Here is a 450,889-nt window from a genome sequence, read left to right as displayed (position 1 = left end):
CGGGCCGCGCGGCCAACCGGCGCGTGGAACTCATCATGGACATTGCGCCCGCGCAAAAGGCGGCGCAGGGCGCGGCGCCTGGCGCCGCGGCGGCCGCTCCCGCCTCCGCCACAAAATCCTGATCCAGGTCCAGGCCGCGCAGCCGCGCGGCCTGTCTCTCCGTCCGCCTCAGAGCGGCACAGGCCGGTTCCTCAGCACGTTCTTCATCACCAGCGTCGACCTCAACCGCAGCACGCTGGGCAACGCCGACAGCACCCGGTCATAGAGCGCCTGGAACGCCGGCAAGTCCTGGGTGACGACGTGCAGCATGTAGTCCGGGTCGCCGAACAGCCGCTGCGCCTGCACCACCTCGGGAATATCGGCCAGGGCGGCCTCGAACGCCGACACCCGGTCGCTGCTGCCTTCGCGCATGGTGACGAAGACGATGGCCGAAAAATTCAGCCCGACCGCGGCCAGATTGATGTTCGCGCCATAGCCGCTGACGACGCCCGCCTCTTCCAGCGCCCGCAGCCGCCGATGACACGGAGACAGGCTCAAGCCGACCCGTTCCGCCAGGTCCGTGATGGAAATGCGGCCGTCTTCCTGTAGCTGCGCAAGAATTTTTCTATCTAGATCATCCATGAGGAAGATTCTACCCAGAACTGCAATTCTTGCGGTAGATGGAAGAAGCACTTCCCCCTGCTTCGCCGATAACATTCCCCGCCTGAGATTCATTTGGGGTATGCAGTTGGAAACCGGCAATCTGGTGGCGTTTTGGCTTGTTTCGCTTTCTTTGGTTGTCGTCCCGGGCGCGGATTGGGCCTATGCCATATCCGCCGGCTTGCGGGACAAGGCCGTCCTTCCCGCCGTGGCGGGGATGTTGACCGGCTATCTGATGATCACCATGGTGGTCGCGGCGGGCATAGGCGCCCTGGTGGCGAGCGAACCCGCGATCCTCACCGTCCTGACCCTGGTCGGCGCGGCGTATTTGCTTTGGCTGGGGGCCAACGTGCTGGCGCATCCTGCCGAGCCCAAGGCGGGCGATGCGCAGGCCGCGGGGCATTGGCTGGGCTGGGCCGCAAGAGGTTTCGCCGTCAGCGGCGTGAATCCCAAGGCCATCCTGCTGTTCCTGGCCCTGCTGCCGCAATTCACCAGCCGCGACGGCGCCTGGCCGATATCCACGCAGATCACGGCGTTGGGGATCCTGCAGATCCTCAATTGCGCCGTCATCTATACCCTGGTGGGCCTGGGGTCGAAGGCGGTACTGCAATCGCGCCCGGTCGCCGCGCGCAGGGTCAGCCAGTTTTCGGGCCTGGCCATGATCGTCATTGCGCTGATCCTGTTCGGCGAACAGGCCGCGGTATTGATGGCCTGACCCAAGCGAGCCGGGCCTTAATCTCCGGGATGCCTGCCGCCCGCGCTTTCCAGGTAGCTGTCCACCGCGCTCCCCACCGTGGGATGGAAACGGTCGTCGCCGAACACCTCCGTCAGTTCGAAGCGCTTGAGCTTGTCGCGCACGGGATCCTTCATTTCCGCAAAATGCAGCGCCGCGCCCTGCTGGGCCAGGCTGCGGCTTAGTTCACGCAACATGTCCGCCGACGTGACGTCTACGCTGGTGACCGGCTCTGCAGCCACCACCACCCAGCGCACCGGCGTGGGCGAGGCCTCCACGGCTTCCATCAGGCGCTGCTGGAAGAGTTCGGCATTGGCGAAGAATAGCGGCGCATCCCAGCGGAACAGCACCAGGCCGTCGATCAGCGCGGCATTGGGATAGCGCTTCATGTCATGGTAGCCGCGCAGGTTGGGCACGCGGCCGAGCACCGCGAAATGCGGCCGCCAGCCGTCCCACAGGAATTCGATCACGGCGATGACCACGGCCAGGCAGATGCCCGGAATGGCGCCGAACACGGCCACGCCCGCAAAGCACGCCATCGACAGCCAGAATTCCCATTGCTGGATGCGGTAAATGCGGCGCAGGTCCTTGAATTCAAAGAGGCCGATGGCCGCCGCGATCACCACGGCCGCCAGCGCGCTGTTCGGCAGATAGCGCAGCAGATTGGGCGCCGCGACCAGCAGTACCGCGACTGCTATCGCCCCCACCACGCCTGTAAGCTGCGTGCGCGAACCCGCCGCCTCGGCCACCGGCGTGCGCGAAGCGCTGCTGCTGATCGGAAAGCCCTGGAAGAAGCCCGCCGCCAGGTTGGCCACGCCCAGGCCCACCATTTCCTGGTTCGGATCGACCCGGGTGTTGGTGCGCGCGGCATAGGTGCGCGACAGCACGCTGGTGTCCGCGAAGGCGATCAGCGCCACCGCGCAACCGCCCAGCGCGATCTTGACCAGGTCCGCATGGCTGAGCCAGGGCAAGACGAACTTGGGCAGACCTTGCGGGATTTCGCCCAGCACCTTCACGCCTTGCGAGTCCAGGTGGAACAGGCTGACGGCCAGCGTCGCCAGGATCACGGCGATCAGGATGCCCGGCACGCGATCGTAGCGCTTGAGCAGCAGGATCAGCGCCAGGGTCGCCGCTCCCACGGCGAAGGTAAACCAGTTGGCCTCGCCCATGAATACCGCCCGCCCCAGCCGCCACAATTCGGTCAAGGGGCCGGCATCGTCTATCGATACCGCGAACAGCTTGGGCAACTGGCTGACCAGCACCGTCAGCGCGATGCCGTTCATGTAGCCGTAGCGGATCGGCTTGGATAGCAGTTCGGTGATGAAGCCCAGCCGCAGCAGGCCCATCACGATGCAGAACACCCCGGCGACCAGGGCCATCAGGCTGGCCGCGGCCACCGCACGCATGGGGTCGCCTTCGGAAACGCTGAGCACCACCGCCAGGATGGGCGCGGCCAGGGCGGAGTCCGGACCCAGCACCAGGATACGGCTGGGGCCGAACAGTGCATAGGCCAATAGTGGAATGATGGTGGCATAAAGGCCGTAGACGCCTGGGACGCCGGACGCTTCGGCATAGGCGATGCCGACCGGCACCAGCATGGCCGTCAGCACCAGGCCGGCGGCCAGGTCCTTGGGCAGCCAGGCGGCCTGGTATGACCTGAGCACCGCCAGCCCGGGCAGCCAGCGCAGCCAGCCGGCGGCGGACACATCCTTGGAGGCGGGAGTATGGGATGCCATGGGACCTTCGCAATGTGAGCAGGCGCCGGCAGCGCGTATCAGGCTGCAAATCCGGTGGCGCCGATTCCATAGTCTGACGCATTATTCATGCTTGCGGCTATGCATGACGGCGCGAGGCACGGCGTCCTCTCTTTATACAGACACTGGCGACAACCCACATGACACAGATGCGGAATCCCGAGGACATTCCAGGCGCGTTCCAGGCGGCCTGGAACGACCACGACATGCAGGCGCTGGGCGCGCTGTTCCATGAGGACGCGACATTTGTGAACCGGTTCGGCCACTATGTGCGCGGCGTCGAGGAAATCGTCAAGATGCATGCCCCCATCCACTCCACCATCTATAGCGATTCCACGCTGGCGAACGAACTCGTCGACGTGACGCCGGTAGGCGGCGATGCGGCGATCGTGCACTTCTGGAGCCGCCTCTCGGCCGGCGCTGCCCATCCGGCGGGCGTGCATGCCGTCGACACGATGATTCTTGCCGTGCTGACGCGGCAGGCCGGCGCCTGGCGCATCCAGGCGCTGGAGAACGTCACGCTGGTGAATCCCCGCACGGGAGCGGCAGTGCTGCGGGACGATGGATAAGCCCCGTCTACCTCTGCTTACAAAGAACGCTGGGGCGTGTATTGCAAGATGGCACCGGCGCAACAAATAGCGGTAATCTGGCGAACCTTATCGGCAGTCCGTACTGGAAGATCCCATGTCCTATCTGCTTTTCATCGTCGAACCGGTGGGCCAGCGCGCCCAGCGCACGCCCGAAGAGGGCCGCGAAGCCTATGCGCAAATGCTGCGCTATGCGGAAGACCTGAGTTCGCGCGGCCTGTTGGCGCGCGCGGAATCCTTGAAGTCCGAGTCGGAAGCCGTGCGCCTGCGCATCCGCGACGGCGAACGTTCCCTGGTGGATGGCCCCTATGCCGAGGCCAAGGAAATGATAGGCGGCTTCTTCCTGCTGAACTGCGATAGCCGGGAAGAAGCGCTGGCGCTGGCGGCCGAGTGCCCGGCCGCGCAATGGGCCACGGTGGAGGTCCGCGAACTGGGCCCGTGCTTCATGTAGGCACAGGGCCCATGCTGGACCGGCGGCTGGCGCGCGCCAGCCGCACGATTCAACAGTTCCCTTTCTTGGCCTGGCCCGGCGGACAGAAACCGCCACGGCCGCCGCCGTCGTGGGGATCGACGATGACCGCGCCGCTCGGGGTATAGACGGCACAGCCCGTCAGCAAGGAAGCCAGCAAGGCAAGACTGCACAGGATCTTCATATCGGTGTTCAAAGTTGTGGACGCTGCGAGTGTATGGAGGCGCGCTGCAACCAGGGCTGTACCTTTGTAACCGTGTGCGGACCCATTTTCCTGGTACTTACCCTAGGTTCATCATTTTTCTGTCGATTTCGCGTCTTGCCGTTCGTCGTGCCAGTACAAGCCCCCCTTCGGGCCTTGTTTACCGAATCCAGGAGTCACAGGAATGCGATACATGATCATCGTCCGCGCCACGGCGGACAGTGAAGCCGGCGTGATGCCGCAGGAAAGCCTGCTGGGCGCCATGGCGTCCTATCACGAGGCGCTGGCCAAGGCTGGCGTGCTGTTGGACGCCAATGGCTTGCACCCCTCCTCCAAGGGCTGGCGAGTGCAGTACGACAAGGATCAGCGCACGGTGGTCGACGGCCCGTTCGCCGAGACCAAGGAGCTGATCGCCGGCTACACCATGATCCAGGTGCGCTCGCGCGAGGAAGCCATGCAATGGGCGCTGCGCTTTCCCCAGCCTTTCCCCGGCCAGTCCTGCGCCGTCGAAGTGCGCCAGGTCTTCGAGCTGGACGACTTCGGCCCCAGCGAGGGCGTCGAACGCTTCCGGCAGATACCCGGCAACGGCCAATGAGCACGCTCGCCGCCTTCACCATCAACGGACCTGATTCATGCTGAAAACCTTGTTGCTCATCGTCCTGGCCGCCATCGCGCTGGTGCTGGCCTACGCGGCCACGCGCCCGGACACCTTCCGCGTCGAACGCAGCGCGCGCATCCAGGCGCCGCCGGCGCGCGTGTTCCCGCTGATCAATGACCTGCACGCGTTCAACACCTGGAACCCCTACGAAAAGAAAGATCCGGCGATCAAGGGCACCTATGGCGCCGTGACGGCGGGCCCGGGCGCAACCTACGCCTGGGAAAGCAAGGAAGTGGGCGTGGGTGAAATGCAGATCGAAACGGCCGTGCCGGATTCGTCCGTGGCCTTGCGGCTGACCTTCGTGAAGCCCTTCTCCGCCGTCAACCAGGTCAACTTCACCCTGACGCCGGCCGGCGACGGCACACAAGTCACCTGGGCCATGGAAGGCCGGCTGAACTACGTCGCCAAACTGATGCATCTCTTTTTCAACATGGACAGCATGGTCGGGAAGGACTTCGAAGACGGGCTGGCCAACCTCAAGACCCTGGCAGAAAGGCGCCAGGACTCACACTAAAAAGGAAGCGGGAACATCATGCACAACCAGATCTTCGTCAATCTCCCCATCAACGACATGCAGAAATCGCAGGCTTTCTTCAAGAGCCTGGGCTTCAGCTTCAATCCGCAGTTCACCAACGACCAGGGCGCCTGCATGGTCGTGAGCGACAGCATCTACGTCATGCTGCTGGTGAAGGACTTTTTCCAGACCTTCACCGGCAAGCCGGTGGCCGACGCCACCAAGACCACCGAGGTGCTGATCGCGCTGTCCTGCGACAGCCGCGCCGAAGTTGACGAACAGGTGAAGCGCGCGCTCGCCGCCGGCGGCACCGCTCCGCGCCAGCCGCAGGATCACGGCTTCATGTACGCCCATGGTTTCGAGGACCTGGACGGCCATGTGTGGGAGCTGATTTACATGGTCCCCGGCGAAGTGCCCAACGCATGACGCGGGAGGCCGTGCATCGCGCCATCGAGGCGGTCTGGCGGATCGAGTCCGCCAGCGTCATCGCCGGCGTCGCGCGCCTGGTGCGCGACGTCGGACTGGCTGAAGAGCTGGCGCAGGATGCCTTGGTCGCCGCCCTGGAACGCTGGCCCGAAACCGGCGTGCCGGACAACCCGGGAGCGTGGCTGATGACTACCGCCAAGAATCGCGCGCGCGACCGCCTGCGGCTGGACGCGCTGCATACGCGCAAGCACGAGCAGATCGGGCACGAGCTGGAGGCCCTGCAGGCCGACGTCGAACCTGATTTCGTCGACGCGCTGGACGCCGCGCGCCAGGACGACATCGGCGACGACCTGCTGCGGCTGGTGTTCACGGCCTGCCATCCGCTGCTGTCCACCGAGGCGCGCGTGGCGCTCACCCTGCGCCTCTTGGGCGGGCTGACCACGGCCGAGATCGCGCGCGCCTTCCTGGCATCCGAATCCACCATCGCGCAGCGCATCGTGCGCGCCAAACGCAGCCTGTCCGCGGCCAACGTGCCGTTTGAAGTCCCGCGGGCCGAGGAGCGCGCGCCGCGCCTGGCGTCGGTGCTGGAAGTCATCTACCTGATATTCAACGAGGGCTATTCGGCCACTTCGGGCGATGACTGGATGCGCCCGGCGCTGTGCGACGAAGCGCTGCGCCTGGGCCGCATCCTGACCCAGCTGGCGCCGGGCGAAAGCGAAGTCCATGGACTGGCGGCGCTGATGGAATTGCAGGCCTCTCGCCTGCATGCCCGCACCGACGCGCAAGGCCGCCCCGTCCTGCTGATGGAGCAGGACCGCGGCCGCTGGGATCCCTTGCTGATCCGCCGCGGGCTGGCGGCGTTGGCGCTGTCGGACAGCCTGGGCGCGCCGCGCGGCCCTTACGCCTTGCAGGCCGAGCTGGCCGCCTGCCATGCCCGCGCGCGTACGCCCGAGGACACCGACTGGCCGCGCATCGTGGCCTTGTACGACGCGCTGGCGCAAGCCATGCCCTCGCCGGTGGTGGAGCTGAACCGCGCCGTGGCCGTGGGCATGGCCTTCGGCCCCCAGGCCGGGCTGGACCTGGCCGACCATTTGGCCGAGGAGCCCGCCCTGGCCAATTACCATTGGCTGCCCAGCGTGCGCGCGGACCTGCTGGCCAAGCTGGGGCGTCGCGCCGAAGCGCGCGCCGAGTTCGAACGCGCGGCCGGCATGACGCGCAATGCGCGCGAGCGGGAACTGCTGCTGGCGCGGGCGCGCGACATGTCCGACTCCTAGGCGCGCCGGTCCGGGCGCCGCGGACCCGGCCGGCATGCTTAAATCCCTCCATGCGCCCCGCCGATCATGTCCCGTCCGACCTGGCCGCGCCCGTCATGCCGGGCGTGCCGCAGGCGTTCGAGCATCCCGGCGACCGCGCCGAGTTCCGGCAGGCGGCGCACCTGCCCGGCGTGGAGCTGTACCGCGCGCACATCATCCGCTACGCCTTCGAACCTCACACCCATGAAGCCTACGGGCTGGGCGCGATCGAGTCCGGCGTCGAGCGCTTCCGTTACCGCGGCGCGGAGCATCTGGCGCCCTCGGGCTCGGTGGTGCTGATGAACCCCGATGAATTGCACACCGGCCGCGCCGAAACCGAGGGTGGCTGGCGCTACCACATGGTCTACCTGGACCCCGACGTGGTGGCCCGCGTCACCGGCGAAAGCGGCTGGTGGTTCGATACGGCCGTCGGCCATGACGCGGCCGGCGCGCAGCGCGTCACCGCGCTGCTGGACACCTTGTGGCAGGCGCGCGAACCGCTGGCTTTCGATAGCGCCTTGTACGCGCTGCTGGCTGAATTCCGCCGCCACGCGCGCGTGCCGCGGGCGGCCCGTGACGAAGGCGCGCCGCGCTTCGCGCCCGTCATCGACTACCTGCGCGCCAATCTGGCCCACCGCCTGACGCTGGATGAACTCGCGGCCGTGGCCGGGCTCAGCTCTTTTCATTTTCTGCGCAGCTTCCAGGCGCAGTACCACGCCACGCCGCAGCAGATGCTGATGGCGCTGCGGCTGTTCGAGGCCAAGCGCCGGCTGGCCGCCGGCGAATCGCCGGCCCAGGTGGCGCTGGCCTCGGGGCTGACCGATCAGGCCCACCTGACTCGCGCCTTCTCGCGCCGCTACGGCGTCACACCCGCCCGTTATCAGAAGCAAGTCCGCGCCTGAACTCCGCACCGCAATCTGGTACAAGACGCGCCGCCCGCCCGCTGGCTAGACTGCCGCCATTCGTGACCTGGAGCGACGTCGTATGTGGGCTGGAACCCTTTATGCCCTGGCCGCCGGCCTGATGTGGGGGCTGGTGTTCGTTGGCCCCCTGTTGCTGCCGGAATACCCTGCCGCGCTGCAATCCGTGGCGCGCTACCTGGCGTTCGGCCTGATCGCCCTGCCGCTGGCCTGGCTGGACCGCCGCGGCCTGCGCCAGTTGCAGCGCGCCGACTGGATCGAGGCGCTGAAGCTCGCCGCCATCGGCAACCTGCTCTACTACCTGTGCCTGGCCAGCGCCATCCAGCGCGCGGGCGGCCCGTTGCCCACCATGATCATCGGTACGCTGCCGGTGGTCATCGCCATCAGCGCCAACCTGCGCAACGCGCGCCGTGACGGCCGGCTGCCCTGGAAGCGGCTGGCGCCCGCGCTGGCCTTGATCGCGCTGGGCATTGCCTGCGTCAATCAGGTCGAATTGCAGGCCTTGCGCCAGGATGCCGACGCCGACATGTCGCGCTACGCCATCGGCGCGCTGCTGGCGCTGGGCGCGGTGGCCTGCTGGACCTGGTATCCGCTGCGCAACGCGGACTGGCTGCGCGCTCATCCCGACCGCAGCCCGCGCACCTGGGCCACCGCCCAGGGCGTGGCGACGTTGCCGCTGGCGCTGGCGGGCTATGCGGTCCTATGGGCAGGCATGGCGGTGTCCGGCAGCGCCTTTCCCATGCCAGCCGGCCCCAGGCCCGAGGTCTTCCTGGCCTTGATGGCCATCATCGGCCTGTTCGCGTCCTGGCTGGGCACCTTGTGCTGGAACGAAGCCAGCCAGCGCCTGCCCACCGCGCTGGCGGGGCAATTGATCGTGTTCGAAACGTTGGCGGCGCTGGCCTATGCCTACATCCTGCGCGGACAGATGCCCCAGCCGCTGACGCTGATCGGCATCGCCTGCCTGATGGTGGGCGTGCTGCGCGCCGTGCGGGTCAAGCCGGAGCCCGTGCCTGCGGCGGCATAGGCGCGCGCTCCCTAGTCCAACAGCAATTCCGGCAAGCGCCGCAGATCGTCGATGACGTCCGATGCGCCTTCGTCCAGCAAGCGCTGGCGCTGGTCCGGCCCGTTATGCGTAGCGCCCACGTAGCCGATGGCGCGCATGCGCGCGGCGCGGGCGGCGCGCACGCCGGGGACGCTGTCCTCCACCACCACGCAATCCAGGATTGCCGTGCGCATCTGCCGGGCGGCAAAGAGAAACACGTCCGGCGCCGGCTTGCCGTGCGCGACCTGCGCGGTGCTGAATATATTGGGCGTGAACTCGTCCCAAAGACCCACCAGCTTCAGGGCCGCCTCCAGTTTGGGCGGCGTGCTGCTGGAGGCCACGCAGACCTGCAGGCTGCGCTCGCGCAGCATGCGAACCGTCTGCAGCGCGCCGGGCAGCGCGCGCAATTCCTGGCGGAAGATGGCTTCCAGCCCGTCCGCGTATTCGCGCGCAAAGCCTTCGGGCAAGCTGCGGGCGTTTTCCTGTTGCAGGGTCCGCCACATGTCCGCGTCGGGAATGCCGGCGAAGCGGCGCGCGGCGTCCTCGGGCGTGATGGCGATGCCATGCTCGGCCAGCGCCCGCGATTGGGCGCGCGCCGCGATGATCTCGCTATCGATCAGGACGCCGTCGCAGTCGAAGATGACCAGGCTGGGGGCAGGCGTAGGCATGGTGGCTCCATTTCAGGACAAGTTCCCATGATATGCCTGGCTCGTGACACCACCGCGCGATCCGCGCCGCCTACATCCCCGGACCTTTGAGGCGCCGCAAGCGCCACGCCAGAAACACCCCACCCAATCCGGCGGCCGCGACGATAAGCGACGCCACCGACCAGCCGTAGCGGTCGATCGCGCCGCCCACCGCCACCGGGCCGATCACCTGCCCCAGGCCGCTGCCCTGCATCACCAGCCCCACCGAAGCCGGCGTCAGCGCCGGCCGCGGCGCCAGCAACGGCGCCGTGCCCAGCAGCGTGGCCGGTATCAGTCCGCCCACGGCCGAGAACAGCACGCACAGCAGGAAGGTGGGCATGGCCGGCAGCACCGAGCGGAAGATCAGCAGCGCCACCGCGCCCATGACCAGGCTGGCGCAGGCGATCAGGGTGGAACGCCGCCAACCGCGCGCCAGCAGCACGCCCGCGCCCAGGTTGCCGACCACGTTGGCGGCGCTGGCGATGGCGCTGTACAGGCCGGCGGTCGCCAGCGGCAGGCCCAGCTGTTCGGTCAGCAGCACGGGCAAGAACGTGAACAGCGCGAAGAACATCAGGCTGTAAAGCGTGAACGACAGCGCCAGCAGGCGCGGACCGGGCGCGCCCATGGTATCGGCCGTGTCCTGCCGCAATCCCCGCCACGACAGGCTGGCGCCGCCCGGCGTGGCCGGCGCCAGCGCCGCCACGCACACCATGGCCACCAGCACCGCCGCGCCCGCGCACCACCAATAGGCCTGCCAGCCGCTGAAGGCCTGCGAGGCCAGCATCGCAATCGCCATCCCGGCCGGCATGTAACAGCTCCACAGCGCGAAGGCGAAGTCGCGGGTGGCGGCCGACACCATGCGTTGCAGGGCCGCGGGTCCGGCCACGGTAATCATCAGAAAGCCCAGCCCCTCCACCACCCGCGAGACCAGCAGGACGCTGTAGGCGGTCGCCATGGCGCCCATCACGGAGCCTACCGCCGTCGCCGCCAGGCCCGCCAGCAGCATGCGCCGCGCGCCGTAGCGGTTGATGACCCCGCCCGCGGCAATGCCGCCGACCAGGCCCAGGATCGAGAACACCGCGGCCAGCGCCCCGATGGAGGCCAGGTCCAGCCCCATGTCCTTGCGCAGCAAGGGCGCGGCGATGATGACCTTGCCCACTTGCAGCGCCGCAACCACCCCAGCCCCCACGATGGCCAGCACCGCCGACCAGCGCGTTCCTTCCTTGCCCATCCTTGTCTCCCTTGTTCTACGACCCAGCCAGGATGCCAGCGCAAACCGATCCTGGTAAGTGATAATCTTTTGATGGAATTGATCGATTGGATAGATCAGCCGGCAGAATGATAGACGCCCTGACCCTGGACCAGTTGCGCGTATTCGCCGCCGTGGCCGACGCCGGCAGTTTCCGCGCGGCCGCGCGCCGCCTGGCGCGCGTGCAATCGGCCGTCAGCCACGCCATCGCCAACATGGAAGCGCAGCTGGGCGTGACCCTGTTCGACCGTAGCGGCCACCGGCCCGTGATGACGCCGCAAGGCGCAGCCCTGCTGGTCAACGCCCGCGACATCCTGCTGCGCGTGGACGCCATGCGCGCCCGCGCCCAGGGCCTGGGCGAAGGCGTGGAGCTGGAGCTGTCGCTGGCGGTGGACACGCTGTTTCCGATCGCTGACGTAGGCGCCGCCCTGAACGCCCTGCGCGCGGCCTACCCGTCCGTCGCCGTCCGCGTTTCCGTGCTGCCCCTGGGCGGCCCGGTGGAAGCCCTGCTGACGCGCAGCCATACGCTGGCCATCGTCGCGGGCGACCATTTCCGCCATCCGCGCGTCGTGATGCAGGCGCTGTCGTCCGTGCAGATGGTGGCGGTGGTCGGCGCCGGGCATGCGCTGGCGCAGCGCGTCGCCGCCGACATGCCGCTGGGCCCGGCCGAACTCGCCGACCATGTGCAGATCGTGCAGATGGACCCTTCCTCCCTGACCCAGGGCCGGGACTTCGCGGTGCTGTCGCCGCAGACTTGCCGCGTCAGCGGCCAGGACACCAAGCATGCGCTGATCCTGGCGGGCGTGGGCTGGGGCCGGCTGCCCCACTGGCAGGTGGAGCGCGACCTGGCCGAAGGCCGGTTGCTGCGCCTGCCGACCGACAGCCTGGGGCGCGGCAGCCAGGTGGTCAGCGAAACCTATCTGGCGCACCGCATCGACCAGCCGCTGGGACCGGCCGCCCGCGTGCTGGCGGGCGCCTTGCGCGCCGCCGTCCATCAGGGCTTGGAGAACGCGGGCACGCGCGCGTAGCTGACGCCCATGCCGGCGCGCACGTCGTTCTGGATGCCGTAGGGCGGAATCGGGTAGCGCAGGCCATTCGCCGACAACGCCTTCATGCCCTCGATGGCGATGGGCAGGTAGCGCGGCGGCAAGGCCATCAGCATTTCCTCGTCGGGCACGCCGCCGTAGCGACGCTCGGCGTAACAGGGCAAGGACAGGCTGGGCTCGCCGGTGGCGAGCGCGCGGCCCCAGGAGTCGGCACAGGCCGTTTCGCCCACCACGCTCCAGTCGAAGCGCCGGTAGTTCTTCCATTGCAGGCCATTGATGAGGATGATCATCTGGCCCGGCGTGGCGTAGATCAGGCAGATGTCCGGCGGGTCCAGCCGACCCGCCGCCAGCGGCGACGCCACCAGCCCGCGGTACTTGCCCGCCGGCACACAGGACAGCGCCTCCTGGCGCGCCTGGGCGTCTTCCTGCGTGGCGTGCCAGACGCCCACGTAATCTTCGCCGCGCTTCCAGGCCTCGTCCTGCGGCCCCAGGCCGACCACGGCGCGGCATTGCGCGCCGACCAGGTCGTCGCCCGTGATCCCCACCGTCCAGCCCAGCCTGGCGGCCATGCCCACGATCTGGTCGGTGGTGTGCGTGGCTTGCGGGCGCCGCAGGCCCTTGACCGCGGCCATCTCGTCTTCACGCTCGTAGAGCTTCATGCCGATGACCGTGGTCTTCAGGCGCAGCAATTTGTTCAGGTCATCGACCAGCGATGCCCAGTTCAGTGTCGTCTCTTCCATGCCCGTCCCTTGGACTGTTGTGCGCGGACTTTGCCGCATTGCCGCAGATTGATCGCGGTCAGCGATGACTATAACGAATCGCCCGCCGGGCCCCTGATTGATCTATCGTGGATGGCGGCAAACCCGCCCGCCGCAAACGCGCAGGACACACCCCGGCTTCCAAGGAGCCCGACATGAACCGTTTCGAACAGAAGACCGTCCTGATCACCGGCGGCACCAGCGGCATCGGCCTGGCCGCCGCCCAGGCCTTCGCCGCCGAAGGCGCCCGTGTTGTCGTCACCGGCCGCGACGCCGCGGTGCTCAAGCAGGTGCGCGCCAGCCTGGGCTCGCACGCGCTGGCGCTGCGCAACGACGCCGGCGCCCCCGGCGCGCCCGCTGCGCTGGCGGCTGAACTGCGCCAGGCCGGCATCCGCCTGGACGCCGTCTTCATCAACGCCGGCGTGGCCCGCTTCGCGCCGCTGGCCGAAGCCACCGAAGCGCTCTGGGACCAGACCTTCTCGACCAACGTCAAGGGCGCCTTCTTCCAGTTGCAGGCGCTGGATCCGCTGCTCAACCCGGGCGCGTCCATCGTGCTCAACGGCTCGATCAACGCCCGCATCGGCATGCCCGCCTCGTCGATCTATGCCGCCAGCAAGGCCGCGCTGATTTCGCTGGCCAAGACCTTGTCGGCCGAGCTGCTGCCGCGCGGCATACGCGTTAACGTCATCAGCCCCGGGCCGGTCGCCACGCCGATCTACGACAAGCTGGGTCTGGATGCGGCGGCGCTGGAGAAGACCGCCGCCAGCATCCGCGCCCAGGTGCCGCTGGGACGCTTCGGCACGCCGCAGGAAATCGCCTCCACGGTGCTGCACCTGGCCTCGCCCGAGTCCGCCTTCATCGTGGGCACGGAGATCATCGCGGACGGGGGCATGAGCCAGCTGTAGTCGCTGGCCGGCCGGGCTTGGCGCAAGCGCACCTGCCGATACCCGCGGCTAGGCGCCGATGGAACGCAGCGCGCGCTTGCAAATCCGCTGCGTCGCCTCGGCCGGCCTGCCCTTGGACCAGCGCGCGCAGACCTCCCGCACCCAGTCCGGCTGGTCCTTGCTGGCGTCGTTCAGCCAGTTCGCCACCGAGTCCTGCACATAGACGGCCGGATCGGCCCGCAGCGGCTCCAGCAGCGGCAACGCGCGGCCGGGATCGGCCTTCAAGGCCGCGATATGCGCGCACCAGACCCCACGCGGCCGCAGCGATTCACTGGCGAACCGGCGCACGCGTTCGGACGCATCCGCGGTCCAGGGCCGCAGCAGTTCCACTGCAGCGGCCAGTTCCGCCGCCAGTTGCGGACGCAGCGCCAACCAGGCCCATTCCCTTACGCCGAAATGCGCGTCATCGGCCAGCGGCCGGATCAGCGCCAGCCGCTGCTCCAGGCTCAGGTCCGGCATTGCGCCGACCATGAAGCAGGCCCATCCCCGGATGGTATCCGAGCGGTGATCGCGCAGTTGCTCGAAAGCGTCCGCACCCAGGCCGTCCAGCAGCGTCCGCGCCGCCACGGCCATGCGCTTGGAGATTCCCGTCGCAGCCTGCGCGCGCAGAACGGCGATGGCTTCGGCGCCGACCTGCGGCGCGGCTGCCTGCATCAATTCGGCAAAGTCCACCGCCAGGCATTCGGTCAGGTTGCGCGCCGGCTCGCCCGCGTTCAACTGCGCCAGGCGTTCGGCGCTGATGTCCTTCACGCCCCGGCCCGTCGGCGCAGCAGCTGCTTTCTTGGTCATTGCGTGGTCTCCTTTCGCGCGGCCCGGCCCGCGTCGGTTCCCTGCCAGATCTTGCCCAGCAGCGCGCGCAAGCTGGCCCGGTCCGCCGGGCCCAAGCCCGCGAACAAGGCGCCTATCCAGTCCGTATGCGTCTTGAACAGCTGCGCGGCCTCGGCCCGCCCCTTGGCGCTCAGCTTCACCACGATCTTGCGCCGGTCGTCCTTGCCCGCGCGGCGCGAGACGAAACCATCGCGCTCCAGGCCGTCCAGCAGGCCGGTGACCGTGGCCCGCGTGACACCCGCGCCATCGGCCAGCTCGTGCGGCGACATGCCGTCGGCCTGCTCGTGCAGCAGGAACAGCAGCACGAACTTCCCTTCCGACAACTGGCGCGGCGCCAGCCGGGCAGCGCAATCGCGGTCGATGGCGTTGGCCAGCGACAGCAGCTGAAAGCAAAGGGCTATGCCGTCGGCCGACGCCAGGCCGCGCCTGGCGGCGACGTCAAGCAGCGCGCGGTGCTTGGGTTCAAGCATGTGTTGCGGGTCTTGCATGAGTAATCCAGCCCTGGTGATTCTCGATGCCATTATAGTAAGGCACCTAACTATATCTATGCAAGACGGATCGATGGCTTCGAACCGCTATCATCCTGGCTATCTCAGCGATCAGTGACTGAATCCATGCCCTTGCCTTCCCGCGTGACCCTGCGCCGCATGCAGGAAGATGACATCCCCATGCTGCTAGCCATGGAGTCCGATCCCGAGGTCATGCGCTACAGCACCGGCGTCAAACCTGCAGACGAAGCGCGGCGGCAGGAGCTGCTGGCATGGCTGCGCGAACCGCTGACCAGGCTTGGCCACTGGGCAATCACAGTAGACGGCGCCGCCGTGGGCTGGGTGAGTCTGGTCCCTTTGGCTGGCACGGACAGCATCCAGCTTGCCTATCGGCTGCAACGCGCGGCTTGGGGAAAGGGATATGCGAGCCAGGCAGCGAAGCAGTTGTGCGAGTACGCCTGGCGCGAGACGGAAGTTTCCGAACTGGTCGCGGTTGTCTGGCCCGACAACCAAGCCTCCGTACGTGTCCTGGAAAAGCTCGGGTTTGCGTTCCGGTCGCGCGAATGCCACTACGACCGCGAAACCATCGTCTATACACTGCCGCGTCCTGCCGCTGGATCCGACCGATTCCCGCGGCCTTGATCCCCGCCCTCCTGCGCGCCATTCCTGCAGATATACGCCATGACCTATCCCGTCCTTCCCGCCTCCGAATTCTTCGCCGCCCGCGTCGTGCCCGAACTGCTGGTGTCGGACATCCACAAAAGCCTGCATTTCTGGTGCGGGCTTTGCGGGTTCTCGATAGCCTACGACCGCCCGGAAGACCGTTTCGCCTACCTGGACAAGAACGGCTCCCAGGTCATGCTTGAGGAATATGGCCACGGCAGGAACTGGATCACCGGCCCGCTGGAATCGCCCCTGGGACGCGGAATCAATCTGCAGATCGAGGTGCCCGCGATCATGCCGATCGTCGATGCCTTGCGCGTCACCGGCTGGCCGCTGTACATGCAGCCCGAGGAAAAGTGGTATCGCGCCGGAACCACGGAGGTAGGCGTGCACCAGTTCCTGGTGCAGGATCCGGACGGTTATCTCATCCGCTATTCGGCGGGCCTGGGCCGGCGCGACATTCAGGCAGAGGGCTGAAGCAAGGCGGCTCGGGAGGCGGCGCGCCGGCCGCCCCCGCCTTTTACCGGTACAGCACCGTCGGCAGCCACAGGCCGATGCCCGGGAACACGTACAGCAGGAAGATCGCCACCACCTGGATCCCCATGAACGGCATCATGCCCAGGAAGATCTGGTTCAGCGTCACGTGCGGCGGCGACACGCCCTTCAGGTAGAACGCCGACATGGCGACCGGGGGCGACAGGAAGGCCGTCTGCAGGTTCAGCGCGACCAACAGGCCGAAGAACAGCGGGTCGATGCCGAAGGTGTTGAGCAGCGGCACGAAGATGGGCATGAAGATCACGATGATCTCGGTCCACTCCAGCGGCCAGCCCAGCAGGAAGATGATGACCTGCGCCAGCAGCAGGAACTGCAGTTGCGACAATCCCAGCGACAGCACCCATTCCTCGATGATGCGCTGTCCGCCCAGCAGCGCGAACGCCGCCGAGAAGATCGATGAGCCGACGAACAGCCAGCACACCATGGCGCTGGTCTTGGCCGTCAGGTACACCGATTCGCGCAGCACCGGCAGGTTCAGCCGCCGGTACGCCAGCGCCAGCAGCGCACCGCCCATGGCGCCCATGGCCGCGGCCTCGCTGGGCGTGGCCAGGCCGAAGGCGATGGAGCCCAGCACCGCCGCGATCATCACGGCCAGCGGAAAGAACGACGCCATCAGCATCTTGAAGATTTCCATGCGCGCCCAGGTCAGCATCGCATAGAACGCCACCAGGATGGCCGCGCATATGGCCGCGAAGATCCAGAAGCCCTGGGGCGCGGCGATACTCTCGTCGGCGGATGCCGGCGCCTGCGCGGCGGCCGTCCCGGGTGCGGCCGCTGGCGCCGCGGCGGGCGTGCCCGGCGGCTCGGCCAGGCCGCCGGCCGCGGGCGGCTCGTTCGAAGGCGGCTCCGCCAGTCCGTCCGACGGCGGCTCGCTCAGGCCCGAATCGAATCCCCCCGATCCCAGCTGCAATTCGGCGGGGATCTCGTATACCACCGCCGGCCGCGTCGTCGCCTGGTAGACCACGGCCACCAGCAGCACCGTAACCGCCAGCGGCGCAATCGCCAGCGCCATGTTGCGCATCAGAAAGCCCAGCGGCACGTCCTTGTTGCGGCGACCCTTGAACAAGGCCGCCAGCATGCCGGACACGGCGCGCGTGTAGCCTCCGGAGGCCAGCGCCGCGGATTCCGGGGACAACGGCACGCCGCGCTCTTCCTTGGGCAGGGGCGGCGCCATGTCGGGGCGCAGCTTGGCCACGATGATCACGTAGATCATGTACAGCACCGCCAGCATGATGCCCGGGAACAGCGCACCGGCATACAGCTGCACCACCGACACGCCGGTGGTCGCGCCGTACACGATCAGCATCACGGAAGGCGGCAGCAGGATGCCCAGGCAGCCGCCCGCCGTGATCGACCCGGCTGTCAGGCGCACGCTGTAGCCGGCCTTCAGCATGGCCGGCATCGCCAGCAAGCCCATCAACGTGACCACGGCGCCCACGATGCCCGTGGCGGTGGCGAAGATGGCGCAGGTCGCCAGCGTGGCCACCGCCAGCGCGCCCGGCAGGCGCGCCAGCGCCAGGTGCATGGAGCGGAACAGCTTTTCGATCAGGTTGGCGCGTTCGACCAGATAACCCATGAACACGAACAGCGGGATCGAAATCAGCGAGTCGTTGGTCATCGTGGCGTAGGTCCGCTGCACCATCAGGTCCAGCGTCTGCCCGACCGAACGCGCCGCGTCCGAACTCTGCATGTAGTACGCCAGGAAGGTGAACAACACCCCCATGCCCATCAACGTGAACGCCGTCGGAAAGCCCAGCATGATGGCGACCACGATAAGCGCCAGCATCAAGAGGCCGATATGCCCCGTGGTCAGATGGTCCCAGGGCGTCAGGAACACGATCATCAGCAGCACCAGGCCGATGCACGACAGGCCGAACCACAGCGCCTTGTGGATCTTCATGAGCGCGGCTCCCCGGTGGTGACGTAGCGGTCCAGCTTGGCGATGTCTTCGTCCTTCACATGCACCATTTTCTTGAGCTTGTCGACGTCCACTTCCTCGACGTCCTCCTCGCGCGAGGGCCAGGCGCCGCGCTTCAGGCACAGTACGCAGCGCAACACTTCCGCCACGCCCTGCACCAGCAGCACCGCGCCGGCTATCGGGATGAAGGCCTTGAAGGGATAGATGGGCGGCCCGTTGGCCATCAGCGACGAATGCTCGCGGATGGCGATGGAGTAGCCGGCGTAGTACCAGCCCGCCCACACCAGCGCGATCACGCCGGGGAAGAAGAACACGATGTACAGGATCAGGTCCAGCGCCGCCTGCACGCGCGGCGGCAGGAAGCCGTACAGGATGTCTCCGCGCACGTGTCCGTTCTTGGCCAGGGTATAGGCCCCCGCCATCATGAACAGGATGCCGTAATACATCATCTGCATGTCGAACGCCCAGGCGCTGGGCTGGTTCCACAGGTAGCGCGCGGCCACCTCCCAACACACATGCAAGGTCAGGACTACGATCAACCAGGCAAAGGCCTGCCCGACAAACGTGGAGATGCGGTCTATGAAACGTATGATTCGGATCATCTCGCTTCCAGGTCAAGACGCATGGCGTCCCGCCGCGCGCCGGGGTGCGGCGCGCGGCGCGGAATACAGGTAGCGGCCCTTCAAGCCTGTTTGGTGGAGCGCGAGAAGTAGTGGTTGTAGGCCATGCGGAAGTTGACCGAGGTGTCCCCGTGCCAGCGCCCGACGCGCTCGGCGAAGGCCCGCTGCGATTCCAGCACCTTCTTGAACAAGGGGTTTTCGGCCGAGCGCTTGGCGATCATCTCGTCCCAGATCTTCAGCTGCTGCTGCAGGATGGCGTCCGGCGTCTTGTAGAACTTGACGTTGTGGTCCTTCTGCAGCTTGACGTAGTCCTGCGAATAGCGGTTTGCCGCCTTCCAGGACATGTCCGCGCTGGAGGCCTGCGCGGCATAGCTGAGGATGTGCTTCAGGTGCTCCGGCAGCGCGTCGTACTTGGCCTTGTTGAACAGGATTTCGAACTGCTCCGCGCTTTGGTGGAAGCTCTGCAGCATGCAGATCTTGGAGACGTCCTGGAAGCCCAGGGCCAGATCCGACGAAGCGTTGTTGAACTCCGCCCCGTCCAGCAGGCCGCGGTCCAGCGCGGGCACGATTTCCCCGCCGGGCAACGCGTTCACGGCGGCACCCATGGCCGTGTACATGTCGATGGCCAGGCCCACGGTGCGGAACTTGAGGCCCTTGACCTCCTCCATCTTTGTGATAGGACGTTTGAACCATCCGAAAGGCTGAGTCGGCATCGGCCCGTACATCAGCGACACCACGTTCACGCCCATGGCTTTCTGGATCTCGACCAGCAGCTCCTTGCCGCCGCCGTACTCGTGCCAGGCCAGCAGCATGTTGGCATCCATGCCGAAGGACGGCCCCGATCCCCACAGCGCCACCGCCGTGTTCTTGCCGTACCAGTAGGCGACCACCCCATGCCCGCCGTCCAGCGTGCCGGCGGACACCGCATCCAGCAGGTCGAAGGCCTTGACCACGGCGCCAGCCGGCAGGATCTCGATCTTCAACTGGCCGCCGGCCATGTCGTTGACCTTCTGCGCATAGTCGCGGGCGAACTCGTGGAAGATGTCGTTGGCGGGCCAGGTGCTCTGGAAGCGCAGGGAAACCGGGGCGTTCTGCGCGCGGGCCACTGCCGGAAATCCTAGTGCGGCGGCCCCGGCGACAGCGGCGCCGGAGATGAACTTGCGGCGGGGCTTGGTAACGTGTTGCATGGCGTCTTGTCTCCTGAATTAGGACTACATGGACCAGCTTGTAGTTACTACTCCTGCGTGGGCGCGGGATGGTGAAGCCTGCTGCGGGATCCCGCCGGCGCGATTGCGGGCGATGCGCAAAGCGTGAGCCTGATTAAACCTTTCTGACTAATCGCTGACAATCAGCTTCTTGTCAGGAATTACCCTAGAAATGCGGATTAGGTCTTTTGGATGATGGACAGTGCACGCGTTACCATCGCGGCACTGTCATCAGCAGGGGTAGGAATGAACCAGAAGCAGCGCGCCGTCAACCGCCGCCGGATGCCACGCAAGGCCTGGGCCTTGGGCCTGATCATCGCTGGCGCCGCGGGTTTTTATGCATGGTGGCAATCGCCGCTGGGCCCGGGCCTGAGCGAAGGCAAGATGCGCAAGATCCTGGTCGAGGCCACGGCGCAACCGGAATATGCGCCGGTCGGCGCCTGCGTCAACGTCGTGGGCGTGCGGCCCTTGCCCACCGATGTCTACACCGCGTTCCTGGAAAGCCAGGACAGGATCGTGCAGGGGTTGATCAAGCATCAGCTGGTCACGGTCAAGCGCGTCAGCGCCAGCGGCGACGGCGGGCCGCCGCGAGCGGACGAGGATCCGGAGGATGCGAGCAGCCGCATGGAGCTGACGGATAAAGGCCGGCCCTACTACACCGATGGCGAGGCCCGCCTCAGCTCCAAGCTGGTCTATACCGCGAAGTTCTGCGCCCCCGGCCTGCAGATCGGCAAGATCCTCACCCATACCAAGCCGCTCAAGAATCCATTCGACGACAACCCCAACCTGGTCTCGGCGGTGAAGTTCGAGTGGCGGCTGGACCGCAGCACTGCGGATTGGGCGGCGGATCCCGCCTTCCGTCCGTATCTATCCGGCTTTGCGCCGGAGGACCAGCCGGACGAATGGCAGACCGAGTACATCATGCTGGAACGGAAAAACGGCGTGTGGGAACTGGGAGACAGGCCCTACATCATCCGTTGGTGACCGCCGTATCGACGGCCTTGGCTGGCGGACGGCGCACCGCCCTCAGCTTGCCGCTGTCGCCGCCGCCGCAGAAAAAGCAGCCGGCGCCATCCGATTCCAGCCCCGACACGCCGATGCCGGCCGGCATCTCCACGCTTTGCAGCACTTCGCCGGTCTTTTCGTCCAGCTGCCGCAGATCGCTGGCGCCGTCCTCCCAGGTGCCGTGCCACAGCTGGCCGTCCACCCAGGTCACGCCGGTGACGTAGCGGTTGGATTCGATGGTGCGCAGCACGCGGCCGGTTTCGGGATCCACCTGGTGGATCTTGCGCTGGCGGTACTCGGCCACCCACAGGCTGCCCTCGGCCCAGGCCATGCCCGAGGCGCCGCCGCCGCCGGGCGCTGGGATGCGGCTCAGCACCCGGCCGCTCCGCGGTTCCAGCTTGACGATGGTGCCGTCGGAAATCTGATAGAGATGCTTGCCGTCAAAGGCCGTGCCCGCGTCGGCGACGATGTCGATCGTGGCTTGGGTGCTGCCGCTATCCGGGTCCATGGCAATCAGCTTTTCGCCGGCGGCGAACCACACCTGCCGGCCGTCATAGGTCACGCCATGCACGGCCTGCACGCCGGGAAATGGGCCGTACTCGCGGATGATCTGGGCTTGCGTTCGTTTCATGTCGATGTCCTTGAACTGGAGTTCGAGCATTCATGCTAGTCGGCGGCCAGCGCGGCCGGGAGTAACAAGGTTGTCGTGAATCCCGGCACCGGCGGCGTCATCCAGCGGCGGGCCCGGCCCTGTCCGCAAGCCTGCACCTTGCCCGCCACGGCCAATGCGTCCAACGTACGCTGCACGGTGCGCTGGCTTGCCCCCAACGCCAGGGCCAGGGCGGAACTGGACCAGGCTTCGCCGTCCGCCAGGCAGGCCAGCACCGCTCCCTGATCCCTGTCGCCTTCGCCGCCAGGCTGGGCCAATAGCGCGACCGGCCGGCCTGCCTGCGGTTTGAGGACGAAACCGCCGCGCGCGGCGCTGATACCGGCCACACCGTCCAAGGCCGCGCGCAGGCGCCCTATCTCGACGCGCAGGCGCGCGCGGTGCGTTTCATCGAAATAGGCGGTGCGGAAGGCCTGCTCGATGAGCGTTTCCCTGGGCGCGGGCTGCGGCCAGGCTTCGGCCAGGACACGTGCCAGCGCGAACAGCACCGGCCGGCTCGCCAGCGCAATCTCGCGGCCCGCGCTGCGCACCGCATGGCGACAGCCGTCCACGACCAGCGTGTCGGATGCCAGCAGCGCCTCCACTTCATCCAGCAGAATGGGCCGCTGCACGCCCTGCCCGATCAGGCGCGCGGCTGGCGTATTCAGGACCAGGGTGGCCTGTTCCACCTCGGCCATCAGCGCGGGGATGCCGGCGACGCGGGCCGCCAGTTCCGCCTGGGTCAGCGCGGCGCGCGCGCGCTCGGTGCGCAGGCGCCGCAAGGCGATACCGGCAGCTATCAATTCATGGATGGCGCGGGAAGCCGGGGCCAGCAAGGCCGGGTCCAGCGTGGTCAGGGCGTCCTCGGCCCGGTCGAGCTGGCCAAGCAGCAGTTCGCGCCGGGCCTGCAGATGACGCGCATGCGCGGCATTGGCCGGGTCGCCGTGGGCTTGCAGCGCAGCGCGCGCGGTCTCCAGGGCCTTTTCCGGCCAGGCCAGATCGCGCGATACCAGGGCGATCTCGGCCTCGGCCACGACGCATCGGGAGCGGGCCAGCACATTCTTGTGATCGAAGTTCCGGGCCGCGCTGCGCAGCAAGGTCCGGGCGCGGCGGAAATCGCCTAGCTGGGCCATGGCGATGCCGCGCAGGGCCAGCGCGGGCGCGTCGTCGCGCAGGGCCACAAGGTTCAGGGCGCCCAGCGGATTGCCGGCGGCCAGCGCGCGCGCGGCCGAGGTGATCAGAACATCCATGGAACTCCCGCCACTGACGCTGCTCCCGCAGTCCGCTTACCGGGAACTAATCTACCATCCGGCGGCGATTCGCAGCGTAGTCGGGGCAGCCGGCTTCACGGCCGGCGGGATTCAGGCGCGCGGCGCCCCTGCCGCGGCAGTTCCCCCGACCGCAGGCGGGAAACTCACTGTCAGCGCCACGCCCGCGCCGCGCAGGCCCTCGCCCAGCGTGACCTCGGCGCCGTGCTGCTGCGCGATCTGCGCCACCAGCGACAGGCCGATGCCGCTGCCGCCCGCGGCGCTGCCCGGGGCGCGATAGAAACGGTCGAACACGCGCGCGCGTTCCTCCGGCGCGATGCCCGGCCCATCGTCCGCCACGCGCAGGCAGGCTCCGCCGTCCGCCGACGGTCCGCAGGACACGGCGATCTGGCCGCCGCTCTGCGTATAGCGCACGGCATTGTCCAGCAGGTTGCGCACCAGCACGCCCAGCGCGTCCAGCCGCCCCCGGACGACGCAGGCCTGCACGTCCAGCTGGATGCGCAGCTGCTTGCGGGTGGCGTCGGTTTCCCAGTCGCGCACCAGCATGGCGACCAGCGCGTCCAGTTCGACCAGCTCCGGTTCATCGGCGCTGGCGCTGAGCGCATCCATGCGGGCCTGGTCCAGCAATTGTTCCGACAGGCGCGAGGTGCGCTGGGCGACCAGGCGCAGTTTCTCGATGGCGGCCGGGGCGTCTCCCGAACCCGCGCTGCGGGCCACCAGCTCCGCGTGCGCGCTCAGCGCGGCCAGCGGGGTGCGCAGCTCGTGCGCGGCATCTTCCAGAAATCGTCGTTCACGGTCCATGCCGCCCTTGACCCGCAGCAGCAGCTGGTTGATCGAGCGTATGAAGGGACGCAGTTCGCCCGGCATGCCGGCCATGGGCAGCGGCGCCAGGTCAAACGGACCGCGCCGCGCAATGGCCACGCCGGCACGGTCCACCTTGCGGAAGGCGCGGCCGACCACCATCCAGCTCACCACGGCCAACAGCACGAACAGAATAGACACGATGAGCAGTCCGCGCTTCAAGCTGTACAGCGACTGCGCGCGCAATTCGCTCTGCGGTCGCGCCACCTGCACCTGCACCCGCCCCTGCGCGTCGGAGATCGCGTACACGCGCCAGTCCATGCCGTCGGCGCGCACGTCGAAATAACCGTCCTGAAAGCCGCCGCTCAAGGGCTGCGCGGGTGACTCGGGCGAGCGCAGCAGCAGCCGGCGGTCGACCAGCGACCACAGGTGGAAACGCACCTTGTCGCCGTCGACACGGCTGGATGCGGGCGGGGTGAAACGCTCGGACGGGGCCTCGTTGCCCAGCAGGCTGACCGGCAGCGACGCCAGCATCTGGCTGGCCGCGTCGTGCAGCCATTGATCGCGCGCGCCGGTCTGCGAGCGCGCGGCTTCGTACTGCTGGAAGGCGAACACCGCGATCCAGGACAGCGCCATCGTCAACAGCAGCGTCAGCGTGAGCTGCTTGCGCAGCGTCTTCATTCGCCGGCCTCGATGCGGTAGCCCAGGCCGTGGACGGTGGCGATGAGCTTGTCGCCCAGCTTGCGGCGCAACTGGTGGATATAGACGGCCACCGTGTTGCTTTCGATGGCGCCGCTGTCGCCGTAGACGGCCGCCTCCAGCTGTTCGCGGCTGACGGTGTGGCCGACGCGCTCCATCAGCGCCAGCAGCGTGCGGTATTCATGCGCGCTGAGGCTGACCTCGACGCCCGCGCGGGTCACCGCCCGCCTGGCCGGCTCCAGCACCACGTCGCGGCAGCGCAGCGCCGAGACCACGGCGTTGCTGCTGCGCCGGACCACGGCGCGCAGCCGCGCCAGCAGTTCGTCCAGTTGGAATGGCTTGACGATGTAGTCGTCGGCGCCGGCATCCAGGCCCTGTATCCGCTCGCTCAGCCGGTCGCGGGCGGTCAGGATCAGCACCGGCGTGGCATCGTAGCGCGTACGCAGATGCTTCAGGACCGCCAGTCCGCTGCCGTCCGGCAGCCCCAGGTCCAGCAGCACGGCTTGAAAGCCGTGATCCACCAGGGCCAGCCGCGCCTGCGCAACGTCGCGCACCCATTGCACGTCGGCGCCGGACTGCGCCAGGCTGGTGTGCACGGCGTCGCCCAGCATGGCGTCGTCTTCAACTAGCAGGACACGCAAGAAAACTCCAGAACCGTCAACGATGCCGCAGCATGCAGGCATCGCTTTAAAAAATTATTAAAACCCCATGCCGACAATGCGCTCCTATGACGGGGAACTGGACCCCGGCCCGCCGAAAAAACGCATGGGAAGCAACGGAATGAAGCAACACATTTTAGCAAGCGGCCCCCTGACGGCCGGCGCGCTGGCCGCCGTGAGCGGCGCGCTGGCCAGCCAGGGCCGTCCGGACTTCATCAGCGCGCCAGCACGCCTGGCCGCAGGGGAGGCGCGCCCATGAAACGCCTGCAAGGCATGGAACTGTTCGCCGAAGTGGCGAAGGCGCATAGCTTCAGCCGGGCCGCCGCGACGCTCGGCATGCCCACCTCCACGGTGTCGCGCCAGGTGGCCGAACTGGAGCGCTCGGTCGGCCTGCGGCTGCTCAGCCGCAACACGCGCCGCGTGGAGCTGACCGACGCCGGGCGGCTGTATTTCGAACGCTGCCGCCGCATCGTGGCCGAGGCCGAGATCGCCCACGAGGAACTGCGCGAACAGCTGGAAATCCCCAGCGGGCCGCTGCGCATCCAGCTGCCCGCGGCCTATGCGCTGGACGCATTGATGCCCGCCATGGTGGCGTTCGGCAGCCGCTACCCGGCTATCCAGCTCCAGATGAGCGTGGCCGGATCCGAGTTCGCCGAGCACCCGCCCGAGATCGGCGACGTCGCCATCCGCCTGGGCGAACTGCCCGACTCGTCGCTGGTGGCGCGCCGCCTGGGCGCGGTGCATGCCGGCCTGTATGCCTCGCCCGCCTACCTGGCCGCGCGCGGCACGCCTGTCAGCCCCGCCGACCTGGCGCGCCACGACTGTATCGGGCTGCGCGCCGGCGGCGGGCAGCCCGCGCCCTGGCCGCTGCAGCGCGGGCGTGAACAGTTGCTGGTTCCGGTGGAGCACCGCTACGGCGCCAACGACGCCTGCATGGCCAGGCAGCTTGCCGTGTTGGGCGCCGGCATCGCGGCGCTGGGCGGCGACGAAAGCGGCCGGCTGCGCTCGGGCGAGCTTGCGCGCGTGCTGCCGGCCTGGAGCCTGGGACCGATCGAGGTCCATGCCCTGACTGAAACCCGCTTGCTGCCAGCCCGGACCCGGTACCTCATCGATTTTCTGGCCGAATACCTGGACGCCCGGCAGGATAACCCGGCGCATGGCTTGGCGCCAGAACTCCGGATCCGCCGGGTGGCATAACCCCGTCACAATATTGCATCCGCAGATGATGCGACCCTCTTTTTGCGGGCGGCACGCCCTTGCCGTCCGCCCCCTGCCCCTGACGCCGCCCTCCACCGTGTAAACTCCCCCCTTTTTGACTCTGGTGGTATGTTGCAGGCCCCACAGCGCACAGGTTTAAGCGGCCCGACGCTCATTCGCTTGCTGACTCGCCTGACGGATGTCGACGTTCCGCAATCCAGGCAATCGCTCTCGGACCATCTGAGCCAGTGGCTCGGCTGGACGGACGCGATCGCGCTCTCCGCGGCGCTGAATACCAGCCCGCCGGTGATCGCCCCCGGCGCGCGCATGTTCAGCAGCGCCGAAGAGCGCGAGTGCGAACGCGTGCGGACCACGTTGGCCGACGCCATCGCCAGCGACACCGCGGCCACGGCCGCCAAGCGGCGCACGCCGGGACAAGCGCCGGCCCCCGCCAAACAACTGGCGGCGCTGGCCGAGGCCGACGCCGATTACGCGAATTTTCGCCAGCGCTATCTGTCGTTGCAGCACACGATGGAAACCGCGGTGGGCAATCTGCGCAGCCGGCTGCGCGGCATGGTCGCGGCCAAAAACGGCGAAATGACGCGCCTGGCGGTGGTCGACGCCATCATGGACCGCGCCCTGCTACCCAAGGAACGCGCGCTGTTCGGCGCGATTCCGAAGTTGCTGCAGGGCCATTTCGAGCGCCTGCGCGATGCGGAGGCCGCTGCCTTGGCCGAGGCTGCCGCATTGGCTGAAGTTCCAGCCGAGGCCGGCGCCGAGACCGAGGCGCAAGGCGATGCCGCGGCCGAGACGGGCGCGGCGCCCGCTGCGGCGCCGGCATCGATAACGCCGGGCGCCTGGCTGGACACGTTCCGCAAAGACATGCGCAGCGTGCTGCTGGCCGAATTGGATGTTCGTTTACAACCGGTCGAAGGGCTGCTTGCCACCCTTCGCGCCAGCTAACCGGGACACTATGTCCAAATATCTGACTAATCTCGTGGTTTTCTTGGCGGGTCTGGCCGTCGTGGGCTGGATCGGCGTGGGCTATGCGGGCACCAACCCGCTGGCGCTGGCCGTGACCTTGCTGATAGGCGTCTGTTACCTGGGCGGCGCGCTGGAACTGCTGCGCTACCAGCAGGCGACCTCCTCGTTGATGCGCGCGCTCTCGGGCCTGTCCGAAGCGCCCGGCAATCTGGGATCCTGGCTGGACCAGTTGCCGCCGGGCCTGCGCAACGCCGCGCGCCTGCGCATCGAAGGCGAGCGCGCGGGCCTGCCTGGCCCGGCGCTGACGCCATACCTGGTCGGCCTGCTGGTGCTGCTGGGCATGCTGGGGACCTTCCTGGGCATGGTCGTGACCCTGCGCGGCACCGGCCTGGCGCTGGAAAGCGCCACCGACCTGGCCGCCATCCGCGCCTCGCTCGCCGCGCCGGTCAAGGGCCTGGGCTTTGCCTTCGGCACCTCGATCGCCGGCGTGGCCAGCTCCGCCATGCTGGGTCTGCTGGCAGCCCTGTGCCGCCGCGACCGCGTGCGCGCGGCGCAACTGCTGGACAGCAAGGCGGCAACCACCCTGCGCGTGTACTCGCAGGGCTATCAACGCGAAGAATCCTTCAAGCTGCTGCAACGCCAGGCTGAAGTGATGCAGCGCCAGGCGGAGGCCATGCCCACCCTGGTCGACAAGCTGCAAGCCATGATGGGCGACATGGCCCGCCAGAACCAGGCCCTGAGCGACCGCCACATGGCCAGCCAGGACGCGTTCCAGGGCAAGGCCGAGGCCGCCTATTCGCGCCTGGCCGCCGTCATGGAACAGTCCATGAAGGAAAGCGTGTCGCAAAGCGCGCGCTCGGCCGGCGCCGCCCTGCAACCCGTGGTGGAAGCGACGATGGCCAGCCTGTCGCGGGAAACCGCGTCCCTGCAGGACACCGTGACGCAAGCCGTGCAGCGCCAGCTGGAAGGCCTGACCTCGGGCTTCCAGGCCACCACCAGCAACGTCGCCGGCATCTGGAACCAGGCCCTGGCCGGCCAGCAGCGCGCCAGCGAGGCCCTGTCGCAGGACCTGCGCGCCTCGCTCGACCACTTCGCCCAGACTTTCGAACAGCGCTCGGCCGCCCTGCTGGACAGCGTGTCCTCGCGCCTGGAGGAATCGTCGGGCAGCATGTCGCAAGCCTGGACCCAGGCGTTGTCGCGCCAGGAGCAGGCCAGCGAAAAGCTGGCTGGCGACAATCTGCAGGCCCTGACCGCGGCCGCGGCCAGCTTCGAGCAGCATTCGGCCTCGCTCTTGCGCACGCTGAACCAATCGCACACCCTGCTGCAGTCCGAGCTGGCCTCGCGCGACCAGCAGCGCCTGGCCGCCTGGACCGACACCCTGGGCGCCATGGGCGCCACGCTGCGCCAGGAATGGGAGCAGTCCGGCGCGCAGGCCGCCGAACGCCAGGAAGCCATCAGCGCCACGCTGGCGCAGACCGTGCGCGACATCACCGCGCAGGCGGAAGTCCAGGCGCGGCTGCTGGAAGGCGTGTCCGCCCGCATGGAGGCGGCCGCCAACGGCGTCTCGCAGCAATGGGCCAGCGCCCTGGCGCGCCAGGAACAGGCCGGCGAAAAGCTGGCTGGCGACAACCGCGAGGCCCTGGCCGCCGCGGCCGCCACCTTCGAACAGCATTCCGCGGCCCTGCTGCAGACGCTGGACCAGTCGCACACGCAACTGCAGGCCGCGCTGGCCTCGCGCGACCAGGAACGCCTGGCCGCCTGGACCGGCACGCTCACCGCCATGGCCGCCACGCTGAGCCAGGAATGGCAGCAGGCCGGCGCCGACACCGTGGCCCGCCAACAGGCCGCCAGCGACACGCTGGCCCAGACCGCGCGCGACATCGCCGCGCAAACGCAGGCCCAGGCCGGCCTGCTGGAAAGCGTCTCGGCCCGCCTGGAAACGGCGGCCGGCAGCGTCACCCAGGCCTGGACCGAGGCGCAAGCCCGCCAGGAACAGGTCAACGCCAAGCTGGCCGGCGACAACCAGCAAGCGCTGGAAACCGCCGCCGCCACCTTCGAACAACATTCCGCCGCACTGCTGCAAACGCTGGACCAGTCGCACGCCGAATTGCAAACCGCGCTGGCCTCGCGCGACCAGGAACGCCTGGCCGCCTGGACCGGCACGCTTACCGCCATGGCCGCCAAGCTCGGCCAGGAATGGGAACAGGCCGGCACCCAGGCCGCCCTGCGCCAGCTGGAAGTCAACGACACCCTGGCCCAGACCGCGCGCGACGTTTCGGCGCAAACCCAGGCCCAGGCGGGATTGCTGGAAAGCGTATCGGCCCGCCTGGAAACGGCCGCCACCGGCGTCACCCAGGCCTGGACCGAGGCGCAGGCGCGCCAGGAGCAGGCCAACGCCAAACTGGCCGGCGATACCCAGCAAGCGCTGGAAACCGCCGCCGCCTCCTTCGAGCAACATTCCGCCGCGCTGCTGCAAACGCTGGACCAATCGCACGCCGAGTTGCAGGCCGCGCTGGCCTCGCGCGACCAGGAACGCCTGGCCGCCTGGACCGGCACGCTCACCGCCATGGCCGCCAAGCTCGGCCAGGAATGGGAACAGGCCGGCACCCAGGCCGCGCTGCGCCAGCTGGAAGTCAACGACACCCTGGCCCAGACCGCGCGCGACATCACGGCCCAGACCCAGGCCCAGGCCGGCCTGCTGGAAAGCGTATCGGCCCGCCTGGAAACGGCCGCCACCGGCGTCACCCAGGCCTGGACCGAGGCGCAGGCGCGCCAGGAGCAGGCCAACGCCAAGCTGGCCGGCGACAACCAGCAGGCGCTGGAAACCGCCGCCGCGGCATTCGAACAACACTCCGCCGCCCTGCTGCAAACGCTGGAGCAATCGCAGACGGACCTGCAGAACGCGCTCGCCGCCGAGGACCAAGCGCGCCTGGAAGCCTGGACCGGCAAGCTCGGCACGATCGCCGACTCGCTGCGCGCCGAATGGGAACAGACCAGTTCCTACACGGCCAACCAGCAGCAGCAGATCTGCGACACGCTGGCCATCACGGCGCAGGACATCAGCGCGCAGACCCAGGCGTCCGCCAACGACACCATCGCCGAGATCGGCCGCCTGGTGCAGGCCGCGTCCGAAGCGCCGCGCGCGGCCGCCGAAGTCATCGGCGAACTGCGCCAGAAGCTCTCCGACAGCATGGAGCGCGACAACGACATGCTGGAGGAACGCAACCGCCTGCTGGAAACCTTGGGCACCCTGCTGGACGCCGTCAACCACACCGCCGCCGAACAGCGCACGGCCGTGGACGCGCTGGTGTCCTCGTCGGCAGAGCTGCTGGACCGCGTCGGCACGCAGTTCACCGAACAGGCGCAGGCCGAAACCGGCAAGCTGGCCGAGGTGGCCGCGCAGGTCGCCAGCGGCGCGGCCGAAGTGGCCAGCCTGGGCGAGTCCTTCGGCACTGCCGTGCAGCTCTTCGGCGAGTCCAACGACAAGCTGGTGGCGCACCTGCAGCGCATCGAAGCGGCGCTGGACAAGTCCATCGCGCGCGGCGACGAGCAGCTCGCCTACTACGTGGCGCAGGCCCGTGAAGTGGTGGACCTGAGCATGGTGTCGCAGAAGCAGATCGTCGAGAACCTGCAGCAGCTGGCCATCCAGCGCGCGACGGCCGGAGCGGAAGCGGCATGAGCGAGGACATCGACGGCGGCGTGGAGCCCACAGTCCCGGCCTGGGCCGTCTTCGGCGACCTGATGTCGGTGCTGCTGGGCGCCTTCGTCCTGATCCTGGTGAGCGTCGTCGCGGTGCAGCTGCAGCTGTCCACCCAGCTGGAAGAAGAGGTCAAGCAACGCCAGGTCGAAACCCAGCGCCGCGAAACGCTGGAGCAGGCGCTGGCGGGTCCGCTGGCCGCCGGCCGCGTGACCCTGATCGACGGCCGCATCGGCATCAGCGGCAGCGTCCTGTTCGCCCTGAACTCCGACCAGTTGCAGCCCGAGGGCCGTGAAGTCCTGAAAAGCCTGATCGAACCCTTGTCGGCCTATCTGAAGTCGCACAACGAGATCCTGATGGTCAGCGGCTACACCGACGACCAGCAGGTGCGCGAAGGCAACCGGCGCTTTGCCGACAACTGGGACCTGTCCGCGCAGCGCGCCTTGACCGTGACGCGCGCGCTGATCGACGAGGGCGTGCCTTCGTCGGCCGTGTTCGCCGCCGCCTTCGGTTCGGAACAGCCGGTGGCCTCGAACGCGGATGAGGACGGCCGGTCCAAGAACCGCCGGGTCGAAATCGCGCCCATTCCCAAGCCCTCCAGCGACGCCGGGACCTCGCATGGCCAGTGACGGCACCCGCGGCGAGATCATCAACGCCCGCGCCATGCTGGACGCCTGGCGCGAGGCCGGCGCCGACCGCGTGGCTCCCGTCCGCTTCCAGTTCATGGACGCGCTGCAACGGCGCGCAGCCGCCCAAGGCGGCGAAGCCCGCAGGCTGCTGGACGGCAAGCTGGCTGCGCTGATCCAGGCCTACGAGGCCGAGCTGGACGGCGCGCCCGCGGATGCGGCCGAAAACGTCTCCGCGCCTGCTGCCGGCATCCCGGAACCCGGACCGCTGGCGGCGCTGACCGCGTACATCGCCGATCCCGGCCCCGACGCGCGCGGCGCCGCCGACCTGCGCGCTTCCTACCCCGAACTGCAAACGCTGGAATACTTCCGCGGCGTCTGGTCGCGGGTCAGCGCCGACCGCCAGGTGCGGCAGTCCCAGGAGCAGGTGCACAAGAACGCCGGCCCGCTCAACTCCAACCAGCTGGTGCACCGCGCGCTGTCGCTGATGCGCGAAGTGTCGCCAGGCTATCTGCAGCAGTTCCTGTCGTACACCGACGCGCTGATGTGGATGGAACAGGTGCACGCCGCCATCGCGCCCCCGCCCAAGGAAGCCGCGCCCCGCGCCGGCGCCAAGAAGACGGCGCGCAGCAAAGGCCGCTAGTCCTCGCCCGATTTGCGCCCTGCAGCCTATCGGCGGTAAGATACGATCCATATACAAACCATATATAGATCATTCACTCCATGGGCATCGTCAAGATCTCCGAGCAAATGCATGAGAACCTCCGCGTCGCCAGCGGCGCGCTCAGCCGCTCCATCAATTCCCAGGCCGAACACTGGATGCGCATCGGCATGCTGTCCGAGCTCTACCCCGAGCTGCGCCACGCCGACATCTGTCAATTGCTGATCCGCATCGAACAGGCCGAGGGCTTCACCATCGCCTCCTTGTCCCAAGGCTTGCCACAGCCAGCCCAGCAGGAGGCCGCGTAAATGGCGAAGAAGGTTTCCATCAAGTCCGCCGCCGACATCGAAATGGCCCGCAAGGCCGGCGCCATGGCGGCGGAAGTGCTGCACATGATTGCCGAACACGTCCGCCCCGGCGTCACCACCGATGAGCTGGACCGCATCTGCCACGACTACATCGTCAACGTGCAGAAGGCGATACCCGCCAACGTCGGCTACCACGGCTTTCCCAAGACCATCTGCGCCTCGGCCAACCACGTGATCTGCCACGGCATCCCGTCCGCCAAGGTGCTGAAGAACGGCGACATCCTCAACATCGACGTCGCCGTGATCAAGGACGGCTGGTTCGGCGACACCAGCCGCATGTACTACGTGGGCCAGCCCAGCCCGCTGGCGCGGCGCCTGGTCAACACCACCTATGAAGCCATGCGCGCCGGCATCATGGCCGTCAAGCCCGGTGCCACGCTGGGCGACATCGGCCACGCCATCCAGACCGTGGCGCACCGCGAGCACTTCAGCATCGTGCGCGAGTACTGCGGCCACGGCATCGGCCAGATCTACCACGACGATCCGCAGGTGCTGCACTACGGCCGCCCCGGCGAAGGCATGGTGCTGCAGCCTGGCATGATGTTCACCATCGAACCCATGATCAACGCCGGCAAGCCCCAGACCAAGCAGCTGCCCGACGGCTGGACCGTGGTCACCAAGGACCGCTCGCTGTCGGCGCAATGGGAGCACATGGTGGTCGTGACCGAGACCGGCTACGAAGTGCTGACGCCCTGGCCGGACGGCTTCGGCGACTATCCGCCCATCCCTTGATGCGGTGAGCTGAGGCGCCGCCTTGCCCATGGCAAGGAACGGAGTGCCCGCGGACAAGGGCACGATCATGATCGTGCCCTTGTCGTTTCCGCCGTCCGCCCCCCATGTCCGCCCTGCCCTCAGCGTTCCGCCGCCTGGCCGCCTCCAACCTGGCCGCCCAATTCTCCGAACAGATGGCGCTGGCGGCCGCCCCGCTGGTCGCGGTGCTGGCGCTGGGCGCCAGCGCGGCCGAAACCGGCTATCTGCAAACCGCCCAGACCCTGCCCTTCCTGCTGTTGTCCCTGCCCGCCGGCGTGCTGGCCGACCGGATGTCCCGGCGCGCGCTGATGACCGCGGCGGAGTGCGTGCGCGCCGCCAGCCTGCTGGGCCTCTTGGCGCTGCTGGCCACGGGCGGGCTTGACCTGGGCTGGCTGGCCGCGCTGGGATTCCTGGGCGCGGTCGGCACGGTCGCGTATAACGTCGCCGCGCCGGCGCTGGTGCCGCGGCTGGTCGCGCCCGCCGGACTGGCCAGCGCCAACCGCTGGCTGGAACTGGCCCGCAGCACCGCCTTTTCCGCAGGGCCAGCCGCCGGCGGCGCGCTGGTCGGCTGGATGGGCGCGCCCTCGGCCTATGTGCTGGCCACCGTGCTGTCGCTGCTGGCGGCCCTGCTGCTGGCCGGCCTGCCCCACGACACGCCCGGCCTCGCGCCGCGCCGCCGCCTGCTGGAGGAACTGCGCGAAGGCGCGGCGTTCGTCCTCACGCATCCGCTGCTGCGCCCGGTGCTGGTGACCGCCGTGTTCTTCAATACCGCGTGGTTCGTGCTGCAGGCCATCTATGTGGCCTACGCCATCGAACGGCTGGGCCTGTCGGCCGCGGCCGTCGGCCTGACGCTGGGCGTGTACGGCGGCGGCATGGTCGCCGGCGCCTTGCTGGCCCCCTGGCTGGCGCAGCGGCTGAGCTTCGGCGGCATGATCGCCGTGGGCCCGCTGGCCGCGCTGATCGCAAGCGCCATCCTGCTTTCCACGCTGGCATTCCCGTCCGGCGCATGGGCCGCGGCGGGCTTCTTCCTGTTCGGCGCGGGCCCCATACTCTGGACCATCACCACCACCACGCTGCGCCAGGCGATCACGCCCAACGCCCTGCTGGGCCGCGTGTCCGCCGTGATCCTGACCGCCACCTTCGGCGCCCGGCCGGTCGGCGCGCTGATCGGCGCCGCGCTTGCCGCGCGCGTCGGCGTCGAAGCCTGCCTGTGGGTATCGACCGCCGGCTTCGCAGTGCAGTTCGTGGTGCTGTACACCTCGCCCGTGCTGCGCCTGCGCACCCAGCCCGAGGCCGGCGCCTATTGAGCGCTGTTGCGCACGCAAAACCGGCAATCTGTATCTGTGCGCGCCCGCCGGCGCCCGCTAGACTGCCGCCGTCAATCAACACGGCGGCGGCAAGATGCTGAAAATCCTGGGTAAAGCCTCATCCATCAACGTGCGCAAGGTGCTCTGGACCTGCGCCGAACTGGACCTGCCTTTCGAACGCGAAGACTGGGGCTCCGGGTTCCAGCCCACCGGCGATCCCGCCTTCCTGGCGCTCAACCCGAACGCGATGGTGCCCGTCATCCAGGACGGCGACTTCGTGCTGTGGGAGTCCAACAGCATCATCCGCTACCTGGCCGCGCAATACGGCGGCCAGCGCCTGTATCCCGTCGAACCCAGACTGCGCGCCCGCGTCGACCAATGGATGGACTGGCAGGCCACCGACCTGAACCGCGCCTGGAGCTACGCCTTCATGGCCCTGGTGCGCGAATCCCCCGCCCACCGCGACCGCGCCGCGATCGAGGCGTCCTGCCGCGAATGGGCGCGCTACATGGCGATACTGGACCAGCGCCTGGAACAGGCCGGCGGCTACGTCGCCGGCCCCGCGTTCTCGCTGGCCGACATACCGGTCGGCCTGTCGGTGAACCGCTGGTTCGGCACCCCATTTGAAAAACCACGGTTGCCGGCCGTCGCCGCCTATTACGACCGGCTCGCCGAACGGGCCGGCTACCAGCTGTACGGCCGCAACGGCACGGCCTGACCGCCCAAGCGGCTACTTCACCACGCCGCAAACCAGCCGGCCGCCCCCGCCGCCCAGCGGCGCCGGGGTATCGCTGTAGTTGTCGCCGCCCACGTGCACCATTACCGCACGGCCCTTCACATCAGCCAGCTTCAGATGCGGCGCCACCACCGCCTTCGTCGCCGTGCCATCGGCAGCGACCACGATGAACGGCAGATCGCCCTGATGCCCGTCGGTCGCCATCGGCCCCTTGTGCGCCTTGGTGCCCTTGGGATCGAAATGCCCGCCCGCAGCGCCGCCAGCCGCCATCTGGTTGTTCACCATGCCAGGCTCGCAAGAACCCTTCTCATGCACATGAAAACCGTGTTCGCCGGGCGGCAAACCCTTCAAATGCGGCGTAAGCTGCAGCCCGCCCTTGGTGTCCTTGAGCGTGATCGTGCCAGCGCTCTTGCCCACGCCGTCCACGCTCAGGAACGACATCGACACGTCTTCCGCCAGCGCCGCGCCAGACGCGCCTGCGAACGCAAGCGCCGCGACCAGCATCGAGATTTTCTTCATGGGGTGCCTCCAGGATACGCGCCCGCAGGCCGCGGACGCCCGTTGCTACATGGCCGGCCCGTTGCCGTCCATTCCGAAAAAAACAATAGCACCGGCTTCCGCGCACCTGCCAGCAATCTTCGTTCCTGATACAAACAAGGGCGATACGGCCAGAAAAAATCTGAATGCTCTGCCTGCCCGCCAAAAATCCCGCGCCCGCCCCGTCCGCGCGTACCCAGCGCCCCCCACCACGTACGCAACCGCGTAAGCCGCCAATGGCCGCCCGCGCGGCCATTGGCGGCGGGCCCCGCAAACCTCGCAACCAAACACCGCTGCAGCAGCGCCTCATACCAAGACATGGATAGCCCGTCGGCGCGGGCGCCTGGGTGGCGAGCAACCTCGATGCGCCCGAGGGAATCGGAAGGAGCCGCCGCAGGCGGTGACGACGATGACGACGGGGCAGTCCGGAGCGAACGCTCCGGACCGCAATCGTGGGCGCTCGCCACCCAGGCGCCCGCGACGACGGGCGGCCTACGAAGCACAGGAAACAGCAGTCAAATCCCGGCCTACAAAGCCCCGGGAGGACTAGCAAAGCCTCGAATGAAACAGTCAAAAAGCACCCGCATCACCCTCGAACCAGCAACACCACAGCATGCAGCACCACCCCTATCAACCCGCCCACCAAGGTGCCATTGAACCGGATGTACTGCAGATCCTTCCCCACGCTAAGTTCAAGCTCATCCACCAGATGCCGCTCATCCCAATTCTTCACCGTGCGCGAAATATGCTCCGTGACCCCGCTACGCAAGCGCCCCGTCAGCCTCCGCGCCCCGCCCAGCACGTGATTGTTGATCGCCTCCCGCAACCCCGGATCTTCCCCCAGCTTGCGCCCCAAGGCCAGCAAGGCGCTCTCCAGATGCCGCGCCAGCGCCGAATCCTCCGATGACAGATCGCGCCGCAACGCCGCGTGGATATCGTCCCACAGCCCCTGCACATACTCCTGCACCTTCGGATGATCGATCGCCCGCTGCTTCAAGGCCTCCACCTGCGCCGACAACGCCGGATCATCCCTCAGCCGTCGGATGTAATCCTGCACCCAGGCCTCATAGTCCCGCCGCACCGGATGCCCAGGCTCGGACAGCACGTCCCGCAGTTCCTCCACCAGCGCCCGTGCCAGCCGGTCCGCCAGATTGTCGGCAATCCCGTCCACCGACTTGACCACGTCCACCGCCGCAATGATGCGTGGCCATTCCTTCTTCGCGAACTTCACCAGCAGGCTCGAGGCCCGCGCCTTCACGTCCTCGTCGCCCAGATAGCCGCCCAGCCGCTCCAGCGCCGCGTCCAGCAGCTCCTGGTGCCGCCCGTCGCGCGTCAGCAGCCCCAGCACCTCGCCCGCCGTGTCCGCCGCGTCCCAGCGCCGCAGATTCTTCACCACGAACTCCTGGATCACCCCGCGCACCGCCCGCTCGTCCAGCAGGTCCAGCGTCTGCAAGGCCACATTGCGCGCCCCCTCGCTCAAGGCCCGCGCCTGCCGCGGACGCCCCAGCCAGCGCGCAAGCCGCGCCGCGGGATCGAACACCCGCAGCTTCTCCATCAGCGTGTCCGGGTCCAGGAAATGGTCGCGCACGAACACCGCCAGGTTGTCGCCGATGCGGTCCTTGTTGCTGGGAATGATGGCCGTGTGCGGGATCGGCAAGCCCATCGGCCGGCGGAACAGCGCCACCACCGCGAACCAATCGGCCAGCGCGCCCACCGTGGCCGCTTCGCAGAACGCCCGCACCCAGGCCCAGGCGCCCTGCCCGCCCATGACGTGGCTGGTGATGAAGCCGCAGACCATCGCCACCAGCAGCGCCAGCGCGGCGATCTTCATGCGCCGCAACTGCGTGCGGCGCGCTTCGGAAGCCAGCGCGGAATGCGTGGCGGCGGAACGGGGCATCTCTGTCATGGGGTCTCCGGAAACGACAGACCCAGCATAACAATTGCGGCCCGCAGGCGTGTCAGCCCAGCGGCGGCAGCATGTTGAACAGCAGCACCATGACCAGCCCCACCACCGACACGATGGACTGCACCACCGAGATGGTCTTGGTCGCTTCGCCCATGGTCATGCCGAAGGACTCCTTCACCATCCAGAAGCCCGCGTGATTGGCGTAGTTGAAGAACAGCGAACCGCAGCCGATGGCCAGCGCCAAGAGCGGCAGGTTCAGGCTGGGATCGGCGCCCGCCAGCGGCGCCAGCAGGCCCGCCGCGCCCACGATGCCGACCGTGGCCGACCCCGTGGACACCGACAGCAGCATGGCGATCAGCCAGCCCAGCGCCAGCGGCGGCAGCGAAAACTGATGCGTCAGCTGCACGATGGCATCGCCCACCTTGGCGCTGGTCAACACCTGCTGGAACGCGCCGCCGCCCGCGATGATCAACATGATGCCGGCGATGGGCTTGAGGCTCTTGCCCATGGCATCGCGCAGTTTTTCCGCGTCGCCGCCGCGCATCAGCACCAGGGTGAATGCGGCGAACAGCACGCCCAGCAGCATCGCGACCATCGGGTCGCCCAGGAACGCCGCCACGTGCATGGCGCGGGAATCCTTGGGCAGCAGCATCTCCGCGCCCGCGTGCACCAGCATCAGCAAGGCGGGCAGCAAGGCCGCCAGCACCCCCAGGCCCACGCTCGGCGCATTGGGGCCGGCGGCATCCTGGCGGGTCGTGGTGAACTGTTCCAGCAGCGCCTCGTCCGGACGCGTCGTCATGCGCCGCGAAATGAAAGCGCCATACAAGGGACCGCCGAAGACCATGGCCGGCAGCGCCGCGATGAAGCCGTAAATCATCGTCGGCCCCACCGTGGTCTTGAGCGTGGCGATCGCCGTCAGCGGCCCCGGATGCGGCGGCACCATGCCGTGCATCGCCGCCAGCGCCGATATCACCGGCACGCCCACGTACACGTAGGCCGAGCCCTTGAAGCGCTCCTGGCTTTCCAGCTTGCGCGCCACGCTGAAGATCAGCGGCAGCATCACCACCAGGCCGACTTCGAAGAACATCGGTATGCCGATGACGAAAGCCACCAGGGTCATGGCCCAGGGAATCATGCGAGGCGAAGTATGGTTCAGGATGGCATTGGCCAGGCGTTCGGTCGTGCCCGAATCCGCCAGGATCTTGCCCAGCATCGCGCCCAGCGCGATCACCACGCCCACCGCTCCCAGCGTCTTGCCCGCGCCATTGCTCAGGTTCTTGACGATGGCCACCGGCTCCATGCCGGTGGCGAAACCCACGCCGATGGAAACGATCAATAGCGCCAGCAGCGGATGCATGCGGATGCGCGAAACGATCAGCGCAACCAGCACCAGCACGCTTGCCAGCGCGGTAAGAAGCAATTGGACGTCGGAGGAAGACATGGACGGGCCTGGGAAAAAATGGGCGCGGCCCCGCGGCCGTTTGCCGTAAAGAACAGGAATTTTATGCCTGCCAAGCTGAACGCCCAGTCAGGAACGCCGCGCCTCCCGGCCCTGTACAGCCCTCCACGGACCGGCGCCGCTAGCCCGCCGCCTCCAGCAATCCCGGCTTGCCTTCGTGCGCGGCCTGGGCGCGTTCCAGGATGAATTCGATGATCATCGAGATCGCCCGCGGGTGGTGGCGGTTGGGCATGTACAGCATATACATGCCGCGCCCGAAGATGCTCAGCCGCCACTGAGGCAGCGCGGCCACCAGGTCGCCGCGCGCGATGTCGTCGTGCACCACGTAATCCGGCACCACGCCCACGCCCAGCCCCGCCAGGGTCGCGTCGCGCAGGAAGGCGTAGTTGCGCGAAATCACGGTCGGCTCCAGCACCACGTGCTGCCGCGGCTGGCCGCCGTAGTAGGCGGAAAGCCGCAAGGGGCGGCCGATGACCGCGGCGCTGATGGTGGGTGTGCGCGCCAGCTCTTCCGGATGCTGCGGCAGGCCCCGGGCGGCGACATAGTCCCGCGAGGCGCAGGCCACGTAGCGGACCTGGCCCAGCTCGCGCGCCACCAGGTTCTGCGGCGGCTCGGACATGATGCGCACCGCGATGTCGACCTCGTCGCGCAGCAGGTCATCGACACTGTTCTCGAACAGCACGTCCAGCACGATGTCCGGATAGGTCCGCTTGAACTCCAGCAGCCAGGGCGTCATCACGAACTGCCCGTAGCCGCTGGGCACGCTCAGCCTGACCTTGCCCTGCGGCGTCTTGCCCAGGGTCTCGACGGATTCACGCGCCGCCGCGAGTTCGTCCTGGATGCTGCGGCCGTGGCGATACAGCTTCAGTCCGATTTCAGTCGGTTCCACATGCCTGGTGGTGCGGCGCACCAGCTGCATGCCGACCGAGCGTTCCAGCTGATTCAGGTGGTAGCTGACATTGGCGCGCGTCATCTTCAGACGGCGCGCGGCCTCGCTGAGATTGCCCGCGTCCAGGATTTCCACCAGCAAGGTCAGGGATTTGGTGTCCATTCGGGCCTCCACGCCACCACAATTCACCCCGGCATTGTCAAATTTTTTTGACATCAATGTCAATTATTGATGCCATTGTCAAGACTTCTTTACTGCGAAAGAATGAGCCCATAAAAGACGGGCCGTTCCTGGTCCGCCCGGCCGGGCCCTGGCGGCCGCCCCAAGCGGCGTCGCAGCGGCAGGCCTCATCGGAGACACTGTCCATGACAGACAGCGCAAGCACCGGCGCGGCCAGCGCGCGCCGCTACGACGACATCCTTGTCGTCACCATCGACCATCCCCCCGTCAATGCCCTGAGCGCCGCCGTGCGCCGCAATCTGGCCGCGGCCGTGCGCGACGCCCAGGCCGATCCGCAAGTACGCGCCATCCTGCTGATGGGCGCGGGCAAGAACTTCATCGCCGGCGCCGACATCCGCGAATTCGGCAAGCCGCCGCAGCCGCCCATCCTGCCCGACGTCTGCAACCTGATCGAAGCCAGCGCCAAGCCGGTCGTGGCCGTGCTGCACGGCGCGGCGCTGGGCGGCGGGCTGGAAGTGGCGCTGGCCGCGCACTACCGCGTCGCGCTGGGCGGGGCCAAGCTGGGCCTGCCTGAAGTGAACCTGGGCCTGCTGCCCGGCGCCGGCGGCACCCAGCGCGCGCCGCGCCTCATGGGCGCGCAGGCCGCGCTGGACTTGATGCTGACCGGCAAGCACCTCTCCGCCGGCGCCGCCCTCGAAGCCGGATTGGTGGACGCGCTGTCCAGCGAAACCGATCCCCTGGACGCGGGCCTGGCCTATACCCGGCAATTGCTGGCGATCGGCGCCGGTCCGCGCCGCACCCGCGACGCCGGCGCGCTTGCCGACCGGGCCGCCGCGCTGGCCCAGGTCGAGGCAGCGGCCGAACGCGTGGCCCGGACCACCCGCGGACTGTACTCGCCCGGCAAGATCGTCGAGGCCGTGCGCGCCGCCATCGAGCAGCCTTTCGAGGACGGCCTGCGCACCGAACGCGCGCTGTTCCTGCAATGCCTGGACAGCCCGCAGCGGGCGGGCCTGGTGCATGCCTTCTTCGCCGAACGCGATACGGCCAAGATGCCGGGACAGCAGCCCGCCCGGGCGCGCCGGCTGGAGCGCATCGGCATCGTCGGCGGCGGCACCATGGGCGCTGGCATCGCCGTTTCGGCGCTGGACGCCGGCTTTCCCGTGACCATGGTCGAACAGGACGAGGCCGCGCTGGAACGGGGCCGCGCCCGCGTGGCGCAGGTCTACGAGCTGCTGATCCAGAAAGGCCGGATCAGCGCCGACGAGCGCGGCGCCCGCATGGCGCGCTACACCGGTTCGACCCGCTACGAGGCGCTGGACGACGCCGATCTCATCATCGAAGCCGTGTTCGAGGACATGACGGTCAAGCAGGCCGTGTTCGCGCAGCTGGACCGCGTGGCCAAGCCCGGCGCGGTGCTGGCCACCAATACCTCGTACCTGGACGTCAACCTCATCGCCGCCGCCACGCGCGGCCCCGCCGACGTGCTGGGCCTGCACTTCTTTTCGCCGGCCAACATCATGAAGCTGCTGGAAGTCGTGGTGGGCGAGCACACCGCGCCCGACACCGTGGCCACCGGCTTCGAACTGGCCCGGCGCCTGCGCAAGATCCCGGTGCGCGCGGGCGTGTGCGACGGCTTCATCGGCAACCGCATCCTGGCCGTGCACCGCCAGGCGGCCGACATGATGATGGAGGACGGCGCCTCGCCCTACCAGATCGACGCCGCCGTGCGCGCCTTCGGCTACCCCATGGGCCCCTATCAGATGGCGGACCTGGCCGGCGGCGACATCGGCTGGGCCACGCGCAAGCGCCGCGCGCCCACGCGCGATCCGGCGCTGCGCTACGTGCAGATCCCCGACCGGCTGTGCGAACGCGGCTGGTTCGGCCAGAAGACGGGCCGCGGCTTCTACCTCTACCCCGATGGCGCGCGCCAAGGCGAACAAGACCCCGAAGTCCTCGCCATCATCGACGCCGAACGTACGCGCGCCGGCGTCGCGCCGCGCGCCTACACCCAAGAGGACATCCAGCGCCGCTACCTGGCCGCGATGATCAACGAAGCGGCCAACGTGCTGCACCAGGGCATCGCCCAGCGCCCGTCCGACATCGACGTGGTGTTCCTGTCCGGCTACGGCTTTCCGCGCCATCGCGGCGGCCCCATGCACTACGCCGACAGCGTGGGACTGGAGCGCGTGCTGGCGGATATCCGCGGCTACGCGCAGGAAGACCCCGCCTTCTGGAAGCCCTCGCCCCTGCTGGTGCAGTTGGCTGAATCCGGCCGCAATTTCGCCAGCCTGAACCAGGCCGCCTGACCCGCACTCCACACAGGAACACGCCATGCGCGAAGCCGTCATCGTCTCCACCGCCCGCACCCCCATCACCAAGGCGGGGCGCGGCGAATTCAACCTTATCGCCGGCCCCACTCTGGCCGCGCACGCGGTGCGCGCCGCCGTCGACCGGGCCGGCATAGACCCCGCCCTGATCGAAGATGCCTTCATCGGCTGCGGCTATCCGGAAGGCGCCACCGGCCGCAATATCGGCCGCCAGGCCGTGGTCCGCGCCGGCCTGCCGGTCAGCGTGGGCGGCGCCACCGTCAACCGCTATTGCGCCTCCGGCCTGCAGGCCATCGCCTCGGCCGCCAGCCGCATCGTCATGGACGGCGCGCCCGCCATGATCGCGGGCGGCGTGGAACTGGTCTCGCAGATCCGCACCCGCGACGACGGCGTGAGCGGCATGGATCCGTGGATCGTCGCCAACAAGCCCGAGCTCTACCTGCCCATGATCGAAACCGCCGATATCGTGGCGGCCCGCTACGGCATCAGCCGCGAAGCCCAGGACCATTTCGCCGCGCAAAGCCAGGCGCGCACCGAAGCCGCCCAGGCCGCGGGACGGTATCTGGAAGAGATCATCCCCGTCACCACGACCATGTCCGTCACCGATCGCGCCACCGGCGCCGTCAGCGAACGCGAAATCACCGTGGACCGCGACACCTGCAACCGCCCCGGCACCACCTACGAAGCCCTGGCCTCGCTGGCGCCGGTGCGCGGCGCGGGCCAGTTCGTCACGGCGGGCAATGCCTCGCAGTTGTCCGACGGCGCCGCCGCCTGCGTGCTGATGGAAGCCTCCGAGGCCCAGCGCGCCGGCATCCAGCCGCTGGGCGCGTTCCGCGGACTGGCGATCGCCGGCTGCGAACCCGACGAGATGGGCATAGGCCCGGTCTACGCCGTGCCCAAGCTGCTGGCGCGCCACGGCCTCAAGGTGCAGGACATCGACCTCTGGGAACTGAACGAGGCCTTTGCCTCGCAAGCCCTGTATTGCCAGCAGAAGCTGGGCATCCCGATGGACCGCCTGAACGTGGACGGCGGCGCCATCGCCCTGGGCCACCCCTTCGGCGTCACCGGCGCCCGCCTGGCTGGCCACGTGCTCATCGAAGGCCGCCGCCGCGGCGCCCGCTATGCCGTCGTCACCATGTGCGTGGGCGGCGGCATGGGCGCGGCCGGCCTGTTTGAAATCTACTGAGGATCCCCCATGGACCTGGAATTCACCCCCGAAGAAAACGCCTTCCGCGACGAAGTGCGGGCCTTTCTCGCCAGCAAGCTGCCCGAGCGCCTGTCCGCCAAGGTCGCGCAGGGCAAGCTGCTGACGCGCGCCGACATGGTCGAGTGGCACGCCATCCTCAACTGCCAGGGCTGGCTCGCCAGCCACTGGCCAATGGAATACGGCGGTACCGGCTGGAGCGCCGTGCAGAAGTACATCTTCGAAAACGAATGCGCGCTGGCCGGCGCGCCGCGCATCGTACCCTTCGGCCTGAGCATGCTGGGCCCGGTGCTGATCAAGTACGGCAGCGAGGCACAGCGGCGCCACTGGCTGCCGCGCATCCTGGACGGTTCCGACTGGTGGTGCCAGGGCTACTCCGAACCCGGCGCGGGCTCGGACCTGGCCTCAGTCAAGACCACCGCCGTGCGCGACGGCGACAGCTACGTCGTCAACGGCCAGAAAACCTGGACCACGCTGGGCCAGTACGCCAACATGATCTTCTGCCTGGTGCGCACCTCGCAGGAAGGCCGGCGCCAGGAAGGCATCAGCTTCCTGCTGATCGACATGACGAGCCCCGGCGTGGAAGTCCGCCCCATCATCACGCTGGACGGCGAACACGAAGTCAACGAAGTGTTCTTCTCCGACGTGCGGGTGCCTGCGGCCAACCTGGTGGGCGAGGAAAACCGCGGCTGGACCTGCGCCAAGTACCTGCTGACCTACGAACGCACCAACATCGCCGGCGTCGGGCAATCCACGGCAGCGCTGGAACGCCTGAAGACGGTGGCCGCAAGACTACGCAAGAACGGACGTCCGCTATCGGAAGACCCGGACTTCGCTGCCCGGCTGGCGCGCGTCGAGATCGAGCTGGCCAATATGCGCACCACCAACCTGCGCGTGGTCGCGGCGGTTGCCGGCGGCGGCGCGCCCGGCGCCGAAAGCTCGATGCTGAAGATCCGCGGCACCCAGATCCGCCAGGAAATCAGCGCGCTGAACCGCCGCGCCATGGGGCCTTACGCCCGTCCCTTCGTACCCGAGGCGCTGCACGACGGCTACGACGCGCCGCCCATCGGCCCCGAGGGCGCCGAGAGCGCGGCCGCGCAGTACTTCAACAACCGCAAGCTGTCGATCTTCGGCGGCTCCAATGAAATCCAGAAGAACATCATCTCCAAGATGATCCTCGGACTGTAAGGGCCGGCCATGAATTTTGAACACACCGAAGACCGGCGCATGCTCTCCGACATGCTGCGCCGCTTTGTCGCCGAACAGAGCGACTTCGCCACGCGCGACCGCAACGCCCGCTCGGAGCGGGGCTACAGCCTGGAACTGTGGCAGCGCTACGCCGAACTGGGCGCCATCGGCGCGCTGTTTGCCGAAGCAGATGGCGGGCTGGGCGGAAGCGGCTTCGACATTTCCGTCGTGTTCGAGGCGCTGGGCCGCGGCCTGGCCGTCGAACCGCTGCTGGACGCCCTCATGGTCGGCAGCGCCATCGCCGCCGCCGGCACGCCAGCCCAGCGCGAAGCCCTCGAAGGCCTGATCGCGGGCGCCATCACCGCCGCGCTGGCCCACGCCGAGCCCGGCTCCGGCTATGAGCTGGCGCACGTCGAAACCCGCGCCGAACGCAGCGCGGACGGCTGGGTGCTCAACGGCGCCAAGGCCGTGGTCGCGGCGGGCGAACACGCCGACCTGTTCCTGATCCCGGCCCGCAGCGCGGGCGGTCCGGACGACGAAGCCGGCATCAGCCTGTTCCTGGTCAGCGCCGGCACGCCCGGCCTGAAGGTGCGCGGCTATGGCCTGATCGACGGCGGCCGCGCGGCCGAACTGGTGCTCGACGGCGTACAGCTTGCGCCAGATGCCCTGCTGGGCGAGGCCGGCGCAGGCTACCCGCTGCTGGAGCGCGCCGCCGGCCGCGGCATCCTGGCGCTGTGCGCCGAAGCCGTGGGCGCCATGGACTGCGCCCGCGACGCCACCCTGGAATACCTGCGCACGCGCCGCCAGTTCGGCGCGCCCATCGGCAGCTTCCAGGCGCTGCAACACCGCATGGCCGATGTGCTGCTGGAAATCGAACAGGCGCGCTCCGCCGTGATCAACGCCGCGGCCGCGCTGGACCACCCGGACCGCGCCACCCGCGAACGCGCGCTGTCCGCCGCCAAATTCACCATCGGCCGCATCGGCACGCTGGTGGCCGAGGAAAGCATCCAGCTGCACGGCGGCATCGGCATGACCTGGGAGCTGCCGCTGGCGCACTACGCCAAGCGCCTGGTCATGATCGACCACCAGTTGGGCGACGAAGACCATCACCTGCGGCGCTACATCGCGCTGGGGCAGGCCTGAGCGGAGGACCACGCCATGACCCAGGTCCATGCCGCCCCGCCCCTCTCGCCGCCTTTCGCCGCCCCGTTCCCCGTGCGCAGCGCCGCGGACGTACAGCGGCTGCAGGCCCGCCCGCTGACCGAGACGCTCACGGTGCGCAGCACCTACGAGATCTTCCGCAACTCGGCCGCGGCCTTCGGCGACAAGACCGCGCTGACCTTTCTGCGCAGCGCCGACCCCGGCGACGCGCCGGTGCGCTGGAGCTACCGCGAACTGCTGGCCGGCATCCACCAGACCGCCAACCTGCTGCATGAACTGGGCGTGGGCCCGGGCGACGCCGTCGGCATCCTGCTGCCCGGCTGCCTGGAGTACCACCTGGCGCTCTGGGGCGGCGAGGCCGCCGGCATCGTCCAGCCTTTGAACCCCTTGCTGGCCGAGGACAAGCTCGCCTCCCTGATGACCACGGCGCGCGCCAAGGTGCTGATCGCCTATGGCTCCGACGTGGAATGCGGCTCCTGGTCCAAGGCGCTGCGCCTGCGCGAACGCGTGCCCACGTTGCACACGCTGCTGCGCGTGGCGCCCTTGGACGAGCCGCCCTCGGCGCGCCCGGCGCTGCCCGAGCATGCGCTGGATTTCAACGCTGCGCGCACCGCGCAGCCGGCCGACCGCCTGGTCAGCAACCGCGACATCCATGCCGGCGACGTGGCCGCCTATTTCCATACCGGCGGCACCACCGGCGCGCCCAAGCTCGCCATCCACACGCACGCCAACCAGGTCTTCAGCGCCTGGGCCGCGGTGCAGTTGCAGAACGCCGGACCGGACGACGTGGTCATCAACGGCTACCCGCTGTTCCATGTGGCGGGCGTGCTGCCGGCATCCCTGGCCGCCTTGTCGGCGGGGGTCGAGACCGTCATCCCCACCACCCTGCTGCTGCGCAACCGTGACGTGCTGCGCAACTACTGGCGCCTGGTCGAACACCACCGCGCCACCTCGCTGCAAGGCGTGCCGACCATACTCGCGGCGCTGGCCGAGGTGCCGCTGGCCGGTGCCGACATCTCGTCGCTGCGCTATTGCCGCACCGGCGCCGCGCCCTTGCCCGCCGAGCTGGCCGCGCGCTTCAAGCGCCTGTTCGGGCTGCACGTCAACGAAAGCCTGGGCATGACGGAGATGGCGGGCATCTCCACCATTTCGCCGCCAGGCTGCGAGTTTCCGGTGGGTTGCGTCGGCTTTCCGCTGCCCTACGTGCAGGTACGCATCGTCGGGCTGGACGTGCCGGCTGGCGCGCCCGCGCGCGACCTGCCCGCCGGCACGCCCGGCATGGTGCTGTTCAAGGCGCCCAACGTGATCCCGGGCTTTCTGGACGCCGAAGACACAGCGCGTGCTTTCACCGACGACGGCTGGCTGATCAGCGGCGATGTGGGCTATCTGGACGAAGCCGGCCGCCTGCATCTGCAGGGCCGCGCCAAGGACCTGATCATCCGCAGCGGCCACAACATCGATCCCAAGACCATCGAGGATGCGCTCGCCTCGCACCCGTCGGTGCAGCTCTGCGCCGCGGTCGGCGCCCCCGACGCCTATGCCGGCGAGCTCCCCATCGCCTTCGTCACGCTGGCCGAGGGCGCGCGAGTCGAGGAAGCCGAACTGCTGGCCTACGCCGCCGAACACGTGGACGAAAGCCCGGCGCGGCCCAAGCGCGTCATCGTGCTGGACAACATGCCCATGACCAACGTGGGCAAGATCTACAAGCCCGATCTGCGCCGCCTGGCCACCGCCGTGTCGGCGCAGGCCGTGGTGGCGCGCACCCTGCAGGACGCTGGCCTGATCGACGACGGCGCGCTGTTCCGGGTCGAGCCCGACGCGCAGCCCGATATCGCAGTCCTGGCCGACGCCCGCGCGCCCGCGGCGCTGAAAGCCAGCCTGCGCGACGCGCTGGCCCGCCTGCCGGTCAAAGTCGTCCTGCGCGACTGAGCAGTCCCCCTCCCACACACAACAACACCCCAGGAGACAAACCCATGACCCACCAGCCCCTGCGGCGCGCCTGCCTCGGCGCCGCACTGCTCTCGATCGCCGGCGCCGCCCTGCCATTCGCCGCCGCGGCGCAAGGCGCCTATCCGTCCAAGCCCATCACGCTGATCGTGCCCTTCCCGGCCGGCGGCTCCACCGATCGCCACATGCGCATCGTGGCGCAGGACGCCTCCAAGTACCTGGGCCAGCCCGTCATCGTCGAAAACCGGCCCGGCGCCGGCGGCACCCTGGGTCCGGCCACCATGGCCAAGACCGCCAAGCCCGACGGCTACACCATTACCCTGTACACCCTGGCCATGCTGCGCATGCCGTACATGCAGAAGAGCAGCTGGGACCCCATCAACGATTTCACTTTCATCCTGGGTCTGTCCGGCTACACCTTCGGCTTCACCGTCCGCTCCGACTCGCCGTACAAGACCTTCAACGAATACATCGAGGCGGCGCGCAAGGCGCCCGGCACCATCGACTACGGCTCCACCGGCATCGGCTCATCGCCGCACCTGCTGATCGAGGAAGTCGCCATCAATGCCAAGGTGAAGCTGAACCACGTGCCGTTCAAGGGCAACGCCGACATGCAGCAGGCGCTGCTCGGCGGCCACGTCATGGCGCAGAGCGACGCCACCGGCTGGGACCAGTTCGTGGATTCCGGCAAGATGCGCCTGCTGGTCACCTTCGGCGAAAAGCGCACCACGCGCTGGCCCGACGTGCCTACCGCCCAGGAACTGGGCTACAAGGTCGTGTCCACCTCGCCCTATGGCCTGGCCGGCCCCAAAGGCATGGACCCGGCAGTCGTGAAGACCCTGCACGACGCCTTCAAGAAGGCGCTGTTCGACCCCGCCAGCCTGGACGTCATGAAGCAGCTGAACCAGGAACCCGCCTACCGTGACAGCCAGGACTACAAGGAATGGGCGCAGGCCACCTACGTCAAGGAAAAAGGCCTGATCGAATACCTGGGCTTGATGGCGAAGTAGTAATAAGGGCGGCGCCGCCTTCAGCGCAGCGCCGCAACCTCGACTGATCTGGCGCCGCTGGCTTCCACCAGCTCGGGGTCGTGGCTGGCGAACAGCACCACCCTATCCTGCGCCCAGATCTTGAACTGTTCGGCCAGCACGCCGCGCGCCTGCGCGTCCAGGCCGTTGCTGGCCCCATCCGCAATGATGACGGCCGGGTCGCCCAGGGCCGCGGCCGTCAGGTAGACCTTGCGCCGCGTGCCCGTGGACATCTGCTCGAAGCGCTTGTCCAGATGCGGCTCCAGCCCCAACCGGAACGCCAGGTCCAGCACGCTGTCGGCCAGCGGCACATTTTTCTCCGCCGCAACCTGCTCCAGCAATCCGCGCCCCGTCTGCGCGGGCAGCGCCATGCAATTGTCGGGCACATAGGCCAAGCGGGACCGGGCTTGCGCCGGTGCCTGGGTCAGCGCGTGTCCGTCGATCCAGACCTCTCCCGCATCCGGCGCGATCACGCCCGCAATGATGCCCAGCAGCGTGGACTTGCCGGTGCTGTCTTCTTCGCATAACGCCACGCATCCGGGCGTGAACGTATGGGTCAGCCCCTGGAAGACGAGATGGTCGCCGTAGCGCTTGCCGAGATTGTCGATTCGTAGCATGGCCGGGAGTGTACGCAGGAATGCGGCGCTCGGCCATCGCCGCCTCGGCGTGGCGTCAACGCAGCAAATGTGAACTGAACTCAAATTTTTCCGCATTGACGGTGTGGAAATCTGCATTTTTGCCGTACATTACGCGGCGTAAATAAATGTTAATTTTCAGCAAAACATTTCGAATTCTGTAACGGTTGCCTCGTCCGTTCGTGCTATCGGCCCAGTTGAGCGACCTACCACCAAGACGCATTTAGTTTCATTTACATCAATACAACGTCCAATTTTGCCGGGCTGGCATCGGCTCCGGCATAGAAGAGATCAATGAATCACGTCTATCGAGTAGTCTTCAACGCCGCCGCCGGCGTGTGGCAGGCCGTCAGTGAAATCGCCCGCGGGCCGGCAAAAAGCAGCAGTCCTGCCCGGCGCCTGCGTCGCGGCGGTGCACAACTGGCGGGCGCGCTGGGCATGGCGATGGTCGCCGCCAACGCCTACGCAGTTCCCCCCAGTCTGTACTGGGACGGCAGCCAATCCGTGGCGAACGGTTCGGCGGATGGCGGCTCTGGCATCTGGGATTACTCCGATACCAACTGGACTTCCGATATCGGGACGCCGAATCAATCCTGGAACGGCGGCAACGCGGTATTCTCCGGCCCCCCCGGCACCGCCGGCACCGTGGCGGTCGGCGGCCAACACAGCATCACGGGCCTGGAGTTCCAGAACGACGGCTACAAGCTGGTGGGCGGAGCCAATGGCCAGCTGAATACCAGCGGCACTGCCAATATTCGGGTCAATCCCAACGTGACCGCAACCCTGGGCGTCGCCATAGGCGGCAGCGGCACCCTGCACAAGCAAGACAGCGGCACGCTGATACTCAACGGCAACAGCACCTATACCGGCGGCACGATAATCGAGGCCGGCCGCTTGGAAGTCGGCAGCAATACCGCGCTGGGCAGCGGCGCCCTGACGGCGCTCAACAACACGGTGCTCGACGCCAATAACAAGGTAGCCCTCGACAACAATGTGAATCTGATCGGCAGCCTGGGGATAGGCGGAAGCGCCGACCTGACGCTGAACGGCGTCGTTTACGGCCCAGGCTCGCTGATCAAGAACGGCGCCGCCAACCTGACCTTGAACGGGGCCAACACCTATCTGTCGGGTACCACGCTGAACGCCGGCACGCTGACGGTGGGCAACGATCAGGCTTTGGGTCTCGGCAACTTGACCGTGGGCGGCGCTTCCACCCTGACGGCAAGCAACGCGGTAACGCTAGGCAACGCCATCGCCCTCAATGCGAGCCTGACGGTTGCCGGGGACAATGACCTGACGTTGAACTCGCTGATTTCGGGCCCCGGCCAATTGGTCAAGACTGGCACTGGCACGCTCACCCTCGGCAACGCCAACCCCGACCACACCGGCGGCATCGCCCTCAGTGGCGGCACATTGGCGTTCGACAACGCGACTTCCCTGGGGAGCGGCGCGCTGGTCGCCAACGGCACGGCCACACTGCAGAACAACCGGCCCGTGCTCCTGCAAAACGCCATCAGCGTCAATGGCGAACTGACCATGCAGACCTCGCGTTCGCTGGAATTGGCCGGCTCATTGAGCGGCAGCGGCAAGCTGATCAAGACTGGCGCGGACGAATTGTTCCTGTATATCAGCAACACGTACTCCGGCGCTATCGAAATCGAACAAGGGCACGTCACGACATTCGCCAACAATGCGCTGGGTACCCCCGGCAGCGTGAAGCTGGCCGCAGGCACCGTCCTGAACCTTACTGCCAACGCGCAGATCGGGGCTCTTAGCGGCAGCGGCACCACCAGCACCGGCGTGGCCAGCTTGCTCCAACTGGGCGGCACCAACGCAGACAGCACCTATGCCGGCGCGCTGGTCGGCGGCGGTTCGGTTGAAAAAGTGGGCATTGGCACACTGGAACTCTCGGGCAACAGCTCCCTGAGCGGCCCTGTCACCGTCAAAGCCGGCACCCTGAAAGTCAGCGGCGCCTTGAACAACACCGGTGTCACCGTCCAGAGCGGTGGCACCGTGAGCGGCGGCGGCGCCATCAACGGCCCGCTGACCGTTGCCAACGGCGGCACCCTGACCGGCAGCAGCGGCCAGAAACTGACCGCGGGCGCGATAGACCTCTCGCAGACCTCCAATATCAATGTCGCGCTGGGTGCTCCTAGCACGGGCAATCCCGCGCTCTTCCAGGCCAACAACGGCTTGACCTTGGATGGCGTGTTGAACATCACCGATGCCGGCGGGCTCGGCAATGGCGTCTACCGCCTGTTCGACTACTCCGGCAGCTTCGTGAACAACATCCTCGACTACGGCACCTTGCCTGGCACGATGCCCACGACGGAACTGACGGTGCAAACCGCGGTCACGGGTCAGGTCAACCTGCTCGTCAACTCGCCGAACCGGACCATGCAATTCTGGGATGGCGCCCACTCGGTGCCCGACGGCCTTATCGCCGGCGGCACCGGCTCGTGGAACTCCGTAAACACCAATTGGACCAACTCCGACGGCGTTATCAATCAGTCCTGGATCGGCCAGTTCGCCGTATTCCAAGGCCAGGCCGGCACCGTGACGGTGACAGACGAGCAGACCGTCAACGGCATGCAGTTCATGACCGATGGCTACCAACTGGCGGCAGGCATCGACGGCAAGCTCATAGCGGTCAACCGCGATGGCGGCAATTTCGCCGTGCGGGTCGATCCGGGCGTCACCGCGACGATCGGTGTGGACATCAATGGCACCGGCACCCTGCAGAAGCTGGACCAGGGCAAGCTGGTGCTCAATGGCAACAACGGCTACCAGGGCGGTACCCTGCTGGCGGGCGGCACGCTCGTGGTCGGCAATAACAACGCGCTGGGCACGGCGACCCTGACCGCTACAGGCGGCACCACGCTGGACAACAACCAGGCCCTCACGCTGACCAACCAGATCGTTGCCCAAGGCCAGCTGAACCTGGGCGGCAGCAATAACCTGATCCTGAACGGCGACATCGCCGGCAACAGCGGCGGCCTGAACAAGAACGGCAGCGGCACCCTGACCCTGGGCGGCAACAACTCCTTCGGCGGCACGATGGCGCTGAACGACGGCACGCTGGTGCTGGCCTCCAGCAATCCGCTGGGCAACAGCACCCTGACTGCCGCCTCCGGCATGCAGCTGGACAACAGCGTGGCATTGAGCCTCGCCAACACGGTCAACCTGGCCGGCGACCTGAGCCTCGTCGGCAACCAGGACCTCACTTTGGACGGCCTGGTCAACGGCACAGGCGGCCTGGCCAAGCGCGGCACGGGCAAGCTGACCTTGAACGGCGCCAACACCTTCCAGGGCGGCGTCAACCTGACGGGCGGCAACCTGGCCGTGGGCCACGACGCCGCGCTCGGCGAGGGCACGCTGACCGTGCGCAACGCGGCCACCCTGGAAGCCAGCCGCGCGGTGACCCTGGCCAACAACGTGCAACTGAGCGCTTCCCTGACGCTGGACGGCAGCAATGATTTCACCCTGAACGGCGTGATCAACGGCTCCACCGAGCTGGTCAAGAACGGCGCCGGCCGACTCACCCTCAATGGCGAAAACCGCCATAGCGGCGGCACCACGGTCAATGCCGGCGACTTGAGCCTGGGCAATGCCGCGGCGCTGGGCACCGGCATGCTGACCGTCACGGGCAACACGCAGCTGGACACCGCCGGTCCGATGCGCCTGAACAACGACGTCAATGTAGGCGGCACGCTCAAGGTGGCGGGCAACAACAGCCTGATCCTGGATGGACAGCTCAACGGCAACGGCACGCTACGCAAGACGGGCGCGAACGACCTCTCGCTCACCAGCAGCGCCAACACCTTCAGCGGCATGATCGATCTGCAAGGCGGCAGCTTGACCACCGCGGGCAACAACGCGCTGGGCCAGAATGCCACCGCGAACGTGGCAGCCGGCGCCAATCTGTTCATCACCAATCTGGCTCGTCTGGCCAGCCTGAACGGCAACGGCACCGTAACGGTCTCGAACGGGAACAACCTGACCATCGGCGCCAACGGGGCCAACAGCAACTTCGGCGGCCAGCTCGACGGCATGGGTTGGTTGACCAAGAGCGGCACGGGATCGATGGTTCTTTCCGGCAACAACACGCTTACCGGCCAGACCTCAGTCAGCGCCGGCAGCCTGTGGGTAGACGGCTCGCTCGCCAGCACCAATGTGATGGTGTACAGCGGCGCTGCCCTGGGTGGAACCGGCAGCATCGCCGGCGACGTGACGCTCCAGAGCAACGCCACCCTGAACTTGACGGACGGCCACACCCTGTCGGTCGGCAGCATGGGGCTCGGCACCCAGTCGATCGTGAATGCCAGCCTGGGCGCCCCCGCCCTGGGCGGCGGCACTGCCTTGGTGAACGTGACCGGCAACCTGCAGCTGGGCGGCACGCTCAATATCAGCGACGCCGGCGGCTTCGGCACCGGCGTGTACCGCCTCATGAACTATGGCGGCAGCCTGACCAACAGCGGCATGCGCTTCGGCAACCTGCCCAGCAATGTGCAGGCGCCCGACCTGACGCTGCAGACCTCCGTCGCCAACCAAGTCAACCTGCTGGTCGCCGCGCCCAACGTCACCGTGCAGTTCTGGGACGGCTCGCAAACCGTCGGCAACGGCGCGATCGAAGGCGGCAGCGGCACCTGGGACGGCGCCAACGCCAACTGGACCGGCGTCGACGGCAACGGGAACCGCTCCTGGGCCGGCAACTTCGCGGTGTTCCAGGGCGCCGCAGGGACGGTCACCGTCGCAGGCGCGCAAAGCACGACGGGCATGCAGTTCTTGACCGACGGCTATGTCCTGGAGCCCGGCTCGCTGGGATCGCTCAACCTGGTCAACGGCGGCTCGGGCTACGCCTTCGTGCGCGTCGATCCCGGCGTGACCGCGACCATCAACGCCCCGCTCGTTGGCAGCGGCACGCTGGCCAAGGTCGACCCCGGCACCCTGGTGCTCAACGCGTCCAACGGCTATACCGGCGGCACGGCGCTCAACGGCGGCACGCTGGTGCTGGGCAACGACAAGGCCTTGGGCAACGGCCTGCTGACCGCTGCCAACGGCACCACGCTGGACAGCAACACGGCAGTCACCGTGCGCAACAAGGTCGCGCTGAACGGCGCGCTGACGATCGCCGGTTCCAACACCATGGAGCTGAACGGCACCGTCGGCGGCGCGGGCGGCCTGATCAAGAACGGCGCGGCCAACCTGACCCTCAGCGGCGTCAACAGCTACGTCGGCGGCACCCTTCTGAACGCGGGCGGCCTGATCGTCGGCAACGGCGCCGCGCTCGGTTCCGGCACGCTGACGGTAGGCGGCGCGGCCACGCTGGACAACACCCAGGCGCTGGCGCTGGCGAACAACATCGCCCTGAACGCCGGCCTCACGGTGCAAGGCAGCCAGGAACTGACGCTCAACGGCAACATCTCGGGCGCGGGCAGCCTGACCAAGAACGGCGCCAGCACGCTGACGCTCAACGGCGCCAACAGCTACACCGGCGGCACCTACGTCAACAGCGGCACGGTCGCGTTGGGCGCGGGCAGCAGCCTCGCCGCCACCGGCGTCGTGACCGTCGCCAACGGCGCGACCTTCGACCTGTCGGCAGGCCAAGGCGCCCAGGTGTTCGGCACCCTCGCGGGCGCCGGCAACATCAAGATGGGAACCAACACCCTGCTGGCGGGCGGTTCGGCCGACGGCATCTTCGCCGGTTCGGTCATCGGCACCGGCACCCTGGTCAAGCAGGGCTCGGGCACGCAGACCCTGACCGGCGTAAACAGCTATACCGGCGGCACGCTGGTCGCGGGCGGCACCTTGCGCGCAGGCTCCGCGACGGCATTGGTCCAAGGCACCGGCTATCAGGTATTGACGGGCGCCGTGCTGGACCTCAACGGCAACTCGCTGCTGGCCAGCAGCCTGAGCGGCGGCGGCACCGTGGCGCTGGGCGGCGGGCGCTTGACCGCCGACATCGCGGCGGGCAGCGCGTCCACCTACATGGGCATCTTCGTGGGCGGCGGCGACCTGGTCAAAACCGGCGCTGGCGCACTCGCGCTGACCGGCGGCAGCACCTTCACGGGCGGCGTGCAGCTCAAGCAAGGCAGCATCGCCCTGGGCCATGCGCAAGGCCTGGGTACGGGCACGCTGGCCATGGACGACGGCACCGTCATTAGCCTGATCGCCAACGGCATGACCATCGCCAACGACCTGGCCATGACGGGCACCAACGACCCGGTCATCGACACCGGCGCCAACACGGCCACCTGGGCCGGCGCCATCACCGGCGGCGGCTTCCTCACCAAGCAGGGAACCGGCGTCCTGACGCTGACCAGCGCAGGCAACAGCTACACCGGCGCGACCGATGTCGCGCAAGGCACGCTCAAGGCCGGCGCGGCAAACACCTTCAGCAGCGCCTCTGCCCACACCGTGGCCAGCGGCGCGGTGCTGGACCTGGCAGGCTACAGCCAGACCGTGGCCAGCCTGAACAACAGCGGCGCGGTCAATCTCAGCGGCGCCACGCCGGGGGCCGTGCTCAAGGTCACCGGCCCCTATGTCGGCAACAACGGCAAGTTGGGCGTTTCCACCGCGCTGGGCGCGGACGGCAGCGCCACCGACAAGCTGCTGTTGAGCGGCCCCAGCGCCATCGCCAGCGGCAGCACCACGGTGCAGATCACCAATGCCGGCGGCCTGGGCGCACAGACAGGCAGCCAGGGCATCCAGGTCATCGCCACCGAAAACGGCGCCAGTCTGCAACCCGGCAGCTTCACCCTCGCGGGCAACCATGTCGACGCCGGCGCCTATGAGTACCGCCTGACCCAGACGACGCAGGGAGCCGCGCTGCACTCGACCAACACGCAGAACCCCGGCCCCGGCGTCACGCCGGCGCCCGCCTACCGCGAAGAAGTGCCGCTGCTGTCCTCCCTGCCCGCGCAACTGCGCCAGGCGGACATGGCGATGCTCGGCGACATGCGCAAGCGCATGGGCGACGACGCCGCTCAAGGCGCCATCGATCAGGACCCAAACCACCGCGCCTGGGCCCGGGTGCTGCGCACGGCGCCGACCATCACGCAGCAAGGCACGGTCAATCCCGAGAGCAGCGGCCACCTGACCGGCTTCCAGGCAGGCGTGGACGTGTACGCCGACCGCAACCTCAAGGCCGGCCTGTACGTGGGCCAGCTGGACGGCGACATGGGCGTGCGCGGCTTCTCCAGCGGCATGGAGCGCAAGTACGCGGGCTACAACAACCTGCGCGGCCGCTACGTCGGCCTGTACGGCACCTGGCAGCATGACTCCGGCCTGTACGCCGACGCCGTGATCCAGGGCGCCGACTACCGCAGCAGCCTGCGCACGGCCGACACCGGCGCTGGCGCCACCACCAAGGGCCACGGCTGGCTGGCCTCTCTGGAAGTGGGCAAGCCCTTCGACCTGGGCGGCAGCTGGCAATTGGAACCGCAAGCGCAAATCATCTACCGCAAGCTCAACCTGGACGACACCACGCTGAGCCTGGCCAAGGTGAAGAACGATGCGGACGATGACTGGACCCTGCGTCTGGGCGCCCGCGTCAAGGGCAGCTACAGCATTGGCGGCACCGTGCTGCAGCCCTTTGCCCGCGTCAATCTGTACAAGGCCAGCAACACCACCGACGTGGCCAGCTTCAGCGCTCCAGCCGGCACCACCGACATCCGCGCCAAGGGCGGCTACACGTCGACCGAGTTCGCGGTGGGCGCCATGCTGCAGCTGACCAAGAACACCAGCCTCTACGGCGACGTGGGCAAGCTCTGGGCCAACAGCGGCGACAGCCGCGTCAAGACCGGCGCGCAGGGCTCTGTCGGGTTGAAGGTGCTCTGGTAAGCCTCATGACCTGGGCCGGGTAGCCGGTCCCTGGCATGACCAAGCCCGCAGCGGTCCATCCGCTGCGGGCTTTCTTTTGGCGGGGTCCCTGGGTAGCGGCATGCCGCTACCGCGCCAGGAACTCCCAGGAAATCACCACACCCGGAACACTCGCCCCGTCTGCGCACCCTCCACGCTGCGGCTGTAGGCCAGCGCGACGCGGCTGGCCGGCGCGGATTCGAAGCCCTGGAAGTACGGCCCGTAGGCATCCAGCGATTCCGTCAGGACCGTGGGGCTGACCGAATTGATGCGCACGCCCCGCAGTTCCACGGCGGCGCCGCGCACGAAACCGTCGATGGCGGCATTCACCGCGGACGCATTGGCGCCGTAGCGGATCGGTTCATCGGTCAGGATGCCGCTGGTGAGCGTGATGGAACCGCCTTCGTTGACGTAATGCTGGCCGATCAGCGCCAGATCCACCTGCCCCAGCAGCTTGTCGTGCAGGCCGATCTTGAACTGCTCCGCCGTCATTTCGGCCAGCGGTCCGAAGTGCAGGCTGCCGGTGGTGGAGACGATGGCGTCCACCTTCCCCACGCGCTCGAACAGGGCGCGGATGCTGTCGCTCCGGGTCACGTCGACCTGATGCTCGCCGCGCGTCTTGCCGACGGCAATGATGTCGTGGCGCTGGCCCAGCTCTTGGGCGACCGCGCGGCCGATGGTGCCGGTGGCGCCGATCAGGATGATTTTCATGGGAACTCCGATTCGTATGTTGTGGGGTGCGCCCGCGATATCGCCAGCGCTTGTACGCATTCTGGCCAAGGACGCATCCTGGAAAAATCCTAGAATGGTGGGTTCACTTCACACTCAGGGTGCGTAATCCATGGACCGCTTGCTCAGCATGGAAGTCTTTGTGGCGGTCGTTGAGCTGGGCAGCCTGACCGCGGCGGCGGCCCGCCACGAGATGTCGCCCGCCATGGCGGCCAAGCACATCAAGGGCCTGGAAGCGCGGCTGGGCCTGAGGCTGATGAACCGCACCACGCGCCGCCAGAGCCTGACGGAAGCGGGCCAGGCCTACTTCGCCCGCTGCAAGGTGATCCTGTCGGACATCCGCGATGCCGAACAAGGCGCCGAAGCCATGCGCGCGGCGCCGCGCGGCCATCTGCGCATCACCTCCACCGTGACCTTCGGGTCGTTCGCGCTGGCCCCCGCCATCGCCGACTACCTGTCCGAGTACCCCGACGTCAGCGTGGACCTGGCCTTGAGCGACGCCGTCGAAGACGTGGTGGCCTCGCGCTACGACCTGGCGGTGCGCATCGGCGAACCCGCCGATTCCAGCCTGGTCGCGCGCAAGATCGGGCGCTACCAGATGATCATCTGCGCGGCGCCAGCCTATCTGGAACGCCACGGCACGCCCGAAACGGCAAGCGACCTGGCGCGCCATCAATGCCTGGACTTCTCCTACTGGAACCGCCGCACTGGCTGGCGCCTGAACGCGGAGAATGGCGGCGCGGCCTACCCTGCGGGCCGCTTCGTGTCGAACAACGGCCAGGCGCTCAGGCAGGCGGCGCTGGCCGGATTCGGCATCGTGCTGCAGCCGGAGCTGCTGCTGGCCGAAGACGTGCGCGCGGGCCGACTGGTCCCGATCCTTGAATCGGCCTGGCCCGTGGCCCGGCCGATCACGCTGCTCTATCCCAAGGACCGCAAGGCCCTGCCCAAGCTCACGACCTTCGTGGAATTCATGGTGAAGAGATTCACCCGCGCCGCGAAGTAAGCGCGGCGGGTGTCACGCAAGGTCGGCCGGACTCCGAACCCGGCTACCGACAGGCAGCGGCCTCGTCGAACAGCCAGTCGCGGAAGGCGGCCAATCGGGGCAGCTCCCGCTCCTGCGGCCGATAAACAACGTAGTAGGCCAACGCGGAGGGAACCGCCAACTGCGGAAACAGGCGCACCAGGCGGCCGGCGGCGAGATCATCATGCGCCATCACGCTGCGGGCCAGCGCCACGCCATGGCCATCGATAGCCGCCTGCAGCACCGCGGCGGAATTGTTGATCTTCATGCCTCGGGCCGTGGATACGCCTTGCACGCCGACTTTCTCCAGCCACATGGCCCAGGTCGGAAATCCCGTCTGCGCGTCCATCGACAGATCATGGATCAAGGTCTCGCCCGCCAGCTCGGCCGGACGCTTCACCGCCTTGCGCCGACGCAGCAGTTCCGGGGAGCAGACCGGGTAGACCTCTTCGTCCATCAGCTTTTCCGCCGCCAGGCCGGGCCAGACGCCAGCGCCATAGCGCACACCGATATCGATCTGCTGGGCCGCGAAATCCACCGGCTTGAGGTTGGTGTCCAGGCGCACGTCGGTATCGGGCCAGGCGTGCTGGAAGCGCTCGATCCGGGGCAGCAGCCACTTGGCGGCGAACGCCGGACTCACGGCCACGGTGAGCATGCCGCTCAAGGAACCTTCCTTCAAGCGCTCCAGGCCGAGTGCCAGCTTGCCGAGCCCCGCCTGTATCTCCGGCAACGCGCGTTCAGCCGCCGCCGTCGGGACCAGCCGCGCCTTGCCGCTGGCGCCGCGATGGAACAGCGGCGCGCCCAGCCATTGCTCCAGCGCGCGCACGAGCTGGCCCACCGCGGCAGGCGTCACGTGCAGCTCGGCCGCGGCTGCCGAAAAGCTTTGATGGCGCGCGCTGGCCTCGAAGGCGCGCAGCGCGTTGAGGTGCGCAAGAGACTTCATGGCGATAAAGTTTTTCTTTCTATTAGAGGTAGTTTATCTGGTTTGTCTGCTGCTGCCGATTGGCCAAGAATACGCTCTATCTCTAGCCTTTTCAGCACATGGCAGCCAAGGGCCAGACGTCATCCTGAAATAGCTTTTCTACCAATATCATGCTTATCAACGCCGATTTCTCACGCAACGTCATCGTTACGCCGGAGCAGTACCAATGGATGCCGTCGCCGCAGCACGGCGTGGAACGCATGATGCTGGACCGCGTGGGCGGCGAACAGGCGCGCGCCACCAGCATCGTGCGCTACGCGCCGGACAGCCGTTTTCCACCGCACCCCCATCCCGGCGGCGAAGAAATACTGGTGTTGTCCGGCACTTTCTCCGACGCCAGCGGCGACTATCCGGCAGGCTGGTATCTGCGCAATCCGCCCGGTTCCGCCCATGCCCCTTCCAGCAGGAACGGCGCCACCATCTTCGTCAAATTGCGGCAGATGCCCGCGGATGAACAATCCATCATGCGCATCGACACGCGCGATCCCGCTGCCTGGACGCGCGAGCGCGGCGGCGAAACCTGCCCGCTTTACTCCGCGTCCTATGAGCAGACTTGCCTGCGGCGCCTGCCCGCCCACGCACCGCTGCCACGGACCGCGGCCGCGGATGCGGAAATACTGGTGCTGGCCGGATCAATTGCCGATGGACAAGCCTCTTACCCGCAAGGCAGCTGGCTGCGCCTTGCCCGTGGCGCGCACGCCGCGCTCGCCGCTGGCGCCCAGGGCGCTACCGTCTATCTGAAGACCGGCCATCTGCCGGACCCGAACGGCGGGAGCCAGCCATGACGACACAAGTGGACACCGTCATCGTCGGAGGGGGACTCTCCGGCCTGTACGCGTCCCTGCTGCTGCAACGGCATGGCGCCGGCAGCCATATGCTGCTGGAAGCGCGCGACAGGCCCGGCGGCCGCATCCTGGGCGCAGGTTCCTACGATCTGGGCCCCACGTGGTTCTGGCCTGCGATCCAGCCCGGGCTTGGCGCCATCGTCCGCGATTTCGGCTTGTCTATCATCCCGCAACACGAAGCGGGTTCCATGATGGTCGAGCGTTCAGGAACGCCGGTGCGCATGCATGGCTACCCCAGCCATCCGGCGTCCATGCGGCTGGCGGCCGGCATGAGCGGCCTGATCGATGCCCTGCGCGCACGCCTGGATCCGGCGCGCATCAAGCTGGGCCAGACCGTGACCCGGCTGCGTGAGACCGGCCCCGCCATCGAAGTGCACGCGCGGGACAGCGAGGGACGGCCCAGCGTCTTTCAGGCCTCGCGAGTGCTGCTGGCCGTGCCTCCGCGCCTGGCGCAATCCCGTATCGATTTCGACCCTCCGCTGCCGAGCGCGCTGGCAACGCAATGGCGCGGCACGCCGACCTGGATGGCTCCCCATGCGAAGTACCTCGCCGTCTACGGCTCGGCATTCTGGCGCGAGCAAGGCATGTCTGGCGCGGCCCGCAGCAGCCGGGGGCCTCTGGCCGAGGTCCACGACGCCAGCACCCCGCAAGGTCCTGCCCTGTTCGGATTCGTAGACGTGCCCGCGGCGGCGCGCCGTTCCGTCGGCCAGGACGTGCTGATGGCCCACAGCCGCGCGCAGCTCGCCCGGCTGTTCGGCCCCCAGGCGCTCAAGCCCGAGCGGGAGTTCTACAAGGACTGGTCGCAAGACCCCGACACCTTCACGGCGGCGGACTGCATGGATGGCGGCGCGCACCCGGCCGCACCCGCGGTTGCGGCCGAGACTGGCGTATGGGCGGGCCGCCTGGCCGGGATAGCCAGCGAATGGTCCGCCGCATTCCCCGGCTATCTGGCTGGCGCCATCGATGCCGCGGACGCCGGCGTGAAGCGGCTGCTGGACCGCGCTGCACCCGCCCCCAACGCGGTCCCGCCCGGAGTCCCCGCCCGATGACGCGCGTCCCTTCCACCTATCGCGCCATTCGGACCACCGCGCCCGGCCGGCTCGAATTCGTTGAATTGCCCACGCCCGAACCCGGCCCCGGAGAAGTACTGCTGCGTATCGAAGCTTGCGGCGTCTGTGGCGCCGACGCGGCCGATATCGACAATCCGGCGCTGCAACGGCCGCGCATCCCCGGCCACGAAGCCGTCGGGCGCGTCGCCGCGCTCGGCGCGGGCGTCGACGCCCACTGGAACATCGGCCAACGCGTCGGCGTGGGACGCCTGGGCGGTCATTGCAGTACCTGCGCGCAATGCCGCCAAGGCCTCTTCAATCTGTGCACGAATCAACCGGTAGTCGGCGTCACCCAGGACGGCGGCTATGCCGAACTGATGCTGGCCCGGACGACCGGACTGGTTGCCATACCCGACGAGCTCGACGCCATACAAGCCGCCCCGATACTCTGCGCCGGCATCGCCACCTTCAACGCGCTCAGGAAATGCGGGGCGCAGGCCGGCGATCTCGTCGCCGTGCTGGGCATAGGCGGCCTGGGCCACATGGCGCTGCAATACGCCCGCCGCATGGGCATGAAGGTTGTAGCCATCGGCCGGGGCTGCGACATAGCCGCTGACGCCTTGCGCCTGGGCGCCCATGTCTACATCGACAGCAACGGGGAAGACGCCGCGCAACGGCTCCTCGGCATGGGCGGCGCACAAGCGCTGATCGCCACCATCACCGACACGCAGGCCGTGTCCGAGGCCATGCGCGGACTGGCTCCGCAAGGCCGCACGATGTTGCTGGGCGTGGGCCGCGTCCCGCTGGCGGTGCCTCCGGGCTTTCTGGTGGGCGGCGAGCGGACCGTTGCCGGGTCCATGACCGGCACGCCCTGGGAAACTGAAAAAGCGCTGAACTTCAGCGTACTTGCAGAGGCGCTGCCCATGGTCGAGACTCTACCCCTGGAACGCGCAGCCGACGCCTTGCTGCGCCTGAAGTCCGGCGAAGCGAAGTTCCGCGTGGTCCTGACCATGGACGCCGCGCGGGAACGACGCCGCACATGGCAAACCGCTACCCATAGCAACTAAAACCGCAATCCTCGAGGAGACCCACTTGTCCGCATCAACCCCGGCGCCATCGGCCGCGCCCAGCGCTGAACTCTCGCCCCAGGCGCAGCGCGGCAACATCGCCCGGCTGACGATCGCCCAGGCGCTGGCAGGCGCCAACGCCGTCGTGGTCTACGCCACCGGCGCCATCGTCGGCGACATGCTGGCGCCGGACAAGGCGCTGGCGACCCTGCCCATTTCCCTCTTCGTGGTCGGCATGGCCGCCTGCATCCTGCCCATGGGCGCCATCGCCCGGCGTTACGGCCGCCGTGCCGCCTTTCTCGCCGGCACGGCCTGCGGCGTGCTCGTGGGTCTGCTGGCCGCCGCCGCCATCGTGCTGAGCTCGTTCTGGCTGTTCTGCCTGGGTACCTTCTTCGGCGGCGCGTACGCCGCCGTCGTGCTGTCGTTCCGCTTCGCGGCGGCCGACGGCGTGTCTCCCGCCCGGCGCGCCCGCGCCCTGTCCTTCGTGATGGGCGGCGGCGTGCTGGCCGGCGTGGTCGGCCCGCAACTGGTCACATATACGATGTACCTGTGGCCGGTCCACATGTTCGCGGCAACCTATCTTGTGCAGGCCGCGGTCGCGGCGATCTCGGCCCTGGTCCTGCTGGGCGTGCACCTGCCCATGCCCAGCGCGGCCGAAGTCGCGGGCGGACGGCCGCTGGGCTTGATCGCGCGCCAACCGCGCTTCATCACGGCCGTGGTCTGCGGCGCCGTCTCCTACTTGCTGATGAATTTCCTGATGACCGCCGCGCCGCTGGCCATGCATCTTTGCGGCCATTCGCAGGAAAGCGCCAACCTGGGCCTGCAATGGCACGTCATCGCCATGTACGGCCCCAGCTTCTTCACCGGACGCCTCATCACGCGTTTCGGCGCCGGACGCATCGTCACGGCGGGCCTGGCGCTCACCGGCCTGTCCGCGGCCATCGGCCTCACGGGGATCGACGTGGCGCATTTCTGGGTCACGTTGATCCTGCTGGGCCTGGGCTGGAACTTCGGCTTCGTGGGCGCGTCGGCGCTGGTGCTGGAATGCCATCGGCCCGAGGAAAGGACCCGGGTGCAGTCGCTCAATGACTTCATCATCTTCGGCACCATGGCGGTCGGCTCCTTCGCATCGGGCGGCCTGCTGGCCGCGTACGACTGGGCCACGGTGCTGTGGGTGTCATTCATTCCCCTGGCGATTGCGGCGGTCGCGCTGCTGGCCGGGTCCGCCAGGAGCCGCCAACAGGCTTGACCCTCACGCAACGTCATGTCCCAGAGTTCGTTCCGCGCCATCAACAGGAGGAATGCCGTGCAACTGAAAGTAGGAGAACTGGCCAAGCGCAGCGGACTGACCGTCCGCACGCTGCACCACTATCACGCGATCGGGCTGCTCACGCCTTCGGCGCGCGCCGACAACGGCTATCGGCTGTATGGCCGCGACGACATTGCCCGGCTGCATCAGATCCAGGCGCTGCGCCGCTTCGGATTGCCGCTGGCTGAAATCGGCGCTTATCTGGACCAGCCCGACACTCCCATGGACGAAATCATCGCCAGGCAGATCGCGATGCTCGACCGCCAGATCCAGCAAGCCTCCCGGCTGCGCGAGCGTCTCGCCCAGCTGCAGGGCCAGTTGGCGCAAGGCAAGGAGCCGGAGCTGGCCGATTGGCTCACCACTCTGGAACTCATGACCATGTACGACAAGTATTTTTCCCCCGATGAACTGGCCCGCCTGCCCATGTACCGCAGCAGCCAGGATGGCGACGCGGACTGGCTCGCGCTGATCAAGGAGGTGCAGGCGCAGATCGATGCCGGCGCCGCACCCGAAGAGGCGCGACCGCGCGAATTGGCGTTGCGCTGGATGACCTTGCTGCTGCGCGACACCAATCGCGACCCGCGCCTGCTGGTCAAGCTGAACCGGATGCACGAACGGGAGCCCGCGATGCAGGCGCACATGGGCGTCTCGCCGGCCTTGCGCGACTACGTGCTGCAGGCCTTCTCGGAAAGCAAGCTGCGGATCTACGAGAAGTACCTCACCGCGGACGAGGCGCGCTACATGCGTGAGCATTACGGCGATCGCATCGGCGAATGGCCCGAGCTGATGGCCGACGTGCGCGACGCGCTCGACGCGGGCGCGGCGCCGGACTCGGCCACGGCGCTGGCGCTGGCCCGGCGCTGGCTGGACCTGTTCCGCAGCTATGCCGGCAACGACCCCGCCACCCAGGCGAAATTCCGCCAGGCGCTGATGAACGAACCCGAACTCACCGCCGGCACCTGGACCGATGACGCCACCCTGTCGTTCATGCGGCAGGCGATGGGCGCGCTGGCGGCGGCGCGCTAGGCCCGGTCCGGCAGGCCCCGTCACCGCCGGGCCTGCCCATTTGCTAGACTGACCGGCCCTGTCCCTCTCCTGCCCCAACATGTCCCAGGAAGTCCGCCCCGACCCCAGCGCCGACGATATCGCCAAGGAAATCTCGGCGGCCATCGTCGCGCACAAGCTGCCGCCGGGCACACGGCTGCGCGAAGAGGCGCTGGCGGGGGTGTATCAGGTCAGCCGGACCAAGATCCGCGCCGCGCTGCTGATGCTGTCCAAGGACAAGCTGATCAACATCGTGCCGGACAAGGGCGCCTTCGTGAGCAAGCCGGACGCGAACGAGGCGCGCGAGGTCTATGCCGTACGGCGCATCCTGGAAGCGGCGCTCGCGCGCGAGTTCGTGGCGCGGGCAACGGCGGCGGACTACCGCCGCATCGACGCGCACCTGGCCGCGGAGCGCCGCGCGCTGGAAGGCGGCGACGTGCAGGAACGCAACCGGTTGCTTGGGCATTTCCACATCCTGCTGGCCGAGGCCGTAGGAAATTCCGTGCTCACGGGGATGCTGCGCGAACTCTCGGCACGCAGCGCCGTCATCACCGTGCTGTACCAAAGCTCGCACGATGCCAGTTGCTCGTCGCAGGAACATCACGCCTTCATCGAGGCCGCCCGCGCGGGCGATGCCGACCGCGCCTGCGCGCTGATGGATGCGCATCTGGAACACGTGCAGACGGCGCTGGATTTCAAGAACGGCGGCCGCAGCGGCGGCGATCTGGTCAGCGCGCTGCTCAGTTGAAGCCGGGCCGGCCGTGCTACGGCTGCGCCTGCGTCCCCGCCAATAGCTGGCCCATGCGCTGCTGCAGCCAGAGTTCCGTCTCGCTCAGGCTGCCGCCCCTCAGCCACAGCGTGCGCACGGACAGCATGGGCAGGAACAGGTCCGCGCAACGCACGCTGACCAGCGCGTTGCTGAAGCCCTCGTATTCGCCGATATTCAGCGGCAGGATGGCCCAGCCCACGCCATTGGCCGCCATGGCCGCGATGTTGTAGCTGCTGTCGGCCCGCCAGACCGAGGGGCTCAGCACCACCTGGTCTACGCCGTCCATCTGCATGAGCAACTGCCTGTGCCGCGCCAGATCGTTGCGCCCGACCTCGGGCAACGCGGCCAGCGGATGGCCCTGGGCCACGAAGATGCCTTGCGCCACGTTGCCCAGATGGCGGTGGGCGAAGGCGCTGCCGGGATCGCCGCGATCGAACTGGAAGGCCAGGCTGGCGCGGCCCTGCTCCACGTATTCGGCGACCTCCGTCGCGGTGCCGTTGAGCTGGGTCAGCTCCAGCGCCGGATAGCGTTCGGCCAGTTCCTTCAGCAACTGGTCGGCCACCAGATAAGGCAGGCCTTCGTCCAGCGCAAGGCCCAGGCGCGCTTCGCGCCCGGCGGCAAACGACAAGGCGCGCTGCTCCAAGGCGCCCGCTTGCCGCAGCAGCTCCTGGGCCTCCTGCAGCATGACTTCCCCGGTAGCCGTCAGCGTGGCGTTGCGCCGCGACCGGTCGAACAGCTCCACGCCCAGATCCGTTTCCAGCAGGCCCACCGAGGTGCTGACCGCAGATTGCGCCTTGCCCAGGCGCCGCGCGGCCGCCGAGAACGATCCCGATTCCGCCGCGGCGACGAAATGCCGCAGCTGGTCCAGTGTCCATTGCATATCCCAGCCCTCCTTTATCCATCCATTTTATAGATGGTTTCCAACTTTTTTATGGCAAATGGAAGATGGATAATGGCGCGCTCTGGAACCCGGCCATCCCGGCCCCGCCCGTATCCTCGGCGCGGCAGGCGTTTCAGTTTCAGGAGTAGAACCATGCAGCGGACTGAACCGAACGCTGTCGCCACGGCCGCGCCCGGCCGCTGGCTGGTGCTGGCCATCGTGTCCAGCGCCTTGCTGTTGATCGTGGTCGACATGACCGTCCTCTATACCGCCCTGCCCCGGCTCACGCATGAGCTGAACGTCAATGCGTCGGAAAAGCTGTGGATCGTGAACATCTACGCGCTGGTCGTGTCCGGCCTGCTGCTGGGCATGGGTACGCTGGGCGACCGCCTCGGTCACAAGCGCCTGTTCATGGCGGGGCTGATCGTGTTCGGCGCGGCGTCCCTGTGCGCGGCCTACTCGCCCGGCGCGGCCACCCTGATCGCGGCGCGCGCGCTGCTGGCCGTGGGCGCCGCCATGATGATGCCGGCCACGCTGTCCATCCTGCGCCTGACCTTCGCCGACGAGCGCGAACGCGCCATCGCCATCGGCGTCTGGGCCTCGGTGGCCTCGGGCGGCGCCGCGGTCGGTCCGGTGGTGGGCGGCGTGCTGCTTGAGCATTTCTGGTGGGGGTCCGTGTTCCTCATCAACGTGCCCATCGTGCTGCTGGCGCTGCCGCTGGCCTGGCGCCTGATCCCGGCCAGCCGTCCGGACGCCTCGCGCCCCTGGGATCTGCTGGGCTCGCTGCAGGTCATGGCCGGCCTGATCCTGTGCGCCTACGCGCTGAAGGAACTGGGCAAGACCGCCCCTTCCTGGCGCGATGCCGGCGTGGCCTGCGCGGCGGGCGCGGCCATGCTCGCCGTATTCGTGCGGCGCCAGCGCGCGCGGCCCTATCCGCTGATCGACTTCGCCATCTTCCGCAACCTCAGCTTCAGTTCGGCGGTGGCGGCCGCGCTGTTCGCCGCCGCCGCGCTGCTGGGCATGGAGCTGGTGTTCAGCCAGCGGCTGCAGCTGGTCATGGGCATGTCGCCGCTCGAAACCGCGCTCTTCATCCTGCCTCTGTCGCTGGCCGCTTTCATTGCGGGTCCGCTGGCGGGCTGGCTGCTGGGCCGCGTCAACAGCGCCACCATGCTGTTCCTGTCGCTGCTGGTCTCCGGCCTGGGCATGACCGGCTATCTGCTGAGCTATGACGCGGCGCTGCTGCCGCAGATGGTCAGCCTGTGCGTGCTGGGCGCGGGCATAGGCGCCACCATGACGGCGGCGTCCAGCACCATCATGCAGAGCGCCACCCCGGAGCGCGCCGGCATGGCGGCCTCGATCGAAGAGGTCTCGTACGAACTGGGCGGCGCGCTGGGCGTCACCCTGATGGGATCGATCCTGTCCGGGGTCTATGCGCACACGCTGGCCGTGCCGGCGGGCCTGCCCCAGTCCGACCTGGCGCGCGACAGCCTGGACCAGGCCCTGATCGTGGCGGACGGACTGTCGTCGGACCTGGGCATGGCCTTGACGCGCCTGGCCAAGACCGCCTTCGACACCGGCTATGCCGCGGTCATCGCCACCGCGGCGCTGATGCTGCTGGTCACGGCGGGATTCGTGCTGTTCAACCGGCGGCGCATGGCGGCCTGAAACCGGCCGGCCATGCCGGCCCCGGCTCAGCAGTTGCGGAAGGCGTGGTCCATGTCCGCGATCAGGTCTTCCTCGTGCTCCAGTCCGATCGACACACGCACCAGCCCCTCGGACACGCCGGCCGCCTCGCGCTCGGCCGCCGGGACGCCTGAATGCGTGGTGGACGCCGGATGGCAGATCAGCGATTCGGTGCCGCCCAGGCTGACGGCCGACTTGAAGAGGTGCAGCGCATTGATGAAGCGAAAGGCCTTGGCGCGCCCGCCCTCCAGCACGAAGGCGAAGGTCGAGCCGGGCCCGGTGCACTGGCGCTTGTAGACGTCCTGGTAGGCCCGGTCGGCAATCATTTCCGGATGGAAGATCTGCACTTTTTCATGTGGATTGCCGGACAGCCATTGGGCCACCTTGGTCGCCGTGCGCGCGGCCTGCTTCATGCGCAGCACCACGGTTTCCATCGAGCGCGTGATCATCCAGCAGGAATGCGGGTCCAGCTGCGAACCGAAGGCGCTGCGGATGGCGCGCACCTTCTTGATCAGCGCCTTGCTGCCGGTGACGGCCCCCGCAACCAGGTCGCTGTGGCCGCCCACGTACTTGGTCAGCGAATACACGCACAGATCCACGCCATGCTCGGCCGGCTTCTGGAAGATCGGGCCCAGCAGCGTGTTGTCGCACACCGACACGGGACGATAGCCGTGCCGGGTTTCGAAGGCGTCCAGCTCATTCTTCATGGCTTCGAAATCGATCAGCGCATTGGTCGGATTGGCGGGCGTTTCGACAAAAAACAGGCGCACCGGCCCCTGGGCCGCCGCAGCCTCCAGCGCGGTGCGCATGCTCTTGGCCGACAGGCCGTCTTCGACCGCATGCGAGCCTATGCCCCACTCCGGGAAGATCTTGGAGATCAAGGTCTCGGTGCCGCCATACAGCGGCACGGACTGCACCAATTGATCGCCCGGCCGCAGAAAGGCCAGGAACACCGCGCTGATCGCCGACATGCCGCTGGAAGTCACCGCGGCATCTTCCGAGCCATCCAGCAGCGCCAGGCGGTCTTCGACGATTTCCAGATTGGGATGGTTGAAGCGGCTGTACACCAGCCCCGCCGACTCGCCCTGCGGCAAGGGCTTGCGGCCTGAAACCAGGTCGAAGAACGCCGCGCCGTCCTCGGCCGAGCGGAACGCGAAGGTGGACGTCAGGAACACCGGCGGCTTGACCGCGCCCTCCGACAGGAAGGGGTCGAAGCCGTAGGACATCATCTGGGTTTCGGCATGCAGCGGGCGGCCGAAAATGTCCTTCTTGTGGTAGCTGGAGTAACTCATGCTGTGCCTCTCTGTCTGGTTTCCGGATGCCCGGCCGGGCCGCCGGGCAGACGCGTCACGCATGCGGAAACGATAGCGCTGCCGGCCCCGGACTGCATGGAAGAATGACGGTGGCCGGCCGCAGAGGCCCTTCCACCTGCATCGTCCGGCAGGGACAGTGAGAAACAATATTTCTCTTCACCAGGATTTCATGAAAGACGCTGCCGGGTTACATCGACTTGGCGCAATCGCTTGGAAAATCATGAGATCCCGCGGAAGATGGCTGGCGCAGCCTGCCCGCGGCCGCGCCCCTACATCACGCCGGGAACGACGCGGTTGCGGCCCTGCCGCTTGGCTTGATAGAGGCCGCGGTCGGCCACCTGGATCAGGTCGGTGCAAGGCTGGTCGCCCTGAGGCACCGCCGTGGCCGTGCCTATGCTGACCGTCAGCCAGGGGCCATCACCCGTGTCCTTCTGCGGAATCTGCATGGCCTCCACGGCGCGGCGCAGCTTCTCGGCGGCCAGCCGCGCGCTGCCGGCCGGCGTGCCCGGCAGCACCAGCGCGAACTCTTCGCCGCCGAATCGCGCCGCCAGGTCGGTGGACCGGTCGCAACTGGCGAAGATGGTGTTGGCCACCCGCTTGAGCGCCTCGTCGCCAGCGATGTGGCCATAGGTGTCGTTGTAGGCCTTGAAGTGGTCCACGTCGATCATGAGCATGCTGATTTCGCGGCCGTCGCGGCGCGCGCGCTGCCATTCCGCATTCAGGTACTCGTCGAAATAACGGCGGTTGCCCAGGCCCGTCAGGCCGTCGGAATTGGTCAGCCGGCGCAGCTCCATATTGCTTTCCAGCAGTTGCTGCTGGCTCTGGCGCAAGGCCTGGTAGGCCTCGTCGCGCTGCACCAGCGCCAGATACGAGCGCGAGTGATAGCGGATGCGCGCCACCAGTTCAATGGAGTCGGGCAGCTTGACCAGGTAGTCGTTGGCGCCGGCGGCAAAGGCCGCGCTCTTGATCGCCGGATCTTCCTTGGTGGACAACACGATGATGGGGATGTCGCGCGTCACCGGATGGCCACGGTACTCCTGTACCAGGCTCAGTCCGTCCACGCCCGGCAGCACCAGGTCCTGCAGGATGACGGTGGGCCGGGTCTGGATCGCCACGGTCAGCGCTTTTTCCGGGTCCGAGCAATAGTGGAAGTCGATGTTGCCCTCCGTGGCCAGGGCCCGTCTGATGGCCTCGCCGACCATCACCTGGTCGTCGACGAGCAACACCATGGCCGCATGCGAATTCAGGTTCGCCGAAGCCGAGCTGTCAATGGGAGGTTGCATAGTGAGTCCTTGAATGCTGTCGTGGTCCGCGGGCTCAGGCAAAGGCCTGGATCACGCGGGGAGCGATTTGGTCCAATGGGCGGATTTCCACGGCCGCCTGCATGGCGGCCGCGGCCTTGGGCATGCCGTAGACGGCGCTGCTGGCCTGGTCCTGCGCAATCGTCAGGTAGCCGCGCTCGCGCAGCGCCTTCAGCCCGCGCGCGCCGTCCTGGCCCATGCCCGTCAGCAGCACGCCGACGGCCAGGCCGCGCCAGTGCTGCGCCACGCTATGGAAAAAAACGTCGATGGAAGGCCTGTACAGGCTTTCCTTGGGGGTTTCGGTGTAACGCAGCGTACCGTCGGCCAGCATGTGCAGGTGATCGCCCGTGCCAGCCAGCAGTATCTGGCCGGGCTCGGGCCATTCGCCCTCGCGCACCAGCCTGACGGGCAGCGGCGCCTGTTCATTGAGCCAGTCCGCCATGCCCGCGGCAAACGAGGCGTCCACGTGCTGTACCAGCACGATGCCGGCGGGGAACTCCGGCGGGATTCCCTTCAGCAGTTGCGCCAGCGCCGGCGGGCCGCCAGCCGACGCGCCAATGACCAGGAGCCGCTTGGCGTCCGCCAGCTGCATGGGCCGTGCGACCGGCGTCAGCGCGGGCCGCTTGCCGTAGCGGCCGATCAGCCAACCCACGTTGCGGATCTTGCGCAGCAGCGGCGCCGCCGCCATGCGCATGTCGCCGCTGCCGATCACTGGCGTGTCCGCCGCGTCCAGCGCCCCGTGACCCATGGCGTCGAACACGCGCGAGGTATGGCGCGCCACGTCGGCGGTCACCACCACGATCGCGCAGGGCGTTTCGGCCATGATGCGGCGCGTGGCTTCGACGCCGTCCATGATGGGCATGATGAGGTCCATCAGCACCACGTCCGGCCGGTCGCGGGCGCACAGGTCCACGGCCTCCTGGCCGTTGGTCGCGACCCAGGCGAGGTCCAGCCCCGGCTCCAGCGCGATCGCGCGCCGCAGCACTTCCACTGCCATCGGCATGTCGTTGACGATTCCGACTCTCACGTGCGCGCCTTTCCGATCAGGTCTTCCACCGCGTCGAGCAGCGCGTCGTCATGGAAGCTGCCCTTGGCCAGATAATAGTCGGCGCCGGCGTCCAGCCCGCGCCTCCTGTCTTCTTCCCTGTCCTTGTACGACACCACCATCACCGGCAGGCCCTGCAGCTTGGGATCGGCCTTGATGCGCGACACCAGTTCGATGCCGTCCATGCGCGGCATGTCCACGTCGGTCACCACCAGGTCGAATGCCTCGCTGCGCAACATGTTCCAGCCGTCCATGCCGTCCACGGCCACGGCCACGTCGAAGCCGCGGTTCAGCAGCAGCTTGCGTTCCAGCTCCCGCACCGTGAGCGAGTCGTCCACCACCAGCACGCGCTTGCGCCGCCGCGCCTGTTCGGCCGCGCCCGCGCCGTCCACCCGGCTCAGCTGTCCGCCTTCCACCAGCTTCTGCACCGACACCAGCATGTCTTCCACGTCCAGGATCAATAGCGGCGTACCGTCGTCCATCAGGGCGCCCGCCATCACGTCCTGCACCTTGCCCAGGCGCGGGTCCAGGGGCTGCACCACCAGCGTGCGTTCGCCCACGTAGCGGTCCACGGCCACGCCGTAAAGCCGGTCGTGGTCGCCCACCAGCACCACGCACACCGTTTCGGCGGCCGGCGCGGCGCCGCCCGTGCGCAGGATCTGGCGCGCGGAAACCAGCCCGATCTGGCGGTCCATGAAACGGAAATGCTGATGCCCTTCGAGCTGTTCGATGTCTTCGGCGCGCACTTGCAGCGCGTGGTTGACGTAGGCCAGCGGGAAAGCGTAGATCTCTTCCTGCACCTCGACCAGCAGGCTGCGCACCACCGACAGCGACAAGGGCATCTCCAGCATGAAACGGGTGCCCTGCCCCGTCACTTGCTGGATGCGCACCGCGCCGCGCAACTGGCGCACCATGGTCTGCACCACGTCCAGCCCCACGCCGCGCCCCGAGATCTCCGTGACTTCGCCGCGCGTGCTGAAACCCGACAGGAACAGGAACTCCAGCAGCTCGGCCTCGGTCAGCCTGGCCGCGGTTTCCGCGCTGGCCAGCTTGCGCTGCACCACTTCCACGCGCAGCCGGTCCAAGGAAATGCCGGCGCCGTCGTCGCTCAGTTCGATCAGCAGCATGCCGGCCGCATGGCGCGCCGACAGCCTGATCCGGCCTTCGGCCGGCTTGCCCGCGGCCAGCCGGTCCTGCGGCATCTCGATGCCGTGGTCCACTGCGTTGCGCAGCAGGTGCATCAGCGGCGCATCCAGCTTTTCCAGGATGTCGCGATCCACCTGGGTGGATTCGCCTTCGATCTCCAGCCGCACCTGCTTGCCCAGCGCGCGGCCTACATCGCGGACCATGCGCGCCATGCCGCCCACCCCGTCGCCGAACGGCCGCATGCGGCAGGCCAACGCGGTGTCGTACAGACGCTGGGCCAGGTGGCCCATGCGCCAGCCGAATTCGTCGACCTCGCTGGTCCGCTGCGACAGCTCCTGCTGGCATTGCTGGACGATGCGCAAGGCATCGTCCAGCGCGGCTTGCGCCTGCGCGTCCAGCGCCTGGCCAGCCAGGGCCGCGCGCACGCCGTCCAGCGCCTGGACCGCGCCCGCCTGCATGCGCTTCAGACGCAGCATGGACGCGCCGAAGGGCGCGATCCAGTGCGACTCCACCAGGGTTTCGCTGGACAGGCCCAGCAATTTGTTGAGGGTGTCGGCCGTCACGCGCAGCACGCGTTCGCCTTCGCCCAATCCCGCGTCCGAGCTGCGCCGTTGCAGCGCGGTGGCGGGCGGCTCATCCAGGACCGGAATCGGCGGCAGGAAATCCGCGGGCTTGGGGAGCGGCGCGGCAGCCGGCGCTGCCGGCAGCGCATGCGGCGCATTGCTCAGCCGCGCCACCAGTTCGTCGATCTCGCTGCCCAGCTCCGCGCCCGGGGTGGCCACGCGCTGCAACAGGTCCGCGCCCATCAACAGGGCGTCGATGTCCGCGGCCTGCAGCCGCAGCCGGCCTTCGCGCGCCTCGACCAGGCAATCCTCCATGGCGTGCGCGATGCGCACCGCCGGATGCAGATCGACGATGCGGGCCGCGCCCTTGAGCGAATGCGCCGCGCGCATGCAGGCTTCCAGCTGCGGCGCGGACGTGGGATCGTGTTCCAGCGCCAGCAGGCCCTTGTTCAGCACCTGCACCTGGGTGCGGGTCTCCAGCTGGAACAATTCCAGAAGCGAGGCGTCGCGCATCTGTTCCGGATTCACGCCAGGCTCCGTTCCAAAGCTTGCATCAGCAAGGTCTCGTCCAACACGCCCACCGCGCGTCCGCCGCAGCGGGCCATGCCGCGCGAGTACTTGAGGCTTGCGCCCTCCACGGTCGCGGGCAGGGGCTCCAGCCCGTCCAGGTCCACGGCATGCATGCCTTCGACCTCATCCACCGGCACGACCACCGCGCGGCCCGCGCCGCCCAGGATCAGCATGCGCGCCGTGGCGGGCCGCTCGCGCGCGTCCTCGACCGCGGCCTCCAGGCCCAGCAGGCGCGCCAGCGATACGCACACGGTAAGGGAGCCGCGCACGTTGGTCACCCCCAGCATCGCCGGGTCACGGCGGTGCGGCAGGCTCAGGATGCCGCGGCTGCCGGCGACTTCGTCCAGCGCGCGGGTCGGCAGTCCCAGCCATTCGCGGTGCACGCGGAACACCAGCAGCGAAGACAGCCTGCCCCGCTCCTGCGGGGCCGCTTCGGCGCCCTGCTCTTCCATTTGCGGCGGCAGACGGTCAAGTATGCGCTTGGCCGCCGCCGCATAGACCGGACAGTTGCGGCAGTGCACGTGCTCGGCCAATTGCGCGCAACTCTTGTCGCCGCGGATGCCGATGCGGTTCCAGCAGTCGTCCACGTCGGACAGCGCGTGCATCATTTCATCCACGTCGCGCCTCCCCGCGCGCCGCGCGCGCCTGCAGGCGGCTGGCCGCTTCGTGATCGCCGTCCGACGCCACCAGCGCGGCCAGGTGCAGCAGGGCTTCGCGATGGGTCGGATCCAGGTAGAGCGCCTTGCGGTAGGCCGCTTGCGCCTGGCGCGCATCGCCTGCCGCGTCCTGCAGCAGGCCTTGCAGATACAGGGCCTCGGCGCTCGCGCCGTGGGCGCCTATGTGCGCCAGGCACTGCGTCATCGCGTCCTGCACCCGGCCCTGGTCGGCCAGGGTCGCTATATGGCGCAAGGAGGCCTGCGCGTCGGGCAACGCGGCCGAGGCGGCCACGGGCGCCGCGGGTATCGCCGGCATGGGCGCATGCGCCAAGGGCAGGCCTGGCTCCGGCGCCTGGGCCAACGGCCTCCTGGGCGGCGTCCAGCTGTGCACGATGGGCCGCGCAGCCACCGGCGCGGCAGGCTCCGCGAGCGGCGGCAGCGGCTTGGCCAGAAAGGCGAACGAACGCGCCATCGGCACCGCGGGCAGCCTGCGGCCCGTCAGCAAGGTGGTTTCGGCCGGGCCGACGAAAAGCACGCCATCCTCGCGCGTGAAGCTGCGCAGCACCTGCACCGCGCGGGCCTGCGTCGCCGCGTCGAAGTAGATGAGCAGGTTGCGGCAGAACACGAAGTCATAAGGCGCCACCCCGGCCAGCAGATCGGGATCGAACAGGTTGCCCGCCTGAAACCGCACCTGCGCCGCCACCTGCGCGGCCAGTTGGTGGCCGTCGGCGGTCTCGGAAAAATAACGGTCGCGATAGCCCAGGTCATCGCCGCGGAACGAATTGCGGCCGTACAGGCCGCGCCGCGCGAACTCGACCATGCGCACGCTGATGTCGAAGGCGTCGATCTGGAAGCGTTCGGCGGGCACGCCGGCGTCCAGCAGCGCCATGGCAATGGAGTAAGGCTCCTCGCCGCTGGAACAGGGCACGCTCAGCACGCGCAGCACACGGCCTTCGGCGCCCGCGGCGTACAGGCGCGCCCGCGCCAGCGCGGCCATGGCCGTCTGCGATTCGGGATAACGAAAAAACCAGGTCTCCGGCACGATGACCGCTTCGATCAGCTGCTGCATCTCGGCGGGCGCAGCCTGCACCTGCCACAGATAGTCCTGTTCGTCGGCAATGCCGGCCATGCCCATTCTGCGCCGCACCGCGCGCTCCACGGCGGCCTTGCCGATGGAGCCGCTATCCAGGCCCATGCGCCGCTTGAGCAAGGCGCTGAACTCGTCGATCAGCATCATGGCCGCGCCTCGCGCGCCGCGCCAGCGGCATCGGCATGGGCGGGAAACAGCAGCGCCCGCACCGGGGCGGGCAGCAGGTCGTCCACGTTGACGGCCTGCACCATGCCGCCGGCATCGCCGAGCACCGCGCCCAGATAGCGCGCCTGCGGATTGTCCAGGCCGCCGGACTGGAACGCGGCGGGATCGTAGTGCACGGTTTCGGTCGCCTGCTCCAGGATCAGTCCCAGCAGATGCTCCGGCCCGCCTGCCTGCGCCTGATAGCGCACCAGGGCCAGCCGGGTGCTGGTCACGGCGGCGGCCGCTCCGCCCCCCGCCAGCGCGCTCATGTCGATGACGGGCACTGCCACGCCGCGGCGGTCCATCACGCCGGCCACCCACGCGGGCGCGCCCGGCACCTGCTTGAACTGGCGCAGGCCCAGCACCTCGGCAATGTCTCTTGCGTCCAGCGCATAGCGGTCGCCGCCGATGCGGAACAGCAGGTACAGCCGGCGTCCGGCCGCGGCAGAGGGAGCGTGCTGCGCCATGGCAACCATCACACCTTGAAGCGCGAAACGCCGCTGCGCAGGTCGTTGGCGACCAGCGTCAGTTCCTCGATCGCCAGCGTGGACTGGCGCAGCGATTCCACGGTCTGCTGGGCGGCGTCGCTCAGCTGCTGCAAGGCCTGGTTGATCTGTTCGGCGCCGGTGGCCTGCGCCTGCATGCCTTCGTTGACCATCTGCACGCGCGGCGCCAGCGTCTGCACCTGCTGGATGATCTGCGACAGCTGGTCGCCCACCTGTTGCATGTCGGCCATGCCGCGCCGCACTTCCTCGGAGAACTTGTCCATGCCCATGACGCCGGCCGACACCGAGGACTGGATCTCGCGCACCATCTGCTCGATGTCGTAGGTAGCGACGGCGGTCTGGTCCGCCAGCCGGCGGATCTCGGTCGCCACCACCACGAAGCCGCGGCCGTATTCGCCCGCCTTCTCGGCCTCGATCGCCGCGTTTAGCGACAGCAGGTTGGTCTGGTCCGCCACTTTCGTGATGGTAGTAACCACTTGTGTGATATTGCCGGCTTTCTCGTTCAGGATCGCCAGCTTGGCGTTGACCGAACCGGCCGCGCCGACCACGTTGCGCATGGTGTCTTCCATGCGCGCCAGGCCCACCTGGCCGCTGCCCGCCAGCGCCGCGGTCTGCTCGGCGGCGCCGGAGACTTCGGCCATGGTGCGGACCAGCTCGCGCGAGGTCGCGGAAATTTCGCGCGAGGTCACGCCGATCTCGGTGGTGGTGGCGGCGACTTCGGAAGCCGTCGCCTGCTGCTGCTTGGAGGTGGCCGCGATCTCGGTAACGGAAGTGGCCACCTGCACCGCGGAGCGCTGCGTCTTGCCGACCAGCCCGGTCAGCTCGTCCACCATGCCGTTGAAGCCGGTTTCGATGGCGTTGAATTCGTCCTTGCGCGCCAGCGTCAGGCGCCGCGTCAAATCGCCGCCGCCGGTGGCCTCCAGCGTCTTGACGATGGCGCGCATGGGATTGGCGATGGCGCGCATCAGCAGGATGCCGCAGATGATGGCGGCCACGATCGCCAGGCCCAGCGACAGCAGCATGCGAGTTTCGGCGCTGCTCACCGATTGCTTGATGGCGACGGCCGCTTCATCGGCCTGTTTCTTGTTTTCCAGCACCATCCTGGCGAGGATGTCGCGGCCCTTGTAGAACGCCGGCCGCAGTTCGGCCTTGATCAGCCCCTGCGCCCGCGCCGGGTCCGCCAGCGTGGCGGGTGCAAGAATGTTGGCGCGAATGCGCCTGTACTCCTGCAGTTCTTTCTCGAACTCCTCGAACATCTGCCGGTCATCGTCGCGCGCGATGGTGCGGCGGTACTGTTCAGTGTGTTCCGCCAGCAGCTTGTCGGTTTCGGGCAGACCCGCCAGGATGCTGCTGCGTTCCTGCTCCGTCTCCATGTTGAAGGCATCCTGGACCAGCACGAAACCGGCGAACCAGGAGGCGCGGATCGAGGTGCTGTAGTAGATGCCGGGCACGGCATCGTTATTGATCAGCTCGACTTCGGACTCGATGACCAGCAGGCGCCGGTAATCCATCACCACCATCAACGCCATGATGGCCAGAATCGCCAGGAAGCTGGCCAGGATGCGCTGGCGTAGTGTCAGATTCTTCATGCCGGGAGACCTCTATGCAAAATCAACTCGTCGATTGGACCGAAATATTCTGGAACAAAACCAGGGACACAAGGCTGTCCATTTATTACGGGATGTTGTGAGTTGGTCGACAATTATTGCAAAGGCAAACGCCGACAGCCACGTAAAACGCGGAAATTGCCGGAAATATGGCGCTTTGCGTCGGAAAAAAGCAAAGCCCTCTTACAAGGGCTTGTCTTTTCCCGCAACAATGCGTACCGGACCCGTTTTCAGGCGGCGCCGCTCCAGAGCGTCGCGGGCGGGCGGGATTGCACCCAGTCGCGCGCCTGCCCGTAGGCGTGCGCAAGCTGCAGCACGGCCAGGTCGGCCTGCGGCGGCCCGATAAGCTGCATGCCCATGGGCAGCCCGGCGGCGTTGAATCCCACCGGCACGCTGATCACCGGGCAGCCCGCCAGCGTCCAGGGCGTAACGGTCTCCATCCAGCGGTGATAAGTGTCCATGGGACGCCCGGCGATCTCCTTGGGCCAGTCCAGCGCCGCGTCGAAGGGGAACACCTGGGCCGACGGCACCGCCAGATAATCCACGTCCTCGAACATGCGCAGCACGGTCTGATACCAGGCGCTACGCTCTTCCGTGGCCTGGTAAACCTGCCGCGCCGTCATGCCTTCCAGCCCTTCGACCTCCCAGACCACGGCGGGCTTCACCAGCTTGCGGGTTTCGGGATTCTGGACCAGGGGGTGCAGTTGTCCGCCCACCATCAGGTGGCGGTGGGCCAGCCAGATGCGCCAGAGGCGCTCGCCGGCGAATGGCACCCGGTAGTCGACCGCTACGCAGCCGGTCTGCGCCAGGTCGGCCAGCGCCTGCTCGCACAGTTCCAGAATGCCCGCCTCCATCGGCAGATAGCCATTCCAGTCGCCCAGCCAGCCCACGCGCTTGCCGCGCAGGTCGGCGTCCAGCGGCTGGGCGAACTGCGCCGGGTCGCCGGTCAGGGACAACGGCACGCGGCGATCGGGGCCGGCCATCACGGACAGCAGCATGGCCACGTCGCGCGGCGTGCGGCCCATCGGCCCCTCAAACGCGAGCTGCTTGAGGAACACCTCGGTCGATGGCCCGTAAGGCACCCGGCCGGCGGACGGACGCATGCCGTAGACGTTGCAGAACGCCGCGGGATTGCGCAACGAGCCGCCGAAATCGCTGCCGTCCGCCACCGGCAACATGCGCGCCGCCAGCGCAGCCGCCGCCCCGCCGCTGCTGCCGCCCGCTGTCCGGGAAGGATCGTAGGGGTTGCCGGTGGCGCCATACACCTGGTTATAGGTGTGCGAGCCCAAGCCGAACTCCGGCACGTTGCTGCGGCCGATGAAGATGGCGCCGGACGCGCGCATGCGTTCGATGATGATGGAGTCATGCGCCGTGACCTGATCCTTGTAGACCAGCGAGCCCATGGACGTGACCATGCCGCGCACCGCGGTCAGGTCCTTGGGCGCCTGCGGCATGCCATGCAGCCAGCCCAGCCACTGTCCCGCGGCCAGTTGGGCGTCGCGCTCATCGGCTTCGCGCAGCAGTTCGTCGCTGTCGCGCCGCGCAACGATGGCGTTGAGCTTGGGATTGACCCGGTCGATGTGCGCCAGATAGGCCGCCATGACCTCGCGGCAAGACACCTGACGCTTGCGGATCGCCTCGGACAGCGCGTGCGCGGGCAGCGCCACGATGTCGTTCAATGGGGCGGCTGCGGCCGGGGCGGCAATGGTCATGCGGGTCTCCTTGCGGCGCGCCTTCGACTCGGGGCGCCTGTTCATATGGGGTCGCGCTTGCCGGACGCCGGCCGCGCAGGCAGACAATACTACGCAAACCACAGGCGCCGCGCTTGCCGCGCCGGATCGCGCGGCAGGCCGGAAAACTTGCGCCAGATCAAACCGCTGGCGGGCGCACCCGCCCTAAGATCGCCATCCGCCCCCCAAGGAGACGAGCTTGAACTCGACCGCCGACATCTGCACCGAAGCCGAAATCCGCGACCTGGTGCACGCCTTCTACGGCAAGGCGCGCGCCGACGCGCAGCTGGGCCCGGTCTTCAACAGTCAAGTGCACGACTGGGACGAGCATCTGGCGACCCTGTCGGATTTCTGGTCCGCCGTGCTGCTGGGCACACGCCGCTTCACCGGCATGCCCATGCCCAAGCATGCCGCCATGCCGCATCTCAGCGCGGAACTGTTCGAGCGCTGGCTGGCGCTGTGGCAGGAGACCACCGACGCCCTGCCCAACCGCGCCCTGGCCGACGCGGCACAGGAAATGGCCAGGCGCATGGCGCGCAGCCTGTGGTACGGCTACCAGCTCAGCCGCGATCCCAACCAGCCGCTGACCGAGTTGCGCCCGGCCTGATCACTCCACTCGCCACCAGCCGGGCAACAAGCCGCGCACCTTGGCGCGGCGGTAGCGGTCGTCGATCAGGTGCACCGTGCCCACGTCGTGTTCCGTGCGGATGACGCGGCCCGCCGCCTGCACCACCTTTTGCATGCCGGGGTACAGGTAGGTGTAGTCGTAGCCGTTCTCCACGCCATAGCGCAAGTCCATGGCGCGCTTCATGTTCTCGTTCACGGGATTCACCTGCGGCAACCCCAGCGTGGCGATGAACGCGCCGATCAGCCGCTTGCCGGGCAGGTCCACGCCTTCTGAAAAGGCGCCGCCCAGCACCGCGAAACCCACGCCCTGCCCCGTTTCGGTAAAGCGCCCCAGGAACGCGGCGCGGCCCGCCTCGTCCATGCCCGGCGTCTGCAGCCAGATCGGCACCGAGGGATGGCGCTCGCGCATCAGGTCCGACACCTGGCGCAGATAGTCGAAGCTGCTGAGAAAGCCCAGGTAGTTCCCCGGCCGCTCGGCGTATTGCCGCGCAATCAGTTCGACGATGGGCGACAGCGAGCGCTCGCGGTCGCGATAGCGCGTGGACACATTGCCCACCACCCTCACCGCCAGCTGCTCGGCCTGGAATGGCGCGGCCACGTCGAGCCAGGGGGTGGCCGCGGGCAGGCCCAGCGTGTCGCGGTAGAACTGCTGCGGGCTCAGCGTGCCCGAGAACAGCACCGTGGCGTGCGCGGCCGCGTAACGTGCCGCGAGGTACGGCGCCGGGATCACGTTGCGCACGCACAGCACGGAGGGCGGCGTCTTGGCGCCGGCCGCGCTGGCGTCCGACAAGGTCACGTCGAACAGCGCATGCGAGCCGAATTGCTCGGCCAGGCGCATGAACTGCAAGGCCTCGAAATAGAACCCCAGCACGGGATCATCCTGCGGCAACGGATTTTCGGCCATGTGCTCCATGATCGCGCCGACCGCCTTCTGCACCGCGGCCAGCACCCCGGCCGCGACTTCGTCATAGGCCTGGTAGCGCTCCGCCTGCTTCTTGTTGAGCGCGTTCCATGAGCGCTGCAAGCCATCCAGGGACTTCTTCAACCCCTTGGGCGCGGCGTAGCGCGCCGCCGCCAGCGAGGCCTGGTCGAGCTCGCCCGTGTACATGCGGCGCGCCCGGTCGACCAGGTTGTGGGCCTCGTCCACCAGCACGGACACCTTCCACTGGTAGGCCTGCGTCATGGTGTACAGCATTGCCGTGGCGTCGTAGTAGTAGTTGTAGTCGCCCACCACCACGTCGCTCCAGCGGATCAGCTCCTGCGACAGGTAGTACGGACAGACCTGGTGTTCGCGCGCGGCCGCGGCCACCGTCGCGGCATCCAGCCGCGCGTGCGCCAGCGCGGTCTCGCGCGCCTGCGGCAAGCGGTCGTAGAAGCCCTGGGCCAGCGGACAGGATTCGCCATGGCAGGCCAGGTCCGGATGCACGCAGGTCTTGTCGCGCGCCTGCAGATCCAGCACCCGCAAGCCGGGCGCGGCGGGCTGCGCGTTGACCGTGTCCAGCGCCTCCAGCGCCAGGCCGCGGCCCGGGCTCTTGGCGGCCAGGAAGAAGATCTTGTCCAGGCCCGCGCCCGGGCTGGCCTTGAGCAGCGGAAAAATCGTCCCCAGCGTCTTGCCTATGCCGGTGGGCGCCTGCGCCATCAGACAGCCGCCGTCGCGGGCCGTGCGGTACGCGGCCACGGCGAGCTCGCGCTGACCCGCGCGGAATTCGCCGTGCGGAAACTTCAGCGCCTCCAACGCCGCGTCGCGCGACTGGCGGTGCGCAAGTTCCGTCGCCGCCCAGGCCAGGAATCGTCCGCATTGCTCGCGGAAGAACGCCTCCAGCGCGGCGGCCTCGTGCGTTTCCACCAGCACCGTCTCTTCCTCGGTGACCACGTTGTAGTACACCAGCGCCACGCGCAGGCTTGCTAGTCCGCGCGCCTGGCAGAGCAGATGCCCATACACCTTGGCCTGCGCCCAATGCACGGCGCGGTGGTTGTCGCGCACGCTATCGAGTTGGCCGCGGTAGGTCTTGATTTCTTCGAGTTGCTTGGCCACGGGGTCGTAGCCGTCGGCGCGGCCGCGCACCAGCAGGTTTTCATGCTGGCCGGACAGCGCCACCTCGGTCTCGTAATCCGGCCCCCGGCGGCCCGTCACGGCCGCATGCCCCGCCATGCCCTCCAGGCCGGTGGGCGCGGGCGTGAAGCGCAGGTCCAGATCCCCTGCCCGCGCCGTGAATTCGCACAGGGCGCGCACCGCCACGGCATAGCTCATGCGCCGTCCTCGCGCCAGCTGACGTGGCACACCCGCACCGGCATGCCATGCGACACGCAATACCGCAGCCAGCGGATCTGGTTGTCCTGCAGCTTGTCGCCCGGCCCCTTGACCTCGATCAGTTCATAGCGGCGCTCGGCCGGCCAGAAGCGGATCAGGTCCGGCAGGCCGGAGCGGTTGGTCTTGACGTCGCGCAGCAGGCGTTCGAAGTAGAGCTTCAAGTGGGCGGCAGGCAGGCAGTCCAGCGCCTGCGTCAGCAGGTCCTCCGACAGCGCGCCCCAGAAAACGAAGGGCGATTGCAGGCCGGATTTTTCGGCATAGCGTTGCAGGATCAGGTCGCGGTAGCCCGGCGTGTCCAGCTGCGCCAAGCACTGGGCGAACAGCGCCGCGCGGCGCTCATGGAAATCCGGCGCGTCCAGGTCGGCCGGGCCGCGTTGGAACGGGTGGAAGAAAGCGCCCGGCAAGGGCGCGAACACCGCGGGCCAGCACAGCAGTCCGAACAACGAATTGATCAGCGCATTTTCCACGTAGTGCACGGGCGCATCGTCGCGGTGCAGGTGGTCGCGCGTGACGAACTCCACCGAGGCGGGCTCTGCCGGCCGCGCCAGCGTCAGATCGGTGCGCAGCAAGGCGGGAGCCGGTTCGCGCGCCGGCGCGCCTTGCCCTGCGCCACGGTACAGCCGCGGCAGCATGCGCGCCAGGCGCTGGCTTTCCTCTTCGCTTTCAGGCTGAGCCTGGGCCTGCAGCGCCAGGGCCAATGCGTCGCCGTGCCGCGCCATGCGCTCATAAACGCGGATGCGGCGGTGGCGCGCGCCGGGATACGCGCAGGCCTCGTACACGCGTTGCGCGGTGCCCCAGTCCTGCAACCGCTCGCAAGCCTGCCCGATGCGCAGCAGAACCTTGGCCCGGCGCTTTTCCAGCCAGGGGTTGCCGCTGGCGCAGGCCTGGACGGCCAGCATCAGCGCATCGGCATCGGCCCCCTCTTCCAGCGCGACGCGGCAGGCGTGCAGCGCCAGATAGCAGTCCACGTCTTCACGCGTCTGGAACGCGCGCGACGAAGCGTCGAACGGCACGGTCTCGTACTGGAACACGCCCAGGTCGGCCAGCACGAACTCCGACCAGTCCTGGTGCAGATTGCCGAAAAACATCAGGCGGAATCGCTCGCAGATGTCCGATACGGTGACGCGCCAAACCGGCTCGTCCGCCGCGGGATTCCAGTCCGCATAGGGCCGCGCATCCGCGCCCGCCGCGCGCGCGGCCTCCAGCAGATCGCCCTTGCGCGAGGCGGACTTGGCCGGCAGCTGCGCAAACATGCGGTTCAGCTCCGGCTTGGTATGCAGGCCGAAGAGTTCATCCAGCGTCATCGGCGCCTGCGCGTCCAGCCAGCCCAATTGCAGCAGCGGGCCCGCGGCGGCCTCCGTCGCGCCGATCTCTTCGTAGGTCAGCCGGCTGGCGCGGAACCAGGGGCCGCGCCGCATCAGCATGCGCACCATCAGGGCCTGGGATGCCTGCGGCAGGGCGGGAAATTCCGCCATGAAGCGGCGCTCGGCGTCGTCCAGCAGGTCGGCGTAGCGCTCGCCCACCCAGGTCAGCGCGCGCTGGAAGTTGTGCAGATAGTAGTAACGGTAGGCGGGAAACATCGGCCGGGCCGGAGGACTGGATATTTATCCAGCAATCATAGCAGGCGCGCCCGGCCCGCGTCCCGCGCTTCAGGGCTGCCCGTGGCGCACCAGAACGAAACCCTCGTCTTCTTCCGGCTCGACGAAGTACGCCGTGATCGCGTCGTATTGTTCGTCCGTGGTGGTGTATGGGTGCGTGCCCGAGGCATTGCGCGCGCGCAGCCTGGCCTTGCAGACCTCGTCGGGCAGATCCAGGAAATGCAGCTGATGGGCGCAGCCGGCCTCTTGCGCCACCTGGCGCAGCCATGCGCGGCTGCGCCGCGTGTTGGCCGGGAAGTCCAGCACCACCGACAAACCCGCCCTGACCAGCGCCGCCACATGGCTGCCCATGGCGTTGCGCAGGCGGCTGGCGCAGCGGGCGTAGTCGGTCAGGTCCACGATCTCTCCGGGGTACAGCGTCGCCAGCCAGCTGTCCTCGCTGAGCAGGATGGTGCCGGGCCGCGCCGCCAGCGCCTGCGCCAGCGTGGATTTGCCGGCGCCGATCTTGCCGCACAGGAAGTGCAGCATGGGCGTGGCCGTGGTGGAAGGTTCTGTGGACATCATGAAGTGCTCTCCTGGAAAAAACTGCGGCAGGAGGCGGGACAACAAAAAACCCGCCTCTGGCGGGTTTATGTAGCGATGTACCGACGCGCGCTAACCCACCATGGACCTGATGGTGGTAATAATCAGCGCGAAGGCGGTTGCGGGGCTATGCATGTGCCGTAGCTTGCGCCCGGCATCGGGGCTTGTCAAATCGCCCATGAAAAACGCGGCGCCGGCAGCCGCAAGGGCTTGCCGGCGCCGCGCGCGCGGTCAGGCGTCAACGCGCCGGCTGCGGCGCCGCCCCCACATCCTTGCGCACCTTGGCCACGTCGGCGGCGGTGACGGCCGCCCCCTGGTTGCCCCAGCTGGACCGCACGAACGTCACCACGTCGGCGACCTCCTTGTCGGTCATGCGCCAGTCAAAGCCCGGCATCGCGTAAGCAGTCGGCGCGGCGGCGGTGGCCGGCATCTGCGCGCCCTTGAGCACGATGTGGATCAGGGACGCGGGGTCCGCCGAGTTCACCGTGGAGCTGAGCGCCAGCTGCGGGAAGGTTTCCGCATAGCCCTTGCCCGTGCTGCGGTGGCAGGCCGCGCAGTTGTTGAGGAAAGCCATGGCGCCGTCGCCCTTGTCGTGTCCTGTGCGCAACGCCTGCGCCACGGACTCGTTGTAGGCCAGCGGCTTGGTGGCGTCCTTGTTCACCGGCGGCAGGCTCTTCAGATAGGCCGCGATGGCGTTCAGGTCGGCATCGGACAGATGCTGCGTGCTGTCGCCCACCACCTGAGCCATGCCGCCGAATGCCGCGGAATGGCCGTTGCGGCCGGACTTCAGGAAGGCCACGATGTCCGCCTGGCTCCAGCTGCCCAGGCCGTCGGTGGTGTCGCCGCGCAGGTTCTTGGCCAGCCAGCCTTCGACCACGCCGCCGGACAGGAAGGCCGAGCCGTCCGCCTCGGTCAACGCCTTTTCCTGCAAGGCGACGCCGCGCGGCGTGTGGCAGGTGCTGCAATGGCCCAGGCCTTCGACCAGGTACTGGCCGCGCAAGAGCGCGGCGCGGTCGGCGCCCTGGGTGTCAGCCGTCACCGGCGCCGTGGCCACGTCAGGCGCAAACATCCAGCGCCACACGCCCAGCGGCCAGCGCATCGACAAAGGCCAGATGATGTCCGTGTCCTTGTTCTCCTGCTTCACCGGCTCGACGCCGTGCATGAAATAGGCGTACAGGGCCTTCACATCCTCGGGCGTGACCTTGGCGTAGGCGGTGTACGGCATCGCCGGATACAGCGAGTGTCCGTCCTTGGCCACGCCGTGGCGCACGGCACGGTCGAAGTCCTCGTAGGAGTAGCCGCCGATGCCGGTGTCCTTGTCGGGCGTGATGTTGGTGGAATAGATCATGCCCAGCGGCGAATCGATGCCCAGGCCGCCCGCGAACGGCTTGCCGTCCTTGGCCGTGTGGCAGGCGATGCAGTCGCCGGCGCGCGACAGGTACTCGCCCTGCTTGATCATCTGGGCGTCGGCGGCGGCCGGCGTGCCGTCCGCGGCGAACGCGGCGCTGGCCGCCAGGGCGGAGATGGCCGCAACAATGGTCTGCTTAATCATTGTGCCGTCTCCTTAAGCCTGGACCAGCGGGCCGGGGTTCTTCAGGTACAGGTCGCGGATCGCCTGCGCCGACCAATAGGCCAGCGCCCCGACCAGGCCGGTGGGGTTGTAGCCCATGTTCTGCGGGAACACGCAGGCGCCCATCACGAACAGGTTGGGCACGTCCCAGCTCTGCAGGTACTTGTTGACCACGCTTTCCTTGGGATTGGAGCCCATGATGGCGCCGCCCGTGTTGTGCGTGCTCTGGTAGACCCGTGTGTCGTAGCGCGCGCCCTTCTTGCGCACCCCCACGGCATACTTTTCGGGCTTCATGGCCTTGGCCACTTCTTCCATGCGCTTGCCCATGTAGCCCAGCATGTCGAATTCGTTGTCATGCCAGTCGAAGGTCATGCGCAGCAGAGGCTGGCCGAAGCTGTCCTTGTAGGTGGGGTCCAGCGACAGGTAGGCGTCGCGGTACGACATCACCGAACCGGAAATGCCTATGGTCATGTGGCGCTGGTAGGCGTCCTGCACCCCGGCCTTCCAGCCCGTGCCCCAAGTGGGCGTACCCGGCATGGTGGGCGTCTGCTTGATCGGACGGCCGCCGTAGCGCACGTGGCGGATGCTGGCGCCGCCCAGGAAACCCAGGGGACCGTGGTCGAACTGGTCGCCGTTCAGGTCGTCCATGCCCACGCCGCCCGCGCCCGTGCCCACGAAGGGGTTGAGCTGGGTGCCCTTGGGCAGCAGCACGCTGACGCCGCCGTTCATCTGGTAGGCGTAGTTCTTGCCCACCACGCCTTCATTGGTCTTGGGATCGTAGGGCTTGCCGATGCCGGACAGCAGCAGCAGGCGCACGTTGTGCATCTGGTAGGCCGACAGGATCACCAGGTCCGCCGGCTGCTCCACTTCGCGGCCTTGCGCGTCGATGTAGGTCACGCCCACGGCCTTCTTGCCGCTGGAATCCAGATTGACCTTGATCACGTGCGAATGCGTGCGCAGTTCGAAGTTGGGCTTCTTCAGCAGCACCGGCAGAATGGTGGTCTGCGGCGAGGCCTTCGAATACATGTAGCAGCCGTAGTTCTCGCAGAAACCGCAGAAATTACAGGGCCCCAGGCGCACGCCATATGGGTTGGTGTACGGACCCGAGGCATTGGCCGCGGGCGCCGGATACGGATGGAAGCCGACTTCGCGCGCCGCCTTGTCGAACAGCTGGGCGCCGTAGGTGGTGGTCAGGGGCGGCAGCGGGAATTCCTTGCTGCGCTTGCCTTCCAGCGGGTTGCCGCCTTCGACGATCTGGCCGTTCAGGTTGCCGGCCTTGCCGGAGGTGCCGCAGACGTATTCGAACTTGCTGAAGTACGGCTCCAGCTCGTCATAGGTCACGCCGAAATCCTGGATGGTCATGCCTTCAGGAATGAAGCTCTTGCCGTAGCGCGTTTCGTAACGGGTGCGCAGCTCCAGCTCTTCGGGCAACACGCGGTAGTGCATGCCGTTCCAGTGGAAGCCCGCCCCGCCCACGCCCGTGCCCAGCAGGAACGAACCGTTCTGCCGGTACGGCACGGCCACATCGTCCACGCCATGGCGGATGGTCACGGTTTCCTTGGACAGGTCCTGGAACAGCTTGCCGCGCACGGAATACGCCAGCTCGTCCGCAACCTTGGGGTACTCGGCGTCCTTGGGCGTGTCCTGCATCGCGCCGCGCTCCAGCGCCAGCACGTGCAACCCGGCCTCGGTCAGCTCCTGGCCGAGGATCGCGCCGGTCCAGCCGAACCCGACCAGCACCGCATCGACTTTGTCTTTTTTGATCGCCATGGCTTAACCCTTCTCCCCAGAGATCGACACGGGGCCGTAGGGATACTTCGCGTTGGGCTGGTCGGCCCAGTCCATGAAGTCCGCGCGCGCGCCCGGGAAACCCACCATCTTCCAGCCCACCATGTTCTTGTTGCCGCCGTACATCGGATCGGCGAAGAAACCTTCCTTCGTGTTGGAGAGCAGGAAACTGAAGAACGTCCTGGCGGGCACGCTCTCGAATTCGATCTTGCCGCCTTGCAGGTCCTTGAGGATCTGCTCTTGCAGCGCCTTGTCCAGTTCGGCATAGACCTTGCCGTGCGTCTTCACGCACCAGGCGTCACAGGCCTCGATGCCGTGGCGGTAGACCTCGCGGGGATTCTGGTTCAGCTGGTAGCCCAGTTCCGGCACCTGGTCGGTGTGGAACGGACCTTGCATGTACCAGAGCTTGCCGTGGCCGAACGGGGTTTCCATCTGGCGGTCGATGAACTCCGGCACGCCGGCCTCGATGGCGCCGGGACCGTACTGGTCTGCGGGAATCAGATGATCCACCGCGGCCACGATGAAGGCCCATTCGGCCTTGGTGAAGTAGGTGGGTTCGTAGGGCTTGGCCGCGCGCGCAGCGGCGCTATCCGGCTCGTTGGTACAGCCGGTGGTCATTGCGCCCACCGCCAGCGTCGACGCCGGCACGATGGCCAACGCCTGCAGGAACCGCCTGCGCGGCTTTGCGTCTTCTGTCATAGACATCTCCGTGAATACTCCAAGTTGTCCTAGCTACCGAACATGAACCTGGGAACACGAACCGCCGAGCTAGTGACAACACGCTCTTCGCTTACAGAAAATCGACCCGATCCCCATGACATGCAGCTTGGGAAAGGGTGCGCACATTATGCGCTTTTTAAGCCATCTGATACGCTCAACCAACCATATCAGATCGATTTTCTTGACATGAAAATAAGTTTTTCATTAAGGACAAAGTAAGAAACCCGCTTGCGCGGGTTTCATGTCACTGCGGTGCGCGGCTAGCGCGCGATTGCGGCCTTGCCGCCGGCGAGCCGCTATCGTCAGGACTCGTCGAACAGCCGGCCGTATCCGGGCCTTGCCTTGGCCCCTCCCCCCGCAAGCCGCACGGCATCCCAGAACCCCGCCGGCGAACTCGACACCACTGGCACGCCCAGGCGGCGCTCGACTTCGGGTATGGCGTCCAGCGTCAGCAAGCCGCCGCAAGACAACAGGATGCCGTCGCTATCGGGCGCCGTTTCGAAGGCACGCACGCACAGGTCGACCAGCGTGGCCGTATCCACGCGCGCCATGGCCTCCACGCCCGTGATGCCAAGGCTGCGGCAGCCGGTGGGAACCAGGCTCTCTTCGGCCAGGAATGCCGCAAGGCGCTCGTTCACATCGTCGATATAGGCCGTCGCCAACGCGACGCGGCGCACGCCCAGGGCGCGCAATCCGTTCAGGACCGCCGTGCTCATGGTCGTGCATGGCAGTCCCGTGGCTTCGCGCATCGCTACGGTCAACGCTGCATTGAAGGCCGCGCCCCGGTAGAAGCTGAGCGAGGTGCCCATCAGCGAAACCACCGCCGCGCCCTGCTCTTGCAGGCGGCGCGCATGGTCCACCACCGATTCGATCACCGCGTCATAGCCTTCCGGGGTGACCGAGCCCAGCCCCAGCCCGCTGGCAATGAAGGGCAGATCGGGATAGAGCCGCGCCCCATCCGCCGGCACCAGACCCGCGGCGGGCGGCACGATCATGCCGATGGTGGGAGTGCTTGCTTGCTGCATGAAAAGTTCTCCTACTGTGGATACCGAAAATCTCAAGGGGCGAAGGTCAGCTTGGCGCGCGAGATCAGGTCGACCCAGCGCTGCTCCTGCGCGGGCAGCCACGCGGCGAGCGCGTCGGCGGGCTGGTAGCGCACCAGCGAACCCTGCGCGATGAAAGCTTCCCGCAGCTTGGCGTCGGCCAATACCTGCGGCAGCGCCTGCGTGATCCTTGCCAGCGCGGCAGGCGGCGTCTTGGCTGGCGCCAGCAGGAAGATCGCCGGGGTCGCGTCAAAGCCCGGCAGCGTCTCTGCCACGGTCGGCACATCCGGCAAGCCCGGGAACCGCTCTGCGCCCAGCACCGCCAGAATGCGTATGCGCCCCGCGCTTGCCTGCGGAATCACCGCCGGCAGGCTGGAAATGGCGGACGACACCTGATCCGATGCGACCGCCTGGGTGGCCGGGCTGCCGCCCTTGTATGGCACATGCACCAGATCCACGTCGGCCATGGACTTGATCAGTTCGCCACCCAGATGATGCATGGAGCCCACCCCCACCGAGGCGTAGGTGTAGCGGCCCGGCTCCTTGCGCGCCATGGCCAGCAGGTCCGGCAGCGTGCGCGCCGGGCTGGCTGCGGGCACCGCCAAGGCCAGCCCGGCGTCGCCCACCATGGCGACCGGCGTGAAGCTCGTGTTCATCCGGTAATTGACCTTCGGATAGATGTGCGGCGCAAGCAGCAGCGAGGTATCCGCCAACAGCAAGGTCGCGCCGTCGGGCTCGGCGCGCGCCACCACGTCGGCGGCGATGGTGCCTCCTGCCCCCGCGCGATTTTCCACCACCACCGGCCGGTCGATCGCCTGCGCCAGCCCCTGGGCCAACAGGCGCGCCAAGGTATCGACGCCGCCGCCCGGCGAGAACCCGACCACGATCTTGACCGGCGTGGCCTGCGCCTGCGCGGCCGGACTGGCGGCGGCGATGAACAAGGCGGCCGCAAGGCCTGCAACTCGATGGAACACGGCTAGTCTCCTGCTTCTGTTTTTGATCGATGGCGCAAAAACGCCGGACAGCATCGCGCCCCGGTCGGCGCCGGTAAACGCGGTGGACAAGGTTCAATTGACCGGCTTGGTATGCCTGCCCGCGGTGCGCGGGCCATACAGCCAGGCAAGCGTGGCCGCGGCCGGCGCGGCCTGCTCCGCGGCGCGCATGCTGCCTACCGCGGCGTACAGCCCCTGCGGAAAGCGCTCGGCGAACTCGCGGAACTGCTGCCCGCCCTCGACGATGTGGCGGGTGGCGGCCTGCGAGGCCGCACGCTCGTCGCCGTCCAGCACCGCCTCCAGCACGCCGGCGTGTTCCCGCCAGGAACAGGCAAGGCGGCCCGGCTGGTCGAAATGCCGCAGCCGGTACGGATGGGTGCGCTTGCGTATCGCCATGATCTGCTGGATCAGGTAGCTGTTGCCGCTGGCGCGATAGAGGATGTCGTGGAACGCGAGATTCGCCGCGGCGTAGCCGCCGGGACGGCTTGCGGCCCGGGCCGGCTCGGCGTCGCGGTGCGCAGCCAGCAGTTCGGCGCGCCCGGCCTGGGTGATGCGCTGGCTGGCCAGCCCCGCGCACAGCCCTTCCAGATAGGCCAGGGTTTCGAACATATTGGCCAGTTCGCCGGGTTCCAGCGCCGCCACGAAGATGCCGACACGCGGCTTGATGTGCACGAAGCCCTGGGCCGAAAGCTGCAGCAAGGCGTCCCGCACGGGCGTGCGCGAAACGCCGCAACGTTGCGCCAACAACGCCTCGTCCAGCGCCAGGCCCGGAGGCAACTCGGCATTGACGATCTGATCCTCCAGCGTCTGCCGTATCCGATCAGCCGCCGTGGCGGGGTAAGGCTTCTGCATCACGATTCCTAGCGGGCAACAGTGGAAGAATTATCGTCAGGGAGATCTGATATATCAACGCACGCCCGCGCTCCGGCAAGCCGCGCGCCGTTCTGATTTTCTTGACAGGAAAACGCCTTCTGCATTAATGACAAGGCATGCCGCGCTGGACGCGATCCGCACACCTATGGATATCCAATGAACGACAAGACCAAGACTTGGCGCAGCACCACGACGACGCGCAGCTGGAGCGCCGCGCAGGACCTGACGCCCGAACAGCGCGCCAACATCGAAGCACTGCTGGACGGCGGGATGGACGGCGCCACGGTCAACGAGACCTGGAGCTATGCAGGCACCGAAAACGGCGAGTCCTTCAAGGTCGAGATCAAGAACGGCGCGGTCACGGTCAATGGCCGCAAGTACGACAGCCTGGACGGCGTGCCGCGCGCCGAACGCGAACGCATCGAGGCATTGCGCGCCGGCCAGGGCGACGGCGGCCTGTGGGACATGCTGCGCAATGCCGGCGTGGACGTGGAGAACCTCGCGCCGGGATTGAAGCCGCAGGACGCCAAGCCTGAATTCGTGATCGAGACCGATGACCCGGCGCCGACCCGCGCCCCGGCCGCATCCGCTCAGTCCGCCCCGAACACGGGCCTGCCGCCGGGCGCCGTGCCGCCCAAGGGCGGCGGCCTGCGCAGGACGCTGCTGATAGGCGTCGCGATCGGCCTGGGCTGGTGGGTGGCGCGGGCGCTGAACCTGTTCTGAGGCATGCTCCCGGCGAATTGTTTCAAAACTTGGCCGCCGCACGTGGCAACGCCATGCGCGACATGCATGGAAACATAAGGACAGAACCCGCCAGGAGCAGCGCGCCTACGATCTGGGATTCCCGATGCGCGCCATCTGCGCGCCTGGAGTCCGGATGCGCGTACTGCACTCGCTCAGAGCCCGTATCGCCGCCAGCCTGGCAGGCATAGGCTCTCTGCTCGCCGCGGCCAGCGTCGCGATTTACGGCGCCTACGGCAAGCTCAACCGCGCGTCCGAACCGGTATATGGCCCAGATGTCTCGATCCAGACCGGCCAGTGGCAGGTGGTGCCGCGCCGCGCCTGGACCGCGTCCACCCCCAAGGTCTACGGCGTGCCGATCAAGCCAGGTGCCACCGCGCTGGTGGTCGAGGCCGACCTCACCAACCGCACGGCCGAATCGAGCGCCGACTATCTCGGACTGCTGCGCTGGAATGCGCCGCTGGGAGCGGCTGCCGGCAAGCCCATGGTGGTCGGCCTGCGCGACTCGCAGCAAATGCCTTATCTGCAGCCCGGCCTGCCCGAGCGCATGGCCTTCGTCTGGATGCTGCCGGCCGCGGCCGCGGCGCCCGTGCGCACCGCGCTTGCCCTGCAGAGCAAGATCTACAAGCCCGTCGACAATCTGTATGGCGCGCCGGGCTGGTTCAATCCCGCGAACGTGGGCCGGATCGAGTTGCCGATAGCCCCGGACGGCGCACCGGAGTCAGCGCCATGAGCGCGCGGCTGGGCACGCTGCTGCTGGTGCTGGCCGCCGCGCTGGCCCTGTACGCCATGCAGCGCAGCACGCCCCGCTACATGGCGCTGACCGGACCCATCACGGCAAGCGGCGCAATGGGACAGACGGTGAGCGCCAGGCAGTTCGACGTCACCGTGGAGCGCGTGCAGTTCGCGCAGCAATTGCACTACCGCAGCCTGAGCGCTACGCAGACGCGCACGACGGGCGGCGTATGGGCCATCGTCTGGCTGCGCCTGGCGGCCCGGGACACGTCGGCCACTGTCGGCGAAGCCGCCTGGCTCGGACCCGACGGCCTGGCCTACCGCCACACGGACCGTCTCGTGCTCGCGCGCAACCAGCCGCCCCACGCCGTGGAACCGGGCCTGCCGCGCACCGTGCGGCTGGTGTTCGAGATCCGGCCCGATCAGGCGCGCGACGCCACGCTGCTGCTGTCCGCGCGCTATGACCCGCGCCTGGATTCGCAGGTGCGCATTGCGCTGGACGACATCCCGCTGGACGCCTCCGGCCAGCCCGTCAGCGCCGCCAGCTACGATCTCGAACAGGAGGCCGCCCCATGAACGATGCGGCCGCGAGCGAACGCCGCTGGCGCCGCCGCAGCCTCTGGCTGCTGCCCATCCTGCTGGCCCTGACGCTGTACTGGAGCGCCCGCGACAGCGTGGCACGCTGGCTCGGGGGCCGCGAACTGCAGCCGCGCGAGATAGCGGCTGGCGCGCAGGCGCCGCTAGGCGGCGCGCAATGGCAGCTGCGGCAATTCGCGGTGCTGGAACCGCCGGCCGGCAGGGGCTGGCAGCCCGGCTCGCGCGCCGCGCTGGCCGCCTTCTCCGTGCAGGTGCAATCCGCCGATCTGCCCACGCGCTGGCGCGGCTGCCGCATTGCGCTGCATGATGCGCAGGGGCGCACCTGGCTGCCCGCCATCGCCCCGGCCTTGCGCCTGCCGCGCGGCACCGCGCGCGGCTGCGTGGCCGCGGCCCACAGCGGCGCCGCCCCCGGCGCCAGCGTCGAAATCATGGAAGCCTTCATGGTGCCCGCCGACGCAGCCGCGCCCTGGTCGATCACCGTGTCCATCGATGCCGAGCGGCCCGCCTACCTGCGCTTCGCGCCGCCGGATCCTGCCGGCTGACTCATGCCGCGGGCGCGGGCGCCGCGCTGCGCATCTTCCAGGGCGCGTAAGCGCATTCCAGCACGGCGGCAAGAAAGCAGATGCGCAGGGGCTCGATCAGCAGGCCCGTGGAAGAATCGCGGAACGGACTGCCGAACAGCAGCGAAACGCCATGCGCCAGCACCTGCCAGGTATCCAGGTCGTTCGGACCGATCAGGCGCGCCGCGCCGTACCACAGCCACGCGGCGCCCCAGTCGATCAGGCGGTAGCCCACGATGAGCGTGACCAGCAGCAGCGCGCTGCTGTGAAAGGCCAACCGCACGCCGCTGGCCAGCGGCAGATAACGCTTGCGGTAGCCGGCCACGAAATGCTCGATGAAATCGCGCAGAAAACGCGGCACCGCGCGGTAGCGGTCGCCCAGCCGTTGCAGCCGTTCATAGCGCCTGAGATCGGCATCGTCGCGCACGTCATAGCCATAGACCAACGCGGCCATCACCAGCCATATCACCGGCAACAAGGCATAGAAGAACAGGCTGATCAGCGCCGTGCCCAGGCCGGGCCCTTGCGCCTCCACGGGCGTCATGCCCGCCGCCCAGGCATTCGTGACGGGCGTCAGCATGTTCATCAGGGACTGCAGCAACGCCTCCAGGCCGCGCCGGTCGGCCAGCCACTGCCACGCCTGGTCCTTCCAGCGGCTGATGACGTACAAGCCGATCAGCACCCAGTTGGTTTCGCATAGCACCACCAGCCATTGCCAGCGGCCCTTGCCCGTGCGGTCGCGCGCCGTCACCGCCGCCTTGCGCACCAGCCACGAAATCGCCACCGAGACCAGCAGCCAGCGGGAATCCAGCGCGTCCAGCACGTTGCCGTGCTCGCCCAGCGGATCCAGCCCGTAGGCCAGGCGCGAGTATTGCCGCACGATGTCGCCCAGAAAGCCCCAGGCCGCGTAGTAGGCGAAGAACGGCAGCAAGGCCACCGTCAACGCCTGCCCCAGCCGCCCTCTGCTCCCGCCCGTCTCCGCCTGCCCGGCGCGCGCCGCTTCCTGCGCGCCGCGCAAGGCCGGCAGCCCCGGCAGCAGCACCAGAAACATCGCGACGGTGGTCACCAACTGAGCCAGCGCCACCAGCGTAAGCACGGCCAGGCCGGCGAGGTGGTTGGCAAAGCCGGTCTGCGCCGCCACCCACAGCAGCACATCGCGGGCCAGCGTGCCTGCCAGCACCAGCGCCATCAATTGCGGCCAGAACCGCAGCCACAGCCGGCCGGTGAGCGCCCATGGCGCGAGTATGGACTCGAGCATGCCTACACCCTGCAGTGCGCGGATTGAAGCGGACGATGTTAATGCCGCCGGGACGCGCGGAGTGTTACCGCTCGCCACGATTGCGCACAGGGTGTCAATATGCGGACATGAGCACATTGACATTCCGCCCCGCCACCGCCGATGACGTCCCTGCCTGCGTGACGATCCGAGGCCAGACCAGAGAGAACGCTTTTTCCGTGGAGCAACTGCGCGCGCTAGGCATCACCGAGGACAACTGGGCCGCCGGCGTACGCGCGGGCGATCTGCGCGGCTTCGTCGCCTGTGCGGACGGCCGTGTGACGGGCTACTGCTTCGGCGACCGCGAGACCGGTGAAATCGTGGTGCTGGCCCTGCTGCCCGAAAGCGAAAACCAGGGCGCAGGCAAGGCGCTGCTGCGGTTGATGGTCCAGCATCTGGCAAGCCTGGGACACGAACGCCTGTTCCTCGCCTGCGCCAGCGATCCCGCCGTGCGCTCCCATGGCTTCTACCGCCACCTGGGTTGGACGCCCACCGGAGAACGCGATGACGCCGGCGACGACATCCTGGAACTGTCGATCAGATAGTTTCCAGGCGCCAGCCGCCGCTGCCCGCGGCCAGCCGGTGCGTCAGGTCCAGGCTGTCCATGAACGCGTCGTCATGGGACACCACGACCAGGGCGCCCCGGTAGGCGCGCAGCATCGCCTCCAATGCCTGCATCGACGGCAGATCCAGGTGATTGCTGGGTTCATCCAGCAACAGCAGCTGCGCGGGCGGGTCCGCGTACAGCGCGCAGGCCAGCGCGGCCTTCAGGCGCTCTCCTCCACTGAGTTCGCCGCTGGGCGCCGCGATCTTGCGCGCGTCCAGCCCCAGCTGGGCCAGGCGCGTGCGCAAGTCGGCTTGCGTCGCGCCGCGATTGGCCGCTTGCAGCTGCGCCAGCACGGACTGCTGCGGTGCCAGCATGGCTAATCGTTGATCCAGATACACGGCCTTTGCCGCGACTCGGCAGGTTCCGCCCGATGCCTGCAGCTGCCCCGCCAGCACCTTGAGCAAGGTCGACTTGCCGCAACCGTTCGGACCGACCACGCCCACGCGCTGCCGCCCGCTCAGCGCAAGGTCGATGCGGCGCGTGGCGGCCGGGACGAACGGCAGCTCCACCGCGTCCAGCTCGGCGACGCGCCGCTGCGCTGGCATTGCGGCTGGCGGCGCATGCAACACGATGGCGTCCTGCTCGTCGATCTGCCCAGCCGCCTCGCGCACGCGCAAGGCAAGCTGCTCGCTGGCGGCCTCATGCTGGCGACGCAGCTTGCCGGCGGAGGTTTCGCTGCGCGCCTTCTGCCGGCCCAGCAGGATCTTGGCCTGATTGGCGTCGCGCGCCTGCCGGTTGCCGCGCGCCTGGCGGCGCTCCTGGCGTTCGCGCTGTTCGCGCAGGGCCTGTTCTTCGCGTTGGCGCTCATGCTTGCGCTGCTCCAGCAGCGACAGCGCGCGGCCCCGTTCCTCTTCCTTGCGCTGCGCATAAAAGCTGTAGCCGCCGCCATACCCGCGCAACCCAAGCGGCGACAATTCCACGATGCGTTGCATCGCCTCCAGCAATTGCCGGTCGTGGCTGATCACCAGCAAACCGCGCGGCCAGCGTCGCAGCTGTTCGGCCAGGGCCAGCCGGTTCGGCCTGTCCAGGTGGTTGGTGGGTTCGTCCAGGATCAGGAAGTCGGCGTCCGACAGCAAGGCGCCGATCAGGGCGACACGCATGGTCTCGCCGCCGCTGAGCGCGGCGGCCGGCGTCGCGGCATCCAGGTGGCCCAGGCCGCAGCGTTCCAGTTCCTGCTGCAACGCAAGGCGCGCATCCCAGCGCTCGCCCACGATGTCGAAGTCCTCGGCGGCGGCGCTGCCCGCTTCGATGCGTCCCAGCGTAGCCAGCGTGGCCTGCATGCCCGCCAGGCCGGCCACGGTTTCCGCCGCGCCAGGCGCCGCCTGCTGGGCCAGGTAATGCACGCTGCCCGAACGCAGGCAGCGGCCGTGGGCCGGCGGCAGTTGTCCGGCAAGAATGCGGGCCAGCACGCTCTTGCCCACGCCATTGCGGCCCACCAGCCCGGCAGGCCGCAGGTCGAACTGTTCGTCGAGACCGGAGAATAATGTTCTGCCGTCCGGCAGAACATAAGACACGCCTTCCAGCGCGATATAGGGATTCGTCATGTGCAATTCCAAGGATGCCAAGAACTCCCCCTGCTCTTTGGGGGTGGGTGGAGACTGGCCGTCGCGAAGACGGCGGCATCAGTGGCGCATGGCGAATGACTCCTGGTGAGGTGATGAATGCGGCATTGTAAGAGCGACGGCGGCGCGGGCGCAAAGGTAAGGCTATGCCTGCTCCCGCCGCGCGCCACAAGCGCCAGTCCGTCCCGACAGGATCATGGTGCGCTCGTAGTCTTCCGCCAGCAAACGCATCACATCGGCCACACCCTGCGCGCCGCCGCAAGCCAGGCCATACAGCGCGGGCCGCCCGATGAATACGGCGCGCGCGCCCAGAGACTGGGCACGCACGATGTCCGCGCCGCTGCGCACGCCGCTGTCCAGGAATACCGGGATGCGGTCGGCGACCGCGTCGACGATCCCGGGCAGCACGCTGATCGACGAAGGCGCGGCATCCAGTTGGCGGCCGCCGTGGTTGGACACGATGAGGCCGTCCACGCCATGCCGCGCCGCCAGGACGGCATCCTCGCGATGCAGCACGCCTTTCAACAGCAAGGGGCCATCCCACAGGCTGCGCAGCCAGCGCAGGCTGTCCCAGGTCAATGAACGGTCCATGCTGCGCGCAAGCAGGGATGCCTGCACTTCCATGGACAGGGATTCGTCGGCGTGTGCAGCCAGGTTCACGAAGCGCGGCGGGCCACCGCGCAGCATGCGCAGCGCCCACCCGGGCCGCCGCGCCACGTCCCAGGCGATCCGAGGCGTGATCCGGAACGGCATGGAAAAGCCGTTGCGCACATCGCGCCAGCGCCTGCCGCCCACCGGCACGTCAGCCGTCAGGACCAGCGCACGGTAGTCCGCCGCGCGCGCCCGCCGCACGAGCTGTTCGGCCAGCCGGCGGTCCTGCATTACATATAGCTGCAGCCATTGTTCGCCGCCGCCAGCGATGGCGCGCACGTCCTCGGCCCGCTGGTTCGAGGCGGTGGACTGGACAAACGGCACGCCCATTTCCGCCGCCGCCCGCGCCAGCATGCCGTCGCCGCCGGGGCGGATCACGCCATTCAGGCCGGTGGGCGCCAGCGCAAACGGTTGCCGCCAGACCGATCCGTACACCTCAACCGAAGCGTCGACTTCTCGGGTATCCCTGAGCACCCGCGGCGTCAGCCGGATCCGCTCGAAGTCTTCCCGGTTGGCCCGCAGGCAGGTTTCGTGCTCCGCGCCCCCGTCCACGAACTCGAACACGAAACGGGGCAGCACCTTGCTGGCCCGGTTTCGGTAATCCTCCATCGTCAACAGCACGCCGCACCTACTGCAGGGTGATGCCGCGTTCGCGGATGATCTTGCCCCAGCGGCTGTTCTCGCCCGCCACGAAGCTTGCCATCTGGTCCGGCGAACTGAACCAGGGTTCGACCGCGATGTTGGCGTAGAAATCGATGACCGCCTGCGTCTTCAGCGCCGCCGCCAGCCCCTGGTTCAACGCGTCCACGGTGGCGCGGGGGGTGCCGGCGGGAACCAGCATGCCCTGCCACGCGAACGCCTCAAAATCCTTCAAGCCCTGTTCATGCAGCGTGGGGATGTCCGGGAAATTCTTCATCCGCTGCGGGCTGGCCACGCCCAGCACCTTGAGCCTGCCCGTCTTCATCTGAGGCACCACCGTGGAAGCGTCCATCAAGGCGAAGGACACCGCGCCTGCCATCAAGTCCGTTACCGCCGGCGCGCCGCCGCGGTAGGCGACGTGCGTCATTTTCAAGCCGGTGCGCTCGCGGAACAGTTCGGCGGCCAGGTGCTGGGGAGAGCCCACGCCGGAACTGGCGAAATTGGCGCTGTCCGGATTGGCGCGCGCCCATTGCAGGAACTCGTCCAGGTTGCTGGCCGGCACCTTGCTGGAGACCACCAGCAGTATCGGATAGCGGGCATACAGGCCGACCGAGACGAAGTCCCGGGCGCTGTCGTAAGGCAGGCTGGCGAACAGATGCGGATTGGCCGCCAGGGTGGCGAAGTCGCCCGTGAAGACGATGTTGCCATTGGCGCGGGTATTGGCCACATAGGCCGCGGCGATGTTGGTGGCCCCGCCCGGCTTGTTGCTGACGAAGAAACTGCGCCCCATCTGCGCGCCCACGCTTTCGGCCAGCTTGCGCGCAATGGCGTCGGAGCCCCCGCCCACGGGATAGGGATGGACCCATTCAATGGGCTTGTCGCTGGCCTGGGCCCAACAGGCCGCCGCGCCCGAGCCGGCCGCCAGTACAAACAGCGCTTTCAGGAACAAACGTTTCTGCATGTCGCTACTCTCCATGTGTGTATGCCGCGCATGTCCCTGCTCAGTTGCCGACCGCGGGACAGGCCGTATTGGATGGAGAGAGTGTGAGGCCGCTCCTCATTCCTGAAAATTGTTATTTAGCGCATAAGTCATTACATTTCGGTATGGCATACAACCTCAATGAATTGCGCGCGTTCCTTGCGGTGCTGGACGAAGGCTCACTCGGCAAGGCAGCGGACAAAATGAACCTGACGCAGCCCGCTCTCAGCCGCATCGTCAAGCGTCTTGAAGCGGCTGTCGGCGAACCGCTGTTCGAGCGGCATTCCGGCGGCATGCGCCTGACGGCATACGGCAAGGCCCTGGCGCCGCACGCGCAACTGCTATGCCGCGAAGAAAAGATCGCCCGCGATGAAATGAACCGCATGCGCGGCCTGGCGACAGGCGCGCTGCGCCTGGGCGTCACCGCGGGCGCGTCCGCCCTCTTCATCCCCAAGGCGCTGGAAGCGTTCCTGGCTAAGTGGCCTGGCATCGCCATCGATGTGGTCGAGGGAATCTGGGACGAATTGGCTACGGCGCTGGACAGCTATCAGGTCGACCTGGTGATTGCCCCGGAAGCGCCCGAGACCGCCAGCATCGTGTCTGCGCGCAACTGCGCATGGCAAGAAAGCATGAACGTCGTCGTCGGCGCCGGCCACCCGCGACAGGGCGACGCGGCGGTGAGCATGGAGGCCTTGCTGGAAGAGCGCTGGTGCTTCGTGCCGCAACGCACAGAGCCGCACAACCGGCTCATGTCGCTGTTCAAGGCCCGGGGCCTGCCCGCGCCGGCCATCGCGGTTTCCAGCACGTCGATTCCGCTGATCAAGAGCCTGGTCGCGTACTCCGGCTTCGTCAGTTGGTTGACACGACCCATGTACGGCGCCGAACTCAAGGCCGGCCTGATCCATGAACTGCGGGTGGACGGACTGGACCATGAGCGCAGATTTTCAGCCTACCATCGGCGTGTAGGCATACTGCCGGGGCCGGCCCTGCGCTTCCTGGACGAAATCAGGAGGCTGGCGCGGGCAGGCGCGCCAACGTAGGCGCAATGCTCGTCACACCAGCGTTTCCAGTTCCTTGGAGGCAGCACGCGAAACGCGCTGCCCTTCCTTTGCGGCGTTGACCTGCAAGGCCACGCGGGCCACGTCCATGACCTGCTCGACCTGCGGATAGCCGCCCTTGGCCTGCAACCACGCCAGCACGTCCGCCAGGTGCCAGATCGAGGTGCTGCCCTCGTGGACCGGCAGCGGAAAGCTGTCCGGATACGCCAGCATCAGCTTGCGCATGTTCTGGCGGGAAACCCCGACGATCTCGGCCACATCGGTCAAGCCCACCAGATCGGGCGCGGCCTCGATCAGCTTCGCGGTTGGAACCGCGCGCCTGACGTCTCCAAGGGCCGAGCGCACCGCGGCTTCCGCGCTTTCAGATTCGCGGGTGAACGCCAGCGCAATGCGCCCCGGCAGCCCGGTGCCAACCAGGGCATCGTCGCAACCGGCCGCACCCAGGCGTTCGACCAGCGCATCGATGTCGTGATCGACGTCCGCAAGCTGGTACTTCAAGGTAAAGGTGTATTCCATCGCACTACTCCCATGCGCCGCCGTCTGCTTCGGGCAACCGGCTGTGCGCACTACAGTTGTTTACGACGCGCCGCAAGGCGCGCGCATGATTACCGGGGTTCTTCGGGGTGCTCCAGATGCTGGTGATGCAGAATTCGCCACAACGGCAGTCCGCCAGATTGCTGGGGCAATAGATCCGCCCCCAGGCATGGCTGCCGCCAACTTCCACGCGCCAGCCGCATTCTTCGGCAAGGCGCAGCGCTGCCTCTACCTCTTTCTTGGGATGGGACGGACGAGCCATCATTGGTATCCAGTATGAAGACATTCAAACAGGTTGTCAATGGACAACCTGACCACAGCTTCAGGGATGCCAACAGCGCCGGATGTCGTGGATGGACAGCGTCCTCCGTGGCCGCCGGCCCTGAAAACCGACGTTGCAGCTTATCGAGGGCACTCGCGGGAACCAAGGCTGAGTCCGTCTGAGAAACGGACGAAAGGACTGGAATGGCTTGCGGGTTCTACCATTGCGGCCCATCTTCGGGCCGCGCGCTCACCAGAGGATGATCTGCGAACAACGGAACAGCGACAGCTTGCGGCCGCTTGCGTCGACCACGGTCGCCGACCAGATCTGGGTGGTGCGGCCCATGTGTTCCGCCACCGCCTCGACGGTCAGCACGCCTTCCCGCGCGGTGCCCAGGAAGTTCGATTTCAGCTCCAGCGTGGTGAAGCCCTTGGCCCCTGCGGGCAGATGCGCCAGGGTGGCGTAGCCGGCGCAGGTATCGGCCAGCATCACCTGCGAGGCTGCGTGCAGATAACCATTGGGCGCCATCATCCACGGCGCCACCGTCATTTCCATGGACATGCGTCCTTCCTCGATGGACAGCGGCCGCACGCCGAAGGTGTCCGGCAGCGTGCCGCGCTGGCGTTCGAAGAGACTTTCTATGGTTTCGGGGGAGCGCAGCATTGAATGTGTCCTCTGTACAGGTTGTCGAGAATCAGGAAGGTACTACCGCCGGCGCTTGCCCGCCATCAGCGCGGCGCATCCGAGCGCCATGCACGCGAAGAACAAGCCCAACTGCCACGCGCTCGGGCCAAGGCCCCCGTTAAGGCAAAGGCCGCATCGCGGCCAAGGGAAATGAAGGCATGCGTGCGCATGGTTCGATGAGGTCCGACTGTCGATCGGGTTCAGGGCCGTTCCAGCACCGTGGCGATGCCCTGGCCGCCGCCTATGCATTGCGTGGCCAGCGCATAGCGCCCTTGGCTGCGCGCCAGCAACGCCGCAGCCTTGCCGGTGATGCGCGCGCCCGTGGCGCCCAAAGGATGGCCGATGGCCAGGCCGCCTCCGTCGATGTTGACCCGGGCCATGTCCAGGCCCAGCTCACGGACGCAAGCCAGGGCCTGCGACGAGAACGCCTCATTTATCTCCACCACGTCCAGGTCGGCCGCCGCAAGCCCCGCGCGCGCCAGCGCCTTGCGCGTGGCAGGTATCGGACCTATGCCCATGACGGCCGGGTCCACGCCCACGGTCGCGAAACTGCGGATGCGCGCCAGCGCCTCCAGGCCGTGGCGCGCCGCGAAGGCATCGCTGGCAACCAGCACCGCCGCCGCGCCGTCGGTCAGCGGCGACGAGGTGCCCGCCGTGACCACGCCATCGGCGCGGAACGCGGGCTTGAGTCCCGCCAATGCGTCCAGCGTGGTACCCGGACGGATGCAGCCGTCGGCATCGACCACCTCGCCGTCCGGCAAGCGGATGGGCACGATCTCGGCCGCCAGCAAGCCCTGCTCGCGCGCCGCGGCGGCCTTGCGGTGGGATTGCAGCGCCAGCAGTTCCTGGTCGGCTCGGCTGACGTTCCAACGCTGCGCCACGTTCTCCGCCGTCTCGCCCATGGAGAGGTAGGCGTCGCTGGTCGCCTGCAGCTCGGGGTTGGGCGAAAAGTTGAAGCCGCCCTGCGGCACCATCGTCATCGACTCCACCCCCACGCAAAGAAAGGCCTCGCCCATGCCGGCCTCGATCTGCGCCGCCGCGATGTGCACCGCCTGCATCGACGAACCGCAGAAGCGGTTCACGGTCATGCCGCCCACCTCCAGGGGCAGGCCGGCCAACAGGCCGACGATGCGCGCCAGATTGTTGCCTTGCGCGGCTTCCGGATAGGCGCAGCCCAGTATCACGTCCTCCAGCAACGCCGGATCCAGGTCCGTGCGCCGCAGCAGGCCCTGTACCACCTGCGCGGCCAAGGTATCGGGCCGCAAGCCGGCCAACCGGCCCTTGCGGGCAAAGTGGAAAGGCGAGCGCGCATAAGCGGCTATGACTGCTTTCATGGTTTCAGCTTCCCAGGAGCAGGCTCAGACCGCGGCCGCGTAGCGCTGCGCAACGGTACTGCTGGACAGGTGCCCCGCCATGGCCAGGCGCGCGGCTTCATAGGCGTCCCATTCCTCGCCAGCGTGCAGCGAGGGGATGGAGACCTTCTCGCCGCGCGCGAAGCCCAGCAAGGCGGCATCGACCAGGTCTTCGGCGCGCATCACGATGCGCTGGTCCAATGTTTCCACCGGCCGCCCGCCGATGGCCCAGAAGTCCGTGGCCGTGGCGCCGGGCAGCACCGCCTGCACCTGCACGCCGGTCCCGGCCAGCTCGTGTTGCAGCGACTGGCTGAACGCCAGCACGAACGCCTTGCTGCCGCCATAGACGCCGTTCAGGACTTCGGGCGCAAGCGCCACGACGGAAGCGATATTGATGATGGCGCCCCGGCCTCGCGCGACGAAGCCCGGCACCGCCGCATAGGTCAGCCGCATCGGCGCGGTGACGTTCAGATCGACCATGCGCGTCATCTGCTCCACGTCGCTTTGCAGCAGCGGCGTATGCGTGCCGATGCCGGCGTTGTTCACCAGCAAGGCAATGCTGGCGTCCTGGCGCAGCTGGTCTTCGACGCGGGCCAGCGACGCGCGGTCGCCCAGGTCCGCCGCCAATACCTCCACCGCGCGGCCGCTGCGGGTGCTGATGTCGCTGGCCAGCGTGTTCAGACGCTCGCGGTTGCGGGCGACCAGGATCAGGTCGTAGCCCTGCTGCGCCAATTTTTCCGCGTACAGCGCGCCGATGCCGCTGGATGCGCCCGTGACGAGGGCGGTGCCGGGTTGGGTTTGTGCCATGTTGGGACTCACAAAGAGGGGTTGCGATGGGAGCCATGTTGCGGCTTGCAGCGCATGGCGTAAATGACGTATATAGTCGTAAATAAGGACATCAACGCTGGACATATGCGGGGCCAGAACCCGCCAGGACGCCCCCATGCACCGCATCGGTTACATACTTCCCGAAGGCTTCCAAATCATCGGCCTGGGCACGCAGGCCGTATTCGAACTCGCCAACGCGGTGGCGCGCGAGCCCTTCTACGCCGTGGAAAGCTACGCCCTGGACGGCGCGGTGCGCGCCTCGGCGGGCCTGACGGTGCAGGCCCGTCCGCTCACCGCCCGCAGCCAGGCCGACACCTGGTTGGTGGCCGGCGTGCTTTCGCCCCTGTCCAGGCGCGTCTCGCCCGAACTCCCCCGGCTGCTGGAGAAACTCGCGCCACGCTCGCGCCGCGTCGCCGGCCTGTGCACCGGCGCGTTCCTGCTGGCCGAAGCGGGCTTGCTGGACGAGCGGCGCGCCACCACGCACTGGTACTGGGCCGACGCCTTGCAGCAGCGCCACCCCCGCGCGCAGGTCGAGGCCGACCGCATCTACATCGCCGACGGGGCGGTCTGGACCTCCGCCGGCATGACGGCGGAAATGGACCTGGCCTTGGCGCTGGTGGAGAAGGACCTGGGCGCGGAACTCGCGCGCGCGGTGGCGCACCGGCTGGTGATGCATCAGCGCCGCTCGGGCGGACAGTCGCAGCATTCGGAAATGCTCAGGCTCGCGCCCAAGTCCGACCGCATCCAGCAAGCGCTGGAACATGCCCGGCGCAACCTCGCCCGTCCCTTGAGCGTGGAGGATCTGGCCCAGGCCGCCAGCCTGAGCCCGCGCCAGTTCAGCCGTGTATTCACGGCCGAAACCGGCCAGTCGCCCGCCAAGGCCATCGAGGGGCTGCGACTGGAAGCCGCCCGGCTGATGATAGAAAGCAGCCGGCATCCGCTGGAAGTGGTGGCCAGGGAAACCGGTTTTCGCGACCGCCGCCACTTGCGCGAGGCTTTTCTGCGCGGCTTCGGCATGCCGCCGCAGGCGGTGCGGCGGGATGCGCGCACCAGCCCTCCCGGCCCCTGATCGGCGCGGGATACGCCGCGGCCCCGGCCTGCGGTCCAGTACAATTCGCGTTTGGCGACGTTGTGCTCGCCCATTTATCTGGACCAAAGATGTTGCGACTGTCTGAAATCAAGCTGCCGTTGAATCACACGCCCGAAGAATTGCCTGCCGCGATTCTCAAGAAACTGGGTGTAGCGGCCAGCGATCTGCGCGGCTACACCGTTGCCTCCCGCAGCTATGACGCGCGCAAGAAGCACAACATCCTGCTGATCTACACGCTGGACGTCGACGTCGAAAACGAAGCGGCGCTGCTCAAGCGCTATCACGACGACCGCAACGTCAAGCCCACTCCCGACACCGAATACAAGTTCGTCGCCCAGGCGCCCGCCAACCTGAGCAAGCGCCCCATAGTCATCGGCACCGGCCCCTGTGGGCTGTTCGCCGGGCTGGTCCTGGCGCAGATGGGCTTCAAGCCCATCATCCTGGAACGCGGCAAGGCCGTGCGCGAACGGACCAAGGACACCTGGGGCCTGTGGCGCAAGCGCATCCTGAACCCCGATTCGAACGTGCAATTCGGCGAAGGCGGCGCCGGCACCTTCTCCGACGGCAAGCTGTACAGCCAGATCAAGGACCCCAAGCACTACGGCGAAAAAGTGCTCAAGGAATTCGTCCTGGCCGGCGCGCCCGAAGAAATCCTGTACGTGAGCAAGCCGCACATCGGCACGTTCCGCCTGGTCGGCATGGTGGAAGTCATGCGCGACACCATCACCAAGCTGGGCGGCGAAGTCCGCTTCTCCAGCAGGGTCGAAACGCTGCATCGGGAAAACGGCCGCGTCACCGGCGTGACCCTGGCCGGCGGCGAGCACATCGAGGCCGACCACGTCGTGCTGGCCATCGGCCACAGCGCGCGCGACACCTTCCAGATGCTGCACGACCAGGGCGTGTTCATGGAAGCCAAGCCCTTCTCGATCGGCTTCCGGATCGAACATCCGCAGTCGCTGATCGACCGCGCCCGCTTCGGCCCCAACGCCGGCCACCCCATCCTGGGCGCGGCGGATTACAAGCTGGTGCATCATGCCAGCAACGGACGCTCGGTCTACAGCTTCTGCATGTGCCCTGGTGGCACCGTGGTGGCTGCCACGTCCGAACCCGACCGTGTCGTCACCAACGGCATGAGCCAGTACTCGCGCAACGAGCGCAACGCCAACGCGGGCATCGTGGTCGGAATTTCGCCCGAGGTCGATTACCCCGAACATGTGCTGGCGGGCGTGGATTTCCAGCGCAAATGGGAATCCCAGGCGTTCGAGCTGGGCGGCCGCAATTACAGCGCACCAGGCCAACTGGTCGGCGATTTCATCGCCGGCCGGGCCTCGACCGAATTCGGCTCCGTGCAGCCCTCATATACGCCGGGCGTGCACCTGACCGACCTGGCCGCCGCGCTGCCCGAATTCGCGATCAGCGCCATCCGCGAAGCGCTCCCCGTCTTCGACAAGACCATCAAGGGTTTCGGCATGCACGACGCCGTGCTCACCGGCGTCGAAACCCGCACCTCGTCGCCCATCCGCATCAAGCGCGACAACGAGACTCTGCAAAGCCTCAATACCCAAGGCCTGTTCCCGGCTGGCGAAGGCGCGGGCTATGCCGGCGGAATCCTCTCGGCGGGCGTGGACGGCATCAAGATCGCCGAGGCGGTGGCCTTGAGCATCATGAGCCGATAGGGGTAAGCGTGCCGGGCCCGGCACGGGCCCGCGAAATGCGCCTGCTGAACCCCGCCGCTTGACCTTCCCATCGTGTCAAGCTTGAAACTGACGCCATCGTATTGCCCCGACTGCCTCATGCAGCGCAGCGGGCCAGGCGCATTTTCGAAAAGGGTTCCGCCATGCAGCAAGCAACGCTCACGCCTCGCCAGGCACGCCTGTCGTATTTCTGCGCCTTCGCGTTCATCGCTGCAATGGTCGCGGCCGCCGCCGTCTGGAACGATCGCGAGATCGTGCTGCCCGAGATCGCCGCCATGGCAATCGCCTTGTGGGTCTACCGCGAGCCCGGTTGGATGCGCCATCCCGAGAAGATCTTTCTTTGGCCCACGGCAACGGCCTTGATGGGCTTCGGCATCAACCTGCTGGCCATACCCTATACCGCCAAACTGGCGCTCGTCCTGGCAGCGATGCTGCTGTTCTTCCTGCTGCTGCGCTACAGTCTGGCGCCTGCGCTGGCCACGGGCTTTTTGCCGGTGGTGACCAACGCCACCGAGCCGTCATTCATTGCCGCCATTGTGATCAGCACCCTGCTACTGATGCTGGGCGTGATGCTGGGACGGCTGCGCGCCAGCACGGATCGCACCGCTTCCATCCAGCCCAGGCTGATGGCTGCCTATGCCGCCATCAGCCTGGCCGGAATCGGCATCGCCGCGCTCGCCGGCAATACGCACCTGGCCGTACTGCCGCCAGTGGCCGTGGTGGTGTACGAGTCCCTGCACATGAAGATGTACTCGTGGCGCATGCTGTTCAAGCAGACTGCGATGCTGACCCTGTCGGCCGCTGTCGGCGTGGCGCTCTATCTGGCGGTCGAGGACTGGATGACGGTGGTCCTGCTGGACCTGGCGCTGATGTGGCTGCTGCTGCGCCTGTTCGAGATGCGCATGCCCGCCGTATACGCGTTTCCGCTGTTGGCCTATGTCTTCCCGCGGGACGCGCTGCCGCAACTGCCCGCGGCGGCGCTGCTGGTTTCCTTGTTTTCCCTGACCTTGGTTATGGCCTATCGCAAGCTGCAAAAGCCGGCCATGGCGCTGGAGCGTCAGCCCCAATAGCGCCAAAGCCCTTGCGGCTCACAGGCCTGGGGCATGGCCCAGGCCTGGCACGGCGGGTAGTTGACCCTAGCCGCCACTTTGCGGCTTGGCGCCCGGCGTCGGCACCCTGCCCGCCCGCATCTCGGTCGTCGTCACCCCGCCGAAACCCCAGTTGTCCGTGTCGATTTCCTCGATCACGACGTGCGTCCACTCCGGCGGCTTGTGCAGCACGCGTTCGAGCGTCTCGGTGACTTCGCGGATGACCTGCGCTTTCTGCTCGGCGGTAACGCCATCGCGGGTAATGCGGATACTGACGAACGGCATGACTTTCTCCTGGTTGAAGTGCCTGTGCCCGTCGCCACGCCGGAGGTCGTTCTCAATCCAGCTTGGGATCAGGAAACGGCAGCTTATCCTGGGAAACGCTGGGCTGCGCTTTCCACTTGCCGTCCTGCTTGTAGAAATCCATCTGGTTCTCGCTGACCGCAGCCCCCAGGGTCACCGCGACCGTGCAGGCGACCTGGCCCGGATAGGTGGCGTCCACCGCAGGGATGCAGGTTCCAAGCTTGACCTTGGACGGCCGCGGCATGCCCGTGTCCGCCAGCATGTCGACGATCGCATCCGTGGCTTCGGGAATGGAAGGCAGGACCAGATCCTGGGCCCGGGCCATGCCGCCCATTCCCAACAATGCAACCATCGATGCCACGGAAATCAAGGGCTTGAACATGCGCCAGCTCCATCAGAATTGAGACTCGCGGAGCTTAAAGGAAGCGCCCCTTTGTCACCGTAACAGAGCGCTACGCGACTATTCCTAAGGCAGCATCTGAGGGTTGTAGACCACTTCCCACAAATGCCCGTCCGGATCCATGAAGTAGCCCGCGTAACCGCCATAGAAGGTATCGCCTGCCGCTTTGACCACGGTGGCGCCCGCGCCATTAGCCTGCTGCATCACCGCGTCCACCTCACTTTTGGAACGCACGTTGTGTCCCAAGGTGAATTCAAGAGAGCCGCCCGGCCGCAACGCAATGCCCGTGTCGGCAGCCATGCTCGCGCGCGGCCACACGGCAAGTTTCACGCCATTCTGCAAGTCGAAGAACGCGACCGCGCCGTGTTCGAACTCCTTGCCGATGATGCCCTCGGTCGACAGCCCCAGCCCATCGCGATAGAAAGCCACCGATTTTTCCAGATCATCGACGCCCAGCGTGATGACCGTGATTCTTGGTTCCATGAGCTGCTCCGAAAGTGAGTCCGACTGCCAGAATAGCGCGCGCGGGAATGCGCGGGCCGCAACGCCGGGCGCGAAGCAACGCCTCTCAGTAATCCCTCGCCTCGTCGAACCAGCGCTGCGCCTGCTCTTCGCTTACGCCCAACCGTTCGACCAGGGCAAGCTGGCTGAACTGCCACACCGCCTCGCCGATGTCTTCGCGCTCCATGGTCTCGATGCCCTTCATGCCATTGAAGTGGCTGGCGAAGGCAGAGATTGCGACTTGGACCTCAGCGGGATTGCTGGCGCTTTCCAGCGCCGCCTGCGCCTTGTCATAAGCGGTGTTCGCCGACTTCGCCATGCGGCTGCTCCAGCCCGAGAATGGTCGGCCGTATTCGCTCTGCCACCACTCCTGCTTGCGCAGCTTGGAGACGGAGCTGTAGCCGCCCCAAGCGCGGACCTTCGCCCTCGCCGTCATCTGTGCCTTCAATCGCTTGCCCGCCGCTTCGTCGACGTTGAAGGCGATGAACCTGTCCAGCAGAGGCCAACTGGCCAGTTCCGGCAACCCGACCAGATCGGGCGTGTAGCGGATCTCCAGACTCGTCAGGCGCGACAACCGGGCCAGCGCCCCCCAGTCGCTGAAGCTGCCCCAAAGCGACAGGCTCTCCAACTGCGGAAAGCGCTCGATCCCTTGCAGTGATATGGCTTGTCCCAGCGGCGCGCCGTGCAACGTCAGCGCAGTCACGTTATGGAGCGGACCGAGGTCGGGCAAGGCATATGGAGCTCCGACGGCCCGGCGTCCCAGCGCAGGCTGCAGCGACAGCATGTCGGGCAGCGGCCCCGCCACGGTAATGCGCGTCGGGTCGCCAAACAGCCCCAGGTTGCGGACCTGGGGCAGTCTGGCGGCTAGATGCCCTGACACCGCGTCCAGCCGGATATGCAGCGTCTGGATTCTTGCCGCGCCGGCGTCGATGGCGCGCCTGTCCGAAAATGCCGGCGCCCAGCTGAACTGCTCGATCTCGCGGCCTTGCGACCAGCCGAAGAAGCCGCTGTCGTTGCCGTAATAATCGATGTGGCGCGGCCATGCCGAGCCGGCAGGCGTGGAGAATGGATCGAACACCGCCCAGTTGATGGCGTCTTCGCCAGCCACGTGCAGATCGGCCTTCTTGCCCATGCTGGCCGGACCGATGATCAGGTTGCCGCGGCCTGCTTCCCTTGCGAAGACATGGCTGCCCGGCGCGATCAGACTCACCTGATACTGCCCTGCTTCGCTCACCGAGCCCGCCGGCTCGCCGGACACGTCTGTGGGTACGGACACGCTACTCTCCTTTTGCTCGGCGGGATCCGCTTGTCGCCATCCCGTCCATTCATTGACGTCTACGCAGGCTCGCCATCCACCCGGAAGAACAGCGCAGTCTGCCCGTTCAGGCCCGCATCCAGGAACTCGAACTCGACGCGCCTGCCGGGTTCGACCACGTCGCCCAGGTATTCGACCCGATACATCACGCCGCCGATGCGGTAATTGTGGACCAGCGAGACAATCGAGGAGTTGGGGCTGCGCAGCCGGTAGACCACGGCCTCTTCGACCACGCCCCGCACGCCGTGCTTGTAGAGCCCCCGCTGCAGCTTGCGGCTGCGCATGCCGAACAGCATCCCCAGGATCGCAAAGATCGCCGCGACGAACAGCAGCGGCGGCAAAAACAGCCCTCCCACCAGCGGCACAAGGGCAAAGATCAGCATGAACTTGCGCGCGTCCAACTCTTCCCTGCGCACGGCCGCACGGTCGGCATCGCTGATTTCCTCGACAGCGACCAGGGACTCCGCGCTCATGGGGTACTCCGCCCGCAACAGCACGGGAGGCGAGTCTGGCTGCAGGGTCAGCAGGTGCAGGCGCACGGGCAGATCCGTCAGGCCCACGGCCGTCGCGGGCCCGTGTCCGCTGCGAGTGTCGCTGGCGATCTCGTTCCAGAACGGCAAGGCGGCCTCCACGCGCTGCTCGCCGAATCCGTAGCACACGCCCGGCGTCGAGAAACCCGGACCAAACGACGTCAGCCGGCCTGAAACGATCTGCTTGGCCAGCCGTCCCTTCAGCGCCCGGTCGAGGCTGCGCCAGCTTCGCGGAATGCGCAGCAGCTTGCGCCCGAAAAACACCGCCAGCGCTCCCATCACCGCAATGCCCGCCAGCAGTACCGCGCCTCCGCCGACATCCAGCGCGCGCCACTCGGACAGACCGAGCACGACAAAGGTCAACACGGAAAGCGCCAGCAGCAGCACCACGAAGACGCCGAACACGGCCATCAACCGTCTGCCGCGGGAGCATCTGCGCAGCAGCAGAATGTCGTCCTCGGTGAGCGGAGCATCTTCTATTTGCAGGGTCTGCTTCATGCGTTGATCGCCGCCTCCCGGACTCAATAGGTTCCGATGGGAACCTCGATCTTCAGCGGCGCGCCGCCCTTGGCCGGACGCAGGCTATACGTGTACACGCCGCCATCGCCATCAGCGAGCGCCGAATCCTTGCGCTCCACGGCATAGCGCTGCCCGTCGATCTCCAGCGTGCGGGCGGCGACGGCGCCGGCATGGTCAGGCACCAGCAGCCCGCCCACACCGTCTCCCGCATCGGCGAACTCGTAGTCGCGCAACTCCCCATCAACCCGCAGCAACTGCACCCGCGGCCGGTAAGGCGCCGCGTCCAGGTTCCAGCCATTGGTCAGGTCGGTGATCCAGGGGCCCGGAATGTCATAGACGCTGCCCAGTTGCTCTTCCGACACCTCGGGCCCTTCCACGACCAGGCAGCACACCACCTTCCCTGCGCGGGAGTCGTACACCGCCCAGTTGCTGCCGATGGCCGCCACGCCGGGCAACATCGAAAAATGAAATTGCCGGTTGAACTGGCTGTCCGACACCTGGCGCCAGCCTCCAATATTGGGCGCTGGCGCAGGCGATTGCGCCTGGCTGGCCATTGCCATGAGGACGCCTGCGGCCAGGGCGCCGGCTCGGAGCAATAAACGTATCATCTCGGTGCCTGTCGTGGGCTTGTGGGGATCATCGGACTGGAGCCTTGCGCCGGCATAGTACCAGTGCCGGCGTTGCCGCCATGGCATGCGCGCCGCCGGCCTGCCGGCCGCGCGCGAACTTCGCTACTATCGACGCATGGCTCATCTCGTTCCTCCCTCAATCGCCCCCCAGGTCGCAGCGGCCAGCAGCCTCATCGAACGACATCTGGGCGCGGGCCTCGTCGCCATCCACCTGTTCGGTTCCGCCGTGGACGGCGGGCTGCAACCCCATAGCGATATCGACCTGCTCGTCACCGTGACCCAGCCGCCGGACGAAACCGTGCTGCGCGCGCTGGCCACGGCGCTATTGGCGATCTCCGCCCCGCCCGGTTCATCGCCCGACTTGCGCGCGCTCGAAGTCACCGTGCTGGCGCTGGAACACGTCGTGCCTTGGCGCCACCCAGCCAGGCGCGAACTCCAGTTCGGCGAATGGCTGCGAACCGATCTGATGACGGGCGTCGTGGAACCGCCCATGATGGACCACGATCTGGCCATCCTGCTCACCAAGGTCCGTGGCCACAGCACCCCTATCGTCGGCCCTGAGGCCGCCCAGTTGCTCCAGGCCGTCCCCCGCGCAGACCTGAGGCGGGCACTGCTGGACACCGTCGCGCAGTGGAACACGCCCGAGGACTGGGCGGGCGACGAAAAGCACATCATCCTCGCGCTGGCGCGCATCTGGTACACGGCCGTCTCCGGGGGCATCGCCTCCAAGGACCAGGCGGCGGCGTGGCTGCTGGAGAGGTTGGAAGCGCCCTACCGCCCCGTCCTGAGCAAGGCGCGCGCGATCTATCTGGGACTAGAGGAAGACGATCTGGCGCAACGGCACGCTGCCGAAACCGCGGCATTCATTGCCCACGCCCGCGCCGCTATTGAAGGACTGGCCGGCAGCCGATAGCCCTGGAACACATGAACGGCCTGCTTGCCAGCGCGGATGCAGCGGGCAGCCTTTCAGGCATCACGGCTTCAGGTCGATTTCCATGCGCACGAAATCGCCGCGATACGTCACTTCGCCCAGGTAGATGACGCGGCGGTCCGGTCCGGTGAACACGCGCCGGACTTCCGCCACCGGCGCATTCACATTGATGCCCAAATGCCGCGCCACCTCGACATCGGCGGTCGAAATGGTCAGCACCTGGCGGGCAGAGACGATATCCACCGAGGACATCCCCATCAGAATGGGGATGACGGTTTCCTTGCGAAAGCGCGCAGGGTGCTTGGCAAAGATGGCGGCGTCCAGGTAGATGTTGATGACGCAGTACGGCTGCCCATTGCGGGCGTGAATGCGCCGCATGAAGACATACTTGTCCGCCGCGACGCCGTCCGAATCGTTCAGCAATGGCGTGCGCGTGGACTCATCGATATTGAGGATGGTCGGGTGCGTATCCCGATAGACGCTGGACAGGTTCTCGAGCGTGGTCTCGACACGGAACCAGCGGTTGTCCTGGGGTGCGCCCGTCACGAAGGTGCCGCGCCCCCGCTGCGGTGAAAGCAGTCCGTCGCGGGTGAGCCTTTCGATCGCCTGGCGCACCGTGACCTTGGCCACGTGGAACTCCTCGGCCAGCGCGTCCAGCGAGGGCAATTTCTCGCCGTTCTTCCACACACCCTTCAGGATCCGCTGCCGGAACAGATCCGAAAGTTGAACGTAGAGAGGGGCTTGGGCGGTGTCGAGAATCATGGCGTCAAAGTGTCCGCGACTATATCACGCGCCTGCGGCCGGGCCACGCCGCGCGCGTCTTCCAGGATCAGCGCGGCGCCCTTCTCGCCGATCAGGATCGCGGCGGCGTTTGTGTTTGTCGACACCATGCGGGGCATGACCGAAGCATCGACGACGCGCAAGCGCTCGATCCCGCGCACGCGCAAGCGCGCATCGACCACAGCTCCGTCATCCCCGCCCATGCGGCAGGTGCCGGCGGGATGGAACACCGTGCCTCCCTTGTTGCGCGCGAATTGCTCCAATGCGGCGGCGGTCGTGACATCGTTGCCCGGCAGGTACTCCACGCCGGTCACCAGATCGCGGAACGACGGCTGGGCATAGATGTCGCGCAACATGCGCAAGCCCGCGACCAGGACCTTCGCATCGCGCGGCTCGGTCAGATAGTTCGAGACGATGCGCGGCGATGCCAATGGATCCGTGCCCACGATCTCCACGGTGCCGCGCGAATCGGGCCGGCATTGCGTCGCCGACGCGGAGAAACCGGAAAACCGGTGCAACGGGTCGCCGGGCTTGTCGACCGACAGCGGCATGACATTGAAGAGGATGTCCGCCCGGCCGCCGACCGCGTGCTCGGTCGCCGCCAGTCCCCCCACCTGGCCCGCGCCCACCGTGAGCGGTCCCCTGCCCTTGAAGAGCCACTGCGCTCCCATGCCCGCAAGGCTGAGCGGATTGCGCACCGCGTCGTTGAGCGACATGCGCCGCTTCAGCTTGACGATCACGCGCGCCTGGTAATGGTCCTGCAGGTTGCGGCCGACTTCCGGCGCGTGCGCCGCAACCGCGATGCCGTGCCTGGCAAGCAGCGCCGCATCGCCCACGCCCGAAAGCTGCAGCACCTGGGGCGATTGCAGCGCGCCCGCCGCAAGCACCACCTCGGCATCCGCCATCGCACGCTTCAATTGGCCCTCTTGCACCCACTCCACGCCCAGCGCCCGGCCGCCTTCGATCAGGATGCGCGTGACATGGGCGCCGGTTTCGATCACCAGGTTCGGACGCGACCGGACCGGATACAGGAAGGCGGTCGCGGCGTCGCAGCGCCAACGGCTGCCGAGGGTCAACTGGTAAGGTCCCACCCCTTCCGATTCGGCGCCATTGAAATCGTCATTTCGCCGGCAGCCGGCCTCGACTGCCGCTTCCACCCACGCAGCCGTGTAGGGATGTTCATTGCGCAGATTGGAGACGCGGAGTTCGCCGGAACCCCCGTGGTACTCGGACTCGCCCCCGTCGTAGCGCTCGGATTTCTTGAAATACGGCAGCACGTCCCGATAGGCCCAGCCGGTCGCGCCGAGATCGGCCCAGTCGTCGTAGTCCTCATGTTGCCCGCGGATATACAACAAGCCGTTGATCACGCTAGACCCGCCCAGCGCCTTGCCGCGCGGCCACAGGATGGTGCGATCGCCGGTCTCGGCCTGGGCTTCGACCGGGAACAGCCGGGAGAACCGCGGATCGTAGATGGTCTTGAAGTAGCCCACCGGCAGCTTGAGCCAGAAATTGTGCGCGGCCGCGCCCGCCTCCAGCAGCAGCACGCGCACCGCAGGATCGCGGCTGAGCCGATTGGCCAGCACGCATCCGGCGGAGCCGCCGCCAATGACGATGTAGTCAAAGCCCGTCCCAGCCGGAATGCTCATGCCTTGATCGCCTCCAGATAGGCAGAAGGATCGAAGTAGCGCGATGCCGGAACCGGATTCGGAATGTTCCCGGCCTGCGCGAAGAAGTCGGTCACCTGCTGCAGCCAGCGGGTCACTGAACCGTCTTCGTACTTGGTGCGCCATTCGGCCGTGGAGAAATACTTGGCCTGCTTGAACTGCGCCTTGAACTCGGCCAGCGGCACGTCCTTGTACTGTGTCTTCTGCAGCGTCTCCACCGCGGCATCCGGGGTTTTCACGATGGCGTCGTTGGCCTCGCCCCAGGCGGCGATGAGGCTGCGGATGGCCGGCTTCTGGGCTTCGTAGAAATCGTTCCTGGCCGCCCATCCGCCCATGATCGCCGCCTCCGGATAGAACGCGGAAGCGTCGATCAGCATTCGCGCATTGGACACCTTGGACCGGACGATCGTGTCGAACGGCACCCACAGCGCGACCGCGCTGACCGCGCCGGAGACGAACGAGGTCACGGCGTCGGCCATGCGCTGGTTGACGATCTGCACGTCCTTGCCCGGGTCCAGCTTGGCCGCGCGCAAGGCCCGGTCCAGGAACACATGGGCGGTCGTGCCCGTGGTCGTGGAGATCTGCTTGCCCTTCAGGTCGGCCACGGTCTTGATCGACTCGTCGCGGACCCAGAGTTGGGCAGTGCCGTACTCGATGTCGTTCACGAGAAAGACCTTGCCCTGGCCTCGGGCTGGAAAGTTCGACACAACCGCGCCGGTGGCCAGCACATCCAGGCTGCCGCCTATCATGGCCTGGAAGATTTCCAACCCCGTGGTGAAGACGATGGGCTCCAGTTCCAAACCATGCTTGGCATAGCTGCCCATCTGCAAGCCCAGCCACAAATGGCCGTCGACGGCGGGCGTATGCAGGTAGCCTACGCGCAGTTTCTTGCGCGCCTGGCCTATGGCGGGCGCCGCGATCGCTGCGATGGAAGCGGCCATGCCGGCCTTGAGTAGGGTTCTGCGGTCGAGCTTCATGGTGTCTCCTTGTGGTGGGGCTGCTGACGCAGGCTCAATCGGTCGGCCGGACGGATTGGCGGGCCTGGGCTTCGTACTCGAACATGACCAGCTCCCGGATCTCGCGGCTCAGCTCGACGAAGCGCGGGTCCTCGTGGACCCGCTCCGATCGGGGGTAGCCGAAAGGCACCTCTATCACCTTGCGTACCTTGGAAGGCCTCGCTGTGACCACGACGATCTTCGACGACAGGTAGATGGCCTCTTCCACCGAGTGGGTGATCAGCATCACCGTCTTGCCCTCGGTCTGCAGCACTTCGAGCAGCAGGTCCTGCATGGCGGTCCGGGTCTGCGCGTCCAGCGCGCCAAAGGGCTCGTCCATCAACAGGAACTGGGGCTTGACGGCGTAGGCTCGCGCGATTGCCAGCCGCTGCCGCATACCGCCGGACAGGTGCTTCGGAAAGTGATCGGCGAAATCGCTCAGGCCCATCAGCTTCATGTAGCGCTGGCAGATCTCGGCGCGCTCCCGCGGGCTCGTCTTGTTGGCCGCGAGCTTCATGCCGAACTCGATGTTGCCGCGCACCGTCAGCCACGGGAAGACGCCATATTCCTGGAAGATCACGCCGCGGTCGGGTCCGGGCGCCGTGACAGGCTGCCCATCCAGCGTCACGGAGCCGGAGGTGGGCTGCACGAAGCCGCCGACGATGTTCATCAAGGTCGTCTTGCCGCAACCCGAGGGGCCGATGATGGAAACGAACTCGCCATCCCGGATGTCCAGCGTCACGCCATCCACCACCCTCATGGGGCCTGTGGCCGTGGGAAAGTCCACCGTAACGTTGTCGAACCTGATCCTGACTTCCGGTTCCTGGGAAGGCTTCGGCGTAGCGGTATCCACGCTGCGCAGTTGAGTGCTCATGGTCATGGTCTTGAATGTCCGGGATGGTCTCAGGCGATACGGTCTTGCCACGCGACCAGGCGCCGGCTTGCGGCCCTCAGCGCCAGGTCCATCAGCATGGCGATGAGGCCGATGCAGATGATCCCGACGTAGATCACGTCCAGCTGGAAGAACGAGGAGGCATTCTGGATCAGCGCCCCCAGCCCCTGCTGGGCCGCTATGAGTTCGGACGCCACCAGCGTGGCCCAGGCCACGCCCAGCGCCACCCGGATGGCGGTCAGGATGTGCGGTACGGTCAACGGGACGATGACCTTGATGAAGATCTCCACATCATTGGCGCCCAGCGTCCGTGCGACGCGCACGAAGATCGGGCTGATCTGGGCGATGCCCTCGTACATCACGATGACGCCGGCAAAGAACGAGGCATAGAACAGGATGACGGTCTTGGCCGATTCGCCGATGCCGAAGTAGACGATCACCAGCGGAATCAGCGCGATCGGCGGGAGCGCGCGGAAGAAATTGATGACGGGATCGATGAAGACCCGCAGCCCGCGATACCAGCCCAGGCAAAAACCCACGGGCACTGCCACCAGGATGCCTAGCGCGACTCCGGTGAAAACGCGGCGGGCCGACATCCAGATGTCCAGCCACAGCCGGTCCTTGGAGAGCTCTATGAACTTTTCGACGACCGCGGCGGGCGAAGGCACGAGCGCGGGGCTGACCAGCCCGCTGGCGCGCACCGCCAGCCACAGCAAGAGGATGCATAGCCATGGCGCCGCGATGAGCAGCGGGCGCGAGATAAAGGACGGAAGGCGCATGGTGTGTATAGAGGGTTAGACCTGAGTTGCAATCCGTAAGTGCTAAACATACTATAGACCAGCACTTAATATCTTAATGCCATGACAAACCCTAATACGAATCAAGCCTGGGCCATCGAACCATTCACGCTTGCGCGTATCCAGGCCTACGTCCTGCGATGGCCGGTCAAGCGTCCGGTACAAACCTCGTTCGGCACCATGCATGACCGCCCCGCCCTGCTCGTGCGGGTAGAAGATGCGGACGGCGCGGTCGGCTGGGGAGAGGTCTGGTGCAACTTTCCCGGCTGCGGCGCCGAACACCGCGCCCGCCTGCTTGAAACCGTGGTCGCGCCGCTGGTCGTCGGCCAGTCCTACGCCTCGGCCCAAGCCGCGTTTGCCCACATGAGCGCGCGCACCGCGGTCCTCGCCATCCAGTCGGGCGAACCTGGCCCCATCGCGCAGGTAATCGCCGGCATCGACCTGGCCTTATGGGACATGCTGTCGCGCCGGGCTGGCGCGCCGCTATGGCAATTCCTGGGCGGCGCCTCGGACCTGATCCGCGTCTATGCAAGCGGCATCAACCCTGACCGCCCCGAAGATACGGTGCTCGCAAAACACGCGGAGGGCTATCGCGCCTTCAAGCTCAAGGTGGGCTTTGGCGAGGAGCGGGACCTCGCCAATGTCAGAACGGTGCGCGCCCGGCTGCCCTCGGGCAGCGAGCTCATGCTGGACGCCAATCAGGCCTGGGATCTGCCGGGCGCTCTACACATGAGCAGCCGCTTCAGCGAGTTCGCGCCGCGCTGGCTGGAAGAGCCGCTGCGCGCCGATCGCCCGCTATCGGACTGGGCGCAGTTGGCAGAAAAAACGGATATCCCCCTCGCAGCCGGAGAGAACCTCATCGGTCCAGACGCCTTCGAGGCCATGATCAACAGCAGGACGCTCAAGGTCGTGCAGCCGGACCTGGCCAAATGGGGCGGTATATCCGGCTGCCTGCCCGTGATCGACAGGATTCACGAGGCCGGACTGCGCTATTGCCCGCATTTCCTTGGCGCGGGTGTCGGCCAGCTTGCGTCGGCGCACATTCTGGCGGCGCGGGGACGAGCCGGCGGCATGCTTGAAATCGATGCCAACGAGAACCCGCTGCGCGCGGCTCTCAGTCCGGCATTGGGTGCGATCGTTGAAGGAGAGGCCCAGCTCGGAAACGCGGCGGGGCTGGGCGTACAGCCGGATATCGCGCAATTGCGCGATATCTGCGGTGTGCGTTCATAACATCCCGGAAAGAAGGCCTGCAATTGTCCGGGCTGCGGGGTTCAACAGGGCCTGACGTCAGCCGGCCGTGCTCCTCGCAAGACGCATCTGGAGAAAGTCGAGAAATACCTGGACCTTTTTGGAATGCCTGCGATTCGGTAGATACGCCGCATGGACGCACACACTCTGTTCTTGAGGATTGACCTCGTAGTCCTCGAAGAACCGGCGCAGCCGCCCGGCCCGCACGTCCTCCCGGATCAGCCATTCCGCCAGCAACGCGATGCCCTGCCCATCCAGCACAGCTTCGCGCAGCATGTCCGAGTTGTTGGCGGCCAAACGCCCCTGCACCTCCACGTGCCGCACCTCGTCATCGCCGCGAAGGAACGACCAGCGTTGCGGCCCGGCCTGGTGAGCGAATCGCAGACAGTCGTGCTGTGTCAACTCCTCAGGCGCAGTGGGCGTGCCGTGCCGCTCCAGGTATTCATGGCTGGCCACCACATAGCGCCGGTGCTCGGCCAATTTGCGCACGATCAATTGAGGCTGCAAGTCCGGTGTGCCGATGCGGACAGCGACATCGATCCGCTCCGCCACCAGGTCCACATACGCATCGGATAGCACCAGATCCAGTGACACGCGCGGATTCTCGCGCAGGAAACCCGAGATATAGGGTCCCAGGCACAAGCGCGCGAAGGTCACTGGCAAGGAAACCCGCAAGGGTCCGACCGCGACCGCGCCAACATCCGACACGCTGCCGTCGGCCTCCTCCAGATCCGACACAACCCTGGACACCTGCTCCAGGTAAGTCGCTCCTGCGTCGGTCAACGTTACCCGGCGCGTCGACCGGGTCAGCAGCGCGGTACCGAGAGACGCCTCCAGGGTATCGATCAGCCGCGTGACGGAAGACGTGGCGACCCCCAGGCGCCGCGCGGTTTTGGAGAATCCTCCTGACTCGGCCACATCCAGGAAGACGCGCAAGGCTTGCAGTTTATCCATGGTTATCTTTGCGAAATACGCAATCCTACGTTGCAATATAGACCGATTCATTGATTTTTACGCAAAGACTAATCTGGCGTTCCTCTCAACGCAAGGAGCCACGCCGTGAAATCCCTGTGCATCGGCGATTCTCTCGTCAGCGGTGCGCAACCGCCCGCGGCGTTCCTGCAAGCCCTTCAACAGGCCGCCGTGGCGGCCGCCAACTGAGCCCCTGGAACACACCAACATGCCTTCCACGCAAATTACCGCCGCCGCCAAGGATCAGGATTCAGCCGCCTCCTCGGGGCTGCCACTACGCTTGACCTTCATGCTGGCCGGCAGCGCCGGCCTGTCGGTCGCATCCCTGTACTACAGCCAGCCCATGCTGGGAGTGCTGGCCCCGGACATCGGCGCCTCTCCCCAGTCGGTCGGACTGCTGCCAACACTGACCCAGTTGGGCTATGCCCTGGGCATCCTCTTCCTGGCGCCGTTGGGTGACCGGCATGACCGGCGCAGGATCATCCTCACCAAGGCCGCCATCCTGTTCGCCGCGCTGCTGCTCGCGGCCCTGTCGCCCTCTTTGCCGACGCTGCTGGCCGCCAGCCTGGCCGTCGGCGTGTCCGCAACGATGGCGCAGGACATCGTTCCGGCAGCCGCAACATTGGCGCCAGCCGCGCATCGCGGCAAAATCGTCGGCACGGTGATGACAGGCCTGCTGCTGGGCATCCTGCTGTCCCGGGTAGTCAGCGGCTTCGTTGCCGAGAACTGGGGTTGGCGCGCCATGTTCGCGGCCGCCGCCGCCAGCATCGCGCTCGTAGGCCTGGCCGCAAAGCGCCAGCTCCCGCGCTTCGAAGCCAGCACGCAACTGCCTTACTTCGCGCTGCTGCGATCGCTGGCCGCGCTATGGCGGCAACATTCCGCACTGCGCCGCGCCACTTGGGCCCAAGGCCTGCTGTCTATCGGCTTCAGCGCCTTCTGGTCCACCCTGGCCATCATGCTGCATGACGAGCCCTTCCACCTGGGCGCGGCCGCCGCCGGCGCCTTCGGACTGGCCGGCGCGGCAGGAGCCATGGCCGCTCCCATCGCCGGACGCATCGCCGACCGCCACGGCGCCCCGCTGGTCACCCGTCTGGGTGCAGGCCTGGTCGTCGCGTCCTTCGCCGCCATGGGAGTGGCCCCGCTCATGGCGCCCGGCGCGCAGCTAGGGCTGCTGGTCGCCAGCGCCATCGGATTCGACCTGGGCATACAGGCCGCACTGATCGCGCACCAAACCATCATCTACGGCATCGACGCCAATGCCCGCAGCCGGCTCAACGCGGTACTGTTCACCGGCATGTTCATCGGCATGGCCGTCGGGTCGGCGTTGGCAGCCTTGCTGTATGCACAGTTCGGATGGATGGCGGTGACGGTGCTGGCGACGGTCACGGCGCTGGGAGCATTCTTGGTGCGATTGAGGGGCTGACGGCAGCGCTCTCATCTCCCGACTCAAAGAGAAAGAGGCGCCGAAGCGCCTCTTTCATTCACCGCAAGACAACAGCGGGATCACTCCCACTCGATCGTCGCAGGCGGCTTGCTCGACACGTCATACACAACCCGATTGATGCCGCGCACTTCATTGATGATGCGCGACGACACCCGAGCCAGCAACGGATGCGGCAGCGGCGCCCAATCGGCGGTCATGAAGTCAAACGTCTGCACCGCACGCAGCGCCACGACGTATTCGTAGGTACGCCCATCGCCCATCACGCCCACCGATTTCACCGGCAGGAACACGGCAAACGCTTGCGAGGTCAGCTCGTACCAGGTCAGGCCGCTGGCCTCGTCCTTGGTGTTGCGCAGTTCCTCGATGAAGATCGCGTCGGCGCGGCGCAGCAGTTCGGCGTACTCGTGCTTGACTTCGCCCAGGATGCGCACGCCCAGGCCGGGGCCGGGGAACGGGTGGCGGTAGACCATCTGCGGCGGCAGGCCCAGGGCCACGCCGAGTTCGCGGACTTCGTCCTTGAACAGTTCGCGCAGCGGCTCCAGCAGTTGCAGGTTCAGCGTGTCCGGCAGGCCGCCCACGTTGTGGTGCGACTTGATGGAGGTGGCCTTGCCGGTCTTGGCGCCAGCGGATTCGATGACGTCGGGGTAGATCGTGCCCTGGGCCAGCCACTTGGCGCTCTGCTGCTTGCCGGCTTGTTCCTGGAACACTTCGACGAATTCGCGGCCGATGATCTTGCGCTTGGCTTCGGGGTCGGCCACGCCGGCCAGCTTGCCCATGAACTGGGCGGTGGCGTCGACGTGGATGATCTTCACGCCCATGTTTTCGGCGAAGGTCTGCATGACCTGCTTGCCTTCGTCCAGGCGCAAGAGGCCGTGGTCGACGAATACGCAGGTGAGCTGGTCGCCGATGGCCTTGTGGATCAGCGCCGCGGCCACCGAGGAATCCACGCCGCCGGACAGGCCCAGGATGACTTCGTCCGTGCCGACCTGCTCGCGGATGCGGGCAACGGCTTCGGCCACGTAGTCGGGCATGTTCCAGTCGCCTTCGCAGCCGCAGATCTCGTTCACGAAGCGGGCCAGCATGGCCTTGCCCTGGACGGTGTGCGTGACTTCGGGGTGGAACTGGACGGCGTAGAACTTGCGGTCTTCGTCGGCCATGCCGGCGATGGGGCAGGACGGCGTGGAAGCCATCAGCTTGAAGCCCGGGGGCAGCTCGGTGACCTTGTCGCCGTGGCTCATCCAGACCTTCAGCATGCCGTGGCCTTCGGCGGTGGAAAAGTCTTCCAGGCCTTCCAGCAGCTTGGTGTGGCCGTGGGCGCGGACTTCGGCGTAGCCGAATTCGCGGTGGTCGGAGAAGCTGACCACGCCGCCCAATTGCTGCGCCATGGACTGCATGCCGTAGCAGATGCCCAGGACGGGCACGCCCAGTTCGAACACCGCATGCGGCACGCGCATGGAGCCTTCTTCGTAGGCGGAAGCGTGGCTGCCGGACAGGATGATGCCCTTCAGGCCTTGCGCCATCTGGTCGCGCACGAAGGCGTCGTCGACGTCGCCGGGGTGCACTTCGGAGTAGACGCCGGCTTCGCGGACGCGGCGGGCGATCAGCTGGGTGACTTGCGAACCGTAGTCGAGAATGAGGATGCGCTGGTGCATGGAGACTCTACCGGTAAAGAATAAAACCGCAGTAAATAAAACCGCACCGGCAGAACCGCTGATTCATGTTGCGGTTCTGCCGGTGCGCGATGCATGACATTGTAGTTGACTGTACGGATCAGTCGGCGCGGTAGTTGGGCGCTTCCTTGGTGATCTGTACGTCGTGCACGTGGGACTCGCGCACGCCCGCGGAGGTGATCTCCACGAATTCGGTCTTGGTGCGCATGTCGTCGATGGTGGCGCAGCCGCAGTAGCCCATCGAGGCGCGGATGCCACCGACCAGTTGGTAAATGATGGCCAGCACGCTGCCCTTGTAGGGGACGCGGCCTTCGATGCCTTCGGGAACCAGCTTGTCGGCGTTGTTGGACGGATCCTGGAAGTAACGGTCGGCGGAGCCGTCCGTCATGGCGCCCAGGCTGCCCATGCCGCGGTAGGACTTGTACGAACGGCCCTGGAACAGCACGACTTCGCCGGGGGCTTCTTCCGTGCCGGCGAACATGCCGCCCATCATGCAGGCGAAAGCGCCGGCCGCCAGGGCCTTGGCGACGTCGCCCGAGTAACGGATGCCGCCGTCGGCGATCAGGGGCACGCCCGTGCCTTCCAGCGCCTTGGCGACTTCGGAGATCGCATGGATCTGCGGCACGCCCACGCCCGCGACGATACGGGTGGTGCAGATGGAGCCGGGGCCGATGCCGACCTTGACGCCGTCGGCGCCGTACTCGACCAGCGCGCGCGCGGCGGCCGCGGTGGCAATGTTGCCGCCAATGACTTCAACCTTGGGGTAGTTCTGCTTGACCCAGCGCACGCCTTCCAGCACGCCCTTGGAATGGCCGTGGGCGGTGTCGACGATGAGGACGTCGACGCCGGCCGCAACCAGCTTTTCCACGCGTTCTTCAGTGCCGGCGCCCACGCCGACCGCCGCGCCCACGCGCAACTGGCCCTGGGCATCCTTGCTGGCCATCGGGTGTTCGGTGTTCTTGACGATGTCCTTGACGGTGGCCAGGCCACGCAGTTCAAAGCCGTCGTTGACGATCAGCACGCGCTCCAGGCGGTGCTTGTGCATCAGGGACTGCGCCTCTTCCAGCGTGGCGCCTTCCTTCATGGTGACCAGGCGTTCCTGCGGCGTCATGATGTTGCGCAGGGGCTGGTCCAGGTTCTCTTCGAAACGCAGGTCGCGGTTGGTGACGATGCCGACCAGCTTGCGCCCTTCGACCACCGGCAGGCCCGAGATGCCATGCTGGCGCTGCAACGCGATGGCGTCGCGCACCTTCATCTGGGGGGTGACGGTGACCGGATCGATCACGATGCCGAATTCGTGGCGCTTGACGCGGGCGACTTCACGCGCCTGGGCGTCAGCGGACAGATTCTTGTGGATGATCCCGATGCCGCCCTCTTGCGCCATGGCGATGGCCAGGCGCGATTCGGTCACGGTGTCCATGGCGGCGGACACGAGCGGGATATTCAGGGTGATGTTGCGAGTGAGGCGCGTAGCCAGGGAAGTGTCGCGAGGCAGGACCTCGGAATACGCAGGCACCAGCAACACATCGTCGAAGGTGAGCGCTTTTTGTACGAGACGCATGGGTAACTCCGGGCGCAAAGCAAGATTATACGCCGCTTGGGTGTTTTGCCTAGGTGTTGACCCTAGGTTCTCGGGGATATTTCTGTACCTCAGGGTGGTGCTTTTTCCGCATCACTATTTTTACCCGGGTGTATTGACATCTATTTTTACCCGGATCATAATTCATTCACGAATTTCACCCGGATAAAAAATGAGCAACTCAATCACCCCCCTCCCCGCCGATCCGCACACCGCCTTCGCCGGTCATCGCATTCTTGCCGCCGGCGCCCTCTCCGACGTGGCGCTCGCGGTCAGGCTGGCGATGGACGAAGGCCGCGACGCCACCATCCTCGTGTTCGACGACCTATCCGGCAAACAGGTCGATCTGGACCTCAGCGGAAGCCATGCCGCCATCGCGGAGCGCCACCGCGTCCGCATTGACCCGGCCGTCCCAGCGCCCGAAGCGCCCGCCGGTGCGGCCGATGACGCGCAACCGCGCGGCCGGGGCCGCCCCAAGCTCGGCGTGGTGGCGCGCGAAGTGACTCTGCTGCCGCGCCATTGGGACTGGCTGGGCGCGCAGCCCGGCGGCGCTTCGGTAGTCCTGCGCAAGTTGGTGGAACAGGCGCGCCGCGACAACGAGGCGCAGGACCGCCTGCGCGAGCGCCAGGAGGCGGCGTACCGGTTCATGTCCAGCATGGCCGGTAACCTGCCCGGTTTCGAGGAAGCCACGCGGGCGCTGTATGCCAGCGACCGCGAGCGTTTTACACAGCAGATCGCCGCATGGCCCGAGGATGTGCGCGGCTACGCCATGGGTCTGGCATGGGGCGCGCCCGGTGAAGCCGCCGCGGACTGAGCCGTGTCGGGGCGCGGCCTGCACAGGCCGCCCCCCCCAAAGCGGCCACGGGATTCCTCGCCGCACTTTCTCCAATGCTGCCGCTGGCTTGCCTCACCGCAGCATCGGCCACAACGTCAGCGCCAGCAGCGATCCCATGCAGATGTTGAACCACTTCAGACGCCCCGGCTGCGCCAGGAATCCGCGCAGCGCCACGCCGAAGCCCGCCCACAGCGAAACGCTGGGCACGTTCACCACCGCGAACACCAGGCACATCCACGCCAGCGTCGCCCAGGGCGCCGCGGCATCCACATAAACCGCAACCGCGGCCAGCGCGACGATCCAGGCCTTGGGATTGATCCATTGGAACAAGGCCGACTCCATGAACGTGAGCGGCCTGGCAGACGCCTGCCCCGCACCGATGGAACGCGATAGGGCTATGCGCCATGCCAGGTAAAGCAGATAGGCCGCGCCCCCTACCTTCAGGCCTGCCGACAGGGCCGGCCAGGCGTGGAACAGCGCGCCCAGGCCCAGACCTACCCCAAGCAGCAGCGTAGTGAAGCCAACGGTGATGCCCAGCACCTGGGGCAACGTCCGGCCGAAGCCGAAGTTGGCGCCCGAGGTCATCAACATGACGTTGCTGGGTCCCGGCGAAACCGAGGTCACGAAGGCGAATACCGCCAGGGCAAACAGATTTTCAAAAGACAAGATACGGCTCCGGCAAGGCGCGGCGCACGTTTGCGCTCGCGATCAGACAGCCGCATTGTGAGTCCGGGCCAGCCTGATTAATATTGGCGGTTTTGACATCTTTGATAGCGTTCTTGCCATGAAAATCCAGATCCTGGCCCTGGAGGGCGTGTTCGATACCGGCCTGTCGGCCATCCTGGACGTGTTCACCACGGCCAACGAGCTGGCGCCGCTGCTGCCCGAACCGGTCCAGCCGTTCGACACGCGCATCGTCGGCATGCGCCGCAAGGTGCGCAGCGCGCAGGGATTCGGCGTGCCCGTCTCGGGCAGCCCGGACCCGTCGGACCCCGACTGGCTCGTGATCCCGGCCATCGCCTGCAAGATGCCCGAAACCCTGCTGCCCGCGCTGGACCGCGCCGACGTGCGCGACGCCGGCCGCATGCTGCGACAGCGCGCGCCTGGCGCGAACACCGCCGCAGCCTGCATCGGCACCTTCGTGCTGGCGGAATCGGGCCTGCTGGACGGCCACAAGGCGACTACCACCTGGTGGCTGGCGCCGCTGTTCAGGCAGCGCTATCCGGCGGTGGATCTGGAGGACCAACGCATGCTGGTGCGCTCGTCGTCGCTGCTGACCGCGGGCGCGGCGCTCAGCCACATGGACATGGCGCTGTGGCTCGTGCGACAGGCCAGTCCGGAACTGGCCGCGTTGGTGGCGCGCTATCTGATCGTGGACCAGCGGCCCTCGCAGTCGGCCTATGTCATCACCGACCACCTGACGCATGCCGAGCCGCTGGTGCAGGCCTTCGAGCGCTGGGCCCGCGCGCATCTTGCGCAGGGATTCTCGTTGGACGCCGCGGCGCAGGCGCTGGGCGCCAGCAAGCGCACGCTGGCGCGCCGCATGCAGGAGGTCCTGGGCAAGAGCCCGCTGTCGTTTTTCCAGGATCTGCGCGTGGAGCGCGCAGCGCATTTACTGAAGACCAGCAACCAGTCGCTGGAGCAGATCGCGGCGCAAGTCGGCTATGCCGATGGCGTCACGCTGCGCAACCTGCTGCGCCGGCGCCTGGGGTACGGCGTGCGCCAGATGCGTTGATATCCGCGCCTACGACGCGGGCGGTGGGCGCTTGCCGCGATATGCGTTTTAATCGGAAGCAAGAGGCAGGCGCGCCTTTCGCGCCCGCGCATTTCCACACGGTGCATCATGGCCATCGCAAAGAACTTCCTGCTCTACGACGGAGATTGCCCTTTCTGCTCGAACTACGTGCGGATGCTGCAACTGCAGAAGGCCGTCGGCCCCATCGATCTGCTGAACATGCGCGACCACCCTGATCTGGCGGTGGCCTACAAGGCGCAAGGCTACGATCTGAACCAGGGCATGCTGCTGCACCTGGACGGCCAGGACTACTGGGGCGCCGACTGCATCAACCGGCTGGCGCTGCTCAGCACGGGCAACGACCTGTTCAACAGCGTCAACGCGGCAGTGTTCCGCAATCCCTGCCTGTCGACGGCGCTCTATCCCTTCATGCGCACCGGCCGCAGCCTGGCGCTGACGCTATTGGGCAAGAAGAAGATGCAGATGTAGCCGCGCCGGCCGCTGAGCCGATGCGGGAACGGGATCTGATTAAAGACGGCGCGCCGCGCTACGCGGCGCCGACGGCTCTCGCCAAAGGCGCTGCGGCCGTTTCCGTGTGCACGCCCGCATCGGAACGGCGCCACCCCGAAGCCGGATCGCGCTTGTCGTGGAGATAATCCCAATCCGTGCCGCACACCGCACAGGTGTACGCTTCGTGCTGCACGCCGCGTTGCTGCTGCCCCGTCGACCGCACCACGCCCAGGCTGATCAGGTTGTCATGACCGGGCGCATCGCGCCGGTCCGTGACGATAGCCTCGCATTTTTCACACGCCCCCATGCCTCTTCCCCTTTCAGTATCCTTTCATCGGATATTACGAAGGGAAAAACGCTTAAAGCTCAGCAATTCTCACCATTGCGGGGCCGGCCGGCGCTGGAGTTCAGCCGCCCCCTGCGCTGGCGTCAAACCAATGTCACCTTGCCCGTGGCCAGGCTGTACACGCCGCCGACCACTCCCAACTTTTTCTGCTGCACCATCTCCTGCAAGAGAGGCTGCGCCGTTTTCAGGCGTTCGACCGTCAGTCGCACATTGGCCTGGACCGCTGCGGCCACCAGGTTTTTCGCGCCCGACTTGTCCGCAAGCTCGACCGCGGGCTTGAGCGCATTCACCAGCGCGGGTAGATGGCCCGGCAGTTCGGTCTTGTCCCTCCATGCCTTCACCGTCGCGTCCACCGCGCCGCAGTTGTCGTGGCCCAGCACCAGAATCAGCGGCGCGCGCAGGACCAGGGCGCCGTACTCCAGGCTGGCCAGGCCGTCTTCGTTCACGAAGTTGCCGGCCACGCGCACGATGAAGAGGTCGCCCGGCCCTTGGTCAAAAGCCAGTTCCGGCGCCACCCGCGAATCCGAACAGCCCAGGATGGCGGCGATGGGCTTTTGCTTCACGGCGCGGGCGGCGCGTCCCGCGGAATAGTCCCGCATGTTCGGCTTGTTGGCGGCGTAGCGGGCATTGCCCGCCATCAGGCGCTTCAAGGCCTCGTCGGGGCCGATATCGTTTGACGGCACGGCGGCTTGGGCATCGCCCAGCCAGCCTGAAGCGCCGGCTGCGGCGATCGCTGCGGCGCCGAACAGCAGGCGGCGGCGGTTGAATTGCGGGGAATTGGCGAAAGAAGAACAGTCGCACATGAAGCTCTCCTGAAAGAAGAACATCCGGGAAACCAGCGCAGGACCATTGTGCTGCCGCGGCCTCTTCAAATGCTCAAACATCGCGCCGCCAGGATCAAAAAAAGCGCCGTAACCGCAGCTTGAGAAACACGGATGAGGGGCGTAATGTGGAAAAGCGGCATATGCCGCGTCACCTGCTTAATAGGTACGCACCATGACGCCCAACACTCCCCACCCCAATCCCTCCCACGCCGCGCCAGACGCGCAGGCCGACAAGGAACGCGCCCGCGCGGATCACCAGCATGAGGAAGCCCGGCGCAAGGCCCTGGTCGGCTCGCAGCACAAGGAAAACGTCCGCAGCGTCGCCGCGCCGCGCTACCACGGGCACCGCGGCGGATGAGGCTCGCGTCGGCTAGATTCCGTAACGTCTTGGAAAAACATCGAACTGAAATAAGCGCCTGAAAGTTGGACCATCTTGCGTTGGACTTTGGACGGGACCAAAAGGATGAGCCCCGCTCCTGATGCCCTGCCCTGAATGGTTTTCAACGACAAAGGATGCTTATCGTGATTCCGATCAGAAAGACAGCCGCCGCCTGTGTCCTGGGTTTGGGCATGCTGGCGGCGGTAGCCGGCCAGACCGTTCTTGCCCAAGCCCAGGCCGATGCTCCCGCGCCGCTGGCCACCGGCCTGACCGACTCCGGCAGCGCCGAGGGCCAGGTCATCGAAGCGGTGCGCAGCGGCGACATCCTGTCCATCAAGGCACGGTTCAAGCCCGTCGTCATGGGCAAGACGGAGATGCTCTATCCGCAGATCAGCAAGAGCGACTATGAAAACAGCTTCTACGTGGTCGCCGGCAACAAGAAGCATCTGCTGCTGAGAGACAGCAACGACAAGCCGCTGACCAATCCCAAACTGATGATCCGGACCGAGAAGGACGCCCCGATCGCCGGCTCCTGGCAGGGGAAGTTCCCCGCCCCGCCCAAAGAGATCAAAGAGGTCTCGCTGACGATACCTGGCGTCGAGACCTTCGACGCCATCAAGATCACCGACCGCTAGCCATGGCCGGCTACCCGGGCACGTCCACTCTGCTGGCCGCGGCGTTGCTCGCCGCCGCCAGCGGCTCCATCGCGCAGGAGCCACCCTACAAGGCCGAGATCCTGGATCTGCAGGCCACCATCCTGGACCTGAAGGGGCTGCCTTCCGATGCCAGCGGCGGCATATCGGACCTGAACGCGCAGATAGACGGACTGGCCGCGCGCCACGACGGCCTGTCGGTGCGGCAGGACAAGAACGCCGTGACCGTCGCCATGCTGGGCGACGTGCTGTTCGATTTCGACAAGACCGCCATCCGACCGGCCGCCGAACCTACGCTGCGGGACATCGCCAGCCTGATCCAATCCAGTTCGGCCGGCACCGTCGGCATCGAAGGCCACACCGACTCCAAGGGCTCGGCCTCGTACAACAAGGATCTTTCATTGCGCCGCGCGCAGGCGGTGGCGCAATGGCTGGCGAATCATGGCGTGGACAAGTCGCGGCTGACCGTCAAGGGATACGGCGATACCCAGCCGATCCAATCGAACAAGCTGGCCAATGGCGCGGACAATCCGCAAGGACGGGCGCAGAACCGGAGGGTGGAGTTCGTGCTGCCCAAGCACTGAGCGCAAGGCGCGAGGATGCCGCATAGGTGGCCGCATCATTGCGCCGCAGACCTCACACGGCCTGCGGTACTATGCGCGCGTCATTGTCCCCATGTCGCCGACGCGTGCCGGCGTTGCAGGAAGTACTCCCATGCGCCTCATCCACCGAGCCGTCCTTGCTTGCGCCCTGCTGGCTGCTCCATTTGCCGCCGTGGCCGGCGATCTGAACAAGGCCAACTGCACCTACAAAGGTGTCCCGCTATATGGCAAGGTGAAGATCGTCACCGCGTTCCCCGACATCAAGGTCAAGGTGGTCAGCGCGTTAGCCGACCTGTCGGTGAAGAAGGTCGACGCTTTCGCCGACAGTTGCGGCGAATGGAAAATCGTCGACAGCTTCCCGGACTTCAAGATCCAGTTAGTGGACGCCTTTCCCGACGTGACGATCACTTGGGTGAATGCGTTTCCGGGCGTCCGGTGAACATGATTGCGCGTATCGGCTAGGGCAGCCGGCTTACTCCTCTTCGCCGTAGCCAAAAGGCCAACGGCGCTTGTTCGGCTCGGGCGCGGGTTGCTGACTGTGCATGACGGGCTCCTGAGGTTCGATGGACGAATACTACCGGCATCCGCCAAATCGAACTGCAAAGGTTCGCAAAGATCGCGGCAATCATGCCGCAAGAGCCCCATCCACGTTTCTAACACAAGGCAGGCGCGGCCCGCATCGGGGCTAGAACGTATGCCATTTCCCGGACCGGCGCGTAGGATTGAAGCCGTACGGGAGAGCGCCATGCCAGATTCCAGCTGGATTTGCGGCAGCGAGCCGCCGAGTCGCCAGGGATTCTTCGAGACGGAATTCAATACTGGCCAGACCGAAGTCACGATGTACTCCGTATTGGGCTGGATGCCGCCAGCGCATCGCGGCTACGTGGTCCGGTGGCGCTCGCTGGAACCCGCGGTGGAACAAGCGGAAATCGAACGCTATCTGTACTACCGGCGCGAGGGGCGCGGGCATTCTTGAACTTCTGGTCGTTGGCAGCCGCAAGGGCCTGGTGCTAGCCTTGAAATGGCCTGCCGCCGTCATTGGAGACCTCTCATGCCCGAGTTCATTGAAGCGAACCTTGACACTCTGTTCACGCTTGCCCAGAGCCGTACCGAAAGCTATCTGCGGGCAGCCGAAACCCAGATCGATGCGGTTTTCGGTGGGGGCTACGCCCGAGAGCATCCAGAATTGATCGCGGCGTTCATGAAGACCGCGTCCGACGAATTCACGCGCACGGCCACGGCCAAAGTCCTGCAGAACCTGGGGTACTCCCTGGACTCGGTTGCAGACGCACTGCGCACCCGGGCCTGATCAGGATCTCCGCGCCCGCGGGCTCTCCGCGCGCACCCGCATGCCGCCAGCCCGATACCGGGCTGCTGAGCCGCTTGCGCTCTAAATCCTTGAAATAACTAGCAGTTATGAAATTCCCTGATGAAAACCCCATCAGGGAATTTACTTATGCGCTTTAATTATTTGCAAAGCGCATACTTGCCGGGCAAGAATTCGTCCTTGGCATAAATCAATTCAGATGGAACTTCGTCAACTCGAGGCCTTCGCGGCCGTCATGTCCACGGGCAGCGTCACTGCTGCCGGCCGGCTGTTGGGACGCTCCCAGCCGGCGATCAGCCGGTTGTTGCAGGAACTGGAAGCCGAGATCGGCTATCCCTTGTTTGCGCGCAGCGGCCCGCGCGTGACGCCCACCGAGCAGGGCTTCCTGCTGTATGACGACGTCGAGCGCGCGTTGGCGGGCATGCAGCAGATCCGCAGCCGCGCCGATGAAATCGCCCGCGGCCAGGCCCAGCCGCTGCTGATGGCCGCCACCTCCGCCCTGGCGGCAGGCCTGGTGCCCGACGCGCTCAAGCGCATCGAGGACCGGATCGGCGCCGCGCGCATCCAGTTGCGCAGCGCCTCGCCCGAGCGCGTGGTGCACGCCGTGCTGTCGGGCGCCGCGCAACTGGGCGCGACCAGCCTGCCGCTGGAGCATCGCGGCCTGACGGTGCACTGGATCGGGCAAGCGCCCTGTGTGGTCGCGCTGCCGGAAAACGATCCGCTGGCGCAACAAGCCGTGGTGCCAGTCGCCGCGCTGGCTGGACGCCGCATGATCACGATGGCCAATCCCTACCGCCTGCGCCGCCGCCTGGACGCCGCGCTGGCGCAGAACGCCCAGACGCTGGGCACGATGGAAACCAATTCGTCCGTCAACGCCCTGGCCGCCGTGCGCGCCGGACTGGGCGTGTCGGTGCTGGAACCGATCACCGCCTACGGCGCCCCCATGCCGGGCGTGGCGATCCGGCCCATCGACCTGGACATTCCCTTTTTCTTCGGGGTCATCACCCCGCAGTCGCAAACGCCGACGCCAGCCTGCCAGGCCATGGTCGACGCGCTGGCCCAAGCCGCCGCAGCCCTGCTGCCCGGCTTCGCCCTGCACGACGCCGCCGAGCATTCGGCGCTGCTGCAGTCGATCTATGGCGACGACGCCCCTCTTACGGAATCCCCTGCTATATGAATCAGCCTGTAGCCACCCCGCCGCAAGGCCTAGCCGCGCTGGAAGCGCGCCTGCGGCAAGACCTGTCCTGGCTGGAAATCCCCGCCAAGAACTGGGTCACGCCGCGCCTCGTCGACGGCCAGCCCGTGCTGGACGTGGCCGTCGTCGGCGGCGGCATGGCCGGCCTGGCCGCGGCCGCCTCGCTCAAGCACCTGGGCATCAATGCCCCGATCTTCGACCAGGCGCCCGAAGGCTATGAAGGTCCCTGGGCCACCACCGCCCGCATGGAAACCCTGCGTTCGCCCAAGCAGCTGACCGGCCCCGCGCTGGGCCTGCCGGCGCTGACCTTCCGCGCCTGGTTCGAAGCCCAGTTCGGTTCCGAGGCCTGGGATGCGTTGGACAAGATCCCGCGCCTGCAATGGATGGATTACCTGCGCTGGTACCGCCGCGCGCTGGAACTGGATGTGCGCAACGAACACCGCATCCTGGCCGTGCTGCCGCGCGCCGACCAGCTGGTGCAGCTGGACATCGAATCCCCCGCCGGACGCAGCACGGTGCTGGCGCGCCGGGTGGTGCTGGCCACCGGCCGCGACGGCCTGGGCGGCGCCTATGTGCCTGATTTTTCGAAGAAGCTGCCGCGCAACCGCTGGGCGCATTCGTCCGACGTGATGGACTACAACACCCTGGCCGGCAAGCGCGTGGGCGTGGTGGGCGCGGGTGCGTCGGCCATGGACAGCGCGGGCACCGCGCTGGAAGCCGGCGCCGCCAGCGTAGACCTGCTGATCCGCCGCAACGACATTCCGCGCATCAACAAGGGCAAGGGCGCGGGTAACCCCGGCCTGACCCACGGCCACCTGACCCTGCCCGATGAATGGAAGTGGAAGATCCGCCACTACATCAACGCCGCCCAGGTGCCGCCGCCGCGCGGCAGCACGCTGCGCGTCTCGCGCCACCCCAACGCCCGCTTTAATCTGGGCTGCGGCGTGCAGGACCTGGCGCTGGTCGGCGACGAGATCCACGTCACCACGCCGAAGGGCGTGTTCGTGCTGGACTTCCTGATCTTCTCCACGGGTTTCCGCATCGACTGGACCGTGCGTCCGGAGTTCGCCGCGCTGGCGCCGCACGTGCGCGCCTGGGGCGACCGCTACGTGCCGCCGGCCGGCGAAGAAGACCAGGAACTGCATGACTCGCCCGACCTGGGCGCGGTGTTCGAATTGCAGGAAAAAACCCCGGGCGCCTGTCCCGGCCTGGACCGCGTGCATTGCTTCTCCTACCCGGCAGCGCTGACGCAGGGCACGATCTCGGGCGACATCCCGGCCATCAGCGAAGGCGCCAAGCGCCTGGCGCAAGGCATCGCCGGCCTGTTCTACCGCGAGGACGTGGAGACGCACTACGCCAATATGGAAGCGTTCTCCGAACCCGAAGTGTTCGGTGACGAATGGACGCCGGCCCCGGCCCCGCAAGCGGAGACCGCGCAATGACGGGCTGGTTGCTGCGCCGCATCGCGCAAGCCGCGGTGGTGGTCTTCCTGATGACGCTGATCGTCTTCGTGGGCCTGCATGCCATCGGCAATCCGGTGGACATCCTGATCGGCCAGGACGTGGACCAGGTGGACCGCGCCCGCATCATCGCCGAACTCGGCCTGGACAAGCCGCTGTGGGAACAGTATCTGGCGTTCCTGAACGGCGCCCTGCACGGCAATCTGGGCAACAGCTTCGTCTACAACATCCCTGCGGTCGAACTGGTGATCCAGCGCCTGCCGGCGACGTTCGAGCTGGCCATCGCCGCAATGATGTTGGCCGTGGTGGTGGGTCTGCCTCTGGGCCTGTACGCAGGTCTGTATCCGGATAGCCGTTTCGCCAAGATGATCATGGCGGGCAGCATCGTCGGCTTCTCGCTGCCGACGTTCTGGATCGCGCTGATGCTGATCATGACCTTCAGCGTGTCGCTGGGCTGGCTGCCGGCCAGCGGCCGCGGCGAAACCGTGGAGTTCCTGGGCTTCCAGTGGTCGTGGCTGACGGCCGACGGCTGGCGCCACCTGATCCTGCCGGCGTTCAACCTGTCGCTGTTCAAGATTTCGCTGGTGATCCGCCTGACCCGCGCCGGCGTGCGCGACGTGCTGCCGCTGGACTTCGTGAAGTTCGCGCGCGCCAAGGGCCTGTCGCCCATGCGCGTGGTCTGTGTGCACGTGCTGCGCAACACCATGATTCCGCTGGTGACGGTGCTGGGCCTGGAGCTGGGCTCCACCATCGCCTTCGCCGTGGTCACGGAAAGCATCTTCGCCTGGCCCGGCGCCGGCAAGCTGATCCTGGACAGCCTGAACGCGCTGGACCGCCCCGTCATCGTGGCCTACCTGATCGTGGTGGTGTGCCTGTTCGTGACCCTGAACCTGATCGTGGACATTCTTTATAAAGTGCTGGACCCGCGGGTGCGGCTGGAGGCCTCGGCATGAGCGCCGTATCTACCCCGAACCCTACCCCCGCGCTGCGCCGCGAATCGCCGTGGCGGCGCAACCTGGCCGAGTTCATGTCGTCGAAGACGGCGGTGCTGGGCCTGGCTGTCGCCACGCTGCTGATCCTGGCCGCCATCCTGGCGCCCTGGATCGCGCCGCAGAATCCGTATGACCTGCTGCAGATCGACGTGCTGGACGCACGCCTGCCGCCGGGCAGCATGAACGGCCTGGACACCTTCCACTACTGGCTGGGCACCGACGGCCAGGGCCGCGACCTGCTCTCGGGCATTCTGTACGGCCTGCGCATCAGCCTGGTGGTGGGCGTGGGCTCGGCCCTCATCGCCGGCATCGTCGGCACGCTGCTGGGCCTCTTGGCCGCCTACGCCGGCGGCAAGGTCGACGCCCTGATCATGCGCCTGGTGGACCTGATCCTGTCGTTCCCGTCCATCCTGGTCGCCATGATGATCCTGGCCTACCTGGGCAAGGGCGTGGGCAACGTGGTGTTGACGCTGGTGATCCTGGAATGGGCCTACTACGCCCGTACCGCGCGCGGCCAGGCCCTGGTCGAGCGCCGCCGCGAATACGTGGAAGCCGCCCGCTGCCTGGACATCCCCAACTGGCGCATCATGTTGAAGCACATCCTGCCCAACTGCCTGCCGCCGCTGATCGTCATCGGCACTTTGCAGATCGCGCGCGCCATCACGCTGGAAGCTACCTTGAGCTTCCTGGGCCTGGGCGTGCCCGTGACCGAACCGTCGCTGGGGCTGCTGATCTCCAACGGCTTCCAGACCATGCTGTCCGGCGAATACTGGATCAGCTTCTACCCCGGCATCGCGCTCCTGATCACCATCGTGGCGATCAACCTGGTGGGCGACCGCCTGCGCGACGTGCTGAACCCGAGGACCCACAAATGAGCGCCGACCGCCATATTGCCGGCGCACCGACGCTGGAGGTGCGCAACCTGCGCACCCACTTCCATACCCGCGCGGGCGTGCTGCCCGCCGTGGACGACGTGTCCTTCACGCTGGAACGCGGCAAGATCCTGGGCCTGGTCGGCGAGTCCGGCTCGGGCAAGTCCGTCACGGGCTTCTCCATCATGGGCCTGGTCGACGCGCCGGGCCGCATCGTCGGCGGCGAAGTGCTGTTCCAGGGCCGCGACCTGACCAAGCTGGCGCCGCGCGAGCTGCGCAAGCTGCAGGGCAACCGCATCGCCATGATCTTCCAGGATCCGATGATGACGCTGAACCCCGTGCTGCGGGTGGACGCGCAAATGATCGAGACCGTGCGCGCCCACAACAAGATGAGCGTGGCGCAAGCCCGCGCCCTGTCGCGCGACACGCTGGGCATGATGGGCATCCCCAGCCCCGAAGAGCGGCTGCTGGCCTACCCGCATCAGCTGTCCGGCGGCATGCGCCAGCGCGTGGCCATTGCGATTGCCATGCTGCACCGGCCCGACCTGATCATCGCCGACGAGCCCACCACCGCGCTGGACGTCACCATCCAGGCGCAGATCCTGTCCGAAGTGCAGAAGCTCGCGCAACAGCACGGCACCAGCCTGATCTGGATCACCCACGACCTGTCGGTGGTGGCCGGCCTGGCCGACGACGTGGCGGTGATGTACGCCGGCCGCATCGTCGAGCACGGCACCGTCGACGACGTGCTGGACCGTCCGCAGCACCCCTACACCGTGGGCCTGATCGACAGCCTGCCCAGCAACAACCGGCGCGGCCAACGCCTGCGCCAGATTCCCGGCATGACGCCCAACCTGCTCAACCTGCCCACGGGCTGTGCCTTCGCGGCGCGCTGCTCGCGCGCCACCGCCGCCTGCGGCCAGCAGCCCGGCATCACCCAGGCCCTACCCGAACACAAAGTGCGTTGCTTCCACCCCACGATCCAGACCAGCGAGGTAATGGCATGAGCGCGACCGCCCCTACCCCGCTGATTGATCTCAGCCAAGTCAGCAAGCGTTTCGGCGAACGCCCCACCGGCCCCGCGACGCGCGCCATGCAGCGCCTGGGCCTGTCCAAGCCGCCCGCCGTGACCCGCGCCGTCGACAACGTGGACCTGATCGTCAACCCCGGCGAAGTGGTCGGCCTGGTCGGCGAGTCCGGCTGCGGCAAGTCCACGCTGGGCCGCATCGCGGCCGGCCTCTTGACGCCCTCCGGCGGCGAGATCCGCATCAACGGCGTGCGCCCGGCCGACATGAACTCGGCCCAGGCCCATGCCGCGCGCCTGCAAGTGCAGATGATCTTCCAGGACCCCTACGCCAGCCTCAACCCGCGCCTGCGCGTGGACGAGATCGTGGGCGAAGCGGCCCGCATCCACGGCCTGGTCGGCAACGGCGACTTCGACGACTACGTCAGCGCCCAGCTGGAACGCGCCGGCCTGGACCCGGCCCTGCGCCAGCGCTATCCGCACCAGTTCAGCGGCGGCCAGCGCCAGCGCATCGGCATCGCCCGCGCCCTGGCCGTGCAGCCCACCATGCTGGTGTGCGACGAGGCCGTGGCCGCGCTGGACGTGTCGATCCAGGCGCAGATCCTGAACCTTTTCATGGACCTGCGCGAAGACCTGGGGCTGACCTATCTCTTCATCAGCCATGACCTGGGCGTGGTCGAGCACCTGTCCGACCGCGTCGTGATCATGTACCTGGGCCGCGTGGTGGAAACGGCCACGGTGGAAGAAGTCTTCCGCCACCCCAACCACCCGTACACGCAGGCCCTGCTGGCCGAGATCCCCAGCCTGAAGTCGCGCCACAAGACCTTTACCGCGATCAAGGGCGAGATCCCCAGCCCGCTGAATCCGCCGGGAGGCTGCCATTTCCATCCGCGCTGCCCGCATGCGATGCCGCGCTGCAAGACCGAGGTTCCCACCTTGAAGGGAATCGCCATCAACCACCTGAGCGCCTGTCACCTGAACGACATGGCGTGAACCCAGCCGCCGCGCCGCGGCGCCCGAATTAACCGCTAGTTCCCCCTATACCAAGGACTCCGAACATGAAACGCCTGATTCTCACCACCCTGACCGCCGCCATCCTCGGCGCTTCCGCCGCCGCCAGCGCGGACGACCTGTCCATCGGCTTCGCCGACCCGCTGTCGTCCCTGGACCCGCAGCTGAACAACCACGCCGGCGACCGCTCGGTGGCCCTGCACTTCTGGGACCTGCTGATCGAGAACAAGTGGAACAAGCTGCAGCCCGGCCTGGCCGTCAGCTGGAAGCCGCTGGACGACAAGACCTGGGAATTCAAGCTGCGCGAAGGCGTCAAGTGGCAGGACGGCACGCCATTCACCGCCGACGACCTGATCTACTCCTACACCCGCGCGCGCGCCGTGCCGGGCAGCGTGGCCACCTATGCCGGCTACCTGCGCACCATCGACACGATGACCGCCAAGGACCCGCTGACGCTCATCGTCAAGACCAAGGCCCCCAACCCCGACCTGCCGCTGAACCTGGCCTCGGTGCACGTGGTCAGCAAGCACGTCGGTGAAAAGTCCACCACCGAAGACTACAACTCGGGCAAGGCCATGGTCGGCACCGGCCCCTACAAGTTCGTGTCCTACACCCCCGGCGACCGCGTCATCATGGAACGCAACGACGGCTACTGGGGCGACAAGCAGATCTGGGACAAGGTCAACTACCGCTACATCAACAACGCCGCCGCCCGCACCGCCGCGCTCTTGGCCGGCGACGTGGACGTGATCGACAAGGTCTCGGTGTCGGACCTGGCCAAGCTGCAAAAGGCCGCCAACGTGTCGGTCTACCCCTACGACGGCCTGCGCGTCATGCTGCTGCAGCCCAGCTTCAACCCCGCGCCCAACCAGTACATCACCGACAACAACGGCAAGCCGCTGGACAAGAACCCGCTTCTGGACGTGCGCGTGCGCCAGGCCCTGAACCTGGCCATCAACCGCAAGGCCATCGCCGACCGCATCCTGCAAGGCGCCGCCACCGAAGCCAACCAGTGGATGCCCAAGGGCACCATCGGCTACAACCCCGACGTCAAGGACATCCCCAACGACGTCGCCCAGGCCAAGAAGCTGCTGGCCGAAGCCGGCTACCCGGACGGCTTCAAGCTGACCATGCACGTGCCCAACGACCGCTACCCGCAAGGCCCGGAAACCGCCCAGGCCGTGGCGCAGTTCTGGACCCGCGCCGGCGTCAAGACCCAGGTGGAAGTGGTGCCATGGGCCGTGTACTCGGGCCGCGCCAACAAGAACGAATTCGCGGTCAGCATGCTGGCCTGGGGCAACGGCACCGGCGAAGGCAGCTACGCGCTGGTCAACATCCTGGCCACCGCCGACGCCAAGAAGGGCCTGGGCGCGTCCAACTGGGGCCGCTACAGCAACCCCAAGGTCGACGCCGCGCTGGAGCAATCCACCTCGGAATTCGACGTAGCCAAGCGTGAAGCCATCCTGCGCGACTCCGTCAAGATCGTGTACGACGACGTCGGCATCATCCCGCTGTTCCACTACAAGAACATCTGGGCCACCAAGAAGGGCCTGAAGGTCACCCCCATGACCAGCGACCGCACGGCCGCCATGATGGTGACGAAAGAGTCGGGCAAGTAAGCCATGACGCCCACCCTAACCATCACCCCGGCCATCGACCTGATCGACGTGCCGCGCCAGATCCGGGTCGAACACGTCGCCCCCGGCCAGACGGTGGAGATCACCGCCCTGACCCGCCGCAACGGCGTGCTCTGGCAAAGCCAGGCCGCCTTCGTGGCGGGCGCGGACGGCACGGTCGACCTGGGCCGCGACGCGCCCGTGTCCGGCGACTACGAAGGCGTGGCGCCCATGGGCCTGGTCTGGTCGCAGTCCCCCGTGGACTCGTCCAGCCGCGAACACTTCAACCACCCGGTGACCGAGGCCCTGGTCACCGACGTGGTGGCGCGCGCCGCCGGCGCGCAGGCCCAGGCCAGCTTCACCCAGCGCCTGGCGGCTGACGGCGTGACGCGCCAGGACGTGCGCGAGGAAGGCCTGGTCGGCACGCTGTACCTGCCGCCCGGCCCCGGCCCGTTCCCGGCCGTCATGATCCTGAACGGCTCCGGCGGCGGCATCAACGAACCGCGCGCGGCGCTGTATGCGTCGCGCGGCTACGCCGCCTTCGCGCTGGCCTACTTCAAGGCGCCGGGCCTGTCGGACTACATCTCCAACACCCCGCTTGAGTACTTCCAGACCGGCCTGCGCTGGCTGCGCAAGAAGGTCCAGCCTAAGCACGACTTCGTCGCCATCAGCGGCCAGTCGCGCGGCGGCGAACTGGTGCTGCTGTTGGGCGCCACCTTCCCCGAGGAAGTCTCGGCCGTGGTCGCCTACGTGCCCGGCGCCGTGGTCCACAGCGGCCAGAACGCCTGCGATCCCAAGATCGGCCGCGAAGGCCCCACCTGGCTGCTGGGCGGCAAGCCCATCCCCCACGTCTGGGAAAACAACCGCACCGCCACCTGGGCGCCCTTCGACGAAGGCCCCTCGCCGCACCGCCACGAGAAAGCCATCCTCACCGCCCTGCAAGACCCTGATGCCGTGGCCCGCGCCCGCATCAAGGTCGAAGACATCCAGGGCCCCGTCATGCTGCTGTCCGGCACCGACGACGGCTCCTGGCCGTCCAGCATCTATTCCAAGATGGTGCAGGACAAGCTGGCCCAGGTGAACCACCCCTATCCGGTCGAGTGGCTGGACTACGAGAACGGCGGGCACTCCATCCTGTTCCCCTACGTGCCCACCACCCAGCTCGTCTACGCCCACCCCGTGTCCGGCAAGATCAGCACCAGCGGCGGCAACCCCAAGGACAACGCCCGCGCCGACCAGGAATCCTGGGAAGGCGTGAAACAGTTCCTCGATGCGGCAGTCCAGGCCCGCGCCACCAAGTAAAGAATCAAGGAGATCCGCATGGCTGAACCCATCGTCTACAACGTCACGGACGACCTCGTCGACCGCCTGATCGGCCTGGCCCCGGGCGCCAAGACCTACGAAGTGCGCCACTTCCGCGAGAAGGTCGCCGCCGCCACCCAAGGCAGCTACGATGCCCTCTTCGACCCCGCGCTGCCCGGCCTGTCCCTGGCCGAGCGCCTGCTGGTCGCGCTGTACGCCACCCGCATCACCCCGTCGCCGCTGCTGGCCGCGCACTACCGCGCGCGCCTGGCCGACGCCGGCGCCACCCCGGCCGACATCGCCGTCGCCGAATCCGGCAAGCCTGCTGAGGCCGCCACCCCGCGCCTGGCCGCCATCCTGGAATTCACGCGCAAGCTGATCGAGAAGCCCGTCGAAGGCGACGAAGCCGCGCTCAAGACCCTGCCAGCCGCCGGCGTCTCCACGCCCGCCGTGGTCACGCTGTCCCAGCTGGTCGCCTTCCTGTCCTACCAGGTCCGCCTCGTCGCCGGCCTGGAAGCCATGAAGGCCCTGGAAGGCCAGCCCGAACGCGCTGCCGGCACCCCGCCCGCGCCCTTCCCCGCCAACACCGCCGCCACCGCGCCCGGAGCCGTCATCAAGGCCCACGGCTTCACCAACGAATCGCTGGAATGGAAGGCCTGGCTCGACGTCGTCAACGTCGAAACCGCCACGCCCGAACAAGTCGCCGTCCTGGAAGAAAGCCACCCCAAGGCCAAGGTTTCGGACTACTACCTGTTCCTGGTGCATCAGCCGGAAATCCTGCGCCAGCGCTCCACGGCGTTCAACGCCATCATGTATGCGCCGGGTGGACTGTCGCGTGCCGAGCGTGAACTGGGTTCGACCTACGTGTCGCGCATCAACGGCTGCGTGTACTGCGCGTCGGTGCATGCCCAGCGCTTCGAGCAATTGGCCAAGCGCAATGAGGTCATTGCGCAGGTGTTCGAGGATCCCGCCACCGCCGGCACCACGGCGCGGGAACTGGCTATCGGCAAGTTCTCGATCCAGATCACCGAGGCGCCTGCCTCGGTGAATGCGGACAGCATCCAGGCTTTGAAGGATGCGGGCTTGAATGAAGGTGAGATCCTGGATCTGCTGCATTCGGATGCGATCTTCGCTTGGGCGAATCGCTTGATGCTGAATCTGGGCGAGCCGGTGTACGCGGCCGCCTGATCCGGCAAGGGCTGGCGCCTGAGCGCCAGCCTAGAAGCGCCACCCAGCGTTCAGCGTACCGGTATGTTGCCGGTTGCCTCCACCGAATTCACCTGCGTAGCGCAAGCCCAGCGTCATCGCCCGAATCGACACCAGGTCCGCGCCCAGTTCCACACGCGCCGCATCGCGCGCGATGGGCGCGCCGGCCACGCTGAAGGCCGGGCCTTGGTCAAAGGCCAGCGTCGCCGTGGGCTGGACGTCGCCATAGGCGTGGCGCCAGCCCACCATGCCGCGCAAGGCAATGGCCGTGCCGCCCGGCTGCCATTGCGTGCGCAAGCCGGTCAGGCTGCTGGCCACATGCTGCTTCTGCGCTCTTCCCGACAACGCCGCCGCCCCGCCGCTCTCGTTGAAACCGCGCATACGCGTATCACTCCAGGCCAGGCCGACATATGGCTCTACCGTCACCGTACCGCTCAATGCCATGGCGTAGCCCGTCTCGGCAAACAGCTGTGTGGTGCTGGCGTGATAGCCAGCGTCCAGGTTCTGGTCCAGGCTGCCGTAGCGGACCTGCCGGCGCGTCTCGATGTCGTGCCAGGTGTAGGCCGCACCGGCCATGACGTTGAGCTGGCCGTCGCCCAGCGCATAGCCCTTGCCGCCGTATACCGTCGCGGTATAGCTGTCGATATTTGAACTCGCGCTTCGGTCCTGTCCGCTCAAGCGCGAGTCGGTGTATCCAAATGCGCCGCCCAGGCGCCATCCCCCCCCCACGCCCACGTCGCCGCCGAATGCCAGGCTGGTGCTGCGCTGGCGTATGGCCGGCGCATTGCCGTCGCCCGCGTACTGGCGCCAGTCGCCGCCAAGCTGCGCCCACACCGGCGTGACGCCGGCACGCGGCAGCGCCGTCGCCAGGACCGGCGCGTCGCTGACGCCCGCGGCAGCCGTCGGCGCGCCCGGTATCTGCCGCGCGCCCAGATTGCCGCGCAAGGCGTCCAGCCCGCTCTGCGCCGCAGCCGTCAGGTTGGGCCATGACAGCACTGTAGCGACGCTTGCATAGGCGTCGCCGGAAAGCTGTTCAAAACCCTGGCGCACCTCATCCAGGTCGCTGCTCAGCGCGAACGCGCGCCAGACTTCCTGGTCCTGCGACAGCGCATCGATGGCCGCAGCCACCGCCGCCTGGTTGCGAGTCGCGGCCAGGCCAGCCAGGCTGCGTGCATTGCGGCGCAGCGTGAGCGTGACATCGTTGCCGTCGCCGCCCTGGGTGCTGACCAAGGCGTCCAGAAACAGCAAGGGATTGCGCACCTCGGCAAACGTGCCCTGCACCGCGCCCGGACTCAGCTTGCGGATCAGCGTGTAAGGCCCTGACTGCGGCTGCCAGGCCTGCGCGTCGTTGGGGGACAGGCGCAGGTCCAGCGTGCTGCCGGCAATATCCACCCCGCCTGCAACGTCCACGCGGCTGCTCGCTTGCGGCGTCGCCTCGATGCGCAGCGTGCCGCGGTTGAGGTAGTCACCGGCGATGGTCTGTGCGCCGCCGGCAACGCCCGCGTTCCCCGGCGCATGCGTGGCGCCGGCATCGATAGCGGTTGAACCCAGCCGGCCGCCTCCGCTCAACGTCGTACCCGCAAGCGCCCGCACACTGCCGCCCAGGCTGGCGCTGTCGGCCAGCCACAAGCCGCCGCCCGCCAACGTCGTACTGCCCGAGTATGCGCCGCTGTCCGCGCCAAGCTTCAAGGTCCCGGCGCCTGTTTTGGTCAACACGCCGCTGCCCTGCAGCGCGCTGTCCAACCTGAAGTGATAGGGCAAGTCCAGCGTGCCGCCTTGGGCGCCGATGCTGACCGCGCGCGCTGTGGATGCGTATGCGGCATCACCAATACGCAAGACGCCGCCGTTCAGTCGCACGCCGCCAGCGGCCGCGCCCAGGCTGTCGTCGCTCGTCGCCTCCAGCGTGCCGGCGAGCACGTCCGTACCGCCGGTGTAACGGTTCTGGCCGGACAACACCAGCGTCCCCGCGCCAGCCTTGCTCAGCGTCCTGCCATCCCAGCCGGTCGCGGCGTTGGGCGCCTGGTCGGCCAGCGGCGCGGCCACGGTGAACACATTGCCTGCATCGGCCAGCGTGTAGGTGCCATGGGCCAGGTTGTTGCCCGCCGTCCAGCTCAGATCGTAGCTCGCCACATAGTCCGTGCCCGACTTGCGGGCATGGACAGTCAAGTAGTCCACCGCCCCTTGAAAGCCACCCACCTTGACCGAGCTAAAGTCGGCGCTGATGCCGCTCGTAGTTCGGATCAACGTCTGGTTGGCGCCGTTCGGATCGGCAATGCCCGAGATGTTGAGCGACACGTTGCGCCCCACGGCCAGCTCGCTCGTCTCCAGCGCCGGTCCGGCCGAGCCTGCCGCCAGCGACAGTCGCGTGCCGTCGGCCAGCGCGACACCCCCATTCACGCGCAACGTCGACAGCGTCGTCGCCTCGAATTCGCCCGCATTGACCATGACGCGGCCAACCAACGTGGCCCCTCCTCCGTTCATGCGCAACACGCCGCCATCGACGATCGTATTGCCAATGTGGGCGACGGTTCCCGTCATGACCAGCGTGCCCGCGCCGGTCTTGGTAAGCGTACCCGCCCCATTCCACGCGCCCGCCATCACCAGCGTCTTGTCCGAGGCGACCTTCAATGCGGAAGCCGCGCCAAGGGTTACGTTCTGGCCGACGCGCATCGATTGCGTCGCGGCCAGCGTGCCGCCGGCCAGCGTCAACCTCCCAGACAAATCACCCAGCGCGCCCGCGTCGGCAATGGACAGCGTGCCTCGCCTGATGGTCCAGGGCGTGACCGCCGTCGTCGCACCCGTCAGGCTCCAGACGCCCTGGCCGGTTTTCTCAAAATTGGAGAAGTACCGGAACTGACTGGCATCGCCGATCCGCCCCGTATCAAACACCGTGGCGCCCGGGCCCGATCCGAGGTCGGAGGCATCGCCGCCCAGCGTCAAGGTATTGTCGGCCGCCGCCCCGGTAGCGCCGACGACATTGCCCAACAATGACCAGCCTTGACGCAGTTCCAGCTGATTGGAGCCAGCGGTGAACCTGATGGCGTCTGCATAGGCGCCGCCATCCCCGCCCCGACCGCCGGCAATCGGGCCGGAAGTCGTAATGGTCAACCGCGCGCCCTGAATACCCACACCGCCACTACCTGCCCGTCCCTCGCTGCCACCAGCAAAATTTCTGCCACGATTGCCACCAACGCCACCCTGAATCGTGCCCAGGTTGTTGATCACCAGATCATCGCCAAGAATTCCGCTGCCCGCGCCTGCCCCATAGCCGCCAGAAGTGCCAGGCCCAACGCCAGTGCTTCCATTGCCGCCATTTCCGCCCTGGATGACGCTACCGTTCGTGATGATGAAACCCGAGCCCGCGATGCCCGCTCCGCCGCTGCCTCCGTCAACTCCGGTCGCGCCAGTCCCGCCGCTGCCACCCTTTCCGCCAACCACGGAAAACTGGAGCGTACCCAGGTTCTGGCCATTGCCGTACAGTATCGCGCCGGGTGCTCCCGCACCGCCCCCGCCTCCACCTCCGTAGGAAACATAGGTCACGCCATTGATGACCCGAGTCTCGGCGCCACCAGCTCCGCCGTCACCCCCATTGCCGCCCTTCACGGCCACTATCGGCAGGCTGCCCGCCCTATGGCCCGCCGCACCGCCGCCGCCGCCGCCGCCGGCGGCGAAGAGCTCGCCTGACCGCCCATCCTCGCCGCGTGCGCCATCCGCTCCAGCCGTGTTGCCGCCTGCGCCGCCAGCAGATTTCGATCCCGAGTTATAGCTGTGGCCATCTCCCCCTTTGCCGCCAACAATACCGGCGCCACCACCGCCGCCCCCTAGCATGTTGCAGCCTCCACCAGCTGTCTTGCCATCACCGCCAGCAGTCGTCAGAGAATCCGCACCGCCAGCGCCCCCGCATGCAGCGCCAATAGTCCTGCTCCCACCGTTTCCGCCGTCGGCCGCTGCCGCCATCGGCGCCGATATCAAGACCGCCCATAGCGTCACAGCCGGCTTGACTCTCCTTCCTGGGGTATCAATACCTGCTTGTTTGAATATGCGAGCCATGCTGTTCCTCTGTCATGCCCTATGCCATTGCCGGCCCGTCACGGTCCGCCGCAGCAAGCACGGTCCCGAATCCAAACGCGCACACACAAGGCCGCACGTCCCGTCGCGGCGGCCTGCTTGCGTGCAGTACAAGAGAATCCAGTGGGTCCGGCCAGCGCGAGGGCCATACGCGCCATTGCGCTCCGCTCGCGTTGCGCGGCGGAATCTTGGGCGCAGCGTAACGGCAGCCTGTCGCCGGCACATCGGACTTTAGTCGTAGAGACTGGCGGTTTTCCGTGCGGCGTCGGGGTCCAGAGGCAGCCCCTGGCAGGCGCGTTCGTCACACGGGCACGGCCCGCCTACTGATGCGCCTCGCCCATCGCGGGGCGCATTGCCTTACCCCGTATCCAGATCAACGAAGCGCCACCTGCCGTGAATGCCGACAGCATCCAGGGATTGAAAGATACAGGCTTGAAGGAAGGCGAGATCCTGGATCTGCTGCGTTTGGATGCGATCTACGCACGCGCGTAGCGCTTGATGTTGAACCTGGGCGAGCCGGCTTCGCCGAAGTGGCGTCCGGCCGCTTGCGTGCCGGACGCTTGGCCCAGGGGTTGCCGTCGCCGGCACGGGTCGGCCATGACAAGCCGCCCCATCAACGCTGCCAGGTCAGCAGCTTGACGCCCGCAACGCCAAACACCACGGCCACCGTCCCTTCGATCCAGCGCCGCAGCCTGGCGTACAGCGCAATCATTGGCGCGGTCGAGAAGGCGATCGCATAGCCGCCGAACACCATCACGCCGAGCAACGCGCAACCGCCGATGATCGCGGGCAAGGTGCCGTTCGACGCGCTCTCCCCCAGCCCCAGCGACATGATCGCCATCCAGGCCAGCACCGCCTTGGGGTTGCCGATGTGCATGAGCACGCCCTGGCGGTAGAGCACCCGATAGCGCGGCGTCGCACGGCCCGTTTTCACATTCACAAAGGCCGCGCCCGGCCTCAGCGCCGACCTGCCGGTGCGGAACGCCAGATAGAGCAGGTAGACGCCGCCCACCATCTTCATGATGTAAAGCGCCTGCGCGGACGCCGCCAGCACAGCGGAAATGCCCGTCGCCGCCAGCGTCGCCCAGAATAGAGAGCCCGTAATCACGCCCGCCGCCAACGCAAGCGCCGGCACACGGCCGTCACGCATCGCCGTTGCCATGATCGCCATATTGCTGGGTCCGGGACTGGCGGTGGCAATCAGATAAGTGCCGTACACAAGAGCGAGCTGACTCACGAGCATCTGCGTTTCTCCAGGGATGCCAGGACGTATCCAGCGTTACAGAGGGAGGTCCCCGCGATGGACGATATGGACCTTGTTCCCATCGGGATCGCGCAGATACGCGCCGAAGTAGCCGTCACCGTAATGAGGACGCGCGCCCGGCGCGCCTTCGTCCGTCCCGCCCTGCGCCAGACCGCCCGCATGGGCCGTGCTCACGGCTTCCTGCGAAGGAGCCAGAAAAGCGACCATGCTGCCATTGCCCACCGTCGCCGGCTCGCCGTCGTAGGGCATGTAGACGTAGAAGCGCGGCAGCAGCGCCTGACCGGTCACCCAGCAAAGCGCCAAGGGCCCGCCATCCGGCGTGACAACGCGACGCTTCAATCCAAGCGGAAGCAGCACCGCGTCATAAAAACGGCCCGCGCGTTCAAGATCACGCGTCCCGACAGTGATGTGGCTGAACATTTGATGACTCTCCCTGCGCCCGCCCTGGCGGTGGGCGCTTTCAGAAATGCATGACCTGCTCCAATCGCATCGGGCATGTTACTCGCATGCCAAATCATGCGAATCACTAGAAGAGGCACAGTCCACGCCCGTTCCGCCAGGGCCGGCCGCGTTTTCGTTAAACTGACGCTTTCCGCCTTCTTATGCGCCCCGCCCATCGCGGGGCGCATTGCCTTACCCCATGTCCGACAAAACCCACGACATCCGCCCCGGCCAGTCGATCGAACTGCTCAAGGCCCTGCACATCCTGACCCGCGACGGCAAGATGAACCAGGACAGCCGCCGCAAGCTGAAACAGGTCTACCACCTGTTCCAGTTCATCGAACCGCTGCTCAAAGACGTCCAACAACAACGCGGCGCCGTCACCCTCGCCGACCACGGCGCGGGCAAGTCGTATTTGGGCTTCATCCTCTATGACCTGTTCTTCAAGGAACAGCCCGAGGCGCTGAAGAACGGCTCCCACATCTACGGCATCGAAACCCGCGAAGAACTGGTGAAGTCGTCGGAAGAACTGGCCAAGCGGCTGGGTTTTGGCGGCATGTCGTTCCTGAACCTGTCGGTGGCCGATTCCATCACGTCGGACAAACTGCCCGCCACAATCGACGTCGTCACCGCCCTGCACGCCTGCAACACCGCCACCGACGACGCGATCCACTTCGCCTTGGAGAAGAAGGCCAAGTACATCGTCGTCGTGCCTTGCTGCCAGGCGGAAGTGGCGTCGGTGCTGCGCAAGAACAAGGCGAAGGCGCTGGCTGATCCGCTGGCTGAGATTTGGCGGCATCCGCTACATACGCGGGAGTTTGGGAGCCAGATCACCAATGTGCTGCGCTGCTTGCAACTGGAAGCGCATGGGTATCAGGTCAGCGTGACTGAGCTGGTGGGATGGGAGCATTCGATGAAGAATGAGCTCATCATCGCGCAGTACAAGGATTTGCCGCGCAGGAAGGCGGCTGAGCGGCTGACGGAGATGCTGGAGAGGATTGGGTTGCAAGAATTGAAGGATCGGTTCTTTGTGCAGAAACCTGCAGAGGCGGCGGCATAAGCGCCTGTCGTGCTTCATGCAGCAGCGTCAGCATCCGTGGTGCGTGCCGTCGTCTGCTGCCGGATGCACCGCATGACGCGGTGAACGCCATTCGAGCAGCATTCCCCACATGTCCTCTCGCCCGCGCAAGGCATCCCCGGAGCAGACGGCGCTGCTAACAGCGGCCTTCCCCGCGCGACTGCGAACCGAAGTGGCACATATCGCCGAGGAGATCTGCCCCTCGGTCATGAGCGGCCGCGGATTGTCCGTCATCGTGCAGGACGAGTCATTGACCCTGCCCTATCGCGTTCAGCATGGGGGCGGCGACTCCTTGTCTTCCAAGCTGGACGAACCCCAGGCACTGATCTACGCGTGCATACAGTCACGCCATCATGATGGCCACGTGCGCCAGCGCCAGATTGAGCGGCTCGCTGCGGCTTCCGAGCCTTGGGTTGTGCCATTCGTGGTCCAGCTCTGCAGCGAATACGTCGTGGAAATCCTGCAGGACATCGAGGCGCGCTTGCCCTTGCTGGACAAGCGCGCCTATGGAACGGTTCTTCGAGGCAATCCGGCCTTTCTGGATCTGGCGCAGCAACGCATGACCAGCTACTGGGATTGCTACTACCGGCTGCGCTGGGTCAGGAGCGAAACCTATGTCGGGTTTCGCTTGTTCAAGCAGTTTCGCGACTGGCAGGTCTCAAGCTAGGACCTCACGGGCTTGAAGAGCCCAATCCGCGGATCAATTGCCAGAACTGCGGCGCAACCGATCAGATGAGTTCTTGTTCAAGCGCTTCGCTTCGTCTTCCGCGTAGTCTTCCTCGCCCTCTTCGTACTTGCCCTCATACATGCAGCTGCTGCGGTTCCATCCGCACTCGCCGCCTAATGAGCATCCGGAGCTCAAGGCGGCAAGGAACAAGAGGATGCTGCAACGGCCCAATCTTTGAATCGACATATCGCTCCCTGGTGATCGGAGTAAGTGTAAGGGATGGAGATGACGACTGAGCCGGCGTGACCTGAGCCTGAACTGGAAATGGCCGCAATGCATGGCGTGGATTTGGGCTCAAGTGTGCTCAATTTGGCACGGGTCACGCTTGATTGCGATGCCCGCCGGACTCGATACTGGCATCGCAATCCCACAAAGATCGCCCAGATTGACAGCTGGAAAAGACGGACGACATGGTCGCTGCAATAGCGACTGCCTTCTCTTTATTACGTCAATACTGGAGCGGCTGATGAACGATCACCCTTTGACTCATGACCGATGGGCTACGCCGGACGATCCGGAGTTCTGCACTGTGCGGTTTGCGGACTTTCGGAAAATGGAACGGGCGTGCGCTGCGATTTGGGCTATTGCTCGAATTGTGGGGAACGGCGCGAATGAGCCTGAGGCTAGTGGCGGGCGACCGCTAGATGCTTGGATTATGTCCAATTTGATCGGAGGAATTGAAAGCCTATGCGATCACATGGCGGACCTTGTGGGGTCGAATCTTGACGAATCCAATCTTGGGGAAAGCGCACCGGGTGACGATTGACTGCATGCGGTAGATGAAATTGTAGTCTGACACATTATCCGCTACTACCCTAGAATATATCTCACTGAGGGCGAAGCATCGCTACGTGTACATCTCGGCGACGAAGTCAGACAATGACCTGCGGCTGACCACTCGCGTCGTCGATTAGCACAAGAGGTCCTGTTGACTTGACCAGTCCACCGAGAACTCTCTTTATCAGAGATTCCGAGCCCTTCTCAAACCAAAGTCGTTGTTCCTCTTGGTCGCCCGAATACTCACTGATGTTAAGCAGTGTCCATTCGGCACTCTCCCCACCGAGAGCCGACGTAATCCATGCTTGCCACGAACCGTCGATCCCATTGGCGCGGCTTTCTACGTTAAAACCCTGAAGCTTAGATAAGACTGCTTTGATCTCGCATCCAGTCGGAAAGCGCGAGCAGGCATCCGAATGTGCAATGCCTTGTTCATCAAGCCAAGCCTTCATCTGCGTGTCTATTGGCCAAACCGTCCAAAGCACTCCCATTGCTGCCCTCTCCGTATTTTTCGAAAATGCAAAAAAGGTTTCAGACTACAATTTGGATGGTCAAATTTTAGTCTGACCACCTTATTTTTCTATGCATTATTTATTTCAACAAACCTAACTTCGGGAAGGGCGTCGTGCTTAGCATCCTCCAAGATTCGAAGTAACTCGCCATTCTGATTCTGACTATTTCTAACGATATTTCCTACCAGCCTGACACACGCCGCACGCACAAACGAAACACTAACCGACTCCCGACCGGAGGGAGATATTTTTCTGTAGTCTGAATTATCAAATATAACTGGAAGTATTTCTACCAATGATTCGACATTTTCGTCAGAAAGATAATTTTTGCAATACATTTGATCAACAGTCCAAAGCAGCGCGGACAAACCTTTTATTCTATTTTCCCCTATAAGATAAATCAGCCTTAAGATCAATCTATCCAGAGCAGGCGACTCGTTCTGATTTCTCCAGATCAAAAGGGCATATGAAGCATATGCCAGCCTACTTTCACTGCCCGATTGAAACCCTTGTCTGATCAACCTTTCCACGCGCTCAGAAAATTTCTCGTTCGCTACAACAAAGTACGAGAATGCGACTAAGACTGCTGGCGCTTCGTTGTCGGAATAAAACGCACATAGGCTTTGAAAGCGGTCTTCAGTCAATCTCTCCTTAGGAAGTGAAGGAACAACTGATCGAGCCAAAACCTTGCCGATTAGTTCAGCAGTTCGGTTTTCTTCATGCTGGGAAAAGCCGAACATGTCACCTTTTTTCTTCGGCCGCCAAACAATTAGCTGCTCGAAGTAATCGACAGCCTGATCTGCAGACGGCAGTTCATTGATATTTTTCGCTTGCGCGGCATTGGCAATATCTGTCAGAAGCTCCCTACTAAGCAAGTTTGCACCTTTTGCCTCAAACAGATAGCGCCTGACAAGAACTTTCACAGCAAAAGATTCTGGCGCGGGGAGTTCAAGTAGTACATACCTGAGCAAACCTGTTTCAGGAAGAGCATGAATATCGGGATCACTCCCCCACACTTTCTCTGCGATTTTCTTGAGCTCTAGATCTGTCAGAAAGCACTTCTCAATCAACGGCAAAAGGCGCATGAGGGCTGGCGCGCTTTGAGATGAGCACGGCGCGATGAGGTCTATTATTTCATCTATACGACGATCAAGAGCAGAGTCTTGCTTCCTTTTCCCAGGATATTTTACGACTGGATTAGGCCACTCTTTACGGTCATTAACCCCTATTTCATTTGAAAGCGGAAACGACAAAGCATCCAGCAGAACATCATACTGCTGGGACTCTGGAATACTCTCGAGAGAGAAATTTGCCAGATGATTAACTGGATCGAAAAGCCAAAAATGATGAAACTCAGATCTTTTACCTAGAGACATGGTAAAACGAAAAATCTCTTTTGCCTTTTCCGGTGTGGCTCGCACTGAAACACGTGCCATAACCTCAACAAAGACTCGCAGACGCTCAATAGCGATATGCGCAACAGATGTAGATTTCTCTCTCCATTTTTCTGCCCAATAGTTAATCGCCCGAGTGCATTGATTCAGTAAAAAAACCACATCATCGTCCGAATAACAAGCAACCCGAATTCTTGAGAATATATTTTTTAAGACATCTGAGGTATCACTATTCGCTGAACGGATAGCCAATGCAAAGCGATGAACATTATCAATTCCTTCCAGCTCGGCGAGCCTAGCCGCTTGTTCACCAAGAAAACTAACACCGTTCCATCGCAGTGGAATGCCTACGGCACCAGAAACACCCTCGAGCAGAAACAATGGATGCAGTTCATTGCTAAAACTCAGTGTATTGGCGTTATCTCTGTAACATCCCGGTTCGAATAAAGGTTCGATTGCCCGTTCTTTCTCCTGTTTATCCAGCCCTTTGGCTATCCGTTCTCTAATATACTCAACGTGATTCCATGGATCACACTTGGAATCCCGATAGCTGGATGGGAACGCTTTGAAGTCTTCGCTAAATGACGACATATCGACACCACGCATTAACCAATGCGCCCAAGCTAAGCGCGAAAGGACATGAATCGAGTTGCGATCATTTCGATACTGGACTAAGAGCTCCTTATATGCCTCTGCTATCAGCGTCTCGCCATCACCAAAACTCCCAAGTTCGGCAAGCAGAGCAGCTTTTCTCAATTTCCAAACAGGATCGCTACTAGTAATTTTCTCGACGCATTGCTCCAACGCAGCATAATCGAACCTATCGCGCACTGCGAGGGCATTATGATATGTGAGTTCATCGCTGCTTTCCGGCCAGTATCTCTTTCCTTTCCTCAATATGGCGTTTGTTACCTGAAAAATATGCTCGGCTTCTGGACTATCCATCCAACGCGTGTTTTTCAATAGAAGAAGAGCAATTTCCAACTGCTGTTTTTTTGTCAAAATGCATGGCTTATCTGGATCACATACGAGAAGCAACTCATTCGCCAACCAAGATGGTATAGCCTCATAGGTTACTTGGTAATTCCATGTGATCTCGTACAATAGCTTGGCTTTATAATTTTCGTCCATTGCAGACAAGTTCTTGGGGGTTGGCCAAGGATCGGCTATCTGCCCTTGCAACTCGAATCGCTCCGGATATGGGCAGACCAACCAACCAGGGTAAGAGGATCTATCTTTCTCCAAAGACGGAAGCCTCTCCTCCAGCAACTTGGCCGCACGGCTGGCATCTTGATTAGCTCTGGAAGCCTCGGTTCCAGTCGCTGTTGTACTATGCAGTTGCGCTGGAGCCCATTCCCAAGCTTGTTTAGGCTTAAGATCTTTTAGCGCTTGGATGAATATCCTTGTCGCTTCTAGATGTCTGATATCGCGTTCATCGTAGGCTGCAACCAAGTCACCCAAGTCGATTGGCGCAACATTTATTGATTCCAAATATTTCCGCTTTGCGGAGTTCAATCCCAGGGCTCCAACGAGATATATTCGTCTGGCGTGCATTGCCAGATGATCTCTGACCCACCCGGCCCATTGGATGAAATTTGGATCATCGCCAGAAAAGCCTAACAAACACAGTTCGTTTTCGATAAATACCTGACGCGCAAAATTGACAAATGCTGCATGATGTTGCGGGTATTTTCGATAGTCTTCCTGAGTGAAGACTAAGTCCTGGGTTTTATCGATCGTCCCATGCAATTTGACGATTCTTGGTGATCTTGCGCTGGACAGATCCTCTTGTTTGGATACCACGCTGTAAACGGGTTGATGCACCTCGGTTGATGCACGCTCTAGCAGAGTATCCCAGTTTGTTGTCAAAACCTCTGACCATGGCAATTCCAGTAGAGATTTATGTAGATCGCCAGGCGTCCAAGCTGGATCGTTTAGTTCTTTCTTGATCAGATCATGCAGCGCTTGCCTGCCGAAATAGGCGCAATATTCTTCCGCCAAGCGCAGAGGATCCATGCTGTCTGAATCCAACTCAGCGGAAAGCGTTTTTGAAAAATCGTTCCAGAGAGGTAGTTTCTTAGTGACATCACCCGTCGAGGCAGCGCTTCTGCTAAAGCCTGCCCCCACCATGACTGCCGCCCCGTGATAGGCGCTATCCTGCTGCCAAAGTGTCAATGCGAGTTTCTTTAGTGCAGCGTAATCGGGAAGAGCAGAGATATCTTTCATCATCGCAATATTAATTTAACGTTATGAAAAGTAGGAATCAGACTACGACTATCGAAATCGAAGGCTAACACTTTTTTGTATTCTGTAAATTTATACCTCAAGCCCGCTCAAATTCCATTCACATGAAGGAGACGACCGATACCAAAGCGAAAAATGGTGTCAGACTCTGAGGTTTCCCCACGAATTTCCAGGGAAATCCATTTCACTTCAGAGGCTTGAGATGCGAGGCGAAGTCTGAAGACTCGCTCGTCGGTGATCAGGGCGTGCATGGCGCCAGTCTTATACCCTTCATCAGGCGACCGAACCGTTTGAAAGAAGATAGGCCATGCCCGCAGTCGGAGTATTGCAGAAACTGCTCCAGGATTCGATCCCCAGCCTACATCTGAACCGGCTCAAGGCCCTGATAAGCACAGTGCGAAGTGCGATGACAACACGGCGCCTGACGCTCAGCGGGTTGGCGCGTGGTCTGCCTACAGGACAGGCTATAAGGCATCGCATCAAACGCGTGGACAGACTTTTTGCATCGGATTAAGGTGTCAGACTACAATTTAACTCGCTAAATTGTAATCTGACACCATTTTTCTTACCGATCAAGAATTAGCTGTTCTTGTGGCGAGTGAACTAGAGACCACAGCGATTCAAATGCCTGGTCGGCATTTTGGGGAATTAAGGATTCCCCAACCAATCTCTCAAGGTCTTCGCAGGTAGCAATACATATCCCCTTGCTTGATGCGATTTCTTCGTCCGTCAGAGCCTCTCGCCTCATGGTTGTAACGACGATTGGCAGAACTTTCAAATGCGGATTTCCTGTTTGCTCTAGCTTCTCCAACAATGCAGCCGATCGAGCAAGGAGTTTGGACAACTTTCCATTGCTATTAATTGCCCCAGTCGTGCACTCAATGACCGCAATGTTACCGTTCGGACTAACGGCCAGTAGATCGGCCGCATCAGTTGTAAAGTGACTCGAAAGAGGATTTACGGCGAAGCCGTACATGAACAAGAGGTTGCCCACTCCTGCCTCAAGTATTCGAGCATCTTGTTTATGTGATTTCACATCAAATAGAGATTTCTTGGTTCCTTCGAGATTTTGATCGAATACCTCATGCATTGAACGACGGACGTTGGCTGAATTGTCAGGATCAGTAATCCAACCCTGATGAATCCATCGGCCTCCATACGATGCAAACGCCTGCACAACTGATCCTTTTGGCACATCGATGTCAACGGAGCCTACAACAGCATAGTCTCCGTCTTCAGACCACGTTAGCTGACTTGAATCAAACGCCCCTCGTTTAGTTGCCCTCCTATCAGGGGCCTGCACGCGATATCCAAGCCTTGCCTGCTTACGATCGGTCCCTTTTGCAACACGAATCATCAAACTGGCGACACCATTCTGTATACGTGCGCGACCACTCAAGTCTATGGCGACGATTCCTTCCGCCGTGACGTCAAGAGAACAGATGTCCCATCTTAACGGGTACAGATTTAATTCGCCTGCCAATTCGGCCACTGAGTCGTAAGGCACAATTCCCGAGCGAAGATCGCTCTGGAATTCAGCCATACGACTCTGGAAAACGTGGGAACCTGTCGAAATTGACATCCGCAGCGGATGAATGATTGGTGTATAGAAATTCGATGGCAACTTCTCAAGATAGACAGTGAAATTATTGTGAGTGGATTCTTCCCTTCCAAATCGCACCCAGCCAACGGGGGGTTTCTATTCCATCACCTTGCAAAGCCGAAATCAGGCCCGCATAGTCAACGCCAAGCCTTGATAAGGGTACTGAGCATCCGCAAATAGTCGATGTTCTGACGGTCAATTCCGGGAACGATGGCCCCCCTATTGGATGGCTAATATGACCTTGAGCAAGTTCCAAGCCGTTAGGCCCATCAACCGCAATAAAGCTGAAATTCGGATATTTATAGGCATCGGCATAGGCCGCATATAGCGACGAGAATTCGTCCACCTTCTGTTGGTCATGTGGAAGCAATGATTGCATTTCTGGCTTCTCCATCTTGGATGCACGGGCGATGTTGCTAGCGCTTACCTAGAAACCGTCAGTCGACAACTCCTCACAAATATTGTCAACGATTTCGGAACGGAGGCCGAGAGACTGTTCCTGGCCGCGAGCCGTCGTTAGTGATGGGCTGCTGGCGACCGTGCGAAAAATGGAGAAATGGTGTCAGACTACAATTCTCTCGGCGGATTGCAGCCAGACACCATTTCTCCCACGCGCAAAGGGGACAAACCATGCCCAAATTCGTGACCATCGGATATGGCGATCAAGAGGGCTACGATCGTACGCCCGCGACCATCCGAAACGCAGCGCATGCGCACGACGCAAAATTGCAGAAAGACGGTGTACTGATGGGCATTGCAGGCATGCCAGTGCAAGTGCGCAACCGCGAGGCCGCTCGGGTCGAAACAACAAACGGCCCATTCATGAAATCATCCTTGCCAGTAGCCGGCTTCGCCATCATCGAAGCCGCCGACATGGCCGAAGCTATAGCGATGGTGTCGCAAACGCCCTGCGCCGTCGCGCACGGGGTCGTTGAGGTGTGGCCGCTAGAACAGCCGTAGCGACACCTCTCATCCGCACCGCAGGTTTATGTCTCGCAAGAACCAGGGAATAACAGCCCAGCACCTATCCCCTACCCCGCATTCACAAATGCCGATGGCTGCAAACCATAACCTGCCCAGTCAGCCCCTCGATCAGCCTGGCCAGCCCCCTCGCGCTGCCATCATCCAGCCATTCCGTCCGAACCATCCGAAACCCCATCGCCAGGCTGTACTGCCAATCCAACTCCAATATTCGGTAATCGCGCCCATTCTCCGCACAATGCCATTGCGCCGCCGGATCCTCGTAAGCCGCTCCAATGAAATCAACATGCGAGTCAAACGGCGGCATGGCTTCCAACAATTCATCTGACCCCGGCAAGCTAGGCTCCGAGAGATTCTCCCCCACCGCCACATGCGGCTCAGGGCCGTCATATGCCAGCAGCATCAACGGAAAATTCTTGGGATCTGCATCATAAGAAGCCCGCGTATCGTCAGTCAGAAAAGCACGAGCCACCGGCCCCAGGCAGTACTGCGGACTATTCCAGTCGCTGCTCTCGTTATCGGCATACCGATCCCCCGGCGTAATGCCGTGCTCAGCCAGCAACGCCATGGCCTCTTCCATCGTGTCGTTGTGGCGTATCGGTATCTCCGCCGGCAGATACCCCGCCCCCACGTACATGGCGATCACATCTCCCGTGGTGCGCAGGCCTTCCTGATATTGGTACGAGCCTTCGTTCAAGCTGGCCAGGTCGAAGCTCAGGTTCAACAGCGCGCGATACGGAACACCGTCGCCGCGCGGTTCCATCACATATCCGCCTTCCAGCAGTTTGGTTTCCAGCGCCCGCCAATCAGGCGGCGGCAAATGCATGTCGCGGGGGCACAGGAACTGGTGGTGTTCGGACATGGGCGAGACTCTCTCTGCTGAGGTGGCTGGGGCCGGCGAATTGTAAGCTGGCGCCCCGCGCATTTCCCCAGGCAGGGGAATCAGGCAATGCAAACACTTAATCCACCTTCGCCCCCGACCGCTGCACCAGCGGCACCCATTTGGCGATATCCGCCTGGATAAATGCCGCCAAACCGCTGGGCGGCCCGTCGTGGAAGATCTCATACCCCAAGCCCTGCAACCGCTGGCGCTGTTCGGCGCTGTCCATGACTTTGCGCGCCGCTGCGTTGAGTTTTGCCACGACGTCCGGCGGCGTGCCGGCGGGGGCCATCAGACCTAGATCGACGGTGATCACGTAGCCCGGCACGCCCTCTTCCATCATGGTCGGCACGTCTGGCAGCAAGGGGGATCGGGCCTCGCCGGTGACCGCCAGGGCGCGCAGCTTGCCTTCCTTGACGAGGCCGGACACGCTTGGCGTGTTGTAGAACGCGAAGGCGACCTCATGCGCCATGACGGCGGCCACGCCTTGTGGCGCGCCGCGGTAGGGAATGTGCGCGGCCTGGGTGCCGGTGATCGACAGCAGCAGTTCGGCCGAGAGGTGGTGCGTGGTGCCGTTGCCGCCGGACGAGTACATCAGTTTGCCGGGTTGGGCTTTCAAGGCCGAGACCAGTTCGCGCACGGAGCGGTACGGGCTGTCGGACGGCACGACCAGCACATTGGAGCCGCCGGCCAGATAGGCGACCGGCACGAAGTCCTTGGTCGGGTCGTAGGACAGCTTCGAGAACAGTCCCAGGTTGATGGCCCAGGTATTGTTGGAGCCCAGCACCAGCGTATAGCCGTCGGGCGAGGCCTTGGCTACGTAGCTCATGGCGATCTGGCCTCCGCCCCCGGGTTTGTTCTCGACGACGACCGTCTGCCCCAGTTGCTGGCTAAGGCCGGGCTGGATCGAGCGCGCCAGGATATCGGCCGTGCTGCCCGCCGCCAGCGGCACGACCAGCGTGATAGGACGATCCGGAAACGGCGCCGCCTCGGCTGGCGTCACGACAAGCGACGCACAGGCCAGTACGGCCCCCAGTAGAACCCCTTGTAGTGTTTTCATGATGCCTCCGCGCTGGCGCGAGCAATGGAAACCATGCGGGCTTGCATGATGCCAAGCAGCGTATCGGAGCAGGCAACCCCGAAAAATAGGCGGGGTGCTATAGCGTCATGCCATCACGGCATGGCGGCGTCGCGGCGCAGGCGCTGGGAGACCGAGCGGACCACGGCGACGAAGGCCTGGGCCGCGGGAGACAAAGGGTAGTTGGCCAGGCGCGCGATGGAGATCGGCCATTCCAGCGCCGGGTTGCGCAAGGCGATGCCCTTGATGCCGGCGGGCATCTGCCCGCGCGCGATCTGCGGCAGCATGGCCACGCCCATGCCGGCCTGTATCAGGCCGATGGCCGTGGACAGCAGGACGACGCGCTGTTCGACGCGCGGATAGATATTCGCGGCGATCAAGCGGCGGCTGATGTTGAGCCAGGCGGGCGCTTCGGGGTTCAGCTGGATGCAGGGCAATTCGGCCAGCACCTTGGCATCGACCTGGTCGAGCCTGGCCAGGGGATGATCCATGCGCGCGAAGAGCGCGACGCCGCTGTCCGAAAGCTGTTCCACCATGATGCGGGAGTCGTCGTCCTGCATGACCGCGCCCAGGCCGACATCGGCCTCGTGCGAGAGCAGGCGCGTGCGGATCTGCTGCACCATGCAATCGACCACGATCAGGTCCAGTTGTGGGTGGCGCTGGCGAAACTCCATCAGGATGTGCGGCAACAAGGTGGCCGCGCTGACGTGGCCCACGGCGACCATGACTTTGCCGCGCTTCAGGTCGGAGTGTTCGCGGCATTCCTGGATGGAACTGTCGATGGCCAGGATAGCGCGCCGCGCCGCGTCGACCATGGCCTGGCCGTCGCGCGTCAATGAGACCTCGCGGCCGCGCACCACCAGCGGCTGGCCGACTTCGGCCTCCAATCGGCGGATCAAGTGGCTGACCGAGGGTTGCGACAGGCCCAGGCGTTCGCCGGCGGCCGTGAAGCTGGCCGTTTCACCGATAGCGACCAGCGCGCGCAACTGGCGCAGGGAGACGGACTCGATCGGCTCGGTCATGTAGTGACGTCATGATGGAATAGTTTGCATACTATAGCTATATGGATGTGCGGTCCCTAAGATGGGATTTCCCTAACCCGCCAGGAACCGCAATGCCCCACTCTTCCTACGCCGCCGACCGCATGGGATCGGCCATCGTCGAACCTACCGGCCGCTTCGAAGCGGGCAGCTTCGCGTCGTTCACGCTGACGTACACCGCGGGCTATTTCGGCATCGACGACACCGGGTCGATCAAGATCGTGCACCGCTTCGCCAGCGACATGGGCAAGCCGCAGTTCGATCAGCCGGACGGCTGGAACTACACCACGGTCGAGGCTTCCAACGGCGCGGTGCTGCAGGTCGAGTACGACGGCAAGCGCAACATCCGGCCCTGGGACAAGACGCTATTCATCCGGGTGGTGCGCGGCTACCTGGAGGAAGGCGATCGCATCGTGGTGCGCTTCGGCGATACGCGGCAGGGCTCGCCCGGCATGCGGGTGCAGACGTTCAGCGAGCCTACGTTCGAATTCAAGGTGCTGGTGGACGCCTTCGCGACCTACAACTACACCGAGCTCCAGCACTCGCCCACCATTGCCGTGGTGGCCGGGCCGCCGGTCGCCTACAAGGCCATCCTGCCCAGCCAGACGGTCGCGGGCGAGCCCTTCAGCCTGGGTTTCAAGGGCGAAGACAAATGGGGCAACCCCAGCGATCAGGTCGCGGGCGAGTTCACCCTGCGCAGCAGCCTGCCGCTGCGCGGCCTGCCCGCCACGTTCTCGATGCGCGAGGGCCAGTTTGCCGCGCGGCTTGAGGGATTGGTGGCCGAAGCGCCCGGCGAGCTGCGCATCGAGGTGCTGCGCGACGGCCTGCCCGTGGCGCAAAGCACGCCCTGCCGCATCGTCGCGGCTGGCGGCGGCACACGCGGGCACTACTGGGCCGACCTGCACGGGCAGTCCGAGGAAACCATAGGCACCAATTCCGCCGAGGACCTGATCCTGTTCGCGCGCGACCGCGCCTTTCTGGACGTCATGAGCCATCAGGGCAATGACTTCCAGATCACCACGCCGTTCTGGGAACAGTTGAATAAGCTGACCGCGCAATACAACCAGGATGGATCGTTCATCATCTTCCCCGGCTATGAATGGTCGGGCAACACCGGCCTGGGCGGCGACCGCAACGTGCTGTACCTGAAGGAAGGCCGCCCCATTCATCGTTCCTCGCACGCGCTGATCGACGACCTGTCGGACCTGGCGCTGGACGCCAACGATGCCGATGCGCTGTTTGACGCGCTGAAGGACGAGGATGTGGTGGTGTTCGCGCACATCGGCGGCCGCTACGCCGACATTACGCGGTCCCATGACGCGCGGCTGGAGCGCTCCATCGAGATCCACTCCGACTGGGGCACCTTCGAATGGCTGCTGGAGGATGCCTTCCGGCTGGGCTACCGCGTGGGCATCCTGGCCAATAGCGACGGGCACAAGGGCCGGCATGGCGCCAGCCATCCGGGCGCATCGTTGTTTGGCGCATATGGCGGCCTGAGCTGTCTGATTGCCGACCAGCTGACACGCCAGTCGATCGCCGAATGCCTGCGCCAACGCCGCCACTACGCCACCACCGGATGCCGCGCCTACCTGGACGTGCAAGCGCATTTCGACAGGCCGGCGCAGCGCTATTCCGATGATCCCAAGCTGGGCGCCCCGGTCACGCGCGAGCCCGTCACGCAGGCCGATATGGGCGCCATCCTGTCGTACGACGGCGACTCGCTGGAGCTGTCCTTCGAGGTACTGACCCATGGCGCCATCGAGCGCGTGGAAGTCCGCAACCGCATGGACGTGGTGCAGACGCTGTACCCCTACGACGAGGCTGCGCTGGGCAACCGGATCCGCATCGTCTGGGAAGGATCCGAGTACCGCGGCCGCGGCCGCCAGACGGTCTGGGACGGTAGCGCGACCCTCGAAGGCAACACCTTCGTCGATCCGCTACCGATCAATTTCTGGAACCTGGACAAGACCCTGGCGCAACCTCGCCCCGACATGCTGAGCTGGCGCTCGCTGACCACCGGCGGCTACAGCGGCATCGATGTGCGGCTGAGCAATCCGCGCGCCGGCGTGCTGAAAATCGACACGCCGGTGGTGCGTACCGAGATCCCCGTCGACCAGATCGGACTGGAGCCGGTAGTCGCCGAAAACGGCGGCATCCGGCGCCGGCTTCAAGTCTATCGCCTACCTGACGAGAATCCGGTGCGGCGGATGCAGGCGCGGGTGCGCGTGCCGCTGCACACAGACTCCGACAATGCGGTGTACCTGCGCATCACGACCGAGGACGGCTTCTTCATCTATTCCAGCCCGATCTACGTGGAGCGGACCGGGTCCGGGCCCAAATAAGGTGGTCGGCCGCTAGGCGCCGGGGTGCCTGGATGGGCTCCTCGGACCTCTGGCATCGTGCTTTTGGATGGCTAGCCGCATCGGATCCTCGTTGCTACGCTGGCTACCAGCATTCGCCAGAAACGCTCGGTCCAATTATTTCCACCCAAGAATATGCTCAAGCGCCTGAAGGGTAATACCCCTTTTGCTCGGCTATTGCGGCTGTCGGCGCAAGGGACGGCGAGCCGCCATTGGTTGCCATTATTCTTGGTCTCGGTCCTATTGGCCGGCTGTGCCGCCCGTCCTCCTGGCGCCTATCCGATGTACACGCCCGCGCCACTCAAGCCTTTCGCCACCGTCCCCGAAGGCAATGACCGCCTTGTCGCCGAACGGACGGCGTATCAAGACCGCGCGGACCGGGCGCAGCTCGCCTTGTATGAACAGAGCGACTGGACGTTGGCAGGCGTGGTCGTCGGCGTCACGGGCGGCTTGATTGGAAACGTGGCGACCACGGCTACCGGCGCCGGCATTGCGGCAGGTGCCAGTCAATTGGGTGCGCGGTATCACCTGGAGGCTCAGCGCGGCCTTTTCGATGCGGCGGCGAAGAAGGCGGGCTGTGTGGTCACGGTGACGTACGCCTTGCAGAACAGCGCCCCATCGGAGTTGAGCGACGAGCTCAACAAGCTACCCATGCTGGTGCGATCCATGAATTTCGCGTCGATGGAGATTCAATCGCAGCTGCGCCAGAATCTCAACGCGCTGACACCTGCTCCCATCGATGCCGCTGCCGTACTGGCTGCGTACAACGGCTATTACAAGATGCAGGGTACGCCGCTAAAAGGTTCAGCCGTGACAGTCCTGGGCAAAACCATTCCAGATTACGCGGTAGCTGAACGGCTCGCCAAGGAGGTAAAGCTGGCCCTCCTGGATATCGACTCATGCGTAAAGACGGGGTCTCCGGTAGTCCCTGCTTCAGTGGCAGCCGCCCTGGCTACCGCCGATACCGCAGCGCCGCTGGCGCCAACCGATCCGATCATCGATTCGCTGCTGAATCCCCCGAAACGCGAGGGTTCCCAGCCCAGCCGGTAAGCAAGGCACCGTGAACACCAGAGATGAAGCAGGCCGACGCCATGTGCCCGAACGCGCGCTCACAGGCAAGATGCCGATGGACTCGCACCAGGCCGGCTGACCTACCCGGCCCCTTATCCTCTCAAGCCAACGGCAGCTCCAGCACCTGCTTCGTCGTCATGATGTCGCCGAAGGTGTCATCGATGCTCGCCAGCGCCGCACGATGCAGCATCGCGTGCGGCAACGCAGCCTGCTCCCCCGCACCCGTATCCAGGTCGCGCGTGGCGCAGGCATCAGCCGCCACGATCACCTGATACCCCAGCGGCACCGCGTCTCGGGCAGCGCCTGCAACGCAGGCGTGGGTCATCAGGCCGGTGATCAGCAGCGTGCGCACGCCCGCCGCCTTCAGGCGCTGGTCGATGTCAGTGCTGGGGAACACGCTGACCGTCGACTTGCGCAGCACCGTATGGTTAGCCGCGGGCTGCAGGTCGGGATGAAATTCGATGCCGGCGCTGCCGTCGGCGAAGACCGGGCTGCCGGCCGGCGTGGCGTGTTGGATATGGAAGACCGGAATGCCATGCCGATCGGCATGGGCGACGAGCTTAGCCGCGTTGCGCAGGGCCGCCGGACCTTCGGGAATGGGCAGCCTGCCGCTGAAGTATTCATTCTGGAAGTCGATCACCAGCAAGGCGGTGCTGGCCGGGTCGATGGACTGCGGGGCGGTGGCGCCGGCGATGGCGCGGATGGTCGGGTGGTTCATCGTAGGTCCTTGATCTGTAGGCGTTTAGTGTGCTGTTCACGCACGAGGGCGAACGGCATCAAGGATGCGCCATCGGGTTTGAACCCGAAAGTGGCCCAAATACCAATAAATGATAGGATCGGGCCACATCCGCATTTCAGCCCATTGCGCCATGCATACCATCGCCGTCGTCGCCTTCGCGGGCATCAGCTCCTTCCACCTGTCCGTGCCCTGCATGGTGTTCGGCGACGACCTGGCCCGGCTGGGCGTACCGCGCTATCGCCTGCTGGTCTGCGGCGAAGCGGTCGGGCCGGTCGCGACCATGTCGGGTTTCGATATCCATGTGCCGCACGACTATTCGGCCCTGGCCGAGGCGGACACGGTGATCGTGCCCGCCTGGCGCGATCCGGACGAGCGCCCGCCTGAAACCATGTTGCAGGCCCTGCGCGATGCGCATGCGCGCGGCGCGCGCGTCATCGGCCTGTGCCTGGGCGCCTTTGTGCTGGCCGAGGCGGGTTTGCTCGACGGCCGTCCGGCCTCGACGCACTGGGTCTGGAGCGATGACTTCGCCCGCAAGTACCCGCAGATCCGGCTCGACCGCAAGGCCTTGTACGTGGACGACGGCGACATCCTGACCTCGGCCGGCACCGCTGCCGCCATCGATTGCTGCCTGCATCTGCTGCGTTGCGACCATGGCGCGGAACTGGCGAACCGGGTGGCCCGCCGCATGGTGATGGCGCCGCATCGCGATGGCGGGCAGGCGCAGTACATCGAGCGGCCGCTCACACGCGAGGACGGCGGCGATCCGATAAGCGTGGCCATGGAATGGGCCATCGAGCATTTACAGGAGCCGCTGGGGCTGGACCGCCTGGCCAACGAGGCCGGGCTGAGCCGCCGCAATTTCACGCGGCGCTTCAAGCTGAAGACGGGCACGACCGTGACGCAGTGGGTGCTGAACCACAGGCTGGCCGCCGCGCAGCGGCTGCTGGAGACGGGCGGGCTGTCGGTGGACCGGGTGGCCGAGGCTACGGGTTTCGGGTCGACGGTGTCGCTGCGGCAGCATTTCACGGCGGCGTTCTCGGTGTCGCCTGCGGGGTATCGGAAGCAGTTCCGGCAGCGGTAATGGCGGCCCTTCCCGTGCCGCGCGCCGGATAGCGCCGGCCTATCGGAATGATCGCCATCGAACAGAAAAAAATCTTCCAATACTTGCCTAAAGCAAATAATAATATGCCTTAAGCAAGTAATTGGAACTTCCCATGACAGAGCAGTCGCTCTACGACCGCGCCGAAGCGGTCCGGTACTTCAACCGCTTCTACACCCGCCAGATCGGGGTGCTGCACGAGCATCTGCTGGCCAGCGAGTTCTCGCTGACCGAAGTCCGCATTCTCTACGAGCTGGCTCACCGGCCGGCGCTCAGCACCTCGGACCTGTGCCGGGAGCTGAACCTGGACGCCGGGTATGTCAGCCGCGTGATCTCGGGCTTCGAAAAGAAAGGTTTGATCGCCAAGACGCGCTCGGCGGCCGATGCACGCGTGGGTTTGCTGGAACTGACGGACGCGGGCCGGGCGGCGTTTGCGCCGCTCAATGAAGCGTCGCGCAACGAGATCATTGCCATCCTCAAACAGCTATCGGAGCCGGCGCAAGCGCAGCTGGTCAATGCCATGAACGAAATCCAGAACCTGCTCGGCGACAAAGCCCCCCTTCCCTACGTGCTGCGCGATCCGCGGCCGGGCGACATGGGGCTGGTAGTGGCGAACCAGGCGAGGGTCTATGCCCAGGAATTCGGCTGGAACTCGGAGTACGAGGCGCTGGTGGCCGAGATCGTGGCGAAGTTCATCCGGGAATTCGACCGCGAGCGAGAGCGCTGCTGGATCGCCGAGAAGGACGGCAAGATGGTGGGCTCGGTGTTCGTGGTGCGACAGGACGAAACCACGGCGAAGCTGCGCCTGTTGTACGTGGACGGCGCCGCGCGCGGGCTGGGCATAGGGCATCGACTGGTGGACGAGTGTCTGCGTTTTGCGCGGCAGGCAGGCTACCGGCGCATGGTGTTGTGGACCAACAGCGTGCTGACGGATGCGCGCCGGATCTATGAAAAGGCCGGTTTCGAGCTGGTCGAGGAAGAACAGCATCACAGCTTCGGCAAGGATCTGGTGGGCCAGTATTGGGCGCGGGATCTGTAGGAAGCGCAATGCATCCCAGCAACCAGATGAAATCCGTGCTTGCGGACAGGCGCGGCTCCGATGAGTGAACGCGCCCAGGCCATTTGCGCCGCCGCGATCACGGGCACGCTGGTGGGGGCCGCAATGGTCTCGACACGCGCAGTGTCGAACGACGTGTCACCGGAGACCTTGGCTTTCCTGCGTTATGCCATCGGGGCGCTCATGCTTGCCGCGCCCATGCTGCGGCGATGGTCGGTACGGTTTACGGCCAAGGATTTCTGCGCGGTGGCGGGCCTGGGCATACTGCAATTCGCGATGCTGATATTGCTGTTGAACTACGCGCTGGCCCGCCTGCCGGCCGCCACGTGCGCGCTGGTGTTTTCCACGCTGCCGCTGGTGACGCTGTGCCTGGCGATTGCCACCGGACGCGAACGGTTCAGCTGGCCGCGGCTGATCGGCGCGGGCGTGGCGGTCTCGGGGATTGCACTATTGCTGCAGCCCTCTGCCGCCGCGGTGGGCAGCGCCGCGGATGGCTGGGCTTGGGCCGCCTTGTTGGGCGCGACGTTTATCGGCGGGGCTTGCAGTCTTTTATATCGTCCGTACCTGCGTCGCTATCCATCCATGTATGTCAGCGTGGTGGCGATGCTTGTCTCGGTCTTGTTCCTGGCAGGCGTCTGCCTGGCGCGAAGCGCGCCATTGCTGCCCAGCCTGTCAGGCTTTCAGTGGGCGAATGTGGTGTTCATCGGACTGTCCAGCGCGGTGGGCTATTTCTGCCTGCTGTGGGCGCTGAGCCGCCTGGAGGCAAGCCGGGTCATGTCGTTTCAGGCGCTGGCGCCGATCACGGCCGTGTTGATCGAGCTATTGAGTGGCTCGTATCCGTTGACCTGGCGCCTGACAGGGGCTTTTGTTCTGGTCCTGTCCGGCGTCTGGTTCGGCACGCATGAACGGCGCGCAAGCGCACCCGCAAGCGCCGCTTGAGCGGCCTCCGGACCGCCAAACCGTTCAGCTCTCTGGCTTGATCCGGGCGCGTGTTTTCTCGTCCAGGACGCTGCGCACCAGCGCAAACAAGGGATCCGCGTCGGTATGCTTCTGGCCGTAGGTCAGATTGAACCCATAATCAAAATCCGGCGGATTCAAACCCTGCGAGTGCTGCAAGATGGTCTCCAGCTTGTCCAGGGCCTTGACGGCCTTGGCTTCCGGCGTGGTGGCATCCTCATATTCCTGCCAAAGCGCCATGATTCCTGCGCGCTGCTTCTCGTCCAGGGACCGCGTCAGGTGCAGCAGGTCGGCTTTCTCCTGCTCGCTCTTGTCCGGGTGCTGGTGCTTCTCGATGGCCGGCACGTCGCCGTGTATGGCCTCGCCCAGATCGTGTAGCACGCACAGCTTCAGGACCTTGAGCATGTCCAGGCCGGCCAACTCGTCCTCAAAGGCCATGGCCATCAGGCACAAGCGCCAGCTGTGTTCAGCCGTGCTTTCCGGGCGGCCGGTGGACGTGAATCCGCTACGCAGCACGCTCTTGAGTTTTTCGGCTTCCTGCAGAAAGGCCAGCCGGCCTTTGATTTTGTCGATGTCCATGCTCAATCTCAACCCATTGCGGCGCGGCCTAGCGGCAAGGTTCCTTCGGCAGATCGAACCCGACCTTGACGCTGGTCGCGGCCACATTCCTGAAGGCGGCCTCGGCCACATCGTTGTAGCGGGCGTCGCAATTGAATTTGTTCTTGAGCAGGTAATCCTGGCCTTCGGCCTTTTCCATCTGCGAGGCCCATCTTTCGGCTGCATCCAGCGCCTCGTCTCCGGCTTGCACAAAGCCCAGCATGACCTCCATGCCGCCGGCTGCGCGCGGCGCGGTCCAGCTTGCGTAGACCCAGGGATCGGCGGCATTGCCGCAGTCCGTCAGGCAATCGGCCGTATAGGTCAGGTCCGGACCAAAGGCGGCGGGGGTGAGTTTCTGCCCTGGCTTGGGCGCATATTCGCCAATGAAACTGGCGAGGTCGGGCTGGCAGGCTTCGGATGCATCCATGCTCAGCGCCGATACCTTGCCCGACTTGATCGTCGCGGTGATCAGGCAGCCCTGCACCTCGAACACGCGATCGTCGCCGTAGGATTCCTGCGGCGCGCCGGTTATCGATTCCAAATGCGCCTGGCTCTTGCCCAGCATTTTTCCGTTGAAGACGTCCTGCACCGTGGCGGCCTGCGCAATGTTGCCGCCGGCCATCAGCAGCCCTATGGCCAAAACTCTGAAATGCATACTGGATCAGGCTCCGTCGAATATGGGTCTTGCGGCTGGCAAACCACGCGCGCAAACGGCGCGTATTCAAACACAAATGGCACGGCACGAATGGGCAAAAAATCGGCAATCCATGGGCATATGCCTGCGGATAATCCGAATTCACTGGAAGCTGTGGATTCAAGCAGTCACAACTGCGCCGACGGGCAACAAATTATCACGTTTACGACACGGCCCCGGCAGATCGCGGTATGACCGGCCTCCGACTAGCTCTTGGGCGCGAATATCACCTTGACCGGCGCGCCCTGCTTGATCGTGCTGGCCCAAGCGCCATTCTTCGGCTCGAACGCGGGATGCCAGGCCCTGAGTTCCGTATCGGAAATCCATTCAAGCTGCAGTTGCTCATCAGGCGCATACGACCGGAACTGCGTCAGCGCCACGATGAACGCATTGCACTTTTCCGATACGCCTGCCTCGACCACGGATACCTGGGTCTGCTCGTCCCAGGTCAGGGACCCGCGCTGCGGACACTTGCGGACCTCAACGTGATATTTCCCGTCAGGCGAAGGCAGATCGGCGATGATTTTGTCGGGACCGCAAGCCGTCAGCAGTATGGACGACAGCAATACCAGTGGCATGCTTTTTTTCATTGAAGAGCCTTCTGACTGTCAAGGAGGTCGAGCCGTGAAAACCAGCGCATGATACCTTGCGACACACCGTTGAAGCCTGAAGAGCTCCAGCACGGAGGACCTACGAACATGCATTTGCAATATTGCAGTCAGAAATTTGCCCTTATGCCCTGGAGGCTCGCATGCCGATAGCCCTGGCCGATCTGGAGCAAGGCGTCATGGAGCGGTTGCGCGCGCAGCCCGCATTCGCGGGCTGGAAGAAAAAGGGCAAGCGTTGCCTGTGGCGAGCCTGCGGCGAATTGCAGCAAGGCGTAGAACTGATTCGCTACAAGGGTTCGTTCGACAACGCGCAGCACGTGTCCTTGGGCGTCTACGTGTCCTTTCCATATGAAAAGGAATGGCCGGTCTACGTGCCGGCCGAGGTATGGAACAAGGGGCGCATGTACCGCCGCGCTTATTTGAAACCGGGAGAGGGGCTGGTCCAGGAACCCACCCTGGGCAGCGGCGCTGTGCTCAAGATCAGCGATGCGCAAGACATGGAAGACTGGCTGTCGACCTTGGCAACGGATGTTGAAAACCATCTTGCGCCCTGGTTTCAGCGGTATCAGACGCTGGAGGAAGCGTGGTACGAGTACCGCATTCCATCCTGGCGTCTGCAGGCGGCAGGCCTCAAACCGGAAAAAACACCGGAGGACTAGACAAGCGGGGAGAAAAGTCCGCCGCGCCACTCCCGGAGTTCCCCACGCTGCGCAGGGACGCAGCGATTGGCTCGCTCGCGGGTCATGTCGTTTTCGTCGATCTGCACATTCTGGCGACGCCACGGCCCCTTGCATAAGAGGACGATATCGCCAAATGAGTATCGCACCCACGCTCGCACGGTGACATGTTTGCCCGCGACCTCGCCGATCGGGAAATCAAGTGATTTCAACGCATCCGATAGCACTGGCGAAGAAACGATGAAGACCTCTTCACTCGCGCTTCGTGCGTGCACCAACTCGAGAACCCGGTTCGAGAACGTTGATCTCGGGGTCACCCAAAAAGCCGTCAGGAACAAGAGCAGCATGAGAATCATGGCGCGCACAACCGATTTCCTGTAGTTCAAGCCGCGCCCCCGATCAGCCCAGAACAGAATGACAGGCATGATGAGCAACAGAATATAGATCAGCAGCAACGCCCACACCCAATAGCGTGGAGACTCAACAGGAGACTCATCCCTGATCAACCCGATGAATACCGTCGCTGGGATGGCCAACGCCAACGCAGAGAACACCATGGCCGCCACTACAGCAAAGGGCCAACCATGACGCCAACGTCCAAGAACAGCGCCCTCTGACTTTGGCAATGCGCCCTCCCAGGCGCTTCGCAGCCTATCCCGCCAAGTTCGATTACTCAGCTTTGGCGCCGCGAACCAACTCAAGAGGCAATAGAATCCCATGGCAATCCCGTACGTGCCCAGCATCAGAAGTAATAGATATAGCCCGTTATCAAGGTAGTACGAATCGAAAAACACTAAACCCGCCATCTCGACCAGCACGAACAACTGGACGTACATGAGCCATTTCGGTATCTCTCTATCATCTCCCGCAAAAAAAATCAGAATAATTGACGGATAAATGACGGCTGCCGCGATCGCGAGGCCGAACAATCCGCCTCCGACCGCCAACGTGAGCAACCCCGACGAGGATGCGACAGATGGCAAGAACAACGAGATCCAATCTATCTCTTTCAGGTATACCCAAAGAAATATCGCTGCGGCTGCGGAAAACCACAGCACCCCGTCTTTCGCTGCTCCCAGGGACACAGAAGCGACTTCAATGCCCTTCCCCCATCCCCCTTCCACACGCGCCTCACGGCGCTCAACACGCGCTTCCATTTCCGTCATTTCTTTCCTTTTTTAAGCAAGATCCAGGCATCACCTGCTTCCAAACTCGGCCGCCGGAATCAGACGCGCATCCTCGTATCCACCCGGCTGCCAGGTGAATTCAAATCCTATCGTCGTATAACGCAGCCTGCCGGCATCCACCGACGACGGCCCCTGGGTCAGGGAAAAGTCCTTGGTCCTGTAGAACTTCCTGCTCATCAAGTCCTGGAACGCCAGGTAGTAATCGCCCGGCGCAACATTGACGATCGAGAATTGTTGGTTGGGTCCTACATAGACATGCCTGCTGCTGAACTGGACACCCCGCGCGCTGCTGACCAGCTTCACAAAGAATGCGTTGCCTGTTTTTTGATTAACCAGGTTGACGACCGAACCACCGAAATCCCGCGACTCATATCCGTTGACGTATCCTGCTCCGGTCGGCCACGTTGCCCCGTTCGGCGCTTTGGGTACGCTGAGCGCCTGCTCCTGCCGCTGAGGGGTACCCATTGCAGCAGGTGCTGGCGACGTTTGCGCAATCGCGGCGTTGACTGCGGGATTGGCCGGCGCCGACGCCTTCGATGTATCCGGTTTGTTGCCGCTCGAAAGAAACAGGAAACCGGCTAGCACTGCGACTCCCAATATGCCCGGCCCCACGATTTTCACATCCCGATTGCCGCAGTTCGGACACTTCAGCGAACGGCTGTTGCCCCTTGGATACCAGGTGTGGCCGCATTCGCGGCACGCATTCTGAGGTCGCTTGGTCTTTCTTGCCGCCATACGTACTCCTTGGACAGAAACTTGCCGCGCAGGCTCCTGTCTGCTGCCAGCAACGCAATACCGGACCGATCAATGGGAGCCGATCGGGTTGAAGGATTAGGGGTTGTGCCAGGCGCCGTCGCTATCTGAATGGAAGAACCGCACGTCCTTGACGCCTATATCCGTAAGCGCTTTGTGCGCGTGGTCGCAATACGTCTGCATGCCTTCGTGGACAGACACGGCGACGCGATCGGGCGCTGCCGCGGCGATCTGATTGAGGATGTGTCCTTCCTGCTTGGCGATGCCCCAGCCATAGATGACGAGGGACTTTCCGACCTCGCTCAAGGGGCCGTTGTAAACGCTGCGCAAGTAATGCGACTTCTGGATGGCGTCCAACTTCTGGTCGGACGTGCCGTCGCACACGAACAGCGGCACGCGGCCGCCCGAGCGCCACTCTTCGAAGATCAGGTCAAGCAAGCCCTGCGGTCCGGCTACGAGCTTGTGTTCTTCGAAGGACGGCGTCACTCCCAGCACGATGTTGCCGTGCGGGTAGCAATAGATCGTTGGATTATCGACAGATCCGTAGGATTGCCGATACATCGCCCAGTTATCCGCGAAGGCGTTCTTGTTGAAGCCGTCCTTGAAGTGATAGCGGCTGCCCAGCGCCTCATTTCCCAATTGCGCTGCCCAGTAGACGATGAGGTCGTAGTTCAATGAAACGACGGTGCGGAACCGCCGCATGAACTTGTAGATCGGTTCCAGGTGGGGTCTGGCCTCCTCGTAGGAAACATGTACTTTCCGGACCGTTTGAATGAGCGCCTTGCGTACCGCGGCATAGGCTTCGTCCACCTCTTTCACGGCGATACCCAGGGCGGCATTCACTTGCTTTGCTTGCCAGAGCCGCCGGAGCACGAATTCAAAATCATCGGTCTCAAAGCGCTCGAATACATCCTGCGCCTTGGCGTCGATAAAGCTGTGCACCTGCGCGGCTTCGAACAAGCCCGTGTATCCGAACTCGCCGCTGACGGCGACGCTCGCTCCATTGCCGACGAGCAAGGTGTCGGAGAAGTCATTTTCGAGGTCCTGCCAATTGAAGATCTTGTGAGCCATGTTGCAGCCTTATCCCTGGTGATTGGGGCGACGCGGGGTATTGGCTGAAGACCACACCGTCCGGCGCCGCCTTGCGCGCCAAACTTGGTCTTGGCTACAAGGCGCTGCGGGCGATGACACGACGCCTGTTCAGCCTCGGCGAAAATACATTTTGAAACCTATATTCGTATACTGTCATTTTTGGCGGGGCGTTCAACTCCGAAACTAAGGCAGCTTTTGCCCCTTCTTTCCCAGGCCCCAGCAGGGCCCGAACGTGAACTCATCGCCAGTTTTCTATTTGTCATATTTTTTGACATTTTATCGCATTGGTTTCGCAACCTTGCGCCGAACTCAGGCATCATCTGCCCGCCCCGCCCGCGGGTAAATCACGTCCCTTTCATCAGGTGCCTCCTTGCAATCCCTCTCCTCCATCCGCCGCGACGTCCGCGCCCTGGTTCAATCCCGCGCCTACGCGCAGCTCGACGCCTATTACGCCGACCTGGAACAGCAAGACTGGGCGGACACGGAAAACCCCGGCGCGCCCTATTTCGAGGCGGCCAATTCCGGCACGCTGTTCGACTATTCGACCGTGTCGTACCAGGACGCTTCGGACTTTCTGCAAGCCTGGATCGCCGCCTGCCCGGACTCGTATCACGCGCAGTTGGTGATGGGTAATTTCTGCTATGGCCGCGCGGCCGATATACGCGGTTATGGCTGGGCGGACAGCGTGACCCAGGACCGTTGGCTGGGCGCGGCGCTGGCTTGCGAAAGCTCTGCGGCAGCGCTGCTGCAGGCGATGGCGCTTTCTCCGCGCCCGATTGCAGCCTGCGTGACGATGATGCAGCTGGCCGCGCATTTCAAGGAACCCTACTGGCTGCGCGCGCTGTTCACGGGTAATCCGCCCGCGACCTTGACGCATGATGACATCGAGGAAGAAGGCCTGATGGATGCGGCGCTGGCGCATCTGGCGTCAGTGGGCGTGCCGCGACTCGCGCAGGCGCCGCAAGCCTTGCCGGCCTGGCTGGCGCCGCGCGCCGAGCACGAAATGGAGCAGGCCAAGGATTACTGGCTGCTGCGTGCGCTGGAACTGCGGCCCGGGCATCTGGGTGCGTTGACGGCCTACGCGCAGTACCTGCAACCGCGTTGGGGCGGCAGCTACGAGGACATCGACGGCATGGCCAGCGGCCCGCTATGCGCGGCGCTGACGGAGCCGCAGCGCAATGCGATCCGCTGGATCGGGATTTATGACTCGCTGGACAGCTATCCGGAACCGGACGACACCGAGGCGGTCGACGAGTACGGCCGCATTTTCGAGTCGTTCCTGGCGCGCGAGCTTCGGCCCACCGAGCGTGGCATGGCCTTGGGTTACTACGCGCAGTTCGCCAGCTATTCGCTGCAGGACCAGGCGCGCGCCCGCGCACTGCATGGCCAAAGCGTGGCGGCATTCGGGCCGAACGAGTATTTCGCGCAGGTGGACGGGCCGTTCCGCAGCTTCGCGCACGTGAGCATCATCCATCACCAGCCCGACGACGACGGCGCGTTCAAGCGCGTGCTGGAACGCATGTGCGGCTGGGATCAAGTGGCCACGGCGCATGCGCTGGCGGCCGTGGCGCATCAGTTCGGCCGCTGGGGTTTTGCTCAGGATCCGGCGCGAGCTCAGCAGCTGCTGGACCGCGCAGCGGTACTGGCGGCGGACCAGATGGATGACGATTTCAACGTGCTGGCGGCCGCCGCGATGCTATGGGATGGCGGCGACCATGAGCAGGGCTATTTCCTGTCGCGGCAGCTGGCGGATCGGCGCGTGCCGGACGCCGCCTGCAGCATGTACGACATCCACCGTGGGTTCCGCGACAACACGCCCGACAGCTACCTGGACAACGAAGTGCGCGACCAGTGGCTGGCGCGCGCGGTGGAGGATGGTTCGCCGCTGGCGAAGTACAACATGGCCCATCGCAATATCTTCGACGGCGAGATGGACTTTTCGCGCCGCGAGAACCTGGACCGGGTGTTGTGGCTGCTGCAAGGCGCACGCGAGGAGCCGCGCGCGGAGGCGCTGGCCCGCCTGCGCATCGGCGTGCTGCTGCGCGACCACGGCACCGAGCAGGAGCAGCAGGAAGGCGTGCGCGCCTACCTGCGCCCGCTGGTCGAGGAAGACGACGACTGGCGCGCCGGGCGCGCCAGCGCCGAGATCGCGCTGGCCTACACGCATGGCCGCGGCGCCAAGAAGAACCGCTTTGCCGCGATCGAATGGGCGCAGCATGCCTGCCGCCTGCAGCCGGACGACGAGGACATCGAAGACATCCAGGCTCAGGTGATGAACTCGCACAGCCTGGTCAAGACCATAGGCACGGTGTTCGGCGCCTATCTGGGCCGCGGCGGCGTGTCGGCCGAAGACCTGCCGCCCAAGCCGGCCGCGCAGTAAGCATGGCGCGCGGCAGCCTGTCGGGATTGAAGCTGTCTGCCCGGCTATGGCTGGGCGATGCCGCCTTGGCGGGCGCCGGCGTGGCGCTATGCACGGCGCCCGCATGGCTGTACGCAGCCTTGCCGGGAGTGCTGGGCATGGCTGCGGCGGCGTTGACGCTGCCCCTGCCGTTCGCGGGCTGGGCGATGCTGCGGCTGCCTTTTGCCGCGCGCCCGCCAGGCGCGGAGGACGGCATACGCCTGCAACCCGAAGACGCTCCCGCGCTGTTCCGCGAGATCGAGCAAGTGCGCGCCCGCCTGGGTGCGCCGGCGCTGGATGCCGTCTACCTGAACGGCGAGTTCAACGCCAGCATCCGGCAGCACCGGCGCCTGCTGGGCCGCACGCGCAACGTGCTGTGGCTGGGACAGCCGCTGCTGGAGATGCTCTCGGCCGAGTCCTGCCGCGCCATCCTGGCGCATGAATGCGCGCATATCGCGGGCAGCCACGGGCGCTACGCCAGCCGGGTGTACTTTGCGCGCCTGCAATGGCAAGAAGCCGCAAGGCAGCTGGAACGGCGCAAGGGGCTGTCGACGGGACCGCTGCGCCTCTTCATGAATTGGCACGTGCCGCGCTTTTTGGCGGCGAGCCTGGATTTTGCGCGGGAGTGCGAGTACGAGGCCGATGCGCAGTCTGCGCTAGCCTGTGGCGCCGATACCGCAGCGAGCGCGCTGCTGGCCGTGTCCTTGCTGGGCCGGGCCTTGCGCGAGTATTGGCCGGACGTCTACGCACAAGCCTCTGACGCACAGCCACCCTCGCCACATGCGCGGCTGGCCGGCGCGGCCGAGCTGCCCTGCCCTCGCGACGAGGCCGAAGCGCAGGCCTGGCTGCATCAGGCGCTGTGCATCCCAACCGCCGATGACGACACGCATCCTTCCCTGTCGGACCGTCTGGCCGCGCTGCATGCAACCAGCGCCAGTCCCCTGCCCTGGCGCCGCGCCGCGCCCAATGCCGCTGAAGCATGGCTGGCCGACCAGCGCCTGCCCCTGGCCCGTGCGCTGGATGAATCGCAGCGCGACGCCATTGAGCAGGCCACCCGCGAGGCGCAAAACGAACGCGACGAAGCCATTGCCGGCCATCACGAGCTGCTGCGCAAGCAGCGCCTGCGCACGCTGTCGGCCGACGAACGGGCGCGCATGGCCTGGTACGCCGACACGCTGACCGGCGACGCGGACGGCGCCGCCGCCATGCTCGAACAGAATTTGCAGGATCATCCCGGCCACCTGCCCACGCTTTGCCAACTGGCCGCGCTACAGCTACGACGGGCTGCCCACCAGACCAACGCCGAGACTTCGCGCCTGGAAGCAGGCGCCGAGGCGCTATGGCAGCAAGCCATCGAGCAACCCGGCCTCCATCGCCAGCCCTGCCTGCGCCAGTTGACGGCAGCGGCGCTACGGCGCGGTGATGCCAGCCAAGCGCAAGCTTGGCGGGTGGAGGCGGACAGGCTGCAGCGGCAGCTCCAGACCGAGGACGGCCACGCGCGCTACCAACCGCATGGTCTCAGTGAATCCGAACTGCGCAAATTCGCCGACACGCTGGATCCGCTACTGCGCGCCGCCACCGGCGTCTGGCTGTTGCGCGAAGCCGGCAACGGCCATCTCGCGCTGCTGGTGCTGGCGCAGGATTCGGCATGGGCGCGCGCCATCGGCAAACTGACGGGCGAACAAAGCTATTTGCGGCGCGATTGCGAGATGCTGCTGGCGCGGCTGCTGCCGCGCCTGCGCCTCCCTGTCGAACCTGTGCTTATGGAGGCCGGCGACCCCTTGCTGAGCCAGTGCACACCGGCCGGCCTGCTGCGCCGGACCGGCGCCTGAGCGGCTCGAACACCGAACGCCGCGCCACGCACTATCGCTGCAATCCGCAACAGTATTGCTATCGGTTGTGGGAACCCGACAGTGCTCTGCGCATAAACAGCTGATTAAGCGCGCGTCGCGCGAGGCCATTGATTTGCATCAATCGCGCCTGGATTTTCCAGCACTAATCTGAACCTGACCTCCTTTGCAAAATCCTCGTTCGTGCATTTCCAGACCATGTGCTGAATCCGGAGGTCCAAGCAGCTCTGCCATGGAACAGAACTACTGAGGCTAGGCATTTTTTTTGTCGGTTCGATCTGCCATGCGCGTTGCCTGTACGTCCCCTCTCCCCCTCGGCCTCGTCTGCCGTCGCACCGCCTTGCGCGCGCGCCCGGGTTCAGCCTCCGTCCATTTCCCGCCTCTGATCGGAATCGCTTCGGTTCCCTGATCGCCCGGCACTTTCACCGCACCTCCATGGCTGCCGTCTGAGTAGACGGGAAGCCACACATTCCTGCGCGTCGTTATATGACCCTATTTATTGTTGTAACAACAACGATAAACAGGCTTATTCTTGTTGCCTGCCCTCGTCGGTTGTTCACCCACCGGCAAATTCAATTGGCAGGCATTACGCGCAGACGATCACTTCACTGAATTTCTTTTGATTAAGTGAGTAGAGAAGATGCAGCCCTTGTCACCAATTGACGTCCGCTTGTCATTCAAGCTTTCCAGCGCATTCCTGATCGCGTTGGGCGCTTTCCCCGCCTACTCCCAGACCATCGACGGCGGATCGATAGTCACCGTTCCCGGGTCGCAGAGTTCGCCCTGGAACCTGGGAGCCAGTTCCCTCACGGTAGGCAACACCAGTACCGGCACGCTGCAGATTGGCGCGACCGGCGTGGTGTCCAACGGATCCGGCTTCATCGGCCGGCAGGTCGGCAGCACCGGCCATGTGACGGTGAGCGGCACGGGAGCGCAATGGACGAACAGCGCTGGCCTGTCCGTAGGGTTCTCGGGCACGGGCACGCTGGGTGTTTCGAACGGCGGTGTCGTCAGAAGCACGACCAACACTTATGTGGGCGTGGCGGCGGGCGGCACCGGCACCGTTACGGTAAGCGGCCTGGGATCGCAGCTGAACACCACCGGCTTCATGCGCGTGGGCCAGACCGGCAACGGCACGCTGCAGATCAGCGACAGCGCGGTCGTGAGCAATGCGGCCGCCGTTGTCGGCTACGACCCGGGCAGCGTGGGCGTGGTGACGGTCAGCGGCGCTGGCACGCAGTGGAACAGCAGCGCTCAACTCAGCGTGGGCGCTTCGGGCAACGGCGCCGTGACCATTTCGAACGATGCCGTGGTCAGTGCGACCAGCGCCGTGGTTGGCGGAGCGGCCAGTTCACAAGGCGTCATCAATATCGGCGCTGCCGCGCTGGCCGCTGCGGCGGCCCCTGGCACGCTGTCGTTGACGGGCCCCAGTCCCAGCCTGACCCTGGGCGCAACAGGCGGACTGGTGTTCAACCACACCAACACCGCCGGCTATGTGTTTACTCCCGGCATCACCGGCGCGGGCAAGCTCAGCACCTACAACGGCACCACAATACTGACCGCCAACAACAATTACACGGGCGGTACCACGATCGCCGGCGGCACGCTGCAATTGGGCAATGGCGGCACCAGCGGCGCCATCGTGGGCAACGTCGCAAACAACGGCATCCTGAACTTCAACCGCACTGACAGCGTGACGTTCGCAGGCCTGATCTCGGGCAGCGGCGTGGTCAACCAGAATGGCACGGGCGCCACGATACTGACGGCCAACAACACCTATACCGGCGGCACCGCCATCGCGGCTGGAACCTTGCAGTTGGGCAATGGCGGCACCACGGGCGCGATCGTCGGCAACGTAGCGAACAATGGGGCGCTGGTGTTCGATCGCTCCAACACCCTGACGTTCGCAGGCCAGATTTCCGGCAGCGGTTCGGTCAGCCAGATCGGCGCCGGCACCGCGGTGCTGACAGGCAACAATACCTATGCGGGAGGCACCACGATCTCTGCGGGCACGCTGCAACTGGGCGATGGCGGCAGTTCGGGCGCCATCCTGGGCAACGTGACCAACAATGGGGCGCTGGCCTTCAATCGCTCCGATACCGTGGCATTCCCTGGCCTGATCTCCGGTAGCGGCGTGGTCAACCAGATCGGCGCGGGCACGACCATCCTGACGGCGGACAATACCTACACCGGCGGCACCACGATCTCGGCCGGCACGCTGCAGCTGGGCAACGGCGGCACCTCGGGCGCCATCCTGGGCAACGTCGCGAACAATGGCGCGCTGACGTTCAACCGCTCCGACGTCCAGACCTTCTCCGGGCTGATCTCCGGCAGCGGCAGAGTCAACCAGATCGGCTCTGGCACCACGATCCTGACCGCCGACAATACCTACACCGGCAGTACCACGATCTCGGCGGGCACGCTGCAGCTGGGCAATGGTGGTACCTCGGGCGCCATCCTCGGCAATGTGGTCGACAACGGAGCGCTGACCTTCAACCGCTCGGACACCATGACGCTCGCAGGCCAGATTTCGGGCAGTGGCGTGGTCAACCAGATCGGCACCGGGACCACCGTATTGACAGGCAACAACAGCTACACCGGCGGCACCACGATTGCCGCAGGCACCCTGCAATTGGGCGACGGCGGCGCGTCGGGCGCCATCGTGGGCAATGTGGCAAACAATGGAGTCCTGGCTTTCAACCGTTCCGACGTAGTGACCTTCGCCGGCCAGATATCCGGCAGCGGCGTGGTCAACCAGATCGGCTCTGGCACCACGATTCTGACCGCCGACAATACCTACACCGGCGGCACCACGATCTCGGCAGGTACGCTGCAGCTGGGCAACGGCGGCACCATTGGCGCCATCCTGGGCGACGTCGCAAACAACGGCACGCTGAGCTTCAACCGCGCCGACGTCCAGACCTTCCCCGGCCTGATCTCTGGCAGCGGCACGGTCAACCAGATCGGCACCGGCACCACCATCCTGACAGCGGACAATGCCTATACGGGTGGCACCACCATTTCCGCAGGCACGCTCCAGCTGGGCAATGGCGGCACGTCCGGCGCCATCCTGGGCGACGTGTCCAACAACGGCGCATTGACCTTCAACCGCGCTGATATCCAGACCTTCCCCGGCCTGATATCCGGCAGCGGCACGGTCAACCAGATCGGCACCGGCACCACCATCCTGACGGTAAACAATACCTACACGGGCGGCACCACCATTTCCGCAGGGACGCTCCAACTGGGCAATGGCGGCACGACCGGCGCCATCCTGGGCAACGTGGACAACAACGGCGCGCTGACCTTCAACCGCTCTGATGTCCAGACCTTCGCCGGCCTGATCTCCGGCAGCGGTGTGGTCAACCAGATCGGCACCGGCACCACCATCCTGACCGCAGATAACACCTATACCGGCGGCACCACCATTTCCGCAGGCACGCTCCAATTGGGCAATGGCGGCACATCCGGCGCCATCCTGGGCGACGTGGCCAACAGCGGCGCGCTAAGCTTCAATCGCTCCGACGCGGTCACGTTCGCCGGCCTGATCTCCGGCAGCGGCACCGTCAATCAGAACGGCACCGGCACGACGATCCTGACTGCGCAGAACACCCATGGCGGTCCGACCAACGTCAATAACGGCGTGCTGCGCGCGGGCGCGGCCTCCACGCTGAGTCCCAACTCAGCCGTGAACGTGGCGGCAGCGGGTACGCTCGATCTGAGCGGCTACAACCAGACTGTGGCCGGCGTGACCAATGCCGGCCTCATCAACATGGGCACCGGCACCGCGCCCGGCACCACGCTGACGACGCCGAACTACGCAGGCCAGGGCGGCAGGATCGCGATGAACACCTTGCTCGGCGACGATAGTTCGCCGTCAGACCGCCTGGTGATCAATGGCGGCACGGCCTCAGGCTCGTCTTCACTGATCGTCACCAACGCCGGCGGCGCGGGCGCCGTGACTACCGGCAACGGCATTCTGCTGGTCGATGCCGTCAATGGCGGCACCACGGCCACCAGCGCGTTCACGCTAGGTAATGCCGGCGGCTACGTCGCCGCGGGCCCGTATGCCTATACGTTGCAACGCTCCAGCGTGGACGCCAGCGGGCTGCAGAACTGGTACCTGCGATCGACGGTGGATTGCGCCGCCGCGCCCAGCAATCCCGCGTGCAAGAACCCCGAGCCCCCGGTTCCACCGAACCCGCCCGAGCCGCCGGTGCCGCCCAACCCGCCCACGCCCGTGCCGCCCGCACCGCCCAACTACCGGCCCGAAGTCTCCACGGCCGTGGCGACGCCGGAGCTGGCCTTGCGCTACGGTTCGACCTTCCTCGACTCGCTACATGAACGCATCGGCGAGGCGCGCTACGCCCTGCCCTCCACGCCGACCGGCAGCAATTCCCTGGCATGGGGCCGCGTCATCGGCGTGACAGGCGAGCGCAACGGCAGCAACTCGGGCATCCTGGGATCCCGAGGCCCGGACTACGACTACAAGATCTATGGCCTGCAATCCGGCGTGGACCTTTATCGCCGCGCCAACGCCAACGGCAGCATGGACCACGCCGGCGCTTATGTCGCCTTCGGCCGCGCCACAGCCGACGTCGACCACCTGGATGGCCGCTCGGCCGGCCAGGCGGCCATGAACGGCGTGACGCTGGGCGGCTACTGGACGCATATCGGCAAGGAAGGCTGGTATGTCGACGCGGTGATCCAAGGCACGCGCTACGACGTGGACAACGGCCGCTCGCCCGCGGGCTACAACCTGGACACGCGCGGCTTCGGCTTCGCGACCTCGCTGGAAGGCGGCTATCCGTTCCGCCTGAACGACGAATGGGTGATCGAGCCGCAGGCGCAACTGGTGTTCCAGAATGTCAACCTCAACGATGCCAACGACGGCGCCGCCAAGATCCGCTTCAACGACGTAGACAGCCTTAGGGGCCGCCTGGGAGTGCGCCTGGCGCGCACGGTGGAACTGGATCCCGGGCCAGACGGCAAGCGGGTCGCGACGACCTGGCTGCGCGCCAGCCTCGTCAACGAGTTCCTGACCAATCCGACCACCGAGTTCTCATCACAGAACGGCTATGTACCGTTCCGGGCCGACATGAAGGGCGCATCGGTGCAACTGAACCTGGGCGCGGACGTGGGCGTCAAACGCAATGTCTCCATGTACGGCAGCGTGGGCTCGGAGATCAGCCTGAGAGGCGATGGCCAGAACTTCAACGGCAAGCTCGGCGTGAAGATCGCGTTCTGAAGCGCAAGCCCGCGGATCGCGGCCTATCCTGCCCGATCCGCGAACCGCGATGCCCGATCAGCGGAACCGCAGGTGCCGCCGCTGCAGTTCGGCGACGGTCCTGCACCCCATCAGCTTCATGGCCCGCTCGATCTCGACCCGCATCAGTTCCAGCGCGCGCTCCACGCCCGGCCGGCCCGCGGCCGCCAGCGGGAATAAATAGTAGCGGCCCAGGCCCACTGCCTTGGCGCCCAGCGCCAGGGCCTTGAGCACGTGAGTGCCGCGCTGCACGCCGCCGTCCATCATCACGTCGATACGGTCGCCGACCGCGTCGACGATTTCCGCGAGCTGGTCAAAGGCGCTGCGCGATCCGTCCAACTGGCGGCCGCCGTGGTTGGACAGCACGATGCCGGTGCAGCCGATGTCGGCTGCGCGCCTGGCGTCTTCCACCGACATCACGCCCTTCAGGCAGAATTGCCCGCCCCATTCCTGCACCATCGCGGCGACATCGTCCCAGGTCATGGCCGGGTCCAGCATGTCGGTGAAGTAGCGGCTGATGGACATGGCGCCGCCGCCCATGTCGACGTGGGTGTCCAGCTGCGGCAGCCGGAAGCGTTCGTGGGTGAGGTAGTTGAGCGCCCAGGCGGGCTTGATGGCGAACTGCGCGATGCCGGCCAGGTTGAGCCTGAACGGAATGGCGAAGCCGGTGCGCTTGTCGCGCTCGCGGTTGCCGCCTGTGATGCTGTCCACGGTCAGCATCATGACCTGCACGCCGGCCTCTTTGGCGCGGGCCATCATCTCGCGGTTCAGGCCGCGATCCTTGTGGAAGTAGAACTGGTAGACCTGGGGGCCGCCGCTGATCTTGCGGGCTTCTTCCAGGCTGACGGTGCCCAGCGAGGACACACCGAACATGGTGCCGAACTTGCCCGCGGCGGCGGCCACGGCGCGTTCGCCGTCATGATGGAACAGGCGCTGCAAGGCGGTGGGCGAGCAATAGACCGGCAGCGCCAGCTTCTGGCCCATGACCGTCACCGACATGTCCACCTCCGCCACGCCGCGCAGCACATCGGGCAGCAGGTCGCAGGATTCGAAGGCCGCGGTGTTGCGGCGGTAGGTGGTTTCATCGTCGGCGGCGCCGTCGATGTAATTGAAGATGGGGCCTGGCAGCCGCTGGCGGGCCATGCGGCGAAAGTCGTGGAAGTTCTGGCACTGGTTCAGACGCATGGGTGGACCTTTATCGACACTACACGTACAGACAGGCTGAGCCCCCGGATGGAGCGGGACGAATTGTAGACCGACGGCCGCATTTCCCGGCGCGTCGAAGCGGGCGCCACCAAAGATCGTGTTAAATGCGGGCTCTTGCTTCTTGAACGGACTTGGCCCGCAATGCCCCATCCCCTGCTAAAACCGGCCGCCTGGATCGCCGCCGCCGTGCTGTCGCTGCCCGCGGCAACCGCCTTGGCGCAACAGAACCTGGAGCGGGCCACCTCCCTGGCCCAGATCCACGCCATCATGGAGTATTGCAAGGTGCTCACCCCTGAACTGCTGGAGATCCTGAAGAAGCGGCAGCAGTCGGCAACGCGCGAGTCCGGCGTGTCGTCGCTGGCATTCGATGCGGAGTATCTGCGCGCCTACACCAAGGCGCGCAAGGACATGGCGGATTTCGGAGAGGAAGAAAAGGAACTGACCTGCCAGCCCATGCGGGCCATGGCCGGCCAGGACTGAGCGGGCATCGCCACGCGCCCGAATGGCTGTGCGGCGCCTTGAAACATGGCGCCGCCAGGCGTAGTCTCACATCGCTGATTCTTCTCCCACTGCCAAAGCCAGGAGCGATTCATGGCGCAGAAAGAACGACACAAGGGCCGCTTGATCGATCACATCGGGCTGGTCGTGCGCGACCTGCCCGCCAGCAAGGCGTTCTACACGGCGGTCTTCGATGCGTTGAAGATTCCCATCGGCGGCTCCGACGGCGCAGACTTCTGGACGGACGAGCTGTTCATTTCGTCGCGCGGCAGCGCCGAGATGCAGGGCGAACTCACCGGCCGCATCCACCTGGCCTTCCAGGCGGAAGACCAGGCCATGGTGGATGCCTTCTACAAGGCGGCGATGGCGCACGGCGGCCGGGATAACGGCCCACCGGGCGAGCGCGCCGCCTACCATCCCGGCTACTACGCCGCGTTTGTGCTGGACCCGGACGGCAACAACATCGAAGCCGTCACCCGCGCGGGCGCACAGCGCAGTGCGGCTTCGGTGCGGATCACTTACTGAACGCGCCGCCAGCGCCCGAGGCCGGCTGTCATGTCGCGCCCCGCGGCGCCTGGATCATCTTCCAGCCATTGCCCGCCGGATCGCGAAAGCCCGCGTCCACGCTGCCGTAGCGTTCGATGGGTTCCTGCGTGAACTCGACGCCCAGGGCCTGCAACCGGGCATAGTCTGCGCGGCAGTCGGCCACATGCAGGACCAGGGGCGGCATGGCCCCCTTCGCCACCATGGCGCGCAAGGTCTGCGCCGTGGCCTCGTCGTGGATGGGCGGGCCGGGCGCGAACAGGCCGAGCTGGAACGAGGGCTGGTCCGGATGCTGGACCGTCAGCCAGCGGTACGGTCCGTTGCGCACGTCCGTGTGGACATGGAATCCAAGCTTGTCCACGTAGAAAGCCAGCGCCGCATCCTGATCATCCACGTATATGCCCGCCACATTGATGCCTGAGTTCATGAGACCTCCTTGGTTAATGGCGGCAATTTACCGTCGGCCTCGCGGCGGCGCTTCTCCAAAACAGCGATGTTGAGATCGGGGCGCTGCGCGGCCTTCGCAACGCAACCGGGCATGCGGTCCAACGGCGGCGTTCCCTCCCGCGCCTGCGCCCGCATGGCGCTGGGGCTGAGACCGGTAATGTCGCGGAAGATGCGGCTATAGGTGCCCAGGCTTTCCCAGCCGGTGGCGTAGGCGATTTCCGTGACGCTCCGCTCCGTGTCCCGCAGCATGGCCACGCTTTGCTCGATACGCCGCGTCAGCAGATAGCGGTGCGGCGGCAGGCCGAAGGCGCGCTTGAAGGAATGCGCAAAATGGGCCTTGGAGATGCCGCTGACCTCGGCCAGGCGCTCCACCGGCCAGGCCTCGTGCGAGGCCGCGTCCATGCGGTCCTTGACGCGCAGCAGGCGGCGCAGCAAGCCCGGATCCTGCTGCTGGCCCGCGCCTGGCGCGGTTTGCGCCAGCAGCGTTCCCAGCTTCAGCAGGGCGTCTTCCTGCACCGTGCTATAGCCCACCACCACGCCCGGCGCCAGATCCACCTTGCGGCAGAAGTCCGCCACCGGCTGCATGCCCACGCCCGCGGCCCGCGCCGCCGCCACGGCCTGCGCCACATCCCAGCCGGGAGGCAGCCACCACAGCAGGTGAAAGCCCGCGTGCTCGCCACCGACGCGTAACGCATCGTTGCCGACGGCCTGGCGCAAGGCGCGCAGCACGGCGTCGCGCCGTCGCGCGTACACGCCGCGCGCCTTGCGCACGTGGCGCGCGAAACTGCCGTCCTGCAGGAACGCCGCCAGCGTCATTTGCTCGATGATGCTGGGCGAGCGCCCCGCGCGGCGGCGCGCCTGCACGAAAGCGGCCGCCAATTCCTTGGGAACCACCGCATAGCCGATGCGCAGCGCGTTGAACAGGGTCTTGTTGAAACTGCCGCAATGGATGACGCGGTCGGCCGTGTCCAGGCTTTTCAGGGCCGCCAGCGGCGCGCCGTCGTAGCTGAATTCGCTGTCGTAGTCGTCCTCGACGATCCAGCAGCCGGCCTGCGCGGCCCAGTCCAGCAGCTCCAGACGGCGGGACACGGACATGGTGGCGCCAGTGGGCGCCTGGTGCGCGGGCGTGACGTGCACCAGCTTCACGCCGCGCTGGCGCCGCGCCTGCGCCACCGGAAAACCTTCGGCGTCGATGGCCAAGGGAACGATGTGCCGCGTGTACTGGCCGAAGATGGGTTCGGCGTTCAGGTAGCCCGGATCCTCGATCAGCACCTTGTCCTGCGGCTGCAGCAGGAGATGGCCGCAGAGGTCCAGGCCGTCGCGGATGCCGCCCAGGACGATGACCTGGTCCGGATCGCAGCTGATGCCGCGGGCCGCGCCCAGGTAGCGGGCGATCTGCTCGCGCAAGGGGCGCCAGCCTTGTGGTTCATCGTTGGCAAGCTGGGCCGGCGTGACGCGCCGCGCGCTGGTCATCAGCCCCTTGCGCCAGCGTTCCATGGGAAAGAGCGCGGCGTCGGCGCTGCGGGAATAGAACTGGGAGTTGGGCTGCGTCGGCGCGAAGATCGCGGCCATGTGCGGGCCGGCCCCGGGTGCGCCGACCGTTGGCCCGCCTGCTTGCGTTGCCGGGCGCGGCCCCGGGGTCTGGGACGTTGCGGCGCCCTGGCCCGGCAACCCCGCCCGGAAAAAGTTGTCCGGAATCACCGCCGCCACATGAGTGCCCGAACCGACCGTGCCCGCGGTATAGCCTTCGCTGCGCAATTGATCGTAGGCAGCCTCGACCGTGGAGCGCGCAATGTGCCAGCGCCCGGCCAGGCTGCGCGTGGACGGCAGGCGCGCACCGGACGGCAGCGCGCCCTTCAGTATGCGTTCTCGGATCTCGCGGTAGACCCAGGCCTGCTTGGATTCCCCGGGCCGCGCGGCGTCCATCGGCAGATCCAGGCTGGCTTCCTGGCGTTTCGCGCCTGGCTGCGCTACGGAAAGTGGCTTGTTCATATTGGCAGAAATGGCTCTATTCCATGTAGCCATTCTATCGGTAGATTGACTGCCTGAGCCCCTAGCGGGGCAAATTTCCTGGAACCCGCCATGACCGTCACTGCGCCCTGCCACACCATCACCCTGGAGACCGGCCCCTTCGTCGCGGACGGCACGACCTCGATCCTGGAGGCAGCGCTGGCCCAGGGGATACCCGTGCCCTTCTCCTGTCAGCGCGGGGCCTGCGGCTCGTGCCGCGCCGTGGTCGTGGCGGGCAGCTATGAGCGTATCGCCCCGCCCGCGGACGGCAGCTACCAGACCGCCAGCGACGAGTTGCTGATGTGCCAGTGCCGCGCCGCCAGCGACCTGACGCTGCGCTTCCCGCATTGGCGCGCCCCCGAAGAACCCAGGCCGCCGCGCAGCGCCCGCGTGGCGTCACGCCTGCCGCTGGCGCCGGACGTCACCCAGCTCATCGTCGAGTTGCAGGACGGGGACGACTACGGCTACCTGCCCGGCCAGCATGCCCGGCTGATCCTGGACGGCGGCGCCCGCCGCAACTTTTCGATAGCGAATGCGCCCGGCGCGGCGGGGCCTGCCCGGCTGGAGTTCCACATCCGCCGCATGCCCGGCGGCGCCTTCACCAATGGCATTCTTCCCGGTCTCCAGCCCGGCGACATGCTGACCCTGGACAGCGCGCAAGGCGGCTGCACCTGGCCCGCAGAGATGCCTGCCGGCATCGATCACCTGGTGCTGCTGGCCACCGGCACGGGCTATGCGGGCGTGGCTCCCATCCTTATGGCAGCGTTGCAAAGCCGCGCGCTGAAGACGGTGACCTTGTACTGGGGCGGACGCACGCCGGACGATTGCTACGCCGGGCAGATGCTGGATGCCTTGCAGGGCAAGGGCGAGGGGTTCCAGTGGCATGCGGTGCTGTCCCAGGCCGATAACGCAGATGGCCGGCCCCGCCGCCACGTGCAGGACGCCGCCATCGCCGCGGGCCATGACTGGTCCCGCAGCCTGGTCTACGCCTGCGGCAATCCCGCAATGGTGCAGGCTGCCCGCGACCGCCTGCTGGCGGCCGGCCTGCCCGCCGACCGCTACCGGTCCGAAGCCTTCCACCCCGCAGCCGGGGACGCGGCCAGCGTCGCGCCGCAGCGCGAGGCGCACCCCTGGGAACGCCTCAGTCCGCGCTATACGCTGGCAGGCATCCTGGACGCGCGCCGGCGATCCATGCAGGCGGTGGCGGAAATCGCCGCGCTGATGCGCCCCGGCATGACCACGCGCGAGGCCATCGCCACGGCGGACGAGCACCTGCGTCAAATGGGAGCATCCAACAACTGGCACCCGACCTATGTGCGCTTCGGCCCGGACACGCAATCGCCGCCCGTCCAGCGCACCGACTACGACCGCAAGCTGCAGGCGCACGACATCTTCGTACTGGACATCGGCCCGGTGTGGGACGGCCACGAGGGCGACTACGGCGACACCTTCGTGCTGGGCGCGGATGCGGACCGCCTGCGCTGCGCCGAGGCCGCGCGCGAGGTCTTCCGGCGCGCACGCCTGGCATGGCTGGAAGGCCTGACGGGAGCCGCGCTATACGACCGTGCCTCGGAATATGCACGCGAGCATGGCTGCGAACTGGTGCGCGAGATTCCCGGACACCGGGTATCGGATTTCCCGCATGCGCTGTACGGCAAGCATTTGCTGGCGCAGGCGGACTTCGTGCCCGCCGACGGCATCTGGGTGCTGGAGATCCAGGTGCGCGATGCGCAGCGGCCGATCGGCGCGTTCTACGAAGATGTGCTGCTGCGTTAGGGCGGCGTCCCGATCCAGTCCGGCTAGGCCATGCCCTGGTCGTAGATCACCGGCATCCGCCCCTTCCACCGGTTCCATGTGGCCGCGTCGGTGGCCAGCTCGGCCATGAAGTGCGCCACATGGATGCGGCTTGTCGCCCCTGCGTTGAAGATGGCGCTGCGGGTGGGCGAAGGATGCACCTCATAGCCGGTGGCTGCGGCGCCATCGCGCAGGCTATCGGGCCGGACCACGGCCCACTCGACCATGCCGTCAGCCTGGCCCACTTGCGTGCGCAGATAATCCGAAGCCTGTTCGTTGTCGGCGTGTGGCGGCACTAGCAGACGCACGAACCCGACCACGCATTTCTGGCCGAACGAAACAGGCTCCGCCAGATCGCGGTTGCTGTTGCCCGCCGTGTTCATGAGCACGAATCTGACCGGCGCGTCCGGCCGGTTCGCCCGGATCGCCGTACACAAGCGTCGGGCCGCATCCGCCACCAACCTGCGAGGCGCGCCGTACATGCCCTTCAGGGTCATGTTGTGGCCCAGGCAGGACAGCACCGCTGTGCAGCCGCTGGCGCACCGGGCCATCTCGGCGTCGCCAAGGTCCAGGACGCTGGCCTGTATGAGCGACAGCCTGGCATCGCCGGCGAGGTCCGCAAGCGCGCCGGGAGACCGCAAGATGGCCCGGACTTGCTGCCCGCGATCGAGCAGCTGCCTCACGAGCAGCCGCCCCGTTGCTCCGCTTGCTCCGACCACCAGCACTGCCATCGCCGCTCCGACGGTCATTTCCGTGCTGCGGATTATAGGGGTGGCGCGCCGCCCTAACCGCGCTGGCTCAATGCCCGGCCGATCCGGTGCTTCGATACCGTGGTCTTCGGCACATGGAACGGGAACCAGCTACGCACGTCCTCGTCCAGCCCGATGCCATGCATGTAGTTGTAGATGGCCTTCTTCAGCGCGCGGCCCAGCGCGTCGTGATCCACGCCGGTAGGGTCATGGAAGCCGACGTCGTTCTTGGCGAAGGTGATCGGCGGCAAGGGCTTGAGGGTAACGCCGTATTCCTCGGGGTTCTGCCCCACGGGCGAATGCACTGTACAGGCGAATCGGTGGAAAAAGCCGCTCTGGATGCAGCCATTGTCGAACAGTTGCCGCACGTACTCCAGCGCATCCACGGTATCTTGCACGGTCTGCGTGGGAAAGCCGTACATCAGGTAGGCATGCACCAGGATGCCGGCGTCGGTGAAGGCGCGCGTGACCCGCGCCACCTGATCCACCGAGACCCCCTTCTTCATCAGGTTCAGCAGGCGGTCCGAGGCGACCTCCAGGCCGCCCGATACTGCGATACAGCCGCTGTCGGCCAGCAGTTCGCAGAGTTCGGGGCTGAAGGTCTTTTCGAAGCGGATGTTGCCCCACCATGAAATATCGGTATTGCGCGCAATCAGCTCGGTCGCCAGCGCCTTGAGCGACTTGGGCGGCGCGGCCTCGTCGACGAAATGGAAGCCGGTCTGCCCGGTTTCGCGCACGATGGCCTCGATGCGGTCGGCCAGCACCGCGGCGGATGCGCCTTCGTAGCGGCCGATGTAATCCAGGCTGACGTCGCAGAAACTGCATTTCTTCCAATAGCAGCCATGCGCCACGGTCAGCTTGTTCCAGCGCCCGTCGCTCCACAGCCGGTTCATGGGATTCAGCATGTCCAGCAGCGACAGGTAGCGGTCCAGCGGCAGCCCGTCCCAGGTGGGCGTACCCACTTCGGCAAAGGCGATATCGGGTTCGACCATGTTCACATAGCGCACCGCGCCGCTGTCCGCGTCGCGCAGGAAGGTGCGCACCAGACGCTGGCGCGAGCGTTTGCCCTGCAGGTGTTCCAGGAGCGACAGCAAGGGGCGCTCGCCCGCGTCCAGGGTCACGTAGTCGAAGTAATCGAAGACCCGCGGGTCCTTCAGTTCGCGCAGTTCGGTGTTGACGAAGCCGCCGCCCAACACGGTGACGATGCCGGGATCGTGCGCCTTGATGGTCTGGGCGATGCGGAAGGCGGCATAGACCGCGCCGGGGAACGGTACGGAAAGCAGCACCACGGTGGGCGTGTGGCGGGCCAGCGCTTCCGCGGTCAGGCTGCGCAGCATGTCGTCCACCAGCGTGGGCGGCGCCGCCAGCGCCTGGGCCAGCGGGTCGAACGTGGGCTGGCTGCCCGCCAGCGACTCGGCATAGCGCACGAACTCGAAGCGCGGATCCACCGCGTCCCGCAGCACGTCGGCCAGGTCGTTCAGATACAGCGTCGCCAGGTGCTTGGCGCGGTCATGCAGGCCCAGGGCGCCGAAGGCCCAGCCCAGCGGATCGCCGCCGTCTTCGTCCAGATACGCGTCCAGCGAGCTGAAGCGCGGCCCCTCGGGCAGGAAATGGCGGCCGACGATGCGGTGCGCCAGCGTCGAATCGCGGCCCTGCAGGAAGGCGATCACCGGCCCGATGGTCGCCAGGTAGCGCGCCTGCTGCGCCACGAAGGACTGGACCGCGGGACTGTGCTTGTTCGCCGGCAAGGCGGCGACGCGTTCCGCCACGGCGCGCAGGCCGTCGGCCGACAGCAGGCGCAGCACCAGGGCCAGCGCCAGGTCTTCCTGGAACGAGGTCACGTCGCGCGACCGCAGAAAGCCGGTCAGGTAGGCGGTGGACGGGTACGGAGTATTGAGCTGCGTCATCGGCGGAATGACCGACAGCACGCGTAGAGGCAAAGAGGACATGAAACACGGCAAGATTGCCGTCGAAGCGGGGATCGGGGCCATTATAGGCAGCGCGGCGGGACCGGCCCCGCCGGCCGGACTAGGCCCGACGGGTTGCGCCGGACACGGACCTCAAAGATCGCCGAGCACGCGGGGATCGAATCGCCAGCGGTGGCTGCCATTCACGCAGCACACCGCCATCGTCTCCTTATGGCGCTTCGGACCGATCTCCCTGAGCTTCAATTCCCCATCGCATACCGGGCACTGGCCGCCAATCTCTGTGTAGAAAACCTCGCCGGCGCGATTGGCCTCCAGGCTGCACATCATTAAAAACCGCGAGTAGCGCATGCGATTCAGGTCACGCCCCGTGTCCAGGCTGATGAGGCTCAGGAAAATCAGGATGAACCACCACGTCGACATCCCCCAGGCGTAGACGCCCAGGGCGGTGATCGCCAAGCCTGCCGCGCCGGCAGCCAACAGCCAGACCGTCTTGACGGGCTTGCCGCGCAGCCGCAGGGGCACAATGTGGTAGCGCTGGAATGCTTCAGCCCAGCTGCCGCGAGAGGCCGCGGCAGCTGGCGGACTGGCGGCGGGCTGCGGATTCACGGCCGGCTGCGGACTCGTCACCGCTGGCGGCGTCTGGTCCGTCGAAAAACTGCCGGTGTCCGATGCGAAGATGTTCTTGCTGGGCATGTTGCCCAGCACTCTTGCGCATTCGTCGCATACGCTGTTCTTGCCCTTGTGGGCGGCTCCGCATCTAGAGCAATGCACGCTATCCCCTCGCAGTCGAAACTTTAATCCGGCACCATTATTACCATTATTCTTGGGTTCCCGCCGCAACCCGTCCCGCCAGCAGTCACCTCATGCGCAACCGATCAGACCCATTCGCCCCGCCCCCGAAACAACGGACCGTCCGCCTCAATTCGCTGCTCTGGATCCTGGAACCGCTGGAGCGCGATGCCGGCTACCTGCGCCGCAAGATGTTCGGCTGCGATGCGGCGTATCTGGACGGCCTGCTGTATCTGGTCGCGGCCGATCGCGAGGATCCCTGGAGCGGCCTGCTGGTCTGCACCTCGCGGGAGCGCCATGAGGCGCTGTTGGCGGAGTTCCCCGCCCTGCGCGTGCATCCGGTGCTGGGGAAATGGCTGTACCTGCCCCAGACCGACGAGGACTTCGAGACGACCGCAGCGCTGATGGCGCGGCTTGCGCTGGCGCGGGATCCGCGGATGGGGGTGGCGCCCAGGCCCAGGTCGCGGCGCCGGACCTGATCCGCGCCGGCTGCGGTCAGCAGTTCACCGCGCTTGCGGCGGCACCCGCCAGTTCCACCCGGTTCCCGCCCAGCGCCTTGGCCTGATACAACGCCCGGTCGGCCGCGGCCAGCGCGTCGGCCAAAGGCGGAACCTTGTCCTCGAACTGCGCCAGCCCGACGCTGACCGTGGCCGGTATGCCCAAGCTGTCGTCCCGCCCGGACACCGTCACGGCGAAGCGTTGCGCCACGGCCGCGCCCAGCACCGTGGCGCGGCGCGCGTCGGGGCCGGACAGCAGCGCGGCGAACTCTTCGCCGCCGATGCGGGCAAGCAACACATCGTCGCCCAACACGCAACGCGCGCTATCCGCGAAGAATTTCAACACCTGATCGCCCGTCTGGTGGCCGTACCTGTCGTTGATGGCCTTGAACTGGTCCAGATCGAAGGCCAGCACCGCAACCGGTCCGCGCCCTGCCCCGCCCTCGATGATGCGTGCGCCCTGTTCGAAGTACCAGCGGCGATTGCCCAGGCGGGTCAGATAGTCCGTCTGCGACTCTCGCAGCAGCTGGCCATGGGTCTCCTCGCGGATCAGTTTGAGCAGCGTCATCGGCAGCACGATCGAATACAGCACGCCTTCGTACATGGTGAGGGTGCTGGCGGTCAGGTGTATGGCCGGCCCGTGCTCCGCCACCCACCACGGCAGGATGAAGGCGCGCGCGGCGTAGACCAGTGCGTGGATGGTTACCGCCGCCGTTGCGATGCGCAGCGGCGTCAACGACCTGAGCGACTGGCAGCGCAGCAGTTCCCAAGCGGTCACGCCGCTGACCAACGCGATCGGGAATGCACTGATGTACTTCCAGACCAGGTCCTCCCGCTGGGTGCCGGCCGCCAGCCAGATCAGCGCCATGACGACCAGCAGGCCAATGGAAGCGCCGCGGTGGCGCCTGCCGCTCAATGAGGCCGCGCCGTTCATGAGGAGGAGATAGCCGCTGAGGACGATGAGATTGGCGACGGCCGAGCCCAGCGGGCTGGGAAGCCTCGCGCGAAACAGCGCGACAGTGCAGCCCACGGCCAGCGTGGCGAAACCCGCCGCCAGGATGCGCAATGATCCGCTGCGGCTGGGATGGGTCCGATGCTCCCAGAACGTCAGGCCTGCACTGGCGAGCAGCGTTCCGATAATGATGAAGTAAAGGGTGAGGAGATCGACGTACATCTTGAACGCGTGGGTATCGCGCCGCAGCAATCGCCGCGGCCAGCAAGAATTCTACGTGGGAAATGCCTCATGGAAACATAGCGTAACTACTGTCACAAGCCGTGTTGCGCATCATGCAACACCGGACCTCGCAGTCATCTCGGGAAACGAAAGAATCCGTGCAAGTGGCAAATTTGCCACTCATCTACAATCCGGGGCGGTGCCGATTGCCAACTGCAATCGGGCAGTAGCTCACAGGTAGTAATGACGCGCGCGAAGACACCCGCTTCCAAGAAGAGAAGTCCCCCAAGCAGATCCAAGGCCCGGGCCGGATCCCGATCCAGCGGCCGTTTCCCCCGATTCCTGAAGGCCCTGCTGTTCTCGTCGCTGGCGAGTTTCGGCGCGGCCACCTATATGCTGAATCCGCAGTGGCGGATTCCGGCGCCGGTGCAGGAAGTCATCACGCGCCTGGGCTGGCCGCAGCAACGCCAGCCCGCGGCGCCCGTGGCGGTGCCGACCGCAGCGCGGACAGGGGCGCCTGTTCAAACGATGTTTGCCGAATGCCGGCAGTTCTTTCCGCATTCGCGCCCGCCGGAAGTCCCGGGCGGCCAGAAGCTGCGGGAGGTGTGCTTCTCGGCCTTCGCCATCCTGCACGACGGGCAGACCAAGACGCCGGTATTCGTGGCGGAACGCCTGAATCGCCAGATGCTGACCCAGGCCCAGGGCATGCGCCGCACCGACAAGTTCTACGCCGAAGCGCGGCTGCCGCGCGCCGAGCGGGCCGAGCTGGACGACTACCGCGGCTCCGGCTATTCGCGCGGCCACATGGCGCCGGCAGGCGATATGTCCACGCCGGAGGCGATGGCGCAGAGCTTCTCGCTGGCCAACATGGTGCCGCAGGACCAGATTCACAACGGCGGCGCCTGGAGCAGCATCGAACAGGACACGCGCAAGTACGTGATGCGCGCCGCGGGCGACGTGTACGTCTTCACCGGCCCCGTCTATGCCGACAAGCCCAAGACCATAGGCGCGGGCGTGGCCGTGCCCACCTACATCTACAAGGTCGTGTACGACGCGACCACGGGACGCTCCTGGGTCCATTGGCAGGCCAACGCCGCCAGCACCAAAGCCGGGCCGCCCATCAGTTACGAGGAATTCGTCAAGCGCACCGGACTGCACGTGCTGCCGGCCGGAGGCTGAAGCGCGCGCCGGCAGCCTCAGCCATTCAACTGGTAGATCTGTATCAGGTTGCCGCAGGTGTCCGAGAAGATCGCGATCGTCACCGGACCCGCGGCGGTCGGATCTACCGTGAAGACCACGCCCTTCTGCTTCAGGCGTTGCGCTTCGGCCTGGATGTCGGCGCTTTCAAAGGCGGTGACGGGGATGCCGTCATTCCTGAGCGCGGTCTGGTAGGCGCTGGCCGCCGGATGGCCGTTGGGCTCCAGCACCAGCTCCAGATCGTCCGGTCCCTCGGGCGAAACCACCGTGATCCAGCGCGCGCCGCCCGCGGGAAAATCCTGCTTCTTGATAAAGCCGAGCACCTCGGTGTAGAAGCGCAGCGCCTTGTCCTGATCGTCGACAAATATGCTGTTCAGCTTGATCCTCATCGTCTCTCCTTATGCCTGGACGCAAAATCCGGCATGACCATGGCCGGGCCGCAAAAGCCCCAGCATGGCTCAAGGCCGGCGCCGCGTCTTCTCGAAAATTGCGATAGCGGCTGGTCCGCCCATCAGCAACAGGCATGCCGGGGGATGCGGCGTCCAGTCGGGGATATGGACGACTTGGCGCAGACTGCGCTGGTATTGCGCGGGCGAGACCCCGATCCTGCGCGCGAACAGCGCGCTGAACGAGCCCAGGCTGCTGTAGCCCAGTTCCAGGCACACGTCGGTCACGGCGTGGCCATGCGCAAGCAGCCGCTGCGCGGCCGCCAGTCTTTCCCGCGTGCGGAACTGGTGCGGCGTTTCGCCGAACGCGGCCTCGAAGCGGCGGATGAAGTGAAATGGGGACATGCTCGCTTCGCGCGCGGCATCCGCGACCGAAACCTGCGCGGACCGCAGCTCCGCGAGCAAGTCCCGCGCGCGGCACAGCCGGGAAAACGCCCTGTGATCCGGACTGGCGGGCAATCGCACTGTCTGCGCTCCGTGGCGTATCGCAATCAGTGCATGTTATCCAGCTAGCGGCACCCGCACAGCGGCGCGGGCTCACTGGCGTTCGTAGTATTCCACCTCGATGCGGTCCGCGCTGAGATAGCCGCAGAGATTGGCCGGGAAGCGCGCCCGGCTGCATGCGGAATAGGCGTTTCCGTACAGCACCGCGGTCTGGAGGAAATTGCGGCTGAGCGCCGTGCTGTCGGTCTGGATGGTACGGACGAGTTCGGCTTGCATCTGCTCGCTCGCCGTGCGCATTGGCCGCAGGATTTCCGCCTCGAACTTGCGCGCCACGCGCAACTCCGCATCGCTCGCCGGGACGCTGGAATGCTCGGGGTCATAGGCGTCCAGCAAGTCATTCGGCGCCCGTCGCGCGCAATAGAACGCCTGGTAGTACGGCCCCGTCGCGGGCCGTTTCAGCCGCGCCTGCGCCAGGTAGTTCAACGACGGCACGTGCGAACTCCAGGAAATCAAAGTGCTGGTCGTGCCAGGCTTCACCGTGCTCACGTACACCGCCATGCAGGCGCCCAGTGGCTCGCGCCTGGATTGCAGATAAGCCAGCTTCGCAGCGGCATAGCGGTCGCTGTAGCGCAGCACGTCCTCGTAGTTGCCGCTGAGATAGCTGCCTATGATGGCGCCTTGCACCGCCCAATTGCAGTAGCCATCGATGGACCGCCCGTCCTGGCAATACGTTGCCAATGCGCGCTGCATGCCAGGCCCCATCGCCTGAAAGCCCTGGTCCAAGGCGCTGGAATAGGCCTTATACAAGGCTTCGCTCCGTTCCGTTCCCAAACCCAGCGGCGCGCCCAAGGTCGAAGACGCCAGCACGGCCGCCATGACCGACGCGAACAATGACATATCGCTTCTCCTGTTGGGTGCGTGAAAGCCGGCTTACTGGCGCTCGTAATAATCGACCTCGATGCGGTCGGTGCTCAGGTAGCCGCAGAGGTTGGCCGGGAAACGCGCCCGGCTGCATGCCGCATACGCGTTTCCGAACAGGACGGAGCGTTTGAGCAGGTGACGGCGGCCCGCCGCGCGGTCTTGATCGGCGGTCTGGAGGAGTTCCGCGTGCAATTGTTCATTCGCGACGCGGAACGGCCGCAGAATCTCCGCCTCGAACTTGCGCGCAACACGCACTTCCGCCTCGCTGGCCGGCACGCTGGAATGTTCAGGGTCATAGTCCTCGAACAGATTGTTGGGCCCACGGCGCGCGCAGTAGAACGCCTGGTAATAGGAGCCGCTCGCGGGCAGCCTGAGCTTGGTCTGAGCGAAGTAGACCAGGGACGGCAAAAGAGCGTCCCAGGAGGCCGTAATCCTGCTCGTGCGTGGATTCACCACTGCTGCGTTCAAGGGCATACAGGCGCCGGCCGGAACGCGGTTGGCGCCCAGGTAGGCAAGCATGGCCGTTGCGTACCGGTCGCTGTAGCGCAGCACAGCCTCGTAATTGCCGCTGAGATGACTGCCTATGATGGCGCCGTGCTCCACCATGCTGCAGTAGCCGTCGATGGACAGCCCGTCCTGGCAGTAGGTTGCCAGCGCGCGCTGCATGCCAGGCCCCATCGCCTGAAAGCCCTGGTCCAAGGCGCTGGAATAAGCCTTGTACAAGGCTTCGCTGTTTCCCATTCCCGAGCCCTGCGGAGCGCCCAGGGTCGAAGACGCCAGCACGGCCGCCATGACCGACGCGAACAATGACATGTCACTTCTCCAGCTGGGTGGCCGAAAGCCGGCTGCGGTCGCGCGCGCTCAGCACGGTATCGGGATAGCGGTAGGCCCAGCGGCCGTCCTTGCATTGGTAGACGCGTCCGCCGTACACGACGGTCGACCCTTCGCTGTAATAGTTCAGATGCGCGGCATCCGAGGGCCGCGTGAAGTACTCGCAGGCCTGGCCGGCGTAATCGAGCCCCGGGTCCTTGGCCCCGGCCTTGGCTGAAGCCGGAGGGTTCGGCGCGTCGGCGGGCGCATTGCGGGGCTTGTCGCGGCTGGCGGAACCGCTACCCCACGGATTCAGCGCGGGATCGGCGCCATAGCGCTCCTTGATCCGGTCGCGATTCCGCTGATAGTCGGCCTCTTGCTGCTTCGCCCGGGCCTGGGCCGCCGCGCGCTGCGCCTCCTCGTACTGCTGACGCAGGCGGTCCTGCGCGTCCTGATCGAGCAGCGCGCCGTCCTGCTGGTCGGAACTGCGCAGATAATCGCTCAGCGCCTTTTGCGCCGCATCGATGGCGGCGCCGGTGTTGTTGCTGCGCGAGGACGATGAGGAGCGCGACGTGCCGGTGGCCTCCATGGCCTGTCCGGGCCCCGCATGAGCCGCGGCGCCGCAGCCCGCAAGCACGACAAACGCCATCAGGCGAACCGCGAGCGTGGCCATGGCAAAAGCTCCCCGAGCAAGATAGCGCAAGCACTTGCCACCCTCGGGACGAACCATGCGGATGGCTGCCCCGGCGCGGCGCTTCCATGATAGATCGCGCGGTTCCCGCCGGAATCAGCCAAAAGGAGGAATCCTCCCCCTACCCCCGCCGCGCGGCCTCGATGGCCGCGATGTCGATCTTGCCCATGGTCATCATCGCGTCGAACGCGCGCTTGGCGATGGCAGGGTCGGGGTCCGAGATCGCTTCGATCAGCACGCGCGGCGTGATCTGCCAGGACAGGCCCCACTTGTCCCGGCACCAGCCGCATTCGCTTTCCTGGCCGCCATTGCCGACGATGGCATTCCACAGGCGGTCGGTCTCGGCCTGGTCCTCGGTGGATATCTGGAAGGAAAAGGCCTCGCTGTGCTTGAAGGCCGGGCCGCCGTTCAGGCCCACGCAGGGGATGCCTGCCACGGTGAACTCCACCGTCAGCACGTCGCCCTGCTTGCCGGAAGGATAATCCCCCGGCGCGCGCAGCACCTTGCTGACGGCGCTGTCGGGAAAGGTCCGGGCATAGAACTGCGCGGCTTCCAGGGCGTCGCGGTCGTACCAGAGGCAAATCGTGTTTTTGCTGGGCATGCTCGTACTCCTCTTCAGTGACAGGCGCGCCGACGTGCCGGCCCGATGCGCTGGCGCTATGAAACGCCAAGCTGGCTAGCCGCATTGAAGAAACGTCGGCGCGTCGCCGACGGCGTTTCTCCGAAAAGCGCTCGATAGCGAGTCAGCGCGTAGTTGGAATAGGGATAGCCTTGACGTTCGAAAATTTCCGCAATGGACCATTCGCCCGCCACAGCGCTGGCCAAGGCGGCGTGAACCGCATGCAACTGCCGCAAGTGCAGATACTGCGTCGGACTCAAGCCAAAGCAATGACGAAAGAACGTCCTCAATGATCGATCGCCCACGCTCAGCCCATCGTAGCCGGCGCTCTTCCGTCCATCGCCGTCCATCGCCCGGAAAAGCGTCAAGGTCGCGTTGCACAATTCGTGCAAGGAAACCCCTGGTCTTCCACCAGGCGCCGGCCGCGGACGGCGGGAAAAGACCATGGTTGCGATCGCATTTTCGATCAGCACGCGGCCGGCTTCGCCAGGCATTCTCGAGTCCGCCGCACAAAGAGCGGCCTGCTGCAAGGCCGCGATGTGCGCAGGACTGGCGGTCAATACACTGGTGGTACGGGACCAGTAGCGCAAGATCCCGCCGACTTCGTCATCGGCCTGCAACAAGGGCGACGACAGAGGAATCGCGATGGTCACCCAGCTATTCGGACCGTCGGCGCGAAAGACGAAGCCTCGGCCAGGCGCAAGGACGGCAAGCTTGTCCGGCCCCAATGCGACGCCGTTCAGCCAGGCCGAAGCCGATCCGGCATCGGATATCAGAAACATGAAATGCGTGGCCGCCACCGCGGCTTCACACAGATTCGGCACGGCTTCAATTCCGCGTTGGACAGTGATCCCGCCAACGTCCGCGTGCCCCAATCGCCAGCCTCCGTCTTGTGGCCCGAGCAGACGCACTTTCAGGTCTACGTCAACCACCGCGGCTTCGTACTCTCCGAACGATCCGAACTGGAACAGCTCCATCGAGACCCTCGCAACTTTCTGACGAGTTATTGCCGAAATTAGCATGGACTTGTAATCGAGTCACTAGTGAAAATGGCGTCTCCCGCAAGCAGTCTGGCAGTCCCCGACAGGAGCGCAGAATGAAGCATGGTGTCGCAATTCTCTCGTTTCTTTGCCTGAATCTTGCGACGGGCGCCCCGCCCGCCGTCGGTGCGCCGCAGGCGCCAGCCGGCAAAGCCGCGCTGGCCCTGCCGGCGCCTGACATCGCCATGCACCCGGAGTACGCGAAGGCGATAGGCCGCTATGCCTACATCTGGGGCTGGCCCATGGTGAACATGCAAAACCGCAGCGATCGGATCACCAAGGCGCCCCGCCCCGGCCTGCTGGGCGGCATTCTTCCTGTGGCACCACGCGGCCAGGCCGGCATGTTGCACGATTACATCGCCCCGCAAGAGACTTTCGTCACCTGCCCCAATCAGGACGTGGTGTACGGCCTGGGCTTCTTCTCGCTGGACGAGGAACCCGTGATCGCCCAGGTTCCCGACTTCGGCGATCGCTTCTGGGTTTACGCGCTCTACGACCAGCGCACCAACCAGTTCGGCGAACTGGGCAAGCCTTACAAGAGCAAGCCGGGCTTCTATCTGCTGGTCGGCCCCAACTGGAAGGGCAAACGGCCCGCAGGCGTACAGGGTGTCATCCGCAGTCCAACCGCGCTGGCCAATGCCATCCCGCGTATTTTCATGGATGACACGGCACAGGATCGCAAAGCCATACAGGACAAGATAAACCAGGTCGTGTTCTATCCGCTGAAGGATTTCGACGGGAAGATGAAGACCATAAACTGGAAGAACACACCCGATATCCCGAACCCTCAGGCCGAGAGCGCCAGCTCAGGAGAAACGCGCTGGGTAATCCCCGAGACATTCTTCGACCAGTTAGGCAAGGTGCTGGACACAGTCCCGCCGCTGCCAGGCGAGGAGGCCATGTATGCCCAGTTCCGTTCCGTGCTGGCCGCGGCGGCGCGCGATCCGGCAATCAAGGAGGCGCTGCTCCAGACCGCCAAGGAAACCGAAGAGCAAGTCATAGCGCCCTTCTTCCAGTGGAAGCACAATGGGCGCCCTGCCGGCAACAACTGGAACCGGTCCGTCAACAATGCCCAGACGGGTCTGGACTATTTCAACCGGACCGGCACCTCCAAGTCGAACATGTTCGACAACCGGCCTAGCGAAACCCAGTATTTCTATACGGACTTCGACGCGGCCGGCGCGCAGCTCGATGGCAGCCAACGCTACGAAATCACTTTCCCCAAGGGCCAGCTGCCGCCCGTCAAGGGCTTCTGGTCCCTGACGCTCTACAACAAGCTGCATCTCTTCAGCCCGAACGAACTCAAGCGCTATTCGCTCGGTACCAAGAACAAGGACCTCGCCCGCAATGCGGATGGTTCCTTGACTCTCTATGTGGGACCGACCTCTCCTGGCAAGGACAAGGAGGCCAACTGGCTGCCCTCGCCCAAAGAGCCCATCTCGCTCTACATACGCGCGTACTGGGGCCAGCAGGCCATACTCGACGGCAGCTGGAAGCCGCCGCAAATCAAGAAGATGGATTGACGGCCCGGACCGGCGCAGCGCCGGTCCGCCCCTCTTCCACCTCGTCATGTCGTGCGCGGGAGCGTTCCCGCACCCTCACCAGGAGTTCATTCATGCGCGCCCAACCCCGATTCAAGCTGTTGGCGGCCGCGTTGCTTGCCGCCTTTTGCGCTGGAACCAGCGCAGCCCAGGAACAAGCAGCCATCTCGCCGCTCGTCAGGCAAATCAACAATGGCAACTGGCTCGACCAAAAGGAGGCCGAAGGCCTGCGCGACGAGCTCTACTACCAACGCGCCATTCACGCCTACATGACGATGCTGCCGGCGCTCAACGTCATCGGCATGCGCGATGGCTCCGAGAAGGCGTTCGGAGCCGGCTACAACGTGCTGCCGATCTGGAAGGAGCGCATGGACGCCAAGACCATGGTGCCCACGCCCAACGCCGACGTCATCTATTCCATGAGCTACCTGGACCTGAAGAAGACCGGCCCGCTGGTGGTCAAGGCGCCCCCCAACGTCATCGGCATGTTCACCGACTTCTTCCAACGCACCATTACCGACGTGGGCGCCATCGGCCCTGACCGCGCACGCGGCGGCCTGTATCTGCTGTTGCCGCCGGACTATGACGGCCACATTCCCAGCAGCTACTTCGCCTTCAAATCGCCGACCTACAACGTGTTCCTGTTCTTCCGCACGGTCATGGCGAAGGGCGACGGCAAACCCGACCCCGCCCCCGCCGTCAAGGCGGCGGAAACCACTCGCGTCTATCCGCTCTGGGCAGAGGAAAAAAACATCAAGCCCATGGAGTTTCCGGATGCCAGCGGCAAGCGCGTGGACATGATGTATCCGGTGGACCGTCAGTTCTGGCAGAAGCTCAAGGACTTCGTCGACTACGAGCCCGTGTCCGCCATCGATCCCGAACTGCGGGGCGTGCTGGCGTCCATCGGCATCGTCAAGGGTCAACCCTTCGAGCCGACCCAACGGCAGCAGGACATGCTGCAGAAAGCCGTGGAGACCGCGCCTAGGATGATATTGGCGCTGCGCCAGTTGGGGCGGGAGGATGGACGCAACCTCTACTATAAGGACCGTCAATGGGAACGGGCCTGGGCGGGCGGCACGGCCGAATGGATGCAGGAAAGCTATCTGGACGTGAACCAGCGCGCCGGCTTCTTCCAGTATGCCTATTCGTCCGCCCCCGCGATGGTCATGCGCACCACGGGCGCGGGTTCGAAATACCCCTACACCGCCCGGGATGCCGCCGGGAATTTCCTGCATGGATCCAACACCTACAAGCTGCGGCTGCCGCCCAACGCGCCGGCGGCCTTGTTCTGGGCGGTCACGGCCTATAACGTGACTGACGGCACCATGCCGGAAACCAGGCAGCTGATGCCCTCCACCAACGGCTATTACGACATCCCCAAGCAGGCGGACGGTTCCGTGGAAATCTGGTTCGGGCCGGACAAGCCCGAAGGCACGGCGGACGCCGCCTTCATTCAGACCATCCCGGGGCGCGACTTCCTGGTCGCGCTGCGGCTGTACGGCGCGGAAGATGCGTTCTACGACCAGACCTGGAAGCCGGACGACATCATCAAGGTGAAATAGGCATAAGGGCGCGCCGGCATCGACGTAACACGAATTCCCAGGCCTGATGGCATCAGGCCGTCCGTGTTGGCGGCAACTCACATTTTTCTCCGGTAAATCAACGGCGGATCGCCATTCCCGGCGTCAGCTCTTGCGGCCCGCCCCCAGCCCATTTATCTTTGCAGACTAAACGCAGTCGATACACCAACACGCATGGAATATTGCACGGAGTCTCGATGAGCCCTCGGTCTAGCCACGCAGGCCTGCGCAAGCGCAAAATCGGCCTGCTTGCAGTGCTGGTCGTCCTGGCCGTGCTGAGCGTCGCCGTCGGTTTTTCCAACGCCATGTACTCCAGCTACCAGGTACAGAAGGCGCAGATCATCAAGAATGCGCTGGCCGCCAACCACGCGCGCGCCGAGAAGCTGGCCGAGGTCATCGACGTCTACATTGCCGCCTTGCATCGCCAGGCCCGCAATGCCGCCGGCCAACTCGCTGCCTCCATGGGAAAACCGCAAGCGCTGCAGAACGAATTGCAGCGCCTGGCCGGCCAGGTCGACTCGCTGCACGCGGTCATGCTGGCCGACGCCGAAGGCCGTATCGTTGCCCGCTCGCCTACGGGCCAGCTTGCGGATGCAAAGATCCTCCGCCTTGCCGATCTGGGCGTGAGCGCCCCAGGCTCGGGCGCCTGGGTGACGGAGATACCCGGGGCGCAGGCCGCGGTGCTTACCGTGGCCGAACCCGTGGAAGACGCGGCCGGCGCGCCCCAGGCCTATCTGGCCATTGCCATCACGCTGGATGCCGGCAGCGGCATGGACCGGATCATCGGCGACCGGGACGAAATCGCCGGCATGTCGGTGTTCCTGGTCGGCAGCAACGGCGACGTGCTGTACCGCCGGCACGCCGCGCCCGACACGCTCGATCTGGCCAGCATCGAATCGGCCCGGAACGTCGGCGCCGCCCTGCATCCGAAGGCGGACGGCGGCGCCGTATTGACCGGCTACGCGCCCTTGCCCAAGGGCAATTGGGCGGTGGTGGCGCAGCGTACGCTGGATCAGGTACTGTCGCCGCTGCGCGAATTGCTGGGGGATGCGCTGCGCTCCGCCATCCCGGCCATCGCGCTCACGCTATTGCTGGTGTGCGGCCTGGCCTATGCCATCGCATCGCCGCTGTCGCGCCTGACGCGCGCCATGACCGCAGGCAAGTCGGGCGACGTGGACCTCGCGCGGCTCAACGCGTGGTACGCCGAGGCCGACACGTTGCGCGAGGCCGTCCGATCGACGCTGGACCAGCATCAGGACGAAGTGGGACGCCTGAACACCCAGGCGCTGACGGATCCGATGACCGGTCTGCTGAACCGCCGGGCCATGACCGAGGTGCTGAACGCCTACGCGGCAGACGGCGCATCCGTGGCGGTCATCGCCATGGATCTGGACCACTTCAAGCGCATCAACGACAGCTTCGGCCACATGACGGGCGACAAAGTGCTGATCGCGCTGACCGAGGTGATCCGCGCCGGCCTGCGCGACCAGGACCGCGCCTTCAGGGTGGGGGGAGAAGAATTCATCGCCCTGTTGCCCACCGGTTCGGCTGAAAAGGCTTGCGAGGTTGCCGAACGCCTGCGCACGGCCGTGGCCCGCCGTCTCATGCCGGACAGCGTGGGCCGCGTGACGATATCCATCGGCGTCGCGCTCTGGCCGCAAGACGGCGAGTCCGCTTCCGAAGTCATACGGCGGGCTGACGAGGCCCTGTACGCGTCCAAGCAGGCGGGGCGCAACCGCGTCACGCTGTGGCGCGACCAGGCCCAGGCTGTGCCGCCGTACCCGACCAACCGCAATTGAACGCGTGGTGACCTGATGAACTATTCCCTTCTGCTGGCGGGTCTGGCGGTCCTGTTCTTCGCGCTGCTGCTGCTTGCGATGCGCATCGGCAAGCGCCTGGGCCATCGCGCCGACGACAAGAGCGGCGCCGGCGCCGCCGCCATCGAGGCGTCCGTGTTCGCGCTGCTGGGCCTGCTGGTGGCTTTCACGTTCTCGGGCGCGGCACAGCGCATGGCCGAGCGCCGCAACCTCCTGGTGCTCGAGGTCAACGCCATCGGCACGGCCTGGCTGCGGATCGACATGCTCAATGCCGCGGACCAGCCCAAGCTGCGCGAGCAGTTCCGGCGCTACGTGGACGGGCGCATCGAATACTACAGCCACGTTTCCGACCTGGGCCAGCGCGAAGCGATCGCAGGCCGGGTAGGCGCGCTGCAGAAAGAAATCTGGACCACGTCGATGAGCGCCGCCCGCAATACCGTGCCGCCCTTCGCGGCGTCGTACATCGGCGCGGTCAATGACATGTTCGACGTGTCCACCGCCCAGACCGTGGCGCAAAAGGTCCATCCCCCCGTCGCCACCTACGCGTTCCTGGTGTTTCTGGCGCTGGTGTGCGCCTGCCTCATCGGATCCAAACTGGCGGTCGCCCAGCGCGACAGCATGCTGCACCAGCTGGTCTATGCGGTGGTCATGACGGCGGCGATCTACATCATCGTGGATTTCGAATTTCCGCGGATAGGAACCATCCGCATCGACCAGAGCGACGCTCTGCTGGCAGCCCAGCGCCAATCCATGGTTGACCCGCCTGCCGCGGCCCCGTAGATTGCCTGACGCCCCAAGGCTGGCTGCCGCCATTGGACACGCATTCGTTCCGGAGATGACATGCCCCTGCCCCTGAGCATGGCGAAACGACATATGGGCTGGCTGCTTGCCCTGCTGGCCTGCGCAGCGGCTGCTCCCGCCCTGGCGCAGCAAGGCTTGCGCCTGAGCAAGGACGATCTGCAAAAGCGCGCCAACGGCGTGCTGGCCATCATGTCGTTCTCCATCGTGCCCGACATCACGACCAGCGCCCTGAACATCGGCGCCGGCACTGGATCGGTCTCCGGGTCCAGCGAATTCTCCATGTCGCAGCTGGGCGGCGGCGACACCATTTCCAAATCCGTGCCCATCTACCTTGAAGGCGTGCTGGCCTGGAGCCGCTACGATCCGACTTTCGTCGCCACGCAAGGGGCGGAGTCTCGCACCGTCCCCACCAAGTGGAACAGCGTATCCGCCACGGGCGGCATCGGCTGGGACTTCAAGCTCACGGACGAACTGAAACTGCGCCCCATCTTCAATTTCGCGCTGGGCAATGTCACCAGCGACCTGCGCGCGGCCAGCTGGTATGTGGGACGCCAGACTGGCAAGGACATCGATTTCCTGGACAAGGGTTCGCTCAACGCCTACGGCCTGGGCGGCTCGCTCATGTTGGATTACGAGCACTACCGACCCGGCTACGAGGTCGACGTGGAGCTGCGCTATTCGGACCTGCGCCTGCAGAGCTTCGACAGCTCCGCGGCCGTGCAAGGCCATGCCACGGCGCAATCGGCCAATCTGTGGGCGCGCTACCGCGCCCCCACGGGATTCGTCATGCTGCAACGGCCGCTGCGCTACGTGCTGGAACTGACGCACTCGGAGTTCCTTGGCGACCAGCGCGGCATCCTGGGCTTCGACCGGCTGACCTCGGTGGGCGCCGGCCTTGAGCTGGACTCCAGCGCCTACAACATGATCATCACCCGCACCCGGCTGGTGGGCCGCTATGTGTTCGGCAACAACGTGTCGGGCTTCTCGGTGGGCCTGGCGGTAAGTTTCTGAGCCGGCCGCCGGCGGAATTGCGCCGGATTTGTTACTCCCCCCTCTCTGCCCGGCGATGCCAGACTGTTTCCAGGCCGCCGAGCAGCCAGTCTGCGCGCAGACCCTTGCGCCAGGGCGCCGGCCCGCGATAAGGAGGTAGGAAATCATGACTGCATCAAGCAATGGCACCCCCATGCGCACGCCCCCGGTCGTCTCGCCCCAGGACTGGGAAACCGTCCGCCAGCAGTTGCTGGTCAAGGAAAAAGCCCACACCCGCGCCCGCGACGCGCTGGCCGCCGAACGCCGGCGCATGCCTTGGACGGAAGTGGCCAAGACCTATGTGTTCGAGGGCCCCTCGGGCACGCTCGCCCTGCCCGACCTGTTCGATGGCCGCCGCCAACTGATCGTCTACCGCGCCTTTTTCGAACCGGGCGTGTACGGCTGGCCGGAACATGCCTGCCGCGGCTGCTCCATGGTGGCGGACCAGGTCGCTCATCTGGCGCACCTGAACGCCCGCGACACCACGCTGGTCTTTGTTTCCCGCGCGCCGCAGGCGGACATCGCGCGCTTGAAAGCGCAGATGGACTGGAAAATGCCCTGGTACACGCTGACCGACGGCTTCGATGCCGACTTCGGCGTGGACGAGTGGCATGGCACCAATGTGTTCTATCGCGACGGCGGCCGCATTTTCCGCACCTACTTCCTCAATAACCGCGGCGACGAGCAGATGGGCGGCACCTGGAACTACCTGGACATCACGCCGCTGGGGCGCCAGGAAGTCTGGGAGGATTCGCCCGAGGGCTATCCGCAGACGCCGACCTACAAGTGGTGGAACTGGCACGACAGCTATGTGCCGGACGCCGCGCCCGACAGGAAATGGGTCGAGATTTCCGATGCGGGCGAAGCCGCCTTCCGGGCGCAGAGCGCAGCCGCCAAACAGTGAGTGGGCGGGGGGCATGGACTGGCGCGGCGTCTGGCGGTATTCATTGGTAATGCAAATAACCAATGGATACACAAGCTCAAACAACAGCAATTATCGGGGTCCGATGACCATGCTAAGTTATGCGCCCGCCGACCCTCGGCCCAGGCGCATCCCTGGCGGCGTCCCCGTCAGGTTGCCCGGACCGGGCGGCCGCGCCCTCCTACCCTTACTTGACGAGAACCATGCACAAGAACCTCGAGCGCGACACCCCCATCGCCCTGGGAAAAAAGCGGATGTCCAGCCTGCTGCTGGCGGCAAGCCTGGCCATGGCCGCGGCTGTGCCGACGATGGCTGCGGCCCAAGTGAGGGCGCATCAAGGCGCTTCTGCCCCGACCGCTGCGGCTCCGGCCGCGGCCGCGCCCTCGGGTTCGGCGCAGAAGACCGACATCCAGAACCAGGCCGCCTACGAGCGCCTGATGAACAACAGCGGCATCACGCTGCAATGGCTCTGGTCCGCCCAGCGCGGCCACCTGACCGCGACGGATGAAAACGACGTGGTCCGCATCGAGGGCACTCAGGCCAACCACGAAGGCACGCTGAAGATCAAGGGCGATATCGTCTCCATCGCCAGCGACCGCTTCATCTTCCGCGGCACGATCCTGATCCTGGACGCGCCGGACAAGGGCCGGCGCTGCGAGCGCAACGGCGAATTCGAGTTCCGCGCGACCGGCAAGCGCAAGTACTGGCGCCTGCAGCAGATGGAAGCCTGCGGCGGGCTGACGGACTACGTGGACGTGTATTACTGAGCCAGCCTGCAAGAAGGCTATGCTTGCGGATGCATGCCGGCGGCCTCCCCACCCACAGCCGCCGGTCCCCACGCGCCGCGCGGCATACACAAGGAGGCTCGCATGATTACAGAAACGGACAAGAAGCACCTGGCGCGCTGTATCGAACTCGCCAGACAGGCGCTGGAAGCTGGCGACGAGCCCTTCGGCTCGGTCTTGGTCTCGCCCGACGGCGAGGTCCTGTTCGAAGACCACAACCACGTCTCCGGCGGCGACCGCACGCGGCATCCGGAATTCGAGATCGCGCGTTGGGCCGCCAGCAATGTGCCGGCGGCCCAACGCGCCGCCTGCACCGTCTATACCTCGGGCGAACACTGCTCCATGTGCGCGTCGGCGCATGGCTGGGTCGGATTGGGCCGCATCGTCTATGCCAGCTCCTCCGCGCAATACCGTGAATGGCTGCGGGAATGGGGTGTCGCCCCCACGTCCAAGGTGCGGCCGCTGGCCATCGCCGAGGTCGTGGACGGCATTCCCGTCGAAGGACCGGTGCCGGAGTTCGCCGAACAGGTCAGGCTGCTGCACCAGGAAAGAATGCGGCGCCGGCCCTAGGCGGCGGCGCCTTGCCTGGATCGCGGTTACCGCCCGTCTCAATCGTCAGCAGCAATCCGCAGTATTCTCGCTGCACCGCATTATGAACAGGACTCCCGCATGCCCTCTGCCCTGACCAAGTGGCTCACCAGCATTGCGTTCGGCCTGCTCGTCGCCTGGGCCAGCGGCGGCGTCGTCAATCCGGTCATGCAGCACGCGTTCGGGCTGGCGGACTTGACTGGGCTTGCCTACATGGCAGCGCTGGACAAAATGCTGATCACGACGGGCATCGTGTCGCTGCTGATAGGCTTGGCGCTCGTCGCGGCGCTGGTCCGCATTCCCAATTTCCGCCGCCTGATCGGCTGGGGCTGCGCCATGCTCGGCCTGGCCGTCCTGCTGAACCTGCTCGGCGCCCTGCTTGCAATGGAACCCGGCATCTTCAATCCGGCCACCGGCGGCAAGCAGGCGGCCAACGACGCCTATACGGCGCTGTTTTTCTGGGCGCTGATTTTCGGCTTGCCTTATTTGGGGGCCGGCCTGGCGCTGACCATAGGCGGCTGGGTCCTGATCCGCAAGAATCCCGGCCCCGGCGCCGCCAAGCCGGCATGACACGGGTGCCACGCCCCCTTACAGTGTGAATTTACCGGGAGCCTTGGCGGCTCCCCTCCCTCTTTCTTTTCGTCCTACTCGCTCCATGTCCAACCTCATCGTCCACGGCGGCACCCCATTGCGCGGCCGCGTCATCCCTTCGGCCAACAAGAACGCGGTCCTGCCGGTGCTGTGCGCCACCCTGCTGACGGACCAGCCGCTGCGGCTGCACGGCGTGCCCGACATCACCGACGTGCGCAAGATCCTGGACATCTTCCGCACCCTGGGCAGCGAGGTGCGGCTGGACGAGTCCACCCGCACCCTGGACCTGCACCACCGCGACACCGCCTTCGACGCCGCGCGCCACCGGCTGCCCGAGGAAATGCGCTCGTCCATCATGCTGGTGCCGCCGCTGCTGGCCCGCTTCGGCGTGGCGCGGCTGGAAGACAACGTCAAGGGCTGCACCCTGGGTGTGCGCGAGATCGACCCGCACGTGGACATCTTCCGCTCCTTCGGCGGCGAAGTGGAGCGCGCCAGCGGCTCGCTGCTGGTCCGCAGCAGCGGCCCCCTGAAGCCGACCCACCACTGGCTGGACTATGCCTCGGTGACGACCACCGAGAACTTCGTGCTGTGCGCCGCCGCCGCGCAGGGCGAATCGACCCTGACCAACGCCGCCTCCGAGCCGCACGTGCAGGAGTTCTGCCGTTTCATGGCGATGATGGGCGCGGACATCGACGGCATCGGCACCTCGCGGCTGACGGTGCGCGGCGGCGCCCGCCTGGGCGGCGGCGAATTCACCTTCGAGGAAGACTTCCACGAGATCACCACCTTTCTCGCGCTGGGCGCGATCACGGGCGGCGACGTGGTGGTGCGCAACAGCACGCCCGCGAACTTCCCGCTGATCGACCGCACCTTCGCCAAGTTCGGCGTGCAGATCGTGCACGAGAACGGCTGGTCGCGCGCGCTGCGCTCGGGCCCGCTGAAGGTGCAGACGCCCTTCACCAGCAATGTGCTGACCAAGGTCGAGGCGGCGCCGTGGCCCTATTTCCCGGTGGACCTGCTGCCCATCTTCATCGCGCTGGGCGTGTGCGCCGAGGGCAACGCCATGTTCTGGAACAAGGTCTACGACGGCGCGCTGGGCTGGGCCGGCGAACTGTCCAAGTTCGGCGCGCACGTGTTTTCGTCCGATCCGCACCGCCTGATCACGTTCGGCGGCCGGCCGCTGACGCCTGCAGTGGTCGAAAGCCCCTACATCATCCGCGTCGCCATCGCCCTCTTCATGATCGCCAGCAGCATCGACGGCCGTTCGGAAATCCGCAACGCCACGCCGATCCGCCGCGCCCATCCGCGCTTCGTCGAGAACCTGCGCAGCCTCGGCGTGCAGGTGGAATGGACCAGCGAGGAGTAAGCTTTCCAGATACGCACGCCACGGCGCGCAAAACGGGAGCGGGCCGACCGGCTCCCGGCGCGGCGCGCCGCCCTTTCCGGGTCATGGCCCTCTACCCAGGAGGCGTCTCCCATGCCGCGCCCGAACCCATAGGCGGCCAGGGCCTGCTACGCAGGCCCCAGTTTCAGAGGTTGTTCACGAAGCAGCACCTTCAAGGAGGTGTGTGATGAGCAAACTTTCCGATAGCGCCCTGGATGATCTGAAAGCCTCGGCCCGAGGCCAGGTCCTCTGCCCGGGCGACCCCGGCTACGACGACGCCCGCAAGATCTGGAACGCGATGGTAGACCGCCGGCCGGCGGTGATCTTCCGATGCGCGGGCGCGGCCGACGTGCGCCGCGCCGTGGATTTCGCGCGCAACAACGGCCTGGTCCTGTCCGTGCGCGGCGCGGGCCACAACATCGCTGGCACCGCGGTCTGCGAGGACGGCATGATGATCGACCTGTCGCCCATGAAGTCGGTGCGCGTCGATCCCTTGCGCGCCCGTGCCTATGTGGAGCCCGGCGCGACGCTGGCCGATTTCGACCACGAAGCCCAGGCCTATGGCCTGGCCACGCCGCTGGGCGTGAATTCCACCACCGGCGTGGCCGGGTTGACGCTGGGCGGCGGCTTCGGCTGGCTGACCCGCAGGTTCGGCATGACCATCGACAACCTGCTCTCGGCCGACGTCATCACCGCGGACGGCAAGCTGCTGCACGCCAGCGAGCAGGACAACCCGGACCTGTTCTGGGCGATCCGGGGCGGCGGCGGCAATTTCGGCGTGGTCACGATGTTCGAATTCCAGCTGCATCCGGTCGGCCCCGAGGTGTATGGCGGCCTGGTGGTGCTGCCGCTGGAACAGGGCAAGCAAGCGCTGTCGAAGTACCGCGATGCGCTGGCGACGTTGCCCCAGGAACTGACGGTCTGGGCCGTGCTGCGCCTGGCGCCGCCGCTGCCCTTCCTGCCTCAAGATGTGCACGGCAAGCCCATGGTCGCCTTCGCCATGTGCTATACGGGCGATCCGGCACTAGGTCCGGCCGCGGTCGAAGTGGTGCGCGGCTTCGGCACGCCTTATGGCGAGCATCTGGGCCCCATGCCCTACAGCGCCTGGCAAAAGGCCTTCGACCCGCTGCTTACGCCCGGCGCCCGCAACTACTGGAAGTCGCACAATCTGGGGGGCCTGGAAGACGGGCTGATCGACGCCATCGTCGCCGCGGTGGAAAACCTGCCGTCGCCGCAATGCGAGATCTTCCTGGGCTACATCGGCGGCGTGGCCGCGCAGGTGCCGGTGTCCGCCATGGCCTATCCGCACCGTGCGGCGCAATTCGCCATGAACGTGCACGGACGCTGGGACTTTCCGGAAGAAGACGAGCGCTGCATCGCCTGGGCCCGGACGCTGTTCCGCACCACCGAGCCTTATGCGCAAGGAGGCGTGTACGTGAACTTCCTGACGCAGGACGAACCGGAGCGGCTGGGCGCGGCCTACGGCCCGAACTTCGACCGACTGGTCCAGGCCAAGACCCGCTACGACCCGCACAACCTGTTCCGGCACAACCAGAACATCAGGCCGGCGGGGGCCTGACATGATCGGCGCGCCCGTTTGCCCTGGCTGCTATCCTGATGCCCCGGCATCCGCCGGGGCACGGGACGCCAGGGTGGAATTCCTGGCGTGCGTGGCAACGACATCCGAGGTTTGCTTCCCTGCATGGCTTCCCGCTTTTCCCTACGCCGCATTTTTGCCGTCGGCTTCTCTCTATGGGCGTCGTGGTGCTCCGCCCAGACCGTGGCCCTGACCTTTGACGACGGACTCGATCCCGATAAGCAGCCCCAGGCCGCGCTATGGAATTCCCAACTGCTGGAGGCCTTGCAGAAGCACGGGATCCAGTCCGCGCTGTTTCCCGCGTTGCGCAGCATAGGTGGCGCCGACGGGCTCGCGCTGGTGGCGCAATGGTCGAGGGCGGGACATTGGGTTGGCAACCATACGGCCAGCCACCGCAGCCTGGCCGACCCCAAGGTGTCGCTGGAAGCGTTCATAGCCGACGTAAAAAGCGCCGATGCCGCCCTGCGGAGCCTGCCTACCTTCGTGCCGATGCTGCGGTTCCCGTACCTGAAAGAAGGCGATACGCAAGCCAAGCGGGACGGCATGCGGGACTGGATGGCGCAGAACCGCTACAGGAACGGGCTGGTATCCATAGATGCCAGCGACTGGTACTACAGCCGCGTCTATGCCGATCACATGAAGGCGGGCGACACCGCCCGGGCCCAACGCGTGAAACAGCGGTACGTCCGCCATTTGCTGGACCGGGCGGCCTATTACGACGGGCTGGCCCGCGAGGTGCTGGGCCGCAGCCCCAAGCATGTCATGCTGCTGCACACCAACCAGCTCAATGCGGCAGCCCTGCCGGACGTGATTGCGGCGCTGAACGCCCAGGGCTGGACGATCGCCCCGGCGAGCGCCGCATTTGAAGATCCGCTGTACGCCCAGGCGCCCGACACGCTGCCCGCCGGCGAAAGCATCGTCTGGGCGCTGGCCAAGGCCGGCAAGCTTGCGGACCTGCGATATCCGGCGGAAGGCTCCGAGTATGAGGAGCCGCTGTTGCGGGAGGCCGGGCTGTTGCCCTGAACCTCAGGCGCGAGCTATTTTTTCGCGCCTGCCGATTTCCCCGCCGCATTCAGGCGCACCGCGGCGCGGATCAGCGCAGCCAGGGCCGTTTCGTCCAGGGTTTCACCCTGGCGGATATCGATGGCGCGCCGCGTGTTGCCGTCCAGGCTGGCGTTGAACAGCCCGGTGGCGTCCTCCAGCGCCGCACCCTTGGCGAAGGTCAGTTTCACGGCGCCTTTATAGGTTTCGCCAGTGCAGATGATGCCGTCGCGCGACCACACCGGCACCCGCCACTTCCATTCCTCTACCACGCCGGGATCGGCCTGCCTGATGATGGCCCTGACGCGCGCTAGCGTCTGGCCGCGCCAATCGTCCAGTTCGCGGATCCTGGCGTCTATCAGGCTGGAGGGTGTCTCTTGCGTTGCCTCTTTTGTTGCGCGGCTGGTCTTGGTGTTCATGCCATGTCCCGGGAACGATCGCAGACGGATGCGTCAGGAAGAATACCTGCATAGCTGCCGGAAAATTTGTTAACTTGGTTAGCAAACCAAATATCTAGCACCGTAACGGGGTCACGGAAGAGGAGGATCAAGCGCAATGGCCAATCTGGTTTTGCTGCTGCTGGGCGTGGACTATCTGCGCAAGCGCGCCCGCGGGCTGTATATCATCGGCGGCCTGCTCTGCATTACAGGCGTCACGCTGTTCATCGACGCGCTCGACAACGCCGTCTATTTCCCGCTGAATTTCTTCGCGGCGCTGCTGGTCATCGAAGGCCTGGCCACGCTGATGATCGCCAAGTCCGGCGTGGGCGGGCAGCGGGTGCTGCGCTATGCCAAGGGCGCCATCGTGCTGACGGCCGGCAGCCTGGTCCTGATCGGCCACCATCACGGGCATTTCGCGCTATCCATGCTGTTCGGCCTCATGTTCCTGGTGGACGGCCTGATCCAGTGCACCGCCGCCTACGTGGTGCGCTACGAGCGCTGGCGCTATGTCTTCGCCTCGGGCGTGGCGGAAATCCTGCTGGCCATTTTCTTTTTCCAGCCCTACCCGACCCATTACGTCGGCACGGTGCCATACTGCCTGGGCCTGTTCCTGGCGTTTACAGGGCTGCGGCTGCTGTCGCTGGCGCGCCGCGTCCGCCACCTGGACTCCAACCCGGCGCTGGACGTCAATCCGCATCCGGACTTCATGCCGACGCGCGCCGACGCGCCCGCACAGACGGTGTTCGACGGTCCCCCGCTGGAATCGGAGCGCGCGCTCACCGTCCACGTCTGGACGCCGTCGGGCTCGGCCAAGACCGAGACGCGCAACTACCCCGTGGTCAATCGCTACATCGCCGCCGTCGATATCAACGGCGTGGTGTCGACCGGCCACGCCGCGCTGGAATCGCCGGAAGGCGTGTACATCAGCCTGTATCCGGCCCGGGAGATCGACCACTCTCCGGAACAGTTTGGCACTCTGCTGCGCGCCACCGCCGAGAACAACGTGCCAGGCGTGTACCAGCCCGACTACGCCACCGAATCCAAGGCCTGGACGCCGTCCACGATGCGAGTGCGCATCCGCAACTACGACGCGGCCAAGCTGCAGGCCTTCTGGAACGAGTACCGCAAGACCGAGATCTACAACCTGACGCACCGCAACTGCTCCAGTTCGGTGTCCAGCGCGCTGGAAGCGGCGCTGGACGGCGTGGTGGGACGCCTGCATGGCCCGAAGGCAGGATGGCGCGTGCTGCTGCGCCTCTTGCTGACGCCTGAACTGTGGGTGGCCGCGCAGATCCGCAAGCGCGCGCTGACCATGGCCTGGACCCCGGGCCTCACCCTGGACTATGCGCGCGCGCTCAGCATGCTGGCCGACCCGCGCCCGTTCGGCTGGTGGAAGATGTCGCAGGACGCGCTGCGCCAGATCGCCCGCATGCGCGCGGGCTGGCGCAAGCAGGACCGCAAGGCGCAGGCCCGCAACGCGGAGCAGGCCGAATCCTCGCAAGGGGCGCAATGACGGCCCCGCAACGCGCATGAAGACGCCATGATTGCGCAGATCGTAGGCGGAGTGGCCATCGTGGCCGGCGCGGCCTGGGGCGCGGCGGCGCTCTGGTTCCAGTCTCCGTTCCCCGGCCGCGCGCGCGCCGTCCTGCCGGCGGCATGGCTCGCGCTCGCGGCCGCCGCGCTGGTCGGACTGTCTATCGGAGAGTCCTGGCCTGCCTGGCTGTTCGGCGTTCTGCTGCTGGCGCTGTTGGCCTGGTGGCGGCTGGGGGTGCGTCCGTCCAACGACCGTCAGTGGATGCCGGAAGTGGAGCGCCAGACGCAAGGCACCATCGAGGGCGACATCGTCACCTTGCGCAACGTGCGCAATTTCGACTGGCGCACGCGCACGGACTACGACGTGCGTTGGGAGACCCGCCGCTACGATCTGTCGCGCCTCGCCTCGGTGGACCTGGCGCTGTCCTATTGGGGCCGGCCCGCCATCGCCCACGCCCTGGTGTCGTTCGGCTTCAGCGACGGCCAATACGTGGTGTTCTCGGTGGAGATCCGCCGCAAGCTGCACGACGAGTTCTCGGAAATCGGCGGCTTCTTCCGCCAGTACGAGCTGTCCGTGCTGGCCTCGACCGAGGAAGACAGCCTGCGCGTGCGCACCAATGTGCGCGGCGAGGAAGGCTATCTGTACCGCGTGCACATGCCAGAGGGCGCGGCCCGCAAGCTGTTCCTGTCCTATGTGGACACCGCCACCCGGTTGGCGGACAAGCCGCGCTTCTACAACACGCTGACGGGCAACTGCACCACCATCGTGTACCGGTTGGCCGACCAGATCGTGCCGGGGCTGCCGCTCGATTACCGCGTGCTGTTCTCCGGTTATCTGCCCGAGTACCTGTACCGCCTGGACGCCCTCGCAGGCGCGGACAGTCCGCAGGCCTACCGGCAGGCGGGCCATTACACGCAGCGCGCCCGCGCCACCGTGGATGCGGCCGAATTCTCGCGCAACATCCGGCGCGGCGTGCCGGGCGTGGCGCAGGCGCCCGCCCCCGATCAGGATGCCGGCGCAGGCGTGCGCAGCCGCGCTACGTAAGCCCCCAGGGTCTCCGCGTGGCGCTCTTCCGAGCGCAGCCCGACATGGCCGTCCGCCCTGACGGCCAGCACCAGGATATGCCGCACGCCCAGCCTGCCGGCCATCGAGAGATCCAGATAACCGTCCACGCCGCCGATATCGCCGTTCGCCGTCAAGGCGACCACGGCCTCGATGATGGCGCCGTCGGATAGCGGTTCGATTGCGGCGCGGACCTGGGCGAGCGCGTCCGCGGACGTCCGCGGACCGCCCAGGATGAAGACCGTATGGCCCTTGCGGTGGGTGCGTTCGTGCAGCATCCCCGCGCCGCCCGCCGCAAGGCGGATCGGGATCTGGTCCGGCAGCCGCTGGCCGGGCGAAACCGGATCGTGCCGGTCTCCCATGACGATGGGCGAATCGCGGTAGTCGATGTCCAGCTCCGCCTCGGCCACCGCCTCGTGATGCTGCGAGGCGCCGTCCTCGAAGGCTTTGCGGATGGCGGCATTGCGCTCGCGCAGCACGTCGGGGTCCGTGGCCAATTGGGCGCTCTCGGCCTCGTCGCCCGATGCCAGCACGCGCTGCGCGGCCGGCCGGCGCTCCGCCTGGTAGCTGTCGAGCAGCCAATCCGAGCACTGCCCGCCGCAGACCAGCGCAAGCTTCCAGGCCAGGTTGACGGCGTCGTGCAGGCCGCTATTCATGCCATGGCCCTGGGCCGGGCTGCAGGTATGCGCGGCGTCCCCGGCCAGCAGGATGCGGCCGGCCCGGAATTGCCGCGCGACTTTGGTGTAGCAACGGAAGCGCGCCGGGTGGGCCACGTCTTCGAAATTGGCCTGGGGCAGATAGCGCCGCAACGTGGACAAGGCATCGGCCACCAGATCGGAATCTTCGGCGCTGGGCCGCAGGTACACGCGCCAGCGCTGGCCTGGCAGCGCCGTCAGGATCACCGGGGTCCGGTCCAGGTAGGCGTAGTTGGCCTCGAAAATCTCGGGCCAGCCGCTGATTGCGGCATCGAACACCGCCCAAGGCTGGCTGATGTCGTGGCCGTCCTGTTCGATGCCGGCCAGTTCGCGCACCGTGCTGTGGTGGCCGTCGCAGCCTATCACCCACTCGGCCAGCACTTCGATATCGCCGTCCGGCCGTTCGATCCTGGCCAGCATGCCGTCCGGCCGTTCCTGCAGGTCCACCAGCTTGCTGGCCCGCTGCACGCTGCCGCCGTGGCTGGCCAGATAATCGGCGAGGATGGACTCGGTGACCTCTTCCGAAATCCCGATGTTGTAGGGGTAGCGGCTGCCGCAAAGGTCCAGGTCGATCTCGCCCAGCACCTTGCCGTCGGCATGGATGCGCGCGCCGCGCTGCTTCACACCCGCGGCCAGCAGCGGCTCGACGATGCCCAGCGAGTCGAAGATCTCCAGCGAGCGGGGATGGACCACGGTTGCGCGGTCCCATTCCAGCGGCCGCTCGTGCGCATCGATCAACAGGCATTGGACGCCGCGCCGTTGCAGCTCGGCGGCGGTGAGCAGGCCCGCCGGACCGGCGCCCACCACCAGGACTGTCGTTGCAATCACCATGATGTCGCCTTGGAGAATGTCGAGGCGGCGTGGATTGCGCCTCGGCAGGAATCCAAAAAAATAAGGCCGCGCATGGCCAACCGTCAAAGATATTGAGGCTTACGCCGCTGGCATGGCGTCTGCGGCGCGCCTCAACCGTTTGGACCGATCCGTTACGGCTCAGGGGTGGGCAGCCAGCTGCGCGGCCTCGCCCAGCAGCGCGTCCAGCAGGCGGCGCGCCGGCACGGTCAGCGGCGCATCGGCGCGGTGCGTCACATAGATGACGGTCTTGGGCAAGGGATCGGCGATGGCCAGCCGGACCAGGCCCAACGTCGGCCCGTAGCGGTCCAGGAACCCCTGGGGCATGATGCCGATCAGGTCCAGCTGCGGCATCAACGCCAGCAGCGTGGAAAAAGACTCGCATTCGAGCTGCAGGTGCAACGCGCGCGCCTGCGTTTCGTCGGCATACAGCGCCCTGGGATCGCCCGGCCCCTGCGCCGGCCCCGTCAGCACCCAGGCCGCCTCGGCCAGCTCGCTCAGATGCCGCGCGCCTGCCAGCGGATGCGATGCCCGCGCGACGATGACCGACTGGCTTTCGAACAGCGGCTGCACGGCCAGGTCGCCGCCGCCGCCCGTCTCGGGCAGCGGCCCCAGCGCCATGTCCAGTTCGCCGGAACGGATGCGCTCCAGCGCCTGCGGATACAGCGTGTCGCGCACGCGCAGCCGCACCTGCGGCCAGCGCGCGCCATAGCGCGCCACCGCGCCCGGCGCCAGCAGGATCGCGGCCGCGGGCGATACGCCCAAGGTCACCTGGGCTTCGGCGCCGCGCAGGTGCCAGGCCAGGTCTTCGCGAGCCTTTTCGATTTCGCGCATGACGACCGCGGCGCGTGCCGCGAGGATCTCGCCTGCCTGCGCCAGCCGCACGCCCTTGGGCGTGCGCACCACGAGCTCGGCGCCGACCTCTTCTTCCAGCTGGCGCAGCGACTTGGTCAACGCCGGCTGCGACACGTTCAGCACCTGCGCGGCGGCGCGCATGCTGCCGGTCCGGGCCAGGGTGAGCAACAGGTTCAGATGCTGGAGTCGCAAACCGCCTCTCCGGCCGATTACCTGGGGTAATCGACATCAAAACAATTCAAGGGATGCGCGCGCAGGCCGTCGATAGAATTCCTGCATGCCCATCGGAGACAGGAGCCTAGCATGACCCGAGGCGTGAAGAACATTCTCTTCATCATGTGCGACCAGCTGCGCTACGACCATCTTTCCTGTTTTGGCCATCCCAGGCTGAAGACCCCGAATCTGGACGCGCTGGCCGCGCGCGGCGTGATCTTCGACCGGGCGTTCGTGCAGTCGCCCGTTTGCGGCCCGTCGCGCATGAGCTACTACACCGGGCGCTACGTGCATGCGCACGGGGCCAGCTGGAACTTCGTGCCGCTGAAGGCCGGCGAGATGACCATAGGCGACCATCTGCGGCCCTTGGGCGTGCGCTCGGTGCTGGTGGGCAAGACCCACATGCGCGCCGACACGGCCGGCATGTCGCGGCTGGGCATAGACCCTGCCTCCGTCATTGGCCGCCGCATTGCCGAATGCGGCTTCGACGCCTACGAGCGCGACGACGGCATCCATCCCTATTCGGGCCACGATCCGGACCCGCGCTACAACGACTATCTGCGCGCACAGGGTTATGGCGGCGACAACCCCTGGGAAAGCTGGGCCAATTCCGCGGTCGACACGGACGGCAGGGTGCGCTCGGGCTGGTTCCTGAAGTATTCCAACCTGCCCGCGCGCGTGCCCGACGAGCATTCGGAAACGCCCTACATCACGCGCCGCGCGATGGACTTCATCACCGAGGCGGGCGAGCAGCCCTGGTGCCTGCACCTGTCCTACATCAAGCCGCACTGGCCGTATCTGGCGCCGGCGCCCTACGCCGGCATGTACAGCGCGCAGGACGCGCTGCCGGTGGTGCGATCGGAGGCCGAACGCGCCGACCCGCATCCGGTGTATGCGGCGATGATGCAGCATCGCGTGTCGGCGACCTTCTCCGAGCCTGGCGTGCGCGAGGCGGTCATGCCCGGCTACATGGGGCTGATCAAGCAGATCGACGACCAGCTCGGCGCGCTGTTCCGCTTCATGGAGGCGCGCGGCCTGTTCGACAACACCATGATCGTGTTCACGTCCGATCACGGCGACTATCTGGGCGACCACTGGATGGGGGAAAAGGACCTGTTCCATGAACCCGTCATCCGCGCGCCGCTGATTGTCTATGACCCGGATCCGCGCGCCGACGCCGCCCGCGGCACGCGCTGTGCCGCCATGGTCGAGGCGATAGACCTGGCGCCCACCTTCCTTGAGGCCTGCGGCGGCGTGCCGGTGCCGCACATCATGGACGGCCGTTCGCTGCGGCCCCTGCTGTTCGGCCAGACGCCGCCGGATTGGCGCGACCACGTCATCTGCGAGTACGACTACGCCTTCCAGGATTCGCGCATCGCGTTGGGCACGCCCGCGCGCCAGGCCTGGCTGCGCATGGTGCGCGATGAACGCTGGAAGTACGTGCTGGCCGAAGGCTACCGGCCAATGCTGTACGACCTGCAGGAAGACCCGAACGAATTCGTCGACCTGGGCGCCTCGCCCGCGCACGAGGCGGTGCGCAAGCGCATGGAGGACCTGCTGTTCCGCTGGGCCCGCCAGCCGCGCCAGCGCGCCACGGTGGCCGACGGCACCATCGAGTCGATTGAAGTCCAGCCGCGCATTTCCGAAGGCGGCATCCTGATCGGCTACTGGGACGAAGCCGACCTGGCCCGCGCCAGGCAGACGTTCAAGCCCCGTTTCGCATCATCCAACCCGCTCGTGAAGCCGACGCTGGATCGGCTGTCGCAATCCTGAGGAGTGCAGCATGATTCTCGAAACCCCCGACATCACCCGCGCCCAGGCCGGCCTGGACGGCGTCTCCTGGAACATCCTGGGCCAGGTGTACGTGCCCAAGCAGGTCAGCCTGGACAGCATTTCCTGGCACGCCACGTTTCCGGAAGAGAGCTTCGTGCCGCCGCACGTGCATCCCAATCAGGACGAGTACATCTTCGTGCTGGACGGCCGCATCGACCTGCTGCTCGATGGCAAGAAGACCTCGGCCGGCCCCGGCGACCTGGTGCGCATGCCCCGTGGCGTGCCGCATGCCTTCTTCAACAATTCCGGCGTCGCCGCCACCGCGCTGTTCTGGGCCGCGCCCGCGGGCAAGCTGCTGGAGCTCTACCGGCGCATCCACAACATGTCGAGTCCGGCGGAGGTCGTTGCGGTGGCGCCGGAGTATGACGTGATCTTCATGCCGCCTGTCTCGTCCGCGGCCTGAACCATGCGCCGCCGCACGCTACTGAAGGGCCTGTCCGGCGCCCTGGCCTGTACCCTGCCCTGGGCCGCCCGCGCCGCGTACCCGGACAAGCCCGTACGCATCATCGTGCCGCTGCCCGCGGCCAGCCCGCCCGACGTGCTGGCGCGCGTGATCGGCGAAAGGCTGCAGCGCCTGTGGGGCCAGCCGGTGGTGGTCGAGAACCGGCCCGGCGCGACCGGCATGATAGGGCTGGACGCGGTCGCGCGCAGCGCGCCCGACGGCTATACCGTGGGCATCATGTTCCTGACGCATACCGTGCTGCCGGCGCTGTTCGGCAAGGTGTCGTACCGCACGGATGGCGACTTCGCGCCGATCGCGAATCTGGTCTGGCTGTACAACGCCCTGCTGGTGGCGCCGGGCAGCGAATACGCCGACGTCCGCGGCCTGGTCGAACAGGCGAAGCGCCAGCCCGGCAAGCTCAGCTACGGTTCCGGCGGCAATGGCTCGCCTGCCCATCTGCTGGGCGCGGCCTTCTGCCAGGCGGCCGGCATAGACATGCTGCACGTGCCGTTCAAGGGGCCGGCGGAAGCGGCGCAGGCGCTGATGGGCGGCTACGTGCAGACCATGTTCGCCACCGCATCCGTCGCGGTGCCGCTGGCGCAGTCCGGCAAGCTGCGCGCCCTCGCCGTCACGCGCGATGGCGGCATGGCCGCCCTGCCCGGCGTGCCCACGCTGGCCGAGGCCGGGGTGCCTGCATTCAATCTGAAGGAATGGGAGGGAATCGTCGCGCCCGCGGGCACGCCGCCTGACCTGATCGCCAAATGGAGCGGCGCCATGCAGACCATCCTGGCCGACGCCGAGGTGCGCGAAAAGCTTGCCGGCCTGGGCATGGAAGCCGCCCAGGCCAACACCCCGGCCGAGTTCGCCGGGCTGATACGCGGCGAGCTGCAGCGCTGGTCGGCGTTCGTGTCGGAACAGAAGCTGCGCAACGGATGACGGCCGGGCGGACTAGCCCGGCCGCCCGCCTGGCCGCCTACTTCGCCACGCCCCCCACCCTGCCCAGGAACTCCAGCACCGCCAGATAGGAGCCTTCGTTGCCCGCCGCGTTGGCGCTGGGCGTGCCGCCCGCGTCCAGCAGCAGGCCGGACATGGCGTGCGGCTTGCTGATCAGGGTCGCGGGCAGGCAGGGATAGTGCACGTGATGGCCCGCGCCCATGCAGACGTGGTGGAACGTGGGCAAGCCATGTTCCTGGCGCCGCCGCATGACGATTTCCGAGTAGGCGGTGCTGGGCCAGAAGCCGTCGTCCGACGCGCTGACCAGCAGCACCGGGCCGGGATAGTTCTCGACCGGAATGCGGGCGCGCTCGAACGCCGCGCTGTCGCGCGTGGCGCTGAGGAAGGCGTGCGTCTGGCGGTACGGCGGCTGGGACGCGTAGGCGGCGTCCCAGTTGGCGCTGGTGTTGTCCTGCCACAGATGCGGCAGCGGTTCGCCGCCCTTGGTCCAGACCTGCGCGTCGCGGCCGGTGCCGGGCGCGCCGGCGCTGACCACGCCATGCATGACCGGCGACGGCACGTAGGCGACCACCGCGCTGACCAAGTCCGGGTAATGCGAAGCCACCAGCAGCGAGGTCTCGCCCCCGCGGCTGATGCCGGACAAGGCCACGAAGCCGTCGCGCGGCGTAAGCTCCGCGCGGGCCCAGCGCAACACATGCTCGAAGTACTCCAGCGGCATGTCGTTCAGGTACTTGGGGCGGCCCTCGTAGTTGAAGATGGCCAGCGCCAGGCACTGGTAGCCACGGGACGCGAACAGCGCCGCGCGCGGCGCGTTGACGCCGCCGGACGAGCCGTTCATGTAGATCACCAGCGGGTGCGGGCCGGGGCCGGCGGGCGTATAGAGTTCACCCGACAGCGTCATGCCGCCAACCTGCTCGCGCACGCTGCGGTGCGTGACGCCTTCGGCCTGGAATTCCTGCACCAGGGTCGCCGCGGCGGACTGGCGGCCGTCGCTGGCTTCGATGCGGATGACGAGCGGCTCGGTCCGGTCCGGCGGGAACACCACGCTGGCCACGTCCTCGCAAGCCATGGACCAGACGATGCCCATGGCCGCGGGCTCGGCATAGCTGCCGGACACGGGGCAATCGCGGGCCAGGTCCAGGCTGCCGTCGTGGCCGGCCACGAATACGGCTTGCGAGCGCCATGGCGCGCCGCACATCGTCATGCTGGCCGTGACGGTGATGAAGGCATAGGCCGGAAAGCCGCTCACGCGGATCTCGCGCGCCACGTCGATCAGGGCGCGTTCCGGGCTGACGGTGATGCTGGGTTGTTCTGCCACGGTGGCTCCTTAGCTCTTCAGGTCGGTCTTGGGCACGCCGTTGGCCTTGATGACCTGGGCCCACATGGCGGACTCGTCGGCGATGACCTTGTCCAGGTCGGCCGACGAAGTGAACTCCACGGTCACGCCCTGGTCCGCGAACTGCTGCACCAGGCTGGGATCGCGCGTGCCTTCGCGCACGGCGTTCTCCAGCGCCGCGACCACCGGCGCCGGCATGGCGGCCGGGCCCGAGATCATCATGCGGGTATAGAGTTCGAAGCCGTCCAGGCCAGCCTCCTTCATGGTCGGGACGTCCGGCAGGCTGGAGAGGCGCTTGTCGGAGGTCACCGCCAGCACCTGCAACTTGCCCGACTTGATGTTGGGCAGCGCCGAGGTCGGGAAGTCGAAAGTGCTCTGCACCGTGCCTGCCATCAGGTCCAGCAGCGCGGGACCGCTGCCCTTGTAGGGCACGTCCTGGAACTGGGTGCCGGTCTTGGACTGGAAGTGCAGCAGCGCCAGGTGGTTGATCACGCCGCGGCCGGCGTGCGCGCAAGTGATGTCGCCCGGCTTCTTCTTGGCCAGCGCGATGAATTCCTGCACGTTCTTCACCCCCAGCTCGGGATGCACGATCAGCAGCATCGGCGACTTGCCCATGGAGCCCAGCTGCTTGAAGTCCGATGGCTGGTAAGGCAGGTTGTTGTAGAGCAAGGGGTTCAGGATCATGCCATTGGTGCCGGCAAAGCCCAGCGTGTAGCCATCGGGCTCGGCGCGCGCCACCGCCACCGTGGCGATGATGGCCTGGCCGCCGGGACGGTTTTCCACCACCACGCTCTGCTTCAAGGTCTTGCCCATGCGCTCGGCCAGGGCGCGCGCCGCGATATCGGTCAGCCCGCCAGGGGCAAAGCCCACCAGCAGGCGCACGGGGCGGGTCGGAAAAGTGTTCTGGGCCCAGGCGGGGCGCGAGATCAGAGGCAGCGCGGCGAGCGCGCCCAGGGCATGGCGGCGGGTAAATCGCATACAACTCTCCAGGCAAGGACAACGCCCCCGCGCCCGGGAGAGGCCGCGGGGCAAAGCAATCGAAGGGAAAGGACGCACGGGCCGCTCACCTTACGGCGAGCTGTCACGGCGTCAGTATGTTGTATGCAATACCGCGGACGGGCTATCTAGGGATATCCCGAGGCTTACCAGGAGACGGTGAACGCTTTATTCCGAGCAGCGGTATTTGGTATGCGATCCGATGGCGTCAGGCCTTGGTCATCAGCTTCTTCCAGCCTTCCAGCCCCAGCCGCTTCATCGTATCGATGTTCTTCTCGTAGATTTCGGCGGCATCCGGGAAGGACTCCACCGCGCGGTCGATGCTGTCTTCGCGCAACAGGTGCAGGATCGGGTACGGCGACCGGTTGGTGTAGTTCTCGATGTCGTCCGGCTGCGTGTCGGCGAACTGGAACTGCGGATGGAAGGTCGCCACCTGCAGCTCGCCCACCAGGCGCATGCGCTTGAGCAGACGGTCGGACAGGTCTTCGAAGTCATTGAAGTCCATGAAGTCGTCCAGCGCGTCGGGGATGATCAGCAGCGTGGTGTCGATCTTTTCCGGATCGGTCTCGGCCAGCAGCGCCAGTTCGTCCTGCAGGTCGGTGAGTACGCCTTCGGCGTCGGTGGCGTCGCTGACGGCAAAGCGGATCTGGTCCTTGACCTGCACCGCCTTGGCGAAGGGACAGAGGTTCAGGCCGATCACGGCCTGGTTCAGCCAGTGCTTGGTCTCAGCGACCACGTTGGCATAGGCGTCGGAAGTGGAAATCATGGGTGTCCGTCCTGGAAAAAAGAAAAGCGCGGGCGTTGCGGCCCGCGCTTTGAAGAGCGTCGCCGCCGCTTACGCGGCCGGCATGGCGGCCATGGTCTGGGCCACGGCTGCGGTCAGTTTCTTGCCGTAGGGCACGTGCAGGAATTCATTGGGGCCGTGGGCGTTGGACTTGGGGCCCAACACGCCGCAGACCATGAACTGGGCCTTGGGGAAGCCCTTCTGCAGGATGCTCATCAGCGGAATGGTGCCGCCCTGGCCGATATAGCCGCAGGACGCGCCGTAGTACTGCTGCGAGGCCGCGTCCAGCGCCTGGGTCAGCCAGGGCGCGGAGGCCGGGGCGTTCCAGCCGGTGGCGGCGCCTTCGTTGGCCTTGAAGATCACCTTGGCGTTATAGGGCGCGTCGGCTTCCAGCAGCGCCTTGATTTCTTGCGAGGCAGCCACGGCGTCGATCAGCGGCGGCAGGCGCAGCGACAGCTTGAAGGCCGTGCGCGGACGCAGCACGTTGCCGGCGCTGGACAGCGGCGGCAGGCCTTCGGCGCCGGTCACCGACAGCGTCGGACGCCAGGTGCGGTTCAGCAGCGCCTGTTCGGGTTCGGTCGTCATGGGCAGCACGAAGCCGCCGTCGGCGCCGCAGCTCCAGGGGAAACGGCGCCAGACTTCGTCGCCCAGGATGCGCGCGGTGGCGTGCACTTGTTCCACGCGTTCGGCGGGGATCTCGCAATGCAGGCTCTGCGGCAGCAGGCGGCCGGTGCCGCTGTCTTCCAGGCGGTCCAGCAGATGGCGCAGGATGCGGAACGAGGACGGCACCACGCCGCTGGAGTCGCCCGAGTGCACGCCTTCGTCCAGCACCTGCACTTCCAGCGTGCCCGACACCATGCCGCGCAGCGAAGTCGTCATCCAGAGCTGGTCGTAGTTGCCGGCGCCCGAGTCCAGGCACACCACCAGGGCCACGTTGCCCAGGCGGTCGCGCAGCGCGTCCACGTAGGGCAGCAGGTCGTAGCTGCCGGATTCCTCACAGGTTTCGACGATGCCCACGCAGCGCGGGCGCGGAATGCCCTGCTTGTCCAGCGCCATGATGGCGGTCAGCGAGGCGTACACGGCATAGCCGTCATCGGCGCCGCCGCGGCCGTAGAGCTTGCCGTCTTCGAGCTTGGGGGTCCAGGGGCCGAGGCCGGCGCGCCAGCCCGAGAATTCGGGCTGCTTGTCCAGGTGGCCGTACAGCAGCACGGTGTCGCCGTTGTCGCTGCGGGTGGCGGGCGCGTCAAAGAAGATGACGGGCGTGCGGCCCGGCAGGCGCACCACTTCCAGCTTCAGGCCCGAGACCTTCTGTGCCTCGACCCACTGCGCGGCGTCGCGCACCACGCGCTCGATGAAAGCGTTCTTTTCCCAGTCCGCGTCGAAAGCCGGACTCTTGGCCGGGATGGCGATGTAGTCGGTCAGCGCCGGGATGATCTCGTTGTCCCATTTTTCGTCGACGAAAGCCTGCAAGGCCTTCGGGTCCAGAGTGGGAGGAAGAGCGTCTTCGGGGATGCGTGCGTTCATGGCGCGGGATCCTGTGTGCGGGAGGGGGTAGGCAATCCGCTATTTTATGCCTGTGCGGCGCGGCTGGCATCTTTTGTCCCTGATTGTCATAGGCGCCGGGAAATGGTGCCGCCACACGGACCGCACATCCGGCCCATGGACAAAGCCCCCAGTCGCACACGCGCTGGGGGCTTTGTTCCCGTTCACGGCCAGCCATCCGGGCCGGCCGCCATGTGCTGGCGCGTTCAGGCGCCGAGCAAAGCCGGTTCGCCGTTGCGGCCTACGGCCGGCGCATCGGCATCGATCACGCGGCCGGTCTGCAGCTTGAACACGGCCACCGCTTCGCGCAGGCGCTGCGACTGGGTTTCCAGGGATGCCGCGGACGCCGCGGCCTGCTCGACCAGCGCCGCGTTCTGCTGCGTCACGCTGTCCATCTGCGACACGGCCTGGTTGACCTGCTGGATGCCTTGCGACTGCTCCTCGGACGCGCTGGAAATTTCGTTGATGATGTCCGTCACGCGGCGCACCGAGGTCACGATTTCCTGCATGGTGGCGCCGGCTGCTTCAACCTGGTCGGAACCGATCGATACCTTCTGCACGGAGTCGTCGATCAGGCCCTTGATTTCCTTGGCGGCGGCGGCGCTGCGCTGCGCCAGGGCGCGCACTTCGCTGGCCACGACCGCGAAGCCCTTGCCCTGCTCGCCGGCGCGCGCCGCTTCCACCGCGGCGTTCAGCGCCAGGATGTTGGTCTGGAAGGCGATGCCGTCGATCACGCCGACGATGTCGGCGATGCGGTTGGAGCTGTCGGCGATGCCGCGCATGGTGCCGACCACGTCGCCCACGGCCTGACCGCCGCGCGTGGCCACTTCGGATGCCGCCACGGCCAGTTCCGAGGCGCTGCGCGAGCTTTCCGCGTTGTTGCGCACGGTGGACGACAGCTCATCCATGCTGGCGGCGGTTTCCTCCAGCGAGGCGGCCTGCTGTTCGGTGCGCGAAGACAGGTCGATGTTGCCCGCGGCGATTTCGCGCGCGCCGGTGTGGATCTCTTCCACGCCCAGGCGCACGGCCGACACGGTGCGCGCCAGGCTGTCCTGCATGCGCTTGACGGCGGCGTAGAGCACGCCGATTTCGTTGTTGCCGCGTTGCTCGATGCGGTTGGTCAGGTCGCCGCCGGCAATGCGGTCGAACAGGCGCCCGGCTTCATGCAGCGGACGGAACACCGCGCGGCCGAACACCGCGTACAGGCCCACCACCAGCGCGGCCACCACGACCAGCAGGCCGACCAGGACGGCGATCGCGCCGTTGATGCGGGTGGAGGCGTCACGCGCCACGCGCTGGCCGACCTCGTCGGCATAGTCCACGTATTTCTGGATGGCGGCGGTAAAGGTCAGGCCCAGCGGCGTGACTTTTTCCAGGTTGAGGCGATTGGAATCCTGGGCGTTGCCGGCGCGGATGGCCGCAATCATGGGCACGATGGCGTCGCGGTGATAGACGTCGTAGGCCGCCAGGGCCGCGTCCAGCAGGGGCTTGCCCTGGGCCGAGGTTTCGGGGGTCTTGCGCACCAGGTCGATCAGCTCGCCGGCCTTTTTGGTATAGCCGTCCAGGCGCTGCATGCTGGCCAGGTTGTCCAGGCTCTTGCCTTCCATCAGCGCGGTCTGCGCGGCCAGCAGCACCAGGCGGGCGCGCAGCAGTTCGGTGCCGGCGCCGTTCACGGCATTGGCGCGGACCAGGTTGGTGTCCAGCAGCACTTCGATGGAATTGCGGTTGGACGTCAGCTGCTGGTGGACGGCGATGCCGGTTAGCAGGAAAAGCGCGAAGAAAACGGCTAAAGCGGTCGTCAAGACCGCGCGAATACTGAGATTCTGGAACATTGGGGTCACTCCGGGTTGCGTATAGCGGCTACCTATGCTTTACGACAGGTTGCAATGAAAAGTTAAACATCTCATTTGATTGCATGACGCATTTCCCTCGGCGTCGCCCTTGTCCAACACAATTAACAACGATTATCATTTGCAATCTTTGGACCTGACGGAAACCCATCGTGACGGCGGCCACCCAGCCCACGGCGCAACATGCCTTGAACCTGCTCTACCGCGACCATCATGGATGGCTGGCGGGCTGGCTGCGGCGGCGGCTGGGTTGCGCCCATGACGCGGCCGACCTGTCGCACGACACGTACGAGCGGCTGCTGAACTCGGGCCGCCTGCCCGAAGCCGGCCAGGCGCGCGCCTTCCTCACCCAGATCGCCAAAGGTCTGGTGGTGGACCTGTACCGCCGCCGCGCCCTGGAAAGCGCCTATCTGGACGCCTTGGCCAGCCTGCCCGAAGCGCACATGCCTTCGGCCGAAGCGCGCGCGCTGGCGCTGGAAACGCTGATGGCGGTGGACGCCGCGCTGGACGCCCTGCCCGCCCGCGCCCGCCAGGTCTTCATCCTGTCCCGCTTCGAGGGCCGGACCTATTCCGACATCGCGCAAAGCCTGGGCGTGTCGGTGGCGCTGGTGCGCAAGCACATGCTGCGCGCCGCCCAAGCCTGCCTGGCCGCGCTGTGAGCGCCCGGCACGGGGACATCCCCGAACCGATACTGGCGCAAGGACTGGAATGGCTGGTCATCCTGTGGTCCGGCGAAGCCAGCGCCGACGAACGCGCGGCCTGGCAACGCTGGCGCGCGGCCCATCCGGACCATGAACGCGCCTGGCAGCAGGTGCAGCGGATCGACACGCGGCTGATGGACGTTTCGCCCGAGGCCTCGGCCCAGGCGCTGGCCCGCTCCGGCCGGCAGGCGGGACGCCGCAAAGCCCTGCGCCTGATGGGCTGGGCGGTGCTGGGCGCCGGCGCCGCGGGCCTGGCGGCCCAACGCCTGCCTTGGCAGCCCTACGCCGCGGACTATCGCAGCGCGGCAGGCGAACGGCGCGAAATCATGCTGGCCGACGGCACCCGGCTCATACTCAACGGCGCTAGCGCCGTGGACATGGAATACACCGCCGAGGCGCGCCGGCTGGTCCTGCGGCGCGGCGAGATCTACGTGCAAACCGGCCACGGCCCGGCTGCCGCGGGCCGCCCCTTCTTCGTCGCCACCGCCTATGGCGATGTGCAGGCGCTGGGCACCCGGTTCACCGTGGAGCAACAGCGCGACCGGATACGGGTCGGCGTCTACGAAGGCGCGGTGGAGATCCAGCCCTCCCGCGGCCACCCCCTGCGCCTGGACGCGGGCCAGTCCGCCGCGTTCACGCCGCTGGCGGCCGAGCCGATGCCGGACGCCCTGCAGCAGGCGCCGGCCTGGCTGCGCGGCCAACTGGTGGCCGAACGGCTGCGCCTGGCGGACTTCCTGGACCAGGTCGGGCGCTACCGGCGCGGCGTGATCCGCTGCGACCCGCGCGTGGCCGACCTGATCGTGTCGGGCGTGTACGCCCTGGACGACACGGACCGGATCCTGGCCTCGCTTGCAAGAGCCCTGCCGCTGCGCGTGTCGCGCTACACGGCTTATTGGGTGGTGGTGGAACCCAGATAGCCCTCTACAAAAAAAATTCGCGAAAACCGTAGCACTTTTTATTTCTCGTTCGGGATACCTGCATATCCGCAGCATTCACGTCCGCAACGAGGAACCCACTCCATGCAAGCCCGCTCCACTCCCAAGCCCGCCCGCAGCACGCTGGCGCTGGCGCTGACCGCCCTGGCGCTGGCCGCGCCCCCCGCCGCCATGGCCGCGGGACCAGGCTCCCCCTCGCCCCAGGAGCGGGCCGCCAGGAGCTACGACATTCCCGCCGGCCCATTGGACCAGGTGCTGAACGCCTACTCCCAGCAGGCGGGCGTGACCATCGCCATCGACGGCGCCCTGACCGCGGGCCGCCGCAGCCCCGGCCTGCGCGGCGCCTATGGCCTGAACGCGGGCTATGCCGCGATCCTCGCCGGCAGCGGCCTGGCCGCGCGGCAGGAAGGCGGCGGCTACGTGCTGCGTCCGCTGCCGCCCGGCGCGGCAGGCATTTCCACGCTGGAGCCTGTCACCGTGCGGGCCTCGAGCGTGGCGCCCGACAGCTACGTGGCCGAGGAAACCCGGGCCGGCACCAAGACCGACACGCCCATCCTGGAAGTCCCGCAGTCGATCTCGGTGGTGACGCGGGCGCAGATGGAAGCGCAGAACGCGCAAAGCGTGACCGAAGTGCTGCGCTACGTGCCCGGCGTGACGGTGGAAACGTATGGCGTGGATCCCAAGGGCTTCGATTGGGTCATGCTGCGCGGCTTCAACGCCCAGGCCACCAGCGACTACAAGGACGGCCTGCGCCAGGCCACGTCCGGCTACACCCTGTTCCGCAGCGAACCCTACGCGCTGGATCGTATCGAAGTGCTGCGCGGCCCTTCTTCCGTGCTGTACGGCCAGGGCGACGCGGGCGGGGTCATCAACCGCGTGAGCAAGCTGCCCTCGGCCACGCCGCACTACGAGGCCGAGCTGGAGTACGGCAGCTTCCAGCGCAAGCAGGCCGCGGTCGATCTGACCGGCCCCGCGACCGAAGACGGCACGCTGATGTACCGCATCATCGGCGTGGCGCGCGACGCCAACACGCAATTCACCTACCCCAACGGCGACCGCATTTCGGACGACCGCCTGTTCCTGGCGCCTTCGCTGACCTGGGCCCCTTCCGCCGCGACCCGCTTCACGCTGTTGACGGAGTACCTGCGCGACCGTTCCGGCGGCACCATCGGCACGGTTACGGTGAACGGCAAGCCCACCAATCTGCGCAACGGCGATCCCAATTTCAATCGCTACGACCAGGACCAGAAGAGCATCGGCTATCTGTTCGAGCATCGTTTCAACGACACGCTGCAGGTGCGGCAGAACCTGCGCTACGGGCGGGTCGATTCGATCCTGGACAACATGTTCCTGGCCGGCCTGACGCCCACCGGCATCGCCCGCACTGCCCGGCGCTACGACGAAAGCATGACCGCGCTGGCGTTGGACAACCAAGCCCAGTTCGACCTGCGCACCGGCCCGCTGGCCCATACGCTGCTGCTGGGCCTGGACTTCAACCGCAGCAGCGCGGACGTGTCGCGCACCATGGGGCCCGCCCCCAGCCTGAACCCCTTTGATCCAGTCTATGGCGTGGACGTGCCCACGCCGACCATACCGCTGGCCAACTACCTGGAGCGCACGCACCAGACCGGCCTGTATCTGCAGGACCAGGTCCGCTTCGACGAGCGCTGGGTGCTGACCCTGGGCGGCCGCTACGACTGGTACAGCCAGAAGACCGAAAACCGGATCCTGAACAACGACTCCAATCAAAGCGGCAGCCGCTTCAGCGGCCGCGCCGGCCTGAACTACGTCATGCCCAACGGCGTCGCGCCCTACGTCAGCTTCGCCCAGTCCTTCCTGCCCAATACCGGAACCTCGGCGCCGGCCAATGGCAGTTCTCCGTTCGCGCCCTCGCGCGGACGTCAATGGGAAGGCGGCATCAAGTTCCAGCCGCCCGGGTCGAATGCGCTCTACACGCTGGCGGTCTTCGACATCAAGAAGAGCAACGTACTGACCAATGACCTGCAAAACCCCGGATTCCAGGTCGCTTCGGGCGAGGTGCAATCGCGCGGCGTGGAACTGGAAGGCAAGTTCAGCCTGGGCGACGGCTGGGACTTCACCGGTTCCTATACCTATGTGCGCGCCCGCATCACCCGCGCCAACAACGGCACCGAAGGCAACCGCCCTGCCCTGGTGCCCGAGCACAGCGCGTCGGGCTGGCTGAACTACACGGTGCGCAACAGCGCGCTGGCCGGACTGAGCCTGGGCGCAGGCCTGCGCTACGTGGGCTCGACCTACGGCGACAACGCCAACACGCTGGAGATCGCCGGGCGCACGCTGGTGGACGCGGGCGTGTCCTATGCGGTGGACAAGCACCTGACGCTGTCGGTCAACGCCACCAATCTGTTCGACAAGGAATACCTGGCGACCTGCTCCGACCTGAGCGATTGCTATCCGGGCAGCCGCCGCAGCGTCATCGGCCGGGTGAAGTACCAGTTCTGAGCGCCACAATGAAAACGCCCCGCCAAGTAGCGGGGCGTTTCGCGCAAGCGCCGGGAAGCAAGCCCCGGCGCCAGCGTTTGGCTTACTTCAGCCAGACGCGCGCGTTGCGGAAGATGCGCATCCAGGGGCTGAACGCGCCGCCGGCATCCGCCTTGCCCCACTTCTCGGGCGCCCAGGACATCATGACGTTGCGCGTCACGCGTTCCGGGTGCGGCATCATGACCGTGAAGCGGCCGTCGGCGGTGGTGACCGAGGTCAGGCCGCCCGGGCTGCCGTTCGGGTTGAACGGATAGGCTTCGGTGGCCTGGCCGCGGTTGTCGATGTAGCGCGCGGCGGCCAGCAGGCGGCTGGCGTCGCCCTGCTGCGAGAAGTCCGCATAGCCTTCGCCGTGCGCCACGGCCACCGGAATGCGCGCGCCTTCCATGCCGGCGAAGAAGATCGACGGCGACTTGGCCACTTCGATCATCGCCAGGCGGGCTTCGTATTTTTCCGACAGGTTGCGCGTGAAGCGCGGCCAGAATTCTGCGCCCGGAATCATCGGCGCCAGCGCGGCCATCATCTGGCAGCCGTTGCACACGCCCAGCGCGAAGGTGTCGGGACGCGCGAAGTAGGCGGCGAACTGATCCGACAGCTTGCTGTTGAAGCGGATGGTGCGCGCCCAGCCTTCGCCAGCGCCCAGCACGTCGCCGTAGCTGAAGCCGCCCACGGCCACCAGGCCTTGCACCTGCGCAAGATCCACGCGGCCGGACAACAGGTCGGTCATGTGCACGTCGATGGCTTCAAAGCCGGCGGTGTCGAAGGCCCAGCCCATTTCCACCTGGCTGTTGCAGCCCTGCTCGCGCAGGATCGCGACGCGCGGACGCTTGCCGGTGTTGACGAAGGGCGCGGCCACGTCTTCCTGGGGGTCGAAGTCCACGTTGGGGCTCATGCCCGGATCCGTGACGTCGTTCCAGACGTCGAGCTCGGCCTGGGCGCAGGCCGGGTTATCGCGGCGCGACATGATGCGGTAGGACACTTCGCTCCAGGCGCGGCCGAGTTCGGCGCGCGGCTGGCCCCAGACCTTCTTGCCGTCGCGGTAGAACTCGACTTCGTCGGCGCCATTCAGGCCGCCGATGACATGCGAATGCGCCGACAGGCCCGCGCCGCGCAGCACCTGCATGACGGCGTCGCGCTGGGCGGCCGGCACCTGGATGACGGCGCCGGCTTCTTCGGAGAACAGCGCCTTGAGCGTCAGTTCCTCGCGCTGCACCGCCACCTGCTCGGGACGGATCTTGTAATCGCCCCAATCCGCCGATTGCGGATCGAAGGTCAGCATGTCCAGGTTGACCGAGATGCCGGTGCGGCCGGCGAAGGCCATTTCGGTCAGGGTCGCGAACAGGCCGCCGTCGGAACGGTCGTGGTAGGCCAGGATGGTGCCGGCTTCGGCCAGGGTGCGGATCGTGACGAAGAACGCGCGCAGGTCTTGCGGCGCGTCGATGTCCGGCACGGTTTCGCCGACCTGGTTGTAGGCCTGCGCCAGGATCGAGCCGCCCATGCGATGGCGGCCGCGGCCCAAGTCGATCAGGATCAGCACGCTGTCGCCGGCGTCGGTGCGCAGCTGCGGGGTCAGGCTGGCGCGCACGTCGGCCACGGGCGCGAAGGCCGTGACGATCAGCGACACCGGCGCCACCACCTGGCGCTGTTCGCCGTCCTGTTCCCAGGACGTCTTCATGGACAGGGAATCCTTGCCCACCGGGATCGACAGGCCGGTGGCCTGGCACAGGTCGCTGACGGCGGACACGGTGTCGTACAGCGCGGCGTCCTGCCCGGCCACGCCGCAGGCGGCCATCCAGTTGGCCGACAGCTTGATGTCTTCCAGGCGCGCCACGTCGGCCGCAGCCAGGTTGGTCAGGGCCTCGGCCACGGCCATGCGGCCGGAGGCCGGCGCGTCCAGCATGGCGATCGGGGTGCGTTCGCCCATGGACATGGCTTCGCCGCGGAAGCCTTCGTAGTCGGCCAGGGTCACGGCGCAGTCAGCCACCGGCACCTGCCACGGACCGACCATCTGGTCGCGGCTGGACAGCCCGCCCACGGTGCGGTCGCCGATGGTGATGAGGAAGGACTTGTTGGCCACCGTGGGGTGGCGCAGCACGCGGTAGGCGGCTTCGGTCAGGTCGATGCCGGCCAGGTCCAGCGGCGCGGACACGCCGGGCAGGCGCGTGACGTCGCGGGTCATGCGCGGCGGCTTGCCCAGGATGACGTCGATCGGCACGTCCACCGGACGCACTTCGGCTTCGCCCTGCGGACGGATGGTGTCCAGGCCCGGCAGGCCCTCGCCGTCCACCACGCGCAGCTGGCGCTCTTCGGTGGCCACGCCCACCACCGCGTAGGGGCAGCGTTCGCGGCGGGCGATGGCGTCAAAGCGTTCCAGGTCCTTGGGCAGGATCGACAGGACGTAGCGTTCCTGGGATTCGTTGCTCCAGATTTCGGCGGGCGACAGGCCCGATTCTTCCAGCGGCACGCGCTTGAGGTCGAAGATGGCGCCGCGGCCGGCGTCGTTCACCAGTTCCGGGAACGCATTGGACAGGCCGCCCGCGCCCACGTCGTGGATCGCGATGATGGGGTTGTTCTCGGCCTGCTGCCAGCAGCGGTCGATGACCTCCTGGGCGCGGCGCTCGATTTCAGGGTTGCCGCGCTGGACGGAATCGAAGTCCAGTTCGGCCGAGTTGCTGCCCATGCTGATGCTGGAGGCGGCGCCGCCGCCCATGCCGATGCGGAAGCCCGGGCCGCCCAGCTGGATCAGCAGCGCGCCCGGAGGAATCACGTCCTTGTGCGTCAGGCCGGCATCGATGCTGCCCAGGCCGCCCGCGATCATGATGGGCTTGTGGTAGCCCCAGCGCGTGCCGCCGGCGGTCTGTTCGAACGAACGGAAATAGCCCAGCAGGTTGGGACGGCCGAATTCGTTATTGAACGCCGCGCCGCCAATGGGGCCGTCGATCATGATAGACAGCGGCGAGGCGATGCGCTCCGGCAGGCCGTGATGGTCGGCTTCCCAGGGCTGCAAGGCATCGTCAAAGCGCAGGTGCGACACGGTGAAGCCGGTCAGGCCGGCCTTGGGCTTGGAGCCGCGGCCGGTCGCGCCTTCGTCGCGGATCTCGCCGCCGTTGCCGGTCGAGGCGCCGGGGAACGGCGCGATCGCGGTCGGGTGGTTGTGGGTTTCCACCTTCATCAGCGTGTGCACGGTGGTGTTGCGGCGGATGTACTTGGCGCCTTCGACGCCCTCGCCCGTCACGCCCGGCACGCCGGCCTGGAAGCGCTGCGCGGGGCCGCCTTCCATGATGGCGGCGTTGTCCGAATAGGCGACCACGGTACCCTCGGGCTGCGCCTTGTGGGTGGCGCGGATCATGCCGAACAGCGTGTTGGGCTGTTCCTGGCCGTCGATCACCCACTGGGCGTTGAAGATCTTGTGGCGGCAGTGTTCGCTGTTGGCCTGGGCGAACATCATCAGTTCCACGTCGGTGGGATCGCGGCCCAGGTCGCTGAAGGACTTGGCCAGGTACTCGATTTCATCGTCCGACAGCGCCAGGCCCAGCGAGACGTTGGCCTCGGCCAGGGCTTCGGCGCCGCGCGCCTGCACATCGACCGTGCGCATGGGCTTGCCGGCCAGCGGCTGGAACAGCGCCTGGCCGTCGAAGCTGGCGTCCACCACGGTTTCGGTCATGCGGTCGTGCAGGCAGTCGGCCGCGCGCGCCAGCATGGCGTCGTCGAAGGACTTGGTACCCAGCAGGCCGCGCTCGGGGGTGATCACGTAGCGCACGCCGCGCTCGATGCGGTGCACGGACGCCAGGCCACAGTTGTGGGCGATGTCGGTGGCCTTGCTGGCCCAGGGCGAAATCGTGCCCAGGCGCGGGATCACCAGCAGGGACAGGCTCTTGGCCGGCGCGTCGCCGGTGGCGGGGGTGCCGTAGTCCAGCAATTGGGTCAGGTGTTGCTGCTGTTCGGCCGTCAGGGCCGCGTCGGTGCTGACGAAGTGCTCGTAGCGGGCGGATATGTCGGCCACCGGCAGGCCGGCTTCCTTCAATTGCGCCAGGAGGCGATCGCGACGGAAGGAGGACAGGACGGAGGAACCAGGCAGATGCTGAACTAGGGACACGATGCGGGCGCCGTATAAAGAGAAGGAGAGCAAAACGTGATTTTACCCGTTTAGGGGGTTTTCCCGGAGAGCTTGTTCCACCGACCTCCGATGGCCCGATTTCGACCACTGTTACAAAAGAATTCCAGGCATCCCGCGGTTTGATGGTGCAGAGCAATATCGACGACAAATTCCCGCCATTGCGAACCTTTCCCAACACGAGCCGCGCCGCAAGCCCGGCGCTTATGCGGCGGCGCAACATGTTGCGCTTATCCCGCACCGCGGGAAAACACGAACTTCCGGCCCCACGGCGCAACGGTAGGATGCAGCGACCCCCATTAATGCATGGCGCCTACCCGCGCGCTGGCCGCTGCCTCACATGTCCCGCCCCGAAGCCCCCGCCGAGCCTGTCGAACCGATCATTCCCACCGAATCAGATCCCGCAGTCAAAGTGCCGCTGGCCATCGAAGACTGGCTGGCCGTGATCCTGCTGGCGACCCTGGCCATCATTACCTTCCTGAATGTGCTGGTGCGCTACTTCACCGACCAGTCCTTTGCCTGGACGGAAGAAATCTCGGTGTTCCTGCTGATCGTGCTGACCATGGCCGGCGGCAGCGTGGCTTTCGTGCGCAACCACCACATCCGCATCGAGATCCTGGCGGACTCGGGTTCGCCGCGCCGCCAGCGCATCATGGCGCTGATCTCCAACAGCTGCGTGCTGGCCTTCTTCCTGCTGCTGACCGTGCTGTCGGTGAAGCTGGTTTCCGACGAGTACATCTACGAAGAGACCTCCCCCGCCATCGGCGTGCCGACCTGGTGGTATTCGATCTGGCTGCCCGTGATGGCCGCGGCGATCTCGCTGCGCACCATCGGCACGCTGCGCCGCATCGCCAAGAGCGGGCGCGCCGCCGGGCAGGATCAGCAATGATCGCCGCCATCCTCTTCACCGTCTTCATCGTCCTGATGCTGATCGGCGTGCCGGTCGGCGTGGCCCTGGGCCTGGGCGGAACCGTGGCCATCGTGCTGTCCAACCTGGACACGCCCTGGTATGGCCTGCTGACCGTGCCGCAGAACTTCTACGCCGGCCTGGCCAAGTATCCGCTGCTGGCCATCCCCATGTTCGTGCTGGTGGGCTCGATCTTCGACCGTTCCGGCGTGGCCAAGCGGCTGGTGGATTTCGCCATCGCCATCGTCGGCCGCGGCCCCGGCATGCTGCCGCTGGTATCGATCGCCGTGGCCATGTTCCTGGGCGGCATCTCCGGCTCCGGCCCGGCCTGCGCCGCCGCGGTGGGCGCGGTGATGATCACCGCCATGTCGCGCGCCGGTTATCCGGGCTCGTTCTCCGCTGCCGTGGTCGCGGCCGGCGCCGCCACGGACATCCTGATCCCGCCCTCGGTGGCCTTCATCATCTACTCGGTGCTGGTGCCTGGCGCATCGGTGCCGGCGCTGTTCGCCGCCGGCATGATCCCCGGCATTCTGGCCGGCTTCGCGCTCATCATTCCGGCGGTCTGGCTGTCGCGCAAGTACAAGATGGGCGCGCTGGAAGCCCACCTGCCCCGCCCGCCTTTCTGGGCCAGCCTGCGCGAAGCCTCATGGGGCCTGGCCGCGCCGGTGCTGATCCTGGGCGGCATGCGCATGGGCTGGTTCACGCCTACCGAAGCGGCCGTGGTCGCGGTGTTCTACGGCCTGTTCGTGGGCATGTTCATCCACCGCACCATCAAGCTGCGCGACCTGTACACCATCCTGCGCGAAGCCGCCGAGCTGTCCGCCGTCATCATGCTGGTGGTCACGCTGGCCGGCATCTTCGCCTGGGCGCTTTCCACCCTGAGCGTGATCGATCCCATCACCCACGCCATCGTCAACTCCGGATTGGGCGAATGGGGGGTGCTGGCGCTGCTGATCCTGCTGCTGATGACGGTAGGCATGTTCCTGGACGGCATCTCCATCTTCCTGATCTTCGTGCCGCTGCTCATGCCCATCGCCAACGCCTATGGCTGGGATCCGGTGTGGTTCGGCGTGATCCTGACCTTGAAGGTCGCCCTGGGCCAGTTCACCCCGCCGCTGGCCGTGAACCTGATGGTGTCGTGCCGCATCGCGCGCGTGCCGATGGAGTCGACGGTGCGCTGGGTGGTGTGGCTGCTGGGCGCGATGTTCCTGGTGCTGGTGGCGGTGCTGGTGTTCCCGCAGCTGGCGCTGTGGCTGCCCAAGAAGCTGGGTTATTGAAAGGGCCAAACAGGACGCCCCCAAGGGGCGACCCCAAGGCCGGCGGTACCGGTATTCACTACAACAACAGACACGCAAAGAGAGGAGACGCAACATGAAATTCCGCAACCTGATCGGAGCGGCCCTGTGCGCGGCGGCCGTCGTCGGCATGGCGCCTGCGCATGCGCAGAACTACAAGCCCGAATACAAGCTCTCCATCGTGGTCGGCACCACCTTCCCGTGGGGCCAGGGCGCTGAAATCTGGTCGAACCTGGTGCGCGAGCGCACGCAGGGCCGCATCAACATCAAGGTCTATCCCGGCACCTCGCTGGTCCAGGGCGACCAGACGCGCGAATTCACCGCCATCCGCCAGGGCGTGATCGACATGGCCGTGGGCTCCACCATCAACTGGTCGCCGCAGGTCAAGCAGCTGAACCTGTTCTCCCTGCCCTTCCTGATGCCCGACTACGCCGCCATCGATGCGCTGGTGCAGGGCGACGTGGGCAAGGAAATGTTCAAGCTCATCGAGAAGGCCGGCGTGGTGCCGCTGGCCTGGGGCGAGAACGGCTACCGCCAGCTGAGCAATTCCAAGCACGAGATCAAGAAGCCCGAGGACATGAAGGGCCTGAAGCTGCGCGTGGTGGGCTCGCCGCTGTACATCGACACCTTCACCGCGCTGGGCGCCAACCCCACGCAGATGAGCTGGGCCGATGCCCAGCCGGCGCTGGCCAGCGGCGCGGTGGACGGCCAGGAAAATCCCCTGTCGATCTACACCGGCTCCAAGCTCTACACCGTGGGCCAGAAATACCTGACGCTGTGGAACTACGTGGCCGATCCGCTGATCTTCGTGGTCAACCGCGAGGTCTGGAATTCCTGGTCCGAAAAGGACCGCGACATCGTGCGCCAGGCCGCGCTGGACGCCGGCAAGCAGCAGATCGTGATCGCGCGCAAGGGCGTGACGCCTGAAGACCCGTCGCTGCTGAAGGAGATCGCGGGCCACGGCGTGACCGTGACCTCGCTGTCGCAGGCGGACCACGAGGCCTTCGTCAAGGTGACCAAGCCCGTCTATGACAAGTGGAAGAAGCAGATCGGCGAAGACCTGGTGAACCTGGCTGAAAAGTCGATCGCCAATCGCAAGAAGTAGGCCGCAAAGAACAAGCAGCAAGCCCCAGGGGAACGGCGGCGCAAGCCGCCAACCGAGGCAGGGACGTCAGATCCCGCCCACCAACGGGCGCCGGCCACAAGCTGGCGCCCGTTTTCTTTTATGCGGGATAGCTGACTTCCAGGATGTCCAGCTCTTCGATCCCGCCGGGCGTGCGCAGCACCACGGTGTCGCCTTCCTTGGCCTTGATCAGCGCGCGCGCCACCGGCGAAATCCAGCTGATCTTGCCCGCCAGCGGCTCGGCCTCGTCGACGCCGACGATGGTCACGTTGTGTTCCTCGCCGGCCTTGTCGGAATACAGCACCGTGGCGCCGAAGAAGACCTGGTCGCGGTTGGGCTGCGCGGCCGGATCGACCACTTCGGCGATATCCAGCCGCTTGGTCAAGAAGCGCATGCGGCGGTCGATTTCGCGCAGGCGCTTCTTGCCGTACAGATAGTCGCCGTTCTCGGAACGGTCGCCGTTGGACGCGGCCCACGACACCACCTGCACCACCGAAGGACGCTCCACGTTCATCAGGTGCGTGAGTTCGCCGCGCAGGCGCTCATAGCCGCCGGGCGTCATGTAGTTCTTGGTGCCGGCAGGCAGGGCCTGGGCTTGCGGCAGATCGTCGTCGTCCTCGTTGTCCGACTCTTTGACAAAGGCTTTGTTCATGGCGGTTGCGCCGTCTCGGCGCGGTCACAGTCGATAGCTTGAAGGGCAAGGCGGCCCGGCCGCCGCCCGCGTCAGAACCAGTCGTGCCAGACCGGTTTAAGGTCGGGCGGCAAGGCCGGCAAGCGGCCCAGGTCCACCCGGCTTTCCTTCGGACTATGGAAGTCCGAACCGCGCGACGCCAGGAATCCATAGCGGCGCGCCACATCCGCATAATAGCGGGCCTCTTCCGGGGTATGGCTGCCGGTGTTGACCTCGATGCCCAGGCCGCCCAGCTGAAGGAATTCGTCGAACAGCGCGGCAAACTGCAGCGGCGCGTACTTGTAGCGGCCGGGATGCGCGATGACGGCGATGCCGCCCGCGCCGCGGATCCAGCCCACGGCTTCCGCCAGCGTGGCCCACTGCATGGGCACGTGGCCCGGGCGGTCATCGCCCAAATGCTTGGTGAACACGGTCTGCACGTCGGGGCAATAACCGGCTTCGACCAGATAGCGCGCAAAGTGCGTGCGGCTGATGAGTTCGGGGTTGCCTGCGAACGGCAGCGCGCCTTCATAGGCGCCGGGCATGCCCATTTCCGCCAGGCGTTCGCCGATGCGCTTGGCGCGTTCGGCGCGGCCGGAGCGGGTCTTGCGCAGGCCTTCGATCAGGGCAGCGTTCTCGGGGTCGAAGCGCAGGCCCACGATATGCACGGTCACGCCCGCCCAGGTCACGGAGATCTCGACGCCGGTGGCGAAGTCCATGTCCAGCTCGCGCGCCGCGCGGGCCGCTTCGGCCACGCCGCCGATTTCGTCGTGGTCGGTCAAGGCCCATACGTCCACGCCGTTGGCATGCGCGCGCTGCGCCACGTCGCGCGGCGCGAGCGAGCCGTCCGAGACGGTGGAATGGCAATGCAGATCGATGTTCAGTGTGCGCGCGTTCATCCAGCTATTGTAGAGAAGGCCCGGCAGCGTGGATAGCGCCGAGCCGTCCCCTGTTTACGGCGCGGTCAGGACAGCAGAAAGGACGCGACCGGATCCACCTGCTCGTCCGAGATCAAGGTGGGCGCATGGCCCACGCCGGCCACTTCATGGGCCTGTGCGCGCGGATTGCGCTTGAGCATTTCCTCGACGGTGGCGCGCGTCAGCAAGTCGGATTCCGCGCCGCGCACGATCAGCACGGGGCACGGCAGGGAATCATACGAACGCCACAGGATCTGTTCGCCGGCCGCCAGTTCCTCGGGGGTCTGCGCGGCCAGGGCCTGCGACAGCGCCAGGTCGTAATGCTTGACCCACTTATCGCCCTGCCGGGGATACAGATAGCGCGCCAAGTCCGCCCACTGCGCGTCGGTATGCGGGCCGAACGTGGTGGAGTTGGCGCGCATGGTGGCCACGGCCTCTTCGAAGCTTGCGAACTCGCCGGGTTCGCCCACGTACTGGCCGATGCGCGCCAGGGCGCCCGTCTCCAGGCGCGGCCCGACGTCATTGAGCACCAGCTTGTCGAGATGGAAGCCTTGCTCGGGCGGCAGCATGCCCGCGTGCGGACGCATGGCCAGCATGGCGCGCGCGAACACGGCCGCGCCCGACAGCGCCAGGCCGATCAGGCCGCCCATCGACGTCCCCACCCAGGCCAGCCGCGCCGGCTTCAGGCGCGCAAGCAGGGTCACCATGTCCGAGACGTACTGCGGCACCGTGTAAAACGCGGGATTGGCCAGCCAGTCGGAGCGGCCACGTCCCACCACGTCCGGGCAGACCACGCGATAACGCCCCGCCAGCCTCCGCGCCAGCGTATCGAAGTCCCGCCCGCTGCGGGTCAGTCCGTGCACGCAGACCAGCACCTGGTCGTTGGCCGGGTCGCCCCATTCCCAGTAGGCCATGCGGTGCAGTCCCGCCGGGCTGGCGCATGTGACGAAATCCAAACGGGGTTCCAGGCTGGCGTCCACCATCGATACACTCCACAAGTCGTTGCGCGCCATGGCGAAGGCGCGCCAGGCCGGTATCTTATAGGACGGCGGGCTGCGCCGCCGCAACACCCCGGCCGTGGGGTTCTGGACTATCGGCCCGGTCGTCGCTACGATCCTGGCATCCGGATCGCCGCCGCCGCGGAATTGCCATTGCCTATCGAGGCGATCCAATCATTAAATTGGAGTTGCGGACCTGTTAGGATCAGAGTCGGAAGTTTCAAGCATTGCCAGATCAGTCATCCCAAAATTGATATGGAGTCCGTATGCAGCAGAGCAGTCCTTCCTCGCCGCTGGCCGCCACCGGCCATCAATCCGCCAGTTCCCCTCCCCCCGAACCTCCCAAAGTGCTCCAGGACATCCTGGCCCGGGCCGACGTCCGCATCAACGGCAACCGCCCCTGGGACATCCAGGTTCATGACAAACATATGTACGACCGCGTCTTCGCCAGTTGGTCGCTGGGCCTGGGCGAATCCTACATGGACGGCGAATGGGACTGCGACCAGCTCGACGAACTGTTCACCCGCCTGCTGCGCGCGGACATGGGGTCGGCGGCGCTGGGCCTGGCGCGCGTCAAGCTGATCGCCGAACACCTGCGCCACAAGCTGTTCAACCTGCAGTCCAAGCACCGCGCGTTCGAGGTCGGCGAACAGCACTACGATGCGGGCAACGACGTGTTCGAGGCCATGCTGGACAGCCGCATGATCTATTCCTGCGCCTACTGGGAAAACGCCCAGACGCTGGAAGAGGCGCAGCTGGCCAAGCTGGAGATGATCTGCCGCAAGCTGCAGCTGCGCGAAGGCGAAACGCTGCTGGATATCGGCTGCGGCTGGGGCGGGCTGGCGCGCTTCGCCGCCGAACGCTACGGCGTCAAGGTCACGGGCGTGACCGTGTCCAAGGAACAGTTGGCGCTGGCGCAGGAACGGGTCAAGGGCCTGCCGGTGCAACTGCTGCTGCAGGACTACCGCGACCTGCAGGGCAGCTTCGACAAGGTGGTGTCGGTAGGCATGTTCGAGCACGTCGGCCCCAAGAACTACGACACCTACTTCAGCAACGTGCAGCGCCTGATGGCGCCGGACGGCGTGTTCCTGCTGCACACCATCGGCATCGCCGCCACCAGCCAGAGCACCGACCCCTGGATCGACCGCTACGTGTTTCCCAACGGCAAGCTGCCATCGGCCCGGGAGATCGCCACCGCCGTGGAAAGCCGCTTCATCATTGAAGACTGGCATAACTTCGGCGCGGATTACGACCGCACCCTGATGGCCTGGTGGGACAACTTCGAGCGCGCCTGGCCCGGCCTGGAATCGCGTTATGGCAACCGCTTCTACCGCATGTGGAAGTACTACCTGATGTGCTGCGCGGGCTTCTTCCGCTCGCGCGAGGGCCAGCTCTGGCAAGTGATGCTGACCCACCCGCAACGCCAGGAGATGTACCGCTCGCTGCGCTGAAGGCAGTGACGCCATCGCCAGAAAGCCGCCCCAAGAGGGCGGCTTTCTTTTCTGCGGCGCCCGGCGTCGTTTCAGCGGGCCGCGGCATCCTCGCGGATCATGTCGGCAGCCCGCTCCGCGATCATGATGGTCGGCGAATTGGTGTTGCCCGACGTGATCAAAGGCATCACCGAGGCATCCGCGACGCGCAGGCCTTCCAGGCCGTGGACGCGCAGCCGCGCGTCCACCACCGCCCCGCCGTCCGCGTCGCGTCCCATGGCGCAGGTCCCCACTGGATGGAAGATGGTGGTGCCGATCTTGCCGGCTGCTTCCCGCAGCTCGGCGTCCGTCTGGAACGCGGGTCCCGGCAGCCATTCCTGCGGCTGGTAGCGCTGCAAGGCCGGCGCCGCCGCGATCCGCCGCACCAGGCGGATCGAGTCCGCCGCCACGCGCAGGTCTTCGTCGGTGCTCAGATACCTGGGCGTGATGGCGGGCGCGCCCTGCGGCCCCTGCGCATGCACGCTGCCGCGCGAGGTCGGCCGCAGATTGCACACGCTGGCGGTGAAGGCGTCAAAACCATGCAGCGGCTCGCCAAAGGCGCCCAGCGACAGCGGCTGCACGTGGAATTCGACGTTGGCGCGCGCCTGGCCCGGATCCGACTTGGCGAACGCGCCCAGCTGCGACGGCGCCATGCTCATCGGGCCGCTGCGTTTGAGCAGATACTCCAGGCCGATGCCGGCCTTGCCCAACCAGGTGGAGGCGATGCGGTTCAGCGTCTTCACGCCCTGCACCTGGATGATGACGCGCAGTTGCAGGTGATCCTGCAGGTTCTCGCCCACGCCCGGCAGGGCATGATGCAAGGCGATGCCGCTTTCGCGCAGGCGCGCGGGCTCGCCCACGCCGGAGAGTTCCAGCAGATGCGGCGTATTGACCGCGCCTGCCGCCAGCACCACTTCGCGGCGCGCGCGCATGGTCGCGCTCTGGCCGTTGCGGCGCAGTTGCACGCCGACGCAGCGCTTGCCCTCGAATACCAGTTGCTCGGCATGGGCGCCGGTCATCACGCGCAGGTTCGGGCGCTTTTGCACCGGCCGCAGGAATGCCTTGGAGGTATTCCAGCGCCAGCCGCCGCGCTGGTTCACTTCGAAATAGCCGCAGCCGAAATTGTCGCCGCGGTTGAAGTCCTGCACGCGCGGAATGCCCTCCTGCTCGGCCGCGCCGGCGAAAGCTTCCAGGATGTCCCAGCGCAGGCGCTGCGATTCCACGCGCCATTCGCCGCCTGCGCCATGGAACTCGTCCGCGCCGCGGTGATAGTCCTCGCTGCGCTTGAACACCGGCAGCACCTGGTCCCAGCCCCAGGCGGGATCTCCGGACAGTTCGGCCCAGTCGTCGTAGTCCTGGCGCTGGCCGCGCATGTAGATCATGCCGTTGATCGATGAACTGCCGCCCAGCACGCGGCCGCGCGGGTAGATCAGGGAACGGCCGCCCAGACCGGCTTCCGCCTCGGTGCGGTACATCCAGTCCGTCCTGGGGTTGCCGATGCAATGCAGGTAGCCGACCGGGATATGGATCCAGTGGTAGTTGTCGTTCCCGCCCGCCTCCAGCAGCAGCACCTGCACGGCGGGGTCGCGGCTCAGGCGGTTGGCCAGCACGCAGCCGGCCGAGCCCGCACCGACGATGATGTAGTCGTATGTCTCCATAAGCTCTTCTTATCTTCTTGCCGGGGCGGTACGCCTGCGGACTGGGTGAGCCGACCCGGCTCTGGTGACCTTGCACGCGCCGGGCATCTACCGTGACTCTCGCGCAGCCGGGCGGAACTGTCCAATGAATTGTTGAAAAACGGTTTATAAGCAACTTAAATAATGCTCAGCCCCTTTTGCTGGCCGCCTACTCCGGGAACCGCCCCATGGACCTGAAGCACATCCGCACTTTTGCCGCCGTGGCCCGCGAGGGCAACCTGACGCGCGCGGCCGAACATCTGCACCTGACCCAGCCCGCGCTCAGCCTGCAGCTGAAGAATTTCCAGGAAGCGCTGGACCTGACCCTGTTCTCGCGCACGGCACAGGGCCTGGCGCCCAATGCCGACGGCCGCGCGCTGCTGCCCTCGGCGCAGCGCATCCTGGATGCCCTCGACGACTTCCAGCGCGCCCTGGGCGCCTTGCGCGACACCGTCCAGGGCGATCTGCGCATCGGCACCATCCTCGATCCCGAATTCCTGCGCCTGGGCGCCACGCTGCAATACCTGGTGGAGCACTACCCCAAGATCCGCCCCACCCTGCGCCACGGCATGTCCGGATCGGTGGCGAAACAGGTGCGGGCGGGCGAGCTGGACGTGGGCTTTTCCCTCGGGCCGCAAGGGCGCGACGCGGCTCCCGCCGGGCTCGAGGCGCTACCGCTCGCCTCCTTCGCCTATTTCGTCGTCGCCCCCAAGGGCTGGGGCGCGCAGGTGGCCGGCCGTGACTGGGCCGCGATCGCCGCCCTGCCCTGGATCTGGACGCCGCCGGATTCGGTGCACCACAGGCTGCTGTCGGATAAGTTCGACGCGCTGGGCGTCGCGCCCAACGCCGTGGCCGAAGTGGACCAGGAAGCCTCGATGCTGGACCTGGTGCGTTCGGGCGTGGGCCTGTCGCTGGCGCGCGACTCGATCGCGCTGCGCGAGTCCCAGGCCAGCGGGCTGGTGCTGGTCAAGGGGCTGGCGATCCAGGCCGAACTCGCCTTCATCACCCAGGCCTCCCGCCGCGACGATCCCCTGGTCGCCGCGGCCTTCGCCGCCGTCCAGGCGGCGTTTGCCTAGGTCCATCCGCTGCGCCAAACGGGTGCAGCGACGCACGGCAATATGCACCGCCTTGACGCACGGCTGCTGCAGCTGCGTGGCGCGCGACGCGCGCGCCAAAAGCCATCCTGGGTCCGCTTCCCCTATGAAGATCCGCGCGCGCCGATGGTCATCGGCATCCCTGGCACAGACTTTGCTTGATGGTTCATGCGCGGGCCGCAAGGCTGGCGAGACAACTTGAGCAGCAACGGCAATGGCGCCCCGACCGCAAGGTCCAGGGCGCCTTTGCGTTTTCTGAAACCCGAATACCCAAGCCCGGGGACATCCCATGAAAGTAGCGGCCGCATCCGATTCTCTGCAGACCCTCGTCGTCATCGGCAACGGCATGGTGGGTCACCATTGCGTCGAGCAACTCATCGCCGGCGGCGCGCTTGCGCGCTACCGCATCCACGTCTACGGCGAGGAAAGCCGCCGCGCCTACGACCGCGTGCACCTGTCCGAATACCTGAACGGGCGCGACGCGGAATCGATGGCGCTGGGCGATGCCGCGCTGTATGAACACGAAGGCGTGACCCTGCACCTGGGCACACCCGTGCTGGAGATAGACCGCCGCCAGCACGAAATCGTGACCGCCAGCGGCCGCAGCGCCTACGACAAGCTGATACTTGCCACGGGCTCCTATCCCTTCGTGCCGCCGATCACGGGTGCGGAAGGCGCATCGCGCCTGGTGTACCGCACGCTCGACGACCTGGACCTGATCCGCGAGGCCGCCCGCGGCGCGCGCCGCGGCGTGGTGGTGGGCGGTGGCCTGCTGGGGCTGGAAGCCGCCCATGCGCTGAAGTCGCTGAACCTGGAGGCCCACGTGGTCGAGTTCGCGCCGCGCCTGATGCCGGTGCAGCTGGACGAGCAAGGCGGCGCGGCGCTCAAGGCGCGCATCGAGGCGCTGGGCGTGGGCGTGCACCTGTCGCGCGCCACCCAGGACATCAAGCCCGGCACGCAGTACCGCTACCGCATGCGCTTTGCCGAAGGCGCCCCGCTGGAAACCGACCTGATCGTGTTTTCGGCCGGCATCCGGCCGCAGGTGGCGCTGGCGCGCAAGGCCGGGCTGACGCTGGCCGAGCGCGGCGGCGTGGCCATCGACGACCAATGCCGCAGCAGCGATGAACACATCTACGCCATCGGCGAATGCGCGGCCTGGAACGGCAGCGTGTTCGGGCTGGTGGCGCCTGGTTATCAGATGGCGCGCACGGTGGCGGCGGCGCTTTGCGGCAACGCCGATCAGGCCTTCAGCGGCGCCGACATGTCCACCAAGCTCAAGCTGCTGGGCGTGGACGTGGGTTCGATCGGCGACGCCCACGGCGCCACGCCCGGCGCGCGCAGCTACCGCTACATCGACGAGGCCGGCGCCGGCTACCGCCGCCTGGTGGTGTCGGCCGACGGCAAGCGCGTGCTGGGCGCGGTGCTGGTGGGCGACAACAGCTACTACGACACGCTGCTGCAATACGTGCAGAACGGCATCGCGCCGCCCGCGGACCCGGCCAGCCTGATCCTGCCGCAGGGCCAGGGTGCGCCGCTCCTGGGCGTGGATGCGCTGCCCGCCGCCGCCACCATCTGTTCCTGCCATAACGTGAGCAAGGGCGCGGTCTGCGCCGCGATCGACGGCGGCTGCGCGGACCTGGCCGCGGTCAAGAGCTGCACCAAGGCCGCGTCCGGCTGCGGCGGCTGCGCCAGCCTGCTCAAGCAGGTGGTCGAGCACGAACTGGCCAGCCGCGGCGTGGCCGTGGACAAGAGCCTTTGCGAACACTTCCCTCACACCCGCCAGGAGCTGTACGCCATCGTGCGCGTCAGCGGCATCGAATCCTTCGACGAGCTCCTGGCCAGCCACGGGCGCGGCCAGCAAGGTTGCGACATCTGCAAACCCGCGGTGGGCTCCATCCTGGCCTCCTGCTGGAACCGCCCGATCCAGGATCCCCACCTGGTGCCGCTGCAGGACACCAACGACACTTTCATGGCCAACATGCAGAAGAACGGCACCTACTCGGTCGTGCCGCGCATCCCCGCGGGCGAGATCACGCCCGACGGCCTGATCGCCATCGGCGCGGTCGCCAAGAAGTACCAGCTGTACACCAAGATCACCGGCGGCCAGCGCATCGACCTGTTCGGCGCGCAGCTGCATGAACTGCCGGACATCTGGGCGGAATTGATCGCCGCCGGGTTCGAGACCGGCCATGCCTACGGCAAATCCACTCGCACCGTGAAGTCCTGCGTCGGCAGCACCTGGTGCCGCTACGGCGTGCAGGACAGCGTCAAGATGGCGCTGGACATCGAGCACCGCTACAAGGGCCTGCGCTCGCCGCACAAGCTGAAGTTCGCCGTGTCCGGCTGCACCCGCGAATGCGCCGAGGCGCAAAGCAAGGACATCGGCGTCATCGCCACCGAAAACGGCTGGAACCTCTACGTCTGCGGCAACGGCGGCATGCGCCCGCGCCACGCCGAACTGTTCGCCACCGACCTGGACGACGCCGCCCTCATCCGCACCATAGACCGCCTCTTGATGTTCTACATCCGCACCGCCGACAAACTGCAGCGCACTTCGGTGTGGCGCGAATCGCTCGAGGGCGGCCTGGACTATCTGAAGCAAGTGGTGCTGGAGGACAGTCTGGGCCTGTGCGCCGAGCTGGAAGCGCAGATGCAGCTGGTGGTCGATCGCTACGAATGCGAATGGGCCAACGCGCTGAACGATCCGGAAAAGCTCAAGCGCTTCCGCACCTTCGTCAACGACGCCAGCGCCGACCCCGGCATCCAGTTCGTGCAGGAACGCGGCCAGCCCCGGCCCGCTCCCGCGCGCGTCATCGCCATCACCGAGGAGATTGCCTGATGAACGCCCTGATCCGCGAACCCCAAGACTGGCGGCCGGTATGCCGGCGCCAGGATCTGGTGCCCAATTCCGGCGTGGTGGCGCTGGTGGATGGCGCGCAGGTCGCCTTGTTCTACGTGCCGCAAGCCGCCGGCGACGGCGTCTATGCCATCGATAACCGCGACCCCAAGTCCGGCGCCAACGTCATCGGCCGCGGCATCGTCGGCCACGTGGGCGGCGAACTCATCGTGGCCTCGCCGCTGTACAAGCAGCACTTCCGGCTTGCCGACGGGGTATGCGTGCAATACCCGGAGCAGCGGCTGCGGACCTGGCTGGCGCGCTTGAACGGCGATGCGGTGGAGATCGCCTGAAACGCGCCGCCCCCCGGCTCAGCCCAATCCGATGCGCCGGGCGCCCGCCCTGAACAGCGCTTCGGCATCGCCGGCCAGGCGGAAGGCCGCCAGGAAGTCGTCCACGCGATATGCGGGATGCGTCTTGCGTATCGCGGCCAGCAGGCCGGAGGTTTCATCGTCCTTGCCGGCTATCGCCAGGCAGCAGGCCGCGATCGCCAGGATATGCACGTGGGCGTTGGGGCGGGCCGCCGCCTTCAGCGCCCAGCCGGCGGCTTCCTCGAACCGGCCCAGGCGCACCAGCGCCAGGGCGCGCACGGCCAGCATGCCGAACAGCAGCGGGTCGTAGGGACTCAGTTCGCGTGAATGGTCGGACCAGCCTATCGCGGCCTCGGCGTCGCCCGACTGGCAGTGGACGAAGCCCAGGGTGTAGTGCGCCAGCGCGAAGTTCGGGCTCAGGTCCACGGCGCGCGTCAATTCGGCCAGCGACTGATCCTGGCTGCCGCGCAGCCATAGCGCCCGGCCCATGGCCCAATGCGCCGCCGGGTCGCGGTCGTCGGCGATCAGGCCCTGGCCGGCGGCTTCGAACGCCAGGTCGATGGCCGGCGCCTGCTCGCCCCAGCGCTGGAAAGCGTCCTGCCAATGGGTGAACGACAGGCCCGCGTAGGCCCGCGAGAACGTCGGGTCCAGCCGCAAGGCCATTTCGAAAAAGTGCCGCGCCTGCTCGTTGTCGGCCCGGTTGAAGCGGTACATGTGCCACAGGCCGCGGTGATGGGCCTGCCAGGCGTCCAGGGAGTTCGGCGGCTTCAGAATGGCGCGGTTGCGCTCGGCGGCCTCGATTTCGATGTCGATGGCGGCCACGATCCGGTTGCCGATTTCGTCCAGGGCCAGCAAGGCGTCGTCCAGCTCGCGGTCGTAGACATCCGCCCACACGATGCGCGCGGTCCGGGCCTCTATGAGTTCAACGGCCACGGCAATGCGGTCTTGCCGGCGCTGCAGCCACCCGCTCACCACATAGTCCACATTGAGCGTGCGGCCGGCCTCGTCCGGCCCCACGTTGCGCTGGTCCAGCGCGAACACCGTGCCTTGCGCTATGACGAACAGGCTGCGCAGCTTGGCCAGCCGGGCGATGATGTCATAGGCCAGGCCATCGGCCAGCCCGCCGCGCACGCCGGCCAGCGCCGAGCGGTCCACGAACGGCATCACCGCGATCGAGGCGCGGCCCCCGCGCTGCGCGGGCGGCTCCTCGGGCGGCCCTCCTGGCGCGGCCTCCGGCTGCGGCGCCTGGCCGGTCCGCCCCCTCAACGCCCGCCACGCGTCGCGCAAGGGCCGCCAGTCCAACCCGTCCGCCTCGAAGGCCCGCACCGCGGCGGTCAGATGCTCCTCGCCTTCGCGCCACTGGCCGCGCTGCGCCAGCAGGCCCAGCAACAGCTCGTGCGCACGCCGGTCGAAGGGCGCGAGCTGCAGCCACTTGTCCAGGCAGGCGAAGGTATCGCCTGACGCTGCCGGGAGCCTGGCCGCCAAATGCTCCAGGACGGCGGCATGGCAGGCTCTCAGCCGCCGGCGCTGCGCGGTCAGCCAGTTGTTGAAGAAGGGATTGCGGTCGATCTCCAGCCCCTCGAGGAAATCACCCGCGAACAGCCCGGCCAGCGCTTGCAACCGCCCGCAGTCCAGCTGGGCGATGCCCTGCTGCATCGCGCTGCCGATTTCGATGGCATCCACATGGCAGTCGGCCAGATCCAGCCGCACCGTATCCTGCGCCGTCTCGACCCTGCGCCGGCCGGGCTCGTCCAGCAGCGCGCGGGCCTTGCTGAGGCACCAGCGCAGTTCGCCGCGCGGATCGTTCGGAACGTCCCACAGCAGTTCGCACAGATGCGCGCGCTGCACGGGCTGCGGGGCAAGCGCCAGATAGGCGACAAGCGCGCGCAGCTTGCGCGACGGCGGCAGCGACAAGGCCGCGCCCGCCCGGCTGATCGCCACGGGGCCGAGCAGGCGCAGCCGGACCTCGCCGCCGGGGACGGAACCGGCCGGCTGCGCGGGGCCGGCCGAACCCGCGGCCGAACCCGCGGCCGATTCCACGTCGGCTACCACGCCCGCCTCCATGGCCCGCTCTTAACTTGGATCTCGGGATGCACGGTGCGCGCAAGCCTGCGCGGCGCCGGTTGCGATTCCCCGGCAGGCCGGTATCGCGCGCTGCCGCATACACAGAGCCTTAACGGAGACAGACCATGTCCATTTCCTCCCTCGCCACCAGCCCCGTGCGCGATTCCGCGCAGCCCGACCTGGCCGCCTTGAAGACACGCCAGCAAGGCACCTGGGCTTCCGGGGACTATGCCGTAGTCGGCACCACGCTGCAGATCGTAGGAGAACAGCTGTGCGAATCGCTGGATGTCCGCGCCGGACAGAAGGTGCTTGATGTCGCCGCTGGCAACGGCAATGCCTCGCTGGCCGCCGCCCGCCGCTGGTGCGATGTCGTTTCGACCGACTACGTGCCGGCGCTGCTGGGCCGCGGCCGCGAACGCGCCGCCGCCGAGCACTTGAAAATGGAGTTCCAGGAAGCCGACGCCGAGGCCCTGCCGTTCCCGGATGGCGGATTCGACGCGGTCGTCTCGACCTTCGGCGTGATGTTCACGCCCGACCAGGACCAGGCGGCGGCCGAACTGGTCCGCGTCTGCCGCTCCGGCGGCAAGATCGGCCTGGCCAACTGGACCCCCGAGGGCTTCATCGGCCAGGTCTTCAAGACCATAGGCAAGCATCTGCCGCCGCCCGCCGGCGTCAAGTCGCCGGCGCTGTGGGGCACCCGCGCGCGCATCGAGGAAATGTTCGGTCCGCACGCCTCGTCGATCCAGACCCAGCCCCGCCACTTCGTGTTCCGTTACCGCTCCCCGGAACACTGGCTGCAGGTCTTCAAGACCTATTACGGCCCCCTGCTCAAGGCGTTTGGCGCATTGGATCCGGCCGCCCAAGCCGCGCTGACCAGCGATCTCATGGTGCAGATAGACCGGTATAACCGCTCCGGTGACAGCGCGATGGTCGTACCCAGCGAATACCTGGAGATCGTGGTGACGCGCCGGTGACCGGACCTTGATGCCTGGCTTGGGCCGGTCCGGGCCATCCACGCGGACAGCGGACGGGAAGCGATCCATGGCGCAACGCCTTCACGGCCGCCCGCGGAATGGCCCGGGCGGCCGATGTAGACCAACCATACGATGAGATAGGCAATGGCGTGCCGGCCATTGCCGGACGGGGTGCGAGCCCTTATGCGGAATCATACGCCCGCCCTGGCTCGCGCGCCGCTACAGCGCGCAAGCCAGCGCGTACTCCATATAGAGCTGCCGCAGCTCGCGGCACACGGGTCCGGGCTGGCCCGTACCAACGCGCTGGCCGTCCAGCTCGATGACCGGCAGCACGAAATGCAGCGCCGACGTCAACACCAGCTCCGTCGCCCGCCGGCATTCGTCCAGCGTGAACTTGCGCTCCTCCACCGCCACCCCGCGCTTGGCGGCCAGCGCCAGCACCGCCGCGCGCGTGCAGCCCGGCAGTATCTCGCGCGACAAGGGCCGCACCACGATCCGTCCTTGCGCGTCGACCAGCAGCGCGCTCGACGAGGCGCCTTCCGTCACCACACCGTCGGCATCGACCATCAACGCCTCGAACGCGCCCGAGGCCTGCGCGGCCTGCTTGGCCAGCACCTGGGCGATCAGCGACACGCTCTTGATGTCGCGCCGCTGCCAGCGCATGTCCGGCACGCTGGCCACCCGCACGCCAGATTCCGCCAGCGGATTGACGCGCAAGGACTTCTCGCTGACGTACATCATCACGGTGGGCTCGACGTCGGCGGGAAAGGCGAAATCGCGCTTGCTGTCCGTGCCGCGCGTCACCTGCACATAGACGGACCCCTCGCGCAGGCCGTTGCGCAGCACCAGTTCGCGGCAACGCGCCAGCAACGTGTCGCGCGGCAGCGGATTGCGGATGCCGACTTCGGCCAGGCTGCGCGCCAGGCGGGCGGCGTGCCGCTCGAACTCCAGCAGCAGGCCGTCGATTACCGCGATCACCTCATAGACGCCGTCGCCGAAAAGAAAGCCCCGGTCCAGCGCCGGGATGACGGCCTGCTCGGCCGGAACAAGATTGCCGTTGATATGGAAAATGGAAGACATGGATGCCTAGGTGGAGTGAAGGAAATCAGTGGCTGATGATGCGGGACAGGAAAGCTCGCGAACGCGCCGACGCGGCGTTGCCGAAGAACGCCTCGGCGCTGGCATCGTCGACGATCTCGCCGGACTCCATGAACACGACGCGGTCGGCGACGCGGCGCGCGAATCCCATTTCATGCGTGACGACCATCATGGTCATGCCGTCGCGCGCCAGCCCCGTCATCGCGTCCAGCACTTCACCGATCATTTCCGGGTCCAGCGCCGAGGTCGGCTCGTCGAACAGCATCACCACCGGGTCCATGGCCAGCGCCCGCGCAATCGCGACCCGCTGCTGCTGCCCGCCCGATAGCTGTCCCGGGTGCTTGCCGCCATGCGCCGCCACGCCGACGCGTTCCAGCAGTGCGGCCGCCTTCTCCAGCGCTTGCGCGCGGCTGCGGCCCAGCACGCTGACCTGCCCCAGGCAGACGTTCTCCAGCACCGTCAGATGGGGGAACAGCTCGAAATGCTGGAACACCATGCCGACGCGGGCGCGCAGCTTGGGCAGATCCGTGCCGGGCGCGCCGACGTCGGTGCCGTCGACCACGATGCGGCCCGCATCGAAAGGTTCCAGACGGTTCACGCACTTGATCAGCGTGGACTTGCCCGACCCGGACGGCCCGCAGACCACCACGACCTCGCCGCGCTGCACGCGCAGCGAGCATTGCTTGAGCACCGGCAGATCGCCGTAGCGCTTGCCGACCTGTTCGATCTCGATCATGTATGTAGACTCCTCCTGGAAACAGCTTCAGGCCCCGATCCGGGCGCGCAGCGCCCGCACGCCGCGCGAGGCGGTGAACGAGATCACGAAAAACACCAGCGCCACCAGCATGTACATTTCCACCAGGCGGTTGTCGCGCTGCGCGATCTTGGTCGCGGCCCCCAGAAAATCCGTGAGCGACAGGACGTAGACCAGCGCCGTTTCCTGGAAGATGACGATCACCTGGGTCAGCAGCACCGGCAGCATGTTGCGAAACGCCTGCGGCAGGATCACCTTGCGCAGCACTTGCGCATGCGTGAGGCCCAGGGCGCTGCCGGCGGCATACTGGCCTGGCCCCACGCTCCCGACCCCGGCCCGGATGATTTCGGAAAAATACGCGGCTTCGAACAGGATGAAAGTGATGAACGCCGACCCCATGGCGCCCAGCACGATGGGCCGCTCAGCCCCCGTGACCGCCTGTAGCGCATACGGCAGGATGAAATAGATCAGGAAGATCACCAGCACCAACGGCAGCGAGCGGAACAGGTTCACGTACACCGTGGCAGGCCACGCCAGCAGGCGGCCGCCATACAGCCGCGCAATCGCCAGCAAGGTGCCCAGCAGCACGCCGCCCACGGTCGACGTGAAGGTCAGCAGCAGGGTAAAGCGCAGGCCCGACAGGATCAGGTACGGCAACGCGTCAACGATGGCTTGCAGGTCGAAATCCGTCATGCCCTGCCCCCTTTCGCCGCGCGCCCGCCGACCGCGCGCCCCGGAATGCGCAACTTGTATTCGAGCGCCCGCATCACCACGATCACAATCAGGTTGAGCGCCAGATAGGCCATGGTCGCGGTCAGGAACGCCTCGAACACCTGGAACGAAAACTCCTGCATCGCATGGGCCTGGGCGGTCAGTTCCGCCAGCCCGATGGTCAGCGCCACCGAGGTGTTCTTGATGGTGTTCAGGCAGTCCGACGTCATGGTGGGCAGGACCGTGCGCAGCGCATTCGGCAACAGCACGTGCCAGTACAACTGGGGCAGGGTCAGCCCCAGCGCCAGGCCCGCGTTGCGCTGCCCCTTCGGCTGCGCTTCAATCCCGGCGCGCAGCTGTTCGCCGATGCGCGCCGACATATACATGCCGATGGCCAGCGCCGCCGTGTAGAAGGACGCGTCGGGCAGTTGCTTGATCCAGTCTCCCGCCGCCGTCGGCAGCAGTTCCGGCAAGACGAAGTACCACAGGAACATCTGCACGATCAGCGGGATGTTCCGGAACACTTCCACGTAGACGGCCGCCGCCGCGCGCACCCCGCGATACGGCAGCGTGCGCGCCACGCCGACCGCCAGGCCCAGCGCCAGCGCGATCAGCCACGCCAGCGCCGCCGTCTTGACCGTCACGCTCAATCCATCCAGCAGGGTTTGCAGATAGGTTTGCCCGCCATCGGGCGACGGGGCCAGCAGCACGCCCCAGTTCCATTGATATGCCATGCTTTTCTCGATGATCAGGCCGCGCGCGGTCCCGGCCCCCGGGGCGGGGCCGCGCATCGGCGTATTGCGGCAGGTTCCGGGCCTAGCGGTAGGCGGCGGGATCGCCCGAGTCGGTGGGAGTGGCGACCACGCGCTTGAGCGCCTCGCTCATCGCCACGTTCAGGTTGATGCCCTTGGGCGGCAGCGGGCTGCGGTACCAACGGTCGTACAGAGCCTGGAACTCGCCGCTGGCATAGAGCGTCTTGATGGTGTCGTCCACCAGCGCCTTGAACTGCGGATCGTCGCGGCGCAGCATGATGGCGTAGGGCTCGATCGACAGGGACTCGTCGGACACCTCGTAACGGTCGGGCTGCTTGGCGTTGGCGATCAGGCCGTACAGCAGGATGTCATCCATCACGAAGGCGGCGGCGCGGCCGGTCTCCACCATCAGAAAGCCTTCCGCGTGCTCCTTCACGGGCACGATGCGCATGCCCAAGCCCCGCGTTTCATTCAGCTCGTTGATCTGACGGATGTTCGCGGTCCCGGAGGTCGACGCCACCACCTTGCCCTTCAGGTCGTCGATGGAACGCAACTTGGACGACTTCTGGCTGAGGAACCGGTTGCCGGTGACGAAGGTCGTGACCGAGAACGCCACCTGCTGCTGGCGGTCCAGCGTGTTGGAGGTCGAGGCGCACTCCAGGTCTATGGTGCCGTTGCCCATCAGCGGAATGCGCGTGGCGGAGGTGACGGGCAGGTATTTGACCTGGATGTCGCTGCGCTTCAGACGGGCCTGCACCGCGCTGACGATGCGATTGCAGATGTCGATGGAGTAGCCGACGGGTTTCTGGTTGCCGTCGTAGTAGGAAAACGGGATCGACGTCTCGCGATGGCCGATGGTGATCGCGCCGGTGTCAGCGACCTTCTTCAGCGTGCCGTCGAGCTGCTGGGCCGCGACGGGGCCCGCCATTGCAACCGTCAATGCCGCGATCAATGCCTTGATGGAAAGTGCCATGCTTTTCTCCTTGGGATTCATGTACTTGTGGGGTGCTGCGCAGGACTCGCCGCCGAGCGCGCCCGTCTCCCGCCCGTGGCGGGAGTGGCGGGCGCGGCCAGTCAACGTTGGGTATACAGGTTGAACACGCGCTGCACCGGCTCCTGGGCCGGCCCCTGGCGGCGCGCATACATGCAGATCTGCATCGGGACGGCGCAGCGCCGGTCCTTGATCGCGACGATCTCTCCCGCGTCCACCGACGCCCGGGCGCTGGACTCGGGCAGCCACGCCAACCCGACGCCGGCGCTGACCAGCGTGCGCGCGCCGTCCACGAAATCGGTTTCGCAGACGCGCTGCAGGACGGGACGTTGCAACAGGTCGCCGCAAGACAGGTCTACCAGCCGCCGGAAATAGGCGCCCTGGGCATGCGACACATAGGGGTAACGCGCCTGGGAATCGGCGTCGTACAGCGCGGTTTCGTCCACCGGCATCGCGGCGGGGCGGAACAGGCGCAGGAAGTCGGGTTCCATGCCGGTCCGCATATAGGCTTGCGGATCCAGCTGTATGTCTTCCGCCGCGTGGCGAAAGCACACCAGCAAGTCCACCACGCCGGCCGCCAGCCACTCGACCGAATCGTGCACATTGCCCACATGCAGGCGCAGCGACTCGACCCCGCTCTCTTCCTTCCAGCGGACGCACCAACCCGGGAAGTGCGAGGTCGCCAGGCAATGCGGCATCGCCACCCTGAGGACCGCGCCGTCATGGCCGGTGACGCTGGCCTCGCCGCGCGCATCCACCACCTTGCGCACGATCTCGGCGGCATTGGAACGGAATTGCTCGCCCGCCACGGTCAGCCGCAAGGGAAAGCAGCCCCGGTCGATCAGCGCCGCGCCTGCCCAGGTTTCCAGGGACTGGATGCGGCGGCTGAACGCCGACTGCGACACATGCCGCAGCTCGGCCGCCGTGGTGAACTGCCCGCATTCCGCCAAGGTCAGGAAATCCTGGAACCAACGTAGATCCATTGCAACCGCCGCGCCGTCAGAGTGAATGCGAGGCAGTATAGGGACCGCGCCCGGCGGGCTTATGCATAGTTTGCATAACGCGCCCACAGTCAGGGTTACTCCCGACTCTTCCGCCTAGGGCAGGTTTTCCCGAAAGATCACCTGGCTGCGCGCCAGTTCCACCCCGTTCATCGGGCTGCGCTTGTCGCGCAGGTTGCAGAAGATGCGCACGCAGCTCATCAGCGCTTCCATCGGGCTTTGCGTGATGACCGCGTCCATGGTGCCGTCGATCAGCAGCGCGCGGGTGTCGGGCGTGAGGCCGTGGCCGATGAAGACCACCCGGTGCTGCTGCCCGGCTTCCTTCAGCGCGCGCGCCACGCCGTCGGACGCGCCGCCGATGTTGTAGATGCCGGCCAGCTGCGGATATTGCTCCAGCAGTTGGCGGGTCTGTTCGTAGTTGCGCTGCGCGTCGTCGTAGCCTTCGCGCAGGTCCACCACCTGCATGGCCTGGAACTGTTCGGCGTACAGCTGCAGGAAGCCGCCTTCGCGCTCTTCGTGGGCGCGGTAGTGGCGCGACCCGGCGATCAGCGCCACGTGCGCCGCGCGCGACCCGATGAAGCGCGCGATCAGGTAGCCCGCGGTGCGCCCGGCGGCGCGGTTGTCCAGGCCCACATAGGCCACGCGGGCGCTGTTGGCCAGGTCGGAGATCAGCGTCACCGCCGGCACGCCCTGCTGCGCCAGCAGGTTGACCGCCTCGCGCACCGCGGGATGCTCCAGCGCCATGAACGCAATGCCGTCGGCGCGCTTGCCATGCTTGGCCAGCGCCTGCGCCAGCGCGTCCGGATTGAAGCTCTCCACGTACTCGACCTGGCACCTGGCGTTGAGCGGCGCGAAGTGCTCTTGCGCATAGCTGACGGTGTCGCCCAGCATGCGCAAGTAGCGGTTGCTGCCTCGCGGCAGCAGGAACACCAGCCGCAAGGGTTCGGGCGCCGCGGCCGCGCGGACCTCCTGCTCCGGCAGGTAATCCAGCTCGATGGCCGCCTTGAAGACTTTCTGGGCGGTGCTGGCGCGCACGCCCGGCCTGCGATTCAGGACCCGGTCGGCGGTCGCGGTCGACACTCCAGCGCGCTCCGCCACATCGGCCAGGCGTGCCAGCTTGCGTTCGGGAGGCGTTCGATTCACATCAAAATCCATCATTAATCAGGTTTGACGATGTTGGCAACGATTCACTATTGTCCAGTCTGCCGCATGGTACTGGCGCTGTTGTGGCACATCAAAAAACATCATAACCAAGATTATGGAGACAAGCATGAAGCTGCTGACACGCCGTAGCGCCCTGCGCCGCCTTTGCGCGGTTCCCGCCGTCGCCCTGACCTCGGGCTTTCCGCTGATCGCCCGCGCCGCCGACTACACGCTCAAGTACGGCAACAACCTGCCGGTCACGCACCCGCTGAACATCCGCGCCCAGGAGGCCGCCGAACGCATCCTCAAGGAAAGCAACGGCCGCGTGGACATCAAGATCTTCCCGAACAACCAATTGGGCGGGGACACCGACATGCTGGCCCAGGTGCGCTCGGGCGGCATCGACTTCTTCACCCCGTCCGCGCTGGTCATCGCGACCCTGGTGCCGGTCGCGGCGATCAACGCCGTAGGCTTCGCCTTCAAGGACTACAACCAGGTCTGGAGCGCCATGGACGGCGCGCTTGGCGCCCACGTGCGCGCCGCCATCGCGCAGCGCCGCCTCTACGCCTTCGAAAAAATGTGGGACAACGGCTTTCGCCAGACCACCAGCAGCAAGGCGCCGGTCAAGTCCGCCGCCGACATGGAAGGGCTGAAGATCCGCGTGCCGGTCAGCTCGCTGCCGATCTCCATGTTCAAGGGCCTGGGCGCCGCCCCTGCCAGCCTGCAGTTCAGCGAGGTCTATTCGTCGTTGCAGACCAAGGTGGTGGATGCGCAGGAGAACCCGCTGCCCATCATCCAGGTAGCCAAGCTGTACGAAGTGCAGAAGTACTGCTCGCTCACCAACCACATCTGGGACGGCTATTGGTTCATCGCCAACGGCCGCATGTGGGAAGGCCTGCCGCAAGACCTGAAGACCGTCGTGGCGCGCGGCATCAACGAGGCCGGCCTGGCCCAGCGCGAAGACATCAAGAAGCTCAACGCCTCGGTACAGTCGGACCTGGAGGGCAAGGGACTGCTGTTCAACCAGCCGTCGGCAGACAGCTTCCGCGAGCAATTGCGCGCGGCAGGCTTCTACAAGGAATGGCAGGGCCGCTTCGGCAACGAGGCCTGGACCCTGCTGGAGCAGGCCGTCGGCAAGCTGGCCTGAGGACGCGCCATGTCCTCCCTGTCCGCTCCCCACGCCGCGCCGCAGGCGCTGCCGGCCCACCCCTTGCGCCGCGCCGCCGGCGCGCTCGACGCGCTGCTGGGCAGCGTGGTCGAACACGTGGCCGCGGCCATCGTGCTGGTCGAGATCGCGGTGCTGTTCGCCGGCGTGGTGGCGCGCTACGCCTTGCACAGCCCGCTGGTCTGGTCCGACGAACTGGCATCCATCCTGTTCCTGTGGCTGTCGATGCTGGGCGCGGTGGTCGCCCTGCGGCGCGGCGAACACATGCGGATGACGGCGCTGGTCAACAACGTCAGCCCGGCGCGCCGCGCCCAGCTGGAAACGCTGGCGCTGGCCGCGTCGCTGGCCTTCCTGGCGCTGATCCTGGCGCCCGCCGTGGAATACGCGCATGAAGAACACTTCATCATCACGCCCGCGCTGGAGCTGAGCAACGCCTGGCGCGCCGCCGCGATTCCGGTGGGCATGGGGCTGATGGCGGTGGTGGCGCTGCTGCGCCTCCTGCGCACCCAGACCGCGCCGCAGATGCTGGCGGCGCTGGCGGGAGCCGCGGCCGTGGTCGCGCTGTTCTGGGTGGCGCAGCCCCTCTTCGCGACGCTGGGCAAGCTGAACCTGCTGATCTTCTTCGTGGGCATCGTCGCCGCCACGGTGTTCTCGGGCGTGCCCATCGCGTTCTCGTTTGCGCTGGCCACGTTCTCCTACCTGGCCCTGACCACCAACACGCCCATGGTGGTGATGGTGGGCCGGCTGGACGAGGGCATGTCGCACCTGATGCTGCTGGCGGTGCCGCTCTTCATCTTCCTGGGTTCGCTGATCGAGATGACCGGCATGGCGCGCGCCATGATCCAGTTCCTGGCCAGCCTGTTGGGCCACGTACGCGGCGGGCTGTCCTACGTGCTGATCGGCGCGATGTACCTGGTGTCCGGCATCTCGGGTTCCAAGATCGCCGACATGGCGGCCATCGCGCCCGTGCTGTTCCCGGAAATGCAGAAGCGCGGCGCCAAGCCCGGCGACCTGGTGGCGCTGCTGTCCGCCACCGGCGCGCAGACCGAGACCATTCCGCCGTCCATCGTGCTCATCACCATCGGCTCGGTGACGGGCGTGTCCATCGCCGCGCTCTTCACCGGCGGGCTGCTGCCGGCCGTGGTGCTGGGCCTGGCCCTGTGCTCGGTGGTGTGGTGGCGTTACCGCAAGGAAGACCTGAGCCTGGCGCAGCGCTTCAGCGCCCGCGAGATCGGACGCTTCTTCGTCATCGCCCTGCCCGCCGTGGCCCTGCCCTTCGTGATCCGCGCCGCGGTGGTCGAAGGCGTGGCCACCGCCACCGAGGTCTCGACCATAGGCATCGTGTACTCGGCCGTGGTCGGCCTGCTGATCTACCGGCGCTTCGACTGGGCCCGCTTGAAGCCCATGCTGATCGAGACCGCCTCGTTGTCGGGCGCCATCATGCTGATCGTGGGCTGCGCCACGGCCATGGCCTGGGCGCTGACGCAGTCCGGCTTCTCCGGCGACCTGGCAAAGCTGATGGCCGGCATGCCCGGCGGCAGCTACGGCTTCCTGGCCGTGTCCATCGTGGCCTTCATCATCCTCGGCAGCGTGCTGGAAGGCATACCCGCCATCGTGCTGTTCGGCCCGCTGCTGTTCCCGATCGCGGCGCAGGCCGGCGTGCATGAGGTGCACTACGCCATGGTCGTGATCTTCGCCATGGGCATAGGCCTGTTCGCGCCGCCCTTCGGCGTGGGCTACTACGGCGCCTGCGCCATCAGCCGCGTCGATCCCAACGAAGGCATCGGCCCGATCTGGGGCTACGTCGCCGCGCTGCTGGTGGGCCTGGTGATCGTCGCCGCCTTCCCCTGGTTCTCCATCGGTTTCCTGTGAGATCCGCGGCCCGCAGCGGGCCGCATCCTCCCGACATCCTCAAACCTCTCCCGCAAAGAATCCATCATGAGTCGTTTCCTGGGCGAAATCCGCCAACTCGGTTATGTGGTGCACGACATCGAAGCCGCCATGGACTACTGGAGCAGCACGCTGGGCGTGGGCCCCTGGTACTACAACCCGCGCGTGCCCATCGTCAACTACCAGTACGACGGCGCGCGCCACGAACCGCACAACTCGGTAGCGCTGGCCAACTCCGGCTTCGTGCAGGTCGAACTGATCCAGACCCGCAACGACGTGCCCTCCATGTACCGCGACTTCCTGCAGGCCGGCCGCACCGGGCTGCAGCACGTGGCCTACTGGACCGAAAGCTACGACGCCGACCTGGAACGCCTGCTGGCGCAAGGCTTCAAGCCCAAGATGAGCGGCGAAGTGGGCGAGAAAGGCCGCTTCATCTACTTCGACACCGAGTATCACCCGGGCACCGTGATCGAACTGTCCGAAGTCGCCGGTCCCAAGGGCCGCCTGTTCGACCTGATCCGCGACAGCGCCCGCGATTGGGACGGCAAGGACCCCGTGCGCCCCTTTCCCGACCTCAACCGGATCTGATTCCCTTACCCGCCACCGCCGCCATGAATTCCCAATCGTTTAGCGCCACCTACCTGATCGAAACCCCGCTGGACCCCGCAAGGGTCGCGGAGATCATGGCCGGCGAGCAATCCTGCGGCACCTTTACCCGGGTGCAGGGCGAAACCGACGAGCTGCGCGCCCGTGCCCGCGCGCGCATCGAGTCCATCGAGCCCCTGGAATCCGTGTCCGCGCCCAGCCTGCCCAACGCCTGGCTGGCGCGCCAGCCGGGCGGCATGCCCGGCCGCTACCAGCGCGCCCGCGTGCGCATCGCCTTTCCCGTCGCCAACGTCGGCGCCAACCTGCCGACGCTGGCTGCCACGGTAGGCGGCAACCTGTACGACCTGGGCGAAGTCACCGGGCTGCGCCTGGAAAGCATGGAGCTGCCGGCCAACTACCGCGCCCAATTCGACATGCCGCGCGCGGGCATCGCCGGCACGCGCCAACTGACCGGCGTGGCCCACGGTCCGCTGATAGGCACCATCATCAAGCCCAACGTCGGCCTGTCGCCCGAACAGACCGCGCACCTGGCGGCCCAGCTGTGCGCCGCGGGCGTGGACTTCATCAAGGACGACGAGGTCTGCGCCAACCCCGCCCACGCGCCGCTGGCCCAGCGCGTCGCCGCCGTCATGGCGGTGGTGCGCGCGCACCGCGAACGCACCGGGCGCCAGGTCATGGTGGCGTTCAACATCAGCGACGAAACCGACGCCATGCGCCGCCACGCAGACCTGATTGAACGCGAAGGCGGCACCTGCGTCATGGCCAGCCTGAACCATTGCGGCTACTCGGCCATCCAGACCCTGCGCCGCGGCACGCCGCTGGCGCTGCATGGACATCGCAACGGCTACGGCGCGCTGTCTCGTGCCCCCTTGCTGGGCGTGGGCTTCCAGGCCTACCAGACGCTATGGCGACTGGCCGGCGTGGACCATATGCACGTGCACGGCCTGCAGGGCAAGTTCGCCCAGGAAGACGCCGAAGTCGTCGAGTCGGCGCGCGACTGCCTGGCCTCGCTGACTCCCGGGATCGACGACCCCGTCATGCCAGCATTCTCGTCCGGACAATGGGCCGGCACCGTGCCCGCCACCTGGGCCGCCGTGCGCTGCGACGATCTGCTGTTCATGTCCGGCGGCGGCATCCTCGCCCACCCAGACGGCCCCGCCGCGGGCGTGCTCAGCATCCGCCAGGCCTGGCAGGCCATGCGCGACGGCGAGCGCCTGGAAGACTACGCGCGCAACGCGCCGGAACTGCGCCGCGCCATCGAGCGCTTCGGCGGCCGCGCATGAATTCAGCGGCGCAAGAAGAAACGCGGCCGCGGCTGGGCTGGTACGGCGACGACTTCACCGGCGCCACCGACACGCTGGCCGAAACCGCCCGCGCCGGCCTGCGCAGCCTGCTGTTCCTGGGCGTGCCCACGCAGGAACAACTGGAGCGCGCCGGGCCGCTGGACGCCATCGGCATCGCGGGCGCGGCGCGCGGCATGACGCCGGCCGACATGCAGGCCGAACTGCGCGCCGTGGGCCGCTACATGGCGGGCGCGGGCGTGCGCGTGCTGCACTACAAGTGCTGCTCCACCTTCGACAGCGCGCCGCATGTGGGCAGCATCGGCGCAGCCGTGCGCGAGCTGCGCCGCCACATGCCCAACCCGCTGGTGCCTATCGTGGGCGGGCAGCCCAGCATCGGCCGCTATTGCAGCTTCGCCCAGCTGTTCGCGCGCGCGGGGTCCGCGCCCGAGATCCACCGCATCGACCGCCATCCGGTCATGAGCGCGCATCCCGTCACCCCCATGCACGAGGCCGACCTGCGCCTGCACCTGGCGGCGCAGGGCTTGGCGGACATCCGCTCCTTGCCGCACACGGCCTACCCGCGCCTGCGGCGGGCGGCGGATGCGCCGCTGCTGGATGACTGGATGAACCAGGTCATCGACAGTACCGACGGGCCGCTGCTGCTGGATCTGGTCGACGAAGAACAGCTGGCCATCATCGGCCGCCTCATCTGGCGCGCGGCGTCCTGCCTGCCGCTGCTGGCGGTCGGCCCCAGCAGCGTGCAGCAGGCGCTGGCCCGCGCCATGCCAACCGGCGGCACAAGCGCCGCGGCCGCGCCGCTGCAAGCGGCCTCGGGTCCGGTGCTGGCGGTCGCCGGCAGCCTGTCTCCGGTCACGGCCAGGCAGATCGCCGCGTGCCGGCAGTACCAGCGCCAGCCGCTGCAGGCGGAACGGCTCTTGCGGGACCCTGCCTATGCCGCGCAACAGGCGCAGCTGGCCGCCGCCACGCTGGCACAGGGCCGCAACGTACTGGCGCACACCGACCGGCCCGCCCAGCCCCTCGCCCCGCATCAGACCGCTGCAACCGCCCGCGCCACCGGCCAACTGGTGGCGGACATCGTGCGCGCCAGCGCGCAAGCCGGCGCGCGCCTGTCGCGCATCGGCATCGCCGGCGGCGATACCTCCAGCCAGGCGACGCTGGCCCTGGGCGTCTGGGGCCTGGCGTTCCGCTGCGTGCTGGCGCCCGGCGTCACCGTCAGCCTGACGCGCAGCGACGACCCCGTGACCGACGGCATAGAGCTGATGCTCAAGGGCGGACAGATGGGCGGCGATCTGCTGTTCGATGAGTTGGCGTCGGGGCAGCGCTGAAGCGTGCGCGTCCGGGTTATGCTGCGCCGGTGCGCCCAGCCGGCGGGCGCCGCATCCCCAGGAGACTTGCCCACATGAACTGGCCGATACGCGCCTGCGCCATGGCCGCGATCGCCTTGTGCGCGTCCACGGCGGTTTCAGCCGCCGCCCCCGCCAATCAGGCCGAGTGGACCACCGGCGCAATGCGCAAGCTGCAGAGCCATCTGGAAATGCCCAAGGAGGCGTACGAACTTGACGGTCCCCTAAGCCTGCGCCTGCGCCTCACCGTCCTGCGGGACGGCAAGATCGACGCGGTGGACCTGGCCAGCTCCTCGGGCTATGTCGCCGTCGACAAGGCCGCGGTCCGCATGGTCCGGCGCGCCAGCCCGCTGCCCGCCTTCACCAGCGACATGTACGCCGACAGGCAAATCCTGATGCTGCCGGTGCGGTTCCAGATGATCGACGAGCCCGCCAGCGACGCCGAGCGCCGCTATGCCGACCGGACGCGCGGATTCGGCGTAGCCGTGCCGGCGGCATATCGGATCGTGAAGCACGGCAAGTCCGACGAATTCGACGTGCTGGTCGAGATCGTCCGCGCCAACGGCGCGCCGCAAGGCCCGGATGCGGCCGGCTATCTGTGCGGCATCGGCTTCAGCACGCCGCGCAAATCGCTGAAGACGCATCCCGGCGCCGAAGCGCCGCTCTCTGCCGCCGAGCGCATGGCCGCGGCCGAGGCGATCCTGGCCGCGCAGGGCGAATCGCCCGAGCAGCGCAGCGGCTTTGAGTTGCAAGGCGCCAAGGGCATCGACTATGTCGCGCCCGCAGGCGCCCGGCCGGATGGCACCCGCCTGCGGGAGTACAACGCGCTGGTGGATACGGCGACGCTGCGCGTGGCCATGCTCTGCACAGTGGCAAACGAAGACATGCCGGCAGCCCTGTCCGCGTTCCGCAAGATCCGGGACGGCATCAGCCTGGGCGGACAAGCGCCCGGACCCGCCGCGCGCTAATCCAGCATTTCGAAGTACGGCGCCATGCGCTCGCGCGACCTGAGGATGTGGTCGCGCATGGCATCCTGCGCGCCTTCAGCGTCACGCTCGTTCAGCGCCCGCACGATGCGCGCGTGCTCGGTCACGGCTTCTTCCGTAACCCGCGAGTGAAAACGCAGCCGGAACAGATGGGTATGCGCATACAACCGGGCCAGCGCTTCGGCAAGCAGCTCATTGCCGCTCTGTTCCGCGATCCAGGAGTGGAACTGCGCGTCCAGCACGGCGAATTTGCCATAGGCCACGCGCGCGTCATCGGCGCTCGGGGCGCTCATCGCCGCAGACAGCGCCGCCAGTTCCTGCAGTGACGCGTCCGTCATGCGTTGCGCCGCCAGCCCTGCCCCGAATGGTTCCAGCTGCAAACGCAATTCGTACATCTGCTCGAAACGCCTGCGCGTAGGCATGGGCGCCGCGCTGTATCCCACGTGATGCGTCTTGACCACCAGCCCTTCGGTTTCAAGCCGGATCAGCGCGGCGCGTATCGGCGTTTGCGAGACGCCTAGCTCACGCACCAGCGCATCGACCGCGATACGCATGCCGGGCGCGATCTTCAGGGAAATGAGCTGCGACAGCAGCGTTTCATAGACCTCATCGCCCAACGACCGCACGCGCTCGCCCAGGCGCTGGCCGGCCGCGGGCAGGGTCGAGAGTACGGCTGCGGAACCGCGAGAGAGTGTCGTCATGGTTGTTTCACCCTGATTTGCCAACTATGTGTTGACGTCCAATTTGTTACGAGGTTAGCATAAATCAGATCGTATTTCAGATCCGATCGGATTTAACAACTTAACGACACTATGACGACAACGATAAAAATGGGGGAGGCACGGCAGGTCTGCATCCGCGCACTGGAACTGGCCGGAACCCCGGCCGACCACGCCGCGACGCAGACCGACCTGCTGCTTGAAGCCGAATTGCGCGGCCGCGCGTCCCACGGCCTGTTGCGCCTGCCGCGCATCATCGAACGCATCCACAACGGCGTGGCCGACCCGAAGACCCGCGGCACGGCCGTCTGGCGCTCCCCAGCCTTCCTGGACATGGATGGCGAGCGCGGCCTGGGTCCGGTGATCGCGCTGGCAGCCCTGGAGCAGATCCGCGAACGCGCCCGCGAGACGGGAATCGCCATCGCCGCGGTCAGCAACAACAACCATATCGGCATGCTGGCGCTCTACGCGGAAAGAGCGGCGCGCGAAGGCCAGATCCTTTTGGCCCTGTCGACCAGCGAGGCCCTGGTCCATCCCTGGGGCGGCCGCCACGCCCTGATCGGCACCAATCCTATCGCCATCGGCGTGCCCACCGCGGACGAACCGTTCGTGCTGGACATGGCCACCAGCCAGGTCGCCATGGGCAAGATCCACGACTACGCCAACCATGGCCGGCCGCTCGATCCGGGCTGGGCGCTCGACGGCGCCGGCAACCCCACCACGGATGCCGAAGCTGCCAAGGCGGGCGCACTGGCCCCCTTCGGTGAAGCCAAGGGTTACGCGCTGGGCCTGGCGTTCGAGGTCCTGGTCGCCAGCCTGACGGCATCCGCGCTGGGCAATGCCGTCAAGGGCACGCTGGATTCCAGCGAAATATGCAACAAGGGCGACGTCTTCATCGCGATCGAGGCTGGGTCGGGCGGGATTGCCAGCCGCGTCACCAGATACCTGGATGACATCCGCGCCTGCCCTGCCCTGCTGCCCGGGCGGCCCGTCGCGGTGCCAGGCGATCGGGCGCGCACCGAACGCCGCCTGCGGCTGGATAGCGGCATGGAACTGGCCGACGAGGTCTGGCGCCGCATCCTCGATCTCGCGCAACGCACCGCCTGAATTTCCCAAGACTCCCCTTCAAGGATCCACAATGAGTGAATTGTTTGGAATCATGCGCGCACCGCGCGCCGTGCTGTTTGGCAACGGCCAGCGTCTTGCGCTGGGCCGCGTCGCGGCCGCCCTGGGCCAGCGCGCGCTGATCTGCACCGACGAGCGCTTCGCCGCCACGGCGGAAATGTCCGAACTGCTGGCCACGCTGGAAAGCGCCGGCGTGCGCGTCCAGGTGTACGACCGCACCCAGCCGGACCTGCCCGTCGAGGGCGTCTACGAATGCGTGGCAGCGCACGGCGCGTTCCAACCACAGGTAATCGTCGGACTGGGTGGCGGCAGTTGCCTGGACATGGCCAAGCTGGTCAGCCTGTTGCTGACGCATGGCGGGAAGGTCTCCGATTACTACGGTGAATACAAGGTGCCTGGCCCGGTGTTACCCGTGATCGCGCTGCCCACCACATCGGGCACGGGCTCCGAGGTCACGCCAGTCGCCGTGCTGGCCGATAGCGCCCGCGATCTGAAGGTGGGCGTCTCCAGTCCGCACCTGATTCCCCACACCGCCATCTGCGATCCTGAACTGACGCTGACCTGCCCCAAGGGACTGACCGCCATCGCCGGCGCCGACGCCTTGACCCATGCCATCGAGGCCCTGACCGCGGTCCGCCGCAGTCCGGATGCCGACATTGCGCAGACCCGCGTATTCGTCGGCAAGAACGCCTTCAGCGACCAGCAGGCGCTGATTGCCATCCGCGCGCTCGCGTCCTATCTGCCCCGCGCCGTCGACGACGGCGCCGACCTCCATGCCAGGGGCCAGGTCATGGCCGCGGCGCTGGCCGCTGGCCTGGCCTTCGGCGTGGCGGGCACCGCGGCGGCGCACGCCATCCAGTACCCGATCGGCGCGCTGACGCACACGGCGCACGGCGCGGGCGTGGCAACCCTGATGCCCTATGTCATGGATTTCAACGCAACGGCCTGCAGCGCCGACTATGCGGCCATCGCTACGGCGATGGGGGACACGGAAACCGATCCCGCGCGCCTCGCCGCCCGCGCGCCGCGCCATGTGTATGACCTGTTCTCGCGCATCGGCATCCCTGCGACGCTGGCCGGACTGGGCGTGCGCGCCGACCAGCTCGAATGGATCGCCGCGCAGTCCATGCTGGCCGCGCGCCTGGTCACGAACAACCCGCGCCCGCTGGATCAGGACGGCATCGCCGCCATCGTGGCCGCCGCCTACGCGGGACACGGCTCGTTTCGCGCATCTTGATAACCCGCCTTCCACCCACATCCGGAGCTGACGCATGACCATCGAGGCCAACAAGCTGTCCACAGACCTTTACATCGACGGCGCCTGGCGCGCCTCCACCTCGGGCCGTCGCATCGACGTGTACGACCCGTCCACCGAACAGGTGATCGCCAGCGTGGCGGACGCGACGCTCGAAGACGCCGCCGCGGCCGTGGACGCAGCGGCGCGCGCCGCCGCCGGCTGGGCAGCCACGCCCGCGCGCCAGCGCGGCGAAATCCTGCGCAAGTGCTATGACCTGATGATCCGCGACGCCGACCATCTGGCACGTCTGATTTCCCAGGAAAACGGCAAGGCGCTGACCGACGCGCGCGGCGAGGTCGCCTACGCCGCCGAGTTCTTCCGCTGGTTTTCCGAGGAGGCGGTGCGCATCAATGGCGATATCAGCGTGTCGCCCAGCGGCGCCAGCCGCATCATCGTGCAATACCAGCCCATAGGCATCGCATTGCTGGTCACGCCGTGGAACTTCCCCGCAGCCATGGCCACCCGCAAGATCGCGCCCGCGCTGGCCGCCGGCTGCACCTGCATCCTCAAACCCGCCACCGAGACCCCCTTGACCGCCTACGCCGTCATGCGCCTGCTGGAAGAAGCCGGCGTGCCTGCGGGCGTGGTCAACGTACTGACGACCTCCTCGGCGGGCAAGTTCGCCAACGCGGTGCTGGACGATCCGCGCGTGCGCAAGCTCTCCTTCACCGGCTCGACGGAAGTGGGCCGCGTGCTGCTGCGCAAGGCGGCGGATTCCGTCATCAGCTGCTCGATGGAACTGGGCGGCAACGCGCCGTTCCTGGTCTTCGACGACGCGGATATCGATGCCGCCGTGGAAGGCGCCATGATCGCCAAGATGCGCAACGGCGGCGAAGCCTGCACGGCGGCCAATCGCTTCTACGTGCAGCGCGGCGCGGTCGAGGAATTCAGCGCCCGCTTCGCCGTACGCATGGCCGCGCTGAAAACCGGCGACGGCGTCGATCCCGGCACGCAATGCGGCCCCTTGGTCAATGCGGGCGCGGTGGACAAGGTGGCATCGCTGGTGGCCGACGCCGTCGCCAAGGGTGCGCGGATCAAGGCCGGCGGCAAGCGGCTGGACCGCGCCGGTCACTTCTACGAGCCCACCGTGCTGGTGGATGTGCCCGCCGATGCCGACCTGCTTGCTGAAGAAATCTTCGGTCCCGTGGCGCCCATCGTGGCGTTCGATACCGAGGACGAAGCCGTGGCCTTGGCCAATGCCACCGAGTATGGGCTGGTGGCATACGTCTATACGCGCGACCTGGCGCGTGGACTGCGCGTATCGGAACGTATCGAAAGCGGCATGATCGCCCTGAACCGCGGCCTGGTATCGGATCCCGCGGCGCCCTTCGGCGGCGTCAAGCAAAGCGGCCTGGGCCGCGAAGGCGCGCACCATGGGCTGCTGGAGTTCATGGAAGCCAAGTACATATCGACCAATTGGTAAGCCCTGACGGCCGCGTCCCGGACGCGGCCGTCCCTCTGATTGCAAAACCCTCACGAGGAGACAGCCACACATGGCTAAGTATGAAATTGCGACCATCGACGGCGATGGCATCGGTCCGGAGGTCTGCCAATCGGCAATCACCGTACTGAAGGAAGCCTGCGGCGCCGACCTGCTCTCATTCAGCAGCTACGACGGCGGCGCCGATCACTACGTCAGGTCGGGCCAGGTTTTGCCCGACGACACCTACGCAGCCTGCAAGGCGGCCGACGCCATCCTGCACGGCGCGGCGGGCATGCCGGGCGTGACCTATCCCGACGGCACCGAAGTCGGAAACGACCTGCATCTGCGCCTGCGCTTCCGGCTGGACCTGTACGCCAACGTGCGCCCGATCCGCCTATACCAGGGCGTCGATTCGCCGCTCAAGCATTTCAAGCCCGGACAGATCGACTACGTCATCGTGCGCGAAAACACCGAAGGCCTGTACGCCAGCCGCGGCGGCGGCATCGTGCTGCGCGACGAAGTGGCGACCGACACCATCGTCGTCACCCGCAAGGGCATCGAACGCGTCGCCCGCTTTTCCTTTGAGCTGGCGCGCCAGCGCAACGGCGCGCCGCGTGACGGCAAGCGCCGCGTCACGGTATGCGACAAAGCCAACATCCTGCGCACCTACGCCTTCTTTCGCGCGGTCTGCGATGACGTGGCCGCCAGCTATCCCGACGTAGAAATCGATTACGCCTATGCCGACGCCATCACGGTGCACATGCTCAAGCGGCCGGATTTCTATGACGTGATCGTGGCGGAAAACATGTTCGGCGACATCATCTCCGACCTGGGCGCCGCCACGATAGGCGGCATGGGCCTGTCGGCCTCCGCAGAACTGGGCGACACCCATGGGCTGTTCCAGGGCGCGCACGGATCCGCGCCCGACATTGCCGGCCAAAACGCCGCCAGCCCACTGGCCACCATCCTGTCGGGCGCGCTCATGCTGCGCTGGCTGGGCGACAAGCATGCCGATGCCGCGCTCTCCGAATCCGCGCAACGCATCGAGCGCGCGGTCGAACAGGTGCTGGCCAAAGGCGACCACGTGCCGCGCGACCTGGGCGGCACGGCAAGCTGCACCGACATGACCGACGCCGTCTGCCGCGCGTTGTCGCGCTGACGGCCAGGCCGATCCCCACCTAGAAAAGAGAATACGAGGAGACACCCCATGCTACGCATCACCCCCTTCCTGTGCGCCGCCCTGACCGCGGCAGCCTTTGCCGCTCCCGCCGCCGCCCAGGACTATCCCAGCCGCGCCATCACGGTCATCGTGCCCTTCGCGCCCGGCGGCACCAGCGACACGCTGGGCCGCCTGGTGGCCACGTCGCTGTCCAAGCAACTGGGCCAGACGGTGGTCGTCGAAAACTCCGGCGGGGCCGGCGGCCTCATCGGCATGCAGAAGCTGCAGAAGAGCGCACCGGACGGCTACACCCTGGCCTTCAACAACATGTCGCTGGCGATCCTGCCGCATCTGCATCCCAAGGCCAACTACGATCCGCAAAAGGAATTGGCGCCCATCGGCATCGTCGCGACCGTGCCCATGGTGCTGTCGGTCAGCAACAAGAGCGGCATCCAGGATCTGCCCGCCATGCTCAAGCGCATCCGCGACGCGAACGCCGTCAAGCTCAACCTGGGCTCAAGCGGGCCGGGCAGCACGGCGCACCTGGCCGAGGCCATGTTTCTACACTTCGCCGACGCACGCGGCGAACTCATTCCCTATCGCGGCACAGGTCCCGCGCTGACCGACTTGATGAGCGGCATGATCGACGGGGTCATCGACCAGACCGTGACTATGCTGCCGCTGCATCAGGACAAGCGCGTCAAAGCCATTGCAGTGACCGGAACTGCGCGCCTGACGCAAAGTCCGGACATCCCCACCTTTGCCGAGGGCGGGCTGCCTGAGTTCGATCTGGCTATCTGGAATGGCCTGGTGGCGCCGGCTGGCACGCCGCAGCCCGTGGTCGAAAAACTGGCCGCCGCCCTGTCGCAAGCGATAGACACCCCCGAGTTCAAGACTCGTCTGGAACAATTGGCGGCGCAAGCGCCTACCACGCAGGAACGCGGCCCCATCGCATTCTCCGATCTGCTCAAGCGCGACTCGCAACGCGTATCGTCGCTGGTCAAGAGCGCGAACCTGCTCGGCGCCAATTGAACGCCGCGGGCGGCCTCAGCGCCCATGCCAGTACCGCCGCCCGCGCTCACGCTCTGCCCATACCTCCAGCCCCCCGGCGCCTGAAGTCGCCATCACCGCGCCGTCGCGGTCGCTGCGCCAGAACGCCGCGCCGGCGCGCGTCCACCGCAACTCCACCGCCCGGGCCGGATGGCGGAAGCGGTTCAGATGCCCTGCCTGCGCGATCGCATGGCCGGCGGCGGACGCGTCCACCAGATCCCGGCCCGAGGACGATGCCGAACCGTGATGCGGCGCCATCACCACGTCGACCTGGGGCAATGCCTGGGCCAGCGCATTTTCCTGAGCCACGCCCACGTCGCCCGTCAGCAGCAGCGCATGCGATGTACCTTGCACCAGCAGCACGCAGCTATCGGCATTGCGGCCCTCTCCCTTCTTGCCACCGCCATCGGCAGGATTCAGGAAGGTGAACGCCACGCCGTCCGCCTCCCAACTCATGCCGCGCTGGCAACGCCCCATGTCGGCGGGCAATGGCGGCGCGGCGCTGCCGGCTTGCGGCCACATCCGGATATCGCGTCGCAGGAACGCAGCCAGATCGAACGATGTGTAGCTGCGCCCAGCCGGAACCGCCGCCAGCACCGCGCGCAATCCGCCCACGTGGTCCAGATCGGCATGCGACAGGACCAGCACGTCCAGCTGCCGGATGCCCCGCGCCAGCAGGAACGGCGCGACGACGCGCTCGCCCGCGTCGCTGCCGCCGTAATGACGCGGCCCCGCGTCGAACAGCAAGGCCTGGCTGGCCGTCTCAACCAGGATGGCGCTGCCCTGCCCCACATCCATCGCGCTCATGCGCCAATATCCCGGCTCGGGCCGGTCGGGCCGCCAAAACAGCAACGGCAGCATGCAGAGCCACCCCAGATGCCTGCCCGGCCACCCGCGCACCTGTAGCGCCCACGCCATGCCCGCCACGGCCAACAGCAGCCATGGCCATGGCGCAGCCGCAACCGGCATGCTGGCCCACGACGCGTTGCCCACCCAGGACACCGGCGCCATGGTCAGGTCAAACGCCTGCAGACCCCATCGCCCGGCCAACTCGGCCAGCCCCTGCGCGCCCGGCAAGACCGACAAGGCCGCGCACAGCAAGGCCAGCGGCGTCACGATGAAGGTCACGACGGGGATCGCCACCGCATTGGCCAGCGGCGATCCCAGCGATACCTGGTGCACCAGGTAAGCCAGCAAGGGGGTCAGGCCCACGGTCACCATCAGCTGCAGGCGCGCCGCCTGCGCCAGCCTGGCCGTGCAGCGCCGGCGCCAGCCGGCTTCGCGGTCAATCGGCGCGTCTGCGATGCGCAGTAGCACCGCCACCGCGCCGAACGACAACCAGAATCCCGCCGACACCGGCGCCCACGGATCCAGCGCCACGACCGCCGCAGCCGCGCACGCCAGCACCCGGCCGCCCGACAGCGGCAAACGCGACACCGCGGCCGCCAGCACCACCGACAGCATGAAGAACGTGCGGCGCGCCGGCACGCCCCAGCCGGCCAGCAGGCAATACAGCAGCGCGACCAGCGCGGCCGCGGCCCCGCCCGCCACCCGCGCAGGCACATGCTCGGCCAGCCCCGCGCCGCGCCACCGTCCTCGCCGCCACAGCGCCGCCACCAGCAACCCGGCGATGCCCGCGATCGACGTCACATGCATGCCGCTGATCGACACCAGATGGGTAATGCCGCTGCGGTTGAACAGCAGCCAGTCCTCGCGCGCCACGCCGGCCTGGTCGCCAATGGCCAAGGCGATCATCACCGGCGCGTAGCGATGCTCTCCCAAGGCCGCGCGCAAGCCCTCCCGCACGCTGTGGCGCGCCCGCTCAATGGCGATGCCGGGCGTCGCCCAGGGCCGGTCCGCCAGCAGCCTGGGCTGCCCGCGGACCGTAGCTACCGCCCGTATCCCTTGCGCGAACAGGCGCCCTTCCACATCCGGTCCGGCTGGATTCAACAAGCCGTGCGGACGCCGCAACACCAGCGCCATGCGCCAGACCTGGCCGGGCTTGATTTCGGGAAGCAGCGCCTGCGGGCCGGGCGGCGCCTGCCAGGCGACCTGGATGCGCGAGGGAATGCCGGGCGGCGCAGGTTCGTCGAGTTCGGCCAGAAAGCGCTGGCTGCGCTCGTCGCCAGCGGGCAGGCTGGCCACGCGCAGTGCCAGGCGCGACACGGCGTCCTGGTGCTCGTCCGACAGCGCGTCGTCCAGCCTGGCTCGGGCTTGCAGACTGGCGTCCAGCGAACCCGCACACACGCCCAGCGTCAAGGCGGCAAGCTGGCGCGCCAGACGAGGCCGCGAGCGCAGGCAGGCAACCAGTGCAAGCAGGCAAGCCCCTGCCAGCCACCATGCGGCACCTGCGCAGGGCGGCCGCGGGGATACCTGGACCAGTCCCGCGCCAGCCACGAACGCGACGCAGAATATTCGGCCAGTGATAGCGATCTCCCAAAACCGGGGAGCGTAGGCGCATGCATTGCCGCACGGGCATGAGAGTGACCGGATTTGCCCACCTCGGCTGGGCGCAGGTGCAACCAGCGTGCCGCCGCACGCGATATTTCCTGTATTGTTCGGTGCTCGGCAAAATGCTTCACTCATTAATGAGATAAGTCCATGGCCCACCCAGAAACGATCCCAGCCGCCCCGTCCTCGTTCCCGGCGACTGAGCTGACGAACGCTTTCGTCGCCTTCCTGTTTTCCGCCTCGGCGCCGGTAGCCATCATCCTGAGCGCCGGCGTGAAAGGGGGTCTCAGCCAGGCCACCCTCGCCTCCTGGATCTTCGCGGCCTTTGTGCTCAACGGCATTCTCACCATCGTGATGTCGGCCATTTACCGGCAACCATTGGCCTTTCTCTGGACCATCCCGGGCGCGGTGCTGGTCGCAAGCGCCCTGCAGCATCTGCCCTTCGCCGAGGTCATCGGCGCCTACCTGCTGACCGCCGCGCTGATGCTGGTGCTGGGGCTGACGGGCTGGGTCGGCGCCATCATGGACCGCATCCCCATGCCCATCGTCATGGGCATGGTCGCGGGCGTCTTTCTCAGCTTCGCGCTGGACTGGATCCGATCGTTCGCCTCCGATCCCTGGCTGGCAGGCGCCATGACCGCGACCTTCTTCGCGGTCTCGTTGTTTCCCGCGGTGCAAAAGCGGCTCTCTCCCATCATCGGCGCGCTCATCGCCGGCGTGTGCACGCTGGCGTTCACCGGCAGGACGCCCGCGCTGGAACATGTGACGTTTGCGACCTCGTTGGCAAGCCCGCAGTTCTACGCGCCGGTGTTCTCGTGGGCCGCCGCGTTCGAGCTGGTGCTGCCGCTTGCCGTGACCGTGATCGCCGTGCAGAACGCGCAAGGCATTGCCGTGCTGCGCAACTCGCTGCACCGCCCGCCGGTCAACGCCATCACCAATGCCTGCGGCGTGTTCTCGGCGCTGACCGCCTGCCTGGGCTGCGTCTCCACCTGTCTGGCCGGGCCGTCGAACGCCATCATTGCCTCTGGCGCCAACGCGTCACGGCATTGGCTGGCCGCGATCTTCCTCGGGGTCATGGTGATCGTGTTCGGCCTGTTCTCTCCCCTGGTCACGCAGGCGCTGCTGGCCACGCCCGCGGCCTTTGTCGCCACGCTGGCGGGCCTGGCGCTTCTACGCATCCTGCAAGGCGCATTCCACACCGCGTTCCGCCAGCACTTCACGCTGGGCGCCCTGGTTGCCTTCCTGGTGACGCTGGGCGGCCTGCCGCTGCTGGGCATCGGCGCGCCGTTCTGGGGCGTGGTGTTCGGCGTGGCGACCAGCTTCGTCCTGGAGCGCGGCGACTTTGCGAAGCAGCCGGCGGCTTGAGATTGCTTGCGCAACACCGCTCCCCTCAATCGATTCGGTTCTTCATCAGGACGATGGCTTCTCCAACCAGCTTTTCCTTGAAGAAACGCTGGTTCTTCGCGATATTGCCGTCCGCCGTCAGCTGATACCCGGTAACGAAGACCGACTGGCTGACGTTGCCGCCTATGGCCAACGCGACTTCGGTGCCTACCGCCACAATGATGTCGGAATGGCTGGGAGCTTCCGGATTCTTTGAGGCTGCGAGATATTGATCGAACGTGTAGGGCTTGTCCCGCCAACTGCCGATGATGTCGCCGACCTGCGGCTTTTCTTCCGCTATACGTACGCCCCAAAACGGCGCGGACTTGTCCTGGCTCGCCCGCTTCTTGATGGCATCCCACATGTACGCCGCGTGACCGATGGAACGCTTGAACGCCTTGAATTCCGGGATGACCTTGGCCGCATTGCTCACCATGAGAGAAATAGCGACGGCGGACCAGGGATAGCCGGTGTCCTTTCCGCTCAGATTCTTGCCCAGCGCCTTCCACATCTCGTGGATGTAGCTGCTATAGGGTTCGACGGTCTCCTTTCCCCGCCCTTTGTCGAATCGTAGCCACTGTTCCACCGCCGCTGCCACGAGCGTCTCGCGAGCCCGGGTATCGGGTGGCCGCAGGGTTGGCTGCCTGGCTGTGGGGGCCCACTTGAATTTCGAATCCGCCAGGCCATCGACCGCATAGCCTTCGACGGTCAAGCCGCCCATTTGCGTCCGAACATGGTGCCAGCCCGCGGGTGCATCCCCTAGATCGTCAACCTCCTGGCCCAACGTCAGGCTACCGACAGGCGTGTTGTTCTCGGTGCTGGGAATGGACCGCAGGTTGACTGCCTCGACATTGACGAAACGCTTCATGAAACGCTCCCGGAGCTCCTCGGACATGGGCAGCCGCGCACGCCAGGCCGAGCAGATGTTGTCTGTCTATCCAAATGCCAAAAGAGACGCAGATTCCAGAATGCCGCGTGGACCGACGGTACGCGAAAACGTCCCGACTAGCCCTCCTCCGGTCGCATGAGAGGCGCAGCCGCGGATACCATCCGCACCAAATATGGGAATGCCGGAATTCCGACAATCTCCCCCAATGCCATAAGCACATCACTTAGTTGGAAATTGCGAATCGGTCGTTTGGCCAGGCGGCCAACTCCCGTAATGTGACCTGTCCGCGCCGGCCTTGCCGAATCCGCAAGGCGCCGCGTCCGTTTCACTCTCGGAGACCCGCATGAACGACCGGCTGCACCGTACCCAGGCTTCCCGATCCGCCGCGATCAAGGCGAAGCTGGACTATCCCGTGATCGATACCGACGTACACGTCAACGACTACGCGCCCGTGCTGGAGGACTACATCCAGCACTATGGCGGTTCCAAGCTGGTGGACGTGCTGCGCAAGACGCAGGGCTCGCGCTTCGCCACCAAGTCCCAGGGCAAGGACTGGTACCAGCAGACCCCGGAGGAACGGCAGCGCAACCGCACGCTGCGCTCGCCCTGGTGGGCGCGCGTCACGCGCAACACCCTGGACCTGGCGACCGTCACGCTGCCGGAGCTGCTGTACGAGCGCCTGGAAGAACAAGGCTCGGACTACTCCATCCTGTTTCCCAACGACGTGCTGGCGCCGCTGGGCGCGGGCGACGAGTATCGCCAGCCGCTGCACCGCGCCATCAACCACTTCCATGCGGACCAGTACCGCAAGTACAGCGACCGCCTGACGCCCGTGGCAGGCATTCCGCTGAACACGCCGCAGGAAGCCATCGAGGAACTCGAATTCGCGGTCAAGACGCTGGGGCTGAAGGTGGCCAACATCCCGGGCGGCGTGCGCCGGCCGATCAAGGCCATCGCCGACAAGTACCCGCCCGCCGAATTCCCGGAGATCGCGCGGCATGCGTCCTATGTGGATTTCTTCGGCCTGGACAGCGAGTACGACTACGACCCGTTCTGGGCCAAGGCGGTGGAGCTGGGCGTGCCGCTGGCCACCCACTACGGCAGCCAGGGCTGGACCGGGCGTCACTCCATCAGCAATTACATGTTCAACCATATCGGCCACTTCGCCGACGGTTCCCAGGCCTTTGCCAAGGCGCTCTTCTTTGGCGGCGTGACGCGGCGCTTTCCGAACCTGCGCGTGGCCTTGCTGGAAGGCGGCGCCGACTGGGGCGCGCATGTGTACGCGCACCTGGTGGACCGCTGGGAAAAGCGCAACCGCAACGCCGTGCAGCAATACAACCCGGCCAACGCGGACGTGGAGCTGCTGGCGGACCTGTTCGAACGCTACGGCGCGGACCTGCTCAATGGGCGCGAGCTCAACAAGGACACCCTGTTGCGAGACAGCCTGGGCCTGTCGGCGCTGCACCACAGCCGCGACCCCCAGGGCGATGAACTCGACGACTTCGCCGCGGCCGGCATCGAAAACGTAGAGGACATCCGCAAGCGCTGGGTCGACAGCTTCTATTTCGGCTCGGAGGCCGACGACCGGACCATAGGGGCGGCCTTCAACGACCGCGCCAATCCGCTGAACACCAAGCTCAACGCGATCTGGTCCTCCGACGTCGGCCATTGGGACGTGCCGGACCTGACCGAGCCGCTGGCCGAAAGCTGGGACCTGGTGGAAGACGGCGTGATCTCCGCGGCGGATTTCAAGGCCCTGGTGTTCGACAACCCATACCGCTTCTACACCCAGGCGCATCCCGACTTTTTCAAGGGCACGCGCATCGAACAGAAGCTGCAGGCGCGCGCCGAAAAGCGCGCGGCCTGACCTTATCGCGTACCCGCAATCCCGCCCGCCGGCACATGCCGGCGGGCGCCTAGTCCTGCCCGCGGCCGGCGCCTGCCAGCCCGGACCTGTCTTTCATCATCGATATACGGAACGACCATGCGCACCCTGCTCTCTCCCCGCAGCCTGATTTCACGCCTGATGCTGGGCGCAGCCTTGTGCGCCGTCAGCCTCGCCTCCCTGGCCGCGCCCGACGTGGTCCGCATCGGCGTGGCGACCGCCGGCGGCGGCGACCCCATCACCTGGGGCGGCTCGCCGGGCGGCGTGGCGCGCGCCAACAACTGGCTGGAGGAAGCCTTCAAGGGCACCGGCACCGAAGTACAGTGGCTGTTCTTCAAGGGCGCAGGCCCCGCGGTCAACGAAGCGCTCTCGAACAAGCAGATCGATTTCGCCTACCAGGGCGACCTGCCGTCGGTGGTGGGCCGCTCCAACGGGTTGAAGACCCGCATCCTGTTGGGCAGCGGCGTGCGCAACAACCTGTACGTCTCCACGCCCAAGGACTCCCCGCTGCAATCGCTGGACGACCTGAAGGACCGCAAGGTGTCGATCTTCCGCGGCACCAACGGCCATCTGGTCGCCATCAACGTGCTGGCCTCGCGCCAGCTGACCGAACGCGACATCAAGGGCGTGAACCTCGACACCGGCAGCGCGCAAGCGGCGCTGGTCTCCAACGGCGTGGATGCGGCCTTCGGCGGCTATGAATACTTCAAGCTGCGCGACCAAGGCCTGGCGCGCATCATCTATTCGACCAAGGGCCAGGATCCCTCGTTCACGCGCCAGGCGTCGCTGCTGGTGCGCGAGGATTTCGAAAAGGAGAATCCCGAAGCCGTGCAGCGCGTGGTCGACGTGTTCGTGCGTGCGGCGCAATGGTCCTCGGACGAGCAGAACCGCGATGCGCTCTTCAATATCTGGGCGCGCAGCGGCACGCCTTACGCGTCCTGGCAGGCAGAGTTCGACGGCGAAGTGCTAGCCGTGCGCAATTCGCCGCTGCTGGACGAGTTCCTCGCCGCGCGCTACCAGGCCGTGGCGGACGACGCGCTGAAATTGAAGCTGATCCGCCGTCCCGTGAGCGTGGACGGCTGGTTCGAGCCGCGCTACCTCGACGCCGCCTTGCAGAAGGCCAATCTTGCCGCCCGCTGGACCGCGTTCAATGCGCAAGGCCAGCCGGCCGCGGGCGAGCGCCAGGCCAGCGCCGCCGCACGATAAGGAGCCGCCATGTCGGGAAACACGCTTAACGCCCCATTTGCGTCCGCGCGGCGCGGCCCGCGCCTGGCGCCTGCCGCCCTGCTGCGCAACGCCGGCGGCCGCCTGCTGCCCTGGCTGCTGCCGCTGGCCCTGCTCGCGCTTTGGCAGCTGGGCGCATCGCAGGGCTGGATCTCGCCGCAGGTGCTGCCCTCGCCCGGCTTCGTCTGGCTGACCTTGCAGGATCTCTACAGCAGCGGCGACCTCTGGCTGAACGTGCAAGCCAGCATGCAGCGCGTGCTGGTGGGCTTCGCGGCCGGCAGCGCGCTGGGCCTGGCGCTGGGCGCCGCGATGGGATTGTGGCGTCCACTGGAAGCCTACATCCTGCCCACCTTCAATGCGCTGGTGCAGATCCCGGTCCTGGCCTGGCTGCCCTTCGTCCTGCTGCTGGTGGGCATAGGCGAACCACTGAAGTACATCCTGATCGCCAAGGCCGCGCTGGTGCCGGTGACGCTGAACACCTTGCAGGGATTCCGGCAGACCCCGACCAGCCTGCTGGGAGTGGCCCGCGTCTATGGCTACACGCGCCGCCAGCAGGTGCTGGAAGTCGTGTTGCCCCACGCCCTGCCGACGCTCTTCACCGGCTTGCGGCTGGGCTTCACCAAGGCCTGGCTGTCGCTGGTGGTGGTGGAGTTGGTCGCGTCCAGCGAAGGACTCGGCTACCTCATCGTCTACGGCCGTCAACTGTTCCAGCTGGATCTGGTGATGGCGGCGGTGATAGTGGTGGGCGCCATCGGCTACGCCATCGACAAGCTGCTGGACCTGGCCGAAACCCGCGCGGGCGGCGGCCAGGCCGCTACGCGCCTGGGCGCGGCGGCCACCGGAGCCCGAACATGACCGCGGCGTTCATCTCCACGCTTCCCGTGGTCCGACGCGGCAGCGCCTGGTTGCGCGCGCGCTGGCGTGGCCTGGTGCTGCCCGCCGCCGCCATCCTGGCCTGGTGGGCGCTGGCGCGGCTGGACTGGGTATCCACTCCGCTGCTGGTGTCGCCGGGCAAGGTGCTGGAGACGGCGGCCAGCCAGATATCCTCGGGACGGCTGTGGCGCGCGCTGAGCGCGAGCCTGGCGCGCGAATTCACCGGATTCGCAATAGGCACCGCGCTCGGCCTGATACTGGGCGCGCTGCTGGGACTGCTGCCGTTGTTCAACCGCATCGTGGGTCCCAGCTTCAACACTTTCAAGCAGATCTCGCTGTTTGCCTGGATCCCCCTGATCTCGGTCTGGTTCGGCCTGGGCGACGTGGCCAAGGTGACGTTCCTGTCGCTGGCCGCCCTGGTGCCCGTGGTCGTCAATACCTGCGATGGCATACGCAGCACCCCCACGGCGTTGCTGGAAGTGGCCCGCGTGTACGGCTATTCCCGCTGGCAGACGCTGCTGCACGTGGTCCTGCCAGCGGCCGCGCCTTCGATCTTCACCGGCGTGTACCTGGCGCTGATCTACTCCTGGCTGGCGACGATAGGCGCGGAGTACCTGCTGGTGGCCGGCCACGGCATCGGCAACACCTTGATCGAAGGCAGCGAACACTTCCAGATGGACCTGGTGATCTTCGGCATGTTCGTGATCGGCCTGGTGGGCTGGTCCATGAATGCCTTTGCCCGCGCGCTGGAGCGCAGGCTGGCGCGGCACCGCTACGGCGCCGCCTGATGGAGTAGGAAAGGAATGACGAGCATCTTCGGCAAGGAATTGAACATCCGCGGCGTGGGCAAGCGCTATGCCGGCCCGGGCGACGGCGCAGAGGCGCTGCAAGTCCTGCAGGACATCAACCTGGACGTGCCCGCCGGGCATTTCGTCAGCATCGTGGGCGCCAGCGGCTGCGGCAAGTCCACGCTGCTGCGCCTGATCCTGGGGCTGGATGGCGACTACGCCGGCCAGATCCTGCTGGACGGCAACCCAGTGCGCGGCGCGGGCCTGGACCGCGGCATCGTATTCCAGGACCACCGGCTGTTTCCGTGGCTGAACGTGGAACGCAACATCGCGGCGGCGCTGCGCAACGCACCGCTGTCGAAGGCAGAAAAGCGCGAGCTGGTGGCCGAACACATTGCACTGGTCGGCCTGCAGGGGTTCGAGAAATCCTACCCGCACCAGATCTCGGGCGGCATGGCGCAGCGCGTGGCGATCGCGCGCGGCCTGGTCAACCGCCCGCGCGTGCTGCTATTGGACGAGCCGCTGGGCGCGCTGGACGCGTTGACGCGGTCGCGGCTGCAGAACGAGTTGCAGCGCATCTGGCAGCAGGAGCAGATCACCATGGTGCTGGTCACGCACGACGTGGAGGAAGCCGTGTTCCTGGGCGACCGCGTGGTGGTGATGCAGCCGCGCCCGGGACGCATCCGCCGCATCGTCGACGTGGATCTGCCGCATCCGCGCAACCGCAGCGATCCGCGCTTCATCCGATTGCGCGACGATGTGCTGAGCGATTTTCTCGATCCAGATGGGCGCGTGGCCCGCCATGAAGAACAGCCGCCTGGCGGCCTGGCGGCCACGGTGGGCGCACTGCCCGCGTTGGGGCGCTTGCGCATGGCTTGGTAGTTTCCTTGCGCACAAAGGCAAGCCGGCGGCAGCCGCCGCCGGCTTGGTTGGTTCAGGCGTCAGCCGCTCAATCGATCGACGCGCCCGCCACCTTCACGACCTTCCCCAGCCGCGCATACTCTTCCGCACCGAACTCCGCCAGCGCCTGGCGCGACGTGGGCGAAGGAATCGCACCACGCGACTCCAGCATCTTGCGCACCTCGGGCTGCTGCAGCGCGCGGTTGACCGCCGCGTTCAGCTTGTCCAGCACGGCCGCCGGCGTGCCCTTGGGCGCGTACAGGCCGTCCCAGGCGAAGAACTCATAGCCCTTGACGCCGGCTTCGCTGATCGTGGGAATGTCCGGATTGGATGCCACGCGGTCCGGCGTCGTCACGCCCAGCGCCCGCAGCTTGCCCGCCGCAATCTGCCCCGACACGTTGGGCATGACGTCGATCATGAACGAAATCCGCCCGCCCAGCAGATCGGTCATGGCCGCGCCGCCGCCCTTGTAGGGAATGTGCATGACCTTGGTGCCGGCCATCTGGTTCAGCAGCTCACAGGCCAGATGCGAGGACGTGCCGTTGCCGGCGGAACCGCAGGTCAGCTCACCCGGATTGGCCCGGGCGTAGGCCAGCAGCTGCGCCAGGGTCTTAAAGCGCTCGTCGGTGGCATTGACCACCAGCGCCGCCGCAATGACCGTGAAACGCGAGATCGGTTCGAAGTCCGACGGCGCATAGCCCGGCGACTTGTACAGCCAGTGATTGGTGGCCTGCGTGCCATTGGTGCCGTAGGACAGCGTATAGCCGTCGGGCTTGGCGCGCGCGGCGATCGAAGTGCCGATATTGCCGCCCGCGCCGGGGCGGTTCTCGACGATGATGGACTGCCCGAGCTCGCGCGACAGCGGCTCCGCAACCAGGCGCGCCAGGGTGTCGCCGCCGCCGCCGGCCGCGAACGGCACCACCAGCGTGATCGGATGGGTCGGCCAGTCGGCCTGTTGCGCCTGGGCGCCGGACACGACGGCCGCACAGGCGGCCGCCAACATGCAATGCAAGATTCTTGAGGGTTTCATGGTTTGTCTCCTGGGGTATTTACGGTACGCGCCCATTGCTTTTTGAATGGTCCGGACGCGTGAGGAACAAGGATTCGGAATGTGCGGGATCTCCGTGATGTCAGGCCGTCATTCCGGCGGAAGATGGCGGCGGCTGCTTTTGTCCGCCAGCCGCCAGCCGCCGTCCGTCTCCACCAGCACGTCCTGGCACTCGCGGATGGCGACCAGGCGCGGCGCGCCGCCCTGCTCGTGCGGCACGCTTTCGTAGGCGGTCAGGAAGTAGCCGACGGTGGCGCGCGCGCCAGCCAGCTCGACCAGTCGCAGATTGGTAATGACGTGGCAGGTGCTGCGCTCGGGCACGCGGGCATTCAGGGCTTGCAGGATTTCCTGGCGGCCGGCAAGCCGGCGTCCCTGCCGTTGCCAGACGCCGTCCTCGGCCATGAGCGCGGCTGCGGCCTCGTGCCGCCGCGTGTCCAGGGCATGGAAGAATTCCAGCACCACGGATTCGCAGGCTGTCTTGGCCAGCATGGGCAAAATCGGGTTTTCCATTGCGATCCTCATCCGATCTGGGCGCTGGCAAGCGGCACGTCGGGCCGCCCGAGCAACGCCGGGTCCAGGGTCGCGCGCTGCGCGATCCATTTGCGCAGCTGGCGGAAATCGCGGGCTGCATCCACCGATACGCCGGCCACGGCGCGGCCGCTGGCGTCCAGCGCCACCGACAGCAAGGCGCGCTCCCCAGCCTGCGGCCGCAGCACTTCGCTGCAGGCCAGGCCCGGGAATCCGACGATCTGCACCATGGCGTCGTATTGTTCCGACCAGACGGCGCCGGTCGGCGCATAAGGTTCACCCAGGCCCAGGGCCGACAGCGCGGCGGCCGTGCCTTGGTCCTGCGCGTTCTGCCACGACTCCATGCGCGCATGGCCGTCCTCGGCCGTCAGCACCGCGACGTCGCCCGCCGCATAGACGTCCGCCGCCGAGGTCCTGCAGTACGCATCGACCAACACGCCACGCTCGCAGGCCAGGCCGGCTTCACGCGCCAGTTCGTCATTGGCCCGCAGGCCCACGCCCAGCACGATGGCGTCCGCGTCCAGACGCGTGCCGTCGGCCAGTTCCGCCACCGGGCGGCCGTCCGTCTGCGCCAGCACCGCGCGCAGGCAAGTGTCCAGGCGCAGGTCCACGCCATGGGCGGCATGCAGCGCGGCCAGGTGCGCCGACACCGCAGGCTGCACGCTGCGGGCGCACAGTCGCGGTCCCTGCTCCAGCACGGTCACGGCGCTGCCGGACTGACGCGCCGTCGCCGCTACCTCCAGCCCGATCCAGCCGCCCCCGACCACCACCAGGCGGCGGCCCGGGCCGAGGCTGGCGCGCAGGCGCAGCGCGTCGCCGCGGGTGCGCAGCACGTGCACGCCGGGGCCATCCACGCCGGGCAGCGCAGGCACGACCGGCCTGCCGCCCATGCACAGGATCAGCTTGTCATAGGCGATGCTGCCGCCGTCCGAGGTATCCACCTGCCTGTCGGCCACGCGCAGCCGCGTCGCCGCCACGCCCGGCCGAAACTCGATGCGCAACGCCGCCAGCCGCTCGGCCGAAAAAAGCTCGGTGCTTTCGGGCACGGCCTGGCCGCCCAGCACCGCCTTGCTCAAGGGCGGGCGTTCATAAGGCGCGTGGGGCTCATCGCCCAGCAGCACGATGCGGCCTTCGTAGCCGCGTTCGCGCAAGGTCGCCGCGGCCCATCCGCCCGCCTGGCCGGCGCCGACAACCACGATGGCGCCCGAGTTCATGCGCCTTCCGCCTTCAGGTAGACGGTGCCCGAGTCCACCCGCACCTCGTAGCGGCGCAGGTCCGTGGTGACCGGCGGGCATTGCGGCTTGCCGGTACGGATGTCGAAGACGCCCTGATGCAGCGGACACTCGATGGTGCCGTCTTCCAGATAGCCGTCGGCCAGGCTGGCGTTGCCATGCGGACAGCGGTCCTGCGTGGCGCAGATGTCGCCTTGCAGGTTGTAGAGGCAGACGCCTTCGCCTTCATGCACCACGCGCAGGGTGCCGGTGTCGGGCGAAATGTCCGACACCATCGCCACAGGTTTCCAGGTATCCATGCTCACAGCCCCATCGCCTTGCGGTAGTAGTCGTAGAAGGAGCGGATCAGCACCTCGGTCACCATGTAGTCGGCGGGCTCGGTGTCGCGGCCGCCCATCTCGATGATGCCGCGCTCTTCCGGATAGCCGGTGACGCCGATCTGCACCTGGTTCAGCATTTCGCTGTCGTCCATCGACACGAAGCCGGCCGGGCCCAGCAGGTTGGCGTGCTTCAGGCGCAGGCGGGTCATTTCCTCGTCGTCGTCCTCGTAGCCGTAATAGGTGAACACCAGTTCGTGCTCGGTCGGGCTGCGCGGAATGACGTGGCGGGTCTTGAGCGAGTTGGCCTGGATGCCGAACTGCGCGGCCGGGAACACCCACGCGCCACCGACGCGGCCGCGGTTGAACTCGGCGCGCGGGGTCACGGTTTCCAGGTCCAGCAGCTCCAGGTCGTCACGGAAACGGCTCATTTCCGTGGTGGCCTCGGTCTTCTTCTTGCCCTCGTTGTGCGACACCATCACGCTGTGCGCGCCGCCGCCCGTGGGGATGCACTCGGACTTGGAGTCCGCGCGCCACAGGCCGAAGGTGATGTAGAAGGTGTGCAGCAGCGTGGCGTGGTACGGATCCTTCAGGTTTTCCAGGTACATCTTCCAGTTGCTGGGGATCAGCTGGCGGCTGTATCCCAGCAGCTTGAGCGGCTTGCCCGGCAGCATGTGGTCGATTTCCGCCAGCACTTCAGGACCGCAGTAGTCCTCGAAGCTGGGCGCGTCCTCGGCGAAGGTGGCCCAGATCGAGCCGCCGCGGTTCACGCTGCGCAGCTTGCGGATGCCGTTCTGCTTGGGATCGAAGTCGCGCGGCATGCCACCCTTGCCCATGGCGCCGCGGCGAAACGGCACGCCCTGCAGATTACCGTTCAGGTCATAGTTCCACTGGTGGTAGGGGCAGGTGAAGTCCTCCACCTTGCCGGTGTTGTGCCAGCAGATCTGCGCGCCGCGGTGCGCGCAGCGGTTCTCCAGAACGTTGATCTCGCCTTCCGCGTTGCGGACCATGACCACGGGGCGGTCGCCGATCCAGTTGCGCTTGTAGCAGCCAACTTCAGGCACTTCGCATTCCAGGCCCACGTAGTTCCAGGTCTTGCCGCCGAAGAACACGTCCATCTCCTTCTTGAAGATGGCGGGATCGGTGTAGACCCAGTTGGGGATGCGCGTATAGCCTTCCTTGGGCCAACGGCGCTCGATGTGGATGGGAGCCGCCGCCGGAGCCTCTGGCGCGGTCGAGTGGGTACAGGTCATGATGGGTATCCTCGGGGCGGATTCAGATGGGAACGATGAGCGAAGTGCGCACACGATAGTTGTCGTACACGCAGTCGCGGCGGCTGAACGCCAGGCCCTCGGGCGTCACGCGCACCACGTCCAGATAGCGGCCCACCATGTTCAGGGTGGGTTCGCGGTCGGACAGCGACTCCAACACCGCAAAGTTGGCCTGCGCCACGATGTGGTCGCCCTGCACTTCCAGCACGCGCACGCCGCTGATGAAGTGGCGCAGCGAACGCGGCTCGAACATGGTGGTTTCGCGCAAGGCCGTGACGCGGTCGCGCACCATGTTCTTGTTCATGCAATAGATCAGGCCCAGGGGCAGGCCGGCGTCATGGTTCTCGCGCGACAGCACCCGGTAATGGCAGTCCTCGGTGAAGAAGGCGGGCCAGTCCTCCAGCCGGTCTTCGTCCAGGCAGTAGGCGTAATCGTCATAGAAGTCCCGCAGGCGCGCGCGCAGCGACGGGGTATCGGAAAGCTCGGTCATGGTCATTGCGGATCCAGGTATCGGTTCTAGGAAATCGCGTCCTATCGGGCCGCGGCCAGTTGCGCGCGGTTGCTCTCGAAGCCGCTCTGGCTGCCCAGCGCCAGGATGGGTTCCTGCATGCGCTCCTGCCAGATCAGCGACTCCATGGCAATCTGCAGCGGATGGTCCTGCACCGTCAGCGCGGAGGTGGTTTCCGTACCCGAGTGATGCGAATGCATGGCCCAGCCTGGCGCCGACAGGATCAGGTCGCCCGCCTTCCAGTCCAGCCGCGTGCCATTGACCTTGCTGTAGCCGTTGCCGCGCAGGTAATAGTTGATGGCCGACGAGCTGTGGCGGTGCGGCACGTGGTGGTTGTCGGGCGGCGACGAGGAAATGGTGGCGAAGAAGCTGTGCGTGGTGCCGATGCGGCGTTCGGTGGCCGGGTTGTACAGCACGAACAGGCGGCGGCCGTTGTAGCCGCGCGCCATGTCCTCGACGCTGGGCAGCTGGCGCGACACCGCCGACCAGGGCCAGTGCAAGGCCTTGGATTCCAGCACGTCGATGTCGATCAGCCACTCGTAGCCCAGCAGCCATGCGCCCTCGGGCGTGATCTGCTCGCGCAGCGCCAGGTCGCGCGAACGGGCCGCGTCGGGCGCGCGCGGCGGCACCGGCTTGGTATTGGCGTCGGCCGGCGGCACGCTGCCCTCGAACTCCTCGACGTAGTGGATCTCCAGCTTTTCCAGGAGCGGCGCGTTGGAGTACGACAGGCGTACCCACGGCGTCTTGCCTTCGTTACGGTAGGAATGCACCTGCATGGCGGGGGTGTTCCAGACGTCCCAGTGCCCCACGCGGATGTCGCGCCCGGCCACCGTGGCCACGCCCTCGCCGCTGATACAGATCTCCAGCATGTTGGAGTTCTTGCGCAGGTTGAAGGTGCTTTCACCCGGATTGACCACGTTGATGGTGACGTCCGTTCCCGGGGCCAGGCCCAGGCCCGGCGCCGTGGCTTCCGGGTGCACGATGAGGGAGGCGCGGCGGCCGTTGTCCGGCCGGGGCGCATCGGTCAGGCGCGCGATCTCAAGATCGATGTCCTCTTTGGGGATGACGATGGACTGCCATTTGTTTTGTTCCCGCGGACTGGCGCCGCTGATATCGACGAACATGTATGTCTCCTCTTGCCGCCGGCGCCCCGCGCCGGCTGTGCGGTTATGCGAATTCGGTTCAGGGCTGCGCCAGCAGCAGGTTCTCGCGGGTCTGGGGCGGCAGCGCCACGCCCAGGCCATGGTCGCGGGCATGCTCGTACACCACGCGCGCCATCGCCAGGTCGGACAGGCCCATGCCCATGCCCTTGAAGATCGTCAACCGTGCGCCTTGCGGACGGCCCTCTCCCGCGGCGAGCAGGTCGCTCAGCACGGTCACGCCCTGCCATGGCGCACCGTCTGCGCCAAAGCGCTCGCGCAGTTCACGCGAACCGCGGCGGGCGTTTTCCAGGTCGTCCACCACCACGCGGTCGGCGCGTTCGAACACGTCCTGCGCGAACTCGGCCTTGGCCGGCAGGATCGCGCCCACGGCGTTCAGGTGCCTGCAGTCGGCCAGCATGGCCGCGTCCACGAAAGGCTCGACGGCGCGCGTGATCAGGGTGACGATCTCGGCGCCGGCCAGCGCCTGTTCCAGGCTGGCCGCTTCCTCGACCTCGAATCGATACTTGCCTTGCACGCTGGCGACAAAGGCGCGGCGCTTTTCCGGCGTGGGGCTGTAGACGCGCACGCGGCGCAAGTCGCGCACGGCGGCCAGCGCGGCCAATTGGGTGACGGCCTGCGGGCCGGTGCCGATCAGCGCGGCGCAGGCGGCGTCAGCCGGCGCCAGCGCGCGCGTGGCGACCCCGCTGATCGCGGCGGTGCGCAGCATGCCCAGCGCGCGCGCCTCGATCACGGCGCGCAGAAATCCCGACTCGGCGTCGAACAGGCTGAACAGCGAGCCTCCGCCGCTCTTGGTATGGACCCAGGTCTTGAAACCCGCATAGCCGCCCGCGCCGGTCTGCACGGAGCCCAAGGCATGCATCGAGCTGCCGTCGCCCCAGGTCGCCAGCGCCTTGGGCAGGTTGCGGGCCTGCTCGCGCCCTTGCGCGACCAGCATGGCATGCAGGGCTTCGATCGCCTTGGGGATATCCAGAACCGAGACCACGTCCCGTTCCGTCAGGTACCGCAGCGCATCAGACATGCGCGTCTCCTTGTTCGTCGGCGGCGGGCTCGTCCGCCACCGTGTTGATCAGTGTTCCGAGGCCGGGAATCTCGACTTCCAGCGTGTCGCCGGCGCTCATGAAACGCGGAGGCTTGCGGCTGGAGCCCACGCCTTCGGGCGTGCCGGTGGCGATCACGTCGCCCGGCGACAGGCGGGTGAAGCTGCTGATGTAGGCGATCAGCTCAGGGATGGGGAAGATCAGGTCGGACACCTGGCCGTGCTGCATGACCTCGCCGTTGAGGCGGGAAATGACTTCCAGGCCAGCCGGGTCGCCGATCTCGTCGGCCGTGACCAGCCAGGGACCCAGCGCGCCGCTGCGCTCGAAGTTCTTGCCCGGCGTCACCTGCGCGTTGTGCTTCTGGAAATCGCGCACGGAGTTCTCGGCCATGCAGGTGTAGCCGGCCACGTGCGCCAGGGCGTCCTTGGCGGCGATATGGCGGCCGCCCCGGCCGATCACCACGGCCAGTTCGGCCTCGTAATCGAAACGGTCGGAGGCTTGCGGCTTCCACACCGCCTCGCCGTGGCCGACGAAGCTGTCCGCAAAGCGCGCGAACAGCGAGGGGTGCGCGGGCAGTTCGCGCCCGGCCTCGGCCACATGGCGGCCGTAGTTCAGGCCCACGCAGAGAATCTTGCGCGGCGCCACTACCGGCGGCAGCAGGCGCAGCCCGGCCAAGGGCATACAGGCCTGGCCAGCCGTCTCCGCGGCGCGCGCGATCTGTTCCACCCCTGCCTCCAGCGCCGCGACCATGTCGGGCCAGACCTGGGTCAGCGCCACGACCTCGGCGCCGCGCACCACGCCCCAGGCGCTGCGGCCTGCCTGAACGAAGCTGACGAGCTTCATGTTGTCTCCTGTGCTTGCGGCGGCTTATGGCATGCATCGACGGATTTCTTTGCATGCATTTATCGCTTTAACTGCACTTGAATCGCTGTTTTTCCGAATTATTGCATGCAATTTTGATAAATCGCAAGGCACGATCGGTTTTTTTATTGACTATTGCATGCAATTTTGACGGTACACTGAAAGCCCTCACAGACCGGAACCAGCCTCCCCCTCCCTATGGCCGCACAAATCGATAAAGTCATTTCCGAACTCCGGGACATGGTGCTTTCTGGCGTTCTGCAGCCGGGGGAACGCGTGGTCGAGTTGCAGTTTTCGGCGCGCCTGGGCGTATCGCGTACCCCGTTGCGCATTGCGCTGACCGAGCTTGAAAAAGAGGGCCTGCTGGAACGGCTGCCTTCACGCGGCTTCCGGGTACGGGCCTTTACGGTGGACGAAATCGGCGACGCGGTGGACGTGCGCGGCGTGCTCGAAGGCATGGCGGCCCGCCTGCTGGCCGAGCGCGGCGCCTCGCAGGACGTGCTGGACCGCTTGTCGCAGGCGGTGGACGAAGGACGCGCCCTGCTGGCCCCGGCCCGCCGCGATCCCAACACCACCGTGGATGCGCGCGCCTGGGGGCAGATCAACCGGCGCTTTCACGAGATCCTGTGCGAAGCCGCGGGCAACCGCGCGCTCTTGTCGGCGCTGGAACACAACAACAAGACGCCGCTGGCCGGCCCGGCCGCGCTGACCCTGCCATCCACGCCCTCGCTGCTGGAAACGCCGTTCGTGCTGCGTGCGCAAGCGGACCACGAAGACCTGCTGCGCGCCATTACGCGGCGCGAGGCCGTGCGCGCCGAGAACCTGATGCGCGAGCACGCCTATCGCAGCCGCGAAAACAAGCGCGTACTGCTGGAATCGCTGCGCGGCGCCTTGCCCGCGCAGCCCGGGCTGTCGGACGTCAGCGCATAAACAGGATCCACGGCATGCAATCCATTCCCGACCTTTCCGCCCAGGCGCTGATCTCGCGCGACCTGGTGGCCGCCCTGCGCCGCGATGCGCCGCTGGTGCAGTGCCTGACCAATTTCGTATCCATGAACACCGCCGCCAACGTGCTGCTGGCCATGGGCGCTTCGCCCGCCATGGTGCATGCGCAGGAAGAAGCGCCCGAGTTCGCGCGCGTCTGCGGCGCGGTCGTGATCAACATCGGCACCCTGTCCTCGCCCTGGCTGGACAGCATGCTGCTGACCGCCGCGTCGGCCAACGAAGCCGGCATACCCTGGGTGCTCGATCCGGTGGCGCACCACGCCACCGCTTTTCGCCGCGACGCGGTGCGCCGCCTGTTGGACCTGCGGCCCGCCATCATCCGCGGCAATGCCTCGGAGATCATCGCGCTGGCCGGCGGCCAAAGCGCGAGCAAGGGCGTGGACGCGCGCGACGCGGTCTCGCAGGCGGAGCATTCCGCGCATGCCATCGCCGCCAGCCGCGCGACAGTGGTGGCGGTGACCGGCGAGACCGACTACGTCACGGACGGCGCGCGCGCCGTCCGCATAACGGGCGGTTCGCCCCTGATGCCGCGCGTCACCGCCACGGGCTGCGCGCTGACGGCGCTGGTTGGCGCCTGCGCCGCGGTGTCGCGCAACGATCCGTTTTCCGCGGCGGTCGCCGCCCTGTCGTGTTTCGCCATCGCGGGCCAGCGCGCCGGCGAGCTGGCGCAAGGCCCCGGATCGTTTGCGTGGCGCTTCCTGGATGCGCTTGCGGCTTTGGAAACGGGCGACCTCATCGAAGAATCTCCGCTGCGCTAGACGCGGCACGACTGCCCCGCCCCGTGGCGCGACCGTGTCACGGCCGGGTCACACGCCATGCGCAGAATTCCTTTCCTTCAAACCCGGAGGAAAGACGGTGAAGCCGAATCTAGGAAAGCTCTTTGCGCTGTCCGCCAGCGCCGCGTTGCTGGCAAGCCTGGCCGCTTGCGGCGGCGACAATGACGACGACACGCCCGACACCCCGCCGCAGGCCGGCGTGCCCGCAGGCTCCACCCTGGACGTGGCCATCCTGGGCACCACCGACCTGCATGCCAACGTGCTGGGCTACGACTACTACAAGCTGGCCGAGGACAAGAGCTACGGCGTGGACCGCACGGCCACGTTGATCGCCAATGCGCGCAAGCAGAATGCCAACACGCTGCTGTTCGACAACGGCGACACCATCCAGGGCACCGCCTTGTCCGACTACCAGGCGCTGGTCAAGCCGGTGCAATGCAGCGACATGCTGGCGATCTACAAGCAGATGAAACTGCTGGCCTATGACGCAGCCACGCTGGGCAACCATGAGTTCAACTACGGCCTGCCGTTCCTGTCGCAGATCACCGACACGAATTTCGGGCTGGCCGGCATCGGCAAGGGCACGGCGCAGACCAACCCCGCCGGGGCCAAGGACTGCGCGGCGCCGGGCTTTCCCTTCGTGTCCGCCAACGTGGTGTCGGCCGCCAGCAAGCAGCCCATCTTCAAGCCCTGGGTCCTGCTGAACAAGACCTTCAAGGCCACCGATCCCAACGGCAAGCAGATCGAGGTCGCGCTGAAGGTCGGCGTGATCGGCTTTGCGCCCCCGCCCATCCTGCAATGGGACAAAGCCAATCTGGAAGGCCACGTGGAAGTCGCGGGCTGGAAGGAATCGGCGCAACGCTATATACCCGAAATGCGCGCGGCGGGCGCCGATCTGGTGGTGGCGCTGGCGCACGGCGGCATCGACATGCTCAGCGCCTACAGCCCGGCCATGGAAAACGGCGCGGGCTACCTGAGCCAGGTGCCTGGCATCGACGCGCTGATCACCGGTCACCAGCACCTGCTGTTCCCCGACACCAATGCCAAGTCGCAATTCGCGGGGCAGCCCGGGATAGATCTGGAGAAAGGCCTGATCAACGGCGTACCGGCGGTGCAGGCCGGCCAGTGGGGCAACAACCTCGGCCAGATCACGCTCAAGCTTGCCTATGACAAAGGCTGGCAGGTGCAGAAGGACGCCACGCGCGTGCAACGCATCTCCACGCGCCTGACCGCGCAGAACGGCGCCACGCCCGCGACCTACGTCGAACCCGACGCCGCCGCGCAGCAGCTGGTGCAGGCTGAACACGCCGCCACCATCGCCTATGTCAAAACGCCCATCGGCCAGAGCCGCTTCGACATGGCGACCTATTACGCGCTGGCGGGCGACGTGTCGGCGCTGCAAATCGTCAACATGGCGCAGATCGACTATCTGACGGACTACATCGCCAAGAACAAACCCTCGTATGCCGCCCTGCCCATCCTGTCGGCGGCCGCGCCCTTCAAGGGCGGACGCAACGGTCCGGGCGACTTCACCTACGTGAAGCAGGGCAACATCGCCATCAACAACGCCGCCGATCTTTACCTGTACCCCAACACCTTGCAAGTGGTGCGGGTCAGCGGCGACATCGTGCGCCAATGGCTGGAGAAGACCGCCGAGCAGTTCAAGCAGATCGACCCGGGCCAGGTCGCGCCGCAGGATCTGGTCGACACGGGTTTTCCGACCTTCAACTTCGACGTGCTCTATGCCGCAGGCAATGCCCTGCGGTACGAAATCGACGTCACCCGGCCCAAGGGTACACGCATCACGCAGCTGACGTACCAGGGCGCGCCACTCGATCCCGCTGCGCAATTCCTGGTGGTCACGAACAACTACCGCGCCAGCGGCGGCGGCGACTTCCCCGGCCTGGCCGGCGGCAAGGGCGACATCGTGCTGCAAGCCCCGGACGCCAGCCGCGACGTGCTGATCAGCTACATCCGCAAGCACCCAGACCTGGATCTGGCCACCTATGGCCTGGACCGCAGCTGGCGCTTCGCGCGAGTGGGCGTCCTGGCCGGCCCGGTGGTGTTTTCGTCGGTGCCGGGCACCCTGGCCATGGCCGCCGCGCATGGCGTGGACAACGTCACGGTGCATGACGCCACGCCTGACCCGGTGACCCAGCTGTCGCGCTACGCGGTGGATCTCAGCCGCTAAGGCTGGCGGTAATAGACGCAGATGCGCCGGCCGCCGATCTCGTGCACCTCGATCGGCAGCTCGTACAGTTCGCTCAGGACCTCCGGCCGGACCAGTTCGGCCGGAGTCCCCTGATGCGCGATGCGCCCTGCCCGCATCGCCACGATGCGGTCCGCGTAGGTGGACGCGAAATTGATGTCGTGCAGCACCAGCACCACCGTCTTGCCCAGCTCGTCCGCCGCGCGCCGCAGCGTGCCCATCATGGCGACGGCATGCTTCATGTCCAGGCTGTTCAGCGGTTCGTCCAGAAGGACGTAGCGCGTGTCCTGGCACAGCACCATCGCCACGAAGGCGCGCTGGCGCTGCCCGCCCGACATCTCGTCCAGGTAGCGGTCGGCCAGCGGCTCCAGGTTCAGGTAGGCGATGGCGCGGTCGATGTGGTCCTTGTCTTCCAGCGTCAGGCGGCCGCCCGTGTGCGGATAACGGCCGAACGCGACCAGATCCCTGGCCGTCAACCGCAGCGGCAGGTGATTGTCCTGCCGCAGGATGGCCAGGCGGCGCGCCAGTTCGCGACTATCGGCCCGGGTCACGTCCAGCCCCTCGACCAGCACCCGGCCCGCGGACATGGGAAGCAGACGGCTGACCATGGACAGCAGCGTGGACTTGCCTGCGCCGTTGGGGCCGATGATCGCCGTGACGCCGCCCGCCGGCAGCGACAGGCTGACGTCGTCGACCACCACGCTGTCGCCGTATTGCTTGCTGACTTGCTGGATCTCTATCATCGGCGCCCCCTGCGCAGGATCAGGGCAAGGAACATCAACCCGCCCAGGAATTCGATCACCACGCTGACGGTGGTATTCAGGCCCAGCACGCGTTCCAGCAGCGTCTGGCCGCCTACCAGGAAGATCACGCTCAGCAGCACGGCCGCCGGGACGGTGTGGCGATGCCGGTCGGACCCCATGGCCTGATAGGCCAGGTTGCTGACCAGCAGGCCGAAGAACGTCACCGGCCCCACCAGCGCGGTGGATACCGACACCAGCACGGCGATGGCGGCCAGCGTCAGCATCAGCGTGCGGCGATAGTCCACGCCCAGGTTCACCGCGATGTCGCGGCCCAGCGCCAGCACGTCGTAGCGCCGCCGCATGCGCCACACCAGCAGCGACGCGGCGCACACCGCGGCCAGCGCGATCGGCAGCAGACCCACGCGCACGGTGTTGAAGCTGGCGAACATGCGGTCCTGCAACACCAGGAATTCATTGGGGTCGATCAGCCGCACCACGAAGTTGGACAGGCTGCGAAACAACAGGCCGAAAATGATGCCCACCAGCATCATCAGGTGCAGGCTGCGCACCGCGTCCGAGAACAGCCAACGGAACAGCAGGCAGGCGAACGCGGTCATGGCGCCCACCTCCAGCAGGAAGGCGGCCACCGGATGGCTGGCGGCCGCGGCCGCCTGGCCGAAGCCGAACACCACCACGGCCTGGATCAGCAGGTACAGGGCGTCAAAGCCCATGATGGCGGGCGTCAGGATGCGATTGTGGGTGATCGTCTGGAACAGCACCGACGACACCGCCACCGCATAGGCCACCAGCAGCATCGCCGCCAGCTTGGCGCCGCGGAACGGGATCACGAAGGACCACTGGCCGTTGGCGCCCAGCGTCATGAAGGCGATGGCGCAGGCCAGCGCAATGGCGCCCAGCAGCCACAGGCGCCAGGCCTGCGGTGCCCGGGCCGGCGCCGGGACGGAGACTGCAAGTTCAGCCAAGCCGGTTCCTCCGCGCGCGCAACAGCCACAGGAACAGGATGCTGCCCAGCACGCCGACCACCGTGCCGATGGGAATCTCGTAGGGATGGATCACCAGCCTGCCGATGACGTCGCAGGCCAACACGAACACGCCGCCCAGCACCGCCACCCAGGGGATGGCGCGGCGCATGTTGTCGCCCAGCACCAGGCTGACGGCATTGGGCACGATCAGGCCCAGAAAGGGAATGCCGCCGGCCGTCACCACCACCACGGCCGAAATCGCCGACACGATCAGCAGTCCGGCCAGCGTCAGCCGCGCATGGTTCAAGCCCAGGTTGGCGGCGAACTCGCGGCCCATGCCGGCCACGGTGTAACGATCGGCCGCCGCGTAAGCCGCGCAGGCCAGGCCGAAGCCGATCCAGAGCAATTCATAGCGCCCCCGCAGCACGCCGGAAAAATCGCCCGTGGTCCAGGCGTGCAGCGACTGCAGCAGGTCGTAGCGATAGGCGACGAAGGTGGTGGCCGCGTGGATCACGCCGCCCAGGATCAGGCCGATCAGCGGCACGATGAAGGGCGTGCGCAGCGGCACGCGCTTGAGCAGCGCCAGAAACAGCAAGGTGCCCGCCAGCGCGAAGCCCGTGGCCGTCAACATCTTGCCGATCACGGGCGTGTCCGGCGCCAGCAGCGTGACCACGAGTATGCCCAGGGTGGCGGACTCCACGGTGCCGGCCGTGGTGGGTTCGACGTAGCGGTTGCGCACCAGCATCTGCATGATGAGTCCGGCCACCGCCAGCGACATGCCGGCCAGCAGCAAGGCCAGCGTGCGGGGGATGCGGCTGACCATCAGCAGGCGCCAGGCACGCTCGGCCTCGTCACCAGTGCCCCACAGCGCGGCCAGGCTGAGCTGGCCCGCCCCCAGGCTGACGCTGGCCGCGCACAGGGCCAGCAGCAAGCCTACCGCCACCGCCAGCCCGCCCCAACCGCCTATCGACTGCCGCCAACTCACCCGCGATTACTCCCGCCGCTCATGCATCAGGCTTTACTTGCCCGCGGCCAGCGCGGCCGCGATCTCGTCCACGTTCTGCTGCATCGCGGTCAGGCCCGCGCTGCCCAGCAGATACCAGTTGTAGCCGTTCAGGTAGACCACGCGCTTGTTCTTCCAGGCCTTGGTCGGGCGCACCAGCTCGTTGTCCAGCATGCGCTGGGCCGACACGCCCTCACGGCCGATGGCGGCATCGCGGTCGATCACGAACAGCCAGTCGGGATCGGTCTGGGCGATGAACTCGAACGAGATCGCCTGGCCGTGGTTCGACACGCTCAGCCCCGTCGTCGCCGGCTTGATGCCGAAGGCGTCGTGGATCACGCCGAAGCGCGAACCCGGACCGTAGGCGCTCATCTTGCCGCCGGTGGTCAGCACGATCAGCGCGGTGCCGGCGTTGGCCGCCTTGCCATTCAGGTCCGCGATCGAGGCGCGCAGGGCGTCGAGCTTGGTCTTGGCGACATCCTGCTTGCCATAGATGGCGGCCAGCGTTTCGGTGTTGCGCGCGACGCTGCCCACCAGGTCCCGGGCATTGACCGTCAGGTCCACGGTGGGCGCCAGCTTGGCGAGCTCGTCGTACTTGGGCGCCGAGCGGCCCGCCACGAAAATGAGTTGCGGCGCGGCGGCGTGGATCACCTCGTAGTTGGGCTCGAACATCGAACCCACCTTCAGGTAGCGCTCATCGGCATACTGGCTTAGCTGCGGCGGCCACTTGGCGACCGTCGGTACGCCCGTCGCGTCCACGCCCAGCGCATGCAGCGTGTCCAGCACGGCCAGGTCCATCACCACCGTCTTCGCCGGATTGGCCGGCACGGCGGTTTCGCCGCGCGCATGCTTCACCGGCAGCGTCGCCTGCGCCGCGCATACCGCCGTGGCGGCGCCCAGGACCAGCGCGGCCCCGGCCTGAACCGCCCAACGCCGGACGCGGCCTGCTTGCGTTTGCTTCTTCATGCGTACCTCTTCATGTTGCGGGCGCCAGGCGCCCTTTCAAACTCAGAACTTGACGCCCACGCCCAGCCAGTAGCGGCGGCCGTCCTCGACGTAGCCGTAGTCGTCGTACGTGACCTGCTTGTCGAACAGGTTGTAGATGCCGGCGTACACCGCCACCGTCTTGTTCACCTGGTACGAACCGCCCAGGTCCACGAAGGTGTAGGAAGGCGCGACCACCGACGAGGACGACGGACCGGTGATGGGCTGGCTTTCCTTGCCGCGGTAGTTCAGCCGCGCCCAGGCCTGCAGCTCATCCGAGGCCTGCCAGTTCACCGTGGTGGTGAACAGGTGCTTGGGCAGCTGATTGAGCGGCTGGCCCTTGTACTGGCCGGACTTCTGCTCCGACTTGGTGAACGTGTAGCTGCTGGTCAGGGACCAGTCGCGCGACAGCGGCAGCTTCAGGTTGGCTTCCACGCCGCGGGAATTGGCCTTGTCCACGTTCATGTAGGTGGTCGGATCCGAGCCGAACTGGTTCGGGCCGTCCGTGCACTGGGTCGCGGGGCAGGCGACGCGGGTGATCTTGTCCTTGAAGTCGTTGTTGAAGACGGTCAGGCCGGCGTTGAAGCCTTCGCCGTCGTCATACAGGATGCCGATTTCCTCGGTTACCGACTTCTCGGGCGTCAGGTCCGGATTGCCGTACATATTGCCGCCGCGGCTGACCTGGCCCCAGCCCGCCACCGTCTGGCGCAGGTCGGGCGCGCGAAAGCCCGTGGACACGCCGCCCTTCAGGGTCCAGCGGTCGGCCATGTGCCAGACGCCGTACAGGCGCGGGCTGAAATGCGTGCCGAAGTTCTCGTCTTCGTCCATGCGCAGGCCGGTGGTGACTGCGAAGGTCTCGGTCAGGCGCCATTCGTCTTCGGCGAACAAGGCCCACTGGTAGCGGTCCACCTTGCTGGGGCCGTTGGCCAGCTGGTTGCCGGTCTGGTCGTTCAGGCGCTGGCTGAGGTAGCTGCCGCCCAGGGTCAGCATGTGCGAACCCAGCGGCAGCGTCCAGCTCGTCTGGATGTCCAGGTTCTTGATCTTCATCTGGCGCGAGCGGTTGTCGAACTCTTCCTGCTGCACGTAGCTGTCCGACACGCCCCAGCCCCAGCGTCCGGTATGCGACAGCGCCCACTTGTTGCTGCGGTAGTCGGTATCGGACGAAGCCGGGCAGCCATTGCGTCCGCAAGCCTGGCCGGGCGGCAGCGGCTCGACCGTCTTGCCCAGCGTTTCGTGCAGCTTCTGGCGCATGGTGGTCGCTTCAAGCACGATGTCGTGGTCGCGGTTGGGCGTCAGCGCCAGCTTGGCCGTGACGCTTTCCGAGTTGCGCTTGCGGAAGCCGTCGACGATGTCGTCTTCGTCGCGCTGCGTGGCCTGGCCGTAGATCTGCAGACCCAGCAGGTCCGTCTTGATCGGGCCGGACAGGTAGAAGTTGCCCTGGTAGATGTCGCCCGACTTGTTGCTTTCCTGGATGGTGCTGTCCAGGCGGATCTCGCCGCCCCACTCCGAGGGCACCTTGCGCGTGATGATGTTGATCACCCCGCCCATGGCGTCCGAGCCGTACAGCGACGACATGGGGCCGCGCACCACCTCGATGCGCTCGATGGCGGAAAGCGGCGGCGTCCAGCCGCCTTCGACGCCCGTGGAGTCCGAGTTGGTGCGGGTTTCGCGCGAATTCTGGCGCTTGCCGTCGATCAGGATCAGCGTGTACTTAGGGCCCATGCCGCGCAGGCTGATGTCCTGGCGGTCGCCGCCGCCCGTCACGATCACGCCCGGCACGTCCACCAGCGCGTCGTTGATGTCGCGGTAGAACTTCTTGTCCAGGTCCTCGCGGGTGATCACGCTGATCGATGCCGGCGCGTCCTGGATCTGCTGTTCATAGCCCGAGGCCGTCACCACCACGGTGTCCAGGGTCTTGGCAGTGTCGGCGCTCTGCGCCCAGGCGGGCTGCGCCACGCCGAAACCCGCTGCGCACAGGGCCGCCGCCAACTGCGTGCGCGAACCCGGACCGCGCCGGCCGGCGACCAATTCTTTGCTGCTCATGATTCCAGTTTCTCCCGTCCCAGGCCCGCGCCCCACCCCGCGTGCGGCGTCCGTCCTGCCTCGTATTTATTAATGAAAACCATTCTCATATTAGAATTGGACCTGCCGGGAGCCAGCAACACGCTTTCCGCAACTTTTATCTTCTTTGCACTTCTTGACACTCCGGCCCGCGGCCATAAGCCAAACTGCCGGATGCAGAACCGACGACACGCATGCCTTTTTCCCACGCACCGGCGACTCGCCGCATCCTGCTGATCGATGACGATGTCGAGCTTGCGCAGATGCTGCGCGAGTACCTGGAACCCGGTCATTGCCGGCTCACCCTGGCGCATAGCGGCACGCAGGGCCTGGCCCTGTTGGCTCAGGACGACTACGACCTGGTGCTGCTGGACCTGATGCTGCCCGACGGCAATGGGCTGGATCTGTTGAAGCAATACCGCCTGCGCTCGCGCCGGCCGGTCATCATGTTCACCGCCCACGGCGGCGAGACGGACCGCGTGCTGGGCTTGGAGTTCGGCGCCGACGACTACCTGGCCAAACCCTTCAGTCCGCGCGAACTCAAGGCCCGCATCACGGCGGTCCTGCGCCGCTTCGAAGAGGTGCCCGACACGGCCCGCCCCGCCCTGGCGCTGGGCGCAGTGTCGCTGGACGCCGCCACCGGCGTGCTGCGAATGGGCGACAGCGAAATTCCATTGACCGGCGCCGAACAGCGCATCCTGGAAATCCTCATGCGCACGCCCGGGCAGGTGGTCGCGCGCGACCAGATCGGTCTGTACGCGCTGGGCCGCAAGCCCGACCGCTACGACCGCAGCATCGACACCCACATCAGCTCGCTGCGCAAGAAGCTGCGCAGCGACAGCGGCGCCGAGACATTGGCGATCCGCAACCTGCGCGGCCTGGGTTACGTACTGGCCGGCGCTGACTGATGGCCTGGCTGCCCACCCGCTCGCTCTTCGGACGCGCTTTCCTGACCTTCTGGGGCGCGATGGCGGTCATCCTGGTCTGCGGCATGGTGCTGACGGCCGCGGTCGCCTGGTACCGCTTCAATTCCCTGGATGGCCTGAATCCCGGCAATCTCACGCGCGATGCTGCGCAGATCGCCCGCAGCGAGGGCGTGGATGGCCTGGAACGCTGGGTCGAAGCCATGGACCGGCGCTACTCGGCGCTGAAGATCTACGTCATGGACGCCCAGGACAAGGACATCCTGGGCCGGCGGCTGCCCGCCCGCATGGAAGACTGGCTGAGCGATTTCCGCGCCGGGCCAGACCGTTCGCCGAAAGCCGACTACCTTCCCGCCGACCCCACCGGCGAGCGCGTTTCCTGGTGGGAACCGCAAAAGCTGGTCTTGCCCGATGGTTCGCAGCTGCTGCTGCTGTTCCTGCCGTTCGATTCATCGCATTGGGAAGTGCTGGCCCTGTCGCCCGTGGCGCTGGCCCTGGTGCTGTTCGCGCTGGCCGTGACCGCGCCGTTCTGCTGGGCCTTGAGCCGCCACGTGACGGCGCCCTTGGCACAGTTGCGCCAGACCACGCATGCCTTGTCCGCCGGGCGGCTGGATGCGCACACGCCCGCCAAGCTGGCGCGCCGCAAGGACGAACTAGGCCTCCTGGCGCGCGATTTCGACGCGATGGCCGACCGCCTGAAGGCGCTGGTCGACACGCGCGAGCAGCTGCTGCACAACATCGCGCACGAACTGCGCTCGCCGCTAGCGCGGCTGCGGCTGGCGGCGGAGCTGGCGCGGCGCCGGGACGAGCGCCAGGACCTGCAACTGGACCGCATCGAACTCGAATGCGAACGCCTGGACGCGCTGGTCGGCAACACCTTGCGGCTGGCGCGCCTGGGCGCCCTGCCCGTGCCTACCGACACCCTGGACCTGGCCGAACTCGTGTCCGACGTCGTCGAAGACGCACGCTTTGAGGCCGGCGGCCGGCAGATCCGCATAGAGTGGAACCAGCATGCGCCCGTGCTCCTGGTCGGCGACCGCTGCAGCCTGGCCAGCGCCATCGAAAATGTACTGCGCAACGCCTTGCGCTTTGCGCCCGCGCACAGCGCGATCCGCGTGCGCCTGCTGTCGACCGCGCACGAAGCCTGCCTGGAGATCGAGGACCGCGGGCCCGGCGTGGCCGCGGAAGAACTGCAATCGCTGTTCGAACCTTTCTATCGGACGGCCTCCGGCGCGCGCAAGCCGGGCAGCGGCGCCGGACTAGGCCTGTCGATTGCCCAGGCCGCCGTGGCCGCGCACAAGGGCAGGATGTCGGCCCGCAACATGTCGCCGCAGGGGCTGAGCGTGCGGCTGGAACTGCCGCGCCTGAACGGCTGAGGCCCGGTCAGTCGGCGTCGGCCAGGATCGCCGCCGGCAGCCGCGGCAATACCCGCATGGCGTTGGCCGTGGTGGCATGCGCCACTTGCGCCGGCGTGATGCCGCGCAGCTCGGCCAGCGTGGCGGCGATGCGGACCAGTTCGGCCGGCGCATTGCGCCGCTGCGGCGGATGCAGCCAGGCCGGCGGAATGTCGGGCGCGTCGGTTTCCAGCACCAGGTGCGCCAGATCCACGTCCACCGCATGGCGGCGGATCTGCAAGGCGCGCTCGTAGGTCATCGCGCCGCCCAGGCCCAGCGCGAAGCCCTGGTCTATGAATGCCTGCGCCTGCTGCGCGCTGCCGTTGAAGGCATGCGCGATGCCGCCGATGCGAGGATGGCGGCGCAGGTATTTCAAGAGGATGTCCTGCGACTTGCGCACGTGCAGCAGCACCGGCAGGCCGAACTCGGCGGCCAGCGCCAGTTGCGCGGCATAGAAGTGTTCCTGGCGCTCGCGCGGTTCGCCGGAGGCGATTTCAGGCACGAAGAAGTCCAGGCCGATCTCGCCGATGGCGACGAAGCGGGGGTCGCCCAGCGATTCCTTGACGGCCGCGCGCAACGCCTCCAGGTCGCCGTCGCCGGCGCGCTGAACATACAGCGGATGGATGCCCAGTGCATAGGCGCCGCCGGCCGTCTTGCCGGCCAGTTCGCGCACCACGGAAAAATTGGCGCGCTCGACGGCGGGAATCACGATGGATTGGACGCCTGCCTCACAGGCACGGTCGGCGACCTGCTCGCGGTCGGCGTCGAACTCGGCGGCATCCAGGTGGCAATGGGTATCGATCAGCATGGGCGCGACCTCCTTGCCCGGATTATCCCCCGGCGCGCCTTAACCCGAAACCAGGCGACCGTTTTCCATGAGCAACTGGCGGTCGGCGCGGGCGGCCAGTTCCGGGTCGTGCGTGACGATGGCGAACGCCGTGCCGGACTCCTGATTCACCCGCGTCAGCAGTTCGAACATATTGTGCGCGGTGTGGCGGTCCAGGTTGCCGGTGGGCTCGTCGGCCAGCACGCAGACCGGGCGCGTGACCAGCGCGCGCGCCAGCGCCACGCGCTGCCGCTCGCCGCCGGACAGCTGGCCCGGGAAGTGACCTTCGCGCGCGGCCAGGCCCACCAGACCCAGAACCTCGTGCGCGGCGGCGCGCGCCTTGTCGCGATTCTCGCGGCGCACGATCAGCGGCATCGCCACGTTGTCCAGCGCGGAGAATTCCGGCAACAGGTGGTGGAACTGGTAGACGAAGCCCAGGCTGCGGTTGCGCACGGCGCTCTTGCGGGCCTCGGACAGCCCGACGGCAAGCTGGCCATCCACCGACACGGAGCCGCTGGTGGGCACGTCCAGCAGGCCCAGGATATGCAGCAGCGTGCTCTTGCCGGAACCGGAGGCGCCGACGATGGCGACCATCTCGCCACGCGCCACCGACAGGCTGACGTTGCTCAGCACTTCAATGCGCGCAGGGCCTTCGTCGTAGACCTTGACGATGTTGTCGGCCTGCAGCGCGGGAGTCAGCATGTCAGTCATGGCGCAGCACCTGTGCGGGTTGCAGGCGCGAGGCGCGCCAGCTGGGATACAGGGTCGCCAGCAGCGACAGCACCAGGGAAGTCACGCCGATGGTGACGATGTCGCCCACTTGCGGATCGGACGGCAAGGCGCTGATGAAATAGATTTCACGCGGCAGGAAATGCACGCCCAGCAAGCCTTCGATGAAGGGCACGATCACGTCCACGTTATAGGCGATGAGGATGCCGCCCGCCACGCCCAGCAGCGTGCCGATCACGCCGATCAGCGCCCCCTGCACCAGGAAGATGCGGGCGATCTCGCGCGGACCCGCGCCCAGCGTGCGCAGGATGGCGATGTCGGACTGCTTGTCCTTCACGGCCATGACCAGGGAGGACAGCAGGTTGAACGCGGCCACGGCCACGATCAACGCCAGGATCAGGAACATCATGCGCTTTTCGGTCTTCACGGCCGCGAACCAGGTGCGGTTGTTGCGCGACCAGTCGCTCGCCATCACGTAGGGCGGCAGCACCTTCTGCAATTCCGCCGCCACTTCCGGGGCGCGCTGCATGTCGGCCACGCGCAGGCGCACGCCGGCAGTGCCGCTGTCACGGAACACGCGGGCGGCATCCTCGTCGTCGACGAAGGCCAGCGAGGAATCGTATTCATAGTGGCCGGACGAGAACACGCCCACCACGGTGAACTGGCGCATGCGCGGGGTGAAACCCGCCGGGCTGATCGAGCCCTGCGGCGCCATCATCAAGAGCGTATCGCCCAGCTTCACGCCCATGCCGTCGGCCAGTTCATTGCCCAGCACCACGCCGAAACTGCCGGGCTTCAGGTCGGTCAGCTTGCCCGATACCATCTGGCGCGGCAGGTCCGACACATTGCCTTCGGTCTGCGGATCGATGCCGCGCACCTGCACGCCGCGCAAGGCCTGCCCGCGCACCAGCATGCCCTGCGCCGCCACGAACGGGGCGCCGGCCTTGACGGAGGAATTTTTCTCGGCGGCGGAAGCGAACTCCTGCCATTTCTCCAGCACTCGCTCGGGGGCAGCCCCCGGGATATAGAGTTCAATATGCGGCAGCACCGACAGCATGCGGTCGCGCACTTCCTTCTGGAAGCCGTTCATCACGGACAGCACCACGATCAGGGCGGCGACGCCCAGCGCGATGCCCGCCATGGAACTGGCGGCGATGAAGGAGATGAAGCGATCGCGGCGGCCGCGTCGCTGGCGGATTCGGGCCAACCCGGCATAGCGGGCGCCTATCCAGAGTTCGTAGGGTATTTTCAGCACGAGCGCATTATGGCATTAACCGCCTGGATTCCGCGCCGCGGATGTGCGCGTCCAAGACCAGGCGTTTCAAGCTATGGCAGTGCCAGGCGCCGCTTAGTTCCCGCAGCCCGTGCGGACTACAATCGCGCCCATGCTGATCGTCATTCCGGGCGCTTTGCCCGCCCTACCCGTCGCCGCCGAACTGGCCAAGCTCCTGCCCGAACGCGCGCCCACGCTGCACGGCTGGCTCCAGGCCGGCGCCGCCCGCCCCCAGGCTCACGACGTGCGCGCCCAAGGCTGTACGCCCTACGAAGCCTGGCAGTTGGCCCGCGCCGGCTACGTCCCCGAAGCGGGCCTGCCGCCCGGCGCCGGACTGGGTCCGCTGCTGGCCGGCGCCCAAACCGACGGCGATGAACCCGTCTGGCTGGCCGAGCTGGTCCATCTGGCGCTGGGCACGGACCAGGCCGCCTTGCTCGATCCCGGCCTGATGGAACTGCGCACCGAGGAAACGGCCGCCCTGCTGGACACCGCCCGCCCGCTGTTCGAAGGCACGGGCTTCGAGGTCGAGACGCTCTCGCCCGAACGCTGGCGCCTGCGCCTGCCGCAAGGTCTGCGGCCGCAGACCGCCAGCCCGCTGGCCGTGGCCGGACAACGCCTGAACGACTGGTGGCGTCAGGATGCGGAAACGCGCCCGTGGCGCCGGCTGCTCAATGAAATACAGATGGCCTGGCACGAACACCCGGTCAATGACGCCCGCGCGGCGCGCGGCCTGCCTCCGGTCAATGCGCTGTGGCTGTATGGCGGCGGCAGGCCCTGGGCGCAGTCCCGGCCTGTCCCCGCGCAGGTCTACAGCAACCTGGACGCCCCCCAGCGGGCCGGCGACTGGGCCGCCTGGCTGGACGCCCTGGCCGCGCTGGACGCGCAGCATCTGCGCCCGCTGGCCGGCAAGCACGGCCTGCCGGCCACTCCCGCCGAACTGCTGCTGCTGGGCGACGACCGCAAGGTCGCCCTAACCCTGAAACCGCGCGGGGGCCTGCTTGGCTTGCTGCCCGCGCCCAAGAAAAACTGGAGCGCCTGGTGGTCTCACCCCGCTTAACCGTCCGCACCCCCGACCCGCAAGCCTGCCGCATTCTTGAAGCCTCGGGCATCCACCCGCTGCTGGCCCGCCTGTGGGCAGCCCGCGGCGTCACCCATCCCGATCAAACCCAACTCGCCTGGAAATCGCTGCTGCCGCCCAACGGCCTGACGCATTCGGACCACGCCGCCGGCGTGCTGGCCGACGCCATCCAGGCGGGCAAGAAGCTGCTGATCGTGGCCGACTACGACTGCGACGGCGCCACCGCCTGCGCGGTCGGTTTGCGCGCCCTGTCCGCCATGGGCGCCGACGTGGACTTCCTGGTGCCCAACCGCTTCGAGACCGGCTACGGCCTGTCGCCCGCCGTGGTCGAACTGGCGGTGCGGCACCGCGCCGGCAAGCCCGACATCATCATCACGGTCGACAACGGCATCGCCAGCGTGGACGGCGTGGCCGCGGCCAATGAGGCCGGCATCGGCGTGGTCATCACCGACCACCACTTGCCGGGCGACACGCTGCCGGCGGCCCTGGCCATCGTCAACCCCAACCAGCCGGGCTGCGGCTTTCCGTCCAAGAATCTGGCAGGCGTGGGCGTCATCTTCTACATGATGCTGGCGCTGCGCGCCGAACTGCGCCGCCGCGGCGTCTATGCGGCCGACGGCGGCCCGCGCCTGGACGCGCTGTCCGACCTGGTGGCCCTGGGCACCGTGGCCGACGTGGTCAAGCTGGACGCGAACAACCGCCTGCTGGTCACGCAAGGCCTGCAGCGCATGCGCGCCGGCCGCCTGCAGCCCGGGCTGCGCGCGCTGTTCGCCGTGGCCGGACGCGAGCCGCGCGCGGCCAACGGCTTTGACCTGGGCTTTGCGCTCGGCCCCCGTATCAATGCCGCCGGCCGCCTGGCCGACATGAGCCTGGGCATCGCCTGCCTGACCACCGACGACGAAGCGCAGGCGCTGGAAATGGCGCGCGAGCTCGACAACATCAACCGCGAACGCCGCACCATCGAAGCCGAAATGCGCGAACAGGCGCTGGCCGCCATGGAAGAGCCGAACGCGGCCGCCGGCGCCACGGTCTGCGTGTTCGACCCGGGCTGGCACCAGGGCGTGGTGGGCCTGGTGGCCTCGCGCCTGAAGGAAAAGTTCTGGCGTCCCACGCTGGCTTTCGCGCCCGCCGGCGACGACGAAATCCGCGGTTCCGGCCGCTCGATTCCCGACGTGCATCTGCGCGACGCGCTGGACCTGGTGTCCAAGCGCCATCCCAACCTGATCCGCAAGTTCGGCGGCCACGCCATGGCTGCGGGCCTGACACTGGGCCGCAACGACTTCGCCGCCTTCGCCCCCGCGTTCGACGCCGCGGTGCGCGAGCTCACGGGCCGCGACACCTTCGAGCCGGTGATCGAAACCGACGGCTCGCTGGAAACCGGCTACGCCAACGCCGACGTGGCTGGCATGCTGCAGCAGCAGGTCTGGGGCGCCGGCTTCGCCGCGCCGCTGTTCCTGGACGAGTTTGTGGTGCGCAACCAGCGCCTGGTCGGGGAAAAGCACCTGAAGCTGTCGCTGGAACGCGGCCACCAGCGCTTTGACGCCATCTGGTTCGGCCACGACCAGTCGCTGCCCGAACATATTCAGGCGGCGTACCGGCTGGAGCAGAACGTTTGGAACGGGATGGTGTCGGTGCAGCTGGTGATCGAACACGCGGGGTAAGGCCCGCCATCGGAGCCAGCCCGCCGTGACCCGCGATGGCTTGCGCGCGGCGCGCGCCTGAGTCTTTGCCTCAGGCTGCGCGCGCTCCACCCATCCTACTTGTTCACCAGCTTCGCCGGCTGCGCCAGGACCACCAGCGCCCCCACCACCAGGCAGCCCGACAGCATGTAGAGGCCGGTGTTGGTAGTGCCGGTCATGTCCTTCAACCAGCCCACCAGGTACGGGCTGACGAAGCCCGCCAGGTTACCCACCGAGTTGATGAGCGCGATGCCCGCCGCGGCCGCCGTGCCGCCGAGCAAGGCGGTGGGCAGGCTCCAGAACAGCGGCAGCACCGTGCAGATGCCGATGTTCGCCACCGTCAGCGCCACGATCGCCAGCACGGTGTTGCCGCTCCAGATCGCCGAGAACAGCAGCCCCAGCGCGCCGAACAGCGCGGGCAGCGCCACGTGCCAGCGGCGTTCGCGGAGACGGTCCGAGTTGCGCGAGATCAGGATCATGCCGATCACGGCGAACAGGTTGGGAACCGCCGTCAGCAGACCGATGGCCAGCGGGCTCTGCACCCCCGTGCCCTTGATCAGGGTCGGCATCCAGAAGCCCACGCCGTAAAGCCCCATCACGAACGAGAAGTAGATCAGCGACATGGCCCAGACGCGCGGCTTGGCCAGCGCGGCGCGGATCGGCGGGTCTTCCTTCTGCTGTTCCTCGGCCGCGATGTTGCGGATCAGCACCGCCTTTTCCGTAGCGGTCAGCCATTTGGCCTTGTTGATGCGGTCATCCAGATAGATCAGCACCAGCACCCCGATCAACACCGAAGGTATGCCTTCCAGCAGGAACAGCCATTGCCAGCCCGACAGGCCATGGTCGCCATGGAACGTGCTCATGATCCAGCCGGAGATCGGCCCGCCGATCAGCCCGGACATGGGCACCGCGGTCATGAAGAAGGTCGTGATGCGGCCGCGCCGTGCCGCCGGATACCAGTAGGTCAGGTACAGGATGATGCCGGGGAAAAATCCGGCTTCCGCCGCGCCCAGCAGGAAGCGCAGGATGTAGAACATGTGCACGCTGGTCACGAACATCATGCACGCGGAGATGATCCCCCAGGTGATCATGATGCGCGCGATCCAGATCCGCGCCCCCACCTTGTGCAGGATGATGTTGCTGGGAATCTCGAAAATGAAGTAGCCGATGAAGAAAATACCCGCGCCCAGCCCGTACACGGTTTCGCTGAACTGAAGCTCCTGCAGCATCTGCAGCTTGGCGAAACCCACGTTCACGCGGTCCAGGTAGGCCACGACGTAGCAAACCACCAGCAGCGGCACCAGCCGCCACCCTACCTTGCGGTAGATCCGGTCTTCCTCAGACGCCGGGATCGCCGGCGAAACCCCGGGGGCCATCGCATTGTCCATCTATGTCTCCATTCCTCTGTCGGGATAGGCCGGCTGGGCCGGCGCCTTTGCGGCCCTGCCCTCCCGATCAGGAACGGCTGGACCGCTTATACGCAGCCTAGAACCCCCGGCTTGACAAAAAACTGAACAACTTGGATCCACGCCAGGAAACCGCCCGCTCGCGATCCGTCCCCCTTCCCGCCAACGCGACCGCGCACTTGGCCCAAGCACGGTAAAATGTTTGGTTTCGCACAAAAGTCATCAGGACAGGATCATCATGGAAGCCGAACGTCAGAACCAGCTCGCAGCCCGCCTCGCCGATTACGCGGAGCGCGAACAGGCTCTACGGAGGTATCTTTGACTACGATGCCAAAGCTGAACGCCTGCAAGTCGTAAACGCCGAGCTCGAAGACCCGGCGGTCTGGAACGACCCCAAGCACGCCCAGGACCTGGGCCGTGAAAAGAAAGCCCTCGAAGACGTGGTGGAAACGCTCACGGCGTTGGGTACGGGCCTGTCCGATTCGAACGAACTGTTCGAAATGGCGGCCTCCGACGACGACGACGCCACCCTCGAAGCCATCGAGCAGGACGCCGACGCCTTCCAGGAAAAGCTGGAAGCGCTGGAATTCCGCCGCATGTTCTCCAATCCGGCCGATCCCCTGAACTGCTTCCTGGACATCCAGGCAGGCGCCGGCGGCACGGAAGCGCAGGACTGGGCCTCCATGCTGCTGCGCCAGTACCTGAAGTACGCCGAGCGCAAGGGCTTCAAGGCCGAAGTGCTGGAAGAATCCGAAGGCGACGTCGCGGGCCTGAAGTCCGCCACCATCAAGATCGAAGGCGAGTACGCTTTCGGCTACCTGCGCACCGAAACCGGCGTGCACCGCCTGGTGCGCAAGAGCCCGTTCGACTCCTCGGGCGGCCGCCACACCTCGTTCGCCAGCGTCTTCGTCTACCCGGAAGTCGACGAGTCCTTCGAAGTCGAAGTGAACCCCGCCGACCTGCGCGTGGACACCTACCGCGCTTCGGGCGCGGGCGGCCAGCACATCAACAAGACCGACTCGGCCGTGCGCCTGACCCACATGCCCACCGGCATCGTGGTGCAGTGCCAGAACGACCGCTCGCAGCACCGCAACCGCGCCGAAGCAATGCAGATGCTGAAGTCCAAGCTCTACGAACTGGAAATGCGCAACCGCATGGCCGAGCAGCAGAAGCTGGAAGACTCCAAGACCGACGTGGGCTGGGGCCATCAGATCCGCTCCTACGTGCTGGACCAGAGCCGCATCAAGGACCTGCGCACCAACGTTGAAATTTCCAACACGCAGAAAGTGCTGGACGGCGACCTGGATCCTTTCATCCAGGCCAGCCTGAAGCAAGGCATCTAAGTTTCGCGATACTCCCCTCAACGCATCCAGAGGTTCACGAATGTCCGACACCATCGCAATTCTTACCGGCGCTTCGCGCGGCATCGGCGCCGCCATGGCGCGCGGCCTGGCCAAACCGGGCACGCGCCTGATCACGCTGGCGCGCCGCGAAGATCCCGAACTGGCCGCCTATGCGCGTGCGCAGGACGTCCAGCTGGAACAGCTGTCCGTGGACCTGTCGGACCTGAACGCCGTTGAATCGGTGGCGCAGCGCATCTGCGCGTCGCTGCCGCGCGATGCCAGCCGCTATCTGCTGATCAACAACGCGGGCACGGTGCACCCCATCGCCGGCACCGACGCGCTGGTCGACGGCGCGGCCATCACCGCCGCCTTCAACCTGAACGTCAGCGCCGTCATGCTGCTCACGGCGCGCTTCCTGGCCGCGGTCGAAGACCTCAAGGCCGACCGCCGCGTGCTCAACATCTCCTCCGGCGCGGGCCGCAACCCGAACGCCGGCTGGGGCGTCTACTGCGCCACCAAGGCTGCGCTCGACATGTACTCGCGCGTGGTCAAGGCCGAGCAAGGCGCCGACGGCGCGCGCATCGTCGCGCTGGCCCCCGGCATCGTCGACACCGACATGCAAGTCGCCATCCGTTCCAGCGATCCGGAAAGCTTCCCGGCGCTGGCCAAGTTCCAGGAGTTCCACGCGACCGGCAAGCTGTCCTCGCCCGCCAACGTGGCCTCCCGCATCCTCGCCTACCTGGATCGCGAAGATTTCGGCACTACCGAGATCGACGACATCCGCAATTACGACTGATTCCCCGACCATGACCGACCACTCGACCACTCCGGCGCCCGCCCAGGATGAAAACCGCTTGATCGCCGAACGGCGCGCCAAGCTGGCCAAACTGCGCGAAACCGGGGTCGCGTACCCCAACGACTTCGTACCCGACGCCCGCGCCGCCGCCTTGCACGACCAGTACGACGGCCAGGAGCAGGAAGCCCTTGCCGCCAACCCTGTCACCGTCAAGGTTGCCGGCCGCATGATGCTCAAGCGCGTCATGGGCAAGGCCAGCTTCGCCACGCTGCAGGACAGCACCGGCCGCATCCAGATCTACCTGGACCGCGGCACCCTGGGCGAAGACAGCTACGCCGCGTTCAAGCAATGGGACATCGGCGACATCATCGCGATCGAAGGGTCGGTCTTCAAGACCAACAAGGGCGAACTGTCGGTGCACGCCGCCAGCGCGCGCCTGCTGTCGAAGTCGCTGCGCCCGCTGCCCGACAAGTTCCACGGCGTGGCCGACCAGGAACTGCGCTACCGCCAGCGCTACGTCGACCTCATCATGACGGACGCCACGCGCCGCACCTTCGAGGCGCGCAGCAAGGCCGTGGGCAGCATCCGCCAGTTCATGCTGAACGCGGGCTTCCTCGAAGTGGAAACCCCCATGCTGCACCCGATCCCGGGCGGCGCGGCGGCCAAGCCTTTCGTCACGCACCACAACGCGCTGGACATGGAAATGTTCCTGCGCATCGCGCCCGAGCTCTACCTCAAGCGCCTGATCGTCGGCGGCTTCGAACGCGTCTTCGAAGTCAACCGCAACTTCCGCAACGAGGGCGTGAGCCCGCGCCACAATCCTGAATTCACCATGATGGAGTTCTATGCGGCCTTTGCGGACTACCGCTGGCTCATGGACTTCACCGAAGAGCTGATCCGCCAGGCCGCCATCTCGGCCACCGGCAGCGCCGTGCTGACCTACCAGGAACGCGAGCTGGACCTGGGCAAGCCCTTCGACCGCCTGACCATCTGCGAAGCCATCCTCAAGTACGCGCCGGGCTACACCCAGGCGCAACTGGACGATCCGGCCTTCGTGCGCGCGGAACTCAAGAAGCTGGGCGCCGATGCCGACGGCCCGGTGCTGTCGCGCGCCGGCCTGGGCGCGCTGCAACTGGCGCTGTTCGAAGAGACCGCCGAAGCCAAGCTCTGGAACCCCACCTACATCATCGACTACCCGGTGGAAGTCTCGCCGCTGGCGCGCGCCTCCGATACCCGCGAGGGCATCACCGAGCGCTTCGAGCTCTTCATGACGGGCCGCGAGATCGCCAACGGCTTCTCCGAGCTGAACGATCCCGAAGACCAGGCCGAACGCTTCCGCTCGCAAGTCGAAGCCAAGGACGCCGGCGACGAGGAAGCCATGTATTACGACGCGGACTACATCCGCGCCCTGGAATACGGCATGCCTCCGACGGGCGGCTGCGGCATCGGCATCGACCGCCTGGTCATGCTGCTGACCGACAGCCCCAGCATCCGCGACGTCATCCTCTTCCCGCACCTGCGCCGTGAAGACTAAAGAGGCGCTGGCATCATGATCTTCAAGATCCTGATGCTGCTGCTGGTCGTGGCGGGGCTGATCTACTGGATCAAACAGCCCCGCGGCGGCCAGCCCTATTCCTCCTATCCGGCGGCGCGGCCGCGCCGGCCGGTGTTCATCGCGCTGTGCATCGCCGCGGCGCTCTCGGTGGCAGCTTCGCTCATGACCTTCCTGCTGTGGGCGGGCGGCGTGGCCGGCGGCGTCACCGGCGGCGGCTATCATGGCCAGGTGGATTTCCTGCTGCCCGTGGCGGGCAGCCTGCTGGCACTGGCCGTCATCTGCGCCGTGGGCGCGTTCCTCAAGCGCCGGGGCTGAACTCCCGGCCCTGCAGCCCGACTATACGGGCCACTTGCCGGCTCCCGCCGGCAGCGACGGCAGCGAAGCCTGCAGCATCGCATCGATGAATTCGGCGGGCCGCAAGCGGCCGTCCGGCTTGTACCACTGCACTGTCAGGTTCATCGCGCCCAGCACGCAGCGCTTGATGACGCGCGCGTCGCCTTGCAGCAGCCCCGTCGCGACCGCTGCCGCCACCGCGTCCTGCCACATTTCTTCGTAGCGGTCGCTCAACGATTTCACGGCCGCGCGGCTGGGCGCGGACAGGCTGCGCCATTCGTAGACCAGCGCGTTCATCGCATCGCCGCCCGCGCCGTGCAGCATGCTCCACATATGTACACGGAACAGCGCCGCCAGCCGGTCCGCCGGCGCCTGGTAGCGCGCCAACGCCCGTTCGCCGTCGTCTATCACTTCCTGAATGCCGTTGTTCATCACCGCCACCAGGATCTCCTCCTTGCTGCGGAAATGATGAAACAGGCTGCCGGATTGCAGGCCCACCGCCCGCGCCAGCTCGCGCACGGTGGTGCGTTCATAGCCGTGCTTGCAGAATAGCTGCCCGGCCGTCAGGATCACCTCGCGCCGGCGTTCGGACTCCGAACCCTCGTCCCGCCCTTGCGCGGCCTCCCGCAGTTTCTCCATATCCGGTCACAGCCTCTGGATGATCGTCGCCATGGCCATGCCGTGGCCGATGCACATCAGCTGCAAGCCCAGCTCGCCTTCGGTGGCTTCCAGCCCGGCCAGCATCTTGGCCATCAGGCCGGCTCCCGTCGCGCCCAGAGGATGCCCATGCGCGATCGCCCCGCCCCAGGGATTGACGCGCGACAGATTGGCGCCCAGTTCACGCTGCCAGGCCAGTACCACGCTGGCGAAGGCTTCGTTGATCTCGATCCAGTCCATGTCTTCCAGGCTCAGGCCGGCGCGCGCCAGCGCCAGCCGCGCCGCCGGGATCACGCCCGTCAGCTGCAGCACCGGGTCCGATCCCACCGCCACGCGGGCCAGGAAACGCGCGCGGGGCCGCAAGCCGTCGGACAGCGCGGTGTCGCGATCCGCAAGCAGCACCGCTGACGCGCCGTCCGCGAGCTGGCTGGCGTTGGCGGCGGTGACGCCACCCTGTCCCGGCGGCCGCAGCGCCGGCGCCATGGCGGCCATGCGGTCGGGGTCGGTTTTCTCGCGTATGCCTTCGTCACGCCCGGCATCGGCCCGCGGCCCCGGCAGCAGCTCGGCATGGCGGCCCGCCTGCGCGGCGCTCCAGGCGCGCGCATGGCTTTCCCTTGCCCATTCATCCATCTCGGCCTGGGACAGTTGCCAGCGCTCCGCGATCCGTTCCGCGCTCTCGATCTGGTGGATCAAGGGATAACGTTCCAGCAGGGCCGGGTTCAAGCCTTCGAAGCCGCGGAACTCGCCCTGGCCCAGCGTCACGTCCAGGAACATCGGCACCCGGCTCATGCTTTCCACGCCGCCCGCGACCACGTAGCGCATGTCGCCCGCGGCGATGGCTTGCGCGCCGAAATGCACCGCCTGCTGGCTGGATCCGCACATGCGGTTCAGCGCCACGCCCGGCACGCTCTCGGGCAAGCCCGCCAGCATGGCGGCCAGCCTGCCGATATTGGCGCCCTGCTCGCCCGCCTGGCTGACGCAGCCCGCGATCAGGTCCTCGACCTGGGCTCCCGGCAGTCCGGCCCGCGCCAACAGGCCCCTCACGGTTTCTGCCAGCAGCGTGTCCGGCCGCGTGTCCGCCCACCATCCGCCGCGCCGCCCGAAGGGGGTGCGCACGGCTTCCACGATCACGGCTTCATTCATGCCGTCGTCTCCTCAACATAGAGCGCTTCGATCTCGTCCGCATAGCTGCGGTAGATGCTGGCGCGCCTGACTTTCATGGTGGCGGTCACTTCGCCGTCATCATGGTCCAGTTCCTTGGTCAGCAGATGGAAGCGCTTGATCTGCGCCACCGGCGCCAGGCCGGCGTTGGCGCGCGCGACTTCCTGCTGCACCAGCTCGCGCACCTGCGCGCATTCGGCCAGCGAGCGGAAATGCGTGAAGGCGATGCGGCGCGACTCGGCCCACTTGCCCACCGTGTCGAACTCCAGCTGGATCAGCGCCGACACGTACTTCCTGCCGTCCGCGATCACGATGCATTCCTTGACGTAGGGGCTGCCCTTGACCGCGTTCTCGATCTCGGAAGGCGTCAGGTTCTTGCCGCCCGCCGTGATCATGATGTCCTTCAGGCGGTCCACGATGCGCACGCGCCCTGCGTCTTCGGCCACCACGTCGCCGGTGTACAGCCAGCCGTCGCGTACGGTGCTGGCGGTGGCTTCCGGGTTCTTGTAATAGCCCTGGAACACCATATCGCCGCGCACCAGCAACTCGCCGGCATCGCCCATGCGCCACTCCACGCCCAGGATCGGTTCGCCCACGGTGCCCACCTTCACGCGGTCAGGATGCTGGCCGAAGATCATGCCGGCGGACTCCGTCAGCCCATAGACCTCGATCAGCGGCACGCCCAGCGTGCGGAAGTAGCGCACCACGTCCTGCGAGATCGGCGCCGCGCCCGTCATGGCCACGCGCACCCGCCGCAGCCCGATGAAATTCTGCAAGGCGCGCAGCACCAGCCAGTACCACAGCCAACGGGTCCAGCGCTCACGCAGGCTGTACTGCGCGGGGGACTTTTCCAGGAACGGCGTGCAGGCGGCCAACGCGCGTCCATAAAGCCATTGCTGCAGGCGCCCGGCTTCCTGCATCTTGATCGAAATGGCGGCGTGCAGTTTTTCCCAGATGCGCGGCACGCCCAGGAAGATCGTCGGCGCCACTTCGCGCAGGTCTTCCTGCACCGTGCGTATCGATTCGCCGAAATTCACCTGCGCGCCCAGGTAGATGGGCACGAAGGTGGACAGCATCTGTTCGGCCACGTGGCACAGCGGCAGGTAGGACAGGTGCACGCTGTTGCCGTCCATGGCCAGCCGATCGGCGATGCCCGGCGCCACGCCGCGCATATTGCCGTAGCTCAGCATCGCGCCCTTGGGCTTGCCGGTGGAACCGGACGTGTAGATCATGAGGCCGGTGTCGTCCAGCCGCTGGCCGTCCAGCGCCGTGTTCAACGCAGCGAGTTCGGCCGCCTCGCGCCGCGCCCCCTCGGCCTCGATCTCGGCGTAGGTCACGATGCGCTCGCGCTCGGCGGGCGCATAGGAGCGCAGGCCCTTGGTCTCCATCATGACGATGCGGCGCAACAGCGGCAGCCGGTCCGCCACCTGCAGCACCTTGTCGGTCTGCTCCTGGTCCTCGCACACCACCAGTTCCACGTCCGCGTGCTCCAGCACGTAGCCCATTTCCTCGGCCGGGCTGGTGGAGTACACGCCCACCGCCACCGCGCCGACCGCGCCCGCGCCCATCTGCGTCAGCAGCCATTCCACGCGGTTTTCGGAGACGATGGCGACCCGCCCGCCCGCGCTCAGTCCCAGGGCGCGCAGGCCCAGTCCCACGCGGCAGGCCCGGCTCCAGTATTCCGCCCAGGTCATGGGCTTCCAGATGCCGAAGTCCTTTTGCCGGATGGCGATGGCCGCAGGCTGGCGCCGGGCCTGTTCACGCAGCATCTGCGGCAGCGTCAGGGCCGGCCACGCCTGCGCCGAAGCTCCAGGAATATCCATCATGTGCTTGTCCATCATGACAGCCAGCGCTTGCGGCGCTTGTAGTGCTTGATGTCGCGAAAGCCGCGGGCCTCGCCCGTACCGCCCACGCCCAGGTAGAACTCGCGCACGTCCGGGTCCGCCGCCAGTTTCTCGGCGCTGCCGTCGATCACCACCTTGCCGGTCTCCATGATGTAGCCATAATGCGCCACCGCCAACGCCACCGAGGCATTCTGCTCCACCAGCAGCATCGACACCCCCTGTTCATGGTTGATGCGGGCGATGATGGAGAAGATGTTCTCCACCAGCATCGGCGACAGTCCCAGCGAGGGCTCGTCCAGCAGCATCAGCCTGGGCTGCGCGATCAACGCGCGGCCGATGGCCAGCATCTGCTGTTCGCCGCCCGACAGGTAGCCTGCCAGGCCGCGGCGCCGCTCGAACAGGCGCGGAAAGTAGCCATAGACCAGATCGAAGTCGACCTTCGCCCCCGGCCTGCCCGTCAGGGCATAGGTCGCGGCCACCAGGTTTTCCTCCACCGTCAGGTCCTCGAATACGCGGCGTCCCTCCATCACGTGCGCCAGCCCCGCGCGCACCAGGTTCTGCGGCCTGGCGCCCGCGGTGTCGCCGCCGTTGAAGACGATCTGCCCGCGCACCAGTGCGCCGTCCTCCAGATCCAGCAGGCCGGACACGGCCTTCAGCGTGGTGGACTTGCCGGCGCCATTGCTGCCCAGGAGGGCCACGATGCTGCCGGCGGGCACCGACAGCGACAAGCCGCGCAGCACCTGCACCGCCTTGTTGTAGACGACTTCGATATTGTTGATATCGAGCACCGCCGCTGCGGGCGGCGCGGCATGCGCGCCATGTCCAGGGTTCACGGCCGCCTCACTTCAGCACGATCCAGTCGGATGCCGGCACCATCTGCTTCTGCTTCACGTCAGCGCGATAGATCCGCCCCACCGGGATCGAATTGCCCTTGATGGAAATCGGCACGCCGATCAGGCCGCCCGTATCGAAGTCCTTGATGCCGTCCAGCGCCGCCTTCATGTTGGCGCTGGTCAGCTCCTTGCCGGCGTCCAGCGTGCGCTTGGCGACTTCGGTGAACAGCATGGCGGCCAGGAAGCCCTGCATGTAGCCGGTGCTCTGGTATTGCGGACGCATCTCGCGGATCTTCTTCAGCATCGGCGCGTCGGCCGCCGTATCGTAGTAGTAGCGGTACGGCATCACGCCCATGAAGCCCTCGGCGTCCTCGCCCATCTGCATCACGGTGGAGTTGTCCATGGTCCAGAACGTGCCCATGTAGCGCGTCTTCAGACCCATGCGCTTGCCCTGCCCCACGAATTCGGGAATCGGCGCCAGCACGTAGCCGTGGAAGATGGTGTAGTCCGGATCGGCGCGGCGCAGCTTGATGACCTCGGTCGACACGTCCACGCTGCCCGGCGGCGTCATGATCTCGGTCGCGACCTTCAGGCCCAGCTTTTCCGCCACCGCGCGCGAGCTGGCGATGGGATCGCGGCCGAACTCCGTGTCCGAATACACGAAAGCCACCTTGGCGCCGGGCTGTTCCTTGGCGATGTAGCGCAGCAGGATGCCGAACATCTCCGTATAGTCGGGTCCCAGCATGAACTGGGCGGGATACTTGGCCGGATCGTTCAGTTCCGTGGCGAAGGACGCGCCGGTCATCAGGATGTCGCCCGTGCGGTTAAGCTCGGCGTTGATGGTCTTGGAGAAGCCCGTGGAGTCGCCGTAGTAGAAGTTCACCTTGTTCTGGCTGGTGATCTTCTTGAAGGCCGCCACCGAGGCATCCACCTTGTAGGCGGTGTCTTCCGGCACGTAGCGCAGCTTGCGGCCCTTCACGCCACCCTGATCATTGACGATCTTCACGTAGTCGGTGATGCCGGCATGGATGCCCTGCCCGGCGAACGCGAACACCCCGCTCAGCGGGATGGACCCGCCCAGCACCAGGTCCTCGGCCGCCTGCGCGGCTGGCGCCGCCGCCAGGGCCGCCGCCAGGCCCAGGGGGGCCAACAACCTCGATAAACCGCTGCCGATCCGGATGCGCTTCATGGTTAGTCTCCTGAGGGTCTTATGGATGGCCGCCGCCATGGCTAGGTACGGAAAGGCCAGAGGTGGAAGTAGCGGCGCACGCGCCGCCAGATTTCCGCGAGCCCGTGCGGCTCGAAGATCAGAAAGCCCACGATCAGCAGGCCGAAAACAATGGTGCGCACCGGCGAAATCAGGCGCAGCGCGTCGCCGCCCACCGGCAGCCAACCCACGATCAGCTTGAGCAGTTCCGGCACCATGGTCATGAAGATGGCGCCCAGGATGGAACCCAGGATCGTGCCCATGCCGCCCACGATGATGGCCGCCAGGAAGAAGATCGACATGATCAGCGGGAAGCTCTCGGGCGTGACCACCCGGAAGAAATAGGCCCACATGCCGCCCGCCACGCCCGCATAGAACGACGACAGACCGAACGACAGCAGCTTGTAGCGCAGCAGGCGTATGCCCAGCACCTCGGCCGAAATGTCGCGGTCGCGAATGGCGATGAAAGCGCGGCCGATGCGCGTGCGGAACAGGTTGGCCGCGCCCAGCACCATCAGCGCCGTCACCGGCACGATCAGCCAGTAGATCTTGAACGAGGTGTCCAGGTCCACGCCCAGCACCCGCGCCGGTGGCACCTGCAGCCCGGTCGTTCCGCCCGTGAACTGCCAGTTGGCGAAGATGAAGTGCGCGATGAACGACGCGGCAATGGTGGCAATGGCCAGGTACAGCCCCTTCACCCGCAAGGACGGAATGCCGACCAGCAGGCCGCCCAGCATCGCCACCAGCCCGCCGGCCACCAGATTGAGCAGCACCGGCGTACCCAGCCGCTGCTCCAGCACCGCGACCGTGTACGCTCCCAGTCCCATGAAGGCGGCCTGCCCCAGGCTGACCAGGCCGGTATAGCCCGTCAGGATGTTCAGCCCCGTGGCGCTGGCGACGTTGATGGCCACCAGGCAGGCCAGATAGAGCCAATAGGCGTCGGCCACGAAGGGAAACATGGCCAGGGACGCGGCCAGCAAGGCCAGCCACGCCTTCTGCGTGCGGGTGTCGAACAGCGCTTCGTCCGCAAGATAAGTCTGCTTGGCAGTCGCGATGCGCATCGGTCAGAGCCTCTCGATTTCACGGGTGCCGAACAGGCCGTAGGGCCTGACCATCAACACCACCACCAGCACGATGAAAGTGGCCAGCAACTTGTATTCGCCGCCCATGTAGGCGCCCGCCCAGGCCTCCAGCAGGCCGATGAATACGCCGCCCACCAACGCGCCCGCCACGCTGTCCAGGCCGCCCACGATCACCACCACCAGCACCGACAGGCCGAACACGCCCATCGACGAGGAAATGCCGCCGATGGCGCCCACGATCACGCCCGACACCGCAGCCAGCGCGCCCGCCGCCACCCAGGCCAGCGAAAACACGCGCGGCACGTTGATGCCCATGGCGTAAGCCGCGCCCTGGTCCGAAGCCGTGGCGCGCAGCGCCACCCCGCCGCGCCAGTAGCGGAACACCACCAGCACCAGCAGCGCCAGCACCACCGCCACCCAGAAGCCGTAGAACACCTTGGGCGCGACGAAGGCCTCCCCTATCATCACCGGCGAACGCGGCATGAACTCCGGCAGGCGGCGCTGGTCCGCCGTCCAGATCAGCTCCACCACGCCCACCAGGATCGACGCCAGCCCCACCGTGATCATGAATACCGAGATCGGCGCTTCGCCCAACATCGGACGGATGGTCAGCCGCTCGACCAGCGCCCCCAGCGCGCCCGACACCACCACCGCGCCCACGATGGCCAGCCAGATCGGCCATTCCATGCCGGTGGCGAAGGCATAGAACACGTAGGCGCCCAGCATCAGGAATTCGCCGATGGCGATGTTCACTACCCGGGTCGCCTTGTAGACGATGACAAAGGCCAACGCCGCCAGCGCATAAAGCCCGCCGCTGCCCAGCCCGGCCAGCGTGACTTCCAGGAAGAACAGCATGTCCATCAGGCCGCCTCCCGCAGGCGACGGCGCAGGTCGCCCACGTCGCCCGCGCCCAGATAAGCCTGGATGACCTGGGGATCGGCCTGCACCTGCGCCGGCGTGCCATCGGCAATCACCTGCCCGAAGTTCAGCACCACCACGTGGTCCGACAGGTCCATCACCATGCCCATGTCATGCTCCACCATCAGCACCGTTACGCCCCATTCGGAGCGCGCGTCCAGGATGAAGCGCGCCATGTCGTCGGTCTCTTCGCGGTTCATGCCCGCCACCGGCTCGTCCAGCATCAGCACCTTGGGATTCATGGCCAGCGCTCGCGCCAGCTCCACCCGCTTTTGCAGGCCATAGGACAGCGCGGCCACCGGCGCATGGCGGATGTGGTCGATCTCCAGGAAGTCAATGATGCGCTCTTCGATGTCGGCGCGCAGCGCCATCTCTTCGCGGCGCGCCCGCCCGAAATACAGCAAGGCGTCCAGCACGTTGGTGCGCAGGTGGGCGTGGCGGCCCAGCTTGATGTTGTCCAGCACCGTCATGCCGCGGAACAGCGCAATGTTCTGGAAGCTGCGCGCCAGGCCCAGCTTGGCGCGTTCGGGCGCGGCCACGCGCGTGATGTCGCGTCCCTGGAACCGGATGTGTCCTGACGCCGGGCGGTAGAAGCCGGAAATGGTGTTGAACAGCGAGGTCTTGCCCGCGCCGTTGGGGCCGATGACCGTGGTGATGGAGCCGGGCTCCACGCGAAAGCCCACCCCGGTAAGCGCCTTGACCCCGCCGAACGCCAGCGTGACCCCATCCACCTCCAGCAAGGGAGGGCTGTCGGACTGATCCACCATTTGTCTCCTCGCCTTTACATGCGAAGTTTTTTATCGACGTCGGTCTGGCGAACCCGCGAGGCAGGAGATGCAACGAACCTGTCTTTACCTACGCCAGTACAGCGCCGGAAAATCGTTCTATGCGTTACGCTAAGCGTGCTTAAAAGAAAACCAAGCAAGCGCTCGGTTCAGACCATAGCATCGCGGTTTTTGGATCGACAGTTGGTACTTACCCGATAACGGAGACTCGCCATGACCCAAGAACACCCCGCCTTCCAGACCCTGTTCCTGGAAACCGACGGCGCGATCGCGACCGTGACGCTGAACCGCCCCGACGCGCTGAACGCCATCGACGTGGCGATGGCGCAGGACCTGCAACGCGCCGCGCAATGGCTGGAAGCGCGCGACGACATCCGCGCCGTGTTGCTGCGCGCCACCGGCAAGACCTTTTGCGCCGGCGGCGACATCAGCATGTTCACGGGCGAGCCCGCCCTGGTGCGCGCCACCCTGCTGGACCTGTTCACGCCATTGAACGATTTCATTGCGCGCATTGCCCGCATGCACAAGATCTGGATTGCGCAGGTCCACGGCATCGCCGCGGGTGCGGGCCTGTCGCTGGTATTGGCTTGCGACCTGGCCATCGCCGACGCCGACGCCCGCTTCATGACGGCCTACCTGAAGCTTGGAGCGACGCCCGACGCCGGCATGACCCATGGCCTCACGCGGGTGCTGGGCGCCCGCCGCGCGCTGGACCTGCTGCTGCGGCACGACGCCTTCTCCGCCGGCGACGCGTTGGCCTGGGGCATCGTCACGCGCACCGCCCCTGCCGGAGAACTCGCGCAAGCCGCGCAAGGCTACGCGCTTGAGGTCGCCCGCCACGCGCCGCACGGCATCGCGGGGGCCAAGGATCTGCTGCGCTCGGCCGAACACGCCGCGCTGGAAACCCAGCTGGCCGAAGAGACCGCGCGCTTCCTGGACAGCGCCTCGCGCGCGGACTTCGCCGAAGGCGTGCGCGCGTTCCGCGAGAAGCGTGCGCCGCAGTTCAAGGGCGAATAGGTTCCAGGGTGCGCCTCGCGGCGGCGCTAGCCGCCTTGCCGCAGCCCGCTCCAGTCGGGCGCGCGCTTTTGCACGAAGGCGCTCAGTCCTTCGCGCGCCTCGGGCGTGGCGGCTGCATTGCAGAACACCTCGACCGCCGTCGCCACCCGGCGCCGGTACTCGTTGTCGTTGCTGTAAACGAAGGCGCGCCGCCCCATCGCCAGGACTTGCGGCGGCTTGCCCGCCAATGACCGCGCCAGCGAGCGGGCCTGCTCCAGCAGCTCCGCTTCGGGCGCGACGCGCGCCACCAATCCCAATCCCTGGGCCTCTTGCGCACTGAAGGTGCGCCCGGTGAACAGCAGGTCGAACGCGCGGTGCTTGCCAACGATGCCCGGCAAGTGCACGTAATGGATCGCCGGCAATACACCCACATCGATTTCGGGATAACCGAACGTGGCGGTCTCCGCCGCCACCACCATGTCGCTGGATATGGCCACCGTCATCCCGCCGCCCCGGACCGCACCCGACACCACCGAAATCGACGGCTTGGTCAGGTTGAACTGCGTGTCGTAGAGCTTGATGTACAGCTTGGACAACAGCGCGTGGATCCGCGCCGGCGTGCTGTCCAGCAGCTTCTTCATATCCAGCCCGGCGCAAAAGCGCCCCGGCAGATCGCTGGCCAGCAGCACGGCGCGCACGCCGGAGTCGGCATTGGCCCGTTCCAGCGCGGCGATCAGAGCGTCCAGCATGTCTTCGTCCAGCGCATTGACGGGCGCATGGCATAGATGGATTTCCGCAATCTGATCGCGGACTTCATAGCGCAGGAATGTCATCGTCGCTCTCGTTTTCAGGAGTGGGCTTGCACGCTGCCCGACGCCAGCAATGCTTGGACGTCGGCTGGGGCGTAGCCCAGTTCGGCCAGGATCTCGCGCGTGTGTTCGCCCAGCACGGGCGCGGGCAGCGCGGCCTGGCGGGGCTGGCGTCCGAAGCGTATCGGCAAGCCGATGTTGCGGACTTCCCCCAGGACCTTGTGCTCACTTTTCACGACGAGTTCGCGCGCAGCGACCTGCGGATGCGCCAAGGCCTGGTCCAGCGTATGAATCGCAGAACAGGCAATGCCCGCTGGCTTGAGCGCTTCCAGCCATTGCGCCACGCTGCGCGTCTCCATGCGCGACTGGACCAGCGCGACCGTCTCGGCAAAATTGCGTACCCGGTCGGCGTTGGTGGCGAACTGCGGCGCATCGACCTGGTCTTGCAGCCCCGCAACGGCGCAGAAGCGCTGCCATTGCGCATCGTTGCCCACGCCCAGCATGATGTCGCCATCAGCCGCGTGGAACGCCTGATACGGACACATGGCGGGATGGCCCGTACCCATGCGGCGCGGAATCTGGCCAGTGCGCCAGTAGTTCTGCGCCATGTACGACATCAGGCCGAGCGACGTATCCAGCAAGGAAACGTCCAGGTACTGCCCCTTGCCGCTCTGGCTGCGCTCCAGCAACGCGGCCAGGATTCCGCTCAGCGCAAAGGAACCCGTGCCCAGGTCCACCGGCGAGAAGCTGGCGCGCGCAAAATTCCCACCCGGTTCGCCCATGGTGCTGATCATGCCGCTGAAGGCCTGCAGCATGACGTCGTAGCCCGGCTCCTCGCCCATCGGACCCTCGCGGCCATAGCCCGAGATTTCGCAGTACACCAATCGCGGGTTGAGGCCGCTGAGCGTCTCGTAATCCACGCCCAGGCGCGCGGCGGTCTTGCCGCCGAAACCTTGCAGCACCACGTCCGCCTGTTCCGCCAGGCGATGCACCACGGCGCGCCCTTCCGCGGTTTTCAGGTCCACGGCCAGACTGCGCTTGTTGTGGTTCACCGCCAGGAAGGTCGCCGACTGGCCCGCCTCCTGCGGCAGCCAGGCACGCGTATCGTCGCCCGAACCCACCGGTTCGACCTTGATCACCCGCGCGCCCAGCTCGCCCAGATACTGGCCGCATAGCGGCCCGGCCAGCACCTTGCTCAAATCCAGGACGGTAATGTTCTTCAGCGGCGTCATGCGCGCATCCATCGACATGATTACTGCTCGCTCTTCAGGCCGATGGTTTGCGCGGCCTGGGTCCACTGCGCGGTTTCACGCTTGAAGAACGCGTCCAACTCGGCGGGAGCGACCTGGAAGGCTTCCGCGCCTCGGTCCTGCATCGCCTTGCGGTAGTCATCGCTCGCGACGACACGCGCTACCGCCTCGCGCAGCTTCTGCACCACTTCCGGCGGCGTGCCCGCGGGCGTTTGCAGGGAGAACCAGAATTTGAGGTCCAGGCTGGGATAGCCCGCTTCCTTCAGCGTGGGCACGTCCGGCAACAGGGGCGACCGGTCGGCGGAGGTAATGGCCAGGGCCTTCAACCTGCCGGCCTGCACCTGGCCAAGACTGGTCGACATGCTGTCGAACAGGAAATCGACCTGCCCGCCGATCACGTCGGTCACGGCGTTCGCGCTGCCTTTGTAGGCGACGCCCACGGCTTGAAAGCCGGCCAGCTTCTGCAGCGACGCACCATAGACGTGCGGCGAACTGCCCGGCCCGAAGGTCGCATAGCTAAGCCCGTTCTTCATGCCGCGCCCGCGCTGGACCAGATCGGCCAAGGTCTGGACCGGCGTGCGTTCGGGATTGACCACCAGCAGATTGGGCATGGCGCCCGTCGTGCCGACGGGCACGTAGTCCTGCAATGGATGCATCTTCGCGCTCGGGTACATCAGCGGGTTGATGGCCTGCATGGCCACCGTGTTGTGCATCAGCGTGTAGCCATCCGCCGGGCCATTCAGCACGCTTTGGTAGCCGACGTTGCCGCTGGCGCCCGGCTTGTTCTGGACGATGACCTGCTGCCCCAGCTCGCGCGCCAGAGGCTCCGCCACCAGACGCGCGATGAAGTCGGTCGGACCGCCGGCCGAGAAAGGCACGACCAGCGTAATGGGCTTTGAAGGCCAGGTATCGGCCAACGCCGGCCCGGACAGCGCCGCAGCAGCCATGCCAGCGGCGAGGATTTTCTGGAACGCCATGATGTCTCCGTTATGTTCTTGGTGGGATGGCGCCCATTATGCGAAGCGTCTTGATATATTAGAAATACCGTTTAAATATGCAGGCCATAATAAACTTATTATGCCCCTGCCCGCCTGAGGTCTGCGCATGTCCATGTCCATCCGCGCGATGCAGTGCTTTGTCGCCGTGGTTTCCACCGGGTCGATCAGCCGCGCCGCGGCCGCGCTGCATGTGGCGCAACCCGCGTTGAGCCTGCTGATACGCAATCTGGAAGAAGATCTGGGCGTGGTGCTGTTGCATCGCAGCGCACGCGGCGTCACGCCGACAGCGGCGGGATCACGCATGCTGGCGCACGCGCGCGAGATCCTGGGGCGCATCGACACGGCGCGTGCCGACGTGCGCGAAGACCTGAACGCTCCCCGGGGCACGGTATCGCTGGCTATGTCCATGTCCATGGCCAAACTGGTGACTGTGCCGTTGCTGCGGTTCTCGTTGGAGCACTGGCCCGGCGTCTACCTGAAGATCATCGAATCCAGTACGGGATACATCCCGGGCTTCGTCAGTTCCGGCCATGCCGACCTGGGACTGACTTTCAGCGACGACGCCTCGGTCGATCTGCGCTTCCAGCACCTGATGGACGAAGAGCTGGTCGTGGTTTCGCCGCCCTCGGCCAAGCCGCGAAAAAAGCCGTCCCCAGCCGCGCTGCATGCGCTGCCGGTCATGGATCTGCACGCGCTCGCCGAACTGCCGCTGGTATTGCCCGGCAGTCAACACAGCCTGCGCCGGTTGCTGGACCAGTATCAGCAGCAGGAACGCGCCGAGTTCCGCGTCATTGCCGAGGCCAACGCCATCCCGCAGCTGATCGAACTGGCGCAGGCGGGCATCGCGCACACCATCCTGTCCTACGCGGCGGTGCACCAGGAAGCCGCGCGCGGCGAGGTCATCCTGCACCGCATCGTCAAGCCGCGCCTGACGCGGCCGGTGTTCCTGTGTCGGTCGGACGTCCTGCCCTTGTCCATGGCCGCGTCCGCCGTGGCCGACCGGGTCGGCCGCATCATCACGGACTCCCGGCCCGGCGCCGCGCCCACCCGGGCAAAGCTCAGATAACGCGCTTTTCCACCGCCTGCGCCCAGCGCCGCGCCACCGTCGGCGAGGTGGCGCAGGTGGCGGACTCGGTCACTACGCGCACCGCGCGTTCCAGTAGCTGGATGTCGGCCTCGTGCTGGCGCGCCACATGCGGATCCTCGAAAAAGATCACGCGCTGGCATTGGTGTTCCAGCACCAGCTCCGCAATCTGGGCATCGCCGCCCAGCGGCCCGCTGAGATAACGGTGCACCCAGGGCGTATCCTTGGGCCAGCCGCGCGACCAGGCCAGCTCGTTCAAGCGGCCGCCGGTGGTACCCGTGGCCACGCGCCGCGCAAATCGCGACAGCACGTCGAAATGCTCGCTGGCGAACGCGACCATTTCGTCCTTGAGCGCATCGTGGGCGATCAGCGCCACCGTCTGGCCGGTGAAGTTGAAATGGCGCGAAGCCGAGACGTCCGGCGGCAAGCCGGCATGGACGCGTTCGACTTCCATCCATTCGATGGCGCCCGCAAGCGTCGAGATGAACGGACGGCCGTGCGTGATGCATTGGCGCTTGAGCGCCAGCGCTTCCGGAAAAATCGATGACGGGTCGACGGGATCGATCAGGTAGATCGCGCCGTCGAACGGCGCCTGCCCGTCACGCCCTTCCGTCACCCGGGCCACCAGCTTCATCAGGCCGCCTTCGCGGCCGTAGGGATAGCGGATCAACCCGCCGTAGCCCTGCAGCATGCCCTCGCGCACGATCGCGTCATGGGTGCGGCCGACGGTGTGCAACTGCACGCCCAGCTCGCGTATCGTGCCGGAACACGCGCGCAGCCAGGTAAACAGCGCGGCATCGGGAGTTTCGTGGTGCAGCCGGTTGGCGGCCAGGCCAAAGCGCAATTGGGCAGCGGGCATCGGTAGACTCAGGCAGGTAAGGACAACGGGAAGACCCTTGATGATACCGTGGCGGGCATGCCCGCGGCGGGATCGGTCCGGATCCGCCAGCGCTCAAAAACAAAAACGCTCCCCGCAGGGAGCGCTTCTGGTTTGGCGATCAGTCCGCCTCGTCGATCCAGGCCATCTGGATGGCCTCCAGGATCTTCTCGCCGCTATGTGCGGGGTCGTCGTTGAAGCCCGGCAAGGCCAGGACCCACTCGCGCAGCTGCACGAAGCGCAGCGTCTTGGGATCCACGTCGGGATGCGCGTCGAGCAGCGCCTCGGCGATCTGGTAGGTATCGGTCCACTTCATCAATGGCCCTCTTTGGCGTGGTTGATGGTGTACTTGGGGATCTCGACCGTCAGGTCGGCGTCCGTCACCAGCGCCTGGCAGGACAGGCGCGAGGTCGGGGTCAGGCCCCAGGCCTTGTCCAGCAGATCCTCTTCGTCATCGGTGGCGTCTTCCAGCGAAGCATAGCCCTGCTTGACCACCACGTGACAGGTCGTGCAGGCGCACGACAGTTCACACGCGTGTTCGATGTCGATATGGTTGTCCAGCAGCACGCGGCAGATCGACACGCCCTTGGGCGCGTCTTCGATCACGGCGCCTTCCGGGCAGTAGTCGGGATGAGGCAATACGGTCAGTTTCGGCATAGCGTGTTATCAGGCAATCTCATCAAGTTTGCGGCCCGCCAGCGCGGCGCGGATGCTGCGGTCCATCCGGCGCGCAGCGAAATCGTCGGTCGCGGCCGACAGGGCCTGGACCGCGTCCTTCACCGTGTCCACGTCCTGCGCGTCCTGAGCGGCGATGGCAGCCTGCAGGCATGCGTCCACACGCTTGCGTTCTTCGGCATCCAGCAGGTCGCCATCGACGGCCAGCGCGGCCTGCACCGACTCGACCAGTTGGCGCGCGTCCACCTGTTGCTCGCGCAGCATGCGGGCGCGGGCGTCGGTGTCGGCTTGCGCCACGCTGTCGGCCAACATCTGCGCGATTTCGTCGTCGGTCAGGCCATAGGACGGCTTGACCGACACCATGGCCTCGACGCCCTTGCTCTGCTCGCGCGCGGTCACGCTCAGCAGGCCGTCGGCGTCCACCTGGAAGGTCACGCGGATGCGGGCTGCGCCCGCCACCATGGGCGGAATGCCGCGCAGCTCGAAGCGGGCCAGCGAGCGCGAATCGGAGACCAGGTCGCGTTCGCCCTGCACCACATGGATGCTCATGGCCGTCTGGCCATCCTTGAAGGTCGTGAATTCCTGGGCGCGCGCCACCGGAATCGTGCTGTTGCGCGGGATGATGCGCTCCACCAGGCCGCCCATGGTTTCCAGCCCCAAGGACAGCGGGATCACGTCCAGCAGCAGCCAGTCTTCGCCGGGAGCGCGGTTGCCCGCCAGCAGATTGGCCTGTAAGGCGGCGCCCAGCGCCACCACTTGATCGGGATCCAGGTCCGTCAGCGGTTGCGTGCCGAACAGCTTGCCCACGGCAGCGCGCACGACCGGCATGCGCGTGGCGCCGCCGACCATCACCACGCCGCGCACGTCGGCCGGCGTCAGCGATGCGTCGCGCAAGGCGCGGCGCGCGCAGTCCAGCGTGCGCACGATCAGGGGCTGGGCCAGTTCTTCGAATGCGGCCCGCGTCAGGCTCGTGTCCACGGTTCTGCCGTCGGACAATTTCAGCTTCAGGCCGGCCGCATCGGCGTCCGACAAGGCCTCGCGCGCGGCGCGCGCCGCCATCAGCAAGCGGCGGCGGTCCGCCGGCGAAAACTCGCCCGCGGCAAGCCCGGCCACCACATGATCGACGATCAAGGCATCGAAGTCGTCACCGCCCAGCGCGGTATCGCCGCCGGTGGCAATGACCTCGAACACGCCCTGGGTCAGGCGCAGGATGGAAATATCGAACGTGCCGCCGCCCAGGTCGTACACGGCGTACACGCCTTCAGCCGCGTTATCCAGGCCGTAGGCAATGGCCGCTGCGGTCGGTTCATTCAGCAGGCGCAGCACGTTCAGGCCGGCCAGACGGGCGGCGTCGCGCGTCGCCTGGCGCTGGGCGTCATCGAAATAGGCGGGCACCGTGATGACCGCGCCGACCAGGTCATCGCCCAGCACGTCTTCGGCGCGTTGGCGCAGAACGGCCAGGATCTGCGCCGACACTTCAACCGGGCTCAGGTCGCCCTGGACGGTGCGGATGCGCACCATGCCGGGCGCGTCCACGAATTCGTACGGCGCACGGCTGGCGCGCGCCTCTTCCAGCGAACGGCCCATGAAACGCTTGACCGACACAACGGTATTCAGCGGATCCTCGGCCTGCTGCGCGAGCGGTTCGCGCCCCGTGGTGACCTTGCCGCCGGCGAAATAGCGCACGGCGGAAGGCAGCAAGGCGTGGCCTTGCTCGTCCCTCAGCACTTCGGCGACGCTGCTGCGCACGGCCGCAACCAGGGAATTGGTGGTGCCCAGGTCGATCCCGACCGCCAGCTTGCGCTGGTGAGGCGCGGGCGATTCGCCAGGCTCTGATATCTGCAATAAGGCCATGATTCTGTTTTTATGGTCAGTAGGCGGCGCTGTGCCGGCGCCCGTGTCGCGGACGCCCCGGCGCGGCCTGGGCTATGCGGCGGGCTGGGCGTGCGCCAGTTCTTCCGCCAACTTCTCCACGAACATCCACTCCCGCACCTTGAGCCCCGCCGCCGCGTAGTCGCGGTCCTGGTCGATCAGACGGGCCAGCGTGGCGCGCATGGCGGCGCGCGCCTGCTGCAATTCCGCCTGCAAGGCCGCCAGGGCGTCGGCGTCGTCGCGTGCGTCGTCCAGCATCTCGCGCCAGGTCATCTGCTGCATCAGGAACTCGGGGTCCATGGCCGTGTTGCTCTCGGTCTGCAGGTCCACGCCGGCCTGCTCGCACAGGTAGCGCGCCCGCAGCAAGGGATCGCGCAACAGGCGGTAAGCCTCGTTGGCGCGAGCCGCCCACTGCATGGCCACGCGGCGTTCCGCGGGGCTGGCAGTGGCGTAGCGGTCGGGATGCACCTGCGCCGCGACGGTACGCCACGCAGTCTCAAGCGCCTGGGCGTCCAGATCGAAACGCGCCGGCAAGCCGAACAGGCCGAAGTGATCGTCACCAGCCAAGACTTACACCGTGAACGACTCGCCGCAGCCGCAGGTCGCCTTTTCGTTGGGGTTGCGGAACTTGAAGCCTTCGTTCAGGCCTTCACGGGCGTAATCGAGTTCGGTGCCGTCCAGGTAGGACAGGCTTTTCGGGTCGATGAAGACCTTCACGCCGAAGCTTTCGAACACCACGTCTTCCGGCGCCACGTCGTCCACGTACTCGAGCTTGTAGGCCATGCCGGAGCAGCCCGTGGTCCTAACGCCGAGCCGCAAGCCGATACCCTTTCCGCGCTTCTGCAAGTAGCGGCCGATATGGGTGGCAGCCTGTTGGGTCAGGGTAACGGACATGTTCAGCCCGCCACAGCAGCTTCAGCCGGGGCCGAATGCTTTTCTTTGTAGTTCTGCACCGCGGCCTTGATCGCGTCTTCGGCCAGGATGGAACAGTGCACCTTCACGGGCGGCAGGGCCAGTTCTTCGGCGATCTGCGTGTTGCGGATGTTCATGGCTTCGTCGAGCGTCTTGCCCTTGACCCATTCGGTCACGAGCGAGCTGGAAGCGATGGCCGAACCGCAGCCGTAGGTCTTGAAGCGCGCGTCTTCGATCACGCCGGCTTCGTTCACCTTGATCTGCAGCTTCATCACGTCGCCACAGGCGGGCGCGCCGACCATGCCGGTGCCGACCGACTCGTCCGACTTGTCGAACGAACCGACGTTGCGCGGGTTTTCGTAGTGATCCAGGACTTTGGTGCTGTAAGACATGTTAATTCTCCACGAATTTCTAGGCGCGGGCGCTTAGTGCGCAGCCCACTGCACGGTGTTCAAGTCGATGCCTTCCTTGGCCATTTCCCACAGCGGCGACATGTCGCGCAGCTTGCCGACGCGGCTCTTGAGCAACTCGATGGCGTAGTCCACTTCCTTTTCGGTCGTGAAACGGCCCAGCGTGAAGCGGATCGAGCTGTGCGCCAGTTCGTCGTTGCGGCCCAGGGCGCGCAACACGTAGGACGGTTCCAGGCTGGCCGAGGTGCAGGCCGAGCCGCTGGAGACGGCCAGTTCCTTGATCGCCATGATCAGGGACTCGCCTTCGACGTAGTTGAAGCTGACATTCAGGTTGTGCGGGACGCGTTGGTCCATGTCGCCGTTGAGGTAGACCTCTTCGATCTGCGACAGGCCAGCCCACAGGCGGTCGCGCAGCATGCGGATGCGCTCGTTCTCGGTGCCCATTTCCTCGCGGGCCAGGCGGAAAGCTTCGCCCATGCCGACGATCTGGTGCGTGGCCAGCGTGCCCGAGCGGAAACCGCGCTCGTGGCCGCCGCCGTGCATCTGCGCTTCGATGCGGATACGCGGCTTGCGGCGCACGTACAGGGCGCCGATGCCCTTGGGGCCGTAGGTCTTGTGAGCCGAGAACGACATCAGGTCGACCTTGAGCTTTTGCAGGTCGATTTCCACCTTGCCGGTCGCCTGGGCGGCGTCCACGTGGAAAATGATGCCCTTTTCGCGGCAGATCTCGCCCAGCGTTGCGACGTCCTGGATCACGCCGATTTCGTTGTTCACCATCATCACGGATACCAGCACGGTATCGGGGCGCAGCGCGGCCTTGAAGGTGTCCAGATCGATCAGGCCGTTGTCCTTGACGTCCAGATAGGTCACTTCGAAGCCCTGGCGCTCGAGTTCGCGACAGGTGTCCAGCACGGCCTTGTGCTCGGTCTTGACGGTGACGATGTGCTTGCCGCGTTCCTGGTAGAAGTTGGCGGCGCCTTTGATCGCCAGGTTGTTGGATTCGGTGGCGCCGGAGGTCCAGACGATTTCGCGCGGATCGGCGTTCACCAGCTTGGCGACTTCTTCACGGGCGCGCTCGACGGCTTCTTCGGATTCCCAGCCAAACGCATGGCTGCGGGATGCCGGGTTGCCGAAATTGTCGTACAGCCAGGGCACCATCTTGTCCACGACGCGGGGGTCGACGGGCGTCGTGGCGGAATAATCCAGATAGATCGGGCGGGTGGTCATTTCTACAACTCCTGATACTGCTTATACGGTGGCATTGGCGGCGACGGTCGCGGCCGGGGCGTTGGCGGCGTTGTTGGCGCCCCCCACCCGGTTCACGCGCACCGCGCAAGCCTGCGCTTGATTGTTGGCTTCCTGCAGTTGGCGCACGCGCTGCTGATCGACGAGATCCTGCAGGGACACCGAATCCAGGTAATCCACCATCTTGCGATTCAACGTAGCCCAGAGTTCGTGCGTCATGCACTTGCCCGGCTTGCCGTCGTTGCCGCTCGTACAGTCCCGCTTGCCGCCGCAGCTGGTGGCGTCCAGGGGTTCATCGACGGCGAAAATGATGTCGGCAACGGTAACGTTGCGGGCGAGGCGCGCGAGCGAGTAGCCGCCCCCAGGGCCGCGCACGCTGTCCACGAGTTCGTGGCGACGCAGTTTCCCGAACAGCTGTTCCAGGTAGGACAGCGAGATGTTCTGACGCTGGCTGATGGCCGCAAGAGTGACCGGACCGCTATGCTGCCGCATAGCCAGATCGATCATGGCAGTCACGGCGAAACGCCCCTTGGTAGTTAGCCGCATGGTAGGTTCCCAGTGATTCGGCAATGGCCGCAGGCGAATCCAGCGGTCAATACCCGAGTAATTGCCTCAAGTATAGCCTATTCCCGACTAATTTGGTATGGCTCCCGGCTAGAAAAAACCGCGCATTCGCGCGGTTTTTCACTGCCAAGCACCTCCGAGAACCGCCCGGCGGGCAGCCCTGCGGAACAAGCGGATCACGCCGCCTGGTACTGGGTCGCGCGCTTGCGCACCAGCTCAAGTACACCCTGACAGGCGTCTTCCAGGTAGTCCAGGACCTTGCCGAAACCATCGGCGCCGCCATAGTACGGATCGGGCACGGTGGCCTCTTCGAACTCATTGGCAAAGCGCATCAGCAGCATCAGCTTGTGCTGGTAGGCCTTGGGGCACTGCTGCTGCATGGCGGACAGATTGTCCCAATCCATGGCGAGGATCAAGTCGAAATCGCGGAAATCTTCCGCGGTGACCTGACGCGCTTCGCAGTGCGTGATCTCGTAGCCGCGCTTGCGCGCTGCGGCCTGCGCCCGGGCATCAGGCGCCTCGCCGATGTGAAACGCGTGCGTGCCCGCGGAGTCGATGCGAACCACATCGCCCAAACCCGCGTCGTTCACCAAATGGCGAAACACGCCCTCTGCGCTCGGCGAGCGACAGATATTGCCCATGCAAACGAAAAGTACCTTGGTCATCATGGGAGTAAGTGTGCGGGAAAACCCGAGATAAGGCAAGCTTTTTTTGCGTCTGCGGGATTCTGGCCCGGCAAATACAGTATCAATATTTTTTCAATAAAATCAATAACTTATGAAGAAATTCTGATCTCTCTCATGAACACTGAATGCAGATATCCGGGCGAATCGTGGCAGCCTGATTGCAACGCAACAGGTTTTGGCAATATTCAGCCGCCAGTCAGCGAAAAGAAACATTTAGACACGTAATCCGCTGCTACACCGCCCCGTCCAGCAGCACGCGCTGCTTCAGCGCGGTCAGCGCGTCGCGCGCCGCAGCCGCCTGTTCGAACTCGAGGTTCCGGGCATGATCCATCATCAGCTTTTCGAGGCGCTTGATCTCGCGGGCCAGGGCCTTTTCGTCCTTCAGGAACTCGGCCGGAACTGCGGCCTCGAGCGCGTCGTGCTGCGTCGGCGCGACCACGCCATCAATCAGTTCGCGCACGGCCTTCTGCACGCCCCGGGCGGTAATGCCGTGGTCGGCGTTGAACTTCAGCTGCTTGGCGCGCCGCCTTTCGGTTTCCTCCATGGCGCGCTGCATCGAATCGGTGATGCGGTCCGCATAAAGGATGGCGTGGCCGTTGAGGTTGCGCGCCGCACGCCCGATGGTCTGGATCAGGCTGCGTTCCGAACGCAGGAAGCCTTCCTTGTCGGCATCCAGGATCGCGACCAGCGACACTTCGGGAATATCCAGCCCTTCGCGCAGCAGGTTGATCCCCACCAGCACGTCAAAGGTGCCCAGGCGCAGGTCGCGGATGATTTCCACGCGCTCGACGGTGTCGATATCCGAATGCAGATAGCGCACTCGGACGCCGTGCTCGCTCAGGAAGTCCGTCAAGTCCTCCGCCATGCGCTTGGTCAGCGTGGTGACCAGCACGCGCTCCGCTTGCGCCACGCGCGCCTTGATCTGCCCGAGGAGGTCATCGACCTGGGTCCGGGCCGGCAGGACCTCGACCAGCGGATCGACCAGCCCGGTAGGCCGCACCACTTGTTCCACGACGTTGTCGGTGTGCTCTTTCTCGTAGGCGGCCGGCGTGGCCGACACGAACACGCACTGGCGCATCCGAGCCTCGAATTCCTCGAGTTTCAGCGGCCGGTTGTCCAGCGCCGACGGCAGGCGAAAGCCGTACTGCACCAGCGTTTCCTTGCGCGCGCGGTCGCCCCGGTACATGCCGCCCAACTGGCCGATGGTGACGTGGCTTTCGTCAATGAACATGAGCGCATCGGACGGCAGGTAGTCGATGAGGGTGGGCGGCGGTTCGCCTGGCGCCGCGCCGGACAGGTGGCGAGAGTAGTTTTCGATGCCTTTGCAGAAGCCCAGCTCCTGCAGCATTTCCAGGTCGAAACGGGTGCGCTGCTCCAGCCGCTGCGCCTCGACCAGATGGCCGTCGTCGACGAAGCGCTTGACCCGTTCGCGCAGCTCTTCCTTGATGGTTTCAATGGCGCGCAGCACGGTGTCGCGCGGCGTGACGTAGTGCGAACCGGGATAGACGGTAAAGCGCGGCAGCTTCTGGCGGATGCGGCCGGTCAGCGGATCGAACAGCTCCAGGCTTTCGATCTCGTCGTCGAACAGCGTCAGGCGCAGCGCCAGTTCCGGGCTTTCCGCCGGGAAGATGTCGATGGTCTCGCCACGCACCCGGAAGACGCCGCGGGTGAACTCGGCGTCGTTGCGGGTGTACTGCATGGCGACCAGGCGGGCCAGGATCTCGCGGCGCGAGATCTGGTCGCCGGCGCGCAGGATCAGCACCATGGCGTGGTAGTCGCCCGGGTTGCCGATACCGTAGATGCACGACACGGTGCCCACGATGATGGTGTCGCGGCGCTCCAGCAGGCTCTTGGTCGCCGACAGCCGCATCTGTTCGATGTGCTCATTGATGGACGAATCCTTTTCAATGAACAGGTCGCGCGTCGGCACGTACGCTTCGGGCTGGTAGTAGTCGTAGTACGAAACGAAGTACTCGACGGCGTTCTTCGGGAAGAACTCCCGCATTTCGGCGTACAGCTGGGCGGCCAGCGTCTTATTGGGGGCCAGAACCAGCGCCGGGCGCCCCATGCGGGCGATGACGTTGGCCATGGTGTAGGTCTTGCCGGAGCCCGTCACGCCCAATAGCGTCTGAAACATCAGGCCGTCTTCGACCCCCTGGGTCAACCCCTCGATGGCGGTGGGCTGATCGCCCGCCGGCGGATAGGGTTGGTACAGGTGAAACGGGCTGCCCGGGAAATCGATGAATCCGGGGCCTGGCGCGGACGGATCCGCCACGGCCAATGCCGCCGCGGGATCGGCCGCCAGGTTCGCTGCGGCCCCCGCCGTAATCGGGTCTATTGCGCTCTTAGGCATGCTAGACTCTTCCAGGGTAAACCCCTCATTATCCACAGCAGCCCGTACTGCGTCCACCCACCTCATCAGACTCCCATGAGCACCCTTTTCGATTCCGTCGAACTCGCCCCGCGCGACCCCATTCTTGGCCTGAACGAACAATTCAACGCTGATACGCGTCCCGGTAAAGTCAATCTGGGCGTGGGCGTGTACTACGACGATCAGGGTCGCATCCCCCTGCTGGGCGCGGTTCGCAAGGCCGAAGCCGCCCGCATCGAAGCCGCCGCCGCCCGCGGCTACCTGCCCATCGAAGGCATCGCCGGTTACAACAACGGCGCGCAAGCCCTGCTGCTGGGCAAGGATTCCGCACTGGCCGCCGCCGGCCGCGTGCTGACCACCCAGGCCCTGGGCGGCACCGGCGCGCTGAAGATCGGCGCCGACTTCCTGCGCCAACTGCTGCCGACCTCCAAGGTCCTGATCAGCGATCCCAGCTGGGAAAACCACCGCGCCCTGTTCGAGCGCGCCGGTTTCGAAGTCGGCACCTATTCGTACTACGACGCCGCTACCCGCGGCCTGAACTTCGACGCCATGCTGGCCGACCTGAAGGCCGCGCCGGCCAAGACCGTCGTCGTGCTGCATGCCTGCTGCCACAACCCCACCGGCGTGGACCCCACCGCCGACCAGTGGAAGCAGATCGCCGCCGTCGTCAAGGAAAACCATCTGGTCCCGTTCCTGGACATCGCCTACCAGGGCTTCGGCGACGGCCTGACCGAGGACGCCTCGGTCGTGCGCATGTTCGCCGACCTGGACCTGACCATGTTCATCAGCTCCTCGTTCTCGAAGTCGTTCTCGCTGTACGGCGAGCGAGTCGGCGCGCTGACGGTCGTCGCCGGCAGCAAGGACGAAGCCACCCGCGTGCTGAGCCAGCTCAAGCGCGTGATCCGCACCAACTACTCCAACCCGCCCACCCACGGCGGCACGGTGGTGTCGACGGTCCTGAACACGCCTGAACTCTTCGCCATGTGGGAAGAGGAACTCGCCGGCATGCGCGACCGCATCCGCCTGATGCGCAAGCAACTGGTCGACAAGATCAAGGAACACGGCGGCAAGCAGGACTTCAGCTTCGTGCTGAAGCAGCGCGGCATGTTCTCGTACTCGGGCCTGACCGCCGCGCAAGTGGACCGCCTGCGCGAAGAGCATGGCGTGTATGCCGTTTCCAGCGGCCGCATCTGCGTCGCCGCGCTGAACAGCGGCAACATCGACAAAGTCGCCAAGGGCATCGCGGCCGTGCTGTAAAGCCGTTTACCGCGCACAGGCCCATGCGGGCCTGCAGCCAGGAACGGGACCTTCGGGTCCCGTTTTCTTTTGCGCTGCCCGTTGCGCGCGGCAGCTTTACTTGTCCAGGAACCGGTTCATCTCTTCGCGGATCATCTGGGCAACAGCCTCCTGGCGCTTTTGCGTCATGCGATTGTCCAGTGCCGCGACACTGATGCCGCCCAGCACATCGCCTTCCTTGTTCATCAGCGTGACGCCCACGCCCGTAACCTTGCTGACCGCGTGGCTGCCTATCACGGCATAGCCGCGCTTACGCGCGCGGGCAATGCGCATGCGCAGCTGCTCCAGCGTAAGCGACTTGTACTTGAGAAAGCGGGCCCTGTTGACGTTGAGGTAATGCTCCGTAAGGTCTTCGTCGAAGCTCGCCAGCATGGCCAGCCCACCCGCACCCACGCCGATGGGCTGCCGGTTGCCGACCGGGATGGCCAGGGCCTGGATCGGATACGCACCCACTTCCCGAGCAATGCACAGGGTGTCCAGGTCTTGCAGGATCACCAGGAAACTGGCGTCTTCGGTGCGGTCGGAGATGCGCCTCAGCAAAGGTCCATAGCGTACGGACAGCGACGATTGCGCAGCCAGTGACTCCCCGAGTTTCCGGCAATAGTCGCCAAGGTAGTACTTCTTGCTGCGCGCGTTACGGGCCACCAGTCCCTGCGCCATCAGTTCGCGCAACAGGCGCAGCGCCGTCGGTTTTTCCAAGCCCTGCTCCCGACACACGTCGATGAGCCGCAGACCTTCCTCGTGATGGCGCTGCACGGTTTTCAGCACTCGCAGCGCTTTCTGGATGCTGGAGGATTGCGTCATGTCATCCGGATCCACACCAGGTAAAAAAAGTTTCACATGCCGGAACTTTATCCTGTTTTCAACGGGTAAGCAGGGGTTAATGCGGAACGGCCAGCCACGCAGAATAGAGCCACTCATCGATCAGCTGCCTAGGCCCAATATGAACGTCTATATCACCGGCATCGCCCATACTCCGCTTGGCCGCCACCCGGATCTCTCGGTCAAGCAATTAACCGAACAAGCCGTCAACACTGCCCTGGCCGACAGCGGCCACGGACTGGAAGACATGCAGGCGGCGTGGTTTTCCAACGTGCGCCAAGGCCAAATGGAAAAGCAGAATTCGATCCGTGGCCAATGCGCGCTGAACGCGATGGGGGTGAGCGGCATCCCCGTCTTCAATATCGAAAACGCCTGCGCCAGCAGCAGTTCCGGCTTGTTCAACGCCTGCATGGCGGTCGAATCGGGCATGTTCGACACGGTCTTGGTGGTAGGCGCGGAAAAGATGTTCTATCCGGACAAGAAGGCCGAGATGATGAACGCGTTCTTCGGCGGCACCGACATACATTTGTTGCGTCAGACATGGGATTTCTTCTGCCAGCAGGAGACCGACCCCGGCATCCGCCAGCGGCTGAACTCTCCCGGCGCCTGGAATACGCAGAGCTTTTTCATGGACATTTATGCGGCCATGGCGCGCCAGCATATGCGCACGTATGGCACCACGCAGCGGCAGATCGCCAGTGCGGCAGCCAAGAACCACGCGCACTCGACCACGAACCCGCTGGCCCAATACCAGAACGATATGTCGACCGACGAAGTGCTTGCGACCCCCGAGATCGCCTGGCCACTGACGCGCGCCATGTGCGCACCCATTTCCGACGGTGCCGCCGCCATCGTGTTGTCCAGCGGCCGCGCCCTGTCAGACGCGCGCAGGCAACGGGCCGTCAGGGTCGCGGGCATCGGCGCGGCCAGCACGGTGATCCGCGACATCGCCGATATGGACAGGCATTGCGTGCACCTGGCTGCCAAGCGCGCCTATGCCATGGCCGGGATCACGCCGCAGGACATCGACCTGGCTGAAGTGCATGACGCATCCAGCTTCGCGGAACTGCTGCAGATCGAGAATCTGGGCCTTTGCGCCCGCGGCCAAGGCGGGCCATACACCGAAAGCGGAGCGACCAGCCTGGGCGGTCCCACACCCGTCAACGTATCGGGCGGCCTGGTGTCCAAAGGACACCCGATCGCCGCGACGGGATTGGTGCAAATCCATGAGCTCGTTACGCAACTGCGCCATGAGGCCGGCGCGCGCCAGGTACAGGGCGCCCGTACCGCAGTGGCCGAAAACGGCGGCGGCTTCTTGCACTACGAAGATGCCGCGGCCGTAGTCACGGTGCTCAGCAACAGGCTCTAGCATGCAGCCTGTCGATTTCTTCCTGCATGCAGCCATGCGGTACCCGGACCGCATCGCAGCGATCGATGCGGCTAGCGGCCGCACCCATACCTACGAAGCGCTGCGCGGCCAGACGCTGGCGCTGGCTGCGGCGCTACAACGCCTGTCGGGCAAACCGCGTCCAGTGATCGCGACGCTGGCCGGCAATTCGCACGCGATGCTGCTGGGCATATTGGCCACCTACGCCTGCGCCGGCGTGCTGGTACCGCTGACGCCGACCGTGGTCGAACAGGACATCGCCCGCCAGTTGGCGACGGCCGCGCCCGACATCGTATTGCACGACGCGGCATACGAGGCGCTGCTGGCTTCCTACCACGGTCTGCGCATCTGCAACGACGCGGGCCGTCAGCTCCATGTCGATACGCTGGTGCGTGAACACGCGGGCCGGTCACCATCGCGCTCCAACCCGGATCTGAGCGAAACGACCGCCATCAAGTTCACCGGCGGATCGTCGGGCGCGCCCAAAGCCGTATTGCAGTCGCTACGCTGCATCAACACCATGGTGGCATCACTGGCCATGACATATGGTTTCGACAGCGAGGAACGCTTCCTGCTGGCTCCACCGATGACGCATGGCGCAGGCACTTTCGTGCTGCCGGTATTGCATGCCGGGGGCTGCCTGGTGATCGCTGGCAAGGCCACAGCCGAACAATTGCACGCCTTGATGGAAACCCATGGAGTGACGTCCACCTGGCTGCCCCCCACGCTGCTCCAACGGCTGGTGCAGGCACAGTGCGCCGCTGCGCGCCATCTGCCGGCGCTGCGCAACCTGCTGTATGGCGGTGCGCCATGCCCAGCCCCGCTGCAATCGCAGGCGATTGCGGAGTTTGGCCCCGTGCTGGGCGTCACCTACGGCCTGACGGAAGCGCCGGTCATCATCGCCGGCATGAACGGCGCGACCGGCTCCCTGCCGGAAAACCTCGGCAGCGCAGGCCGCATCGGCCCCCTGACGCGGGTGGCGGTCGTTGGCGCCGACGGCCACCCGACCACAATCCCAAACACCCTGGGCGAAATTATCGCCAGCGGCGACTTGCTGATGTCGGGCTACCTGAACATGCCCGAACAGACCGCGGCCGTCCTGAAAGATGGCTGGTTCCACACCGGAGACATCGGTGTCATCGATGAACGCGGGTTCCTGTTCATCAAGGGCCGCAGCAAGGACATCATCATCAGCGGCGGCTTCAATGTGTATCCCTCTGACGTCGAAAACGCCTATGCGCAACACCCCGGTATCGCCGAATGCGTGGTGTTCGGCAATGCCGACGACGACTGGGGCGAACGCGTCGAAATGGCGGTCGTGCCGATTCGGCCGGGCTCGGTCAGCGTCCAGGCGCTGATCGACTACGGCAAGCAGCAGTTGGGGTCCGTGCGGACACCCAAAATCATCCACATCGTGCAGTCTTTTCCAAAAAACACGCTGGGCAAAATCGACAAGCGGCGAATCATCGACGACTTGCGCAACGCGACCCGGCAGGAGGAACATCGATCATGAATTTCAAGACCTGGATTGCCGCCACAAGCTGCGCATTCGCCGTCACGCTGGGCGGCCCCGCGGCCGCAGCCTTTCCGGAGCAGCCCATCCGCTTCGTGGTCGGGTTTCCGCCGGGAGGGTCGACAGATATCGTCGCGCGGGTATTGGCTGAAGGCCTGTCGCGTGAACTGGGACAGGCCGTGGTCGTCGAAAACAAGGCCGGCGCTGGCGGCACTATCGGCGCCTCGTCGGTCGCGCACGCCAAACCCGACGGCTACACCATCTTCCTGGGTACCGTAGCCACCAACGTGATCAACCCGCTGCTGCGCAAGGAGCTGAATTTCGACCCTATCAAGGATTTCACCATGATTGGCGAGGTTGGCTTCTACACCAATCTGGTGCTGGTCAATGCCGATTCCAAGTACCAGAACCTGCGCACGCTGGTCGCCGACGCAAAGCAGCGGCAGTTGTCGTACTCCAGCCCCGGGGCTGGCACATCGCCGCACATGACCGGCGAGTACTTCAAGATCCTGACAGACGCGAAGATGCAGCACATTCCCTTCTCGGGCAGCGGGCCGGCGTTAACCGCGCTGATGGGTGGTCACGTCGACCTCGGGTTCGACAATCTGCCTGCGGCCCTGAGCCTGGTGCAGTCGGGCAAAGTGCGGGCGCTGGCCATCACCAGCAGCACGCGCATCAAGGAACTGCCCGACGTGCCCACCGCCGAGGAACTGGGAGTGAAGAACATGAGCGTGGACGCCTGGGTCAGCGTCATGGGCCCGGCCGGCATTCCTGCCGACCGGCTGTCGGTGCTGAGCGCCGCCTTGCTGAAAACGTTGACCAAACCCGACATCATCCGCAAGCTTGAAGACAAGGCCGTCACGATCAAAGCCACCCGCCCGGACGAATTGCAGGGCTATATCGAATCCGAGACCCAAAAGTGGCGCAGCGTCATCGAGACGGCCGGAATCAAGCCGGAGTAACAGACGCCGCATCGTCCAGGCCCGGCCGCGCCATGGAGCCGCAAGCACATGGCTTTCCAGCGTCCGGGCGCCGCCGGTTCCGCCGGGCCCGTCCAATCGGGACATTCTGAGCGGCCTGCCATTACGTTGGCTTTGAGACGGTCCGCCCCGAGCTTGCTTTTTTGCGCTGCGTCCCCCAGAATGGCGCTGTATATATGTACAGTCCGCTAGCACCGGATCATCGCCATGGCCAGCAAACTCACTGATCGCCAACAACAAATCCTGGATCTCATCAGGCAGACCGTCACGCGCACGGGCTTCCCGCCGACCCGCGCCGAAATTGCCCTGGCCCTGGGTTTCCGATCCCCCAACGCGGCGGAAGATCACCTCAAGGCGCTTGCCCGCAAGGGCGCCATCGAGCTGACCGCCGGCGCGTCGCGCGGCATCCGCCTGAAGGACGCCTCCCCTGCCCCCACGCAAAGCTCGCTGCCCATGCCGGGCCTGGCCCAATTGCTGCTGCCGCTGGTCGGCCGCGTCGCTGCGGGCAGCCCCATCCTGGCCGCCGAACACGTGGAACGCGAAGTCGGCGTCGATCCCAACCTGTTCGCCCAGACGCCCGACTACCTGCTCAAGGTGCGCGGCATGAGCATGCGCGACGCTGGCATCCTGGAAGGCGACCTGCTCGCCGTAAAGAAAGCCTCGGAAGCCCGCAATGGTCAGATCGTGGTCGCCCGCCTGGGCGACGACGTCACCGTCAAGCGCCTGCAACGCCAGAACGGCCACATAGAACTCCTGCCCGAAAACCCCGATTTCGAACCCATCGTGGTCGAAGCTGGCCAGGATTTCGCGCTGGAAGGCATCGCGGTGGGCCTGATCCGCACGCACGCGCTGCACTAGGAACCAACAGCTCCTGCGCCTGCGCAGCATAAAAAAACCCCCGCCAATTTCTTGGCGGGGGTTTTTTGTTGGAAGCCGCATCCAGGAGGGGCGCCGCTTACTGGCGGCGTCGCTCCCGGTTCCATCAGTGCTTGAGCACCGGGTCGGTCGAACCCGGTTCGGCAGGCTTGGCCACCAGGGGTTCCTTGACCGCTTCTTCCTCGGCCAGGGGCTCCGGCAGGCGCTCCAGCGCCAGTTCCAGCACCTTGTCGATCCAGCGCACCGGCACGATCTCGAGATGGTTCTTGACGTTGTCCGGGATCTCCGCCAAATCCTTGACGTTTTCTTCCGGAATCAAGACCGTCTTGATGCCGCCACGGTGAGCTGCCAGCAGCTTTTCCTTCAGGCCGCCGATGGGCAGGACCTCGCCGCGCAGCGTGATCTCGCCGGTCATTGCGACATCGGCGCGCACCGGGATGCGCGACAAGGCCGACACCATGGCCGTGGTGATCGCGATACCCGCGGACGGACCGTCCTTGGGCGTCGCGCCTTCCGGCACGTGCACGTGCATGTCGTGCTTCTCGAACACGCTGTCGGCAAAGCCCAGGCGGCGGGCGCGGGAACGCACTACCGTGCGGGCCGCCTCGACCGACTCCTTCATCACGTCGCCCAGCGAGCCGGTGCGTTGGATGACGCCCTTGCCGGGCATGTCCGCGACTTCGATCGTCAGCAGGTCGCCGCCGACTTCCGTCCAGGCCAGACCCGTCACCTGACCGATCTGGTTTTCCTTTTCGGCCATGCCGAAGGCATAACGGCGCACGCCCAGGAATTCACTCAGGTTGTCGCCCGTGACGTTGACCGGCTTGACCTCGGCGGCCTTGCCTTCAGCCTTGGCGCGGTCGCTCTGGGTCAGCAACTGCTTGATGACCTTGCGGCAGATCTTGCCCACTTCGCGTTCGAGCGCACGCACACCGGCTTCGCGGGTGTAGTAGCGCACGATGTCGCGCAGCGCGCTGTCGTCGACCGTGAGTTCGCTATCCTTCACGCCGTTGTTCTTCATCAGCTTGGGCAGCAGATGGTCGCGGGCGATGTGGATCTTCTCTTCCTCGGTGTAACCCGACAGACGGATCACTTCCATGCGGTCCAGCAGCGCCGGCGGAATATTCAGCGTGTTGCTGGTGGCCACGAACATGACGTCGGACAGGTCGAAGTCGACTTCGATGTAGTGGTCCTGGAACGTGTGGTTCTGTTCCGGATCCAGCACTTCGAGCAACGCCGACGAGGGATCGCCGCGGAAATCCATGCCCAGCTTGTCGATTTCATCGAGCAGGAACAAGGGATTGCGCACGCCGACCTTCGACATGTTCTGGACGATCTTGCCAGGCATGGAGCCGATGTACGTGCGGCGGTGGCCGCGGATCTCGGCTTCGTCGCGCACGCCACCCAGCGCCATGCGTACGAACTTGCGGTTCGTCGCCTTGGCGATGGATTGGCCGAGCGAGGTCTTGCCGACGCCCGGAGGGCCGACCAGGCACAGGATCGGCGCCTTCACCTTGTCCACGCGCTGTTGCACGGCAAGGTATTCCAGGATCCGTTCCTTGACCTTTTCCAGACCGTAGTGGTCGTTGTCCAGCACCGTTTCCGCGTTGCTGATGGAATTGTTGATCTTGCTCTTCTTCCTCCAGGGGAGGTTGATGAGCGTATCGATGTAGTTGCGCACCACGGTGGCTTCTGCCGACATGGGCGACATGAGCTTGAGCTTCTTGAGCTCGGCATCGGCCTTCTTGCGCGCCTCTTTGGGCATGTGGGCAGCGATGATCTTCTTTTCGAGCTCTTCGATGTCCGCGCCTTCCTCGCCCTCGCCCAACTCCTTCTGAATGGCCTTGACCTGCTCATTCAGGTAGTAGTCGCGCTGGCTCTTTTCCATCTGCTTCTTCACGCGGCCGCGAATCCGCTTTTCGACCTGGAGGATGTCGATTTCGGTTTCGAGTTGCGTGAGCAGGCCTTCGAGGCGCTCGGAGGTGCCGACGATCTCGAGCATCTTCTGCTTCTGCTCGAGCTTCAAGGGAAGATGCGCGGCGATCGTGTCGGCCAGGCGTCCGGCATCATCGATGCCAGCCAGCGAGGTCAGGATCTCCGGGGGGATCTTCTTGTTCAGTTTTACGTACTGCTCGAACTGCGCAACGATGGCGCGGCGCAGGGCTTCGGTTTCGGAGCCTTGCATGGCGTCCGGTTCGATCGGCGACACCTGGCAGGTGAAATGCGAATCGGCATCTTCGATGCTGTTGATGCGGGCGCGCTGGGTGCCCTCGACCAGCACCTTGACGGTGCCGTCGGGCAGCTTGAGCATCTGCAGGATGCCGGCTACGCAGCCGATCTCGTAGACGTCTTCGGGGGTGGGGTCATCCTTGCCGGCGGATTTCTGGGCCACCAGCATGATGCTCTTGCCCGCTTCCATCGCAACCTCGAGCGCGCGGATAGAGCGCGGGCGGCCGACGAACAGCGGGATGACCATGTGCGGAAACACCACGACATCGCGCAGTGGGAGCAGGGGCAGGTCGATCGGGTCGGAAGGCAGGGTCTGGCTGGCAGACATAGGAGGTTCCTCGGTATGACTCGGCGTATCGGGGACGGGAGGCCTGGGTATACCCGGACAATCCACGTCGGTTACGTCTGTTATGGGAACAATAGCCGAAAATTCAAGATCTCGGCGCCTGGATCCCCCAACGGCTTAAAAAAACCGCGGGCGGCACCCTCAGTATGCAAGCGTCGCGCCTGCAGGAAAAGCGTGTTTGCACCCGGGAATGCGCCTTAGGCAAAAAAACCCGTTACAGGAACGGGCTTTTCTGAAATATCAGGCTGCGGCGTCGCGGACTTCTCCGCGCTCTGGCTTGTCTGAAGCCGCGTCCTCGTCGGCGTAGATGAGCAATGGCTTGCCCTCGCCTTCGATCGCGTTCTCGTCCAGCACCACGCGCTTGACGTTGCCCTGGGAGGGCAGGTCATACATGGTATCCAGCAGGGCCTGCTCGATGATGGAGCGCAGGCCGCGCGCGCCCGTCTTGCGGCGCAGCGCCTTGCGGGCGATCGCCTTCAGGGCGGCGGGACGCACGTCGAGCTCGGCGCCTTCCATGGCGAACAGCTTCTGGAACTGCTTGAGCAAGGCGTTCTTGGGCTCGGTCAGGATCTGCACCAGGGCCGCTTCGTCCAGTTCATCCAGGGTGGCGACCACCGGCAGACGGCCGACCAGCTCGGGGATCAGGCCGAACTTGATCAGGTCTTCGGGTTCGACTTCCGAGAACAGCTCGCCCACGCCGCGTTCCGACTTGGCGCGCACCGAGGCCGAAAAGCCGATGCCCGATTTCTCGGTGCGGTCGCGGATGACCTTTTCCAGTCCGTCGAAGGCGCCGCCCACGATGAACAGGATGTTGGTCGTGTCGACCTGGACGAAGTCCTGGTTCGGGTGCTTGCGGCCGCCCTGCGGGGGCACCGAGGCGACAGTGCCTTCGATCAGCTTCAGCAAGGCCTGCTGCACGCCCTCGCCCGACACGTCGCGGGTGATGGACGGGTTGTCGGACTTGCGGGAGATCTTGTCGATTTCGTCGATGTAGATGATGGCGCGCTGCGCCTTCTCTACTTCGTAGTTGCAGTTCTGCAGCAACTTCTGAATGATGTTCTCGACGTCTTCACCCACGTAACCGGCTTCGGTCAGCGTGGTGGCGTCGGCCATGACGAAGGGCACGTTCAACATGCGCGCCAGCGTCTGGGCCAGCAGCGTCTTGCCCGACCCGGTGGGGCCGATCAGCATGATGTTGCTCTTGGAGAGCTCGACTTCGTCGCCCTTGATCTCGCCGTGGCGGATGCGCTTGTAATGGTTGTAGACGGCCACGGCCAGCATGCGCTTGGGCGAGTTCTGCCCAATGACGTACTGGTCGAGGAAGGTCTTGATTTCAGCCGGAGTGGGCAGTTCGGAACGAATCGCCGCGCGCGCGGTGGCTTGCGCCTCCTCGCGGATGATGTCGTTGCACAGATCTATGCATTCATCGCAGATGAATACCGACGGACCCGCGATCAGCTTGCGGACTTCATGCTGGCTTTTATTGCAAAACGAGCAATGCAGCACTTTTGCGTCTGCCGATCCCTTTTTTTCAGGCATATATGTTCGTATCTCAGGTAAAGATGCGCCAGGCCGGCTAAAGGCCTAGCGCATGCGCTTACTCAAACGTGGTGGCAGCGGGTTCGGGTCAACCGGGAAGTCAGCCTTCCGAGCGGGAGGTCATAACCTTGTCCACCAGTCCATACGATACCGCATCTTCGGCCGACATGAAGTTGTCACGCTCCGTGTCTATGCCGATGCGTTCCATGGTCTGGCCGGTATTGTCGGCCAGGATGCGGTTCAGGCGTTCACGCAGGTCCAGGATCTCGCGGGCCTGGATCTGGATGTCCGAGGCCTGCCCCTGGGCGCCGCCCGAGGGCTGGTGGATCATGATGCGCGAGTTGGGCAGCGTGAAGCGCTTGCCCTTCTTGCCTGCCGCCAGCAGGAACGCGCCCATGCTGGCCGCCAGGCCGGTGCAAAGGGTGGACACGTCCGGCTTGACGAATTGCATGGTGTCAAAGATGGCCATTCCCGCATACACCGACCCGCCGGGCGAGTTGATGTACAGGGAAATGTCCTTGTCAGGATTCTCCGATTCCAGGAACAGCAACTGCGCCACGACCAGGTTGGCCGTTGCGTCGTTGACCGGACCCACCAGGAAAATGAGCCGCTCGCGGAGCAGACGCGAATAGATGTCGTAGGCGCGTTCGCCGCGCCCCGACTGCTCGATCACCATGGGAATGTAGCCCAGGCCGGTGGGGGTCACCGAAGACCCGCCATTCATTGCCGCATAGAAATCGGTGAATCTCTGCATAGTGTTACGCCATCCCCATCAACTGATCGAAAGGCACCTTCTCTTCGGTGACCTTGGCCTTTTCAAGCACGTGCGCGACGACATTGTCTTCCAGCACGATAGCCTCGATTTCAGCACGACGCTGGCGGTCGGCCAGGTAATAGCTGACAACCTGTGCGGGTTGTTCGTAGTTCTCGGCGAACTCTTCGATACGCGCACGGACTTGTTCGGGCTTGGCTTGCAGCTGGGCTTGCTTGACCAGTTCCGACACCAGCAGGCCCAGGCGCACGCGGCGCTCGGACTCGGTGGCGAAGGCTTCGGCCGGGATCGGCACGGATTCGGCGTTGGGGATGCCACGCTGCTTCAGCTCTTCGCGGGCGGCGGCGACACGGCCTTGCACGTCGTTGTCGACCAGGGCCTTCGGCACGTCGAACTTGCCGGCTTCGACCAGGGCGTCCATGACGCTGGACTTGGTGCGGCCAGCCGAACGGACCTTGACTTCGCGCTCGATGTTGCTGCGGATGTCGGCCTTCAGCTTTTCGACGTCGCCTTCGGCCTGGCCGAGGGACTTGGCGAATTCGCCGTTCAGCTCGGGCAGCACGCCTTCAGCCACTTCCTTGACGGTGATGGTGAATTCGGCGGTCTTGCCGGCAACTTCCTTGCCCTGATAGTCGTCGGGGAACTTGAGCGGGAAGACCTTGCTTTCGCCAGCCTTCAGGCCGCGGGCGGCTTCTTCGAATTCGGGCAGCATGCGGCCTTGGCCGAGCACGAACGGGAAGGCTTCGGCCTTGCCGCCTTCGAACGGCACGCCGTCGATGGTGCCGGCGAAGTCCAGCGTGACGCGGTCGCCATCTTGCGAGGCGCGGCCTTCACGGGCTTCGAACGTCGCGCGCTGCTTGCGCAGGACGTCCAGGGTCTGCTGCACTTCGGCGTCGGTGACGGCCGTTTCGTAGCGGGTGACGGCCAGGGCCGACAGGTCCGGCACGGCGACTTCGGGATAGACCTCGAACGTGGCGGTGAACGCCAGCGTGTCGTCGGCAACGCCTTCAGTCTTGGGCTCGAGGTTCGGGGCGCCGGCGACGCGCAGCTTGGCGCCATCGACAGCTTGTTCAAAGGCACGGCCAACTTGGCTATTGATCACGTCGTAGCGGATGCCGGGGCCATGGCTGCGCTCGAGCATGGCGAGCGGCGCCTTGCCCGGACGGAAGCCGGGGACCTTGGCGGTCCGGGCCACGCGCTTCAATTGCGCCTGGACTTCCTTTTCGACGTCGGCCACCGAGACGGCCAGATCAACACGGCGCTCCAGGCCGGAGAGGGTTTCAACCACAGGCTGCATTAAAAGACCTATTTTCCGAGAGATAAAGAGATGACGGGCGGATAAACGGCGCATTTTACCGGAAACTTCCAGCGCCCTGACGCAAAGGGGCGCGAGCACCCGGATAAGTCCGGATACTCGCGCCCCGTTTTCCACCCGGGACGGGAGAATTTACGCCAGCCAGTATGCCTTACTTGGCCTTGGCGATGCGCTCTTCGATGTGCTGCGCGCGCTTGGCCGAGGACGGGTGCGAGCTCATCATGTCGCTCTTGCCGCCGTCCAGTTCGGCCAGTTTCTGGAACGCGGTCACCAGGCCGCGGGTGTTCAGGCCCTTGGCCTGCAGCTGGTCGAACGAGTAATCGTCGGCGGCGCTTTCCTGCGACTGCGAGAACTGCGCGTTGATGAACTTCTCGGTCAGGTCGCCCAACTGCGAGGAGTTCAACGCGGCCACGGTGGCGCCGCCCGCGGCATTGGCGGCGTCGCGCGCGGCGGAAACGGTGTAGGCGGTCTGCATCGCCTTCTTGCTGTGGCCCAGCGCGACGTGGCCGATTTCGTGGCCCACCACGCCCAGCACTTCGTCATCGGTCATCATGTCCATCAGGCCGCTGTAGACGCGGATGCAGCCGTTGGCCATGGCCCAGGCGTTGACGTCCTTGGTGACGTAGACCTTGTAGCTGGCCTTCTGGCCGTTGACCGTGCCGCCCAGTTGCTTGGCGATCTTCTGCAGACGGGCGTCGTACTTGCTGCCGGGAGCGGCGATCTTTTCCTGGGAATCGCTCTGCGCGCAAGCCTTGTCCGACAGGGTCTTGATCTCGGCATCGCTCAGCGTGGCAGCCTGAACGACCTTGCTGCCGGCGCCGACCAGGCCGCCGATGTCCAAAGCCTGGGAGGCAGAGAAAGGGGCGAGCGCAACGCTCAGGGCAGCGACGGTGTAGCGGATCTTCATGGGAACAAACTCCTCTTTACTGGCTCTATGCGAACGAGGCCGCAATTCTATATACGACCAATGCGCACCAAGCGTTTCGCCACACAGTTTCGCAAATGCCAGTTTTCCTTACATAAAACCCGAACAGAATTTGCGCAATCGTGCTAGCGGGTATTCCCTCGGACGAGGCCCCTCAAAGAAACTGATATCTGCGGCAACGCGGCGTTGATAGAATTGCGCCCGCCATTTTTCGCACACACCATAGGGCTCGCACCCAAATGATCTCCAACACCCCTCCCCGCCTGGGCTTGCTGCCCAGCCTGATCTTCAGCTCGCGCTGGCTGCAACTGCCCTTGTACCTGGGCCTGATCGTCGCGCAAGGCGTCTACGTCATGCTGTTCCTGAAGGAGCTGTGGCACCTGGTGACGCACGCCAGCAGCTTCGGCGAAATGGAGATCATGCTGCTGGTGCTGGGCCTGATCGACGTGGTAATGATCTCGAACCTGCTGGTCATGGTGATCGTGGGCGGCTACGAAACCTTTGTGTCGCGCCTGCGACTGCAAGGCCACCCGGACCAGCCGGAATGGCTCAGCCACGTGAACGCCAGCGTGCTCAAGGTCAAGCTGGCCATGGCCATCATCGGCATCTCCTCGATCCACCTGCTGCGCACGTTCATCGAGGCCGGCACGTTGGGCACGCCCAACGCGCGCTTCTCCGAGGCCGGCGTGATGTGGCAGACCATCATCCACGCCCTGTTCATCCTGTCGGCGCTGGGAATTGCGCTGGTGGACAAGCTGGCCACGCCGCCGGCCAACCACGCGAAGCACTGACGCCGGGAAGCGCCCCCGAGGCGCGCCAGCCCGGCAACAAAAAAAGCCCCCGCACATTGCGTGCGGGGGCTTTTTTCTGGGCGGAACGCCGGGCCGGCCCGGGGCGCTGCCCTGCGAAGGTCAGGCCGCTACCTTGATGTTCTTTGCGCTGGGTCCCTTGGGGCCGGTACCGACCTCGAAGGTGACGCGCTGGTTCTCCTGCAGCGACTTGTAGCCTTCGCTGCGGATTTCCGAGTAGTGAGCGAAAAGATCCTTGCTGCCATCATCGGGCATGATGAAACCATAACCCTTTTCGGCGTTGAACCACTTAACGATGCCGGTTGCCATGGAGTGTCCTTGAACCTAGAAAAAGCGATTGCTCGCGGGGCGCCAGATCATCAAGGATGGGAGAGGAAGCAACCGCAGTACCACTGACGGCGACAAGTGAAACGCAGACCGCGTCGCTTGAAAATCTCGCTAAACCCAGTGTATTGGCGAACCCCGAAAAACGTCAAACATCCGCAAATTCGAGAGCGCCGCCAAAGCGCCGCGGAAGCAAGCCTGGCGAGGGGTTGGGACCGCCAGACGGGCCTGGAATTTTCAACTTGGAACGTGCGGACACATGCGGATACCTGCCGCCCGGCAGGCGCCCGAAACCACCCGCCGCACGGCAGCCACCTATCCTGCGAACCCGCCGGAATCCAGAAATTCCTGCTCTGCCTGGGTGGTTTGCCGCCCCAGCGCGGCGTTGCGATGGGGAAAGCGCCCAAAGCGCTTGACGATGTCGCGATGCAGGACCGCCCAGCGCAGCGAGTCGGCGTCCAATGTCTCCATCAAAGCCACCGCGCGGTTTTGCGCGGCAAGGTTCTCCGCGTGCTCGAAGGGCAGGTAGAAAAACTGGCGCAGTTGCGGATCCACTCCCAGATCATGGCCGGCCGCAATGGCCCGGTCGGCGAAGTACTGGGCCAATGGGTCGGTGGCGAACATGTGCGCGGTATCCCGGTAGGCGTTGCGCGGGAACTGGTCCAACAGAACCATCAGCGCCAAGGCGCCGGTGGCGTCGTCCAGCCATGCATCCAGCTGCCGGGCCGCCGCAGCCATGTGGGCGGCCTCAAAACGGGTGCGGAAGGCTGCGTCGAAGTCCGCGCTCTTGCTGAACCATTGCTGCGGACCGGCATTGCGCCAGAACGCGACCACCTCGTGGGGCTGCGGAACGATCTGGGAGGCGGGGGAAGAAGTCATGAGCGCGCGTATCCTGAAGTCGAAAGCAAGGCCGACAATAACAGAGACGCGCACCGTATTAGGATCCATACACCGAATGGATGAATCGAGTGCGATTCGGAAACCTGAATAAAGCGATCTAGGGATTACCCTGAGATAACACAAGCGCAGCGATACTTTCCATATTTAGGAACGCTGCGGCAGAAAACAAAAAAGCCCCACGAGGGGGCTTCTATCGAAAACTCAGACCCTTACAGGACCTGGATCTTCGTAGCTTGCGGGCCCTTGGGGCCGTTGGCCGTCACAAAGCTGACGCGCTGGTTCTCTTCCAGAGACTTGAAGCCCGAGCCCTGAATTTCGGAGAAGTGAGCGAACAGATCCTTACCACCCGCTTCCGGAGTGATGAAGCCATAGCCCTTTTCCGAGTTGAACCACTTAACGACGCCGGTTTCCATACTGTATTTCCTAGAGATAATGGGCAAATGCCCGGAGGTCACGAATCAATCAAGGAGGGGACAGTAGAACAATAACGCTGAGCCGGAAAAGGCACGGCACTGAACGAAAATCGCAACGCTTGTGATCGTGTGCCGACACTATCGTTAGGTTCCCCTCACAAGTCAACATAATCCTAAAAAATGCGTGCCAATAATGCAACAAAGAGAAACTGCACGCGGATTCCACACATTTTCATAGGCAATAAGAAGTCCTGCATAGGTGTTTACACCCACGCATCATAAAAAAACAATCTAGGCTTATATAAATGCCGCCTGCCCGCGTACGAGGATTTCTTCATACGCCGTTCGGGCTAGCACTTTGGTTTGCCGCCAGGCTTACTCGTCGATAGGTAAACCCAGCAGATCGAGCGCCGCGCCGAAAGCATCGGGGCCCGAGCAAAGGAAAACCGCCACGTCGCCGGGATTCATATTCTCCAGGACTTGGTCGATCTGTTCTTGCGCATTATCAACATTGTCGACACTAGAGGCGTGTATGTCAGCCCCTGCTTCGACTTTTTCACGCGGCACGATGTCTGCGATCGCATTGAGATCCGTCACGCCTTCCAGGACGTAGACGCTGATGCTCTCGCCATCCAGCGTGGTGTGCAGCTCGACGCCGCCCGCTACGTCGGCGACTTGCCGACTTACTATTTCCATGATCACTCTTCCTTGACTTGCGGGCGTTGCCCGCCTGGGCACGCACCTTGCAGGTGCACTCGCACGCCCAGGCGCGACTATAACAGCCTTGGGCTAATGCTTCTTGACAGTAGGACCAAGCGACTGCCGCGCGGCGCCGGAAGTGGCGGCGACGGAACGGGTCCGCACCCCGGCGTCGGCCAGGACCCGGACCAGCGGCTTCTGCGCCGTCAGGAAGCGGTCCTTCTCCTCGCCGGCGAGCTTGCAGACGAACATCTGGGCCAGCAGCTGCGTGCGGCGGGCCTTGCGGTTGCCGGCCTCCTGGGCGAGCCAGTCGCCGACCCACGCCGCCGCCGCGTCCGCATTGCCCTGCAGCTTGATATGGCCAAGCAGATCGAACACGGTCACGCCTTCGATGCGGCCGTCCTCGCTGCGCGTGAGAAAGAGCTTGGCGGCCTGGCCCGTGTAGCCTGGGATCAGCGCGAGGCAATCGCGCTCTGCGGGTTTCTTCATGGAATCTGCATGTATCGGTTATCGAGAACCCTGGACTGTAACCCGGCTGCAGCGCCTGTCGCTTCGCGGCAATCGATCTCTGCTATCGTCGGCTTGTCTTTTACCCCAACGAATGGTGGACAACATGCAACGCGATTTCGACTTGGTCGTCACTATCCTGGGCGCCCTGCGCGACGCCCCCGGCCCCAACCTGAGCACGCACGACATCAAGAACGTGGCCCTGGCGCCGCATCCCGAAGAGCAAGGGCTGCAGCTGATTGCGCATCACCTCGACCTGCTGGAAGACGCGGGCCTGGTCAAGCAGATCAGTGAAACGGCTGCCACCGCGGGCGCGACGCGCTGGCGCATCACCTGGAAGGGCTACGACGCCCTGGAACAGGATGAAGACGACGAAGACGAGGATTTCGACGCCGAAGAATAAGGCGCGCAGCGCTCAGCGGCGCAAGAGTATGCGCCGCGTGAGCAGCGACGCGGCGGCGCCGATCACCAGGCTGAACATGAAGGCGGCGATCGACAGCATCGCCGACAGCTCGCTGAAGCCGCCGTGGCGGGAAAGCAGGAACACCGCCACGCCCACCGCAACGGCCAGCGCGGCAACCCCCAGCAGGACCCGCTTGACGGAACCCAGGCGGCCGCACAGCGACCCGCCTGCCAGCGCCGCCGCCACCATCGCGGCCATGGACCAGAACAGGTATTCGTACTGCATGCGGACGGTCTCCCCCGAAGGTATTGAGGCGCAGGCATTATAGGCGTCCGCCTGCACGATCCGCCGCGCGCTAGGCGACGGCGACCACGCTGATCTCCACCAGGGCGCCGTAGTGCAGCTCGCGGGTGGGCACGATGGCCCGCGCGGGCCGATGATCGCCGAAGCCCTCCTCGTAGACCCGGTTGACCTCGTCCCAGAGCGCCACGTCCGGGATGTACACCGTCACGCTGGCGACCGCGGCAAGCGAGGCGCCGGCCGCTTCCAGGATGGCGCGAACACTGCGCAGCGCTTCCCGGGTCTGGGCCGCGGCGCCGTCGGCCAGCGCCGGCCGCGCGCCGGGCGCAGCAGGCGGCAGAAAGCCCAACTGCCCAGAGACGAAGATGAAACCGTTGGCGCGGACCGCCTGCGAATAGTGGCCGGCGGGCGGCGTGGCCTGATGTGTGTGGATGAGATCCATGCATGCCTCCTCGTGAAAGGCGGCTTACCAGCCGCGAAAGCGTTCCCAATGCGCCACTACGCCGGACGAATCCGGACGCACGACCTCGTAGGCATCGTGCTGGGCGCAGGTGGCGCAGGCGTGATTGGGCACGATGCGCAGCTTCGCTCCCAGCGGCAGATCGGGCAGGGCCGCGCCGCTGCCTGGACGCACCTTGATGATGCCCTGCTCCTGGTTGGTCTCGGCCAGCAACAGGTCGGGATAGACCGTGCCGTTCGCATCGCACACCAGGCCGTACAGTTGATCAACCCGCTGTTTGGCGGTACCCCGGTCGCGCGACATGGCCATCCATCCGGCATCCACCAGGATCCAGCCCTTGTCGGGCTGATGGCCGATCACGGTCGTCAACACGGTGGCGGCGATGTCATCGACCGAACACACGCCCAGCCCGGCCATCACCAGATCGAAGAACACGTAAACGCCCGCGCGGACTTCGGTCACGCCGTCGAGCTTGCGGGCGAAATGCGCGGTGGGGGTGGATCCCACGCTGACCACCGGACATGGCAGCCCTGCCTGGCGGATCGCCTCGGCGCAACTCACGGCCGCCACGCGCTCCTGCTCCGCCATGTCGGCAATGGCGTCGACGCTATCGCAGCCGTACGACTCGCCGGCGTGCGTCATGACGCCGCGCAGGCATGCGCCGTCCTCATGCAGGACGCGCGCAATCGCCAGCAACTGGGCCGTGTTGCCCGGCTGCACCCCGGCACGATGGCCGTCGCAGTCGATCTCGATCAGCGCCGGGATGGCGTCGCCCGCCTCCCGCGCCCGCTGGGCGACGGCGCGCGCCGCTTCCAGGCTGTCCACCACCACGGTGAGGTCCACGCCGCGGCGGCGCAGCGCCAGCACGCGGTCCAGCTTTGCCGGCGACACGCCCACGGCGTACAGCAGGTCGGTGACGCCGGCGGCGGCGAACTGTTCGGCCTCCTGCAGCGTGGACACGGCGGCCGGGCCCTGGGGTGTGGACATGAGCCGGCGCGCCACGTCGATCGATTTGGGCGTCTTCAGGTGCGGACGCAGCTGCACCCCGTGCCCGGCCATCAGCGCGTTCAGACGCTCGATGTTGCGCATCATGCGCGTCTCATCGAGCAGCAGGCATGGGGTATCCAGGGTTTCGAGGGAAGAAGGCGTGGCGTTCTGGTTCATGGCGCTCTCGGCAGGGCGTATCGGAATGACTGAAGTATGGCGCGGCGGCGGTTCCGCGTGTTTAATCTGGACTTAATCATCCATTAATCCGTGCCTGCATGATTACGACCGAAGACCTGCGTTTTTTCCTGACCCTGGCAGTCACCCGCTCGCTGGCAGAAGCGGCGCGCGCGCTGGATGTCACGCCGCCCGCCGTCACTCAAAGGCTGCACACGCTGGAAAAACGGCTGGGCGTCAGGCTGGTCAACCGCTCCGGACGCGGCACCGCGCTGACCGACGAAGGCAGGCTGCTGGCGTTGCGGGCGGAACAGATCTGCGGCGAACTGGGCGACCTGGCCGACGAACTGGCGGGCCGCCGGGGCGTGGTGGCAGGCCATCTGCGCGTGGTCGCGCCGCTGGGATTCGGGCAGCGCTACATCGCCGGGCTGGTCGCGGAGTTCCGCGGCCAGAGCGCGGACGTGACCGCCAGCCTGACGCTGTCCGACGGGCCGCCGCGGCTGGCTTCCGACGACTGGGATGTAATGGTGCATATCGGCGAACTGCGCGATTCGACGCTGGTCGCCTACCCGCTGGCGCCCAACCGCCGGATCCTGTGCGCGGCGCCCTCCTACCTGGCGCGCCGCGGCGCCCCTGTCAAGCCCGAGGATCTGCGCGGACACGACTGCATCGCGCTGCGCGAGAACGATGAAGACGTGACCTTGTGGCGCTTCAAGCATGGGCGCGGCCCGGCCGTTGGGGTGCGCGTGGCGCCGGTGCTGTCCAGCAATGCGGGGGAAACTGCCGTGGAGTGGGCCCTGGCCGGGCACGGCATCATCGTGCGCTCGGAGTGGGATGTCGCGGCGCATCTGCAGGCGCGTGCGCTGGTGCCGCTGCTGCCCGGCTGGACCCTGCCGTCGGCCGACGTGGTGGCCTTGGTCAAATCGCGCCAGGAGCTGCCCGCGCGGACGGCGGGCTTCCTGGCGCATTTGCGCACCGCCTTTGCAACGGCGCCCTGGCGCGGCTAGTCCAGCATGGCCTCGGCCTCGATCTCGATCAGCCATTCCGGCAATGACAGGCCGCTGACGATGATCCACGACGAGGGCGGGGGATCCTTCTTGAAACGGTCGCGCAGCGCCTGCGCGATCACTTCCTGGTCCTCCCTGGCCGTTTCGCAGATGTAGATGCGCAGCATGATCACCTGCTCCAAGGTGCCGCCGGCCGCAGCCAGCACGCGCTCGACATTGTCCAACGCGGCTTCGGTCTGCTCCTGCAGGCCCGGTCCCGCCGTACGCTCGTTGATGTCGACCCCGACCTGGCCGGACAGCAGCATGCGGCGCTGCCCGGTGACGATGACGGCCTGGCTGAATCCGTATTGGACGGTATTGAACACGGTGTCGGGATTGACGACGGTTCTGGACATGCGGTTCTCCTTGCGGCGCGCCTGAGCAGGCGCCGGACTACCCATTCTATCGGCCGGCCGGGTCAGGCGTCGGCGCGACCGGCCGCGGCACTGCGTCCCACCGGTATGGCGGCCAGCAACACGATCGCGCCCGCCCCCACCGCCGTCCAGAATCCCGCACCCACGCCGTGGTGGTCGACCACCCAGCCCGCCAGCGCCGCGCCCGCCGCGACGCCAGCCCCCAGGCCGGTCACCAGCCAGGTCAGCCCTTCCGTCAGGCGATGGCCAGGCACGCTGCTTTCCACCAGCGCCATCGCGATGATCATGGTCGGAGCGAACGACAGGCCGGCCAGCAGCACGCCCAGCACCAGGGTAAGCAGATCGTTCACCAGCAGCAGCGGAACCGTGGTGAACGCCGTGACCGCCGCCGCGACCACCAGCAGGCGGGCCAGCGGCATCTGGAACTTCAGTACGCCAAACACCAGACCGGCCACGCAGGAGCCCAGGGCATACGCGGACAGCACCAGGCTGGCTCCGGCCGGCATGCCTTGCTGCCGGGCAAAGGCGACGCTCAGGACGTCGATGGTGCCGACGATGACGCCCATGGCGGCCATCATCGCCAGCAGGGAGGGCATCGGCGGCATGCGCAACACCGAGGCCTGACGCCCTTCCTGCTTGAACCGCACGGCGGGCGCCGTGGCCCGCTGCAGCACGAAGGCGGTGACGCCCACCGCGAGCAGCAGCGCCGCGAACAGCGGACCGGCCTGCGGAAAGAACAGCGCGCTCAGCCCCACGGCCAGCGGCGGGCCTACGATGAAGCTCAGCTCGTCGGCTACGGACTCCAGCGCGTAGGCGGTGCGCAACTGCGGCTGGTCCCTGAAGATCTCGGTCCAGCGCGCGCGTATCATCGCCGGCATGCTGGGCAAGGCGCCCGCCAGCGCGGCGAAGAAAAACAGGGTCCACTCGGGCGCATTCCATTGCACGCAGACTGCCAGGCCGACCAGCCCCGCAACGCACAGGCCCGCGGCCACGGGCAACACCCTGCCCTGGCCATGGCGGTCCACCAGGCGGGAAATCCGCGGCGCCAGCAAGGCCGTGGCCAGCGCAAACGTGGCCGCGACGGCGCCTGCCAGTGCATAGGACCCACGCACCTCGGACAACATGGTGATGATGCCGATGCCGATCATCGGCAATGGCAGGCGGGCGATGGCGCCGGCCAGGACAAAACCCAATGCGCCGGGCGCCTGGAACAACTCGCGATACGGATTCGACACCGGAAGCCTTTGATTGCTGTGGACAGCGGCATCGTATTCACATACGATGCGTATGTCAATTTACATACACGTCGTATGTCTTTGGAGAGGAGCATGACGCGTTCCCGCGCCGAGATGATCGAAGCCACCCGCGCGAAACTGCTGGCCACGGCCCGGCAAGCCTTCCGTGAAGCCGGCTATGCGGCCACGTCCATGGACGATTTCACCGCGGCGGCAGGACTGACGCGGGGCGCCCTGTACCACCACTTCGGCGACAAGAAAGGCCTGCTCGCCGCAGTGGTCGAACAGATTGACGGCGAAATGGACCAACGCCTGGCCGCGATCGCCGCGCAGGCGCCCGATGCCTGGGCCGCCTTGCATGGGCGCTGCCGCGCCTATCTGGAGATGGCGGCCGAACCCGAGATCCGGCGCATCGTGCTGCAAGATGCACGGGCCGTGCTGGGCGCGGTGACGGACGGTTCGCAGCAACACTGCATTGCTTCGCTCGCCGCGCTATTGCAGACGATGATGGATCAGGATCTCATCGAGGCCGCCGCGCCGCAGGCGCTGGCGCGGCTGATCAACGGCAGCCTGGTCGAAAGCGCCTTCTGGATCGCGCAGGACGCCGGGGACGGCCCGCGCCTGGCGCAGGCCTTGCAGGCGCTGGACCTGCTGCTGCGCGGATTGCTCAAGCACTGATTGCCGCCGCGGCAAGGGCCGCGGCGCTCGCACACAGCGTTTGCGGTTGCGCGCCGGCATGCGTATTATCCAATACAAATCTTGTTTAAATAATTTCTCTCGAAGGCGGAAGACCGCGTGAGCACCGGTACAACCCATGTTTCAAGCGCGTCCTGGGCAGATCTGCTGCACGGGACCAATGCCCTGCGCTCCATCGCGCTGGCAGGCGGGGTGGCGCTGCACGCCATCAACGTCTACATCGTCACCACCATTCTGCCCAGCGTCATCAAGGACATCGGCGGACTGGAGTACTACGCCTGGAACACCACGCTGTTCGTCGTGACCTCCATCGTCGGGTCGGCGCTGTCGGCCAGGCTGATCGAAACGCTGGGGCCACGCGCGGCCTACCTGCTTGCCGTCGCGGTGTTCACCGCCGGTTCCGTGGTGTGCGCGCTGGCGCCGAGCATGCCTGCGCTGCTGACGGGACGCAGCATCCAGGGCCTGGGCGGCGGCATCCTGTTTGCGCTCAGCTATGCCCTGATCCGCCTGGTCTTCGAGGCGCCGCTCTGGTCGCGCGCAATGGCCCTGGTGTCCGGCATGTGGGGCGTCGCCACCTTGTGCGGCCCCGCCATTGGCGGGGTCTTCGCCCAGACCGGGCACTGGCGGCTGGCGTTCTGGGCCTTGCTGCCCGTGGCCGCCGCCCTGGCGGCGATCGTGGCCCTCAAGGTCGGCGGCAAGGAATCGGTTCCGCCCTCCCGCCCGAGTCCGCTGCCCGTGACCACGCTGGGCCTGCTGGTGGCCAGCGTGCTGGCGATCACGCTGGCCAGCCTGTCGACCGACCTGCGCTGGAATCTGGCGGGCATTGCCGCCGGACTGGCCATCGCCGCGCTGATCGCGGCGGTGGACCGGCGCGCCGCGAAGCGGCTGCTGCCCACCGGCGCCTACTCGATCGCCACGCCGCTGGGCGCGCTGTACGCGGTGATGTGCCTGGTGGTGGCCGCCATCACCACCGAAATCTTCGTGCCGTATTTCCTGCAGGTCATCCATGGCATGACGCCGCTGGCGGCCGGCTACATGACCGCGGCCATGGCGGCGGGCTGGACCCTGGCCGCCATGCCCAGCGCCACCCGCAGCGGCCCGGCCGCGAATTTCCTGGTGCGCCTGAGCCCCATCGTGATCCTGGCCGCGCTGGCCGCCCTGGCCTATATGACGCCGCGCACGGCGCAACTGCAGTCCTATCCGGGGTTGGCGCTCTATGTGCTGGCATTGGCCGGCGTGGGCTTCGGCATCGGCCTGAGCTGGCCGCACCTGCTGACACGCATCTTCACCGCGGCGCCTGCCGGCGAAGAAACCTTGACCTCGTCGTCCATCACCACGGTGCAGCTCTATGCAACGGCCTTGACGGCGGCGCTGGCTGGCGTCATCACCAACAGCGCGGGCCTGGCGGACCCCGGCGGCGTCGCGGGCGCGCAGCATGCCGCGCAATGGCTGTTCGCCGCATTCGCGCTGGCGCCAGCCGGCGCCCTGCTGCTGCTCGGGCGGATCACCCGCGGCCACGCGCAGGACGCCATCCAGAAATAGCAGCCAGCCGGGCCGGTCCGTACCCACCAAAGGCGGTATGGATGGCCCGGGCCGCTTTTGCTACGCTGGACTCTATCTGCAAGGGGTCCTGGCAATGATCAACAGAATCCGCGTGCTGACCGTCCAGCCGTCGTCGTTCTCGGCGCGTTTCGCGTTCCTGGGCATCGCCCTGCGCTGGACACTGGGCGCAACGCCCCGCCCGAGCCGGTTGCTGATCGGGCCGCACGACCTCGAACCGGTGGGCTCCGAGGCAGCCTTCTGGCAATTCGCCTTGCGCCATGCCGCAACCGGCCGGTCCTTCCTGGTGACGCGCGGCGACCGCTGGGACCTGGCGGCGTCCGTGGACGGCGACGAAGTGAGGGCTTTCGGCCGCAAGTTCGCTTTGCGACAATGCCTGTTCTGATTCGGCCGGCGCGGACGCCTTGCGCGCCGGCCTGCCCTGAAAGGAACAGCCATATCAACGCCTGACACCACCGTCATCCATATCAACGGCCCGATCAACAGCGGCAAGTCCACGGTCGGAGCGGCCTTGGCCGCCCTGTTGCCCGCTGCGCGCTTCATCGACGGCGATGATCACGACGCCCCCAGCCATCTGCCATATACCGAGCAGTGGGCGCTGGCGCTGGCCCGCCTCACCAGGCTGATCGCCCAGGCGCAGGAGCGCTATCTGGTCATCGCCTACCCCTTGGAGCAGGATAGCTACGAGCAAATCCTGGCGGCGTGCCGACAACGCGGCGCGCGCTTGCGCGTAGTGACCCTGGCCCCCACGCTCACGGCCGCCCAATCGGACAGGGGCGGCCGCATCTTGACGGATTGGGAGCGGCAGCGCATCGCGCAGATGTACCTCGAAGGCTATGCCGCGCGTCCCTTCAGCGACCTGGTGCTGGACACCTCGGCCACGGACGCGCAAGCCAGCGCCTGCCTGATTGCGCAATGGCTCGCGCGCTAGCCTAGCGCGCCGGCTGGCGCTGGTATTGGGCATCCGGCGCGCGGCCGCGCAGCAACGACTCCGGATGCGCTTGCAGATAGTCCGACAGTTCCCGCAGCGAGCGGGCCGCCCGCGACAATTCCTGCAAGACCGCGTTGGCATTGACCGGCAGGCCGGCGTCGGGGCTCAGCACCCCGCCTACAGCGGCCAAGGACTTGCTGGCCTGGCGCAGCATGGCTTGCGCCTCGGGCGCCAGGCGCGTATCCAGCCGCTTCATCAGGCTGGAAGTGGCGCGCAGCAATTGGCCCAGATCGGCGCCCAAGCCTTCGAACGGCACCCTGTCGAGCTTGGTAAGGATGCTGTTGATCTGCTGCTGCAACTGGTCCAGGTTGTTCGGCACGGTGGGAATGAACGGTTCTTCCTCCATCGTGAACGCCACCGGCTTGGCGTCCGGGAACACCGCCAAGGCGACGTACAGCTGGCCCGTCAGCAGGTTGCCGATGCGCAGCTGCGCGCGCAAGCCGTGCTGGATCAACGCGGCCAGCAGCTTGCCGTTGGGATGCTGCAGCGTCGAACCCGAGTATTCCTTGATTTCCTCGACCGTCTGCGCGCCCAGGCGCTCGGGATAGACGGTGGCTCCGACCAGCGCGTAGAACTGCTTGATCGCCGGGTCGAACTCCAGGCGGATCGAGTCCACCTGGCCGATGGCCGCGCCATACGCGTCGATGGGCGCGCCGACCACCAGCCCCCGGACCGACTGGTCAAAACGCATGCGGATGTGCAGCGGCATGCCATCCGGTTGCGCGCGGGCCGCCCCTTCCGACGGGAAGATGGTGAACTCGGCATCGGCCTTGGCCACCACGTGCGCGTGCTGCTCGATGGTGTCGAATGCGACGCCCCCCACGATCACGGACAGCAGCGACTGCGAACGCACCTGCAGGCCGCGCGCGTCGACGCTGAAATCCACGCCGCTGGCGTTCCAGAAGCGCGTGGCGCTATTGACGTATTCGTCATTGGGCGCATCGATGAACACCTGCACGTTGACGCCCTCGCCGCTGCTGTCCAGGTGATAGGCCACCACCTGCCCCACGGCAATGCGCCGGAAGTAGACGGGTGAGCCTATGTCCAGCGAGCCCAGGTCGCGGGCCTTGAGGGTGTAGCGCTTGCCGGCCCGGTCCTGCTGCACCTCGGGCGGCGTTTCCAGGCCGACGAAGCTGTACTTGGTGGCGCGGCTTTCTCCTTCCTGGCGGAACCGGTCGGAGGGGTCCACGCCGATGTAGGCGCCGGAGAACAGGGTGCTCAGGCCGGACACGCCGCTCAGGGTCAGCCTGGGCCGCACCACCCAGAACATCGTCCCTTCCTGCAGCAGGCTGCCGGCGTCCTTGTTGATGCGCACGGTCGCAACAATGCCCGACCGGTCCGAGTTCAGGGCCACGCGCTCGACCACGCCGACCACGACGTCCTTGTAGCGGACCTGGGTCTTGCCGGCCTCCAGCCCTTCGGCGGTCTGGAAGCTGATGGTGGCGGTGGGGCCGGCCTGCATCCAGACGCGCACTACCAGCGCCAGTCCGCCCACGGCTGCGATGAGAGGCACCAGCCAGATCCAGGACAGGCGACGCCTTTTACGGCTTGCGGCAGGCGTGCTGGCAACGGCGGACCCAGGTTCAGGCATGGGAGATGTCCCCTGTTGTACGCATTGGACTCGAGGGCAGAACGCTTTCAAGAATCGCGCCCGCACGACCAGCGCGCAAGTAAGGGTATTCCCGAAATGGACGCGCCGGGCAGAAATGCGCACCGCCCGATTCACGAGTAGGATAAGGCCCCCAAAAGCAGCAACAGGAAGTACCCGTGACCATCGAAATCCGTCCCGCCGTCGCCTCGGACGCGGCCCAGATCCATGCCTTCATCACCGAGCTGGCCGTGTACGAACGCGCCGCCCATGAAGTGATCGCCAGCCCCCAGGATGTCGAGCGCACCCTGTTCGCCGAGAACGCGCCGGCCAAGGCCCTGATGTGCCTGCTGGACGGCAAGCCCATCGGCTACGCCGTCTACTTCTACAGCTACTCGACCTGGCTGGGCAAGAACGGGATCTATCTGGAAGACCTGTACGTCACGCCGGAGCAGCGCGGCATCGGCGCGGGCCGCGACCTGTTGCGCCATCTGGCGCAAGAGGCGGTGGCCAACGGCTGCGGCCGGCTGGAATGGAGCGTGCTGGACTGGAACACGCCCGCCATCGATTTCTACAAGTCGATCGGCGCGTTGCCGCAGGATGAATGGGTGCGCTACCGGATGGCCGGAGACGCCCTGCTCAATTTCGCGCAGGGCCGGCGCTAGGCGCCGCCAGCCGGCCTGGCCGGATCAGAATTCCGGCAGATCGAAAAGCGTGTAAAGGGTCGAGCTGGGAACCGGCGCGGACGCGAGGTGTTCGCGTCCGTCGTCATCCACCAGCACGCGCACCGGCCGCAGCGCCACGCTCATGCCATCCTGGCTGATGGCGGTTTCGACTTCCACGCCGTCCTTGATGGCCTCGATGACCTCGGATGCCGCCGCCGTCACCGGCTCGGTGACCCAGCCGGGGATGCCGCGTTCGGCCTGGCCCCAACGCACATAGGCCACGTGCCCGCTGACGGGTTCCTTTCGGACGGCGACGATCACATACAAAGACATCCAGGCCTCCCCAATGGTTGGCCCGGATCGTATAACAACTTTGCGCAGCCGTTATGACCGCGGGATTCAGGGTTCGATGTCGATAGGGGCAAAGGACTTCACCAGGTCGTCCAGCATCTTCAACTGGGTCAGGAAGGGCTCCAGCTTGTCCAGCGGCAAGGCGCTGGGACCGTCGCACTTCGCGTTCTTGGGATCGGGGTGGGCTTCCAGGAACAGGCCGGCCAACCCCACGGCCATGCCCGCGCGCGCCAGTTCGGCCACCTGCTCGCGGCGGCCCCCTGATGCCGCATCCAGCGCCGAGCGCTGCTGCAAGGCATGCGTGACGTCGAAAATGAGCGGCCTGTTGCCGGACACTTTCTTCATCACGCCAAACCCTAGCATGTCTACAACGAGATTGTCATAGCCGAAGCAGGTGCCGCGGTCGCACAGGATGAGCTTGTCGTTGCCGGCCTCGGTGAACTTCTCGACGATGTTCAGCATCTGCGTCGGGCTGAGGAACTGCGGCTTCTTGATGTTGATGATGCGCTGCGTCTTGGCCAGCGCCACCACCAGGTCCGTTTGCCGCGCCAGGAAGGCCGGCAGCTGCAGGATGTCGACGACCTCGGCCACGGCCGCGGCCTGCCAGGGCTCATGCACGTCGGTGATGACCGGCACGCCGAATTCCTTCTTGACCGCCTCGAAGATCTTCATGCCCTCTTCCAGGCCCGGGCCGCGATAGGAATGGATGGACGAGCGGTTGGCCTTGTCGAAGGAGGCCTTGAAGACGTACGGGATGCCCAGCTTGCGGGTGACACGCTGGTATTCCTCGCAGGCGCGCAGCGCCAGTTCCTTGGATTCCAGCACGTTGATGCCGCCGAACAGCACGAAGGGGCGATCGTTCGCGCAGCTGATCGAGGAGGAGATAAACACTTCAGGGGCGGTCATGATGGGTACATCCTGTGGAAGTAAGGCAGTGATAGTGCGTAATGTACAACCTGCCCGGCCCGGCTTTCACTACCCGCCCTTGCCGCGCGCTCCTCAGCGGCTGGAGAGCATGCGGCGCAGCACGCCATCGCGCAGGACATAGTGGTGGAACAGCCCGGCCAAGGCATGCAGCAGCGCCAGCGCGATGATGCACCAGGCCACGGTATCGTGCAGTCCGCCAATGAAGCGGCGCTGTTCGTGGTCGATGGCGATCAACGTGGGCACGTCGAACAGGCCGAAGAAAGCGAACGGCTCGCCCTGCGCCCAGCGGAAAAGAAAGCCCAGCACGATCTGCGTCGCCATCAACAGGTACAGCAATCCGTGTACGCCCGTACTAGCCACGCGCAGCCAGCCCGTGGCGGCCGGCGGCAGGCGCCTGCCCGCCGTGAGGCGCCAGATGGCGCGCAGCACGAACACGGCGGCAAACACCAGGCCGAACGATATATGCAGGTGCTGCAGCAAACGCCGCGTGGGCGTGCCGCGCGGCAGGAAGTCCCAGATCTCGGCCAGCGCGAACAGGCCCACCACCAGCGCCGCCGTCAGCCAATGGAACGCGATGGTGACGCGGTCATAGTGCGCAAGGCCGGTGGACGCGGCGGGGGTAATCGTTGTGGTCACGGAATACGCTCATCTTCCTGGAATGGGAGTGCAAGCGTATTGAGATCGGACTTACGGCGTCCTGATTCCGACCGGCCTCAGGCGTTGCCGGTGTCGGAGGTCCATCTGGCCGAGTAGGTCTGCGGCAACAGGCTGAGGCTGCCCACCAGTTGTTCCACCCGCTCGTCTTCCTGGCGCATGGAATAGACCACCGCCGTCACCTCGGAGCGGCCGCCGTCGCGCTGCTGGCTTTCCACGCCGCGCAGGCGCAGGCTGTGCTTGCCCAAGGCATTCAGCAATTCCGCCCGCACCATGGCTTCGTCCGTGGAGGCGCAGGTCAAGGCGATGTTGTAGTAGCGCTCTTCGGTTTCCGCGTCGGGCACGTAGCGGTCCATCAGCCTGGCGCCGCGCCGCAGCAGCACATTGGTGACCAGGATCAGCGCCGTGACCGCGCTGGCTTCGGCCAGGAAGCCATAGCCGGCAAGCACCCCTACGGCGCCGGTAGCCCAGATGGTGGCGGCCGCGCTCAGGCCGCGTATGGTCAGGCCGTCGCGCATGATCAGGCCCGCGCCCAGGAAGCCGATGCCGGTCACGACCTGGCTGCCCAGGCGCATGTCGTTGCCGGCGTCCAGCAGCGCGGGCAAGGCGGTATAGGCGGCCGCGCCCAGCGAAACCAGCGCATGCGTGACCACGCCGGCATAGTTCTGCCGCCATTGGCGCTCGGCGCCGATGGCGGCGCCGAGCAGCATGGCCAGCACAAGATTGATGGCGATTGAAAATTCGTTCATGGGACCAGGATCAGAGACTTGGCCCCATTATCGCCCGGCGCAACGCCTGGCCTAGCTACGCTCCTGGGCGGGATCGCTGACCAGCCGGTAGGCGATGGCGCCGACGATCGCCCCGACGATGGGCGCGACCCAGAACAGCCACAGCTGCTCCAACGCCCAGCCGCCCACGAACAGCGCGGGGCCGGTGGAACGGGCCGGATTGACCGAGGTGTTCGTCACCGGAATGCTGATCAGGTGGATGAGCGTCAACGCCAGTCCGATGGGAATCGCCGCGAAGCCGGCCGGCGCGCGCTTGCTGGTCGCCCCCAGGATCACGAAGATGAAGCCCGCCGTCAGCACGACTTCCGTCACCAGGGCCGACACCATCGAGTACTTGCCCGGCGAATAGGCGCCGTAGCCGTTGGCCGCGAAATGGCTGCCCTTCAGGTCGAAACCCAGCTTGCCGCTGGCGATGCAGGCCAGCACCGCCGCGGCCACGATCGCGCCCAGGACCTGGGCAATGACGTAAGGCAGGATTTCCTTGGCCGGAAAACGGCCGCCCGCCACCAGGCCCACCGTGACGGCCGGGTTGAAATGCCCGCCGGAAATATGGCCGACCGCGAACGCCATCGTCAGCACGGTCAGGCCGAAGGCCAGCGCCACGCCAGCAAAACCGATGCCTAGTTCCGGGAAACCGGCGGCCAGCACCGCGGCGCCGCAGCCCCCCAAAACCAGCCAGAACGTGCCAAAGAACTCAGCGCCGCAACGCTTAGAAAGCGGATACATGTCGACTCCCCGAAAAACGAAAATGCCACGGTATCGCGGGGCGGCAACGACGACTTTAAAGCAATGCAAATCTTGACAATTCTTGAACGCAGCCGGACGCGGCCCCCCCTGCCGCAACCACGGTAACGGCGTCCGATGGACTCGGGGATCGTCCGGACCGGCTAGACGGAAAGGCGCACGCCGCACGGGCACGGACGATGCAGGCCGTGCCGGGCCGCGCATCCGGCGCTTTGGCCCGCGCCCCGGAACGAGCGCGCCTAGCCGTGCACGGGAGTGCAGAGCTCCACCAACGTTCCGTCCGGACAGCGCACATAGGACACGACTTGCCCCCAGGGCTTGGAGACAGGCGCGCTCATTTCCGTGGCGCCCGCCGCAAGCGCGCGGGCATGCGCCGCGGCCACATCGTCCGTCACGAAAGCCACTTCCATGCCCAGCGGCTCGGCCGACGCCGAAGCCGCTACATGGCCGCCGCCGAAATTGGAGCCGGCCAGTTCATGCGCCGCGAACGACAGCGTGGTTTCACCGGTGTCCAGTTCGCCGTAGGTCTGGGACTCGTGCAGAAAACGCCTGGCGAAACCGAATGCCTGTTCAAAGAAGGACAGCGATGCGGCGACGTCCGGAACGTAGATGATGGTGTATCCGAATTTCATGGTTCGTCCTGATCGTGGGAAATGGCGCAGTGGCCGGCGCGCGCGCCGGAGGCGCATGATTGGATTGAACCAGATTACTGTTCATTTATCCAGTATATAGTGGCCTTGCCGGCCGACAGCCTGATCCCTGCCTAGGCCGCCTCTTGGTGCAGCCCGCCGCTGGACCACCGGTCCACGTCGCGGATCAGATACAGCAGGAACTTGGTGTAAGCCACATCCAGCGCCTGCACCCAGGCGGAGTTGTCGTGGCGGGCGCAGGACGCGCGGATGGCGCAATCCAGCGTTTCCGCCAGATGGCCGACCGTGGTCCCGGACATCCGGAAGCAGATCGGCGCCTGGCAGGAATGCCGGTGGGCATGGCGCAGCGCGCTGTCGCGCGCCTGCGCCGTGGCGTGGGCATCGGCCACGTCCCGCAGCAAGCGGTTCAGGATTTCGCACCAGTCGGCCAATAGCTCATGCACGGCTCACCTCTCAGGGAACACGTCTGCGTCAGGAAAAGGAGTACTAGGCGGGCGCGTGCAGCACCGTCACCAGCACGGTCGCGTCGCGCACGGCCTGCAGCGCGTGCGGTTCGTGCGCGGGCAGCGCGACGAGCTGGTTCTCGCGCAGTTGGCGCACGCCATCGCGCAATGCCACGCTGACCTCTCCGGCGATGCAGTGAATGGTGATTTCGCCCGCCACGGCATGTTGCGGCAGGCCCTTGCCGGCGGGCAGCGCCAATTGCAGCAGTTGCATGTGCGCCGTCTTCATCAGGCTGACGCTGACGGCCTCCCCGTGTTCGCGATGCGGGGTGCGTATATCGATGACATCCAGAAATGCAGCGTGCTTGAGCGCCATGGAAGGCTCTCCTTATCGTGCTGTGTACGGGGCTGTTTGAGAGGCTGTTGCGATGCCGGACAGCGGCAAGCCTCCACCGAAGAGCGCGAAGATATATCAAAAATGCGCTTTCGGCACGGGAGGTTATCCCTAAGCGCGGGCCGGCGCCGAAAAAAGAAAAGCCCCAAGGCATTCAATGCCTTGGGGCTTGCAGGACACTGTAGCCATGAAGCCCGATCAGTGCCTAAATAAGGTTGGTGCGAAGGAGGGGACTCGAACCCCTACACCTGTTACGGCGTCAGGACCTAAACCTGGTGCGTCTACCAATTTCGCCACCTTCGCTATAGGCCAAGCCCGCTATTGTAGCTTGCTTGTTAAAATCTTGCGTCATGAATCCGCGCCTCGATGCCCTACACCCCTATCCGTTCGAAAAACTGCGCGCTTTGCTGGCTTCGGCCAGCCAGCAGCCGGACGGTCTGACGCCCATCAATCTGTCGATCGGCGAGCCCAAACACGCCGCGCCCGCACGCGTCGAACAGGCCATCCGCGACAGCCTCGCGGGCCTGTCCGTGTACCCGTCCACCAAGGGCGATCCGGCGCTGCGCCGGGCGATCTCGGAGTGGCTGGCGCGGCGCTACAGCATCCCTGCCCCGGATCCGGAAACGCAGGTGCTGCCGGCGCTGGGCTCGCGCGAGGCGCTGTTCGCGTTCACGCAGACCGTCATCGACCCGTCCGCAGGCTCGGTGGTGATCTGCCCCAATCCCTTCTATCAGATCTACGAAGGCGCGGCGCTCCTGGCTGGCGCCACGCCCTACTTCGTCAACGCCGACCCGGTGCGCAATTTCGCCAGCGACTGGAGCCAGGTACCCGACGAAACCTGGAAGAAGACGCGCATGGTGTTCGTCTGCTCGCCGGGCAACCCGGCAGGCAACGTCATGTCGCTGGACGAATGGGAAACGCTGTTCGAACTGTCCGACCGCCATGGCTTCGTGATCGTCTCGGACGAGTGCTATTCGGAAATCTATCTGGACGAAGGCAACCCGCCGCTGGGCGGCCTGCAGGCCGCGCGCCGCCTGGGCCGCGATACCTACCGCAACCTGGTGGCATTCTCCAGCCTGTCCAAGCGTTCCAACGTGCCGGGCCTGCGTTCGGGCTTCGTGGCGGGCGACGCCGCGCTGATCGGCCGCTTCCTGCTGTATCGCACGTATCATGGCAGCGCCATGAGCCCCATCGTGTCCGCAGGCAGCATCGCCGCCTGGACGGACGAGGCGCACGTGAAGGACAACCGGCGCCTGTACCGCGAGAAATTCGACGCCGTCGTGCCCATCCTGCAGAAGGTGCTGGACGTGTCCCGCCCGCAGGCCTCGTTTTATCTGTGGGCGGCCACGCCGGGTTCCGATACCGCGTTCGTGCGCGACCTTTTTGGCCGTACCGGTGTTACCGTGCTGCCGGGCAGTTTCCTGGCACGCGAGGCTCACGGCGTGAATCCCGGCCAGGGCCGCATCCGCATTGCTCTGGTGGCGCCCTTGGCTGACTGCGTGCAGGCAGCCGAACGCATCGCCCATTTTGTGCATACTTCCGTTTGATCAACCTTTAAAAGCTGAGCCGCTATGACTCTCGACCTGCAGACCACCATCGAAAAAGCCTGGGACGACCGGGCCAACCTGTCGCCCACCGACGCCAGCGCCGAAGTGCGCGAAGCGGTCGAGCGCACCATCGACGGCCTGGACCTGGGCCGCCTGCGCGTGGCCGAGAAAATCAACGACGACTGGGTTGTGCACCAGTGGATCAAGAAGGCCGTGCTGCTGTCGTTCCGCCTGAACGACAACGCCATCATGGGCCAGGCCCCCCTGCAGTTCTACGACAAGGTGCCGCTCAAGTTCTCGGAGTACGGCGACAACGCCTTCAAGCAAGGCGGCTACCGCGTGGTGCCGCCGGCCGTGGCCCGCCGCGGCGCCTACCTCGCCCGCAACGTGGTGCTGATGCCCTCCTACGTGAACATCGGCGCCTACGTCGACGAAGGCACCATGGTCGACACCTGGGCCACCGTCGGCTCCTGCGCCCAGATCGGCAAGAACGTGCACCTGTCGGGCGGCGTGGGCATCGGCGGCGTGCTGGAACCGCTGCAAGCCAACCCCACCATCATCGAAGACAACTGCTTCATCGGCGCCCGCTCGGAAGTCGTGGAAGGCGTGATCGTCGAAGAGAACTCGGTGCTGGCCATGGGCGTGTTCCTGTCGCAAAGCACCAAGATCTATGACCGCGCCACCGGCAAGATCACCTACGGCCGCGTGCCGTCGGGTTCGGTCGTGGTCCCGGGTTCGCTGCCGTCGGCCGACGGCTCGCACAGCCTGGCTTGCGCGGTCATCGTCAAGCGCGTCGACGCGCAGACCCGCGCCAAGACCAGCATCAACGATCTGCTGAGGGCCTGATGAGCAATTCAGCCGTACTGGATCTGGTCAAGGACCTGATCGCCCGCCCTTCGGTCACGCCGGCCGATGAAGACTGCCAGGCGACGCTGGCCGCGCGCCTGGAACGCATCGGCTTCACCTGCGAGACCATCGCCCAGGGCGGTGTCACCAACCTGTGGGCGCGCCGCGGCAGCGCGGCGCCGCTGACCGTGTTCGCCGGTCACACGGACGTGGTGCCTCCGGGTCCGCGCGAAAAGTGGGAAAGCGATCCTTTCGTTCCCACCGAGCGCGATGGCTACCTGTACGGCCGCGGGGCGGCCGACATGAAGAGCTCGATCGCCGCCTTCGTGGTGGCGGCCGAGGAATTCGTGGCGGCCCACCCGCAGCATGGCGGCTCGATCGCCCTGCTGATCACCTCCGACGAAGAAGGCCCGTCCATCGACGGCACCGCCATCGTTTGCGACGCGCTGAAGGCGCGCGGCGAACAGATGGACTATTGCATCGTCGGCGAACCCACCTCGGGCGACGTGCTGGGCGACACCTGCAAGAACGGCCGCCGCGGTTCGCTGTCGGGCAAGCTCACGGTCAAGGGCATCCAGGGCCACGTGGCCTACCCCCACCTGGCGCGCAACCCCGTGCACCAGCTGGCGCCGGCCCTGGCCGACATCGTCAGCATCGAATGGGACCAGGGCAACGAGTACTTCCCGCCCACCACGTTCCAGGTGTCGAACCTGAACTCGGGCACCGGCGCCACCAACGTGGTGCCGGGCGAGGCGGTGGCGCTGTTCAACTTCCGCTTCTCCACCGCCAGCACGCCGGAAAGCCTGCGGGCGCGGGTGCATGAAGTGCTGGACCGCCATGGCCTGGAGTACACGCTGGACTGGGAACTGGGCGGCGAGCCCTTCCTGACGCCGCGCGGTTCGTTGACGGATGCGCTGGTCTCGGCCATCCGCGACGAAACCGGCGTGACGGCAGAGCTCTCCACCACCGGTGGCACGTCCGACGGCCGTTTCATCGCCAAGATCTGCCCGCAGGTCATCGAATTCGGTCCCTGCAACGCCACGATCCACAAGGTCAACGAACGCATCGAAGTGGCCTCGCTGGATCCGTTGAAGAACATTTATCGGCGCACGCTGGAAAACCTCCTGCTGCCGCCCAAGTAAAAGCCTCACATGTATCAATCCGCCCGCCAAGAACTGCTGACCCTGCGCGACCTGATCCGCTACGGCGTGTCACGCCTGAACGCCGCCCAGGTGGCGCTGGGACATGGCAGCGACAATGCCTGGGACGAGGCGGTCTACCTGACGCTGCACGCCTTGCATCTGCCGCTGGATACGCTGGAGCCCTTTCTGGACGCCCGCGTGCTCAGCGAAGAACGCAACCGCGTCCTCGACCTGATCGACCGCCGCGTGACCGAGCGCCTGCCCGCCGCCTACCTCACCAACGAGGCCTGGCTGCGCGGCCACCGCTTCTACGTGGACCAGCGCGTCATCGTGCCGCGCTCGCCCATCGCCGAATTGCTGGACCAGGGCCTCGCGCCCTGGGTGCAGGATGCGCTGGCGGTTGAGAACGTGCTGGACATGTGCACGGGATCCGGCTGCCTGGCGATCCTGTCCGCGCTGGCCTTCCCCTATGCCCATGTGGACGCGGTCGACGTGTCGCCGGATGCGCTGGAAGTGGCGCGCCGCAACGTGGACGACTACGGTCTGACGGACCGGCTGGACCTGCACGAAAGCAATCTGTTCGACAGCCTGCCGCCGCGTCTGTACGACGTGATCATCTGCAATCCGCCCTACGTGAACAGCGGCTCCATGGACGTCCTGCCCCAGGAGTACCGCCACGAACCGCAGCTGGCGTTGGCCGGCGGCGACGACGGCATGGACCTGGTGCGCCGCATCCTGGAAGCGGCGCCGCGCTTTCTCACGCCGGAAGGCGTGCTGGTGCTGGAGATCGGCCACGAACGCGACTTCTTCGAAGCCGCCTTCCCGCAGCTCTCGCCCGTCTGGCTGGACACGGAAGAAGCCTCCGACCAGCTTCTGCTGCTTACCCGCGAGCAACTCAGCCTGTGATACGCGCTACTGGATTGACCCTGCGCCGCGGCACCAAGGTGCTGCTGGACGGCGCTGAATTCGTCGTGCATCCGGGCGAGCGCGTGGGCATCGTCGGCAAGAACGGCGCGGGCAAGTCCTCGCTGTTCGCGCTCTTGACCGGCACGCTGGACCTGGACGCGGGCAACCTGGCCATGCCCGCCGGCTGGCGCATAGCCAGCGTCAAGCAGGAAATCGAAGCCGACGAGCGCCCGGCGCGCGAATTCGTCATCGACGGCGACACGCATCTGCGCGAGCTGCAGGCGCGCCGCGCCGAGCTGACGGACGAGCAAGGCACGCAGATCGCCGAGGTGGAAGCGGCGCTGGTGGAAGCCGGCGCCTGGAGCGCGGCCTCGCGCGCCGAGCAGCTGCTGGCCGGCCTGGGCTTCAAGCCCGCCGAATGGATGCAGCCGGTGGCGAGCTTTTCCGGCGGCTGGCGCATGCGCCTGGCCCTGGCCCGCGCGCTGATGGCGCCGTCCGAATTGCTGCTGCTGGACGAGCCCACCAACCACTTGGACCTGGACGCCATGCTGTGGCTGGAGAAATGGCTGGCGGCCTATCCCGGCACCGTCATGCTGATTTCCCACGACACCGAGTTCCTGGACGCGGTCGCCAAGTCCATCCTGCATTTCGACCACGCCAAGCTGGTGCGCTACCGCGGCGGCTATGGCGACTTCCTGACGCAACGCGCCGAGCGCCTGCGCCAGACCAATATCGCCTACGAACGCCAGACCCGCGAAGCCGCCCGGCTGCAAGGCTTCATCGACCGCTTCAAGGCCAAGGCGTCCAAGGCCAAGCAGGCGCAGAGCCGCGTCAAGGCGCTGGCGCGCATGCAGGTGCTGGCGCCCTTGCATGCCGAAGCCGGCATCGACATCCGCATCCCCTCGCCCGACCAGGTGCCGGATCCGCTGCTGACCCTGGAGCATTTGTCGGCCGGCTACACGGACGCCGACGGCAACGCGGTGCCCATCCTGCGCGACGTGACGCTGATGGTGCGCGCCGGCAGCCGCGTCGGCGTGCTGGGCGCCAACGGCGCCGGCAAGAGCACGCTGATCAAGACCCTGGCCGAAGAGCTGCCGGTGCAGGCCGGCACGCGCCGCGCCTCGCGCGGGTTGGCCATCGGCTATTTCCATCAGCACCAGCTGGACATGCTGGACGTGGACAGCACGCCCATCGCCCATCTGGCGCGCCTGGCTCCCGAGACCCGCGAACAGGAGCTGCGCAACTATCTGGGCGGCTTCGGTTTTTCCGGCGACACGGTGACCAGCAAGGTCGGTCCCATGTCCGGCGGCGAAAAGGCGCGCCTGGCGCTGTCCCTGATCGTCTGGCAAAAGCCCAACCTGCTTCTGCTGGACGAACCCAGCAACCACCTGGACGTGGAAACGCGCGAAGCCCTGGCCGCCGCGCTGGCGGACTTCGGCGGCAGCATGCTGCTGGTGTCGCATGACCGGCATCTGCTGCGCACCACCGTGGACAGCTTCTGGATCGTGGCCGACGGCGCGGTACAGGAGTTCGACGGCGACCTGGAGGACTACCGCGACTGGCTCGCCGCCCGCAACGCCGGCGAACGCGCGGAAGCCGCGCGCGAGAACGCCGCAGGCAACGAACCGGTGGTGGACCGCAAGGCCCAGCGCCGCGCCGAAGCCGAACAGCGCCAGCGCCTGTCCGCGCTGCGCAAGCCGCTGGAATCCAGGCTCGCCAAGGTCGAGACCGAGATGGAGAAGCTGCGCGTCAAGCTGCATGCGCTGGACGCCGTCATCGCCGACCCGGACCTGTACTCGGATGCTCGCCGCGCCGAACGCCAAAAGGTCATGGCCGAGCATGGCGAGCACGGCAAGCGCATGGACGAGCTGGAAGAGCAGTGGCTGGAAATCCAGGGTTCCCTGGAAGAGATCGAACAGTCCGAGGCCTGACGGCCTGCGGCGGGCGCCCTGCCCGCCGCCGCTTCCTTCACGCCCTCCTTATCTAGAAATAGAAATCGTTATCATTTATACTCTGCCGCGAATTTGACTCTATCTGGCGCCCGGCGCCGGCGACATGTCTACGCTCACGGAAGTATTTCTCCGCCATTACCGAGAGGTGCTGGGTTTCCTCTCCCTGCGCACCGGCTCGCGCGACGTCGCACAGGACTGCGCGCAGGACACCTGGATCAAACTGGCGGAATTCAAGGACAGGACGCGTCCCGACAACGACCGCGCCTACGTCTTCCGCGTGGCCGCCAATATCGCTACCGACTGGCACCGGCGCCGCAGCCGCGAACAGATCGCCACCGCCGACTACGCCGCTTCGCGCCCTACCCTGCACGAGCCCGACACCCTGGACGTGGCTGCCGCGCGGCAGATGCTGCGCAGGCTGGAAGCCGCGCTGCTGACCCAGCCGCGTCGCAGCCTTGACGTGTTCGTGCTGCACCGGCACGAGGGCCTGAGCTACCGCGCCATTGCCGAGCGTTTTGCGATTTCTGTCAGCGCGGTGGAAAAGCACATGATGCGTATCCTGCTGGCCTGCGACCAGGCGCTGGCGTCCTGAGCATGGCCGCCCCCAAGACCGGCAGCGCCGAGGAAGAAGCGTCACGCTGGGTCGTGCGCCACAGCGGCCAGGGCATGGATGCGCAAGCTCAGGCGGAGTTCGAAGCCTGGTACCGCGCCGACGCCAGCCACGCCGACGCCTATGAACGGCTGGCGCGCCTGTGGCGGCGCATGGGCGAAATCGATCGCGGCAAGCTGGCGCCGCGGCGCACGCGCAAGCGCGGCGCGGCGGCGGCGCTGGCCGTGCTGGCGGCCTGGCCGGCCTGGCAACTGCTGCGCGCCACCCATCCCGGCGCGGACTACACGACCGGCGCCGAAGTGCGCCGCGTGGCCCTGCCCGACGGCTCCAGCGCCACCTTGGACGCGGACTCGGCCATCGCCATCGATTTCGCGCCAGGCAAGCGCGAAGTACGGCTCCTGGCCGGACGTGCGCTGTTCGCGGCCGCGCCGCGCGCGCCCGGCGGTCCGGACTTCACGGTAGTGACGCCGGACGCGTCCGCAGCCGCGCTCGGCACCCGCTATGTCGTGGCGCGCGAGGCCGACGGCACGCGCGTGGCAGTGTACGAACATCGCGTCGCAGTCCATTGCCTGGTCTGCCAGGGTGACGCCGTCTTGGTGTTGGACGCGGGCCAGGAAGCCGCCGTGTCGGCGACGGGCATCGCCCGCCTCGCCACCGCGCAGGAACCGGCGCCGGACTGGAGCCAGGGCCTGCTGGCTTTCAACAATGTCGCATTGCCCCAGGCTGCGGCGCGGCTCTCCCGCTATGGCGACAAGCACATCCTGGTGCTGGGCGACACCGCCAGGCGTTTGCACGTGTCGGGCACAGCCGGCATCGGCGATCCCAAACGTGCGCTGGAACTGCTGCTGGCGCAGACCAAGGTCGGCATTACCGAACTGCCCGGCCTGTTGATCTTGCGTTAGAGCCGTTTGCTAATCAGTAAATGAGAATCGATATAAATTATTCATCGGCAATCCACTGAGGTAATCCGTACCTGCACACGTCCTACGGCTGACATCAACACCCGCTTGGACGCATTCATGCTGTTTCTCCACTTCAACCGGCGCGCGCGCCGGTCTGGCGCTACGGCGGCGCTGCTCGCCGCCGCGTTGCTCACGGCCTCGCCGGCCCCTGCTCAGCCCGCCGCGCCCGTTGCCTATGACCTGCCGGCCCAACCCCTGGGCGACGCCTTGCTCGCGTTGGGCCGGCAAGCCGGCCTGGAGATCTCGTTTCCGCCGGCGGCGGTAGCGGGCAAGACCTCCCCGCCGCTGCACGGAGAGTATTCGCCGCTGCTCGCGCTGAACCACCTGCTGGCGGGGTCCGGGCTGGCGCTACGCGCGGACGGCCCCGGACGCTACATCGTCTACGTGGACAAGACCAACCAGTTTTCCGCCCTGCGCCTGGACGCCGTGCGGGTCTACGGCGAACAGGTCGGCGAGCGCATCTATACCCGCGAGGACATCGCCGAGACGCCCAGTTCCAACCGCGACCTCAGCACGCTGGTGGCGACGCATCCGGCGGTGCGCACCAATCCGGGCGCGGCCGGTTCGCAGAACCGCGGCTCACTCAACGTGGAAGACATTTCCTTCCACGGCTCCAGCCCCTACCAGAACCTGTTCCAGCTCGACGGCATGGACGCGACCAACCGCGTGAATCCGGCCAGCAAGAATCTGAACCTGCAGGTCGGCAACGTGCCCAGCAACCCGCAGTCGTACTTCGTGGACACGAGCCTGCTGGAGGAAGTCCGTGTGCACGACAGCTTCGTGCCGGTCGAGTACGGTGGCTTCACCGGCGGCGTGGTGGACGCGAGATTGCGCCGGTTCTCGGGCGAAAACCGCCTTAACCTCGACTACCGCTGGAACACCTCCAAGATGACGCGGCAGCAAGTCGCCGAGGGTGAAGAGAACAATTGGGCCAAGGGCAAACCGGGTTACTCGCCCGAATGGAAGAAGCGCTTCTATTCGGCCGTGGGCGATCTGGCCTTCAATGAAAAATCGGGCGCGGTGCTGGCCATGTCGCGGCGCGAATCGGACATCACACGCTGGAACATGGGCGTGGATGACAAGGGGCAGCCGGCCCCGGGCCAGGACGCCTACAACGACCGGATCGACAACATCCTGGGCAAGTTCAGCGTGCGCGCCAGCGCCGATACCACGGCCGACCTGACGCTGAAGTACAGCGACCGCAGCGAAACCCTGGCCAGCGACCTGTTCCGGCACACGCGCTGGGACAACAACCATGGGGCGCGCGGCGTCGGCGCCAACGTGGATCACTATTTCAAGGGGGGACGCCTGGCATTGCAGGCGGGCTGGGACCGGTCGCTGAGCAACCGCGAATCCATCGGCGACGAACTCGTGACCTTCCGCCCCTACCGGCTGCCGCAGTACACGGCCGGCGGCTTCGGCAAGGAGCAGACGCGGCAGGACACCTGGACCCTGAAGGGCCGCGTCGACCTGGATCCGGTACGGACGGGCGTGTTCACGCACATTCCGTACGCGGGGGCCGAACTGAACCGGGTCCAGGCGAACTTCGAGCGTTTCCAGGAAAGCCATTCCTACCAGCGGGCCTATAACCGCGATGGCAGCTATCGCGACTACAGCAAGGTCCGTTACCTGCCCGGCACCGTGGACGTGAACTACGACATGGCCAGCCTGTACCTGTCGGACCGCATCGAGTGGGAACGGCTGGCCTTGGACGCCGGCCTGCGTTACGACCGCGAAACTTTCCTGGGCAGCAACAACGTGTCGCCGCGCACGCGGCTGGACTGGGACATGTTCGGATCGGGCGACACCCTGCTCAGCGCCGGATGGTCGCGCTATTACGGCTCCAGCGTGCTGGAAACCGCGCTTGAAGCGGAAAGAAGCCGCCTGCGGCGCCAGGTGCTGGACAAGAACGGCAACCCCGTGGCGGACGGCGGCAAGGAGTACTACGTGGAGTACAAGGGCCTGCGCATGCCCTATGACGACGAATGGGCGATCTCGCTGCGCCAGCGCATGGCCGGCATGGAAGGCGTGCTGAGCTACGTACGCCGCAACGGCCGCGACCAGTGGACCAAGACCGGCACCGAAAAGGACGGCTACCGCTACACCAACGAAGGCCTGTCCACCACCGACGGCGTCAGCCTGTCGCTGCGCACACTGGAGCCCTGGCGCCTGGGCGAAACGCGCTGGAACATGCAGGCAAGCTGGAGCTGGCAGAAACGCAAGACCAACGCGGACCTGGTCGAAGGCTACAACGGCGACGCGCGCGACCCCGACGAATACGTGATCTACAACGGCTCGCGCCTGCGCGCCATCGACCTGCCGCCAAGCTCCTTCTACCAGCCGCAGATCGCCACGCTCAGCCTGACCGGCGCGTGGCCGCGCACAGGCCTGACCTGGAGCAACATGGTGAACTGGCGCAGCAAGCGCGACGCCACCATCTACGTGGGACTGGGTCCGCGGCCCGATTATCTGGAGCGTTTCGAATCCGGCGAGATCCCGTCCTATTGGACCTGGGACACCAAGCTTTCCTGGAATCCCACGTTCGCGCGCAGCCTGGAATTCACGGTCGAAGTCCTGAACGTGCTGGACCGCAGGCCCGCCGTGACGGCCAGCAATCCGAACGTCAAGACCAACCGCAGTACCTATCAGACGGGACGGGAGCTATGGCTGCAAGTCGGTTACCGCTTCTGATCCTGGGCGCGGCGCTGGCGCTGGCGGCGTTCGCGTCCCACGCCGATGCAGACGCCCGGGACGATCAGACCGCCTGCCGCACGTCCACGGGCTGGAACGCCGCCTGCCTGCGCCCCCACTACGCTGGGCCGCCCTCGACCTGGCCTGCGCCCACGATCGATCCTGGCGTGGACTGGCGCGAATGGGGGCCGGCGCCGCCGGCCTCCAGTCCGCCCCTGGCCTGGACCGCGGCCAATGCCGGCCAGGCAGAACTTGCCGCAGACGTTGCGCGTCCGGCGGTGGTGACGCTGGGGCAGATGCTGTTCTTCGATACCCGGCTGTCGCGCAAGGGGCAGGTGTCCTGCGCCTCCTGTCATCTGCCGCAGCGCGCCTTCACCGACGGCCTGGCGCTGGCCGTGGGCGAAGACAAGCTGATGGGCAGGCGGCGCTCCACGCCGCTGTATGCGGCGCCGTTCGCGCCCCGGTTGTTCTGGGACGGACGCGCCGCCAGCCTGAAGGAACAGGTGCTGGGCCCCATCCACGATCCCCGCGAAATGAACCATGATGCCGACGGCGCCGTGGCGCGGCTGCTGGCGGCCGACGCCTACCCGGCGCAGTTCCTGCAGGCGTTCGGCGCGGCGCCGGCCGCTCGGCCGCCAGTGGATGCCGACCGCCTGGCGCGCGCGCTGGCCGCCTATGTCGCGACGCTGCGGCCCGAGCCCACGCGCTTCGACACATTCCTGGATGGGCAATCCGACGCGCTGGACGATGCCGAGCTGATCGGCATGCACCTGTTCCGCACCCAGGCGCGCTGCATGAACTGCCACAGCGGCGCGATGCTGACCGACCACCAGTTCCACAACATCGGCCTGTCCTTCTATGGCCGCCGCAACCAGGATCTGGGACGCTACGAAGCGACGCGCGATCCCGCCGATCTGGGCAAGTTCCGCACGCCCAGCCTGCGCAATGTGTCGCGCGCCGGACCGTGGATGCACAACGGCCTGTTTCCCGACCTGAAGGGCCTGCTGCGGATGTACAACGCCGGCATGGGCCGCGACCCCGAGCCCAGCGATCCGCCCGACCCCTATGCGCCGCGCAAGTCCGAACACATCCGGCCGCTTGCGTTGAGCGCGGACGAGATCGACGCCTTGCTGGCGTTCATGCGGGTCTTGTAGGAAAGGAAGAGGCGGCGCGCGGCGGCTCGCTGATGCAAGCTGCCGCGCGCCGCCGGCCTGGCATTACGAGTAGGGGCGCTCGCGCAGGCGGGTGTGGTGGTCGACCACGGTGTCGATCACTTCGCGCAGGATGGTTTCGGCAAGCGCGGGCGGCACGCCCGCCTCTTGCGCCAGGCGGCGGATGCGCGCGACCTGCTGCTCCTCGCGCTTGGGATCCACCAGGTCCATGCCCAGCTCGCGCTTGAGCTCGCCGATCATGTCCGTGCAGCGGAACCGCACGCCCAGCAGCAGCATGATCTGCTGGTCGATTTCATCGACCTCGGCGCGCAGCGACGCCAACTCGGCTTTGGAAGTATCGTTGTCGGCCATGAGTATCAACCCTGAACAATGTCGAGTTTGGCGATGCCCAGCGCCAAGGTCTTGGCGCCCACGTCGCGGAACTGGATTTCAGCCTGGGCGTCCTGCCCTGCTCCGCTCAAGCCGATGATCGTGCCCTCGCCGAACCGCGCGTGGTGCACGCCCTGACCTACACGATACTGCTTGTCGCCCACCGTGACGCCGGTGGTGACGCTGCGGGCTTGACGCGGCGCAATGGTATTGGTGGGCTTGCGGCCGAAAGCGTCGCCGCGATTGCCGCCGCCCCAGCCAGCGCCCGTGCCGCCGACCTGGGCCAGGCCGGCCTTGGGCGACAGCCACTTCAGGTGCTGTTCGGGGATTTCTTCCAGGAAGCGCGAACGCATCGCGTAGCGCGTCTGGCCGTGCAGCATCCGGCTTTGCGCCAGGCTGATGTACAGACGCTGGCGCGCGCGCGTGATGGCCACGTACATGAGGCGGCGCTCTTCTTCCAGTCCGGAAGCTTCCAGGACGCTGTTCTCGTGCGGGAACAGCCCCTCTTCCAGGCCGGTGATAAAAACCGCGTCGAACTCCAAGCCCTTGGCGGCGTGCACGGTCATGAGCTGGACGGCGTCCTGGCCTTGCTGGGCCTGGTTGTCGCCCGCTTCCAGCGCTGCGTGCGACAAGAATGCCGCCAGCGGGGTCAGACCGTCGGACGCCACGACCGGCGCGTCGACCACGCCCGCGTTCAGCGTGGAGGCCGTGTCCTGTTCGGGCACCACGCCGGCAGGCATGCCGTCGTAGTTTTCCTCGGACGCGAACACCGCCGCGGCGGTGACCAGTTCGCTCAGGTTTTCCAGGCGCTCCGCGCCTTCGCGTTCGGCCTTGTAATGCGCGTTCAGGCCGCTGGCCTCGAGCATATGCTCAACCATTTCCGGCAGCGGCAGGTCGCGGGTCTCTTCGATCAGGCGATGGATGAGTTGCGCGAACTGCGCCAGGTTGGAGCCGCCCTTGCCGGGCACCAGGGCCACGGCCGCGTACAGGCTGGTGTCGTGCGCGCGCGCGGCGTCGCCCAATTGCTCCAGCGTGCGCGCGCCGATGCCGCGCGTGGGAAAGTTGACGACCCGCATCCACGAGGTGTCGTCGTGCGGGTTGGCCATCAGGCGCAGGTAGGCCAGCGCGTGCTTGATTTCCTGGCGCTCGAAAAAGCGCAAACCGCCGTACACCTTATAGGGAATGCCGGCGGAAAAGATGGCGTGTTCCAGCACGCGCGACTGCGCGTTGCTGCGGTAGAGCACGGCGATCTCGCGGCGCAGGCTGCCTTCGCGGATCAGCGAACGGATTTCGTCCACGATCCACTGCGCTTCCATGCCGTCGGAGGGCTGCTCGATGACGCGCACCGGCTCGCCGTCGCCTTGCTCGGTCCAGAGATTCTTGCCCAGGCGGCCGGTGTTGTGGCCGATCAGCGCGTTGGCCGAATCCAGGATGTGGCCGAAGGAACGGTAGTTCTGCTCCAGGCGGATCACGGTGCCGCGCGCATAGTCGCGCTCGAAGTCGGCCATGTTGCCGACGTTGGCGCCGCGGAAGGCATAAATCGACTGGTCGTCGTCGCCCACCGCGAAGATCGCGGCGCCGCCGCCGGCCAACAGGCGCAGCCACTTGTACTGCAGCGTGTTGGTGTCCTGGAACTCGTCGACCAGGATATGGCGGAAACGGCGCTGATAGTGCTCGCGCACCGGCGCATTGCGCGACAGCAGTTCGTAGGCGCGCAGCAGCAGCTCGGCGAAGTCCACCACGCCCTCGCGCAGGCACTGGGCCTCGTAGAGCTGGTAGATCTCGATCAGGCGGCGGCGATGGGCGTCATAGGCTTCCACGTCGGCGGGACGCAGGCCCTCTTCCTTGGCGCCGTTGATGAAGCGCTGCACATCGCGGGGAGGATACTTTTCGTCGTCGACGCCGTTGGCCTTCATCAGGCGCTTGATCGCCGCGAGCTGGTCGGTGACGTCCAGGATCTGGAAGCTTTGCGGCAGGCCGGCATCGCGGTGATGCGCGCGCAGCATGCGGTTGCACAGACCGTGGAAGGTGCCGATCCACAGGCCGCGCGTATCGATCGGCAGGATGGCCGACATGCGCGCAAGCATTTCGCGCGCCGCCTTGTTGGTGAACGTGACCGCCAGCAGCCCAAAAGGCGAGGCCTGGCCGGTTTGAATCAGCCAGGCCATGCGGGTGGTGAGCACCCGGGTCTTGCCGCTGCCCGCCCCGGCCAGGACCAGGGCGTGCTGCGGTTCTAACGTTACTGCGGCGCGTTGTTCAGGATTGAGCTTCTCTAGCATCATGCCGCGTAGCGGCGCAGACGTTGAGCGAATTGCTCGAGCCCGGCGATGCCGCTTTGCTGGGCGCGCTGGCACCAGGCCTGCAGGTCATGAAGAAGCTGTTCGCTGCTGGCGCTGGAGCTTTCCCAGATGCGGCCGAGTTCGCGGCGCATCTGCACCAGCGTGGCCAGCGACTTGTTGCGGGCAATGGCTTGATCCACGGCGGCGACCTGTTCGGGCTGGAGGATGTCCTCGTTGCGGTGGATGGCGCGGCGCACGCTGTGCAGCTTGGTCCAGTCGCACTCGGCGCTGTCCTTGTTGCGCGAATCCTTCAGCTTGGCCAGCTCTTCACGGGCGGCGCTCTTGATCACGTCCGCATAGCGGGCCATGACTTCGTAGCGGTGCGTGATCACGCCCTGCAGGGTGCGCAGGTCGATGCCGGTCTTGCTGTCGTCCAGCTTCAGCTTGGGCGCAACCTTCTTGATCTTGGCCAGGCCGAAGAACTTCAGGATGTTGATGTAGCACCAGCCGATGTCGAACTCGTACCACTTGGCCGAGAACTTGGCCGACGTGCCGTGGGCGTGATGGTTGTTGTGCAGCTCTTCGCCGCCGATCACGATGCCCCAGGGGAACACGTTGGTGCTGGTGTCCGGGCTGTTGTAGTTGCGGTAGCCCCAGTAGTGGCCGATGCCGTTGACGACGCCGGCGGCCCAGAAGGGGATCCAGGCCATCTGCACGGCCCACACGGTGACGCCGATGGCGCCGAACAGGGCGATGTCGATGGCGAGCATGGTCAGCACGCCCCACAGGCTGTGCTTGCTGTAGACGTTGCGCTCGAGCCAGTCGTCAGGCGTGCCGTGGCCGAACTTGGCCATGGTTTCCTTGTTGTTCGATTCTTCGCGGTACAGTTCCGCGCCGCGGAACAGCACCTTCCAGATGCCGAACAGGATGGGCGAATGGGGATCGCCTTCCTTTTCGCACTTGGCGTGGTGCTTGCGGTGAATGGCCACCCATTCCTTGGTGACCATGCCGGTCGTCATCCAGAGCCAGAAACGGAAGAAGTGCATGACCGCCGGATGCAGATCCAGACCACGGTGCGCTTGGCTGCGATGGAGAAAGACCGTGACCGACACAATCGTGATGTGCGTCACAACCAAAGTGAACACGACAACCTGCCACCAAGTGGCTTGGGTCAGACCGCCGGCAATGAAGGAAAGGATGTAATCCATAAAGCTGTAAGGAGCCTCGCTAGAGAAGTGCCTGGAGTTTAGCTTACCTTGGCTGACTTATGACAAGGTAGTTTCAAAATAGTTTTTGAGCGAAATCAAGGACTAAGCCCCGGTTTTTCAGGGCAAAAAGCCACTCTCGCAACCAAAAACGCAGGTTGCGAGGCCGAGCCTTGCGGCACGCGGCGCTAGGGCCGTCCTCCCCAGGATAGGTGGGGGGCATACGCGAAGGCGCAAGGTTTGGGCTCGATTTCACCGTTAAAGTTCCTGTCAGCTTGGCGTCCGGTCTTGAAGCGGACTTGCGGCTGGCGCACACTGCGGGTGCTTTACCGACCAAACTGTCTCTTTTGTCCCACTGATGTTGCTGAAAAAAATCCGTCCCCAATTTTTTTACGCCCTGGCTGCGCTGGGAACCGCCCTGCCCGCCGCCGTTTCCGCGCAAACGCTGAAATCAGGCGACGTCGCCGTGCTGGCCTCGTACTACGAGATCCGCGGATCGGACTGCCTGGCGCTGCGCGCGCCGCGCGTGTCGCTCACCATGACGCCGCGCCTGGGCAAGGCCAACATCATGCAGACGCGGGGCCAGTCCAGCGATGCCGGGCGTTGCGCCTACCAGACCGTGCCGGTGTCCCAGGTGGTCTACCAGGCTGACCAGGCGGGCAATGACAGCCTGGCCTGGGAAGTGAAATACCAGAACAAGACCCTGGGCACGCGGCGCTACAGCGCCACGGTGGTGGTGACGCCGGGTCCCTGACCCGGCGCCCCCGATCAGGCCGGCTGGTCCTGCGGACCGGCCGCGTCGTCCTCGGACGTTGCTTCAGCCGCAGCCTCATCCGCTTCCGAGGCTACTTCGGCCGCGGTCGCCGCGCCCTTCTTCTTGCGCTCGAATACCGCGGCGAAAAAGCCGTCGGTGCCGTGCACGTCGGGGCGCAGCTGCACGTAGGGGCCGTCCAGCTTCAGGTTTTCACAGCGCGCGGCCAGGATCTCGGCGGCGTCCAGGCGCTCGAAATCGGGATGGCTGGCGAGGAAACGCTCGGCCTGGACCTCGTTTTCCTCGGCCAGCAGGCTGCAGGTGGCGTACACCAGGCGGCCGCCCGGAGCAACGCAACGCGCCGCGCTGTTGAGAATGCGTTCCTGCAGCTGGCCCAGTTCGGCCAGCGCCTCGGGGTGCTGGCGCCATTTCAGGTCCGGATTGCGGCGCAGGGTACCGATGCCGCTGCAAGGGGCGTCGACCAGCACGCGCTGGGCCTTGCCGGCCAGACGCTTGACGCGGGCGTCGTTTTCGCTGTCGATGACCACCGGCACCACGTTGGACAGGCCGCTGCGCGCAAAGCGCGGCTTGGCGCGCTGCAGGCGGGCCGCGGACACGTCGAACGCGTACAGGCGGCCGGTGGAGCGCATCAGCGCGCCCAGCAGCAGCGTCTTGCCGCCCGCGCCGGCGCAGAAATCGATGATCATTTCGCCGCGGCGCGGCGCCACCAGCAGCGCCAGCAACTGGCTGCCCTCGTCCTGGACTTCGATGCTGCCGTTCTCGAACTGCGGCCAGCGATTGATGGCCGGACGGCCTTCCATGCGGATGCCCCAGGGCGAATAAGGCATGGCGACAGGCTCGTAGCGGCCGGCGCCCTGCTGCAATTCGGCCAGCATGGCGTCGCGCTCGACCTTCAGCGGGTTGACGCGCAGGTCCAGGCTGGCCTGGCGGTTCAACGCCTCGATCAGCGTTTCCGGGCTGTCCATGGCGCCCAGGCGTTCGTCCAGCCAGTCAGGGATGCTGCCGCGCACGGCGCGCGGCAGGGTCGCCAGGTCGATCTGCGACACGCGCTGCAGCCATTCGGCTTCGCCGGCGTCCATGCCTTCGGCCAGCGCCTCGGCGCCCAGCGTCGCGGCCAGTCCCAGGATGGCCAGGCGGCGCGAAGCGGGACCGACGCCGCTTTCGCCGAACTGGCGGTAGCGGCGCAGATGGCGCAGCACGTCGTAGACGGCCTCGGCGACCTCGGAGCGATCGCGCGCGCCCAGATTCGGATGGTTGCGCAGCCAGTGCGACAGGGCCGCGTCGGCCGGATAGGTCCATTGCAGGATTTCGCCCAGGACGCGCTGGACCTGGTCGATGCGGATCGCCGCGTGCGATTGGCGCGGGCGGTTGAATTGAGGTTTGGGCGGACGGTCCTGGCCGCCGTCGCTGCCGCCGCCGCGCGGGCCGCCATACTGGCCGCGCTCGCCGCCGCGATCATCGCCTCGCGGCGAGCCATAAGACGGACGCGAGTCCGAGCGGCCATCACGACGATCCGAACCATAGGAGGCGCGCTCGCCGCCACGGCCTTCGCCGCGCGGAGCGTCATAGGACGGACGCGAGTCCGGGCGGCCTTCACGGCGTTCCGAACCATAGGAGGCGCGCTCGCCGCCACGGCCTTCGCCGCGCGGGGCGTCGTACGACGGACGTTGGCCCGGGCGGCCTTCACGGCGTTCCGAACCATAGGAAGCGCGTTCGCCGCCACGGCCTTCGCCGCGCGGAGCGTCATAGGACGGACGCGGGCCGGGACGACCTTCGCGGCGTTCCGAACCATAGGAAGCGCGCTCGCCGCCACGGCCTTCGCCGCGCGGGGCGTCGTACGACGGACGCTGACCCGGACGGCCTTCACGACGTTCCGAACCATAGGAAGCGCGCTCGCCGCCACGGCCTTCGCCGCGCGGGGCGTCGTAGGACGGACGCTGGCCCGGGCGGCCTTCACGACGTTCCGAGCCATGGGAAGCGCGTTCGCCGCCACGGCCTTCGCCGCGCGGGGCGTCGTACGACGGACGCTGACCCGGACGGCCTTCACGGCGTTCCGAACCATAGGAAGCGCGTTCGCCGCCACGGCCTTCGCCGCGCGCCGGGTCGAAGGACGGACGCGGGCTCGGACGGCCTTCGCGGCGGTCCGAACCGTAGGAGCCGCGTTCGCCGCCACGGCCTTCGCCGCGCGGCGCGTCGTAGGACGGGCGCGGCGTCGGGCGACCGCCCGAGCGCTCGTCGCGGCTGCCGCCGGAACGGTCGTCACGGGCGCTGTCGCGTGCGATCGGCGCGCGCGCGTCGCCCTTGGGGCGCGAGAAGAAGGACCGACCGTCGCGGCCTTCGGACGCGGCCCTGGCGGCGCCTGCCGGACGGGAACGCGGGGATTGGGGTTTGGTCATGGTGTATTCCAGTGGGGCGGAGGGCTTCCGCCCGAAAAATTCGATTCGGGGCCGCTCAGGCGGCCGGCGACCAGGCGAAAAGGCGATCGGGATCGCCCTGCACGTTGACGCGATGGTCGCTGGTCAGGGTAACCCGGCCTTCGGCCAGCCAGCGCACCGCCGCCGGAAAAGCCCGGTGTTCGACCGCCAGCACGCGCTCGGCCAGGGATTCGGGCGTATCGCCCGCCAGGACCGGCACGCAGCCCTGGGCGATGATGGGGCCGTGGTCCAGCACCGGCGTGACGAAGTGCACGGTGCAGCCGTGCACGCGCACCCCGGTCGCCAGGGCCTGGGCGTGCGTGTGCAGCCCGGGAAACGCCGGCAGCAGCGACGGGTGGATGTTGACCAGCCGGCCGGCGTAGTGATTGACGAAGCCCGGGGTCAGCACGCGCATGAAGCCCGCCAGGATGACGTAATCGGGTTCGTAGCGGTCGATTTCGGCGGCCAGCGCGGCGTCGAAGGCTTCGCGGCTGGCGTAGTCCTTGTGGTACAGCGCGCCGGTGGGGATGCCCTGCTGGGCCGCCCACTCCAGGCCGGCGGCGTCGGGCTTGCTGGCGATGACGGCGGCGACTTCGGCCGGCCAGCCTTCATTGCGGCAGGCCTCGGACAGCGCCTGCATATTGCTGCCGCGTCCCGAGATCAGGATGACGATGCGGCGCTTGGTGGTAGATATTTCCGGCAAGATAAGGAATTCCAAGGGAAATCGGGCCCGTCCGCCCTACGCAATCCCGCGCGCGGCGACAGCCTGGACGCGCGGCAAGTAAGGACAGGAACAAACCCGGAATCCAAAATTGTAAACTCTCGCTCGTGAAACCATCGCTGCGCATCTACCGATCCCTGCCCCCGCCCGACCGGCGCGCCCCTTGCGCGCTGACGATCGGCAATTTCGACGGCGTCCACCGCGGACACCAGGCCATGCTGGCGCGCGTCTGCCAAGTCGCGCGCGACCGCAACCTGACGCCCGCCGTGATGACCTTCGAGCCGCATCCGCGGGAGTATTTCGCCACCCTCAACCAACGCCCTGAGCTCGCACCCACCCGGATTTCGGGTTTGCGCGACAAGCTGGCGGCGCTGGCGCGTTACGGCATCAGCCAGGTCGCGGTGGAGCGTTTCAACGCCCGTCTGGCTGAAATGTCGGCCAATGCCTTCATCGAACAATTGCTGGTCCAGGGCCTGCACGCCAAATGGCTGCTGGTGGGCGAAGACTTCCGCTTCGGCCACAAGCGCAGCGGCGACATCGACCTGCTGCGCGAGGCCGGCCTGCGCCATGGCTTCGAGGTGCAGACCCTGGCCGACGTGACCGACCAGCAAGGGCACCGGATATCCAGTTCCGAGGTGCGCACCGCGCTGGCGGTGGGCGACCTGGAACGCGCCCGCCACCTGCTGGGCCACCCGTACCACATCAGCGGCCACGTGATCCACGGCCAGAAGCTGGGCCGCACGCTGGGCTTTCCCACCATGAACCTGCGGGTGGCGGAGCGCTGCGCCGCGCGCTCGGGCATTTACGTGGTGCAGGTCTACGGCCTGGCCGAGCGGCCGCTGCCGGCGGTCGCCAGCCTGGGCGTGCGCCCCACGGTCGAAGACCGCGGCCGCGTGCTGCTGGAGTCGCACCTGCTCGACGAGACTGTCGACGCTTACGGTAAACTCGTACGCGTCGAATTCCTGCAAAAGCTGCGGGACGAAGAAAAATTTCCTGACCTCCCTTCCCTGACTGCCGCCATCGCCGAAGACGCGCGAAACGCGCGCGCCTATTTTGCCGTTCATGGACTATAAAAAGACCCTCAACCTGCCCGATACCTCCTTCCCCATGCGGGGCGACCTTGCCAAGCGCGAGCCCGCCTGGATTTCGCAGTGGGAGGAAAACCACGTCTACCAGGCGATCCGCGCCGCCAGCCGCGGCCGGCCGCGCTTCGTGCTGCACGACGGCCCGCCCTACGCCAACGGCGACATCCACATCGGCCACGCGGTCAACAAGATCCTGAAGGACATCATCGTCAAGAGCCGCAACATGGCCGGCTATGACGCGCATTACGTGCCGGGCTGGGACTGTCACGGCATGCCGATCGAAATCCAGATCGAAAAGAAGTACGGCAAGCACCTGCCCGTGGCGGAAGTGCAGTCCAAGGCCCGCGCCTACGCGCTCGAGCAGATCGACCGCCAGCGCAAGGACTTCAAGCGCCTGGGCGTGCTGGGCGAGTGGGATCGTCCCTACATGACGATGAACTTCAGCAATGAAGCCGACGAAATCCGCGCGCTGGGCCGCATCCTGGACAAAGGCTACGTGTTCCGCGGCCTGAAGCCCGTGAACTGGTGTTTCGACTGCGGCTCGGCCCTGGCCGAAGCCGAGGTCGAGTACGCCGACCGCGTCGACCCGGCGGTGGACGTGGCCTTCCCGTTCGCCGAGCACGCCAAGCTGGCCAGCGCCTTCGGCCTGGACTCGGTGGAAGACGGCGCCATCGTCATCTGGACCACCACGCCCTGGACCATCCCGTCCAACCAGGCGCTGAACCTGCATCCCGAAATCGAATACGCGCTGGTGCGCGTGACGCCGGTTCCCAAGTTCGGTCCGCTCCTGCTGATCGCCAAGGAACGCGTCGAAGCCTGCCTGAAGGCCTGGAACCTGGAAGGCGAAGTGATCGCCACGGCCCCGGGCGCGGCGCTGTCGGGCATCGAATTCCGCCACCCGCTGGCGCAGTTCAATGCCGCCTACGACCGCAAGTCGCCCGCCTACCTGGGCGACTACGTCACGGCCGACTCCGGCACTGGCGTAGTGCACTCGGCGCCGGCCTACGGTATCGAAGACTTCATCTCGTGCAAGGAGCACGGCATGAAGGACACCGATTTCATCAGCCCGGTCATGGGCGACGGCAAGTACGTGGACAGCCTGGCGCTGTTCGGCGGCCTGTCCATCTGGGACGCCAACCCCAAGATCGTCGAAGCGCTGACGGAAGCCGGCGCGCTGATGCACGTGGAAAAGCACAAGCACAGCTACATGCACTGCTGGCGCCACAAGACCCCCATCATCTACCGCGCCACCAGCCAGTGGTTCGCCGGCATGGACGTGGCCCCCAAGGACGGCGGCCCGACCCTGCGCGAATCGGCGCTGGCCGGCATCGACGCCACCGCCTTCTACCCAGCCTGGGGCCGCGCCCGCCTGCACGCCATGATCGCCAACCGCCCCGACTGGACCTTGTCGCGCCAGCGGCAATGGGGCACGCCGATGGCCTTCTTCGTGCACAAGGAAACCGGCGCGCTGCACCCGCGCACCGCCGAATTGCTGGAACAGGTGGCGCAGCGCGTCGAGCAAGGCGGCATCGAAGCCTGGCAGACGCTGGACCCGCGCGAACTGCTGGGCGACGAAGCCGACCAGTACGAAAAGAACCGCGACACGCTGGACGTGTGGTTCGACTCGGGCAGCACGCACGCCACGGTGCTGGGCGGCAAGGACGGCGACTTCGCCGGCTCGCACGGTGCTGAGCTCGCCTGGCCCGCCGACCTGTACCTGGAAGGCTCGGACCAGCACCGCGGCTGGTTCCATTCGTCGCTGTTGACCGGCTGCATGCTTTACGGCCAACCGCCCTACAAGGCCCTGCTCACGCACGGCTTCGTGGTGGACGGCCAGGGCCGCAAGATGAGCAAGTCGGTGGGCAACGTGATCGCCCCGCAAAAGGTGTCCGACTCGCTGGGCGCGGAAATCCTGCGCCTGTGGGTGGCTTCCACCGATTACTCCGGCGAGCTGTCCATCTCCGACGAGATCCTGAAGCGCGTGGTCGAAGGCTACCGCCGCATCCGCAACACGCTGCGCTTCCTGCTGGCCAACCTGGCCGATTTCGACGCCGTGACGCAGTCCGTGCCCTATGGCGAGCTCTTCGAGATCGACCGCTACGCGCTGGCCATGACCGCGCAGATGCAGGCGGAAGTCCAGGCCAACTACGAACGCTACGACTTCCACCCGGCCGTCTCGCGCCTGCAGACGTTCTGCTCGGAAGACCTGGGCGCGTTCTACCTGGACATCCTGAAGGACCGCCTGTACACCTCGGCCGTGGACAGCCGCGCGCGCCGCTCGGCCCAGACGGCCCTGCTGGACATCACGCAGACGCTGCTCAAGCTGATGGCCCCGATCCTGTCCTTCACTGCCGAAGAAGCCTGGAAGGAACTGGTCAACTCGGCCTTGAAGAACCAGGCGGACGCCGCCCGCACCACGATCTTCACCGAGGTCTACCACGCCCTGCCGCCGTTCGCCGACGCCGACGCCCTGTCGGCCAAGTGGACGCGCCTGCGCGCCATCCGCGCCGAAGTCCAGCGCAAGCTGGAAGAAGTGCGCACGGCCGGCGACATCGGCTCCTCGCTGCAGGCCGAAGTGGACCTGTACGCCAACGGCGCCGACCAGGAACTGCTGGCCAGCCTGGGCGACGACCTGCGCTTCGTGCTGATCGTCTCGCGCGCCACGGTGCACGCGGGCGAAGGCGAGACCCGCATCGAGGTCACGCCGTCCACGCACAAGAAGTGCGAGCGCTGCTGGCACTGGCGCCTGGACGTGGGCCAGGACGCGGACCATCCCGAGATCTGCGGCCGCTGCGTGTCCAACCTGTTCGGCTCGGGCGAAGCCCGCGACAAGGCTTGAGCATGGCCCGCCCCTCCGAACCCGGAGTGACGGGCGCCGCCGCCCCCGCCCGCGCCGCGCCTGCGCGCGTGGGCGGCTGGCTGGCGCTGGCACTGCTCATCATCGTGCTGGACCAGCTGACCAAGGTCTACTTCAACACCTCGTTCCAGTATGGCGAGCGCGTCAACGTGCTGCCGGTCTTCGACTTCACGCTGATGTACAACCGCGGCGCCGCCTTCAGTTTCCTGGCGTCCGAGGAAGGCTGGCAGCGCTGGCTGTTCACCGGCCTGGGCTGCGTGGCGGCGGTGGTCATCACCATCATCCTGCGCCGCACCCATGGCCAGCCGCGCTTCAGCCTGGCGCTGACCCTGATCCTGGGCGGCGCCATCGGCAACGTCATCGACCGCGTGGTCTATGGCCACGTGGTGGACTTCCTGCTGTTCTACTGGAACAACTCCTACTTCCCCGCCTTCAATCTGGCGGACGTGGGCATCACCTGCGGCGCCGTGCTGCTGGTGCTGGACGAACTCCTGCGCGGCCGCAAGGCCAAGACCCAGGCCTGAAGACGGCCCGGCCGGGGCGCGATGCCCCGGCTTGCTCCCGCATTTCCCACGGTTTTTGTCCTGTTTGATGCCCCCTGAACGCATCGGGAACGGCGCAATGCCGCAATGCAGAATAAAATCACTGTCCGTTCCTCGTTTACACGGCGCTGAACCCGCCGCCTCCCTCATGCTCGACCTCGCCCGCAAACGCATCGTCCTCGGCCTGACCGGCGGCATCGCCTGCTACAAAATCGCCGAACTGGTGCGGCGCATGACCGAACAAGGCGCCACCGTCGACGTGGTGATGACCGAGGCGGCTACGCACTTCATCACGCCGGTCACGATGCAGGCCCTGTCGGGCCGTCCGGTGTTCGTGGATGCCTGGGATGCCCGCGTGCCCAACAACATGGCGCACATCGACCTGACGCGCGGCGCGGACGCGGTGCTGATCGCGCCGGCCAGCGCCGACTTCATGGCCAAGCTGGCGCACGGCATGGCCGACGACCTGCTGTCCACGCTGGCGCTTGCGCGCGCCTGTCCCCTGCTGGTCGCGCCCGCCATGAACCGCGAGATGTGGGCCAACCCGGCCACGCAGCGCAATGTGGCGCAGTTGCGCGCCGACGGCATCAGCGTGCTGGGTCCGTCCGCCGGCGAACAGGCCTGCGGCGAAACGGGCGACGGCCGCATGCTGGAAGCGCATGAACTGCTGACCGACCTGATCGCCTTCTTCCAGCCCAAGCTGCTGGCCGGCCGCCACGTGCTGCTGACCGCCGGCCCGACGTCCGAACCCGTGGATCCGGTGCGCGTGCTGAGCAACCGTTCGTCGGGCAAGACCGGCTACGCGCTGGCGCGCGCCGCGCGCGAAGCCGGCGCCCGTGTCACGTTGATCACCGGCGCCACCTTCCTGCAGGTGCCGCGCGGCGTCACCGCGCTGTCAGTCACCACCGCGCGCCAGATGCACGACGCCGTGATGGCCAGCGCGGCCGACGCGGACATTTTCATCGCCGTGGCCGCCGTGGCCGACTGGCGCGTGAAGAACGTCAGCAACCAGAAGCTGAAGAAAACCAGCGAAGGCGGCGGCGCGCCCGTGATGGAATTCGAACCCAATCCGGACATCCTGGCCGAAGTGGCCAAGCTGCCCAACGGCCCCTGGTGCGTGGGCTTCGCGGCCGAAACCGAGAAGCTGGCCGAGCATGCCGAAGCCAAGCGCACGCGCAAGGGCATACCGCTGCTGGTGGGCAACCTGGCGCACAAGGTCATGGACGCGGACACCACCGAACTGGTGCTGTTCGACGAGCAAGGCACCCATCCCCTGCCCGCCGCCGACAAGCTGGACGCGGCGCGGCGCCTGATCGCCGAGATCGCCGCCCGCTTCCCGAAGTAAAAGCCAGGCCGCGGTTCCGGCCTGGCTGCTGACCAACCCCTGTTTCCGGACAGGGGTTTTTCTTTGCCGCGGGCTTGCCGCTCATGCGGCCGTCGTCAGTGGACATGCTCCTGCGAGGAACGATCCTCGCGCTCCATCTGCAGCGTCGTATGGTGCAGATGGAAATCCGCCTGCAGACGTTTCTCGATGGCGCGGCGCACCTGTTCGCCGTCGGCCCCGGCCGCCAGCACCACGTGGCCCGTCAGCATCGGATTGCTCTGCGTCACTGCCCACAGGTGTATGTCGTGAATCGAGACCACGCCGGCCGTGTCGGCGATGGCCTCGCGCACGGCCTGCAGGCTCATGCCCGGCGGCACGCCCTCCAGCAGGATGTTCACGCATTCGCGCAGCAGCATCCAGGTGCGCGGGAACACCATGAAGCCTATGCCGACCGCCAGCGCCGAATCCACCCAGCGCCAGCCCGTGAACCAGATGAGCACGGCGCCGAGGATCACGCCGATCGAACCCAGCATGTCGGCCCAGACCTCCAGGTAGGCGCCCTTCACGTTCAGGCTTTCGTCCTTGGCGCCAGCCAGCATGCGCATCGAGATCAGGTTGACGATCAGCCCGACCACGGCGACCGCCAGCATCCCCAGGGACTGGATGTCCGCCGGCGCCGACAGGCGCTGGTAGGCCTCGTACAGGATGTAGAACGCCACGCCCAGCAGCACCAGCGCGTTGACCGCCGCGGCCAGGATCTCGAAGCGGGCGTAGCCGTACGTACGCATCAAGTCAGCCGCCTTGCGGCCCGCGCGTATCGCCACCAGCGCCAGCAGCAAGGCCATGGCGTCGGTCATCATGTGCATGGCATCGGAAATCAATGCCAGGCTGCCCGTGATCATGCCGCCCGCGATCTCCACCAGCATGAAGCTGCCGGTCAGGCCAAAGGCGATCCAGAGGCGGGATTCGGGCAAGGCGCGGACGTCGCCGTGCTGATGGCTGTCGCTCATGACTGTCCTGATCGTGGAAAGGCTCCATGACAAAGCCTGTAGCGGCTTCAGAGTCAAGCACGGCGGCGCGCGCCATGAAAAAAACCCTCCGTGTTACCGGAGGGTTTTTGTTGGGCAACCCGGCTTACTGCTCCAGGCTGATGTTGGCCGCCTTGACGATGTCGGCCCATTGCTGGCGGTCCTTCTCCAGGAACTGGCTGAACTGCTCGGGCGTCATGCCGGTGACCGGCTCAGAACCCAGGCCGGCCATCTTCTCGACCAGCGCGGGCTGCTTCAGCACGTCCTGCATGGCCGCGTAGTAGGCGGCCAGCACGTCGGCCGGCAGGCCGGCGGGCGCGAACACGCCTTGCCAGGTCGGCATGTCGAAGCCCTTCAGGCCCTGCTCGTCCAGCGTCGGCACGTTGGGCAGTTGCGGCGCGCGCTTGATCGAGGCCACCGCGATGGCCTTGACCTTGCCCTGCGAAGCCAGCGGCGCGGCGGTGGAGATGTTGTCCATCGTCATGGCGATGTGGCCGCCCAGCAGGTCGGTGATGACGGGCGCGGCGCCGCGGTAGGCGGCATGCGGCACCTTCACGCCCAGCTTGTACAGCATGGTCTCGGCGATCAGGTGGTTGGAAATGCCCACGCCGGCGGTGCCGTAGGTGGCGGTCGGCGTCTTCTGGAAATATTCCTTGAGTTCGGCCAGGTTGTTGGCCGGCACATCCTTGTTGACGATGACCACGTTGGGCTGCACCGCGGCCAGCGTGATGGGCGTGAAGTCCGACGGCTTGTAGTTCGTGCCCTTGGGGTTCAGGACATGGGTGATGGCCATGGACCCGGCGGCGGCGATGCCGATGGTGTAGCCGTCGGCCGGCGACTGGGCCAGGCGGTAGGCCATGATATTGCCGCCGGCGCCAGCCAGGTTTTCGACCACGACGGGTTGGCCCAGGCGCTGCGACAGGGGCTCGGCCAACAGGCGCGCCAAGGTGTCGGCGGAGCCGCCGGGCGCAAAGCCCACCAGCAGGCGCACCGGCTTGACGGGCTTCCAGGCGTCGGCGGCGAAGGCCGGCGCGGCCGTCAGGGCTGTGACGGCGAACAGTGCGCCAGCGGCGCGATGCAGATTACGGCTGAACATGAAAAACACTCCCAACGATTGATTGACGAAGCCCGCTTCGTCTCCTCTCGCCGCTCGCCTGTCCCCGCCGCGCCGCGCATCGGTGTGCGCGGCAAGGTTGCGGGACGGGTTCGGCGGCGTTATTCCAATACTTGCGCCAGCGTCTGCGCCACCATGCGGTTGGACAGCAGCACCGGCCGGCCGGAGGCCTGCGCCACGGCCTGGCGCATGCGCTCGGCGTAGCCCATGCAATGCATGACGATCAGGTCGCAGGACGCGAGTTCGCGGCCCGCCCGCTCGAAGTTGAGCGCGGCCTGGGCCGCGTCGGCTTCGTAGGGGGAGGCATGCACGACCACGGTCTCGCAGGACAGCGGCACGACCATGTGGAAGGCGTCGACCTGCGCCTCCAGCGGCACCACCAGGCCCACCTTGCGGCAATGCTCGGCCAGGCCGGCGACCAGGTGGTCCACCACCTGTTGCGGCTCCACCACCAGCGTGCGCATCGGCGCGATCGCGGTGCCGGTGCACAGCGGCACCAGCACGTCGTAGCCCGCGGCGTCGGCCTGGCGCATGACTTCGGCCAGCCGCGCCTCGGCGGCGGCCGCGTCCAGTTCGATCTGCGAGCCGTCTCGCAGGCGGGTGGCAAAGCGGTATTCGCCCGGCTTGGGCGCGAGCGCGGCCAGGCCGGCGGCATCCAGTCCGTCGAGCGCGCCGAATTCGTCGATGCGCACCTGCGCGCCCAAGAGCGGCGCCATCTCGGGCACCACATCGCTGCGCGGCGACTGGCCGATGGTGAAGAACGCCACGCGGCGCGGCTGCGCGCTCATGCCTCGCCCGCGCTTTCGCGGCCCACGGTCTGCAGATGCGCCATCGAACCGTAGCGGCTCTGCAAGGCGGCCCATTCCTTGTCGTCGACGAAGCTCATCGCGCCTTGCCCGTAGAGCTTGGCGATCTCGATGCAGAAACGCATGGCGACGTCGGCGTCCACGGCGTTGGTCACGCCCGTGGCGCAGCCCGGCACGGTGGTTTGCGCGGTCAGCGCCACGCCCACCACCGGCGCGCCGGTGACGATCGTGGGCTGCATCAGCGAGTTCACGTGCTGCAGGCCGTTTTCGTAGGGCGTGATGTCCTGCGTGGTCAGCGGCAAGGTCAGCGGCAGCTCGCCGCTGACCCAGCCCATGACGTCCAGCATGGTCTCGGGGATGCGCAGCAGATAGCCCTGGCGCGCGACCGGCGTCAGCGCCACGCCGCGCTTGTTGACCAGGCGGTTGCCGCGCGTGGTGTCGACGGACAGGATCGCGTCCATGCGCGGGTCGACCTCATGCGACATCATCTCGCGCATCGGGAACGGCGAACGCATCATCGGCACCGGATGATGCGGCCGCGTGCCGGCGCGCGGACAGATGTGGGTGCGGATGCGCACCGTGCCCGGCATGACGTCGCCTTGGCGCGCCATGGCCATCAGCTTGAACGCCGCGGCAATCGCGACCACCGCGCCGTCGCTGTCGGACACCAGGCCGGTGACCGCCGGACGCGCGCCGATGCCGCCAAGGCGGCCGACGATGCCGAGTTGCGGCGCGGTTTCGTCGAGGCCCGGAATGACGATGGACAGGAATTCGGTGGCCGCGCCGTCGCGCTCCAGCCGGGTCACTTCGACTTCGCAGTTGCCCGCCGCGCGCAGTTGCTCGGCCACGGCCTCGCCCGTGATGTGGGCGGAGGACAGCAGTTCGATGGCGTCGATCACATGCTTCATGCCGGGATCTCCACGGGGCCCGGACGGAACACGCGCGGCTCTTCGTTGCCGAGGAACAGCGGCGCATCGTGCGGGCCGACCAGGTCGATCCGGTTGCCGCGCACGCGCAGCGCGGAGCCTTCCGGCAGGCCCAGCACGGGCATCCGCGGATTCAGCGCGCAGAACTCGGCCAGGCGCTGGGCGCGGGTTTCGCCGCGATGTCCGGGAGGATGGGCATTGGTGTAGTGCGGATTGATCTGGAACGACAGCAGGTCCAGGGCGTCGAAGCCTTGCGGGTCCGTGATGGGCATGTCGTTGGTGGTGCAGATGCTGGGGCAGCTCAGGTTGGAGCCGGCGCTCCAGCCCAGGTAGGCCGCGCCCTCGCGCACGCGGCGCGCCACGACGTCCAGCAGGCCTAGTCGGCGTAGCTGGCCCAGCAGATTGAAGGTGTTGCCGCCGCCCACGATGATGATGGCGGCGCCTTCCAGCGCGGCCACCGGATCCTCGGCGCGATGCAGCCCCTGGATGGCCAGGCCGGTATCCGCCAGCGCCGATGCCACCAGCGCGGTGTAGTCGTCCCAGTCGCGCGTGACGCCGGCGTACGGCACGAAGACGGCCGGCGCGCCTTGCGGCAGCGACGCGATCAGTTCGCGGATGTCGGGCAGCGCGTGGACCAGATAGCCGGCGTCGCTGCTGGAATTGCTGAGGAGCAGTAGGTTCATGTGGAGGATTTCCGTAAGGGGATTTTCTGGGTGTCCGGCGGCGCGGACGCATCTGTGGGCCTGAAAGCGTTCAGGCCAGCCAATAGGGATCGTTCAGTTCGCGGCCCAGCGCCCCCACCTGCCGCAGCACCGACTCGCGCAAGCGCGCGACGCGGGCGGCATCGGCCTGGAAGGAAACGAAGGACAGGCACAGGCCGCGCAGTTCGCCGGTGGCGGGATCGCGCACGGCGGCTGCCACCGCGCCTATGCCCGGCATGGCCTGGTCGATGGCCACGCCGCAATGGTCGGCGCGGGTCTGCGCGACCAGGCGGGCCAGTTCGCCGACCGTGGCGGGACAGTCGCGGCCTTCGGTGGGCAGCGGCTGGTCGGCGTCGGCGCCGTAGAGCGCCTGGAACTCGGTTTCGCTCAGGCGCGACAGCAGCGCCCGGCCCATGGCCGTGCCCGAGGCGGCGCGGCGCGAACCGGGCGGCGACAGCACCTGCACCGGGTGCGAACCGTTCAGGCGCTGCAGCACCACGGTTTCGCGCTGATTCAGGGTGGAGAGATAGGCGGTCAGGCCGCTGTCGTCGGACAGCCGGGCCAGCACCGCGCGGCAGGCGTCGTCCAGCGGCGTGGCCGCCATGCCCGCGCGCACCGCCTGGGCCAGCATGGTCCCCGCGCGGTAACGGCGCGTGGCGGCGTCCTGGTCGAGCAAGCCGTAGTGCTGCATCTGGTTGAGCAGGCGCGACGCGCTGCTCTTGGGCATGGACAGGCGCGCCGCCACTTCCGTGAAGCTCAGCTCCGACGCACCTTCCGCGTACAGCCCCAGCACGCGCTGGACGCCATCGAGAATACTCATGCTTGTTCCATAAAACGGAACTTATGTTCCTGTAATTTGAACAAGAATAATGCGGGGCTCGTCGGCGGTCAATACGGAAGGACCATGAAAAAGCCCCGGCGGTCGCCCCCGGGGCCTGGTCGCGGGAGCCGCGAGCGCCCGCGTTGACCAACGCAATGCTTCAGACCATCGGGCGCCCGTCCTGCGGCGCCTCGCAGAACTGCAGGAAGCGATGCAGCGGCGTCTGCCGTTCGGCGGCACGCTGCCACGCGAGGACCGTAGGCGGGTTCTGTACACCCAGCTCGACCGGCAGGATGACCGCCTCGGCCCCGACGGTCAGACGTAGTGCCGCCGCCAGCGGCAGCATGACCAGGTAATCCGTGGTGCGCACGAATTCATCGGTGAGCAGCAGATCGCTCACCTGGATGCCGCGCGGCGGCAATTCCAGGTCGCATCCCAGGAACAGCGCGGTCAGCTTGTCGTGCATCATCGTGCCCGGACGCGGCTTGCACCAGGGTTCTGCGTGCAACTCGCGCAGCGTAAGGCGGCGGCGGGCGGCCAGCGGCGACAGCCGGGCGTTGGCGACGACCACCAGCGGCTGCGGCGGCACCAGCCGCAAGCGTCCCAGGCCAGGCGCTATCAGCTCGGGCGTGTCGTAACACACCAGCGCGTCCAGCTTGTCGTCCAGCAGCAGGTCCGCCATGGCGCGGTATCCGCCGGCCTGCACATCGAGCGCGACGCCGGGCTGCGCCTGGTTGAAGGCATGGATCAAGGGCGCAAGAGTCAGTTTGCCCATGTCGGTCGCCACGCCGATGCGCAAGTCGCCCAGACGGCCGCTGCGCACATCCGTAACGGCCTGGGCCAGTCCGCGGGATTGCGCCACCACGGCCTCCATCATGGGCAGGATCTGGCGGCCCATTTTCGTCGGACGCTTGGCATTGCCGATGCGCTCGAACAACTTGAAACCCAGCTGCGATTCCAGCTCGGCCAAGGTCTTGGAGACCGCGGACTCGCTCACGTTCGCGGCGGCGGCCACCTCCTTGGCCGACGGCGCATCGCGCAGCGCCAGCGCAATCTGCAAATGCCGCAGCTTCAGGCGCGAAGCCAGCGACTCGATGGGCTGCGGCTTGACCATTTTCTCAATCCCTTAGTCGAATAATTCACTATACGGTAAACCCTTGCGGACCGATGATAGCGGCATAGCGCGTGGCCATGAGCCGATCCGCGGCCGGCCAGGCCTCAGGAGCAATAGAGCGCAAACAGGAGACCGCCTTGCCAGCCCGACCCCGCCTTCTTGCCTTTATCCTTGCCGCCGCGACCGCGGCGGGCCTGCAACCCAGCGCGATGGCCCAGGAGCCAGCCAGCGGCGACAAGCTCGTGCGCCTGGTGGTCGGCTACGCCGCGGGCGGCGCCGCCGACGCGGTGGCTCGCGCCTATGCCGAACAATTGCAGGCGGCGGGCTACGCCAACGTCATCGTCGAAAACCGCCCCGGCGCATCGGGACGCCTGGGTTTCGACGTGGTGAAACGCGCCAAGGCGGACGGGCTCACCCTGTACCTGGGTTCGTCGCCGATGTTCGTGATCTTTCCGCTGACCTACAAGAAGCTGGGATACGACCCGGACCATGACCTGCGCCCCGTCGCCCTGGTGGCCGACGTGCCCACCGGCGCCGTCACGGGCGCCGCCCAACCCTACGGGAACATGGCCGAATACGTGCAATGGGCCAAACAGGCGCGCGCCAAGGCGACCCTGGGCCTGGCGACGCAAGGCAGCCCCGGCCAGTTGGGAACGATAGAAATGGGCGGCCAGAACGGCCTGGAGGTCGTGCCCGTGCTCTACCGCGGCGCGGCGCCGATGCTGGTGGACGTGGCGGGCGGCGAAGTGTCGATGGGCTGGGACGCCGTCGCCAGCATGCTGCCGCTGTACAACGCCGGCAAGGTGAAATTCCTGGGCGTGGCAGGCAGCCGCCGCCTGCCCACGCTACCCAATGTGCCGACGCTGCTGGAACAGGGCTACCCGCAGTACCAGCATGCCGCCAGCTGGTATGGCGTGTACGCGCCCGCGGCCACGCCGGACGCCACGATCGCCCAGCTGGAACAGGCTTTTGTCGCCGCCGGCAAGCGGCCAGCGCTGGTGGAAAAACTGCAGACCGCGGGCTTCCTGGTCGAACCCCAGGACGCGCAGGCCGCCAAGCGCCGCATCGGCGTCGAACGCGCGCACTGGGCCCCCATCGTCAAGGCCGCCGGCATTTCCTTCGACGAATAAGGCGGAACGTGGTTTCGATGAGCGACTCTCTTTGCGACTTGAGCGCGGTCGAGGCCGCGCGCCTGGTCCGAACCAAGGCGGTGTCTCCGGTCGAGCTGGTGCGCGCCTCCCTGGAACGGGCCGAGCGGCTGCAGCCCGTCCTGAACTGTTTCATCACGCTGTGCGCGGAAGAGGCCATGGCCGAAGCCCGGCTTGCCGAAGCCGCGCTGATGCGCGGCGATGCTGCCGGCCTCTTGCATGGCCTGCCCTACACGGTGAAGGACCTGGTCAATACCGCGGGCGTGCGGACCACCTTCGGCGCGTTGCCGTTCAGCGCGAACGTGCCGGCCGAAGACGCCGTGGCTGTCGCGCGGCTGCGCCAGCAAGGCGCCGTCCTGATCGGCAAGACCACGACGCCGGAGTTCGGCTCCAAGTCCATGACGGATTCGCCGCTGTTCGGCCATACCCGCAACGCCTGGAACCTGGAACGCACCTGCGGCGGTTCCAGCGGCGGCGCAGCGGCGGCGACGGCGGCCGGCATCACGGCGCTGGCCGTGGCCAGCGACGGCGGCGGCTCCACCCGCATCCCCGCCGCGTGCAACGGCGTGGTGGGATTCAAGCAAAGCCTGGGCGCGATCCCGCACAGCCAGGCGCAGGACGCCATCGGCAACCAGACCTACGTGACGCCGACCACGCGCACCGTGGCCGATACCCGCTTGATGATGGCGGCCATGGCCGGTCCGCATGACTGCGATCCATGGTCGCTGGGCATACCCAGGGTCGACTACGCCGACGCCGCGGCCGGTCCCGAGACGCTGCGCGGCAAGCGCGTCCGCTATTGCCTCGCCCCGCCCGGCCGCCCCGTGGCCGCCGACGTGCGCGGCGCGTTCGAGGCCGCGCTGGCGCGCCTGGCCGATCTGGGCGCGGAAGTCGAACCGTTCGACGGCGCGGGCTTCGATGTCGAGCCGATCTGGCGCGTCATCAACCACACGGTCTGGCGCACCCGCTTTCTGCCGCTGATAGAACGCGAACCCGACGCCTACAGTCCCACCTTCCGGCGGCAGATCGCCACCGCCGCGGCGTTCAGCGCCCAGCAATACCAGGAAGCCATGTTTGCCCGCACCGCGCTCTACCGCAAGGTGCAGGCCCTGTTCGGCCAGGCCGACCTGCTGGCCATGCCGACCATGTCGCGCACCGCGTTGCCGCTGGGCACGGACATATTCGACACCATGGACATCGACGGCCGCCCGTACGGCGACATCCGCGCCCATTGGTATCCGTGGACCATGCTGTTCAACCTGACCGGCCACCCAGCCATCAGTGTGCCTTGCGGCCTGGGCCAGGATGGCCTGCCGATAGGCTTGCAGCTGGTTGCCCCTTGCCACGCCGACCTGCCGCTGCTGCAGGCGGCCGAAGCCTACGAGCAGGCCCGCGCGCCGCTGCCGCGGCCGCCCGCCATCGCGTAGATCGCGTCCCTACCTGGTCGACAGCTCCGACCACTGCGCCAGCGGCAAGGGCGGCTGCGCATGCAGGATGCGGCCCAGCACCAGCTTCAGTTCGGCCCAGCCGCCGCGCTCGGTGGGCCAGCTGGACGGCGTCACCGCCTGCCAGTTGCCGCCCGCCGCGCGTTCGGCCATCTTGAAGCGGAAGGTGTAATGTCCCGCCATGCCCATGCGCAGGTCCGTGACCACCAACGCATTGCCGATGACGTCGTAGCGCAGCCAGTCGTCGGTGAACCAGCTCAGGCGCTGGTGCAGCGGCACGTCCGCCAGCGCCTGCGCCACATGCAGGTTGAGCGGCTGGCGCAGCCATTCCGGCGGATCGCTGTCGAACAGGCTGCTGACCGATTCGTAATAGTGGCCATCTGGCGTCTTGGCGATGACGCGCCACACCAGCGTGTTGAAAGGCATGGGCACCGCGCGCAGTTCGCTCAGCGCAATGCCCTGCCCCTGCATCGCCTCGCGCACGCGGTCCTCGGCGGCGATGCGTCCGGCCAGCCCGAATCCCAGATAGGCGGTGCTGAACACCAACGCCGCGGCCAGCAGCCGGCGCGCCGTCAGCGTCATGCCGAAGCCGATGGCGAACAACACCGCCAGCAGCAACGGCACGGTATAGACCGGGTCAATGATGAACACGGCGGCCCAGCTTTCGGGGATGAGCGCCAGCGGCCAGAACAGCTGCGTCCCGTAGACCGTGAAGGCGTCCAGCACCGGATGGGTCACCAGCACCAGCCATAAGGTCAGGAACAGCCGGCGTCCGCTGTATGGCGCCTGCGGCCAGTATTTGCGGATCAGCCAAGTCAGGAAAACAGCCAGCCCGGTCAGCACGAACACCGAGTGCGAGAAGCCGCGGTGGTAGGTCATGAGCGACACCGGGTCCGGATAGCGCATCAGGACGTCCAGATCCGGCACCGTGGCCAGCGCCGCGCCATAGATCAGCGCCCGGCGTCCCTGCACCCGCCCCAGCAGGGCGCCCTGTATGCCCGCGCCCAGCACCGCCTGCGTAACCGAATCCATAACTCTCCAACAATTAGCTTCATCCAGACGGACTATACGGCGCACCGACAGTTCCGCAGGCGTTAACATACCTGATTGCATCCAGCTAATTTTCAACTTCGTAAATATGGACCAATACATCGACCAGATCGCGATGTTCATCGAGGCCAACCAGGCCTGGGCGGGACCGATCACCTTTCTGCTCACGCTGGGTGAATCCATGGTGCTGCTGGGCCTGTTCATCCCGGCCACGGCCTTGATGCTGCTGACCGGCGGCCTGATCGGCGCCGGCACCCTGAATCCCTGGGCCATCATCGCCTGGGGCATCGCCGGCGCCATCGTGGGCGACGCGCTGTCCTACTGGCTGGGCCGCTGGGCCGGCCCCGGCATCCTGCGCCGCTGGCCGCTGAAGCAGCAGCGCAGCGGCGTGGCGCGCGCGCGCCTGTTCTTCTACCGCTACGGCTTCGCCTCCGTGCTGATCGGCCGCTTCCTCGGCCCCATCCGCTCCACCATTCCCACCGTCGCGGGCGTCATGGGCATGGGGCACAGCCGCTTCCAGATGGCCAACGTCGCCTCCGCGATCCTCTGGATGCCGCTGATGCTGGCCCCGGGCTACATCACCGCGCGCAGCCTGGGCACGGCGGACAACGCGCAACAGATTGCCATGATGATCGGCGCGGGACTCTCGGTACTGCTAGGATGCGGGCTGTTGATAGCCATGCTGCGCAAGCGCCGGGTCCCGGCGCGCCAACGCCGCGGCAACTGAACCGGAGAGAGGGGCAATGGCCATAGACGGGGAACCCAGGAATGGCGATTTCGCGCGCTACGTCGAAAACCTGACGCGCGCCGGCGGGGCATCGCCGGGACAGGTTCCCGACAAGCGGACGGACTCCCGCCCGGCAGCGCCCCCGCCTCCTGCCTCGCCATCCGAAACGCTGTCCGGCGCGCCCTGGGGCAAACCGGCCCCGCCGCCCCTGCAATCGCGGCAAGCGCCCACGGCCCCGGGCCAGACGGATGCCGCCGAGGTATCGATGGCCCGCCAAGCCACCCAGCGCAAGATCGGCGTCATCCTGACGGTGGGCGGCATCCTGGCCGGCTGGGCAGGCGCGCGCATCATCTTCGAAGCCCTGCGCGGCCCCGGCTTCGACCTGGACGAAGCCATGCCCGCCGTCTTCCTGTTCTTCTTCGCCATGATGCTGTTCAAGGCGGCCCGCAACGCGCGCAATCCGCGCAACAAGACGCCGCTGCCGCCGCTCAAGCGCTCCTCGTACCGCAAGGACGGCGGCGCCTGATTCCGCCATCGCGGCGGCGCGGCGCGGACGGGCAATGGTGCTAACATTTCCGCCGCTGTCGAAAGACCCATGAACCACGGAGTGAAAGTGAATAACGTAGTCGGATTGAACCAGGCCCAGGCGGCCACGATGCTGAAGCTGCAGGGCCACTTGAACAGCATGATCAATCCGGATTGGGTCAACGGCGGAGCCCGCTTCCTGCGCGCCGCCTTCGTCGAATCCGCCGAAGCGCTGGAACACTACGGCTGGAAGTGGTGGAAGAAGCAGACCATCGACCTGCCGCAAGTGCAGATGGAGCTGGTGGACATCCTGCACTTCTATCTGTCGCACACCATCGTCCAGTCCCGCGGCGACATCGCCGCCGCCGCCGGCGCGCTGGTCGCCGACCTGTCCGGCCCGGCTTCGGTCGCGCTGGACGGCAAGACCCACACGCTGGACCAGCTGAACGTGCCCGAGCTGCTGGAACTGATCGGCGGCCTGGCCGTATGCGGACGCGCCAGCTTCAAGGTGCTGGAACAGACCATGACGTCCTGCGAGATGAGCTGGAACGACGCCTACACGCAATACGTGTCCAAGAACGTGCTGAACATCTTCCGCCAGCAGCATGGCTACAAGGAAGGCACCTACATCAAGATCTGGAACGGCGAGGAAGACAACGTCGTGCTGGCCCGCCTGCTGTCGCAGCTGGATCCCGCGCGCGAGGATTTCGCCGACCAGCTGCATCGCGAACTGGAGCAGGCTTATTCGCGCCTCTGAGCCGCGACGGTTCCTGCCCGCCCGAAGAACGCCGCATCCGCGGCGTTTTTTGTTTTGGGGGGATGCCAGCGCAACAAACGGAGTTTCAAATGGGCGGTGGATTTCTACACTGACCTCGCCTGTAATCGCAGGGAGGACCGGGCATGCGCGCCGCGGCAAGCGGGAACGAAGACATGACAGCAACAGCCTATGACTGGCAGAACGTGGAGCACGCGCTTGATGCCCACGGCAACGCCGTGCTGCCCGGACTGCTGACACCCGCGCAATGCCGCGCCCTCGCCGCCCTCTATCCGGATGAAGCGCGCTTTCGTTCGCGCATCGTCATGGCGCGGCATGGCTTCGGCCGCGGCGAATACAAGTACTTCGCCTACCCCCTGCCGCCGCTGCTCGATCAGCTGCGCCACGCGCTCTATGCCCGGCTGGCGCCGATCGCCAACCGCTGGAATCAGCGGCTGCGCGCGGACACGCAGTACCCGCCCGAACTGGACGCCTACCTGCAACGCTGCCACCGGGCGGGCCAGACGCGTCCCACGCCATTGATGCTCCAGTACGGCGCGGGCGACTACAACTGCCTGCATCAGGATCTCTATGGCGAGCATGTGTTTCCGCTGCAGGTCGCCATCCTGCTGTCGCAGCCGGGCAAGGAATTCACCGGCGGCGAATTCGTCATGACCGAGCTTGCGGCCCGGAGCCAGCGCGCCGACGTCGTGCCGCTGGACCAGGGCGACGCGGTGGTGTTCACCGTCAATCAACGGCCCGCGGCGGGCGCGCGCGGGCCGCGCAAGGTCGCCATGCGGCATGGCGTGAGCCGCGTGCGCAGCGGCCGGCGCCATACCGTGGGCCTTATTTTTCATGACGCGGCATGATGCCCCGTTCGCTTGCGACCATCGATGAGGACCCTATGCATGACAGCGGCATGAACGCCCCCGAAACCAGCCTGGACCGCCTGGACTGGACGGACATCGGATCGCAGCTCGACGCCGAAGGCTATGCCGTGCTGCCAGGATTGCTGGGCGCGGAACTGGCGCGCAGTCTGGCACGGCAGGCCGACGCGCCGCCTGCCCGGCGGGTGAGCCTGACATCTGCCGGCCTGGGCCGCGGCGACCTGTACTACTTCGACGCCGGCATGCCGCCGCCGCTGGAGCAATGGCGCACGGCGCTGTACCGTCGGCTGGCCGTTCACGCCAATCGCTGGAACGAGCTTCTGGACGTTTCATCGCGCTATCCCGATGAGCTGGACGATTTTCTTCAGCGCAACCGCGACGCCGGCCAGGCCCGGGCGCAATCGCACCTGAGCCGGCTCGGCGTCGAAGACTACATGGCACTGCACCAGCGCACTGAAGGCTTGCAGGTCTTCCCCATGCAGGTGGTCGCGCTCCTGTCCGAACCGGGAGACGGATTCCAGGGCGGCGAGTTCGTGATGACGGAGCAGCGCCCGCGCATGCAATCGCGTCCGCTGGTGGCGCCGCTAGCTTGCGGCGATGTCGCCATCATCGCCACGGGGGAACGCCCCTTTCACGGTTCCAAGGGTTATTACCGCGTCAACCTCAAGCATGCCGTCAGCCGCGTGCGCAAAGGAGTCCGCATCGGCCTTGAACTGTTTTTCCACGATGCGCCCTGATGCCAGCCCAAGCCATGCCCACATCGACCATGCTGCACGATCTGCCTGAAACCCGGATTGCGGATGCGGACTGGCAGGCTGTCGAAGACGATCTCGGCCGCGATGGCTACGCCGTGCTGCCGGGGCTGCTGACGCAGGCCCAGTGCGAGGAGCTTGCGGCCGGCTACGGCGAGCAAGCGCGCTTTCGCAGCCGCATCGTGATGGAACGCCATGCGTTCGGCCGCGGCGAGTACAAGTACTTCAGCTATCCGCTGCCCGATATCGTCGCGGGCTTGCGGCAGTCGCTCTATCCGCGCCTGGCGCCCATCGCCAACCGCTGGCATGCCGCCATGCGCCTCGAAGCGCGCTTTCCGGCGACGCATGACGAATTCCGGGAGATCTGCCACGCCGCCGGACAGCGCCGGCCCACGCCGCTGCTGCTGCGCTACCAGGCGGGCGACTACTGCTGCCTGCACCAGGACCTGTACGGCGACCACGTCTTTCCATTCCAGGCCATCTTCCTGCTCAACGAGCCGGGACGCGATTTCGAAGGCGGCGAGCTGCTGCTGGCCGAGAGCAATCCCAAGCAGCCCGGCCGGGCCGACGTGGTGCCCTTGCGGCAAGGCGATGCCGTGGTGCTTGCCGTCAACCACAGGCCTGTGCGGTCGGCGCGCGGCTATTACCGCGCGAATCTGCGGCACGGAGTCAGCCGGCTGCGCAAGGGCGAGCGGCACACGCTGGGCATCATCTTCCACGATGCCAGGTAGGCTGCGTGATCGTCAGGCCGCGCGCGCAGCCTCGATGGCGGCATCCCAGACGGAAGGCGAGCCGATCTGCCGCCGCAACTGCTCGGTGAAGGCGCGGATGCGCGCGTTGGCGCGCGGCATGGCGCGCAGCAGGTAGATGCCGCTTTCGGGTGGCGGGCTGGCGTCCTGCAACGTCAGTTGCACCAGCCGGCCCGCGCCCAGGTCCACGCCCGCGGACCAGTTGGGCATGAGCGCGATGCCCAGCCCTTCCAGCGCCGCGAACCGGCGCGCGTCGCAGTCGTCGCATTCCAGGACGAACCTGGCGTCCCGCGCCCATTGGCCATCCCCCAGCTCGCGCCAGCCGCGCACGCTGGTGCTATGGCGCCGGTCGATAAGGCGATGGCGCGACAGGTCCGCCAGCGTGCGCGGCACGCCGTGGCGTTCCAGGTATGAGGGCGCGGCGCAGATCAGATAACGGTGGCTGCCGATGCGCTGCCCGATCAGGCTGCTGTCGGGCTGCTGCCCCACCCGCACCACCACGTCCATGCGTTCGACCACCGGATCCACCACGCGCTCGGTCAGTTCCAGCTCCACCTGCAATTGCGGATGGCGCTCACCCAGCTGCTGCAGCATGGGCACCACGTAGCGCCGCGCGAACGCCGGCAGGCAGCTGACCCGCAACAAGCCCTGCACGGTCTGCTCCAGCGAAATGACTTCGGAACGCGCCTCGGTCATGTCGTGCAGGATCTTCACGGCGCGCTCGTACAGCACCTCGCCGGCCTCGGTGGGCATCAGTGCGCGGGTCGAGCGCACGAACAGCGGCACCTTGAGCTCGGACTCCAGCGCGCCGATCTGCCGCGCCACGGACGAGGCCACCATGCCGCGGCGGCGGGCCACCTCGGAAAAGCTCTGGGCGCGGGCGACGTCGACAAAGATGGACAGGCTCTCGGCGAATTTGACGGTTTTCATTTGTGCGTGCAGCGCAAAAGGCTTTGGCGTGGGACGCCAGCTTTCCTGGGAGGTTTGGCAATTACGATAGCGTGCATGGCCGCATTTTGGCAATTTTGACAAAGATAAACGGCCGACTACAACGACGACAAGCCCTGGAGACACGCATGCCCCCGACTACCGCCCCCCGCCGTTCGCACCGCGCCCTGCTGGCCAGCGCCGCCCTTGCCGCAGGCGCCTGGGCCGCCGCCCTGCCCGCGCTGGCGGATTCCTATCCCAGCAAGCCGGTGACGGTGGTGGTCCCCTTCGCCGCGGGCGGCACCGTGGACCGGGTGGCGCGCCAGGTGCAGCAGGCGCTGCAGGACAAGCTGGGCCAGACGGTGGTCATCGACAACCGCGGCGGCGCCGGCGGCACCATAGGCACGGCGCTGGTGGCCAAGTCCGCGCCTGACGGCTACACAGTGGAAATGGTGTTCGATTCCTACGCCACCGAGCAGCACATCTACCCCAAACTATCCTACGACACGGCGCGCGACCTGACCGGCGTGTCTTACATGGTGCGCTCGCCCATGGTGCTGGCCGTGACGGGCAACGGCCCCTATCAGACGCTCGCCGACTATGTCGCGGCCGGCAAGAAGGGCAGCGTGTCCTACGCCTCGGTCGGCGCGGGCAGCTCCAACCATCTGGCGGCCGAAATGTTCCACCAGGCTGCCGGCACCAGCGGCATCCATACGCCCTACCGTGGCGGCGGCCCGGCCGTGTCGGACCTGATGGGAGGACATGTGGAGTCCATCATCGCCAGCCTGCCGCTGGTGCTGCCCCACATCCAGAGCGGCAAGCTGCGCGCGCTGGCCGTGACCGCGCCCAAGCGCGTCGCGGCCCTGCCGGACGTGCCCGCCATCGCCGAAAGCTATCCGGGCTTCGAGATCTATTCCTGGGTGGGCATGGTGGCGCCCGCGCAGACGCCGGCGGCGACGCTGGACAAGCTGGCCGACGCCACCATCGCCGCGCTGCGCGATCCGGCCGTGGCCGGACGCATCACCGAATCCGGCTTCGAAGTGGTGGCCGGCGGCCGCGACGACATGAACCGGCTGGTGCAGGCCGAGTCCCAGCGCTGGGGCGAGCTCATCAAGCGCCGCGGAATCGTTGCACAATGACCGACATGCAGACGGGGAACGCCATGCACTCCTTCATCTACGCCAGCCGCGCCCAGCGCGTGGTCTTCGGACCGGGCAGCCTGGGCGGCCTGGCGGCCGAACTTGATGCGCTGGGACTGCGGCGCGCGCTGGTACTCTGCACGCCGCCGCAACGCGCGCAGGCCGAACGGGTCGCGGCGCTGCTGGGCGAGGCGCGGGTGGCTGGCATCTTCGACCAGGCCGTGATGCACGTGCCGATCGAAATCGCGCGCCAGGCGCGGGAGGCGGCGCGCAAGCTGGGCGCCGATTGCGCGGTAGCGGTGGGCGGCGGCTCCACCATCGGCCTGGGCAAGGCCATCGCGCTGGATTCCGGGCTGCCGGTCATTGCCGTCCCCACGACCTATGCGGGCTCGGAGATGACGCCGATCTACGGCCTCACCGAGAGCGGCCTGAAGAAGACCGGCAAGGATGACCGGGTGCTGCCGCGCAGCGTGGTGTACGACCCCGAGCTCAGCCTGTCGCTGCCGGTATCGATGAGCGTGACCAGCGGCATCAATGCCATCGCCCATGCGGCAGAGGGCCTCTACGCGCAAGACGGCAATCCGATCATGGACCTGATGGCGCAGGAAGGCATACGCGCGCTGGCGCAGGCGCTGCCCGCCATCCACGCAGGCTCCCAAGGCGCGGAACTGCTGCAGGCGCGCAGCGACGCGCTCTACGGCGCCTGGCTGTGCGGCACGGTGCTGGGCAGCGTGGGCATGGCGCTGCATCACAAGCTCTGCCATACGCTGGGCGGCAGCTTCAACCTGCCGCACGCGGAAGTCCACACCGTGGTGCTGCCGCAAGCCCTGGCCTACAACGCCGCGGCCGCGCCCCGGGCCATGGAGCGCATCGCGGCGGCGCTGGGCGCGCCGGCTGCCGCGGCGGGCGTATTCGATCTGGCCAGCACGCTGGGCGCGCCCACGGCATTGCGCGACATCGGCATGCGCCAGGAAGACCTGGACCGCGCCTGCGACATCGCCATGCAGACACCCTACCCCAATCCGCGCCCGCTGGAACGCGAGGCCTTGCGGGCGCTGCTGCAAAACGCCTACGAAGGAAAACGGCCGTGATGGGTCAAGCGCGGCGGCCTATGACAGCCTCTTTTCGGCGCTGACGCCGCGCTGCGCCCATCCCGCTCACCGTTGTCCGAAGCGCGTCTCGCCAAACAGCGCCTTCTGCTCACGCGGCTGCGAGCGCCAGTACTGGCGCGGCGCGCTGACCTGGCCGCCCAGCTGCGCGGCGGCGTGCCAGGGCCAGCGTGGGTCGTACAGCATGCCGCGCGCCAGCGCGACCATGTCGGCCTGGCCGCCCTGGAGAATGTCTTCGGCCTGCTGCGCCTCGGTGATCAGGCCTACCGTGATGGTCGGCATGCCCACCTTGCGCTTGATTTCGTCTGCGAACGGCACCTGGTAATTCGGACCCACGGGTATCTTCTGCTGGGACGAGACGCCGCCGCTGGAGACGTCGATGAATTCACAGCCGCGCTCCTTCAGGGCTTGCGCCAGGACCAGCGTCTGTTCCAGGTCCCAGCCGCCTTCGACCCAGTCGGTGGCCGACACGCGCACACCCAGCGTCACCGACGGCGGAATGGCCTCGCGCAGCGCCTGGAAGACTTCCAGCGGAAAGCGCATGCGGTTCTCGAGCGAACCGCCGTAGGCGTCGTCGCGCCGGTTGGACAGCGGCGACAGGAACTGGTGCAGCAGATAGCCGTGCGCGGCATGCAGCTCGATCGCGTCGAAGCCCAGCCGCACGGCGCGCCGGGCACTAGCCACGAAGGCGTCGCGCACGCGCGCCAGGCCCGCCGCGTCCAGCGCGTGGGGCGGCGGTTCCGACGCGTTGTGCGGCACGGCCGAAGGCGCCCAGCCTTGCCAGCCGCCGGACTCGGGCGGCACCAGTTGGCCGCCGTTCCAGGGCGCTTCGCTGGACGCCTTGCGGCCCGCGTGGCCCAGCTGTATGCCCAGCTTGATGGGCGCGTAGCGGCGGATGGCGGCGACGACGCGGCCGATGGCCGCCTCGGTTTCGTCGGACCACAGGCCCAGGTCTCCCGGGGTGATGCGGCCGTCTGGCTCCACGGCGGTGGCCTCCACGAACAGCAGCGCGGCGCCGGACAAGGCCAGGTGCCCCAGGTGGATCATGTGCCAGTCGGTCGCCAGGCCGTCTTCAGCCGAGTACTCGCACATGGGCGCAATGACGATGCGGTTGGCCAGTTCCAGCTGGCCGATGGACGTGGGACTGAAAAGCAGGGACATGCTGGAGCCTCCGGGGCGTGGGATGCGACAGCATAGCGCCCCGGCCCGTCCGGGAACCTGAATACCGCAGCCCCGGGCGGGGTCAAGGCGCGTCCGCAAGCGATGCGCTACTGCCCTTCGATCACCGAGTCCAGGAACTGGCGCGTGCGCGGCTCCTTGGGCTGGCTGAACAGCACCGACGATTCGGCGTCCTCGACGATGTTGCCCTGGTCGAAGAACAGGGTCCGGTCCGAGCTGCGTTCGGCGAACTTCATCTGGTGGGTGACGATGATCATCGTCATGCTGCGCCGGGCCGACAGGTCGCGCAGGATCTGCAGGATGCCGCCGACCAGTTCCGGGTCCAGCGCCGACGTCACCTCGTCGAACAGCATGATGTGGGGGCACATGGCCAGCGCGCGGGCGATGCCCACGCGCTGCTTCTGCCCGCCCGACAACTGCGCCGGATAGACATCCAGCTTGTCGCCCAGGCCGACCATTTCCAGGTACTCCACGGCCTGTTCGCGCGCCTGGGCGCGAGGCATGCCCCGCACATGCAGCGGCGCTTCCATGGCATTGGCCAGCGCCGTCATGTGCGGGAACAGGTTGAAATGCTGGAACACCATGCCGATCTTGCCGCGCACCTTGCGCAGGTGCTCCGAGTTGGGGCCGACAGAACGGCCTTGCGCGTCGGTCCACATGGGCACGCCGTCGATCTCGATATCGCCGCTGGTGGGCCGGTCCAGCGTCATCAGCACGCGCAGCAGCGTCGACTTGCCCGAACCCGAGGGGCCGATCACGGCCACGGTCTGGCCCGACGGTATCTCCAGGTTGATGCCGCGCAGCACCTCCAGTTCGCCGTACTGCTTGCGCAGGTTCTTGATGCTTATGCTGGCGCTCATCTTTTTCCTCCATATCGTTGCAGGCGGGCCTCCAGGCCGCGCACGCCCCAGGCCGCCGCCAGGCTCAACGCCAGGAACAGCAGGCCCACCAGTGTCAGGGGCTCGGTGTAGCGGAAGGTGGCAGAGCCGATCATCTTGCTCTGCTGCAGCAGTTCCACCACGGTGATCGCCGACAAGAGCGGCGTGTCCTTGAACATGGCCACCAGGTAATTGCCCAGCGCCGGCACCACCGGCGGAATCGCCTGCGGCAGCACCACGCCCACCGCCGTGCGCCAGCGCGACATGTTCAGCGCGGTGGCGGCCTCCCATTGGCCGCGCGGCACGGCTTCGATGCCGGCGCGGTAGACCTCGGCGCAATAGGTCGCGTAGTGCAGGCCCAACGCGGTGATGCCGGTGGCCAGCGGCGACATCCGCACGCCGGTCAGCGGCAGCACGTAGAACAGGAAGTACATCTGCACCAGCAGGGGCGTGCTGCGCACGAACTCGATCACGAAGGCCGTGGGCAGGGACACTATGCGCAAGCGCGAACGCCGCAGCAGGGCCAGCGCCAGGCCCAGCGTGACGGCCACCAGCATGCCCAGCACCGTGGCCTGGATCGTGATGAGCAGCGCGGAGCCCAGCGTGGGCAGGATCTCCAGGGCGAAGGACCAATCGAATACCGGCTTCATCGCACGCGCACCTTGCGTTCCAGCAGACGCACGCCGCCCGTGATCAACAGGGCCACCGCGAAGTACATCAGCAGCATCAACGTGAAGATCTCGGTGGTGCGCAGGGTCTCGCTGCGCAGCAGCTGGCCGCGGAAGGTCAGGTCGGTGATGGTGATGAGGGACACCAGCGCGGTGTTCTTCAGCAGCTCGATCAGCAGGTTGCCGGCCGGCGGCAGCATGGCCGGCACGGCCTGCGGCACCACGATGCGGCGCATGATCTGGCCGCGCGTCAGGTTCAGCGCGATGCCGGCTTCGCGCTGCCCTGGCGGCACCGCTCGGATCGCGCCGCGCACCACTTCCGCGCCATAGGCGCCGGCGTTCAAGGCCAGCACCACGATGCCCACCAGCATGGCCGGCAGCTGCACGCCGAACAGCGGCAGCACGAAGTAGAACCAGAACAGCTGCACCAGGGCCGAGGTGCCGCGAAATACCTCGACGTAGACCGCCGCGATCCAGCGCAGCGGGCGCAGGGACGACAGGCGCCCGATGCCCGCGGCCAGCGCCAGCGGAACGGCCAGCACCACGGCGCCGGCCATGATCTCCAGGGTCACCGCCAGCCCCTGCAGGAGCGGCGGCGCCAGTTCGGCGAAATGCTCGGATATCAACCGCATGCGCGCCCCCCTACTGACCGGCGCACAGCTTGGCGGCCGTGACCCCCTTGGGCAGTTCCTGCGCGGTGAAGCCGAAAGGCGCCACGAGTTTCTGGTGTTCTTCGGTGCCGATGAACTTGGCCAGTTCGGCGTTGAAGGCGTCGGCAAACGCCTTGTCGTCGCTGCGGAACGCGTAGGCGCCGTAGCCGCGCACGTCCTTGCCATCGATGACCGGGTCCTTGAACGGATCGGCCTTCTCCAGGCCGCTGGCCGCGCTGGTCTTGCCCATCAGGTCGTTGACCGTGAGCGCCGTGGCCGCATAGGCGTCGGCGCGCCCCGCCTGCACGCCGGACAGCGCGCTGACCGCGTCCGGGAACACCACCACCTGGGCGGGCGGCACCTTGATCTTGGAGGCGTATTCCGCTTCGATCGCGCCCACCACCACGCCCAGCTTGGCGTCGGGATTCTTCATCACGTCTTCGTAGCTGTGCAGGTTCTTGGGATTGCCCTGCTTGACCAGGAAGGACTGGCCCACGCCATAAGTGGGGTCCGAGAACGCCACCTGCTGGCAACGTTCGGGCGTGACGTACATGCCCGCGGCGATGATGTCGAAACGCTTGGCCTGCAGGCCCGGAATGAGCGAGCCGAACTCGGTCAGCACGCCCTCCACTTCGTTGATGCCCATGCGCTTGAGCACCACCCGCGCGATCTCCACCGATTCGCCGGTGACCTTGCCCTCCTTGCTGTCCATGAACGCGAACGGCGCTTCGTTGGCGTAGCCGATGCGTATCTTGCCGGCGGCCTTGGCGGCTTCCAGAGTGGACGCGGCGGCGGGCGCGCTCGCTGCCGGCGCAGCCTTGTCGGATCCCGAGTCGGAACATGCCGCCAGTACTCCCAGGCTCAAGGCGGCCAGCATGCGTCTGGATCGGATAAGGCTCATGGCAGTTTCTCCTGTATTTATTTCGAGGTATATGGATTCACTAAAAATGATACGCTATTAAATGATTTCTACACGAATGATGTGTCCGAAAAAAAGCAGGCCGCAGCCTGCTTTTTGCGCCATCTCCCTATGGGAGGTCAGGACAAGTTACGAATGGCAGAGATATATGTCCCTACTTATTCCGCGTAGGAAAAACGGCCGTTCCTGACGATGCCCATGACGCGGGCGCGCTCGTCGAAGCCCTGGTGATTGTCCTTGGTGATGTTGAGCACACCATTGGGCACGACCAGGTCGCGCGTGTTTTCCAGCGCGTCGCGCAAGGCCGCGCGGAACTCCGGGGTGCCGGGCTTGGCGCCGGATTTCAGCGCGCGCGCCACCGCCGAGTCCAGCAGCATCCAGGCGCCATAGGCGTCGCCCGCGAACTGGGTCAGCGTGTTGGCGCCGTAGCGCGCTTCGTACTTGTCGGCGAAGGCCACCGCCACCTTCTTGACCGGGTTGTCGTCGGGCAGTTCGCGCGCCACCACGCCGGGGCCGGTGGGGAACAAGGTGCCCTCCACATCCGCGCCGCCGACCTGCAGGAATTCCAGCGTGCCGATGCCGTGCGTCTGGTAGATGGCGCCGGTGTAGCCGCGTTCCAGCAGCGTCTTCTGCGGCAGGGCCGACGGCGTGCCGGCGCCGGCGATCAGCACGGCGTCCGGCTTGGCGGCGATGACCTTCAGCACCTGGCCGACCACGGAGGCGTCGGTGCGCTGGAAGCGTTCCTGCGCCACGATCTTCAGGTCGGTCCCGGCAGCCGCCGTGAACTCCTTCCACCAGCTGTCGCCGTAGGAATCCGCGAAGCCGATGAAGGCCACGTTCTTCAGGCCCTTCTTCTTCATGTCCGCCACCAGGGCGGTAGCCATCAGCGAATCGTTCTGCGGCATCTTGAAGGCCCAGGCGCGTTTCGGATCCGACAGCGGTTCGACGATGACGCTGGAGGCGGCCAGCGCGATCATGGGCGTGCCGGTTTCGGCCAACACGTCCAGGCCAGCCAGCGCGGCGGCCGTGGTGTTGGGGCCGACGATGGCGTCGACCTTGTCTTCCGAGGTCAGCTTGCGCATGTTCTTCACCGCGCGGCTGACGTCGGTGCCGTCGTCCAACACCACGTAGCGGGCCGGCTCGCCGCCCAGCGTGGCCGGCCACAAGCGGATCGCGTTATTGGTCTGGATGCCGATGGCGGCGGCCGGACCGGTGGTGGACACGTCCACGCCGATGACGATTTCAGCCTGGGCGGACAAGGCGGGGACGGCCAGCGCGATGGCGCAGGCGTAGCGGACGAGCTTGTAAGACATGACAGCAGTTCTCGGCGAGGTTTGAGCAGATGCCTGTATTTTGCCTGATGGGTGAGCGCCGCCTTGCGACCCGGATCAATAAAGCGGGCCTGCGGTTACATCGGCTTGCCGTTGCGCGCAGACGCTTTCCGCGCCGGACGCATGCGTCCGCCGTATCATCGTCCATGCCATCTCAGGCAAAGCGCCCCGCCCCAGCCGGCGGCCCGCGCCCTCCCACACCGGCCGCGCACGCGACGGGCGCGGCCCTTCTACAGGAGTCACGCATGAAGAAAACCGCAAGCGCCCACTGGTCGGGCGATCTGAAGACCGGCAAGGGCACGATCTCCACGCAGAGCGGCGCGCTCAAGGAACAAGCCTACGGCTTTAACACCCGTTTCGGCGACACCCCGGGCACCAATCCCGAGGAACTGCTGGGCGCGGCGCATGCCGGCTGCTTCACCATGGCCCTGTCCAACATCCTGTCCGAAGCAGGCATGGTGGCGCAAAGCCTGGACACCAAGGCCGAGGTCACCCTGGACAAGGTGGACGGCGGCTTTGCCATCACCGCCGTGCACCTGACCGTGGAAGCCGTCATCCCCGGCGCCAGCGCCCAGGCCTTCGAGGACGCGGCCCGCAAGGCGGAAAAAGGATGCCCCGTGTCCAAGGTGCTGAACGCCAAGATCTCCATGGACGCCAAGCTCAAGTCCTGATCCTCTCCCGACCCGTGGCCCGTCCACCAAGGGCGGCGCCACGGGATCCATTGGGCCGCCCTATCCCCTGCTTGCCCAAAATCAATTTGACGACCGCTTTCCCCAAGAGGATGATGAGAATCATTCTCAGGAGTGAGCATGGGCCAATTCATCTACGCGATTTCCGGCGGCAGGACCGCGCTGGCACAGGACGTCCAGGTATCGGCGGGCCTGCGCCGCATCGCCGGCCCCGGCATCCTGGTGGCCGTGGGCTATATCGATCCGGGCAACTGGGCCACCGACATCGCGGGCGGCAGCGGCTTCGGCTACGGGTTGCTGCTGGTCGTCGTCAGCTCGGCCCTGCTGGCGCTGGGCTTCCAGATTCTGGTGTCGCGCCTGGCGCTGGCCACCGGACAGGACCTGGCCACGCTGACGGCCCGCCACCTGTCGCCGCGCGTGGCGAAGGCCGCCTGGCTGGCCGGCGAGGCGGCGATCCTGGCGACCGCCCTGGCCGAACTCATCGGCGGCGCGATCGCGCTGCGCCTGCTCTTCGGGCTGCCGCTGATCGCGGGCGTCGCGGTGACCGGCGTCGGTACTTTCGCCGTGCTGGCGCTGACACGTGGCAACGCCGACAAGCATGAACGCTTCATCGCGCTGCTGCTGTCGGTGGTGGCGATGTCCTTCGTGTTCCTGCTGTTCAAGGCCAACCCGGCCTGGACGGAGGTGGCGCACGGGGTCACGCAGACCGGCCGCGCGCTGCGCGACCCGCAGGGCTTCCTGATCGCGCTGGGGATCCTGGGCGCGACCCTGATGCCGCATAACCTGTACCTGCATTCCGGCTCGCTCGCGCAACGGGCGCAGCAATTGCCGCCGGCCGCCCGCGACCTGGCCATGCGCGTGGCGCGCAACGACACCGTCGTGTCGCTGGGCCTGGCCATGCTGATCAACGCCGCCATCATGATCGTCGCCGCCGCCTCGCTGTCGGGCTCGGGCATCATCGTTTCCAGCCTGGACGACGCGCATGCCGTGATCGCCCAGACCCTGGGCATCGGCGCGGCCGTCGTGTTCGCCGTGGCGCTGTATGCCGCGGGACAAAGCTCCACCATTACCGGCGTGCTGGCCGGACGCATCCTGTCCCGCGGCTTCCAGGTGCGTAGCGGCTGGTCGGACCGCCGCCGCGCCCTGGCGACGCGGCTGGTGGCCGGCGCGGCCGCCGTTGGCCTGCTGGCGTTCACCGGCGGCCAGGATCCGGACGGCCTGCTGGTGCTGAGCCAGGTCATCCTGAGCCTGGCCCTGCCCTTCGCGCTGGGGCCGCTGGTGCTGCTGGCCTGCCGCAAGAGCCTGATGGGCAGGTACGTGCTGCGCGGCGCCTGGGCCTGGGCGGCGGTTGCGGCCACGCTCGGCATCCTGCTGCTGGATGGCTATCTGGTGGCTGACATGCTGGTCTGATCCCCAGGGATAGCCAAGCATAAAAAAACGCCAGCAATGCTGGCGTTTTTCTCGTACCCGCTTTCGGGCTCAGTGGTAGGCGGAGACCACGGGGTGCTGGCGACGGCCGGCGTCCATGTCGTGCAACACCTCGCCGACGGCGCCGCCGAAGGCGGCCAGGCGCACTTTCAGGCGCAGCCAGCGCGAACCGGAAGCGTGGCCGGACAGGCTTTCCGCGATGATCGCGTCATGGATCAGGGTACGTTCCAGCTCATCCGACATGCGGGCATTCTTCAGCGCGGTATCGCTCATGGTTCTCTCCTTGAGAAAGCGATGTGGAACAACACGAGTCCATCTTAGACCTGTGCTTGCTGCGCCGCAATAAATTTCTTAAGCATTTTTTTGTGCGTTGCGCAATGGGGACAAACACCAAAAATGGTGCACATGTGCACTGCTGCCCGCACCTTTCTTGTGCCACCCTTTCCCGGGCGCCTGATCAGCGCTGCGCAAGATGCGCCTGGATCAGCATGTCCGCCATCTGCGCGACCCGGCCGGCAGGCCCGCCTTCGCCAAATAGCTGGCTGGAAACAAAGGCCCCCTCGAACAACAGCAACAGGCCATCGCCCAGCGCGTCGGGATCAGCCGCCCCCATTTCCGCCGCCATGGCGGCCAGGCGCCGCCGCAGTTCGGCCTTGTGCTCCACCGCCACGGCGCGGGCGGGATGGCCGGCTTCGGGGTATTCCACCGCCGCGTTCGTCAGGCCGCAGCCGCGGTAGCCGTTCTGCACCGCGCGCACGCCCAGACCGGTCAGGTAGGCCAGGATCTGGGCCCGCGGGTCGCCCGGATGCGCCGCGCAGGCCGCGTCGAAGCGCGCCCAGAACTCCGCGTCGTAGTCGCGCAGATAGGCCGCCGCCAGCTCGTCCTTGGACGAAAAGCTGCGGTACAGGCTGGGTTTGGTCACGCCCGCCTCGTTGACGATGGCGTCCACGCCCACTGCCCGTATCCCGTCCCGGTAGAACATTTCCCGCGCAGTCTTGCGGATGCGCTCGGCCGCCAGCGGCGGCTTGGATGCGGGCCGGTCGGCGGCAGAGGTTTTGCTGGCCATGAATGGGCTCCTTTTCCGGTTGGCGGATACGGCGAAAAATTGCTTGACTATGTTACTGACCGGTACGTACTATTCGCAAACTCCATTACGTACCGGTCAGTAACATGAGTATAGCCCACCCTCCCGTCCCTTTCCGGCGCGCCGGCCAGAAGTACGCTTTCGTCGTCGTCGCGGTCATTTTCCTGTCCTTGCTGGTTTCAGCCGGCCTGCGTTCCTCGCCCAGCGTGTTGCTGGTGCCTCTGGAGGAGACCTTCGGCTGGAGCCGCAGCACCATCTCGCTGGCCGCCGCGGTCGGCATCTTCCTGTATGGCATGGTCGGGCCGTTCGCGGCCGCCGCGATGGAGCGTTTCGGCTTGCGGCGCGTGCTGATCGGCGCGCTGATGCTGATGGCCGCATCCAGCGCGGCCAGCGCCTTCATGACCCAGTCCTGGCATCTGCTGCTGACCTGGGGCGTGTTCTCGGGCCTGGGGTCCGGCGCGGTCGCCGTGGTGCTGGGCGCCACCGTCGTCAACCGCTGGTTCACCAAGCACCGCGGCGTAATGATGGGCCTGTTGACCGCCAGTTCCGCCACCGGCACGCTGGTGTTCCTGCCGGTGCTGGCGGCGCTGGCCTCGTCGGGCGACTGGACGCGCGTGGTGTGGACGGTCGCGGCCGCGGCGGCGGCGCTGGTGCCGCTGGCCTGGTGGCTGGTGCCGGACCGCCCATCCAGCGTCGGGCTGGTCCCCTTCGGCAGCGATCCGCATGCGCCGCCCGCGCCTGCCGCGCCGCGCACCGGCATGCTGGCGGCCACCTTCGGCGCGCTGGCGCGGGCCTCGCGCACGCGCACCTTCTGGTTCCTGTTCGCCACCTTTTTCGTTTGCGGTTTCACCACCAACGGCCTGGTGGGTACGCACCTGATCGCGCTTTGCGGCGACCACGGCATGCCCGAGGTGCAGGCCGCGGGTCTTCTGGCGCTGATGGGCATCTTCGACCTGATCGGCACCACGGCGTCCGGCTGGCTCACCGACCGCTACGATCCCCGCAAGCTGCTGTTCGTCTACTACGGCCTGCGCGGACTGTCGCTGATCTACCTGCCCTATTCCGACTTCTCGTTCTACAGCCTGTCGATCTTCGCCATCTTCTTTGGGCTGGACTGGATCGCCACGGTGCCGCCCACGCTGCGCCTGACGACAGAAGCCTTCGGCGAGCGCGACGCTTCCATCGTGTTCGGCTGGATCGTCGCCGGCCACCAGCTGGGTGCGGCCAGCGCCGCCTGGATGGCGGGCGCCGTGCGCGAAGCGCAGGGCAGCTACCTGATGGCCTTCGTCATCTCCGGCATGACGGGCCTGATCGCCGCCGTCATCGCACTGATGATAGGCAGGAAGCGCGTGGTGGCGCAGCCAGCCTGAGTGCGCCCGCAGTCGGACAGCCGAGCCCTGGGCCCGCGCTGTCCGCGCCGATGACAGGTCACTTCAAACCTTGGGCGCCGCGTCCGCGCAAGTTGTAGGTCTTCTTGCTGCCCACATGCTTGCGGATGAGCGACTCCGCAAGCTCGCCGTCGCGCTGCATCAGCGCCTGCACAAAGGCCTCGTGGTCGGCCACCGCCGCCGTCCATTCGTCGATATCGAAATTCGACTTATAGCGCAGCGCCTGCACCTGCAGGTTCAAGCGATCGTAGGAATGCGTCAGCGCCGGGTTGTGCGCCGCCCGGTTGATGGCGATATGCGTGCCCATGCTGGCCGCGAAATACGCGCGGATGTCGCGCTGTTCATACCCTTGCAGCATCTGCGCGTGCAGTTGCGCGATATGCGCCAGTTCCGCGTCCGTCGCGCGCTCGGCGGCGCTGCGCACCGCCAGCCCCTCCAGCACCGACAGCACGTCGAAGATGTTCTCGACGTCGTCCGTCGACAGCTCGATCACCATCGCGCCGCGCTTGGGCTGCAGGGTCACCAGGCCGTCGGAAGCCAGCATGCGGTAGGCCTCGCGCAGCGGCGTGCGTGAAATCTTGAGCTGATCGCACAGGTCCCGCTCGTTCAGCCAGGTGCCCGGCTTGAAGGTGCCGTCAATGATCAGCTGCCGCAGTTTTTCCGCCACCACGGCCGGCAGCGTCGGGTGATGGATGGCCAAATCGGGGACGGACTGGTCCATAACTTCAGGGTTAGCCATGAGTTGTTGCCACTCGCTAATTCGACTATTTTTGTATCTGGTATACCAAACACCAAAGGCATACCAACCTGACCCCATCATAGAGCAAGCAACACGCGGGCAGGCTGACAACCACCAAAGGAGACCCACATGCACAAGCACGCTCGCGCCTGCGCCGGCGCCCTGGCGCTGACCGCCGGCCTGGCCGCCGCCAGTCCCGCCCTGGCGCAGGACGCATCCAAATGGCCGGAACGGCCGGTACGCCTGATCGTCGGCTTCGTGCCCGGCGGCGGCACCGACGTGTCTGCACGCATCCTGTCCGCCCGCCTTTCGGCGTTGCTGGGCCAGCAGGTCGTGGTCGAGAACAAACCCGGCGCTTCGGGACTGATCGCGGCCGACTTCGTGGCCAAGGCCGATCCGGACGGCTACACCCTGCTGCTCGCCAACATGCAGTCGACCGTCGCCGCGCCCTATGTGGTGCAGTCCAACGTCGACCCGATCAAGGACTTCACGCCGGTGCGCTACATCGGATCGGTACCCAACGTGCTGGTGGTGAATCCGACCAAGCACAGCTACGCCAGCGTGCAGAACCTGGTGGACGACGCTCGCGCCAAACCCAAGCAGCTGACCTACGCGTCTTCCGGCATGGGCAGCCCGCAGCACCTGAGCGCCGCGCGCTTCTCGCAGATCGCGGGCGTCAGCATGGAGCATGTGCCGTACAAGGGCAGCGGCCAGGCCATGACCGATCTGCTGGGTGGCAGCGTGGACATGAACTTCGACACCCTGCCCGGCGCCATCAACCAGATCCAGGCCGGCAAGCTGCGCCCGCTGGCCGTGACCAGCACCGAACGCAGCAAGCGCCTGCCCGACGTGCCGACGCTGGCCGAGTCTGGCATCAAGGGCCTGGACATCGTGCAGTGGTACGCGGTACTGGCGCCGGCCAAGCTGCCCAAGCCGGTGCTGGACAAGCTCGACCAGGCGCTAAGCCAGACGCTGGCCGATCCCGAGATCAAGGCCAAGCTGGCCGACCAGGGCATGGAACTGGGCGGCGGCCCGGCCACCCCCGCGGCCTTCGCCAGCTATGTGCAGGACGAATGGAGCAAGTACGGCAAGCTCACCGCCAGCCTTGGCCTGACCAAGCAGTAAGCCCGCAGCAACCCGGCGGGGGTGCGCCCCCGCCCACGCAAAGGAACACCATGAGCGCTACCCCCACTTCCGACGCATCCCCCATCCTGTGCCAGCGCGACGGCGACATCGCGACCGTGGTGCTGAACCGCCCTGAAAAGCTCAACGCCTTCACCATAGACAGCTGGCGGCTGCTGGGCGACGCCTTCCTGGAGCTGGACGCCGACGACAGCGTGCGCTGCGTGCTGCTGCGCGGCGCGGGCGAGAAGGCCTTCTCTCCGGGCAACGACATCAGCGAATTCGAGACCGCGCGCAGCAACAAGCGCCAGGCCATCGAGTACGGCGCCGTGATGCGCCGGACCATAGAAGCCATCGGCAATTGCCGCCATCCGGTGGTGGCGCAGATACACGGCATCTGCGTGGGCGGCGGACTGGAGATCGCCAGCCTGGCCGATATCCGCATCTGCGGCGAGAGCTCGCGCTTCGGCGTGCCCATCAAGAACCTGGGGCTGGTGATGTCGTACTCGGAACTGGCGCCGCTGGTGCGCCTGGTGGGTCCGACCGCCGCGCTGCAGGTGTTGCTGGAAGGCACCATCTTCGACGCGCGGGAAGCGCTGCGCCTGGGCGTGGTCACGCGCGTGGCGCCCGACAGCCAGGTCGCCTCCGAAGCCCAGGCCGCCGCCCGCCGCATCGCCGACGGCGCGCCGCTGGTGGCGCGCTGGCACAAGAAGTTCATCCGCAACCTGGTGAACGGCAAGGCCTTGACCGACGCAGATCGCGACGAGGCCTTCGACTGTTTCGACACCGAGGATTTCCGCACGGGCTACCAGGCCTTCCTGGCCAAGGCCAAGCCGCAATTCAACGCCCGCTGAACCCCATTGCAAGGAGGACTCATGCATAACGATACCCAGGGCGATACCCCGCGCCCCGCCGGCGCGCTCGCCGGCATGCGCGTGATCGAGCTGTCGCAGATCATGGCCGGCCCGACCTGCGGCATGATGCTGGCCGACATGGGCGCCGACGTCATCAAGGTCGAAAAGATCGACGGCGGCGACGACTCGCGCCAGTACCGCGACCCGCAGATCAACGGCATCTCGGCGCCCTATCTCATGCTCAACCGCAACAAGCGCGCCATCGCGCTGGACTTGAAGCACCCCGAGGGCAAAAAGGTGCTGCTGCGCATGATCCGCGACGCCGACGTGGTGACCGAGAACTTCCGCAAGGGCACCATGGAAAAACTGGGCCTGGGCTACGACCGGCTGCGCCAGGAGAACCCCGGCCTGATCTACTGCGCGGTGTCGGGCTACGGCACCACCGGCCCCTATGCCGACAAGGGCGGCTTCGACCTGGTGGCGCAGGGCTTCTCCGGCCTGATGGCGATCACCGGCGAACCTGGCGGGCCGCCGTTACGCACCGGCAACTCCGTCGCGGACATCAATGCCGGCCTGCTGGCGGCCTTCGGCGTGCTGGCGGCCTATCAGCACAAGCAGCGCACCGGCGAAGGCCAGATCGTCGAAACGTCATTGCTGGAAGCCAGCCTGCAGCAGCTGTACTGGCATGCCGCCATCTATTTCGGCAGCGGCGTGTCGCCCGGCCCCACGGGATCGGCGCACGTGCTGAGCGCGCCCTACCAGGCTTTTCCCACCGCGACCGACTGGATCATCATCGGCGGCGCCAACGAGAAGAACTGGCAGCGCATCGCGCAGGCGCTGGGCAAGCCGCAGTGGGCGGACGATCCGCGCTACGCCCGCAACCGCGACCGCATGAATAACCGCGAAGAGCTGGTGGCGGACATGTCGGCCATCCTGGAGACTCGCAGCGCGCAGGAATGGCTGGACGTTTTCGACGAGGCCGGCGTGCCCGCCGGGCCGGTGCATTCGATCGCGCAGGCGCTGTCGCATCCGCAGACGCTGGCGCGCGGCATGGTGGTGGAACAGGATCACCCGGTGGCCGGCAAGGTGCGCACCGTAGGCATGCCCGTGAAGCTGTCGGCCACGCCCGCGCAGTACCACCGCGCGGCGCCGCGGCTGGGCGAGGACACCATCGCGATTCTGGGAGAGTTCGGCTATGGCCAGCAAGAAATCGACGCCTTGATCGAAGCCGGCGTGGTCACGGCCGTGGACCGGGAACGCGCGCCGGTTTAGAGCATTTTGGGCTGGATTGCTGGCGTTTGGTTTTGTGAGGTGGGGTTCTTGAGTCGCCGGCGTCCGGACTGCGGGATTCCGATGCTCGCCCCGGTGGGGCTGCGCTTCGGATCCCTCCGTCCAGCCACCGGCTTACGGCATCTGCCCATGAACGGGGGCTGAAACCAATGCGTTAGGCGACTGTCAGCCGAGGCGGCCCGGAGCCATCCGAAGCGCAGCCCCATTGGGGCGAGCATCGGAATGGCGCAGGGCTGCCTTGGCGGTTAAAGAACCCTGACATCTGCAAGCTCGAAGCCCTGCCGCTTCGGTTTTGTGAGGCTGGGTTCTTGAGTCGCCGGCGTCCGGACTGCGGGATTCCGATGCTCGCCCCGGTGGGGCTGCGCTTCGGATCCCTCCGCCCGGCCACCGGCTCACGGCATCTGCCCATGAACGGGGGCTGAGACCAATGCATTAGGCGACTGTCAGCCGAGGTGGCCCGGAGCCATCCGAAGCGCAGCCCCATTGGGGCGAGCATCGGAATGGCGCAGGGCAGCCTTGGCGGCTAAAGAACCCTGACCTCCGCCAACTCGAAGCCCCGCCCTCAAGATCCAGGCAGCGCCCTACTCAGACTCGCCCAGATAGGCCGCACGCACCTTGGGGTCGTGCAGCATGTCGCCGGCGGGACCGGACAGGATGATCTCGCCCGATTCCATCACGTAGCCGCGATGGCTGTTTTCCAGCGCCAGGCGCGCGTTCTGCTCGATCAGCAGGATGGTCACGCCTTCGCTGGCGATGGTGCGCACCACCTCGAAGACCTTCTCCACCATCAGCGGCGCCAGCCCCATCGAGGGCTCGTCCAGCAACAGCAGCTTGGGGCGCGCGATCATCGCGCGGCCCATCGCCACCATCTGCTGTTCGCCTCCGGACAGCGTGCCGGCCGCCTGCTTGCGGCGCTCGGCCAGGCGCGGGAACAGCGTGAAGACGCGATCGGTGTCCTGGCGGATCTGGGCCGCATCGCGACGGATGTAGGCCCCCATCGCCAGGTTTTCCTCGATGGTGAGCTGGCCGAAGATGCCGCGCCCTTCCGGCACCATGACCAGGCCGCGGCGCACCAGCTCATGCGACTTCTGGCCGCCGACGGACTGGCCGCCGTAGACCACTTCGCCGCCCGCCAGCGGCACCAGTCCGCAAATGGCGCGCAGCGTGGTGCTCTTGCCGGCGCCGTTGGCGCCGATCAGGCAGACCAGCTCGCCTTCGTCCACGCGCAGGTCGATGCCGCGCACGGCACGGATGCCGCCATAGGAGACCTGCAGGCCCCGCAATTCCAGCAGGGGTTGGGATGCTGCTGCCGTCATGCCGGGCGCTCCTGATGAATCTGCGGATCCTGCGCGGCGCCGGCGCCCAGATACGCTTCGATGACCTTGGGATCGCGCTGCACCTGGGCGGGTTTGCCCATGGACAGCACCTTGCCGTATTCAAGCACCAGCACGCGGTCGCACAGGCCCATGACGAGCTTCATGTCGTGCTCGATCAGCAGCACGGTGATGCCGTCGGCGCGGATCTTCTCGACCAGCTTGCGCAGCACCACGGTTTCCGATGCGTTCATGCCGGCCGCCGGTTCGTCCAGCGCCAGCAGCTTGGGATCAGTGGCCAAGGCCCGCGCGATCTCCAGGCGCCGCTGGTCGCCGTAGGGCAACGAACGCGCCACGTCGTTGGCGCGATGGCCGATGCCGACATAGTCCAGCAGTTCCTGCGCCCGCGCTTCGGTGGCGGCCTCTTCGGCCCGCGTGCCGCGCGTGCGCAGCACGGCGCCGAACACACCCGACTTGGTGCGCATGTGGCGGCCGATCATCACGTTCTCGATCGCGCTCAGGTTGGCGAACAGGCGGATGTTCTGGAAGGTGCGCGCCAGGCCCGCGTAGGCGACTTCATGTGGCTTCTTGCCGGACATGGATTCGCCATTGAAGGTGCAGCTGCCCTCTTCCGGGATGTACAGGCCGGTGAGCACGTTGAACAGCGTGGTCTTGCCCGCGCCGTTCGGGCCGATCAGGCCGTAGATCTCGCCCTGCTCGATGTCGAAGCTGACGTCGGACAGCGCCTGCAGGCCGCCGAAACGCTTGCCCAGTCCCTGGGCTTGCAGCAGTTTGCTCATGCTCCGCCTCCCTGGGTCTTGGTTGCGAGTTCACGCTTGCGCACCGCCGACGGCCACAGGCCGGCCGGACGGAACAGCATCACGCAGACCATGGCCAGGCCGAACAGCAACATGCGTATGCCCTCGGGGTCCAGCACCACGGCGCCGAACAGCATGTGTTGCACCGGTTCGACCACCGCGCGCAGGAATTCGGGCAGCGCGGCCAGGATCAAGGCGCCCAGGATGACGCCCGGGATGTGGCCCATGCCGCCCAGCACCACCATGCACAGGATGGAGATGGATTCCATCAGCGAGAAGCTCTCGGGGCTGACGAAGCCCTGCATCGAAGCGAACAAGGCGCCCGCCACGCCGCCGAAGGACGCGCCCATCGCGAACGCCAGCAGCTTGATGTTGCGGGTGTTGATGCCCATGGCCTTGGCCGCGATCTCGTCTTCGCGGATCGCTTCCCAGGCGCGGCCGATGCGCGAATTCTGCAGCCGCACGCAGACCACCACGATGATCAGCGTCAGCGCCAGCAGCAGGTAGTAGTACTTCTCCGGTCCGGTCACGCGGATGCCTAGCAGGCTTTCCGTGCGGCCGAAGGCGAACTCGCCCACCTTGAACGTGTCGATGCGGTTGATGCCCTGCGGTCCGTTGGTGATGTTGACCGGCGCATTCAGGTTGTTCAGGAAGATGCGGATGATCTCGCCGAAGCCCAATGTCACGATGGCCAGATAGTCGCCTCGAAGCTTGAGCGTGGGCGCGCCCAGCAGCACGCCGAACAGGCAGGCCACCGCCAGCGCGATCGGCAGGATCGCCCAGAACGGCAGATGCAGGCCGAAATGCGGCGAAGCCAGCAGCGCCCAGGTGTAGGCGCCCACCGCGTAGAACGCGATATAGCCCAGGTCCAGCAGGCCCGCGAAGCCCACCACGATGTTCAGGCCCAGCGACAGCATCACGTACAGCAGGGCGAAGTTCAGGATGCGCACCCAGCTTTGGCCGGCCATGCCGATCACGAACGGCAGCACCGCCAGCACCACGCCGATCAGCGCGATGCCGATCAGGTTGCGGGTCGAAAACCCGCTGCTTTTCAGGGTTGCGTTCATGCCCGGTCTCCCACGCGTTCGCCCAGCAGGCCGGACGGACGGAAGATCAGCACCAGCACCAGCACGAAGAACGCGAACACGTCCTGATAGTGGCTGCCGAGGAAGCCCCCGGTCAGATCGCCGATGTACCCGGCGCCCAACGACTCGATGATGCCCAGCAACAGGCCGCCCGCCATGGCGCCGACCAGGTTGCCGATACCGCCCAGCACCGCGGCCGTGAAGGCCTTCAGGCCCAGCATGAAGCCCATGGTGTACTGCGACACGCCGTAATAGGTGGCGACCATCATGCCGGCCACCGCGGCCAGCGCCGAACCGATCAGGAAGGCCGCCGAAATCACGGTGTTGATGTTCACGCCCATCAGCCCGGCCACTTCGCGATTCTGCGCGGTGGCGCGCATCGCCGTGCCCAGGCGGGTCTTGTGCACCACGGCCAGCAGCCCGCCCATGATCAGCGCCGCGATCACCACGATGGCGATCTGCAGCGAGCTGATGCGCGCGCCGGCAATCTCGAACACCTGCGGCGACAGCACCTGCGGGAAGTTCAGGTAGTTGCGGCCCCAGCCCATCATGGCCACGTTCTGCAGGATGATGGACACGCCGATGGCGGTGATCAGCGCTGCCAGGCGCGGCGCGCGGCGCAGCGGCCGGTAGGCCACGCGCTCGGCGGTCCAGCCCACGGCCATGCACAGCGGCACGGACACCAGCAGGCCGACGCCCAGCACCACGAAGGCGGACGTGGAAGGATCGCCGCCCACCAGCGAGATGGCGATGGTGGTCGCCGCCATCGCGCCTATCATGACGACGTCGCCATGGGCGAAGTTGATCAGCCCGATGATGCCGTACACCATGGTGTAGCCCAGGGCGACCAGGGCGTACACGCTGCCTAGCGTGACGCCGTTAATCAGTTGTTGAATGAAGATATCCATAGGGGCCGCTGAATAAGCCTGGAAAAATCGCGCGTATCTTGCGGTGACGGCCCTAGGCCTGCCACGGCGCCGCGCGTGGCGCGCGCCTGACGGCGCGCACGCTGCAATACGGGCGGGACGCGGCGCGCAGCCGCCTTCCCGCCCCGGTCCAGCCGCCTTAGTTGGCCTGGCTGACCATCGTCTCAACCATCTCCCACTTGCCGTTCTTGACTTCGTAGATGGTGACCGAGATTTCCTTCAGGTCGCCCTTGGCGTCGTAGGAAATGTGCTCGCTGGTGGCGCCCTTGCGGTTCAGCTTGGCCAGCGCCGGCAGGTACTTCTCGGGCTTGGCGGAGCCGGCCTGCTCGATGGCGGTGATCATGTTCCAGGCGCCGTCATAGGCGTAGGGAGCATAGACGCCGGGGGCCTTCTTGAAGCGGGCCTGATAGCGCTGCTCGAAGTCCTTGCCGGCGGCCATCTTGTCCAGCGGCACGCCGGCCAGCGAGGCGTAGGTGCCGTCGGCGGCGTCGCCGGCCAGCTTGATGAAGGTGTCGCTGCGGGTCATTTCGCCCGAAACCAGCGGCGCCTTCAGGCCCAGGGTGGCCAGCTGGCGCTTCATCGGACCGGATTGCGCGTCCAGGCCGCCGTAGAAGATGGCGTCGGGCGCCGAGCCCTTGATGTTGGTCAGGATGGCGGTGAAGTCGTTGGCCTTGTCGGTGGTGTACTCGCGGCGCACGACCTGGCCGCCTGCGGCCTTGACCGCCTTCTCGACCTCGTCGGCCAGGCCCTGGCCGTAGGCGGTGCGGTCGTCGATGATGGCGACCTTCTTGGCCTTCAGGCTTTCCACCATGAACTTGCCGACCGCGGCGCCCTGCTGGGTGTCGCTGGTCATCATGCGGAAGGTGGTTTCGTAGCCTTGCTTGGTGTACTCCGGCGAGGTCGCCATGGCGATCTGGGGCAGACCGGCTTCATGGTAGACGCGCGAGGCGGGGATGGTGGTGCCCGAGTTGAAGTGGCCCAGGATGCCGACCACGTCCTGGTCGACCAGCTGCTGGGCAACCTGCACGCCCACGCGCGGATCGGCCTGGTCGTCGCGCGACACCAGCACGAACTTGGCGGTTTCGCCGTCGACCTTGATGCCCTTCTTGTTGGCTTCTTCCAGGGCCAGGTTCAGGCCGTTCTGCATGTCCTCGCCATAGTGCGATTGCGGGCCGGTGAGCGGTGCGGCAAAACCGAACTTGACGTCGGCAGCCTGCGCGGAGGCGGCCATGCCGGCGGCGGCGATGCTGGCGGCGAGAAGCTTCAAAGTGGTGCGGAACTTCATGGGTATCCTCCGAGTGTCGGACTTAAGACCTTGTTATACCTGAGCTTTTAGCCAGGCTTTTGGTTTTTCACTACGGCAAGCCCGATGTAGCGGGAGCTTGCGCACGCATATTCTGCAAAATCCGGAAGCCGGGTTGCGACTTCCGGATTTAAGGTGCGACCGGATTTTCGTTCCAGTGCAACCTCGCCCGATATTGGAGATAACCCTTGGATGCCTGAGGGTTGTCCTATATCAGACTCAACCTATGGTCATGAGGCTGGCGTTGCCGCCCGCCGCCGCCGTATTGACGCTGACGGAACGCTCCGCCAGCAGGCGTTCCGGCACGTAGCCGGCGCCCGCCGCGATCGCGTCGGGGGTCAGGCCATGGACCGACAGGATGGCGCCCGGGCGCTGCGCGATGCGCTGGTTCAGCGCCTGCAGCGCGTCGCCATCGCCTTCGAACAGCACGGCCTGATAGTCCGCCTGGTCGACCTCATCGTCGGCCAGGATGCCCGCCTGCTCCTGCTGGCCGGCGTCCAGCGACGCCAACAGCGCCTGCGCCGCGGGCGTGTCCGCGAACCAGGCATGGTTGCCGGTCAGCCTGGCGACGGACCACTGCGCCCGCGCGCCCGCTTCGGTGGCGGCCACGCAATACACGGCGCCGCGCGGCTCGACCACATAGGTATTGGTCTCGCCGGTCGGCCCAGGCAGCGCAATGCGCTGCGGCAGCGCCGCCGCCGCGTCCAGCGCCGGCGGCAGACCGGCCGGCCGCGTGCCCAGCAGACGGTACATATAGAGCGGACCGCCGGCCTTGGGGCCGGTGCCGGACAAGCCTTCGCCGCCGAAGGGCTGCACGCCCACCACCGCGCCCACGATATTGCGGTTGACGTAGACATTGCCCGCATGGACCTGGCCGGTCACGTGTGCGATGGTCTCGTCGATGCGGGTGTGCACGCCGAAGGTCAGGCCGTAGCCGGTGCCGTTGATGGCATCCAGCAAGGCGTCGAGCTCATCGCGCTGGTAGCGCACCACGTGCAGCACGGGCCCGAACACTTCGCGCGTCAATTCGCTGACGTGGTCGATTTCGATGATGGTCGGCGGCACGAAAGTGCCGTGGCGGCATTCGCCGTTGAGTTCCACCTGGTCCACGCGATGGCCCGCGGTGCGCATCGTTTCGATGTGCCGCTGAATGCCGTTGCGCGCTTCCGTATCGATCACCGGCCCCACGTCCACCGACAGGCGGTCGGGGTTGCCCACGCTCAGTTCGCGCATCGCGCCGCGCAGCATGGTCAGCACGTGGTCGGCATTGTCTTCCTGCACGCACAGCACGCGCAGCGCCGAACAGCGCTGCCCCGCCGAATCAAACGCGGAGGTCAGCACGTCGAACACGACCTGTTCGGACAGGGCCGAGGAATCCACCACCATGGCGTTCTGGCCGCCCGTTTCGGCGATCAGCGGAATGGTGTGGCCGGCATCGTCTAGGCGGTCCGCCAGCGTGCGCGCGATGATGCGCGCCACATCGGTGGAGCCGGTGAACATCACGCCGCGCACGCCGGGGCTTGCGACCAGCTGCGCGCCCACGGTTTCGCCGCGGCCCGGCAGCAGCTGCACGGCGCCGGCAGGCACGCCTGCCGCGCGCAGGATGGCCACGGCTTGCGCGGCGATCAGCGGCGTCTGTTCGGCGGGCTTGGCCACCACCGTGTTGCCGGCAGCCAGCGCGGCCGCGACCTGGCCGGTGAAGATGGCCAGCGGGAAGTTCCAGGGGCTGATGCACAGCACCGTGCCCAGCGGCCGGTGCGTGTCGTTGCTGAATTCCGTTTCGGCCTGGTCCGCGTAATAGCGCAGGAAGTCCACGGCCTCGCGCACCTCGGCGATGGCGTTGGGCAATGACTTGCCGGCTTCGCGCACGATCAGGCCCAGCAGGGTCTGCATCTGCTCTTCCAGCAATTGCGCGGCGCGGCGCAGGCACTGGGCGCGTTCGGCCACCGGCGTGGATTGCCAGATGGGAGCGGCATTGGCAGCGGCGCGCAGCGCGATCTCGGCCTCGTCTGCCTGCGCTTCGACCACGTGGCCCACCACGTCGCGCAGATTGGCGGGGTTGCGGACTTCCATGGCGCGCGAGGCATCCCAGGCCCCTTCGCCCTCGCCCAGCATGGGGCCGGCGCGCCACGGCATGGCGGCGCTGGCCAGCAGGGCCGCGGACAGCGAACCCAGCCGATGCTCGTTGCTCAGGTCCAGGCCCGCCGAGTTGGCGCGGGCGCCCTCCTGCGGGTCGCCATAGAGTTCGCGCGGCAGCGGAATCTTCTCGTGCGGCGCGCCCAGCGGCGCGATGCGCGCGGCGGCTTCCACCGGGTCGGCCACCAGTTGCTCGACCGGAATGCTGTCGTCGCCAATCAGGTTCACGAACGAGGTGTTGGCGCCGTTTTCCAGCAGGCGGCGCACCAGGTAGGCCAGCAGCGTTTCATGCGTGCCGACCGGCGCGTAGATGCGGCACGGACGGTTGAGCTTGCCCTGCGACAGCGCGCCCACGACTTCGTCGTACAGCGGCTCGCCCATGCCGTGCAGGCATTGGAACTCGTATTGGCCCGGGTAATAGTTCTGCCCCGCCAATTGGTAGATCGCGGACAGGGTGTAGGCATTGTGCGTGGCGAACTGCGGGAACACGGCTTCCGGCGCGCCCAGCAGCTTGCGGGCGCAGGCCAGGTAGGCCACGTCCGTGTAGACCTTGCGGGTATAGACCGGATAGCCTTCCAGGCCGTCGACCTGGGCGCGCTTGATCTCGCTGTCCCAGTACGCGCCCTTGACCAGGCGCACCATCACGCGATGGCGGCTGCGGCGGGCCAGGTCGATCACGTAGTCGATCACGAAGGGCGCGCGCTTCTGGTAGGCCTGGATGACGAAGCCGATGCCGTTCCAGCCGTCCAGCTCGGGCTCGAAACAAAGCGCCTCCAGCAGGTCCAGCGAGATCTCCAGGCGATCGGCTTCCTCGGCGTCGATGTTCAGGCCGATGTCGTAGCTGCGCGCCAACACGGTCAGCGCCTTCACGCGCGGCAGCAGCTCGGCCATGACGCGTTCGCGCTGGGCGCGCGAATACCGCGGATGCAGCGCCGACAGCTTGATCGAGATGCCCGGGCCTTCATAGATGCCGCGGCCGGCCGCGGCCTTGCCGATGGCATGGATGGCTTGCTCGTACGAGGCGTAATAGCGGTCGGCGTCCTCGGCCGTGGTCGCGGCCTCGCCCAGCATGTCGTAGGAATAGCGAAAGCCGCGGGCTTCCATCTTGCGGTTGTTGGCCAGGGCTTCGGAAATGGTCTGGCCCGACACGAACTGTTCGCCCATCATGCGCATGGCCATGTTCACGCCCTTGCGCACCAAGGGCTCGCCGCCCTTGCCGATCAGCCGGGTCAACGCCTTGGACAGCGACTGTTCGCTGCTCACGGCCACCAGCTTGCCCGTGATCATCAGGCCCCAGGTGGCGGCGTTGACGAACAGGGATTGCGAGCCGCCCATGTGCGACTTCCAGTCGCCGCGAGCCACCTTGTCGCGGATCAGCGCATCGCGCGTGGCGCGGTCGGGAATGCGCAGCAGCGCTTCGGCCAGGCACATCAGCGCCACGCCTTCCTGGCTGGACAGCGAGAACTCCTGGATCAGCCCTTCCACCCCGCCGCCGCTGCGCTTGCCGCGCAGCTTCCGGACCAGATCGGCGGCCATGGCGTGGATCTTTTCCAGATTGGGCATGCGGGCCTGGCCCAGCAGCAGCGGCACGCACTCGGGCTCGGGACGCCGGTAGGCGGCGGTGATGGCCGCGCGCAGCACCGACTGCGGCTGCACGTCCTGGCCGAATTCATAGAACGGCGGCGTGGGCGCGGAATGGCCCTCGCCCGCCTCGTCCTCGCCGCCCGCGTCCATGCCCAGGTGCGACATCTCGGCGGGCAGGTGGCCGCGCTCGATCTTGTCCAGGTAGGAAAGGATCGCCTGCTTGTGCAGCCAGTGCGGCGTGCAGTTGAGCTTTTGCGCGGCGGCCTTCAGCCGGTCGCGGAGCGCGTCGTCGACTTTAACGCCTAGGGTCGTGCTGGCCATAAGAGATTGCTTCCTGTCGCATGGCAAAGGTAGTACCGGGTCCTTGCGGGACCCGGTATGGGTAGGACCGTATGCTAGACAGGTTGCAACTTGCTTTGCACTATGGTTAACCCTAGGTTAACCATTTGAGATCAGGCGGGAATTTTTGGCTGGACGGTCAATCCTTGAGCGCCGCGCAGCCCAGCATCTGCACCGAGCCCGATCCCGCCGGGGTCTGCCCCCGTATGGCCGAGGCCATGGCGCCGGCCAGGCTGACCACGGCGCGCTGCTGCGCGGCGATCATGGCCGGCACGCCCTCTTCCGTCACCGGTTCCGTCACCACGCTGCGGCAAAGCAGGCCGGAACCCTTCATGTTGACCGGCCGCACGCGCCAGGTCGCATCGAGCTGGGCCATGCGGCCCGGCTCCAGCTCGAACCGCTGCACGTCGGTCTGCACGCGCCAGACCGCGGCGCCCGGCCCGGGCTTGACCAGTTGCACGTCCAGGGCGCCCAGCTCGCGCTTCAGCGCGTCCGACAGTGCGCCGCGCAGCTCGTCGCCCAGCGGCGAACTCCAGCGCTCGGAGTACAGCGCCGCCAAGCTGCCCTCGCCGCTGCGCACCATCAGCTGCGGCTGGTCCGCCTGCGTCGAAATGTTGACCGGTTGCACCTCGATCAGGAAGCTGGCGGGCGCCACGCCGGCGGCCGGCGCCTGGGCCGCTGGCGCCTGCAAGGTGTGATAGTGCACGGGCGCAGACGCTCCGCAGCCAGCCAGCGCCGCCGACAAAGCCAGCAAGGACAGGAGCGGACGCAAACGGGGTGCCGCGGATCGCGGCTGCTCGGAACTCGGAGTCGCCTGGCGGGCGCGGGGGAATGGGCGTCTATTCATGGGGTTCAGTTCCTGACAGGACCGGCGCCGGGGATCGGGTCTGGGCCGCGGCCGCGCAACAGGGCCTCGGGGTTGGCTTGCAGGAAGTCGGCCAGGGCGCGCAGCGAACGGGCCGCGCGGCCCAGTTCCTGCATCGCCTTCTCCGTGTTGACCGGCAAGGACGCATCGGAGGCCAACAGCGCGTTGACCTGCGCCATGGATTCCTTGGCCTGCTTGAGCATGTTCTGCGCTTCAGGCGCGACCTGCTTGTCCAGGCGGTTCATCAGCTTGGAGGTGCTGGCCAGCGTGGTGCGCAGGTCCTCGCCGATCTTGTCGAACGGAATCTTCTCGATCTTGGCGACGATGTTGCTGATCTGCTGCTGCAATTGGTCCAGGTTGCCGGGCACCGTCGGAATCATGGCCGGATCCGAGACCTTGAACTCAACCGGCTTGGCGTTCGGGAAGTCGTCCAGCGCCACGTACAGCTGGCCGGTCAGCAGGTTGGCGGTGCGCAGCTGCGCGCGCAGGCCGTGCTTGATCATGCCGCCCAGCAGGCGGTTGCCGGCAAGGTCGCCATCCTTGGCTGCGCGATCGCGCACTTCTTCGAACACGCGCCCCAGGCGTTCCGGATACAGGGTGGCGTCCACCAGCGAATAGAAGCGCTTGGCGATCGGATCGAAGTCCATGTTGATCTGCGTGACGTTGCCCAGCGTGATGCCGCTGAAATCGATGGGCGCGCCCACCGTCAGGCCGCGGATCGACTGGTCAAAACGCATGCGGATCGGGAAGGCCTCGCCGTCCGGATTGGCCTTGGCGGCCGCCTCGGTCGCGTACAGGTCGAACTGGGCGTCGGCCTGCGCCTGCTTGCCCGAATCGCGCGTGGTCAGGACCGGTTCGAAAGCGACGCCCCCCACCGCCATCGACACCAGCGATTGCGTGCGTACCTTGAGTCCGTCGGCGTTGACGCTGAAGTCGACGCCGCTGGCGTTCCAGAAGCGCGAGCCTTGGGTCACGAACTTGTCGTTGGGCGCGTCCACGAACACCTCGACGTTCACGGCCTTGCCGGTTTCATCCAGCGCGTAGCCGATCACGCGGCCCACGTTGATGCGGCGGAAGTACACGGGCGAGCCGATATCGAGCGAGCCCAGATCAGAGGCCCTGAGCTTGAAACGCTTGCCGGCGCGGTCATGCGTAACCGCCGGCGGAACCTCCAGGCCTTCGAAATGCAGCTTGGTAGCCTTCTTGGAACTGTCCTTGCCTTCGGCCGCGTCCACGCCGATATAGGCGCCGGACAGCAGCGTGCCCAGGCCGGACACGCCGCTCACGTCCAGACGCGGGCGCACCACCCAGAAGTTGGTGCCTTCGCGGGCCAGATCGGAAACATCCTTGGACAGCTCGGCCCGCACCACCACCTTGGTGCGGTCTTCGTTGAAGCCGATGGACTTCACGGCGCCGATGTTCACGTCCTTGTAGCGCAGCTGGGTCTTGCCGACTTCCAGCCCTTCTGCAGTATTGAACGAAATCGAGATGTCGGGCCCCGCCTGCATCCAGGTCCGCACGACCAGCGACAGGCCCATCAGGGCCGCCACGATGGGCACCAGCCAGATCCATGAAATCCGGCTCTTCTTCTTGCGCGAGATCGCGGGTGACGCGAACTTCTCTTCACCGGATCCGGGTGCTTGCTCGGACATCTACTCTTCCTTGTTCGTGGACGGAAGCCGCGGCGCTTCCTAGCCCATTTCCTTGCCGGCGAGAGACGCCGGCTGGCGCCCGCCTTCCACTGGCGGCGATTCTATTTCACTTTGTCCTTCCAGATCCCAACTGCGGCGCAGGTCGAAACTCATGGCAGACAACATGGTCAGGATCACTGTCAGCCCGAACGCCGCCGCACCCGCGCCGGCGCTGATTTCCATCAAGCCCTGGAAATCCGCCAACGCCGCCAGCAATATAACGACAAAAACATCCAGCATCGACCATTGGCCGATGAACTCGACCATTTGATACAGGCGCGTGCGCGGGCGCAGGTTGGTGGTGCTGCGCCACTGTTCCGTCAACAGCAACAGCATGAGCGCCAGCAGCTTGGTCAGCGGCACCGCCACGCTGGCGATGAAGACGATCAGCGCAATATCCCAAGAGCCCATATCCCACAGTTCAACCACGCCGCCCAGGATGGTATGGGCGCTGTCGCCTAGCACCGACCTGACCTGCATCACCGGCAGCACGTTGGCCGGGATATAGAACACCACGGCGGCCAGCAACAGCGCCCAGGTGCGTGCCAGATGGTCGGGCTTGCGGAAATGCACCAGGGCGTCGCAACGCACGCAGTGGTGGTGTTCTTCCGGGTCGGCCGCGCGGGGCAGCGCCTGCACCTGACCACAGACATGACATCCGGTCAGTACCGTGTCCGGCGCAGTCTGGGGTATATGCACCGGCACCACGCCCACACTCTCGGCGTAGCGCCACAGCACATGCGGCGACAGCCGCCCCAGCATCGTCAACAGGATGGTCAGGATGCCGAACGCGACCAGCCCGATGCCTGGAGTCACGGCGGCCATGCCCGCCAGCTTCACCACAGCCACCAGCACGCCCAGGAGGAACACCGGGACCATGCACCAGGGCCGCAGAAAGCCCAACAGGCGCATCGCGGTACGGAAGCCCAGGGGCTCGCGGCCGCGCGAAAGCGGCCCCAACACCCACAGCAACACGGAAAGCTGCAGCATCGGCAACGCGAAGCCCGCCATGCCGGTCATGATGGCGACGACCCAGTGGTCCTGCCGCCAGGTGATGAAAATGGCGTCCAGCAAGGACGCCTGCTGCACCATGCCCTGCACGGACATCGAAGCGACGGGATAGGCGTTGGCCACCCCGAACACGATGAGGGCGGCAATGGCGAGGGCCAGCCAATTGGACAAAGTAAGCCCGCTGTAACGCCACAAGGTGGCGCCGCAGCGGGCGCAATTGGCGGTCTCGCCAGGTTCAAGCTGATGCCGGCGATAGATGCTTGCGCAGTGCTCGCACTCGATCAGCGGCTGGCGGTCCGCGGTCATTGAGTCGCCTAGTCGACCAGTTCGACTTCCTGTTTGTCAGGCGCATCCGACGAGGGCGGCTTGCCGTTCTCGTCGAAGTCCAGCTTGACCTTGCCTTCCTCGTCCAGGTCGACCGTGACCGTGCCGCCATCGACCAGCTTGCCGAACAGCAGCTCGTCGGCCAGCGCACGCCGGATGGTGTCCTGGATGAGGCGCTGCATGGGACGTGCGCCCATGAGCGGATCGAACCCTTCCTTGGCGAGATGCTCGCGCAGACTCGTGGTGAAGATGGCTTCCACGCGACGCTCGTGCAGTTGGTCTTCCAGCTGCATGAGGAACTTGTCCACCACGCGCAGGATGATTTCGCGGTCCAGCGGCGCGAACGGGATGATCGCGTCCAGGCGGTTGCGGAACTCGGGGGTGAACATGCGGCGGATTTCCGCCATTTCGTCACCCACCACGCGCGAATTCGCGAAGCCGATCGACGGACGGTTCAAGGTTTCGGCGCCCGCGTTGGTCGTCATGATGAGAATGACGTTGCGGAAGTCCGCCTTGCGGCCGTTGTTGTCGGTCAGCGTGCCGTGGTCCATGACCTGCAGCAGGATGTTGAACACATCCGGGTGCGCCTTTTCGATTTCATCGAGCAGCAGCACGCAGTGCGGCTGCTTGGTGATGGCCTCGGTCAGCAGGCCGCCCTGGTCGAAACCGACGTAGCCCGGAGGCGCGCCGATCAGGCGCGACACCGCGTGCCGCTCCATGTATTCCGACATGTCGAAACGCAACAGCTCCACGCCCAGCGTGAAAGCCAGCTGGCGCGCGACCTCGGTCTTGCCCACGCCGGTGGGACCGGAGAACAGGAAGGCGCCGATCGGCTTTTCCGGCTTGCCCAGGCCCGAGCGCGCCATCTTGATGGCGGCGGACAGGGCTTCGATGGCGTTGTCCTGGCCGAAGACCACGGTCTTCAGGTCGCGGTCCAGCGTCGCGAGCTTGCTGCGGTCGTCGTTGGAGACGGACTGCGGCGGAATGCGCGCGATCTTGGACACGATGTTCTCGATGTCCACCTTGCCGATTACCTTCTTTTGGCGCGAGCGCGGCAGCAGGCGCTGCGCGGCGCCGGCCTCGTCGATCACGTCGATGGCCTTGTCCGGCAGATGGCGGTCATTGATGAAGCGCGCCGACAGTTCGGCCGCGGCCGACAGGGCGGCGGACGAGTAGCGCACGCTGTGGTGCTCTTCGAAGCGGCTCTTCAGGCCGCGCAGGATCTGCACGGTCTGTTCGACGCTGGGTTCGGCCACGTCGATCTTCTGGAAACGGCGCGACAGCGCGTGGTCTTTTTCAAAGACGCCGCGGTATTCGGTGTAGGTGGTCGCGCCGATGCACTTGAGCTGCCCGGAAGACAAGGCGGGCTTCAAGAGGTTGGACGCGTCCAGCGTGCCGCCCGATGCCGAGCCGGCGCCGATCAGCGTATGGATCTCGTCGATGAACAGGATGGCGTCGGGGTTGCCACGGATCTGCTTGAGCACGCCCTTCAGGCGCTGCTCGAAATCGCCGCGGTACTTGGTGCCCGCCAGCAAGGCGCCCATGTCCAGCGAAAAGACCTGGGCGGCCTGCAGGATTTCGGGCACTTCGCCGCGCGTGATGCGCCAGGCCAGGCCTTCGGCGATCGCGGTCTTGCCCACGCCGGCCTCGCCGACCAGCAGCGGATTGTTCTTGCGGCGGCGGCACAGCACCTGGATCACGCGCTCGACTTCGTGCTCGCGTCCGATGAGGGGATCGATGCGGCCCGCCAACGCGGCGGCATTCAGGTCGGTGGCGTACTGGTCCAGCGGCGACTGACGCGATTCGCCCTGCTCTTCACCATTGGTCTGCTGCTCTTTCTGCACGGCGGCGGACTCCACCTGGGGCTGTTTGGTAATGCCATGCGACAGAAAATTGACAACGTCCAGCCGCGTCACGCCCTGCTGCTGCAGGTAATACACGGCGTGCGAATCCTTTTCGCCGAAAATGGCCACGAGCACATTGGCGCCGGTAACCGGCTTCTTGCCGGTGCCTCCCGCGGATACATGCATGATGGCGCGCTGGATCACACGCTGGAATCCCAGCGTGGGCTGCGTGTCGACCTCGGCGCCGCTCGGGATCACCGGGGTGTTCTCCGAGACGAACTGGCGCAGATTGCGGCGCAGGTCGTCCAGGTTCGCGGCGCAGGCGCGCAGCACTTCAACGGCCGAAGCGTTGTCGAGCAACGCCAGCAGCAGATGCTCGACGGTAATAAATTCATGCCGGGCCGAACGGGCCTCGACGAAAGCCATATGCAGGCTGACTTCAAGCTCTTGAGAAATCACGCTTCCTCCGTAACGCATCGAAGCGGGCAAATACACGATTCATATTCTATGCCGATCATGGCGTAACGCCAGAGATTTCAAAAACCACTCTGTCGTGACGGCCTTGCGCATCCATGACGGTAAGCGTATACCGGCCGTCCATGGCCAACACTAATTTAAACGGATGACCCGACGCGCCGTGACCAACCACGCGCCCGTCCAGCATCCACCATACTTCGCCTTCTGTTCCCTGCACATCCACATCCAGCGCCACTTCGCGCCCGCCCGGCACGGGCCGCAGCACCGAGCCGCTGGCCACGCCGCCCAGACGCAGCGGTCCGCGCGAGGCATCGGCGTAGCCGGCAAAGGACGGCGGCGCCGTTTCATTCAGCACCCAGGCCGCGCGCTGCTCCGGACATTCGCCGGACGGCACGCTGCCGAGCTTGTAACCCAGGGGCCAGCATGTCACCGCGGCCTGCACCGTTTCGGGCCTGACGCGGACCTGCTGAGCGCCTTCGGGCAAGGCCGCCACGATATCCTGCAGTAGCGGCGCAGCCACGTTTGCCCCGAAAAATCCGGGGTTGGGCGTACCATCCGGACGGCCGACCCAGACGCCCATCGTCCACCTGTCGGTCACTCCAACGGCCCAGGCGTCGCGGAATCCGAAACTGGTCCCGGTTTTCCAGGCCAGTTGCCGCGCCGGACTGCCCGACTGGTAGAACGGCCGGTCAGGATGGCCGCCGCTCTCCAGAATGTCACGGACGATCCAGGCCGCCCCAGGGCTCATCATACGGGACTCGACCCGCGGCTGCTCCGGCCGCAGCCGGGGCCGCCCGGAGACGCCCCCGCGGGCCAGGGCCCGGTAAGCGCCCACCAGTTCTTCCAATGTGGTGCCGCCCCCGCCCAAAATCAAGCTCAAATTCGGTTCCGCGCCCGCGGGCAAACGTAACCGCACCCCGCCGGCCAGCATGACCGAGGCAAAACTGCTGGGCCCGACGCGATCCAGCAGGTCCACCGCCGGCACGTTGAGCGAACGCTGCAGGGCCTGCGCCACGCTGATCGGGCCGGCGAACGCGGCCTGGAAATTGCCCGGCGCGTAGCCGCCGAACGACATCGGCGCGTCGATCAGCAGGCTTTCGGAGTGGATCAGGCCTTCGTCCAGCGCCTGCGCGTACAGAAAGGGTTTGAGCGTGGAGCCCGGCGAACGCACGCCGCGCACCATATCCACGTGGGCGGCCCGGCTTTCGTCGGAGAAGTCGGCGGAGCCGGCATAGGCCTTGACCTCCAGCGTATCGTTGTCCATCACCAACACGGCCATCGATACCTTGGGCGGCAGGCCGTCCACCCGGTCCTGCAGCATGCGCTCCACCGCCGCCTGCATGTCCGCGTCCAGGGTGGACGTGACCACGGCGGGCCGCTCGCCCGGGCGCCGGCCGGCCTTGCGCTGGCTGCCCGCTTCCTGCAGCAGGCGCTGCGCGGCCAGGGGCGCCAGCCAGCGCGCCCGCAGCGGCGGCGCAACCACGTTCTCGATCTTGGCGTCGGCCACCTCGGCCGGGGTCCAGCGGCCCAGTTCGACCATGCGGTCCAGCACCTTGTCGCGCGCGGCCTGCGCGGCCTCGGGATGACGGTCCGGCCGCAGGCGCGACGGCGCCTGCGGCAAGGCGGTCAGCATCGCCGCCTCCGCCGGGCTCAGGTCGCGCGCCGGCTTGCCCAGCCACAGGCGCGAGCCCATCTCCACGCCTTCGACGATGCCGCCCATGGGCGCGTGGGTCAGGTACAGCGACAGGATCTCGTCCTTGCTGTAGTGCATTTCCAGCTGGATGGCGCGCCAGGCCTGCCGCAGCTTCGCCGACATCGAGCGCGAGGGCTTGCCGGCCAGTTCCGGATCGATCAACCGCGCAACCTGCATGGTCAGGGTGGAGCCGCCCGACACGATACGGCGGTTGGTGGCCCACTGCCAGCCGGCGCGCGCCATCGCCACCGGGTTGACGCCCGGGTGCCAGTAGAACCAGCGGTCCTCGTAGGTCAGTAGCGTTTCCAGATAGCGTTCGGACACCTGGTCGGGTTTGACCGGATAGCGCCAGATGCCGTCGCGGCTGGGATAGTTGCGCAGCGGCGTGCCGTCCGCGGCCACGACCACGGCGGCGCCGCCCGAATCCACGGGCGGCAAGGGATAGAGGCGGTCCAGCGTGAATAACAACGCGGCCAGCGCAAACAACGCGCTGGCCGCGAAGATTCCGCGCCGCCGCCAGCGGCGGGCGCGCGAGGCGCCCGCCACGGGGGTGGCGGCGGGGGTCAAGGACGCTTGGCGCCGCGGTCGCGGATCTCTACCGTGCTCCATTGCTCGCCTACGCCCCGGATTTCAGGCCGGTACATATCTTCGGCCACCGTCGACGGCACCGCGTAGCGGCCCGGCGTCACGACGCGCACCAGATAGA

At 66.5% G+C, this 450,889-nt stretch carries 413 protein-coding genes, 1 tRNA gene and 1 pseudogene (2 of these 415 only partly in view); 191 read left to right on the top strand and 224 right to left on the bottom strand.

All coding sequences use genetic code 11. The features are described 5' to 3' along the window. On the top strand, positions 1 to 122 hold the 3' portion of the coding sequence (locus IAG39_RS14480) for a flagellar motor protein MotB (protein WP_118933943.1). 844 nt of this gene lie to the left of the window's left edge; only the last 122 of its 966 coding nucleotides appear in the window; its start codon lies off the left edge, out of view; the stop codon is at positions 120 to 122. A 46-nt stretch (positions 123 to 168) separates the two neighbouring features. Here the strand turns inward: IAG39_RS14480 and IAG39_RS14475 are convergent, their stop codons facing one another. Then, complete coding sequence (locus tag IAG39_RS14475; protein ID WP_059380123.1) at positions 169 to 621, bottom strand: Lrp/AsnC family transcriptional regulator; 453 nt, start codon at positions 619 to 621, stop codon at positions 169 to 171. Positions 622 to 721: 100 nt separating this feature from the next. On the opposite strand from IAG39_RS14475, the gene IAG39_RS14470 reads away from it, so the two are divergent. Then, positions 722 to 1,354 carry a LysE family translocator gene (locus IAG39_RS14470; RefSeq protein WP_118933944.1) on the top strand — a complete coding sequence of 211 codons (633 nt, stop codon included), beginning with the start codon at positions 722 to 724 and terminating at the stop codon, positions 1,352 to 1,354. A 17-nt stretch (positions 1,355 to 1,371) separates the two neighbouring features. On the opposite strand, the gene IAG39_RS14465 is transcribed toward IAG39_RS14470, so the two are convergent. Beyond that, positions 1,372 to 3,108, bottom strand: a complete 1,737-nt coding sequence (locus IAG39_RS14465) for a SulP family inorganic anion transporter (protein WP_118933945.1) — start codon at positions 3,106 to 3,108, stop codon at positions 1,372 to 1,374. Positions 3,109 to 3,266: 158 nt separating this feature from the next. Between IAG39_RS14465 and IAG39_RS14460 the strand changes: the two genes are divergently transcribed. Together IAG39_RS14460 and IAG39_RS14455 are read left to right on the top strand one after the other, a co-directional pair. Beyond that, positions 3,267 to 3,695 (top strand): SgcJ/EcaC family oxidoreductase, encoded by a 429-nt coding sequence (locus tag IAG39_RS14460; RefSeq protein ID WP_118933946.1) that lies wholly within the window; start codon positions 3,267 to 3,269, stop codon positions 3,693 to 3,695. A gap of 115 nt (positions 3,696 to 3,810) precedes the next feature. Continuing rightward, entirely contained in the window at positions 3,811 to 4,164 is a 354-nt protein-coding gene (locus IAG39_RS14455) for a YciI family protein (RefSeq protein WP_059380126.1), read from the top strand. Positions 4,165 to 4,213: 49 nt separating this feature from the next. Here the strand turns inward: IAG39_RS14455 and IAG39_RS14450 are convergent, their stop codons facing one another. Then, on the bottom strand, positions 4,214 to 4,366 hold the full coding sequence (locus IAG39_RS14450; RefSeq protein ID WP_165867926.1) for a hypothetical protein: 153 nt from the start codon (positions 4,364 to 4,366) through the stop codon (positions 4,214 to 4,216). A gap of 202 nt (positions 4,367 to 4,568) precedes the next feature. On the opposite strand from IAG39_RS14450, the gene IAG39_RS14445 reads away from it, so the two are divergent. The 6 genes from IAG39_RS14445 to IAG39_RS14420 all read left to right on the top strand — a co-directional run bounded on the left by IAG39_RS14445 (position 4,569) and on the right by IAG39_RS14420 (position 9,218). After that, a complete protein-coding gene (locus IAG39_RS14445; RefSeq protein WP_059380127.1) occupies positions 4,569 to 4,979 on the top strand; it encodes a YciI family protein in 411 nt (136 codons plus the stop codon). 37 nt (positions 4,980 to 5,016) lie between these two features. Continuing rightward, positions 5,017 to 5,556: an SRPBCC family protein gene (locus IAG39_RS14440; protein WP_059380128.1), complete on the top strand. Its 540-nt coding sequence runs from the start codon at positions 5,017 to 5,019 to the stop codon at positions 5,554 to 5,556. 18 nt (positions 5,557 to 5,574) lie between these two features. Beyond that, a complete protein-coding gene (locus tag IAG39_RS14435; protein WP_059380129.1) occupies positions 5,575 to 5,982 on the top strand; it encodes a VOC family protein in 408 nt (135 codons plus the stop codon). Beyond that, a complete protein-coding gene (locus IAG39_RS14430) occupies positions 5,979 to 7,256 on the top strand; it encodes an RNA polymerase sigma factor (RefSeq protein WP_059380130.1) in 1,278 nt (425 codons plus the stop codon). The genes IAG39_RS14435 and IAG39_RS14430 overlap by 4 nt, the downstream gene beginning before the upstream one ends. Before the next feature lie 50 nt (positions 7,257 to 7,306). Next, entirely contained in the window at positions 7,307 to 8,176 is an 870-nt protein-coding gene (locus IAG39_RS14425; RefSeq protein WP_223283468.1) for an AraC family transcriptional regulator, read from the top strand. Between the two features lie 82 nt (positions 8,177 to 8,258). After that, positions 8,259 to 9,218: a DMT family transporter gene (locus IAG39_RS14420; RefSeq protein ID WP_059380131.1), complete on the top strand. Its 960-nt coding sequence runs from the start codon at positions 8,259 to 8,261 to the stop codon at positions 9,216 to 9,218. Positions 9,219 to 9,229: 11 nt separating this feature from the next. Here the strand turns inward: IAG39_RS14420 and IAG39_RS14415 are convergent, their stop codons facing one another. Both IAG39_RS14415 and IAG39_RS14410 read right to left on the bottom strand, forming a co-directional pair. After that, positions 9,230 to 9,904, bottom strand: coding sequence for an HAD family hydrolase (locus IAG39_RS14415; RefSeq protein WP_118933947.1), 675 nt, complete (start codon positions 9,902 to 9,904; stop codon positions 9,230 to 9,232). Positions 9,905 to 9,974: 70 nt separating this feature from the next. Continuing rightward, complete coding sequence (locus tag IAG39_RS14410; protein ID WP_118933948.1) at positions 9,975 to 11,153, bottom strand: CynX/NimT family MFS transporter; 1,179 nt, start codon at positions 11,151 to 11,153, stop codon at positions 9,975 to 9,977. A gap of 107 nt (positions 11,154 to 11,260) precedes the next feature. On the opposite strand from IAG39_RS14410, the gene IAG39_RS14405 reads away from it, so the two are divergent. Next, positions 11,261 to 12,199, top strand: coding sequence for a LysR family transcriptional regulator (locus tag IAG39_RS14405; protein WP_118933949.1), 939 nt, complete (start codon positions 11,261 to 11,263; stop codon positions 12,197 to 12,199). Here IAG39_RS14405 and IAG39_RS14400 read toward each other — a convergent pair. Then, positions 12,166 to 12,957 (bottom strand): DUF169 domain-containing protein, encoded by a 792-nt coding sequence (locus tag IAG39_RS14400; RefSeq protein WP_118933950.1) that lies wholly within the window; start codon positions 12,955 to 12,957, stop codon positions 12,166 to 12,168. The two genes, IAG39_RS14405 and IAG39_RS14400, sit on opposite strands and share 34 nt — an antisense overlap. 173 nt (positions 12,958 to 13,130) lie before the next feature. On the opposite strand from IAG39_RS14400, the gene IAG39_RS14395 reads away from it, so the two are divergent. After that, positions 13,131 to 13,880 carry an SDR family oxidoreductase gene (locus IAG39_RS14395; protein WP_054456432.1) on the top strand — a complete coding sequence of 250 codons (750 nt, stop codon included), beginning with the start codon at positions 13,131 to 13,133 and terminating at the stop codon, positions 13,878 to 13,880. A 48-nt stretch (positions 13,881 to 13,928) separates the two neighbouring features. Here IAG39_RS14395 and IAG39_RS14390 read toward each other — a convergent pair whose 3' ends face one another. Together IAG39_RS14390 and IAG39_RS14385 are read right to left on the bottom strand one after the other, a co-directional pair. Continuing rightward, positions 13,929 to 14,708, bottom strand: a complete 780-nt coding sequence (locus IAG39_RS14390) for a HEAT repeat domain-containing protein (RefSeq protein WP_059380136.1) — start codon at positions 14,706 to 14,708, stop codon at positions 13,929 to 13,931. Further along, the gene (locus IAG39_RS14385) at positions 14,705 to 15,235 is read right to left on the bottom strand and encodes a MarR family winged helix-turn-helix transcriptional regulator (protein WP_223283469.1); all 531 of its coding nucleotides are present in this window, start codon (positions 15,233 to 15,235) and stop codon (positions 14,705 to 14,707) included. Before IAG39_RS14385 ends, IAG39_RS14390 begins: the two co-directional genes overlap by 4 nt. A 126-nt stretch (positions 15,236 to 15,361) precedes the next feature. Here IAG39_RS14385 and IAG39_RS14380 point away from each other — a divergent pair, with 126 nt between their 5' ends. Next, positions 15,362 to 15,877 (top strand): GNAT family N-acetyltransferase, encoded by a 516-nt coding sequence (locus IAG39_RS14380; protein WP_059380138.1) that lies wholly within the window; start codon positions 15,362 to 15,364, stop codon positions 15,875 to 15,877. A gap of 39 nt (positions 15,878 to 15,916) precedes the next feature. After that, a complete protein-coding gene (locus IAG39_RS14375) occupies positions 15,917 to 16,375 on the top strand; it encodes a bleomycin resistance protein (RefSeq protein ID WP_165867927.1) in 459 nt (152 codons plus the stop codon). Between the two features lie 43 nt (positions 16,376 to 16,418). Here the strand turns inward: IAG39_RS14375 and IAG39_RS14370 are convergent, their stop codons facing one another. From IAG39_RS14370 to IAG39_RS14360, 3 genes are all read right to left on the bottom strand, one after another. Next, on the bottom strand, positions 16,419 to 18,353 hold the full coding sequence (locus tag IAG39_RS14370; RefSeq protein ID WP_187774105.1) for a TRAP transporter large permease subunit: 1,935 nt from the start codon (positions 18,351 to 18,353) through the stop codon (positions 16,419 to 16,421). Continuing rightward, positions 18,350 to 18,973, bottom strand: a complete 624-nt coding sequence (locus IAG39_RS14365) for a TRAP transporter small permease subunit (protein ID WP_059380141.1) — start codon at positions 18,971 to 18,973, stop codon at positions 18,350 to 18,352. Before IAG39_RS14365 ends, IAG39_RS14370 begins: the two co-directional genes overlap by 4 nt. Before the next feature lie 80 nt (positions 18,974 to 19,053). Beyond that, positions 19,054 to 20,178 (bottom strand): TRAP transporter substrate-binding protein, encoded by a 1,125-nt coding sequence (locus IAG39_RS14360; RefSeq protein ID WP_059380142.1) that lies wholly within the window; start codon positions 20,176 to 20,178, stop codon positions 19,054 to 19,056. A 264-nt stretch (positions 20,179 to 20,442) separates the two neighbouring features. Here IAG39_RS14360 and IAG39_RS14355 point away from each other — a divergent pair, with 264 nt between their 5' ends. Further along, positions 20,443 to 21,180, top strand: a complete 738-nt coding sequence (locus IAG39_RS14355) for a hypothetical protein (RefSeq protein ID WP_118933264.1) — start codon at positions 20,443 to 20,445, stop codon at positions 21,178 to 21,180. On the opposite strand, the gene IAG39_RS14350 is transcribed toward IAG39_RS14355, so the two are convergent. The 4 genes from IAG39_RS14350 to IAG39_RS14335 all read right to left on the bottom strand — a co-directional run bounded on the left by IAG39_RS14350 (position 21,167) and on the right by IAG39_RS14335 (position 25,256). Next, entirely contained in the window at positions 21,167 to 21,832 is a 666-nt protein-coding gene (locus tag IAG39_RS14350; protein WP_118933300.1) for a glutaminyl-peptide cyclotransferase, read from the bottom strand. The genes IAG39_RS14355 and IAG39_RS14350 overlap by 14 nt on opposite strands. Before the next feature lie 35 nt (positions 21,833 to 21,867). After that, positions 21,868 to 23,097, bottom strand: coding sequence for a helix-turn-helix domain-containing protein (locus tag IAG39_RS14345; protein WP_118933265.1), 1,230 nt, complete (start codon positions 23,095 to 23,097; stop codon positions 21,868 to 21,870). A gap of 111 nt (positions 23,098 to 23,208) precedes the next feature. Next, positions 23,209 to 24,597, bottom strand: coding sequence for an ATP-binding protein (locus IAG39_RS14340; protein WP_118933266.1), 1,389 nt, complete (start codon positions 24,595 to 24,597; stop codon positions 23,209 to 23,211). Continuing rightward, positions 24,594 to 25,256 carry a response regulator transcription factor gene (locus tag IAG39_RS14335; protein ID WP_059379509.1) on the bottom strand — a complete coding sequence of 221 codons (663 nt, stop codon included), beginning with the start codon at positions 25,254 to 25,256 and terminating at the stop codon, positions 24,594 to 24,596. Before IAG39_RS14335 ends, IAG39_RS14340 begins: the two co-directional genes overlap by 4 nt. A 139-nt stretch (positions 25,257 to 25,395) precedes the next feature. Here IAG39_RS14335 and IAG39_RS14330 point away from each other — a divergent pair, with 139 nt between their 5' ends. The 10 genes from IAG39_RS14330 (at position 25,396) to IAG39_RS14285 (ending at position 35,582) form a co-directional block, all read left to right on the top strand. Next, positions 25,396 to 25,533, top strand: a complete 138-nt coding sequence (locus IAG39_RS14330) for a hypothetical protein (protein ID WP_165867887.1) — start codon at positions 25,396 to 25,398, stop codon at positions 25,531 to 25,533. Next, positions 25,530 to 26,471, top strand: a complete 942-nt coding sequence (locus IAG39_RS14325) for a LysR family transcriptional regulator (protein WP_118933267.1) — start codon at positions 25,530 to 25,532, stop codon at positions 26,469 to 26,471. The genes IAG39_RS14330 and IAG39_RS14325 overlap by 4 nt, the downstream gene beginning before the upstream one ends. Before the next feature lie 129 nt (positions 26,472 to 26,600). Continuing rightward, entirely contained in the window at positions 26,601 to 27,434 is an 834-nt protein-coding gene (locus tag IAG39_RS14320) for a DUF3348 domain-containing protein (protein ID WP_059379512.1), read from the top strand. A 10-nt stretch (positions 27,435 to 27,444) separates the two neighbouring features. Next, positions 27,445 to 31,134: a DUF802 domain-containing protein gene (locus IAG39_RS14315; RefSeq protein ID WP_118933268.1), complete on the top strand. Its 3,690-nt coding sequence runs from the start codon at positions 27,445 to 27,447 to the stop codon at positions 31,132 to 31,134. After that, on the top strand, positions 31,131 to 31,781 hold the full coding sequence (locus IAG39_RS14310; RefSeq protein WP_054456414.1) for an OmpA family protein: 651 nt from the start codon (positions 31,131 to 31,133) through the stop codon (positions 31,779 to 31,781). The genes IAG39_RS14315 and IAG39_RS14310 overlap by 4 nt, the downstream gene beginning before the upstream one ends. After that, positions 31,771 to 32,421 carry a DUF2894 domain-containing protein gene (locus IAG39_RS14305; RefSeq protein WP_118933269.1) on the top strand — a complete coding sequence of 217 codons (651 nt, stop codon included), beginning with the start codon at positions 31,771 to 31,773 and terminating at the stop codon, positions 32,419 to 32,421. The genes IAG39_RS14310 and IAG39_RS14305 overlap by 11 nt, the downstream gene beginning before the upstream one ends. Positions 32,422 to 32,501: 80 nt before the next feature. Next, positions 32,502 to 32,747, top strand: a complete 246-nt coding sequence (locus IAG39_RS14300; RefSeq protein ID WP_118933270.1) for a ParD-like family protein — start codon at positions 32,502 to 32,504, stop codon at positions 32,745 to 32,747. Beyond that, positions 32,748 to 33,539 carry a type I methionyl aminopeptidase gene (map, locus tag IAG39_RS14295; RefSeq protein WP_054456411.1) on the top strand — a complete coding sequence of 264 codons (792 nt, stop codon included), beginning with the start codon at positions 32,748 to 32,750 and terminating at the stop codon, positions 33,537 to 33,539. Between the two features lie 104 nt (positions 33,540 to 33,643). Further along, the gene (locus IAG39_RS14290) at positions 33,644 to 34,864 is read left to right on the top strand and encodes an MFS transporter (RefSeq protein ID WP_059373071.1); all 1,221 of its coding nucleotides are present in this window, start codon (positions 33,644 to 33,646) and stop codon (positions 34,862 to 34,864) included. A gap of 94 nt (positions 34,865 to 34,958) precedes the next feature. Further along, positions 34,959 to 35,582 (top strand): glutathione S-transferase family protein, encoded by a 624-nt coding sequence (locus tag IAG39_RS14285; protein WP_118933271.1) that lies wholly within the window; start codon positions 34,959 to 34,961, stop codon positions 35,580 to 35,582. 12 nt (positions 35,583 to 35,594) lie between these two features. Here the strand turns inward: IAG39_RS14285 and sodC are convergent, their stop codons facing one another. The 4 genes from sodC to IAG39_RS14265 form a co-directional block, all read right to left on the bottom strand. Next, complete coding sequence (gene sodC / locus IAG39_RS14280; protein WP_054456408.1) at positions 35,595 to 36,119, bottom strand: superoxide dismutase family protein; 525 nt, start codon at positions 36,117 to 36,119, stop codon at positions 35,595 to 35,597. Positions 36,120 to 36,723: 604 nt separating this feature from the next. After that, a complete protein-coding gene (locus tag IAG39_RS14275; protein ID WP_373429127.1) occupies positions 36,724 to 38,043 on the bottom strand; it encodes a DUF445 domain-containing protein in 1,320 nt (439 codons plus the stop codon). Between the two features lie 52 nt (positions 38,044 to 38,095). Beyond that, entirely contained in the window at positions 38,096 to 39,484 is a 1,389-nt protein-coding gene (locus tag IAG39_RS14270; protein WP_118933272.1) for a GntP family permease, read from the bottom strand. Between the two features lie 139 nt (positions 39,485 to 39,623). Then, the gene (locus IAG39_RS14265; RefSeq protein ID WP_059373077.1) at positions 39,624 to 40,553 is read right to left on the bottom strand and encodes a LysR family transcriptional regulator; all 930 of its coding nucleotides are present in this window, start codon (positions 40,551 to 40,553) and stop codon (positions 39,624 to 39,626) included. Positions 40,554 to 40,756: 203 nt separating this feature from the next. Between IAG39_RS14265 and IAG39_RS14260 the strand changes: the two genes are divergently transcribed. The 6 genes from IAG39_RS14260 to IAG39_RS14235 are packed head-to-tail and all read left to right on the top strand — an operon-like array spanning position 40,757 to position 49,408. Beyond that, complete coding sequence (locus tag IAG39_RS14260) at positions 40,757 to 42,877, top strand: 3-hydroxyacyl-CoA dehydrogenase NAD-binding domain-containing protein (RefSeq protein WP_118933273.1); 2,121 nt, start codon at positions 40,757 to 40,759, stop codon at positions 42,875 to 42,877. Positions 42,878 to 42,902: 25 nt separating this feature from the next. Next, positions 42,903 to 44,084, top strand: a complete 1,182-nt coding sequence (locus tag IAG39_RS14255) for an acetyl-CoA C-acyltransferase (RefSeq protein ID WP_118933274.1) — start codon at positions 42,903 to 42,905, stop codon at positions 44,082 to 44,084. 9 nt (positions 44,085 to 44,093) lie between these two features. Further along, the gene (locus IAG39_RS14250; RefSeq protein ID WP_118933275.1) at positions 44,094 to 45,290 is read left to right on the top strand and encodes an acyl-CoA dehydrogenase family protein; all 1,197 of its coding nucleotides are present in this window, start codon (positions 44,094 to 44,096) and stop codon (positions 45,288 to 45,290) included. Positions 45,291 to 45,299: 9 nt separating this feature from the next. Next, a complete protein-coding gene (locus IAG39_RS14245; RefSeq protein WP_059373086.1) occupies positions 45,300 to 46,433 on the top strand; it encodes an acyl-CoA dehydrogenase family protein in 1,134 nt (377 codons plus the stop codon). 15 nt (positions 46,434 to 46,448) lie between these two features. Beyond that, positions 46,449 to 48,380 (top strand): acyl-CoA synthetase, encoded by a 1,932-nt coding sequence (locus IAG39_RS14240; RefSeq protein ID WP_118933276.1) that lies wholly within the window; start codon positions 46,449 to 46,451, stop codon positions 48,378 to 48,380. A 44-nt stretch (positions 48,381 to 48,424) separates the two neighbouring features. Continuing rightward, the gene (locus tag IAG39_RS14235; RefSeq protein ID WP_118933277.1) at positions 48,425 to 49,408 is read left to right on the top strand and encodes a tripartite tricarboxylate transporter substrate binding protein; all 984 of its coding nucleotides are present in this window, start codon (positions 48,425 to 48,427) and stop codon (positions 49,406 to 49,408) included. A gap of 20 nt (positions 49,409 to 49,428) precedes the next feature. On the opposite strand, the gene IAG39_RS14230 is transcribed toward IAG39_RS14235, so the two are convergent. Next, entirely contained in the window at positions 49,429 to 50,043 is a 615-nt protein-coding gene (locus IAG39_RS14230) for an ATP-binding cassette domain-containing protein (protein WP_118933278.1), read from the bottom strand. Between the two features lie 312 nt (positions 50,044 to 50,355). On the opposite strand from IAG39_RS14230, the gene IAG39_RS14225 reads away from it, so the two are divergent. Beyond that, a complete protein-coding gene (locus tag IAG39_RS14225; RefSeq protein ID WP_118933279.1) occupies positions 50,356 to 57,903 on the top strand; it encodes an autotransporter-associated beta strand repeat-containing protein in 7,548 nt (2,515 codons plus the stop codon). Between the two features lie 132 nt (positions 57,904 to 58,035). Here IAG39_RS14225 and IAG39_RS14220 read toward each other — a convergent pair whose 3' ends face one another. Then, positions 58,036 to 58,632, bottom strand: coding sequence for a short chain dehydrogenase (locus tag IAG39_RS14220; RefSeq protein ID WP_059373096.1), 597 nt, complete (start codon positions 58,630 to 58,632; stop codon positions 58,036 to 58,038). Between the two features lie 130 nt (positions 58,633 to 58,762). Between IAG39_RS14220 and IAG39_RS14215 the strand changes: the two genes are divergently transcribed. Beyond that, positions 58,763 to 59,653, top strand: coding sequence for a LysR family transcriptional regulator (locus IAG39_RS14215; protein ID WP_118933280.1), 891 nt, complete (start codon positions 58,763 to 58,765; stop codon positions 59,651 to 59,653). Between the two features lie 43 nt (positions 59,654 to 59,696). Here IAG39_RS14215 and gcvA read toward each other — a convergent pair whose 3' ends face one another. Then, the gene (gcvA, locus tag IAG39_RS14210; RefSeq protein WP_059373100.1) at positions 59,697 to 60,614 is read right to left on the bottom strand and encodes a transcriptional regulator GcvA; all 918 of its coding nucleotides are present in this window, start codon (positions 60,612 to 60,614) and stop codon (positions 59,697 to 59,699) included. Positions 60,615 to 60,763: 149 nt separating this feature from the next. On the opposite strand from gcvA, the gene IAG39_RS14205 reads away from it, so the two are divergent. The 6 genes from IAG39_RS14205 (at position 60,764) to IAG39_RS14180 (ending at position 66,715) form a co-directional block, all read left to right on the top strand. Continuing rightward, positions 60,764 to 61,438, top strand: a complete 675-nt coding sequence (locus tag IAG39_RS14205; protein ID WP_118933281.1) for a cupin domain-containing protein — start codon at positions 60,764 to 60,766, stop codon at positions 61,436 to 61,438. Next, positions 61,435 to 62,547, top strand: coding sequence for a flavin monoamine oxidase family protein (locus IAG39_RS14200; protein WP_118933282.1), 1,113 nt, complete (start codon positions 61,435 to 61,437; stop codon positions 62,545 to 62,547). The genes IAG39_RS14205 and IAG39_RS14200 overlap by 4 nt, the downstream gene beginning before the upstream one ends. Continuing rightward, positions 62,544 to 63,614 (top strand): alcohol dehydrogenase catalytic domain-containing protein, encoded by a 1,071-nt coding sequence (locus IAG39_RS14195; protein WP_118933283.1) that lies wholly within the window; start codon positions 62,544 to 62,546, stop codon positions 63,612 to 63,614. The genes IAG39_RS14200 and IAG39_RS14195 overlap by 4 nt, the downstream gene beginning before the upstream one ends. Before the next feature lie 25 nt (positions 63,615 to 63,639). After that, positions 63,640 to 64,863, top strand: a complete 1,224-nt coding sequence (locus tag IAG39_RS14190) for an MFS transporter (protein WP_118933284.1) — start codon at positions 63,640 to 63,642, stop codon at positions 64,861 to 64,863. Positions 64,864 to 64,920: 57 nt separating this feature from the next. Next, a complete protein-coding gene (locus tag IAG39_RS14185) occupies positions 64,921 to 65,949 on the top strand; it encodes a MerR family transcriptional regulator (protein ID WP_059373637.1) in 1,029 nt (342 codons plus the stop codon). A gap of 79 nt (positions 65,950 to 66,028) precedes the next feature. Continuing rightward, positions 66,029 to 66,715: a GntR family transcriptional regulator gene (locus IAG39_RS14180; RefSeq protein ID WP_059373109.1), complete on the top strand. Its 687-nt coding sequence runs from the start codon at positions 66,029 to 66,031 to the stop codon at positions 66,713 to 66,715. Positions 66,716 to 66,731: 16 nt separating this feature from the next. On the opposite strand, the gene IAG39_RS14175 is transcribed toward IAG39_RS14180, so the two are convergent. Further along, positions 66,732 to 67,616 carry a LysR family transcriptional regulator gene (locus IAG39_RS14175; RefSeq protein ID WP_059373111.1) on the bottom strand — a complete coding sequence of 295 codons (885 nt, stop codon included), beginning with the start codon at positions 67,614 to 67,616 and terminating at the stop codon, positions 66,732 to 66,734. Positions 67,617 to 67,769: 153 nt separating this feature from the next. Between IAG39_RS14175 and IAG39_RS14170 the strand changes: the two genes are divergently transcribed. Then, positions 67,770 to 69,281 (top strand): MFS transporter, encoded by a 1,512-nt coding sequence (locus tag IAG39_RS14170; protein WP_118933285.1) that lies wholly within the window; start codon positions 67,770 to 67,772, stop codon positions 69,279 to 69,281. Between the two features lie 26 nt (positions 69,282 to 69,307). Here IAG39_RS14170 and IAG39_RS14165 read toward each other — a convergent pair whose 3' ends face one another. From IAG39_RS14165 to IAG39_RS14125, 9 genes are all read right to left on the bottom strand, one after another. Continuing rightward, the gene (locus IAG39_RS14165; RefSeq protein ID WP_059373115.1) at positions 69,308 to 70,591 is read right to left on the bottom strand and encodes a cystathionine gamma-synthase family protein; all 1,284 of its coding nucleotides are present in this window, start codon (positions 70,589 to 70,591) and stop codon (positions 69,308 to 69,310) included. Between the two features lie 290 nt (positions 70,592 to 70,881). Beyond that, positions 70,882 to 71,895, bottom strand: coding sequence for a PleD family two-component system response regulator (locus IAG39_RS14160; protein ID WP_059373117.1), 1,014 nt, complete (start codon positions 71,893 to 71,895; stop codon positions 70,882 to 70,884). 34 nt (positions 71,896 to 71,929) lie between these two features. After that, positions 71,930 to 72,940: a chemotaxis response regulator protein-glutamate methylesterase gene (locus IAG39_RS14155; RefSeq protein WP_059373119.1), complete on the bottom strand. Its 1,011-nt coding sequence runs from the start codon at positions 72,938 to 72,940 to the stop codon at positions 71,930 to 71,932. Continuing rightward, positions 72,937 to 75,195 carry a hybrid sensor histidine kinase/response regulator gene (locus IAG39_RS14150; RefSeq protein WP_118933286.1) on the bottom strand — a complete coding sequence of 753 codons (2,259 nt, stop codon included), beginning with the start codon at positions 75,193 to 75,195 and terminating at the stop codon, positions 72,937 to 72,939. Before IAG39_RS14150 ends, IAG39_RS14155 begins: the two co-directional genes overlap by 4 nt. Beyond that, the gene (locus tag IAG39_RS14145; protein WP_223283417.1) at positions 75,192 to 75,845 is read right to left on the bottom strand and encodes a chemotaxis protein CheW; all 654 of its coding nucleotides are present in this window, start codon (positions 75,843 to 75,845) and stop codon (positions 75,192 to 75,194) included. The genes IAG39_RS14150 and IAG39_RS14145 overlap by 4 nt, the downstream gene beginning before the upstream one ends. A 1-nt stretch (position 75,846) precedes the next feature. Further along, entirely contained in the window at positions 75,847 to 77,130 is a 1,284-nt protein-coding gene (locus tag IAG39_RS14140) for a CheR family methyltransferase (RefSeq protein WP_118933287.1), read from the bottom strand. Beyond that, complete coding sequence (locus IAG39_RS14135) at positions 77,127 to 77,663, bottom strand: chemotaxis protein CheW (RefSeq protein WP_118933288.1); 537 nt, start codon at positions 77,661 to 77,663, stop codon at positions 77,127 to 77,129. The genes IAG39_RS14140 and IAG39_RS14135 overlap by 4 nt, the downstream gene beginning before the upstream one ends. Next, the gene (locus IAG39_RS14130; RefSeq protein WP_059373124.1) at positions 77,663 to 79,282 is read right to left on the bottom strand and encodes a methyl-accepting chemotaxis protein; all 1,620 of its coding nucleotides are present in this window, start codon (positions 79,280 to 79,282) and stop codon (positions 77,663 to 77,665) included. Before IAG39_RS14130 ends, IAG39_RS14135 begins: the two co-directional genes overlap by 1 nt. A 248-nt stretch (positions 79,283 to 79,530) precedes the next feature. After that, entirely contained in the window at positions 79,531 to 81,012 is a 1,482-nt protein-coding gene (locus IAG39_RS14125) for an amidase (protein ID WP_118933289.1), read from the bottom strand. Between the two features lie 217 nt (positions 81,013 to 81,229). On the opposite strand from IAG39_RS14125, the gene IAG39_RS14120 reads away from it, so the two are divergent. Then, entirely contained in the window at positions 81,230 to 81,637 is a 408-nt protein-coding gene (locus tag IAG39_RS14120; RefSeq protein WP_059373127.1) for a group III truncated hemoglobin, read from the top strand. Here the strand turns inward: IAG39_RS14120 and IAG39_RS14115 are convergent, their stop codons facing one another. The 9 genes from IAG39_RS14115 to IAG39_RS14075 all read right to left on the bottom strand — a co-directional run bounded on the left by IAG39_RS14115 (position 81,638) and on the right by IAG39_RS14075 (position 93,113). Then, positions 81,638 to 83,908 (bottom strand): ATP-dependent DNA helicase, encoded by a 2,271-nt coding sequence (locus IAG39_RS14115; protein ID WP_118933290.1) that lies wholly within the window; start codon positions 83,906 to 83,908, stop codon positions 81,638 to 81,640. After that, complete coding sequence (locus IAG39_RS14110; protein WP_118933291.1) at positions 83,905 to 85,548, bottom strand: VRR-NUC domain-containing protein; 1,644 nt, start codon at positions 85,546 to 85,548, stop codon at positions 83,905 to 83,907. Before IAG39_RS14110 ends, IAG39_RS14115 begins: the two co-directional genes overlap by 4 nt. 69 nt (positions 85,549 to 85,617) lie before the next feature. Further along, positions 85,618 to 86,130 carry an AAA family ATPase gene (locus IAG39_RS14105; protein WP_118933292.1) on the bottom strand — a complete coding sequence of 171 codons (513 nt, stop codon included), beginning with the start codon at positions 86,128 to 86,130 and terminating at the stop codon, positions 85,618 to 85,620. A 256-nt stretch (positions 86,131 to 86,386) separates the two neighbouring features. Beyond that, entirely contained in the window at positions 86,387 to 87,700 is a 1,314-nt protein-coding gene (locus tag IAG39_RS14100) for a cytochrome c (RefSeq protein WP_059373137.1), read from the bottom strand. 12 nt (positions 87,701 to 87,712) lie between these two features. Then, positions 87,713 to 89,488: a GMC family oxidoreductase gene (locus IAG39_RS14095; protein WP_059373138.1), complete on the bottom strand. Its 1,776-nt coding sequence runs from the start codon at positions 89,486 to 89,488 to the stop codon at positions 87,713 to 87,715. Positions 89,489 to 89,491: 3 nt separating this feature from the next. Further along, positions 89,492 to 90,205, bottom strand: coding sequence for a gluconate 2-dehydrogenase subunit 3 family protein (locus tag IAG39_RS14090; protein WP_059373140.1), 714 nt, complete (start codon positions 90,203 to 90,205; stop codon positions 89,492 to 89,494). Between the two features lie 323 nt (positions 90,206 to 90,528). Then, positions 90,529 to 91,251 carry an aspartate/glutamate racemase family protein gene (locus IAG39_RS14085; protein ID WP_118933293.1) on the bottom strand — a complete coding sequence of 241 codons (723 nt, stop codon included), beginning with the start codon at positions 91,249 to 91,251 and terminating at the stop codon, positions 90,529 to 90,531. Between the two features lie 32 nt (positions 91,252 to 91,283). After that, complete coding sequence (locus tag IAG39_RS14080; protein WP_165867888.1) at positions 91,284 to 92,243, bottom strand: Bug family tripartite tricarboxylate transporter substrate binding protein; 960 nt, start codon at positions 92,241 to 92,243, stop codon at positions 91,284 to 91,286. Positions 92,244 to 92,336: 93 nt separating this feature from the next. Further along, positions 92,337 to 93,113 carry a GntR family transcriptional regulator gene (locus tag IAG39_RS14075; protein WP_118933295.1) on the bottom strand — a complete coding sequence of 259 codons (777 nt, stop codon included), beginning with the start codon at positions 93,111 to 93,113 and terminating at the stop codon, positions 92,337 to 92,339. Positions 93,114 to 93,290: 177 nt separating this feature from the next. On the opposite strand from IAG39_RS14075, the gene IAG39_RS14070 reads away from it, so the two are divergent. The 4 genes from IAG39_RS14070 (at position 93,291) to IAG39_RS14055 (ending at position 95,749) form a co-directional block, all read left to right on the top strand. Continuing rightward, the gene (locus tag IAG39_RS14070; RefSeq protein ID WP_118933296.1) at positions 93,291 to 93,857 is read left to right on the top strand and encodes a hypothetical protein; all 567 of its coding nucleotides are present in this window, start codon (positions 93,291 to 93,293) and stop codon (positions 93,855 to 93,857) included. A gap of 154 nt (positions 93,858 to 94,011) precedes the next feature. Beyond that, entirely contained in the window at positions 94,012 to 94,608 is a 597-nt protein-coding gene (locus IAG39_RS14065) for a hypothetical protein (protein ID WP_118933297.1), read from the top strand. Beyond that, complete coding sequence (locus IAG39_RS14060) at positions 94,605 to 95,186, top strand: hypothetical protein (protein WP_118933298.1); 582 nt, start codon at positions 94,605 to 94,607, stop codon at positions 95,184 to 95,186. Before IAG39_RS14065 ends, IAG39_RS14060 begins: the two co-directional genes overlap by 4 nt. Then, positions 95,183 to 95,749: a hypothetical protein gene (locus IAG39_RS14055; RefSeq protein WP_187774104.1), complete on the top strand. Its 567-nt coding sequence runs from the start codon at positions 95,183 to 95,185 to the stop codon at positions 95,747 to 95,749. The genes IAG39_RS14060 and IAG39_RS14055 overlap by 4 nt, the downstream gene beginning before the upstream one ends. 1 nt (position 95,750) lies before the next feature. On the opposite strand, the gene IAG39_RS14050 is transcribed toward IAG39_RS14055, so the two are convergent. Next, positions 95,751 to 97,025, bottom strand: a complete 1,275-nt coding sequence (locus tag IAG39_RS14050) for a hypothetical protein (protein ID WP_118932182.1) — start codon at positions 97,023 to 97,025, stop codon at positions 95,751 to 95,753. A gap of 107 nt (positions 97,026 to 97,132) precedes the next feature. Here IAG39_RS14050 and IAG39_RS14045 point away from each other — a divergent pair, with 107 nt between their 5' ends. Continuing rightward, the gene (locus IAG39_RS14045) at positions 97,133 to 97,588 is read left to right on the top strand and encodes a GNAT family N-acetyltransferase (RefSeq protein WP_118932181.1); all 456 of its coding nucleotides are present in this window, start codon (positions 97,133 to 97,135) and stop codon (positions 97,586 to 97,588) included. On the opposite strand, the gene IAG39_RS14040 is transcribed toward IAG39_RS14045, so the two are convergent. From IAG39_RS14040 to IAG39_RS14030, 3 genes are all read right to left on the bottom strand, one after another. Further along, positions 97,581 to 99,194: an ATP-binding cassette domain-containing protein gene (locus IAG39_RS14040; RefSeq protein ID WP_118932180.1), complete on the bottom strand. Its 1,614-nt coding sequence runs from the start codon at positions 99,192 to 99,194 to the stop codon at positions 97,581 to 97,583. The genes IAG39_RS14045 and IAG39_RS14040 overlap by 8 nt on opposite strands. Positions 99,195 to 99,356: 162 nt before the next feature. Beyond that, positions 99,357 to 100,484, bottom strand: coding sequence for an alpha-hydroxy acid oxidase (locus tag IAG39_RS14035; protein WP_118932179.1), 1,128 nt, complete (start codon positions 100,482 to 100,484; stop codon positions 99,357 to 99,359). Between the two features lie 7 nt (positions 100,485 to 100,491). Then, entirely contained in the window at positions 100,492 to 101,463 is a 972-nt protein-coding gene (locus tag IAG39_RS14030) for a Bug family tripartite tricarboxylate transporter substrate binding protein (protein ID WP_118932178.1), read from the bottom strand. Positions 101,464 to 101,606: 143 nt separating this feature from the next. On the opposite strand from IAG39_RS14030, the gene IAG39_RS14025 reads away from it, so the two are divergent. Continuing rightward, positions 101,607 to 102,521 (top strand): LysR family transcriptional regulator, encoded by a 915-nt coding sequence (locus IAG39_RS14025; RefSeq protein ID WP_059373173.1) that lies wholly within the window; start codon positions 101,607 to 101,609, stop codon positions 102,519 to 102,521. Positions 102,522 to 102,533: 12 nt separating this feature from the next. Here the strand turns inward: IAG39_RS14025 and IAG39_RS14020 are convergent, their stop codons facing one another. The 5 genes from IAG39_RS14020 to IAG39_RS14000 form a co-directional block, all read right to left on the bottom strand. Beyond that, entirely contained in the window at positions 102,534 to 103,055 is a 522-nt protein-coding gene (locus tag IAG39_RS14020) for a helix-turn-helix transcriptional regulator (RefSeq protein ID WP_059373175.1), read from the bottom strand. Positions 103,056 to 103,059: 4 nt separating this feature from the next. Continuing rightward, entirely contained in the window at positions 103,060 to 103,335 is a 276-nt protein-coding gene (locus IAG39_RS14015; protein ID WP_118932194.1) for a hypothetical protein, read from the bottom strand. A gap of 249 nt (positions 103,336 to 103,584) precedes the next feature. Further along, positions 103,585 to 103,998 (bottom strand): PaaI family thioesterase, encoded by a 414-nt coding sequence (locus IAG39_RS14010; RefSeq protein WP_059373177.1) that lies wholly within the window; start codon positions 103,996 to 103,998, stop codon positions 103,585 to 103,587. A gap of 221 nt (positions 103,999 to 104,219) precedes the next feature. Next, on the bottom strand, positions 104,220 to 105,353 hold the full coding sequence (locus tag IAG39_RS14005; RefSeq protein ID WP_118932177.1) for a thiolase family protein: 1,134 nt from the start codon (positions 105,351 to 105,353) through the stop codon (positions 104,220 to 104,222). Positions 105,354 to 105,377: 24 nt separating this feature from the next. Continuing rightward, positions 105,378 to 106,178 carry an SDR family NAD(P)-dependent oxidoreductase gene (locus IAG39_RS14000; protein WP_059373181.1) on the bottom strand — a complete coding sequence of 267 codons (801 nt, stop codon included), beginning with the start codon at positions 106,176 to 106,178 and terminating at the stop codon, positions 105,378 to 105,380. A 136-nt stretch (positions 106,179 to 106,314) separates the two neighbouring features. Between IAG39_RS14000 and IAG39_RS13995 the strand changes: the two genes are divergently transcribed. From IAG39_RS13995 to IAG39_RS13985, 3 genes are all read left to right on the top strand, one after another. Next, the gene (locus tag IAG39_RS13995; RefSeq protein ID WP_118932176.1) at positions 106,315 to 107,268 is read left to right on the top strand and encodes a GlxA family transcriptional regulator; all 954 of its coding nucleotides are present in this window, start codon (positions 106,315 to 106,317) and stop codon (positions 107,266 to 107,268) included. An 89-nt stretch (positions 107,269 to 107,357) separates the two neighbouring features. Beyond that, on the top strand, positions 107,358 to 108,965 hold the full coding sequence (locus IAG39_RS13990; protein WP_118932175.1) for an NAD(P)/FAD-dependent oxidoreductase: 1,608 nt from the start codon (positions 107,358 to 107,360) through the stop codon (positions 108,963 to 108,965). 161 nt (positions 108,966 to 109,126) lie between these two features. Next, complete coding sequence (locus tag IAG39_RS13985) at positions 109,127 to 110,053, top strand: hypothetical protein (protein WP_118932174.1); 927 nt, start codon at positions 109,127 to 109,129, stop codon at positions 110,051 to 110,053. A gap of 66 nt (positions 110,054 to 110,119) precedes the next feature. Here the strand turns inward: IAG39_RS13985 and IAG39_RS13980 are convergent, their stop codons facing one another. The 6 genes from IAG39_RS13980 to IAG39_RS13955 form a co-directional block, all read right to left on the bottom strand. Continuing rightward, entirely contained in the window at positions 110,120 to 110,356 is a 237-nt protein-coding gene (locus tag IAG39_RS13980; protein ID WP_047351050.1) for a tautomerase family protein, read from the bottom strand. A 52-nt stretch (positions 110,357 to 110,408) separates the two neighbouring features. Next, positions 110,409 to 110,756 (bottom strand): hypothetical protein, encoded by a 348-nt coding sequence (locus tag IAG39_RS13975; RefSeq protein WP_052952275.1) that lies wholly within the window; start codon positions 110,754 to 110,756, stop codon positions 110,409 to 110,411. Between the two features lie 84 nt (positions 110,757 to 110,840). Continuing rightward, positions 110,841 to 111,257: a VOC family protein gene (locus tag IAG39_RS13970; protein WP_118932173.1), complete on the bottom strand. Its 417-nt coding sequence runs from the start codon at positions 111,255 to 111,257 to the stop codon at positions 110,841 to 110,843. A gap of 85 nt (positions 111,258 to 111,342) precedes the next feature. Further along, the gene (locus IAG39_RS13965) at positions 111,343 to 112,551 is read right to left on the bottom strand and encodes a hypothetical protein (RefSeq protein WP_118932172.1); all 1,209 of its coding nucleotides are present in this window, start codon (positions 112,549 to 112,551) and stop codon (positions 111,343 to 111,345) included. A gap of 59 nt (positions 112,552 to 112,610) precedes the next feature. Next, complete coding sequence (locus IAG39_RS13960) at positions 112,611 to 113,618, bottom strand: hypothetical protein (RefSeq protein WP_118932171.1); 1,008 nt, start codon at positions 113,616 to 113,618, stop codon at positions 112,611 to 112,613. A 23-nt stretch (positions 113,619 to 113,641) separates the two neighbouring features. Then, on the bottom strand, positions 113,642 to 114,199 hold the full coding sequence (locus tag IAG39_RS13955; RefSeq protein ID WP_223283252.1) for a hypothetical protein: 558 nt from the start codon (positions 114,197 to 114,199) through the stop codon (positions 113,642 to 113,644). Between the two features lie 184 nt (positions 114,200 to 114,383). Between IAG39_RS13955 and IAG39_RS13950 the strand changes: the two genes are divergently transcribed. Beyond that, positions 114,384 to 115,181 carry an aminoglycoside adenylyltransferase family protein gene (locus tag IAG39_RS13950; RefSeq protein ID WP_118932193.1) on the top strand — a complete coding sequence of 266 codons (798 nt, stop codon included), beginning with the start codon at positions 114,384 to 114,386 and terminating at the stop codon, positions 115,179 to 115,181. 60 nt (positions 115,182 to 115,241) lie between these two features. Here IAG39_RS13950 and IAG39_RS13945 read toward each other — a convergent pair whose 3' ends face one another. From IAG39_RS13945 to IAG39_RS13925, 5 genes are read right to left on the bottom strand one after another with little or no spacing between them, the layout of a single operon-like run. Beyond that, complete coding sequence (locus IAG39_RS13945) at positions 115,242 to 115,961, bottom strand: GntR family transcriptional regulator (protein WP_118932169.1); 720 nt, start codon at positions 115,959 to 115,961, stop codon at positions 115,242 to 115,244. Continuing rightward, complete coding sequence (locus IAG39_RS13940) at positions 115,958 to 117,625, bottom strand: GMC family oxidoreductase (RefSeq protein ID WP_118932168.1); 1,668 nt, start codon at positions 117,623 to 117,625, stop codon at positions 115,958 to 115,960. The genes IAG39_RS13945 and IAG39_RS13940 overlap by 4 nt, the downstream gene beginning before the upstream one ends. Beyond that, positions 117,622 to 118,620: an ABC transporter substrate-binding protein gene (locus tag IAG39_RS13935; protein WP_054456339.1), complete on the bottom strand. Its 999-nt coding sequence runs from the start codon at positions 118,618 to 118,620 to the stop codon at positions 117,622 to 117,624. The genes IAG39_RS13940 and IAG39_RS13935 overlap by 4 nt, the downstream gene beginning before the upstream one ends. Positions 118,621 to 118,654: 34 nt before the next feature. Beyond that, positions 118,655 to 119,512, bottom strand: a complete 858-nt coding sequence (locus IAG39_RS13930; RefSeq protein ID WP_118932192.1) for an ABC transporter ATP-binding protein — start codon at positions 119,510 to 119,512, stop codon at positions 118,655 to 118,657. Positions 119,513 to 119,541: 29 nt separating this feature from the next. After that, complete coding sequence (locus IAG39_RS13925) at positions 119,542 to 120,309, bottom strand: ABC transporter permease (protein ID WP_059373204.1); 768 nt, start codon at positions 120,307 to 120,309, stop codon at positions 119,542 to 119,544. A gap of 198 nt (positions 120,310 to 120,507) precedes the next feature. Between IAG39_RS13925 and IAG39_RS13920 the strand changes: the two genes are divergently transcribed. Beyond that, positions 120,508 to 121,557, top strand: a complete 1,050-nt coding sequence (locus tag IAG39_RS13920) for a mandelate racemase/muconate lactonizing enzyme family protein (protein ID WP_240633226.1) — start codon at positions 120,508 to 120,510, stop codon at positions 121,555 to 121,557. 57 nt (positions 121,558 to 121,614) lie between these two features. Here the strand turns inward: IAG39_RS13920 and IAG39_RS13915 are convergent, their stop codons facing one another. Next, positions 121,615 to 122,529 (bottom strand): LysR family transcriptional regulator, encoded by a 915-nt coding sequence (locus tag IAG39_RS13915; protein ID WP_118932191.1) that lies wholly within the window; start codon positions 122,527 to 122,529, stop codon positions 121,615 to 121,617. Between the two features lie 226 nt (positions 122,530 to 122,755). Between IAG39_RS13915 and IAG39_RS13910 the strand changes: the two genes are divergently transcribed. After that, positions 122,756 to 123,970 (top strand): MFS transporter, encoded by a 1,215-nt coding sequence (locus IAG39_RS13910; protein ID WP_118932166.1) that lies wholly within the window; start codon positions 122,756 to 122,758, stop codon positions 123,968 to 123,970. Between the two features lie 80 nt (positions 123,971 to 124,050). On the opposite strand, the gene guaA is transcribed toward IAG39_RS13910, so the two are convergent. Together guaA and guaB are read right to left on the bottom strand one after the other, a co-directional pair. Further along, positions 124,051 to 125,643 carry a glutamine-hydrolyzing GMP synthase gene (gene guaA, locus IAG39_RS13905; RefSeq protein WP_059373213.1) on the bottom strand — a complete coding sequence of 531 codons (1,593 nt, stop codon included), beginning with the start codon at positions 125,641 to 125,643 and terminating at the stop codon, positions 124,051 to 124,053. Between the two features lie 118 nt (positions 125,644 to 125,761). Then, positions 125,762 to 127,222: an IMP dehydrogenase gene (guaB, locus tag IAG39_RS13900; protein WP_059373216.1), complete on the bottom strand. Its 1,461-nt coding sequence runs from the start codon at positions 127,220 to 127,222 to the stop codon at positions 125,762 to 125,764. 190 nt (positions 127,223 to 127,412) lie between these two features. On the opposite strand from guaB, the gene IAG39_RS13895 reads away from it, so the two are divergent. Continuing rightward, the gene (locus tag IAG39_RS13895) at positions 127,413 to 128,054 is read left to right on the top strand and encodes a DUF2239 family protein (RefSeq protein ID WP_118932165.1); all 642 of its coding nucleotides are present in this window, start codon (positions 127,413 to 127,415) and stop codon (positions 128,052 to 128,054) included. 93 nt (positions 128,055 to 128,147) lie between these two features. Here the strand turns inward: IAG39_RS13895 and IAG39_RS13890 are convergent, their stop codons facing one another. Beyond that, the gene (locus IAG39_RS13890; protein WP_118932164.1) at positions 128,148 to 128,741 is read right to left on the bottom strand and encodes a LysE family translocator; all 594 of its coding nucleotides are present in this window, start codon (positions 128,739 to 128,741) and stop codon (positions 128,148 to 128,150) included. Positions 128,742 to 128,859: 118 nt separating this feature from the next. On the opposite strand from IAG39_RS13890, the gene IAG39_RS13885 reads away from it, so the two are divergent. Then, positions 128,860 to 129,810 carry a GlxA family transcriptional regulator gene (locus tag IAG39_RS13885; protein ID WP_118932163.1) on the top strand — a complete coding sequence of 317 codons (951 nt, stop codon included), beginning with the start codon at positions 128,860 to 128,862 and terminating at the stop codon, positions 129,808 to 129,810. A gap of 108 nt (positions 129,811 to 129,918) precedes the next feature. After that, positions 129,919 to 130,299, top strand: coding sequence for a DCC1-like thiol-disulfide oxidoreductase family protein (locus IAG39_RS13880; protein ID WP_118932162.1), 381 nt, complete (start codon positions 129,919 to 129,921; stop codon positions 130,297 to 130,299). A 58-nt stretch (positions 130,300 to 130,357) separates the two neighbouring features. Here IAG39_RS13880 and IAG39_RS13875 read toward each other — a convergent pair whose 3' ends face one another. Then, positions 130,358 to 130,627, bottom strand: coding sequence for a hypothetical protein (locus tag IAG39_RS13875; RefSeq protein WP_059373226.1), 270 nt, complete (start codon positions 130,625 to 130,627; stop codon positions 130,358 to 130,360). Positions 130,628 to 130,749: 122 nt separating this feature from the next. Then, a complete protein-coding gene (locus tag IAG39_RS13870; RefSeq protein WP_118932190.1) occupies positions 130,750 to 131,469 on the bottom strand; it encodes a carbonic anhydrase in 720 nt (239 codons plus the stop codon). Between the two features lie 193 nt (positions 131,470 to 131,662). On the opposite strand from IAG39_RS13870, the gene IAG39_RS13865 reads away from it, so the two are divergent. The 15 genes from IAG39_RS13865 to IAG39_RS13795 all read left to right on the top strand — a co-directional run bounded on the left by IAG39_RS13865 (position 131,663) and on the right by IAG39_RS13795 (position 145,111). Further along, entirely contained in the window at positions 131,663 to 131,848 is a 186-nt protein-coding gene (locus IAG39_RS13865) for a hypothetical protein (RefSeq protein ID WP_059373231.1), read from the top strand. 164 nt (positions 131,849 to 132,012) lie between these two features. After that, positions 132,013 to 132,504 carry a hypothetical protein gene (locus IAG39_RS13860; RefSeq protein ID WP_240633225.1) on the top strand — a complete coding sequence of 164 codons (492 nt, stop codon included), beginning with the start codon at positions 132,013 to 132,015 and terminating at the stop codon, positions 132,502 to 132,504. Positions 132,505 to 132,506: 2 nt separating this feature from the next. Beyond that, on the top strand, positions 132,507 to 133,106 hold the full coding sequence (locus IAG39_RS13855; protein WP_118932161.1) for an OmpA family protein: 600 nt from the start codon (positions 132,507 to 132,509) through the stop codon (positions 133,104 to 133,106). Between the two features lie 130 nt (positions 133,107 to 133,236). Continuing rightward, positions 133,237 to 133,563: a hypothetical protein gene (locus tag IAG39_RS13850; protein WP_187523947.1), complete on the top strand. Its 327-nt coding sequence runs from the start codon at positions 133,237 to 133,239 to the stop codon at positions 133,561 to 133,563. 306 nt (positions 133,564 to 133,869) lie between these two features. Beyond that, the gene (locus IAG39_RS13845) at positions 133,870 to 134,100 is read left to right on the top strand and encodes a hypothetical protein (protein ID WP_118932159.1); all 231 of its coding nucleotides are present in this window, start codon (positions 133,870 to 133,872) and stop codon (positions 134,098 to 134,100) included. Positions 134,101 to 134,175: 75 nt separating this feature from the next. Continuing rightward, the gene (locus IAG39_RS13840; protein ID WP_059373237.1) at positions 134,176 to 134,433 is read left to right on the top strand and encodes a hypothetical protein; all 258 of its coding nucleotides are present in this window, start codon (positions 134,176 to 134,178) and stop codon (positions 134,431 to 134,433) included. Between the two features lie 217 nt (positions 134,434 to 134,650). Next, on the top strand, positions 134,651 to 135,628 hold the full coding sequence (locus IAG39_RS13835) for a LysR family transcriptional regulator (RefSeq protein ID WP_059373239.1): 978 nt from the start codon (positions 134,651 to 134,653) through the stop codon (positions 135,626 to 135,628). Further along, a complete protein-coding gene (locus IAG39_RS13830; RefSeq protein WP_118932158.1) occupies positions 135,625 to 137,088 on the top strand; it encodes a flavin-containing monooxygenase in 1,464 nt (487 codons plus the stop codon). Before IAG39_RS13835 ends, IAG39_RS13830 begins: the two co-directional genes overlap by 4 nt. After that, positions 137,085 to 138,059 carry an ABC transporter permease gene (locus IAG39_RS13825; protein ID WP_054456315.1) on the top strand — a complete coding sequence of 325 codons (975 nt, stop codon included), beginning with the start codon at positions 137,085 to 137,087 and terminating at the stop codon, positions 138,057 to 138,059. Before IAG39_RS13830 ends, IAG39_RS13825 begins: the two co-directional genes overlap by 4 nt. Beyond that, complete coding sequence (locus IAG39_RS13820; protein WP_059373243.1) at positions 138,056 to 138,973, top strand: ABC transporter permease; 918 nt, start codon at positions 138,056 to 138,058, stop codon at positions 138,971 to 138,973. The genes IAG39_RS13825 and IAG39_RS13820 overlap by 4 nt, the downstream gene beginning before the upstream one ends. Continuing rightward, a complete protein-coding gene (locus IAG39_RS13815) occupies positions 138,970 to 139,977 on the top strand; it encodes an ABC transporter ATP-binding protein (protein ID WP_118932157.1) in 1,008 nt (335 codons plus the stop codon). The genes IAG39_RS13820 and IAG39_RS13815 overlap by 4 nt, the downstream gene beginning before the upstream one ends. Next, positions 139,974 to 140,987, top strand: coding sequence for an ABC transporter ATP-binding protein (locus IAG39_RS13810; RefSeq protein WP_054456312.1), 1,014 nt, complete (start codon positions 139,974 to 139,976; stop codon positions 140,985 to 140,987). The genes IAG39_RS13815 and IAG39_RS13810 overlap by 4 nt, the downstream gene beginning before the upstream one ends. Before the next feature lie 65 nt (positions 140,988 to 141,052). Then, positions 141,053 to 142,624 (top strand): ABC transporter substrate-binding protein, encoded by a 1,572-nt coding sequence (locus IAG39_RS13805; protein WP_054456311.1) that lies wholly within the window; start codon positions 141,053 to 141,055, stop codon positions 142,622 to 142,624. A gap of 3 nt (positions 142,625 to 142,627) precedes the next feature. Next, the gene (locus IAG39_RS13800; RefSeq protein ID WP_118932156.1) at positions 142,628 to 143,923 is read left to right on the top strand and encodes an acyl-CoA thioesterase/bile acid-CoA:amino acid N-acyltransferase family protein; all 1,296 of its coding nucleotides are present in this window, start codon (positions 142,628 to 142,630) and stop codon (positions 143,921 to 143,923) included. 18 nt (positions 143,924 to 143,941) lie between these two features. Further along, positions 143,942 to 145,111, top strand: coding sequence for a CMD domain protein (locus IAG39_RS13795; RefSeq protein WP_118932155.1), 1,170 nt, complete (start codon positions 143,942 to 143,944; stop codon positions 145,109 to 145,111). Positions 145,112 to 145,141: 30 nt separating this feature from the next. On the opposite strand, the gene IAG39_RS13790 is transcribed toward IAG39_RS13795, so the two are convergent. Further along, positions 145,142 to 148,114: an autotransporter outer membrane beta-barrel domain-containing protein gene (locus tag IAG39_RS13790; protein WP_187774103.1), complete on the bottom strand. Its 2,973-nt coding sequence runs from the start codon at positions 148,112 to 148,114 to the stop codon at positions 145,142 to 145,144. Between the two features lie 12 nt (positions 148,115 to 148,126). On the opposite strand from IAG39_RS13790, the gene IAG39_RS13785 reads away from it, so the two are divergent. Beyond that, a complete protein-coding gene (locus IAG39_RS13785; RefSeq protein ID WP_165867808.1) occupies positions 148,127 to 148,813 on the top strand; it encodes a hypothetical protein in 687 nt (228 codons plus the stop codon). A gap of 997 nt (positions 148,814 to 149,810) precedes the next feature. Here IAG39_RS13785 and IAG39_RS13780 read toward each other — a convergent pair. Then, positions 149,811 to 150,440, bottom strand: a complete 630-nt coding sequence (locus IAG39_RS13780; RefSeq protein ID WP_118932153.1) for a LysE family translocator — start codon at positions 150,438 to 150,440, stop codon at positions 149,811 to 149,813. Positions 150,441 to 150,476: 36 nt separating this feature from the next. Beyond that, a complete protein-coding gene (locus tag IAG39_RS13775; RefSeq protein ID WP_118932152.1) occupies positions 150,477 to 150,881 on the bottom strand; it encodes a VOC family protein in 405 nt (134 codons plus the stop codon). A 220-nt stretch (positions 150,882 to 151,101) separates the two neighbouring features. Between IAG39_RS13775 and IAG39_RS13770 the strand changes: the two genes are divergently transcribed. Both IAG39_RS13770 and IAG39_RS13765 read left to right on the top strand, forming a co-directional pair. Next, positions 151,102 to 151,962: a class I SAM-dependent methyltransferase gene (locus tag IAG39_RS13770; protein ID WP_118932151.1), complete on the top strand. Its 861-nt coding sequence runs from the start codon at positions 151,102 to 151,104 to the stop codon at positions 151,960 to 151,962. A 109-nt stretch (positions 151,963 to 152,071) separates the two neighbouring features. Further along, on the top strand, positions 152,072 to 152,647 hold the full coding sequence (locus tag IAG39_RS13765) for a hypothetical protein (protein ID WP_118932150.1): 576 nt from the start codon (positions 152,072 to 152,074) through the stop codon (positions 152,645 to 152,647). A gap of 932 nt (positions 152,648 to 153,579) precedes the next feature. Here the strand turns inward: IAG39_RS13765 and IAG39_RS13760 are convergent. The 5 genes from IAG39_RS13760 to IAG39_RS13740 form a co-directional block, all read right to left on the bottom strand. Continuing rightward, entirely contained in the window at positions 153,580 to 153,975 is a 396-nt protein-coding gene (locus IAG39_RS13760; RefSeq protein ID WP_124260355.1) for a hypothetical protein, read from the bottom strand. Between the two features lie 89 nt (positions 153,976 to 154,064). Next, positions 154,065 to 157,619, bottom strand: a complete 3,555-nt coding sequence (locus IAG39_RS13755; RefSeq protein WP_118932148.1) for an SIR2 family NAD-dependent protein deacylase — start codon at positions 157,617 to 157,619, stop codon at positions 154,065 to 154,067. Positions 157,620 to 157,723: 104 nt separating this feature from the next. After that, complete coding sequence (locus tag IAG39_RS13750) at positions 157,724 to 157,885, bottom strand: hypothetical protein (RefSeq protein WP_165867807.1); 162 nt, start codon at positions 157,883 to 157,885, stop codon at positions 157,724 to 157,726. Between the two features lie 314 nt (positions 157,886 to 158,199). Beyond that, positions 158,200 to 159,177: a hypothetical protein gene (locus tag IAG39_RS13745; protein WP_124260354.1), complete on the bottom strand. Its 978-nt coding sequence runs from the start codon at positions 159,175 to 159,177 to the stop codon at positions 158,200 to 158,202. A 103-nt stretch (positions 159,178 to 159,280) separates the two neighbouring features. Beyond that, the gene (locus tag IAG39_RS13740; RefSeq protein WP_124260353.1) at positions 159,281 to 159,616 is read right to left on the bottom strand and encodes a hypothetical protein; all 336 of its coding nucleotides are present in this window, start codon (positions 159,614 to 159,616) and stop codon (positions 159,281 to 159,283) included. Positions 159,617 to 159,867: 251 nt separating this feature from the next. On the opposite strand from IAG39_RS13740, the gene IAG39_RS13735 reads away from it, so the two are divergent. Beyond that, positions 159,868 to 160,197, top strand: coding sequence for a YciI family protein (locus IAG39_RS13735; RefSeq protein WP_118932147.1), 330 nt, complete (start codon positions 159,868 to 159,870; stop codon positions 160,195 to 160,197). An 82-nt stretch (positions 160,198 to 160,279) separates the two neighbouring features. Here the strand turns inward: IAG39_RS13735 and IAG39_RS13730 are convergent, their stop codons facing one another. From IAG39_RS13730 to IAG39_RS13720, 3 genes are all read right to left on the bottom strand, one after another. Next, positions 160,280 to 161,080, bottom strand: coding sequence for a hypothetical protein (locus IAG39_RS13730; RefSeq protein ID WP_118932146.1), 801 nt, complete (start codon positions 161,078 to 161,080; stop codon positions 160,280 to 160,282). A gap of 97 nt (positions 161,081 to 161,177) precedes the next feature. Further along, positions 161,178 to 162,158 (bottom strand): Bug family tripartite tricarboxylate transporter substrate binding protein, encoded by a 981-nt coding sequence (locus IAG39_RS13725; protein WP_118932145.1) that lies wholly within the window; start codon positions 162,156 to 162,158, stop codon positions 161,178 to 161,180. A gap of 113 nt (positions 162,159 to 162,271) precedes the next feature. Then, positions 162,272 to 163,198 (bottom strand): LysR family transcriptional regulator, encoded by a 927-nt coding sequence (locus tag IAG39_RS13720; protein ID WP_059373274.1) that lies wholly within the window; start codon positions 163,196 to 163,198, stop codon positions 162,272 to 162,274. 92 nt (positions 163,199 to 163,290) lie between these two features. Between IAG39_RS13720 and IAG39_RS13715 the strand changes: the two genes are divergently transcribed. Together IAG39_RS13715 and IAG39_RS13710 are read left to right on the top strand one after the other, a co-directional pair. Continuing rightward, positions 163,291 to 165,558 carry a DUF3604 domain-containing protein gene (locus tag IAG39_RS13715; protein WP_118932144.1) on the top strand — a complete coding sequence of 756 codons (2,268 nt, stop codon included), beginning with the start codon at positions 163,291 to 163,293 and terminating at the stop codon, positions 165,556 to 165,558. Positions 165,559 to 165,711: 153 nt separating this feature from the next. After that, positions 165,712 to 166,626 (top strand): hypothetical protein, encoded by a 915-nt coding sequence (locus IAG39_RS13710; RefSeq protein WP_124260352.1) that lies wholly within the window; start codon positions 165,712 to 165,714, stop codon positions 166,624 to 166,626. Positions 166,627 to 166,747: 121 nt separating this feature from the next. Here the strand turns inward: IAG39_RS13710 and IAG39_RS13705 are convergent, their stop codons facing one another. Further along, positions 166,748 to 167,365: a cysteine hydrolase family protein gene (locus IAG39_RS13705; protein ID WP_118932142.1), complete on the bottom strand. Its 618-nt coding sequence runs from the start codon at positions 167,363 to 167,365 to the stop codon at positions 166,748 to 166,750. A 151-nt stretch (positions 167,366 to 167,516) separates the two neighbouring features. On the opposite strand from IAG39_RS13705, the gene IAG39_RS13700 reads away from it, so the two are divergent. The 4 genes and pseudogenes from IAG39_RS13700 to IAG39_RS13690 all read left to right on the top strand — a co-directional run bounded on the left by IAG39_RS13700 (position 167,517) and on the right by IAG39_RS13690 (position 170,481). After that, entirely contained in the window at positions 167,517 to 168,467 is a 951-nt protein-coding gene (locus IAG39_RS13700) for a GlxA family transcriptional regulator (RefSeq protein WP_118932141.1), read from the top strand. Between the two features lie 133 nt (positions 168,468 to 168,600). Beyond that, positions 168,601 to 168,846: pseudogene (locus IAG39_RS31760) on the top strand (MarR family winged helix-turn-helix transcriptional regulator); the annotation flags it as partial. Between the two features lie 159 nt (positions 168,847 to 169,005). Beyond that, entirely contained in the window at positions 169,006 to 169,524 is a 519-nt protein-coding gene (locus IAG39_RS31755) for a GNAT family N-acetyltransferase (RefSeq protein ID WP_410469186.1), read from the top strand. A gap of 60 nt (positions 169,525 to 169,584) precedes the next feature. Beyond that, positions 169,585 to 170,481 (top strand): DMT family transporter, encoded by an 897-nt coding sequence (locus IAG39_RS13690; RefSeq protein ID WP_118932140.1) that lies wholly within the window; start codon positions 169,585 to 169,587, stop codon positions 170,479 to 170,481. 24 nt (positions 170,482 to 170,505) lie between these two features. On the opposite strand, the gene IAG39_RS13685 is transcribed toward IAG39_RS13690, so the two are convergent. The 3 genes from IAG39_RS13685 to IAG39_RS13675 all read right to left on the bottom strand — a co-directional run bounded on the left by IAG39_RS13685 (position 170,506) and on the right by IAG39_RS13675 (position 172,368). Next, the gene (locus IAG39_RS13685; protein WP_118932188.1) at positions 170,506 to 171,078 is read right to left on the bottom strand and encodes an HD domain-containing protein; all 573 of its coding nucleotides are present in this window, start codon (positions 171,076 to 171,078) and stop codon (positions 170,506 to 170,508) included. A 28-nt stretch (positions 171,079 to 171,106) separates the two neighbouring features. Further along, complete coding sequence (locus IAG39_RS13680) at positions 171,107 to 171,751, bottom strand: hypothetical protein (RefSeq protein ID WP_118932139.1); 645 nt, start codon at positions 171,749 to 171,751, stop codon at positions 171,107 to 171,109. 245 nt (positions 171,752 to 171,996) lie between these two features. After that, complete coding sequence (locus IAG39_RS13675) at positions 171,997 to 172,368, bottom strand: hypothetical protein (RefSeq protein ID WP_223283251.1); 372 nt, start codon at positions 172,366 to 172,368, stop codon at positions 171,997 to 171,999. Positions 172,369 to 172,541: 173 nt separating this feature from the next. On the opposite strand from IAG39_RS13675, the gene IAG39_RS13670 reads away from it, so the two are divergent. Next, positions 172,542 to 173,057, top strand: coding sequence for a hypothetical protein (locus IAG39_RS13670; protein ID WP_223283250.1), 516 nt, complete (start codon positions 172,542 to 172,544; stop codon positions 173,055 to 173,057). Here the strand turns inward: IAG39_RS13670 and IAG39_RS13665 are convergent. The 3 genes from IAG39_RS13665 to IAG39_RS13655 all read right to left on the bottom strand — a co-directional run bounded on the left by IAG39_RS13665 (position 173,054) and on the right by IAG39_RS13655 (position 176,086). Further along, positions 173,054 to 174,241, bottom strand: coding sequence for a hypothetical protein (locus IAG39_RS13665; RefSeq protein ID WP_118932137.1), 1,188 nt, complete (start codon positions 174,239 to 174,241; stop codon positions 173,054 to 173,056). The genes IAG39_RS13670 and IAG39_RS13665 overlap by 4 nt on opposite strands. A 30-nt stretch (positions 174,242 to 174,271) precedes the next feature. Further along, positions 174,272 to 174,997 (bottom strand): hypothetical protein, encoded by a 726-nt coding sequence (locus IAG39_RS13660; protein ID WP_124260351.1) that lies wholly within the window; start codon positions 174,995 to 174,997, stop codon positions 174,272 to 174,274. 96 nt (positions 174,998 to 175,093) lie between these two features. Further along, positions 175,094 to 176,086, bottom strand: a complete 993-nt coding sequence (locus tag IAG39_RS13655) for a DUF4917 family protein (protein ID WP_118932135.1) — start codon at positions 176,084 to 176,086, stop codon at positions 175,094 to 175,096. A gap of 391 nt (positions 176,087 to 176,477) precedes the next feature. On the opposite strand from IAG39_RS13655, the gene IAG39_RS13650 reads away from it, so the two are divergent. From IAG39_RS13650 to IAG39_RS13640, 3 genes are all read left to right on the top strand, one after another. Then, positions 176,478 to 178,487 (top strand): DUF4034 domain-containing protein, encoded by a 2,010-nt coding sequence (locus IAG39_RS13650; RefSeq protein ID WP_118932134.1) that lies wholly within the window; start codon positions 176,478 to 176,480, stop codon positions 178,485 to 178,487. A gap of 2 nt (positions 178,488 to 178,489) precedes the next feature. Beyond that, a complete protein-coding gene (locus IAG39_RS13645) occupies positions 178,490 to 180,337 on the top strand; it encodes a M48 family metallopeptidase (RefSeq protein ID WP_118932133.1) in 1,848 nt (615 codons plus the stop codon). Positions 180,338 to 181,025: 688 nt separating this feature from the next. Then, positions 181,026 to 185,603 (top strand): autotransporter-associated beta strand repeat-containing protein, encoded by a 4,578-nt coding sequence (locus IAG39_RS13640; protein WP_165867806.1) that lies wholly within the window; start codon positions 181,026 to 181,028, stop codon positions 185,601 to 185,603. Positions 185,604 to 185,660: 57 nt separating this feature from the next. Here the strand turns inward: IAG39_RS13640 and IAG39_RS13635 are convergent, their stop codons facing one another. Then, a complete protein-coding gene (locus IAG39_RS13635) occupies positions 185,661 to 186,806 on the bottom strand; it encodes an alpha-hydroxy acid oxidase (protein WP_059373308.1) in 1,146 nt (381 codons plus the stop codon). Between the two features lie 162 nt (positions 186,807 to 186,968). On the opposite strand from IAG39_RS13635, the gene IAG39_RS13630 reads away from it, so the two are divergent. Together IAG39_RS13630 and IAG39_RS13625 are read left to right on the top strand one after the other, a co-directional pair. Beyond that, positions 186,969 to 187,307: a hypothetical protein gene (locus IAG39_RS13630; protein ID WP_059373310.1), complete on the top strand. Its 339-nt coding sequence runs from the start codon at positions 186,969 to 186,971 to the stop codon at positions 187,305 to 187,307. Between the two features lie 111 nt (positions 187,308 to 187,418). After that, positions 187,419 to 187,850 carry a VOC family protein gene (locus tag IAG39_RS13625; RefSeq protein WP_118932131.1) on the top strand — a complete coding sequence of 144 codons (432 nt, stop codon included), beginning with the start codon at positions 187,419 to 187,421 and terminating at the stop codon, positions 187,848 to 187,850. A gap of 28 nt (positions 187,851 to 187,878) precedes the next feature. On the opposite strand, the gene IAG39_RS13620 is transcribed toward IAG39_RS13625, so the two are convergent. Both IAG39_RS13620 and IAG39_RS13615 read right to left on the bottom strand, forming a co-directional pair. Next, on the bottom strand, positions 187,879 to 188,295 hold the full coding sequence (locus IAG39_RS13620; RefSeq protein ID WP_118932130.1) for a VOC family protein: 417 nt from the start codon (positions 188,293 to 188,295) through the stop codon (positions 187,879 to 187,881). Then, positions 188,292 to 190,307, bottom strand: a complete 2,016-nt coding sequence (locus IAG39_RS13615; protein ID WP_118932129.1) for an aminotransferase class I/II-fold pyridoxal phosphate-dependent enzyme — start codon at positions 190,305 to 190,307, stop codon at positions 188,292 to 188,294. The genes IAG39_RS13620 and IAG39_RS13615 overlap by 4 nt, the downstream gene beginning before the upstream one ends. 90 nt (positions 190,308 to 190,397) lie before the next feature. On the opposite strand from IAG39_RS13615, the gene IAG39_RS13610 reads away from it, so the two are divergent. Beyond that, a complete protein-coding gene (locus IAG39_RS13610; RefSeq protein ID WP_118932128.1) occupies positions 190,398 to 192,101 on the top strand; it encodes an NAD(P)H dependent flavin oxidoreductase family protein in 1,704 nt (567 codons plus the stop codon). 23 nt (positions 192,102 to 192,124) lie between these two features. On the opposite strand, the gene IAG39_RS13605 is transcribed toward IAG39_RS13610, so the two are convergent. From IAG39_RS13605 to IAG39_RS13595, 3 genes are all read right to left on the bottom strand, one after another. Next, the gene (locus IAG39_RS13605; protein WP_118932186.1) at positions 192,125 to 192,850 is read right to left on the bottom strand and encodes an NAD(P)-dependent oxidoreductase; all 726 of its coding nucleotides are present in this window, start codon (positions 192,848 to 192,850) and stop codon (positions 192,125 to 192,127) included. Between the two features lie 53 nt (positions 192,851 to 192,903). Further along, entirely contained in the window at positions 192,904 to 194,817 is a 1,914-nt protein-coding gene (locus IAG39_RS13600) for a B12-binding domain-containing radical SAM protein (RefSeq protein ID WP_187523946.1), read from the bottom strand. Between the two features lie 111 nt (positions 194,818 to 194,928). Next, entirely contained in the window at positions 194,929 to 195,489 is a 561-nt protein-coding gene (locus IAG39_RS13595; RefSeq protein ID WP_124260350.1) for a hypothetical protein, read from the bottom strand. Positions 195,490 to 195,659: 170 nt separating this feature from the next. Between IAG39_RS13595 and IAG39_RS13590 the strand changes: the two genes are divergently transcribed. Beyond that, positions 195,660 to 196,064 carry a hypothetical protein gene (locus IAG39_RS13590; RefSeq protein WP_059373323.1) on the top strand — a complete coding sequence of 135 codons (405 nt, stop codon included), beginning with the start codon at positions 195,660 to 195,662 and terminating at the stop codon, positions 196,062 to 196,064. A 16-nt stretch (positions 196,065 to 196,080) separates the two neighbouring features. Here IAG39_RS13590 and IAG39_RS13585 read toward each other — a convergent pair whose 3' ends face one another. Further along, positions 196,081 to 197,256: a sensor domain-containing diguanylate cyclase gene (locus tag IAG39_RS13585; protein ID WP_118932184.1), complete on the bottom strand. Its 1,176-nt coding sequence runs from the start codon at positions 197,254 to 197,256 to the stop codon at positions 196,081 to 196,083. Positions 197,257 to 197,499: 243 nt separating this feature from the next. Between IAG39_RS13585 and IAG39_RS13580 the strand changes: the two genes are divergently transcribed. Further along, on the top strand, positions 197,500 to 198,435 hold the full coding sequence (locus IAG39_RS13580) for a DNA/RNA non-specific endonuclease (RefSeq protein WP_118932126.1): 936 nt from the start codon (positions 197,500 to 197,502) through the stop codon (positions 198,433 to 198,435). A gap of 17 nt (positions 198,436 to 198,452) precedes the next feature. On the opposite strand, the gene IAG39_RS13575 is transcribed toward IAG39_RS13580, so the two are convergent. From IAG39_RS13575 to IAG39_RS13545, 7 genes are all read right to left on the bottom strand, one after another. Continuing rightward, complete coding sequence (locus tag IAG39_RS13575) at positions 198,453 to 198,842, bottom strand: VOC family protein (RefSeq protein WP_118932125.1); 390 nt, start codon at positions 198,840 to 198,842, stop codon at positions 198,453 to 198,455. Positions 198,843 to 198,911: 69 nt separating this feature from the next. Further along, positions 198,912 to 199,244: a helix-turn-helix transcriptional regulator gene (locus tag IAG39_RS13570; RefSeq protein ID WP_118932183.1), complete on the bottom strand. Its 333-nt coding sequence runs from the start codon at positions 199,242 to 199,244 to the stop codon at positions 198,912 to 198,914. Between the two features lie 192 nt (positions 199,245 to 199,436). Continuing rightward, positions 199,437 to 200,240, bottom strand: coding sequence for a hypothetical protein (locus IAG39_RS13565; protein ID WP_118932124.1), 804 nt, complete (start codon positions 200,238 to 200,240; stop codon positions 199,437 to 199,439). A gap of 33 nt (positions 200,241 to 200,273) precedes the next feature. Further along, positions 200,274 to 201,077: a hypothetical protein gene (locus IAG39_RS13560; RefSeq protein ID WP_059373329.1), complete on the bottom strand. Its 804-nt coding sequence runs from the start codon at positions 201,075 to 201,077 to the stop codon at positions 200,274 to 200,276. Between the two features lies 1 nt (position 201,078). Continuing rightward, positions 201,079 to 201,747 (bottom strand): hypothetical protein, encoded by a 669-nt coding sequence (locus IAG39_RS13555; RefSeq protein ID WP_059373331.1) that lies wholly within the window; start codon positions 201,745 to 201,747, stop codon positions 201,079 to 201,081. Positions 201,748 to 201,886: 139 nt separating this feature from the next. Then, positions 201,887 to 202,366 carry a VOC family protein gene (locus IAG39_RS13550; RefSeq protein ID WP_059373333.1) on the bottom strand — a complete coding sequence of 160 codons (480 nt, stop codon included), beginning with the start codon at positions 202,364 to 202,366 and terminating at the stop codon, positions 201,887 to 201,889. A gap of 56 nt (positions 202,367 to 202,422) precedes the next feature. Beyond that, positions 202,423 to 203,361, bottom strand: a complete 939-nt coding sequence (locus IAG39_RS13545) for an AraC family transcriptional regulator (protein WP_165867805.1) — start codon at positions 203,359 to 203,361, stop codon at positions 202,423 to 202,425. A gap of 119 nt (positions 203,362 to 203,480) precedes the next feature. Here IAG39_RS13545 and IAG39_RS13540 point away from each other — a divergent pair, with 119 nt between their 5' ends. The 12 genes from IAG39_RS13540 to IAG39_RS13485 all read left to right on the top strand — a co-directional run bounded on the left by IAG39_RS13540 (position 203,481) and on the right by IAG39_RS13485 (position 217,082). After that, positions 203,481 to 204,947 carry a DUF1254 domain-containing protein gene (locus IAG39_RS13540; RefSeq protein ID WP_118932122.1) on the top strand — a complete coding sequence of 489 codons (1,467 nt, stop codon included), beginning with the start codon at positions 203,481 to 203,483 and terminating at the stop codon, positions 204,945 to 204,947. A gap of 92 nt (positions 204,948 to 205,039) precedes the next feature. Then, positions 205,040 to 206,527: a DUF1254 domain-containing protein gene (locus IAG39_RS13535; protein ID WP_118932121.1), complete on the top strand. Its 1,488-nt coding sequence runs from the start codon at positions 205,040 to 205,042 to the stop codon at positions 206,525 to 206,527. 215 nt (positions 206,528 to 206,742) lie between these two features. Next, complete coding sequence (locus IAG39_RS13530; RefSeq protein ID WP_118932120.1) at positions 206,743 to 208,344, top strand: sensor domain-containing diguanylate cyclase; 1,602 nt, start codon at positions 206,743 to 206,745, stop codon at positions 208,342 to 208,344. A 15-nt stretch (positions 208,345 to 208,359) separates the two neighbouring features. Further along, a complete protein-coding gene (locus tag IAG39_RS13525) occupies positions 208,360 to 209,142 on the top strand; it encodes a hypothetical protein (protein ID WP_118932119.1) in 783 nt (260 codons plus the stop codon). Between the two features lie 60 nt (positions 209,143 to 209,202). Then, positions 209,203 to 210,174: a hypothetical protein gene (locus tag IAG39_RS13520; RefSeq protein WP_165867804.1), complete on the top strand. Its 972-nt coding sequence runs from the start codon at positions 209,203 to 209,205 to the stop codon at positions 210,172 to 210,174. Positions 210,175 to 210,319: 145 nt separating this feature from the next. Further along, positions 210,320 to 211,096 (top strand): DUF899 domain-containing protein, encoded by a 777-nt coding sequence (locus tag IAG39_RS13515; RefSeq protein WP_118932118.1) that lies wholly within the window; start codon positions 210,320 to 210,322, stop codon positions 211,094 to 211,096. A gap of 221 nt (positions 211,097 to 211,317) precedes the next feature. Beyond that, complete coding sequence (locus IAG39_RS13510; protein WP_118932117.1) at positions 211,318 to 211,881, top strand: hypothetical protein; 564 nt, start codon at positions 211,318 to 211,320, stop codon at positions 211,879 to 211,881. Between the two features lie 102 nt (positions 211,882 to 211,983). Beyond that, on the top strand, positions 211,984 to 212,469 hold the full coding sequence (locus IAG39_RS13505) for a nucleoside deaminase (protein ID WP_118932116.1): 486 nt from the start codon (positions 211,984 to 211,986) through the stop codon (positions 212,467 to 212,469). Between the two features lie 99 nt (positions 212,470 to 212,568). After that, positions 212,569 to 213,057 (top strand): hypothetical protein, encoded by a 489-nt coding sequence (locus tag IAG39_RS13500; RefSeq protein ID WP_118932115.1) that lies wholly within the window; start codon positions 212,569 to 212,571, stop codon positions 213,055 to 213,057. A gap of 85 nt (positions 213,058 to 213,142) precedes the next feature. Next, positions 213,143 to 214,444 (top strand): UDP-N-acetylglucosamine 1-carboxyvinyltransferase, encoded by a 1,302-nt coding sequence (locus tag IAG39_RS13495; protein ID WP_059373348.1) that lies wholly within the window; start codon positions 213,143 to 213,145, stop codon positions 214,442 to 214,444. A 205-nt stretch (positions 214,445 to 214,649) separates the two neighbouring features. Next, the gene (locus tag IAG39_RS13490) at positions 214,650 to 216,041 is read left to right on the top strand and encodes an FAD-binding oxidoreductase (protein ID WP_118932114.1); all 1,392 of its coding nucleotides are present in this window, start codon (positions 214,650 to 214,652) and stop codon (positions 216,039 to 216,041) included. 123 nt (positions 216,042 to 216,164) lie between these two features. Then, the gene (locus tag IAG39_RS13485; protein ID WP_118932113.1) at positions 216,165 to 217,082 is read left to right on the top strand and encodes a polysaccharide deacetylase family protein; all 918 of its coding nucleotides are present in this window, start codon (positions 216,165 to 216,167) and stop codon (positions 217,080 to 217,082) included. A 14-nt stretch (positions 217,083 to 217,096) separates the two neighbouring features. On the opposite strand, the gene IAG39_RS13480 is transcribed toward IAG39_RS13485, so the two are convergent. Continuing rightward, positions 217,097 to 217,519, bottom strand: coding sequence for a DUF1801 domain-containing protein (locus tag IAG39_RS13480; protein ID WP_118932112.1), 423 nt, complete (start codon positions 217,517 to 217,519; stop codon positions 217,097 to 217,099). A gap of 136 nt (positions 217,520 to 217,655) precedes the next feature. Here IAG39_RS13480 and IAG39_RS13475 point away from each other — a divergent pair, with 136 nt between their 5' ends. Continuing rightward, positions 217,656 to 219,053 (top strand): HdeD family acid-resistance protein, encoded by a 1,398-nt coding sequence (locus tag IAG39_RS13475; protein WP_059373356.1) that lies wholly within the window; start codon positions 217,656 to 217,658, stop codon positions 219,051 to 219,053. 27 nt (positions 219,054 to 219,080) lie between these two features. Continuing rightward, the gene (locus IAG39_RS13470; RefSeq protein WP_118932111.1) at positions 219,081 to 220,118 is read left to right on the top strand and encodes a DUF4105 domain-containing protein; all 1,038 of its coding nucleotides are present in this window, start codon (positions 219,081 to 219,083) and stop codon (positions 220,116 to 220,118) included. On the opposite strand, the gene IAG39_RS13465 is transcribed toward IAG39_RS13470, so the two are convergent. Beyond that, positions 220,079 to 221,662: an FAD-dependent monooxygenase gene (locus IAG39_RS13465; protein ID WP_118932110.1), complete on the bottom strand. Its 1,584-nt coding sequence runs from the start codon at positions 221,660 to 221,662 to the stop codon at positions 220,079 to 220,081. The genes IAG39_RS13470 and IAG39_RS13465 overlap by 40 nt on opposite strands. Before the next feature lie 159 nt (positions 221,663 to 221,821). Beyond that, on the bottom strand, positions 221,822 to 222,727 hold the full coding sequence (locus tag IAG39_RS13460) for a LysR substrate-binding domain-containing protein (RefSeq protein WP_118932109.1): 906 nt from the start codon (positions 222,725 to 222,727) through the stop codon (positions 221,822 to 221,824). A 111-nt stretch (positions 222,728 to 222,838) separates the two neighbouring features. Between IAG39_RS13460 and IAG39_RS13455 the strand changes: the two genes are divergently transcribed. The 3 genes from IAG39_RS13455 to IAG39_RS13445 are packed head-to-tail and all read left to right on the top strand — an operon-like array spanning position 222,839 to position 225,959. Further along, positions 222,839 to 224,521 carry an alkaline phosphatase family protein gene (locus IAG39_RS13455; RefSeq protein ID WP_118932108.1) on the top strand — a complete coding sequence of 561 codons (1,683 nt, stop codon included), beginning with the start codon at positions 222,839 to 222,841 and terminating at the stop codon, positions 224,519 to 224,521. A gap of 10 nt (positions 224,522 to 224,531) precedes the next feature. Next, the gene (locus IAG39_RS13450; RefSeq protein WP_054456254.1) at positions 224,532 to 224,984 is read left to right on the top strand and encodes a cupin domain-containing protein; all 453 of its coding nucleotides are present in this window, start codon (positions 224,532 to 224,534) and stop codon (positions 224,982 to 224,984) included. Positions 224,985 to 224,987: 3 nt separating this feature from the next. Then, positions 224,988 to 225,959, top strand: a complete 972-nt coding sequence (locus IAG39_RS13445; RefSeq protein WP_118932107.1) for a Bug family tripartite tricarboxylate transporter substrate binding protein — start codon at positions 224,988 to 224,990, stop codon at positions 225,957 to 225,959. 37 nt (positions 225,960 to 225,996) lie between these two features. On the opposite strand, the gene IAG39_RS13440 is transcribed toward IAG39_RS13445, so the two are convergent. From IAG39_RS13440 to IAG39_RS13420, 5 genes are all read right to left on the bottom strand, one after another. After that, entirely contained in the window at positions 225,997 to 227,295 is a 1,299-nt protein-coding gene (locus IAG39_RS13440) for an alpha/beta fold hydrolase (RefSeq protein ID WP_118932106.1), read from the bottom strand. Positions 227,296 to 227,304: 9 nt separating this feature from the next. Continuing rightward, complete coding sequence (locus IAG39_RS13435) at positions 227,305 to 228,291, bottom strand: Bug family tripartite tricarboxylate transporter substrate binding protein (RefSeq protein ID WP_118932105.1); 987 nt, start codon at positions 228,289 to 228,291, stop codon at positions 227,305 to 227,307. 226 nt (positions 228,292 to 228,517) lie between these two features. Continuing rightward, positions 228,518 to 229,075, bottom strand: coding sequence for a DUF1415 domain-containing protein (locus IAG39_RS13430; RefSeq protein WP_059373378.1), 558 nt, complete (start codon positions 229,073 to 229,075; stop codon positions 228,518 to 228,520). A gap of 69 nt (positions 229,076 to 229,144) precedes the next feature. After that, on the bottom strand, positions 229,145 to 230,617 hold the full coding sequence (locus IAG39_RS13425; protein WP_118932104.1) for a M20 family metallopeptidase: 1,473 nt from the start codon (positions 230,615 to 230,617) through the stop codon (positions 229,145 to 229,147). Positions 230,618 to 230,841: 224 nt separating this feature from the next. Continuing rightward, complete coding sequence (locus tag IAG39_RS13420; RefSeq protein WP_118932103.1) at positions 230,842 to 232,467, bottom strand: methyl-accepting chemotaxis protein; 1,626 nt, start codon at positions 232,465 to 232,467, stop codon at positions 230,842 to 230,844. Positions 232,468 to 232,637: 170 nt separating this feature from the next. On the opposite strand from IAG39_RS13420, the gene IAG39_RS13415 reads away from it, so the two are divergent. The 3 genes from IAG39_RS13415 (at position 232,638) to IAG39_RS13405 (ending at position 236,602) form a co-directional block, all read left to right on the top strand. Then, positions 232,638 to 233,144 carry a sigma-70 family RNA polymerase sigma factor gene (locus IAG39_RS13415; protein ID WP_118932102.1) on the top strand — a complete coding sequence of 169 codons (507 nt, stop codon included), beginning with the start codon at positions 232,638 to 232,640 and terminating at the stop codon, positions 233,142 to 233,144. Beyond that, a complete protein-coding gene (locus IAG39_RS13410) occupies positions 233,141 to 234,103 on the top strand; it encodes a FecR domain-containing protein (protein WP_118932101.1) in 963 nt (320 codons plus the stop codon). Before IAG39_RS13415 ends, IAG39_RS13410 begins: the two co-directional genes overlap by 4 nt. A 102-nt stretch (positions 234,104 to 234,205) precedes the next feature. Further along, positions 234,206 to 236,602 (top strand): TonB-dependent siderophore receptor, encoded by a 2,397-nt coding sequence (locus IAG39_RS13405; protein WP_118932100.1) that lies wholly within the window; start codon positions 234,206 to 234,208, stop codon positions 236,600 to 236,602. Between the two features lie 82 nt (positions 236,603 to 236,684). Here IAG39_RS13405 and purL read toward each other — a convergent pair whose 3' ends face one another. Beyond that, complete coding sequence (gene purL, locus IAG39_RS13400; RefSeq protein ID WP_118932099.1) at positions 236,685 to 240,734, bottom strand: phosphoribosylformylglycinamidine synthase; 4,050 nt, start codon at positions 240,732 to 240,734, stop codon at positions 236,685 to 236,687. A 358-nt stretch (positions 240,735 to 241,092) separates the two neighbouring features. On the opposite strand from purL, the gene IAG39_RS13395 reads away from it, so the two are divergent. The 3 genes from IAG39_RS13395 (at position 241,093) to IAG39_RS13385 (ending at position 244,059) form a co-directional block, all read left to right on the top strand. Continuing rightward, on the top strand, positions 241,093 to 241,641 hold the full coding sequence (locus IAG39_RS13395; RefSeq protein WP_059373394.1) for a TRAP transporter small permease: 549 nt from the start codon (positions 241,093 to 241,095) through the stop codon (positions 241,639 to 241,641). After that, on the top strand, positions 241,638 to 242,936 hold the full coding sequence (locus tag IAG39_RS13390; RefSeq protein WP_059373396.1) for a TRAP transporter large permease: 1,299 nt from the start codon (positions 241,638 to 241,640) through the stop codon (positions 242,934 to 242,936). The genes IAG39_RS13395 and IAG39_RS13390 overlap by 4 nt, the downstream gene beginning before the upstream one ends. Before the next feature lie 94 nt (positions 242,937 to 243,030). Then, positions 243,031 to 244,059: a DctP family TRAP transporter solute-binding subunit gene (locus tag IAG39_RS13385; RefSeq protein WP_059373398.1), complete on the top strand. Its 1,029-nt coding sequence runs from the start codon at positions 243,031 to 243,033 to the stop codon at positions 244,057 to 244,059. 118 nt (positions 244,060 to 244,177) lie between these two features. Here IAG39_RS13385 and greB read toward each other — a convergent pair whose 3' ends face one another. From greB to IAG39_RS13370, 3 genes are all read right to left on the bottom strand, one after another. Then, positions 244,178 to 244,729, bottom strand: a complete 552-nt coding sequence (gene greB / locus IAG39_RS13380; RefSeq protein WP_059373400.1) for a transcription elongation factor GreB — start codon at positions 244,727 to 244,729, stop codon at positions 244,178 to 244,180. 71 nt (positions 244,730 to 244,800) lie between these two features. Next, positions 244,801 to 245,646: a 3',5'-nucleoside bisphosphate phosphatase gene (locus tag IAG39_RS13375; RefSeq protein ID WP_118932098.1), complete on the bottom strand. Its 846-nt coding sequence runs from the start codon at positions 245,644 to 245,646 to the stop codon at positions 244,801 to 244,803. Positions 245,647 to 245,711: 65 nt separating this feature from the next. Then, entirely contained in the window at positions 245,712 to 246,647 is a 936-nt protein-coding gene (locus IAG39_RS13370) for an alpha/beta fold hydrolase (protein ID WP_059373403.1), read from the bottom strand. A 281-nt stretch (positions 246,648 to 246,928) separates the two neighbouring features. Here IAG39_RS13370 and cfa point away from each other — a divergent pair, with 281 nt between their 5' ends. Next, positions 246,929 to 248,113: a cyclopropane fatty acyl phospholipid synthase gene (gene cfa, locus IAG39_RS13365; protein WP_118932097.1), complete on the top strand. Its 1,185-nt coding sequence runs from the start codon at positions 246,929 to 246,931 to the stop codon at positions 248,111 to 248,113. 71 nt (positions 248,114 to 248,184) lie between these two features. Here cfa and IAG39_RS13360 read toward each other — a convergent pair whose 3' ends face one another. Then, the gene (locus tag IAG39_RS13360) at positions 248,185 to 249,789 is read right to left on the bottom strand and encodes a GMC family oxidoreductase (RefSeq protein WP_118932096.1); all 1,605 of its coding nucleotides are present in this window, start codon (positions 249,787 to 249,789) and stop codon (positions 248,185 to 248,187) included. Between the two features lie 206 nt (positions 249,790 to 249,995). Between IAG39_RS13360 and IAG39_RS13355 the strand changes: the two genes are divergently transcribed. From IAG39_RS13355 to nirD, 3 genes are all read left to right on the top strand, one after another. Continuing rightward, positions 249,996 to 250,883 carry a LysR family transcriptional regulator gene (locus tag IAG39_RS13355; RefSeq protein WP_059373670.1) on the top strand — a complete coding sequence of 296 codons (888 nt, stop codon included), beginning with the start codon at positions 249,996 to 249,998 and terminating at the stop codon, positions 250,881 to 250,883. 307 nt (positions 250,884 to 251,190) lie between these two features. Beyond that, positions 251,191 to 253,740 carry a nitrite reductase large subunit NirB gene (nirB, locus tag IAG39_RS13350; RefSeq protein ID WP_118932095.1) on the top strand — a complete coding sequence of 850 codons (2,550 nt, stop codon included), beginning with the start codon at positions 251,191 to 251,193 and terminating at the stop codon, positions 253,738 to 253,740. Further along, on the top strand, positions 253,740 to 254,090 hold the full coding sequence (gene nirD, locus IAG39_RS13345; protein WP_118932094.1) for a nitrite reductase small subunit NirD: 351 nt from the start codon (positions 253,740 to 253,742) through the stop codon (positions 254,088 to 254,090). Before nirB ends, nirD begins: the two co-directional genes overlap by 1 nt. A gap of 18 nt (positions 254,091 to 254,108) precedes the next feature. On the opposite strand, the gene IAG39_RS13340 is transcribed toward nirD, so the two are convergent. Further along, the gene (locus IAG39_RS13340; RefSeq protein WP_187523945.1) at positions 254,109 to 256,172 is read right to left on the bottom strand and encodes a transcriptional regulator; all 2,064 of its coding nucleotides are present in this window, start codon (positions 256,170 to 256,172) and stop codon (positions 254,109 to 254,111) included. Between the two features lie 125 nt (positions 256,173 to 256,297). On the opposite strand from IAG39_RS13340, the gene IAG39_RS13335 reads away from it, so the two are divergent. Next, positions 256,298 to 257,146 (top strand): class I SAM-dependent methyltransferase, encoded by an 849-nt coding sequence (locus tag IAG39_RS13335; protein WP_118934853.1) that lies wholly within the window; start codon positions 256,298 to 256,300, stop codon positions 257,144 to 257,146. Between the two features lie 219 nt (positions 257,147 to 257,365). Here IAG39_RS13335 and IAG39_RS13330 read toward each other — a convergent pair whose 3' ends face one another. The 7 genes from IAG39_RS13330 to IAG39_RS13300 all read right to left on the bottom strand — a co-directional run bounded on the left by IAG39_RS13330 (position 257,366) and on the right by IAG39_RS13300 (position 263,611). Further along, positions 257,366 to 258,226, bottom strand: a complete 861-nt coding sequence (locus IAG39_RS13330; protein WP_118934855.1) for a D-amino acid aminotransferase — start codon at positions 258,224 to 258,226, stop codon at positions 257,366 to 257,368. A 25-nt stretch (positions 258,227 to 258,251) separates the two neighbouring features. Next, on the bottom strand, positions 258,252 to 258,980 hold the full coding sequence (locus IAG39_RS13325) for an amino acid ABC transporter ATP-binding protein (RefSeq protein ID WP_118934857.1): 729 nt from the start codon (positions 258,978 to 258,980) through the stop codon (positions 258,252 to 258,254). A 27-nt stretch (positions 258,981 to 259,007) separates the two neighbouring features. Continuing rightward, on the bottom strand, positions 259,008 to 259,691 hold the full coding sequence (locus IAG39_RS13320) for an amino acid ABC transporter permease (protein ID WP_059373420.1): 684 nt from the start codon (positions 259,689 to 259,691) through the stop codon (positions 259,008 to 259,010). After that, complete coding sequence (locus IAG39_RS13315; RefSeq protein ID WP_118934875.1) at positions 259,688 to 260,443, bottom strand: amino acid ABC transporter permease; 756 nt, start codon at positions 260,441 to 260,443, stop codon at positions 259,688 to 259,690. The genes IAG39_RS13320 and IAG39_RS13315 overlap by 4 nt, the downstream gene beginning before the upstream one ends. 82 nt (positions 260,444 to 260,525) lie before the next feature. Further along, on the bottom strand, positions 260,526 to 261,434 hold the full coding sequence (locus IAG39_RS13310) for a transporter substrate-binding domain-containing protein (protein ID WP_118934859.1): 909 nt from the start codon (positions 261,432 to 261,434) through the stop codon (positions 260,526 to 260,528). Positions 261,435 to 261,535: 101 nt separating this feature from the next. Continuing rightward, entirely contained in the window at positions 261,536 to 262,435 is a 900-nt protein-coding gene (locus IAG39_RS13305; protein WP_059373425.1) for a LysR family transcriptional regulator, read from the bottom strand. Between the two features lie 114 nt (positions 262,436 to 262,549). Further along, positions 262,550 to 263,611 (bottom strand): LacI family DNA-binding transcriptional regulator, encoded by a 1,062-nt coding sequence (locus tag IAG39_RS13300; RefSeq protein WP_059373427.1) that lies wholly within the window; start codon positions 263,609 to 263,611, stop codon positions 262,550 to 262,552. Positions 263,612 to 263,723: 112 nt separating this feature from the next. On the opposite strand from IAG39_RS13300, the gene IAG39_RS13295 reads away from it, so the two are divergent. The 6 genes from IAG39_RS13295 to IAG39_RS13270 all read left to right on the top strand — a co-directional run bounded on the left by IAG39_RS13295 (position 263,724) and on the right by IAG39_RS13270 (position 270,872). After that, on the top strand, positions 263,724 to 264,743 hold the full coding sequence (locus IAG39_RS13295; RefSeq protein WP_054456226.1) for a TRAP transporter substrate-binding protein: 1,020 nt from the start codon (positions 263,724 to 263,726) through the stop codon (positions 264,741 to 264,743). 9 nt (positions 264,744 to 264,752) lie between these two features. Beyond that, the gene (locus tag IAG39_RS13290) at positions 264,753 to 266,633 is read left to right on the top strand and encodes a TRAP transporter large permease subunit (protein WP_059373429.1); all 1,881 of its coding nucleotides are present in this window, start codon (positions 264,753 to 264,755) and stop codon (positions 266,631 to 266,633) included. A gap of 66 nt (positions 266,634 to 266,699) precedes the next feature. Further along, positions 266,700 to 267,239: a VOC family protein gene (locus IAG39_RS13285; RefSeq protein ID WP_059373431.1), complete on the top strand. Its 540-nt coding sequence runs from the start codon at positions 266,700 to 266,702 to the stop codon at positions 267,237 to 267,239. 23 nt (positions 267,240 to 267,262) lie between these two features. After that, the gene (locus IAG39_RS13280; RefSeq protein ID WP_118934861.1) at positions 267,263 to 268,540 is read left to right on the top strand and encodes a ribulose-bisphosphate carboxylase large subunit family protein; all 1,278 of its coding nucleotides are present in this window, start codon (positions 267,263 to 267,265) and stop codon (positions 268,538 to 268,540) included. Next, entirely contained in the window at positions 268,537 to 269,886 is a 1,350-nt protein-coding gene (locus tag IAG39_RS13275) for a four-carbon acid sugar kinase family protein (RefSeq protein WP_118934863.1), read from the top strand. Before IAG39_RS13280 ends, IAG39_RS13275 begins: the two co-directional genes overlap by 4 nt. A 74-nt stretch (positions 269,887 to 269,960) precedes the next feature. Then, the gene (locus tag IAG39_RS13270; protein ID WP_118934865.1) at positions 269,961 to 270,872 is read left to right on the top strand and encodes an energy transducer TonB; all 912 of its coding nucleotides are present in this window, start codon (positions 269,961 to 269,963) and stop codon (positions 270,870 to 270,872) included. Here IAG39_RS13270 and IAG39_RS13265 read toward each other — a convergent pair. Continuing rightward, positions 270,869 to 271,591 carry a GntR family transcriptional regulator gene (locus IAG39_RS13265; RefSeq protein ID WP_118934867.1) on the bottom strand — a complete coding sequence of 241 codons (723 nt, stop codon included), beginning with the start codon at positions 271,589 to 271,591 and terminating at the stop codon, positions 270,869 to 270,871. The genes IAG39_RS13270 and IAG39_RS13265 overlap by 4 nt on opposite strands. 111 nt (positions 271,592 to 271,702) lie before the next feature. Here IAG39_RS13265 and IAG39_RS13260 point away from each other — a divergent pair, with 111 nt between their 5' ends. The 5 genes from IAG39_RS13260 to IAG39_RS13240 all read left to right on the top strand — a co-directional run bounded on the left by IAG39_RS13260 (position 271,703) and on the right by IAG39_RS13240 (position 277,645). Continuing rightward, positions 271,703 to 272,716 (top strand): Ldh family oxidoreductase, encoded by a 1,014-nt coding sequence (locus IAG39_RS13260; protein WP_223283248.1) that lies wholly within the window; start codon positions 271,703 to 271,705, stop codon positions 272,714 to 272,716. A gap of 31 nt (positions 272,717 to 272,747) precedes the next feature. Then, positions 272,748 to 273,971 (top strand): iron-containing alcohol dehydrogenase, encoded by a 1,224-nt coding sequence (locus IAG39_RS13255; protein WP_118934871.1) that lies wholly within the window; start codon positions 272,748 to 272,750, stop codon positions 273,969 to 273,971. Between the two features lie 34 nt (positions 273,972 to 274,005). Next, a complete protein-coding gene (locus IAG39_RS13250; RefSeq protein ID WP_187523944.1) occupies positions 274,006 to 275,454 on the top strand; it encodes an NAD-dependent succinate-semialdehyde dehydrogenase in 1,449 nt (482 codons plus the stop codon). Between the two features lie 70 nt (positions 275,455 to 275,524). Beyond that, entirely contained in the window at positions 275,525 to 276,613 is a 1,089-nt protein-coding gene (locus IAG39_RS13245) for an isocitrate/isopropylmalate dehydrogenase family protein (RefSeq protein ID WP_118932658.1), read from the top strand. 48 nt (positions 276,614 to 276,661) lie between these two features. Next, positions 276,662 to 277,645 carry a Bug family tripartite tricarboxylate transporter substrate binding protein gene (locus IAG39_RS13240; RefSeq protein WP_059373444.1) on the top strand — a complete coding sequence of 328 codons (984 nt, stop codon included), beginning with the start codon at positions 276,662 to 276,664 and terminating at the stop codon, positions 277,643 to 277,645. Positions 277,646 to 277,660: 15 nt separating this feature from the next. Here IAG39_RS13240 and IAG39_RS13235 read toward each other — a convergent pair whose 3' ends face one another. Next, entirely contained in the window at positions 277,661 to 280,060 is a 2,400-nt protein-coding gene (locus IAG39_RS13235) for a DNA internalization-related competence protein ComEC/Rec2 (protein ID WP_262422100.1), read from the bottom strand. A gap of 204 nt (positions 280,061 to 280,264) precedes the next feature. Here IAG39_RS13235 and IAG39_RS13230 point away from each other — a divergent pair, with 204 nt between their 5' ends. Beyond that, positions 280,265 to 281,479 carry a benzoate/H(+) symporter BenE family transporter gene (locus IAG39_RS13230; protein WP_118932659.1) on the top strand — a complete coding sequence of 405 codons (1,215 nt, stop codon included), beginning with the start codon at positions 280,265 to 280,267 and terminating at the stop codon, positions 281,477 to 281,479. 25 nt (positions 281,480 to 281,504) lie between these two features. Here the strand turns inward: IAG39_RS13230 and IAG39_RS13225 are convergent, their stop codons facing one another. Further along, positions 281,505 to 282,365: a DUF2272 domain-containing protein gene (locus IAG39_RS13225; protein ID WP_165867835.1), complete on the bottom strand. Its 861-nt coding sequence runs from the start codon at positions 282,363 to 282,365 to the stop codon at positions 281,505 to 281,507. Positions 282,366 to 282,729: 364 nt separating this feature from the next. Here IAG39_RS13225 and IAG39_RS13220 point away from each other — a divergent pair, with 364 nt between their 5' ends. From IAG39_RS13220 to IAG39_RS13200, 5 genes are all read left to right on the top strand, one after another. Beyond that, entirely contained in the window at positions 282,730 to 284,253 is a 1,524-nt protein-coding gene (locus IAG39_RS13220; RefSeq protein WP_118932661.1) for an amidohydrolase family protein, read from the top strand. A gap of 117 nt (positions 284,254 to 284,370) precedes the next feature. After that, positions 284,371 to 285,477, top strand: a complete 1,107-nt coding sequence (locus tag IAG39_RS13215) for an ABC transporter substrate-binding protein (protein ID WP_118932662.1) — start codon at positions 284,371 to 284,373, stop codon at positions 285,475 to 285,477. Between the two features lie 9 nt (positions 285,478 to 285,486). Then, positions 285,487 to 286,350 carry an ABC transporter permease gene (locus IAG39_RS13210; protein WP_118932663.1) on the top strand — a complete coding sequence of 288 codons (864 nt, stop codon included), beginning with the start codon at positions 285,487 to 285,489 and terminating at the stop codon, positions 286,348 to 286,350. Next, positions 286,347 to 287,156 carry an ABC transporter permease gene (locus IAG39_RS13205; protein WP_187523943.1) on the top strand — a complete coding sequence of 270 codons (810 nt, stop codon included), beginning with the start codon at positions 286,347 to 286,349 and terminating at the stop codon, positions 287,154 to 287,156. Before IAG39_RS13210 ends, IAG39_RS13205 begins: the two co-directional genes overlap by 4 nt. A 15-nt stretch (positions 287,157 to 287,171) precedes the next feature. After that, on the top strand, positions 287,172 to 288,038 hold the full coding sequence (locus IAG39_RS13200) for an ABC transporter ATP-binding protein (RefSeq protein ID WP_059373457.1): 867 nt from the start codon (positions 287,172 to 287,174) through the stop codon (positions 288,036 to 288,038). Between the two features lie 67 nt (positions 288,039 to 288,105). On the opposite strand, the gene IAG39_RS13195 is transcribed toward IAG39_RS13200, so the two are convergent. From IAG39_RS13195 to IAG39_RS13155, 9 genes are all read right to left on the bottom strand, one after another. Next, positions 288,106 to 289,086 carry a Bug family tripartite tricarboxylate transporter substrate binding protein gene (locus tag IAG39_RS13195; protein ID WP_223283247.1) on the bottom strand — a complete coding sequence of 327 codons (981 nt, stop codon included), beginning with the start codon at positions 289,084 to 289,086 and terminating at the stop codon, positions 288,106 to 288,108. A gap of 108 nt (positions 289,087 to 289,194) precedes the next feature. Further along, on the bottom strand, positions 289,195 to 289,614 hold the full coding sequence (locus IAG39_RS13190) for a nuclear transport factor 2 family protein (protein WP_118932665.1): 420 nt from the start codon (positions 289,612 to 289,614) through the stop codon (positions 289,195 to 289,197). A gap of 8 nt (positions 289,615 to 289,622) precedes the next feature. After that, a complete protein-coding gene (locus IAG39_RS13185) occupies positions 289,623 to 290,846 on the bottom strand; it encodes an NAD(P)/FAD-dependent oxidoreductase (RefSeq protein WP_118932666.1) in 1,224 nt (407 codons plus the stop codon). Further along, positions 290,843 to 291,163, bottom strand: a complete 321-nt coding sequence (locus tag IAG39_RS13180) for a non-heme iron oxygenase ferredoxin subunit (RefSeq protein WP_118932667.1) — start codon at positions 291,161 to 291,163, stop codon at positions 290,843 to 290,845. Before IAG39_RS13180 ends, IAG39_RS13185 begins: the two co-directional genes overlap by 4 nt. Before the next feature lie 2 nt (positions 291,164 to 291,165). Beyond that, positions 291,166 to 292,434, bottom strand: coding sequence for an aromatic ring-hydroxylating dioxygenase subunit alpha (locus IAG39_RS13175; RefSeq protein ID WP_059373465.1), 1,269 nt, complete (start codon positions 292,432 to 292,434; stop codon positions 291,166 to 291,168). 22 nt (positions 292,435 to 292,456) lie between these two features. Beyond that, positions 292,457 to 292,948 (bottom strand): aromatic-ring-hydroxylating dioxygenase subunit beta, encoded by a 492-nt coding sequence (locus IAG39_RS13170; RefSeq protein WP_118932668.1) that lies wholly within the window; start codon positions 292,946 to 292,948, stop codon positions 292,457 to 292,459. Positions 292,949 to 292,983: 35 nt separating this feature from the next. Next, entirely contained in the window at positions 292,984 to 294,084 is a 1,101-nt protein-coding gene (locus tag IAG39_RS13165; RefSeq protein ID WP_059373468.1) for a cupin domain-containing protein, read from the bottom strand. 58 nt (positions 294,085 to 294,142) lie between these two features. Then, on the bottom strand, positions 294,143 to 295,141 hold the full coding sequence (locus tag IAG39_RS13160) for an ornithine cyclodeaminase family protein (protein WP_118932669.1): 999 nt from the start codon (positions 295,139 to 295,141) through the stop codon (positions 294,143 to 294,145). Continuing rightward, on the bottom strand, positions 295,134 to 296,003 hold the full coding sequence (locus IAG39_RS13155; RefSeq protein WP_059373471.1) for a fumarylacetoacetate hydrolase family protein: 870 nt from the start codon (positions 296,001 to 296,003) through the stop codon (positions 295,134 to 295,136). Before IAG39_RS13155 ends, IAG39_RS13160 begins: the two co-directional genes overlap by 8 nt. A 216-nt stretch (positions 296,004 to 296,219) precedes the next feature. Here IAG39_RS13155 and IAG39_RS13150 point away from each other — a divergent pair, with 216 nt between their 5' ends. From IAG39_RS13150 to IAG39_RS13140, 3 genes are all read left to right on the top strand, one after another. Continuing rightward, entirely contained in the window at positions 296,220 to 296,951 is a 732-nt protein-coding gene (locus tag IAG39_RS13150; protein ID WP_054456177.1) for a GntR family transcriptional regulator, read from the top strand. 14 nt (positions 296,952 to 296,965) lie between these two features. After that, on the top strand, positions 296,966 to 297,784 hold the full coding sequence (thiM, locus tag IAG39_RS13145) for a hydroxyethylthiazole kinase (protein WP_059373473.1): 819 nt from the start codon (positions 296,966 to 296,968) through the stop codon (positions 297,782 to 297,784). Between the two features lie 97 nt (positions 297,785 to 297,881). Further along, positions 297,882 to 299,993, top strand: coding sequence for a 5'-nucleotidase C-terminal domain-containing protein (locus IAG39_RS13140; RefSeq protein WP_165867836.1), 2,112 nt, complete (start codon positions 297,882 to 297,884; stop codon positions 299,991 to 299,993). Here IAG39_RS13140 and IAG39_RS13135 read toward each other — a convergent pair. From IAG39_RS13135 to IAG39_RS13115, 5 genes are read right to left on the bottom strand one after another with little or no spacing between them, the layout of a single operon-like run. Next, positions 299,990 to 300,754: an ABC transporter ATP-binding protein gene (locus IAG39_RS13135; protein ID WP_118932670.1), complete on the bottom strand. Its 765-nt coding sequence runs from the start codon at positions 300,752 to 300,754 to the stop codon at positions 299,990 to 299,992. The genes IAG39_RS13140 and IAG39_RS13135 overlap by 4 nt on opposite strands. Next, positions 300,751 to 301,737: an iron chelate uptake ABC transporter family permease subunit gene (locus tag IAG39_RS13130; protein WP_187523942.1), complete on the bottom strand. Its 987-nt coding sequence runs from the start codon at positions 301,735 to 301,737 to the stop codon at positions 300,751 to 300,753. Before IAG39_RS13130 ends, IAG39_RS13135 begins: the two co-directional genes overlap by 4 nt. Next, the gene (locus IAG39_RS13125; RefSeq protein ID WP_118932671.1) at positions 301,730 to 302,722 is read right to left on the bottom strand and encodes an ABC transporter permease; all 993 of its coding nucleotides are present in this window, start codon (positions 302,720 to 302,722) and stop codon (positions 301,730 to 301,732) included. Before IAG39_RS13125 ends, IAG39_RS13130 begins: the two co-directional genes overlap by 8 nt. A gap of 33 nt (positions 302,723 to 302,755) precedes the next feature. Next, complete coding sequence (locus IAG39_RS13120; RefSeq protein WP_059373481.1) at positions 302,756 to 303,706, bottom strand: siderophore ABC transporter substrate-binding protein; 951 nt, start codon at positions 303,704 to 303,706, stop codon at positions 302,756 to 302,758. Between the two features lie 42 nt (positions 303,707 to 303,748). After that, the gene (locus IAG39_RS13115) at positions 303,749 to 305,767 is read right to left on the bottom strand and encodes a ligand-gated channel protein (protein WP_118932672.1); all 2,019 of its coding nucleotides are present in this window, start codon (positions 305,765 to 305,767) and stop codon (positions 303,749 to 303,751) included. Positions 305,768 to 305,979: 212 nt separating this feature from the next. Between IAG39_RS13115 and IAG39_RS13110 the strand changes: the two genes are divergently transcribed. Both IAG39_RS13110 and IAG39_RS13105 read left to right on the top strand, forming a co-directional pair. Next, positions 305,980 to 306,693: a response regulator transcription factor gene (locus IAG39_RS13110; RefSeq protein ID WP_059373486.1), complete on the top strand. Its 714-nt coding sequence runs from the start codon at positions 305,980 to 305,982 to the stop codon at positions 306,691 to 306,693. Next, the gene (locus IAG39_RS13105; protein ID WP_118932673.1) at positions 306,693 to 308,084 is read left to right on the top strand and encodes an ATP-binding protein; all 1,392 of its coding nucleotides are present in this window, start codon (positions 306,693 to 306,695) and stop codon (positions 308,082 to 308,084) included. Before IAG39_RS13110 ends, IAG39_RS13105 begins: the two co-directional genes overlap by 1 nt. Before the next feature lie 7 nt (positions 308,085 to 308,091). On the opposite strand, the gene IAG39_RS13100 is transcribed toward IAG39_RS13105, so the two are convergent. Genes IAG39_RS13100 through IAG39_RS13090 form a run of 3 tightly spaced genes read right to left on the bottom strand, consistent with a single transcriptional unit; the run spans position 308,092 to position 310,864 of the window. Beyond that, entirely contained in the window at positions 308,092 to 308,910 is an 819-nt protein-coding gene (locus IAG39_RS13100) for a TatD family hydrolase (RefSeq protein ID WP_118932674.1), read from the bottom strand. A gap of 39 nt (positions 308,911 to 308,949) precedes the next feature. Next, positions 308,950 to 309,639: an ABC transporter ATP-binding protein gene (locus IAG39_RS13095; RefSeq protein WP_059373492.1), complete on the bottom strand. Its 690-nt coding sequence runs from the start codon at positions 309,637 to 309,639 to the stop codon at positions 308,950 to 308,952. Then, on the bottom strand, positions 309,632 to 310,864 hold the full coding sequence (locus IAG39_RS13090) for a lipoprotein-releasing ABC transporter permease subunit (protein WP_240633261.1): 1,233 nt from the start codon (positions 310,862 to 310,864) through the stop codon (positions 309,632 to 309,634). The genes IAG39_RS13095 and IAG39_RS13090 overlap by 8 nt, the downstream gene beginning before the upstream one ends. Positions 310,865 to 311,042: 178 nt before the next feature. Here IAG39_RS13090 and IAG39_RS13085 point away from each other — a divergent pair, with 178 nt between their 5' ends. Both IAG39_RS13085 and recJ read left to right on the top strand, forming a co-directional pair. Continuing rightward, positions 311,043 to 311,987 carry a hypothetical protein gene (locus tag IAG39_RS13085; RefSeq protein ID WP_118932675.1) on the top strand — a complete coding sequence of 315 codons (945 nt, stop codon included), beginning with the start codon at positions 311,043 to 311,045 and terminating at the stop codon, positions 311,985 to 311,987. Further along, a complete protein-coding gene (recJ, locus tag IAG39_RS13080; protein ID WP_059373498.1) occupies positions 311,969 to 313,669 on the top strand; it encodes a single-stranded-DNA-specific exonuclease RecJ in 1,701 nt (566 codons plus the stop codon). The genes IAG39_RS13085 and recJ overlap by 19 nt, the downstream gene beginning before the upstream one ends. 95 nt (positions 313,670 to 313,764) lie before the next feature. Here recJ and IAG39_RS13075 read toward each other — a convergent pair whose 3' ends face one another. Continuing rightward, the gene (locus tag IAG39_RS13075; protein WP_118932676.1) at positions 313,765 to 315,075 is read right to left on the bottom strand and encodes an MFS transporter; all 1,311 of its coding nucleotides are present in this window, start codon (positions 315,073 to 315,075) and stop codon (positions 313,765 to 313,767) included. Positions 315,076 to 315,331: 256 nt separating this feature from the next. On the opposite strand from IAG39_RS13075, the gene prfB reads away from it, so the two are divergent. The 4 genes from prfB to IAG39_RS13055 all read left to right on the top strand — a co-directional run bounded on the left by prfB (position 315,332) and on the right by IAG39_RS13055 (position 319,102). Further along, positions 315,332 to 316,436, top strand: a protein-coding gene (gene prfB, locus IAG39_RS13070; RefSeq protein ID WP_118932677.1) for a peptide chain release factor 2 whose coding sequence is annotated in 2 segments (ribosomal slippage) — positions 315,332 to 315,412 and positions 315,414 to 316,436 — 1,104 coding nt in all. Because the reading frame shifts where the segments join, the coding sequence is not laid out codon by codon here. 40 nt (positions 316,437 to 316,476) lie between these two features. Next, complete coding sequence (locus IAG39_RS13065) at positions 316,477 to 317,232, top strand: SDR family oxidoreductase (protein WP_059373504.1); 756 nt, start codon at positions 316,477 to 316,479, stop codon at positions 317,230 to 317,232. Positions 317,233 to 317,242: 10 nt separating this feature from the next. Further along, on the top strand, positions 317,243 to 318,766 hold the full coding sequence (lysS, locus tag IAG39_RS13060) for a lysine--tRNA ligase (RefSeq protein ID WP_059373507.1): 1,524 nt from the start codon (positions 317,243 to 317,245) through the stop codon (positions 318,764 to 318,766). A 15-nt stretch (positions 318,767 to 318,781) separates the two neighbouring features. Further along, positions 318,782 to 319,102 carry a preprotein translocase subunit TatB gene (locus IAG39_RS13055; protein ID WP_059373509.1) on the top strand — a complete coding sequence of 107 codons (321 nt, stop codon included), beginning with the start codon at positions 318,782 to 318,784 and terminating at the stop codon, positions 319,100 to 319,102. A gap of 21 nt (positions 319,103 to 319,123) precedes the next feature. Here the strand turns inward: IAG39_RS13055 and IAG39_RS13050 are convergent, their stop codons facing one another. The 8 genes from IAG39_RS13050 to IAG39_RS13015 are packed head-to-tail and all read right to left on the bottom strand — an operon-like array spanning position 319,124 to position 327,589. Continuing rightward, on the bottom strand, positions 319,124 to 319,759 hold the full coding sequence (locus IAG39_RS13050; protein ID WP_059373511.1) for a TetR/AcrR family transcriptional regulator: 636 nt from the start codon (positions 319,757 to 319,759) through the stop codon (positions 319,124 to 319,126). Positions 319,760 to 319,765: 6 nt separating this feature from the next. Further along, entirely contained in the window at positions 319,766 to 320,920 is a 1,155-nt protein-coding gene (locus IAG39_RS13045) for a thiolase family protein (RefSeq protein WP_118932678.1), read from the bottom strand. Beyond that, the gene (locus IAG39_RS13040; protein WP_223283246.1) at positions 320,917 to 322,764 is read right to left on the bottom strand and encodes an AMP-dependent synthetase/ligase; all 1,848 of its coding nucleotides are present in this window, start codon (positions 322,762 to 322,764) and stop codon (positions 320,917 to 320,919) included. The genes IAG39_RS13045 and IAG39_RS13040 overlap by 4 nt, the downstream gene beginning before the upstream one ends. A gap of 11 nt (positions 322,765 to 322,775) precedes the next feature. Next, positions 322,776 to 323,570, bottom strand: coding sequence for an ABC transporter ATP-binding protein (locus tag IAG39_RS13035; RefSeq protein WP_054456135.1), 795 nt, complete (start codon positions 323,568 to 323,570; stop codon positions 322,776 to 322,778). A gap of 52 nt (positions 323,571 to 323,622) precedes the next feature. Continuing rightward, positions 323,623 to 324,804 (bottom strand): ABC transporter substrate-binding protein, encoded by a 1,182-nt coding sequence (locus IAG39_RS13030; RefSeq protein WP_059373517.1) that lies wholly within the window; start codon positions 324,802 to 324,804, stop codon positions 323,623 to 323,625. Between the two features lie 41 nt (positions 324,805 to 324,845). Beyond that, positions 324,846 to 325,883 (bottom strand): branched-chain amino acid ABC transporter permease, encoded by a 1,038-nt coding sequence (locus IAG39_RS13025; RefSeq protein ID WP_118932681.1) that lies wholly within the window; start codon positions 325,881 to 325,883, stop codon positions 324,846 to 324,848. A gap of 3 nt (positions 325,884 to 325,886) precedes the next feature. Further along, on the bottom strand, positions 325,887 to 326,765 hold the full coding sequence (locus IAG39_RS13020; protein ID WP_054456130.1) for a branched-chain amino acid ABC transporter permease: 879 nt from the start codon (positions 326,763 to 326,765) through the stop codon (positions 325,887 to 325,889). After that, positions 326,765 to 327,589 carry an ABC transporter ATP-binding protein gene (locus IAG39_RS13015; protein WP_165867837.1) on the bottom strand — a complete coding sequence of 275 codons (825 nt, stop codon included), beginning with the start codon at positions 327,587 to 327,589 and terminating at the stop codon, positions 326,765 to 326,767. Before IAG39_RS13015 ends, IAG39_RS13020 begins: the two co-directional genes overlap by 1 nt. Positions 327,590 to 327,820: 231 nt before the next feature. On the opposite strand from IAG39_RS13015, the gene IAG39_RS13010 reads away from it, so the two are divergent. After that, positions 327,821 to 328,624, top strand: coding sequence for an enoyl-CoA hydratase/isomerase family protein (locus tag IAG39_RS13010; protein ID WP_118932682.1), 804 nt, complete (start codon positions 327,821 to 327,823; stop codon positions 328,622 to 328,624). Between the two features lie 26 nt (positions 328,625 to 328,650). On the opposite strand, the gene IAG39_RS13005 is transcribed toward IAG39_RS13010, so the two are convergent. Genes IAG39_RS13005 through IAG39_RS12995 form a run of 3 tightly spaced genes read right to left on the bottom strand, consistent with a single transcriptional unit; the run spans position 328,651 to position 331,639 of the window. Next, positions 328,651 to 329,436 (bottom strand): enoyl-CoA hydratase/isomerase family protein, encoded by a 786-nt coding sequence (locus IAG39_RS13005; protein WP_118932683.1) that lies wholly within the window; start codon positions 329,434 to 329,436, stop codon positions 328,651 to 328,653. Positions 329,437 to 329,450: 14 nt separating this feature from the next. Then, on the bottom strand, positions 329,451 to 330,644 hold the full coding sequence (locus IAG39_RS13000; protein WP_118932712.1) for a CaiB/BaiF CoA transferase family protein: 1,194 nt from the start codon (positions 330,642 to 330,644) through the stop codon (positions 329,451 to 329,453). Between the two features lie 20 nt (positions 330,645 to 330,664). Beyond that, positions 330,665 to 331,639 carry a Bug family tripartite tricarboxylate transporter substrate binding protein gene (locus tag IAG39_RS12995; RefSeq protein ID WP_118932684.1) on the bottom strand — a complete coding sequence of 325 codons (975 nt, stop codon included), beginning with the start codon at positions 331,637 to 331,639 and terminating at the stop codon, positions 330,665 to 330,667. Positions 331,640 to 331,766: 127 nt separating this feature from the next. Here IAG39_RS12995 and IAG39_RS12990 point away from each other — a divergent pair, with 127 nt between their 5' ends. Beyond that, positions 331,767 to 332,726, top strand: coding sequence for a LysR family transcriptional regulator (locus tag IAG39_RS12990; protein ID WP_059373528.1), 960 nt, complete (start codon positions 331,767 to 331,769; stop codon positions 332,724 to 332,726). Here IAG39_RS12990 and IAG39_RS12985 read toward each other — a convergent pair. The 11 genes from IAG39_RS12985 to uvrB form a co-directional block, all read right to left on the bottom strand. Next, positions 332,719 to 333,603 carry a methylglyoxal synthase gene (locus tag IAG39_RS12985; RefSeq protein ID WP_118932685.1) on the bottom strand — a complete coding sequence of 295 codons (885 nt, stop codon included), beginning with the start codon at positions 333,601 to 333,603 and terminating at the stop codon, positions 332,719 to 332,721. The two genes, IAG39_RS12990 and IAG39_RS12985, sit on opposite strands and share 8 nt — an antisense overlap. A gap of 139 nt (positions 333,604 to 333,742) precedes the next feature. Further along, positions 333,743 to 333,937 carry a Fe-S cluster assembly protein IscX gene (gene iscX / locus IAG39_RS12980; protein ID WP_059373531.1) on the bottom strand — a complete coding sequence of 65 codons (195 nt, stop codon included), beginning with the start codon at positions 333,935 to 333,937 and terminating at the stop codon, positions 333,743 to 333,745. Beyond that, positions 333,937 to 334,278 carry an ISC system 2Fe-2S type ferredoxin gene (fdx, locus tag IAG39_RS12975; RefSeq protein WP_006395860.1) on the bottom strand — a complete coding sequence of 114 codons (342 nt, stop codon included), beginning with the start codon at positions 334,276 to 334,278 and terminating at the stop codon, positions 333,937 to 333,939. Before fdx ends, iscX begins: the two co-directional genes overlap by 1 nt. 9 nt (positions 334,279 to 334,287) lie before the next feature. Next, the gene (hscA, locus tag IAG39_RS12970; RefSeq protein ID WP_118932686.1) at positions 334,288 to 336,150 is read right to left on the bottom strand and encodes a Fe-S protein assembly chaperone HscA; all 1,863 of its coding nucleotides are present in this window, start codon (positions 336,148 to 336,150) and stop codon (positions 334,288 to 334,290) included. A 72-nt stretch (positions 336,151 to 336,222) separates the two neighbouring features. Next, positions 336,223 to 336,735 carry a Fe-S protein assembly co-chaperone HscB gene (hscB, locus tag IAG39_RS12965; RefSeq protein ID WP_059373542.1) on the bottom strand — a complete coding sequence of 171 codons (513 nt, stop codon included), beginning with the start codon at positions 336,733 to 336,735 and terminating at the stop codon, positions 336,223 to 336,225. Between the two features lie 3 nt (positions 336,736 to 336,738). Further along, positions 336,739 to 337,062, bottom strand: coding sequence for an iron-sulfur cluster assembly protein IscA (iscA, locus tag IAG39_RS12960; protein ID WP_013394595.1), 324 nt, complete (start codon positions 337,060 to 337,062; stop codon positions 336,739 to 336,741). Positions 337,063 to 337,064: 2 nt separating this feature from the next. Then, entirely contained in the window at positions 337,065 to 337,472 is a 408-nt protein-coding gene (gene iscU / locus IAG39_RS12955; RefSeq protein ID WP_054456111.1) for a Fe-S cluster assembly scaffold IscU, read from the bottom strand. 33 nt (positions 337,473 to 337,505) lie between these two features. Then, positions 337,506 to 338,717: an IscS subfamily cysteine desulfurase gene (locus IAG39_RS12950; protein ID WP_054456109.1), complete on the bottom strand. Its 1,212-nt coding sequence runs from the start codon at positions 338,715 to 338,717 to the stop codon at positions 337,506 to 337,508. A gap of 21 nt (positions 338,718 to 338,738) precedes the next feature. Continuing rightward, positions 338,739 to 339,281 carry a Fe-S cluster assembly transcriptional regulator IscR gene (gene iscR, locus IAG39_RS12945; RefSeq protein ID WP_054456107.1) on the bottom strand — a complete coding sequence of 181 codons (543 nt, stop codon included), beginning with the start codon at positions 339,279 to 339,281 and terminating at the stop codon, positions 338,739 to 338,741. A 194-nt stretch (positions 339,282 to 339,475) separates the two neighbouring features. Then, the gene (locus IAG39_RS12940) at positions 339,476 to 339,967 is read right to left on the bottom strand and encodes a low molecular weight protein-tyrosine-phosphatase (protein ID WP_006386176.1); all 492 of its coding nucleotides are present in this window, start codon (positions 339,965 to 339,967) and stop codon (positions 339,476 to 339,478) included. A 250-nt stretch (positions 339,968 to 340,217) separates the two neighbouring features. Next, positions 340,218 to 342,338, bottom strand: coding sequence for an excinuclease ABC subunit UvrB (uvrB, locus tag IAG39_RS12935; protein ID WP_223283244.1), 2,121 nt, complete (start codon positions 342,336 to 342,338; stop codon positions 340,218 to 340,220). 75 nt (positions 342,339 to 342,413) lie between these two features. Between uvrB and IAG39_RS12930 the strand changes: the two genes are divergently transcribed. Next, positions 342,414 to 343,613 carry an amino acid aminotransferase gene (locus tag IAG39_RS12930; RefSeq protein WP_118932687.1) on the top strand — a complete coding sequence of 400 codons (1,200 nt, stop codon included), beginning with the start codon at positions 342,414 to 342,416 and terminating at the stop codon, positions 343,611 to 343,613. Between the two features lie 96 nt (positions 343,614 to 343,709). On the opposite strand, the gene IAG39_RS12925 is transcribed toward IAG39_RS12930, so the two are convergent. Next, the gene (locus IAG39_RS12925) at positions 343,710 to 344,456 is read right to left on the bottom strand and encodes an IclR family transcriptional regulator (RefSeq protein ID WP_165867838.1); all 747 of its coding nucleotides are present in this window, start codon (positions 344,454 to 344,456) and stop codon (positions 343,710 to 343,712) included. Between IAG39_RS12925 and IAG39_RS12920 the strand changes: the two genes are divergently transcribed. The 4 genes from IAG39_RS12920 (at position 344,455) to lexA (ending at position 349,212) form a co-directional block, all read left to right on the top strand. Next, the gene (locus tag IAG39_RS12920) at positions 344,455 to 345,843 is read left to right on the top strand and encodes a thiolase family protein (RefSeq protein ID WP_316253613.1); all 1,389 of its coding nucleotides are present in this window, start codon (positions 344,455 to 344,457) and stop codon (positions 345,841 to 345,843) included. The genes IAG39_RS12925 and IAG39_RS12920 overlap by 2 nt on opposite strands. A 1-nt stretch (position 345,844) precedes the next feature. Beyond that, positions 345,845 to 347,374, top strand: coding sequence for a class I adenylate-forming enzyme family protein (locus tag IAG39_RS12915; RefSeq protein ID WP_118932690.1), 1,530 nt, complete (start codon positions 345,845 to 345,847; stop codon positions 347,372 to 347,374). Continuing rightward, positions 347,371 to 348,336, top strand: a complete 966-nt coding sequence (locus IAG39_RS12910; protein ID WP_059373551.1) for a Bug family tripartite tricarboxylate transporter substrate binding protein — start codon at positions 347,371 to 347,373, stop codon at positions 348,334 to 348,336. Before IAG39_RS12915 ends, IAG39_RS12910 begins: the two co-directional genes overlap by 4 nt. 225 nt (positions 348,337 to 348,561) lie before the next feature. Further along, positions 348,562 to 349,212, top strand: a complete 651-nt coding sequence (gene lexA / locus IAG39_RS12905; RefSeq protein WP_118932691.1) for a transcriptional repressor LexA — start codon at positions 348,562 to 348,564, stop codon at positions 349,210 to 349,212. A 124-nt stretch (positions 349,213 to 349,336) separates the two neighbouring features. Here lexA and lon read toward each other — a convergent pair whose 3' ends face one another. The 5 genes from lon to IAG39_RS12880 form a co-directional block, all read right to left on the bottom strand. Continuing rightward, positions 349,337 to 351,787 carry an endopeptidase La gene (lon, locus tag IAG39_RS12900; RefSeq protein WP_059373563.1) on the bottom strand — a complete coding sequence of 817 codons (2,451 nt, stop codon included), beginning with the start codon at positions 351,785 to 351,787 and terminating at the stop codon, positions 349,337 to 349,339. A gap of 258 nt (positions 351,788 to 352,045) precedes the next feature. Further along, positions 352,046 to 353,344: an ATP-dependent Clp protease ATP-binding subunit ClpX gene (gene clpX, locus IAG39_RS12895; RefSeq protein ID WP_054456097.1), complete on the bottom strand. Its 1,299-nt coding sequence runs from the start codon at positions 353,342 to 353,344 to the stop codon at positions 352,046 to 352,048. A 100-nt stretch (positions 353,345 to 353,444) separates the two neighbouring features. Further along, a complete protein-coding gene (clpP, locus tag IAG39_RS12890; RefSeq protein WP_054456095.1) occupies positions 353,445 to 354,098 on the bottom strand; it encodes an ATP-dependent Clp endopeptidase proteolytic subunit ClpP in 654 nt (217 codons plus the stop codon). Positions 354,099 to 354,102: 4 nt separating this feature from the next. Next, complete coding sequence (gene tig, locus IAG39_RS12885) at positions 354,103 to 355,413, bottom strand: trigger factor (RefSeq protein WP_059373566.1); 1,311 nt, start codon at positions 355,411 to 355,413, stop codon at positions 354,103 to 354,105. A gap of 169 nt (positions 355,414 to 355,582) precedes the next feature. Next, positions 355,583 to 356,338 carry a M48 family metalloprotease gene (locus tag IAG39_RS12880; RefSeq protein WP_059373567.1) on the bottom strand — a complete coding sequence of 252 codons (756 nt, stop codon included), beginning with the start codon at positions 356,336 to 356,338 and terminating at the stop codon, positions 355,583 to 355,585. Between the two features lie 257 nt (positions 356,339 to 356,595). Here IAG39_RS12880 and IAG39_RS12875 point away from each other — a divergent pair, with 257 nt between their 5' ends. Continuing rightward, positions 356,596 to 357,147 carry a TIGR00645 family protein gene (locus IAG39_RS12875; protein WP_059373569.1) on the top strand — a complete coding sequence of 184 codons (552 nt, stop codon included), beginning with the start codon at positions 356,596 to 356,598 and terminating at the stop codon, positions 357,145 to 357,147. A gap of 120 nt (positions 357,148 to 357,267) precedes the next feature. Here the strand turns inward: IAG39_RS12875 and IAG39_RS12870 are convergent, their stop codons facing one another. The 5 genes from IAG39_RS12870 to IAG39_RS12850 all read right to left on the bottom strand — a co-directional run bounded on the left by IAG39_RS12870 (position 357,268) and on the right by IAG39_RS12850 (position 359,990). Next, a complete protein-coding gene (locus IAG39_RS12870; protein WP_006225311.1) occupies positions 357,268 to 357,474 on the bottom strand; it encodes a cold-shock protein in 207 nt (68 codons plus the stop codon). A 330-nt stretch (positions 357,475 to 357,804) separates the two neighbouring features. Then, positions 357,805 to 358,368 carry a DUF924 family protein gene (locus IAG39_RS12865; protein WP_118932692.1) on the bottom strand — a complete coding sequence of 188 codons (564 nt, stop codon included), beginning with the start codon at positions 358,366 to 358,368 and terminating at the stop codon, positions 357,805 to 357,807. Between the two features lie 230 nt (positions 358,369 to 358,598). Beyond that, positions 358,599 to 358,802 (bottom strand): cold-shock protein, encoded by a 204-nt coding sequence (locus IAG39_RS12860; protein ID WP_006220190.1) that lies wholly within the window; start codon positions 358,800 to 358,802, stop codon positions 358,599 to 358,601. Positions 358,803 to 359,177: 375 nt separating this feature from the next. After that, entirely contained in the window at positions 359,178 to 359,498 is a 321-nt protein-coding gene (locus tag IAG39_RS12855; RefSeq protein WP_059373572.1) for a hypothetical protein, read from the bottom strand. Positions 359,499 to 359,591: 93 nt separating this feature from the next. Beyond that, positions 359,592 to 359,990: a hypothetical protein gene (locus IAG39_RS12850; RefSeq protein WP_118932693.1), complete on the bottom strand. Its 399-nt coding sequence runs from the start codon at positions 359,988 to 359,990 to the stop codon at positions 359,592 to 359,594. Positions 359,991 to 360,114: 124 nt separating this feature from the next. Here IAG39_RS12850 and IAG39_RS12845 point away from each other — a divergent pair, with 124 nt between their 5' ends. Continuing rightward, positions 360,115 to 360,411: a DUF2513 domain-containing protein gene (locus IAG39_RS12845; RefSeq protein ID WP_059373680.1), complete on the top strand. Its 297-nt coding sequence runs from the start codon at positions 360,115 to 360,117 to the stop codon at positions 360,409 to 360,411. Positions 360,412 to 360,423: 12 nt separating this feature from the next. Here IAG39_RS12845 and IAG39_RS12840 read toward each other — a convergent pair whose 3' ends face one another. The 3 genes from IAG39_RS12840 to IAG39_RS12830 all read right to left on the bottom strand — a co-directional run bounded on the left by IAG39_RS12840 (position 360,424) and on the right by IAG39_RS12830 (position 362,335). Further along, positions 360,424 to 360,696: a hypothetical protein gene (locus tag IAG39_RS12840; protein WP_059373576.1), complete on the bottom strand. Its 273-nt coding sequence runs from the start codon at positions 360,694 to 360,696 to the stop codon at positions 360,424 to 360,426. Between the two features lie 70 nt (positions 360,697 to 360,766). After that, on the bottom strand, positions 360,767 to 361,153 hold the full coding sequence (locus tag IAG39_RS12835; RefSeq protein ID WP_059373578.1) for a RidA family protein: 387 nt from the start codon (positions 361,151 to 361,153) through the stop codon (positions 360,767 to 360,769). Between the two features lie 24 nt (positions 361,154 to 361,177). Continuing rightward, positions 361,178 to 362,335 (bottom strand): DSD1 family PLP-dependent enzyme, encoded by a 1,158-nt coding sequence (locus IAG39_RS12830; protein WP_118932694.1) that lies wholly within the window; start codon positions 362,333 to 362,335, stop codon positions 361,178 to 361,180. A 98-nt stretch (positions 362,336 to 362,433) separates the two neighbouring features. On the opposite strand from IAG39_RS12830, the gene IAG39_RS12825 reads away from it, so the two are divergent. Then, positions 362,434 to 363,339: a LysR family transcriptional regulator gene (locus tag IAG39_RS12825; RefSeq protein WP_059373583.1), complete on the top strand. Its 906-nt coding sequence runs from the start codon at positions 362,434 to 362,436 to the stop codon at positions 363,337 to 363,339. Here IAG39_RS12825 and IAG39_RS12820 read toward each other — a convergent pair. Further along, positions 363,336 to 363,734 (bottom strand): RidA family protein, encoded by a 399-nt coding sequence (locus tag IAG39_RS12820; RefSeq protein ID WP_059373586.1) that lies wholly within the window; start codon positions 363,732 to 363,734, stop codon positions 363,336 to 363,338. The genes IAG39_RS12825 and IAG39_RS12820 overlap by 4 nt on opposite strands. Before the next feature lie 62 nt (positions 363,735 to 363,796). Then, positions 363,797 to 364,987, bottom strand: coding sequence for an MFS transporter (locus IAG39_RS12815; protein WP_118932695.1), 1,191 nt, complete (start codon positions 364,985 to 364,987; stop codon positions 363,797 to 363,799). A 93-nt stretch (positions 364,988 to 365,080) separates the two neighbouring features. On the opposite strand from IAG39_RS12815, the gene IAG39_RS12810 reads away from it, so the two are divergent. The 4 genes from IAG39_RS12810 (at position 365,081) to IAG39_RS12795 (ending at position 368,174) form a co-directional block, all read left to right on the top strand. Next, positions 365,081 to 365,665: a TetR/AcrR family transcriptional regulator gene (locus IAG39_RS12810; RefSeq protein WP_118932696.1), complete on the top strand. Its 585-nt coding sequence runs from the start codon at positions 365,081 to 365,083 to the stop codon at positions 365,663 to 365,665. Between the two features lie 117 nt (positions 365,666 to 365,782). Further along, the gene (locus tag IAG39_RS12805) at positions 365,783 to 367,225 is read left to right on the top strand and encodes an MFS transporter (protein WP_118932697.1); all 1,443 of its coding nucleotides are present in this window, start codon (positions 365,783 to 365,785) and stop codon (positions 367,223 to 367,225) included. Between the two features lie 94 nt (positions 367,226 to 367,319). Next, the gene (locus IAG39_RS12800) at positions 367,320 to 367,628 is read left to right on the top strand and encodes a hypothetical protein (RefSeq protein WP_059373681.1); all 309 of its coding nucleotides are present in this window, start codon (positions 367,320 to 367,322) and stop codon (positions 367,626 to 367,628) included. 126 nt (positions 367,629 to 367,754) lie between these two features. After that, positions 367,755 to 368,174: a shikimate kinase gene (locus IAG39_RS12795; RefSeq protein WP_240633258.1), complete on the top strand. Its 420-nt coding sequence runs from the start codon at positions 367,755 to 367,757 to the stop codon at positions 368,172 to 368,174. A 1-nt stretch (position 368,175) separates the two neighbouring features. Here the strand turns inward: IAG39_RS12795 and IAG39_RS12790 are convergent, their stop codons facing one another. Next, positions 368,176 to 369,825 (bottom strand): intermembrane transport protein PqiB, encoded by a 1,650-nt coding sequence (locus IAG39_RS12790; RefSeq protein ID WP_059373598.1) that lies wholly within the window; start codon positions 369,823 to 369,825, stop codon positions 368,176 to 368,178. A 176-nt stretch (positions 369,826 to 370,001) separates the two neighbouring features. Between IAG39_RS12790 and IAG39_RS12785 the strand changes: the two genes are divergently transcribed. Beyond that, entirely contained in the window at positions 370,002 to 370,487 is a 486-nt protein-coding gene (locus IAG39_RS12785; protein ID WP_118932699.1) for a GNAT family N-acetyltransferase, read from the top strand. A 24-nt stretch (positions 370,488 to 370,511) separates the two neighbouring features. On the opposite strand, the gene IAG39_RS12780 is transcribed toward IAG39_RS12785, so the two are convergent. The 9 genes from IAG39_RS12780 to IAG39_RS12740 form a co-directional block, all read right to left on the bottom strand. After that, the gene (locus IAG39_RS12780) at positions 370,512 to 370,820 is read right to left on the bottom strand and encodes a hypothetical protein (RefSeq protein WP_059373603.1); all 309 of its coding nucleotides are present in this window, start codon (positions 370,818 to 370,820) and stop codon (positions 370,512 to 370,514) included. A gap of 66 nt (positions 370,821 to 370,886) precedes the next feature. Then, positions 370,887 to 371,744 carry a 3-deoxy-8-phosphooctulonate synthase gene (kdsA, locus tag IAG39_RS12775; RefSeq protein WP_118932700.1) on the bottom strand — a complete coding sequence of 286 codons (858 nt, stop codon included), beginning with the start codon at positions 371,742 to 371,744 and terminating at the stop codon, positions 370,887 to 370,889. Between the two features lie 93 nt (positions 371,745 to 371,837). After that, the gene (locus IAG39_RS12770; RefSeq protein ID WP_118932701.1) at positions 371,838 to 372,401 is read right to left on the bottom strand and encodes a cytochrome b; all 564 of its coding nucleotides are present in this window, start codon (positions 372,399 to 372,401) and stop codon (positions 371,838 to 371,840) included. A gap of 77 nt (positions 372,402 to 372,478) precedes the next feature. Further along, the gene (locus tag IAG39_RS12765; protein WP_059373609.1) at positions 372,479 to 373,168 is read right to left on the bottom strand and encodes an MgtC/SapB family protein; all 690 of its coding nucleotides are present in this window, start codon (positions 373,166 to 373,168) and stop codon (positions 372,479 to 372,481) included. A 51-nt stretch (positions 373,169 to 373,219) separates the two neighbouring features. Further along, positions 373,220 to 373,933, bottom strand: a complete 714-nt coding sequence (gene aqpZ, locus IAG39_RS12760; protein ID WP_054456051.1) for an aquaporin Z — start codon at positions 373,931 to 373,933, stop codon at positions 373,220 to 373,222. A 257-nt stretch (positions 373,934 to 374,190) separates the two neighbouring features. Continuing rightward, positions 374,191 to 374,583, bottom strand: coding sequence for a VOC family protein (locus IAG39_RS12755; RefSeq protein ID WP_059373611.1), 393 nt, complete (start codon positions 374,581 to 374,583; stop codon positions 374,191 to 374,193). 131 nt (positions 374,584 to 374,714) lie between these two features. Further along, positions 374,715 to 375,044, bottom strand: coding sequence for a hypothetical protein (locus tag IAG39_RS12750; protein WP_124260363.1), 330 nt, complete (start codon positions 375,042 to 375,044; stop codon positions 374,715 to 374,717). Between the two features lie 43 nt (positions 375,045 to 375,087). After that, the gene (locus IAG39_RS12745) at positions 375,088 to 375,420 is read right to left on the bottom strand and encodes an AraC family ligand binding domain-containing protein (RefSeq protein ID WP_118932703.1); all 333 of its coding nucleotides are present in this window, start codon (positions 375,418 to 375,420) and stop codon (positions 375,088 to 375,090) included. 234 nt (positions 375,421 to 375,654) lie between these two features. Continuing rightward, positions 375,655 to 375,741 (bottom strand) — tRNA-Leu (locus IAG39_RS12740). Positions 375,742 to 375,788: 47 nt separating this feature from the next. Here IAG39_RS12740 and dapC point away from each other — a divergent pair. The 9 genes from dapC (at position 375,789) to IAG39_RS12695 (ending at position 387,248) form a co-directional block, all read left to right on the top strand. Further along, a complete protein-coding gene (gene dapC, locus IAG39_RS12735) occupies positions 375,789 to 376,985 on the top strand; it encodes a succinyldiaminopimelate transaminase (RefSeq protein WP_165867839.1) in 1,197 nt (398 codons plus the stop codon). Between the two features lie 24 nt (positions 376,986 to 377,009). Further along, entirely contained in the window at positions 377,010 to 377,831 is an 822-nt protein-coding gene (gene dapD, locus IAG39_RS12730) for a 2,3,4,5-tetrahydropyridine-2,6-dicarboxylate N-succinyltransferase (RefSeq protein WP_013394697.1), read from the top strand. Next, positions 377,831 to 378,973, top strand: coding sequence for a succinyl-diaminopimelate desuccinylase (gene dapE / locus IAG39_RS12725; RefSeq protein ID WP_059373625.1), 1,143 nt, complete (start codon positions 377,831 to 377,833; stop codon positions 378,971 to 378,973). Before dapD ends, dapE begins: the two co-directional genes overlap by 1 nt. 9 nt (positions 378,974 to 378,982) lie before the next feature. Then, the gene (gene prmB / locus IAG39_RS12720) at positions 378,983 to 379,879 is read left to right on the top strand and encodes a 50S ribosomal protein L3 N(5)-glutamine methyltransferase (protein WP_059373627.1); all 897 of its coding nucleotides are present in this window, start codon (positions 378,983 to 378,985) and stop codon (positions 379,877 to 379,879) included. Next, entirely contained in the window at positions 379,876 to 381,810 is a 1,935-nt protein-coding gene (locus IAG39_RS12715; protein ID WP_118932705.1) for an ABC-F family ATP-binding cassette domain-containing protein, read from the top strand. Before prmB ends, IAG39_RS12715 begins: the two co-directional genes overlap by 4 nt. A gap of 124 nt (positions 381,811 to 381,934) precedes the next feature. Further along, positions 381,935 to 382,423, top strand: coding sequence for an RNA polymerase sigma factor (locus IAG39_RS12710; protein WP_118932706.1), 489 nt, complete (start codon positions 381,935 to 381,937; stop codon positions 382,421 to 382,423). A 2-nt stretch (positions 382,424 to 382,425) separates the two neighbouring features. Then, positions 382,426 to 383,343 (top strand): FecR family protein, encoded by a 918-nt coding sequence (locus tag IAG39_RS12705; RefSeq protein WP_187523941.1) that lies wholly within the window; start codon positions 382,426 to 382,428, stop codon positions 383,341 to 383,343. 117 nt (positions 383,344 to 383,460) lie between these two features. Next, positions 383,461 to 386,094 carry a TonB-dependent receptor gene (locus IAG39_RS12700; protein ID WP_118935082.1) on the top strand — a complete coding sequence of 878 codons (2,634 nt, stop codon included), beginning with the start codon at positions 383,461 to 383,463 and terminating at the stop codon, positions 386,092 to 386,094. Then, a complete protein-coding gene (locus IAG39_RS12695) occupies positions 386,067 to 387,248 on the top strand; it encodes a cytochrome-c peroxidase (RefSeq protein WP_118935076.1) in 1,182 nt (393 codons plus the stop codon). The genes IAG39_RS12700 and IAG39_RS12695 overlap by 28 nt, the downstream gene beginning before the upstream one ends. 63 nt (positions 387,249 to 387,311) lie before the next feature. Here the strand turns inward: IAG39_RS12695 and IAG39_RS12690 are convergent, their stop codons facing one another. The 3 genes from IAG39_RS12690 to IAG39_RS12680 are packed head-to-tail and all read right to left on the bottom strand — an operon-like array spanning position 387,312 to position 391,122. Continuing rightward, entirely contained in the window at positions 387,312 to 387,617 is a 306-nt protein-coding gene (locus IAG39_RS12690) for a chorismate mutase (protein ID WP_118935078.1), read from the bottom strand. Positions 387,618 to 387,622: 5 nt separating this feature from the next. Then, on the bottom strand, positions 387,623 to 389,917 hold the full coding sequence (locus IAG39_RS12685) for a UvrD-helicase domain-containing protein (RefSeq protein WP_059373632.1): 2,295 nt from the start codon (positions 389,915 to 389,917) through the stop codon (positions 387,623 to 387,625). Continuing rightward, positions 389,914 to 391,122, bottom strand: a complete 1,209-nt coding sequence (locus tag IAG39_RS12680) for a fatty acid desaturase (protein WP_054456025.1) — start codon at positions 391,120 to 391,122, stop codon at positions 389,914 to 389,916. Before IAG39_RS12680 ends, IAG39_RS12685 begins: the two co-directional genes overlap by 4 nt. A 355-nt stretch (positions 391,123 to 391,477) precedes the next feature. Between IAG39_RS12680 and IAG39_RS12675 the strand changes: the two genes are divergently transcribed. Next, positions 391,478 to 391,873, top strand: coding sequence for a hypothetical protein (locus tag IAG39_RS12675; protein ID WP_118935080.1), 396 nt, complete (start codon positions 391,478 to 391,480; stop codon positions 391,871 to 391,873). A gap of 14 nt (positions 391,874 to 391,887) precedes the next feature. On the opposite strand, the gene IAG39_RS31725 is transcribed toward IAG39_RS12675, so the two are convergent. Further along, positions 391,888 to 393,228, bottom strand: coding sequence for an RsmB/NOP family class I SAM-dependent RNA methyltransferase (locus tag IAG39_RS31725; protein ID WP_118935084.1), 1,341 nt, complete (start codon positions 393,226 to 393,228; stop codon positions 391,888 to 391,890). 1,114 nt (positions 393,229 to 394,342) lie between these two features. Further along, positions 394,343 to 394,999 carry a phosphoribosylglycinamide formyltransferase gene (gene purN, locus IAG39_RS12665; RefSeq protein WP_118932857.1) on the bottom strand — a complete coding sequence of 219 codons (657 nt, stop codon included), beginning with the start codon at positions 394,997 to 394,999 and terminating at the stop codon, positions 394,343 to 394,345. 134 nt (positions 395,000 to 395,133) lie between these two features. On the opposite strand from purN, the gene IAG39_RS12660 reads away from it, so the two are divergent. The 4 genes from IAG39_RS12660 (at position 395,134) to coaBC (ending at position 400,855) form a co-directional block, all read left to right on the top strand. Continuing rightward, positions 395,134 to 396,099: a bifunctional riboflavin kinase/FAD synthetase gene (locus IAG39_RS12660; protein WP_118932854.1), complete on the top strand. Its 966-nt coding sequence runs from the start codon at positions 395,134 to 395,136 to the stop codon at positions 396,097 to 396,099. Continuing rightward, positions 396,089 to 398,950, top strand: a complete 2,862-nt coding sequence (gene ileS, locus IAG39_RS12655; RefSeq protein WP_118932853.1) for an isoleucine--tRNA ligase — start codon at positions 396,089 to 396,091, stop codon at positions 398,948 to 398,950. Before IAG39_RS12660 ends, ileS begins: the two co-directional genes overlap by 11 nt. A gap of 2 nt (positions 398,951 to 398,952) precedes the next feature. After that, positions 398,953 to 399,492 (top strand): signal peptidase II, encoded by a 540-nt coding sequence (gene lspA / locus IAG39_RS12650; protein WP_059380496.1) that lies wholly within the window; start codon positions 398,953 to 398,955, stop codon positions 399,490 to 399,492. 166 nt (positions 399,493 to 399,658) lie between these two features. Next, complete coding sequence (gene coaBC / locus IAG39_RS12645; protein WP_059380495.1) at positions 399,659 to 400,855, top strand: bifunctional phosphopantothenoylcysteine decarboxylase/phosphopantothenate--cysteine ligase CoaBC; 1,197 nt, start codon at positions 399,659 to 399,661, stop codon at positions 400,853 to 400,855. Positions 400,856 to 400,950: 95 nt separating this feature from the next. Here coaBC and IAG39_RS12640 read toward each other — a convergent pair whose 3' ends face one another. The 7 genes from IAG39_RS12640 to IAG39_RS12610 all read right to left on the bottom strand — a co-directional run bounded on the left by IAG39_RS12640 (position 400,951) and on the right by IAG39_RS12610 (position 407,343). Continuing rightward, on the bottom strand, positions 400,951 to 401,844 hold the full coding sequence (locus tag IAG39_RS12640) for a cation diffusion facilitator family transporter (RefSeq protein WP_118932852.1): 894 nt from the start codon (positions 401,842 to 401,844) through the stop codon (positions 400,951 to 400,953). Between the two features lie 124 nt (positions 401,845 to 401,968). Further along, on the bottom strand, positions 401,969 to 402,958 hold the full coding sequence (locus tag IAG39_RS12635) for a Bug family tripartite tricarboxylate transporter substrate binding protein (protein ID WP_059380503.1): 990 nt from the start codon (positions 402,956 to 402,958) through the stop codon (positions 401,969 to 401,971). Positions 402,959 to 403,077: 119 nt separating this feature from the next. After that, a complete protein-coding gene (locus IAG39_RS12630; protein ID WP_118932851.1) occupies positions 403,078 to 403,764 on the bottom strand; it encodes an AroM family protein in 687 nt (228 codons plus the stop codon). Beyond that, positions 403,761 to 404,690, bottom strand: a complete 930-nt coding sequence (locus IAG39_RS12625; protein ID WP_059380492.1) for a DUF1177 domain-containing protein — start codon at positions 404,688 to 404,690, stop codon at positions 403,761 to 403,763. Before IAG39_RS12625 ends, IAG39_RS12630 begins: the two co-directional genes overlap by 4 nt. Continuing rightward, entirely contained in the window at positions 404,687 to 405,391 is a 705-nt protein-coding gene (gene pepE / locus IAG39_RS12620) for a dipeptidase PepE (RefSeq protein ID WP_118932850.1), read from the bottom strand. The genes IAG39_RS12625 and pepE overlap by 4 nt, the downstream gene beginning before the upstream one ends. A gap of 70 nt (positions 405,392 to 405,461) precedes the next feature. Further along, positions 405,462 to 406,229, bottom strand: a complete 768-nt coding sequence (locus IAG39_RS12615) for an IclR family transcriptional regulator (protein ID WP_118932849.1) — start codon at positions 406,227 to 406,229, stop codon at positions 405,462 to 405,464. A gap of 160 nt (positions 406,230 to 406,389) precedes the next feature. Beyond that, positions 406,390 to 407,343 (bottom strand): LysR family transcriptional regulator, encoded by a 954-nt coding sequence (locus tag IAG39_RS12610; protein ID WP_118932848.1) that lies wholly within the window; start codon positions 407,341 to 407,343, stop codon positions 406,390 to 406,392. Positions 407,344 to 407,480: 137 nt separating this feature from the next. Here IAG39_RS12610 and IAG39_RS12605 point away from each other — a divergent pair, with 137 nt between their 5' ends. Together IAG39_RS12605 and IAG39_RS12600 are read left to right on the top strand one after the other, a co-directional pair. Continuing rightward, positions 407,481 to 408,473, top strand: coding sequence for a Bug family tripartite tricarboxylate transporter substrate binding protein (locus IAG39_RS12605; RefSeq protein WP_118932847.1), 993 nt, complete (start codon positions 407,481 to 407,483; stop codon positions 408,471 to 408,473). Between the two features lie 17 nt (positions 408,474 to 408,490). Further along, a complete protein-coding gene (locus tag IAG39_RS12600) occupies positions 408,491 to 409,918 on the top strand; it encodes an amidase (RefSeq protein WP_118932846.1) in 1,428 nt (475 codons plus the stop codon). A gap of 9 nt (positions 409,919 to 409,927) precedes the next feature. On the opposite strand, the gene IAG39_RS12595 is transcribed toward IAG39_RS12600, so the two are convergent. Beyond that, positions 409,928 to 410,968 carry a metal-dependent hydrolase gene (locus IAG39_RS12595; protein WP_118932845.1) on the bottom strand — a complete coding sequence of 347 codons (1,041 nt, stop codon included), beginning with the start codon at positions 410,966 to 410,968 and terminating at the stop codon, positions 409,928 to 409,930. Positions 410,969 to 411,074: 106 nt separating this feature from the next. Between IAG39_RS12595 and IAG39_RS12590 the strand changes: the two genes are divergently transcribed. The 6 genes from IAG39_RS12590 to IAG39_RS12565 all read left to right on the top strand — a co-directional run bounded on the left by IAG39_RS12590 (position 411,075) and on the right by IAG39_RS12565 (position 415,362). Next, positions 411,075 to 411,713, top strand: a complete 639-nt coding sequence (locus tag IAG39_RS12590; RefSeq protein ID WP_054455998.1) for a DedA family protein — start codon at positions 411,075 to 411,077, stop codon at positions 411,711 to 411,713. A gap of 16 nt (positions 411,714 to 411,729) precedes the next feature. Further along, complete coding sequence (locus IAG39_RS12585; RefSeq protein ID WP_118932844.1) at positions 411,730 to 412,239, top strand: hypothetical protein; 510 nt, start codon at positions 411,730 to 411,732, stop codon at positions 412,237 to 412,239. 69 nt (positions 412,240 to 412,308) lie between these two features. Next, positions 412,309 to 412,995 carry a dUTPase gene (locus IAG39_RS12580; protein ID WP_187523940.1) on the top strand — a complete coding sequence of 229 codons (687 nt, stop codon included), beginning with the start codon at positions 412,309 to 412,311 and terminating at the stop codon, positions 412,993 to 412,995. A gap of 173 nt (positions 412,996 to 413,168) precedes the next feature. Beyond that, a complete protein-coding gene (locus IAG39_RS12575; RefSeq protein WP_165867846.1) occupies positions 413,169 to 413,861 on the top strand; it encodes a 2OG-Fe(II) oxygenase in 693 nt (230 codons plus the stop codon). Positions 413,862 to 413,911: 50 nt separating this feature from the next. Next, a complete protein-coding gene (locus IAG39_RS12570; protein ID WP_118932856.1) occupies positions 413,912 to 414,616 on the top strand; it encodes a 2OG-Fe(II) oxygenase in 705 nt (234 codons plus the stop codon). Between the two features lie 14 nt (positions 414,617 to 414,630). Then, the gene (locus tag IAG39_RS12565) at positions 414,631 to 415,362 is read left to right on the top strand and encodes a 2OG-Fe(II) oxygenase (RefSeq protein WP_223283242.1); all 732 of its coding nucleotides are present in this window, start codon (positions 414,631 to 414,633) and stop codon (positions 415,360 to 415,362) included. A 12-nt stretch (positions 415,363 to 415,374) separates the two neighbouring features. Here IAG39_RS12565 and IAG39_RS12560 read toward each other — a convergent pair whose 3' ends face one another. Next, positions 415,375 to 416,310: a LysR family transcriptional regulator gene (locus IAG39_RS12560; protein WP_059380482.1), complete on the bottom strand. Its 936-nt coding sequence runs from the start codon at positions 416,308 to 416,310 to the stop codon at positions 415,375 to 415,377. A 146-nt stretch (positions 416,311 to 416,456) separates the two neighbouring features. On the opposite strand from IAG39_RS12560, the gene IAG39_RS12555 reads away from it, so the two are divergent. Together IAG39_RS12555 and IAG39_RS12550 are read left to right on the top strand one after the other, a co-directional pair. Next, positions 416,457 to 417,446 carry a tripartite tricarboxylate transporter substrate binding protein gene (locus IAG39_RS12555; RefSeq protein ID WP_118932840.1) on the top strand — a complete coding sequence of 330 codons (990 nt, stop codon included), beginning with the start codon at positions 416,457 to 416,459 and terminating at the stop codon, positions 417,444 to 417,446. Then, positions 417,443 to 418,537 carry a maleylacetate reductase gene (locus tag IAG39_RS12550; RefSeq protein WP_223283241.1) on the top strand — a complete coding sequence of 365 codons (1,095 nt, stop codon included), beginning with the start codon at positions 417,443 to 417,445 and terminating at the stop codon, positions 418,535 to 418,537. The genes IAG39_RS12555 and IAG39_RS12550 overlap by 4 nt, the downstream gene beginning before the upstream one ends. A gap of 66 nt (positions 418,538 to 418,603) precedes the next feature. Here IAG39_RS12550 and IAG39_RS12545 read toward each other — a convergent pair whose 3' ends face one another. The 6 genes from IAG39_RS12545 to IAG39_RS12520 form a co-directional block, all read right to left on the bottom strand. Next, complete coding sequence (locus IAG39_RS12545; protein WP_059380480.1) at positions 418,604 to 419,716, bottom strand: NADH:flavin oxidoreductase/NADH oxidase; 1,113 nt, start codon at positions 419,714 to 419,716, stop codon at positions 418,604 to 418,606. Between the two features lie 107 nt (positions 419,717 to 419,823). Beyond that, positions 419,824 to 420,594, bottom strand: a complete 771-nt coding sequence (gene ehuA / locus IAG39_RS12540) for an ectoine/hydroxyectoine ABC transporter ATP-binding protein EhuA (protein WP_059380479.1) — start codon at positions 420,592 to 420,594, stop codon at positions 419,824 to 419,826. After that, positions 420,591 to 421,262, bottom strand: a complete 672-nt coding sequence (gene ehuD / locus IAG39_RS12535) for an ectoine/hydroxyectoine ABC transporter permease subunit EhuD (RefSeq protein WP_118932839.1) — start codon at positions 421,260 to 421,262, stop codon at positions 420,591 to 420,593. The genes ehuA and ehuD overlap by 4 nt, the downstream gene beginning before the upstream one ends. Further along, positions 421,259 to 421,912: an ectoine/hydroxyectoine ABC transporter permease subunit EhuC gene (gene ehuC, locus IAG39_RS12530; RefSeq protein WP_118932838.1), complete on the bottom strand. Its 654-nt coding sequence runs from the start codon at positions 421,910 to 421,912 to the stop codon at positions 421,259 to 421,261. Before ehuC ends, ehuD begins: the two co-directional genes overlap by 4 nt. 10 nt (positions 421,913 to 421,922) lie before the next feature. Beyond that, positions 421,923 to 422,831, bottom strand: a complete 909-nt coding sequence (gene ehuB, locus IAG39_RS12525) for an ectoine/hydroxyectoine ABC transporter substrate-binding protein EhuB (RefSeq protein ID WP_118932837.1) — start codon at positions 422,829 to 422,831, stop codon at positions 421,923 to 421,925. A 176-nt stretch (positions 422,832 to 423,007) separates the two neighbouring features. Further along, a complete protein-coding gene (locus tag IAG39_RS12520) occupies positions 423,008 to 424,162 on the bottom strand; it encodes an ABC transporter substrate-binding protein (RefSeq protein WP_118932836.1) in 1,155 nt (384 codons plus the stop codon). A gap of 263 nt (positions 424,163 to 424,425) precedes the next feature. Here IAG39_RS12520 and IAG39_RS12515 point away from each other — a divergent pair, with 263 nt between their 5' ends. Beyond that, a complete protein-coding gene (locus IAG39_RS12515; RefSeq protein ID WP_059380474.1) occupies positions 424,426 to 424,851 on the top strand; it encodes an OsmC family protein in 426 nt (141 codons plus the stop codon). Between the two features lie 138 nt (positions 424,852 to 424,989). Then, on the top strand, positions 424,990 to 426,279 hold the full coding sequence (locus IAG39_RS12510) for an Nramp family divalent metal transporter (RefSeq protein WP_118932835.1): 1,290 nt from the start codon (positions 424,990 to 424,992) through the stop codon (positions 426,277 to 426,279). 69 nt (positions 426,280 to 426,348) lie between these two features. On the opposite strand, the gene IAG39_RS12505 is transcribed toward IAG39_RS12510, so the two are convergent. Together IAG39_RS12505 and IAG39_RS12500 are read right to left on the bottom strand one after the other, a co-directional pair. Further along, positions 426,349 to 426,570 carry a hypothetical protein gene (locus IAG39_RS12505; protein ID WP_054455972.1) on the bottom strand — a complete coding sequence of 74 codons (222 nt, stop codon included), beginning with the start codon at positions 426,568 to 426,570 and terminating at the stop codon, positions 426,349 to 426,351. Between the two features lie 184 nt (positions 426,571 to 426,754). After that, positions 426,755 to 427,363: a TetR/AcrR family transcriptional regulator gene (locus tag IAG39_RS12500; protein ID WP_059380472.1), complete on the bottom strand. Its 609-nt coding sequence runs from the start codon at positions 427,361 to 427,363 to the stop codon at positions 426,755 to 426,757. A 104-nt stretch (positions 427,364 to 427,467) separates the two neighbouring features. Here IAG39_RS12500 and IAG39_RS12495 point away from each other — a divergent pair, with 104 nt between their 5' ends. Further along, positions 427,468 to 428,751: an MFS transporter gene (locus tag IAG39_RS12495; RefSeq protein ID WP_088159629.1), complete on the top strand. Its 1,284-nt coding sequence runs from the start codon at positions 427,468 to 427,470 to the stop codon at positions 428,749 to 428,751. A 58-nt stretch (positions 428,752 to 428,809) separates the two neighbouring features. Here the strand turns inward: IAG39_RS12495 and IAG39_RS12490 are convergent, their stop codons facing one another. Then, entirely contained in the window at positions 428,810 to 429,508 is a 699-nt protein-coding gene (locus IAG39_RS12490; RefSeq protein WP_223283240.1) for a GntR family transcriptional regulator, read from the bottom strand. A 129-nt stretch (positions 429,509 to 429,637) separates the two neighbouring features. Between IAG39_RS12490 and IAG39_RS12485 the strand changes: the two genes are divergently transcribed. Genes IAG39_RS12485 through IAG39_RS12475 form a run of 3 tightly spaced genes read left to right on the top strand, consistent with a single transcriptional unit; the run spans position 429,638 to position 432,756 of the window. Next, the gene (locus tag IAG39_RS12485) at positions 429,638 to 430,633 is read left to right on the top strand and encodes a Bug family tripartite tricarboxylate transporter substrate binding protein (protein ID WP_118932833.1); all 996 of its coding nucleotides are present in this window, start codon (positions 429,638 to 429,640) and stop codon (positions 430,631 to 430,633) included. Positions 430,634 to 430,683: 50 nt separating this feature from the next. After that, positions 430,684 to 431,484, top strand: coding sequence for an enoyl-CoA hydratase/isomerase family protein (locus IAG39_RS12480; protein WP_118932832.1), 801 nt, complete (start codon positions 430,684 to 430,686; stop codon positions 431,482 to 431,484). Between the two features lie 21 nt (positions 431,485 to 431,505). Then, the gene (locus tag IAG39_RS12475) at positions 431,506 to 432,756 is read left to right on the top strand and encodes a CaiB/BaiF CoA transferase family protein (RefSeq protein ID WP_118932831.1); all 1,251 of its coding nucleotides are present in this window, start codon (positions 431,506 to 431,508) and stop codon (positions 432,754 to 432,756) included. A 599-nt stretch (positions 432,757 to 433,355) separates the two neighbouring features. Here the strand turns inward: IAG39_RS12475 and IAG39_RS12470 are convergent. The 12 genes from IAG39_RS12470 to IAG39_RS12415 form a co-directional block, all read right to left on the bottom strand. Next, entirely contained in the window at positions 433,356 to 434,090 is a 735-nt protein-coding gene (locus IAG39_RS12470) for an ABC transporter ATP-binding protein (RefSeq protein ID WP_059379867.1), read from the bottom strand. Continuing rightward, a complete protein-coding gene (locus tag IAG39_RS12465; RefSeq protein WP_059379868.1) occupies positions 434,087 to 434,887 on the bottom strand; it encodes an ABC transporter ATP-binding protein in 801 nt (266 codons plus the stop codon). The genes IAG39_RS12470 and IAG39_RS12465 overlap by 4 nt, the downstream gene beginning before the upstream one ends. Continuing rightward, entirely contained in the window at positions 434,884 to 435,972 is a 1,089-nt protein-coding gene (locus IAG39_RS12460; protein WP_059379869.1) for an ABC transporter permease subunit, read from the bottom strand. Before IAG39_RS12460 ends, IAG39_RS12465 begins: the two co-directional genes overlap by 4 nt. Then, positions 435,969 to 436,820 (bottom strand): branched-chain amino acid ABC transporter permease, encoded by an 852-nt coding sequence (locus tag IAG39_RS12455; RefSeq protein ID WP_373429145.1) that lies wholly within the window; start codon positions 436,818 to 436,820, stop codon positions 435,969 to 435,971. The genes IAG39_RS12460 and IAG39_RS12455 overlap by 4 nt, the downstream gene beginning before the upstream one ends. 235 nt (positions 436,821 to 437,055) lie before the next feature. Further along, complete coding sequence (locus IAG39_RS12450; protein WP_059379871.1) at positions 437,056 to 438,201, bottom strand: branched-chain amino acid ABC transporter substrate-binding protein; 1,146 nt, start codon at positions 438,199 to 438,201, stop codon at positions 437,056 to 437,058. Positions 438,202 to 438,438: 237 nt separating this feature from the next. Beyond that, positions 438,439 to 442,260: a trifunctional transcriptional regulator/proline dehydrogenase/L-glutamate gamma-semialdehyde dehydrogenase gene (gene putA / locus IAG39_RS12445; protein WP_059379872.1), complete on the bottom strand. Its 3,822-nt coding sequence runs from the start codon at positions 442,258 to 442,260 to the stop codon at positions 438,439 to 438,441. 157 nt (positions 442,261 to 442,417) lie between these two features. Further along, positions 442,418 to 443,125, bottom strand: coding sequence for a membrane integrity-associated transporter subunit PqiC (locus IAG39_RS12440; protein WP_251881662.1), 708 nt, complete (start codon positions 443,123 to 443,125; stop codon positions 442,418 to 442,420). A 5-nt stretch (positions 443,126 to 443,130) separates the two neighbouring features. After that, the gene (locus IAG39_RS12435; RefSeq protein WP_059379874.1) at positions 443,131 to 444,795 is read right to left on the bottom strand and encodes an intermembrane transport protein PqiB; all 1,665 of its coding nucleotides are present in this window, start codon (positions 444,793 to 444,795) and stop codon (positions 443,131 to 443,133) included. Positions 444,796 to 444,834: 39 nt separating this feature from the next. Further along, positions 444,835 to 446,151 (bottom strand): paraquat-inducible protein A, encoded by a 1,317-nt coding sequence (locus IAG39_RS12430; RefSeq protein WP_059379875.1) that lies wholly within the window; start codon positions 446,149 to 446,151, stop codon positions 444,835 to 444,837. 8 nt (positions 446,152 to 446,159) lie between these two features. Continuing rightward, the gene (gene clpA / locus IAG39_RS12425; protein ID WP_059379976.1) at positions 446,160 to 448,472 is read right to left on the bottom strand and encodes an ATP-dependent Clp protease ATP-binding subunit ClpA; all 2,313 of its coding nucleotides are present in this window, start codon (positions 448,470 to 448,472) and stop codon (positions 446,160 to 446,162) included. A 55-nt stretch (positions 448,473 to 448,527) separates the two neighbouring features. Further along, positions 448,528 to 450,750: a penicillin-binding protein 1C gene (gene pbpC, locus IAG39_RS12420; protein WP_118932829.1), complete on the bottom strand. Its 2,223-nt coding sequence runs from the start codon at positions 450,748 to 450,750 to the stop codon at positions 448,528 to 448,530. Then, positions 450,747 to 450,889 carry the end of an alpha-2-macroglobulin family protein gene (locus IAG39_RS12415; RefSeq protein ID WP_118932828.1) on the bottom strand. The gene runs 5,053 nt beyond the window's last position, so only the last 143 of its 5,196 coding nucleotides appear in the window; the start codon falls outside the window, past its right edge; its stop codon occupies positions 450,747 to 450,749. Before IAG39_RS12415 ends, pbpC begins: the two co-directional genes overlap by 4 nt.

The organism is Achromobacter xylosoxidans (assembly GCF_014490035.1).
Lineage (GTDB): Bacteria > Pseudomonadota > Gammaproteobacteria > Burkholderiales > Burkholderiaceae_B > Achromobacter > Achromobacter bronchisepticus_A.
The sequence above is the reverse complement of the archived record's forward strand: the minus strand, read 5'-3'. Positions and strand labels throughout refer to the sequence as shown.

What these genes read in the sequence shown, in the direction of transcription:
- IAG39_RS13290 (WP_059373429.1), top strand. Translation starts at nt 264,753, where the DNA reads ATGTCCTCCCTGTCCGCTCCCCACGCCGCGCCGCAGGCGCTGCCGGCC.
- IAG39_RS14135 (WP_118933288.1), bottom strand. Translation starts at nt 77,663, where the DNA reads ATGGTTGCCATGGCGCAGCACGCTCCCTCTGCCGCGGCCGGACGCCGG.
- IAG39_RS12630 (WP_118932851.1), bottom strand. Translation starts at nt 403,764, where the DNA reads ATGAGCGCGCAGCCGCGCCGCGTGGCGTTCTTCACCATCGGCCAGTCG.
- IAG39_RS13840 (WP_059373237.1), top strand. Translation starts at nt 134,176, where the DNA reads ATGCCCGAGTTCATTGAAGCGAACCTTGACACTCTGTTCACGCTTGCC.
- IAG39_RS12800 (WP_059373681.1), top strand. Translation starts at nt 367,320, where the DNA reads ATGATCAACAGAATCCGCGTGCTGACCGTCCAGCCGTCGTCGTTCTCG.
- IAG39_RS12925 (WP_165867838.1), bottom strand. Translation starts at nt 344,456, where the DNA reads ATGACGCAATCCTCCAGCATCCAGAAAGCGCTGCGAGTGCTGAAAACC.
- IAG39_RS14085 (WP_118933293.1), bottom strand. Translation starts at nt 91,251, where the DNA reads ATGCAGCAAGCAAGCACTCCCACCATCGGCATGATCGTGCCGCCCGCC.
- IAG39_RS14000 (WP_059373181.1), bottom strand. Translation starts at nt 106,178, where the DNA reads ATGGCACAAACCCAACCCGGCACCGCCCTCGTCACGGGCGCATCCAGC.
- IAG39_RS14255 (WP_118933274.1), top strand. Translation starts at nt 42,903, where the DNA reads ATGCGCGAAGCCGTCATCGTCTCCACCGCCCGCACCCCCATCACCAAG.
- IAG39_RS13320 (WP_059373420.1), bottom strand. Translation starts at nt 259,691, where the DNA reads ATGACGGATTTCGACCTGCAAGCCATCGTTGACGCGTTGCCGTACCTG.
- IAG39_RS12600 (WP_118932846.1), top strand. Translation starts at nt 408,491, where the DNA reads ATGAGCGACTCTCTTTGCGACTTGAGCGCGGTCGAGGCCGCGCGCCTG.
- IAG39_RS12575 (WP_165867846.1), top strand. Translation starts at nt 413,169, where the DNA reads ATGACAGCAACAGCCTATGACTGGCAGAACGTGGAGCACGCGCTTGAT.
- lspA (WP_059380496.1), top strand. Translation starts at nt 398,953, where the DNA reads ATGGCCCGCCCCTCCGAACCCGGAGTGACGGGCGCCGCCGCCCCCGCC.
- IAG39_RS13990 (WP_118932175.1), top strand. Translation starts at nt 107,358, where the DNA reads ATGTTGCGACTGTCTGAAATCAAGCTGCCGTTGAATCACACGCCCGAA.
- IAG39_RS13850 (WP_187523947.1), top strand. Translation starts at nt 133,237, where the DNA reads ATGCGCCTCATCCACCGAGCCGTCCTTGCTTGCGCCCTGCTGGCTGCT.
- clpP (WP_054456095.1), bottom strand. Translation starts at nt 354,098, where the DNA reads ATGCAGAGATTCACCGATTTCTATGCGGCAATGAATGGCGGGTCTTCG.
- IAG39_RS14340 (WP_118933266.1), bottom strand. Translation starts at nt 24,597, where the DNA reads ATGAAGACGCTGCGCAAGCAGCTCACGCTGACGCTGCTGTTGACGATG.
- IAG39_RS13720 (WP_059373274.1), bottom strand. Translation starts at nt 163,198, where the DNA reads ATGACCGAGCCGATCGAGTCCGTCTCCCTGCGCCAGTTGCGCGCGCTG.
- ehuC (WP_118932838.1), bottom strand. Translation starts at nt 421,912, where the DNA reads ATGCGGTTGATATCCGAGCATTTCGCCGAACTGGCGCCGCCGCTCCTG.
- IAG39_RS14350 (WP_118933300.1), bottom strand. Translation starts at nt 21,832, where the DNA reads ATGAAACGAACGCAAGCCCAGATCATCCGCGAGTACGGCCCATTTCCC.
- IAG39_RS14115 (WP_118933290.1), bottom strand. Translation starts at nt 83,908, where the DNA reads ATGAGCTATGCCGTGGCGGTGCGCGCCCTGTGCGAATTCACGGCGCGG.
- IAG39_RS13495 (WP_059373348.1), top strand. Translation starts at nt 213,143, where the DNA reads ATGTCCAACCTCATCGTCCACGGCGGCACCCCATTGCGCGGCCGCGTC.
- IAG39_RS13160 (WP_118932669.1), bottom strand. Translation starts at nt 295,141, where the DNA reads ATGTCTGATGCGCTGCGGTACCTGACGGAACGGGACGTGGTCTCGGTT.
- IAG39_RS12580 (WP_187523940.1), top strand. Translation starts at nt 412,309, where the DNA reads ATGAACCACGGAGTGAAAGTGAATAACGTAGTCGGATTGAACCAGGCC.
- greB (WP_059373400.1), bottom strand. Translation starts at nt 244,729, where the DNA reads ATGAACAAAGCCTTTGTCAAAGAGTCGGACAACGAGGACGACGACGAT.
- IAG39_RS13770 (WP_118932151.1), top strand. Translation starts at nt 151,102, where the DNA reads ATGTCCGACAAAACCCACGACATCCGCCCCGGCCAGTCGATCGAACTG.
- IAG39_RS13040 (WP_223283246.1), bottom strand. Translation starts at nt 322,764, where the DNA reads ATGATGGATATTCCTGGAGCTTCGGCGCAGGCGTGGCCGGCCCTGACG.
- IAG39_RS12790 (WP_059373598.1), bottom strand. Translation starts at nt 369,825, where the DNA reads ATGCCTGAACCTGGGTCCGCCGTTGCCAGCACGCCTGCCGCAAGCCGT.
- IAG39_RS12450 (WP_059379871.1), bottom strand. Translation starts at nt 438,201, where the DNA reads ATGAAGTTCCGCACCACTTTGAAGCTTCTCGCCGCCAGCATCGCCGCC.
- IAG39_RS13525 (WP_118932119.1), top strand. Translation starts at nt 208,360, where the DNA reads ATGAACTATTCCCTTCTGCTGGCGGGTCTGGCGGTCCTGTTCTTCGCG.
- putA (WP_059379872.1), bottom strand. Translation starts at nt 442,260, where the DNA reads ATGGCCAGCACGACCCTAGGCGTTAAAGTCGACGACGCGCTCCGCGAC.
- IAG39_RS14400 (WP_118933950.1), bottom strand. Translation starts at nt 12,957, where the DNA reads ATGGAAGAGACGACACTGAACTGGGCATCGCTGGTCGATGACCTGAAC.
- IAG39_RS13765 (WP_118932150.1), top strand. Translation starts at nt 152,072, where the DNA reads ATGTCCTCTCGCCCGCGCAAGGCATCCCCGGAGCAGACGGCGCTGCTA.
- IAG39_RS13370 (WP_059373403.1), bottom strand. Translation starts at nt 246,647, where the DNA reads ATGGTGGACGCCAGCCTGGAACCCCGTTTGGATTTCGTCACATGCGCC.
- IAG39_RS14410 (WP_118933948.1), bottom strand. Translation starts at nt 11,153, where the DNA reads ATGGGCAAGGAAGGAACGCGCTGGTCGGCGGTGCTGGCCATCGTGGGG.
- IAG39_RS12850 (WP_118932693.1), bottom strand. Translation starts at nt 359,990, where the DNA reads ATGAAGAAACCCGCAGAGCGCGATTGCCTCGCGCTGATCCCAGGCTAC.
- IAG39_RS13880 (WP_118932162.1), top strand. Translation starts at nt 129,919, where the DNA reads ATGGCCATCGCAAAGAACTTCCTGCTCTACGACGGAGATTGCCCTTTC.
- thiM (WP_059373473.1), top strand. Translation starts at nt 296,966, where the DNA reads ATGCAATCCATTCCCGACCTTTCCGCCCAGGCGCTGATCTCGCGCGAC.
- IAG39_RS12475 (WP_118932831.1), top strand. Translation starts at nt 431,506, where the DNA reads ATGCATAACGATACCCAGGGCGATACCCCGCGCCCCGCCGGCGCGCTC.
- IAG39_RS14045 (WP_118932181.1), top strand. Translation starts at nt 97,133, where the DNA reads ATGAGCACATTGACATTCCGCCCCGCCACCGCCGATGACGTCCCTGCC.
- IAG39_RS14025 (WP_059373173.1), top strand. Translation starts at nt 101,607, where the DNA reads ATGGCATACAACCTCAATGAATTGCGCGCGTTCCTTGCGGTGCTGGAC.
- cfa (WP_118932097.1), top strand. Translation starts at nt 246,929, where the DNA reads ATGCAGCAGAGCAGTCCTTCCTCGCCGCTGGCCGCCACCGGCCATCAA.
- IAG39_RS13875 (WP_059373226.1), bottom strand. Translation starts at nt 130,627, where the DNA reads ATGGGGGCGTGTGAAAAATGCGAGGCTATCGTCACGGACCGGCGCGAT.
- IAG39_RS12690 (WP_118935078.1), bottom strand. Translation starts at nt 387,617, where the DNA reads ATGGCCGACAACGATACTTCCAAAGCCGAGTTGGCGTCGCTGCGCGCC.
- IAG39_RS14015 (WP_118932194.1), bottom strand. Translation starts at nt 103,335, where the DNA reads ATGGCTCGTCCGTCCCATCCCAAGAAAGAGGTAGAGGCAGCGCTGCGC.
- IAG39_RS13935 (WP_054456339.1), bottom strand. Translation starts at nt 118,620, where the DNA reads ATGAAGCTCGACCGCAGAACCCTACTCAAGGCCGGCATGGCCGCTTCC.
- IAG39_RS14445 (WP_059380127.1), top strand. Translation starts at nt 4,569, where the DNA reads ATGCGATACATGATCATCGTCCGCGCCACGGCGGACAGTGAAGCCGGC.
- IAG39_RS13045 (WP_118932678.1), bottom strand. Translation starts at nt 320,920, where the DNA reads ATGAATGAAGCCGTGATCGTGGAAGCCGTGCGCACCCCCTTCGGGCGG.
- guaB (WP_059373216.1), bottom strand. Translation starts at nt 127,222, where the DNA reads ATGCGTCTCGTACAAAAAGCGCTCACCTTCGACGATGTGTTGCTGGTG.
- IAG39_RS14020 (WP_059373175.1), bottom strand. Translation starts at nt 103,055, where the DNA reads ATGGAATACACCTTTACCTTGAAGTACCAGCTTGCGGACGTCGATCAC.
- IAG39_RS13940 (WP_118932168.1), bottom strand. Translation starts at nt 117,625, where the DNA reads ATGAGCATTCCGGCTGGGACGGGCTTTGACTACATCGTCATTGGCGGC.
- IAG39_RS14160 (WP_059373117.1), bottom strand. Translation starts at nt 71,895, where the DNA reads ATGCAACCTCCCATTGACAGCTCGGCTTCGGCGAACCTGAATTCGCAT.
- IAG39_RS14425 (WP_223283468.1), top strand. Translation starts at nt 7,307, where the DNA reads ATGCGCCCCGCCGATCATGTCCCGTCCGACCTGGCCGCGCCCGTCATG.
- IAG39_RS13635 (WP_059373308.1), bottom strand. Translation starts at nt 186,806, where the DNA reads ATGCGTCTGAACCAGTGCCAGAACTTCCACGACTTTCGCCGCATGGCC.
- IAG39_RS13450 (WP_054456254.1), top strand. Translation starts at nt 224,532, where the DNA reads ATGATTCTCGAAACCCCCGACATCACCCGCGCCCAGGCCGGCCTGGAC.
- IAG39_RS13910 (WP_118932166.1), top strand. Translation starts at nt 122,756, where the DNA reads ATGCCTTCCACGCAAATTACCGCCGCCGCCAAGGATCAGGATTCAGCC.
- IAG39_RS14380 (WP_059380138.1), top strand. Translation starts at nt 15,362, where the DNA reads ATGCCCTTGCCTTCCCGCGTGACCCTGCGCCGCATGCAGGAAGATGAC.
- iscU (WP_054456111.1), bottom strand. Translation starts at nt 337,472, where the DNA reads ATGTCTTACAGCACCAAAGTCCTGGATCACTACGAAAACCCGCGCAAC.
- IAG39_RS12950 (WP_054456109.1), bottom strand. Translation starts at nt 338,717, where the DNA reads ATGACCACCCGCCCGATCTATCTGGATTATTCCGCCACGACGCCCGTC.
- IAG39_RS13690 (WP_118932140.1), top strand. Translation starts at nt 169,585, where the DNA reads ATGAGTGAACGCGCCCAGGCCATTTGCGCCGCCGCGATCACGGGCACG.
- IAG39_RS13255 (WP_118934871.1), top strand. Translation starts at nt 272,748, where the DNA reads ATGAGTGAATTGTTTGGAATCATGCGCGCACCGCGCGCCGTGCTGTTT.
- IAG39_RS13970 (WP_118932173.1), bottom strand. Translation starts at nt 111,257, where the DNA reads ATGGAACCAAGAATCACGGTCATCACGCTGGGCGTCGATGATCTGGAA.
- IAG39_RS13270 (WP_118934865.1), top strand. Translation starts at nt 269,961, where the DNA reads ATGAACTGGCCGATACGCGCCTGCGCCATGGCCGCGATCGCCTTGTGC.
- IAG39_RS13455 (WP_118932108.1), top strand. Translation starts at nt 222,839, where the DNA reads ATGACCCGAGGCGTGAAGAACATTCTCTTCATCATGTGCGACCAGCTG.
- IAG39_RS13220 (WP_118932661.1), top strand. Translation starts at nt 282,730, where the DNA reads ATGAACGACCGGCTGCACCGTACCCAGGCTTCCCGATCCGCCGCGATC.
- IAG39_RS13615 (WP_118932129.1), bottom strand. Translation starts at nt 190,307, where the DNA reads ATGAACAAGCCACTTTCCGTAGCGCAGCCAGGCGCGAAACGCCAGGAA.
- IAG39_RS14325 (WP_118933267.1), top strand. Translation starts at nt 25,530, where the DNA reads ATGAAACGCCTGCAAGGCATGGAACTGTTCGCCGAAGTGGCGAAGGCG.
- IAG39_RS13050 (WP_059373511.1), bottom strand. Translation starts at nt 319,759, where the DNA reads ATGGAGAAACTGCGGGAGGCCGCGCAAGGGCGGGACGAGGGTTCGGAG.
- dapE (WP_059373625.1), top strand. Translation starts at nt 377,831, where the DNA reads ATGAGCAATTCAGCCGTACTGGATCTGGTCAAGGACCTGATCGCCCGC.
- IAG39_RS13730 (WP_118932146.1), bottom strand. Translation starts at nt 161,080, where the DNA reads ATGTCCGAACACCACCAGTTCCTGTGCCCCCGCGACATGCATTTGCCG.
- uvrB (WP_223283244.1), bottom strand. Translation starts at nt 342,338, where the DNA reads ATGCCTAAGAGCGCAATAGACCCGATTACGGCGGGGGCCGCAGCGAAC.
- IAG39_RS14200 (WP_118933282.1), top strand. Translation starts at nt 61,435, where the DNA reads ATGACGACACAAGTGGACACCGTCATCGTCGGAGGGGGACTCTCCGGC.
- IAG39_RS13315 (WP_118934875.1), bottom strand. Translation starts at nt 260,443, where the DNA reads ATGGCATATCAATGGAACTGGGGCGTGCTGCTGGCCCCGTCGCCCGAT.
- IAG39_RS13425 (WP_118932104.1), bottom strand. Translation starts at nt 230,617, where the DNA reads ATGAACGCACGCATCCCCGAAGACGCTCTTCCTCCCACTCTGGACCCG.
- IAG39_RS14050 (WP_118932182.1), bottom strand. Translation starts at nt 97,025, where the DNA reads ATGCTCGAGTCCATACTCGCGCCATGGGCGCTCACCGGCCGGCTGTGG.
- IAG39_RS13245 (WP_118932658.1), top strand. Translation starts at nt 275,525, where the DNA reads ATGGCTAAGTATGAAATTGCGACCATCGACGGCGATGGCATCGGTCCG.
- IAG39_RS12625 (WP_059380492.1), bottom strand. Translation starts at nt 404,690, where the DNA reads ATGAAGCATGTGATCGACGCCATCGAACTGCTGTCCTCCGCCCACATC.
- IAG39_RS13775 (WP_118932152.1), bottom strand. Translation starts at nt 150,881, where the DNA reads ATGTTCAGCCACATCACTGTCGGGACGCGTGATCTTGAACGCGCGGGC.
- IAG39_RS13545 (WP_165867805.1), bottom strand. Translation starts at nt 203,361, where the DNA reads ATGGAGCTGTTCCAGTTCGGATCGTTCGGAGAGTACGAAGCCGCGGTG.
- IAG39_RS13595 (WP_124260350.1), bottom strand. Translation starts at nt 195,489, where the DNA reads ATGCCCAGCAAGAACATCTTCGCATCGGACACCGGCAGTTTTTCGACG.
- IAG39_RS13480 (WP_118932112.1), bottom strand. Translation starts at nt 217,519, where the DNA reads ATGAACACCAAGACCAGCCGCGCAACAAAAGAGGCAACGCAAGAGACA.
- IAG39_RS13565 (WP_118932124.1), bottom strand. Translation starts at nt 200,240, where the DNA reads ATGTCATTGTTCGCGTCGGTCATGGCGGCCGTGCTGGCGTCTTCGACC.
- IAG39_RS12705 (WP_187523941.1), top strand. Translation starts at nt 382,426, where the DNA reads ATGGCCGCCCCCAAGACCGGCAGCGCCGAGGAAGAAGCGTCACGCTGG.
- IAG39_RS12745 (WP_118932703.1), bottom strand. Translation starts at nt 375,420, where the DNA reads ATGGCGCTCAAGCACGCTGCATTTCTGGATGTCATCGATATACGCACC.
- IAG39_RS13360 (WP_118932096.1), bottom strand. Translation starts at nt 249,789, where the DNA reads ATGGAGACATACGACTACATCATCGTCGGTGCGGGCTCGGCCGGCTGC.
- IAG39_RS13760 (WP_124260355.1), bottom strand. Translation starts at nt 153,975, where the DNA reads ATGGGAGTGCTTTGGACGGTTTGGCCAATAGACACGCAGATGAAGGCT.
- IAG39_RS13155 (WP_059373471.1), bottom strand. Translation starts at nt 296,003, where the DNA reads ATGAAGCTCGTCAGCTTCGTTCAGGCAGGCCGCAGCGCCTGGGGCGTG.
- IAG39_RS13010 (WP_118932682.1), top strand. Translation starts at nt 327,821, where the DNA reads ATGACCCAAGAACACCCCGCCTTCCAGACCCTGTTCCTGGAAACCGAC.
- IAG39_RS13630 (WP_059373310.1), top strand. Translation starts at nt 186,969, where the DNA reads ATGCCCCATCCCCTGCTAAAACCGGCCGCCTGGATCGCCGCCGCCGTG.
- IAG39_RS12940 (WP_006386176.1), bottom strand. Translation starts at nt 339,967, where the DNA reads ATGATGACCAAGGTACTTTTCGTTTGCATGGGCAATATCTGTCGCTCG.
- IAG39_RS13030 (WP_059373517.1), bottom strand. Translation starts at nt 324,804, where the DNA reads ATGAAGCGCATCCGGATCGGCAGCGGTTTATCGAGGTTGTTGGCCCCC.
- IAG39_RS13520 (WP_165867804.1), top strand. Translation starts at nt 209,203, where the DNA reads ATGCCCCTGCCCCTGAGCATGGCGAAACGACATATGGGCTGGCTGCTT.
- IAG39_RS14075 (WP_118933295.1), bottom strand. Translation starts at nt 93,113, where the DNA reads ATGCAGAAGCCTTACCCCGCCACGGCGGCTGATCGGATACGGCAGACG.
- IAG39_RS13230 (WP_118932659.1), top strand. Translation starts at nt 280,265, where the DNA reads ATGGCCCACCCAGAAACGATCCCAGCCGCCCCGTCCTCGTTCCCGGCG.
- IAG39_RS13325 (WP_118934857.1), bottom strand. Translation starts at nt 258,980, where the DNA reads ATGATCGAGATCGAACAGGTCGGCAAGCGCTACGGCGATCTGCCGGTG.
- tig (WP_059373566.1), bottom strand. Translation starts at nt 355,413, where the DNA reads ATGCAGCCTGTGGTTGAAACCCTCTCCGGCCTGGAGCGCCGTGTTGAT.
- IAG39_RS12870 (WP_006225311.1), bottom strand. Translation starts at nt 357,474, where the DNA reads ATGGCAACCGGCATCGTTAAGTGGTTCAACGCCGAAAAGGGTTATGGT.
- IAG39_RS12610 (WP_118932848.1), bottom strand. Translation starts at nt 407,343, where the DNA reads ATGGTCAAGCCGCAGCCCATCGAGTCGCTGGCTTCGCGCCTGAAGCTG.
- IAG39_RS13385 (WP_059373398.1), top strand. Translation starts at nt 243,031, where the DNA reads ATGAAATTCCGCAACCTGATCGGAGCGGCCCTGTGCGCGGCGGCCGTC.
- IAG39_RS13980 (WP_047351050.1), bottom strand. Translation starts at nt 110,356, where the DNA reads ATGCCGTTCGTCAGTATCCGCATTACCCGCGATGGCGTTACCGCCGAG.
- IAG39_RS13535 (WP_118932121.1), top strand. Translation starts at nt 205,040, where the DNA reads ATGCGCGCCCAACCCCGATTCAAGCTGTTGGCGGCCGCGTTGCTTGCC.
- IAG39_RS13240 (WP_059373444.1), top strand. Translation starts at nt 276,662, where the DNA reads ATGCTACGCATCACCCCCTTCCTGTGCGCCGCCCTGACCGCGGCAGCC.
- IAG39_RS14005 (WP_118932177.1), bottom strand. Translation starts at nt 105,353, where the DNA reads ATGAAAGCAGTCATAGCCGCTTATGCGCGCTCGCCTTTCCACTTTGCC.
- IAG39_RS14465 (WP_118933945.1), bottom strand. Translation starts at nt 3,108, where the DNA reads ATGGCATCCCATACTCCCGCCTCCAAGGATGTGTCCGCCGCCGGCTGG.
- IAG39_RS14365 (WP_059380141.1), bottom strand. Translation starts at nt 18,973, where the DNA reads ATGATCCGAATCATACGTTTCATAGACCGCATCTCCACGTTTGTCGGG.
- IAG39_RS12440 (WP_251881662.1), bottom strand. Translation starts at nt 443,125, where the DNA reads ATGAATAGACGCCCATTCCCCCGCGCCCGCCAGGCGACTCCGAGTTCC.
- IAG39_RS13685 (WP_118932188.1), bottom strand. Translation starts at nt 171,078, where the DNA reads ATGGACATCGACAAAATCAAAGGCCGGCTGGCCTTTCTGCAGGAAGCC.
- IAG39_RS13555 (WP_059373331.1), bottom strand. Translation starts at nt 201,747, where the DNA reads ATGGCCACGCTCGCGGTTCGCCTGATGGCGTTTGTCGTGCTTGCGGGC.
- IAG39_RS13490 (WP_118932114.1), top strand. Translation starts at nt 214,650, where the DNA reads ATGAGCAAACTTTCCGATAGCGCCCTGGATGATCTGAAAGCCTCGGCC.
- IAG39_RS14110 (WP_118933291.1), bottom strand. Translation starts at nt 85,548, where the DNA reads ATGTTTCCCGCCTACCGTTACTACTATCTGCACAACTTCCAGCGCGCG.
- IAG39_RS13285 (WP_059373431.1), top strand. Translation starts at nt 266,700, where the DNA reads ATGAGTCGTTTCCTGGGCGAAATCCGCCAACTCGGTTATGTGGTGCAC.
- IAG39_RS13745 (WP_124260354.1), bottom strand. Translation starts at nt 159,177, where the DNA reads ATGGCTGAATTCCAGAGCGATCTTCGCTCGGGAATTGTGCCTTACGAC.
- IAG39_RS14265 (WP_059373077.1), bottom strand. Translation starts at nt 40,553, where the DNA reads ATGGACACCAAATCCCTGACCTTGCTGGTGGAAATCCTGGACGCGGGC.
- IAG39_RS13830 (WP_118932158.1), top strand. Translation starts at nt 135,625, where the DNA reads ATGAATCAGCCTGTAGCCACCCCGCCGCAAGGCCTAGCCGCGCTGGAA.
- IAG39_RS12810 (WP_118932696.1), top strand. Translation starts at nt 365,081, where the DNA reads ATGACGCGTTCCCGCGCCGAGATGATCGAAGCCACCCGCGCGAAACTG.
- IAG39_RS13120 (WP_059373481.1), bottom strand. Translation starts at nt 303,706, where the DNA reads ATGAAGAAGCAAACGCAAGCAGGCCGCGTCCGGCGTTGGGCGGTTCAG.
- ehuB (WP_118932837.1), bottom strand. Translation starts at nt 422,831, where the DNA reads ATGAGCCTTATCCGATCCAGACGCATGCTGGCCGCCTTGAGCCTGGGA.
- IAG39_RS14310 (WP_054456414.1), top strand. Translation starts at nt 31,131, where the DNA reads ATGAGCGAGGACATCGACGGCGGCGTGGAGCCCACAGTCCCGGCCTGG.
- IAG39_RS12465 (WP_059379868.1), bottom strand. Translation starts at nt 434,887, where the DNA reads ATGAGCAAACTGCTGCAAGCCCAGGGACTGGGCAAGCGTTTCGGCGGC.
- IAG39_RS13925 (WP_059373204.1), bottom strand. Translation starts at nt 120,309, where the DNA reads ATGCGCCTTCCGTCCTTTATCTCGCGCCCGCTGCTCATCGCGGCGCCA.
- IAG39_RS14355 (WP_118933264.1), top strand. Translation starts at nt 20,443, where the DNA reads ATGAACCAGAAGCAGCGCGCCGTCAACCGCCGCCGGATGCCACGCAAG.
- IAG39_RS12985 (WP_118932685.1), bottom strand. Translation starts at nt 333,603, where the DNA reads ATGCCCGCTGCCCAATTGCGCTTTGGCCTGGCCGCCAACCGGCTGCAC.
- IAG39_RS12855 (WP_059373572.1), bottom strand. Translation starts at nt 359,498, where the DNA reads ATGGAAATAGTAAGTCGGCAAGTCGCCGACGTAGCGGGCGGCGTCGAG.
- IAG39_RS13225 (WP_165867835.1), bottom strand. Translation starts at nt 282,365, where the DNA reads ATGAAGCGTTTCGTCAATGTCGAGGCAGTCAACCTGCGGTCCATTCCC.
- IAG39_RS13355 (WP_059373670.1), top strand. Translation starts at nt 249,996, where the DNA reads ATGGACCTGAAGCACATCCGCACTTTTGCCGCCGTGGCCCGCGAGGGC.
- IAG39_RS12500 (WP_059380472.1), bottom strand. Translation starts at nt 427,363, where the DNA reads ATGGCCAGCAAAACCTCTGCCGCCGACCGGCCCGCATCCAAGCCGCCG.
- IAG39_RS13095 (WP_059373492.1), bottom strand. Translation starts at nt 309,639, where the DNA reads ATGACTGACATGCTGACTCCCGCGCTGCAGGCCGACAACATCGTCAAG.
- IAG39_RS12560 (WP_059380482.1), bottom strand. Translation starts at nt 416,310, where the DNA reads ATGAAAACCGTCAAATTCGCCGAGAGCCTGTCCATCTTTGTCGACGTC.
- IAG39_RS14415 (WP_118933947.1), bottom strand. Translation starts at nt 9,904, where the DNA reads ATGCCTACGCCTGCCCCCAGCCTGGTCATCTTCGACTGCGACGGCGTC.
- IAG39_RS13590 (WP_059373323.1), top strand. Translation starts at nt 195,660, where the DNA reads ATGCGCAACCGATCAGACCCATTCGCCCCGCCCCCGAAACAACGGACC.
- IAG39_RS13705 (WP_118932142.1), bottom strand. Translation starts at nt 167,365, where the DNA reads ATGAACCACCCGACCATCCGCGCCATCGCCGGCGCCACCGCCCCGCAG.
- IAG39_RS12840 (WP_059373576.1), bottom strand. Translation starts at nt 360,696, where the DNA reads ATGCAGTACGAATACCTGTTCTGGTCCATGGCCGCGATGGTGGCGGCG.
- IAG39_RS14235 (WP_118933277.1), top strand. Translation starts at nt 48,425, where the DNA reads ATGACCCACCAGCCCCTGCGGCGCGCCTGCCTCGGCGCCGCACTGCTC.
- IAG39_RS14455 (WP_059380126.1), top strand. Translation starts at nt 3,811, where the DNA reads ATGTCCTATCTGCTTTTCATCGTCGAACCGGTGGGCCAGCGCGCCCAG.
- IAG39_RS12830 (WP_118932694.1), bottom strand. Translation starts at nt 362,335, where the DNA reads ATGAACCAGAACGCCACGCCTTCTTCCCTCGAAACCCTGGATACCCCA.
- IAG39_RS14460 (WP_118933946.1), top strand. Translation starts at nt 3,267, where the DNA reads ATGACACAGATGCGGAATCCCGAGGACATTCCAGGCGCGTTCCAGGCG.
- IAG39_RS13150 (WP_054456177.1), top strand. Translation starts at nt 296,220, where the DNA reads ATGGCCGCACAAATCGATAAAGTCATTTCCGAACTCCGGGACATGGTG.
- IAG39_RS12510 (WP_118932835.1), top strand. Translation starts at nt 424,990, where the DNA reads ATGGGCCAATTCATCTACGCGATTTCCGGCGGCAGGACCGCGCTGGCA.
- IAG39_RS13700 (WP_118932141.1), top strand. Translation starts at nt 167,517, where the DNA reads ATGCATACCATCGCCGTCGTCGCCTTCGCGGGCATCAGCTCCTTCCAC.
- IAG39_RS14040 (WP_118932180.1), bottom strand. Translation starts at nt 99,194, where the DNA reads ATGACGAATCCCTATATCGCGCTGGAAGGCGTGTCTTATGTTCTGCCG.
- IAG39_RS13020 (WP_054456130.1), bottom strand. Translation starts at nt 326,765, where the DNA reads ATGGACATGCTGTTCTTCCTGGAAGTCACGCTGGCCGGGCTGGGCAGC.
- IAG39_RS13305 (WP_059373425.1), bottom strand. Translation starts at nt 262,435, where the DNA reads ATGGATCTACGTTGGTTCCAGGATTTCCTGACCTTGGCGGAATGCGGG.
- IAG39_RS13645 (WP_118932133.1), top strand. Translation starts at nt 178,490, where the DNA reads ATGGCGCGCGGCAGCCTGTCGGGATTGAAGCTGTCTGCCCGGCTATGG.
- IAG39_RS13330 (WP_118934855.1), bottom strand. Translation starts at nt 258,226, where the DNA reads ATGTCTTCCATTTTCCATATCAACGGCAATCTTGTTCCGGCCGAGCAG.
- lexA (WP_118932691.1), top strand. Translation starts at nt 348,562, where the DNA reads ATGGCCAGCAAACTCACTGATCGCCAACAACAAATCCTGGATCTCATC.
- IAG39_RS14010 (WP_059373177.1), bottom strand. Translation starts at nt 103,998, where the DNA reads ATGCTGCGCTCCCCCGAAACCATAGAAAGTCTCTTCGAACGCCAGCGC.
- IAG39_RS13110 (WP_059373486.1), top strand. Translation starts at nt 305,980, where the DNA reads ATGCCTTTTTCCCACGCACCGGCGACTCGCCGCATCCTGCTGATCGAT.
- IAG39_RS13960 (WP_118932171.1), bottom strand. Translation starts at nt 113,618, where the DNA reads ATGAAGCAGACCCTGCAAATAGAAGATGCTCCGCTCACCGAGGACGAC.
- IAG39_RS13420 (WP_118932103.1), bottom strand. Translation starts at nt 232,467, where the DNA reads ATGTTCCAGAATCTCAGTATTCGCGCGGTCTTGACGACCGCTTTAGCC.
- IAG39_RS14070 (WP_118933296.1), top strand. Translation starts at nt 93,291, where the DNA reads ATGAACGACAAGACCAAGACTTGGCGCAGCACCACGACGACGCGCAGC.
- IAG39_RS14205 (WP_118933281.1), top strand. Translation starts at nt 60,764, where the DNA reads ATGCTTATCAACGCCGATTTCTCACGCAACGTCATCGTTACGCCGGAG.
- IAG39_RS13795 (WP_118932155.1), top strand. Translation starts at nt 143,942, where the DNA reads ATGGCTGAACCCATCGTCTACAACGTCACGGACGACCTCGTCGACCGC.
- IAG39_RS12515 (WP_059380474.1), top strand. Translation starts at nt 424,426, where the DNA reads ATGAAGAAAACCGCAAGCGCCCACTGGTCGGGCGATCTGAAGACCGGC.
- IAG39_RS13920 (WP_240633226.1), top strand. Translation starts at nt 120,508, where the DNA reads ATGCATGACCGCCCCGCCCTGCTCGTGCGGGTAGAAGATGCGGACGGC.
- IAG39_RS13575 (WP_118932125.1), bottom strand. Translation starts at nt 198,842, where the DNA reads ATGAGGATCAAGCTGAACAGCATATTTGTCGACGATCAGGACAAGGCG.
- map (WP_054456411.1), top strand. Translation starts at nt 32,748, where the DNA reads ATGGCGAAGAAGGTTTCCATCAAGTCCGCCGCCGACATCGAAATGGCC.
- IAG39_RS13075 (WP_118932676.1), bottom strand. Translation starts at nt 315,075, where the DNA reads ATGGACAATGCGATGGCCCCCGGGGTTTCGCCGGCGATCCCGGCGTCT.
- IAG39_RS14290 (WP_059373071.1), top strand. Translation starts at nt 33,644, where the DNA reads ATGTCCGCCCTGCCCTCAGCGTTCCGCCGCCTGGCCGCCTCCAACCTG.
- IAG39_RS12545 (WP_059380480.1), bottom strand. Translation starts at nt 419,716, where the DNA reads ATGTCCCTGCTTTTCAGTCCCACGTCCATCGGCCAGCTGGAACTGGCC.
- IAG39_RS13540 (WP_118932122.1), top strand. Translation starts at nt 203,481, where the DNA reads ATGAAGCATGGTGTCGCAATTCTCTCGTTTCTTTGCCTGAATCTTGCG.
- IAG39_RS13530 (WP_118932120.1), top strand. Translation starts at nt 206,743, where the DNA reads ATGAGCCCTCGGTCTAGCCACGCAGGCCTGCGCAAGCGCAAAATCGGC.
- IAG39_RS12555 (WP_118932840.1), top strand. Translation starts at nt 416,457, where the DNA reads ATGCCCCCGACTACCGCCCCCCGCCGTTCGCACCGCGCCCTGCTGGCC.
- dapD (WP_013394697.1), top strand. Translation starts at nt 377,010, where the DNA reads ATGACTCTCGACCTGCAGACCACCATCGAAAAAGCCTGGGACGACCGG.
- IAG39_RS13610 (WP_118932128.1), top strand. Translation starts at nt 190,398, where the DNA reads ATGACCGTCACTGCGCCCTGCCACACCATCACCCTGGAGACCGGCCCC.
- IAG39_RS14060 (WP_118933298.1), top strand. Translation starts at nt 94,605, where the DNA reads ATGAGCGCGCGGCTGGGCACGCTGCTGCTGGTGCTGGCCGCCGCGCTG.
- IAG39_RS13930 (WP_118932192.1), bottom strand. Translation starts at nt 119,512, where the DNA reads ATGAGCACTCAACTGCGCAGCGTGGATACCGCTACGCCGAAGCCTTCC.
- IAG39_RS13515 (WP_118932118.1), top strand. Translation starts at nt 210,320, where the DNA reads ATGACTGCATCAAGCAATGGCACCCCCATGCGCACGCCCCCGGTCGTC.
- IAG39_RS12595 (WP_118932845.1), bottom strand. Translation starts at nt 410,968, where the DNA reads ATGGATTCGGTTACGCAGGCGGTGCTGGGCGCGGGCATACAGGGCGCC.
- IAG39_RS14125 (WP_118933289.1), bottom strand. Translation starts at nt 81,012, where the DNA reads ATGACCATTGCCGCCCCGGCCGCAGCCGCCCCATTGAACGACATCGTG.
- IAG39_RS13680 (WP_118932139.1), bottom strand. Translation starts at nt 171,751, where the DNA reads ATGCATTTCAGAGTTTTGGCCATAGGGCTGCTGATGGCCGGCGGCAAC.
- IAG39_RS13950 (WP_118932193.1), top strand. Translation starts at nt 114,384, where the DNA reads ATGGCTCATCTCGTTCCTCCCTCAATCGCCCCCCAGGTCGCAGCGGCC.
- IAG39_RS13055 (WP_059373509.1), top strand. Translation starts at nt 318,782, where the DNA reads ATGATCTTCAAGATCCTGATGCTGCTGCTGGTCGTGGCGGGGCTGATC.
- nirD (WP_118932094.1), top strand. Translation starts at nt 253,740, where the DNA reads ATGAACGCCCTGATCCGCGAACCCCAAGACTGGCGGCCGGTATGCCGG.
- IAG39_RS31755 (WP_410469186.1), top strand. Translation starts at nt 169,006, where the DNA reads ATGAACGAAATCCAGAACCTGCTCGGCGACAAAGCCCCCCTTCCCTAC.
- IAG39_RS13585 (WP_118932184.1), bottom strand. Translation starts at nt 197,256, where the DNA reads ATGTACGTCGATCTCCTCACCCTTTACTTCATCATTATCGGAACGCTG.
- IAG39_RS13195 (WP_223283247.1), bottom strand. Translation starts at nt 289,086, where the DNA reads ATGAAACCCTCAAGAATCTTGCATTGCATGTTGGCGGCCGCCTGTGCG.
- IAG39_RS14435 (WP_059380129.1), top strand. Translation starts at nt 5,575, where the DNA reads ATGCACAACCAGATCTTCGTCAATCTCCCCATCAACGACATGCAGAAA.
- IAG39_RS13725 (WP_118932145.1), bottom strand. Translation starts at nt 162,158, where the DNA reads ATGAAAACACTACAAGGGGTTCTACTGGGGGCCGTACTGGCCTGTGCG.
- IAG39_RS12520 (WP_118932836.1), bottom strand. Translation starts at nt 424,162, where the DNA reads ATGTCTTACAAGCTCGTCCGCTACGCCTGCGCCATCGCGCTGGCCGTC.
- IAG39_RS12920 (WP_316253613.1), top strand. Translation starts at nt 344,455, where the DNA reads ATGTCATCCGGATCCACACCAGGTAAAAAAAGTTTCACATGCCGGAAC.
- fdx (WP_006395860.1), bottom strand. Translation starts at nt 334,278, where the DNA reads ATGCCGAAACTGACCGTATTGCCTCATCCCGACTACTGCCCGGAAGGC.
- IAG39_RS12585 (WP_118932844.1), top strand. Translation starts at nt 411,730, where the DNA reads ATGGCCATAGACGGGGAACCCAGGAATGGCGATTTCGCGCGCTACGTC.
- IAG39_RS14220 (WP_059373096.1), bottom strand. Translation starts at nt 58,632, where the DNA reads ATGAAAATCATCCTGATCGGCGCCACCGGCACCATCGGCCGCGCGGTC.
- iscR (WP_054456107.1), bottom strand. Translation starts at nt 339,281, where the DNA reads ATGCGGCTAACTACCAAGGGGCGTTTCGCCGTGACTGCCATGATCGAT.
- hscA (WP_118932686.1), bottom strand. Translation starts at nt 336,150, where the DNA reads ATGGCCTTATTGCAGATATCAGAGCCTGGCGAATCGCCCGCGCCTCAC.
- IAG39_RS13560 (WP_059373329.1), bottom strand. Translation starts at nt 201,077, where the DNA reads ATGTCATTGTTCGCGTCGGTCATGGCGGCCGTGCTGGCGTCTTCGACC.
- IAG39_RS13815 (WP_118932157.1), top strand. Translation starts at nt 138,970, where the DNA reads ATGAGCGCCGACCGCCATATTGCCGGCGCACCGACGCTGGAGGTGCGC.
- IAG39_RS13500 (WP_118932115.1), top strand. Translation starts at nt 212,569, where the DNA reads ATGCCCTCTGCCCTGACCAAGTGGCTCACCAGCATTGCGTTCGGCCTG.
- IAG39_RS13715 (WP_118932144.1), top strand. Translation starts at nt 163,291, where the DNA reads ATGCCCCACTCTTCCTACGCCGCCGACCGCATGGGATCGGCCATCGTC.
- IAG39_RS12755 (WP_059373611.1), bottom strand. Translation starts at nt 374,583, where the DNA reads ATGAAATTCGGATACACCATCATCTACGTTCCGGACGTCGCCGCATCG.
- IAG39_RS13740 (WP_124260353.1), bottom strand. Translation starts at nt 159,616, where the DNA reads ATGCAATCATTGCTTCCACATGACCAACAGAAGGTGGACGAATTCTCG.
- IAG39_RS14030 (WP_118932178.1), bottom strand. Translation starts at nt 101,463, where the DNA reads ATGCAGAAACGTTTGTTCCTGAAAGCGCTGTTTGTACTGGCGGCCGGC.
- IAG39_RS12820 (WP_059373586.1), bottom strand. Translation starts at nt 363,734, where the DNA reads ATGTCCAGAACCGTCGTCAATCCCGACACCGTGTTCAATACCGTCCAA.
- IAG39_RS13605 (WP_118932186.1), bottom strand. Translation starts at nt 192,850, where the DNA reads ATGGCAGTGCTGGTGGTCGGAGCAAGCGGAGCAACGGGGCGGCTGCTC.
- IAG39_RS13275 (WP_118934863.1), top strand. Translation starts at nt 268,537, where the DNA reads ATGAATTCAGCGGCGCAAGAAGAAACGCGGCCGCGGCTGGGCTGGTAC.
- clpX (WP_054456097.1), bottom strand. Translation starts at nt 353,344, where the DNA reads ATGCCTGAAAAAAAGGGATCGGCAGACGCAAAAGTGCTGCATTGCTCG.
- IAG39_RS12485 (WP_118932833.1), top strand. Translation starts at nt 429,638, where the DNA reads ATGCACAAGCACGCTCGCGCCTGCGCCGGCGCCCTGGCGCTGACCGCC.
- IAG39_RS13175 (WP_059373465.1), bottom strand. Translation starts at nt 292,434, where the DNA reads ATGACCTGTACCCACTCGACCGCGCCAGAGGCTCCGGCGGCGGCTCCC.
- IAG39_RS13820 (WP_059373243.1), top strand. Translation starts at nt 138,056, where the DNA reads ATGAGCGCCGTATCTACCCCGAACCCTACCCCCGCGCTGCGCCGCGAA.
- IAG39_RS14175 (WP_059373111.1), bottom strand. Translation starts at nt 67,616, where the DNA reads ATGCAATGGACACTGGACCAGCTGCGGCATTTCGTCGCCGCGGCGGAA.
- IAG39_RS12765 (WP_059373609.1), bottom strand. Translation starts at nt 373,168, where the DNA reads ATGAACGAATTTTCAATCGCCATCAATCTTGTGCTGGCCATGCTGCTC.
- IAG39_RS14230 (WP_118933278.1), bottom strand. Translation starts at nt 50,043, where the DNA reads ATGCTACGAATCGACAATCTCGGCAAGCGCTACGGCGACCATCTCGTC.
- IAG39_RS13295 (WP_054456226.1), top strand. Translation starts at nt 263,724, where the DNA reads ATGAAGCTGCTGACACGCCGTAGCGCCCTGCGCCGCCTTTGCGCGGTT.
- IAG39_RS13485 (WP_118932113.1), top strand. Translation starts at nt 216,165, where the DNA reads ATGGCTTCCCGCTTTTCCCTACGCCGCATTTTTGCCGTCGGCTTCTCT.
- IAG39_RS13975 (WP_052952275.1), bottom strand. Translation starts at nt 110,756, where the DNA reads ATGTTCAAGCCCTTGATTTCCGTGGCATCGATGGTTGCATTGTTGGGA.
- IAG39_RS13390 (WP_059373396.1), top strand. Translation starts at nt 241,638, where the DNA reads ATGATCGCCGCCATCCTCTTCACCGTCTTCATCGTCCTGATGCTGATC.
- IAG39_RS12550 (WP_223283241.1), top strand. Translation starts at nt 417,443, where the DNA reads ATGACCGACATGCAGACGGGGAACGCCATGCACTCCTTCATCTACGCC.
- IAG39_RS14275 (WP_373429127.1), bottom strand. Translation starts at nt 38,043, where the DNA reads ATGACAGAGATGCCCCGTTCCGCCGCCACGCATTCCGCGCTGGCTTCC.
- IAG39_RS12480 (WP_118932832.1), top strand. Translation starts at nt 430,684, where the DNA reads ATGAGCGCTACCCCCACTTCCGACGCATCCCCCATCCTGTGCCAGCGC.
- IAG39_RS13200 (WP_059373457.1), top strand. Translation starts at nt 287,172, where the DNA reads ATGACGAGCATCTTCGGCAAGGAATTGAACATCCGCGGCGTGGGCAAG.
- IAG39_RS12875 (WP_059373569.1), top strand. Translation starts at nt 356,596, where the DNA reads ATGATCTCCAACACCCCTCCCCGCCTGGGCTTGCTGCCCAGCCTGATC.
- IAG39_RS13185 (WP_118932666.1), bottom strand. Translation starts at nt 290,846, where the DNA reads ATGAACTCGGGCGCCATCGTGGTTGTCGGCGCCGGCCAGGCGGGCGGA.
- IAG39_RS14470 (WP_118933944.1), top strand. Translation starts at nt 722, where the DNA reads ATGCAGTTGGAAACCGGCAATCTGGTGGCGTTTTGGCTTGTTTCGCTT.
- IAG39_RS13335 (WP_118934853.1), top strand. Translation starts at nt 256,298, where the DNA reads ATGTCCATTTCCTCCCTCGCCACCAGCCCCGTGCGCGATTCCGCGCAG.
- IAG39_RS12675 (WP_118935080.1), top strand. Translation starts at nt 391,478, where the DNA reads ATGTTGCTGAAAAAAATCCGTCCCCAATTTTTTTACGCCCTGGCTGCG.
- IAG39_RS13865 (WP_059373231.1), top strand. Translation starts at nt 131,663, where the DNA reads ATGACGCCCAACACTCCCCACCCCAATCCCTCCCACGCCGCGCCAGAC.
- IAG39_RS13505 (WP_118932116.1), top strand. Translation starts at nt 211,984, where the DNA reads ATGATTACAGAAACGGACAAGAAGCACCTGGCGCGCTGTATCGAACTC.
- IAG39_RS13710 (WP_124260352.1), top strand. Translation starts at nt 165,712, where the DNA reads ATGCTCAAGCGCCTGAAGGGTAATACCCCTTTTGCTCGGCTATTGCGG.
- lon (WP_059373563.1), bottom strand. Translation starts at nt 351,787, where the DNA reads ATGTCTGCCAGCCAGACCCTGCCTTCCGACCCGATCGACCTGCCCCTG.
- IAG39_RS14140 (WP_118933287.1), bottom strand. Translation starts at nt 77,130, where the DNA reads ATGATGCTGATCGACGAGTTCAGCGCCTTGCTCAAGCGGCGCATGGGC.
- IAG39_RS14330 (WP_165867887.1), top strand. Translation starts at nt 25,396, where the DNA reads ATGAAGCAACACATTTTAGCAAGCGGCCCCCTGACGGCCGGCGCGCTG.
- IAG39_RS12635 (WP_059380503.1), bottom strand. Translation starts at nt 402,958, where the DNA reads ATGTTCAGCCGTAATCTGCATCGCGCCGCTGGCGCACTGTTCGCCGTC.
- prmB (WP_059373627.1), top strand. Translation starts at nt 378,983, where the DNA reads ATGTATCAATCCGCCCGCCAAGAACTGCTGACCCTGCGCGACCTGATC.
- IAG39_RS13625 (WP_118932131.1), top strand. Translation starts at nt 187,419, where the DNA reads ATGGCGCAGAAAGAACGACACAAGGGCCGCTTGATCGATCACATCGGG.
- aqpZ (WP_054456051.1), bottom strand. Translation starts at nt 373,933, where the DNA reads ATGTATCCGCTTTCTAAGCGTTGCGGCGCTGAGTTCTTTGGCACGTTC.
- IAG39_RS12495 (WP_088159629.1), top strand. Translation starts at nt 427,468, where the DNA reads ATGAGTATAGCCCACCCTCCCGTCCCTTTCCGGCGCGCCGGCCAGAAG.
- IAG39_RS12490 (WP_223283240.1), bottom strand. Translation starts at nt 429,508, where the DNA reads ATGGCTAACCCTGAAGTTATGGACCAGTCCGTCCCCGATTTGGCCATC.
- nirB (WP_118932095.1), top strand. Translation starts at nt 251,191, where the DNA reads ATGAAAGTAGCGGCCGCATCCGATTCTCTGCAGACCCTCGTCGTCATC.
- IAG39_RS13085 (WP_118932675.1), top strand. Translation starts at nt 311,043, where the DNA reads ATGCTGATCGTCATTCCGGGCGCTTTGCCCGCCCTACCCGTCGCCGCC.
- IAG39_RS13000 (WP_118932712.1), bottom strand. Translation starts at nt 330,644, where the DNA reads ATGACGCCGCTGAAGAACATTACCGTCCTGGATTTGAGCAAGGTGCTG.
- IAG39_RS14345 (WP_118933265.1), bottom strand. Translation starts at nt 23,097, where the DNA reads ATGGATGTTCTGATCACCTCGGCCGCGCGCGCGCTGGCCGCCGGCAAT.
- IAG39_RS14055 (WP_187774104.1), top strand. Translation starts at nt 95,183, where the DNA reads ATGAACGATGCGGCCGCGAGCGAACGCCGCTGGCGCCGCCGCAGCCTC.
- iscX (WP_059373531.1), bottom strand. Translation starts at nt 333,937, where the DNA reads ATGAAGTGGACCGATACCTACCAGATCGCCGAGGCGCTGCTCGACGCG.
- IAG39_RS13660 (WP_124260351.1), bottom strand. Translation starts at nt 174,997, where the DNA reads ATGGCGGCAAGAAAGACCAAGCGACCTCAGAATGCGTGCCGCGAATGC.
- IAG39_RS12565 (WP_223283242.1), top strand. Translation starts at nt 414,631, where the DNA reads ATGCCCACATCGACCATGCTGCACGATCTGCCTGAAACCCGGATTGCG.
- IAG39_RS13265 (WP_118934867.1), bottom strand. Translation starts at nt 271,591, where the DNA reads ATGACGACACTCTCTCGCGGTTCCGCAGCCGTACTCTCGACCCTGCCC.
- ehuD (WP_118932839.1), bottom strand. Translation starts at nt 421,262, where the DNA reads ATGAAGCCGGTATTCGATTGGTCCTTCGCCCTGGAGATCCTGCCCACG.
- IAG39_RS14245 (WP_059373086.1), top strand. Translation starts at nt 45,300, where the DNA reads ATGAATTTTGAACACACCGAAGACCGGCGCATGCTCTCCGACATGCTG.
- IAG39_RS13300 (WP_059373427.1), bottom strand. Translation starts at nt 263,611, where the DNA reads ATGATGGATTTTGATGTGAATCGAACGCCTCCCGAACGCAAGCTGGCA.
- IAG39_RS13015 (WP_165867837.1), bottom strand. Translation starts at nt 327,589, where the DNA reads ATGGTGGATCAGTCCGACAGCCCTCCCTTGCTGGAGGTGGATGGGGTC.
- IAG39_RS14300 (WP_118933270.1), top strand. Translation starts at nt 32,502, where the DNA reads ATGGGCATCGTCAAGATCTCCGAGCAAATGCATGAGAACCTCCGCGTC.
- IAG39_RS13430 (WP_059373378.1), bottom strand. Translation starts at nt 229,075, where the DNA reads ATGATTTCCACTTCCGACGCCTATGCCAACGTGGTCGCTGAGACCAAG.
- IAG39_RS12680 (WP_054456025.1), bottom strand. Translation starts at nt 391,122, where the DNA reads ATGGATTACATCCTTTCCTTCATTGCCGGCGGTCTGACCCAAGCCACT.
- IAG39_RS13655 (WP_118932135.1), bottom strand. Translation starts at nt 176,086, where the DNA reads ATGGCTCACAAGATCTTCAATTGGCAGGACCTCGAAAATGACTTCTCC.
- IAG39_RS12505 (WP_054455972.1), bottom strand. Translation starts at nt 426,570, where the DNA reads ATGAGCGATACCGCGCTGAAGAATGCCCGCATGTCGGATGAGCTGGAA.
- IAG39_RS12865 (WP_118932692.1), bottom strand. Translation starts at nt 358,368, where the DNA reads ATGACTTCTTCCCCCGCCTCCCAGATCGTTCCGCAGCCCCACGAGGTG.
- IAG39_RS12460 (WP_059379869.1), bottom strand. Translation starts at nt 435,972, where the DNA reads ATGAACGCAACCCTGAAAAGCAGCGGGTTTTCGACCCGCAACCTGATC.
- IAG39_RS14420 (WP_059380131.1), top strand. Translation starts at nt 8,259, where the DNA reads ATGTGGGCTGGAACCCTTTATGCCCTGGCCGCCGGCCTGATGTGGGGG.
- IAG39_RS14375 (WP_165867927.1), top strand. Translation starts at nt 15,917, where the DNA reads ATGACCTATCCCGTCCTTCCCGCCTCCGAATTCTTCGCCGCCCGCGTC.
- IAG39_RS14315 (WP_118933268.1), top strand. Translation starts at nt 27,445, where the DNA reads ATGTCCAAATATCTGACTAATCTCGTGGTTTTCTTGGCGGGTCTGGCC.
- iscA (WP_013394595.1), bottom strand. Translation starts at nt 337,062, where the DNA reads ATGTCCGTTACCCTGACCCAACAGGCTGCCACCCATATCGGCCGCTAC.
- IAG39_RS13435 (WP_118932105.1), bottom strand. Translation starts at nt 228,291, where the DNA reads ATGCGATTTACCCGCCGCCATGCCCTGGGCGCGCTCGCCGCGCTGCCT.
- IAG39_RS12590 (WP_054455998.1), top strand. Translation starts at nt 411,075, where the DNA reads ATGGACCAATACATCGACCAGATCGCGATGTTCATCGAGGCCAACCAG.
- IAG39_RS13465 (WP_118932110.1), bottom strand. Translation starts at nt 221,662, where the DNA reads ATGGTGATTGCAACGACAGTCCTGGTGGTGGGCGCCGGTCCGGCGGGC.
- lysS (WP_059373507.1), top strand. Translation starts at nt 317,243, where the DNA reads ATGACCGACCACTCGACCACTCCGGCGCCCGCCCAGGATGAAAACCGC.
- IAG39_RS12470 (WP_059379867.1), bottom strand. Translation starts at nt 434,090, where the DNA reads ATGACGGCAGCAGCATCCCAACCCCTGCTGGAATTGCGGGGCCTGCAG.
- IAG39_RS14180 (WP_059373109.1), top strand. Translation starts at nt 66,029, where the DNA reads ATGTCCCAGGAAGTCCGCCCCGACCCCAGCGCCGACGATATCGCCAAG.
- IAG39_RS13375 (WP_118932098.1), bottom strand. Translation starts at nt 245,646, where the DNA reads ATGAACGCGCGCACACTGAACATCGATCTGCATTGCCATTCCACCGTC.
- ehuA (WP_059380479.1), bottom strand. Translation starts at nt 420,594, where the DNA reads ATGAGCGCCAGCATAAGCATCAAGAACCTGCGCAAGCAGTACGGCGAA.
- IAG39_RS14390 (WP_059380136.1), bottom strand. Translation starts at nt 14,708, where the DNA reads ATGACCAAGAAAGCAGCTGCTGCGCCGACGGGCCGGGGCGTGAAGGAC.
- IAG39_RS13005 (WP_118932683.1), bottom strand. Translation starts at nt 329,436, where the DNA reads ATGACATTCCTGCGCTATGAAGTCCGCGATCAGATTGCGGAAATCCAT.
- IAG39_RS13215 (WP_118932662.1), top strand. Translation starts at nt 284,371, where the DNA reads ATGCGCACCCTGCTCTCTCCCCGCAGCCTGATTTCACGCCTGATGCTG.
- IAG39_RS13405 (WP_118932100.1), top strand. Translation starts at nt 234,206, where the DNA reads ATGCAAGCCCGCTCCACTCCCAAGCCCGCCCGCAGCACGCTGGCGCTG.
- IAG39_RS12780 (WP_059373603.1), bottom strand. Translation starts at nt 370,820, where the DNA reads ATGTCTTTGTATGTGATCGTCGCCGTCCGAAAGGAACCCGTCAGCGGG.
- IAG39_RS13995 (WP_118932176.1), top strand. Translation starts at nt 106,315, where the DNA reads ATGCACCGCATCGGTTACATACTTCCCGAAGGCTTCCAAATCATCGGC.
- IAG39_RS13510 (WP_118932117.1), top strand. Translation starts at nt 211,318, where the DNA reads ATGCACAAGAACCTCGAGCGCGACACCCCCATCGCCCTGGGAAAAAAG.
- IAG39_RS13340 (WP_187523945.1), bottom strand. Translation starts at nt 256,172, where the DNA reads ATGGAGGCGGGCGTGGTAGCCGACGTGGAATCGGCCGCGGGTTCGGCC.
- IAG39_RS14240 (WP_118933276.1), top strand. Translation starts at nt 46,449, where the DNA reads ATGACCCAGGTCCATGCCGCCCCGCCCCTCTCGCCGCCTTTCGCCGCC.
- IAG39_RS14095 (WP_059373138.1), bottom strand. Translation starts at nt 89,488, where the DNA reads ATGGCGATCAAAAAAGACAAAGTCGATGCGGTGCTGGTCGGGTTCGGC.
- IAG39_RS12995 (WP_118932684.1), bottom strand. Translation starts at nt 331,639, where the DNA reads ATGGCGTTCCAGAAAATCCTCGCCGCTGGCATGGCTGCTGCGGCGCTG.
- IAG39_RS13945 (WP_118932169.1), bottom strand. Translation starts at nt 115,961, where the DNA reads ATGATTCTCGACACCGCCCAAGCCCCTCTCTACGTTCAACTTTCGGAT.
- IAG39_RS14270 (WP_118933272.1), bottom strand. Translation starts at nt 39,484, where the DNA reads ATGTCTTCCTCCGACGTCCAATTGCTTCTTACCGCGCTGGCAAGCGTG.
- IAG39_RS13885 (WP_118932163.1), top strand. Translation starts at nt 128,860, where the DNA reads ATGAAAATCCAGATCCTGGCCCTGGAGGGCGTGTTCGATACCGGCCTG.
- IAG39_RS13620 (WP_118932130.1), bottom strand. Translation starts at nt 188,295, where the DNA reads ATGAACTCAGGCATCAATGTGGCGGGCATATACGTGGATGATCAGGAT.
- IAG39_RS13600 (WP_187523946.1), bottom strand. Translation starts at nt 194,817, where the DNA reads ATGTCCTCTTTGCCTCTACGCGTGCTGTCGGTCATTCCGCCGATGACG.
- IAG39_RS13475 (WP_059373356.1), top strand. Translation starts at nt 217,656, where the DNA reads ATGGCCAATCTGGTTTTGCTGCTGCTGGGCGTGGACTATCTGCGCAAG.
- dapC (WP_165867839.1), top strand. Translation starts at nt 375,789, where the DNA reads ATGAATCCGCGCCTCGATGCCCTACACCCCTATCCGTTCGAAAAACTG.
- IAG39_RS13915 (WP_118932191.1), bottom strand. Translation starts at nt 122,529, where the DNA reads ATGGATAAACTGCAAGCCTTGCGCGTCTTCCTGGATGTGGCCGAGTCA.
- IAG39_RS14165 (WP_059373115.1), bottom strand. Translation starts at nt 70,591, where the DNA reads ATGAGTTACTCCAGCTACCACAAGAAGGACATTTTCGGCCGCCCGCTG.
- IAG39_RS14215 (WP_118933280.1), top strand. Translation starts at nt 58,763, where the DNA reads ATGGACCGCTTGCTCAGCATGGAAGTCTTTGTGGCGGTCGTTGAGCTG.
- IAG39_RS13190 (WP_118932665.1), bottom strand. Translation starts at nt 289,614, where the DNA reads ATGGAAAACCCGATTTTGCCCATGCTGGCCAAGACAGCCTGCGAATCC.
- IAG39_RS14065 (WP_118933297.1), top strand. Translation starts at nt 94,012, where the DNA reads ATGCGCGTACTGCACTCGCTCAGAGCCCGTATCGCCGCCAGCCTGGCA.
- IAG39_RS13670 (WP_223283250.1), top strand. Translation starts at nt 172,542, where the DNA reads ATGCCGATAGCCCTGGCCGATCTGGAGCAAGGCGTCATGGAGCGGTTG.
- IAG39_RS14145 (WP_223283417.1), bottom strand. Translation starts at nt 75,845, where the DNA reads ATGATGCACGCGCTGTCCGACGTGGACGACTGCTGGAACCGCATCGGC.
- IAG39_RS13180 (WP_118932667.1), bottom strand. Translation starts at nt 291,163, where the DNA reads ATGGATACCTGGAAACCTGTGGCGATGGTGTCGGACATTTCGCCCGAC.
- IAG39_RS13895 (WP_118932165.1), top strand. Translation starts at nt 127,413, where the DNA reads ATGAGCAACTCAATCACCCCCCTCCCCGCCGATCCGCACACCGCCTTC.
- IAG39_RS13755 (WP_118932148.1), bottom strand. Translation starts at nt 157,619, where the DNA reads ATGATGAAAGATATCTCTGCTCTTCCCGATTACGCTGCACTAAAGAAA.
- IAG39_RS14170 (WP_118933285.1), top strand. Translation starts at nt 67,770, where the DNA reads ATGCAGCGGACTGAACCGAACGCTGTCGCCACGGCCGCGCCCGGCCGC.
- IAG39_RS14130 (WP_059373124.1), bottom strand. Translation starts at nt 79,282, where the DNA reads ATGAAGAATCTGACACTACGCCAGCGCATCCTGGCCAGCTTCCTGGCG.
- IAG39_RS14305 (WP_118933269.1), top strand. Translation starts at nt 31,771, where the DNA reads ATGGCCAGTGACGGCACCCGCGGCGAGATCATCAACGCCCGCGCCATG.
- IAG39_RS14285 (WP_118933271.1), top strand. Translation starts at nt 34,959, where the DNA reads ATGCTGAAAATCCTGGGTAAAGCCTCATCCATCAACGTGCGCAAGGTG.
- IAG39_RS12615 (WP_118932849.1), bottom strand. Translation starts at nt 406,229, where the DNA reads ATGAGTATTCTCGATGGCGTCCAGCGCGTGCTGGGGCTGTACGCGGAA.
- IAG39_RS12695 (WP_118935076.1), top strand. Translation starts at nt 386,067, where the DNA reads ATGGCTGCAAGTCGGTTACCGCTTCTGATCCTGGGCGCGGCGCTGGCG.
- IAG39_RS13210 (WP_118932663.1), top strand. Translation starts at nt 285,487, where the DNA reads ATGTCGGGAAACACGCTTAACGCCCCATTTGCGTCCGCGCGGCGCGGC.
- IAG39_RS13800 (WP_118932156.1), top strand. Translation starts at nt 142,628, where the DNA reads ATGACGCCCACCCTAACCATCACCCCGGCCATCGACCTGATCGACGTG.
- IAG39_RS13955 (WP_223283252.1), bottom strand. Translation starts at nt 114,199, where the DNA reads ATGGCAATGGCCAGCCAGGCGCAATCGCCTGCGCCAGCGCCCAATATT.
- IAG39_RS12910 (WP_059373551.1), top strand. Translation starts at nt 347,371, where the DNA reads ATGAATTTCAAGACCTGGATTGCCGCCACAAGCTGCGCATTCGCCGTC.
- IAG39_RS13395 (WP_059373394.1), top strand. Translation starts at nt 241,093, where the DNA reads ATGTCCCGCCCCGAAGCCCCCGCCGAGCCTGTCGAACCGATCATTCCC.
- IAG39_RS14100 (WP_059373137.1), bottom strand. Translation starts at nt 87,700, where the DNA reads ATGATTAAGCAGACCATTGTTGCGGCCATCTCCGCCCTGGCGGCCAGC.
- IAG39_RS13825 (WP_054456315.1), top strand. Translation starts at nt 137,085, where the DNA reads ATGACGGGCTGGTTGCTGCGCCGCATCGCGCAAGCCGCGGTGGTGGTC.
- IAG39_RS13750 (WP_165867807.1), bottom strand. Translation starts at nt 157,885, where the DNA reads ATGCACGCCCTGATCACCGACGAGCGAGTCTTCAGACTTCGCCTCGCA.
- IAG39_RS12455 (WP_373429145.1), bottom strand. Translation starts at nt 436,820, where the DNA reads ATGGTGTACGGCATCATCGGGCTGATCAACTTCGCCCATGGCGACGTC.
- IAG39_RS13025 (WP_118932681.1), bottom strand. Translation starts at nt 325,883, where the DNA reads ATGCGCATCGCGACTGCCAAGCAGACTTATCTTGCGGACGAAGCGCTG.
- IAG39_RS12860 (WP_006220190.1), bottom strand. Translation starts at nt 358,802, where the DNA reads ATGGAAACCGGCGTCGTTAAGTGGTTCAACTCGGAAAAGGGCTATGGC.
- IAG39_RS13550 (WP_059373333.1), bottom strand. Translation starts at nt 202,366, where the DNA reads ATGCCCAGCAAAAACACGATTTGCCTCTGGTACGACCGCGACGCCCTG.
- IAG39_RS13870 (WP_118932190.1), bottom strand. Translation starts at nt 131,469, where the DNA reads ATGTGCGACTGTTCTTCTTTCGCCAATTCCCCGCAATTCAACCGCCGC.
- IAG39_RS13260 (WP_223283248.1), top strand. Translation starts at nt 271,703, where the DNA reads ATGACGACAACGATAAAAATGGGGGAGGCACGGCAGGTCTGCATCCGC.
- IAG39_RS13470 (WP_118932111.1), top strand. Translation starts at nt 219,081, where the DNA reads ATGATTGCGCAGATCGTAGGCGGAGTGGCCATCGTGGCCGGCGCGGCC.
- IAG39_RS13100 (WP_118932674.1), bottom strand. Translation starts at nt 308,910, where the DNA reads ATGCTGATCGATACCCATTGCCACCTGGATGCCGCCGAGTTCGACGCC.
- IAG39_RS13310 (WP_118934859.1), bottom strand. Translation starts at nt 261,434, where the DNA reads ATGGCACTTTCCATCAAGGCATTGATCGCGGCATTGACGGTTGCAATG.
- IAG39_RS13570 (WP_118932183.1), bottom strand. Translation starts at nt 199,244, where the DNA reads ATGTCCCCATTTCACTTCATCCGCCGCTTCGAGGCCGCGTTCGGCGAA.
- IAG39_RS13065 (WP_059373504.1), top strand. Translation starts at nt 316,477, where the DNA reads ATGTCCGACACCATCGCAATTCTTACCGGCGCTTCGCGCGGCATCGGC.
- IAG39_RS14395 (WP_054456432.1), top strand. Translation starts at nt 13,131, where the DNA reads ATGAACCGTTTCGAACAGAAGACCGTCCTGATCACCGGCGGCACCAGC.
- IAG39_RS14370 (WP_187774105.1), bottom strand. Translation starts at nt 18,353, where the DNA reads ATGAAGATCCACAAGGCGCTGTGGTTCGGCCTGTCGTGCATCGGCCTG.
- IAG39_RS13810 (WP_054456312.1), top strand. Translation starts at nt 139,974, where the DNA reads ATGAGCGCGACCGCCCCTACCCCGCTGATTGATCTCAGCCAAGTCAGC.
- kdsA (WP_118932700.1), bottom strand. Translation starts at nt 371,744, where the DNA reads ATGACCGCCCCTGAAGTGTTTATCTCCTCCTCGATCAGCTGCGCGAAC.
- IAG39_RS12930 (WP_118932687.1), top strand. Translation starts at nt 342,414, where the DNA reads ATGAGCACCCTTTTCGATTCCGTCGAACTCGCCCCGCGCGACCCCATT.
- IAG39_RS14250 (WP_118933275.1), top strand. Translation starts at nt 44,094, where the DNA reads ATGGACCTGGAATTCACCCCCGAAGAAAACGCCTTCCGCGACGAAGTG.
- IAG39_RS12640 (WP_118932852.1), bottom strand. Translation starts at nt 401,844, where the DNA reads ATGAGCGACAGCCATCAGCACGGCGACGTCCGCGCCTTGCCCGAATCC.
- IAG39_RS13280 (WP_118934861.1), top strand. Translation starts at nt 267,263, where the DNA reads ATGAATTCCCAATCGTTTAGCGCCACCTACCTGATCGAAACCCCGCTG.
- IAG39_RS12845 (WP_059373680.1), top strand. Translation starts at nt 360,115, where the DNA reads ATGCAACGCGATTTCGACTTGGTCGTCACTATCCTGGGCGCCCTGCGC.
- IAG39_RS14320 (WP_059379512.1), top strand. Translation starts at nt 26,601, where the DNA reads ATGTTGCAGGCCCCACAGCGCACAGGTTTAAGCGGCCCGACGCTCATT.
- IAG39_RS13780 (WP_118932153.1), bottom strand. Translation starts at nt 150,440, where the DNA reads ATGCTCGTGAGTCAGCTCGCTCTTGTGTACGGCACTTATCTGATTGCC.
- IAG39_RS13580 (WP_118932126.1), top strand. Translation starts at nt 197,500, where the DNA reads ATGACGCGCGCGAAGACACCCGCTTCCAAGAAGAGAAGTCCCCCAAGC.
- ileS (WP_118932853.1), top strand. Translation starts at nt 396,089, where the DNA reads ATGGACTATAAAAAGACCCTCAACCTGCCCGATACCTCCTTCCCCATG.
- IAG39_RS12880 (WP_059373567.1), bottom strand. Translation starts at nt 356,338, where the DNA reads ATGAAGATCCGCTACACCGTCGCTGCCCTGAGCGTTGCGCTCGCCCCT.
- IAG39_RS12685 (WP_059373632.1), bottom strand. Translation starts at nt 389,917, where the DNA reads ATGATGCTAGAGAAGCTCAATCCTGAACAACGCGCCGCAGTAACGTTA.
- guaA (WP_059373213.1), bottom strand. Translation starts at nt 125,643, where the DNA reads ATGCACCAGCGCATCCTCATTCTCGACTACGGTTCGCAAGTCACCCAG.
- IAG39_RS14430 (WP_059380130.1), top strand. Translation starts at nt 5,979, where the DNA reads ATGACGCGGGAGGCCGTGCATCGCGCCATCGAGGCGGTCTGGCGGATC.
- IAG39_RS13835 (WP_059373239.1), top strand. Translation starts at nt 134,651, where the DNA reads ATGGAACTTCGTCAACTCGAGGCCTTCGCGGCCGTCATGTCCACGGGC.
- IAG39_RS13735 (WP_118932147.1), top strand. Translation starts at nt 159,868, where the DNA reads ATGCCCAAATTCGTGACCATCGGATATGGCGATCAAGAGGGCTACGAT.
- IAG39_RS14440 (WP_059380128.1), top strand. Translation starts at nt 5,017, where the DNA reads ATGCTGAAAACCTTGTTGCTCATCGTCCTGGCCGCCATCGCGCTGGTG.
- IAG39_RS13135 (WP_118932670.1), bottom strand. Translation starts at nt 300,754, where the DNA reads ATGATAGAGATCCAGCAAGTCAGCAAGCAATACGGCGACAGCGTGGTG.
- IAG39_RS12430 (WP_059379875.1), bottom strand. Translation starts at nt 446,151, where the DNA reads ATGACCGCGGACCGCCAGCCGCTGATCGAGTGCGAGCACTGCGCAAGC.
- IAG39_RS13250 (WP_187523944.1), top strand. Translation starts at nt 274,006, where the DNA reads ATGACCATCGAGGCCAACAAGCTGTCCACAGACCTTTACATCGACGGC.
- IAG39_RS13105 (WP_118932673.1), top strand. Translation starts at nt 306,693, where the DNA reads ATGGCCTGGCTGCCCACCCGCTCGCTCTTCGGACGCGCTTTCCTGACC.
- IAG39_RS13665 (WP_118932137.1), bottom strand. Translation starts at nt 174,241, where the DNA reads ATGACGGAAATGGAAGCGCGTGTTGAGCGCCGTGAGGCGCGTGTGGAA.
- IAG39_RS13115 (WP_118932672.1), bottom strand. Translation starts at nt 305,767, where the DNA reads ATGAGCAGCAAAGAATTGGTCGCCGGCCGGCGCGGTCCGGGTTCGCGC.
- IAG39_RS14260 (WP_118933273.1), top strand. Translation starts at nt 40,757, where the DNA reads ATGACAGACAGCGCAAGCACCGGCGCGGCCAGCGCGCGCCGCTACGAC.
- IAG39_RS13170 (WP_118932668.1), bottom strand. Translation starts at nt 292,948, where the DNA reads ATGACCATGACCGAGCTTTCCGATACCCCGTCGCTGCGCGCGCGCCTG.
- IAG39_RS13985 (WP_118932174.1), top strand. Translation starts at nt 109,127, where the DNA reads ATGCAGCAAGCAACGCTCACGCCTCGCCAGGCACGCCTGTCGTATTTC.
- IAG39_RS14195 (WP_118933283.1), top strand. Translation starts at nt 62,544, where the DNA reads ATGACGCGCGTCCCTTCCACCTATCGCGCCATTCGGACCACCGCGCCC.
- IAG39_RS12825 (WP_059373583.1), top strand. Translation starts at nt 362,434, where the DNA reads ATGATTACGACCGAAGACCTGCGTTTTTTCCTGACCCTGGCAGTCACC.
- IAG39_RS14385 (WP_223283469.1), bottom strand. Translation starts at nt 15,235, where the DNA reads ATGCAAGACCCGCAACACATGCTTGAACCCAAGCACCGCGCGCTGCTT.
- IAG39_RS12835 (WP_059373578.1), bottom strand. Translation starts at nt 361,153, where the DNA reads ATGGATCTCATCCACACACATCAGGCCACGCCGCCCGCCGGCCACTAT.
- IAG39_RS13205 (WP_187523943.1), top strand. Translation starts at nt 286,347, where the DNA reads ATGACCGCGGCGTTCATCTCCACGCTTCCCGTGGTCCGACGCGGCAGC.
- IAG39_RS12710 (WP_118932706.1), top strand. Translation starts at nt 381,935, where the DNA reads ATGTCTACGCTCACGGAAGTATTTCTCCGCCATTACCGAGAGGTGCTG.
- IAG39_RS14360 (WP_059380142.1), bottom strand. Translation starts at nt 20,178, where the DNA reads ATGCAACACGTTACCAAGCCCCGCCGCAAGTTCATCTCCGGCGCCGCT.
- gcvA (WP_059373100.1), bottom strand. Translation starts at nt 60,614, where the DNA reads ATGAAGTCTCTTGCGCACCTCAACGCGCTGCGCGCCTTCGAGGCCAGC.
- IAG39_RS13445 (WP_118932107.1), top strand. Translation starts at nt 224,988, where the DNA reads ATGCGCCGCCGCACGCTACTGAAGGGCCTGTCCGGCGCCCTGGCCTGT.
- IAG39_RS12915 (WP_118932690.1), top strand. Translation starts at nt 345,845, where the DNA reads ATGCAGCCTGTCGATTTCTTCCTGCATGCAGCCATGCGGTACCCGGAC.
- IAG39_RS13165 (WP_059373468.1), bottom strand. Translation starts at nt 294,084, where the DNA reads ATGTTCGTCGATATCAGCGGCGCCAGTCCGCGGGAACAAAACAAATGG.
- IAG39_RS12570 (WP_118932856.1), top strand. Translation starts at nt 413,912, where the DNA reads ATGAACGCCCCCGAAACCAGCCTGGACCGCCTGGACTGGACGGACATC.
- IAG39_RS13855 (WP_118932161.1), top strand. Translation starts at nt 132,507, where the DNA reads ATGGCCGGCTACCCGGGCACGTCCACTCTGCTGGCCGCGGCGTTGCTC.
- IAG39_RS14405 (WP_118933949.1), top strand. Translation starts at nt 11,261, where the DNA reads ATGATAGACGCCCTGACCCTGGACCAGTTGCGCGTATTCGCCGCCGTG.
- IAG39_RS12700 (WP_118935082.1), top strand. Translation starts at nt 383,461, where the DNA reads ATGCTGTTTCTCCACTTCAACCGGCGCGCGCGCCGGTCTGGCGCTACG.
- coaBC (WP_059380495.1), top strand. Translation starts at nt 399,659, where the DNA reads ATGCTCGACCTCGCCCGCAAACGCATCGTCCTCGGCCTGACCGGCGGC.
- IAG39_RS14475 (WP_059380123.1), bottom strand. Translation starts at nt 621, where the DNA reads ATGGATGATCTAGATAGAAAAATTCTTGCGCAGCTACAGGAAGACGGC.
- sodC (WP_054456408.1), bottom strand. Translation starts at nt 36,119, where the DNA reads ATGAAGAAAATCTCGATGCTGGTCGCGGCGCTTGCGTTCGCAGGCGCG.
- IAG39_RS14105 (WP_118933292.1), bottom strand. Translation starts at nt 86,130, where the DNA reads ATGATGTCCACAGAACCTTCCACCACGGCCACGCCCATGCTGCACTTC.
- IAG39_RS13805 (WP_054456311.1), top strand. Translation starts at nt 141,053, where the DNA reads ATGAAACGCCTGATTCTCACCACCCTGACCGCCGCCATCCTCGGCGCT.
- pepE (WP_118932850.1), bottom strand. Translation starts at nt 405,391, where the DNA reads ATGAACCTACTGCTCCTCAGCAATTCCAGCAGCGACGCCGGCTATCTG.
- IAG39_RS14450 (WP_165867926.1), bottom strand. Translation starts at nt 4,366, where the DNA reads ATGAAGATCCTGTGCAGTCTTGCCTTGCTGGCTTCCTTGCTGACGGGC.
- IAG39_RS13675 (WP_223283251.1), bottom strand. Translation starts at nt 172,368, where the DNA reads ATGCCACTGGTATTGCTGTCGTCCATACTGCTGACGGCTTGCGGTCCC.
- IAG39_RS12435 (WP_059379874.1), bottom strand. Translation starts at nt 444,795, where the DNA reads ATGTCCGAGCAAGCACCCGGATCCGGTGAAGAGAAGTTCGCGTCACCC.
- IAG39_RS12990 (WP_059373528.1), top strand. Translation starts at nt 331,767, where the DNA reads ATGTCCATGTCCATCCGCGCGATGCAGTGCTTTGTCGCCGTGGTTTCC.
- IAG39_RS14090 (WP_059373140.1), bottom strand. Translation starts at nt 90,205, where the DNA reads ATGACAGAAGACGCAAAGCCGCGCAGGCGGTTCCTGCAGGCGTTGGCC.
- IAG39_RS14225 (WP_118933279.1), top strand. Translation starts at nt 50,356, where the DNA reads ATGAATCACGTCTATCGAGTAGTCTTCAACGCCGCCGCCGGCGTGTGG.
- IAG39_RS13845 (WP_118932159.1), top strand. Translation starts at nt 133,870, where the DNA reads ATGCCAGATTCCAGCTGGATTTGCGGCAGCGAGCCGCCGAGTCGCCAG.